401 protein-coding genes, 5 tRNA genes and 1 other RNA gene are annotated in these 398,882 nt (G+C 70.7%); 202 read left to right on the top strand and 205 right to left on the bottom strand.

Annotation, left to right across the window (positions count from 1 at the left end):
- A partial coding sequence (locus tag L107_RS07315; RefSeq protein ID WP_304523545.1) for a sigma-70 factor domain-containing protein occupies nucleotides 1-319 on the bottom strand: 319 nt, incomplete at its 3' end.
- 89 nt (nucleotides 320-408) lie between these two features.
- Here L107_RS07315 and L107_RS07310 point away from each other — a divergent pair.
- Both L107_RS07310 and L107_RS07305 read left to right on the top strand, forming a co-directional pair.
- Nucleotides 409-1,128, top strand: a complete 720-nt coding sequence (locus tag L107_RS07310) for a pseudouridine synthase (protein ID WP_159817427.1) — start codon at nucleotides 409-411, stop codon at nucleotides 1,126-1,128.
- 11 nt (nucleotides 1,129-1,139) lie between these two features.
- On the top strand, nucleotides 1,140-2,111 hold the full coding sequence (locus L107_RS07305) for a RodZ family helix-turn-helix domain-containing protein (protein WP_159817425.1): 972 nt from the start codon (nucleotides 1,140-1,142) through the stop codon (nucleotides 2,109-2,111).
- Here the strand turns inward: L107_RS07305 and malQ are convergent.
- Both malQ and L107_RS07295 read right to left on the bottom strand, forming a co-directional pair.
- Nucleotides 2,060-3,619, bottom strand: coding sequence for a 4-alpha-glucanotransferase (malQ, locus tag L107_RS07300; RefSeq protein WP_159817423.1), 1,560 nt, complete (start codon nucleotides 3,617-3,619; stop codon nucleotides 2,060-2,062). The genes L107_RS07305 and malQ overlap by 52 nt on opposite strands.
- Nucleotides 3,616-4,803 carry a Coenzyme F420 hydrogenase/dehydrogenase, beta subunit C-terminal domain gene (locus tag L107_RS07295; RefSeq protein ID WP_370515423.1) on the bottom strand — a complete coding sequence of 396 codons (1,188 nt, stop codon included), beginning with the start codon at nucleotides 4,801-4,803 and terminating at the stop codon, nucleotides 3,616-3,618. The genes malQ and L107_RS07295 overlap by 4 nt, the downstream gene beginning before the upstream one ends.
- Before the next feature lie 149 nt (nucleotides 4,804-4,952).
- On the opposite strand from L107_RS07295, the gene L107_RS07290 reads away from it, so the two are divergent.
- Nucleotides 4,953-5,969 carry an LCP family protein gene (locus L107_RS07290; RefSeq protein WP_159817419.1) on the top strand — a complete coding sequence of 339 codons (1,017 nt, stop codon included), beginning with the start codon at nucleotides 4,953-4,955 and terminating at the stop codon, nucleotides 5,967-5,969.
- A 14-nt stretch (nucleotides 5,970-5,983) separates the two neighbouring features.
- A complete protein-coding gene (locus L107_RS07285; RefSeq protein ID WP_159817417.1) occupies nucleotides 5,984-6,652 on the top strand; it encodes a MarC family protein in 669 nt (222 codons plus the stop codon).
- A gap of 35 nt (nucleotides 6,653-6,687) precedes the next feature.
- Here L107_RS07285 and L107_RS07280 read toward each other — a convergent pair whose 3' ends face one another.
- The 3 genes from L107_RS07280 to L107_RS07270 form a co-directional block, all read right to left on the bottom strand.
- Nucleotides 6,688-8,853, bottom strand: a complete 2,166-nt coding sequence (locus L107_RS07280) for an AAA family ATPase (protein ID WP_159817415.1) — start codon at nucleotides 8,851-8,853, stop codon at nucleotides 6,688-6,690.
- A gap of 136 nt (nucleotides 8,854-8,989) precedes the next feature.
- A complete protein-coding gene (locus L107_RS07275) occupies nucleotides 8,990-9,259 on the bottom strand; it encodes a VapC toxin family PIN domain ribonuclease (RefSeq protein ID WP_159817413.1) in 270 nt (89 codons plus the stop codon).
- Nucleotides 9,260-9,288: 29 nt separating this feature from the next.
- Complete coding sequence (locus L107_RS07270) at nucleotides 9,289-9,471, bottom strand: type II toxin-antitoxin system VapB family antitoxin (RefSeq protein ID WP_236550556.1); 183 nt, start codon at nucleotides 9,469-9,471, stop codon at nucleotides 9,289-9,291.
- A gap of 702 nt (nucleotides 9,472-10,173) precedes the next feature.
- Here L107_RS07270 and L107_RS07265 point away from each other — a divergent pair.
- The 7 genes from L107_RS07265 to L107_RS07235 all read left to right on the top strand — a co-directional run bounded on the left by L107_RS07265 (nucleotide 10,174) and on the right by L107_RS07235 (nucleotide 14,536).
- Nucleotides 10,174-10,359 (top strand): hypothetical protein, encoded by a 186-nt coding sequence (locus L107_RS07265; RefSeq protein WP_159817411.1) that lies wholly within the window; start codon nucleotides 10,174-10,176, stop codon nucleotides 10,357-10,359.
- Complete coding sequence (locus tag L107_RS07260; RefSeq protein ID WP_159817409.1) at nucleotides 10,356-12,218, top strand: DUF2075 domain-containing protein; 1,863 nt, start codon at nucleotides 10,356-10,358, stop codon at nucleotides 12,216-12,218. Before L107_RS07265 ends, L107_RS07260 begins: the two co-directional genes overlap by 4 nt.
- Before the next feature lie 372 nt (nucleotides 12,219-12,590).
- Nucleotides 12,591-12,752, top strand: coding sequence for a hypothetical protein (locus L107_RS07255; protein WP_159817407.1), 162 nt, complete (start codon nucleotides 12,591-12,593; stop codon nucleotides 12,750-12,752).
- A 149-nt stretch (nucleotides 12,753-12,901) separates the two neighbouring features.
- The gene (locus L107_RS07250; RefSeq protein ID WP_159817405.1) at nucleotides 12,902-13,132 is read left to right on the top strand and encodes an AbrB/MazE/SpoVT family DNA-binding domain-containing protein; all 231 of its coding nucleotides are present in this window, start codon (nucleotides 12,902-12,904) and stop codon (nucleotides 13,130-13,132) included.
- A complete protein-coding gene (locus L107_RS07245; RefSeq protein WP_159817403.1) occupies nucleotides 13,132-13,533 on the top strand; it encodes a PIN domain-containing protein in 402 nt (133 codons plus the stop codon). Before L107_RS07250 ends, L107_RS07245 begins: the two co-directional genes overlap by 1 nt.
- Before the next feature lie 15 nt (nucleotides 13,534-13,548).
- Nucleotides 13,549-14,037: a hypothetical protein gene (locus L107_RS07240; protein WP_159817401.1), complete on the top strand. Its 489-nt coding sequence runs from the start codon at nucleotides 13,549-13,551 to the stop codon at nucleotides 14,035-14,037.
- A gap of 199 nt (nucleotides 14,038-14,236) precedes the next feature.
- Nucleotides 14,237-14,536, top strand: a complete 300-nt coding sequence (locus L107_RS07235; protein ID WP_159817399.1) for a hypothetical protein — start codon at nucleotides 14,237-14,239, stop codon at nucleotides 14,534-14,536.
- Between the two features lie 13 nt (nucleotides 14,537-14,549).
- On the opposite strand, the gene L107_RS07230 is transcribed toward L107_RS07235, so the two are convergent.
- Nucleotides 14,550-15,107 carry a hypothetical protein gene (locus L107_RS07230; RefSeq protein ID WP_159817397.1) on the bottom strand — a complete coding sequence of 186 codons (558 nt, stop codon included), beginning with the start codon at nucleotides 15,105-15,107 and terminating at the stop codon, nucleotides 14,550-14,552.
- Nucleotides 15,108-15,174: 67 nt separating this feature from the next.
- Between L107_RS07230 and L107_RS07225 the strand changes: the two genes are divergently transcribed.
- Together L107_RS07225 and L107_RS07220 are read left to right on the top strand one after the other, a co-directional pair.
- Entirely contained in the window at nucleotides 15,175-16,182 is a 1,008-nt protein-coding gene (locus L107_RS07225; RefSeq protein WP_236550555.1) for a ribose-phosphate pyrophosphokinase, read from the top strand.
- A gap of 11 nt (nucleotides 16,183-16,193) precedes the next feature.
- Nucleotides 16,194-17,447 (top strand): glycoside hydrolase family 10 protein, encoded by a 1,254-nt coding sequence (locus L107_RS07220; RefSeq protein ID WP_159817395.1) that lies wholly within the window; start codon nucleotides 16,194-16,196, stop codon nucleotides 17,445-17,447.
- Here L107_RS07220 and pepN read toward each other — a convergent pair.
- The 3 genes from pepN to L107_RS07205 all read right to left on the bottom strand — a co-directional run bounded on the left by pepN (nucleotide 17,444) and on the right by L107_RS07205 (nucleotide 21,298).
- Entirely contained in the window at nucleotides 17,444-20,173 is a 2,730-nt protein-coding gene (gene pepN, locus L107_RS07215) for an aminopeptidase N (RefSeq protein ID WP_159817393.1), read from the bottom strand. The two genes, L107_RS07220 and pepN, sit on opposite strands and share 4 nt — an antisense overlap.
- A 7-nt stretch (nucleotides 20,174-20,180) precedes the next feature.
- Complete coding sequence (locus tag L107_RS07210) at nucleotides 20,181-20,627, bottom strand: cAMP phosphodiesterase (RefSeq protein WP_236550554.1); 447 nt, start codon at nucleotides 20,625-20,627, stop codon at nucleotides 20,181-20,183.
- A 113-nt stretch (nucleotides 20,628-20,740) separates the two neighbouring features.
- The gene (locus L107_RS07205; protein WP_159817391.1) at nucleotides 20,741-21,298 is read right to left on the bottom strand and encodes a phycobiliprotein lyase; all 558 of its coding nucleotides are present in this window, start codon (nucleotides 21,296-21,298) and stop codon (nucleotides 20,741-20,743) included.
- A gap of 144 nt (nucleotides 21,299-21,442) precedes the next feature.
- On the opposite strand from L107_RS07205, the gene L107_RS07200 reads away from it, so the two are divergent.
- Both L107_RS07200 and L107_RS07195 read left to right on the top strand, forming a co-directional pair.
- Nucleotides 21,443-22,612 (top strand): histidine kinase, encoded by a 1,170-nt coding sequence (locus L107_RS07200; protein WP_159817389.1) that lies wholly within the window; start codon nucleotides 21,443-21,445, stop codon nucleotides 22,610-22,612.
- Nucleotides 22,613-22,676: 64 nt separating this feature from the next.
- A tRNA-Glu gene (locus tag L107_RS07195) sits at nucleotides 22,677-22,749 on the top strand.
- A gap of 118 nt (nucleotides 22,750-22,867) precedes the next feature.
- On the opposite strand, the gene L107_RS07190 is transcribed toward L107_RS07195, so the two are convergent.
- Nucleotides 22,868-23,386: an SRPBCC family protein gene (locus tag L107_RS07190; RefSeq protein ID WP_159817515.1), complete on the bottom strand. Its 519-nt coding sequence runs from the start codon at nucleotides 23,384-23,386 to the stop codon at nucleotides 22,868-22,870.
- A gap of 230 nt (nucleotides 23,387-23,616) precedes the next feature.
- On the opposite strand from L107_RS07190, the gene petH reads away from it, so the two are divergent.
- From petH to L107_RS07160, 6 genes are all read left to right on the top strand, one after another.
- The gene (gene petH / locus L107_RS07185; protein ID WP_159817387.1) at nucleotides 23,617-24,804 is read left to right on the top strand and encodes a ferredoxin--NADP reductase; all 1,188 of its coding nucleotides are present in this window, start codon (nucleotides 23,617-23,619) and stop codon (nucleotides 24,802-24,804) included.
- A gap of 161 nt (nucleotides 24,805-24,965) precedes the next feature.
- On the top strand, nucleotides 24,966-26,489 hold the full coding sequence (gene zwf / locus L107_RS07180) for a glucose-6-phosphate dehydrogenase (protein WP_159817385.1): 1,524 nt from the start codon (nucleotides 24,966-24,968) through the stop codon (nucleotides 26,487-26,489).
- A gap of 70 nt (nucleotides 26,490-26,559) precedes the next feature.
- Complete coding sequence (locus tag L107_RS07175; protein WP_159817383.1) at nucleotides 26,560-27,858, top strand: glucose-6-phosphate dehydrogenase assembly protein OpcA; 1,299 nt, start codon at nucleotides 26,560-26,562, stop codon at nucleotides 27,856-27,858.
- Nucleotides 27,859-27,895: 37 nt separating this feature from the next.
- Complete coding sequence (locus L107_RS07170; protein ID WP_159817381.1) at nucleotides 27,896-29,383, top strand: cobyrinate a,c-diamide synthase; 1,488 nt, start codon at nucleotides 27,896-27,898, stop codon at nucleotides 29,381-29,383.
- A complete protein-coding gene (locus L107_RS07165) occupies nucleotides 29,380-29,664 on the top strand; it encodes an acylphosphatase (protein WP_159817379.1) in 285 nt (94 codons plus the stop codon). Before L107_RS07170 ends, L107_RS07165 begins: the two co-directional genes overlap by 4 nt.
- Nucleotides 29,665-29,728: 64 nt before the next feature.
- Nucleotides 29,729-30,415: a GAP family protein gene (locus L107_RS07160; protein ID WP_159817377.1), complete on the top strand. Its 687-nt coding sequence runs from the start codon at nucleotides 29,729-29,731 to the stop codon at nucleotides 30,413-30,415.
- A 4-nt stretch (nucleotides 30,416-30,419) separates the two neighbouring features.
- Here the strand turns inward: L107_RS07160 and L107_RS07155 are convergent, their stop codons facing one another.
- From L107_RS07155 to crtE, 4 genes are all read right to left on the bottom strand, one after another.
- Complete coding sequence (locus L107_RS07155) at nucleotides 30,420-30,734, bottom strand: hypothetical protein (protein ID WP_159817375.1); 315 nt, start codon at nucleotides 30,732-30,734, stop codon at nucleotides 30,420-30,422.
- A gap of 63 nt (nucleotides 30,735-30,797) precedes the next feature.
- On the bottom strand, nucleotides 30,798-32,300 hold the full coding sequence (locus tag L107_RS07150; protein ID WP_159817373.1) for an AAA family ATPase: 1,503 nt from the start codon (nucleotides 32,298-32,300) through the stop codon (nucleotides 30,798-30,800).
- Nucleotides 32,297-32,842 (bottom strand): divergent PAP2 family protein, encoded by a 546-nt coding sequence (locus tag L107_RS07145; protein ID WP_159817371.1) that lies wholly within the window; start codon nucleotides 32,840-32,842, stop codon nucleotides 32,297-32,299. Before L107_RS07145 ends, L107_RS07150 begins: the two co-directional genes overlap by 4 nt.
- The gene (gene crtE, locus L107_RS07140; protein WP_201295828.1) at nucleotides 32,839-33,741 is read right to left on the bottom strand and encodes a geranylgeranyl diphosphate synthase CrtE; all 903 of its coding nucleotides are present in this window, start codon (nucleotides 33,739-33,741) and stop codon (nucleotides 32,839-32,841) included. The genes L107_RS07145 and crtE overlap by 4 nt, the downstream gene beginning before the upstream one ends.
- A gap of 160 nt (nucleotides 33,742-33,901) precedes the next feature.
- Between crtE and L107_RS07135 the strand changes: the two genes are divergently transcribed.
- On the top strand, nucleotides 33,902-34,084 hold the full coding sequence (locus L107_RS07135; RefSeq protein WP_236550553.1) for a hypothetical protein: 183 nt from the start codon (nucleotides 33,902-33,904) through the stop codon (nucleotides 34,082-34,084).
- A 37-nt stretch (nucleotides 34,085-34,121) separates the two neighbouring features.
- Here the strand turns inward: L107_RS07135 and folD are convergent, their stop codons facing one another.
- Nucleotides 34,122-35,003: a bifunctional methylenetetrahydrofolate dehydrogenase/methenyltetrahydrofolate cyclohydrolase FolD gene (folD, locus tag L107_RS07130; protein ID WP_159817367.1), complete on the bottom strand. Its 882-nt coding sequence runs from the start codon at nucleotides 35,001-35,003 to the stop codon at nucleotides 34,122-34,124.
- 80 nt (nucleotides 35,004-35,083) lie between these two features.
- Between folD and L107_RS07125 the strand changes: the two genes are divergently transcribed.
- Nucleotides 35,084-37,174 (top strand): HDIG domain-containing metalloprotein, encoded by a 2,091-nt coding sequence (locus L107_RS07125; protein WP_159817365.1) that lies wholly within the window; start codon nucleotides 35,084-35,086, stop codon nucleotides 37,172-37,174.
- On the opposite strand, the gene L107_RS07120 is transcribed toward L107_RS07125, so the two are convergent.
- The 3 genes from L107_RS07120 to L107_RS07110 are packed head-to-tail and all read right to left on the bottom strand — an operon-like array spanning nucleotide 37,164 to nucleotide 38,268.
- Nucleotides 37,164-37,598: a CrcB family protein gene (locus tag L107_RS07120; protein ID WP_159817363.1), complete on the bottom strand. Its 435-nt coding sequence runs from the start codon at nucleotides 37,596-37,598 to the stop codon at nucleotides 37,164-37,166. The genes L107_RS07125 and L107_RS07120 overlap by 11 nt on opposite strands.
- Before the next feature lie 9 nt (nucleotides 37,599-37,607).
- Complete coding sequence (locus tag L107_RS07115) at nucleotides 37,608-37,979, bottom strand: CrcB family protein (protein WP_201295827.1); 372 nt, start codon at nucleotides 37,977-37,979, stop codon at nucleotides 37,608-37,610.
- Nucleotides 37,980-37,992: 13 nt separating this feature from the next.
- Entirely contained in the window at nucleotides 37,993-38,268 is a 276-nt protein-coding gene (locus L107_RS07110; protein WP_015107975.1) for a SemiSWEET family sugar transporter, read from the bottom strand.
- A gap of 51 nt (nucleotides 38,269-38,319) precedes the next feature.
- Between L107_RS07110 and L107_RS07105 the strand changes: the two genes are divergently transcribed.
- Together L107_RS07105 and L107_RS07100 are read left to right on the top strand one after the other, a co-directional pair.
- Nucleotides 38,320-39,849, top strand: coding sequence for a peptide ligase PGM1-related protein (locus L107_RS07105; protein WP_159817360.1), 1,530 nt, complete (start codon nucleotides 38,320-38,322; stop codon nucleotides 39,847-39,849).
- A gap of 44 nt (nucleotides 39,850-39,893) precedes the next feature.
- Complete coding sequence (locus tag L107_RS07100; RefSeq protein WP_159817358.1) at nucleotides 39,894-40,415, top strand: hypothetical protein; 522 nt, start codon at nucleotides 39,894-39,896, stop codon at nucleotides 40,413-40,415.
- Nucleotides 40,416-40,431: 16 nt separating this feature from the next.
- Here the strand turns inward: L107_RS07100 and L107_RS07095 are convergent, their stop codons facing one another.
- A complete protein-coding gene (locus L107_RS07095; protein WP_106219807.1) occupies nucleotides 40,432-41,268 on the bottom strand; it encodes a carbohydrate ABC transporter permease in 837 nt (278 codons plus the stop codon).
- Nucleotides 41,265-42,890, bottom strand: a complete 1,626-nt coding sequence (locus L107_RS07090; protein WP_159817356.1) for a 2-isopropylmalate synthase — start codon at nucleotides 42,888-42,890, stop codon at nucleotides 41,265-41,267. Before L107_RS07090 ends, L107_RS07095 begins: the two co-directional genes overlap by 4 nt.
- 109 nt (nucleotides 42,891-42,999) lie before the next feature.
- Here L107_RS07090 and L107_RS07085 point away from each other — a divergent pair, with 109 nt between their 5' ends.
- Nucleotides 43,000-44,565: a glycoside hydrolase family 57 protein gene (locus L107_RS07085; protein ID WP_159817354.1), complete on the top strand. Its 1,566-nt coding sequence runs from the start codon at nucleotides 43,000-43,002 to the stop codon at nucleotides 44,563-44,565.
- Between the two features lie 6 nt (nucleotides 44,566-44,571).
- Here L107_RS07085 and L107_RS07080 read toward each other — a convergent pair whose 3' ends face one another.
- The 11 genes from L107_RS07080 to L107_RS07030 all read right to left on the bottom strand — a co-directional run bounded on the left by L107_RS07080 (nucleotide 44,572) and on the right by L107_RS07030 (nucleotide 59,068).
- A complete protein-coding gene (locus L107_RS07080; protein WP_106219810.1) occupies nucleotides 44,572-45,321 on the bottom strand; it encodes an amino acid ABC transporter ATP-binding protein in 750 nt (249 codons plus the stop codon).
- A gap of 50 nt (nucleotides 45,322-45,371) precedes the next feature.
- Nucleotides 45,372-46,583 (bottom strand): amino acid ABC transporter permease, encoded by a 1,212-nt coding sequence (locus L107_RS07075; protein WP_159817352.1) that lies wholly within the window; start codon nucleotides 46,581-46,583, stop codon nucleotides 45,372-45,374.
- A gap of 1 nt (nucleotide 46,584) precedes the next feature.
- Nucleotides 46,585-47,607 carry an ABC transporter permease subunit gene (locus tag L107_RS07070; RefSeq protein WP_159817350.1) on the bottom strand — a complete coding sequence of 341 codons (1,023 nt, stop codon included), beginning with the start codon at nucleotides 47,605-47,607 and terminating at the stop codon, nucleotides 46,585-46,587.
- A complete protein-coding gene (locus L107_RS07065) occupies nucleotides 47,607-48,668 on the bottom strand; it encodes an amino acid ABC transporter substrate-binding protein (RefSeq protein WP_159817348.1) in 1,062 nt (353 codons plus the stop codon). The genes L107_RS07070 and L107_RS07065 overlap by 1 nt, the downstream gene beginning before the upstream one ends.
- A 69-nt stretch (nucleotides 48,669-48,737) precedes the next feature.
- Nucleotides 48,738-49,832 carry an amino acid ABC transporter substrate-binding protein gene (locus L107_RS07060; protein WP_236550552.1) on the bottom strand — a complete coding sequence of 365 codons (1,095 nt, stop codon included), beginning with the start codon at nucleotides 49,830-49,832 and terminating at the stop codon, nucleotides 48,738-48,740.
- Nucleotides 49,829-50,230, bottom strand: coding sequence for a fasciclin domain-containing protein (locus L107_RS07055; RefSeq protein ID WP_159817346.1), 402 nt, complete (start codon nucleotides 50,228-50,230; stop codon nucleotides 49,829-49,831). The genes L107_RS07060 and L107_RS07055 overlap by 4 nt, the downstream gene beginning before the upstream one ends.
- A 9-nt stretch (nucleotides 50,231-50,239) precedes the next feature.
- A complete protein-coding gene (locus tag L107_RS07050) occupies nucleotides 50,240-51,550 on the bottom strand; it encodes a CO2 hydration protein (protein WP_159817344.1) in 1,311 nt (436 codons plus the stop codon).
- On the bottom strand, nucleotides 51,547-53,043 hold the full coding sequence (locus L107_RS07045; protein WP_159817342.1) for an NADH-quinone oxidoreductase subunit M: 1,497 nt from the start codon (nucleotides 53,041-53,043) through the stop codon (nucleotides 51,547-51,549). Before L107_RS07045 ends, L107_RS07050 begins: the two co-directional genes overlap by 4 nt.
- Nucleotides 53,043-54,917 (bottom strand): NAD(P)H-quinone oxidoreductase subunit F, encoded by a 1,875-nt coding sequence (locus L107_RS07040; protein ID WP_159817340.1) that lies wholly within the window; start codon nucleotides 54,915-54,917, stop codon nucleotides 53,043-53,045. Before L107_RS07040 ends, L107_RS07045 begins: the two co-directional genes overlap by 1 nt.
- 154 nt (nucleotides 54,918-55,071) lie before the next feature.
- A complete protein-coding gene (locus tag L107_RS07035; RefSeq protein ID WP_159817509.1) occupies nucleotides 55,072-57,846 on the bottom strand; it encodes a cation-transporting P-type ATPase in 2,775 nt (924 codons plus the stop codon).
- Nucleotides 57,842-59,068: a cation:proton antiporter gene (locus L107_RS07030; protein WP_159817338.1), complete on the bottom strand. Its 1,227-nt coding sequence runs from the start codon at nucleotides 59,066-59,068 to the stop codon at nucleotides 57,842-57,844. The genes L107_RS07035 and L107_RS07030 overlap by 5 nt, the downstream gene beginning before the upstream one ends.
- A gap of 105 nt (nucleotides 59,069-59,173) precedes the next feature.
- Here L107_RS07030 and L107_RS07025 point away from each other — a divergent pair, with 105 nt between their 5' ends.
- Together L107_RS07025 and L107_RS07020 are read left to right on the top strand one after the other, a co-directional pair.
- Nucleotides 59,174-61,054, top strand: a complete 1,881-nt coding sequence (locus L107_RS07025) for an APC family permease (protein ID WP_159817336.1) — start codon at nucleotides 59,174-59,176, stop codon at nucleotides 61,052-61,054.
- An 8-nt stretch (nucleotides 61,055-61,062) separates the two neighbouring features.
- Nucleotides 61,063-62,883 (top strand): SLC13 family permease, encoded by a 1,821-nt coding sequence (locus L107_RS07020; RefSeq protein ID WP_159817334.1) that lies wholly within the window; start codon nucleotides 61,063-61,065, stop codon nucleotides 62,881-62,883.
- Between the two features lie 22 nt (nucleotides 62,884-62,905).
- Here the strand turns inward: L107_RS07020 and L107_RS07015 are convergent, their stop codons facing one another.
- The 3 genes from L107_RS07015 to L107_RS07005 are packed head-to-tail and all read right to left on the bottom strand — an operon-like array spanning nucleotide 62,906 to nucleotide 65,472.
- Nucleotides 62,906-63,571: a DedA family protein gene (locus L107_RS07015; protein ID WP_159817332.1), complete on the bottom strand. Its 666-nt coding sequence runs from the start codon at nucleotides 63,569-63,571 to the stop codon at nucleotides 62,906-62,908.
- 24 nt (nucleotides 63,572-63,595) lie between these two features.
- A complete protein-coding gene (locus tag L107_RS07010) occupies nucleotides 63,596-64,603 on the bottom strand; it encodes a polysaccharide deacetylase family protein (RefSeq protein ID WP_159817330.1) in 1,008 nt (335 codons plus the stop codon).
- The gene (locus L107_RS07005) at nucleotides 64,600-65,472 is read right to left on the bottom strand and encodes a formyl transferase (RefSeq protein ID WP_159817328.1); all 873 of its coding nucleotides are present in this window, start codon (nucleotides 65,470-65,472) and stop codon (nucleotides 64,600-64,602) included. The genes L107_RS07010 and L107_RS07005 overlap by 4 nt, the downstream gene beginning before the upstream one ends.
- A gap of 85 nt (nucleotides 65,473-65,557) precedes the next feature.
- Here L107_RS07005 and def point away from each other — a divergent pair, with 85 nt between their 5' ends.
- Nucleotides 65,558-66,052, top strand: coding sequence for a peptide deformylase (gene def, locus L107_RS07000; RefSeq protein ID WP_159817326.1), 495 nt, complete (start codon nucleotides 65,558-65,560; stop codon nucleotides 66,050-66,052).
- A 13-nt stretch (nucleotides 66,053-66,065) separates the two neighbouring features.
- The gene (locus L107_RS06995) at nucleotides 66,066-67,613 is read left to right on the top strand and encodes an NCS2 family permease (RefSeq protein WP_201295835.1); all 1,548 of its coding nucleotides are present in this window, start codon (nucleotides 66,066-66,068) and stop codon (nucleotides 67,611-67,613) included.
- Nucleotides 67,614-67,657: 44 nt separating this feature from the next.
- Here L107_RS06995 and L107_RS06990 read toward each other — a convergent pair whose 3' ends face one another.
- On the bottom strand, nucleotides 67,658-68,569 hold the full coding sequence (locus L107_RS06990) for a hypothetical protein (protein ID WP_159817322.1): 912 nt from the start codon (nucleotides 68,567-68,569) through the stop codon (nucleotides 67,658-67,660).
- A gap of 94 nt (nucleotides 68,570-68,663) precedes the next feature.
- On the bottom strand, nucleotides 68,664-69,515 hold the full coding sequence (locus L107_RS06985) for a nidogen-like domain-containing protein (RefSeq protein WP_159817320.1): 852 nt from the start codon (nucleotides 69,513-69,515) through the stop codon (nucleotides 68,664-68,666).
- Nucleotides 69,516-69,842: 327 nt separating this feature from the next.
- Here L107_RS06985 and L107_RS06980 point away from each other — a divergent pair, with 327 nt between their 5' ends.
- Nucleotides 69,843-70,391 carry a YqhA family protein gene (locus L107_RS06980; protein ID WP_159817318.1) on the top strand — a complete coding sequence of 183 codons (549 nt, stop codon included), beginning with the start codon at nucleotides 69,843-69,845 and terminating at the stop codon, nucleotides 70,389-70,391.
- Nucleotides 70,391-71,482: a dihydroorotase gene (pyrC, locus tag L107_RS06975; RefSeq protein WP_159817316.1), complete on the top strand. Its 1,092-nt coding sequence runs from the start codon at nucleotides 70,391-70,393 to the stop codon at nucleotides 71,480-71,482. Before L107_RS06980 ends, pyrC begins: the two co-directional genes overlap by 1 nt.
- 22 nt (nucleotides 71,483-71,504) lie before the next feature.
- Here pyrC and L107_RS06970 read toward each other — a convergent pair whose 3' ends face one another.
- Complete coding sequence (locus L107_RS06970) at nucleotides 71,505-72,491, bottom strand: META domain-containing protein (protein WP_159817314.1); 987 nt, start codon at nucleotides 72,489-72,491, stop codon at nucleotides 71,505-71,507.
- A 90-nt stretch (nucleotides 72,492-72,581) separates the two neighbouring features.
- Here L107_RS06970 and L107_RS06965 point away from each other — a divergent pair, with 90 nt between their 5' ends.
- Nucleotides 72,582-72,722 carry a hypothetical protein gene (locus tag L107_RS06965; protein ID WP_159817312.1) on the top strand — a complete coding sequence of 47 codons (141 nt, stop codon included), beginning with the start codon at nucleotides 72,582-72,584 and terminating at the stop codon, nucleotides 72,720-72,722.
- Here the strand turns inward: L107_RS06965 and L107_RS06960 are convergent.
- The 5 genes from L107_RS06960 to L107_RS06940 form a co-directional block, all read right to left on the bottom strand.
- A complete protein-coding gene (locus L107_RS06960; protein ID WP_159817311.1) occupies nucleotides 72,719-73,084 on the bottom strand; it encodes a YbjQ family protein in 366 nt (121 codons plus the stop codon). The two genes, L107_RS06965 and L107_RS06960, sit on opposite strands and share 4 nt — an antisense overlap.
- A gap of 76 nt (nucleotides 73,085-73,160) precedes the next feature.
- Nucleotides 73,161-74,585, bottom strand: a complete 1,425-nt coding sequence (gene murF, locus L107_RS06955; protein ID WP_159817309.1) for a UDP-N-acetylmuramoyl-tripeptide--D-alanyl-D-alanine ligase — start codon at nucleotides 74,583-74,585, stop codon at nucleotides 73,161-73,163.
- A gap of 5 nt (nucleotides 74,586-74,590) precedes the next feature.
- Entirely contained in the window at nucleotides 74,591-75,331 is a 741-nt protein-coding gene (locus tag L107_RS06950) for a hypothetical protein (protein ID WP_159817307.1), read from the bottom strand.
- A 24-nt stretch (nucleotides 75,332-75,355) separates the two neighbouring features.
- Nucleotides 75,356-76,900 (bottom strand): glycogen synthase GlgA, encoded by a 1,545-nt coding sequence (glgA, locus tag L107_RS06945; RefSeq protein WP_159817305.1) that lies wholly within the window; start codon nucleotides 76,898-76,900, stop codon nucleotides 75,356-75,358.
- A 74-nt stretch (nucleotides 76,901-76,974) separates the two neighbouring features.
- On the bottom strand, nucleotides 76,975-77,559 hold the full coding sequence (locus tag L107_RS06940; RefSeq protein WP_370515417.1) for a L,D-transpeptidase: 585 nt from the start codon (nucleotides 77,557-77,559) through the stop codon (nucleotides 76,975-76,977).
- A 142-nt stretch (nucleotides 77,560-77,701) separates the two neighbouring features.
- Here L107_RS06940 and L107_RS06935 point away from each other — a divergent pair, with 142 nt between their 5' ends.
- Nucleotides 77,702-78,199 (top strand): hypothetical protein, encoded by a 498-nt coding sequence (locus L107_RS06935; protein ID WP_159817303.1) that lies wholly within the window; start codon nucleotides 77,702-77,704, stop codon nucleotides 78,197-78,199.
- Here L107_RS06935 and L107_RS06930 read toward each other — a convergent pair.
- The 11 genes from L107_RS06930 to L107_RS06880 all read right to left on the bottom strand — a co-directional run bounded on the left by L107_RS06930 (nucleotide 78,165) and on the right by L107_RS06880 (nucleotide 88,969).
- Nucleotides 78,165-78,665: an ATP-binding protein gene (locus L107_RS06930; RefSeq protein ID WP_159817301.1), complete on the bottom strand. Its 501-nt coding sequence runs from the start codon at nucleotides 78,663-78,665 to the stop codon at nucleotides 78,165-78,167. The two genes, L107_RS06935 and L107_RS06930, sit on opposite strands and share 35 nt — an antisense overlap.
- On the bottom strand, nucleotides 78,662-79,660 hold the full coding sequence (locus L107_RS06925) for a sugar transferase (RefSeq protein ID WP_159817299.1): 999 nt from the start codon (nucleotides 79,658-79,660) through the stop codon (nucleotides 78,662-78,664). Before L107_RS06925 ends, L107_RS06930 begins: the two co-directional genes overlap by 4 nt.
- Nucleotides 79,660-80,139: a glycosyltransferase gene (locus L107_RS06920; protein WP_159817297.1), complete on the bottom strand. Its 480-nt coding sequence runs from the start codon at nucleotides 80,137-80,139 to the stop codon at nucleotides 79,660-79,662. Before L107_RS06920 ends, L107_RS06925 begins: the two co-directional genes overlap by 1 nt.
- Nucleotides 80,136-80,591 carry a PssD/Cps14F family polysaccharide biosynthesis glycosyltransferase gene (gene pssD, locus L107_RS06915; RefSeq protein ID WP_159817295.1) on the bottom strand — a complete coding sequence of 152 codons (456 nt, stop codon included), beginning with the start codon at nucleotides 80,589-80,591 and terminating at the stop codon, nucleotides 80,136-80,138. The genes L107_RS06920 and pssD overlap by 4 nt, the downstream gene beginning before the upstream one ends.
- Entirely contained in the window at nucleotides 80,588-81,619 is a 1,032-nt protein-coding gene (locus L107_RS06910; protein ID WP_159817293.1) for a glycosyltransferase family 2 protein, read from the bottom strand. Before L107_RS06910 ends, pssD begins: the two co-directional genes overlap by 4 nt.
- 40 nt (nucleotides 81,620-81,659) lie before the next feature.
- On the bottom strand, nucleotides 81,660-82,670 hold the full coding sequence (locus L107_RS06905) for a glycosyltransferase (protein ID WP_201295826.1): 1,011 nt from the start codon (nucleotides 82,668-82,670) through the stop codon (nucleotides 81,660-81,662).
- Nucleotides 82,671-82,678: 8 nt separating this feature from the next.
- Nucleotides 82,679-83,524, bottom strand: a complete 846-nt coding sequence (locus L107_RS06900; protein WP_159817291.1) for a glycosyltransferase family 2 protein — start codon at nucleotides 83,522-83,524, stop codon at nucleotides 82,679-82,681.
- Between the two features lie 133 nt (nucleotides 83,525-83,657).
- Nucleotides 83,658-84,938 (bottom strand): lipopolysaccharide biosynthesis protein, encoded by a 1,281-nt coding sequence (locus L107_RS06895; RefSeq protein WP_159817289.1) that lies wholly within the window; start codon nucleotides 84,936-84,938, stop codon nucleotides 83,658-83,660.
- A gap of 79 nt (nucleotides 84,939-85,017) precedes the next feature.
- Entirely contained in the window at nucleotides 85,018-86,175 is a 1,158-nt protein-coding gene (locus L107_RS06890) for an O-antigen ligase domain-containing protein (protein ID WP_236550551.1), read from the bottom strand.
- 187 nt (nucleotides 86,176-86,362) lie between these two features.
- Nucleotides 86,363-87,823 carry a hypothetical protein gene (locus L107_RS06885; RefSeq protein ID WP_201295825.1) on the bottom strand — a complete coding sequence of 487 codons (1,461 nt, stop codon included), beginning with the start codon at nucleotides 87,821-87,823 and terminating at the stop codon, nucleotides 86,363-86,365.
- Between the two features lie 57 nt (nucleotides 87,824-87,880).
- Nucleotides 87,881-88,969: a polysaccharide biosynthesis/export family protein gene (locus L107_RS06880; protein ID WP_236550550.1), complete on the bottom strand. Its 1,089-nt coding sequence runs from the start codon at nucleotides 88,967-88,969 to the stop codon at nucleotides 87,881-87,883.
- A gap of 528 nt (nucleotides 88,970-89,497) precedes the next feature.
- Between L107_RS06880 and L107_RS06875 the strand changes: the two genes are divergently transcribed.
- From L107_RS06875 to L107_RS06860, 4 genes are all read left to right on the top strand, one after another.
- Nucleotides 89,498-90,388 (top strand): glycosyltransferase family 8 protein, encoded by an 891-nt coding sequence (locus L107_RS06875; RefSeq protein ID WP_159817285.1) that lies wholly within the window; start codon nucleotides 89,498-89,500, stop codon nucleotides 90,386-90,388.
- 313 nt (nucleotides 90,389-90,701) lie between these two features.
- Nucleotides 90,702-91,763 (top strand): polysaccharide pyruvyl transferase family protein, encoded by a 1,062-nt coding sequence (locus L107_RS06870; RefSeq protein WP_236550549.1) that lies wholly within the window; start codon nucleotides 90,702-90,704, stop codon nucleotides 91,761-91,763.
- A gap of 454 nt (nucleotides 91,764-92,217) precedes the next feature.
- A complete protein-coding gene (locus tag L107_RS06865; protein ID WP_159817283.1) occupies nucleotides 92,218-94,749 on the top strand; it encodes an ATP-binding protein in 2,532 nt (843 codons plus the stop codon).
- The gene (locus tag L107_RS06860; protein WP_236550548.1) at nucleotides 94,746-95,933 is read left to right on the top strand and encodes a PP2C family protein-serine/threonine phosphatase; all 1,188 of its coding nucleotides are present in this window, start codon (nucleotides 94,746-94,748) and stop codon (nucleotides 95,931-95,933) included. Before L107_RS06865 ends, L107_RS06860 begins: the two co-directional genes overlap by 4 nt.
- A gap of 28 nt (nucleotides 95,934-95,961) precedes the next feature.
- Here L107_RS06860 and L107_RS06855 read toward each other — a convergent pair whose 3' ends face one another.
- Nucleotides 95,962-96,324, bottom strand: a complete 363-nt coding sequence (locus tag L107_RS06855; protein ID WP_201295824.1) for an STAS domain-containing protein — start codon at nucleotides 96,322-96,324, stop codon at nucleotides 95,962-95,964.
- Nucleotides 96,325-96,427: 103 nt separating this feature from the next.
- Here L107_RS06855 and L107_RS06850 point away from each other — a divergent pair, with 103 nt between their 5' ends.
- Together L107_RS06850 and L107_RS06845 are read left to right on the top strand one after the other, a co-directional pair.
- Nucleotides 96,428-96,868, top strand: coding sequence for a PAS domain S-box protein (locus L107_RS06850; RefSeq protein WP_370515415.1), 441 nt, complete (start codon nucleotides 96,428-96,430; stop codon nucleotides 96,866-96,868).
- A 7-nt stretch (nucleotides 96,869-96,875) separates the two neighbouring features.
- Nucleotides 96,876-98,501, top strand: a complete 1,626-nt coding sequence (locus L107_RS06845) for a response regulator (RefSeq protein WP_159817279.1) — start codon at nucleotides 96,876-96,878, stop codon at nucleotides 98,499-98,501.
- A gap of 38 nt (nucleotides 98,502-98,539) precedes the next feature.
- On the opposite strand, the gene L107_RS06840 is transcribed toward L107_RS06845, so the two are convergent.
- The 3 genes from L107_RS06840 to menD are packed head-to-tail and all read right to left on the bottom strand — an operon-like array spanning nucleotide 98,540 to nucleotide 102,233.
- A complete protein-coding gene (locus L107_RS06840; RefSeq protein ID WP_159817277.1) occupies nucleotides 98,540-99,508 on the bottom strand; it encodes a sensor domain-containing diguanylate cyclase in 969 nt (322 codons plus the stop codon).
- 41 nt (nucleotides 99,509-99,549) lie between these two features.
- Complete coding sequence (gene menB, locus L107_RS06835; protein WP_159817275.1) at nucleotides 99,550-100,404, bottom strand: 1,4-dihydroxy-2-naphthoyl-CoA synthase; 855 nt, start codon at nucleotides 100,402-100,404, stop codon at nucleotides 99,550-99,552.
- Nucleotides 100,401-102,233 carry a 2-succinyl-5-enolpyruvyl-6-hydroxy-3-cyclohexene-1-carboxylic-acid synthase gene (menD, locus tag L107_RS06830; RefSeq protein ID WP_159817273.1) on the bottom strand — a complete coding sequence of 611 codons (1,833 nt, stop codon included), beginning with the start codon at nucleotides 102,231-102,233 and terminating at the stop codon, nucleotides 100,401-100,403. The genes menB and menD overlap by 4 nt, the downstream gene beginning before the upstream one ends.
- Before the next feature lie 53 nt (nucleotides 102,234-102,286).
- Between menD and lepB the strand changes: the two genes are divergently transcribed.
- Nucleotides 102,287-102,910 (top strand): signal peptidase I, encoded by a 624-nt coding sequence (gene lepB / locus L107_RS06825; RefSeq protein WP_236550547.1) that lies wholly within the window; start codon nucleotides 102,287-102,289, stop codon nucleotides 102,908-102,910.
- Nucleotides 102,911-102,959: 49 nt separating this feature from the next.
- Entirely contained in the window at nucleotides 102,960-103,319 is a 360-nt protein-coding gene (locus tag L107_RS06820) for a DUF760 domain-containing protein (RefSeq protein WP_015108028.1), read from the top strand.
- Between the two features lie 3 nt (nucleotides 103,320-103,322).
- Here L107_RS06820 and L107_RS06815 read toward each other — a convergent pair whose 3' ends face one another.
- The 6 genes from L107_RS06815 to L107_RS06790 all read right to left on the bottom strand — a co-directional run bounded on the left by L107_RS06815 (nucleotide 103,323) and on the right by L107_RS06790 (nucleotide 109,999).
- Complete coding sequence (locus L107_RS06815; RefSeq protein ID WP_159817271.1) at nucleotides 103,323-104,513, bottom strand: DUF4336 domain-containing protein; 1,191 nt, start codon at nucleotides 104,511-104,513, stop codon at nucleotides 103,323-103,325.
- The gene (locus tag L107_RS06810) at nucleotides 104,510-105,382 is read right to left on the bottom strand and encodes a metal ABC transporter permease (RefSeq protein WP_159817269.1); all 873 of its coding nucleotides are present in this window, start codon (nucleotides 105,380-105,382) and stop codon (nucleotides 104,510-104,512) included. The genes L107_RS06815 and L107_RS06810 overlap by 4 nt, the downstream gene beginning before the upstream one ends.
- Nucleotides 105,379-106,182 carry a metal ABC transporter ATP-binding protein gene (locus L107_RS06805; protein ID WP_236550546.1) on the bottom strand — a complete coding sequence of 268 codons (804 nt, stop codon included), beginning with the start codon at nucleotides 106,180-106,182 and terminating at the stop codon, nucleotides 105,379-105,381. Before L107_RS06805 ends, L107_RS06810 begins: the two co-directional genes overlap by 4 nt.
- Nucleotides 106,183-106,186: 4 nt before the next feature.
- Nucleotides 106,187-107,212, bottom strand: coding sequence for a metal ABC transporter substrate-binding protein (locus L107_RS06800; RefSeq protein ID WP_159817267.1), 1,026 nt, complete (start codon nucleotides 107,210-107,212; stop codon nucleotides 106,187-106,189).
- A gap of 176 nt (nucleotides 107,213-107,388) precedes the next feature.
- Nucleotides 107,389-108,465 carry a photosystem II q(b) protein gene (gene psbA / locus L107_RS06795; RefSeq protein ID WP_015108033.1) on the bottom strand — a complete coding sequence of 359 codons (1,077 nt, stop codon included), beginning with the start codon at nucleotides 108,463-108,465 and terminating at the stop codon, nucleotides 107,389-107,391.
- A gap of 157 nt (nucleotides 108,466-108,622) precedes the next feature.
- Nucleotides 108,623-109,999, bottom strand: coding sequence for a YcjF family protein (locus L107_RS06790; RefSeq protein WP_159817265.1), 1,377 nt, complete (start codon nucleotides 109,997-109,999; stop codon nucleotides 108,623-108,625).
- Nucleotides 110,000-110,137: 138 nt separating this feature from the next.
- Here L107_RS06790 and L107_RS06785 point away from each other — a divergent pair, with 138 nt between their 5' ends.
- The 4 genes from L107_RS06785 (at nucleotide 110,138) to L107_RS06770 (ending at nucleotide 113,313) form a co-directional block, all read left to right on the top strand.
- The gene (locus L107_RS06785; protein ID WP_236550545.1) at nucleotides 110,138-110,740 is read left to right on the top strand and encodes a hypothetical protein; all 603 of its coding nucleotides are present in this window, start codon (nucleotides 110,138-110,140) and stop codon (nucleotides 110,738-110,740) included.
- A gap of 15 nt (nucleotides 110,741-110,755) precedes the next feature.
- Nucleotides 110,756-111,313 (top strand): hypothetical protein, encoded by a 558-nt coding sequence (locus L107_RS06780; RefSeq protein WP_159817261.1) that lies wholly within the window; start codon nucleotides 110,756-110,758, stop codon nucleotides 111,311-111,313.
- Nucleotides 111,310-112,347: a tryptophan--tRNA ligase gene (trpS, locus tag L107_RS06775; RefSeq protein ID WP_159817259.1), complete on the top strand. Its 1,038-nt coding sequence runs from the start codon at nucleotides 111,310-111,312 to the stop codon at nucleotides 112,345-112,347. Before L107_RS06780 ends, trpS begins: the two co-directional genes overlap by 4 nt.
- A gap of 303 nt (nucleotides 112,348-112,650) precedes the next feature.
- The gene (locus tag L107_RS06770) at nucleotides 112,651-113,313 is read left to right on the top strand and encodes a glycoside hydrolase family protein (protein ID WP_159817257.1); all 663 of its coding nucleotides are present in this window, start codon (nucleotides 112,651-112,653) and stop codon (nucleotides 113,311-113,313) included.
- Between the two features lie 6 nt (nucleotides 113,314-113,319).
- On the opposite strand, the gene L107_RS06765 is transcribed toward L107_RS06770, so the two are convergent.
- On the bottom strand, nucleotides 113,320-113,853 hold the full coding sequence (locus tag L107_RS06765; protein WP_236550544.1) for a TM2 domain-containing protein: 534 nt from the start codon (nucleotides 113,851-113,853) through the stop codon (nucleotides 113,320-113,322).
- Nucleotides 113,854-113,971: 118 nt separating this feature from the next.
- On the opposite strand from L107_RS06765, the gene thrS reads away from it, so the two are divergent.
- The 5 genes from thrS to L107_RS06740 all read left to right on the top strand — a co-directional run bounded on the left by thrS (nucleotide 113,972) and on the right by L107_RS06740 (nucleotide 121,740).
- Nucleotides 113,972-115,819 carry a threonine--tRNA ligase gene (thrS, locus tag L107_RS06760; protein ID WP_159817255.1) on the top strand — a complete coding sequence of 616 codons (1,848 nt, stop codon included), beginning with the start codon at nucleotides 113,972-113,974 and terminating at the stop codon, nucleotides 115,817-115,819.
- Nucleotides 115,816-116,847, top strand: a complete 1,032-nt coding sequence (locus L107_RS06755; RefSeq protein WP_159817253.1) for a glucokinase — start codon at nucleotides 115,816-115,818, stop codon at nucleotides 116,845-116,847. The genes thrS and L107_RS06755 overlap by 4 nt, the downstream gene beginning before the upstream one ends.
- A gap of 56 nt (nucleotides 116,848-116,903) precedes the next feature.
- Nucleotides 116,904-117,878, top strand: coding sequence for a homoserine kinase (thrB, locus tag L107_RS06750; protein WP_159817251.1), 975 nt, complete (start codon nucleotides 116,904-116,906; stop codon nucleotides 117,876-117,878).
- 93 nt (nucleotides 117,879-117,971) lie between these two features.
- On the top strand, nucleotides 117,972-119,564 hold the full coding sequence (locus tag L107_RS06745) for an NAD(P)H-quinone oxidoreductase subunit 4 (protein WP_159817249.1): 1,593 nt from the start codon (nucleotides 117,972-117,974) through the stop codon (nucleotides 119,562-119,564).
- Nucleotides 119,565-119,625: 61 nt separating this feature from the next.
- Nucleotides 119,626-121,740 (top strand): M3 family metallopeptidase, encoded by a 2,115-nt coding sequence (locus L107_RS06740; RefSeq protein WP_159817247.1) that lies wholly within the window; start codon nucleotides 119,626-119,628, stop codon nucleotides 121,738-121,740.
- A gap of 19 nt (nucleotides 121,741-121,759) precedes the next feature.
- Here L107_RS06740 and L107_RS06735 read toward each other — a convergent pair whose 3' ends face one another.
- Nucleotides 121,760-122,803 carry a formamidase gene (locus tag L107_RS06735; protein ID WP_236550543.1) on the bottom strand — a complete coding sequence of 348 codons (1,044 nt, stop codon included), beginning with the start codon at nucleotides 122,801-122,803 and terminating at the stop codon, nucleotides 121,760-121,762.
- Nucleotides 122,804-123,003: 200 nt separating this feature from the next.
- Here L107_RS06735 and L107_RS06730 point away from each other — a divergent pair, with 200 nt between their 5' ends.
- A complete protein-coding gene (locus L107_RS06730) occupies nucleotides 123,004-124,191 on the top strand; it encodes an FAD/NAD(P)-binding protein (RefSeq protein ID WP_159817245.1) in 1,188 nt (395 codons plus the stop codon).
- Nucleotides 124,192-124,360: 169 nt separating this feature from the next.
- Here L107_RS06730 and L107_RS06725 read toward each other — a convergent pair whose 3' ends face one another.
- Nucleotides 124,361-124,519: a hypothetical protein gene (locus tag L107_RS06725; protein ID WP_159817243.1), complete on the bottom strand. Its 159-nt coding sequence runs from the start codon at nucleotides 124,517-124,519 to the stop codon at nucleotides 124,361-124,363.
- A 362-nt stretch (nucleotides 124,520-124,881) separates the two neighbouring features.
- On the opposite strand from L107_RS06725, the gene L107_RS06720 reads away from it, so the two are divergent.
- Nucleotides 124,882-126,132: an NAD(P)/FAD-dependent oxidoreductase gene (locus tag L107_RS06720; protein ID WP_236550542.1), complete on the top strand. Its 1,251-nt coding sequence runs from the start codon at nucleotides 124,882-124,884 to the stop codon at nucleotides 126,130-126,132.
- Nucleotides 126,129-128,333: an FAD-dependent oxidoreductase gene (locus L107_RS06715; protein WP_201295823.1), complete on the top strand. Its 2,205-nt coding sequence runs from the start codon at nucleotides 126,129-126,131 to the stop codon at nucleotides 128,331-128,333. Before L107_RS06720 ends, L107_RS06715 begins: the two co-directional genes overlap by 4 nt.
- Nucleotides 128,334-128,336: 3 nt before the next feature.
- Here L107_RS06715 and L107_RS06710 read toward each other — a convergent pair whose 3' ends face one another.
- Together L107_RS06710 and glmU are read right to left on the bottom strand one after the other, a co-directional pair.
- Nucleotides 128,337-128,708, bottom strand: a complete 372-nt coding sequence (locus L107_RS06710) for a VOC family protein (protein WP_159817241.1) — start codon at nucleotides 128,706-128,708, stop codon at nucleotides 128,337-128,339.
- Between the two features lie 47 nt (nucleotides 128,709-128,755).
- Nucleotides 128,756-130,132, bottom strand: coding sequence for a bifunctional UDP-N-acetylglucosamine diphosphorylase/glucosamine-1-phosphate N-acetyltransferase GlmU (gene glmU / locus L107_RS06705; protein WP_159817239.1), 1,377 nt, complete (start codon nucleotides 130,130-130,132; stop codon nucleotides 128,756-128,758).
- A gap of 387 nt (nucleotides 130,133-130,519) precedes the next feature.
- Between glmU and L107_RS06700 the strand changes: the two genes are divergently transcribed.
- A complete protein-coding gene (locus tag L107_RS06700; protein WP_236550541.1) occupies nucleotides 130,520-131,083 on the top strand; it encodes a hypothetical protein in 564 nt (187 codons plus the stop codon).
- A gap of 76 nt (nucleotides 131,084-131,159) precedes the next feature.
- Here the strand turns inward: L107_RS06700 and L107_RS06695 are convergent, their stop codons facing one another.
- From L107_RS06695 to L107_RS06680, 4 genes are all read right to left on the bottom strand, one after another.
- The gene (locus L107_RS06695) at nucleotides 131,160-132,143 is read right to left on the bottom strand and encodes a tRNA (5-methylaminomethyl-2-thiouridine)(34)-methyltransferase MnmD (protein ID WP_159817235.1); all 984 of its coding nucleotides are present in this window, start codon (nucleotides 132,141-132,143) and stop codon (nucleotides 131,160-131,162) included.
- Nucleotides 132,136-133,431 carry a 3-phosphoshikimate 1-carboxyvinyltransferase gene (aroA, locus tag L107_RS06690; RefSeq protein ID WP_159817482.1) on the bottom strand — a complete coding sequence of 432 codons (1,296 nt, stop codon included), beginning with the start codon at nucleotides 133,429-133,431 and terminating at the stop codon, nucleotides 132,136-132,138. Before aroA ends, L107_RS06695 begins: the two co-directional genes overlap by 8 nt.
- A gap of 120 nt (nucleotides 133,432-133,551) precedes the next feature.
- Entirely contained in the window at nucleotides 133,552-133,881 is a 330-nt protein-coding gene (locus L107_RS06685; protein ID WP_159817233.1) for a DUF2605 family protein, read from the bottom strand.
- A 9-nt stretch (nucleotides 133,882-133,890) separates the two neighbouring features.
- Complete coding sequence (locus tag L107_RS06680; protein WP_159817231.1) at nucleotides 133,891-134,421, bottom strand: rhodanese-like domain-containing protein; 531 nt, start codon at nucleotides 134,419-134,421, stop codon at nucleotides 133,891-133,893.
- A 29-nt stretch (nucleotides 134,422-134,450) separates the two neighbouring features.
- Between L107_RS06680 and L107_RS06675 the strand changes: the two genes are divergently transcribed.
- Nucleotides 134,451-135,176 (top strand): DUF547 domain-containing protein, encoded by a 726-nt coding sequence (locus tag L107_RS06675; RefSeq protein ID WP_159817229.1) that lies wholly within the window; start codon nucleotides 134,451-134,453, stop codon nucleotides 135,174-135,176.
- On the opposite strand, the gene L107_RS06670 is transcribed toward L107_RS06675, so the two are convergent.
- Nucleotides 135,155-135,898 (bottom strand): TIGR04283 family arsenosugar biosynthesis glycosyltransferase, encoded by a 744-nt coding sequence (locus tag L107_RS06670; protein WP_159817227.1) that lies wholly within the window; start codon nucleotides 135,896-135,898, stop codon nucleotides 135,155-135,157. The two genes, L107_RS06675 and L107_RS06670, sit on opposite strands and share 22 nt — an antisense overlap.
- Here L107_RS06670 and ubiG point away from each other — a divergent pair.
- Entirely contained in the window at nucleotides 135,873-136,658 is a 786-nt protein-coding gene (gene ubiG / locus L107_RS06665; RefSeq protein ID WP_236550540.1) for a bifunctional 2-polyprenyl-6-hydroxyphenol methylase/3-demethylubiquinol 3-O-methyltransferase UbiG, read from the top strand. The two genes, L107_RS06670 and ubiG, sit on opposite strands and share 26 nt — an antisense overlap.
- Here ubiG and L107_RS06660 read toward each other — a convergent pair.
- A complete protein-coding gene (locus L107_RS06660) occupies nucleotides 136,627-137,073 on the bottom strand; it encodes an Rrf2 family transcriptional regulator (RefSeq protein ID WP_159817225.1) in 447 nt (148 codons plus the stop codon). The two genes, ubiG and L107_RS06660, sit on opposite strands and share 32 nt — an antisense overlap.
- Nucleotides 137,073-138,641 carry a UbiD family decarboxylase gene (locus L107_RS06655; RefSeq protein ID WP_236550539.1) on the bottom strand — a complete coding sequence of 523 codons (1,569 nt, stop codon included), beginning with the start codon at nucleotides 138,639-138,641 and terminating at the stop codon, nucleotides 137,073-137,075. Before L107_RS06655 ends, L107_RS06660 begins: the two co-directional genes overlap by 1 nt.
- A 72-nt stretch (nucleotides 138,642-138,713) precedes the next feature.
- On the opposite strand from L107_RS06655, the gene L107_RS06650 reads away from it, so the two are divergent.
- The 5 genes from L107_RS06650 to sds all read left to right on the top strand — a co-directional run bounded on the left by L107_RS06650 (nucleotide 138,714) and on the right by sds (nucleotide 143,286).
- A complete protein-coding gene (locus L107_RS06650; protein ID WP_159817223.1) occupies nucleotides 138,714-139,469 on the top strand; it encodes a 2-phosphosulfolactate phosphatase family protein in 756 nt (251 codons plus the stop codon).
- A 61-nt stretch (nucleotides 139,470-139,530) separates the two neighbouring features.
- A complete protein-coding gene (locus tag L107_RS06645) occupies nucleotides 139,531-140,349 on the top strand; it encodes a carbon-nitrogen hydrolase family protein (protein ID WP_106219878.1) in 819 nt (272 codons plus the stop codon).
- A 6-nt stretch (nucleotides 140,350-140,355) separates the two neighbouring features.
- A complete protein-coding gene (locus L107_RS06640) occupies nucleotides 140,356-141,456 on the top strand; it encodes an N-acetylmuramoyl-L-alanine amidase (RefSeq protein ID WP_159817221.1) in 1,101 nt (366 codons plus the stop codon).
- Nucleotides 141,453-142,277: a glutamate racemase gene (gene murI / locus L107_RS06635; protein WP_159817219.1), complete on the top strand. Its 825-nt coding sequence runs from the start codon at nucleotides 141,453-141,455 to the stop codon at nucleotides 142,275-142,277. Before L107_RS06640 ends, murI begins: the two co-directional genes overlap by 4 nt.
- Before the next feature lie 37 nt (nucleotides 142,278-142,314).
- Nucleotides 142,315-143,286, top strand: coding sequence for a solanesyl diphosphate synthase (gene sds, locus L107_RS06630; protein ID WP_159817217.1), 972 nt, complete (start codon nucleotides 142,315-142,317; stop codon nucleotides 143,284-143,286).
- Between the two features lie 7 nt (nucleotides 143,287-143,293).
- Here the strand turns inward: sds and L107_RS06625 are convergent, their stop codons facing one another.
- The 3 genes from L107_RS06625 to L107_RS06615 all read right to left on the bottom strand — a co-directional run bounded on the left by L107_RS06625 (nucleotide 143,294) and on the right by L107_RS06615 (nucleotide 144,846).
- Nucleotides 143,294-143,953, bottom strand: coding sequence for an HAD family phosphatase (locus L107_RS06625; RefSeq protein ID WP_159817215.1), 660 nt, complete (start codon nucleotides 143,951-143,953; stop codon nucleotides 143,294-143,296).
- 14 nt (nucleotides 143,954-143,967) lie between these two features.
- A complete protein-coding gene (locus tag L107_RS06620; RefSeq protein ID WP_015108066.1) occupies nucleotides 143,968-144,279 on the bottom strand; it encodes a hypothetical protein in 312 nt (103 codons plus the stop codon).
- A 114-nt stretch (nucleotides 144,280-144,393) separates the two neighbouring features.
- A complete protein-coding gene (locus L107_RS06615) occupies nucleotides 144,394-144,846 on the bottom strand; it encodes a TspO/MBR family protein (protein WP_159817213.1) in 453 nt (150 codons plus the stop codon).
- Nucleotides 144,847-144,925: 79 nt separating this feature from the next.
- Here L107_RS06615 and acs point away from each other — a divergent pair, with 79 nt between their 5' ends.
- Nucleotides 144,926-146,899, top strand: coding sequence for an acetate--CoA ligase (acs, locus tag L107_RS06610; RefSeq protein ID WP_159817212.1), 1,974 nt, complete (start codon nucleotides 144,926-144,928; stop codon nucleotides 146,897-146,899).
- On the opposite strand, the gene L107_RS06605 is transcribed toward acs, so the two are convergent.
- Nucleotides 146,884-147,639 carry a DUF1350 family protein gene (locus tag L107_RS06605; protein WP_159817210.1) on the bottom strand — a complete coding sequence of 252 codons (756 nt, stop codon included), beginning with the start codon at nucleotides 147,637-147,639 and terminating at the stop codon, nucleotides 146,884-146,886. The genes acs and L107_RS06605 overlap by 16 nt on opposite strands.
- Before the next feature lie 34 nt (nucleotides 147,640-147,673).
- Nucleotides 147,674-148,138 carry a peroxiredoxin gene (locus L107_RS06600; RefSeq protein ID WP_159817208.1) on the bottom strand — a complete coding sequence of 155 codons (465 nt, stop codon included), beginning with the start codon at nucleotides 148,136-148,138 and terminating at the stop codon, nucleotides 147,674-147,676.
- A 158-nt stretch (nucleotides 148,139-148,296) separates the two neighbouring features.
- Between L107_RS06600 and L107_RS06595 the strand changes: the two genes are divergently transcribed.
- Nucleotides 148,297-149,205: a 3'-5' exonuclease gene (locus tag L107_RS06595; protein ID WP_159817206.1), complete on the top strand. Its 909-nt coding sequence runs from the start codon at nucleotides 148,297-148,299 to the stop codon at nucleotides 149,203-149,205.
- Nucleotides 149,206-149,326: 121 nt separating this feature from the next.
- The gene (locus L107_RS06590) at nucleotides 149,327-149,581 is read left to right on the top strand and encodes a hypothetical protein (protein ID WP_106219886.1); all 255 of its coding nucleotides are present in this window, start codon (nucleotides 149,327-149,329) and stop codon (nucleotides 149,579-149,581) included.
- Nucleotides 149,582-149,700: 119 nt separating this feature from the next.
- Here L107_RS06590 and L107_RS06585 read toward each other — a convergent pair.
- From L107_RS06585 to L107_RS06555, 7 genes are all read right to left on the bottom strand, one after another.
- Nucleotides 149,701-149,774: transfer RNA gene (locus tag L107_RS06585), tRNA-Pro, on the bottom strand.
- A gap of 14 nt (nucleotides 149,775-149,788) precedes the next feature.
- The gene (locus L107_RS06580) at nucleotides 149,789-150,145 is read right to left on the bottom strand and encodes a hypothetical protein (protein ID WP_159817204.1); all 357 of its coding nucleotides are present in this window, start codon (nucleotides 150,143-150,145) and stop codon (nucleotides 149,789-149,791) included.
- Nucleotides 150,142-150,321: a hypothetical protein gene (locus L107_RS06575; protein WP_159817202.1), complete on the bottom strand. Its 180-nt coding sequence runs from the start codon at nucleotides 150,319-150,321 to the stop codon at nucleotides 150,142-150,144. The genes L107_RS06580 and L107_RS06575 overlap by 4 nt, the downstream gene beginning before the upstream one ends.
- Nucleotides 150,318-150,626 carry a hypothetical protein gene (locus L107_RS06570; protein ID WP_106219889.1) on the bottom strand — a complete coding sequence of 103 codons (309 nt, stop codon included), beginning with the start codon at nucleotides 150,624-150,626 and terminating at the stop codon, nucleotides 150,318-150,320. The genes L107_RS06575 and L107_RS06570 overlap by 4 nt, the downstream gene beginning before the upstream one ends.
- Nucleotides 150,627-150,637: 11 nt before the next feature.
- Nucleotides 150,638-151,354 (bottom strand): peptide-methionine (S)-S-oxide reductase MsrA, encoded by a 717-nt coding sequence (gene msrA / locus L107_RS06565; protein ID WP_159817200.1) that lies wholly within the window; start codon nucleotides 151,352-151,354, stop codon nucleotides 150,638-150,640.
- Between the two features lie 25 nt (nucleotides 151,355-151,379).
- On the bottom strand, nucleotides 151,380-151,661 hold the full coding sequence (locus L107_RS06560; RefSeq protein WP_106219891.1) for a hypothetical protein: 282 nt from the start codon (nucleotides 151,659-151,661) through the stop codon (nucleotides 151,380-151,382).
- 123 nt (nucleotides 151,662-151,784) lie between these two features.
- Nucleotides 151,785-153,533, bottom strand: a complete 1,749-nt coding sequence (locus L107_RS06555) for an ABC transporter ATP-binding protein (RefSeq protein WP_159817198.1) — start codon at nucleotides 153,531-153,533, stop codon at nucleotides 151,785-151,787.
- Nucleotides 153,534-153,601: 68 nt separating this feature from the next.
- On the opposite strand from L107_RS06555, the gene L107_RS06550 reads away from it, so the two are divergent.
- From L107_RS06550 to L107_RS06495, 12 genes are all read left to right on the top strand, one after another.
- Nucleotides 153,602-153,910: a DUF3288 family protein gene (locus tag L107_RS06550; RefSeq protein ID WP_106219893.1), complete on the top strand. Its 309-nt coding sequence runs from the start codon at nucleotides 153,602-153,604 to the stop codon at nucleotides 153,908-153,910.
- A gap of 182 nt (nucleotides 153,911-154,092) precedes the next feature.
- Entirely contained in the window at nucleotides 154,093-155,133 is a 1,041-nt protein-coding gene (gene trpD, locus L107_RS06545) for an anthranilate phosphoribosyltransferase (protein WP_201295821.1), read from the top strand.
- Nucleotides 155,130-156,326: a glutamine-hydrolyzing carbamoyl-phosphate synthase small subunit gene (gene carA, locus L107_RS06540; RefSeq protein ID WP_236550538.1), complete on the top strand. Its 1,197-nt coding sequence runs from the start codon at nucleotides 155,130-155,132 to the stop codon at nucleotides 156,324-156,326. Before trpD ends, carA begins: the two co-directional genes overlap by 4 nt.
- A 68-nt stretch (nucleotides 156,327-156,394) precedes the next feature.
- Complete coding sequence (locus L107_RS06535) at nucleotides 156,395-156,778, top strand: STAS domain-containing protein (RefSeq protein WP_159817196.1); 384 nt, start codon at nucleotides 156,395-156,397, stop codon at nucleotides 156,776-156,778.
- A gap of 16 nt (nucleotides 156,779-156,794) precedes the next feature.
- The gene (locus L107_RS06530) at nucleotides 156,795-157,202 is read left to right on the top strand and encodes a Mini-ribonuclease 3 (RefSeq protein WP_159817472.1); all 408 of its coding nucleotides are present in this window, start codon (nucleotides 156,795-156,797) and stop codon (nucleotides 157,200-157,202) included.
- A complete protein-coding gene (gene rlmB / locus L107_RS06525; protein ID WP_159817194.1) occupies nucleotides 157,199-158,887 on the top strand; it encodes a 23S rRNA (guanosine(2251)-2'-O)-methyltransferase RlmB in 1,689 nt (562 codons plus the stop codon). The genes L107_RS06530 and rlmB overlap by 4 nt, the downstream gene beginning before the upstream one ends.
- Nucleotides 158,888-158,950: 63 nt before the next feature.
- The gene (locus tag L107_RS06520) at nucleotides 158,951-159,202 is read left to right on the top strand and encodes a DUF1816 domain-containing protein (RefSeq protein ID WP_106219896.1); all 252 of its coding nucleotides are present in this window, start codon (nucleotides 158,951-158,953) and stop codon (nucleotides 159,200-159,202) included.
- Between the two features lie 44 nt (nucleotides 159,203-159,246).
- The gene (gatA, locus tag L107_RS06515; RefSeq protein WP_159817192.1) at nucleotides 159,247-160,770 is read left to right on the top strand and encodes an Asp-tRNA(Asn)/Glu-tRNA(Gln) amidotransferase subunit GatA; all 1,524 of its coding nucleotides are present in this window, start codon (nucleotides 159,247-159,249) and stop codon (nucleotides 160,768-160,770) included.
- A 30-nt stretch (nucleotides 160,771-160,800) separates the two neighbouring features.
- Nucleotides 160,801-161,199 (top strand): nuclear transport factor 2 family protein, encoded by a 399-nt coding sequence (locus tag L107_RS06510; RefSeq protein ID WP_159817190.1) that lies wholly within the window; start codon nucleotides 160,801-160,803, stop codon nucleotides 161,197-161,199.
- Between the two features lie 18 nt (nucleotides 161,200-161,217).
- On the top strand, nucleotides 161,218-161,658 hold the full coding sequence (locus L107_RS06505) for a hypothetical protein (protein WP_159817188.1): 441 nt from the start codon (nucleotides 161,218-161,220) through the stop codon (nucleotides 161,656-161,658).
- 95 nt (nucleotides 161,659-161,753) lie between these two features.
- Nucleotides 161,754-162,245, top strand: coding sequence for a hypothetical protein (locus L107_RS06500; protein WP_159817186.1), 492 nt, complete (start codon nucleotides 161,754-161,756; stop codon nucleotides 162,243-162,245).
- A gap of 129 nt (nucleotides 162,246-162,374) precedes the next feature.
- A complete protein-coding gene (locus L107_RS06495) occupies nucleotides 162,375-165,902 on the top strand; it encodes a DNA polymerase III subunit alpha (RefSeq protein WP_159817470.1) in 3,528 nt (1,175 codons plus the stop codon).
- On the opposite strand, the gene L107_RS06490 is transcribed toward L107_RS06495, so the two are convergent.
- The 3 genes from L107_RS06490 to ruvA all read right to left on the bottom strand — a co-directional run bounded on the left by L107_RS06490 (nucleotide 165,882) and on the right by ruvA (nucleotide 167,306).
- A complete protein-coding gene (locus L107_RS06490) occupies nucleotides 165,882-166,298 on the bottom strand; it encodes a PAM68 family protein (protein WP_159817184.1) in 417 nt (138 codons plus the stop codon). The two genes, L107_RS06495 and L107_RS06490, sit on opposite strands and share 21 nt — an antisense overlap.
- A gap of 10 nt (nucleotides 166,299-166,308) precedes the next feature.
- A complete protein-coding gene (gene rpsO, locus L107_RS06485) occupies nucleotides 166,309-166,578 on the bottom strand; it encodes a 30S ribosomal protein S15 (protein WP_015108092.1) in 270 nt (89 codons plus the stop codon).
- A gap of 77 nt (nucleotides 166,579-166,655) precedes the next feature.
- On the bottom strand, nucleotides 166,656-167,306 hold the full coding sequence (gene ruvA, locus L107_RS06480) for a Holliday junction branch migration protein RuvA (RefSeq protein ID WP_159817468.1): 651 nt from the start codon (nucleotides 167,304-167,306) through the stop codon (nucleotides 166,656-166,658).
- Between the two features lie 22 nt (nucleotides 167,307-167,328).
- On the opposite strand from ruvA, the gene L107_RS06475 reads away from it, so the two are divergent.
- Nucleotides 167,329-167,820: a hypothetical protein gene (locus L107_RS06475; RefSeq protein ID WP_159817182.1), complete on the top strand. Its 492-nt coding sequence runs from the start codon at nucleotides 167,329-167,331 to the stop codon at nucleotides 167,818-167,820.
- On the opposite strand, the gene L107_RS06470 is transcribed toward L107_RS06475, so the two are convergent.
- Together L107_RS06470 and L107_RS06465 are read right to left on the bottom strand one after the other, a co-directional pair.
- Entirely contained in the window at nucleotides 167,809-169,224 is a 1,416-nt protein-coding gene (locus tag L107_RS06470) for a cation:proton antiporter (protein WP_159817180.1), read from the bottom strand. The two genes, L107_RS06475 and L107_RS06470, sit on opposite strands and share 12 nt — an antisense overlap.
- Nucleotides 169,221-170,126, bottom strand: a complete 906-nt coding sequence (locus tag L107_RS06465) for a DMT family transporter (RefSeq protein ID WP_370515408.1) — start codon at nucleotides 170,124-170,126, stop codon at nucleotides 169,221-169,223. The genes L107_RS06470 and L107_RS06465 overlap by 4 nt, the downstream gene beginning before the upstream one ends.
- A gap of 161 nt (nucleotides 170,127-170,287) precedes the next feature.
- On the opposite strand from L107_RS06465, the gene dnaG reads away from it, so the two are divergent.
- Together dnaG and L107_RS06455 are read left to right on the top strand one after the other, a co-directional pair.
- Nucleotides 170,288-172,390 (top strand): DNA primase, encoded by a 2,103-nt coding sequence (gene dnaG, locus L107_RS06460; RefSeq protein ID WP_159817178.1) that lies wholly within the window; start codon nucleotides 170,288-170,290, stop codon nucleotides 172,388-172,390.
- A 59-nt stretch (nucleotides 172,391-172,449) separates the two neighbouring features.
- Nucleotides 172,450-173,448, top strand: a complete 999-nt coding sequence (locus L107_RS06455) for a sensor domain-containing diguanylate cyclase (protein WP_159817176.1) — start codon at nucleotides 172,450-172,452, stop codon at nucleotides 173,446-173,448.
- 5 nt (nucleotides 173,449-173,453) lie between these two features.
- Here the strand turns inward: L107_RS06455 and L107_RS06450 are convergent, their stop codons facing one another.
- From L107_RS06450 to L107_RS06435, 4 genes are read right to left on the bottom strand one after another with little or no spacing between them, the layout of a single operon-like run.
- Nucleotides 173,454-174,734: a Y-family DNA polymerase gene (locus L107_RS06450; RefSeq protein WP_159817174.1), complete on the bottom strand. Its 1,281-nt coding sequence runs from the start codon at nucleotides 174,732-174,734 to the stop codon at nucleotides 173,454-173,456.
- Nucleotides 174,713-175,105, bottom strand: a complete 393-nt coding sequence (locus tag L107_RS06445) for a LexA family transcriptional regulator (protein ID WP_236550537.1) — start codon at nucleotides 175,103-175,105, stop codon at nucleotides 174,713-174,715. Before L107_RS06445 ends, L107_RS06450 begins: the two co-directional genes overlap by 22 nt.
- A 42-nt stretch (nucleotides 175,106-175,147) precedes the next feature.
- On the bottom strand, nucleotides 175,148-175,612 hold the full coding sequence (locus tag L107_RS06440; protein WP_159817172.1) for a hypothetical protein: 465 nt from the start codon (nucleotides 175,610-175,612) through the stop codon (nucleotides 175,148-175,150).
- Between the two features lie 10 nt (nucleotides 175,613-175,622).
- On the bottom strand, nucleotides 175,623-176,138 hold the full coding sequence (locus L107_RS06435; RefSeq protein ID WP_159817170.1) for a pentapeptide repeat-containing protein: 516 nt from the start codon (nucleotides 176,136-176,138) through the stop codon (nucleotides 175,623-175,625).
- A 218-nt stretch (nucleotides 176,139-176,356) separates the two neighbouring features.
- Here L107_RS06435 and L107_RS06430 point away from each other — a divergent pair, with 218 nt between their 5' ends.
- The 4 genes from L107_RS06430 (at nucleotide 176,357) to L107_RS06415 (ending at nucleotide 179,507) form a co-directional block, all read left to right on the top strand.
- Complete coding sequence (locus tag L107_RS06430) at nucleotides 176,357-177,958, top strand: bifunctional diguanylate cyclase/phosphodiesterase (protein WP_159817168.1); 1,602 nt, start codon at nucleotides 176,357-176,359, stop codon at nucleotides 177,956-177,958.
- Nucleotides 177,959-177,971: 13 nt separating this feature from the next.
- Nucleotides 177,972-178,466 carry a DUF2721 domain-containing protein gene (locus L107_RS06425; RefSeq protein ID WP_159817166.1) on the top strand — a complete coding sequence of 165 codons (495 nt, stop codon included), beginning with the start codon at nucleotides 177,972-177,974 and terminating at the stop codon, nucleotides 178,464-178,466.
- A gap of 60 nt (nucleotides 178,467-178,526) precedes the next feature.
- Nucleotides 178,527-179,054, top strand: coding sequence for an HPP family protein (locus tag L107_RS06420; protein WP_159817164.1), 528 nt, complete (start codon nucleotides 178,527-178,529; stop codon nucleotides 179,052-179,054).
- 69 nt (nucleotides 179,055-179,123) lie between these two features.
- Nucleotides 179,124-179,507 (top strand): YraN family protein, encoded by a 384-nt coding sequence (locus tag L107_RS06415; RefSeq protein WP_159817162.1) that lies wholly within the window; start codon nucleotides 179,124-179,126, stop codon nucleotides 179,505-179,507.
- A 45-nt stretch (nucleotides 179,508-179,552) separates the two neighbouring features.
- On the opposite strand, the gene L107_RS06410 is transcribed toward L107_RS06415, so the two are convergent.
- Nucleotides 179,553-179,894 (bottom strand): hypothetical protein, encoded by a 342-nt coding sequence (locus tag L107_RS06410; RefSeq protein ID WP_236550536.1) that lies wholly within the window; start codon nucleotides 179,892-179,894, stop codon nucleotides 179,553-179,555.
- Nucleotides 179,895-179,972: 78 nt separating this feature from the next.
- Between L107_RS06410 and rsmA the strand changes: the two genes are divergently transcribed.
- From rsmA to L107_RS06375, 7 genes are all read left to right on the top strand, one after another.
- On the top strand, nucleotides 179,973-180,818 hold the full coding sequence (gene rsmA / locus L107_RS06405; RefSeq protein ID WP_159817160.1) for a 16S rRNA (adenine(1518)-N(6)/adenine(1519)-N(6))-dimethyltransferase RsmA: 846 nt from the start codon (nucleotides 179,973-179,975) through the stop codon (nucleotides 180,816-180,818).
- A 5-nt stretch (nucleotides 180,819-180,823) separates the two neighbouring features.
- On the top strand, nucleotides 180,824-181,774 hold the full coding sequence (gene ispE / locus L107_RS06400; protein WP_159817158.1) for a 4-(cytidine 5'-diphospho)-2-C-methyl-D-erythritol kinase: 951 nt from the start codon (nucleotides 180,824-180,826) through the stop codon (nucleotides 181,772-181,774).
- On the top strand, nucleotides 181,771-182,073 hold the full coding sequence (locus L107_RS06395; RefSeq protein ID WP_159817156.1) for a DUF3082 domain-containing protein: 303 nt from the start codon (nucleotides 181,771-181,773) through the stop codon (nucleotides 182,071-182,073). Before ispE ends, L107_RS06395 begins: the two co-directional genes overlap by 4 nt.
- A gap of 154 nt (nucleotides 182,074-182,227) precedes the next feature.
- Nucleotides 182,228-183,211: a pyruvate dehydrogenase complex E1 component subunit beta gene (locus L107_RS06390; protein WP_159817154.1), complete on the top strand. Its 984-nt coding sequence runs from the start codon at nucleotides 182,228-182,230 to the stop codon at nucleotides 183,209-183,211.
- 1 nt (nucleotide 183,212) lies between these two features.
- On the top strand, nucleotides 183,213-184,739 hold the full coding sequence (gene secD / locus L107_RS06385; RefSeq protein WP_159817152.1) for a protein translocase subunit SecD: 1,527 nt from the start codon (nucleotides 183,213-183,215) through the stop codon (nucleotides 184,737-184,739).
- Nucleotides 184,740-184,748: 9 nt separating this feature from the next.
- A complete protein-coding gene (gene secF, locus L107_RS06380) occupies nucleotides 184,749-185,702 on the top strand; it encodes a protein translocase subunit SecF (RefSeq protein ID WP_159817150.1) in 954 nt (317 codons plus the stop codon).
- Complete coding sequence (locus tag L107_RS06375; RefSeq protein ID WP_159817148.1) at nucleotides 185,699-185,923, top strand: hypothetical protein; 225 nt, start codon at nucleotides 185,699-185,701, stop codon at nucleotides 185,921-185,923. Before secF ends, L107_RS06375 begins: the two co-directional genes overlap by 4 nt.
- A 31-nt stretch (nucleotides 185,924-185,954) precedes the next feature.
- Here the strand turns inward: L107_RS06375 and L107_RS06370 are convergent, their stop codons facing one another.
- The 3 genes from L107_RS06370 to psb28 are packed head-to-tail and all read right to left on the bottom strand — an operon-like array spanning nucleotide 185,955 to nucleotide 188,403.
- Complete coding sequence (locus tag L107_RS06370) at nucleotides 185,955-186,962, bottom strand: AI-2E family transporter (RefSeq protein ID WP_159817146.1); 1,008 nt, start codon at nucleotides 186,960-186,962, stop codon at nucleotides 185,955-185,957.
- Nucleotides 186,959-188,032, bottom strand: a complete 1,074-nt coding sequence (locus L107_RS06365) for an AI-2E family transporter (protein ID WP_159817144.1) — start codon at nucleotides 188,030-188,032, stop codon at nucleotides 186,959-186,961. Before L107_RS06365 ends, L107_RS06370 begins: the two co-directional genes overlap by 4 nt.
- Entirely contained in the window at nucleotides 188,029-188,403 is a 375-nt protein-coding gene (gene psb28, locus L107_RS06360; RefSeq protein WP_015108118.1) for a photosystem II reaction center protein Psb28, read from the bottom strand. Before psb28 ends, L107_RS06365 begins: the two co-directional genes overlap by 4 nt.
- Nucleotides 188,404-188,536: 133 nt before the next feature.
- Between psb28 and L107_RS06355 the strand changes: the two genes are divergently transcribed.
- Entirely contained in the window at nucleotides 188,537-189,283 is a 747-nt protein-coding gene (locus L107_RS06355) for a GUN4 domain-containing protein (protein ID WP_159817142.1), read from the top strand.
- Nucleotides 189,284-189,315: 32 nt separating this feature from the next.
- Nucleotides 189,316-189,741: an ATP-binding protein gene (locus tag L107_RS06350; RefSeq protein ID WP_106219922.1), complete on the top strand. Its 426-nt coding sequence runs from the start codon at nucleotides 189,316-189,318 to the stop codon at nucleotides 189,739-189,741.
- On the opposite strand, the gene L107_RS06345 is transcribed toward L107_RS06350, so the two are convergent.
- Complete coding sequence (locus tag L107_RS06345) at nucleotides 189,707-190,042, bottom strand: DUF6439 family protein (protein WP_370515405.1); 336 nt, start codon at nucleotides 190,040-190,042, stop codon at nucleotides 189,707-189,709. The genes L107_RS06350 and L107_RS06345 overlap by 35 nt on opposite strands.
- Before the next feature lie 65 nt (nucleotides 190,043-190,107).
- Here L107_RS06345 and L107_RS06340 point away from each other — a divergent pair, with 65 nt between their 5' ends.
- The gene (locus tag L107_RS06340) at nucleotides 190,108-190,377 is read left to right on the top strand and encodes a hypothetical protein (protein WP_159817140.1); all 270 of its coding nucleotides are present in this window, start codon (nucleotides 190,108-190,110) and stop codon (nucleotides 190,375-190,377) included.
- 1 nt (nucleotide 190,378) lies between these two features.
- On the opposite strand, the gene L107_RS06335 is transcribed toward L107_RS06340, so the two are convergent.
- A complete protein-coding gene (locus tag L107_RS06335) occupies nucleotides 190,379-191,674 on the bottom strand; it encodes a glutamine synthetase family protein (RefSeq protein WP_159817138.1) in 1,296 nt (431 codons plus the stop codon).
- 162 nt (nucleotides 191,675-191,836) lie between these two features.
- Between L107_RS06335 and L107_RS06330 the strand changes: the two genes are divergently transcribed.
- Both L107_RS06330 and L107_RS06325 read left to right on the top strand, forming a co-directional pair.
- Nucleotides 191,837-192,355 (top strand): allophycocyanin subunit beta, encoded by a 519-nt coding sequence (locus tag L107_RS06330; protein WP_159817136.1) that lies wholly within the window; start codon nucleotides 191,837-191,839, stop codon nucleotides 192,353-192,355.
- A gap of 62 nt (nucleotides 192,356-192,417) precedes the next feature.
- Complete coding sequence (locus L107_RS06325; protein WP_236550535.1) at nucleotides 192,418-193,599, top strand: alanine--glyoxylate aminotransferase family protein; 1,182 nt, start codon at nucleotides 192,418-192,420, stop codon at nucleotides 193,597-193,599.
- Nucleotides 193,600-193,601: 2 nt separating this feature from the next.
- On the opposite strand, the gene L107_RS06320 is transcribed toward L107_RS06325, so the two are convergent.
- On the bottom strand, nucleotides 193,602-194,105 hold the full coding sequence (locus L107_RS06320) for a nucleoside deaminase (protein WP_159817132.1): 504 nt from the start codon (nucleotides 194,103-194,105) through the stop codon (nucleotides 193,602-193,604).
- Nucleotides 194,106-194,188: 83 nt separating this feature from the next.
- Here L107_RS06320 and L107_RS06315 point away from each other — a divergent pair, with 83 nt between their 5' ends.
- Together L107_RS06315 and L107_RS06310 are read left to right on the top strand one after the other, a co-directional pair.
- Nucleotides 194,189-195,622 (top strand): pyridoxal-dependent decarboxylase, encoded by a 1,434-nt coding sequence (locus tag L107_RS06315; protein ID WP_201295819.1) that lies wholly within the window; start codon nucleotides 194,189-194,191, stop codon nucleotides 195,620-195,622.
- Entirely contained in the window at nucleotides 195,615-195,848 is a 234-nt protein-coding gene (locus L107_RS06310) for a hypothetical protein (RefSeq protein ID WP_159817130.1), read from the top strand. Before L107_RS06315 ends, L107_RS06310 begins: the two co-directional genes overlap by 8 nt.
- Here L107_RS06310 and L107_RS06305 read toward each other — a convergent pair.
- Genes L107_RS06305 through L107_RS06290 form a run of 4 tightly spaced genes read right to left on the bottom strand, consistent with a single transcriptional unit; the run spans nucleotide 195,739 to nucleotide 200,555 of the window.
- A complete protein-coding gene (locus L107_RS06305; RefSeq protein ID WP_159817128.1) occupies nucleotides 195,739-197,334 on the bottom strand; it encodes a YcjF family protein in 1,596 nt (531 codons plus the stop codon). The two genes, L107_RS06310 and L107_RS06305, sit on opposite strands and share 110 nt — an antisense overlap.
- The gene (locus tag L107_RS06300) at nucleotides 197,331-199,517 is read right to left on the bottom strand and encodes a transglycosylase domain-containing protein (protein ID WP_159817126.1); all 2,187 of its coding nucleotides are present in this window, start codon (nucleotides 199,515-199,517) and stop codon (nucleotides 197,331-197,333) included. Before L107_RS06300 ends, L107_RS06305 begins: the two co-directional genes overlap by 4 nt.
- Nucleotides 199,498-199,974, bottom strand: coding sequence for a signal peptidase II (gene lspA / locus L107_RS06295; protein ID WP_159817124.1), 477 nt, complete (start codon nucleotides 199,972-199,974; stop codon nucleotides 199,498-199,500). Before lspA ends, L107_RS06300 begins: the two co-directional genes overlap by 20 nt.
- Nucleotides 199,974-200,555 carry a biotin transporter BioY gene (locus L107_RS06290; RefSeq protein ID WP_201295818.1) on the bottom strand — a complete coding sequence of 194 codons (582 nt, stop codon included), beginning with the start codon at nucleotides 200,553-200,555 and terminating at the stop codon, nucleotides 199,974-199,976. The genes lspA and L107_RS06290 overlap by 1 nt, the downstream gene beginning before the upstream one ends.
- Nucleotides 200,556-200,645: 90 nt before the next feature.
- Between L107_RS06290 and L107_RS06285 the strand changes: the two genes are divergently transcribed.
- A complete protein-coding gene (locus tag L107_RS06285) occupies nucleotides 200,646-200,954 on the top strand; it encodes an NAD(P)H dehydrogenase assembly family protein (RefSeq protein ID WP_370515403.1) in 309 nt (102 codons plus the stop codon).
- On the opposite strand, the gene L107_RS06280 is transcribed toward L107_RS06285, so the two are convergent.
- Nucleotides 200,914-202,239 (bottom strand): pitrilysin family protein, encoded by a 1,326-nt coding sequence (locus L107_RS06280; RefSeq protein WP_159817122.1) that lies wholly within the window; start codon nucleotides 202,237-202,239, stop codon nucleotides 200,914-200,916. The two genes, L107_RS06285 and L107_RS06280, sit on opposite strands and share 41 nt — an antisense overlap.
- Nucleotides 202,236-203,480 (bottom strand): pitrilysin family protein, encoded by a 1,245-nt coding sequence (locus tag L107_RS06275; protein WP_236550534.1) that lies wholly within the window; start codon nucleotides 203,478-203,480, stop codon nucleotides 202,236-202,238. The genes L107_RS06280 and L107_RS06275 overlap by 4 nt, the downstream gene beginning before the upstream one ends.
- A 72-nt stretch (nucleotides 203,481-203,552) precedes the next feature.
- Here L107_RS06275 and L107_RS06270 point away from each other — a divergent pair, with 72 nt between their 5' ends.
- From L107_RS06270 to L107_RS06220, 11 genes are all read left to right on the top strand, one after another.
- Entirely contained in the window at nucleotides 203,553-204,305 is a 753-nt protein-coding gene (locus L107_RS06270; RefSeq protein WP_159817118.1) for a phycocyanobilin:ferredoxin oxidoreductase, read from the top strand.
- A gap of 11 nt (nucleotides 204,306-204,316) precedes the next feature.
- The gene (locus L107_RS06265; protein ID WP_159817116.1) at nucleotides 204,317-205,183 is read left to right on the top strand and encodes an efflux RND transporter periplasmic adaptor subunit; all 867 of its coding nucleotides are present in this window, start codon (nucleotides 204,317-204,319) and stop codon (nucleotides 205,181-205,183) included.
- Nucleotides 205,180-206,346 (top strand): ABC transporter permease DevC, encoded by a 1,167-nt coding sequence (devC, locus tag L107_RS06260; protein ID WP_159817114.1) that lies wholly within the window; start codon nucleotides 205,180-205,182, stop codon nucleotides 206,344-206,346. The genes L107_RS06265 and devC overlap by 4 nt, the downstream gene beginning before the upstream one ends.
- Nucleotides 206,347-206,367: 21 nt before the next feature.
- Entirely contained in the window at nucleotides 206,368-207,111 is a 744-nt protein-coding gene (locus L107_RS06255; protein WP_159817112.1) for a DevA family ABC transporter ATP-binding protein, read from the top strand.
- Nucleotides 207,112-207,153: 42 nt separating this feature from the next.
- Entirely contained in the window at nucleotides 207,154-207,309 is a 156-nt protein-coding gene (locus L107_RS06250; RefSeq protein ID WP_011293689.1) for a hypothetical protein, read from the top strand.
- Between the two features lie 109 nt (nucleotides 207,310-207,418).
- Nucleotides 207,419-208,357, top strand: a complete 939-nt coding sequence (locus L107_RS06245; RefSeq protein ID WP_159817110.1) for a glycosyltransferase family 2 protein — start codon at nucleotides 207,419-207,421, stop codon at nucleotides 208,355-208,357.
- 108 nt (nucleotides 208,358-208,465) lie between these two features.
- The gene (gene rpsB / locus L107_RS06240) at nucleotides 208,466-209,179 is read left to right on the top strand and encodes a 30S ribosomal protein S2 (RefSeq protein WP_159817108.1); all 714 of its coding nucleotides are present in this window, start codon (nucleotides 208,466-208,468) and stop codon (nucleotides 209,177-209,179) included.
- A gap of 38 nt (nucleotides 209,180-209,217) precedes the next feature.
- A complete protein-coding gene (gene tsf, locus L107_RS06235; protein WP_159817106.1) occupies nucleotides 209,218-209,877 on the top strand; it encodes a translation elongation factor Ts in 660 nt (219 codons plus the stop codon).
- A gap of 10 nt (nucleotides 209,878-209,887) precedes the next feature.
- Nucleotides 209,888-211,033, top strand: a complete 1,146-nt coding sequence (locus L107_RS06230) for a hypothetical protein (protein WP_236550533.1) — start codon at nucleotides 209,888-209,890, stop codon at nucleotides 211,031-211,033.
- Nucleotides 211,034-211,047: 14 nt separating this feature from the next.
- Nucleotides 211,048-213,540, top strand: coding sequence for an ATP-dependent DNA helicase RecG (gene recG / locus L107_RS06225; protein WP_159817104.1), 2,493 nt, complete (start codon nucleotides 211,048-211,050; stop codon nucleotides 213,538-213,540).
- Between the two features lie 44 nt (nucleotides 213,541-213,584).
- Nucleotides 213,585-214,328 (top strand): M15 family metallopeptidase, encoded by a 744-nt coding sequence (locus tag L107_RS06220; RefSeq protein ID WP_201295817.1) that lies wholly within the window; start codon nucleotides 213,585-213,587, stop codon nucleotides 214,326-214,328.
- Here the strand turns inward: L107_RS06220 and L107_RS06215 are convergent.
- Together L107_RS06215 and sir are read right to left on the bottom strand one after the other, a co-directional pair.
- Complete coding sequence (locus L107_RS06215; RefSeq protein WP_159817102.1) at nucleotides 214,265-214,732, bottom strand: hypothetical protein; 468 nt, start codon at nucleotides 214,730-214,732, stop codon at nucleotides 214,265-214,267. The two genes, L107_RS06220 and L107_RS06215, sit on opposite strands and share 64 nt — an antisense overlap.
- Nucleotides 214,732-216,501 carry a sulfite reductase, ferredoxin dependent gene (gene sir, locus L107_RS06210; RefSeq protein ID WP_159817451.1) on the bottom strand — a complete coding sequence of 590 codons (1,770 nt, stop codon included), beginning with the start codon at nucleotides 216,499-216,501 and terminating at the stop codon, nucleotides 214,732-214,734. The genes L107_RS06215 and sir overlap by 1 nt, the downstream gene beginning before the upstream one ends.
- Before the next feature lie 113 nt (nucleotides 216,502-216,614).
- On the opposite strand from sir, the gene glyS reads away from it, so the two are divergent.
- Entirely contained in the window at nucleotides 216,615-218,780 is a 2,166-nt protein-coding gene (gene glyS / locus L107_RS06205; RefSeq protein ID WP_159817100.1) for a glycine--tRNA ligase subunit beta, read from the top strand.
- Between the two features lie 12 nt (nucleotides 218,781-218,792).
- Here glyS and L107_RS16640 read toward each other — a convergent pair whose 3' ends face one another.
- Nucleotides 218,793-219,017: a hypothetical protein gene (locus L107_RS16640; RefSeq protein WP_236550532.1), complete on the bottom strand. Its 225-nt coding sequence runs from the start codon at nucleotides 219,015-219,017 to the stop codon at nucleotides 218,793-218,795.
- A gap of 430 nt (nucleotides 219,018-219,447) precedes the next feature.
- On the opposite strand from L107_RS16640, the gene L107_RS06195 reads away from it, so the two are divergent.
- Complete coding sequence (locus tag L107_RS06195; protein WP_159817449.1) at nucleotides 219,448-220,755, top strand: hemolysin family protein; 1,308 nt, start codon at nucleotides 219,448-219,450, stop codon at nucleotides 220,753-220,755.
- A gap of 25 nt (nucleotides 220,756-220,780) precedes the next feature.
- Here the strand turns inward: L107_RS06195 and chlP are convergent, their stop codons facing one another.
- Nucleotides 220,781-222,184: a geranylgeranyl reductase gene (chlP, locus tag L107_RS06190; protein WP_159817098.1), complete on the bottom strand. Its 1,404-nt coding sequence runs from the start codon at nucleotides 222,182-222,184 to the stop codon at nucleotides 220,781-220,783.
- Between the two features lie 154 nt (nucleotides 222,185-222,338).
- Here chlP and L107_RS06185 point away from each other — a divergent pair, with 154 nt between their 5' ends.
- From L107_RS06185 to ccsB, 7 genes are all read left to right on the top strand, one after another.
- Entirely contained in the window at nucleotides 222,339-223,052 is a 714-nt protein-coding gene (locus L107_RS06185) for a D-alanyl-D-alanine carboxypeptidase family protein (RefSeq protein WP_159817096.1), read from the top strand.
- A gap of 324 nt (nucleotides 223,053-223,376) precedes the next feature.
- On the top strand, nucleotides 223,377-225,185 hold the full coding sequence (typA, locus tag L107_RS06180) for a translational GTPase TypA (RefSeq protein ID WP_106219954.1): 1,809 nt from the start codon (nucleotides 223,377-223,379) through the stop codon (nucleotides 225,183-225,185).
- On the top strand, nucleotides 225,182-225,598 hold the full coding sequence (locus L107_RS06175) for a DUF309 domain-containing protein (protein WP_159817094.1): 417 nt from the start codon (nucleotides 225,182-225,184) through the stop codon (nucleotides 225,596-225,598). Before typA ends, L107_RS06175 begins: the two co-directional genes overlap by 4 nt.
- A gap of 29 nt (nucleotides 225,599-225,627) precedes the next feature.
- Nucleotides 225,628-226,101 (top strand): LptA/OstA family protein, encoded by a 474-nt coding sequence (locus L107_RS06170; protein WP_370515401.1) that lies wholly within the window; start codon nucleotides 225,628-225,630, stop codon nucleotides 226,099-226,101.
- Nucleotides 226,098-226,826 carry an LPS export ABC transporter ATP-binding protein gene (gene lptB / locus L107_RS06165; RefSeq protein WP_159817090.1) on the top strand — a complete coding sequence of 243 codons (729 nt, stop codon included), beginning with the start codon at nucleotides 226,098-226,100 and terminating at the stop codon, nucleotides 226,824-226,826. Before L107_RS06170 ends, lptB begins: the two co-directional genes overlap by 4 nt.
- A gap of 56 nt (nucleotides 226,827-226,882) precedes the next feature.
- Nucleotides 226,883-228,043, top strand: a complete 1,161-nt coding sequence (locus L107_RS06160) for an LptF/LptG family permease (RefSeq protein WP_201295832.1) — start codon at nucleotides 226,883-226,885, stop codon at nucleotides 228,041-228,043.
- Nucleotides 228,044-228,098: 55 nt separating this feature from the next.
- Nucleotides 228,099-229,010, top strand: coding sequence for a c-type cytochrome biogenesis protein CcsB (gene ccsB, locus L107_RS06155; protein ID WP_159817086.1), 912 nt, complete (start codon nucleotides 228,099-228,101; stop codon nucleotides 229,008-229,010).
- Between the two features lie 86 nt (nucleotides 229,011-229,096).
- On the opposite strand, the gene rpe is transcribed toward ccsB, so the two are convergent.
- The gene (gene rpe, locus L107_RS06150) at nucleotides 229,097-229,780 is read right to left on the bottom strand and encodes a ribulose-phosphate 3-epimerase (RefSeq protein WP_159817084.1); all 684 of its coding nucleotides are present in this window, start codon (nucleotides 229,778-229,780) and stop codon (nucleotides 229,097-229,099) included.
- Between the two features lie 204 nt (nucleotides 229,781-229,984).
- On the opposite strand from rpe, the gene glpX reads away from it, so the two are divergent.
- The 7 genes from glpX (at nucleotide 229,985) to L107_RS06115 (ending at nucleotide 236,984) form a co-directional block, all read left to right on the top strand.
- Nucleotides 229,985-230,989, top strand: a complete 1,005-nt coding sequence (glpX, locus tag L107_RS06145) for a class II fructose-bisphosphatase (protein WP_159817082.1) — start codon at nucleotides 229,985-229,987, stop codon at nucleotides 230,987-230,989.
- 34 nt (nucleotides 230,990-231,023) lie between these two features.
- Complete coding sequence (locus tag L107_RS06140) at nucleotides 231,024-232,334, top strand: glutamyl-tRNA reductase (RefSeq protein WP_159817080.1); 1,311 nt, start codon at nucleotides 231,024-231,026, stop codon at nucleotides 232,332-232,334.
- Between the two features lie 146 nt (nucleotides 232,335-232,480).
- Nucleotides 232,481-233,776 (top strand): glucose-1-phosphate adenylyltransferase, encoded by a 1,296-nt coding sequence (locus tag L107_RS06135; protein ID WP_159817078.1) that lies wholly within the window; start codon nucleotides 232,481-232,483, stop codon nucleotides 233,774-233,776.
- 113 nt (nucleotides 233,777-233,889) lie between these two features.
- Nucleotides 233,890-235,308, top strand: coding sequence for an NADP-dependent phosphogluconate dehydrogenase (gene gndA / locus L107_RS06130; protein ID WP_159817076.1), 1,419 nt, complete (start codon nucleotides 233,890-233,892; stop codon nucleotides 235,306-235,308).
- Nucleotides 235,305-236,036 carry a 6-phosphogluconolactonase gene (pgl, locus tag L107_RS06125; protein ID WP_159817074.1) on the top strand — a complete coding sequence of 244 codons (732 nt, stop codon included), beginning with the start codon at nucleotides 235,305-235,307 and terminating at the stop codon, nucleotides 236,034-236,036. Before gndA ends, pgl begins: the two co-directional genes overlap by 4 nt.
- An 8-nt stretch (nucleotides 236,037-236,044) precedes the next feature.
- Entirely contained in the window at nucleotides 236,045-236,599 is a 555-nt protein-coding gene (locus L107_RS06120) for a CIA30 family protein (protein WP_159817072.1), read from the top strand.
- Nucleotides 236,586-236,984, top strand: coding sequence for a hypothetical protein (locus tag L107_RS06115; RefSeq protein ID WP_159817070.1), 399 nt, complete (start codon nucleotides 236,586-236,588; stop codon nucleotides 236,982-236,984). Before L107_RS06120 ends, L107_RS06115 begins: the two co-directional genes overlap by 14 nt.
- Here L107_RS06115 and L107_RS06110 read toward each other — a convergent pair.
- Nucleotides 236,975-240,190 carry a chemotaxis protein CheB gene (locus L107_RS06110; RefSeq protein ID WP_159817068.1) on the bottom strand — a complete coding sequence of 1,072 codons (3,216 nt, stop codon included), beginning with the start codon at nucleotides 240,188-240,190 and terminating at the stop codon, nucleotides 236,975-236,977. The genes L107_RS06115 and L107_RS06110 overlap by 10 nt on opposite strands.
- A 414-nt stretch (nucleotides 240,191-240,604) precedes the next feature.
- On the opposite strand from L107_RS06110, the gene L107_RS06105 reads away from it, so the two are divergent.
- Nucleotides 240,605-241,651, top strand: a complete 1,047-nt coding sequence (locus tag L107_RS06105; RefSeq protein WP_159817066.1) for a helix-turn-helix domain-containing protein — start codon at nucleotides 240,605-240,607, stop codon at nucleotides 241,649-241,651.
- A gap of 15 nt (nucleotides 241,652-241,666) precedes the next feature.
- Here L107_RS06105 and L107_RS06100 read toward each other — a convergent pair whose 3' ends face one another.
- The 4 genes from L107_RS06100 to upp all read right to left on the bottom strand — a co-directional run bounded on the left by L107_RS06100 (nucleotide 241,667) and on the right by upp (nucleotide 244,856).
- Entirely contained in the window at nucleotides 241,667-241,891 is a 225-nt protein-coding gene (locus L107_RS06100; protein ID WP_159817064.1) for a hypothetical protein, read from the bottom strand.
- 216 nt (nucleotides 241,892-242,107) lie between these two features.
- Nucleotides 242,108-243,784, bottom strand: coding sequence for a dihydroxy-acid dehydratase (gene ilvD, locus L107_RS06095; RefSeq protein WP_159817062.1), 1,677 nt, complete (start codon nucleotides 243,782-243,784; stop codon nucleotides 242,108-242,110).
- Nucleotides 243,785-243,860: 76 nt separating this feature from the next.
- Nucleotides 243,861-244,148: a hypothetical protein gene (locus L107_RS06090; RefSeq protein ID WP_159817060.1), complete on the bottom strand. Its 288-nt coding sequence runs from the start codon at nucleotides 244,146-244,148 to the stop codon at nucleotides 243,861-243,863.
- Between the two features lie 42 nt (nucleotides 244,149-244,190).
- Nucleotides 244,191-244,856 carry a uracil phosphoribosyltransferase gene (upp, locus tag L107_RS06085; RefSeq protein WP_159817058.1) on the bottom strand — a complete coding sequence of 222 codons (666 nt, stop codon included), beginning with the start codon at nucleotides 244,854-244,856 and terminating at the stop codon, nucleotides 244,191-244,193.
- A gap of 48 nt (nucleotides 244,857-244,904) precedes the next feature.
- Between upp and L107_RS06080 the strand changes: the two genes are divergently transcribed.
- Both L107_RS06080 and cobW read left to right on the top strand, forming a co-directional pair.
- A complete protein-coding gene (locus L107_RS06080) occupies nucleotides 244,905-245,465 on the top strand; it encodes a pentapeptide repeat-containing protein (protein ID WP_159817056.1) in 561 nt (186 codons plus the stop codon).
- 52 nt (nucleotides 245,466-245,517) lie between these two features.
- Nucleotides 245,518-246,633: a cobalamin biosynthesis protein CobW gene (gene cobW / locus L107_RS06075; RefSeq protein ID WP_159817054.1), complete on the top strand. Its 1,116-nt coding sequence runs from the start codon at nucleotides 245,518-245,520 to the stop codon at nucleotides 246,631-246,633.
- A 43-nt stretch (nucleotides 246,634-246,676) separates the two neighbouring features.
- Here the strand turns inward: cobW and L107_RS06070 are convergent, their stop codons facing one another.
- The gene (locus tag L107_RS06070; protein WP_236550531.1) at nucleotides 246,677-247,039 is read right to left on the bottom strand and encodes a hypothetical protein; all 363 of its coding nucleotides are present in this window, start codon (nucleotides 247,037-247,039) and stop codon (nucleotides 246,677-246,679) included.
- A 94-nt stretch (nucleotides 247,040-247,133) separates the two neighbouring features.
- On the opposite strand from L107_RS06070, the gene purS reads away from it, so the two are divergent.
- On the top strand, nucleotides 247,134-247,391 hold the full coding sequence (gene purS / locus L107_RS06065; RefSeq protein ID WP_094584545.1) for a phosphoribosylformylglycinamidine synthase subunit PurS: 258 nt from the start codon (nucleotides 247,134-247,136) through the stop codon (nucleotides 247,389-247,391).
- A 13-nt stretch (nucleotides 247,392-247,404) separates the two neighbouring features.
- Nucleotides 247,405-248,058 (top strand): phosphoribosylformylglycinamidine synthase subunit PurQ, encoded by a 654-nt coding sequence (purQ, locus tag L107_RS06060; protein ID WP_159817052.1) that lies wholly within the window; start codon nucleotides 247,405-247,407, stop codon nucleotides 248,056-248,058.
- 3 nt (nucleotides 248,059-248,061) lie between these two features.
- Here the strand turns inward: purQ and L107_RS06055 are convergent, their stop codons facing one another.
- The gene (locus L107_RS06055) at nucleotides 248,062-248,661 is read right to left on the bottom strand and encodes a peroxiredoxin (RefSeq protein WP_159817050.1); all 600 of its coding nucleotides are present in this window, start codon (nucleotides 248,659-248,661) and stop codon (nucleotides 248,062-248,064) included.
- Nucleotides 248,662-248,751: 90 nt separating this feature from the next.
- Here L107_RS06055 and L107_RS06050 point away from each other — a divergent pair, with 90 nt between their 5' ends.
- Entirely contained in the window at nucleotides 248,752-249,105 is a 354-nt protein-coding gene (locus tag L107_RS06050) for a hypothetical protein (protein WP_159817048.1), read from the top strand.
- A gap of 142 nt (nucleotides 249,106-249,247) precedes the next feature.
- Here L107_RS06050 and L107_RS06045 read toward each other — a convergent pair.
- The 6 genes from L107_RS06045 to psb32 all read right to left on the bottom strand — a co-directional run bounded on the left by L107_RS06045 (nucleotide 249,248) and on the right by psb32 (nucleotide 253,506).
- Nucleotides 249,248-249,321 (bottom strand) — tRNA-Met (locus L107_RS06045).
- A 45-nt stretch (nucleotides 249,322-249,366) separates the two neighbouring features.
- Complete coding sequence (locus L107_RS06040; protein WP_236550530.1) at nucleotides 249,367-250,374, bottom strand: M23 family metallopeptidase; 1,008 nt, start codon at nucleotides 250,372-250,374, stop codon at nucleotides 249,367-249,369.
- A 154-nt stretch (nucleotides 250,375-250,528) separates the two neighbouring features.
- Nucleotides 250,529-251,020: a tRNA (cytidine(34)-2'-O)-methyltransferase gene (locus L107_RS06035; protein WP_159817044.1), complete on the bottom strand. Its 492-nt coding sequence runs from the start codon at nucleotides 251,018-251,020 to the stop codon at nucleotides 250,529-250,531.
- A 12-nt stretch (nucleotides 251,021-251,032) separates the two neighbouring features.
- On the bottom strand, nucleotides 251,033-251,611 hold the full coding sequence (locus tag L107_RS06030) for a bifunctional adenosylcobinamide kinase/adenosylcobinamide-phosphate guanylyltransferase (RefSeq protein WP_159817042.1): 579 nt from the start codon (nucleotides 251,609-251,611) through the stop codon (nucleotides 251,033-251,035).
- Nucleotide 251,612: 1 nt separating this feature from the next.
- Nucleotides 251,613-252,758, bottom strand: coding sequence for a proton extrusion protein PcxA (gene pxcA, locus L107_RS06025; RefSeq protein WP_159817040.1), 1,146 nt, complete (start codon nucleotides 252,756-252,758; stop codon nucleotides 251,613-251,615).
- Between the two features lie 22 nt (nucleotides 252,759-252,780).
- Nucleotides 252,781-253,506: a photosystem II repair protein Psb32 gene (gene psb32, locus L107_RS06020; protein ID WP_236550560.1), complete on the bottom strand. Its 726-nt coding sequence runs from the start codon at nucleotides 253,504-253,506 to the stop codon at nucleotides 252,781-252,783.
- Nucleotides 253,507-253,600: 94 nt separating this feature from the next.
- On the opposite strand from psb32, the gene L107_RS06015 reads away from it, so the two are divergent.
- Nucleotides 253,601-254,284 (top strand): cofactor assembly of complex C subunit B, encoded by a 684-nt coding sequence (locus L107_RS06015; RefSeq protein WP_236550529.1) that lies wholly within the window; start codon nucleotides 253,601-253,603, stop codon nucleotides 254,282-254,284.
- Here the strand turns inward: L107_RS06015 and lptC are convergent.
- On the bottom strand, nucleotides 254,202-255,335 hold the full coding sequence (gene lptC, locus L107_RS06010) for an LPS export ABC transporter periplasmic protein LptC (RefSeq protein WP_159817036.1): 1,134 nt from the start codon (nucleotides 255,333-255,335) through the stop codon (nucleotides 254,202-254,204). The genes L107_RS06015 and lptC overlap by 83 nt on opposite strands.
- On the bottom strand, nucleotides 255,332-256,882 hold the full coding sequence (gene metG / locus L107_RS06005; RefSeq protein WP_159817034.1) for a methionine--tRNA ligase: 1,551 nt from the start codon (nucleotides 256,880-256,882) through the stop codon (nucleotides 255,332-255,334). Before metG ends, lptC begins: the two co-directional genes overlap by 4 nt.
- A 147-nt stretch (nucleotides 256,883-257,029) precedes the next feature.
- Here metG and L107_RS06000 point away from each other — a divergent pair, with 147 nt between their 5' ends.
- From L107_RS06000 to L107_RS05990, 3 genes are all read left to right on the top strand, one after another.
- A complete protein-coding gene (locus tag L107_RS06000; RefSeq protein ID WP_159817032.1) occupies nucleotides 257,030-258,889 on the top strand; it encodes an FAD-dependent oxidoreductase in 1,860 nt (619 codons plus the stop codon).
- Entirely contained in the window at nucleotides 258,886-259,476 is a 591-nt protein-coding gene (locus tag L107_RS05995) for a hypothetical protein (RefSeq protein WP_159817030.1), read from the top strand. Before L107_RS06000 ends, L107_RS05995 begins: the two co-directional genes overlap by 4 nt.
- A gap of 79 nt (nucleotides 259,477-259,555) precedes the next feature.
- The gene (locus tag L107_RS05990; RefSeq protein WP_159817028.1) at nucleotides 259,556-259,828 is read left to right on the top strand and encodes a hypothetical protein; all 273 of its coding nucleotides are present in this window, start codon (nucleotides 259,556-259,558) and stop codon (nucleotides 259,826-259,828) included.
- Between the two features lie 11 nt (nucleotides 259,829-259,839).
- On the opposite strand, the gene L107_RS05985 is transcribed toward L107_RS05990, so the two are convergent.
- From L107_RS05985 to rpmG, 3 genes are all read right to left on the bottom strand, one after another.
- A complete protein-coding gene (locus L107_RS05985) occupies nucleotides 259,840-261,879 on the bottom strand; it encodes a ribonuclease catalytic domain-containing protein (RefSeq protein ID WP_159817026.1) in 2,040 nt (679 codons plus the stop codon).
- Between the two features lies 1 nt (nucleotide 261,880).
- A complete protein-coding gene (gene rpsR, locus L107_RS05980; RefSeq protein ID WP_006041316.1) occupies nucleotides 261,881-262,102 on the bottom strand; it encodes a 30S ribosomal protein S18 in 222 nt (73 codons plus the stop codon).
- An 89-nt stretch (nucleotides 262,103-262,191) separates the two neighbouring features.
- Nucleotides 262,192-262,386, bottom strand: coding sequence for a 50S ribosomal protein L33 (gene rpmG / locus L107_RS05975; RefSeq protein ID WP_015108195.1), 195 nt, complete (start codon nucleotides 262,384-262,386; stop codon nucleotides 262,192-262,194).
- A gap of 112 nt (nucleotides 262,387-262,498) precedes the next feature.
- Between rpmG and pheT the strand changes: the two genes are divergently transcribed.
- Nucleotides 262,499-264,955, top strand: coding sequence for a phenylalanine--tRNA ligase subunit beta (gene pheT / locus L107_RS05970; protein ID WP_159817024.1), 2,457 nt, complete (start codon nucleotides 262,499-262,501; stop codon nucleotides 264,953-264,955).
- Here the strand turns inward: pheT and rlmD are convergent.
- A complete protein-coding gene (gene rlmD / locus L107_RS05965; protein WP_159817022.1) occupies nucleotides 264,952-266,322 on the bottom strand; it encodes a 23S rRNA (uracil(1939)-C(5))-methyltransferase RlmD in 1,371 nt (456 codons plus the stop codon). The genes pheT and rlmD overlap by 4 nt on opposite strands.
- Nucleotides 266,323-266,444: 122 nt before the next feature.
- On the opposite strand from rlmD, the gene L107_RS05960 reads away from it, so the two are divergent.
- Nucleotides 266,445-266,939 carry an allophycocyanin subunit alpha-B gene (locus L107_RS05960; protein WP_106219991.1) on the top strand — a complete coding sequence of 165 codons (495 nt, stop codon included), beginning with the start codon at nucleotides 266,445-266,447 and terminating at the stop codon, nucleotides 266,937-266,939.
- A 993-nt stretch (nucleotides 266,940-267,932) separates the two neighbouring features.
- On the opposite strand, the gene L107_RS05955 is transcribed toward L107_RS05960, so the two are convergent.
- A complete protein-coding gene (locus tag L107_RS05955) occupies nucleotides 267,933-269,015 on the bottom strand; it encodes a J domain-containing protein (RefSeq protein ID WP_159817020.1) in 1,083 nt (360 codons plus the stop codon).
- A gap of 45 nt (nucleotides 269,016-269,060) precedes the next feature.
- Nucleotides 269,061-270,623 (bottom strand): DUF3370 family protein, encoded by a 1,563-nt coding sequence (locus L107_RS05950; protein ID WP_370515422.1) that lies wholly within the window; start codon nucleotides 270,621-270,623, stop codon nucleotides 269,061-269,063.
- Nucleotides 270,624-270,860: 237 nt separating this feature from the next.
- Here L107_RS05950 and L107_RS05945 point away from each other — a divergent pair, with 237 nt between their 5' ends.
- Nucleotides 270,861-271,052 (top strand): sigma factor SigF, encoded by a 192-nt coding sequence (locus L107_RS05945; RefSeq protein ID WP_106219994.1) that lies wholly within the window; start codon nucleotides 270,861-270,863, stop codon nucleotides 271,050-271,052.
- On the opposite strand, the gene L107_RS05940 is transcribed toward L107_RS05945, so the two are convergent.
- From L107_RS05940 to L107_RS05925, 4 genes are all read right to left on the bottom strand, one after another.
- Complete coding sequence (locus L107_RS05940; RefSeq protein WP_159817016.1) at nucleotides 271,000-271,764, bottom strand: sigma-70 family RNA polymerase sigma factor; 765 nt, start codon at nucleotides 271,762-271,764, stop codon at nucleotides 271,000-271,002. The two genes, L107_RS05945 and L107_RS05940, sit on opposite strands and share 53 nt — an antisense overlap.
- A 145-nt stretch (nucleotides 271,765-271,909) precedes the next feature.
- Entirely contained in the window at nucleotides 271,910-272,740 is an 831-nt protein-coding gene (locus L107_RS05935) for a DUF4922 domain-containing protein (RefSeq protein ID WP_159817014.1), read from the bottom strand.
- Nucleotides 272,730-273,779 carry a SpoIID/LytB domain-containing protein gene (locus L107_RS05930; RefSeq protein WP_236550528.1) on the bottom strand — a complete coding sequence of 350 codons (1,050 nt, stop codon included), beginning with the start codon at nucleotides 273,777-273,779 and terminating at the stop codon, nucleotides 272,730-272,732. The genes L107_RS05935 and L107_RS05930 overlap by 11 nt, the downstream gene beginning before the upstream one ends.
- 105 nt (nucleotides 273,780-273,884) lie before the next feature.
- Nucleotides 273,885-274,805 carry an NAD(P)H-dependent glycerol-3-phosphate dehydrogenase gene (locus L107_RS05925; protein ID WP_159817010.1) on the bottom strand — a complete coding sequence of 307 codons (921 nt, stop codon included), beginning with the start codon at nucleotides 274,803-274,805 and terminating at the stop codon, nucleotides 273,885-273,887.
- A gap of 63 nt (nucleotides 274,806-274,868) precedes the next feature.
- Here L107_RS05925 and L107_RS05920 point away from each other — a divergent pair, with 63 nt between their 5' ends.
- A complete protein-coding gene (locus tag L107_RS05920; RefSeq protein ID WP_159817008.1) occupies nucleotides 274,869-275,597 on the top strand; it encodes an SDR family NAD(P)-dependent oxidoreductase in 729 nt (242 codons plus the stop codon).
- Nucleotides 275,598-275,619: 22 nt separating this feature from the next.
- Here the strand turns inward: L107_RS05920 and L107_RS05915 are convergent, their stop codons facing one another.
- Entirely contained in the window at nucleotides 275,620-276,006 is a 387-nt protein-coding gene (locus L107_RS05915; protein WP_159817006.1) for a DUF2237 family protein, read from the bottom strand.
- A 116-nt stretch (nucleotides 276,007-276,122) separates the two neighbouring features.
- Between L107_RS05915 and L107_RS05910 the strand changes: the two genes are divergently transcribed.
- Nucleotides 276,123-276,350 carry a hypothetical protein gene (locus L107_RS05910; protein ID WP_015108208.1) on the top strand — a complete coding sequence of 76 codons (228 nt, stop codon included), beginning with the start codon at nucleotides 276,123-276,125 and terminating at the stop codon, nucleotides 276,348-276,350.
- 17 nt (nucleotides 276,351-276,367) lie between these two features.
- On the opposite strand, the gene L107_RS05905 is transcribed toward L107_RS05910, so the two are convergent.
- The 3 genes from L107_RS05905 to L107_RS05895 are packed head-to-tail and all read right to left on the bottom strand — an operon-like array spanning nucleotide 276,368 to nucleotide 281,284.
- Nucleotides 276,368-276,640, bottom strand: coding sequence for a DUF4090 family protein (locus tag L107_RS05905; RefSeq protein WP_094584569.1), 273 nt, complete (start codon nucleotides 276,638-276,640; stop codon nucleotides 276,368-276,370).
- A 49-nt stretch (nucleotides 276,641-276,689) separates the two neighbouring features.
- Nucleotides 276,690-280,367, bottom strand: coding sequence for a methionine synthase (metH, locus tag L107_RS05900; protein WP_159817004.1), 3,678 nt, complete (start codon nucleotides 280,365-280,367; stop codon nucleotides 276,690-276,692).
- A complete protein-coding gene (locus L107_RS05895; protein WP_094584571.1) occupies nucleotides 280,367-281,284 on the bottom strand; it encodes a branched-chain amino acid transaminase in 918 nt (305 codons plus the stop codon). The genes metH and L107_RS05895 overlap by 1 nt, the downstream gene beginning before the upstream one ends.
- A 53-nt stretch (nucleotides 281,285-281,337) precedes the next feature.
- Here L107_RS05895 and cobN point away from each other — a divergent pair, with 53 nt between their 5' ends.
- Nucleotides 281,338-285,117: a cobaltochelatase subunit CobN gene (gene cobN / locus L107_RS05890; protein ID WP_159817002.1), complete on the top strand. Its 3,780-nt coding sequence runs from the start codon at nucleotides 281,338-281,340 to the stop codon at nucleotides 285,115-285,117.
- A 24-nt stretch (nucleotides 285,118-285,141) separates the two neighbouring features.
- Here cobN and L107_RS05885 read toward each other — a convergent pair whose 3' ends face one another.
- The 6 genes from L107_RS05885 to L107_RS05860 form a co-directional block, all read right to left on the bottom strand.
- On the bottom strand, nucleotides 285,142-285,678 hold the full coding sequence (locus L107_RS05885; protein WP_159817000.1) for a hypothetical protein: 537 nt from the start codon (nucleotides 285,676-285,678) through the stop codon (nucleotides 285,142-285,144).
- A gap of 29 nt (nucleotides 285,679-285,707) precedes the next feature.
- Nucleotides 285,708-286,373, bottom strand: a complete 666-nt coding sequence (locus tag L107_RS05880) for a PHP domain-containing protein (protein ID WP_159816998.1) — start codon at nucleotides 286,371-286,373, stop codon at nucleotides 285,708-285,710.
- Nucleotides 286,360-286,983, bottom strand: coding sequence for a protoporphyrinogen oxidase HemJ (gene hemJ, locus L107_RS05875; RefSeq protein ID WP_370515396.1), 624 nt, complete (start codon nucleotides 286,981-286,983; stop codon nucleotides 286,360-286,362). Before hemJ ends, L107_RS05880 begins: the two co-directional genes overlap by 14 nt.
- Before the next feature lie 72 nt (nucleotides 286,984-287,055).
- Entirely contained in the window at nucleotides 287,056-287,376 is a 321-nt protein-coding gene (locus L107_RS05870) for a hypothetical protein (RefSeq protein WP_159816996.1), read from the bottom strand.
- The gene (gene uvrC, locus L107_RS05865; RefSeq protein WP_159816994.1) at nucleotides 287,373-289,361 is read right to left on the bottom strand and encodes an excinuclease ABC subunit UvrC; all 1,989 of its coding nucleotides are present in this window, start codon (nucleotides 289,359-289,361) and stop codon (nucleotides 287,373-287,375) included. The genes L107_RS05870 and uvrC overlap by 4 nt, the downstream gene beginning before the upstream one ends.
- Before the next feature lie 9 nt (nucleotides 289,362-289,370).
- The gene (locus L107_RS05860; protein ID WP_159816992.1) at nucleotides 289,371-289,862 is read right to left on the bottom strand and encodes a flavin reductase family protein; all 492 of its coding nucleotides are present in this window, start codon (nucleotides 289,860-289,862) and stop codon (nucleotides 289,371-289,373) included.
- An 84-nt stretch (nucleotides 289,863-289,946) separates the two neighbouring features.
- Here L107_RS05860 and coaD point away from each other — a divergent pair, with 84 nt between their 5' ends.
- A complete protein-coding gene (coaD, locus tag L107_RS05855; RefSeq protein WP_159816990.1) occupies nucleotides 289,947-290,450 on the top strand; it encodes a pantetheine-phosphate adenylyltransferase in 504 nt (167 codons plus the stop codon).
- Nucleotides 290,443-291,390 carry a hypothetical protein gene (locus tag L107_RS05850; protein ID WP_106220008.1) on the top strand — a complete coding sequence of 316 codons (948 nt, stop codon included), beginning with the start codon at nucleotides 290,443-290,445 and terminating at the stop codon, nucleotides 291,388-291,390. Before coaD ends, L107_RS05850 begins: the two co-directional genes overlap by 8 nt.
- Before the next feature lie 21 nt (nucleotides 291,391-291,411).
- On the opposite strand, the gene L107_RS05845 is transcribed toward L107_RS05850, so the two are convergent.
- The 5 genes from L107_RS05845 to dapF form a co-directional block, all read right to left on the bottom strand.
- Complete coding sequence (locus L107_RS05845; RefSeq protein ID WP_159816988.1) at nucleotides 291,412-292,755, bottom strand: D-alanyl-D-alanine carboxypeptidase/D-alanyl-D-alanine-endopeptidase; 1,344 nt, start codon at nucleotides 292,753-292,755, stop codon at nucleotides 291,412-291,414.
- Between the two features lies 1 nt (nucleotide 292,756).
- Nucleotides 292,757-293,287, bottom strand: a complete 531-nt coding sequence (locus tag L107_RS05840; protein ID WP_106220010.1) for a DUF4330 domain-containing protein — start codon at nucleotides 293,285-293,287, stop codon at nucleotides 292,757-292,759.
- A gap of 76 nt (nucleotides 293,288-293,363) precedes the next feature.
- The gene (locus L107_RS05835; RefSeq protein WP_106220011.1) at nucleotides 293,364-294,053 is read right to left on the bottom strand and encodes a DUF1995 family protein; all 690 of its coding nucleotides are present in this window, start codon (nucleotides 294,051-294,053) and stop codon (nucleotides 293,364-293,366) included.
- Nucleotides 294,054-294,079: 26 nt separating this feature from the next.
- Nucleotides 294,080-295,273, bottom strand: a complete 1,194-nt coding sequence (locus tag L107_RS05830) for a cysteine desulfurase family protein (RefSeq protein ID WP_159816986.1) — start codon at nucleotides 295,271-295,273, stop codon at nucleotides 294,080-294,082.
- Nucleotides 295,257-296,360: a diaminopimelate epimerase gene (gene dapF / locus L107_RS05825; RefSeq protein ID WP_370515394.1), complete on the bottom strand. Its 1,104-nt coding sequence runs from the start codon at nucleotides 296,358-296,360 to the stop codon at nucleotides 295,257-295,259. The genes L107_RS05830 and dapF overlap by 17 nt, the downstream gene beginning before the upstream one ends.
- A gap of 85 nt (nucleotides 296,361-296,445) precedes the next feature.
- Between dapF and L107_RS05820 the strand changes: the two genes are divergently transcribed.
- Together L107_RS05820 and leuS are read left to right on the top strand one after the other, a co-directional pair.
- Nucleotides 296,446-296,685: a hypothetical protein gene (locus tag L107_RS05820; protein WP_094584584.1), complete on the top strand. Its 240-nt coding sequence runs from the start codon at nucleotides 296,446-296,448 to the stop codon at nucleotides 296,683-296,685.
- A 46-nt stretch (nucleotides 296,686-296,731) separates the two neighbouring features.
- Nucleotides 296,732-299,356 carry a leucine--tRNA ligase gene (gene leuS / locus L107_RS05815; protein WP_159816982.1) on the top strand — a complete coding sequence of 875 codons (2,625 nt, stop codon included), beginning with the start codon at nucleotides 296,732-296,734 and terminating at the stop codon, nucleotides 299,354-299,356.
- Here the strand turns inward: leuS and fghA are convergent.
- The 3 genes from fghA to L107_RS05800 are packed head-to-tail and all read right to left on the bottom strand — an operon-like array spanning nucleotide 299,340 to nucleotide 302,954.
- A complete protein-coding gene (fghA, locus tag L107_RS05810) occupies nucleotides 299,340-300,188 on the bottom strand; it encodes an S-formylglutathione hydrolase (RefSeq protein WP_159816980.1) in 849 nt (282 codons plus the stop codon). The genes leuS and fghA overlap by 17 nt on opposite strands.
- Before the next feature lie 32 nt (nucleotides 300,189-300,220).
- Complete coding sequence (locus tag L107_RS05805) at nucleotides 300,221-301,333, bottom strand: S-(hydroxymethyl)glutathione dehydrogenase/class III alcohol dehydrogenase (RefSeq protein WP_159816978.1); 1,113 nt, start codon at nucleotides 301,331-301,333, stop codon at nucleotides 300,221-300,223.
- Between the two features lie 19 nt (nucleotides 301,334-301,352).
- Nucleotides 301,353-302,954, bottom strand: a complete 1,602-nt coding sequence (locus tag L107_RS05800) for a glucose-6-phosphate isomerase (protein WP_159816976.1) — start codon at nucleotides 302,952-302,954, stop codon at nucleotides 301,353-301,355.
- Between the two features lie 411 nt (nucleotides 302,955-303,365).
- Here L107_RS05800 and L107_RS05795 point away from each other — a divergent pair, with 411 nt between their 5' ends.
- On the top strand, nucleotides 303,366-304,043 hold the full coding sequence (locus L107_RS05795; RefSeq protein WP_236550559.1) for a helicase DnaB: 678 nt from the start codon (nucleotides 303,366-303,368) through the stop codon (nucleotides 304,041-304,043).
- 43 nt (nucleotides 304,044-304,086) lie between these two features.
- On the opposite strand, the gene L107_RS05790 is transcribed toward L107_RS05795, so the two are convergent.
- From L107_RS05790 to L107_RS05780, 3 genes are read right to left on the bottom strand one after another with little or no spacing between them, the layout of a single operon-like run.
- The gene (locus L107_RS05790; RefSeq protein WP_159816974.1) at nucleotides 304,087-304,962 is read right to left on the bottom strand and encodes an N-acetylmuramoyl-L-alanine amidase; all 876 of its coding nucleotides are present in this window, start codon (nucleotides 304,960-304,962) and stop codon (nucleotides 304,087-304,089) included.
- Nucleotides 304,959-306,707, bottom strand: a complete 1,749-nt coding sequence (locus tag L107_RS05785) for a M61 family metallopeptidase (protein ID WP_159816972.1) — start codon at nucleotides 306,705-306,707, stop codon at nucleotides 304,959-304,961. The genes L107_RS05790 and L107_RS05785 overlap by 4 nt, the downstream gene beginning before the upstream one ends.
- Nucleotides 306,700-307,044 (bottom strand): DUF1257 domain-containing protein, encoded by a 345-nt coding sequence (locus L107_RS05780; RefSeq protein ID WP_159816970.1) that lies wholly within the window; start codon nucleotides 307,042-307,044, stop codon nucleotides 306,700-306,702. Before L107_RS05780 ends, L107_RS05785 begins: the two co-directional genes overlap by 8 nt.
- Before the next feature lie 7 nt (nucleotides 307,045-307,051).
- Between L107_RS05780 and purN the strand changes: the two genes are divergently transcribed.
- On the top strand, nucleotides 307,052-307,711 hold the full coding sequence (gene purN / locus L107_RS05775) for a phosphoribosylglycinamide formyltransferase (protein WP_159816968.1): 660 nt from the start codon (nucleotides 307,052-307,054) through the stop codon (nucleotides 307,709-307,711).
- On the opposite strand, the gene argC is transcribed toward purN, so the two are convergent.
- Nucleotides 307,702-308,766: an N-acetyl-gamma-glutamyl-phosphate reductase gene (gene argC, locus L107_RS05770; protein ID WP_159816966.1), complete on the bottom strand. Its 1,065-nt coding sequence runs from the start codon at nucleotides 308,764-308,766 to the stop codon at nucleotides 307,702-307,704. The two genes, purN and argC, sit on opposite strands and share 10 nt — an antisense overlap.
- Before the next feature lie 79 nt (nucleotides 308,767-308,845).
- Here argC and ribBA point away from each other — a divergent pair, with 79 nt between their 5' ends.
- Nucleotides 308,846-310,522 carry a bifunctional 3,4-dihydroxy-2-butanone-4-phosphate synthase/GTP cyclohydrolase II gene (ribBA, locus tag L107_RS05765; protein ID WP_236550527.1) on the top strand — a complete coding sequence of 559 codons (1,677 nt, stop codon included), beginning with the start codon at nucleotides 308,846-308,848 and terminating at the stop codon, nucleotides 310,520-310,522.
- 23 nt (nucleotides 310,523-310,545) lie between these two features.
- On the opposite strand, the gene L107_RS05760 is transcribed toward ribBA, so the two are convergent.
- Nucleotides 310,546-310,986 carry a peptidylprolyl isomerase gene (locus L107_RS05760; RefSeq protein WP_159816964.1) on the bottom strand — a complete coding sequence of 147 codons (441 nt, stop codon included), beginning with the start codon at nucleotides 310,984-310,986 and terminating at the stop codon, nucleotides 310,546-310,548.
- A gap of 49 nt (nucleotides 310,987-311,035) precedes the next feature.
- Here L107_RS05760 and mtnP point away from each other — a divergent pair, with 49 nt between their 5' ends.
- Complete coding sequence (gene mtnP / locus L107_RS05755) at nucleotides 311,036-312,019, top strand: S-methyl-5'-thioadenosine phosphorylase (RefSeq protein ID WP_159816962.1); 984 nt, start codon at nucleotides 311,036-311,038, stop codon at nucleotides 312,017-312,019.
- Here the strand turns inward: mtnP and murQ are convergent.
- The 4 genes from murQ to dnaK form a co-directional block, all read right to left on the bottom strand.
- Nucleotides 311,988-312,932 (bottom strand): N-acetylmuramic acid 6-phosphate etherase, encoded by a 945-nt coding sequence (gene murQ, locus L107_RS05750; RefSeq protein ID WP_159816960.1) that lies wholly within the window; start codon nucleotides 312,930-312,932, stop codon nucleotides 311,988-311,990. The two genes, mtnP and murQ, sit on opposite strands and share 32 nt — an antisense overlap.
- A complete protein-coding gene (locus L107_RS05745; RefSeq protein ID WP_159816958.1) occupies nucleotides 312,929-313,333 on the bottom strand; it encodes a DUF3110 domain-containing protein in 405 nt (134 codons plus the stop codon). The genes murQ and L107_RS05745 overlap by 4 nt, the downstream gene beginning before the upstream one ends.
- 86 nt (nucleotides 313,334-313,419) lie before the next feature.
- Nucleotides 313,420-314,364, bottom strand: a complete 945-nt coding sequence (locus L107_RS05740; protein WP_159816956.1) for a DnaJ domain-containing protein — start codon at nucleotides 314,362-314,364, stop codon at nucleotides 313,420-313,422.
- Nucleotides 314,365-314,369: 5 nt separating this feature from the next.
- Nucleotides 314,370-316,517 (bottom strand): molecular chaperone DnaK, encoded by a 2,148-nt coding sequence (gene dnaK, locus L107_RS05735; protein WP_159816954.1) that lies wholly within the window; start codon nucleotides 316,515-316,517, stop codon nucleotides 314,370-314,372.
- A 124-nt stretch (nucleotides 316,518-316,641) separates the two neighbouring features.
- Between dnaK and pstC the strand changes: the two genes are divergently transcribed.
- From pstC to pstB, 3 genes are read left to right on the top strand one after another with little or no spacing between them, the layout of a single operon-like run.
- A complete protein-coding gene (gene pstC / locus L107_RS05730; protein ID WP_159816952.1) occupies nucleotides 316,642-317,595 on the top strand; it encodes a phosphate ABC transporter permease subunit PstC in 954 nt (317 codons plus the stop codon).
- Nucleotides 317,596-317,643: 48 nt separating this feature from the next.
- The gene (gene pstA / locus L107_RS05725; RefSeq protein WP_159816950.1) at nucleotides 317,644-318,552 is read left to right on the top strand and encodes a phosphate ABC transporter permease PstA; all 909 of its coding nucleotides are present in this window, start codon (nucleotides 317,644-317,646) and stop codon (nucleotides 318,550-318,552) included.
- Between the two features lie 49 nt (nucleotides 318,553-318,601).
- The gene (gene pstB, locus L107_RS05720) at nucleotides 318,602-319,411 is read left to right on the top strand and encodes a phosphate ABC transporter ATP-binding protein PstB (protein WP_106220032.1); all 810 of its coding nucleotides are present in this window, start codon (nucleotides 318,602-318,604) and stop codon (nucleotides 319,409-319,411) included.
- Nucleotides 319,412-319,549: 138 nt separating this feature from the next.
- Here the strand turns inward: pstB and L107_RS05715 are convergent.
- Nucleotides 319,550-319,636: transfer RNA gene (locus L107_RS05715), tRNA-Ser, on the bottom strand.
- Between the two features lie 104 nt (nucleotides 319,637-319,740).
- On the opposite strand from L107_RS05715, the gene L107_RS05710 reads away from it, so the two are divergent.
- The 11 genes from L107_RS05710 (at nucleotide 319,741) to L107_RS05660 (ending at nucleotide 329,555) form a co-directional block, all read left to right on the top strand.
- A complete protein-coding gene (locus tag L107_RS05710; protein WP_159816948.1) occupies nucleotides 319,741-320,109 on the top strand; it encodes a 2Fe-2S iron-sulfur cluster-binding protein in 369 nt (122 codons plus the stop codon).
- On the top strand, nucleotides 320,106-321,020 hold the full coding sequence (locus L107_RS05705; RefSeq protein WP_159816946.1) for an inositol monophosphatase family protein: 915 nt from the start codon (nucleotides 320,106-320,108) through the stop codon (nucleotides 321,018-321,020). The genes L107_RS05710 and L107_RS05705 overlap by 4 nt, the downstream gene beginning before the upstream one ends.
- Nucleotides 321,021-321,057: 37 nt before the next feature.
- A complete protein-coding gene (locus tag L107_RS05700; protein ID WP_159816944.1) occupies nucleotides 321,058-322,245 on the top strand; it encodes an ATP phosphoribosyltransferase regulatory subunit in 1,188 nt (395 codons plus the stop codon).
- Between the two features lie 27 nt (nucleotides 322,246-322,272).
- Entirely contained in the window at nucleotides 322,273-322,500 is a 228-nt protein-coding gene (locus L107_RS05695) for a ferredoxin family protein (protein WP_159816942.1), read from the top strand.
- Nucleotides 322,501-322,587: 87 nt separating this feature from the next.
- A complete protein-coding gene (gene htpG, locus L107_RS05690; RefSeq protein ID WP_159816940.1) occupies nucleotides 322,588-324,510 on the top strand; it encodes a molecular chaperone HtpG in 1,923 nt (640 codons plus the stop codon).
- Nucleotides 324,511-324,591: 81 nt separating this feature from the next.
- On the top strand, nucleotides 324,592-325,971 hold the full coding sequence (locus tag L107_RS05685) for an extracellular solute-binding protein (RefSeq protein ID WP_159816938.1): 1,380 nt from the start codon (nucleotides 324,592-324,594) through the stop codon (nucleotides 325,969-325,971).
- Nucleotides 325,968-326,855 carry a carbohydrate ABC transporter permease gene (locus tag L107_RS05680; RefSeq protein WP_159816936.1) on the top strand — a complete coding sequence of 296 codons (888 nt, stop codon included), beginning with the start codon at nucleotides 325,968-325,970 and terminating at the stop codon, nucleotides 326,853-326,855. The genes L107_RS05685 and L107_RS05680 overlap by 4 nt, the downstream gene beginning before the upstream one ends.
- Entirely contained in the window at nucleotides 326,852-327,646 is a 795-nt protein-coding gene (locus L107_RS05675) for a carbohydrate ABC transporter permease (protein ID WP_159816934.1), read from the top strand. Before L107_RS05680 ends, L107_RS05675 begins: the two co-directional genes overlap by 4 nt.
- Entirely contained in the window at nucleotides 327,643-328,653 is a 1,011-nt protein-coding gene (locus L107_RS05670; RefSeq protein WP_159816932.1) for an ABC transporter ATP-binding protein, read from the top strand. Before L107_RS05675 ends, L107_RS05670 begins: the two co-directional genes overlap by 4 nt.
- 48 nt (nucleotides 328,654-328,701) lie before the next feature.
- Nucleotides 328,702-328,938 (top strand): 50S ribosomal protein L28, encoded by a 237-nt coding sequence (gene rpmB / locus L107_RS05665; protein WP_106220041.1) that lies wholly within the window; start codon nucleotides 328,702-328,704, stop codon nucleotides 328,936-328,938.
- A gap of 47 nt (nucleotides 328,939-328,985) precedes the next feature.
- Complete coding sequence (locus L107_RS05660; RefSeq protein WP_201295815.1) at nucleotides 328,986-329,555, top strand: peroxiredoxin; 570 nt, start codon at nucleotides 328,986-328,988, stop codon at nucleotides 329,553-329,555.
- A 34-nt stretch (nucleotides 329,556-329,589) separates the two neighbouring features.
- On the opposite strand, the gene csaB is transcribed toward L107_RS05660, so the two are convergent.
- Nucleotides 329,590-330,621: a polysaccharide pyruvyl transferase CsaB gene (csaB, locus tag L107_RS05655; RefSeq protein ID WP_159816930.1), complete on the bottom strand. Its 1,032-nt coding sequence runs from the start codon at nucleotides 330,619-330,621 to the stop codon at nucleotides 329,590-329,592.
- Between the two features lie 55 nt (nucleotides 330,622-330,676).
- Here csaB and L107_RS05650 point away from each other — a divergent pair, with 55 nt between their 5' ends.
- From L107_RS05650 to psaK, 3 genes are read left to right on the top strand one after another with little or no spacing between them, the layout of a single operon-like run.
- Nucleotides 330,677-330,994, top strand: a complete 318-nt coding sequence (locus L107_RS05650) for a DUF2499 domain-containing protein (RefSeq protein WP_159816928.1) — start codon at nucleotides 330,677-330,679, stop codon at nucleotides 330,992-330,994.
- Entirely contained in the window at nucleotides 330,991-331,362 is a 372-nt protein-coding gene (locus L107_RS05645) for a DUF3593 domain-containing protein (protein ID WP_159816926.1), read from the top strand. Before L107_RS05650 ends, L107_RS05645 begins: the two co-directional genes overlap by 4 nt.
- A gap of 55 nt (nucleotides 331,363-331,417) precedes the next feature.
- Nucleotides 331,418-331,675, top strand: coding sequence for a photosystem I reaction center subunit PsaK (gene psaK, locus L107_RS05640; protein ID WP_015108267.1), 258 nt, complete (start codon nucleotides 331,418-331,420; stop codon nucleotides 331,673-331,675).
- Between the two features lie 4 nt (nucleotides 331,676-331,679).
- Here the strand turns inward: psaK and L107_RS05635 are convergent, their stop codons facing one another.
- Both L107_RS05635 and dxs read right to left on the bottom strand, forming a co-directional pair.
- A complete protein-coding gene (locus tag L107_RS05635; protein WP_159816924.1) occupies nucleotides 331,680-332,939 on the bottom strand; it encodes an NAD(P)/FAD-dependent oxidoreductase in 1,260 nt (419 codons plus the stop codon).
- Complete coding sequence (dxs, locus tag L107_RS05630) at nucleotides 332,929-334,848, bottom strand: 1-deoxy-D-xylulose-5-phosphate synthase (protein WP_159816922.1); 1,920 nt, start codon at nucleotides 334,846-334,848, stop codon at nucleotides 332,929-332,931. The genes L107_RS05635 and dxs overlap by 11 nt, the downstream gene beginning before the upstream one ends.
- Nucleotides 334,849-334,944: 96 nt before the next feature.
- Between dxs and ilvA the strand changes: the two genes are divergently transcribed.
- The 3 genes from ilvA to L107_RS05615 are packed head-to-tail and all read left to right on the top strand — an operon-like array spanning nucleotide 334,945 to nucleotide 337,539.
- Nucleotides 334,945-336,555 (top strand): threonine ammonia-lyase, biosynthetic, encoded by a 1,611-nt coding sequence (ilvA, locus tag L107_RS05625; RefSeq protein ID WP_159816920.1) that lies wholly within the window; start codon nucleotides 334,945-334,947, stop codon nucleotides 336,553-336,555.
- 41 nt (nucleotides 336,556-336,596) lie between these two features.
- On the top strand, nucleotides 336,597-337,196 hold the full coding sequence (gene scpB / locus L107_RS05620; RefSeq protein ID WP_159816918.1) for an SMC-Scp complex subunit ScpB: 600 nt from the start codon (nucleotides 336,597-336,599) through the stop codon (nucleotides 337,194-337,196).
- A 52-nt stretch (nucleotides 337,197-337,248) separates the two neighbouring features.
- Nucleotides 337,249-337,539, top strand: coding sequence for a YggT family protein (locus tag L107_RS05615; protein ID WP_106220049.1), 291 nt, complete (start codon nucleotides 337,249-337,251; stop codon nucleotides 337,537-337,539).
- On the opposite strand, the gene L107_RS05610 is transcribed toward L107_RS05615, so the two are convergent.
- Nucleotides 337,533-338,006: a hypothetical protein gene (locus L107_RS05610; RefSeq protein ID WP_159817435.1), complete on the bottom strand. Its 474-nt coding sequence runs from the start codon at nucleotides 338,004-338,006 to the stop codon at nucleotides 337,533-337,535. The two genes, L107_RS05615 and L107_RS05610, sit on opposite strands and share 7 nt — an antisense overlap.
- Before the next feature lie 98 nt (nucleotides 338,007-338,104).
- Entirely contained in the window at nucleotides 338,105-338,434 is a 330-nt protein-coding gene (locus L107_RS05605) for a nucleoside triphosphate pyrophosphohydrolase family protein (protein WP_159816916.1), read from the bottom strand.
- A gap of 59 nt (nucleotides 338,435-338,493) precedes the next feature.
- Between L107_RS05605 and pyk the strand changes: the two genes are divergently transcribed.
- From pyk to ftsH, 4 genes are all read left to right on the top strand, one after another.
- On the top strand, nucleotides 338,494-340,278 hold the full coding sequence (pyk, locus tag L107_RS05600) for a pyruvate kinase (RefSeq protein WP_159816914.1): 1,785 nt from the start codon (nucleotides 338,494-338,496) through the stop codon (nucleotides 340,276-340,278).
- A gap of 27 nt (nucleotides 340,279-340,305) precedes the next feature.
- Nucleotides 340,306-341,535: an ABC transporter permease gene (locus L107_RS05595; protein ID WP_159816912.1), complete on the top strand. Its 1,230-nt coding sequence runs from the start codon at nucleotides 340,306-340,308 to the stop codon at nucleotides 341,533-341,535.
- 150 nt (nucleotides 341,536-341,685) lie between these two features.
- Nucleotides 341,686-341,994 (top strand): DUF1830 domain-containing protein, encoded by a 309-nt coding sequence (locus L107_RS05590; RefSeq protein ID WP_159816910.1) that lies wholly within the window; start codon nucleotides 341,686-341,688, stop codon nucleotides 341,992-341,994.
- A gap of 73 nt (nucleotides 341,995-342,067) precedes the next feature.
- Nucleotides 342,068-344,047 carry an ATP-dependent zinc metalloprotease FtsH gene (gene ftsH / locus L107_RS05585; RefSeq protein ID WP_159816908.1) on the top strand — a complete coding sequence of 660 codons (1,980 nt, stop codon included), beginning with the start codon at nucleotides 342,068-342,070 and terminating at the stop codon, nucleotides 344,045-344,047.
- An 80-nt stretch (nucleotides 344,048-344,127) separates the two neighbouring features.
- Here the strand turns inward: ftsH and clpP are convergent, their stop codons facing one another.
- Complete coding sequence (gene clpP / locus L107_RS05580) at nucleotides 344,128-344,718, bottom strand: ATP-dependent Clp endopeptidase proteolytic subunit ClpP (protein WP_015108279.1); 591 nt, start codon at nucleotides 344,716-344,718, stop codon at nucleotides 344,128-344,130.
- Nucleotides 344,719-344,813: 95 nt separating this feature from the next.
- Between clpP and psb29 the strand changes: the two genes are divergently transcribed.
- Nucleotides 344,814-345,509 carry a photosystem II biogenesis protein Psp29 gene (gene psb29 / locus L107_RS05575; protein WP_159816906.1) on the top strand — a complete coding sequence of 232 codons (696 nt, stop codon included), beginning with the start codon at nucleotides 344,814-344,816 and terminating at the stop codon, nucleotides 345,507-345,509.
- Here psb29 and L107_RS05570 read toward each other — a convergent pair.
- From L107_RS05570 to petN, 3 genes are all read right to left on the bottom strand, one after another.
- Nucleotides 345,472-346,863 carry a hypothetical protein gene (locus L107_RS05570; protein WP_159816904.1) on the bottom strand — a complete coding sequence of 464 codons (1,392 nt, stop codon included), beginning with the start codon at nucleotides 346,861-346,863 and terminating at the stop codon, nucleotides 345,472-345,474. The genes psb29 and L107_RS05570 overlap by 38 nt on opposite strands.
- A 191-nt stretch (nucleotides 346,864-347,054) precedes the next feature.
- The gene (locus L107_RS05565; RefSeq protein ID WP_159816902.1) at nucleotides 347,055-347,219 is read right to left on the bottom strand and encodes a hypothetical protein; all 165 of its coding nucleotides are present in this window, start codon (nucleotides 347,217-347,219) and stop codon (nucleotides 347,055-347,057) included.
- Nucleotides 347,197-347,298, bottom strand: coding sequence for a cytochrome b6-f complex subunit PetN (gene petN / locus L107_RS05560; RefSeq protein ID WP_015108283.1), 102 nt, complete (start codon nucleotides 347,296-347,298; stop codon nucleotides 347,197-347,199). The genes L107_RS05565 and petN overlap by 23 nt, the downstream gene beginning before the upstream one ends.
- Before the next feature lie 63 nt (nucleotides 347,299-347,361).
- On the opposite strand from petN, the gene clpS reads away from it, so the two are divergent.
- Nucleotides 347,362-347,655, top strand: coding sequence for an ATP-dependent Clp protease adapter ClpS (gene clpS / locus L107_RS05555; protein ID WP_043325364.1), 294 nt, complete (start codon nucleotides 347,362-347,364; stop codon nucleotides 347,653-347,655).
- A gap of 9 nt (nucleotides 347,656-347,664) precedes the next feature.
- Entirely contained in the window at nucleotides 347,665-347,940 is a 276-nt protein-coding gene (locus L107_RS05550; protein WP_106220058.1) for a DUF2103 domain-containing protein, read from the top strand.
- On the opposite strand, the gene L107_RS05545 is transcribed toward L107_RS05550, so the two are convergent.
- From L107_RS05545 to L107_RS05530, 4 genes are all read right to left on the bottom strand, one after another.
- Nucleotides 347,894-348,334 (bottom strand): hypothetical protein, encoded by a 441-nt coding sequence (locus tag L107_RS05545; protein WP_159816900.1) that lies wholly within the window; start codon nucleotides 348,332-348,334, stop codon nucleotides 347,894-347,896. The two genes, L107_RS05550 and L107_RS05545, sit on opposite strands and share 47 nt — an antisense overlap.
- 59 nt (nucleotides 348,335-348,393) lie before the next feature.
- Nucleotides 348,394-348,576: non-coding RNA, 6S RNA (ssrS, locus tag L107_RS05540), on the bottom strand.
- Nucleotides 348,577-348,582: 6 nt separating this feature from the next.
- On the bottom strand, nucleotides 348,583-349,905 hold the full coding sequence (locus tag L107_RS05535; RefSeq protein WP_159816898.1) for a 5-(carboxyamino)imidazole ribonucleotide synthase: 1,323 nt from the start codon (nucleotides 349,903-349,905) through the stop codon (nucleotides 348,583-348,585).
- Between the two features lie 41 nt (nucleotides 349,906-349,946).
- Complete coding sequence (locus tag L107_RS05530) at nucleotides 349,947-350,843, bottom strand: carbohydrate ABC transporter permease (RefSeq protein WP_159816896.1); 897 nt, start codon at nucleotides 350,841-350,843, stop codon at nucleotides 349,947-349,949.
- 82 nt (nucleotides 350,844-350,925) lie between these two features.
- Here L107_RS05530 and recQ point away from each other — a divergent pair, with 82 nt between their 5' ends.
- The 3 genes from recQ to L107_RS05515 all read left to right on the top strand — a co-directional run bounded on the left by recQ (nucleotide 350,926) and on the right by L107_RS05515 (nucleotide 355,152).
- Nucleotides 350,926-352,749 (top strand): DNA helicase RecQ, encoded by a 1,824-nt coding sequence (gene recQ, locus L107_RS05525; RefSeq protein WP_159816894.1) that lies wholly within the window; start codon nucleotides 350,926-350,928, stop codon nucleotides 352,747-352,749.
- 27 nt (nucleotides 352,750-352,776) lie between these two features.
- The gene (gene aroB / locus L107_RS05520) at nucleotides 352,777-353,916 is read left to right on the top strand and encodes a 3-dehydroquinate synthase (RefSeq protein WP_159816892.1); all 1,140 of its coding nucleotides are present in this window, start codon (nucleotides 352,777-352,779) and stop codon (nucleotides 353,914-353,916) included.
- A 138-nt stretch (nucleotides 353,917-354,054) separates the two neighbouring features.
- Nucleotides 354,055-355,152: a DUF4912 domain-containing protein gene (locus L107_RS05515; protein WP_159816891.1), complete on the top strand. Its 1,098-nt coding sequence runs from the start codon at nucleotides 354,055-354,057 to the stop codon at nucleotides 355,150-355,152.
- A gap of 64 nt (nucleotides 355,153-355,216) precedes the next feature.
- Here the strand turns inward: L107_RS05515 and L107_RS05510 are convergent, their stop codons facing one another.
- Nucleotides 355,217-356,395 carry a class I SAM-dependent methyltransferase gene (locus L107_RS05510; protein WP_159816889.1) on the bottom strand — a complete coding sequence of 393 codons (1,179 nt, stop codon included), beginning with the start codon at nucleotides 356,393-356,395 and terminating at the stop codon, nucleotides 355,217-355,219.
- 89 nt (nucleotides 356,396-356,484) lie between these two features.
- Between L107_RS05510 and L107_RS05505 the strand changes: the two genes are divergently transcribed.
- The gene (locus tag L107_RS05505; RefSeq protein WP_159817433.1) at nucleotides 356,485-357,348 is read left to right on the top strand and encodes a TPM domain-containing protein; all 864 of its coding nucleotides are present in this window, start codon (nucleotides 356,485-356,487) and stop codon (nucleotides 357,346-357,348) included.
- Nucleotides 357,349-357,350: 2 nt separating this feature from the next.
- Here L107_RS05505 and L107_RS05500 read toward each other — a convergent pair whose 3' ends face one another.
- From L107_RS05500 to L107_RS05490, 3 genes are all read right to left on the bottom strand, one after another.
- Nucleotides 357,351-358,097, bottom strand: coding sequence for a glycoside hydrolase family 104 protein (locus L107_RS05500; RefSeq protein ID WP_159816887.1), 747 nt, complete (start codon nucleotides 358,095-358,097; stop codon nucleotides 357,351-357,353).
- A 300-nt stretch (nucleotides 358,098-358,397) separates the two neighbouring features.
- A complete protein-coding gene (locus tag L107_RS05495) occupies nucleotides 358,398-359,498 on the bottom strand; it encodes a hypothetical protein (RefSeq protein WP_159816885.1) in 1,101 nt (366 codons plus the stop codon).
- Nucleotides 359,492-360,367, bottom strand: a complete 876-nt coding sequence (locus tag L107_RS05490) for a TIGR04168 family protein (protein WP_159816883.1) — start codon at nucleotides 360,365-360,367, stop codon at nucleotides 359,492-359,494. The genes L107_RS05495 and L107_RS05490 overlap by 7 nt, the downstream gene beginning before the upstream one ends.
- A gap of 68 nt (nucleotides 360,368-360,435) precedes the next feature.
- Here L107_RS05490 and nadA point away from each other — a divergent pair, with 68 nt between their 5' ends.
- A complete protein-coding gene (gene nadA / locus L107_RS05485; RefSeq protein ID WP_159817431.1) occupies nucleotides 360,436-361,401 on the top strand; it encodes a quinolinate synthase NadA in 966 nt (321 codons plus the stop codon).
- An 11-nt stretch (nucleotides 361,402-361,412) separates the two neighbouring features.
- Here the strand turns inward: nadA and L107_RS05480 are convergent, their stop codons facing one another.
- Nucleotides 361,413-362,498, bottom strand: coding sequence for a class I fructose-bisphosphate aldolase (locus tag L107_RS05480; protein WP_159816881.1), 1,086 nt, complete (start codon nucleotides 362,496-362,498; stop codon nucleotides 361,413-361,415).
- 107 nt (nucleotides 362,499-362,605) lie between these two features.
- Between L107_RS05480 and L107_RS05475 the strand changes: the two genes are divergently transcribed.
- The 3 genes from L107_RS05475 to L107_RS05465 all read left to right on the top strand — a co-directional run bounded on the left by L107_RS05475 (nucleotide 362,606) and on the right by L107_RS05465 (nucleotide 366,078).
- Entirely contained in the window at nucleotides 362,606-363,676 is a 1,071-nt protein-coding gene (locus L107_RS05475) for a ligase-associated DNA damage response exonuclease (RefSeq protein ID WP_159816879.1), read from the top strand.
- 71 nt (nucleotides 363,677-363,747) lie between these two features.
- A complete protein-coding gene (locus L107_RS05470) occupies nucleotides 363,748-364,410 on the top strand; it encodes a Coq4 family protein (RefSeq protein WP_159816877.1) in 663 nt (220 codons plus the stop codon).
- Nucleotides 364,411-364,413: 3 nt separating this feature from the next.
- On the top strand, nucleotides 364,414-366,078 hold the full coding sequence (locus L107_RS05465) for an ATP-dependent DNA ligase (RefSeq protein WP_159816875.1): 1,665 nt from the start codon (nucleotides 364,414-364,416) through the stop codon (nucleotides 366,076-366,078).
- On the opposite strand, the gene L107_RS05460 is transcribed toward L107_RS05465, so the two are convergent.
- From L107_RS05460 to L107_RS05445, 4 genes are all read right to left on the bottom strand, one after another.
- The gene (locus L107_RS05460; protein WP_159816873.1) at nucleotides 366,069-366,662 is read right to left on the bottom strand and encodes a DUF4178 domain-containing protein; all 594 of its coding nucleotides are present in this window, start codon (nucleotides 366,660-366,662) and stop codon (nucleotides 366,069-366,071) included. The two genes, L107_RS05465 and L107_RS05460, sit on opposite strands and share 10 nt — an antisense overlap.
- A gap of 88 nt (nucleotides 366,663-366,750) precedes the next feature.
- Nucleotides 366,751-368,298 carry a polyamine aminopropyltransferase gene (locus L107_RS05455; RefSeq protein ID WP_159816871.1) on the bottom strand — a complete coding sequence of 516 codons (1,548 nt, stop codon included), beginning with the start codon at nucleotides 368,296-368,298 and terminating at the stop codon, nucleotides 366,751-366,753.
- Entirely contained in the window at nucleotides 368,295-368,528 is a 234-nt protein-coding gene (locus L107_RS05450) for a hypothetical protein (RefSeq protein ID WP_106220075.1), read from the bottom strand. The genes L107_RS05455 and L107_RS05450 overlap by 4 nt, the downstream gene beginning before the upstream one ends.
- Nucleotide 368,529: 1 nt before the next feature.
- Nucleotides 368,530-369,564, bottom strand: a complete 1,035-nt coding sequence (locus tag L107_RS05445; protein ID WP_159816869.1) for a hypothetical protein — start codon at nucleotides 369,562-369,564, stop codon at nucleotides 368,530-368,532.
- A gap of 54 nt (nucleotides 369,565-369,618) precedes the next feature.
- On the opposite strand from L107_RS05445, the gene L107_RS05440 reads away from it, so the two are divergent.
- Both L107_RS05440 and L107_RS05435 read left to right on the top strand, forming a co-directional pair.
- On the top strand, nucleotides 369,619-369,828 hold the full coding sequence (locus tag L107_RS05440) for a DUF350 domain-containing protein (protein ID WP_094584670.1): 210 nt from the start codon (nucleotides 369,619-369,621) through the stop codon (nucleotides 369,826-369,828).
- Nucleotides 369,829-369,851: 23 nt separating this feature from the next.
- Nucleotides 369,852-372,362, top strand: a complete 2,511-nt coding sequence (locus L107_RS05435) for a ligase-associated DNA damage response DEXH box helicase (protein WP_159816867.1) — start codon at nucleotides 369,852-369,854, stop codon at nucleotides 372,360-372,362.
- Nucleotides 372,363-372,397: 35 nt separating this feature from the next.
- On the opposite strand, the gene L107_RS05430 is transcribed toward L107_RS05435, so the two are convergent.
- From L107_RS05430 to cax, 3 genes are all read right to left on the bottom strand, one after another.
- Nucleotides 372,398-372,482, bottom strand: a tRNA-Ser gene (locus L107_RS05430).
- 61 nt (nucleotides 372,483-372,543) lie between these two features.
- Nucleotides 372,544-373,725, bottom strand: coding sequence for a pentapeptide repeat-containing protein (locus L107_RS05425; RefSeq protein WP_159816865.1), 1,182 nt, complete (start codon nucleotides 373,723-373,725; stop codon nucleotides 372,544-372,546).
- The gene (gene cax / locus L107_RS05420; RefSeq protein ID WP_159816863.1) at nucleotides 373,722-374,834 is read right to left on the bottom strand and encodes a calcium/proton exchanger; all 1,113 of its coding nucleotides are present in this window, start codon (nucleotides 374,832-374,834) and stop codon (nucleotides 373,722-373,724) included. The genes L107_RS05425 and cax overlap by 4 nt, the downstream gene beginning before the upstream one ends.
- A 382-nt stretch (nucleotides 374,835-375,216) precedes the next feature.
- Between cax and L107_RS05415 the strand changes: the two genes are divergently transcribed.
- The 4 genes from L107_RS05415 (at nucleotide 375,217) to siaD (ending at nucleotide 378,204) form a co-directional block, all read left to right on the top strand.
- Nucleotides 375,217-376,305: a SpoIIE family protein phosphatase gene (locus L107_RS05415; protein WP_236550526.1), complete on the top strand. Its 1,089-nt coding sequence runs from the start codon at nucleotides 375,217-375,219 to the stop codon at nucleotides 376,303-376,305.
- A gap of 91 nt (nucleotides 376,306-376,396) precedes the next feature.
- Nucleotides 376,397-376,945: a biofilm regulation protein kinase SiaB gene (gene siaB / locus L107_RS05410; protein ID WP_159816859.1), complete on the top strand. Its 549-nt coding sequence runs from the start codon at nucleotides 376,397-376,399 to the stop codon at nucleotides 376,943-376,945.
- Nucleotides 376,946-376,949: 4 nt separating this feature from the next.
- Nucleotides 376,950-377,345, top strand: a complete 396-nt coding sequence (siaC, locus tag L107_RS05405; RefSeq protein ID WP_106220082.1) for a biofilm regulation phosphoprotein SiaC — start codon at nucleotides 376,950-376,952, stop codon at nucleotides 377,343-377,345.
- 1 nt (nucleotide 377,346) lies between these two features.
- Nucleotides 377,347-378,204, top strand: coding sequence for a biofilm regulation diguanylate cyclase SiaD (gene siaD / locus L107_RS05400; protein WP_255451604.1), 858 nt, complete (start codon nucleotides 377,347-377,349; stop codon nucleotides 378,202-378,204).
- Between the two features lie 48 nt (nucleotides 378,205-378,252).
- Here the strand turns inward: siaD and nrdJ are convergent, their stop codons facing one another.
- Nucleotides 378,253-380,640, bottom strand: coding sequence for a ribonucleoside-triphosphate reductase, adenosylcobalamin-dependent (gene nrdJ / locus L107_RS05395; RefSeq protein ID WP_159816855.1), 2,388 nt, complete (start codon nucleotides 380,638-380,640; stop codon nucleotides 378,253-378,255).
- 109 nt (nucleotides 380,641-380,749) lie between these two features.
- Here nrdJ and L107_RS05390 point away from each other — a divergent pair, with 109 nt between their 5' ends.
- The 4 genes from L107_RS05390 (at nucleotide 380,750) to L107_RS05375 (ending at nucleotide 384,154) form a co-directional block, all read left to right on the top strand.
- Nucleotides 380,750-381,445 carry a trans-aconitate 2-methyltransferase gene (locus L107_RS05390; RefSeq protein WP_159816853.1) on the top strand — a complete coding sequence of 232 codons (696 nt, stop codon included), beginning with the start codon at nucleotides 380,750-380,752 and terminating at the stop codon, nucleotides 381,443-381,445.
- On the top strand, nucleotides 381,442-383,094 hold the full coding sequence (locus L107_RS05385) for a peptide chain release factor 3 (protein WP_159816851.1): 1,653 nt from the start codon (nucleotides 381,442-381,444) through the stop codon (nucleotides 383,092-383,094). Before L107_RS05390 ends, L107_RS05385 begins: the two co-directional genes overlap by 4 nt.
- Before the next feature lie 109 nt (nucleotides 383,095-383,203).
- Complete coding sequence (locus L107_RS05380) at nucleotides 383,204-383,443, top strand: hypothetical protein (protein WP_106220086.1); 240 nt, start codon at nucleotides 383,204-383,206, stop codon at nucleotides 383,441-383,443.
- A gap of 24 nt (nucleotides 383,444-383,467) precedes the next feature.
- Nucleotides 383,468-384,154, top strand: a complete 687-nt coding sequence (locus L107_RS05375) for a CPP1-like family protein (protein WP_159816850.1) — start codon at nucleotides 383,468-383,470, stop codon at nucleotides 384,152-384,154.
- Between the two features lie 5 nt (nucleotides 384,155-384,159).
- Here the strand turns inward: L107_RS05375 and hslO are convergent, their stop codons facing one another.
- Nucleotides 384,160-385,077 (bottom strand): Hsp33 family molecular chaperone HslO, encoded by a 918-nt coding sequence (gene hslO, locus L107_RS05370; RefSeq protein WP_159817429.1) that lies wholly within the window; start codon nucleotides 385,075-385,077, stop codon nucleotides 384,160-384,162.
- Nucleotides 385,078-385,146: 69 nt separating this feature from the next.
- On the bottom strand, nucleotides 385,147-385,800 hold the full coding sequence (locus L107_RS05365) for an ABC transporter ATP-binding protein (RefSeq protein WP_159816848.1): 654 nt from the start codon (nucleotides 385,798-385,800) through the stop codon (nucleotides 385,147-385,149).
- 102 nt (nucleotides 385,801-385,902) lie between these two features.
- Here L107_RS05365 and L107_RS05360 point away from each other — a divergent pair, with 102 nt between their 5' ends.
- Nucleotides 385,903-386,349: a DUF3531 family protein gene (locus L107_RS05360; protein WP_159816846.1), complete on the top strand. Its 447-nt coding sequence runs from the start codon at nucleotides 385,903-385,905 to the stop codon at nucleotides 386,347-386,349.
- On the top strand, nucleotides 386,349-387,164 hold the full coding sequence (locus L107_RS05355; protein WP_159816844.1) for a 16S rRNA (uracil(1498)-N(3))-methyltransferase: 816 nt from the start codon (nucleotides 386,349-386,351) through the stop codon (nucleotides 387,162-387,164). The genes L107_RS05360 and L107_RS05355 overlap by 1 nt, the downstream gene beginning before the upstream one ends.
- Here the strand turns inward: L107_RS05355 and L107_RS05350 are convergent.
- Entirely contained in the window at nucleotides 387,130-387,510 is a 381-nt protein-coding gene (locus L107_RS05350) for a hypothetical protein (RefSeq protein ID WP_159816841.1), read from the bottom strand. The two genes, L107_RS05355 and L107_RS05350, sit on opposite strands and share 35 nt — an antisense overlap.
- Nucleotides 387,511-387,600: 90 nt before the next feature.
- Between L107_RS05350 and L107_RS05345 the strand changes: the two genes are divergently transcribed.
- The gene (locus tag L107_RS05345) at nucleotides 387,601-388,362 is read left to right on the top strand and encodes a DUF92 domain-containing protein (RefSeq protein WP_159816839.1); all 762 of its coding nucleotides are present in this window, start codon (nucleotides 387,601-387,603) and stop codon (nucleotides 388,360-388,362) included.
- Here L107_RS05345 and L107_RS05340 read toward each other — a convergent pair.
- From L107_RS05340 to L107_RS05330, 3 genes are all read right to left on the bottom strand, one after another.
- Nucleotides 388,286-389,284: a sigma-70 family RNA polymerase sigma factor gene (locus L107_RS05340; protein WP_159816837.1), complete on the bottom strand. Its 999-nt coding sequence runs from the start codon at nucleotides 389,282-389,284 to the stop codon at nucleotides 388,286-388,288. The two genes, L107_RS05345 and L107_RS05340, sit on opposite strands and share 77 nt — an antisense overlap.
- Nucleotides 389,285-389,427: 143 nt before the next feature.
- Nucleotides 389,428-390,099, bottom strand: coding sequence for a GDSL-type esterase/lipase family protein (locus L107_RS05335; RefSeq protein ID WP_159816835.1), 672 nt, complete (start codon nucleotides 390,097-390,099; stop codon nucleotides 389,428-389,430).
- A gap of 11 nt (nucleotides 390,100-390,110) precedes the next feature.
- Nucleotides 390,111-391,289, bottom strand: coding sequence for a pyridoxal phosphate-dependent aminotransferase (locus L107_RS05330; protein ID WP_159816833.1), 1,179 nt, complete (start codon nucleotides 391,287-391,289; stop codon nucleotides 390,111-390,113).
- 83 nt (nucleotides 391,290-391,372) lie between these two features.
- On the opposite strand from L107_RS05330, the gene L107_RS05325 reads away from it, so the two are divergent.
- From L107_RS05325 to L107_RS05310, 4 genes are all read left to right on the top strand, one after another.
- Nucleotides 391,373-392,050, top strand: coding sequence for a uracil-DNA glycosylase family protein (locus tag L107_RS05325; protein ID WP_236550525.1), 678 nt, complete (start codon nucleotides 391,373-391,375; stop codon nucleotides 392,048-392,050).
- Nucleotides 392,051-392,080: 30 nt separating this feature from the next.
- Complete coding sequence (gene ispG / locus L107_RS05320; protein WP_159816829.1) at nucleotides 392,081-393,334, top strand: (E)-4-hydroxy-3-methylbut-2-enyl-diphosphate synthase; 1,254 nt, start codon at nucleotides 392,081-392,083, stop codon at nucleotides 393,332-393,334.
- A 69-nt stretch (nucleotides 393,335-393,403) separates the two neighbouring features.
- Complete coding sequence (locus L107_RS05315; RefSeq protein ID WP_159816827.1) at nucleotides 393,404-394,735, top strand: S41 family peptidase; 1,332 nt, start codon at nucleotides 393,404-393,406, stop codon at nucleotides 394,733-394,735.
- The gene (locus L107_RS05310; protein WP_159816825.1) at nucleotides 394,722-394,964 is read left to right on the top strand and encodes a DUF6737 family protein; all 243 of its coding nucleotides are present in this window, start codon (nucleotides 394,722-394,724) and stop codon (nucleotides 394,962-394,964) included. Before L107_RS05315 ends, L107_RS05310 begins: the two co-directional genes overlap by 14 nt.
- Nucleotides 394,965-394,992: 28 nt before the next feature.
- Here L107_RS05310 and L107_RS16350 read toward each other — a convergent pair whose 3' ends face one another.
- The 5 genes from L107_RS16350 to L107_RS16635 all read right to left on the bottom strand — a co-directional run.
- Nucleotides 394,993-395,160 carry a hypothetical protein gene (locus L107_RS16350; RefSeq protein WP_201295814.1) on the bottom strand — a complete coding sequence of 56 codons (168 nt, stop codon included), beginning with the start codon at nucleotides 395,158-395,160 and terminating at the stop codon, nucleotides 394,993-394,995.
- A gap of 58 nt (nucleotides 395,161-395,218) precedes the next feature.
- Nucleotides 395,219-396,316: a hypothetical protein gene (locus tag L107_RS05305; protein WP_236550524.1), complete on the bottom strand. Its 1,098-nt coding sequence runs from the start codon at nucleotides 396,314-396,316 to the stop codon at nucleotides 395,219-395,221.
- Nucleotides 396,317-396,321: 5 nt separating this feature from the next.
- Nucleotides 396,322-396,684 carry a hypothetical protein gene (locus L107_RS05300; protein ID WP_159816823.1) on the bottom strand — a complete coding sequence of 121 codons (363 nt, stop codon included), beginning with the start codon at nucleotides 396,682-396,684 and terminating at the stop codon, nucleotides 396,322-396,324.
- A gap of 398 nt (nucleotides 396,685-397,082) precedes the next feature.
- Nucleotides 397,083-397,625 carry a hypothetical protein gene (locus L107_RS05295; RefSeq protein ID WP_236550557.1) on the bottom strand — a complete coding sequence of 181 codons (543 nt, stop codon included), beginning with the start codon at nucleotides 397,623-397,625 and terminating at the stop codon, nucleotides 397,083-397,085.
- On the bottom strand, nucleotides 397,544-398,882 hold a 1,339-nt coding region (locus L107_RS16635; RefSeq protein ID WP_236550523.1), incomplete at its 5' end, for an Ig-like domain-containing protein. The genes L107_RS05295 and L107_RS16635, both read right to left, overlap by 82 nt.

Raw genomic sequence — 398,882 nt, 5'->3', positions numbered from 1 at the left:
CGGCCACCATCCGCTCCTTGGCGCGGCGGCCGGCGTGCAGGCGCTTGCGCAGCATCGCCGGGGTGAGGCCCGCCTCGGCGGCCAGCAGCTCGGGGCTGGGTTCCTCACCCCCGGAGCGCAGGGTGAGTTCCTCGCGCAGCTCCTCGAGGACCATCAGCTCCTGGACCTGGCGGCCCAGGGTGATCTCCTGCTCATGGCTGAGCAGGGGGACCCGGCCGATGTCCCGCAGGTAGGAACGCAGCGAATCGCCGGTGGGGACCAGCAGGGACGCGGAAGCAGCCGTAACCGTGGAGGCAGCCGTGACGGTGATCGAAGGCATCGTCCCTTGTTACGAAACCATTTGGTTTCGTAAATCTACCATCACTTCGCGGACTCGCTCCGACCTGGAGCGGTGCCCAGAATGGCCCGATGGGCGCCGAACGGCTTCAGAAACTCGTGGCGGCCGCAGGGCTCTGCTCCCGCCGTCAGGCGGAGGTCTGGCTGCGGGACGGCCGGGTGCGGGTCAACGGCGAGCGGGCCCGGCTCGGGGATCGGGCCGACCCCGCCTGCGACCGCATCAGCGTCGACGGCAGGCCCCTGGAGCTGCCCAGCACCACCCTGACCCTGCTGCTGCACAAGCCGGTCGGGGTGCTCAGCACCTGCCATGACCCCCATGGCCGCCCCACCGTGCTGGAGCTGCTGCCGCCGGAGCTGCGCCCCGGCCTGCATCCGGTGGGCCGCCTCGACGCCGACAGCCGCGGCGCCCTGCTGCTCAGCAGCGACGGCGCCCTCACCCTGCGCCTCACCCATCCCCGCTACGGCCATCGCAAGACCTACCGGGTCTGGGTGGAGGGGCTGCCCCGCACCGCCACCCTGGAGCGCTGGCGGGCCGGCGTGCCCCTCGACGGCCTGCCCAGCCTGCCGGTGGAGCTGAGGCGGCTGCGCCACCACCGCGGCGCCACCCTGCTGGAGCTGGTGCTGCGGGAGGGCCGCAACCGCCAGATCCGTCGCACCGCCGAGATCCTCGGCCACCCGGTGCTCGACCTCAGCCGGATCGCCATCGGCCCGGTGTCGCTGGGGGATCTGGAGGAAGGGGCCTGGCGCCGGGTCGAACCGGGAGAATGGGGCCCCCTGGCCGTCGCTCCCTGAGCCCCCCTTCCTTGCCCACTCCGGCCAAGCCCCTGCTCCAGCGCCTGCGCGAGCGCCTGCCGGGCCAGCGCCCGTCGCGTCCGGTCGTCGAGGAGCGGCCCCAGGATCCCCTCCTGGTCGCCGGCCAGCAGCTGCGGGAGGCCCGCGAGAGCCGCGGCATCGGCCTGCGCCAGCTCGCCCTCGACACCCGCATCAGCACCGCCGTGCTGGAGGCCCTGGAGCGGGGCTGGCGGGACCGGCTGCCGGAGGCGGCCTATCTGCGCACGATGCTGCCGCTGCTGGAACAGCACCTGGAACTGCCCGGCGGCAGCCTGGACGGCGTGCTGCCGCCGGAGCAGGACCGCCAGCACGGCCGGCGGCGGGACACGGTGCTGCTGCGCTTCACCCCGGGCTCGATCGATGTCTTCACCACCTGGCAGGGCACCGTGCTCTACGCCGTGCTGTGCGGCGGTCTGATCTACGGGCTCAACCTGCAGCAGCGCCGGCTGGCCGCCCAGGGGCTGCATGTGCTGCGGCCGATCCCGCCCCTGAGCGCCGAGCAGAGCGAGCGGGCGGATCAGGAGGATGCGGACCGGGCCATCCTGGGGGCCTATCCCGACCTGCGCCCCCTGGGCAAGGCCGCCGCCGGCCAGGGGCTGCAGCGGCTGCGCCGCGAGACCGGCCGGAACCGGCCCGATCTCGCCCTCGGCCTGCTGCGCCTGGAGCTGGCCAGGCCCACCCGGGTGACCCTGCGCAGCGACCGGGGGGTCGAAACCCAGCTGCCGGCGGTGCAGGGCAGCCTCAGCCTGCCGGTGCTGCCCCCCTTCAGCCTGCGGCTCGAGCCGGCACCGCCGGCCGGGTCCGTGCGCTGGAACGGTCAGCCGCTGGTGCCCGCGGGGGCCGCCGATCCGGGTGGTGTGGCGGCCACGCCCCAGGGCCAGGCCCAGTTCCTCTACCCGCCCCCGGCTCCGGCTCCGGCCGGCGCCCCGCGCCCCCGGCCGTAGCGGGCCGCCATGGCGCCGAAGCCCTGCAGGGGCCCCGCCAGGGAGGAGATGGGGCGCGACAGCCGCCAGCTCCAGTTGCCCTCGATGGTGCCGGGGGTGTTGAAGCGGGCCTCGTCGCCCAGCTCCAGCAGGTCCTGCAGCGGCACCACCGCCAGATCGGCCGGCGAGGCCAGCGCCACTTCGAGAAGCTGCCAGCTCGGTGCCCGCACCTCAGCCCCCACCACCGCCGCCACCCGCCCCCGGGCGCCGTCGTCGAGGTCCCGCCACCAGCCGAGGCTGGTGGCGTTGTCGTGGGTGCCGGTGTACACCACCCAGCGGCTGCCGCTGTAGTTGGCCGGCAGGTAGGGGTTGTCGTCGTTGCCGTCGAAGGCGAACTGCAGGATCTTCATGCCCGGCAGGGCGAAGCGGTCGCGCAGGGCCTCCACCGCCGGGGTGATGACGCCCAGGTCTTCGGCGATCAGCGGCAGCCGGTCGCCCGGGAGCAGCCGTCCCTGGCGGCGGCAGCGGGACCGCAGGCGGGCCAGCAGGGCGCCGCCGGGGGAGGGACGCCAGCAGCCGTGCTCGGCGGTGGCATCGGCGCCGGGGACGCTCCAGTAGGCCTCCAGGGCCCGGAAGTGGTCGAGCCGCAGCAGATCCATCAGCTCCAGCTGCCGCTGCAGCCGCTGCAGCCACCAGCGGAAGCCGGTGAGCCGGTGCACCCACCAGCGGTAGACCGGGGTGCCCCAGAGCTGGCCGGTGGCGGAGAAGTAGTCCGGCGGCACGCCGCTCTGCTCCACCAGGCCGCCGCCGGCCCGCAGGGAGAACAGGCGCCGCTGGCTCCAGACATCGGCGCTGTCGTGGGCCACATAGAAGGGAAGATCCCCCACCAGGCGCACCCCCTGGCCATGGGCCCGCTCCTGCAGCCGGCCCCACTGGACCTGGAGCTGCCACTGCAGCAGGGCCTCCTCCTGCAGGGCCTGGCTCCGGGCGTCGACCAGGGCCCGCAGGGCGGCGGGCCGGCGCCGGGCCAGGGGTTCGGGCCACTCCCACCAGGGCCGGCCGTCCTGGAGGCGCCGGATCACCATGAACCGGCAGTGGTCGACCAGCCAGAAGCGCTGGCGCTCCTCCCAGCGATCGAAGGCCGCCCGGCGCTCCGGCGGCTGCTCCGCCCAGCCCCGGGCCAGGGCCGTGGCGATGGCGGCCGCCCGCGCGCCAGCGGCGGCCGGATCGAGGTGATCGTCAGGTCCGCGGGGCAGGGCGTCCCGGTCGGCGGCGGTGATCAGGCCGTCGGCCACCAGGTCGTCGGCATCGATCAGCCAGGGGTTGAGGGCCGAACCGCTGGGGGAGCTGTAGGGGGAGCCGGTGCCGTCGGTGGGGGCCAGGGGCAGCAGCTGCCACACCCCCACTCCCTCGGCGGCCAGCAGGTCGATCCAGCCGCGGGCGGCGGCCCCGAAGCTGCCGCAGGCGGGGGTGCCCGGCAGGGCCGTGGGGTGGAGCAGCACGCCGCAGGCCCGGGGGTCGCCGCTCACGGTGTCGGCAGCCGGTAACGGGCCACGATCCGGCGGGCGAAGGCGGGGATGTGGGCGTCGACCTTCTCCGGGTGGTGGCGCTGCAGCCAGAGGGCGTTGCGGGTGAAGTGGGAATCGATCGAGAAGCGGCCGTACTCGAGCCCCTTGGGTCCGAAGCGCTGCACGAACACCCCCACCAGCTCCGCCAGCCACATGGGGAGTTTGAGGGCCTTCTCATAGGCGTCGATGCCCTGCTGCACCGCCTGGCGGCGGTCCCCGGAGCTGGTCACCGGCGCCAGATCCAGCTCCGGTTCCACCAGATCCAGCAGTTCCTGGCCGAGGGCGTTGCGCACGGTGACCCACTGGCGGCCGAAGGTGGCGCCCATGTAGCCCACCACCAGATCGGCGCCGGCGTTGGTGTAGTCGAAGCAGCTCAGGCAGCTGGGGGCGAAGACGTCCTTGAGGGCGGGCGTGTCGAGGCCGAAGAAGGGAACGGTTTCCTCCTGGCCGTCGCTGTGGCGGAAGTGGATGCGGAAGTCCTGCATGAACTCGTAGTGCACCACCGTGTCGGGGGAGCGGCTGGCGCTCTCCAGGAAGGTCTGCAGCCCGTCCCGGCTGACGTTGTCGACGCAGGGGAGCCCGAGCACGTAGAGCTTCTGCAGGGGCAGGGTGGCCTGGACGGCCCGCAGGGCCTGGATCTGGCAGCCGACGCCGATGGCCAGCAGCCGTTCGATGCCGCTGCCCGGCAACTGCTCGAGCACCTCGAGGTTGGGGGAGAGGGTGGGCTTGTTCACCCGCGCCGCCAGCACTTCTTCCGGGGTGCGGGCCAGCACCGGCACCGGTGTGAAACGGTCGTCCGGGCTCTGCTGCACGCACAGCACCGCATCCACCAGCCCCGTTTCCAGGGCCCGCACGCCGATGCGGCTGACGATGCCGGTCCACTGGGCCCCCTCGATCGGCTGGCGCAGGCGGGCGGTGACCATGCGCTGGTGCACACCGAAGTAGAGCTCGTCCTCGTCGTCGAGGCGGCGGCTGCGGCCGTGGGCCTGCTCCTCCATCGCCTCGAAGCGCTGCTCCAGGAAGGCGCAGGCCCGGCGCACGTAGGCCACCCAGCGGCTGTCGCAGAGGCCGCAGTCACTGCAGAGATCCTTGGCCGGTTTGGGGCTGCCCTTGGCCAGGGGTCGGGCTCGATCGTGCGGCGCCAGGGACGACGGCGCCGGTGAAGGAACGGAGGACAAGCGGTGGTGGGCGCAGGAGCTCGACGCTCAAGCTATCCGTCGCTGCGCTCCCATGCCGCCGGCTGGCGGTGGCGCCTGCGCGAGAGTGCCCCCAGCCCCCCTCCGCTTCGGCCCCGATGCCCGCCCGCCGGAAGCCCCGCCGCCCCGACGCACCCCCGGCCCCCGGCAACGGGACCCCCACGGCCCAGCCCCCGGCTGCGAAGCGGCGCCTGGCCACCGGGCGGCTGCTCAAGAGCCTCGGCGTCACCGCCGCCGGCGCCGTGGTGGGGATGGGCGTCCTGGGGCTGCTCTGGCCGATGCCCGACCGGGCCCTGGCGCCCACCCCGGAGGTGGGCCCGGCCAGCCTGGCCGCCCCGCCGGCGCGGGCGATCACCCTGCTGGTGATCGGCAGCGATGCCGAGACCATCGGCGCGCCGGTCAACAAGGCCGCCCCCGCGGGACCGGCCAACGCCGATGCCCTGCTGCTGGTGCGGGTCAATCCCGAGGGGCCCCTGCAGGTGCTCAACTTGCCCACCGAACTGGCGGTGAACCTGCCCGGGCAGAAGGGTCCGAAGCGGCTGGGGGAGGCCTTCCGCCTCGGGGGCGTGGCGCTCACCGCCGATGCGGTGCGGGAGCTGGTGGGGCTGGAGCCCCCCGCCCCCGACCGCTACCTGGTGCTCTCCCGGGGGGCCTTGAGGGATCTGGTCAACGGCCTGGGGGGGCTGGAACTGAGCCCACCGCGGCGGATGAGCTACAGCGACAAAACCCAGAAGCTGACCATCGACCTGCAGGCCGGCCTGCAGCAGCTGGGGGGCAACAAGGTGGAGCAGCTGGTGCGCTTCCGCGATCCCGGGCTGGGCGACACCGGCCGGCGCAGCAACCAGCAACTGGTGGCCAGCAGCCTCCGCGAGCGGATGCTGCAGCCGGAGCGGCTGGCGAAGCTGCCCTTCCTGGTGGGCCAGCTGCAGCCGAAGGTGCAGACCAACCTGTCGCCAGGCGAGACCCTCAGCCTGCTGGCGGCCGGGCTGGATGGCAGCAAGCCGGTGCAGTTCGCCAGCCTGCCGCTGAAGCCCGCCGAGGAGAAGCACAAGGGCCTGCGCCAGCTGGAGGCGGGGGCGCCCCCGCCGCTGTGGAAGCCGCCGGCCGCTCCCTAGCGATAGTGGGCACCATGGCCGTCCCCCCCGAGCTTCTGGTGCCGAGCACCTTCCAGCACTACCTGCTGGGGCTCTTCGCCGTGGCCAACAACTTCCCTGCCATCGGGCCCTTCCTCACCCTGAGCCAGGGGGTGCCGAGCAGCCAGGTGCGGCGGGTGATCCGCATCACCACCCTCTCCAGCCTGCTGATCATGCTGGGGGCCTTTGTCCTGGGCACGGCGGTGCTCCAGTTCTTCGGCATCAGCGTCAGCGCCTTCCAGATCGCCGGCGGCCTGCTGCTGGGGTTCAGCGGCCTGAGCATGCTCAAGGCCACCGATCCGGGTGATTCCCACGAGAAGAGCCTTGATGTCTCGCGCATGGATGTGGGCCAGATGACCTCCTCGGCGATCGTGCCGATCTCCCTGCCCCTCACCACCGGGGCCGGCACGATGTCGACGATCACGGTGTACGCCGAGGCGGCCCGCACCCTCGACCACCGCCTCGAACTGTTCGCGGCGATCCTGGCCATGGCGGCCCTGATCGGCCTGATGTTCACCTTCGCCACCCGCCTCACCCGGCTGCTGGGCCACGTGGGCATGACGGTGCTGATCAAGGTGATGGGCCTGTTCACCCTGGCGATCGGGGTCCAGTTCATCGCCACCGGCGCCAGCACCCTGCTCAGCCGGGTGACGCTGACGATCTGAGGTCGGCGGAAGGCTCCGCCGGGCCGGAGAGGGCCTCAGTCGGGCCGGGCGCGCCGGCGGAAGCTGAATCCCGCGGGCTGTGGGTCCTCGCTGCCGTTGGCCTCGATCGTCTCCCGGCAGCGCTGCAGCAGCTCAAGGCGGAGGGAATCGGGGCTCTCGATGCGGATGCCGCCGCCGAAGGCGAACAGCCAGCTGCGCAGGTCGATGTCGGCGGCCACGGTCCAGGGCGGCAGATCGAGCTCCACCGGGTAGGGGTGGCTGCCGCCGGCCGGGCCGGGCTCCAGCACGTGGGGGGCCTTGGGGTGGTGCCACCAGGTGTCCCCCGGGAGCGGCCGGGAGAAGCGGGTGTGCTCGATCGGGTAGCGCTGCAGGCCCTCGCGGATGAAGGCGAAGGCCCAGGGGGCGCAGCGGAAACGCAGGGTCACCAGCGCCTGGGCGCGGCGCTGGGGCGACGGGCCGGCGATCTGCCGCTGCTGCTCCAGATCGATGCCGAAGTAGATGCCGCCGCTGTGGTGCAGCAGCCGCTCCAGCCGCCGGAGGGCCGCCCCGTGGCTGTCGGCGTTGCGGCGCAGGTCGCCCCGGGACTGGACCAGGGCGAGGCGATCGAGCCGCTCACTGCGGATCAGCCCCTGGTCGTGGCCGAGGTGGTCCTCCTCGTACAGCAGATACCAGCCGATGTGGTGGAAGATCAGCTGCAGCGGCCAGACCCGCAGCTCCCCGCTGGGGCCGTCGGCGAAGCTGCCCATCTCCGCAAAGCGCTTCAGCAGCACGCGGCGGTGCTCCACGATCGCCGTCTCGATCGCCTCGGCGCGGCGCGGGGCGGCCAGCGAATCCCGCCGCACCAGGGCCAGGTCCACCACGGTGTGGCGGGCGTAACTGCGCACCGGCGCCAGGCCATCGGCGCTGAGGCCCGCCCAGCCCAGCCGCTCGTCGAGCTCGGTGAGCAGATCCTGGGCGGAGGGGTCCGCCAGGCGCCCGGCGGTCTGGCGCACCACGTTGTGCAGCTCCCGCAGCCGCGGCGGCGAGAGCACGGCGGTGCCGAGGCAGTAGCCGTGGCGCACGTTGTCGTTGCGGTGGCGGAAGCCGTAGGGGGTGAGGATCTTCTCGAGGTCCTTGCGCAGGGTGGCCGTTTCCCCGGGCAGGTAGGCCCCCGGGATCGCCTCGGTGGCGGCGATCAGGTGCTGGTGCAGGTTGCCGCCGCGGCCGGCCGGCCGGTCGAAGGGCTCCTGGAGCAGGTGGCGCAGCAGGGTCATCACTCGCAGGAACACCGGCCCGTCGCCCATCGGCGGCAGGCCGCCATGGACGGCCCCGTGGGGGTTTCGGGCCAGGGGCGCCAGCTGGATCGGTGCCGTGGCGGGCACGGCGCTGCAGAAGCCGTTGGCCTCCAGCCAGGCCAGATCCCCGCGGATCGCGGCGGCATCGGCGTAGGCATCGCCGTGCAGGCGGCCCAGGAAGGCGGCGGCCCGATCGGCCAGATCGCCCTCCGGCAACGGGGAGAGGATCGCAGCCAGCTCCTCGGCGCCGGCGGGATCACTGGCCGCCAGGTCGGGCCAGGTGCCCAGCAGCCGGATCAGGAACAGCAGCCGCTCCAGATCCAGCAGGCGGGAGTAGCCGTGGCGCTGCACCTGGCGCTCCCGGTTGGTGGCCGAGCGGATGCGCCGGTCCAGGGCCGCCAGCTCCGCCTCCAGCACCGGCGTCAGGTCGTCGTGGTGGCTGGGCACCACGCTGCAGAGGGCGGCGAAGCCCTCGGCACGCATCGGCCCGAAGTGGGGATCGGCCAGGGCGGCCGCCATCTCCTGGATCACCGGCACCGGCACCGGCCGGCTGCGCCGGGCGTTCCACGCCAGGGAGGTGGGCAGATCGGTGAACAGCCACCAGCCGATCCACTCCACCGGCGCCGGCAGGGCCAGGGCCTGGGTGATCGCCAGGCGCCAGGCCCGGCGGGCATGGGTGGCATCCACGATCACCGGAATGCCGGCCGCCACGGCCTCCCCCAGGCGCTGGTGCAGCCGCTGCTGGATGTCCACCCAGGGCCCCTGCACCGCCGCATCCCCGAACACCTCCGCCCGGATCGCATCGGTGGAGAGCACCAGGGCGGGGGGATCCCCGGGGCCGGTGAGCAGGGGCGCCAGGGCCCGGGCGAGCGTGGTCTTGCCGCTGGCGGGCTGGCCGATCAGCAGGTGGCAGCGCAGGGGCGCCATGGCGACAGCAACCGGGGAGGCATCACCACTCTTTCGCACGAGGGTGCCGCCGTCTGCCCTGCGGCAGCCCCGGACCAGGGAGAAGTGCCGGCTGGTCAGCCAGTGGGTGCCACCGGGGACCACTGCCGGGGCGGCCTTACCCGGGCTCTGCCTCCTCCACCACCAACCCAAGCACCTCAGCCATGGCGGCCAGGCGACGGTCCTGGGTCCACAGGTGGCAGCGGCTCAATCGGGCGGAGGCGATCAGGTGGGCATCGACATATCCGATCCCCCGGCCCATCAGCTGGTCGCGCTCGATCAGCAGCAGCACTTCCTCGTCGCTGGCCACCACGGCTGCCGGAAGACCCTGCAGAAGGCTGAGCACCTGCCCGCGATCGCGCAGATTCCCGCAGGCGATTTCGCCCATCACCCAAGACAGGGAGGTGTCGATAAGGATCACGTGGTGCTGCGGCGACGGGGGAGCGGCTCCAGCGCGGAATCACTGCCTCCCAGCGCCGCGAGTCGCTTGGCGCTTTCGCGTTGCACCAGGGCCCGAAGGGCTTCCTTGAGCAGGGCGCTGCGTTCCAGATGTCCGCACAGCGGCTTGGCCCTGGCGAGCAGGTCATCGTCCAGCGTCACGGTGGTTCGAATGTTCTGCCCACGGATCCATCAGTCTACGCATCATTTGATGACGATTTCGATGCTTGTGACGTCTGTGGCCATGGGCGTCGCCTGTTTCGCAAGAAGGACTCCCTGGCGACGGCTTGGCTCGCCGATGCGGCCTTCCACAATCCCTCAGTCCCACGTGGCCAGCCTTTACCGCCCGCCGATGCCTTTGGAGGATGAGCACATCCTGTACTACCTCAAACTGGCCGGATCCGGGGTCAGGGCTGAGGTGCAGCCATGAGAAGAGTGCCGTTTGCAGCAGAGCGACGGAGACTCGATGCATTCATTGCCTGCGATCACCTGCCCGGCCGCGCCAGGAGGCACAGCGGCAGAACTGGTTGGAGGAGTTGGTCAGCTTGTTCGAGGACCTTTGCCTGCCCTTTCGTGGGGATGCTGCCCACTGCTGCGGCGCTCCGGGAGCCGGCGTGGCCGATAAGCCAGCCCGATTTCCACGTCAGATCTAGTCATCGGCGTCACCTCCCTGATCCACGGCGCCCTACTGGTCAGAGCCAACACCGACGCCTTGGGGCCGATCGACCTGGCACTGACCAAACGCTGGACCAAGGTTCTTGCTCACTCTATGGAGAGCGTGCACAGGGCGTCATCCAGAGGGGACACGCGCTCTGGATCCTGGACACCATACTGGATCCGCAGTTCAAGGCTCTGCGCTAACCCATGGCAACCAGCGAAGGAACCGAACTGGGCATCCACACCGATACGGCCGATCTGCCGAGCCATGAGGTGATGGCAAATCCGAAATCTCCTCGGCTCAAACTTGCGTTGAGACCGAACGGCAGCCCCATCCGTAACCTAGAGTCGGAATCTCATAGGGCTTCTTCATTGATGGTGTTTCTGATGTGATCATCTATCTCGAAACGAGGGAAGAGTTCCTTAAGCACGTCCGTGAGCAGCGAATCGAAATCGAGGTGCATGAGCGCTACATCGCCATCACCGGCCACAAGGTGGCTGCCAATGAATTCCGGGCCTGGCAGAACTCGCTTCAATGCGTTGGCAACGTACTGCAGTTCGAGGCGATCCCCAGAGAGTTGGGGGTGGCGATCGAATACCGCATCCACAACACCGCTAAGCGGATTGACCTACTGCTCTCAGGTCGCAACGAGGCTGGGGATCCTGCGGCGGTCATCATGGAATTGAAGCAGTGGGAAACGGTGGAGCCCACGGATCTCGACGGGGTGGTGCGCACCTTCCTGGGTAAGGGACCGCGCGAGACCATACATCCCTCCTATCAGGCGATGAGCTACGGGGCGCTGCTCCGGGGATTCAATACCGAGGTGGTGGAGCATCAGATTTCCCTGATGCCCTGCGCCTATCTCCACAACTGTAGCGACGGCAGCGGTATCACCGATGCCCGCTATCACCCGTATCTGGAGCAGGCACCGGTGTTCCTGCGCCATGACAACGCCGCCATGGCTGCCTTCCTGAGCCGCTGCCTGCACAAGGGTGACCGAGGGCGCACGATCGAGAAGGTCCGCGATGGGAAGGCGAAGCCGAGCCGGCAGCTTGCAGATGCGGTGGAGAAGATGCTGAAGGGTAATGCCGAGTTCGTGCTCATCGACGAGCAGAAGGTGGTGTTCGAAAAGGCGCTTGCCCTTGCACGCCAGCTCAGGGAAGGGCGGCACTGTGTGCTGCTGGTGCAGGGCGGACCCGGCACTGGAAAATCGGTCGTGGCCGTGAACCTTCTTTCTCGACTGCTGGGAATGGGGATGAATGCCCGCTATGTCAGCAAGAACATGGCACCCAGACATGTTTACCGGGCCAAACTCACTGGCTCACTGACGAAAGGGGAGTATGACAATCTTTTCTGTGGCTCTGCCTGCTTTGTAGGTTGTCGAGAGGGAGTTTACGACGTTCTGATCGTGGATGAAAGTCACCGGCTGATGACCAAGACGATCTACGACAAAAATGGTGAAAATCAGGTCAAGGAGATCATCCACGCCAGCAAGCTGACGGTCTTCTTTCTCCATGAGGATCAGCGCGTCACCTTCGATGACAGTGGTTCCACGGCCGAGATCCAGAAATGGTGCCAGTTCCATGAGGCGGAACTGCACCGCGACATGCTGCCATCGCAGTTCCGCTGCAGCGGTTCCAATGGCTATCTGGCCTGGTTGGATCACACTCTCGGCATTCGTGAAACGGCGAACGAGCGGCTGGATCCTGGCAGCTACGACTTCCGCGTCTTCGATGATCCGGTGGCTCTGCACGATTGCATTCGCCGGGCCAACCATTCGAATCAGGCGCGAATGGTCGCGGGCTATTGCTGGAACTGGGCGTCGAAGTATCATCCCAAGGACTGGGATATCATGATTGAGCCTTTCGGCTACAGGGCGCGCTGGAATCTGAGCAAAGACGGCAGCGTGTGGATCATGAAGCCGGGAACGGTCGAAGAGGTGGGCTGCAATCACACCTGCCAGGGGCTGGAGCTGGAGACGATCGGGGTGATCATCGGACCGGATCTGGCATTCCGTGATGGCCAGGTTGTATCGGTGCCGGCAGCACGGGCACGCTCGGATCAGTCACTGAAGGGTTGCAAGCTGGGTCTGAAACACAAGCCCCAGGCGACCTGCCAGAAAGCGGATGCGATTATCCGCAACACCTACCGCACCCTGATGAGCCGGGGAACGAAGTCTTGCTGGGTCTTCGCCTGTGATCCGGAGCTTCAGGCCTACCTGCAGCATCGGCTGGAAGGAGCTTCCGTGTGATCTTGCCTGAGCCCGGCGACGGCGAACCATGACCGTCAACCTCAATGCTCGGCGGTTGTGTCGCCTAGGCGCCAATGTGGCCTTGGTGAGCTCGCTTGGGTTGATCGTCTCAGCCAACGAACAGGGCCTCCATGCTCAGCGGAGCCTGCACCAGAGTTATGCCCATTCGGTGTAAGGGGGGTGTCCCCCGCCCAAGGGGGGCTGGAGCCGCCGGCGGTGAGGCCGAAGAAGGGGCGCAGGAAGGCAACGATGGAGTGCCGTGAGCCGGGCGGCTCCCGCCACCGCACACCCCTAAGTGTGGGAATCGGGCTCTTTTCCCCCTCGATTCGCCTCGACATCGTGATCGACCGAAAGGACCGACCCCAGCGTGTGGTGATTGACACCAAATTCACCAACGTGCACGGCCCAGGCTGGTATCGGGAGCAATCGATGAAGGCCGGCAACGTCTACCAGCTCTGTGCCTATCTCCGCTCCCAGGAGCGCCACCACGATCCCCGCGCGAACAGCGCCGACGGCTTGCTGCTCCACCCTTGATCGATGGCAGCTTCGACGAAGCGGTGCGGATCCAGGGGCATCGCCTGCGTTTCGCCACTGTGGATCTGGCTGGCAGCCACGCATCCACCGGCCCCGGGTGACGGACCGGTTCTCTGAATTACCATCAGGGAACATCGGTAATTCACGTCGTGCGCAGCACCGTCACCTCCCGCGGCCAGACCGTCGTGCCCGCCCCGATTCGGGAGCGCTTCGGGCTCGGACCGTCCTCCCGCCTCGAGTGGATCATCGACAGCGACGGCACCATCCGCGTCGTGCCCGTTGACCTCGATCCGATCCGCGCCTTCCGTGCCTCCGGCGCCGGCGGCAGCACCGCACGCCTGCTGGCCGACCGCAGCCTCGACCGGGAGAAGGAGCGTTGATGGCCTCCCGCTGGTTGCTCGACACCTCCGCCCTGCTGGCTCTGCGGGACGATGAGACCGGTGCCGAGCAGGTGGCCGGCTTGCTTCAGGCTGCCCAGACCGGGGAGAGCCACTGCTTCGTTTGCTTCATGAGCCGCATGGAGGTGCTCTACCGGGTCTGGAAGGATGAAGGCGAACGCCGGGCACGCCTCGCCGATGCCCAGTTGCAGGCGCTGCCGATTCAGTGGGTGCCGGCCAGCGACGGGTTGTTGGAGCAGGCGGCTGCGTTCAAGGCCGGCCATCCTCTGTCTGTCGCCGATGCCTGGATCGCCGCCGCCGCCCGGCAGCAAGGGGCCGTGCTGGTGCATAAGGATCCGGAATTCAGGGCCCTCGCCCAGCTCCCCCAGCAATGGCTGGGCTGATGTTCCACGCCTGAAGTGAGCCCCTCGTCGCTACCACCGCCGGAAGCTGCCGCCGCCCAGGCCGCCCGCACCATCGCCCTCCAGATGCTGGAGGAGCGGGGCCGAGGGGCGGTGCTGGTGGGCGTGGCCCTGGCGCGCCGGCTCGGGCTCATCGATGAACCCGTGGAGCGGGCCATCTCCGCACTCCGCAAGCTGCGCAATGCCTTCGCCCATTCGGCGGAGTCCGCTTCCCTGGCGGATCCCGTCCATCGCTCGCGCCTGGACGCTGTCTACACCGAAGCCAGGGCCAATCCCCTGTGGGCGCCCCTGGAAACCGCCCTGGATGCTCAGCCCGTCTCCACCCATGGCCCCCTGGAGCCTGCCCTGCGGGACTACGTCCTGCTGATCACCATCCTGGTCGCCTTCCTGGAAGCTGCTGCCCAGCAGCTCACCCCGATCCAGCCGCCCGTGGTGATGGGGATCACAGGCTTCAGCCGGGTCAACGGCAGCACCCCGGCCTGCTGATCCCGCCGCATCACCCCGTTTCTGCCCACGGCCCGCAGCCGCGGCTGCCCGGTGGCAGATGGCGTCGAGATGCTGGTGCAGCTGGCCATGCAGATCTTCGGGCAGTGGACCGGCGTCACCCCCGAGGAAGGGGGTGTTCCAGCGCGCCGTGGCGGCCCTGAGGGCCCTTACGTTGTCCGCGGTTCCCTGTGACATCCCCATGACCCGGGTTGTGCCTGCCGCCGCCCTGCTTGCCCTTGGCCTCCTGGCCGGCTGCGGCCGCCCCGATGGCCGGGCCCTCCAGACGATCGCCTGCCAGCAGGTGGCCAACACGATCGACCTCCAGTCGGTGGGCCAGATCGATGCGCTGCGCAAGGCCCTCGGCCTGGCGCCGGGCGTCGATCCGATCGGCACCTGCCGCGAGCTCGGCGTCACCATGGATCCCGGAGCCCCCGGCGCGGCTGGCGCCGGTGGTGAGGCCGAAGAGGGTGAGAACGGCGATTCGGAACGCAGCGAGTGAGGGCCGTGGGCGCCTAGGCCGCCTGCAGCACCCGCCAGCGACCCCGCAGCACCTGTTGCAGCGCCGCCATCGCGGCCCCGGACTCCTCGCTTTCCGCGCCGCTCTTCCCGCCGCTCTCCGGCAACCAGCCCAGCCAGGGCAGGCCGTCGCGGCGGCGCTCCGTGGGCACCCAGTCGCCGCCCACCTGCAGCAGGCCGGCCAGGGGCACCCGCCAGCGCTCCAGCAGGGCGGTGCCGGCTGCCGGCAGCCCCGTGTCCAGCTGCTCGCCGCGCACCACCAGCAGGCAGGGCTGGCGCCAGGCGCCGAGGGCCTCGGCCCAGCTGCCGCCCCGCTCCAGCGGCAGGCCGGGATCGACGGGCAGGACCGCCAGCCAGGGGCCCGCCGCCGCCGCCGTCAGGGCCGCCAGGCCGGCATCAGGGTCGCCGGCGCCCGCCAGCTCCCGCAGGGCCACGCCCTCGGCGGCGGCCAGCCGCGCCGCCACCACCGCCAGGCCCTCCAGCTCCCGGCGCCGCCCCAGGCCCACCAGTAGCAGGCCGCCCTGCGGCTCCGCGCCGAACCCTGAAACCGACATGGTTGTTTGCACTCTCTGGGCCGGCTCGCTTCTACCATCGTGCTGCGAAGCATCGCCGCCTGCGCCCTTGTCCACTTTCTCGACCGCTGAACGGGTGGAGCAGAGCGGGCACCCGCCCCTCACCAGCCACGACCCCCGGCGGCTGCGGCTGTTCTGCGGCAATGCCAACCCCGATCTGGCCCGGGAGATCGGTGCCTATCTCGGCGTTCCCGATGGCCCGCGGGTGATCAAGCGCTTCGCCGACGGCGAGGTCTACATCCAGATCCAGGAGTCGATCCGCGGCTGCGACGTCTTCCTGATCCAGCCCACCTGTGCTCCGGTGAACGATCACCTGATGGAGCTGATGATCATGGTGGATGCCTGCCGGCGGGCCTCGGCGCGCCAGATCACGGCGGTCATCCCCTACTACGGCTACGCCCGCGCCGACCGCAAGACCGCCGGCCGCGAATCGATCACCGCCAAGCTGGTGGCCAACCTGCTGGTCAAGTCCGGCGTCGAGCGGGTGCTGGCCATGGACCTGCATTCCTCCCAGATCCAGGGCTACTTCGACATCCCCTGCGACCACATCTACGGCTCCCCCGTGCTGGTCGACTACCTCGCCACCCGCGATCTCGGCGAGGTGGTGGTGGTCTCCCCCGACGTGGGCGGCGTGGCCCGGGCCCGCGCCTTCGCCAAGCAGATGAAGGATGCGCCCCTGGCCATCATCGACAAGCGCCGCTCCGGCCACAACGTGGCCGAGAGCCTCACCGTGATCGGCGACGTGGCCGGCAAGACGGCGATCCTGATCGACGACATGATCGACACCGGCGGCACCATCTGCCAGGGCGCCCGGCTGCTGCGGGCCCGCGGCGCCGCCCGGGTGCTGGCCTGCGCCACCCACGCCGTGTTCTCCCCCCCGGCCATCGAGCGCCTCTCCGAGCCGGGCCTGTTCGAGGAGGTGGTGGTCACCAACAGCATCCCCCTGGGCCCGGATCTCCACTTCCCCCAGCTGCGGGTGCTGTCGGTGGCCAACATGCTCGGCGAAGCCATCTGGCGCATCCACCAGGAGAGCTCGGTCAGCTCGATGTTCCGCTGAGCGGCCCCGCCATGGCCGCTCCCGAACCACCCGTCCGTCGGGTGCCCCTCAAGCGCTTCGCCCACCTCAAGCGCCACCTGCCGGTGCCCCTCACCGTGCTGGTCACGGCCCTGCTGGCCCTCACCACGGGGGCGCCCGCTCTTGCCGTCCCCCAGGGCCGCCTGCCGAAGAGTTTTGAGCGCCGCGTCGGGGTGTGGCTCACCAACAGCCCCAGCCCCCTCTACTACGACGCCGCCCGCATCGAGACCGCCGTGGCCCAGCTCGACGCCGCCGGCTTCAACACCCTCTACCCCAACGTCTGGAGCCGGGGTGCCACCTTCCACCGCAGCCGCTGGGCGCCGATGGAGCCGGCCCTGGCCCGCGCCAACCCCGGCCTCGACCCCATCTGCCGCTTCACCAAGGCCGCCCATCGCCGCGGCATGCAGGTGATCCCCTGGTTCGAATACGGCCTGATGGAGCCCGGCGATGCCGAGGTGGTCCAGAAGAACCCGGAGTGGGTGCTGCGCCGCTCCGACGGCAGTGCCCTTTACGCCATGCACGGCGCCAACCTGAAAACCTCCCCGCTCAGGGATCTGCGGGTGTGGCTGAATCCGGCCCATCCGGGGGTGCGGGCCCGCTTCATCGGCCTGATCAAGGAGATCGTCCAGCGCTGCGGTGTGGACGGCATCCAGCTCGACGACCACTTCGCCTGGCCGGTGGAGCTGGGCTACGACCCCTACACCCGCGCCCTCTACCTGGCGGACACCGGCCGGGAGCCGCCCGCCAACTTCAACGACCGCTACTGGATGAAGTGGCGCCGCCAGCAGCTCACTGCCCTGCTGCGGGAACTGCGGGCCACCCTGCAGGAGGTGGGCGGTCCGCGGCGCACGGTGATCAGCCTCTCGCCGGGCCCCTTCCGCTTCGCCTACAACCACTGGCTGCAGGACTGGGAGCTCTGGGCCTTGGGCGAACTGGTCGACGACCTGATCGTCCAGAACTACGCCTACTCGGTGAAGGGGTTCGCCCGCGACCTCGACCAGCCGGCGCTGGTGAAGGCCCGCCGCTGGGGCATGCCGGTGGAGATCGGCATCCTCTCCGGTTTCGGCGGCCGCACCCCCGACATGGCCACCCTGGAGCAGAAGGTGCGTCTCTCCGCCGCCCGCGGCCACGGGGTGATCTTCTTCTACTGGGAGGGGCTCTGGGGCCAGCACGCCGGCCCGGAGGGGGCCGCCGTCCGCCAGGCCGCCTTCGCCCGTCTCAACCGCGAGGTGTTCGGCGGCCGCTAGCCGTCCCCGCCGGCCGCCCCGAGGCACTGGCCCACCACCTCGCGGGTGTTGGTGGAGAGCTCCGCCGCCGCCAGGCCCTCGAGGGCCTCCCGCATCCGCTGCCCCCTTTCGGGGCCGTAGCTCTGCCAGCGGCTGAACACCTTGGCCATGCGCGAGGCCGTGATCGGGTTGCGCTGGTCCAGGGCAACGATCTGCTCGGCCATGAAGCGGTAGCCGCTGCCGTCGGCGGCATGGAACACCGGCGGATTGCCCGCCAGCCCCCCCAGCACCGCCCGCACCGCGTTGGGCGCCGCCGGATCGAAGCGGGGATGGTCGAGGAGCCGCCGCACCCGCTCCAGCCCATCGGCGAAGGGGGCGGACGCCTCCAGGGCGAACCAGGAATCGAGGATCACCGGCTTCTCCTCCCAGCGGGCGTAGAAGGCGTCCACCGCCTCCTGGCGAGCAGGAATCGGATGGTCCTGCAGCGCCCGCAGGCCCGCCCGGGCCAGGGTCATCGAGGGGCCATCCACAGCCGCGCGGGCCGCCGCGATCGCCGCCGGTGACCCGGCCGCCACCCGCCAGCTCCAGATCGAGCCGGTCAGCATCCGGTCGCCCACCCCCTCGGGCCAGGCCAGCGACCACTGGGCGCTGACCCGCTCCAAAGCCCGCTCCAGAGGGTCGGCCAGCGCCTCGCCGAACCGGCGGCGCAGGGCCTGCAGGGCGGCGAACAGGGCCGGTGGGTCGGGCTCCGGCGCGGCGTCCTCCAGTTCGGCCAGGCCCGGCAGGGCCAGCAGCACGCTGCGGCTGGCCTCCGAGAGGGAGGGATCGGCCAGGATCCGCCCGAAGGCATCGATCAGGGAGTCCTCCAGCACCTGATCCACCCGGCCGGCGGCCCGGCGCAGCAAGGCACGGCGCAGCAGCACCTGGCCCGCGTCCCAGCGGGCGAAGGGGTCGCTGTCGGCCGCCAGCAGGTGCACCAGCTCGCTGGAGGGCCGCCCCAGCTCCACCTTCACCGGCGCCGAGAACTGGCGCAGCAGGGAAAGGGCCGGGGGCGGCGCCTGGGCCGGCAGCCCCTCGAAGCGAAAGATCTGCTCCTCCTGATCGATCAGCAGCAGCCGCGTGCCCGCCCCCCAGCGGCGGCCCAGCAGGGGCGCTGCGCCGTGGTCAGGGTCCTCGGCCACCAGCCGCATCGGCAGGGGCTGGCCGGCCTGGCCCACGAGCCCCACGGCCAGCGGGATCACCAGGGGCTGCTTGTGGGGCTGGCCCGGGGTGGGCGGGGTGGACTGGCGCACGAACAGCTCCAGGGTGCCCGCCGCCTTGTTCCAGCGGCGCCGGATCCGCAGCACCGGCGTGCCCGCCTGGTGGTACCAGCGGCGGAACTGCCCGAAATCGAAGGGCGGCAGGCGGCAGTTGTCGTCCAGCTCGCCGGCGGCATCCTGCATCGCCTGCACGAAGTCCTCGCAGGTGGCGGCCGTGCCGTCGTGGCGCTCCACGTACAGCGCCATGCCCCGCTGGAAGGTCTCCTCCCCCAGCAGGGTGTGCAGCACCCGGATCACCTCCGATCCCTTTTCGTAGATCGTGGTGGTGTAGAAGTTATCGATCGCCTGGTACTGGTCCGGCTGCACCGGATGGGCCGTCGGCCCCGCATCCTCCCGGAACTGGGTGTTGCGCAGCATCGCCACGTTCTCGATTCGGTTGAGCGCATGGCCATGGAGATCGGCCGAGAAGCTCTGATCCCGGAAGACGGTGAGGCCCTCCTTCAGCGACAGCTGGAACCAGTCGCGGCAGGTGATGCGGTTGCCCGTCCAGTTGTGGAAGTACTCGTGGGCGATCACACTTTCGATCCGCTCCAGCTCGCCATCGGTGGCCGTGGCGGCATCGGCGAGCACCAGCTTGGAGTTGAAGATGTTGAGGCTCTTGTTCTCCATCGCGCCCATGTTGAAGTGGCGCACCGCAACGATGTTGTATTCGTCGAGGTCGTAGGCCAGGCCATAGACGCGCTCGTCCCACTCCATCGCCCGCTTCAGGGACGCCATGGCGTGGGCGGTGAAGGGGGCATCGCCCGGCTCCACGTGCAGCCGCAGCTGCACGGTGCGGCCATCGGCGGTCACGAAGGTGTCGCGCACCTCCTCCAGCCGGCCCGCCACCAGGGCGAACAGGTAAGAGGGCTTGGGGAAGGGGTCGTCCCAGATGGCGTAGTGGCGGGCTTCCCCGCCGGGTCCGGGAGGCAGGTCGCCGGCCTCGATGCCATTGCCGTTGGAGAGCAGCACCGGGCAGCTCTCGCGGTCGGCCTCGATCCGCACCCGGAAGCGGCTCAGCAGGTCGGGGCGATCCGGGTGGTAGGTGATGCGGCGGAAGCCCTCGGCCTCGCACTGGGTGGTGACCATCCCCCCGCTCACGTACAGCCCCTCGAGGCTGGTGTTGGCCCGCGGATCGAGCCACACCGTGCTGGTGAGCAGGAAGGGACGCCGGGGCGGCTCCAGCACCAGAAGCCTGTCCTCCTCCAGCCGATAGGCCTCCGCGGGCAGCGGCACGCCATCGAGCGCCAGGGCCCGCAGCTCCAGATCCACCCCCCGCAGCTCCAGCGGCTCCGCCGCCGCCTCCGGCCCCTCCGGCGCGCCGGGCCTGGGCAGGAACGCCAGCCGCGCCTCCACCAGCGCATGGTCGGCGAACAGGCGCACCGTCAGGTCGGTGCGCTCCAGCAGGTGGGGCGCCGGACGGTAGTCGGCGAGGCGGACGAGGGTCATCCCAGGCCTACCTGGGGGCCGCCGGAGTCGCAGGAGCCGGGGCCCCAGCCCCAGGCCGGGCCGCACCCTGCTGCTTGATGGCGTCCTGAACCTTCTTCATCACGTCGGCCGGCACCTCCTTGGGGCAGATCTCGGCGGCACCGAGCACGGCCGAGTTGATGGCGCCGCGGCGCAGCTCCTCGATGGTGAGGGCCTTGGTGCCCACCTGCTGGATCTCGCCCTTGTGCTGGCCGAGGATCAGCTGGGCGATGGTTTCGCCGGCGATGCCCACCGATTTCTCGAAATCGACCCCGGCGGCGCGGGAGATGCAGACGTTCACGGCGCCGATGCGGGTGTAGAGCCCCATCTCGGCGGGGGTGGCCGGTGCCGCCTGGGCGGCCAGAGGTGCCATCAGCAGCGGCATGGCGACCAGGGGCGCCAGCAGCGGCCGGGAGCGGCGGAGCAGGAGAGACAAGGGGTAGGGGATCCGTGAACCACCATCGTGCTGCATCGCAGCAGCCGCCACACCCGCCGCTGAGACCGCTCCGCGAGGCGGCCCAGTCGCCGGGGCCCCGACCCTGACAGCGATTAACCGATCGGCTCGCCCGCCGCCTCCAGCCGGATCTCGTGGTGGTGCTCCACCAGCGCGAGGCCGCCGTGGCGCCAGGTGTGGATCGAGCGGGAGCGGTAGCGGTCCTGGTCCACCAGGCGGATCTGTTCCAGCACTTCCCAGTCGTCGTAATGCGACTGGAAGGCCATGGTGTGCTCATCGATCTGGCGGATCTGGCTGACCGTGGGGGCCCCCGCCAGGTAACCGCAGCTGCGGCGCAGCTGGTGACCGCACAGCCAGGCCTCCATCGTGCCCTCGGGCCGGTAGTCGGGTTTGGTGTCGAAGAACGGCTGGTGGCCCTCCGCCCACCAGGTGAACCGGTAGCCCTCATCCCCGTCCACCAGTTCGCGGTGGACCTCGATGCGCAGGTTCATGTCCACCCGCAGCACCGCGTCGTCCTCGGTGAAGAAATAGGTGCGGCGCGAGCGCCAGAGCCCCAGGTTGCGGGCGAACCAGCGCCGCAGGCTGGTGTCGAGGCGGATGCGGCTCTGCACGGCAGGAACCCGGGAGAGTCCGGGCTGGGTCGGTGTGGTCATGGCGGGCCCACCCAGGCGCACGGACGCGATCCCTGAAGTGCTAGCGACGTTTCCGGGTTCTGCCCAAAACCCCATAAGGTTGGGGGCGTTGCCGCATGCCTGCCTTTGCCGGTCCTGGGGGAGCCCGATGTCCCGCCGTCTGCGGTGGCCGAGGCCGGCCCCGCCACCGGTGAGGCCCAGAAACCGCTCAAGCTGCTGCTGGTGGCGGCCCGCCATCACATGGCCTCCGCCGACCTGCGGGCCCTGCTGGCCTTCCTGCAATCGGAGGACTGCACCTGCAAGGTCTCCCTCCAGGTGGCCGATCCGGCCGACCATCCCGAGCTGCTCGAACTGCACCGGCTGGTGGCCACCCCGGCCCTGATCAAGCTCGATCCCCTGCCCAAGCAGGTCTTCGCCGGCAACACCCTGGCCCAGCAGCTGCGCATCTGGCTGCCCCGCTGGCAGCAGATGGAGGTGGTCACCACCCTGGGGCTGAGCCTGCGGCCGGCGGAGATGGACGGCAGCCGCAGCCAGCGGGAGGTGCAGCTCGAGGACCAGCTGCTGGTGCTGCGTCAGGAGAACGAAACCCTGATCGAGCGGCTGGGTGTCCAGGAACGGCTGCTGCGCATGGTGGCCCACGAGCTGCGCACCCCCCTCACGGCCGCCAAGCTGGCCCTGCAGAGCCATGCCCTGGGCCAGATCGACGAGAGCCGCTTCCGCGACGTGCTCAACCGCCGGCTCGATGACATCGAGGCCCTCTCCCGGGACCTGCTGGAGGTGGGCACCACCCGCTGGGAGGCGCTGTTCAACCCCCAGCGCCTCGACCTGAGCCAGGTGGCCGCCGAGGCCATCCTGGAGCTGGAGAAGCTCTGGGTGGGCCGGGGGCTGCAGCTGGTCACCGACATCCCCGCCGACCTGCCCGACGTCCACGCCGACCAGCGGCGCATGCGCCAGGTGTTCCTCAACCTGCTGGAGAACGCCCTCAAGTTCACCCCCGACGGCGGCAAGGTGAGCCTCAGCCTCATGCACCGCACCAGCCAGTGGGTGCAGGTGAGCATCTGCGACAGCGGGCCGGGCATTCCCCGCGAGGAGCAGCACCGCATCTTCCAGGACCGGGTGCGGCTGCCCCAGACCTCCGGCACCACCTCCGGCTTCGGCGTGGGCCTGTCGGTGTGCCGCCGCATCGCCGAGGTCCACGGTGGCCGCATCTGGGTGGTGTCCGAGCCGGGGGAGGGCGCCTGCTTCAACTTCACCGTGCCGGTCTGGACCGGCCAGAGCTCCCCGGAACCGGACCGTTCCGCCCCCGGCCGGCCCGCCGCCGAGGGCCTTCCTTGACGAAGGGTCCCTCCGGCCCGTAGCGTCCAGCACATCAGATCGGCACCGCGCCGGCTGTGGCCTCGCCCCCATCGTCTAGAGGCCTAGGACACCTCCCTTTCACGGAGGCGACAGGGGTTCGAATCCCCTTGGGGGTATGCATCGGTTCCGGGCTCGGGACGGTTTCGTCCTGACCCGCACCCATTGTTCAGTGGAGCTGTTCAGCAGCTCCCACCAACCCATGCCGTTGGCAGGAGGGTCGTATAGGGAAGGCCTTCAGAGCAGCTGGGCGCGGCGCTGGGCTTCCCGCTGCACACCCCGCAGGTTGCTGGCCAGATCCTCCTTGAGCCGCTGCTCGATCAGGCCGATCGGCATGCCCGGCTTGCCCTGGACGGTGAGGTCGTAGAGGAGCCAGGTGCTGGTGGCGTCGACGCCCACCTGCCAGACGCCCTGGAAGCAGCGGAAATCACCCTCCAGCATCCGGAAGGCCAGACGGCCCTGCTCGGGCTCCTCGCAGAGCTCCAGCTGGACACGGGCACTGAAGCGCAGACCGCAGAACTGCTGGGTGCCCACCTGCTCCAGGGCCACCAGGTTGCCGCGGCGCCAGAGCTGGCGGGAGCTGGCCAGGTTGGGGATGAAGCGGTCGAGGTGGTCGTAGTCAGTGAGCACCGCCCAGATCCACTCCGGGGCGAGATCGAGGCGCAGCTGCACCGCCAGGCGCCGGGTGCCCTGGGGGAGACGCTCCATCTCCTGCTGAATCGTGTCGAGGGCGCAACTGGCCTCTCTGGCGACCATGGCCTCGGTTGACGGGAGGGGCACGGGGCTGGGAAACGACGCCAGAAGCTGGGCCAAGACGGATCGGAGCTCGCTCGGGGCTTGCGTGAGGGTGGCAGCGGTCGGCACCGGGAATGGTGCGACGGAACACAAACTAACCGGTGTGTCCGGATTCCGGTCAACGAATCCGCACCGAGGGGGCGTGGGGCGAGTTCTCTATGATCGGGCCGATTTTCGGCTCCGACGCCCGCATGCGTGTTTCCACCGGCAAGGCCACCCAGTCCGACGGCCGCATGTTCACGGTTGTGGTCGAAGGCTTCGGCGTCGGACTGCAGCGCCGGGCCGAGCGCCGGATCACCGTGCCCTTTCCCCAGCTGCAGCGTCTGATGCAGACCATCGCCCAGCAGGGCGGTCGCATCAAGGCTGTCCAGGCCGAGGACGTCCCCGCGGGCTCCCCCTCCCCGGCCCCCTCCGAGGCGGCGCCCTCTGACGCTGGCGTCTCCGACGCCCCGGCCGCCACCCCCACCCCCGCCAGAAAAGCCCCCGTGAGCCACGCCGACGTCCCGGTCAACCTCTACAAGCCGAAGGATCCGTTCATCGGCACCGTCACCGGCAACTACAGCCTCCTGGCCGAAGGGGCCATCGGCCGGGTGAATCACATCACCTTCGACCTCTCGGAAGGCAACCTCCACTACGTCGAGGGCCAGAGCATCGGCATCATTCCCGATGGCGAGGACGCCAACGGCAAGCCCCACAAGCTGCGTCTGTACTCGATCGCCAGCACCCGCCACGGCGACAACTGCGAGGGCGGCACGGTTTCCCTCTGCGTCCGCCAGCTCCAGTACGAGAAGGACGGCACCACCATCAACGGCGTCTGCTCCACCTTCCTGTGCGACATCGAGCCCGGCGCCAAGGTGAAGATCACCGGCCCGGTGGGCAAGGAGATGCTCCTGCCCCCCGATGAGGACGCCAACATCATCATGCTGGCCACCGGCACCGGCATCGCTCCGATGCGCGCCTACCTGCGCCGCATGTTCGAGCCGGGCGAGCGCGCCAAGAACCCCGAGTACCAGTTCCGCGGCAAGGCCTGGCTGATCATGGGGGTTCCCAAGACCCCCAACCTCCTCTACGAGGACGACTTCCAGCGCTATCTGGCCGAATACCCGGAGAACTTCCGCTACACCAAGGCCATCAGCCGCGAGCAGCAGAACCCCAGCGGCGGCCGGATGTACATCCAGGACCGCGTCACCGAGCACGCCGATGAGATCTTCTCCCTGATCGAAGACGCCAAGACCCACGTCTACATGTGCGGTCTGCGCGGCATGGAGCCCGGCATCGACGAGGCCATGACCGCCGCCGCCGCCGCCAAGGGCCTCGACTGGAGCGAACTGCGGCCCCAGCTCAAGAAGGCCGACCGCTGGCACGTGGAGACCTACTGAATCCCACGCCCCCCAGGGGCCGTCGACCCAGGGCCCGCCACCGGCGGGCCTTTTTGATGGGGGACGATCCGAGAATGCACACACCGGCAGGGTCCCTGTGGCGGCGATGCAGCGGGAGGCCTGCGCCGCCGTTAAACCAGGGGTGACCGGACGCCCTCCCCATGACCGCCATCCTCACCAACCCGCTGCGGGTGGGCCTGCGCCAGGAGCGGGTGATCTCGCCCCAGTGCATCGTCATCTTCGGGGCCAGCGGTGATCTCACCCACCGCAAGCTGATCCCGGCGCTGTTCGAGCTGTTCCGCCAGCGACGACTTCCCAGCGAGTTCGCCGTGCTCGGCTGCGCCCGAAGGCCCTGGAGCGATGAGGAGTTCCGCCAAAAGATGGGCGCCGCCCTGGCCGATGAGATCGCGTCCCATCGCACCGCCTGGGAGCAGTTCGCCCAGGGGCTCTTCTACGAGCCGGTCGACCTGCAGCAGAGCGACCATCTGGTGCGTCTCGGCCAGCGGCTGGAGAGCATCGACCGGCTGCGGGCCACCCGGGGCAACCGCACCTTCTACCTCTCGGTCTCGCCGGAGTTCTACGGCAGCGGCTGCCGCGCCCTGGCCGGTGCCGGCCTGCTGGCCGATGCCGAGCGCAGCCGGGTGGTGATCGAGAAGCCCTTCGGCCGCGATTACGCCAGCGCCCAGGCCCTCAACAAGGTGGTGCAGGCCTGTGCCAAGGAAAGCCAGGTGTTCCGCATCGACCATTACCTGGGCAAGGAAACGGTCCAGAACATCCTGGTGCTGCGCTTCGCCAACACGATCTTCGAGCCGATCTGGAACCGCAACTACATCTCCAGCGTCCAGATCACCGCGGCCGAAACCGTGGGCGTGGAGGAGCGGGCCGGCTACTACGAGTCGTCCGGCGCCCTCCGGGACATGGTGCAGAACCACCTCACCCAGATCCTGGCCCTCACCGCCATGGAGGCCCCGGGACGCTTCGATCCGGAGGCCATCCGCAACGAGAAGGCCAAGGTGCTGCAGTCGGCCAGCCTGGCCAACGAGGAGGAGCCCTGGAAGTGCTGCGTGCGGGGCCAGTACGCCGCCGGCGGCAGCATGGCCCGGCCCCTGCCGGGCTACCGCCAGGAGCCGGGGGTGAACGCCAACAGCACCACGGAAACCTATGTGGCCATGAAGGTGGCCATCAACAACTGGCGCTGGCAGGGGGTGCCCTTCTACCTGCGCACCGGCAAGCGGCTGCCGAAGCGCCTCAGCGAGGTGGTGCTCACCTTCCGGGAGGCCCCGGTGCACCTGTTCGACGCCGCCGGTGGCGCCCCCACCCCCAACCAGCTGATCCTGCGCATCCAGCCCGACGAGGGCGCCGAGTTCAAGTTCGAGGTCAAGGCCCCCGGCTCCGGCATGCGCAGCCGCCCCGTCGACATGGCCTTCAGCTACGACGAATCCTTCGGCGAGCCCTCCGACGAGGGCTACGTGCGGCTGCTCGCCGACGCCATGCTCGGTGATCCCACCCTGTTCACCCGCAGTGACGAGGTGGAGGCGGCCTGGCGGCTGTACACGCCGCTGCTGGCCCTGATCGAGGAATCCCCCTGGCAGCTGCCGGTCCAGCCCTACGAGGCCCGCACCTGGGGGCCCGCCGCCGCCGATGGCCTCCTGGCCAGGGACGGTCTGATCTGGCGGCGTCCCTGACGCCCGGCCCCGGGCCCCCGCGCCCCCTTCCCCTTCCGCAGCCCCGCGATCCCCGCCCCCTTCCGCGCCCATGGCTCCCCAGCTCACCCTCCAGGCCCCCCTCGACCTGCCGCCCGAGGAGGTCAACCCCTACCTGCACCGCCTCTGGACCCACGATCTGGAGGGCTCCACCGGCGCCGCCACCTTCACCCTGGTGGTGTGGGAGCCGTCCTGGCTGGAGCAGCAGATGGTGCGCATCGGCCGGGTCGACGGCCCGATCACCGGCCTGCTGAGAACGGAGCTGCTGGAGGCGGCCCGCCAGGCCGTGCCGGAAACCGGCCTGCCCTACAGCACCGCACCGATGGATCCCCGCCTGGCCTGGGCCATCGGCCAGAAGGAGGGGAACCACCGCAGCGAAGACCTGCGCGGCCAGTTCGTCGAGAGCGCCATCAGCGCCCACATGCCCCGGCGCCTGATCACCCTGGCCCCCACCCTGGATCCGGGCCATCCGCTCGAGACCCTGGTGGCGGCCTACTGCCCGCTGCCGGAGGAGGGGGGCGCCGGTGCCGCCTGCGGCGACGTGGTGGTGCTGCGCGGCGGCATGGGCGCCCTGAAGCAGAGCCTCGATCTGATCGGCTCCCTGGTGGACGACACGCTGCCCTGCTGGGTGTGGTGGAACAGCAGCCTGGATGAGCCCTCCGAGATGCTCGAGGCCCTGGCGCCGGTGCCGCGGCGGCTGGTGATCGACAGCTCCCTCGGTGAGCCGCGCCGCTGCCTTGACCTGATGCTGGCCCGGATCAACGCCGGCCAGGCCGTCAACGACCTCAACTGGCTGAGGCTGCGCACCTGGCGTGAATCCCTGGCCATGGTGTTCGACCCCCCGTCCCGCCGCGATGCCCTCGGTCACGTGGTGCAGCTCGACATCGACGTGGAGGGGGACCACCCGGTGAAGGGGCTGCTGCTGGCCGCCTGGATCGCCGACCGCCTCGGCTGGCACCTGATCACCAGCTACGCGGTGGAGGTGGACGGGCCGGGCCCGGGGATCACGGCGGAGTTCGAGCGCACCGACGGGGTGGCGGTCCAGTTCACCCTGATGCCGGTGCCCATGGGCGCACCCAAGACCCACCCCGGCGCCATCGTCGGTATGCGGCTGATCTGCGAACCCCAGCAGCGGCCGCCCCTGTGCGTGATTCTCTGCTCCGAGTCCGGCGGCTGCATGCGGCTGGAGTCCGGTGGCATGGCCAGTATGGAACTGGCGGAGGGGGTGGTGCCCCTGCCGGAAGAAAGCGAGGAGATGGAGATGGCCCGCCTGCTCTCGGGCGGCCACGACTCCACCTCGCCGCTGCTGGCGGCCGCCGCGCCGCTGGCGGCGAGCCTGCTGCCAGGCTGAGGCACCTCCCGCCGGAGCGGCCGATGCCGCCGATCGCATGAGCTGCCTGATCGCGGCCCCCTGCAGCGGCAGCGGCAAGACCCTGCTGAGCCTCAGCCTGGCCGCCGTGGCCCGGGCACGGGGGGAGACCCTCCAGCCCTTCAAGGTGGGGCCTGACTACCTCGACCCCCAGCTGCTGGGGGCGGTGGCGGGCCGGCCCTGCCGCAACATCGACCCCCTGCTCTGCGGCGAGGAGTGGGTGCGGCGCTGCTACCGCTGGCACGGCGGCCGGGCCGGACGGGTGCTGGTGGAAGGGGTCATGGGCCTGTTCGACGGCCGCGGGTCCGGCAGTGAGGGCAGCTCCGCCGCCGTGGCCGCCCTGCTGGGGCTGCCGGTGGTGCTGGTGGTGGAGGCGTCGCGCCAGGCCGGCAGCCTGGCGGCCCTGGTGCGCGGCTTCCGTGACCACGGCCCGCCCCGGGTGACCCTGGCCGGGGTGGTGCTGAACCGGGTCGGCAGCGAACGGCACCGGCTGCTCCTGGCCGAGGCCCTGGCCGCCATCGAGGTGCCCCTGCTGGGGGTGCTGCCCAGCCACCCCAGCCTGGAGCTGCCCTCCCGACACCTGGGTCTGCTCACCCCCGGGGAGCTGGGGGATCTGGGCGACCGCCAGCGGATCTGGGCCGCCCTGGCCGAGGAGCATCTCGACCTGGCGCGGCTGTGGCCGCTGCTGGCGCCGCCGGCGCCGGCGCCGGAACGGCGTGATCCGATCCGCTGGTGCCTCGACCAGCTCCCGCCGCAGCCGGCCGCCGGCGGGGCTGGGGCGGGATCCGCCCCGGGGCAGGGAGCCGGCGGCGCCGCCCCCCCCCTGCCGGTGGCGATCGCCGGCGATGCGGCCTTCCACTTCCGCTACCCGGAAGCCCAGGAACTGCTCCAGGCCTGCGGCCTCAACCCCGTGCCCTGGAGCCCCCTGGCCGACGATCCCCTCCCCCCGGACTGCCGGGCGGTGCTGTTGCCCGGTGGCTACCCGGAGCTCCATGCCGCCCGGCTGGCGGCCAGCCGCCGCAGTCTCGGATCCCTCCGGGCCGCCGCCCGGGCCGGCCTGCCGATCGTGGCCGAATGCGGCGGTCTGCTGCTGCTGGGCCGGGAGCTGGAGGACCCGGACGGCCTGCCCCACCCCATGGCCGGCCTGCTCCCCTTCCGTGCCCGCCGGGGGCCCCTCAGCCTCGGCTACCGGCAGGCGGTGCCGATGGAGGACGGGCTGCTGGTGCGGCGCGGTGAATCCCTCTGCGGCCATGAGTTCCACCGCTGGCAGCTGCTGGTCCAGCCCTCCGGCGGCGACGTGTTGGCAGAGGCCCAGAGCCTGTGGCAACTTGAAGGATGGGGAACACCCGGGAGGATCGAAGGATGGAGCGCGCCGACCGTTCACGCCACCTGGCTGCACCTCCACTGGGCTGGATGCCCGGCGATTCCCTCGAGACTGGCCAGATCCGCCGCCAGCGCCGCGCCGCTGCCGAGGAACGCCGTTTCCTGCAACCCAGTCTCCGGGTGACGGCTCCGCCCCAGGAGCGCTGGCGCATGAGCGTCCGCGGGCTGGTGCAGGGGGTGGGGTACCGGATGGGCTGTCGCCAGAAGGCCATCGACCTGGGCCTCAGCGGCTGGGTGCGCAACCGTCCCGACGGTTCGGTGGAGGTGGAGGCCGAGGGTCTGCCGGACCGCCTGGTGGAACTGCGGCTCTGGTGCGAGAAGGGTCCCCAGGGGGCCCAGGTCAGTGGCGTCACCAGCGGCCAGGTGGCCGTGGCGGGCACCGACTGGTTCGAGATCCGCCCCTGAGCGCCGGCCGTCGCCGGCCCGTCGCGTCACGGCACCGGACAATGGGGCGTCACGGACCGCAGCGATGCCGACCCCCAGCCTCTGGAGCGAACTGTTCGGATTCGGCCTGGCAATCAGCTTCAGTCCGCTGCACATCGGCCTGCTGCTGCTGATCCTGCTGGGCCCCAGCCCGTTGCGCCGGGGCAGCTGGTTCGTGTTCGGCTGGCTGCTCACCTCCGCGGCGGCCATCGCCCTGCTGCTGAGTGTCGGCCACGGCCTGCTGCTCACCATGGAGCGGGGCACCGACCAGCGCACCGGCCTCGACCTGCTGGGGGCGGGCGGACTGCTGGCCCTGGGCCTCAACGGCCTGCTGAGCAGCCGCCAGGGCGGCGGCCCCCCCGGCTGGACCCGCCGGCTGGATGGCTTCTGCGCCCTGCCCCTGCCGCTCCTGCTCGGCCTCAGCGCCGCCGTGCAGGTGTCGAGCCCGGACGACCTGTTCCTTTACGCCCGCACCGCCGCCAGCCTGCTGGAGGCCGGGCTGAGCCGGCCCCGGGAGGTGCTGACCACGGTGGTCTTCAGCCTGTTCTCCGGCACCCTGCTGCTGCTCCCGCTGGCGGGGCTGGTGCTGGTGGGGCAGGAGCGGCTGCTGCCGGTGCTCCAGGCCGGCAAGCTCTGGCTGTTCGAGAACGCCGAGCTGATCGTGGCGGCCATCTGCTTCGGCCTGGCCGCCTATCTGGGCTGGCAGGGCATCGAAGGCCTGCGGGCGGGGTGAGGGCTCAGGGGGCCGTCGGTGGTTCCTCGGCCTCCAGGATCCGGCCCAGATACTTGGGGTCGTGCAGGGTGCCGTGGTGGGAGAGGGGCAGCACGCGCTCCTTCGGCAGGCCGGGCAGGGGCTGGCGGGAGCGGAGCATCAGCCAGCGCCGCACCAGGACCACCACGCCCACCAGGGCCGCGGTGATCCCCAGGGCCCCCACGTCGGTCAGCAGCTCACCTCCGCCCGATCCGCCGTGGCTGCCGGCGTCGGCCGGCTGGGCCTCCGGCGCCGGGGTGGTGCCGATCCACTGGAAGACTCCGGCCTGGGGAGTGGCCATGCCGAAAGGTGCGGACAGGGGACGGGATTCCAGCACGAATCGGACGTCCACCACGCATCGCCGTCAAGAGGGTAACGGGTCGGGGCTTTGTTGTGCATCCCCGTTGCCGCTGCTGCCGGCGGCGTCGCGGGTGTCGCGCAGCCAGCGGTCCCAGTGCCCCCGATCGCCGGCGTCCGCGGCCGCCGCCATCAGGGTCACGGCCTGGCTGGCCCGGCTCACCGCCACGTAGACCAACCGCTGGCGCAGGGCGAGGTCGCGGGGCCAGAAGACGTCCTCGTCGATGAACACCTCGCCGAAGGTGCTGCCCTGGCTGCGGTGGACAGTGAGCACGGCCGCCGGCCCGAGGGAGGCGAAGGCGTCGCGCACCAGGAAGAAGCGGCGCCAGAGGGCCTTGCCGTCCTTCTGGCCCGCCTCCCGGGCCTGCAGCCGCAGCCGCTCCAGCACCCCGTCCAGGGCGGCCCGCGCGGCGCTGCCGATCGGCGGCAGCAGGCGCAGGTTGAGCTGGGCCTCCCCCGATTCCACGGTGGCGTTGAGGGTGTCGATCACCGCCGCGCCGTGGGCGGCGTCGACGCCGAACTCGGCCAGATCGCAGCGGTCGGGTCGCACGTCCCGCACCACCAGCTCCCGGTTGCTGCCCAGCAGCAGGTCCGGCTCCTCGGCGGCGGCGTCCCCCTCGCGGCAGGCCGGCGCCATCACGGCCGTGCGGGTGATGAGCACCTCGCCGGGCAGCACCGGCAGCTGGTCGGCCATGGCGCCGTGCAGGGCGCGACGGGCGATCGGCACCAGCCGCTCCAGGGAGCGGTTCGTGTAGCAGAGGATCCGCGCCAGGTCGGGATCGTCGGCTTCGGCGCTGCGGCGCAGGCCTTCCTGGGCGGCCGCCAGCCAGTCGCTCCGCCCCAGCAGCGACACCCGGCCTTCGGTGGTGCGCACCGGATCCAGCAGCGGCGGCCGCCGGCAGGGCAGGGCCCCCTCCCGCAGGCCGCCGGCCAGCCGCAGCACCGGGCCCCCGTGGCGGACCACGTGGGTCAGGGCCACCCGCCGCGCCCGCCCCAGGGCGAACACCGGACTGCGCTCCTCCCCCACCGGCGGCAGCTGGGCCGGATCCCCCACGAACACCAGCCGGGTGCGGTAGGCCTGGGCGCAGCGCAGGGTGATCTCCAGCAGGCCGCCATCCACCATGGAGGCCTCATCGACCAGCACCAGCCCGAGGTTTTCCAGCGCCAGGGCGGTCTGCAGGGTCTCCTCGCAGCGCTCCCGGTCCCCCTGGCGCTTCAGCTTCAGCCGCAGCAGCCGGTGGATCGTGGAGGGGTACCAGGTGGGGTGCAGACCCGCCAGGGCGAGGTGGTGGCGCAGCACCCCCACCGCCTTGTGGGTGGGGGCGACGACGGTCCAGCAGAGGCCGGCCCGCTCCGCCTGGGCCAGGAACCGCATCGACAGGAAGGTCTTGCCGGTGCCCGCGTAGCCCTCCAGCACGAACGGCACCCCGTCGGCCGGGGCCTCCAGCCAGGCGGCGAAGGCCGCCGCCGCCTGCTGCTGGTCGTCGCTCAGGCCGGTGTGATCGGTCACCCCAGCGGCAGCCAGCCGGCGCCCTGGGCGATCTGCAGGGGCGAGCCCAGCAGGGCCAGGCCCGGCAGCGCCACCAGGGGCCCGATCAGGCTGCCGACCAGCACCTCGGCGCGGGTGTGGCCGAGGTTCTCCTTCAGGGGGCGCAGCACCGGCTCCGCCGCCGGAGGCCTGTCCTGGGGATGGGTGTCCCAGAGACCGTCGGGGAGCCCGTTGACCCGCTCGGCCGTCAGTCCGGCGGCCCGCCGCACGCCGCTGGCGTCGTAGAGGACGATGAAGCAGAGCACGGCCGCCAGGGCGAACAGGGGGTCGGCGAATCCCAGTTCCCAGCCCAGGCCCGCGGCCGTGCCCGTCATCAGGGAGGAGTGGCTCGACGGCATGCCGCCCGTCTCGACCAGCACCGCCGGCCGCCAGCGGCGGTGCACCACCAGCTCGATCAGCAGCTTGGAGAGCTGGGCCACGCCGCAGGCGGCCAGGCCCCAGGCGAGCACGCCGTTGGCCAGCAGCCCGCCGAGGGCATCGAAGGCGCCGATGGCCCCGCTCATCGGTCGCGACTGGTGATGTAGTCGGCCAGGGCCAGCAGGGGCGCGGCCTTGGCGCTCCAGGGCTCCAGCACCGCCTTGGCTTCACCCACCAGGGCATCGGCGCGCCGGCGGGATTCCTCCAGGCCCAGCAGCTTGGGGTAGGTGGTCTTGTCGGCGGCCAGGTCCTTGCCCGCCGTCTTGCCCAGCACGTCGCTGCTGGCGGTGACGTCAAGGATGTCGTCGATGATCTGGAAGGCCAGGCCGATGCCGCGGGCGTAGGTGCGCAGGGCCGCCAGCAGCTCCTCGGAGGCTCCGGCGATCAGGGCCCCGGAGATCACGCAGGCGCGCAGCAGGGCGCCGGTCTTGTGGAGGTGGATGTACTCGAGGGTGTCGAGATCCACCTGGCGGGCCTCGCACTCCAGATCCACCACCTGGCCGCCCACCAGGCCGGGGGCGCCGGAGGCCAGGGACAGCTCGCCCACCACCTGCAGCAGCCGCTCGGGGGGAACCCCCGGACTGCGCAGGGCCACCATCTCGAAGGCGCGGGTCAGCAGGGCATCGCCGGCCAGGATGGCCTTGGCTTCGCCGTAGACCTTGTGGTTGGTGGGCCGGCCGCGGCGCAGGTCGTCGTTATCCATGGCGGGCAGGTCGTCATGGATGAGCGACATGGTGTGGATCATCTCCATCGCCACCGCCGTGGGCATGGCCAGATCGGCGTCGCCGCCCGCCAGCTCGCAGGCCGCCAGGGTGAGGATCGGCCGCAGGCGCTTACCGCCCGCCAGCAGGGAGTAGCGCATCGCCTCCCGCAGCGACTCGGGCCGCTCCGGACCGAGGGCACTCTCCAGGGCGGCCTCCACGCGCCAGCGGGCCGCCTCCAGGTAGGCGGTGAAGTCGAAGGCCGTGCTCACCGCCGGGGTCATGGGGTCCTGAGGGTTGGCGCGGATTCTCTCAGGCCACGGGCCGGTCGCCGCCACCTTGATGTTCTGACACGATACGGACTCTCCGGTGAAGCCCGGTGAAGGACGGCGGTCCGGGAACCCCGGGGCCGCCATGCTCGCAGCAGTGACGACGCCGCAGGCGATGCAGGCCCCCCTGGACAGCGAGCCGGACCTGGTGCCCCTGATCGGCGGCTGCCTCTCCGCTGTCCTGCTGGCCGGTCTGCTGCTGGCGGCGGGTCTGGTCCGGATCGGGGTGGGTGTTCCCCTGCTGGTGGGGAATGGCGAGCCCCACGACACCGCCCGCACCACGGCGTCCCGGCCCTGACCGCGCCAGCCCCCGGCGTGGGCCCAGGGGGGCAGGCTCAGGGGCGCAGATCCGACAGCGCCCCCGTGTCGAGCCCGTGGCGCTCGCACCAGGCCAGCACGGTGTTGACCAGCAGCATCGCCACCGTCATCGGCCCCACCCCTCCGGGCACCGGCGTGATCGCCGCCGCCAGCGGCTCGACCGTTTCGTAGTTCACATCACCGCAGAGCCGGCCCTCCAGCCGGTGGATGCCCACATCCACCACCACCGCCCCCGGTCGGACGTGCTGGGCGCCGATCAGCCTGGGGCGGCCGGCCGCCACCACCAGGATCTCGGCCTCCTGGGTCACCTCGGCCAGGTGATGGGTGCGCGAGTGGGCCATGGTGACGGTGGCATCGGCGGCCTGGAGCATCAGGGCCATCGGCTTGCCCACCAAAATGCTGCGGCCCACCACCACGGCCCGGGCGCCGGCGATCGGCACGGCGGCAGTCCTGAGCAGGGCCATCACGCCGGCCGGCGTGCAGCTGCGCGGCCCCCGCTCCCCCTTGAGCAGGCGCCCCAGGTTGAGGGTATGCAGCCCATCGGCGTCCTTGTCCGGGTCGATCGCCGCCAGCAGCGGCCCCTCGTCCAGGCCCTGCGGCAGGGGCAGCTGCAGCAGGATGCCGTCGACCGTCGGGTCGGCATTGAGGCGCCCGATCAGGGCCAGCACCTCCTCGGCCGGGGTGTCCGCCGCCAGATGGCCGCCATGGCTGTGGATGCCGACCCGGCGGCAGGCCTTCTCCTTGTTGGCCACGTAGACGCCGCTGGCGGGGTCATCCCCCACCCGCAGCACCGCCAGACCGGGGGGCCGTCCCGCCACCGCCAGGCCATCGGTGATCACGGCGTTCAGCCGTTCTTCGATCGCCGCCGCCAGTCGCCTGCCATCGAGAAGGGTGGCCATGGGGGGGAAGCGTTGCCGGACCCCAGCATGCACCGACACCCTGCGAAAAGGGTGCCGCATCCGTTGGCTAGCCTGGACCGATGAGATTCGGGCTGCGGCGGATCAGGGGACTGTGGCGCCACTTGCTGCGGCTCGAGCGTCCCCGCCAGGCCCTGGTGGCCTGGCGCCCCGGGGGCGGTCTGCTCGTGCTGCTGCTCTGCCTGCTGGTGGCCCTGCTCTCCAGCTGGCCCTGGCTGGTGGAGCCCAACCTGCGTCCCGGCATGCCGGCGCCCTTCACGGCCCGCGCCCCCACCGATGCGACGGTGATCGACAGCACCGACCTGGAGCAGCGCCGCAGCCAGATGCTGCCCCGCAGCCAGATCCAGGTGGTCGACCCCCAGGCCAGTGAAGCCCTGGTGCAGCAGCTGGAGCTGCGGCTGCAGCGGGTGCGCCAGACGGTCGCCGACGACCAGCCCCGGCCCGATTCCCTCAATCTCACCGAGGAAGAGCGCCGCTGGCTGACGGGGCTGACTCCCCCGGAGCTGATGCGCTGGAAGGTGTCCCTGCGACGGGCCCAGCAGCGGATGCTCAGCCAGGGCGTCGTCGCCAGCCTGTCCGAGGGCCAGCTGCTCACGGCCGCGGAGCTCCAGCTGCAGGACCTCTCGCCCCCCGCCCGCAGCCTGGGCAGCCGCCTGCTGGCCGCCAGCCTGCAGGGCCGCACCAACCTCCGCAGCGACAGCTTTCTCAGCCAGCGCCGCATCGAGGACCTGCTCACCCGCCAGGGGCTGCCCACGATCCGGGTGCGCAGGAACGACCTGATCACCCAGCAGGGGGAACCGATCAGCCCCCAGGCCTTCGATGTGCTGGAGCACTTCGATCTGGTCAACCATCGGCCCCGGCCCGTGGCCTGGCTGGGCCGTTTCAGTGAGGCCCTCGCCGCCTGCGGGGTGATGCTGCTGGTGATGCGCCGCTGGCGCGCCAGCCTGGAGCCGCGCCAGGCGCTGCTGACCCTGGCGATGCTGGTGCTGGTGCAGGGGTGCAAGCTCTGGCTCGGCAGCCAGGTCAGCCCCCTGGCCCTGTTGGTTCCCCCCACCCTGCTGCTCTCCCAGGGGCTGGGCACGGCCGCCGGCCTGGCCTGGCTGGCCGTGGCCGCCATGCTGTGGCCGGTCCCCGTCGAGGGCCTGCTGGTGCCCCAGCTGGGGGTGGCGGCGGTGGTGGCCGCCGTTGCGGCGGTGCTCGCGGGGCGGCAGCGCAACCGGGCCCAGCTGCTGCAGCTGGCCCTGCTCCTGCCCGTGGGCGCCGTGCTGCTGCAGTGGCTGCTGATCCACCTGTTCCATCTGCACAGCCTCGAGACCTCCCCGGGGCCGTTCAGCGGCACGGATCTGCTGCAGGAGGCCCTGCTGGTGGCGGGACTGCTGATGGCGGGACTGCTGCTGGCACCGCTGGTGGAAAGCTTCTTCGGCCTGCTCACCCGGGCCCGGCTGATGGAGCTGGCCGACCTGGAGCGGCCGCTGCTGCGACGCCTTTCGATGGAGGCCCCGGGCACCTTCGAGCACACCCTGATGATCTGCGGCCTGGCCGAGGAGGGGGCCCGCGTCATCCAGGCCGACGTGGACCTGATCCGCACCGGTGCCCTCTACCACGACGTCGGCAAGCTGCACGGCCCCCAGTGGTTCATCGAGAACCAGGAGCAGGGGGCCAACCCCCACGACGAACTGGACGATCCCTTCGCCAGCGCCGCCATCCTCCAGGCCCATGTGGACGAAGGGCTGAAGCTGGCCCGCCGCTACCGGCTGCCCCGCCCCCTGGCCGATTTCATCCCCGAGCATCAGGGCCGGCTGAAGATGGGCTACTTCCTCCACCAGGCCAAGGAACGGGACCCTTCGGTCCGGGAGGAGCAGTTCCGGTACCGCGGTCCGGCGCCCCGCAGCCGCGAGACGGCGATCCTGATGCTGGCCGACGGTTGCGAGGCCGCCCTGCGCTCCCTGCCCCCGGGGACCACCGAGGCTGAGGCCCGGGCCATGGTCCGGCGGCTGGTGGAGGCCCGCCAGAACGACGGCCAGCTCGACGGCAGCGGCATCTCCCGGGCGGAGCTGGAGCTGGTGATCCGCGCCTTCGTGCGGGTCTGGAAGCGTATGCGCCACCGGCGCATTCCCTATCCCATCCCCCCCCGCAAGGCCTTCAGCGCCTGAGCCGGAACCGCCCCAGCCAGCGGCCCACCGCCAGCCCCAGCGTCACCGCCGCCAGGCCCCCCAGCAGGCTGACCAGCACCACCGCCAGCGCCCCATCGGGGCGTCCGCGCCGCAGCGCCAGGCTGATCTCCAGCATCCAGCTGCTGAAGGTGGTGAGCGAGCCGCAGAAGCCGATGGCGCCGAGCAGCAGCAGCCGGGGCCGGGGGGGGCGCTGGGCGGCGATCACCCCGATCAGGAAGGTGCCGACCAGGTTGGCCACCAGGTCGGCCTCGATCAGCCCGCTGGGGAGACCCTCCCAGCCCTTGCCCAGGTCCTCCAGGCGCCAGCGCAGCAGGGCACCGGGCACCGCGCCGGCCGCCACCAGCAGCAGGTCGCGGGCTTCCCGGCGCAGGCTGGGGGGACGGTCGTAGGGGGATGGCGCCATGGTTCCTCCCTAGCTGCCGCCGATGGCCAGCCCGGCCGCCACGGCCAGCAGGCCCCCCAGCACCGAGCCGCCGCAGAGCAGGACGGCCTCGCGGCGCTGGTGGCGGTGCAGGGTCTCGTGCAGCTCGGCGATCCAGGTGGAGAAGGTGCTGAAGCTGCCCAGAAAGCCCGTGCCCAGCAGCAGCAGGGTGCGACCGGCGGCCCCGCCGCAGCTGGCCTCCAGGCTCACCAGCAGGCCGATGGCGAAGCAGGCGATCAGGTTCACCCCGAAGGTGCCCCAGTGCTTGCGGGGCAGCATCGGCTCGAAGTGGTTGACCACCCGGAAGCGCAGCCAGGCCCCCGGCACCGCGCCGATGGCGACGAACAGGGCGTCGTTGTCCATGGGACCGGCCACCTCAGCGCCTCCCCTCCAGAAGGGCCCGCAGCTTGCGTTCCAGCACCACCGACGCCGGCACCAGCGTGATCAGGTTGGCGGCGATCACCGGACCGTCGGCCCGCAGCAGGCCGTAGACGGCCCAGGCCAGCACCCCCAGCGTGAACAGGCCGTACATCCGCAGCGAGATGGCGCTGGTGTCGCCGCTGCGGACGGTCTTCAGCGCCTGGGGGAACAGGCTGAGGGTGGTGAGTGAGGCGGCGCCATACCCGAGGGCACTCACCGTGAACGACTCCATTGGCGCTGGCCGCTGTGGTGGTCAGCATGACGACATTCCGCCCATCCGGCCATGGCCCTGAGCTTCCGCGAACTGCAGCAGGGGCTGCAGGCCCCGTGGGGCCGGGAGCATGGCGACGCCGGCGGCGGGGCGGGCGCGGATTTCGATCTGCTGATGCTGCCTTCGCTCACCATGGATCCCTCCCAGCTGGCCCTGGTGACGGGGGCCCACCACTACGAGGAGCGCCAGCTGTTCTCCCTGATGCGGCTGCGCAATCCGGGCGTGCAGGTGGTCTACGTGACCAGCAAGCTGCTGCCCGAGCTGGTGGTGGACGCGGTGCTCGAGCTGATGCCGGGGGTGCCCACCTCCCATGCCCGCCGCCGGCTGCACCTGTTCGACACCGACGACGGCTCCGCCCGGCCCCTGACCCAGAAGCTGCTGGAGCGGCCGGCCCTGCTCGGCCGGATCCGGGAGCGGCTGCGTCCAGGCCGCAGTTTCATCATCTGCTACGTGGTGACCGAGCTGGAGAAGACCCTCTCCGAGCGCCTGCAGGTGCCCCTGCTGGGCACCGATCCGGCCCTGGGCTACTGGGGCACCAAGGCGGGCAGCCGGGAGCTGTTCGCCCGCTGCGGCGTGCCCCACCCCCCGGGCACCGGGCTGGCCCACGGCCTCGATGCGCTGGCCGAAGCGGTGGCCGACCTGTGGGAGAGCGACCCAGGGCTGGGCGGCTGTGTGATCAAGCTGAACGAGGGCTTCAGCGGCGAGGGCAATGCCCGCCTCGACTTCACGCCCCTGGCGCTGGCCGGGCTGGCCCGGAGCGAGCGGGTCGGGCGGATCCGGCGGGCCCTCGAGGCCCTGCCGATGCCGGCGGCCGGCTGGACGGAGCTGCTGGCCGGCCAGGGGGCCCTGGCCGAGGCCTGGCTGGAGGGCGGTGACGCCCTGCGCTCCCCGAGCGTGCAGGGCACGATCCACCCGGGCGGGATGGTGGAGGTGCTCTCCACCCACGAGCAGATCCTCGGCGGCGCCGGAGGCCAGACCTACCTGGGCTGCTGCTTCCCCGCCGCCGAGCCCTACCGGGTGGCGCTGATGGAGCACGGCCTGGCCGTGGGCCGGGCCCTCGCCGCCGAAGGGGCCCTCGAGCGCTTCGGCGTCGACTTCATCGCCCGCCGCTTCGGCGAACGCTGGGATCTGCAGGCCATCGAGGTCAACCTGCGCCAGGGGGGCACCACCCATCCCTTCATGGCCCTGCGGGCGATCACCGCCGGCAGCCTCGACCCCGCCACCGGTTGCTTCCTCTCCCCCACCGGCCAGCCGCTGCACTACCGCGCCACCGACAACCTCAGCGACCCCCGCCTGCGGGGGCTCATGCCCCTCGACCTGATCGACATCGTGGCCGAGGCCGGCCTCCACTACGACCCCGCCCGCCTGCAGGGCAGCGTCTTTCACCTGCTGGGCTGCCTCTCGGAGTTCGGCAAGCTGGGCATGACCTGCATCGGCCGCGATCCGGAGCAGGCGAGCGCCGTCTACCGCTCCACCGTGGCCGAGCTGCTGGCGGGGGCCTGCGCCCGCAGCGGCGCCGGCCTTCCGGTGGCCGGCGGCTGACGCCCAGGGCCGCTCAGGGCAGGATGGGTCAGCACAGGGGGCGCATGGTCTCGATCACCGACCGCGAAGACGACGGATCCCGGCGTTCCCCCCCGCCCCCGGCCCCCGGTCCGCCGCCACCGGCCGCCGGCCTGCCGCCCTGGACCAACTGGCTGCAGATCGGCCTGAGCTCCATGCTGGCCGTGCTGTTCGTCGTGATCCTGGCGAAGACGCGGGAGCAGGGCCAGCAGCTGATGCGGCTGGAGCAGCGCCTGCAGGGACTGGAGAACAGCCGCGCCCTCGATCGCACCTCCGTGCTGGAGGAGCAGCAGCGGGCGATGGTGGGGCGCCTCCAGTCCCTGGAGGCCGGGGCCCAGCGGCTGGAGGCCCTCGAGCAGCAGCAGGACCAGTGGCGCTCCGCCCTGGCCGACCTGCAGGGCCGGGCGGTGCGTCGCCCCCAGCGGGATCCGGACCCCTTCCCCGCCCCACCGATGCCCTCCGCGGGCCCCGGCGGCCGCCCCGGCCAGCCCCCGGCCGACCGCGGCGACGGCGGCGTGCTCCGCCCCCCGCCGGTGGTCAGCCCCTGAGTTCCCCTGGGGCTCCTCAGCCTTTGACGGCGTCGCCGCTGGCGCTGGGGAGGATGTAGCGCTGCAGCAGCACGAACAGCAGCAGCACCGGCAGGATCGAGACCACCGAGCCGGCGGCCACCAGGCGCCAGTCGAGGGAAAAGCTGCTGGCCAGCTGCTGCAGGCCCAGGGGCAGGGTGTAGAGGGTGGGGTCGTCGAGAATGATCAGCGGCCAGAGGAAATCACTCCAGGTGCCGATGAACACGAACATCGCCAGGGTGATCAGATCGGCCCGGGCCGCCGGCAGCATGACGTTCCACCATTCGCCGATGGGGGTGCAGCCGTCGATCCGGGCCGCCTCCTCCAGCTCCACCGGCACCGCCAGGAAGCTCTGGCGCAGCAGGAAGATGCCGAAGGCCGTGGCCGCCTGGGGCACGATCAGGGCCCAGAGGGTGTTGCGCAGCCCGATCTGCACCATCAGCAGGTAAAGGGGGATCATCACCACCTGGAAGGGGATCAGGATCGTGGCCACCACCAGGGCCAGCACCAGCCCGCGGCCCCGGAAGCGCATCCGCGCCAGGGGGTAGGCCGCCAGGGAGCAGAACAGCAGGTTGGCCAGCACCGCCAGGGCGCTGACGATGGTGCTGTTGAGCAGATAGGTGCCCATGGGATTGGCGGCGAACAGGCGCCCGTAGGCCTCCAGGCTCGGCTGGCTGGGCAGCAGGGCCGGAGGGCTGGTGAAGATGTCCTCGGCCGGCCCCTTCAGGGAGGTGCTGACCAGCCAGAGCAGGGGCAGCAGCAGCAGCACGGCCACCAGCAGCAGCAGGGCGAGCTGCAGTCCGGTGGCCAGCGGGGAGCGGTTGGGGGCGTTCACAGACGCGGCAGTTCCGCCACCGGAAGGGGGGTCTTCTGGGGGTGGAGCGGGGCGCGCTGGCTGCCGGAGACCAGCCGGTTGAGGGCGTTCACGAAGGCATGGGCCGCCGCCACGACGATGTCGGTGTCGGCCGCATGGCCCGAATAGAGCACCCCCTGATGGCGCAGGCGGATGGTCACCTCGCCCATGGCGTCGATGCCTTCGGTGACGGACTTGATGCTGAACTCCACCAGCTCGTTCGGCACCTGGGCCAGGTGGTTGAGGGCCTGGCAGACCGCATCCACCGGTCCGGTGCCGATCGCCGCCTCGGTCAGGTCGATGCCGTCCCCGTCCCGCAGGGTGACGGTGGCGGTGGGCTGCAGGTTGGTGCCGCAGCTCACCTGCACCGACTGCAGGACATAGCGGGGCTGGTCCTGCTGCTGCACCTGCTCGCTGACGATCGCCTCCAGATCCCGGTCGGTGATCTCCCGCTTGCGGTCGGCCAGCTCCTTGAAGCGGGCGAAGGCGTCGTCGAGGTCGGTGCGCTCCAGGGTGTAACCGAGCTCCTCCAGCCGCGCCCGGAAGGCGCTGCGGCCGGAGAGCTTGCCGAGGGAGAGGCGGTTGTCGGCCAGGCCGACGGTGCGGGCGTCGATGATCTCGTAGGTGAGCCGGTTCTTGAGCACCCCGTCCTGGTGGATGCCGGACTCATGGGCGAAGGCGTTGGCGCCCACGATCGCCTTGTTGGGCTGCACCGCCATGCCGGTGAGGTTGGAGACCAGCCGGGAGGTCTTGGTGATCTCCTCGGTGCGCACGTTGGTGAGGGGGTCGCGCTGCTCGGCCGGCCGGCCCAGGAAGGGGTTGAAGTAGCTGCGGCGCACGTGCAGCGCCATCACCAGCTCCTCGAGGGAGGCGTTGCCGGCCCGTTCACCGATGCCGTTGATGGTGCACTCCAGCTGGCGGGCGCCGTTCTTGACGGCTTCGAGGAAGTTGGCGACGGCCAGGCCGAGATCGTTGTGCCCATGCACCGAGATCACCGCCCGGTCGATGTTGGGCACCGAACGGTTGATGCCGGCGATGATGGCGCCGAATTCGGCCGGGGTGGTGTAGCCCACCGTGTCGGGAATGTTGATGGTGGTGGCGCCGGCGGTGATCGCCGCCTCGATCACCTGATGCATGAACTCCGGGTCGCTGCGGCCGGCGTCCTCGCAGGAGAACTCCACGTCATCGACCAGGGAGCGGGCGTAGGCCACCATCTCGGCGGTGATGGCGAGCACCTCGGCGCGGGTCTTGCGGAGCTTGTGCTCCAGATGGATGTCGCTGGTGGCGATGAAGGTGTGGATGCGCCGGCGGGCGGCGGGGGCCACGGCCTCGGCGCAGGCCTTGATGTCGCCGCTGGCGGCCCGGGCCAGGCCGCAGATCACGGGCCCGTCCGGGGTGCCCACGCTGGCGGCGATGCGCTGGACCGCGTGGAAATCGCCGCTGCTGGCGAAGGGGAAGCCGGCCTCGATGATGTCGACCCCCAGGCGGGCCAGCTGCTGGGCGATCGCGAGCTTCTCCTCCAGGTTGAGGCTGGCGCCGGGGGACTGCTCCCCGTCGCGGAGGGTGGTATCGAAGATCAATACCCGGCCGGGATCGCGGGCCATGGGGTTAGGCGGAACAGCTATGAGTTAGGACCACTCTAGGGGCCGGCCGTCCTGGCTCCGGGGGCGGACCGGGAGCGGAACGTACAGTGGCGCCACAGAGGGTTTCCCCATGGCCGCAGGCGATCTGGCCCTGGTGTTGCATGCCCACCTCCCCTACGTGCGCTCCGGTGAGCCCGGTTCGCTGGAGGAGGACTGGTACTTCCAGGCCCTCCAGGAATGCTATCTGCCCCTGCTGGAGGTGCTGGAGCAGGCGGCCGCCGACCCCCAGCAGCGGCCCCGGCTCACCCTCGGCCTCTCGCCCACCCTCCTGTCGCTGCTGAGTGACCGGGGCCTCAACGGCCGCTTCCCGGCCTGGCTGGCCCTGCGCCGCACCCTGCTCGACGGGGCCGTTCCCGAGCTGGAGGACCCGGCCCGCGACCTGCAGCACACCCTCACGGCCATCGAGGCCCAGTGGCGGGAGATGGGGGGGGATCTCCTGCCCCGCTTCCGGCGGCTGCAGGAGCAGGGGGTCCTGGATCTGATCACCTGCGGCGCCACCCACGGTTACCTGCCCCTGCTGCGGGATTCGCCGGAGGCGGTGCGGGCCCAGCTGCTCACCGCGGTGCGGGAACACCAGCGGCTGCTGGGGGTGCGGCCCCTGGGCATCTGGCTGCCCGAGTGCGCCTACTACGAGGACCTCGACCGGCTCCTGGCCGAGTGCGGCCTGCGCTATTCCCTGCTCGACGGCCACGGCCTGCTCCATGGCCTGCCCCGTCCGCGCTACGGGGTCTACGCCCCGATCTGCTCCCCGGCGGGGGTGGCCTTCTTCGCCCGCGACAGTGAATCCACCCTGCCGGTGTGGAGCGCCAGCCAGGGCTACCCCGGTGACGGCGCCTACCGGGAGTTCCACCGCGACCTGGGCTGGGACCTGCCGGAAGCGGATCTGGAGGCCCAGGGCATCCACGACCGCCGCCCCCTCGGGCTCAAGCTGCACCGGGTCACCGCCCAGGGCTGCCCCCTCGAACTGAAGCAGCCCTACGACCCGGCGCGGGCGGCGGAGCGGCTGAAGGAACATGCCGAAGCCTTCCTGCGGGGGCGCGCCGCCCAGATGGGGCAGCTGGCGGCGACGATCGAGCCGCCCCCCCTGCTGGTGGCCCCCTTCGATGCGGAGCTGTTCGGCCACTGGTGGTTCGAGGGGCCCCGGTTCCTGGCCGAGCTGTTCCGCCAGGGCCCGGCCCTGGACGTGCGCTTCACCCACCTGCGCGATGTGCTCAGCGAGGGGCGGTCCCTTCAGGTCTGCCGGCCGGCCCCCTCCAGCTGGGGCCAGGGGGGCTACCACGACTACTGGCTGAACGACACCAACGCCTGGGTGGTGGCGGAGTGGCAGCGCGCCTCCCGCGCCATGGTGCAGCGGGTGAACCGGGGCGTGGGCAGCACCGCCCAGCGCGCCCTGCTCACCCAGGCGGGCCGCGAACTGCTGCTGGCCCAGAGCTCCGACTGGAGCTTCATCCTGCGGGCCGGAACCACCACCGGCCTGGCGCGGGAGCGGATCCGCCGCCACCTCGACCGTTTCTGGCGGCTGATCGATGCCCTCGAACACGGCACCGACCTGCCCCGGGAGTGGCTGGTGGGGGTGGAGCGGGAGGACGGGCTGTTCCCCCAGCTCAACGCCGCCGACTGGGCGAGCCGGGGCTAGGGGCCTTCAGAGGATCTGATCCAGGAAGCGGCGGGTGCGCTCGTGGCTGGGGTTGGTGAAGAACACCTCCGGTTCGGCCTCCTCCACCACCTCGCCGTCCGCCATGAGCACCACCCGGTGGGCCACGTGGCGGGCGAACTTCACCTCGTGGGTCACCACCACCATGGTGATGTCGTCGGCGGCGAGATCCTGCATCACCTCCAGCACTTCCCGCACCATCTCGGGGTCGAGGGCGCTGGTGGGTTCATCGAACAGGAGGATGCGGGGTTCCATGCACAGGGCCCGGGCGATCGCCACCCGCTGCTGCTGGCCCCCCGAGAGCTGGCCGGGGTACTTGCCGGCCTGTTCGGCGATACCCACCCGCTCCAGCAGGGCCCGGGCCTGCCGTTCCACCTCCGCCTTCGGCCTTTTCCGCACCAGCACCGGCGCCAGCGTCAGGTTGTCGAGCACCGACAGATGGGGAAACAGGTTGAACTGCTGGAACACCATGCCCACCTCCCGGCGGATGGCGTCGATGTTGCGCAGGTCGTTCGAGAGGACGATGCCGTCGACGGTGATGCTGCCCTTCTGGAAGTCCTCCAGGGCATTGAAGGTGCGGATGAAGGTGCTCTTGCCCGATCCCGAGGGGCCCATGATCACCACCACCTCGCCGCGCCGCACCGTCAGGCTGGCGCCGCGCAACGCCTGGAAGCCGTTGGGGTACCACTTCTCGACGGCCCGCGCCTCGATCATCAGTTCGCTGCTGGGTTGGCTCATGGGGCGGGACGCGGGATCGGAGCGGGGAAGGAGGGAACGGGGAACGCAGCTCAGGTGGCGCTGGGCACCGCGTGGGGATCGAGGCGGCGCTCCAGGGCCCGGCTGCCCAGACCGAGGGCGGCACAGCAGCCCCAGAACAGCACCGCCAGGGTGAGGTACACCTCACCGTTTCTCCCCAGGAAAGCGGGGTTGGCCATCACGGTGCGGGCCGTGCCGAGCAGTTCCAGCAATCCGATCAGCGACAGCAGGGTGGTGTCCTGCAGCAGCGAGATGAACTGGCCCACCATGGCCGGCAGGGCCACCCGCAGGGCCTGGGGCAGCACCACGTGCTGCAGGGCCTTGGGATAGGAGAGGCCGAGGGAACGGGCGGCCTCCAGCTGGCCCCTCGGCACCGCCGCCAGGCCGGAGCGCACCGCCTCCGCCAGGTAGGCGGCGGCGAAGAAGGTGAGCACCCAGGCCGCCCGCCAGACCCGCTCCGGGGCCAGGCCACCGGGCAGCAGGAAACCGAGGATGTTCTGGCCGAGGAACAGCAGGGTGATCAGCGGCGCGCCGCGGATGAACTCGATGTAGACCACCGAGCCCCAGCGCAGCAGGGGCAGCTCGCTGCGGCGACCGAGGGCCAGCAGCACCCCGATCGGGAAGCACAGCAGGATGGCGAAGCTCGAGGCCAGCAGGGTGAGCAGCAGGCCGCCCCATTCCGACGGCGGCACGGCCACCAGCCCCAGGCCGCCGTTGATCAGCACCATGCCCCCCAGGTAGAGCAGGGGCCACACCAGGGCGGCCAGCCGCCGGCCGGTGGGTGACAGCCGGGTGCCGTAGCGGCCGGCCAGCCAGCGGCAGAGGCCCAGCAGCAGGATCAGTCCCCACCAGCGGGCCTGGATGGCCAGGGTCAGGCCGAGGGCCGAGGGCACGGCCAGGGCGATCAGGGCGAGCAGCCCCAGGGCCAGCCGGTCGTTGTTCGGCCACAGCACCCCGGTGCGGTCCGGGCGGGGGTGGGCGCGCAGCAGGCCCCAGGTGGCGCCGCTGGCCGCCACCAGCAGGGCGGTGAGCAGCCAGAGGCGCCACTGCTGCTCGATCGGGTAGCGGCCCACGGCGAACAGGGTGCTGTTCACCCTCACCACCGCCCACTGGGCCTGGGTGAGGGCCCAGCGTAGGAAGCCGAAGGCCCCCAGGCTGAGCAGGGTGATCAGGGCCACGCTCAGCGCCGCGTCGGCGGGGGTGGCGAACAGTTCGGCGCGCAGGCGGCGCAGCAGGGCGTTCATCTCAGCGCTCCCGGATCTGGACCAGGTGGTTGAGACCGTTCATCAGGGCCGAGATCAGCAGATCGAGGGTGAGGTAGGCCGCCAGCAGCACCAGGATCACCTCCACGGCCCGCCCGGTCTGGTTGAGGGTGGTTTCGGCGACGGAATAGAGGTCGGTGTAGCCCACCGCCACCGCCAGGGAGGAGTTCTTGGCCAGGGAGATGTACTGGGTGTTGAGCCCCGGCACGATCACCCGCAGGGACTGGGGCAGGACGATGCGGCGCAGGGTGGCGAACCAGCTCAGCCCCAGGGAGGAGGCCGCCTCCCACTGGCCCTTCGGCACGGCGGCGATGCCGCCCCGCACCACCTCGGCGATGAAGGCGCCGGAGTACACGATCAGGCCGGTGATCAGGGCACCGAACTCGACGCTGAGCCGCACCGGGGCCTGCCAGACCCCGTTCACCAGCATCGGACCCATCCAGCGCAACCCCTCGCCGAACCCGGCGATGTAGAGGCCCGATTTGGCCAGCACCACCCCGGGCAGCTGGATCGCCGCCACGCCGTTGGGCAGGGTGAGGAACACCACGAAGTACCAGAACACCAGCTGCAGCAGCAGGGGGATGTTGCGCACCACCTCCACGTAGACCCGCGCCAGCCGCCGCAGCAGGCCGTTGTGGCTGAAGGAGGCCATCCCCACCAGGGTGCCCAGCAGGGTGGCGCCCACCAGACCCACCAGCACCGCCCGGATCGTGTTGACCAGCCCGGCCGCCAGGGCGCGCCAGTAGGGCAGCTGGGCGTTGAACGGAAGCACCGATTCGGAGATGTCGAAGCCGGCGGGCTGCTGCAGCCAGCGCCAGCTCAGCAGCAGGCCGGCGGCGGTGAGGTTGCGCACCAGATTGCCCAGCAGGAAGGCGATCAGCAGCAGCACCAGCAGACCCACCACGGCCTGCACCAGCCAGGGCACGATGCGGCGGTCGCGCCACCAGGGTGGCGACGGCGGTGCGGGCGGGGCAGGGGCCGGGTCGGCGGGGGGCACCGGCGCCATCAACGGAACGGCGGTGAGTAGATCAGGCCGCCGTCCTTCCACTGGCGGTTGAGGCCGCGGTCGAGCTTGAGGGCGGAGGCGGGCCCCACATTGCGATCGAAGATCTCGCCGTAGTTGCCGACGGCCTTCACCGCCTTGACCACGAAGTCGGGCGGCAGGCCCAGCTGCTTGCCGAAGTCACCCTCCACCCCCAGGAAGCGGCGCAGGTCGGCCAGGTTGGTGTTGGCCTTGGCCTCGGCCAGCTTGGCGTCGATGTTGGCCTGGGTGATGCCGCTCTCCTCGGCCTGCATCAGCCCGTAGACGATCCAGCGCACCGCATCGGCCCAGGCGGGATCGCCGTTGGTGGTGGCGGGGGTGAGGGGCTCCTTGCTCATCACCACCGGCAGCAGGGTGTGGTCGTCGGGCTTGGGGAAGCTGGTGCGCTTGCCCGCCAGCTGGGAGCGGTCGCTGGTGACGGCCACGCAGCGGTCGCCCAGGTAGGCGGCGAAGGTCTGGTCGCTGGTCTGGAACTTGAGCGGCGTGTAGGGGATGTTCTGCTCCCGCATCCGGTCGGCCAGGTTGAGCTCGGTGGTGGTGCCGCTCTCGACGCAGATCGGCTTGCCGGCCAGGCCCTTGAGGTCCTTGATGCCGCTGGCCACCGGCACCAGCACCCCCTGGCCGTCATAGAAGGTGGTGGGGGCGAAGCTGAGCCCGTTGCCGCCGGCCGCATCGCGGCTCAGGGTCATGGTGGTGTTGCGCGAGAGCAGGTCCACCTCGCCGCTGGCCAGGGCGGCGAAGCGCTCGCTGGAGTTCAGGTCGCGGTATTCCACCTTCTCGGGGTCCCCCAGCACCGCGGCGGCCACCGCCTTGCAGACGTCCACGTCGAGGCCCAGGTACTTGCCGTCGGGGCCCACGAAGCTGAAGCCGGGCAGCTTGCCCTCCACGCCGCAGATCAGCTTGCCCCGCCCCGTGATCGTGGAGAGCTTCTGGCTCTGCACGCCGCCACCATCCCCGGCGCAACCGGCCAGCAGGCCGGCGGCACAGAGGGAAACCACCAGGGAGCGGGTCCGGTTCCGGAACATGCCTGCGTCTTAAAGGTGGCCGCATTGTTGCAGGTGCGGGCCGGTGCAGGTAGGCCCTGTGGAACCTCCTCAGCGGAAGGGGGGTGCGATGTGCAGACCGCCGGCGCTCCAGAGCCGGTTGAGGCCCCGCTCCAGCCCCAGGGGGGTGGCGCGGCCCAGGTGGCGCTCGAAGAGCTCGCCGTAGTTCCCCACCGCCTTCACCACCCGCACCGTGAAGTCGGCGGGCAGGCCCAGCTGGCGGCCGAAATCCCCCTCCACCCCCAGAAAGCGGCGTGCCTCGGCCTGGCTGGGGTCGCGCCGGGCCGCGGCGAGGCGGGCCGCGACGTTGGCCTGGGTGAGGCCGCTCTCCTCCGCCTGGACCAGGGTGTGGCTGATCCAGCGCACCGCATCGGCCCAGGCCGGATCGGCCTGGATCGTCACCTTGGCGCTGGGCTCCTTGCTGAGCAGCTCGGGGAGCAGCACGTGGGCGGCCGGCTGCTTGAAGCCGCTGCGCTTGGCCGCCAGCAGGGAGCTGTCGCTGGTGATGGCGGCGCAGCGACCCTGCTCGTAGGCCGGGTAGGCCTGCTCACCCGACTGGAAGCGCAGCGGCTGGTAGGCGACCCCCAGCTCCCGCATGCGATCGGCCAGGTTGAGCTCGGTGTTGGTGCCGCTCTCGACGCAGATCGGCTTGCCCGCCAGCTGCCGCAGGCTGCGCACGCCGCTGGCCGCCGGCACCATCACCCCCTGGCCGTCATAGAAGAACACGGGGCCGAAGCTGAGGGCGTTGCCGCCGGGCGCGTCGCGGCTGAGGGTGTGGGTGGAGCTGATCGAGAGCAGGTCGACTTCGCCGCTGTTCAGGGCCACGAAGCGCTCCCCCGCCGTCACCGGCCGGAACTCCACCTTGCTGGGATCCCCGAGCACGGCGGCGGCCACGGCCCGGCAGAAATCGGCATCGATGCCCACGAAGGTGCCGCCGGGGCCCACGGTGCTGAAGCCCGGCACCGCCCCATCCACGGCGCAGACCAGCCGTCCCCGCTCGCGGATCTTCGCCATCGTGGGGCTGCCGGGGGCCTCGTTGCCGGCGGCGCAGCCCACCAGGGCGGCGACCAGGCCGCCAAGGACCCCCGGCAGCAGGGCCAGCGGGCCGATGGCCCGCCCTCGGGCTCCGGGCGCCACCCCGCTCATCCGGGCAGGATCACCCGGTCGATGACGTGCACGATGCCGTTGTCGCAGACGATGTCGGCGGAGACGACGGTGGCGTTCTTGACCTCGAAGGGGTCCGCCCGGCGGATCGCCACCGGGGCCCCCTCCAGGCTCTCCCATTCCGGCCGCTCCACCAGCTGCTCCCGCCGGTAGGCGCCGGCGAGCACATGGAACTTGAGGATCCGGGCCAGCTGGGGCACGTTTTCCACCAGGGTCTGGACCGTGCCGGGGGGCAGGGCGGCGAAGGCGTCGTCGACGGGGGCGAAGACGGTGAAGGGGCCGGGGCTTTCCAGGGCGCCCGTGAGACCGGCCACCTCGACGGCGGTGAGCAGGGTGGCGAAGCAGCCGGCCCCCTTGGCGGTTTCGATGATGTTGGCCATGGGGATCTCCTAGCGGTAGTCCTGGGTCTGGATCTGGGGCAGGCGCGCCTCGGGCCGCAGGAAGCGGTCCATCTGGGCCTCGAAGAAGCGCCGGTTGGCCATCAGGTGCTCGGGGTCGGTGTCATCGAGGGGATAGAGCAGGGCGCAGCGCAGGGCCTGGATCACCGCCGAGGTGACGTTGTACATGGAGCGCTGGAAGGTGATCCCCAGCTGGTTGAGGATGTCCCCCTCGCCGCGCTTGTGCTTCGCATAGAGCTCGGTGAGGTAGGGCGGCAGGAAGTGGAGCATGTCCTGCATCAGCAGGGTGGGTGGGATCCCCGCCGAGCCCACCGGGAACACATCGGCGTAGAGGATGCCGTAGTGGAAGTCCTCCTGCTTGTCGGGCACCTGGCCGGCCTGGGCGTTGTAGCTCTTGGTGCCCCGGAAGGGGGCGGTCCGGTAGAAGACAGCCTCCACATAGGGAAGGGCCGCTTCATAGAGCCAGGTGAAGCCTTCCGATTTGGGGATGATCTCGAAGCATTCCCCGCCGATGAACACGTGGTGGTAGATGGGCCGGCCGGCCACGGCGAAGATGCCGTTCACCAGGAAGTTCATGGCGTCGGGCACGCCCTTGAAGCCGCCTTCGTCGTAGATGTCGCTCATCTCGAAGAACACCGGCGCCATCACCTCCCAGAACAGGCCGAGGTTGGCGTAGTAGCTCATCTTGCGCACCTGCTCCAGGAACATCTCCGGGAACAGGGCGTAGAGCCCCAGCATCAGGGGGTTGCCCCGGAAATAGGCCTTGATCGCCCGGTCGGCATTGGCCTTGTAGGCGTCGCATTCCAGGTAGTCGTAGAAGCGGCCGCCCATGCCCTGGTGCCAGAACATGGCATCCATGCAGGCCTCGGCGAACTCCATGTTGATCCGGTCGTGCCAGAGGTGATGGAGCAGCTTCGGCATGTTGGTGGTTTCCCCCTTGGCCATGAACTCCAGCAGTTCCGGGTGGGCCTTCTCGCCGCCGCGCCAGATGCGCAGCTTCGACTGGTCACCGGCGTAGGAATTGGGCAGATCCAGGTACTCCTGGGAGGGGAAGTACTTGAAGGCCGGCAGGGGATCGAGGAACACCTGCTCGGCGATGTACAGCAGATCGCGCCAGTAGAAGTCCATCGGCACGGCGTAGGCCTTGTAGATGCCGATGATCTGCATCAGGTTCTCCGGCGTGTCCGGCAGCATCGAGCCGCCGGCCTCGAGCCGGTGGATCACCTCCGCGTAGCGGTGGGTGGAGGGGGGAATCAGGGGCTGCCGCACGGTGTCCGTTGCGGTGGCGGTGGGGGGCGTCATGAGGGCAGCTGGCGAGGGGACGCGGAGGGGGCGATGGCCACGAGGGCGGTGAAGGGTTCACGGCGCAGGGCCAGGGCCGTGGTGGTGGATTCGCTCCAGCCCACCAGCAGGCCCGGCCAGAGGCCCCCCACCACCACCAGGACGGCGAGCAGGACGGCGGGGAAGCGTTCGCTCCAGACCGTGGTGGGGTAGTCGACGCGGTCGTTGTCGAGGCGGCCGAAGCCGACCCTGTTGAACAGCCGCACGGCGTAGACGGCGGTGAACCCCGACGCGATCAGGCACAGCAGGGTGGGCACCGGGAAGGGGGTCCAGCTGGCCTCGAACATCAGGAACTCCGGCACGAAGCCCGCCAGGCCGGGGATGCCGGCGCTGGCCATCAGGGCCAGCAGGAACAGGCCCAGGGTGAAGGGGAGGCCCCGGTAGGGGTTGAGCAGGCCGGCCAGGTCGGGGATCTGGATCGAGCCGGTCTTGGCCTCGATCAGACCCACCAGGTGGAACAGCAGGGCGGAGATCAGGCCATGGGCCAGCAGCTGGGCCACCACCCCCTGGAGGCTGAGGGGGGTGGCGGCGGCCAGGGCCACCACCAGCAGGCCCATGTGGCCGAGGGAGCCGTAGGCCACCAGACGGCGAATGTCGCTCTGGGCGAGGGCATTGAGGGCGCCATAGGCGGCGGTGAGGGCGCCCACCCCGGCGATCCACGGAGACCAGAGGATCCACTCGTCAGGGAGGAAGCCGATGGCGAAGCGCAGCAGGCCGTAGCCCCCCAGGATCGAGACCCCGCCGCTCAGCAGCATCGCCACCGGGCTCGAGGCCTGGCCGTAGGCCAGCGGCTGCCAGCCGTGCAGGGGCACCACCGGCAGCTTGAGGCCGAAGGACAGCACCAGCAGGGCGAAGATCCAGTGGCTGCTGCCCGGAGGCAGCTGCATGGCGGCCAGGTCGGCGAAGGCGAAGCTGAAGCCATCGCCGTTCAGCCAGCCCAGGGCCAGCACGCCCCCCAGCAGGGACAGGCCCGACACGGCGCCGTACATGACGTACTGGATGGCGGCCTGGGCGCGGCGCGGCCCACCCCAGACGGCCAGCAGCAGGGTGGTGGGGATCAGGACCAGTTCGTAGGCCAGCAGGAACAGCAGCGCATTGCGGGCCAGCACCGCTCCGGTGAGACCCAGATCGGTGGCCAGCAGCAGGCTGAGGAACAGCCGCGGTCGGGCCTGGTCGGCGGGGGTGGCCAGCACCGTGACCAGGACGATCAGGGCGATCAGGACCGCCAGCGGGGCCGACAGGCCATCGAGCCCGAGGTCGAAGGACAGGCCGATCCGGGGCAGCCACGCCTGGTGAAGCTCGCTGGGCCCCTGGCCCAGCTGGGTGAGGCCGATCACGAACTGGACCAGCACCGTCGCCAGGCTCACCCGGCGCAGCAGGCCCTGGTGTTCCGGCAGCAGGGGCAGGAGCACGGCCCCCAGGGCCGGCAGGAGGAGAAGCAGAAGCGGGGCCATCAGCGGAGCAGGGAGGGGGGCACGATGGTGAGAAGCCAGGCGGCCATCAGCACGACGCCGATCAGCAGGGTGAGGGCGTAGGTCTGGGTGCGACCCGAGGTGGTGAAGCTGAGGCGGCGGGCGCTCTGCAGCGCCGCCTCACCGGTGGCGCCGGTGAAGCCATCCACCACCTGGCGGTCGGTCCAGGCGCTCAGGCGTGACATGCCCACCACCAGGGCCACCACGGTGCGGTGGTAGAAGCTCTCGGTGTTCATGTCGTGGGCGAGCCAGTGCTGCAGGCCGCCGAGGCCGGCGGGCAGCTGGGCCAGGGGGTGGGGCCGCAGGTAGAACACGGCCGACAACCCGCCGCCCACCAGGGTGGAGAGCAGCAGCGGCACCGCCTGGGGGCCCCAGCCCAGCAGGGGCGTGGCTGCGAACACCCCGAAGCGGCCCAGCAGGATCGGCAGGTGCAGCACCACCCCCATCAGCACCAGGGTGGGCAGCACCATCAGCCACAGCACCTCGGCGGAGCGGATGGTGAACACGCTGGGGCGTCCCCCCCAGATCAGGCCGAACACCCGCACCAGGCCGGCGGCGATGAGGGCGTTGGTGATGAGCACGAAGCCCCCCAGCAGGGCCGGCAGGGAGCTGGAGGTGCACAGCTCCAGCAGCTCGCGGATGGCGGCGAAGCCACCGAAGGGGGGCAGGGCCATCAGGCCACCGGCTCCGGTGAGGAAGGCCAGCCCCACCAGGGGCCGGCGGCTCCAAAGGCCGCCGAGCTGGGTGAGGTCCTGGGTGACGTTGCTGACGATCACCGTACCCACCGCCATCAGCACCAGCGCCATCGGCAGCGGATAGACCAGCAGCAGGTGGCCGGCCACCTCGGTGCCGCCCAGACCCACCGCCAGGAACAGCAGACCCATCCAGCTGCTGGCCAGGAAGGAGAGGGCCCGCTTGATGTCGATCTGGGCCAGGGCGATCAGGGCCCCCACCAAGGCGGTGGTGCCGCCCACCACCACCAGCACGGTGGTCACCAGGGGGCTGAGGGCGAGCATGGGCTGCAGGCGCAGCAGCACCCAGGCGCCGCCCGCCACCACCACCGAGTTGCGCAGCACCGTGGAGGGAAGCGGCCCCTCCATCGCCTCGTCGAGCCAGAGGTGCAGGGGGATCTGGGCGCATTTGCCCATCGGTCCGGCCACCAGGGCCAGCAGGATCAGCTCCTGGCCCAGGGGCAGGCTCCCGGGGGTCTGGGCGGCCGCCCAGTTGGCCAGGGCTCCGAAGTTCCAGGTGCCGGTGACCGGCAGGATCGCCACCAGACCGGCCAGCAGGATGAGGTCACCGATGCGCTTGGTGAGGAAGGCATCCCGTGCCCCTTTCACCACCAGCGACTGGTTGTACCAGGTGCCGACAATCAGATAGGTGCCGAGCGTGAGCAGCTCGAGAATCACATAGCTGAAGAACAGCGAATCGGTGAGCAGCAGGGCACACAGACCGGCCTCGAAGAAACTGAGCGAGCCGAAGAAGCGCGGCCAGCCCCAGTCCATTTCGAGATAGCCGATGGCGAAGATCTGCGCCAGTACATGCACACCGGTGACGAACAGGGTGGCGATCAGGGCCGGCTGGGTGATCGAGCCGTCGAAGCCGATCGACAGGCCGGCGGTGTTCAGCCAGGTCCAGCCGAAGTGCAGCGGCAGGGCGGCCGGGTGGGCATTGGCGGCCAGCAGGGCCAGCAGGCTGTGGGCGAAGGCCAGGGTGACCATCGTCAGGTTGAGGTAGCCGCAGGGGCGTGGTCCCGTCTTCCAGATGAAACCGGGCGACCAGGCCAGGGACGCCAGGGCCGCCACCAGGGGGTAGAGGGGGACCAGCCAGGCCGTCTGGGCGAAGAACAGGGTCATGGCGGGAGAACGGTCGGGACCGGAGATGGCCCTCGTGGTGGCGAACACTAAGATCCCCGGAGCTCGGCGGAGGGCCTTCCGGGAAGGAAAGCCCTATGGGTGATCCAAGGGCTCGTTATCAGTCGGCCGAAGGCGGCCGGGAGCGACCGCCGGATCAGGCGTCGGCGCTGCGCCGGCGACGCCAGTGGCGCCACACCTTTTCCAGTTCCAGGTAGAGGAAGAACAGCAGACTGAATCCCACGCAGATGCCCAGGTCGCGCGCCGAGAGGGGCACGGTGCCGAAGAATTTGGACAGCACCGGCACGTAGAGCAGCGACAACTGCAGAAGGGTGGTGAACACCACCGCCCCGAGCAGCCAGGGGTTGCTGAACGGGGCCACCTGCACCAGGGGACGGTCGCTGCGGGCCGCCAGGGCGTGGCCCATCTGGGCCAGGCAAAGCATGGTGAAGACCATGGTCTTCCAGGGACCATCGGGCCCACCGGCCCTGAAGGCCAGCACCATCATCGTGATCGTGATGGCGGCGAACACCACGCCGATGCGCAGGATGTAGCTGCCGATCCCCCGGGCGAAGATCGACTCGCCGGGTTCGGCCGGCGGCCGCTGCATCAGGCCCGCCTCCCCCGGTTCCAGGGCCAGGGCCAGGGCGGGCACCCCGTCGGTCACCAGGTTCATCCAGAGGATCTGGAGGGGAGTCATCGGCACGCCCACGAGCCCCAGCAACGGGGCCGAGCCGATGGTGATCAGCTCGCCCACGTTGCTGCCGAGGATGTATTTGATGAAGCGGCGGATGTTGGCATAGACCAGCCGGCCCTGCTCCACCGCATTCACGATTGTGGCGAAGTTGTCATCGAGGAGCACCATGTCGGAGGCCTCCTTGCTCACCTCGGTGCCGGTGATGCCCATGGCCACACCGATGTGGGCCTGCTTCAGGGCCGGGGCGTCGTTGACGCCGTCGCCCGTCATGGCGACGATCTGCCCCAGGCCCTGGAGGGCCTTGACGATGCGCAGCTTCTGCTCCGGCGCCACCCGGGCGTAGACGCTGCAGCGGCCCACGATCGCGGCCAGCTCGACGGCGTCGGCCTCCTCCAGCTGGCGGCCGAGCACCACCTCGGCGCCGGCATCCACCAGGCCGATGTTGGCGCCGATCGCCCGGGCGGTGAGGGGATGGTCGCCGGTGATCATCACCGGCCGGATGCCCGCCTCGCGGCAGCGGGCCACCGCCTCGGCCACCTCGGGGCGGGCGGGATCCAGCTGGGCCATCAGGCCGAGCAGCACCTGGTGCTCCAGTTCCTGCTCGGGGCTCCGGTGGTGGGGGGCGCAGGCGAAGGCGAGCACCCGCAGGCCGGCGGCGGCCAGGTCCCGGGCCTGCTCCAGCCACCACTGGCGCTGGTCGTCGCTGAGGGGCGCCAGGCCGGAGCCATCCAGCCAGCGGTCGCAGGTGGCGAGGATCACCTCCGGGGCCCCCTTGCTGAGCATCAGGGTGGCCGACCCGGCGGCACTGGCCCCCAGGGGCGCCTGCAGGGTGCCCTCGCGGTCCTGCACCCAGACGGCCATCAGCTGGCGCTCGGAGCTGAACGGGATCTCCGCCTCCCGCCTGTAGTGGCTGCGCAGGGCGAAGCCATCGAGATCGGCCTTGGCGGCGGCCACCACCAGGGCCCCCTCGGTGGGATCCCCGAGGATCTCCCAGCGGCCGTCCGGCTCCTGCTTGAGTTCGGCGTCGCTGCAGAGGACACCGGCCTGCAGCAGCAGATCGCGGCCCCCCCGCGCCAGGCCGCCCGTGGCACTCGCGGGCGGGGCCAGATCGGCGGCACGGAAGTCGCCATGGGGGTCGTAGCCGTTGCCGCTGACCGTCAGGGCGGTGGTGCCGCAGCGCAGCTCCTGCACCACCTGGCGGTTGAGGGTGAGGGTGCCGGTCTTGTCGGTGCAGATCACCGTCACCGAGCCCAGGGCCTCCACGGCCGGCAGGCGGCGGATCAGGGCGGCCCGCTGCACCATCCGCTGGGTGCCGATCGCCAGGGTCACGGTGATCACCGCCGGCAGGCCCTCCGGCACGATCGCCACCGCCATCGACAGGGCCACCTCCAGCAGGTCGAGCAGGCGCTGGCCCAGCAGCCAGCCGAGGGCCACCACCACGGCCACCAGGGCCAGGGCGGAGCCCACCAGCACGTTGGCCAGGCCGTCGAGCCGTTCCTGCAGCGGGGTGCTCTCGCCACCCGCGGTGTTGATCATCTGGGCGATCCTGCCCAGTTCGGTCTGCATGCCCGTGGCGGTGACCACCCCCAGACCCCGGCCCCGCACCACCTCGGTGCCCTGGAACAGGCAGTTCTGACGCTCGAGCACCGGCGTGGTGGGCTCCAGCACCAGAGCGGCCCGCTTGGTCACCGCCTCCGCCTCGCCGGTGAGGGCCGCCTCCCGCAGGCCCAGCTCGGCCACCTCCAGGAGGCGGGCATCGGCCGGCACCCGATCGCCCGCCTCCACCCGGATCAGGTCCCCGGGCACCAGCTGCTCACTGGGCAGCCGTTCCCAGACGCCGTCACGGCGCACGGTCACCAGGGGCTGGGCCATGTCCCGCAGGGCCTGCAGCGCCTCCTGGGCCCGGCTTTCCTGCAGGTAGCCCAGCAGGGCATTGAGGCCCACGATCAGCACGATGGCGATCGCGTCCTTGGGGAACCGCTGGGCGGCGTAGGCCACCCCCGCGGACACCGCCGCCACCGCCAGCAGCATGATCAGCATCACGTTGCTGAACTGGTCCCAGAGGATGCGCAGGTTGCTGCGCCCGGCCTTGAGCTCCAGCCGGTTGTGCCCCAGCCTGGCCAGCCGTTCGGCGCACTGGGCCGTGCTCAGACCGTCGCCGCTGGCCTCGAGCGCCTGCAGGCAGGCCTCAGGAGCCAGGGCGTGCCAGGGGCTCGCGGCAGGGGGGGGGTCAATGCGGCGGATCGGAGCTGGCCCAAACCTTAGGCATGGTCTCGTCAGACTCCCCTCCGCCCGCCAGCCCTGGCGAAGACCCGGGCCCTCGCTGCAGCCGCCGCTCCAGCAGCAGCAGGCCCACCACCGTGGTGACGGTCACCATCAGCACGAGCGAGGAGAACTGCACGGCATCGATCAGGCCCTGGTTCAGGGCCGTGGTGGCGAACACCAGCCCCGGCAGGCCCCGGGGGATCAGGCCGAACACCACCAGCCAGCGGTCCCCCCCCGCCCGCCGGTCGTGGCGATCGATGCCCAGGCCGCAGGCCAGCTTGCTCAGCACCGCCATCACGATCAGGACCGCCGCCAGGCTCCAGGCCGCCGGCTGCAGCAGGGTGCCGGCGCTGATCCGCATCCCCACACTGATGAAGTAGAGGGGAAGGAACACCTCCGAAAGCACGGTCAGCACCCGCTGCACCTCCCCCTCCACCGGCCCCAGCCGCGCCATCAGCACCCCGCCCCAGAGGGCGCCGAGCAGGCTGGTCAGGCCGCAGGCCTCCCCCAGCCAGGCCGAGCCGATCAGCAGCATCAGGATCGCCAGGGCGCTGGTGGGCCGCCGGCTGTGGCGGCGGGCCCAGTGGGTCACCGCCAGCCAGCTCAGCCCCGCCAGCAGCAGCCCCAGCAGTGGCCCTCCCCAGCCGATGCCCTGGCTACCCAGCCGCAGGCCAGCGCTGGCGGTGGCGATCGCCAGCAGGCCGATGGCCGGCAGGTCATCCAGCACCGATACCCCCACCAGCAGCCGCCCGGAGGGGGTCTGGATGGCACCCCGCTGGGCGAGGACCCGCAGGGTCACGCCCGTGCCGGTGGCACTCAGCACCGCCAGGCAGAGGAGGGTGGTGGGGATGGGGAGGTCGAACAGGGTCCTGAGGGGCCAGAAGGCCAGCAGCGGCGTGCAGAAGCTCAGGGCCACCGTGCGCAGGATCGCGCCCCGCCGTGAGCGGAGCAGGTCGCCGCGCACCTCCAGGCCCACCTGGAAGAACAGGGTGAGGACCCCCAGCTCCGTGAGGCCGCTCAGGGGCGCCATCGCCTTGAACGGCACCACCGTGTTGCCCAGGATGAACCCCAGCACCAGCTCGATGACGATCGCGGGCACGGCCAGCCGGGCCATCCAGCCCTCCGACAGGCGGGCCAGCAGCACCCCCAGCAGCAGGATCAGGAGGGTGCTGAGCAGGGTGGGTTGTGCCATCGCACGGATCGACCCAGGGGGACGGCGGACGGTTCGGCGCGCCCAGGACGGCTTGGACCACGGCCTCTAGCGTCCTAAGGCATCCCACGTCCGAGTCGACGACGCATGCCCCGCCTCGACAACCTGCGGCGCCGGCTCATCGGCACTCCCCTGCCCACCAGCGCCCACCACGAGGAGCGGTACAGCAATGCCGAGGCCCTGGCGATCCTCAGCTCCGATGCCCTCTCCTCGGTGGCCTATGCGACCCAGGAGATCGTCCTGGTGCTGGGGATGGGCGGGGCGGCGGCCCTGGGCTTCACCCTGCCGATCACGGCCCTGATCGTGGTTCTGATGCTGGTGGTGGCCAGCAGCTACCGGCAGACGATCAAGGCCTACCCCCACGGGGGCGGCTCCTACCGGGTCTCCCAGCAGAACCTCGGGCAGACGCCGGGTCTGGTGGCCGGGGCCTCCCTCTCGATCGACTACGTGCTCACGGTGGCGGTGAGCGTGGCCGCCGGCATCGCCGCCCTCACCTCCTACTTTCCGGCGCTGGACCCCGAGCGGGTGCCCCTCTGCCTGCTGGCGGTCCTGCTGGTGATGCTCGCCAACCTGCGCGGTGTGAGCTCCAGCGCCCGGTTCCTGAGCGTGCCCACCTACCTGTTCATGGCCGCCGTCGTCACCCTGCTGGTGGCCGGGGCGGTCAAGTCCGGCCTGGGCCAGCTGCCACCCCTGCCGGTGGCGGAGCAGCAGCGGCTGCTGGAGGCCGCCCACCAGGGCAGCCAGGGGCTGCAGGCCATCGGCCCCCTGCTGCTGATGCGGGCCTTCAGCTCCGGCTGCGCCGCGCTCACCGGCATCGAGGCGATCAGCGACAGCGTCGGCGCCTTCCGACCCGTGGAGTGGCGCAACGCCCGCCGGGTGCTGGTGGTGATGGTGCTGATGCTGGCCGTGATGTTCAGCGGCATCAGCGTCCTGGCCAGCCAGAGCGGTCTGGTGGTGGAGGACAACGGCCCGACGCTCCTGTATCAGCTGGGGGAGCGGATCTTCGGGGACGGCCCGCTGCTGTTCGTGCTGCAGCTGGCGACGCTGCTGATCCTGCTGCTGGCCGCCAACACGGCCTTTGCCGACTTCCCTCGGCTGGCGGCCTTCCTGGCCCAGGACGGCTTCCTGCCCCGCCAGCTCACCTCCCTCGGCGACCGGCTGGTGTTCAGCAACGGCATCCTGGCCCTCAGCGCCCTGGCGGGCCTGCTGCTGGTGCTGGTGGAAGGCAGCGTCAGCCGCCTGATCCCCCTCTATGCCGTGGGGGTGTTCATCAGCTTCACCCTCTCCCAGGCCGGGATGGTGATGCACTGGTGGAGGCTGCGGGATCGGGGCTGGCGCACCCGGGCCCTGGTCAACGGGGTGGGGGCGCTGATCACCGCCGTGGTGGGGGCGGTGCTGCTGATCAGCAAGTTCACCCAGGGGGCCTGGGTGGTGGTGCTGGCCATCCCCCTGCTGGTGATGCTGTACCGGCGCATCCGCAGCCACTACGACCACGTCGCCCGGCGCCTGCAGATGGCCTCCGACGGGCGCCTGACCCTGCCGCCTCCCCCCCCGCCCGGCGGCGGCACCCCCACGGTGGTGCTGGTGGGCCAGCTGCACCGGGGCAGCTACGAGGCCCTCTGCTTCGCCCGCAGCATCGCCAGTGACCTGGTGGCGGTGCACGTGGATCTCGCCGGCGACCAGGGGGAGGCCTTCCGTGAGCAGTGGAGCCGCCAGCTGCCGGAGGTGCCCCTGGAGGTGCTGCCCTCCCCCTTTCGCTCCCTGGTGGACCCGGTGACCCGCTTCGTGCTGCGCTTCGAGCAGCAGCACCACAAGGACCACCGGTCCTTCTGCGTGGTCGTGCTGCCGGTGTTCGTCACCCGCCGCCGCTGGGAGAACCTGCTGCACAACCAGTCGACGATCCGCCTGCGCCGTGCCCTGCGCGAGCGCGGCACCCGGGTCGTCACTACGGTCGGCTTCTACCTCTGAACGTGCCGATGCAAGCGTTCCTCACGGTCGCCGCCACACCGGCCGGTCTGATCACGCTGGCGGTGTTCGTCGGGGCGATGGTGCTGTTCGTCACCGGCTGGCTCGCTCCGGAGGTCACCGGGCTGCTGGCCGCCGCCCTGCTGGTCAGCTTCCGGGTGCTCAAGCCCGATGAGGCGGTGCAGGGCTTCGGCAGCCCTGCCCTGATCACCCTGATGGGCCTGTTCGCGGTCTCCGCCGGCCTGTTCCGCAGCGGCGGCCTCGACCGGCTCCGGGCCCTGATCGGATCGGAGGCGGTCCGCAGCCCCAAGCGGATGATCGCCCTGATGGTGGGGGTGGTGGCCCCCATCTCCGGCTTCATCCCCAACACCCCGATCGTGGCCACCCTGCTGCCGGTGATCGAGGGCTGGTGCCAACGCCGCGGTGTCTCCCCCTCGAAGGTGCTCCTGCCCCTGTCGTTCGCCACCGTGCTGGGCGGCACCATCTCCCTGCTCGGCACCTCCACCAACCTGCTGGCCAGCGATGTGAGCCGCCAGCTGGGCTTCGGCTCCCTGGAGCTGTTCAGCTTCACGGCCATCGGCATCCCCGTGTGGCTGCTGGGGGGGCTGTACATGCTCACCGTTTCCGACCGGCTGCTCCCGGACCGGGGCCAGGGGGACGAGGACCTGCTGGGGGGCCTCGCCCGGGACGGCTATCTCACCGACGTGCTGATCCCGGAGCAGTCCGAACTGATCGGCCAGTCCCTGCACAACAGCCGGCTGCAGCGCCGCTTCGACGTGGACGTGCTGGAGCTGCACCGGGGCCAGGACAGCTTCAGCGCCCCCCTGGCCGACCTGCCCCTGCAGGCCGGCGACCGGCTGCTGCTGCGCTGCAACCGCGACAACCTGCTGCGTCTCCAGCAGGAGCACACCATCACCCTGGCGCCGATCGGCGAGCAGGAGGAGGATCTGCGGGAGCTCTCCGGCGAGACCACCTCCCCCCAGCGGGTGGTGGAGGTGCTGCTGCCCAACGGCTCCACCCTGGCGGGCGCCAGCGTGCGGGACATGCGCTTCCGCCAGCGCTACAACGCCACCCTGCTGGCGGTGCGGCGGGGCAACCAGGTGCTGCGGGAGCTGCTGGGCCGGGTGGTGCTCCAGGCCGGCGACGTGCTGCTGCTTCAGGCACCGGTGGATGCCATCCGCGGCCTGCAGGCCAACAACGACCTGGTGCTGCTCGACGAGCTGGAGAAGGACCTGCCCACCACCGATCGCAAGCTCGTCGGCATGGTGATCGCCGCCCTGATGATCCTGCTGCCGATGCTCAGGGTCCTGCCGCTGATGGCCTCGGTGCTGCTGGCGATGGTGGCGATGGTGGCCACGGGCTGCCTGCGCTCCGGCGAGCTGCTGCGCTCGATCCGCTGGGACGTGATCCTGCTGCTGGGCTCCCTCTCCTGCTTCAGCGTGGCGATGCAGAAGACCGGTCTGGCGGAGGCCCTGGCCACCGACCTGCTGCAGTCCCTCAGGGGCTGGCCCGCCTATGGGGTGCTGCTGGTGGTGTTCGTGCTGGGCCAGGCCTTCACCGAGGCCCTCAGCAACGGCACCACGGTGGTGCTGCTGATCCCGATCGCCACCGAACTGGCCAAGGGGCTGGCGATGCCGCCGATGGCCTTCATCTTCGCGATCACCTTCGCCGCCAGCCAGAGCTTCCTCACCCCGATCGGCTACCAGACCAACCTGATGGTGTTCGGCCCCGGCCGGTACCGCTTCCTCGACATGCCCCGCTACGGCGCCCCCCTCTCGATCCTCCTGGCCCTGGTGGTGCCCTGGCTGATCTGCCGCCACTTCGGGCTGTAGGCCGCGGCGGCCCCGCGGGCGCTCAGGCGGGAGGCTCCTCGCCCTTCCCCTCCAGGGCCCTCTCCTCGAGGCGGCCCACCAGCTTCGGCAGCACCAGCACGATCACCAGCAGCACCAGGGCGCCGAGGCCGAACTCGATCACCCCCTTCACCATCTGCTCGAAGGGGATCCAGCGGCCGCCGAGCCAGGCCAGCCCCACCATCGTCGAGGCCCAGAGCACCGCCCCGAGCATGTTGAACAGCAGGAAGCGGCGGTAGGGCATGTGCACCGCCCCGGCGATGGGGCCGGCCAGCACCCGCAGCACCGCCACGAACCGGCCCAGCAGGACCGACTTGCCGGCATGGCGCAGGAAGCGCTCCCGCAGGGCCTCCATCTGCTCCGGGGTCCGGCCCAGCAGCCGTCCGGCCCGCAGCAGCAGTCCCCAGCCCGCCCGGCGGCCCACCCAGTAGCCGAGGTTGTCCCCCAGGATCGCCCCGCCGGCCGCCGCCCCCATCACCCCGAGCACCTGCAGCTGGCCGCTGCCGGCCGCATAGCCCGCCAGCAGCGTCACGGTCTCGCCGGGCAGGGGCACGCCGGCGTTCTCCAGCAGCATGGCGCCGAACACCACCCAGTACCCCCAGTCCTGGAGGAGCGTCTGGAGCGTGGTGAGGCTGATGGTCCCGTCGAACACGGCCAGGGGCCAGGCCATCGCTGTGGAGAGGGAAGCCAGACCCTATCTCCCCGGCCAGGCCAGTGTTCCGGTGCAGAGCCAGCGGCGGCGGCGCAGCGGGTTGGCGTGGGGCCCCGGCCAGGTGAAGCGGGGCAGGGCCAGGGCCGGGGTGGTGGGGGTGATCAGGGCCGCGTCAACGGTGGCCACCTGGACGTAGTGGCGGCCGCAGATTTCCCCGTCGCCGGGCCGATGGCTGTTGAAGGGGTAGGAGAAGGCCCGGGGAGCCTCCCCCAGCACCCGCTCGAGCCGGGCGGCCGAGCGGCCCAGTTCCGCCTCGAACGCCTCGGCGCTGATGCTGCAGCGGGGCACGTGGTGGTGGCCGTGGCTGCCGAGCTCGTGGCCGGCCTCCCGGGCCCGGCGCAGGTGCTCGGCGCTGGGGTAGAGGCGAGCGGCCGCTGCCGCCAGTTCACCGGCCGTGTCAAAGCGCTCCGCCAGCTCCGCCAGCAGCTCCCGCACCCGCACCACGGGGGTGCCATCCCGCAGGCGGGCGATCAGGGCCGCGCCCTCCAGGTCGGCCGGCAGATCCAGCCGCCGGCGGGCCAGTTCCGCCAGCCGGGGCGCCAGGCGGGGATGGGCGCCATACCAGTAGAGGGCGTGCTCCCAGACCAGCTCCCCGCCGGCGTCCATCGCCGTGGATTGGAAGAACACCGCGGGGATCCCCAGGCTCCGCAGCACCTCCAGCCCCTCCTCGTAGTTGCAGCGCAGGCCGTCATCGAAGCTGACGATCACCCCGAACTCGGAGCCCGTGGGGAAGCGGCCGGCCCGCAGATCGGCGTAGGTGAGGAAGCGGGCGCCGCGGCGCCGCAGAACGCCGAGCTCGGCGGCCAGCTCGCTGGGGGGAATCGGCGGCACCCCGAAACGGTCGAGGAAGGGTTCCCTTCCCGGCTGGTCGACCCGGTGATACAGCAGCCCCAGCACCTTGCCCCGCAGGCGCCGCAGCCAGAGGCGATCCAGCGGCGGCAGGAACAGCAGGTCCGCTGCCCGGTTGGCGGCCCGTCCCAGGCGGCTCATGACGGCTCCCCCTGCACCACCCGCACCGCCCCGTCCCGGCGCGCCTGGTCGGCCAGGTAGTCGCGCACCAGGCCCCGGGCAATGCGGCGGTTGGCCAGCAGCCGCTGCCAGGGCTCATAGACGTAGCCGGTGCGCCGCAGGAACAGCTTGCCCTTCTCCCACTGGGGCACCCGCGGCGCCGTGCCGGCCTCAAGCCGGTGGGCCGCCTCGATCAGCAGCTCGATGCCCACGTGGAAGCTGCGCACCTCGATGGTCTCGACGTTGTCGTCGGGCTGCATCGGCACGTGGGCCGACAGGATGATGTCGCCGCTGTCGATGCCGGGGTCGATGTGGTGGACCGTCACCCCCACCAGCTCCGGATGCCCCTCCATGAGCATGTAGAGGTTGCAGTTGGCGCCGCGGGAGTAGGGCGACAGCCCGGTGTGCAGGTTGATGAGGCCGTGGCGGAGGGTGGGGATCAGATCCAGCACCGGCTTGCGCAGCAGCTGGGTGCCGTTCACCAGCACGATGTCGGGGGCCACCTGGCGCAGGACGTCGGCGGTGCGCTCCTCGTTGATGGCCGAGGTGACCAGCACCGGCACCTCAGGCGGCAGCTCGGGCGGGGCGCCGTTGTGGTGGAACAGCTGCCGCTGCAGGGCCGCGCCGCGGCGGTCGTGGGGCCGCAGCAGCACCCGGGCGATCAGCTGTCGCAGCAGCCGCAGGGGCCGGCGGTACTTCGCCAGCCGGGAGAGCAGGCTGCGGCTGGCCGGCGGCGACACCTGCAGCACCACGCCCACGAGGGTGAATTCCTCGGCCGCCCGCCGCACCAGGTGGCGCTGGTAGAGGCCGTCGCAGCAGAGCACGGCCACCCGCAGGGAGCTCACGGCCATGGATCCGCCGATCGCAGCGTCATCAGCGGATGGTACGGACGGCGCGGCCGGAAGGCGGCACAGTGGGACCGATCCTGAGGCGCCCATGGCCGTCCGAGACGTGCTGACCATCGGCGATCCCCGCCTGCGCCAGGTGAGTGCGCCGGTGGAACGCTTCAACGACCCCGCCCTGCCGGCCCTGCTCGAGGACCTGCGCGACACCATGGCCGCCCATGCGGGCGCCGGTCTGGCGGCCCCCCAGATCGGTGTGCCCCTGCGGGTGGTGATCTTCGGCATCACGTCCAACCCCCGCTACCCGGAGGCGCCCCCCATTCCGGAGACGGTGCTGATCAATCCCGTCCTCACGCCCCTCGGCGACGACCGGGACGACGACGCCTGGGAGGGCTGCCTGAGCGTGCCCGGCTGGCGCGCCCGGGTGCCCCGCTGGCGCCGCCTGCGCTACCGGGCGTTCGATCCCGAGGGGCAACCCTTCGAGCGGGAGGTGGAGGGGTTCCATGCCCGGGTGGTGCAGCACGAGTGCGACCACCTCGATGGGGTGCTGTTTCCGGATCGGGTGCCGGCGGGGCTGCCCCGTGGCTGAGAGCACCGGAGCGATGCCCCGCTGGTGGGTGCGCGGCGACCTGGACGGCTTCCTCGGGCTCGGCCTCGACAACCTCATCCAGATCCTGCTGATCGTGGCCCTCTGCCGCGGCGTGCTGGGGTACCCCGACGGGCTGATCTTCGGCACGATCCTGCCGGCCACCGGCCTCAGCCTGGTGGTGGGCAACGTGGCCTATGCCGTCCAGGCCCACCGCCTGGGGCGACGTGAGGGCCGGGACGACCGCACCGCCCTGCCCTACGGCATCAACACGGTCAGCCTGTTCGCCTACGTCTTCCTGGTGATGCTGCCGGTGAAGCTGGCGGCCACCGGCCAGGGCCTGGATCCCCAGGCCGCCGCCCAGCTCTCCTGGCGCGCCGGCCTGCTGGCCTGCCTGGGGTCGGGGCTGATCGAGGCGGGGGGCGCCTTCCTGGTGGCCCCCCTGCGCCGCTGGCTGCCCCGGGCGGCCCTGCTCTCCACCCTGGCCGGCATCGCCCTGGGCTACATCGGCCTGGGGTTCCTGCTGCGCACCTACGCCGTCCCCGTTGTGGGGCTGGCGGTGCTGGCGGTGATCCTGCTGGCCTACTTCGGCCAGGCCCGGCTGCCCCTGCCGGGTGGGCTGCTGGCGGTGCTGGTGGGCATCGTCCTGGCCGCGGCCACGGGTCTGCTGCGGCTGGACGGCCCCACCTGGCAGGCCAACCTCGCCCAGGTGGGTTTGCACCTGCCGGTGCCCCGCCTCGGTGCCCTCTGGGAGGGCCGCGGCGAGCTGCTGCCTTGGCTGGGGGTGACGGTGCCGATGGGTCTGTTCAACCTGCTGGGATCCCTGCAGAACCTGGAGAGCGCCGAGGCGGCCGGCGACCCCTACCCGGTGAGGAGCTCCCTGCTGATCAACGGCATCGGCACGGTTGCCGCCGCCGTGCTGGGCTCCTGCTTCCCCACCACCATCTACATCGGCCACCCGGGCTGGAAGGGCATGGGCGCCCGCATCGGCTACTCCTGGCTCAACGGTCTGGTGATGGGCCTGGGCTGCCTGCTGGGGCTGTTCGGGGTGGTGGGCCAGCTGGTGCCGATCGAGGCCGGCATGGCGATCGTGCTCTACATCGCCCTGGTGATGGCGGCCCGGGCCTTCCAGGCCACCCCGCCGGCCCATGCCCCCGCCGTCGCCCTGGGGCTCCTGCCCGGCCTGGCCGGCTGGGGCTCCCTGATGCTGAAGGCGGGGCTGCGGGCCGGGGGCAGCGGCACCCCGGCCAACCCCTTCGGCCCCCAGCTGCTGCTGCCGCTGCAGCAGGCGGATGTGTGGGCCGCCGGCGCCTTCGCCCTCGAGCAGGGCCAGATCCTGGCGGCCATGCTGCTGGCGGCGATGCTCGTCTATGTGATCGAGCAGCGCTTCCGCGCCGCCGCCCTCTGCGCCCTGGTGGCGGCCGCCGCCTCCTGGCTGGGGCTGATCCACGCCTGGAGCTTCACCCTGGCCGACACCGTCCTTGATCCCGGCTGGGGCAGCGGCACCCCCTGGGCCCTGGGCTATCTGGCGATGGCGGTGGTGTTCCTGCTGGGACGCCGTTGAGCGGGCCCGTGGCAGAGCCCCTGCCTCGGCATCGCCAGATCGGGTCACACGCCGCCGGAAGGGCCGTCCTGGTCGAGAATCTCCTGGATGTAGGCCTTGTCGTTGCGATCGGAGGGCTGCCTGCGGGCAGGACGCAGGGGTGACGGGTGCCTGCTGACATAGGAGCGGCGAGCCTGCCAGGCTTCGACTCTGGCAAAGAGACCCATGGCTTGTAATCCGGCGCCATGGGAGGTCTCGTAAGGAGCCTTTCGCTTCCGTTTGCGATGCCATTCCTGGAGCACCGTCAGGCGGCTGTCGGGCCGTTGTGCGGCCGCCGCAAAGGCCAGGCCAAAACCCAGGGCTGAAAGAATCACATGGAAGCAACTCTGCAACAGACTCCAGAGAATCGATGGCTTCGCTCGGCTGAATTGGTCTGTCGCCTGGCGTTTCGCCTGCTCCATGGACATCAGGAGCCTTGCCTTCAGTACCGGAAGCGGAGTGGCCAGACTGGCGGCTGACAGGCTCGGTCCACCTGCCGCACGGAGCCTGGTCTGAAGCTCGTCCGCACTGGATGCGCCGTTGACGGCACGACGCATGTCCTCGAACTGTCGGTTCACCTGGGACTGCCCATGGCCATTCGGTCCCTGGATGTTTGCGGCATAGACACGCCAGGCGGAGACGGATTGCAATGGCACAAGCATGAGAAAGCCCAGGGCGACGACCATGGCCCACCTGGAGATGAACCCATGGAACGAACGCAGGGAAGGGCTGCCTTTATCCAGATGGGCGGCGACAGACACGATGGCCACCCCTACCAGCGGCAGCGCGGCATTCTCCACAAGCACGGAGCAAAACCTCAATCCCCACGTTGCATTGAGCAGCGAGATCGGCAGAATCCCTGTCAGCACAACCGACCCGTAGGCCAGGAAGAGAGCCAGGGAGATGAACCAGAGCTTGCTGCCCAGGGTTGAGGTCATGGATCGCGCGGTTCAACGTCGAAACGGAGTCTGTGAGCCACCGGGAGAGGGAGGAACAAGGCCTGCGACAACGCAGGCCCTGAAGGCGACTCATTCAGGATGATGCCGCGATTCTTTTTCTCAGTCTGCGGCTCCAGGCGAGGCTGGCGCCAACCCCCAGCAACGGCAGTGGGCCTGGGACCGATGACGTGCCTGGGGGTACCACAACCTCCCCGCTGGAGACATTGAATCTCCAGACGCCCGCCTGCCCGACGTTGCTGGTGTTCACCAGATTCAGGACCTCAGCAGTCTTGGAGCCTGGGATCGTATAGAAGTCTGTGCCGTTGCCAGCATCAAACCCAGCAAGGGCGGGTGTTCCACCCAGGCCCTGACTGTCGCCACCGCTTGCCTGCCCCGTCGTCCAGTTGAGGTCGTCGTAGCGGAATTCAAAGGAGAAATCTCCTGCGGAGCCGGTGGTGGATTCAAGGTTGCGGAGCACCAACTGGAAGTTGTTGGTTGGTGGCCTCAGCTGGTTGTAGACACCAACATTATTCCACGTGACGACGGTGGTGTTGGCATCCGGATTGGTGTACCAGACCAACCCCTCATCGCCGGAGCTGGGATTTCTTGTGTCCACATCCGCCCACCACGGGGCAATGATCGGCTGCGGTGCCCCTGGGAAGAAGGATGGTGTGAAGGTCCCGAACACGGACTGGAAGGTTATGTTGCCGTTGGTATTGGCGTAATATTGATTATAGGTGGTGCCATAGAAGTTGATGGCGAAAGGCAGGTCTATTGGTCCAACCCCACTATCGTCGTTTCTGAAAACCGAATTGCTCCCGAAACCCTTTGGTCCCCCCAGGCCACTGAGAAGGGGGGCCGCATCACCAGAGCTGGGGGAAAGGGTCAGGGAGGCGACTGCAAGAGCCATGCCTGTGATGGCCTGGGTGAAGAGGGATGGCTTCATGCTCGAAAGGTATGTCTGACGAATTGGGAATCTACGCTTGCTGAAGGCCTGGATGTTCGCTTGCTGCACAATGCCTGCAGATCAGATGCCCGGCCTCCATTCCGATAGGCTTATTCACCGTAATCAGTCGATTTCCCTCGACAAAGTCGCTGCCATCTGTCCTCGAGAACCATTCTTCGAGCCGATGCATCCGGTCCGACCTTGAAGGACGCCCATCCAGGACGTTGCTCGAAGTCAACCAGCATGGCAAGCATTCTCCCTTCAGCCAGCGGAAGTTGCCGCTAACGCTTGCATGACTAAGGTTGGCTTTCTGAGGGCTTTTTCAGCATGTCGGGTTCCCTGAGGGGCCGCCTCAAGCGGATGGAGCAGCGCTTCGAGCGGGTCCTGTGGCGCCTGCGGCTGATCGCCATCCTGCCGGTGATCATGAGCCTGGTCAGCACGGTGGCGTCCTTCGTGCTGGGCACCGTGGAGATCGCCAGGGCCCTCGTCGCCCTCGGCCACGTCGATCAGCTCGACAAGAAGGTCGTCGCCGAACTGCTGGGGGCGATCGTTTCGGGGATCGACCTTTACCTGATCGGCATCGCCCTGCTGATCTTCGGCTACGGGGTCTACGAACTGCTGATCTCCCCGATCGAGGCGGCCCGGGAGCACGACCAGGGGGGCGGCGGCCTGCTGGACATCCGCAACCTCGACCAGCTGAAGGAGAAACTGGTCAAGGTCCTGGTGGTGGCGCTGATCGTGTCCGCGTTCAAGGCGATGCTCACCCTGCCGATCAAGGACGGCCCCTCCCTGGCCTTCTTCAGCCTGAGCGTGCTGCTGCTCGCCCTGAGTGGCTACCTGGTCACGGGCAACGCCGACAAACTGTTCTCCCGCTGATGCCCCGCCTGCCCGTGGAGACCCCCGCCGCCCCGCCCCAGCTGCTGCGGCTACGCCGTCCCGACGACTGGCACGTGCACCTGCGTGATGGGGCCCTGCTGCAGATGGTGGCCCCGGCCACGGCCCGCAGCTTCGAGCGGGCGATCGTGATGCCCAACCTCAGCCCGCCGATCACCACGGTGGCGGCGGCCGCGGCCTACGGAGCCCGGATCCGGGCGGCCCTGCCGGACGGCAGCCGCTTCACCCCCCTGCTGACGGCCTACCTCACCGACACCATCGACCCGGCGGAGATCGAGCGTGGCCACCGCGAGGGCGTCTTCACCGCCTGCAAGCTCTACCCGGCCCACGCCACCACCAACGCCGCCGCCGGTGTCACCGATCTGGCCCGGATCGCGCCGGTGCTGGCGACGATGGAGCGGATCGGCATGCCCCTGCTCATCCACGGCGAGGTGACCGATGCCGAGATCGACATCTTCGACCGCGAAGCGGTGTTCATCGAGCGCCACCTGGCGCCGCTTCTGCGGCGGTATCCGGGCCTGAAGGTGGTGCTGGAGCACATCACCACCGCCGACTCCGTCGCTTTCGTGCGCCAGGCGGGCCCCAACCTGGCCGCCACCATCACCCCGCACCACCTGCACATCAACCGCAACGCCATGTTCCAGGGGGGGCTGCGGCCGGACTTCTACTGCCTGCCGGTGGCCAAGCGCGAACGGCATCGACTGGCCCTGCGCCAGGCGGCCACCTCCGGCGAGCCCAGCTTCTTCCTGGGCACCGATTCGGCCCCCCATCCCCGCTCGGCCAAGGAAAGCGCCTGTGGCTGCGCCGGCATCTACAACGCCCCCTTCGCCCTGGAGAGCTACGCGGCCGTGTTCGAGCAGGAGGGGGCCCTGGATCGGCTGGAGGCCTTCGCCAGCCTGCACGGGCCCGCCTTCTACGGGCTTCCCCTGAACGAAGGGACCATCACCCTGGTGCGGGAGCCCCACACGGTGCCGCCGCGCCTGCACGGCAACGCCGCCGGCGGCGCCACCACCACCCTGGTGCCTTTCCATGCCGGCCAGGTGCTGCACTGGCGACTGGAGAGCGAGGGCTGAGCCCCAGCCCAGCCGGGATGGATCAGGGGCGCGGCTTCAGTGGCGCCCCGTCCGCCAGGGAGGGATCGCCGCCCAGCACGGCGGTGCCCGCCGGCTTGCGGCCGGCCGCGGGGATGCGCTCCTTGGTGCGGTAGCCCCGGCCGTCGAACACCTCGCGCACCCAGGTGGCCGGGGCGCCGCCGCCGGACTGCAGCCGCCAGAGATCGCGCCAGCGGTTGCGGCGCGCCTCCGGGACGATGACCGGCAGCCGGCTGGTGGGGAAGCTGCTGATGAGGCGGTAGCCCCGCCCTTCCTGGCGGAACACCTGGAGCGTGCAGCCACCGGTGCCGCAGACGTAGGGACCCATCAGGTAGACGAGCACGTCCTGACGACCATCCCCATCGAGGTCGGTGCGGCCATGCACGTAGCTGACCCGCCCCATGCCCCCGGCGGTGCTTCCCAGGGGGCGGCGCAGGTCGGGGGAGGCCGCCAGGATCGCCGTCTCCAGTGCCGGATCGGGCCGGTTGCTGTAGCCGGGCCCGGCGGCGGCGCGGGGTTCCCAGATGAGAATGCCGCCATCGGCCAGCAGGCTCAGGTTGAGCCGGCCGTCCCGCAGCAGGTAGCCCCGCACGTAGGGAAGCTGGCGGGCAAGGGGTTCCCCCAGGCTGGGCGCCGGGCACAGGGCCTTGGTGCTGGCCAGGGGCCCGAAGCGGAAGCCGCCGTTGCCGGGGTCAGTGCTGGGCTCCACCTGCCAGCTGCCCGTGGCGCGGTTGCAGTCGAGCTGCAGCACCGCACGGCCGTCGGCCTGGAGCGAGAGGGTGTAGCGGGAGGGGTTCGCCGGACGCTTCAGGCCCTGGGCGTCATCCATCGACTGGATCCCCACCAGCTGCCAGGAGGTGCCCTGCAGCGGTGGGGTCCGGGGGGCTGCCACCACGGGCAGCGTCGACCCGGCCAGGAGGGACGCCGCCGCGATGGCACCCCCTGTCCAGCCCCCCAGGAGCCGGGCCACCGTGCTGGATGGGAAACACATCGGGCGACTCCTGCGGGCTCTCCACAATCGGACACCGATCCCTGAGCGGCGGGACGGGGCCGAGCAGGCTCGTGCCATCCCGCCGCCGCCATGGCGATCCTGCGCGCCGCCACCTGCTTCGCCCTGATCTTCCGCCACGGTTGCGTTCCGGGGGCGGTGCGGGTGCCGCGGCTGGCGGTGTGCCTGGCCGAACGGCTGGAGATGCCGTGGATGGCCCTGCGGCTCCTCTAGGCGCTGCTGCCGCTGCTGCCGGGCTGCGGCTCCACCACCACGGCGGTGCCGTAGCAGAGCACCTCGGTGGCGGCGGCGGTGCCGCCCTGCACCTCCGAGCCGTCGTAGCGCGTGCCGACGATGGCATTGGCCCCCAGCGCCCGGGCGTGCTGGATCATCTGCTCGTAGGCCTGCTCCCGGGCCTGCTCGCACATCTCGGTGTAGGCGCCGATCCGGCCGCCCACGATCTGCTTGAGCCCGCCCAGGAAGCCCTGCACCAGGGTGGGGGAGCGCACGACGATGCCGCGCACCAGACCCCTGTAGGCGGTGATCGTGTGGCCCTCGATCGTGAAGGTGGTGGTCACGAACACGGGTTTGACCATCGGGACGGGGTCGGCGGCTGCCCCATCCTGCTGGGAGCGGCAACGCGCATCAACCAGTGGGCAGCAAGCGGCGCGCTCAGGCGGCCGGGCCGAGGCCCGCCTCCAGCACGGGAATCGCCCGCTCCAGGGCCACCCCGCGGCTGGCCTTGAGCAGCACCCGATCCCCCGGCTGCAGCCAGTCGAGCAGCAGCGCGGCCGCCTCTTCGGGCGTGGCCGCCCGCGCCAGCCGCGGCAGGCCTGCCGCGGCGGCGAGCATCGCCTGGGCTTCGGCGTCGGCCGCCACGATCACCAGCCCATCGAGGCCCAGGGCCCGGGCCCGGCCCGCCACCTGGCGGTGCAGTTCCAGGCTGCGGTCCCCCAGCTCGAGCATCGTGCCCAGCACCGCATAGCGGCGGCCTTCTCCGCCGGCTCCTCCCGGGGCCCCCAGCAGCTCCAGGGCCGCCAGCACCGCCTCCGGAGAGGCGTTGTAGGTCTCATCAAGCAGCGCCACCCCGCCCAGCTGCAGGCGGCGGGCGCGGCCGCCCGGCAGCGCCACCGCCAGGTCGCCGAGGGCCGCCGCCGGCACGCCCAGTTCCCGGGCGACGGCCAGCGCCAGCAGCAGGTTGCGGGCGTTGTGGCGGCCCTCCAGCGGCAGCGCCAGGCTCGGGCCGTCCAGCAGGCGCAGGCAAGGGCCCTCCAGGCGTCCCAGCAGCTCCGCGGCCGGCAGCCCCGCCGGGAAGCCCGCCGCCTCGTCCTCCAGGGCGACGCGGACCACCCGGCCCCGCCAGACCCGCGCCAGGGACTGCTCCAGCAGCGGGTCCCCGGCGGGAATCACCAGCACCCCTTCCGGCCCCAGTCCGGCGGTGATTTCGCACTTGGCCTGGCCGATCGCCTCCCGGCTGCCCAGCCGGCCGATGTGGGCGGTGCCGATGTTGGTGATCACGGCCACGTCCGGTTCGGTGCAGCGGGTCAGACGGTCGATCTCCCCCAGTCCCCGCATCCCCATCTCCACCACCAGGGCCGCCGTGCCGGCGTCCGCCCTCAGGATCGTGAGCGGTGCCCCCACATCATTGTTCTCGTTGCCGCTGCTGGCCACCACCGGCCCGAGGGGGGACAGGGCGGCCCGGATCAGTTCCCGTGTCGTCGTCTTGCCCGCCGAACCGGTCACCGCCACCACCGGCAGCCCCAGCTGCCGGCGCCAGAGGCGGGCCAGCTGCTGGTAGGCCTCCAGGGTGTCGTCCACGGGCCAGATCGGCCCGCCGCCGCCGGCCACCAGCTCCGCCAGGGCCGACCCGTCCAGCCGGTCCCGCTGCACCACGGCCGCCGCCGCCCCGGCGGCGAAGGCGTCGGCCACGAAGCGGTGGCCATCGAAGCGCTCCCCCACCAGCGCCAGGAACAGGGCGCCGCCCAGATCGCCGCGGCTGTCGGTGCTGATGCCGCGGAAGCCATCCGGTTCGCCGGCCCCGGGTGCCCCCAGGGGCCGGCCCCAGAGCTCGCACAGTGACGGGTACGACAGCAGCATCAACCTCAGGTCCCGGGGTCGAGCAGGATCATGCCGGACCCCACCAGCGCGGACCGGGCCAGCAGCCGCTGCCGGCTGTCCACCAGCTCCAGGCGCTCGTAGCCCAGCGCCAGCGACCGCTGCTGCCAGCGCTCCGCCCAGCGGCCCCGGCTCGCCGGGGCGAGCCCGGCGTAGGCCGGAGCCATCGTCAGCACCAGGCGGCCCTCGGCAGGCTTCGGATGGGCCGAGGCGATCAGATGGTCGGGGTCATCTTCCGCCAGCAGGGCCAGGAGGGGGTCGAGCTCCAGGACCGGCGGCGGTTCGGGCTCGGCCACGGCTGCGGCGTCGGCCACGGGAGCCGGTGCGGGTCCGGGCGGCGGGGCGCTCGGCGTCGGTGCCGGCAGGTCCCCCGACGGCACGGCAGAAGGGGCCATCGGTGGCGCAGGCGCCACGACGGGAACGGCGGGACCCAGGTCCGGGCGGGCGCCACGGTGGGACATCCCGCGCCGGGCCTGGCCCGCCAGGGCCAGCAGCAGGGCCAGCAGCAGGGCCAGCAGGGCCGCCAGCAGCAGGGGCCAGAACAGGGGGGCCAGTCCCTGCGGCCAGAACCCCGGCACCGACAGATCCCCTTCGCCATTGCGGCGCCAGAGTTCCCGCAGCTTCAGGCGCAGGGAGGCCAGCACGGCCCGCAGCGCCTGGCCAAGCCGGCCCCAGGGGCTCGCGTAGGGCGCCGGCAGCTCGGAGGGGGGCGGAACCGGATCAGCCATGGACGCCGGACACGGGGGGCTGGCTCAGGAATCGTTGCGGCGGCGCAGCAGGGCCAGGGGGTTGCGGGGCCGCTGGGGCGGCGGCGCCTCCTTGGGGGACCCCTCGGGCCTGGAGTCGTCATGCAGCAGGCTCGGATCCGCCCCCTGACCCTGGGAGAAGCGCTCCACCTGGGCCGCGTCGGGGGTGGGCTCCTTGACCCCGCAGACCTCCCGGTACATGGCGTCGTACTCCAGGGCGGAGCGGTTCCAGCTGAAGTCCGTGGTCATGGCCCGCCGCTGCAGCTCCTGCCAGCTGGGTTCGTTGCGGTAGGCCTCCCAGGAGCGCACGATCGTCGTGTAGAAGTCGATCGCCTCGTAGCGATCGAAGCCGTAGCCGGTGCCGGTGCCGGCGGTGGGGTCGTTGGGGGGCACGGTGTCCACCAGACCGCCGACGCGGCGCACCACCGGGATCGAGCCGTAGCGCATCGCCAGCATCTGGCTGATGCCGCAGGGCTCGAACCGGCTCGGCATCAGGAAGGCGTCGCTGCCGGCGTAGATCAGCCGCGACAGGGCGTCGTCGTAGGTGAGGAACACCGAGAAGCGGCCCGGGTGGCGCGCCGCCATCTGCCACAGGCCCGACTCGTAGCCCCGGTCGCCGGTGCCCAGCACCACGAACTGGCTGTCGCTGTAGGCCAGCACCCGGTCGGCGACCTGCAGCAGCAGGTCCACCCCCTTCTGGTCCACCAGTCGGCTCACCATCCCCATCAGGTAGGAGCGGGGGCTGACGTTCAGTCCCATCCGTTCCTGCAGCAGCCGCTTGCAGGTGCTGCGGCCGCTGAGGTCGGCTGAGGAGAAGGGCGCCGGCAGGGTGGCGTCGGTGGCGGGATTCCAGTCCTCGGTGTCGATGCCGTTGAGGATGCCGCGCAGCTTGCCGCTGATGAAGTTGAGCAGGCCGTCGATGCGCTCGCCGTATTCCGGCGTGCGGATCTCCATCGCATAGGTGGGCGAGACGGCATTCACCCGGTCGGCGTAGAGCAGGGCCGCTGCCATGGTGTGGTCGCCCTGCATGTACCAGGGGCACCAGGTCATGCGGTCCAGTTTCCAGCGCCAGGGCCCCTGGTAGCGGAGGTTGTGGATGGTGAACACGGTGCTGATCTCCGGGTCCTGATGCATCCACACCGGGATCATGCCGGTATGCCAGTCGTGGCAGTGCAGGACCTGGGGTTTCCAGCCCCCGTTCCAGGCGAATTCGGCACTGGCGTTGGCAAAGAAGGTGAAGCGCCAGTCCTCATCTTCGCCGCCATAGATGCGCTCGGGATCGAACACCGGATGGCCCACCAGATAGATGGTCAGACCACTGGTGGGGTGGCGGGTTTCGTAGATGGCGAAATCGGTGCCCATCGCGTGGCCACGCCACATCGGTTCGGCCGGAATCTCCAGCCGACTCCAGAGTTTTCCGTAGCCCGGCATGATGATCCGCACGTCATGGCCCAGCGCCGCCAGGGCCGGTGGCAGGGAGCCCACGACGTCGCCCATGCCCCCCACCTTGATCATGGGTGCGCACTCCGCAGCGGCAAACAGAACCCTCATCCGCGCTCGATCGCTGGTGCGCCTGGAACTCTACGGGCTGCCCCGGAGCGCTCCGCTTGCCGGCGTCGGCGGGCTCAGGGCAGCACGGTCACCGGTGTGCCCACCTGCACCATCTCGAACAGCTCCTTGACGTCCTCGTCGAACAGACGCACGCAGCCGTGGGAGACGGCACCGCCGACGCTGTCGCGATGCGGCGTGCCGTGGAAGCCGGAGGTCACGCATCCCTTCACCTCCAGGTGCTCCTGGCCGTTGAAGCCGCGCCGGCCCTTGCAGTCGCGGTGGAAACCGATCCAGCGGGAGCCGAGGGGATTGGTGGGACCAGGGGGGATGCGCACGCCCTTGGCGGGATGCTCCCAGATCGGATAAGCGGTCTTCTCGATCACGCGGAACGAACCCACCGGGGTCTCCCAGCCGGGCATGCCCACCCCCACCTTGAAGCGGCGCCGTTCCCGGTCCCCCTCCATCACCTTCAGCAGCCGCCGCCGGCGGTCGAGAACCAGCTGCAGCGGGGACGCGGCGGGCTCCGTCGTGGTCGCTTCCTCCACCGGAGTGGCTGCCGGCTCGCCGCCCGCGGCGGCGGCCAGCGCGGGCTGCAGCGACCACCCGGAGCAACAGCTGAACAGGGCCAAAGCCAGGGGCAGGATGGCTTGGCGGTTCACGATGGGGTGAGTAGGGATCGCTAGCTCACTTCAGGTTAGCGAGCGGAGCGCAGCCCCGGTCCGGGGCCTGGCACGGAAGGGGCCTGGCCCGGGTCTAAACTTTCCCCATCAAGTTCAACGGTCAGCCCGGTTGCAGCCCCGATTGCGGCAATCGTTCATTGCGTCACAGTTGCATCGATTCGCAGTCAGCACGTCTGCCGTTCTGTTCATGGGTCTGGAGATCGTCGCCCCATCCCTTGGGGCTCCTGAACATCGCCACGGCCTTCTCTACAGCTACAAGAACGACACGGTCCCTCCCCGTTGTTCGCGCAGCTTCTGGCTGCTCCAGAAGAGCAAGAAGGTCTGGTTCCTCGTGGATGAGAACAACAAGACCAAGAACACGGACACGGAACCCGCCTTCTTCTACCGGGGCCGGAGAATTCTCTACCGGGGCGATCTGATCTCACTACCCCCCGAGCGAAGAAAACCCCTGGAATCGAACAGCATCGTGTGGGGTGAGCCCCTTGCCCATGGCTGGGGACGGGGGCCGAACGGGACAAATCACTACCTGCATCTCTGGACCCGCTGGTCGATCTTTCAGCCTGCCCGTTGCCATCCTGAATACTTCACGATGACGTTCCTGCCGCCCCATCAGCGCTGATCGGGTGGCACAGGGACAGGCCGTTGGTCCCGTCATCGATCCGGCGGTAGCGGATGGTCCATCCGTAGGCGCTGCGCAGCTTCAGGAGCATCACCAGGCCCCAGTGGGCCTCCCTGGCGAGGGGATCGTGGCCGCTCGCTTCCATCGCCTGATCCACGGCCGCCAGGGCGGCCTCGAAGTCGAAGGGGGCGCCGCGGTCGAGGATCTGCACGCAGAACTGTTCGCTGGTCACCTGTACCGACAGCCGGACCGGCGGCGGAGGGTCGAGACCGGCGTGGGCATGGCGCACGGCATTGGTGAAGCCTTCGACAAGGGCCAGCTGGGCCTGCATCCAGAGTTCCGGAGGCACGGCCGGATCACTCAGTTGCTCAAACCAGCCGAGCACCGTCTCGATGGCATCGAGATCACTGTTGACCGTGAGCTGGCTGAGGGGCCGATCGGAGTCCGAAGGCTGGGGCCGGATCATGCCGCCCCGGAGTCCTTGCTGAACAGCACCAGAAAGGTGCGGACGATCAGCTTCAGGTCGTAGCCCAGGCTCCACTTCTGCTGGTAGCGGAGATCCAGCCGGATCACATCCTCGAAATCCCGGATCGATGATCGGCCACTCACCTGCCATTCCCCACTCAGGCCTGGCCGCACATCGAACCGCTGCCAGCTGGGAATGGCGTAGCGACGCACTTCATCGGGGGTGGCGGGCCGGGTGCCGATCAGGCTCATGTCGCCGATCAGCACGTTCCAGAACTGGGGCAGTTCATCCAGGCTGGTCTTGCGCAGGATCCGGCCCACGCGGGTGATCCGGGGGTCGTTGTCATTCTTGAAGAAGGCCCCCTGGGCCTGGTTCACCACCCGGTCCTTCAGCTGTTCGGCATCACTCACCATGGAGCGGAACTTCCAGATCCGGAAGTGACGGCCCATCCAGCCGCAGCGCACCTGGCTGAACAGGATCGGCCCCGGGCTGTCCAGGCGGATCGCCAGGGCGATGGGCAGGAACAACACCGCCGTGACCCCCAGCCCCACCAGGGCGCCGCCGACATCCAGGCACCGCTTGACGGCGGAGCGCACCGAGGGGTGGGTGAGCGGTGGCCGCTGGTCCTCCGTCCGGGAGAGCTGGGGCAGCAGACCCTCGGAATGGGCCGTGATCGGCAGAACCTTCTCCAGTCCGGTCATCTGCAGGGCCAGGAACACCTGACGGTGCAGGCTCCAGGCGGCCAGGGGGACCCCGCGCTCCTGGGCCGTCTTGATGGCCCCCACCAGGGCACCGATGCCGCTGCTGTCGATGTTGGCCGTGCCGCCGAAATCCAGGACCACCTGCCGCAGGCCCTCCACCTCCGCCAGCCAGCCGGCGAAACCGGAGCGGAAGGCCACGGCTTCGGTGACGGTGAGCCGCGGCGGCAGCTGCAGGATCAGCACACCGTTGCGCACGGTTCTGACGAACGGTTCCGGGGAGGAGGGGCCGCCCATCATGGCTCCGGGAAGTGGGACTGGAGACTCCGGCAGAGGGACTGGGCGGAGCTGTCGGTGACGTCGCTGATGGACGTCTTGAACGGGGCGTCGAGAAAGCGCACCAGATCGGCCGGGCTCCAGGCGATCGGCACTCCCATCTGCTTCAGGGCCAGGGCGAGTTCCACCTGGTGATCGTCGACATGCTCCTGATAGCGGACACTGCGGGGCACCAGAATGAAGGGCTGCTCCAGTTCATCGAGCAACAGGACCGTTCCTTCCCCGCAATGGGCGATCACGACCCGTGCCTTCTCCACCAGGGCCCGGAAGGCGTCCTCCTTCAGCAACCGGTACACGGTGGTTCCACTGGGCAGAAACGTGCAGGTGCCGTACTGAACAACGATCTCCTCATCGATGAGCCCCTGCTGGATTAGCAGCTCCATCCACTGCATCAGCCGGTTGAAGGGAAACTGTTCCGTCCCCACGCTCACCAGGATCATGATCCGACCTTGCCCTGGACAAGCTCGGCGCGGGGATAGCGGCGCTGCAGCTGGGGCCAGTGCACGTAAAGGATGTCAAGAAACGGCCGAACGAGCCGCGCCGAGAGGCTCAGGGTCTCGATGCGGGTCACGGACTCGATGAACACGGTCTTGCATCTGAAAAGTTTACCGATCAGCAGAAAGGGGACGGCCACACCGGCGCCGGTCGAGACGATCACATCCGGCCGCCGGCGGCGGATCACCTGCAGCGCCAGGCCCAGGTTGCGCAGCAGATTCGGCAGGTTGCGATTGGTGGGGCTGTGGGCCCAGAGCACCTCCTCTCCCGCCAGTGCCGTTTCCGTGGTCGGCGTGCGGAAGGTGATCCAGAGATGGGGATGGCGCCCCCAGAAGTCGGCCAGTTGCTGCAGGGCCTTGAAATGCCCCCCCGACGAACAGACCAGCAGGATCTTCATGGCCCCAGCTCCCCCTGGATGCGCCGCCTCTGGCTGGCGCCGGTGGAGCGCAGCATCCGGCCCTCCAGCCAGCGATAGGGACCCTCCGGCAACACCAGCAGCAGGTAGGCCGCCACCAGGGTGATCAGGGTGCGGCGCGGTTCCTCCAGCAGCACCCTCCAGTCGGTGGCCAGGGATTGGTGCAGCAGCCGCACGGCCATGGCCCCATCCCGCTGCCGGGTGGCCCGGCGCGCCAGGTAGCGCAGCTGGTAGGCCCGGGCCCTGGAGCCCCACCGGGCAATGAACGCGGGGTGGGTGGCTTCGGTCTTGAGCAGAACCCGCTCCCAGGAGGCGTACTGCTGCATCAGGTTGGCCGAGAGTCCGCCGTCGCTGATGCGGTACAGCGTCAGGGCTTCGGGGATCCCCTCGATGCGCCAGTGGGTCTGCAGGGCGATCCGCAGCCAGCACTCGATGTCCTCGGACTGCCGGAAGCTGTCGTCGAAGAAGAACTCCTCCTCGGTGCCATAGAGATTGGCGGTGAAGCGAATGGCCTCAAAGACCTCCCGGCGGATGACGACCGCGGAGCCATTGCCGATCGGATTGCGGCAGAACACCACCTGCGGGGTGATATGGCGCAGGGGCGGCATCTGGTGGAGGCCGATGGGCCTGGAGGCCTCATCAATGAAGCTGGAACGGGAAAAACTCACCCCCACTTCGGGCTGCGACTGCAGATGGGCCAGATGGCGCTCCACCTTGGTGGGCAGCCAGAGATCGTCACTGTCGAGAAATCCCAGAATCTCCCCCTGGGCCTGGCGGATCCCCGTGTTCCGGGCGCCCGCCAGACCACGATTGCGCTGGTGCACAATCCGCAGGCGGGAATCCCCGTAGCCCTGGCAGATCGCCACCCCATCATCAGTGGAGCCGTCGTTCACCACCAGGATCTCGAGGTTGGTGTAGGTCTGGGCCAGCACCGATTCCAGACTCTCCCGCACCGTCGCAGCGGAGTTGTAGAGCGGCATCACCACCGTGACCAGGGGAGAGCGGCTCATGGACGGGGGTTCACAGGCACGGGGGCGTCGGCGATGGCCATCATGGCCGTGCCTTGCCCGGGCGGCCACCCAGGCGGCGCCAGGGTGCCAGCAGCTGACGGGCGAAGACCGCCACGGTCGTGAGCAGTGTCCGTCGTGGCTGCCGCAGCAGAAGTCGCCAGTCGGAGCGCAGGGCGCGGACCATGAAATCGGTGCCGACGGCGGGCGTCCCCCCCAGGCGCAGGGAGCGCCGGGCCAGGTAGCGCAGGTGAATCGCCTGGGCGGTGGCGAAATGCTGTGCCACCAGGTCGGGTGCATAGCGGCGGGCTTCCTGGATCAGCCGCAGCCAGCCCTGTTCCATGCGCTGCAGGCTGGAGGAGAGTCCCCCCACCGATGTGCGGTAGTAGGTGAGCACCTGGGGCAGCCCGGTGATGCGCCAGCGGCCGTCGCAGGCCACCCGCAGCAACCATTCCAGATCTTCCGAGTAGCTCATGTCGGAGACGAACCCACCCACCGTGGTGAACAGCTCGCGCCGCAGCACCCAGTTGGAGGTGGTGTTGGTGGGGTTCTCACAGAGGAAATCCACCGGTCGATAGAAGGTTCGGGGCTGGGCCGCCAGCTGGCCTGTGGGTGTTCCCTCGGGAGAGAGGAACGCGACGCGGGCGAAGCTCACGCCCACGTCGGCATGGTGGTCGTGGTGCTCCACATGCAGGCGCAGCTTGTCGGGATGCCAGAGGTCATCGGCATCCAGGAAGGCGATCAGGGGCGCCCGGCTCAGCGCCACGCCGCGGTTGCGAGCCCTTGAGACCCCCGCATTGGGCTGGGGCACCAGCCGGATGCGGGGATCGTCCCCGAACAGGCGGCCCATGATGGCCAGGCTGTCGTCCGTCGATCCGTCATCCACGGCGATCAATTCCCAGTCGCCCAGGCTCTGCGTCAGCACCGAGCCCAACGTCTGGGCGATGTGCGGCGCCGCGTTGTAGACGGGAACCACCACCGAAATCTTCGGTGTGTGCAGCCCTGCTGGATCGGGAACCACCGCGGTGGTCTCGAGCGGATCGGTGGGCGTCATCGCGGTGGCTACGACGTATGGCTGGAACGCCGGGCTCCCCCGAGCCGACGCAGCAGCGCCTTGAAACGCCCGATCAGGGTGATCCAGGCCATCCGCAGGCGCTTGCTGTAGTAATCGAACTGGTTGATCGTTGGCGGCTGACCCTCCTGGAAATGGTTCAACCGACGGGCCGGCAGGAGCTTGGAGGTCCAGTCGATGGAGTCGATATGCCGAAACTGGGCATGGCCGTAGCGGGCCTGGAGTTTCGCCTTGATCTGATCAGGCGTGCGGTAGGGATAGTGGCGGTTGTAGAGCCGCTGGGAGCAGGCCTTCCTGAGCCCGTCGGGCCACTGGGGGGCCACGGCTTCGTTCCAGGCTTGATCGGGCTGGTTGCGGAAGAATCGGTACTCACGCCAGTTGGCGGAGTAGTAGCGGCGCCGTTCGGTGATGGGCCGGCTGGTATCCAGTTTCTCGGCCGCCCAGTTCTTGTAATCGGTATCCGTATAATAGAACTGAAGATTCCAGGCCGTCACGAAATCGGCTCTTTCCTGATTCGCCTTGGCGAGCACATCTCTCGGGTCGCCATCGAGGAACTCGTCACCGTCCAGCCGCAACCACCAATCCTGATCCGTCAGCTCATGATGATATCGGTTGTAGACGATGGAGCGCATGCCATCACGGAAGGGCACAAGAAGTTGCTCCTCAATCACGATGGCCGGATACCGCTGGGCAAGGGCATTCACCGTTTCCCAGGTTCCATCGGTACTGCCATTGTCCAGCACGAAGATCCGATCGCAGAACTTCAGGGCGTGATGCAGGCAATCCGCAATCACGTCCCCCTCATTCTTGATCAGACAAATGGCGTAGATCTTCACGAGTGGATCGGGCGGGCGGACACCTTGGTTGGCTCTACTGGCACCCAGAGCGCCACTGACGTGCTCCAGCTCTGTGGCAAGAGCAGCGAGGCTGGAAAGGCTTCCATCACCATAACCGCGCTCTGGAGGCGTTTCACAGGGCTGCGGGCTGGGCGATCTGAATCCTTCGCAATAGCCGCTGACCCATGATCAGGTAGATCGGTTGAAGGGTGAGATGGGCCGCTGCGACGGCCACGGCGACACCCAGGGATCCCCATGTCGTGCCAATCAGGATGGCCACGGTGAGGGCCACCGTGAAGGCCAGGTTCCAGAGCAGATCCACCTGGGGTAAGCCCACGGCGCGGAACAACATGGCGGATGCGTTGGCGAAGGGCCTGGAGAGGGCCGACAGGCAGATCAGCATGAGAATGGGCACCGCGCCATCGGCCACCCACTTCTGACCAAACACGACCGGAACATACAGAGGCGCAAGGCTGCACTGCAGGGCAACCACGGGCACGATCACCTTGGTGATGGTGAGCAGATTTTTCCTGAAGCGCTCCTTGAGGACGCCGGGTTGGCCCCGAACGTCACAGAAGTCGGAGTAAAGAGAGACCGACAGGGCATTGATCACGCTCAGACTCAGACCCAGTCCGGCGTTGAAGGCGAAGTAGTACACCCCCAACGCCTTGACACCGATGAAGCGACCGATCACCAGATAGTCCACATTCTCCCGGAAGGTGTTGAGCAGCTCAACCCCGAGGATGCGACTGCCGAACTGGAGCACGGACTTCCAGCGTTTGAGCGTGAACGACAGGGCGGGCCTCCAGGGCTCGAAGCGCAGCATCATGGCGACCCAGACCGGGGCGACCAGCAACTTGGGAAGCACAATCGCCCACATGCCCATCCCCATCAGCGCAAAGATTCCCGTCATCAGGTTCTCGCTGGCGACAGCTGTGAGGTTGGTCATGCTGTAGAACTTCAGCCGATTCTTTCGGCGCACCAGAGCTGATTGCACCATGGAGAGTGGGTAGATCAGATAGCTGAAACTCACCACGATGATCGGCACGACCAGTGCGTTGTCGTTGTAGATCCTGGCAAAGACAAACGAACCAATGATCTGAATAAGAAATAAGCCGAAGCCGATCAGCCAGTTCAGACTCCATGCCGTCTGACAGATCTCCTGGACCTCCTCCGCGTCGGCCTGCACGATCTTGTCGCCGATGCCGTTACGAGTGAAGACTTTGACCAGCTCGCCGGAAGTCAGCACAATGGCCGCCAGGCCATAGTCCCTGGGGCTCAGCAGCCTGGCCAGCAGAACGGTGGCCACGAGCCGCGACACCCGAATCCCCACCTCCCCCACACCCATCCAGCCGATGTTGCGGATGAATCGATCCTTGGGGATGAATCGCTTGAGGTTGCTCAGCGGGCGCATCAAGGTTCACCCCCCTGCGGAGCTTCCGATGGCTCATCATGGCATCTGGGCATCTCAATGCAGCCGGAAAGGGTGTGAATCACGACACAGCGTCCAGCGCCGGCTGGGGTGAGCTTCTCTTCTCCTGAAGTGCCATACCCATGATCACCATCCCAGGCCAGAAAAGATAGACGAGGATCTCAAGATTCTCGCCGAACGTATACATGAATAGGAGAATGATGATACCCAGCCCTGCGGAGCCAAGTTGATAACTCGGACTGGCTGCGCGGCGCAGCAGATCAAGGCCGGTTGCCAGCATGGGAATGGCCAGGGCAAAAAAGCCGACAATCCCCTTGACGAAAAGAACTCCGGCCCAGGTGTGGTGGGAGCCAATGGCCATGTACTCCACAAGGTGGGGGCCTCCCTCCACCACTCCATGCCCCCAGATCGGAGCCTCGGTCTCCCAGCGATGGAAGGCGATGCGCTTGAGTGCGAAGCGCACACGCGTGGAGCCTGCCCTGGCTCCTTTGAAGCCTTCCCAGTAGTCGTTGATGGCTGTCAATATCGAGGTGGCAAAGATGCCGCCTAGGTAGGAGAGAACCCCAAGGGAAATCAGCATGGACGGTCTGCGGAGTCTCGACACCACGGCCGTCACGGCTGGGATCAGGATGATGCAGAGCTGGGCAAGCCTGGATTTGCAGACAAAGCACATCACGATGGAACCAGCGATCCCAAGAAGTTTCCACTTGCGGTTTTTTTCCAACAGGCAAATCATAAAGTTGATGTTCCCCACAAAACCCAGCGCTGGTCCCCAGGGCGAAAAAAGACGCCAACGAAGATCACCGGTGCTACCGTCGATTTCATAGAGAGGCACATCGAAGAACTCATTGCCCGGACCACCCACCGCTCGCAAGGGTGAGACGTACAGGACTTCTGGTAGTCCCAGATGGGGGGTCAGCATCAGGAACGGGATGATCAGGAGCGTATGAAATCCGACGATGCAGATGGCACGGGTCGGGATGCTGCTACGAATCGGCAGGGCCCCGGCTAACGGGTAAAGGGCCAGGGCGGCCCAACCTTTCGCCCATCCAATCGTTGACTTGATGATGGCTCCAGTGCCGAGGTTGAAATTCACATGGCCTGCGATCAAGGCAACTTCCATGACGATCATGCCGATGATCCACAGCCAGATCACGGGCGAAATGGAAATCTCCTCATTCTCCTCCGGGTGATCCATCCGGGCCAGAATCTTGATCAACAGGCAACCCAGGAGTAGCCAGCACAGAACCGACCCCACCACATACAGTCCGCCGACAAGCCAGATGGGATAGGTGCAGATGATTGACCACCACACCAGACGCTCGGGCCAGTTTCCAGGCCGAAGATCATCCTCCGAACGGAAAGCCTTGGAAAGAAGTGTCTTGAGTCCCAATGAAGTCTCCCGGCTAGGTTGAGACCCAACGGGCGAGCCGCTTGATCCAGGGCTTGCGGATCCACAAGATCCAAAGGCCTGTTGTCGTCAGGATGGAGCCAAAGGCTGAGCCAGCCAGAACCAACGACCGTTTGGGAGAGGTCGCTTTTTCTGGCAGTGTCGGTTCAACAGCAATCTGGATCAGCGGGAAGGCTGCAAAGATGTTGGACTGACCAAGATCGAGCTTGGCTAATGTCGATGCAAAGACTGCTTCGGCTATCTGTTCATTCCGCTTCAGATTCTCCAATGACGACTGTCTCTGGGACATCATCCGAAGACGGTCCTCAAGGGAACTGATTTGTTGATCCAGCTTGCCAACCTGTGATGCCGCGCCACTGGCATCGGACTGGTAGCTCACCAAGTTCTGGAACAGAGATTCGCGTCCCGACCCTGCGCCCGTCAACGCAAGTCTTGAGAGCAGCTGGCCGGATGCAGGGCGACCAAGTAAGGCGTTGGCTCGCTGGTTCATCGCCTGCCTTGCCGCCTCCTGACGCTTGATCTCCTTGAGAATCCGAGGATTATTCCGGCCGAACTTTGATAGTTGAACTTTCAGGATCGAAGTGGCTTCGCTGTAATCTTTCAGATTCTGCTGGAAGATCTGATCCACTTGCAGCTTGAACGCATCTGCGGCCTCCGATGGAGAAAGGCCCAGGCTGCGGCTTAACTTCTGCAGTCGACTTTCCGCCTGGGATTGCTGAGCCGCAAGTTCGGCTCGCTGCTTGCGTAACTGTTCGATATTGGCCGAGAGAGTCTCAACCTGTTCCGTCGACGTCAGCCCGGACCTGCGCTTGTACTCGGACACATCCTTCTGGGCCGCCTCAAGCTTCTGTTGTGTCTCCAACAGAATCTTCTGGGTGGGCCCTTGCCGCTGGTTGATTTCACTGACGCGCAGCTCGCTCAGCCGTTCAACCATGGCTTCATACAACGCATAGGAACGCTTGCGTGCATCCTCGGGAGATGGGCCGGTGGAATCAATCTGCATCAGAGTTGTATTGTCAATGTTCTTGATTCGAGGCTTGGCAAATTCCCCCTTTGGCACATTGGCAATCTTGGCAGCCCTGGCGAGCACCTGCTTACTGACGAAGATGTACTCGTAGTTGGCACGGGGATCAAAAGTTGCCAAACCCAGGGATTCGCTGGAAGCTGTGGCCTGGCCAATATCAGGTAGACTCAGGTTCACAGCATTGGCGCTTCCAGGCAGGATCAAGGCCCAGGAGCTCGTATACACAGGCCTCGCAAGCAACAGATACAGAATGCTGGATCCCCAGATCAGCCCATTGGTACACGTGGAGACAAAAAGATAACGACTCCAGCGCAGCTTGTCCGTGCGACTCAGTCTTTTCCACCATCCCTTCGGATCGGGAACCTTCGGCCCTGGTATGTTTCGGAACTGCTCGGAAAACAGTCGGCCCGCCTTGCCCAGGGGCTCTTGCACAGCCTGCACATTGGGCCTGATTCGTCGTAGGAAGGGGGGGAAATATCTCATTCTCTGCTAGGGAATGCTGCGATCATAAATCAGGACAGCCGGATTGAGAAACTGGGTAAAGATGCTAAGAACGGCCTGAAAGTTAGTCATCTTGGAGTCATAACAGGCAACGCCATCGTCTGCCATGAGATAGGGATTGTTCCCACTGTCTGTCGAGGCGCGAAGCAGCTCTTCCACACCCCTCTCATAGACCGTTGTCTTGCCCGACGTTCGCTCTGTTCTCACCAGGATGGCCCGGCGACGGGCATTGGTGACCGAGGTCCCCCCAGCACAGTTGGCCGAGACCACCGCATGGGACAAGCGTGATCCATAGGGAAAATTCCTGGCCTGGGAGCCGATGCCGGCCACGGAATTTCCAGCTGCAGGGACCGTGAGATTGGAAATGTTGATCTCAACTTCGGCGGGCGTGATCTGGGAGGGGCGAACGATCAGTGGATTGACGATTCCGGTGTCTGGAACAATGACTTGGTCGCCAGCAATCAAGGGAATGTCCCTGAAGGGTTGCCCAGTGAACGCTCCGGAGAGGTCAATCACCTGCCTCCGTGATCCCCGCTTGAATTCCACCGCGGTGACATCAGCGGTGGGCGTGATGCCTCCGGCACGACGCAGGGCCATGGTGAGCATTCGATTGAGCGGTGCCTGCCCGGACAGCTGAACAGGCGTCTGGGTCTGTTCCGCGTCACTCAGTTCGTTGATCAGCACCCGGCCGGGCTGAAACGCGGATCCAATGACAAAGACCTGCACCGGTGCCCACTGGACGACGCTCAGGCTGACCCTGAGGAAGGAGGGTTGAAAGAAGCCCTGTTGTACGAGGGCCTGAGATACACGCTTCCGAAGTTGATCCGGTTCCAGCCCGGCGGCTGAAATGGCCTTGAGAAATGGAAGCTCAAGGTCTCCATTCAGATTGACTTCAAAGATTCCGCTGAATTCTTCCCCTTCCGGAATGGTCACTTTCACCCGATCTCCTGGCGAAATCGGTAAAGCCAGAGCTGGGCCGGATGTGCCGATACTGCACACCAGAGCAAGAAGCCAGAACAGGAACTTCGACATCGGTGTCGACTTGGATTTGCTTTCCCGATTGGCTTTCAGAATCAACCCTAGCGCACCCCAAGTCCGCCAGCCAGGGGGCTATCTGGGCGGGGGATTGACGCGCATCCACCCTTGCGCACGCTGATTCCCACTCCGGATGCAGAACCATCCCACAGTGTGTTGATCCGGAGCCCCTGTTGCCGCCGTGCCGGGCCGGCTCTGTTTCATTCCATTCTTGCTTGACGGCAGACCCGACCCGGTCGGCCCCACCCTCCCGCAGGATCCATCCAGCGATCCATCCATCGACTGGTCGTGGTGTGCCAGGGGCGAGCCAGTGCTTCAGCCCATACCGGAGTCGCCCTCTGCGTCCCCACGCGAGCCAGCCCTGATGACGCCTGCTCTTCGACCATGCCTCTCAGCGCCGCCCTGGCTGCATCCAGAACCCCTGCTGAACAACTTCGGGGATCGGCATGACCCAGGCGGCACCGTTCAGCACTCCCCAGTCCCATGTCAGGTTTTGCGGCCAATCGGTCATGGCGGCGGCGCCGTTCTTCTTGCTGAGCTACATTCAATTCCAAGGTTGCTTACGCCACAATGGTCAATATTGTGATTGTCGCCACCGCTAACTATCTCTGGGGTGCGGCCGTCACCGTTCGCTCCGCCTTGGAAACCTGCAGCGCAACCCTGAATGCCTATGTCATCAGCGTTGACCTGTCCCCGGTGGATCGGCGGCACCTCGTCGATTCCTGGCAAACTCCCAATGTTGGTGTCATCAAGTTCATTGACTTTGACCTGGGACAGGTTGACAAGCTGCGAAGTACGCTCCTTGTGAAGAGTAAATCCCCCTATGCCCGTTTCTTTATCCCCGAGTATCTGTCGGACGTTTCCCGCTGCATCTACCTGGATACAGACCTCATCGTGTGTTCAGACCTGAAGGAGTTGCAGACGCTCGATCTGCAAGGCAAATCCAGCGCCTGTGTGATTGATGGTGGCATCGACACCCCGCAGCAGCAACAACGTCTTCGTGACAAGCTGAAACTAACCAACCCTCGCCACTACTTCAATTCCGGTGTGATTGTCATGGATCTGGACGTGTGGAGGCGCGACCACATCCAATCGAGGGCACTGACGGTGGCGCAGGAGAACTATGACCTGCTTGACCAGATGGATCAAGACGCACTGAATATCGTCCTGGCTGACGACTGGTTAGTCCTTGATCCTAAGTGGAACACCTCCAAGGGCAGGGCGGATGTCGGCTTTTCCGATGGCATCATCCATTTCCTGGGCAAAGTGAAGCCCTGGCATGCTGATTATGAGGCCAATTTCCAGGATCGTTGGTTTGCCCTCCTGGATCGGACCGCCTTCTCCGGCCAGCGGCCGGTCAGGCTCTTCGGCATCGGAGCCGCCTATCGGCGCTTCGCCCGCTCCATTCCAACCCTGGAGATGGTGAAAGGGAAGCTGCGTCGAATCCTGCGGTCAGCATGAGCGATCTCCCTGGCCAGCACTGGCACGACTGGTTTCCTCAGGCCCACGGCGCCTCCTACCGCTCCTGGCCCGGGGCTCCCGCCCATCCAAGATGTCCCTCCAGTCCCAGGCCTGGGCTCTCTGATCCCATCGGCAGCCTGGCTCCAGGGGCCCAACCGGTGAACAGCTCCGGTCGTTGAGGTTCTGTGCTTCACTGATCCAGTGGCTGAATGATGCAACTTCCTGCTCCATTCTGGAAACATATGAAGTGCAAGTGCATCGCTCCTGGCATCCTCTCCCCCTTCCCTGATCCGTTTCCCTCTGCAGACTCCCCGTGCGCATCGGCCTGATCAACGCCTACAGCACCCTGAATCTGGGGGATGCAGCCATCTACAGCGCGTTTCGCAAACTCCTGCCGGGTGCTGACCTGATCGCCCATGTGCAGGATGAGCGGCCTGACCCCACCCTGGGGGTCACCTTTCTGCAGAACCGGCCCACGGACTGTGGGGCCTACATCAGCGTGGGTGGCGATATCTTCAACAACTCCCGGGAATGGTTCGTCACCAAGGCCTTCCTGATGAACCTGGCTGAACTGAGACGTCACTCACGCCACACCATCCTGTTCGGCCAGTCGATTCCCCGTTCCTGCCACGGCCTCAGCTTTCTCCTGCTGCAACGCTATCTGAAACGCCTGGCGGCGGTCTGTGTTCGCGATGCAGAGAGTCACCAGCGACTCTGTGCGGCTGGAGTTCCCACCAGGCTGTCCTATGACGTTGCTTTCGTCCTGGAGAGTTCCCCTCTGGCGGAGGCGATGGCCCGCCGCTGCCTGGAGCGCCTGCTCATTCACCCGGACCAGGCGGCCGTTCTGTCCGTGCGTGGCTTTGACAGCATGTACGGCCATGACAATGACGCCTTCGTCTCCAGGATGTCCCGGCTCTGCCTAGGGCTTTCCGCCGCTGGACTCAGGCCGGTGGTGTTGATCCAATCAGGGGCCTACGGCTCTGACAATGACCTGGAAGTGGCCGCTGCCATCCAGGCCCGTGCCCCCGCCACCGCCATCCTGAATCCGTTTGCCGACAGCCCCGCCGTGCCGAGTTGGCAGCTGGCCATGGCCCTGTTCTCCCTGGTGGGCGTCGTCATCGCCGTACGTTTTCACACCGCTGTTCTGTCACTGGCTGCAGGGCGGGTTCCATTCCATCTCCACTACTCCAACAAGGGCAGGGACCTCTGCCGAAGGCTTGATCTACCCGGGTGTGATCTGGCCAGCCTCGAGCCCTCGGCTGTGCTGCCGGCCATCCTGGCGACCCGCGGGCGTCGGTTTGACCATGGGGCCGTCCGTGAGCAGGTTCAGAGGGATTTCCAGTGGTGTGTGGATCAGTTACCTCACAAGCCCTGAATGAAATTCTCTGCCTCACTGGACTAGATTGCTGTGCATTGGCGGTCCACCGATGCACGGACTGGTCAACAGAGATTATCCGGACGACATGATCCATCGTCCGGTGGCGGGGGTCACCCATGAACCTGGCCTTGCTGTCGACCACAACCTCCAGGCCATTGGTGTGTGCTGGCCCTTCATCACAACAGCGCGTGGGTCCGAGCCTCCCCTTGAGAGTACGGGAGAAACCCTGTCGGATTTCCACAAACAGCTTGACCGTTTCCTTGTCCGTGCCGCCCTTCCGCCTCCCTGCCGCCGGAGTGCCGATTCAAGCGGAGAGTCCTGGCCCCCTTGGTGACCGGCCTGCTTCCTGGTCTGGGGAAGCGCTTTCGCACCTCTACGGCGACCGCTGGCCCACCCCACCCTGTTTCGCCGGGCCACGGCGAACGGCACCCATGACGATCCGTCGTTTCTGATGGTCATGGCCGTGCGGTTACCTGACCACCTTCTCGATCCCCTGTTTCCCTTTCATCTCGTCGTGGACCGGGAACTGACGATCCGCTCCGCCGGATCTGTCCTGCGTCGCATTCTTCCTGAGCCGGAGCTGCTGGGTCAGCACCTCGATGACCATTTCCAGCTTCTGCGCCCGGATGTGCCGATGAACTTCGCCAGTCTGAGTGACTGCATGGATCGACACGTCATCTTCAAGTCCGACTTGATTGCACTGCAATTGAAGGGTCAGATTTGTTGTCTTGACGAGATGGACCAACTGCTGTTTGTTGGCACACCCTGTCTGCTGCAACTGGAGGACCTGAAGTCCATCGGACTGACAATCAATGACTTTCCCCTGCATGATTCGCTGGTTGATTTTCTGTTCCTGCTGCAGGCCAGAAATGAGGCTCTCTCGGAAAGCCAGAAGCTCAATGAGATTCTGACAACACAGCGGGGGGAGCTGCGGGAGTCGACCCAGCGCCTGTCAGCGCTGAATGCGGAGCTGGAGGCGGCCCGGCAGACCGCTGAGGCGGCCAATGCTGCCAAGGACACATTTCTGGCCACGATGAGCCATGAGATCCGAACGCCGATGAACGCCATCATCGGCATGGCCGGTCTGCTTCAGGACTCCCAGCTTGATCCTGTGGAGCGGGAATATGTCGAGATCATCAACAGCAGCACCGACTCCCTGCTTACGATCATCAATGACATTCTTGATTTTTCCAAGATCGAATCCGGCGCCATGCAGCTGGATGAGCAGCGTTTCGACCTGCGGGTCTGCATCGAAGAGGCCCTGGATCTGAGCGTCCCCCGCCTGCTCGACAAGGAGGTGGAACTGGTTCTCGACATCGACCCCCGCTTGCCCACGGCCGTCATCGGGGACCGTACCCGCCTGCGTCAGATCCTCTGGAATCTCCTCAGCAATGCCGTCAAGTTCACCGCCCAGGGCGAGATCGTGGTCACGTTGAGCGCCGAGCCCCAGCCCTGTGGAGCCGGCCAGCCCACCCCATGTCTGTTCACCTGTCAGATCCGGGACACCGGCATCGGCGTCCCCGCCGACCTGATTCCCCTGCTGTTTGAGCCCTTCCGCCAGGCCGATCCCTCCACGGCGCGGCGCTATGGCGGCACGGGCCTTGGTCTGGCCATCACCCGTCGCCTCTGCGAGTTGATGGGGGGAAGCATCCGCCTGGCCAGCGAGGAAGGGGTCGGCAGTGTGCTCACCTTCACCGTGCTGTTGAGGCTCGATCCGGCCTCCCCGATCGGCATCACCCCGGAGCCCCTGACGATTCCCGCGTCGGCGGCGGCCGCGGTACTGCTGCTGATCGCCAATCGCACCCTCCGTGGCCTGCTCCAGAGGCAGCTGGAGTGGATGGGCTTCACGGTCATCGCCCCCGATCTCTGCCAGGTCCCGATGCGGGTCGCGCCGACGGAGATCGCCGACGCCGGCCATGGTGCCGTGGTCATCGATGGGCGTCTGCTGGGTTGCCCGGGGGATGCCACACCTCCGGCCTTTCTTCGGGATCCCCTGCTGCGGATGCGCCCCTGGATCGTTCTGGCTGATCGCTGCAAGGTGGCCGCGCTGACGTCTCCAAACGCCGCACCGCCCGTGATGCTCACCAAGCCCGTGCGACTCGGCCAGCTTCGGCTCGCCCTGCTTCAGCAACTGCAGAGTGCGACGGAGCCGGGGGCGGCCGGGCCGCCGCCGCAGACGCCCCCACCGGCCCCGGCGGCCGGGCCCCATCGACTGGCGGATCGGCTGCCGCTGCGGCTGCTCGTCGTCGATGACGTCCCCGTGAACCGACAGCTGGCGTTGCTGCTGCTGCAGCGGCTGGGCTATCAGGCCGAGGCCGTGGCGTCTGGTCCCGAGGCCCTGGCGTCACTGCAGGCGAACCCCTGCGACGTCGTGTTCATGGACGTGCAGATGCCGGAGCTGGACGGCTATGCCACCACCAGGGCCATCCGGCGGCTGCCGGCCCTGTTCGTGCAACCCTGGATCATCGCCATGACCGCCCACGGCCGTCCGGAGGATCGCCAGGCCTGCCTCGAGGCCGGCATGGATGACTTCCTGGCCAAGCCGATCGTGCCGGCCCAGCTCACCTACGCCTTGGAGCACTCCCCCCCCCGCGACCAACCCGTGCCCGCGCCAGCGGCGGCCGGCCCCGACCCGATCGACGCCGCCGCCTGGGAGGAGCTGGAGCAGTCGCTGGGCGAGGGGGCCGAGCCGCTGATCCAGGAGCTCATCGATCTGTATCTCGACGACGCGATGCGCCTGGTCTCGGCCGTCGTGCTGGCCCACCAGTACCACGACCCACCGGCGATGATCACCGCCGCCCATTCCCTGCGCTCCCCCAGTGCCAGCCTGGGCGCGCTGGCGCTGGCGGCCCTCTGCCGAGAGGTCGAGGAGTCCCTGCGCTCCGATCCGGAGGCATGGCCCCAGATCAGGATCGACCAGCTGCTCGCCGAGGCCGGCCGGGTCACCGAGGCGTTGCGGCGACGTCGCCCCCCCTCCCCGTGACCGCGCCCCCGATGCCCAGCGCCGGCCCTGCGGCCACGATCCTCCTCGTTGATGACGACCGCATCCACTCCCGCCTGCTGCAGGCGCGGCTGACCGCCCAGGGGTACCGGGTCGTGGTGGTGGACTCCGGGGACGCCGCCCTGGAGCAGGCGCGCCTCTCTCCCCCCACCCTGATCCTCTGCGACTGGCTGATGGAGGGCATGGACGGGCTGGAGGTCTGCCGGGCCTGCAAGGCCGACCCCTTCCTGGAGTCGGCCCATTTCATCCTCCTGACCTCCCGCTCCCGGGTGGAGGACCGCGTCCGGGGCCTGGACTGCGGCGCCGATGACTTCCTCAGCAAGCCGGTGGACCCCGAGGAGCTGCTGGCCCGGGTCCGCTCCGGCATCCGCCTGCACCAGGCCAATGAACGCCTGAAGGATCTGGCCGAGGAGCTGCGGCAGCAGAAGGCCCGACTGGATCAGGAGCTGGAGGAGGCGGCCAGCTATGTGCGCTCCCTGTTCCCCGAGGCCATGGCCGGAGCCGTCAGGGTGGAGTCACGCTTCGAGCCCTCCCATGAGCTGGGCGGGGATTCCTTCGATTTCTTCTGGCTCGATCCGGATCATCTCATCCTCTATCTCGCCGATGCCTCCGGCCACGGGCTGGCGGCGGCGTTCCCCTCGATCTCCGTCCACAACCAGCTGCGCTCCCGTTCGCTGCCCGTCGATCTGCGGGATCCGGCTGCCGTGCTCCAGTCCCTCAACGGCGGATTCCAGATGGAGCGCCACCAGGGGCGCTATCTGACCATCTGGTACGGGGTGTATCAGAGCTCCAGCCGGACCCTCCGCTACGCCAGTGCCGGCCATCCGCCCGCCCTGCTCTGGAGCCGTGCCGGCGCCTTCCCCAGCCGGTGGCTCAGGACCCAGGGAATGGCGGTGGGCCTGTTCGAGACGTCGTCCTACGCCAACGAGAGTCTTGAGGTCGGGGAAGGGGGCTGCCTGCTCGTCTACAGCGATGGTCTCTATGAAGTCCCCCGTCCTGACGGCGCGATGGGGACCCTGCCGGAATTCATGCAGCTGGCGGAACAGTGCCGCGGTCTGCTGTCCGACGACGATGGCCTCGACCGGCTGCTCTCCCAGATCCACGACATCACGGCGAATGCTCCGTTCACGGATGATTATTCGGTGATCCGCGCCATGTTTTCCTGAGGGATATCGGCGCTTCACGCCCGACCGATCACGCGGTGCGATCCACCGAAACGGAGCGAAGGCAGGCCTCCTGATCCGGAAAGATCGTGAAGACCTTTTCGGTGCCGGTGAGCTCCAGCACGATCCGCACCTGGCTGTTGAGACTGCAGAGATAGAGCTGTTTTCCATGCTCCCGGACCCGCTTCAGCACTGCGACCAGGGCACCGAAGCCGCTGCTGTCCATGAAGTCGATGCCCTGGCAATCAATGAGGATGTCCCCTGGCGTTTCCTGCAGCAGTGCGGCGATGGACGTGCGCAGGTCGGCGCCACTCTGGGCATCAAGCAGACCCGAAGGCTTCAGGATGGATGGATCATCCACGCAAGGAATCTCAAACCAGATTGAGCTTACCATTCCTCAAGGATTGGGGCTTTCGCCTTCGGCGGTCCCGCTGCGCCGCCGAGTCAGAAGAATCCCCCGGTCCGGAAAGCCCGCCGGGTCCCGACCGGCTCGGGGAATGGCCGGCGTGCGGGCCGGGGCGGCGATGGGCCTCCACCGGGATACGGCGCTAAGGTTTGTGAACAATCTGGGGATGTGTGTGGCGCAGGCCATGGTCACGATTGAAGAGCTCCGCCGGCAGCCCCTGCCCTTCATCGCGGCCGATCGGGACGGTTGCATCGTCGAGATCAACGATCTTTTCCGATCCACCTATGGCTGGACCCTGGAGGATCTGGAGGGTCAATCCCTCTCCATGATTCTCCCCGACTCCTTCCGGGATGCCCACCACCTGGGATTCTCGCGCTTTCAGATCGTTGGAGAATCCCAGATCCTCAACCATCCCCTGGAGTTGATGACGATCTGCAAGGATCAACACGCCATCAATTCCGAGCATTTCATTGTGGCCGAACGCCGGGGGGACGGCTGGGTGTTTGCGGCCACCCTCCGCCCGCTGAGCTGAGTCCGGGATGGCCGATCCGGAGCTCGTCGCCCAGTTGCGCACCACCCTCGGCCGGCTGGAGGCGGCGCTCGGTGCCGTCGAGGAAGCCCTCGCCTTCACCGACCTCGATGGCACCGTCGAATGGACCAACGCCTCCTTCGATCGCTTCGTCGGCCTCTCACGCCTGCAGTGCCTTGGCCGCTCCCTGAGCGGCATCCTGCCCGACCGTCAGTCCAGGGACCTGTCCGCCCACCGGGCCGATCGGCCGTTCTGGAGGGAGGCGCCCCAGGGCACCACCACCTGGGAGCTCACCAGCACTCCTCCCCGGCGGGTCATCGAGGTGTCGTGGGCCACCGTCAATGTGCCCAGCAAGCCGTCCCTCGTCTTCACCTTCCGGGACCAGAGTGCGATCGTCCAGGCCCAGGACCGGCTGATCGATGCCCGCGACCAGCTGGAGCAGCAGGTGGCCCAGCGAACCCGTGAACTCCGGCAGGCCCGGGATGAAGCCCTGGCGGCCAGCCAGTCGAAGACGCGCTTTCTGGCCACGATGAGCCATGAGATCCGCACCCCGCTCAACGCCGTGATCGGGATGAGCGATCTGCTGCTGGCCAGCCCCATGGAGGGGCGCCAGCGGGAGATGATCCAGACGATCCATGAGAGCGGCGATTATCTGTTGAACCTGGTCAACGACATTCTCGACATCTCCCAGATCGAGACCGGCCGGCTGGCGCTGAACCCCCGGACGTTTGATCTCCATTCCCTGCTGGATGATGTGCTGAACCTGTTTCGGCACCAGGCCTCCATCCGCCAGCTGGACCTGCAGCTTTCCCTGGCGCCGGAGACGCCGCGATGGTTGATCGGTGACGATCTCAAGCTGCGTCAGATCCTGTTCAACCTGCTGGGGAATGCCTGCAAGTACACCAACCAGGGGGAGATCCGTCTGGTGGTCGAGGCGACCCGGTCATCGCCGGAGGCGGTGGGGTTGCTGTTCCGTGTCTCCGACACCGGGATCGGCATCGCCGCCGGCTCGCTGCCGTTCATCTTCGAGGAGTTCGTCGGCCACGACAATCCGGAGCAGACCAGCCAGAGCGCCGGACTGGGCCTGGCGATCTGTGCCCGCCTCTGCCAGTTGATGGCCGGGGAGATCTCGGTGGAGTCCAGCCTCGGGACGGGCAGCTGCTTCTCGGTCCGCCTGCCCTTCGCGGTGGCTTCGAAGAGCCAGAAGCGGCCCACCGAGCCACCCGCTTCCGACGGATTCGATCCCGGATGGAAGATCCTGGTGGCCGATGACAACCGCGTCAACCAGCGCGTGCTGGAGCTGATGCTGGCCCGGCTGCATCTGTCGGTCCAGCTGGCCGGCGACGGCAACGCCGCACTCCAGAGCGTCCGAAGCGAGCCCTTCGATCTGGTGGTCATGGATGTGGAAATGCCCGGTCTGGATGGCATCTCGGCAGCCCGGCAGCTGCGTCGTGAGGGCTATACGGAGGTGTACATCATTGCCCTGACGGCCTATTCCTTCAGCTCCCATCGCCAGGAGTGCGAAGCCGCCGGCATGAACGACTTTCTCTCCAAGCCCCTGCGCTTCGTGGACCTCTGTGCCGCCCTCGATCGCTTCCGGGCGTGGCGACGCGCCAGGCCTTCTCCCCCCGCCTGATTCCCGTCGCCGAGTCCGCTGAGCGGCGGTGGTCTGCCCTAGGTCGCCGTGGTGCCGGACAGCCTGGCCTGGGTCAGGGCCGCTTCGGTCCGTCGGAGCAGATCCTTGAAGCCGCCGTCGTCCCCGCCCAGCACGCCCACACCGCAGCTGACCGCCAGCGGATGGCGGACACCCTCCACCAGCCAGCCGCCCTGGGTCAGGGCGGCCCGGATCCGCTCGGCCAGAGCCGTGGCCGCCGGCCCCTCCAGACCTGGGCGCAGCACGGCGAACTCGTCGGCGGTCACCCGTCCCAGCAGGGCGCTCTCCCCCACCTGGGCCTGGAGCGTTGCCGCCATCTCCTGCAGCAGCCGGTCCCCCTGCGCCGTCCCGAACCGGGCACAGAAGGCCGCGAAACCGTCCAGGCCGAAGAGCAGCAGGGAGAGCGCCTCGCCGCTCTGCCGGGCCCGTTGGAATTCCCTCTGACCCGCCTCATGGAAAGGGCGTCGGTTCTGGAGCCCCGTGAGCGGACAGCGATAGCTGTTGCGTCGCGATTCCAGGTACTGGGTCACCATGCCGCCCAGATCCTTGAGCAGCTGGTGTTCGGTGCCCGCCAGCTGGCGTGGCTCGCGGCTGATCACGCACAGCGTGCCGAGGTTGAAGCCGGAGCGGGTCTGGAGCGGGACGCCGGCATAGAAGCGGATGTGGGGGTCCCCCGTGACCAGGGGATTGTCCCGGAAGCGCGCATCGGCGGTGGCATCACTGACGACCATGACGTCATCGGAGCAGATGGTGTGGGCACAGAAGGCCAGCTCCCGGGGCGTTTCCCTCGGCTCCAGACCCACCCGGGAGAGAAACCACTGACGCTGCCGGTCCACCAGGGAGATCAGCGCGATCGGAACGCCGAGCATCTGGCTGGCCAGCCGGGTGATGCGGTCGAAGTCCTCATCGGGCTCCGTATCGAGGATGCACTGGTCGTCCAGCGCCGCCTGCCGCTCGGCCTCGTTGTCCGGGATCGGATAGGCGGACACCTGTCACTGCAGCCAGGAACGGCAGTATGGACCGGGGCACCTCAGGGCAGCCAGGGCGCCTCGGAAAAGTCCGGGTCCCGCTTCTCCAGGAAGGCGTTGCGCCCCTCCTGGCCCTCGCTGGTCCGGTAGAAGAGGTGGGTGGCCTGGCCCGCCAGCTCCTGGATCCCCGCCAGCCCATCGGTCTCGGCATTGAAGGCGGCCTTCAGGCAGCGGATCGCCGTGGGGCTGTGCTGCAGCACCTCCCGCGCCCAGGCCACCCCCTGGGGCTCCAGCTCCTCCAGGGGCACCACGGCGTTCACCAGCCCCATGGCCAGGGCCTGGCCGGCGTCGTAGCGGCGGCAGAGGAACCAGATCTCCCGGGCCTTGCGCTGGCCCACCACCCGGGCCAGGTAGCCGGCACCGAAGCCGCCGTCGAAGCTGCCCACCCGCGGTCCGGTCTGGCCGAAGACGGCGTTCTCGGCCGCCAGGCTCAGGTCGCAGAGCAGGTGCAGCACCTGGCCGCCGCCGATGGCGTAGCCGGCCACCAGGGCGATCACCACCTTGGGCAGGCTGCGGATGATCCGCTGCAGGTCAAGCACGTTGAGCCGCGGCAGCCCCGACGCATCGAGATAGCCGCCGTCGCCGCGCACGCTCTGGTCCCCGCCGGCGCAGAAGGCCCAGACGCCATCGGCGGCCGGCCCCTCGCCGGTGAACAGCACCACGCCGATGGAGGGGTCGTCCCGCACCCGGTTGAAGGCATCGCAGAGCTCCTGCACCGTGAGCGGCCGGAAGGCATTGCGCTTCTCGGGCCGGTTGATGCTGATCCGGGCGATCCCATCGCCGCTGGTCTCGAAGCGGATGTCGCTGTAGGTGCCGGCGCTGGTCCAGCGCGGCAAGGCTGGGGGAACGGGGGTCATGGGGAGGGGATCGGCCCGTTGGTGGCCAGAGGGTCGGCCAGATCTGCGGCCATTGTGCGCAGCCGCTGCCGCAGGGCCGCGTCCCGTCGCCGGTCGGTGGGCACCACCAGCAGGGCCAGCGGCTGGGCCAGGGCCCAGGCCAGGGCGCCCTCCAGGTCGTCCAGGTGCTCCAGCCGCCGGCCGGGGACCCCGTGCACCGCCGCCAGCGCCAGCGGGTCCACCGGCTGGGGCATGGCGAACAGGCGCTCGAAATCCAGCGCCGCCGCTGGCTGGGTGCGGATGGGCAGCTGCTCGAAGATGCCGCCGCCGCCGTTGTCGATCAGCACGACGGTGAGGCGGCCGCCCAGCTGCGGGCGCCACAGCCAGCCGTTGGCATCGTGCAGCAGGGCCAGATCGCCGCTCACCAGCACCAGGGCACCGAGGGCTTCGGCCAGGCCGCAGGCGCTCGAGAGGGTGCCGTCGATGCCGGAGGCCCCCCGGAAGCCGTGCATCGGCCGGGGCGGGGCGGCCGGGTCGGCGAAGCTCTCCCAGTCCCGCACGGGACTGCTGTTGGCCAGCATCAGGGGCAGCCCCGCCGGCAGCAGCCGGCTGAGATGGCGGGCCAGGGCCGGCTCCCCCTGTTCTCCGGCCAGTTCCCGCTCCAGCAGGGCCTGCACCGCCGCCTCCGCCCGCCGCCAGCCGTTCGCGAGCGCCAGGGAGGCGCCGGAGGCCTCGCCCGCCCCGGAGGCCGGCGGTTGCTCCGCCAGCCAGGCCGCCAGGCCGGCGCTCGCCTGGCCCCGCACCACGCCGAGGGGGTCGAGGCGGCGCCCGTCCCCTTCGCTCACCAGCACCTGGGGACCCCCCTGGGCCGCCAGCCAGCGCTGCAGCCGGCGGCTGGCCGGCAACGGGCCCAGGCGCAGCACCTGCCGATCCCCCCCGGGCGCCAGCCCGTCCCCACCGGAGGCCTCCGGAAGCATCAGGTCGTAGGCCGTCACCGTCTCCAGATCCGGCAGGCCCCGCAAGCCGGAGAGGGCATCGGCCAGCACCGGCCAGCCGCTGCGCCGCTGCCAGCGCCGCAGGGCCTCCACGTGGGCGGGCCAGGCCGCCGGGGCGCCGCGCCAGGGGCCGGCCACCACCACGCCAGGCCGGTCCGGATCCAGGGCCGTGCCGGCGCTGGCCTGGGACACAGGGTGCCCCGGGGCCGCCGTCGCCGGGGCCTCCGTCGCCGGGGGGGACGGCGCATCAGCCAGTGCGGCGGCCAGGCGGCTGAGATCCGCACCGTCCGCATGCAGGGGCTCGTCGAAGGGCAGGTTGAGGTGCACCGGCCCGGCGGATCGGCCGGCCCCATCGCCCCGGGCGGCGGCCAGGGCCTGGCGGGCCAGGTCGGCCAGCCCTGCGGGCTCCATGGCGGCCAGCCCCTGCGGATCGCCCTCGCCCAGCCAGCGGCAGCTGCCGGCCAGAAACACCTCCTGGTTGACGCTCTGGTTGGCGCCGCAGCCCTTGAGCCTGGCCGGTCGGTCGGCCGTGAGCAGCAGCAGGGGAACCGAGCCGAAGTCGGCCTCCACGGCGGCGGGCAGCAGGTTGGCCACCGCCGTGCCCGAGGTGGTGATCACGGCCGCCGGCTGGCCGCTGGCCCGGCCCAGGCCGAGGGCGAAGAAGGCGGCGGAGCGCTCGTCGATGGCGGTGTGCAGCCGCAGGCCCCCGGGCTCCAGCAGGGCGGCCGCCACCGCCAGGGGGGCCGACCGGCTGCCGGGGCAGAGCACCCCATGGGTCAGGCCGCCCCGGCGCAGCGCCCCCAGCAGCGTCAGGGCCGCCCGCACATTGGCCAGCGATGTCGGGGACCCGGCCAAGGGGGGCGCTCCGGTGTTCAGGATGGGGGAATCATCCTCACGGACGGTTTCCCATGGGCAGCGGCCCCGCCACGCCCACGCCCACGCCGCCGGGGTCGCCGTCGGCCCCTCCCGGTGGCGTCAGGGGCCTCGGGCAGCAGCTGCTCCGCCTGCTGCTGTGGGTGCTGGTGGCCCTGCTGCTGCGCTGGACGGTGGTGGAGCCCCGCTGGATCCCGTCGGGCTCGATGCTGCCCACCCTGCAGCTCCAGGACCGGGTCCTGGTGGAGAAGCTCAGCCCCCGCTTCGGGTCGGGGGTGAAGCCGGGCCGCATCGTCGTCTTCCATCCGCCCGCCGCCCTGCGGCAGGCGGGCTATGACCCCGGTGCGGCCCTGATCAAGCGGGTGGTGGCGGTGGCCGGCGATCGGGTGGAGGTGAAGGGCGGCCGTCTCTGGCGCAACGGCTCCCCCGCCGAGCCGGACTGGGCCCGTGAACCGATGGACTACGACCTGGCGCCCCTGCTGGTCCCCGCCGGCCAGGTGCTGGTGCTCGGGGACAACCGCAATGCCAGCCTGGATTCCCACCTCTGGGGCCCCCTGCCGGAAAGCGACCTGATCGGTACCGCCATCTGGCGCTACTGGCCTCCGGCCCGGTTCGGACCGGTTGGGTTCTCCCCTCCCCACGGGGGAGAAAGCACCTGAAAGCCTGCGTTAGGGTGCATGTCGTGTTGCAGAGCACACCGGAGGGGAAATGTTCAACCCGGAGTTCCTGACCGCCGACAACGAGGCGATCAGCGACAATTCGCTGATTCAGTACCTGCAGGAACAGTCTCCGGACGTGCTCCAGAGGGTGGCGCGCTCGGCCACCGGCGACATCCAGGACATCATCCGCCACAACGTCCAGGGTCTGCTGGGCATGCTCCCCGGTGAGCAGTTCGAAGTGAAGATCCAGGCCAGCCGCGACAATCTTGCCGGCCTGCTGGCCTCGGCGATGATGACCGGGTACTTCCTGCGCCAGATGGAGCAGCGCATGGAGCTGGAGACGGCCATGCTCGGCAGCGGCGGTTTCGAGGGGGGCCTCGACGACGACCCCGGTGAACTGGAGCTCTAGGCCTCAGCCGTCCCCTTCCCCCGGCACCAGCCCCAGCCCCACCAGGGTGCGGTCGATGCCCGCCAGGGTTTCCCAGGCTCCCTGATCAGGGGCCCACTCCCCCGTTTCGATCCGATCCGCCAGGGCCGCCAGCTCCTGGGCCGAGGTGGCCACGGGGGCATCGTGGTGGGCCGGCACCACCCAGCGCAGGTCCTTCAGGCCCGCCAGAAGCCGGATCCAGGCCACCAGGGCGGCCCGCTGGCGGGGGAACACCAGCCGCTCCAGCACCGCCGCCACCTGCAGGGTGCTGCGGCCCCCCGGAGCCAGGGCCTCAAAGTCGGCCTGCCAGCCGGGCTGCCACCGGAACGGGTAGAAGCCGAAGTGGGCGCGGGCGTCGCGGCAGCCCGGTGCCAGGCAATGGCGCAGCACTTCGCCGAGGGGGGGGATCACCAGGGGCCTGGGGCGCAGGTAGGTGGCGAACAGCACCAGCCGCCACCAGCCCCGGCGCCGCCCCTGGGGATCATCCCGCAGGGGCTCGTCTCCGCGCTCGCGGGCATGGAACAGCAGCGGCGTGGGATCGAGGTCGAACACCGCCGGCGGCTCCGGCGGGATCGCCACCAGGGCATCGGTGAGCAGCAGGCTGCCGCTGGCCCGATCGAAGCAGGCGACCTCCAGGAAGGTGCCCAGCCCCAGATCCAGGGGGCCCAGGGGCAGCCAGTCGAGCTGGTCGCCATGGGGCACCCCATCGCTGAGCAGCACCCGGGTGCGGCGGGCCGGAAATCCCAGCCAGGCGGGCGGCAGCGGCAGGGGGAAGCTCCACTGCTTCGGCGCCACCCACACCTGGGCGTCCGGGAAGGCCCGGGCCATGGCCGGCACCGGCAGCTTGTGCTCCAGCCCCGACGCGGTGGGCAGCACGATGGTGCACACCGGACCGTGGCGCTCCTCCAGGTCCCGCAGACGGGCGCGCACCTCGGCGGTGGGGGCCACCGGGGCGTAGAGCAGCAGCCCCTCCCGCACCCGCAGCACCAGCATGCGGATCGGCACCGCCACATACCAGACCCCCTGCAGCTGCTCGAAGCTCCAGAGGCGCCCGGCGACCAGCTCCCGCACCAGGGTGCGGCGCCGGCCGTAGGGGTAGAGGGGCAGCAGGGGCCACCAGGGCCAGCGCTGGTCCGCTGCCGGGACCGTGGCAGAGCCCGCGGCCGGCTCGCTCACGCGGACGGGAAACGGGAGGCCCGCGGCGAACGGCGCCGCTGGGCCAGCAGGCCATGGCGCGGCGCCAGCAGGAAGCACAGCAGGAACAGCAGCGTCTGCACCAGCACGATGCAGCCGGCGGTGGAGGCATCCATCCAGTAGCTCCAGTAGATCCCGGCCACGCTGGAGATCACGGCCGAGAGGATCGAGAGCCACACCATGCGGTCGAAGCGATCGGTGAGCAGGTAGGCGGTGGCCCCCGGCGTGACCAGCATCGCCACCACCAGGATGATGCCCACGGTCTGCAGGCCGGCCACCGCCGCCAACGAGAGCATCGACAGCAGCAGGTAATGCAGCACGCCGGTGTGGAGGCCGATGGAGCGGGCGTGGGTGGGATCGAAGCAGAACAGAATCAGGTCCTTGCGCAGCACCAGCAGCACGGTGAGCACCAGCACGCTGATCACCACCGTCTGGAGGATGTCGGAGGAGCTGATGCCCAGCACGTTGCCGAACAGGATGTGGGAGAGGTCGATGCTGCTGCGCACCTTGGAGATCAGCGTCAGGCCGAGGGCGAAGAAGCCGGTGAACACCAGCCCGATCACCGTGTCCTCCTTGATCCGCGTCATCTGCTTGATGTAGCCGATCAGGGCCACCGAGCCGACGCCGAAGACGAAGGCCCCCACCGCGAAGGGCAGGTTCAGGGCGTAGGCGATCACCACGCCCGGCATCACCGCATGGGACACGGCATCGCCCATCAGGGCCCAGCCCTTGAGCGTCATGTAGCAGGACAGCAGGCCACACACGCAGGAGACCAGCATGCTGACCAGCAGGGCCCGCACCATGAACTCCTGCTGGAGCGGTTCGATCAGCCAGGTGAGCAAGGCGGTCATGGCGCCGGGTGCGGGTCGGAATCGCCGGCGGGCTCCCCTTCCAGCCGCAGGCCGCCGAAGGTGAGGGCCAGGTTCTCGCTGGTGAACACCGAGGAGGTCTCGCCGTAGGCCAGCACGGTCTTGTTGATCAGCACCACCTGGTCGCAGAAGCTGGTGACGTGGGCCAGGTCGTGGGTGGAGATCATCAGGGTGCGCCCCTCACGCCGGAACTGCTCGAACAGCTCGATCATCAGTTTCTCGGTGCGGATGTCGACGCCGTTGAACGGCTCATCGAGCAGCATCACCGAGGCGCCCTGGGCCAGGGCCCGCGCCAGGAAGGCCCGTTTGCGCTGGCCGCCCGAGAGGGCGCCGATCTGGCGGTGGCGCAGCGGCCACAGGTCCACCCGCTCGAGCGCCTCATGCACCGCCGCCCGGTCGACCGGACGGGGGAGCCGCAGCAGGTTCATCGACCCGTAGCGGCCCATCATCACCACCTCCTGGACGTTGACCGGGAAGTTCCAGTCGACGCTCTCGGTCTGGGGGACGTAAGCCACCGCCCGGGCGCGGCGGGCCTGGCGCAGGGGCAGGCCATTGATGGCGATGCTGCCCGCCGAGGGGCGCACGAAGCCCATCAGGGCCTTGAACAGGGTGGATTTGCCGGCCCCGTTCATCCCCACCAGGGCGCAGATGGTGCCGGCATCGAGATGCAGGGAGGCCTCATGCACGGCCACCACCCCGTGGTAATCAACGCAGAGGTTGCGAACGGCGATGCGCTCGGTGATGCGCTCGTTGCCGGCGCAGGGGGTGGGGCGAGAGGGCATCGGTTCAGCTCCCCGCCAGACCCGCTTGCAGGGTCTCCACGTTATGACGCTGGAGTTCCAGCAGATTGGGCGCCGGACCGTCGGGCAGGGAGAGGGAATCCACGTGGAAGACCCCGCCGAAGCGGGCCCCCGACTGCCGGGCCACCTGCTGCTGCGGTTCGGCGCTGACCGTGCTCTCGCAGAACACCGCCGGCACCCGGCGTTCCTTCACCAGGGCGATCAGGCGGGCCATGCGCTGGGGGGTGACCTGGGACTCGGCGTTCACGGGCCACAGGTAGGCCTCGGTGAGGCCGTAGTCGTGGGCCAGGTAGGAGAAGGCCCCTTCGCAGGTGGCCAGAACCCGCTGGCCGGGGGGGATCCGGGCCAGGGAGGTCCGCAGCTCCCTGTCGAGGGCGTCCAGCTCGGCGCTGTAGCGCGCGGCGTTGCGCTGGAAGGTGGCGGCGCCGGCGGGGTCGAGCCGGGTGAGGGCGCGGCGGATGTTCTCCACATAGACCTTGGCCAGCCGGGGGGACATCCAGGCGTGGGGGTTCGGCTTGCCCTGGTAGGCGTCCCCGGCGATCGGCAGGGGCGTGATGCCCTCGGTGAGGGTCACGTGGGGCACGTCGGGGAGGCCGGCGTAGAAGCGCTGGGCCCAGCGCTCCAGGCCGAAGCCGTTCTCCAGCACGAGGTCGGCCCCCGAGGCCCGCTTCAGGTCGCTGGGGGTGGGCTCGTAGCCGTGGATCTCGGCCCCCAGCCGGGTGATCGATTCCACCCGCACCCGATCGCCGGCCACCTGGCGGGCCATGTCCGCCAGGATCGTGAAGGTGGTGAGCACCAGGGGGCGCTGGTCCGCAGCACCGGCGCTGTTGCTGGCCCCCGGGGCCGCCCCCGCCATCGACGGCGTGGGGGACGGGGCACCGCTCCGGGGCCCGGGGGTGCAGCCGCTGCTCAGCAGGGGAAGCACCATGGCGGCGGCCACCAGGGCCCGCTTCAGAGGGAGCCGCGGGGCCTTGTCGTGGGGGCCCTGGCCGTCATGGCGGTGCTGGGGCATGGGGACCGCTGGCGAGCAGAAAGCTTGGATTGAACATTCTGGCCGCCGCGGCCGTACTCCCACGGCCGGATGGCCGCCAAGGAAAAGCCCCCTCGACGTCCGCAGGGGACGGAGGGGGCTGGGGGTGGATCGGCGAGCGGCCCGAGGGCCGGAGCCGACCACGGATGCCGCAGGGATCAGCCGATCGCCGGAGCCTGCAGGGCCACGGGAACGGACTGGACGGTGGCCAGATCCAGGGGGAAGTTGTGGGCGTTGCGCTCGTGCATCACCTCAAAACCGAGGTTGGCACGGTTGAGCACGTCGGCCCAGGTGTTCACCACCCGGCCCTGGCTGTCGAGGACGGACTGGTTGAAGTTGAAGCCGTTCAGGTTGAACGCCATGGTGCTGATGCCCAGGGACGTGAACCAGATGCCGACCACGGGCCAGGCGGCCAGGAAGAAGTGGAGGCTGCGGCTGTTGTTGAAGGAGGCGTACTGGAAGATCAGGCGACCGAAGTAGCCGTGGGCGGCCACGATGTTGTAGGTCTCCTCTTCCTGGCCGAACTTGTAGCCGTAGTTCTGCGACTCACTTTCGGTGGTCTCACGCACCAGGGAGCTGGTGACGAGGGAGCCGTGCATGGCCGAGAACAGGGAGCCGCCGAAGACACCGGCCACACCCAGCATGTGGAAGGGGTGCATCAGGATGTTGTGCTCGGCCTGGAACACCAGCATGAAGTTGAAGGTGCCGCTGATGCCGAGGGGCATGCCGTCGGAGAAGGAGCCCTGGCCGAGGGGATAGATCAGGAACACCGCGAAGGCCGCCGAGAGGGGGGCCGAGTAGGCGACGCAGATCCAGGGGCGCATGCCCAGCCGGTAGGAGAGCTCCCACTGGCGTCCCATGTAGGCGGAGATGCCGATCAGGAAGTGGAAGACCACCAGCTGGTAGGGGCCACCGTTGTACAGCCACTCGTCGAGGCTGGCGGCTTCCCAGATGGGGTAGAAGTGCAGACCGATGGCGTTGCTGGAGGGGACAACGGCGCCGGAGATGATGTTGTTGCCGTACATCAGGGAGCCGGCGACCGGCTCACGGATGCCGTCGATGTCGACGGCGGGGGCCGCGATGAAGGCGACGACGTAGCAGATGGTGGCGGCCAGCAGGCAAGGGATCATCAGCACACCGAACCAACCGACATAGATGCGGTTGTTGGTGGAGGTGACCCAGGCGCAGAAGCTTTCCCAGCTTTCCGAGCGGCCGCTGCGAATGGCAGTGGTCATGGAAGTAAGACGGTAGGAAGAGGCAGTGATACCTCCACAAGGGAGGTCGATTCACATTAAGTAACCCCGAGGAAACCCCAACCGGGCAGCAATGAACCTTCAGGCAATCGGGTGGATTCGCAATGAATATTCATGAAGCAAGTTCATGAAATTTTCGTCACACCGCCGGCCCCAACTGCTGGCTGACCCAGGCAAAGCCCTGCTGCAGGAAGCCGGACCAGTCGAGCTTCTCCGCCTCGGCCGCCCGGGCCACCAGCAGGGGAGCCTCCCGTTTGATCCGCTCCAGGTCCGGGGCTTCGACGCCGGCGGAGAGGGCCAGCACATCGGCCATGGCATGGCTCACCACCCGCGTCAGATAGGCCGCGCTGAGGGCCTGGATGGCCCCGCCCACCACCCAGGTGGCGCCATGGAGACGCGCAGCGGCCAGCAGGGCCTGGCTGCTCCACTCCACCACCCCCAGCAACAGGGAGGCCTTGCCCAGTTCCATGGCGGCGGCCTTGAGCTGCTCCGCGCTCCACGGGCAGCCCCACAGGCGCGCCATCTCCTGCAGCATCAGGCCGTTGGCCGCCGCCAGCACCAGCAGATCCAGGGAGGGCAGGGGCGCGGCGAACACCCCCGCCGCCCCCATCCACTGGGTGCGCTGCTGCAGCTGGACCAGCCGTTGTCGCCGCAGCCGCTCCAGGTCGGCCTGCCAGCGCCGGTGCAGCGCCTCGATGCGCCGCAGGGGCGTCGCCCGGCGCAGGGACGGGCCCTCGGCCACCAGCCAGCGGGCCAGGGGCTGCAGGCTGGTGGCCAGGGCCTCGGGGCGGCCGTCCCACGGCAGCAGCCGGTCGGCGGCGGCGCCGGGCCACTGGGAGGCCAGTTCGGACGCCAGGACGGCCGGATCGCAGGGGGCCTCCGGCTGCACCAGCAACCAGAGGGGCTGGCTCGGGGGCACGGCCTCCAGCCAGCGCAGATCGGCGGCCCGCAGCGGGGTCACCAGGTGGAACAGCACCACGTCGGCGGCGGCGAAGCCCTCCGGCCACTGGCGCTCCCGGCTCACCGCCGGCAAGGCTTCGCCCCAGCGCAGGCTCAGGGCCAGCCGGCCGCGCAGGGCCGCCTGGAGCTGGGGGGCCCAGGCGGCGTCGGGGGCGACGCAGCCCACCAGGGCGAGCTGGAGGCCGGGCCGGGCCCCCTCCTGGCGCAGGGCGGCAAGGCCGGCGCGGCGCTGGATCTGGCCTTTGCCCGGCTCGCCCTCGGCCGGCTCCCCCTCCAGATGCTCAAACTGGAGCAGCAGCTCCTCGCAGCGCCGCATCCAGGCGTCGAAGCTGGCGGGCAGCCGGGGCGGTGCCAGGCGGGCGGGCCGCCGGCCCAGCCACCACCAGCCCGCCGCCACCCCGGCGAGCCCCACCAGACCCAGTCCCTCTCCGGGGAGAGCCCGCAGCAGCAGCTCGCCCCCGATCACCCCCCCGGTGAGCAGCAGGGCCTGCCGGCCCCAGCCGGTGGACAGCAGGGAGGCCAGGGCGGCAGGGCGCAGGGGGTCCGGGGACGTCACGGGCGGGTACCGGCGGCGATGCCTCTCTAGCTCAGAAGTGACGGGGCTCCCACCCCCGCGTCCACCTCCCTTGAGACACCGTCCCGGCAGACCCCCGACGGACGCACCATGATTCAGGTTGTCGTCCGGGTCCCCTCCGTGCCGTCTTCCGATGCCCGCTCCGGCCCGGCTGGGACGTCCGGCCCGGGTTCGACGTCATCCTCGGCTGCCACGGTTGATGGTCTGTTCCTGCTGGACCCCCACCGCGAGGAGCTGCGCCGTGCCCTGAAGGAGCTGGAGGCCAGTGACCACTGGCACGGCGGCCTGCCGGTGCTGCTGCTTGAGCGCTGCTGGCTGCGCCTCAGCCGGGTCCCGGTGGAGGGGCTCGCCTATCGCCTGCCGCCGGACTGCAGCCAGGAGGCCCCCGAGCTGCGCCGCTACCGGGAGCTGGTGGCCGCCGGCCACCCGGCCTGGGAGGCCGAACGGCTCTGCTGGGAGGACTTCGGTGCGGACGCCTGCCGGGAGGCGCTGCGGAAGTTCTGGGCCGCCCAGGAGCGGGGCACCCAGGGCTGGACGCTCGAGACCTACCTGGACCTGATCCAGCAGTACCGGCGGCGCTTCGCCGCCGGCGGCCCCCGTCCCGTGCCCCTGCTGGTGCTGGCACGGCGGGACCGCCAGGCCCGCCTGGGCAGGCACCGGCTGCTGTGGCTGGGTCCTGACGCCGCCGCCGGCCGGACGTCGATGCGCGACACTTGCCCCTGATTGCGGGCTGCGGCCATGGCGGACGACACCAACACCCCCCTTCCCGTGGCCTCCGGCCGCGGGGATGCCCCCGAGCGGGCTGGCCGATCGGGGCCGAACCGGGAGCCGGGTGGCTTCCGCATCCGCCTCAGTGACAACGAGATGCAGGCCGCCCGTGCCCTGCAGGAGGCCTTCGGCCTGCGCTCCACGGTCGCGGTGCTGGGTTTTTCCCTGCGCACCCTCGCCGACCAGCTGGAGAAGGGCCAGCTCGAGGCCCTGGTGGCCGAGCACCGGGCCCAGGCGGGCTCCCGCACCCCCGCTTCCCGGGGAGGGGAGCCCCGCCGCGGCGGTGGCGATGGCCAGCCCCGCCAGGGGGGCCGGGGCGGCCATGGGGCCCCCCGGATCGATCCCTTCGCCCGGCCCAGCCGGCCTGCGGCGCCCGTGGCGGTGATCGAAGCCGAAGCTCCGGCCGAATCCGGGGAGGCCGAGACCGGAGCCCAGGAGACCGTGGCGGCCTCGGACGCCGCCCCTGAGGCGGCCGAGGGGGCGGTGGCCCCCGCCGACAGCGAGGGCGACGCCACCCCGGAAGCGTGAGCGACAACGGCGCCGGGACGGTGCGGCCCCGGGTGCTCTCCGGCGTCCAGCCCACCGGGGCCCTGCATCTGGGTAACTGGCTGGGGGCGATCCGCAACTGGGTGGCCCTGCAGGACAGCCACGAGACCTTCTTCTGCGTGGTCGACCTGCACGCGATCACCGTGCCCCACGATCCCAGCCGCCTGGCGGAGGACACCCTCACCACGGCGGCCCTGTACCTGGCCTGCGGCATCGACCCGCAGCGCTCCACCGTGTTCGTGCAGAGCCACGTCAGCCAGCACAGCGAGCTCTGCTGGCTGCTCAACTGCGTCACGCCGCTCAACTGGCTGGAGCGGATGATCCAGTTCAAGGAGAAGGCGCTCAAGCAGGGCGACAACGTCTCCACCGGCCTGCTGGACTACCCGGTGCTGATGGCCGCGGACATCCTTCTCTATGACGCCGATCTGGTGCCGGTGGGGGACGACCAGAAGCAGCATCTGGAGCTGGCCCGCGACATCGCCCAGCAGCGCATCAACGCCCGCTACGCGCCGGATCCGGAGCACCCGGTCCTCAAGGTGCCCGAGCCCCTGATCCTCAAGGAGGGGGCCCGGGGGATGAGCCTCACCGACGGCCGCAGCAAGATGAGCAAGAGCGACCCGAACGAGGGCTCCCGCATCACCCTGCTGGACCCGCCCGAGGTCATCACCCGCAAGATCAAGCGGGCCAAGACCGACCCGGTCATGGGCCTGGAGTTCGGCAACCCTGAGCGGCCGGAGGCGGACAACCTGCTCGGCCTCTACGCCCTGCTCGCCGGTGTGGGCCGCGAGCGGGCGGCGGCGGACTGTGCCGCCATGGGCTGGGGCGCCTTCAAGCCCCTGCTGGCGGAGGCTGCGGTGGAGGCCCTGCGGCCCCTGCAGCAGCGGTACGCGGAGCTGCGCCGTGATCCCGGCCACCTCGAGACGGTCCTCAGGGACGGTCGGGAGCGGGCCTCGGCCGTGGCCGCCGCGACGCTGCAGCGGGTCCGGGTGGCCCTTGGTTTCCTGGCCCAGGATTGAACCGGAGTGCGGCTTCAGCGGCAAGGGTCGGGGGAGAAGCGCGAATCAATCGTTCTGTATTGATCACGACAACTGATCGTTCGTCCTGGCTGTACCCCGCCCTCCCGTCGGCCCGCTCGGGGCGACCGGCGACCCACAGTTGCCCGCCCCTCCCGGCCCCCAACTGAATGTTTCCTGAAATCGCACCGCCCGGTCCGGATTGGCCAGCACAGAGGGGCGCCGCCTGTCCAGTACGGGCGCCGGGGTCTCGCGTCCAGGCCCCGGGCCTGAGCAGGGTCATGGATCCCTGACGTCCGCCTGCCCTTGCGTCGCCCCCTGCCGCCGCCCCTGAAGCCGCTCCAGCGGGGACCGCTCACCCTGGTGCTGCTCCTGATGCTGCCGATGGTGCAACGCCCGGCCGTCCCCGTTGTCCCGCCGGCGGTCCGGCCCGCCGCCCCAACCGCTTCCCCGTCCGCCGCCCGGCCGGTGGTGGCGAGCGCCCCCGGCCCCTACGGGATCACCCCCGAGCGGCGCGCCCTGCTCAACACGATCCGCTACGCCGAGGGCACCTGGCTGGGCGGCAGCGACGTCGGCTACCGGGTGCTCTACGGCGGCGATCGCTTCGGCGACCTCAGCCGTCACCCCGACACCGTCGTGCGGCGCGGCTACGCCAGTGCCGCCGCCGGTGCCTACCAGTTTCTGCCCACCACCTGGGACCGGGCCGCCGACCGCCTCGGGCTGCGGGATTTCGGCCCCGCCAGCCAGGACCAGGCCGCCCTCCACCTGATCGAGCAGCGCGGCGCCCTGCGCAGCTTCGATCGCCATGGCCTGACGCCCGAGGTGCTGGCCCGGCTGGCCCCGGAATGGGCCTCCCTGCCGACCCTGGCTGGCGAGAGCCACTACGGCCAGCCGGTGAAGTGCCGCACGCAGCTGCAGCGCTTCTACCAGCGCGAACTGGAGCGGCAGCGGCGCCTCACCAGCGCCTGAGCGGCCTCACGGTTCCCGGTAGACCACCCGGCCCCGTTCGTCGTTGCCGACGTCGAGCAGGTGGTTGAGCAGCAGCCGCTCGATCTCGCCGCTCACCACGCTGCTGTTGGCCTGGGGGGGCAGCTGGAGCTCCAGCAGGGCGTCGTTGAGGGTGAAGCCGCCCTTGCCGGTGCGGCGGGCGAGCTGGAGCAGCTGGCGCTCGATCGGCGGATAGGCCGCCGTGTCCCGGCCCGCCAGCGCCTCCTCCAGCAGCAGCGACTGGTTGGCCTGGCGCACCATGTCGGGCAGCAGCACCAGATCCAGCAGCTGGCCGATGCCGCAGAGTCCGAAGGTGAGCAGCCAGAGGGTGCCGCTCAGGGGCTTGCGGTTGTAGAAGCGCGGCAGGCCGCACAGCCCCACCAGGCACGTGCACCACAGCAGGTAGCTGAGGGCGACGCTGCGCCGCTCGGCCGACCGGTACAGCCCCGCCCCCTCCGGGCCGGCGGGGGCTGGTCGCTGCGCGGCGCTCTGGACGGGTCCTGGCGTGGGTCGGGCGGCCATCACGGTGCTCAGCCCCTCCAACTTAGGGCCGCTGGACGGCGGCACCGGCCTTCGGGGCCGCCGCCGCCCGGGGGGCCATCGGTGGGCCTGGATACCATGCCTTCAACAGGTTGCCTCCATGACGTCCGCGCCCCCTTCGCCGGTACCACCGGCCTCCAGTCCGGCCGCCCCCGGCGCCGCCCCCTCCGATGGGGCCCCCATCGCGCTGCCGAAGACGAGCGAGAGCCCCCAGCTGCTGCGGATCCGCCACTCGATGAGCCACGTGCTCGCCATGGCGGTGCAGAAGCTCTTCCCCCGGGCGCAGGTCACCATCGGCCCCTGGACCGAGAACGGTTTCTACTACGACTTCGACAACCCGGACCCCTTCACCGAGGCGGATCTCAAGGCGATCCAGAAGGAGATGGGCAGGATCATTGCCCGCCGGTTGCCCCTGGAGCGCATCGAAGTGAGCCGCGAGGAGGCGGAGCGGCGGATCCGGGCCCAGAACGAGCCCTACAAGCTGGAGATCCTGGAGGGGCTCAGCGAGCCGATCACCCTCTACACCCTGGGCGACCAGTGGTGGGACCTCTGCGCCGGCCCCCACGTGGCCCACACCGGCGAGCTCCACCCCAAGGCCTTCGCCCTGGAAAGCGTGGCCGGGGCCTACTGGCGCGGTGATGAGAAGCGTGCCCAGCTGCAGCGCATCTACGGCACCGCCTGGGAGACTCCCGAGCAGCTGGCCGAATACCAGCGGCGCAAGCAGGAGGCCCTGCGCCGCGACCACCGCCGGCTCGGCACCGATCTGGATCTCTTCTCGATCGAGGAGGAGGCCGGCGCCGGCCTGGTGTTCTGGCACCCCCGCGGCGCCCGCATGCGGCTGCTGATCGAGGACTTCTGGCGCGCGGCCCACTTCGAGGACGGCTACGAGCTCCTCTACACCCCCCATGTGGCCGACCTCAGCCTCTGGAAGACCTCGGGCCACCTCGACTTCTACAGCGAGAGCATGTTCGGCCCGATGGCGGTGGACGAGCGGCAGTACCAGCTCAAGCCGATGAACTGCCCGTTCCACGTGCTCACCTTCGCCAGCCGGCTGCGCTCCTACCGGGAGCTGCCGATCCGCTGGGCCGAACTCGGCACCGTGTACCGCTACGAGCGGCCCGGGGTGATGCACGGGCTGATGCGGGTGCGGGGCTTCACCCAGGACGACGCCCATGTGTTCTGCCTGCCGGAGCAGATCTCCGATGAGATCCTGCGGGTGCTGAACCTCACCGAACGCATCCTCTCCACCTTCGATTTCCGCAGCTACGAGATCAACCTCTCCACCCGTCCGGAGAAGTCGATCGGCGAGGACGCGGTGTGGGAGCTGGCCACCGCCGGCCTGGTGGAGGCCCTGGAGCGCAAGGGCTGGGCCTACAAGCTGGATGAGGGGGGCGGCGCCTTCTACGGCCCGAAGATCGACCTCAAGATCGAGGACGCCATCGGCCGGATGTGGCAGTGCTCCACGATCCAGCTGGATTTCAACCTGCCGGAACGCTTCGACCTCCACTACGTGGCGGCCGACGGCAGCCGCTGCCGGCCGATCATGATCCACCGCGCCATCTTCGGCTCCCTGGAGCGCTTCTTCGGCGTGATGGTGGAGAACTACGCCGGTGATTTCCCCTTCTGGCTCGCCCCCGAGCAGGTGCGGCTGCTGCCCGTCACCGATGAGGCCCTCCCCTGGGCCGAAGAACTCCGGGGGCTGCTGGCGGCCGCCGGTATCCGCGCCGGCATCGACCACAGCGGCGACCGGCTCGGCAAGCTGATCCGCAACGGCGAGCAGATGAAGATCCCGGTGCTGGGGGTGATCGGTGCCCGGGAGGCCGAAACCCGCACGGTCAGCCTGCGCAGCCGCCGCCAGGGGGATCTCGGCAGCGTGACCGCCGATGCCCTGGTGGCCGCCGCCGCCGCCGCCAACGGCGGCCGGCTGGCCACCCTGGACCTGGCATGAGCCTCCTGCTGGCGGGCGACATCGGCGGCACCAAGACCCTGCTCAGCCTCTGGCGGCCGGGCGGGGAGCGGCCCGAGCTGGTGCTGGAGGAGCGGTTCGTCTCGGCGGACTGGCCGGACCTGGCCCCCATGGTGCGCCAGTTTCTGGCTGCCGCCGGGCCGGTGGCGGGCGGCGTGCCGGCGGCCGCCTGCTTCGCCGTGGCGGGCCCGGTGGAGGGGGGCCAGGCCCGGCTCACCAATCTCCCCTGGGTGCTCGACACCGAAGGCCTGGCCCGTGGCTGCGGCCTGCCCCAGGTGGAGCTGGTCAACGATTTCGCCGTGCTGATCTACGGCCTGCCCCATCTCGATGCCGACCAGACGGCCCCCGTGCGGGAGGGCCAGCGGGATCCACAGGCCCCGTTGCTGGTGCTGGGGGCCGGCACCGGCCTGGGGGTGGCCATGGGTCTGCCCACCGCCGGGGGCCTGCGGGCCCTCCCCAGCGAAGCGGCCCACGGGGAGTTCGCCCCCCGTACCGCGGCCGAATGGGAACTGAAGCAGTGGCTCAGGGCCGATCTGGCCCTGGAGCGGATCTCGATCGAGCGGGTGGTGAGCGGCACCGGCCTGGGCCACGTGGCCCGCTGGCTGCTCGAACGGCGCCACCCCGGCGGTGACCATCCCCTCAGCGGCCCCGCCCGGCTCTGGTGCGAGGCCGCCGACGGGCCGGACCGGGCCGACCTGCCAGCGGCGGTGGCCCTCGCCGCGTCCGCCGGTGATCCCCTGGCGGCCGAGGCCCTGGCGCTCTGGCTCGGGGCCTATGGCAGTGTCTGCGGGGATCTCGCCCTGGCCTGCCTGAGCCGCGGCGGTCTGTGGCTGGCGGGGGGCACGGCCGCCAAGCTGCTGGCCAGCCTGCGCTCCGAAGCCTTCCTGGAACCGTTTCTGAACAAGGGCCGGCTGCGTTCCACCCTGGAGCCGATGCCCATCACCGCCGTGGTGGATCCGGGCGTCGGCACCTTCAGTGCCGCCTGCCGGGCCCGGATGCTGCTGGGCTGAGTCCGGCACGCCCCCCAGGGTCCGGCTGCAACACTGAGCCCAACGACAGGTCATTTATGGTCCGGCCCCAGATCGGCCAGGGGGTGGTGGTGGCGGTTCCCGCCACCACCGCCAACATCGGCCCGGGTTTCGATTGCCTCGGCGCCGCCCTGGATCTCGGCAACCGCTTCGAGCTGCGGGTGATCGAGGGGGGTGGTGAGCGGTTCGAGCTGATCATCGAGGGCCCCGAGGGGGCCCATCTGCGCGGTGGCCCCGACAACCTCGTCTACCGCTCGGCCCAGCGGGTCTGGCGCGAGGTGGGGGTGGAGGCGGTGGCCCTGGAGGCGCGGGTGCAGCTGGCCGTGCCCCCGGCCCGGGGTCTGGGCAGCAGCGCCACCGCCATCGTGGCGGGGCTGCTCGGCGCCAATGCCCTGGTGGGCGAGCCCCTCAGCCGCGAGAAGCTGCTGGAGCTGGCCATCGACATCGAGGGCCATCCCGACAACGTGGTCCCCTCCCTGCTGGGCGGGTTGTGCCTGACGGCCCGGGCCGCCTCCCACCGCTGGCGGGTGGTGCGCTGCGAGTGGAACCCGGCCGTGAAGGCCGTGGTGGCGATCCCCACCATCCGGCTGAGCACGAGCGAGGCGCGCCGGGCCATGCCGCGCAGCATCCCGATCAGCGATGCCGTGATGAATCTGGGGGCCCTCACCCTGCTGCTGCAGGGGCTGCGCACGGGCAACGGTGATCTGATCGCCGACGGCATGCACGACCGCATCCACGAGCCCTACCGCTGGGGACTGATCCAGGGGGGGAGGGCCGTGCGGGAGGCCGCCATGGGGGCCGGGGCCTGGGGCTGCGTGATCAGCGGCGCCGGCCCCAGCCTGCTGGCCCTCGCCCCCGAGAGCCGGGCGGCGGCGGTGGGGGAGGGGATGACCCAGGCCTGGCTGGCGGAAGGGGTGAGCAGCCACAGCGCCGTGCTCGGACTCCAGGAGGGCGGCAGCACCTGGGCCCCCCTGCCGGAGGGAAGCCGCCCACAGGCCGTGCTTGGTGAGTAGAACTACTCAGTTGATAGGCTCTGACGCCCGGGGGCCCCGTCCCGACGCGGCAGCGTCTCCCGTCATACTTCCTGCCTGGAGCACCCCACAGTGATGGACGCCAGCCTGCCTCTTTCGCTCGCGTCCTCCTCCCTTGCTTCCGGTGTCACCGAAGCGGGTTTTCCGTGGCTCAGCCTGATCGTGCTGCTGCCCGCCACCGCCGCCCTGGTGATGCCCCTGCTGCCCGGTGACGGCAGCGACCCCCGCCTCCCCCGCACCCTGGCCCTGGGGGTGCTCGGGGTGGATCTGGCCCTGATCCTCTGGGTCTTTGCCCGCCACTTCGATGCCGGCCTCGGCGGTCTGCAGCTGGTGGAGCGGGTGGCCTGGGTGCCGGCCCTGGGCCTGGAATGGTCGCTGGCCGCCGACGGACTCTCCGCCCCCCTGGTGGTGCTCAGCGGCCTGGTCACCCTGCTGTCGGTGGCGGCCAGCTGGAACATCCGCCTCAAGACCCGTCTCTACTTCGCCCTGCTGCTGGTGCAGGCCACGGCCCAGAGCCTGGTGTTTCTCTCCCAGGACTTCCTGCTGTTCTTCCTGGCCTGGGAACTGGAGCTGGTGCCGGTCTACCTGCTGATCGCCATCTGGGGTGGCAAGCAGCGCCAGTACGCCGCCACCAAGTTCATCCTCTACACCGCCACGGCCTCGCTCCTGATCCTGATCAGCGGCCTGGCCCTCGCCCTCTCCGGCGACAGCTTCACCCTCAACCTCAGCGAGCTGGCGGCCCGCTCCCCCGGCGGCACCTTCGGCCTGCTCTGTTACCTGGGCTTCCTGGTGGGCTTCGGGGTCAAGCTGCCGATGTTCCCGCTGCACACCTGGCTTCCCGATGCCCACGGCGAGGCCAATGCGCCGGTGTCGATGCTGCTGGCGGGGGTGCTGCTCAAGATGGGCGGTTACGCCCTGCTGCGCTTCAACGTCCAGATGCTGCCGGAGGTGCATCTGCGGCTGGCTCCGGCCCTGATCGTTCTGGGCATCATCAACATCGTCTACGGGGCCCTCAACGCCTTCGCCCAGGACAACGTCAAGCGCCGCATCGCCTGCAGTTCGGTGAGCCACATGGGCTTCGTGCTGCTGGGCATCGGTGCCGTCGATGCCCTGGGCATGAGCGGCGCCATGCTGCAGATGATCAGCCACGGGCTGATCGCCGCGGCGATGTTCTTCGTCACCGGCGTCTTCTACGAGCGCACCGAAACCCTCTCGATCCCCAACATGGGAGGCCTGGCCAAGGTGCTGCCGATCACCTTCGCCTTTTTCCTGGCCAGCTCCCTGGCCTCCCTGGCCCTGCCGGGGATGAGCGGTTTCATCAGCGAGATCACCGTGTTCCTCGGGGTCACCTCCTACGACGGCTTCACCGTCGGTTTCCGGGTGATCACGATCGTGCTGGCGGCCATCGGCCTGGTGCTCACCCCGGTGTACCTGCTCTCCCTGTGCCGGCGGGTGTTCTTCGGTCCCCGGATTCCGGCCCTGGCGGTGGTGGGCGACATGAAGCCCCGGGAGCTGCTGATCGGCCTCACCCTGCTGGTGCCCACCCTGGTGATCGGCTTCTGGCCGCGGGTGGCGATCGATCTCTATGAAGCCAGCACCAACGGTCTGGCCGCCGAGCTGGCCAGCACCGGGGCCGTGGCCCTGGGTCGGATGGCCGCCCTCGGCTGACCCGCCGCCCGGCGCCGGGGTGGGCTGAAATGGGGGCTTCCATCGAAGCGGCCTCCCGGCGATGACCACCACCCTCCAGAGCCCCCCCGCCCTGCTGGCCGGCGAGGGCCTGCCCCGCTTCGAGGCCATCACCCCCGACCAGGTGGTGACCCACATCCCGGCGCTGCTGAGCACCCTCCAGGCGGAGCTGGATCGGCTCGAGGCCGATCTGGCGGCGGCGGCGGCGGAAGGCCGGACCCTGGACTGGGCGGAGGTGATGGACCCCCTGCAGCGGCTGGGGGAGCGGCTGCGCTGGAGCTGGGGGGTGGTGAGCCACCTCAATGGCGTCTGCAACAGCCCGGAACTGCGGGAGGCCCATGCCAGCCAGCAGGCGGCGGTGGTGGCCTTCGGTAACCGGGCCGGCCAGAGCCGGGTGCTGTTCGAGGCGCTGCGCAGCCTGCAGGCCCAGGGCGGACTCGACGCCACCCAGGAGCGGATCCTGACGGCGGAACGGCGCGACATGGAACTGCGGGGCGTGGGCCTGGAGGGGGAGGTCCAGGAGGCCTTCAACGCCGCCAGCCAGGAACTGGCCGAACTCGCCACCACCTTCGGCAACCGGGTGCTCGATGCCACCAGCGCCTGGACCCTGCGGCTCACCGATCCGGCCGAGGTGGAGGGGTTGCCCGAGAGCCTCAAGGATCAGCTGGCCCAGGCCGCCCGTGATGCCGGCGATGGCGCGGCCACGACCGCGGAGGGCCCCTGGCTGCTGGGGCTCGACATGCCCCGCTTCGGCCCGTTCCTGAAATACAGCCGTCGCCGCGACCTGCGGGAGATCGCCTACAAGGCCCACGTGAGCCGGGCCTCAGGAGAGACCGACGGCAACTGGCCGGCGATCGAGCGGATCCTGACCCTGCGCCGGGAGCAGGCCCGGCGGCTGGGCTACGGCTCCTGGGCCGAGGTGAGCCTGGCGGCGAAGATGGCCGGTTCGGTGGATGAGGTGGAGGCCCTGCTGGAGGATCTGCGGGCCGCCGCCCATCCGGTGGCCCTGCGGGAGCTGGAGGAGCTGCGGGCCTGCGCCGCCCGGGAAGGGGCGGCCGAAGCGGACGACCTCAAGCCCTGGGATGTGAGCTTCTGGGCGGAGGTGCGGCGCCAGGAGGCGTTCGATCTCGACAGCGAGGCCCTGCGGCCCTGGTTCCCCCTGCCCCGGGTGCTGGAGGGGCTGTTCGGTCTCTGCGACCGCCTGTTCGGCATCCGCATCCGCCCGGCCGATGGCGAGGCGCCCGTCTGGCATCCGGACGTGCGGTTCTTCCGCGTCGAGGACGCCGGCAGCGGCGAGCCCCTGGCCGCCTTCTACCTCGACCCCTACAGCCGTCCCGGCAGCAAGCGCGGCGGCGCCTGGATGGACGAATGCCTGGTGCGCTCGGTGGACGCCTCGGGGCAGCCCGTGCTGCCCGTGGCCTACCTGGTGTGCAACCAGAGTCCGCCGGTCGGGGACACCCCCAGCCTGATGACCTTCGAGGAGGTGGAGACCCTCTTCCACGAGTTCGGCCATGGTCTCCAGCACATGCTCACCACGGTGGAGCGGCCCCAGGCGGCCGGCATCAACAACGTGGAGTGGGATGCGGTGGAACTGCCCAGCCAGTTCATGGAGAACTGGTGCTACGACCACGCCACCCTGATGGGCATGGCCCGCCACTGGCAGAGCGGCGAACCGCTGCCGGAGGCGGAGTTCGCCAAGCTCCAGGCCGCCCGCACTTTCATGGGCGGGGCCGCCACCCTGCGTCAGGTGCACTTCGCCCTCACCGACCTGCGGCTCCACAGCCAGTGGACGCCGGAGTGCGGCCGGACACCGGAGCAGCTGCGCCGGGAGATCGCCCTCACCACCACGGTGCTGGAGCCGATCGAGGAGGACGCCTTCCTCTGCTCCTTCGGCCACATCTTCTCCGGCGGCTATTCCGCCGGTTACTACTCCTACAAGTGGGCCGAGGTGCTCAGCGCCGACGCCTTCAGCGCCTTCGAGGAGGTGGGCCTGGAGAACGAGGCGGCGATCCAGGCCACCGGCCGCCGCTTCCGCGAGACGGTGCTCAGCCTCGGCGGCAGCCGCCACCCCGGTGAGGTGTTCGAGACCTTCCGGGGCCGGCCCCCCAGCCCGGAGGCCCTGATCCGCCACTCGGGGCTGGTGGCGGCGGGGGCCTGAGGGGCCGACCGGGGCCGCTTCAGCCGGGCAGTCCGGCCTGGCTGATGGGGCCCAGCTTGACGCCGTCGGGGTAGTACTTCCAGCCATCCCGGATCCTGATCTTCTCGTCCCAGGGGAGCTTGTAGCAGCCGTTGGCCAGATCCCTGACCCAGGTGAGGTAGTTCTCCTTCTCCCCACCGGGTTTGCCCACATAGGCGCGGCAGCCCAGGTTGAAGATGTTGTTCTCCAGCGCCCAGTTTTCCCGCGCCTTGTCCACCAGGCGGGGGAACAGCTCGGCGGTGACGATCTCCCACGGGTTTCGGTGGCCCTGCTGCAGGACGTTGCCGTCGTAATTGCAGACGGTGCCTTCGCCGAAGTAGTAGAAGACGCCGTCATACCCGGCCAGGTTGACCGAGATGGTGTACATCAGGTTCTGCCAGGCGTTGGTGCGGTTGGTCCAGATCCACTGGTCATTGACCTGGGTGGAGTAACCCGAGATGCGGATGTAGACATTGGCCCCCTTGTAGGCGGCCTCCCGGGCCAGTTCGGGGAACATGCCGTCATGGCAGATGCAGACCGCCAGCCTGGAACCCTTGGGGCCCTCGCAGACCGGCATGCCGTAATTCCCCGGCGACCAGGGTTCGATCGGCACCCAGGGCTGCAGTTTTCTGTAGTGGAGGGCAATCTCGCCCTGGGAACTGATGATGATGGCCGTGTTGAAGGGCGGCAGGCTGGGGTCGTCGTTCTGCTCCATCAGGGAGAAGACCCCCCAGACGTCGTTGTCCCGGCAGGCCTTGCGGAAGCGGTCGATTTCAGGGGAGTCGATGCGCAGCAGCATCTCGTCGTAGGTCCAGATGGCGGTGTTGAGTCCCTGGGTGGAGTACTCCGGGAACACCACCAGATCGAGATCGGGGTAGCCGGCCTTGGTGGTGGCGACCGCCTGGCAGATCTGATCCACCTGGGTCTGGATGTCCGCGGGGCCTTTGATCACGGGAACGGGGTACTGGATCATCGCCACGAGGAGGGCTTCCTCCCAGGCGCTGACGCTGCCGGTGCTGCCCATGAAGCCAAGAATGAAAGTCATTCTCATTCTTGGCAGTGCGCTCGGACCGGGGCTGTCGCGTCGGTCACTGAATCCGTCGCTGTCCACCCTGGCGGGCGGGGCCAGGCGGACCAAGGATGTGAGAATGGTTGTCATTCCGGTCCATCCCGCCATCTCCCGTCACGGTCTGACCTCCCCGCTGGGGACCCTGGCTCCGTTGCCGCGGCCCGCCCGCGACCGCCATGGCTGAGCTGGTGGTGGCCGGCTCGGGCCCCCAGGCCCTCACCCTCTGCTGCCTGCTGCTGCAGAAGCGGCCCCAGTGGCGCCGGAGGCTGCGGGTGCTTGACCCCAGTGGCACCTGGTTGGAGCGCTGGAACACCCAGATGCGCCGCTACGAGATTCCGTGCCTGCGCTCCCCTTCCCCCCACCATCCCCATCCCAATCCCCACGCCCTGCGCCGTTTTGCCCAGGAACGTCAGCGCGGGGCGGAGCTTCAGGGTCCCTACGGCCTCCCCCGCACGGAGCTGTTCAACGACTTCTGCCGCAGCGTCGTCGCCGAGTTCCAGCTGGCCGACCGGGTGCAGGCCGTGGCGGTCGAGCGGATCCGGCTCGCTCCCGCCGGGGACAACGCCTTCGAGCTGGATCTCAGCGATGGGTCCGTGCTGGCGCCCCAGCGGCTGGTCATCGCCACAGGGACCGGGGCACCGGTGCTGCCGGCCTGGGTCCGGGCCATCAAGGACCCCTACCCGGCGGAGGCCCTGCAGCACAGCCAGAGCCTCGACCTCGGCGCCTGCCGGGGTCTGGCGGGGCAGCATCTGGTGATCGTCGGCGGCGGCCTGACCAGCGCCCACCTGGCCCTGGGGGCCATCCGGCGGGGCGCCCGGGTCAGCCTGTTCTGCCGGCGGGGGCTGCGCTGCAAAGCCTTCGATGCCGACCCGGGCTGGCTGGGTCCCCGCTACCTCAAGGACTTCCGGGCGGAACCCTGCTGGCACCGTCGCCGCCAGCAGGTTCTGGCGGCCCGCGATGGCGGCTCCATCACCCCCGAGCTGGCCAGCCGGCTGCAGCAGGCGCAGGCCGCTGGAGTGCTGCAGCTGAACGAGGGGTGCCAGATCGCCTCGGCCCGGTGGCGCCAGGGCCAGTGGCAGCTGCACTGCAGCGATGGCAGCGAGCATCGGGCCGACCGCCTCTGGCTGGCCACCGGCCACAGCCTGGGGGTGAGCCACCACCCCCTGCTGCGCCAGCTGCAGCAGCAGCGACCCCTGGCGCTGATCGAGGACTGGCCCGTGCTCACCAGCGACCTGCGCTGGCCCGGCACCCGGGTGCACGTCATGGGGGGACTGTCCGCCCTGCAGCTGGGACCGGCGGCCCGCAACCTGTACGGGGGGCGGGAAGCGGCGCACCGCATCTGCCGCGCCGCCCTGAAGTCCTGAACGGGTCGCACCCCGGGGCCCTGGTGGGCGCAGGCTTCCGACAGGGAGCGGATGGTCTGCACCTGGCCGGGGGCCAGGGCCAAGGTCAGGTCACCGGCGGCGCTGGGCACGGTGATCCCCATCGCCCTGCCCTCGGAGGGAATCGGACTGAGGCGGCCGCCGTCGCTCATCACCACGGGCCGGTGGTGGTTCGGCGCAGCCCGGCCGTTTCCGCGTTCAGGCGCCGCCGCAGACCGGAGGGAGCCTTGATGCCGGAGCGCTCGAACAGCACGGCACCCAGCTGGCGCCCCGAACCGTCATCCGGAGCGCCGTTGCCGGTGTCTTCCACTGGAGAAACGGCGCCGAAGCTGACGTCAATGCTGCACCGCGACGCGAAAGCCTGTCGTCAACATCGTGGCCTTCTCCGTCGGATCTCCACACCCTAAGCATCGAGTCAGCATCCATGAAGCTACAAATCAGACCCTGACATCTCCCTCAAAAGCGATATCTTGACCCGGCATGACTTCAGGGCCCATTCCCTTCCCTGTTCAGTCCTTTCTTCCGGTGTTTCCATGGATCGGCCACCCCTGGCCGCCCCGTCGCCCGGACGGTCATCCTCCGGCGAGGGTCACGGCCAAGGGCCGGGCCCTCGATAGCCTGAGTTCCGGATGATCCGCTCCCGGTGAAGCCTGCGACCCTTGCCGGAGTGACGTGATCGGAGCCCAGCGGATCCTGGTGCTCGGCGGCGGCTTTGCCGGGCTCTGGAGTGCCCTGGCCGCCGCCCGCCAGCTGGATCAGCTCGGCCTCGGCCCTGACGCCGTCGAGGTGCTGCTGGTCAACCGTGATGCCTTCCATGGCCTCCGCGTGCGCAACTACGAGGCTGACCTGTCTCCGCTCAGGGTTCCCCTGGAGGTGGTGCTGGGGCCTGCCGGGGTCCGCTGGCTGGTGGGGGAGGTCGGCTCCATCGATCCGGCCGCCGGCGCCGTCACCGTCGACACGGTCGCCGGAACCCAGACCCTTGCCTACGACCGGTTGGTCTTCGCCCTGGGCAGCCAGCTGGTGCGGCCGCCGCTCCCCGGCCTGGACGCCCACGGCTTCGACGTCGACACCTACGGGGGGGCCTCCAGGCTGGCGTCGCACCTGGAGGACCTGGCGGAGGGTCCCGATGGCGAGGGCCGGTTCACGGTCGTGGTGGTGGGGGCCGGCCTCACCGGGATCGAGGCGGCCTGTGAACTCCCCGCCCGGCTGCGGGCCGTTCAGGAGCGCGCCGGCCTGTCCCAGCCTGTGCGGGTTGTGCTGGTGGACCACCACCGGCAGGTCGGTTCCGCCATGGGGGAAGCGGCACGGCCGGTGATCGAGCAGGCGCTGGCGGCCCTCAAGGTGGAGCTGCGCCTCGGTGTGCGGGTGGAGAGCTTCGATGGCTCGGCGATCCGCTTCGATTCCGGCGAGGTCATCGCCACCCGCACCGTGATCTGGTGCGCCGGCATGCGGGCCAGTCCGCTCGCCGCCGGCTGCGGGGTGGCCACCGATGCCCTCGGCCGCCTGGCGGTCGACGCCTGTCTGAGGGTCGAGGGGCTCCGCTCGGTGTTCGCCGCCGGTGACAGTGCCCGCCTGGAGCTGGACGGGGGCCTCCCGTCGGTCATGTCCTGCCAGCACAGCCGTCCCATGGGCCGCTTCGCCGGCCATAACGCGGTCTGCGATCTGCTGGGCCAGCCGTTGCTGCCGCTGCGGATCGACTGGTACACCACCATCCTCGATCTGGGCACCTGGGGGGCCCTCTACACCGAAGGCTGGGAGCGCCGGGTCGTCGCCTCCGGGGAGGCCGCCAAACGCACCAAGCGGCTGATCAATGGGGTGCGCATCGTGCCGCCCACCAACGGTGACCGTGCCGCGATCCTGGCCGCTGCAGCTCCGCTGGTCCAGACACCACCGCCGGTCCCCGTCGAGCCGTCCCTGCCATGACATCCCCCCAAGACCCTCCGGCCGGCGGAGCCCGCGCCGGCGTTCCCCTGCGGCGCCTCCTCGTCCTCGCCCTGCTGCTGGCCGGGGTGGGCCTGTTCTTCGGCCAGGGCTGGCAGCAGCGGCTGGATCTCGCCGCCCTGCAGGCCTCCCGCGAGCAACTGCTGGCCTGGCGGCAGGGGTCACCGCTGGTCAGCGCCGCCGCCTTCGTGGCCGTCTATGTGCTGGTGACGGGCCTGTCCCTGCCCGGCGCCACCGTGCTCACCCTGGCGGGGGGCGCCATCTTCGGCCTGCTGCAGGGCACGGTGCTGGTCTCGATCGGCTCCACCCTGGGGGCCACGGCGGCCTGCCTGCTGGCCCGCACCCTGCTGCGGGAGCCGGTGCGGCGCCGCTTCGGCCAGCGCCTGGGGCCGATCGAGGCGGGCGTCCGCCGCGACGGCGTCCCCTACCTGCTCAGCCTGCGGCTGGTGCCGGTGGTGCCCTTCGTGCTCGTCAACCTGCTGATGGGACTCACCCCCATGCCCCTGCTCCCCTTCGCCCTCGTCTCCCAGCTGGGCATGCTGCCGGCCACCCTCGTGTACGTGAATGCCGGCACCCAGCTGGGCCAGCTCACCAGCCTCAGCGGCCTCCTTTCGCCCGCCCTGCTGGCCTCCTTCGCCCTGCTGGGTCTGCTGCCCTGGATCGTGAAGCTGCTGCTGGCCCGCTGGCGCCTCTGGCGCCTCTACCGCCCCTGGCCCCGCCCCCGCCACTTCGATCGCAACCTGATCGTGATCGGTGCCGGGGCGGCCGGCCTGGTCACGGCCTACATCGCCGCCACCGTGCGGGCGAAGGTCACCCTGGTGGAGCGGCACCGCATGGGCGGCGACTGCCTCAACACCGGCTGCGTGCCCAGCAAGGCCCTGATCAGCAGTGCCCGCCTCGCCGCCCGCCTGCGCCATGCCGACCGCTATGGCCTGACCCCCCAGGAGCCGCGGGTGGAGCTGCAGCGGGTGCTGGAGCGGGTGCGCCAGAAAGTGGCCGCCGTCGCCCCCCACGACAGCGTCGAGCGCTACGCCGCCCTCGGGGTGGACGTGCGTCTCGGCCAGGCGCGCCTGCTCAGCCCCTGGGCGGTGGCGATCACCGCCGCCGACGGCACTGAGACCGTGCTCACGGCCCGCGCCATCGTGCTGGCCACCGGCGCCGCGCCGGTGATCCCTGAGCTGCCCGGCATCGACAGCGTGCGGGTGCTCACCAGCGAGACCCTCTGGGACGCCCTGGCCGAGCACCCCTCCCCAAGGCCCGGCCTGGTGGTGCTGGGGGGCGGGCCGATCGGCTGCGAACTGGCCCAGGCCCTGGCCCAGCTGGGCCTGCCGGTCACCCTGCTGCAGCGCAACGACCGCCTGCTGCCCCGGGAGGATCCCGAGGTGGGGGCGCTGCTGCGCGAGGTGCTGGAGCGGGACGGGGTGCGGGTGCACACCGGCTGCCGGGTGGAGCGGGTGGGGCCCGCCGCCTCAGGGGGTGTGCAGGTGGAGGTGCTGGTGGGCGGCGCCACCCTCCTGGTCGAGGCCGACGAGCTGCTCTGCGCCGTGGGGCGCCAGGCCCGGCTGGAGGGCCACGGCCTCGAGGCCCTGGGCATCCCCACCGGGCGCACCATCGACACCGACGCCTATCTCCAGACCCTCTACCCCAACATCCATGCCGCCGGCGACGCCGCCGGCCCCTGGCAGTTCACCCACACGGCGGCCCACCAGGCCTGGTATGCGGCCGTCAATGGGCTGTTCGATCCGGTCCGCTTCGCCGTCGACGGCCGCGTCATCCCGCGCACCACCTTCACCGACCCGGAGGTGGCCCGGGTGGGGCTGAACGAAACCGAGGCCATCGCCCGGGGGGTGGCCTTCGAGGTCACCCGGTTTCCCCTGGCCGAGCTGGATCGGGCCATCGTCGAATCGGCCGAGACCGGTTTCGTCAAGGTGCTCACCGTGCCGGGAAAGGACCGGATCCTGGGGGTGACGATCGTGGCCGAGCAGGCCGGGGAGCTGCTGGCCGAATTCGTGCTGGCGATGCGCTGGAACCTGGGTCTGGGCAAGGTGCTGGGCACGATGCACGCCTATCCCACCCTGGCCGAAGCCAACAAGTACGTGGCCGGGAGCTGGAAGCGTGCCCACGCCCCCCAGCGCACCCTGGCCCTGCTGGAGCGCTTCCACACCTGGCGCCGGGGTGGCTGAGGCTCACGCCTGGGAGTGGAGCCCGATGGTGTTGCCCTCGGTGTCGAGCACCAGGCTCATGAAGCCGTAGGCGCCGATCGACATCTTCGGCTTGATCACCGTGCCGCCGGCGGCCGCCACCCGGCCCTCCTCGACGGCGCAGTCGTCGCAGTGGAAATAGATCAGGGAGCCGCCACCGCCCGGGGCCATGCCCTCCATCTTCGCCAGGGCCCCACCGGCCCCCACCGTGCCGTTGTCCATCGGGAAGGTGAGGTACTCCATGCCGGCATCGGGCAGGGGCTCCAGGGTCAGCTGGAACACGGCCTCATAGAAGGCCCGGGCCCGGGCCATGTCGTCGACGTAGATCTCGAACCAGATGACGGGGTTGACGGCCATGGCTTCGAGGTGATTTCAGGGCCAAGATTAGGCCTGAATATCTGGATTCAGCCCGCCACCTGCTGCTGCTGGCGCGGTGCCAGAGGGGTCCAGTTCTCCTTCACCAGCTGGCGGGCCCGGCCCAGGGCCAGGGCCCCGGCGGGCACGTCCCTGGTGAGGGTGGAGCCCGCCCCCACCGTCACCCCCGCCCCGAGGGTGATCGGCGCCACCAGCACCGAATTGGCCCCGGTCTTGCTGCCGCCACCGATCACGGTGCGGTGCTTGCGCACCCCATCGAAGTTGGCGGTGATCGTTCCTGCCCCGATGTTCACATCGGCACCGAGGTCGGCGTCGCCCAGGTAGCTGAGGTGGTTGGCCTTGCAGCCCTCCCCCAGCCGGCTGTTCTTGACTTCCACGAAATTGCCGATGCGGCAGCCGGCGGCCAGGTGGGTGCCGGCCCGCAGCTGGGCGAAGGGGCCGATCGCGCAGCCATCCTCGACGCGGCTGTCCCGCAGCACCGAATGGATCACCTCCACCCCGGCGCCCAGCTGGCTGTTCTCGATCAGGCAGCCCGGCCCGATGCGGCAGCCGTCGCCGATGCTGCTGGCGCCGCGGAAGTGGCACTGGGGTTCCACCAGCACGTCGCGGCCGAAGCGGGTGTGCTCGCTCAGGGTGCAGCTGGCCGGATCGGTGAAGCTCACCCCCTCCGCCATCCAGTGGCGGCGCAGCCGGTCCTGCAGCACCGCCTCGCAGTGGGCCAGCTGCTGGCGGTCGTTGATGCCGGCCACCTCGTCCGGGTCGCCCACCTCCAGGTGCATGGCCGGCCGCAGCAGGGCCACGGTGTCGGTGAGGTACAGCTCACCCTGGTCGTTGTCGGTGCTCAGGCTGGGCAGCACGGCGGCCAGGCGCTGCCAGTCGAAGCAATAGATCCCCGCATTGGTGAGGGTGTTGGTGAGCTGATCGCCCGTGCAGTCGCGGTGTTCCACGATTTCGCTCACCTGGCCCGCTCCGTCGGCGAAGACCCGGCCGTAGCCGCTGGGGTCCGCCAGCCGGGCGGTGAGCAGGGTCACGGCGGCGCCGCTGTCGCGGTGGGTGGCCAGCAGCGCTTCCAGGGTCTCCGGGCGCAGCAGCGGGACGTCGCCGTTGAGCACCAGCAGCTCGCCTTCGAAGCCCTGCAGCGGCCCGAGCAGCTGCTGCACCGCATGGCCGGTGCCGTTCTGGGGCTGCTGCAGCACGAACTCCAGGCCCTCGACGCCGGCGAGGGTGCGCTCCACCCGGTCGGCCTGGTGGCCCACCACCAGCAGCTGGCGGTCGGGGGCGAGCCGCTGACAACTGCCCAGCACCCGTTCCACCAGGGTCGCGCCGGCCAGGGGCTGGAGCACCTTCGGCAGGGCACTCTTCATGCGGGTCCCTTTCCCGGCGGCCAGGACGGCAACGGCGAGCATGGGCGAGGAAGAAAGGACTGGGTCGGAATCTACCGGTGCTTTCCTTACCTCCCAGGCATCGGCACCACGGGCGCGTCCACCGCCAGCGGTGGCGCCACCGGCGGTGGCCCATCACGGAGGGATCCACCCAGGCCATGGCCCCCTCTCTGCTGCCGGGGTTGCAGAGGCAGGCTGGGGATCCATGGCGTCCCTGCACCGCAGCTCACGGCGGAGGGTTCTGTCCATCTCCGGGGTGCCTCGCCGGCTCCAGGGATGGATAAAATCTGAAAAACACCTTGGTCTCAAGTGAAGAATCGGACCCATCCCCCTTCAGGAGCCGCCACCCCCGGGGTGGCCCCGGCTCCATGGCCCGCTTCCCCGGGCCGTTCCGCGCAGGTGCTTCGCCGGTTGGCCGTGCCCTGGGCCCTCGCCGCCGGTGCCGTTGCCGCGCCATGGGTGGCCATGCCGGAGGCCCATGCCCTGGACCTGAGCGCCTGCCTTCCTGTCAGCGCTGATGCAGCCGACGGATGCAGAATCACGGACAGCACCACGGGAAACGGCTGGATCATCAACACGGTGACCGGTGAGTTCGGCGGTGGTGGGATCCGTGGGATCGATCTCAAGTCCATGCCCTGGTGGAGTGGCACGTTTCGTGATTCCACGATCGCTGAACAGTTCGCAACCGCGGTTTCGACGTTCTTTGGCTATCCGAACTACGAAGGCTCGATAGGCCCCCTCTTTGCTGCTTCTGAAATTGGTAATGTTTCGCGCAATGCCACCATCGAGCAAGGTTCAGGCCCGGACGCTCAACTGTTTGATGTCATCAGATTTGATTCCTTCACCTATGCCTATGCCGTGCCCTCCGACTCCAATCCGGCCGTACCGGAGGTGCCAGGGCCGGTCCCGCTCCTGGGTGCCGCCGCGGCCTTCGGCTACAGCCGCAAACTCCGGAACCGCATCAAAGCCCGCTGAGTCCGCCTGAACCCCAGGTCACCCACCGGGGCGATCCCTGGCCCCATCGGTTGGGCGATCGACGGAGGCGGCCCCTTCACGGCCGTGCCCCCCGGCCTGGGTGGCCCCCCGCCGGGCCCGGGCTGCATCCGTTCACCCCTCGCCGCCGTTCGATCCCCCAGCGGCGTTGCCAGGCGCTGGTGGGTTCGGCCCCGCTGCCGGCCTGGGCGCGGGCCCGGGAGGCCAGGATCTCCGCCGCGCTCGCACGGCCGCTGGGATCCCGGTAGGGCTCCCCGGCCCGGCTGGCCATGTGCTCGCGCTCCATCGGGCTGAGTGGCCTCAGCCTGTCCGTGGGGGGCAAGGCCGTGGGGCTGGCGACGGTGCCGGCACTCCAGACCTGCCTGCTGTCGGGCTCGGGTCGGGCCATCGCCGGCAGCGGCACCGCGGCGAGCCGGAGGCCCACCGTCTCCAGACCACGGCGCACCGCCGCGGCCGAGCTGTAGGTGAGCAGCCGCCCGCCGGGGGCCAGCAGCCGGGCCAGTGCACCCAGGACCTCCAGACTCCAGAGCTCCGGGCAGCGCCGTGGCGAGAAGGCATCGAGGAGGATCAGATCGCAACGCCCCGCCAACGGCCCCACCAGCTCCCGCAGGCGACTGCGGCCATCCCCCCACAGCAGCCGATCGCTGCGTCCGAGCTCCGCCAGCCGCTCCAGCACCGATGGGCTCCACTGGGCCCGGAAGCGTTCGTCGGCGAGGGCCATCGCCAGCGGGGCGGGGTCCAGCTCCAAGCCCCACCACTGCAGCCGCAACCCCTGCCGCTCCACCGCCTCCAGCAGCGTCGCCGTGTTGGTGCCCGTACCCACGGCCACCTCCACCACGGTGAGGCTGTGGCCAGGGGTGAAACGCTCCAGCTCGGCGGGACCCATGAACACCTGGCGGGCCTCCCGCAGGGCGCCTTCGGCGCTGTGGAAGCTCTCCCCGAAATGGGCGCTCCAGAGGCTGTAGCTGCCGTCGCGGGTGAGCCGGGGTTCCAGCCTGGCGCCGCTGCCGCCGACGGGACGATGGGCTGAGCGTTCAGGCACGCAGCCGCGCCAGATCCTCCCAGAAACCGGGGTAGGAGACGGCGGCCGCCTCCGGCCGGCCCAGGCGGGTGTCGCCCCGGGCCACCAGGGAGGCCACCGCCAGGCTCATCGCCACCCGGTGATCCGTCTCGCTGTCCACCTCCGCCCCGTAAAGCTGGGTGGGGCCCTCGATGCTGAGGCCATCGGCGTGCTCCACGAGCCGGGCCCCCATGGCCGTCAGCTGGCGGGCCATCACCGCCAGGCGGTCGGTCTCCTTGACCCGCAGCTCCGCCGCGCCGCTGATGCGGCTCACCCCTTCGGCGCAGCAGGCCGCCACCGCCAGCACGGGGATCTCGTCCACCAGGCGGGGGATCATCGGTTCCTCGATGCGGAAGGCCCGCAGCGGGCCGTGCTGGACGTGCAGATCCCCCACCGGCTCACCGGCCACGTCGCGGCTGTTGAGCACCGTGATCCGGGCGCCCATCGCGGCCAGCACATCGAGAATGCCCGTGCGGCTGGGGTTGAGCCCCACGTTCCCGACCGTGAGCTCGGCCCCCGGGGTGATCGCCGCCGCCACCAGCCAGAAGGCGGCGGAGCTGATGTCGCCGGGCACCACCACGGTCTGGCCCACCAGGGCGGGCCCGGGCCGCACGGTGATGAACCGGCCCTCGTCGCCATCCACCTCCAGGTCGGCGCCGAAGGCCCGCAGCATCCGCTCGCTGTGGTCGCGGGTGGGGGCCGGTTCGATCACGGTGGTGGGCCCGTTCGCCGTCAGGGCGGCCAGCAGCAGGGCGCTCTTGACCTGGGCCGAGGCCACCGGCGTGCCGATGACACTGCCGTGCAGGGTCTGCCCCAGCACCGCCAGGGGGGCCAGGTTGCCCTCCTCGCGCCCCTGGATCCGGGCACCCATCTGGGCCAGGGGGGCCCCCACCCGGCGCATCGGGCGGCTGCGCAGGGAGGCATCGCCCGTCAGCACGAAGTGGCGCCCGGCACGTCCAGCCAGCAACCCCAGCATCAGCCGCATGGTGGTGCCGGAGTTGCCGCAGTCGAGCACGTCGGCGGGCTCGAGCAGCCCATCGAGGCCCACCCCCTCGACGGTCACCACCTGGCCGTCCGCGATCGGCGAAACGGTGACGCCCATGGCCCGCAGGCAGGCGGCGGTGCTTAGGGGGTCCTCGGCGGGCAGCAGACCCTCGACGCGGGTGGTGCCCTCGGCGATGGCCCCGAACAGGAGCGAGCGGTGGGAGATCGACTTGTCGCCGGGCACGGTCACGGTCCCCCGCAGGCTGCCGCCGGCCTCCAGCAGCAGGGGCGCCGACGATGCGGCCGCGCTGACATCGACGCTCGCGGGGGAGGACAACAGCTGGGGGTGCCGACTGGGGCGATCCTATGGAGCGGCCGGATCGGAGCCCGCCACCAGGGCCCTCCGTCAGGGCCGGATCCCGACGGCCCGCAGCCTGGCCGAGAGGCTCCAGACCTCGACCACCAGCCGGTGCCAGGGGGTGATCGTCTCCATGGCCAGACCCATGGGGGTGGGGGCGGCGGCCCGAAGGGCCCGGGCCGCCGCCAGGGAGCGGCGGGCTTCATCGAGCCGCTGCCGCAGCTCCTCCTGGTCAGGGGCGGCCATCACCGCCTCCGGGCAATGGTCGAGCAGCAGCAGGCCGCGATCGAAGGACTCGGCGTAGTCCTGCAGCAGCGGCACCAGGATCTCCTCCAGCAGCGGGCCGGCGGGATCGGGAAGGGAGGGGGCGGGAACCATCTCATGAGTCTAGGAATCCCCTCCGTGGCCGTCCGGGTACGGATCACCAGCCCCCGGGGGCTCGGGCTCCAGGAGCAGCCCCCAGCAGGGATGGAAGGGATGGACCCGGGGCCGGCCGGAGCCGGTGCCCGCCAGCGGCAGCCCCAGGTTGGCCCAGCGGAACAGGGACCCCTCCAGGTTGCGCACGTCGGAGAAGCCGGCCCGCCGCAGCGATCGGGCCAGCCGGGCGGATCGGTACCCCACCGAGCAGTAGACGACGATCGCCGCTTCCCGCGCCAGTGCCGCCGCTCCCGAGACGTCCGGCGCGGCAAGCCGGCGGGCGCCGGCCAGGTGGCTGAGGGCGAATTCCTCCGGCCCGCGGGCATCGATCAGCAGCGGCGCGGGACCCCCGCCGGCCAGCCGATCGGCCAGTTCCTCACAGCTGATCACGGCCACGTCCGGGAAGCGACGGCGGATCCAGCGGATCAGCAGGGGCCAGGCCAGCCGGCGCAGGCCAGCGGCAATGGCCCGGCGGCCGGCGGCGGCCCTGGAGAAGGGCATGGAACGATGGGGCCCGGATGGGTCGCCCCATGATCGACGTCGCCGTCTGGGATGGCCTGCTGCGCCGCCATGTCGATGGGGAGGGCCGGGTGGACTACGCCGCCTGGCAACGACAGGGTGCGGCCGAACTGGAGGGCTGGCTGGCGGCGCAGCGGCCTTTCGATCCGGATCCCGGCACCGGGCCCGAGGCGTTCGCCCTCTGGATCAACCTCTACAACGCCCTGGTGATCCGCCAGGTGCTGGCCCGCTACCCCCTGGCCTCGATCCGCCCCACCGTCGCCGGGGTGCCCAACTGGCCGGCGTTCCTGTCCTTCTTCTCCCGCCCGGCGGTCAGCCTGCAGGGGCAGCCCCTCAGCCTCGATCGGATCGAGCACGGGATCCTGCGGCCCCGCTTCGCTGACCCCCGCCTCCATTTCGCCCTGGTCTGCGCCGCCAGGGGCTGCCCCCTGCTGCGGCCGGAGGCCTACCGCCCCGAGCGGATCGCGGCCCAGCTGGAGGAGGACGCCCACCGCTTCCTGCGCAACCCCCTGAAGCTCCGGTTCGATCCGTCCCGCCGCACCCTGCACTGCAGCCGGATCTTCCAGTGGTACCGCCGGGACTTCCTGGCAGCGGCCCCCTCGATCGCCGCCTACGTGGGGCGCCACCGCCCGGAGCTGGACCTGCCGGCCGGCGTCCGGATCGCCTGGCTCCCCTACGACTGGGCCCTCAACGGTTGCGCGCCAGGCGGAGGGAGTCAGTCCCTGACATCGCCGTAGAGGCGCTTCAGCCTCTCCGCCGGCACCCCCAGGCCCCAGAGCAGGCCGATCAGCAGATAGATCCCCGTGGCCTTCCAGGAGCCCCAGCGTGCCACCCGGCGGTCGGAGGTCTCCACCACCCGGTTGAGCTGCCGGATGCGGCCCAGGCGGCCCAGCCGGTCGCACAGATCGGCATCCTCCATGATCGGCAGGCGCTCGTCGAAGCCGCCGCAGCGCATGAAATCGCTGCGCCGGCAGAACATGGCCTGGTCGCCGAACAGCACCCGGAAGCCCTTCAGCAGGTAGCGGTGGGGCCGGAACAGCAGGGCGGCGTAGTGGGTCTTGAGGGCGTTGTGCAGGCTCACGCCCCAGCGGGTGTGGTCGGCGCCCCGCATCAGGGCCAGGAAGCCGCCGCCGCTGGTGGTCGGGTCGGCCAGGGTGACGCCCACCAGCCGCACCAGATCCGAGGGCACCAGGGTGTCGGCATGGAGAAAGCAGAGAATGTCGCCGCGGGCCGCCGCCGCCCCCCGGTTCATCTGCACCGCCCGCCCCGGCCGTGGCGAACGGATCACGCGGCAGCCGTGCACGTGGGCCCTGGCCAGGGTGGCATCGGTGCTGCCGCCATCCACCACGATCACCTCGATGGCCGCTGGATCGAGGATCTCCAGCTGCTGCAGCGTGCGCCCAAGATGGCTGGCTTCGTTGAGGGTCGGGATAATGATCGAGACCGACCTTGGCGTCACCTTGCTGCGCAACAATCTTGCATTCTACGATCAGCAGGCGGCCAGCTGGTGGGAGCCGTCGGCGACGATCTTTCCCCTCAGCCGACTCAATCCACCCCGCTTTCTCTTCTTCGATCAGTTCATCACCCACTGGGAGAATCGGCGGGTTCTGGACGTGGGTTGCGGCGGTGGCTACACCTGCGAATTCCTCGCCCGTCGCGGCGCCGTGGTCACGGGCATCGATCGCTCCGCCGCCTGCATCGCGGCGGCCCGCAGCCATGCGGCCGCCTCGGGCCTGGAGATCACGTACCGGGTGGGGATCGCGGAGGAGCTCCCCTTCGCCGCCGGCAGCTTCGATGTGGTGGTCTGCGTCGATGTGCTGGAGCATGTCGATCGGCCCGAGGCCGTGGTCGCCGAGATGGGGAGGGTGCTCACCCCCGGAGGATCGCTCTGCTTCGACACCATCAACCGCACCGTCCGCTCGCGGCTCACCATGATCTGGCTGCTGGAGACGCTGCTGCGGCTGATCCCCGCCGGCGTCCACGACTGGCGGCGGTTCGTCCCCCCGGCGGAGCTGCGACGCTGGCTGGAGGCCAGCGGCTTCGCTGCCGTCACGATGCGGGGTCTGGACCTGTTCGGCCGGGGGCCGCTGCGCACCCTGGGCCGGCTGATCCACTACCGCCGCACCGGCGGTTTCCAGGTCGGCTTCGACCACGATCTGGCGGTCATGTTCATCGGCGTGGCCTCCCTCAGCCCAGCAGCAGACCCCCCGAATCGCTGAAGGCGGCCCGGGCACTGCGCAGGTCGAACAGCAGGTCCTCCAGGGTCAGCTGGTCCAGTTCCCGCTCCAGGGCCTGCAGCAGCCGGCGGTTGAGCACCCGGGTCACCCGGTCGCTGGGGCGGGGGTCCCCCTCCGCGCCGGCCAGGGTGATCAGGCTGCCGGCCGGGGCCTCCACCGCCGCCAGGATCGCCGCCAGGGGCACCTCCGCGGGCGGACGCCGCAGCCGGTAGCCCCCCTGACGGCCCCGCCGGGCCTCCACCAGGGCGGCCCGGCGCAGCTTGAGCATCAGCTGCTCCAGCATCGGGCCGGGCAGGTCCTGGGCCTCGGCCAGGGAGGTCACCGACTGCCACCGGGGCGGATCGAGGGCCAGCTCCAGCAGGGCCTTGAGGGCGTAGATGCCGCTGCGGCGCAGCATCAGCGGCCGGCCGCGAGGCGCTCCAGCACGTGCTCGAGGGTGTAGCCGAACAGGGCGGGATCGGGCTCGCCGCCTCCCAGATCGTCCAGGCCCAGTTCGCTCCAGCGGGCATCGACCCGGGCCTCCAGGGCGGCGTCCCGTCCCAGGGCCTGGCCCCAGTCGTGCCGTTTCTCCGGGCCGATCTTGGTGGTGGCGTCGATGGCGAGCCGGCCGCCGAGCCCCAGCCGCTCACTGGCGAAGTCGAGGGAGTCGAAGGGGGTGTCCTCCAGCACGAACAGGTCGCGCTGGGGATCCACCTGGGCGCTGATCGCCCAGATCACCTGGCGTGGGTCGCGGATCGCGATCGACTTGTCGACCACCACCACGAACTTGGTGTAGGTGAACTGGGGCAGGGCGCTCCAGAAGGCCATCGCCGCCCGCTTGGCCTGGCCGGGGTAGGCCTTGTCGATGGCGATCACCGCCAGCTTGTAGCTGAGGCCCTCCATGGGCAGGAAGAAATCGACGATCTCCGGGATCTGCTGCCGCAGGATCGGCGTGTAGATGCGATTCAGGGCGATCGCCAGCATCGCTTCCTCCTTGGGGGGCCGTCCGCTGAAGGTGGTCAGGAAGATCGGCTCCTGCCGCTGGGTGACGCAGTGGAAGCGCACCAGGGGCGAGTCCTCCTCACCGCCGTAGAAGCCCATGTGGTCGCCGCAGGGGCCGTCCGGGAGCACCTCCCCGGGCGTGATCGTGCCCTCCAGCACCACCTCGCTGTGGGAGGGCACCTCCAGATCGAGGGTCTTGCAGCGGGCCAGTCGCACCCCCTCACCGGCGTAGAGGCCGGCGAACAGCCATTCGCTCAGCTGCACCGGAATCGGCGTGGCCGCCGCCATCACCAGCAGGGGATGGACGCCGATGGCCACCGCCACCTCGAGCTTGCGGCCCAGGGCCGCCGCCTTGCGCAGGTGCCGGGCCCCGCCCCGCACGCTCAGCCAGTGGACGGTGGCGCTGTTGATCGACTGGCGCTGCAGCCGGTAGACGCCCACGTTCGGCACCCCGGTCTCCGGGTCCTTGGTGATCACCAGCCCGAGGGTGATCACCCCGCCGGCATCCCCCGGCCAGGGGCGCAGCAGGGGCAGCTGGTCGAGGTTCACCGCCTCGCCCTTCAGCACCTGCTGGTGGCAGGGGGGGGTGAGGTCGAGGTCGGGCCGGGCCCGCACCAGGTCCCAGAACACCCCGCCGAATTTCATCACCTCCTTGAGGCCCTTGGGGGGCCGGGGCTGCTGCAGCAGGGCCAGCCGCTCCCCCAGGGCCTCGAGCTCCTCGGGCCGCTCCATGCCCATGCTCCACAGCACCCGTTCGACGGTGCCCATCAGGTTCACCGCCACCGGCATCGGGGAGCCGATGACGTTCTCGAACAGCAGGGCCGGCCCTCCCATGGCCAGCACCCGGTCGGCGATCGCCGCCAGTTCGAGGTCCGGATCCACCGGCGCCGTGATGCGCCGCAGCTGGCCGCGCCTCTCCAGCAGGCCGATGAAATCGCGCAGATTGCGCTGCCGCCCCAGGGCGTTGCCGATCCCTTCTGCCACCACCCCCGCCACGTCGTCCTGCGCCGTCGAGCTGCTGCCTACTGTGACGCACCCCCGTGACGATCGCGTTCCGTGCTGCTCTCCTATTTCCACACCTCCGAAGCGGTCCCCCCCCTGCTGCCCCCCGAGGAGGACGGCCCCGACGCCGCCGTGGTCATTGACGTGCTGCGGGCCACCACCACGATCGCCTGGGCCCTGGAGAACGGGGCCGAGGCGATCCAGGCCTTCGCCGACCTCGACAGCCTCGAAGCCGCCGCCGCCGGCTGGCCGGCCGCCCGGCGGCTGCGGGCCGGTGAACGCGGCGGCAAGCGGGTGGAGGGCTACGACCTGGGCAACTCCCCCCTGGCGGTGACCCGGGAGCGGGTGGAGAGCAAGCGCATCTTCCTGAGCACCACCAATGGCACCCGCTCCCTCGACCGGGTCCGGGACGTGCCCCTGCTGCTCACCGCCTGCCTGCCCAACCGCACCGCCGTGGCCCGGCGGCTGATCGAACGCCAGGCCCTGCGGGTCTGGATCGTGGGCAGCGGCTGGGAGGGGGACTACTCCCTCGAGGACAGCCTGGCGGCCGGGGCCGTGGCCTCCGCCGCCATCGAGCAGGCGGTGGCGCCCCACATGGGGGTGCGCTGCGCCAACGACGAGATGCTGGCGGCCCTCGCCCTCTGGCAGCAGTGGCGCCATGACACCGAGACCTGCCTGCGCAGCGCCAGCCATGGCCAGCGCCTGATCGGGCTGGGCAACCACGACGCCGACTTCGCCTGCTGCGCCGCCGTCGACAGCCTCGAGATCGTGCCGATCCAGGCCGAACCCGGCGTGCTGAGGGCCAGCTGAGGCGCTCCTTGCCCCCCTTGGCGGCTCCCTTACGATTCGCCGGTCTTGGAGCGGTCCGGCGGTGAGCAGTTTTCTGGCAGCGGCGCTGCAACTCACCAGCACGCCCGACCCGGACGCCAATTTCTCGGCGGCCGAGGAGCTGATCGAGCTGGCCGCCCGCCGCGGCGCCGACCTGGTCGGCCTGCCGGAGAACTTCGCCTTCATGGGCGATGACGCCCGCCGCCTGGAGCTGGCGCCGCTGCTGGCCGAGCGCTGCAGCCGCTTCCTGGTGACGATGGCCCGCCGCTACCAGGTCACCCTGCTGGGGGGCGGCTTCCCGGTGCCGGCCGGCGAGGGCCAGACCTTCAACCGCGCCGAGCTGGTGGGCCGGGAAGGCCAGCTCCTGGCCCGCTACGACAAGATCCACCTCTTCGATGTGGACCTGCCGGACGGCATCACCTACCGGGAGTCGGCCACGGTGCAGCCTGGCCATGAACCTCCGCCGGTGGTCGATGTGCCGGGCCTCTGCCGGGTCGGGCTTTCGATCTGTTACGACGTCCGCTTCCCCGAGCTCTACCGCCAGCTGGCCGGTTCCGGCGCCCAGCTGCTGATGATCCCGGCGGCGTTCACCGCCTACACCGGCAAGGACCACTGGCAGGTGCTGCTCCAGGCTCGGGCCATCGAGAACACCGCCTATGTGCTGGCCCCCGCCCAGACGGGCCTCCACTACGGCCGCCGCCAGACCCACGGCCATGCCCTGGTGATCGACCCCTGGGGCACCGTGATGGCGGACGCCGGCGTGGAGCCGGGCCTGGCGATGGCCCCGGTGGACATGGCCCACGAGGCCAGGGTCCGTGCCCAGATGCCGAGCCTCCAGCACCGCCATCCGGCGTTGTTCTGAGGGGTGATGGGAGTGCGTGCGGCGCGATTCGCCTGGCTGCTGACCCTGCCCCTGGTGCTCGGGGCCCTTCCCGCCAGGGCGGCCAGCGCCCTTTCCGCCTGGCGGCTCAGCCGGGAGGGGGTGCTGGAGCTGCGCACCTCCCCGGGGGTGCGGCTGCAGGCCTTCTACGAGGAGGGCTCCGGTGTCACCGGGCCCCGGGTGTGGGTGGACCTGCCGGGTGCCCCCCAGCGCAGCCGCTCGGTCCCCGTCGGCGGCCTGGTGCGGGAGGTGCGCATCGGCCGGCCCGACCCCGGCACCACCCGGCTGGTGCTCGAATTCCGTCCCGGCACCCGGCTCGACCCGCGCCAGCTGCGCCTGGTGGGCACGGCCAGCGACCGCTGGCGCCTCTCCCTCACCGGCCTGCCCCTGAGCGGCTTCACCCGCAATGTCGGCGAGGGCGACATGGACGCTCCCACCTCCAGCTGGACCGCCTCCCGCCCCTCCGGCTTCGGCAGCAGCGGCCGGGCCACCTCCGGCCGGCCCATCTCCGCCGACGGGCTGCCGGTGGTGCCCCGGGGCCGCTTCCGGGTGGTGATCGACCCGGGCCACGGCGGCCCCGATCCAGGCGCCGTGGGGATCGGCGGCCTGCGGGAGACCGACGTGGTGCTGGATGTGAGCCTGCAGGTGGCCCAGCTGCTCCAGGCCCGGGGGGTGCAGGTGCTGATGACCCGCACCACGGAGGTGGACGTCGACCTGCCGCCGCGGGTGGCGCTCGCCAACAGCAGCAACGCCGATGTGTTCGTCAGCATCCATGCCAACGCCCTGAGCATGGCCCGCCCCGACGTGAACGGCGTCGAGACGTTCTATTTCCAGTCGGGCAGCTCCCAGCGGCTGGCCCAGGCGATCCAGTCCCGGATCATGGCGATCTCGCCGGGCACGCCCGACCGCGGGGCCCGGCCGGGGCGCTTCTTCGTGATCCGCCGCACGGTGATGCCGGCGGCCCTCGCCGAGATGGGGTTCGTCACCGGCCGCATCGATGCCCCGCGGCTGGCCGATCCCGCCTTCCGCCGCCGCCTGGCGGTGGCGATCAGCACCGGCATCCTCGACTTTCTCCAGGGGGCCTCTTGAGCCTCCTGGTGGGCCTGTTCGACAGCGGCCTGGGGGGGCTGACGGTGCTGCGCCAGGTCCATGCCCTCTACCCCCACTCCCCCTGCCTCTACCTGGGCGACACGGCCCGGGTTCCCTACGGCCAGCGTTCCAAGGAGGAGATCCGCTCGATCGCCTCGGAGGTGGTGCACTGGCTGCGGCTCCAGGGGGTGGGGGTGCTGGTGATGGCCTGCAACACCTCCAATGCCCTGGCCCTGGACGTGGCGGTGGCGGAGGCGGGCGTGCCGGTGGTGGGGCTGATCGACAGCCTGGCCAGCGAACTGGCGAGCGATCACGTCGGGGTGCTGGCCACCCCGGCCACCGCCGCCAGCGGCGCCTACCGGCGCTCGATCCAGGCCTGCCGCCCCTCGGCGCGGGTGCTGGAGGTGGGCTGTCCCGCCTTCGTGCCCCTGATCGAGGCCGGCAACCTGCAGGCCCCGGAACTGCGGGCCGCCGCCGCCGACTATCTGGCTCCGCTGCTGGCGGCGAACGTGGACACGGTCGTGCTGGGCTGCACCCATTACCCACTGCTGCGGGCCCTGCTGGCCGAGCTGCTGCCCCCCGATGTGCAGCTGGTGGACCCGGCCCTGGCGGCCGCCCAACGCCTCGGCCCCCTGCTGGCCAGCCTGGGGGATTCCCCCGAGGTGGACCAGGCGGGGGAGTCGGTGCGGCCCCCCCTGCAGCGCACCCGCTTCTGCGTCCCCGGCCCCGCCGATGCCTTCGCCAGCGCGGCCGCCGCCTGGCTGGGCAGTCGGCCGGCGGTGCGCAGCGTCAGCCTGCAGTCGCCCACCCGCGCCTACTGAGGCACGGCCCCTAGGATCCTTCCATCGTGGAGGTGACGTGGCGACGGTTGCAGAGTTGCTCCAGCCGGTGGAGTCCGACCTCGATGCCCTGCTGGCCGACCTGCGCAGCCTGATCGGCGCCGGCCATCCGATCCTGCAGGCGGCCGCCGAGCACCTGTTCGCGGCCGGCGGCAAGCGGCTGCGGCCTGGGATCGTGCTGCTGCTGTCGCGGGCCATCGCCCCCGACGGCGGCCTCAGCCCCCGCCACCGGCGGCTGGCGGAGATCACCGAGATGATCCATACCGCCTCCCTCGTCCACGACGACGTCGTCGACGGGGCCGCCACCCGCCGCGGCGTGGCCACGGTGCACAGCCGCTTCAACCACCGCGTCGCGGTGCTGGCCGGCGATTTCCTCTTCGCCCAGGCCAGCTGGCACCTCGCCAACCTCGACGATCTCGATGTCGTCAAGCTGCTCTCGCGCGTGATCATGGATCTGGCCGACGGCGAGGTGCGCCAGGGCCTGTTCCGCTACGACACCGGCCAGAGCTTCGAGACCTACCTCGAGAAGAGCTACTGCAAGACCGCGTCCCTGATCGCCAACAGCGCCCGGGCCGCCGGGGTGCTCACCGGCCTCAGCGAACCGCGGCTCGACGCCCTCTACCGCTTCGGCCGCCAGCTGGGTCTGGCCTTCCAGGTGGTTGACGACATCCTTGATTTCACCGCCAGCGACCAGCAGCTCGGCAAGCCCGCCGCCAGCGATTTGGCCTCCGGCTACCTCACCGCTCCGGTGCTCTACGCCCTTGAGGAGCGCCCCGCCCTGGCGGGTCTGATCGAGCGCGAGTTCTGCGAGGCCGGCGACCTCGACCAGGCCCTGGCGATGGTGCGCGGCTGTGAGGCCATCGGCCGTTCCCGGGCCCTGGCGGAGGGCTTCGCCCGCGAGGCCCATGAGGCGATCGAATGGCTGCCCCCCTCGGAGCCCCGCAGCGCCCTGCGGGCCCTGCCGGAATTCGTCCTCAGCCGCCTCTACTGATCCGGCCCTAGGGATCCAGCTCCACCTCCTCCAGGGAGTTCAGGCAGACCACGTCCTCGGGATAGGCCTGGCAGCCCACCCCGGGCGGCAGCAGCACGTGCACCCGGCAGCCGGCCCCCAGGGCGGCGGCCACACCAGCGCTGGAATCCTCAAAGGCCCAGCAGGCGGTCGGCGCCACCCCGAGGCGGCGGGCCGCCAGCAGGAAGGGATCGGGGGCGGGCTTGCCGTCGCCCAGCTCCGGATCATCGCCATGGACCCGTTCGCTGATCAGGGCCAGCCAGGGGTGGGGGGCCACCTTCCTGTCCACCGCCGGTCGGGCACTGCTGGTGGCCAGCGCCATGGGGATCCCCAGGGCCCGGCAGCGCCGCACCAGGGCCTCGGCACCGGGCATGGCCGGGGCGGAGGCCAGCAGGGCCTCGGCGATGGGCTGGCGCACCGCCAGCAGCTCCTCCTCGCTCAGGCGGGGGCCGCCCGCGGCGAGGATCCACTGGCGCACCTGGCTGGCGCAGTCGAGCCGACGGCGGCCCCGCAGGCTGAGCAGCTCGGGCTCATCGAGGGGCCGGCCGAAGCGGCTGGCCGCCGCCTGCCAGGCCCGGGCATGGGCGGGCTCGGTGTCCAGCAGCAGTCCGTCGAGATCGAACAGGCAGGCGGCGGGTCGCTGGGGCATTCCCCCAGCCTGCATCAGGACGGATCGTTCTCGGGGTAGCGATCCTCCAGGGCGGTCTCCAGGGTGGTGAGCAGCAGCACCAGGGCGGCCCGCTCATCGAGCTCACTGCCGCTCACCTCGCTGATCCAGCGGTGGCAGAGCCCCTCGATCTGCTGGAACAGGGCCGTGCCGCCCCGCAGCAGGGTCATCACCTTCTCGACGTTGTCCTCGTCGATGTCCGGCGGCAGCCCCACCACGTAGCGGCGGCCGTCGTCCCCCACATAGGTGAGGTTGCCGTCGGCGTCCAGCGTCGGGCCGGCATGGGGCGTGATCGGCTGCTCCTCCATGGCCTTCCGCTCCAGTCCCGTGGGGTCGTCCCCTGGCTAACGCCGCCGCGCGAACTTGCCAAGCAGGGATGAGCAGCCCTGATCGCCCATCCGGCGCCGGCGGCCGGCGGGATCTCAGCGGTTCAGCCGCTGCATCCGCCAGGTGACGAACGTGCCGATCGGGCTCCAGAGCAGGAAAGGAACCAGCAGCAGAGCGGCCGTTGGCGAGACGGCCAGCGTCGCCAGGGCCAGGGCCAGCCCCCAGATCCAGCCGGCCGCACCCGCCGCCGTTCCCCAGGCCAGCCGGCGGGTGCGGCAGATCAGCAGCGTGTAGCTCTGCACCAGCACCAGCAGCACCAGGTAGCCGGCCATGGCCAGCGGCGCCGCCACCCCACCGGCCCGCCAGCGCAGCAGGGCCGAGGCGTAGAAGCAGAGGTAGATCAGCGACCAGATCAGCGGGATCCAGCGCTCGAAGGTGAGCCAGCGGGGGCGCCGCAGCCGCAGGAACCAGGCGAACTGCTGGCGGCTCGGGGTCAGGACGGCGATCACCAGGCCCATCACCAGCAGGATCGTCAACCAGGCGGGCATGGGAGGGGGTCGGAGTCCTCCAGCGTGGCCCGGCTGCGGTTGAATGCACCATGCCCCAGCCTGCCCGGCAGGCCACGCCATGACCCAGGACTCCTCCCCCACCATCGAGTCGGTGCTCCAGGAAGAGCGGCAGTTCGCCCCGCCGCCGGCGCTGGCCGCCGAGGCCCGCATCGGTTCGATGGCGGCCTACAACGCCCTGGCGGCCCAGGCCGCGGCCGATCCCGACGGCTTCTGGGGCGAGGCGGCCCGCCGCGAGCTGCACTGGTTCGAGCCCTTCGACACGGTGCTCGACTGGAGCAACCCCCCCTTCGCCCGCTGGTTCGAGGGGGGCACCACGAATCTCTCCTACAACTGCCTGGATCGCCACCTGGACGGCCCCCGGGCGGACAAGACGGCCCTGATCTGGGAGGGGGAGCCGGGCGACGGCCGCTCCTTCACCTACCGCGAGCTGCACGCCGAGGTCTGCCGTGCCGCCAACGCCCTCAAGGCCCTCGGCGTCGGCAAGGGCGATCTGGTGGCCCTATACATGCCGATGGTGCCGGAGGCGGCCATCGCCATGCTGGCCTGCGCCCGCATCGGTGCCCCCCACTCGGTGGTGTTCGGCGGCTTCTCGGCGGAGGCCCTGCGCGACCGCCTGATCGACGGGCAGGTGAAGCTGGTGATCACCGCCGACGGCGGCTTCCGCAAGGACAAGGCCGTGGCGCTCAAGCCCGCCGTGGACCAGGCCCTGGCGGAGGGGTGCCCCAGCGTCGAGCACGTGCTGGTGGTGCGGCGCACCGGCGAGGTCACCGGCTTCGAGGCCGGCCGCGATGTCTGGTGGCATGAGCTGGTGGACGGCCAGAGCGCCGACTGCCCGGCCGAGCCCATGGCCAGCGAGGACCGGCTGTTCGTGCTCTACACCTCCGGCTCCACCGGCAAGCCCAAGGGGGTCGTGCACACCACCGCCGGCTACAACCTCTGGGCCCACCTCACCTTCCAGTGGATCTTCGACATCCGTGAGGACGACATCCACTGGTGCACCGCCGATGTGGGCTGGATCACGGGCCACAGCTACATCGTCTACGGGCCCCTCTCCAACGGCGCCACGACGCTGATGTACGAGGGGGCGCCGCGCCCCTCCAAACCCGGCGCCTTCTGGGAGGTGATCCAGAAGCACAAGGTGACGATCTTCTACACCGCCCCCACGGCGATCCGGGCCTTCATGAAGAGCGGCCGCGCCGTGCCCGACCAGTACGACATGGCCAGCCTGCGGATCCTCGGCACCGTCGGTGAGCCGATCAACCCCGAGGCCTGGATGTGGTACCGGGATGTGATCGGCGGCGACCGCTGCCCCGTGGTGGACACCTGGTGGCAGACCGAGACCGGCGGGGTGATGATCAGCCCCCTGCCCGGGGCCACCCCCACCAAGCCCGGATCGGCCACCCTGCCCCTGCCCGGCATCGCCGCCGACGTGGTGGACCTGGAGGGCAACAGCGTGCCGACGGGGCAGGGGGGCTACCTGGCGGTGCGGCGCCCCTGGCCCGGGATGATGCGCACCGTCCACGGCGACCCGGAGCGTTTCCGCCGCAGCTACTGGGAGCACATCCGCCCCGCCGACGGCAGCTGGCTGTACTTCGCCGGCGACGGCGCCCGCCGCGATGCGGACGGTTACTTCTGGGTGATGGGCCGGGTTGATGACGTGATCAACGTCTCCGGCCACCGGCTGGGCACGATGGAGATCGAATCGGCCCTGGTGAGCCACCCGTCCGTGGCGGAGGCGGCAGTGGTGGGCCGGCCCGACGAGCTCAAGGGGGAGGGGATTGTCGCCTTCGTGACCCTGGATGTGGGGGTGGACGGCGATACGGCCCTGGAGGCCGAGCTGCGGCGGCACGTGGGGCTGGAGATCGGGCCGATCGCCCGGCCGGACGTGATCCGCTTCACCGATGCCCTGCCCAAGACCCGCAGCGGCAAGATCATGCGCCGCATCCTGCGGTCCCTGGCGGCGGGGCAGGACGTCAGCGGCGACACCTCCACCCTGGAGGACCGCTCGGTGCTCGATCAGCTGCGGGTCTGAGACCAGGCTCCGATCTGCTCGGCCAGCCGCTCCATGGAGCGCTGGCGGGCCGGATCATCGGCCCACTCCCCCAGGAACTGCTTGCGCAGCCCGCCGCTGGCCGGGGTGAGGTGATCCCCCGGCAGTTCCAGCAGGGTGGAGGCATCGCCGGCCCGGGCCTGCAGCACGCCGATCAGCCGTCCGCTCTGGTCGATCGTGTCGCGGCTGAAGCGCACCACCAGGTTGCGGGGCTGGCGGTAGCTGCTGCCGATCTGCCGCAGGGTGTCCTCCGGGGAGGGGCTGAACTCACTGCGGAAGCGGAACTGCTGGCCCAGCTCCGCCAGGAAGGGGATCGAGCGCTCGGCCGAGAAGTTGTTGAAGCTGAGGGCCACCAGGCCATCGCAGCGGCGGCCGCCGTCGGGGGCCAGCAGGTGCAGCTTGCAGCCGAGGCTGTGGCCCAGCCGGATCAGGGGGAAGGCGGCCCCACCGGAGGCCGGCGGGGCCTGGGGCTCCATCACCCCCTCCCGCTGCTGGCGGAACAGGCGCCAGGCGGCGTTGGCCTGGGCCTGGTGGTCGAAGCCCGGCACGTAGCTCCAGGCGTGGATGCGCCAGCCCCGCGCCGCCAGGGCCTCGAGACAGCGCCGGTAGCTGAGCTGGGGGGTGGCGGCCAGGTAGCTGCCACCGATGAACTCGATCAGCCCGCGGGGCCGGCCCGGCGGCTCCAGCCGCCAGAGCTCCCCCTGCTGTCGCCACGCCGTCATCGTCCGGTTCCCCCGTGCTGGATCGTGGGCCGGCTCAGGAGGCCTGGAGGCCGCGCAGGGCGTCGAGGGCCTCGCGCCGGTGGGCCGGGCCGTCCAGCAGGTTGTTGAACACGTGGCGGATCACCCCCGTTCCGTCGATCACGTAGGTGACCCGGCCGGGCAGCAGCCCCAGCACGCTGGGCACGCCGAAGGCCTTGCGCAGCCTGTTGCCCGCGTCCACCAGCAGGGGGAAGGGCAGCCTGTGGCGGTTGGCGAAGCGGCGGTGGCTGGCGGCATCGTCGCCGCTGACGCCCCACACCTCGGCCCCGAGCGCCTGCAGGTCGGGGTAGCTGTCGCGGAAGGCGCAGGCCTCCATGGTGCAGCCGGGGGTCTCGTCCTTGGGATAGAAGAACAGCACCAGGGCCTTGCCCTCCAGGCGGTCGCTGCGGCGCTCGGTGCCGTCCTGGTCGGGGAGGGCGATCAGGGGGGCGGTGTCGCCGGGGGCGAGGGCTGGGGCCACGGAGCGGGGGACGGGGCAGGATCCAGCCAGCCTAGGAAGCCGGCACCGGCGGGGTCGGGCCCGGGGCCCGCCGGGTGGCGCCTGGCCCTTGCTCCAGCGGGTGGGGCCGGAGGGTCTTGCCCGGCTTGCGACCATGGGGCAGCGTGCGGATGGCGCCGATGCAGGAGCAACCCGGTCTCTGGCAGCAGAACGACCTGCTGGGCCTGGCCGCCCCGGAGCCCCTGGCCGCCCCCGTCCCGGCCGCGCCGCCGCCGGCCCCTTGGCCACCCCAGGCCCCGGTGGAACCGCCGCGCCCCGTTGCCATCACCCTGCCGGCCTGCGCGGGGCGTCCCCAGCGGGCCCTTCCCCGGGGGCCCGAGACCCTGCTGATCCTCGACACGGAGACCACGGGCCTCTCCACCCTCCAGGGGCAGTGCATCGAGGTGGGGGCGATCCTGTTCCACGTGCCGCACCGGGCCGTGCTCACCCAGGTGTCGTTCCTGCTGCCCTGCCCGGCCAATGCCGCCGAGGCCATCAACGGCATCCCCGCCGCCGTGACCCGGCTGGAGCAGCCCCGGCAGGAGGCCCTGGCCTGTTTCGCGGCCATGGCCGCCGCCTGTGACGCCGTGGTGGCCCACAACGCCGCCTTCGATCGCCAGTGGTTCGGCCTGGGGCCCCTGCCGCCCCTGGAGCGCCCCTGGATCTGCTCGATGGAGGACATCCGCTGGCCGGCCGAGCGCCAGTTGCGCAGCACCCCCTCGGTCCGCGATCTGGCCCTCGCCTATGGGGTCCCCGTGTGGGCCGCCCACCGGGCCCTCACCGACTGCATCTACCTGGCCCAGGTGTTCGAGCGCTGCGGCGATCTGGAGGCGCTGCTGCTGGCCGCCCAGGAGCCCCGCAGCCTCTACCGCGCCGAACTGCCCTACGCCGAGCGTCACCGGGCCAAGGAGGCCGGTTTCCGCTGGAACGAGGCCGTGCCGCGCGCCTGGAGCCGCCGGCTGAGCCGGCGGGAGGTGGAAGCGCTGCCCTTCCCCGTCGAGCTGGTGGCGGATCCGGTCCCCGCCGATCGGCTGGCCCACAGCGCCTGAGGGCGGCGGCGGTTCGGTCGGGATCTTCCGTTTTTGTTTCGATCCTTGAAGCAGAACCGGGGATCCCGGGCACTGCCGGCCAGCCTCCCCACCCTTGGGGTGTTCTTCCGGCGTCGGAGCCATGGTCACCCGGTCGCCGACCGGCTCCGCTGATGGCGCTGACCCCGCCCAGCAGTCCGTGCGCCGCTGGCAGACGGCCCGGACCTGGGCGCGGCTGATCCGCGAAGCCGAAGCCCTCTGGCGGGTCGATGTGCGGGCCCTGCGCCGGTTGGCGTCCCAGGAGCTGTTCCAGCTGGTGCAGGAGGTGCCCCCCCGGCTGCGGCGACGGGTCAACCTCTGGCTGGTCCGCTTCAACGTGCTCACCCGACTGCGCTGAGGCCCGGCGAGGCCCCGGGATACGGGAGATGGGCAAAAAAAATCAGCTGACGGGATCAGCTGACGGGAAGGAAGACCACCGGCACCCACGGGGGGTGAACATTCGGCGGGCCGGCTGAATCGGAGCGGCGGGATTTGAACCCACGACCCCCACTACCCCAAAGTGGTGCGCTACCAAGCTGCGCTACGCCCCGGCGGCATGAAGCTATCACAGCGTCCTGGGGGTCCCGCGCCGCCTGGAGAGCCGTCGCATCAGCCGGTTGGTGAGCCGCTGACGGGCCATGCCCGCGTACCCCCGGATGTGCTCGCGACGGGCCAGCAGCCGCAGTTCCGCCAGTCCCATGGTGGCCAGCTGCAGTTCCGGCAGCCGCTGCCAGGCCATCGACGGCAGGGGCAGCTCCGAGCCCCCGCGACCCTCCGGGAAGCCCTTCAGGGCTCCACCGGCCATCCATTCGGGTACCAGAACGAACAGCACCGCCAACAGGCCGTAGAGCTCCACCAGCCCCCTGGGCAGCGGATGCAGCTGGCGCTTCGGCGGGTCCTGCTCCTCGGCGGGGTCTCTCACGGCAGGAAGGCCGCACCAGGGGTGCCCGGCGCCATGGCACTGGGCCCACCCTGGCGCCACTGCAGCGGAGGCTCGCCGGAGGGGTTCAGGCGCACGGTCCAGAAGGCCAGGGCGAAACAGATCCCCACCGCGGCGATCAGGGCCACGATCACGACCCGATCGGAGAGGGGCTTCATACCTGTTCGCTGCGCACGCAGACCCGTTTGATGGGCAGCTGCTCCAGGGTGAGTTCGTCGCCCCGCAGGATCACCCGCAGGGATTCATTCTGGTAGCGCAGACCCGGCGCATCCGAGGCCTCCCGGAACAGGGTGGCGCGGGTGCGGCCGGCGATCAGGGAGGCCTGGGAGGCGTTGCGCTCCAGCACCACCGAAAGGCGGTCACCGCAGAGGAAGCGCTCGCGGATGTCGTAGTTCTCCCACCACGGGGACTGCATCGCCAGCAGCGGCAGAAGTCCGAGCGCGAGCAGCGGGGGGGCGGCCATGGCGGAGGCGGTCAGACGAGGGCGATCGGCGCATTGTCGCCGCGAAGGACGCAATGGGGGATGGCCCAGTCATAGCTTTCCCACACGCGGGCGGGAAGGAGGTAGCTGGCGCCGGGGAAGTCGCCCAGGGGAACCCCGGTGGGCTGGGCGGAGCAGTAGGGACGGCTGCCGGGCTTGGCCAGGTACTGCTGGTGGTACGGCTCGGCGAAGTGGAATCGCTGGCCGCTGGCGATCTCCGTGGTGATCCTGCCGCCGCCGGCGGCGTCGAGGGCGCCCTGGTAGGCCTGGCGGCTCGCTTCGGCCAGGGCGAGCAGCTCCGGGTCGTCGACGTAGATGGCCGAGCGGTACTGGCTGCCCCGGTCGTTGCCCTGGCGGTTGCCCTGGGTGGGGTCGTGGCACTCCCAGAACAGCTTCAGCAGGTCGGCGAAGGAGACCCGGCTGGTGTCCCAGACCACCCGCACCACCTCCGCGTGGCCGCTGCGGCCGCTGCAGACCTGCTCGTAGGTGGGGGAGGCGAGCTGGCCGCCGGCGTAGCCCACGGCGGTGGTGACCACCCCGGGGAGCCGCCAGAACCCCTTCTCCGCCCCCCAGAAGCAGCCACAGCCGAACTGGGCCTCGGCCTGGCCCACCGCCGGCGGGGCGGTCAGGGGGGTGCCGAGGACCGCATGCAGGCTGCTGTCCCGGGCAGGGCTGCGGTCGCTCGCAGGGCTGCTGAAGAGGCCGAACACGGTGTTTCCTGGCGGGGAAACCAACCTAGGCAGGGCCCTGCTGGTCCTGCTGCGGCACCAGGGCGATGTGGTTCAGCAGGGTGGTGATGAAGGCGAACAGCAGGAAGGGCAGCGACAGCACCAGGATCAGGCCCACCCCCACCAGGGCGAACAGGGGGCGGCTGGCCCCCATCAGGGCCAGACCCGCCGCCAGGCTCACGAAGATCACCGCCATCCAGATCAGCACCTGGCCGTAGATGTCACCGAAGGTCAGGGTGCAGCGGATGTTGTACGGCTGCTGGCTGAGGAACGACGGGGTGGGGGCCATGGGGACGGCGTGGCAGGCGTTGGGGAAACCACGGCCTCTCCAGATAAGCCCAGCCGGCGCTCCGGAGGCGGGCGGCTCAACAACTGTTTGAAACCGCCCCTCGCGGCCCGCAGTCTTCCGGACTCAGGCGGCCTGGAGCTGGCGGTCGGCCTCCTCCCGGTCCCAGAGCCGGCGGTAGGTGCCCTCCTGCAGCAGCAGCTCATTGTGGTGGCCCTCCTGGACCAGGTGTCCCCCTTCCAGGACCAGGATCCGGTCGCAGGCCGCCGCGGCCGAGAGCTGGTGACTGATCATCACCACCGTGCGCCGCTGCTCTTCGCGCACCGAACGCAGGATGCCCGCGGCGGTGGTGTTGTCGACGCTGGCCAGGGCGTCATCGAGCACCAGCAGGGGGGCGTCCACCAGCAGGGCCCGTCCCAGGGCGGTGCGCTGGCGCTGGCCGCCGCTGAGGGTGATGCCCCGCTCCCCCACCAGGGTGCGGTAGCCGTCGGGGAAGCCCTTGATGTCCCCCTCCAGGCGGGCCTGGCGGGCGGCCTCCTCGACCCGGTCCATGCCGGCCTCCGGGTCGCCGTAGCGCAGGTTGTCGGCGAGGCTGGCGGTGAACAGGTAACCCTCCTGGGGCACTAGGGCCACCTGGCGCCGCAGGTCGCCCAGCCGCAGCCGCGTCACGTCGACGCCGTCGAGGAACAGCTGGTCGGGCGGCACCTCCACCATCCGCCCCAGGGCCCGGGCCAGGGTGGTCTTGCCGCAGCCCACCGGACCCACCACCGCCACCAGTTCGCCGGGGCGGATCGTGAAGCTGAGATTCTCCAGGGAGGGCTGCGCCGCCCCCGGGTAGCGGACCGTGAGCCCCCGGGCCACGACCGCCCCGAGGGCCGGCCGGGCCGGGGGCACCGGATCGGCGGGGGAGACGATGGCGGGGGGATGGCTGAGCAGGGATTCCACCCGCTCCAGGCTCACCTGGCCGGTCTGGAAGGTGTTGAGGGTGAAGCCCAGCAGGGCCGTCGGGAACACCAGGCGCTCCACGAACAGGATCAGGGCCACCAGATCGCCGATGCTCAGCCGACCGTTCTCCAGCTGGCCGCTGCCCAGGGCCAGCAGCAGCAGCAGGCTCAGGGAGGCGATCCCCTCCAGCATCGGAAACAGGGTGCTGCGGGTGCGCGCCAGGGAGAGCTGGGCGTCCAGGTACACCTTGTTGAGGTCGGCGAAGGCCTTCTCCTCGGTGGCCTCCTGGCCGTAGATCTTGATGGCGCCGATGCCGCTGAGGTCCTCCTGGACCAGGTCGCTGAGGTTGGCCAGCACCTCCTGCTGGCGCCGCTGCTGCTTCATCATGCGGCCGCCGAACAGGCGCACCACCATCAGCATGCCGGGGTAGAGGGAGACCGCCGCCAGGCTCAGCAGCGGATCGATCGCCAGCATGGCCGGCAGGGTGAGGGCATAGGCCAGCACCGTGTTGGTGAGGCTCAGCAGGGCGAAGCCCAGCAGCCGGCGGATGTTCTCCACATCGCTGGTGGCCCGGCTGATCACCTCGCCGCTGCCGGTGGTCTGGACCCAGCCGGGGTCCTGGGTGAGCACGTGGTCGAAGATGCGCTCCTTGAGACTCGCCTCCACCTGGCGGCCCACCCCGAACACCAGCATCCGGGAATAGAGACGGGTGGCCCCCATCACGGTGGCCATCACGATGATCAGCCCCGCCACCCCCAGCACGTCCGCCAGCACGAAGCCCGGCTTGAGCTCGTTGATCGACTGCCGCACCACCAGCGGGATCGCCACGCCCAGCAGGTTCACCACCACCAGGGCGGCGGCCCCCACCAGCACCGTGCGTCTGTGGGGCCGGAGGTACCGCCCGATCAGATCCAGCCGCAGGGCAGCCATGCAGGAAGGCGGGGCAAGGGGATCCCTAACCTAGGCACCCCTCCCCTGGCCCCCGGGCCGCCCGGGCCATGGACGACCAGAACCACCCCCTCCATGCCATCGACCGGGAGACGGTCGACCGGCTGCTGGCGGTGGAGCGCCCCGAGGACGCCCACCTGGTGGATGCCGCCCGGTTGCAGATGCGCTACGCGGGCTTTCCCGGCGCCGCCGACATCCGTGACGACCTCGAGCGGATCCTGCGCCTCTGGGGACTGGACGTCGCGGCGCTCCATGCCCGCACCCGCGCCATCTGGGCGGCCGGGTTCCGGCCCGGTGCCGCACCGGTGGCCGAAGCCGTGGGATCGGGCTTCGACACCGCCTCCGATGACGTCGGCTGAGGGCAGACGGCCGGCCGGATGGGTCCGTTGGTCAGAACGGCCCACTTCGGGCGATAGTGGGAGGGTCCCCATCACCCGGCCCGGCGTGCTCTGCACCCGGGCTTTTTTCTTGCGCTCCTGTCCCCCGTTCCTCTCTTCGGCCGGACTCCCGTAAGTTGCCGCTGATGCTTCAGCGTTCGGTGATGTCCGCCTCCCCCACCTGGCCCAGGCTGCTGGAACAGCTCCTGGATGGCCGGGATCTCCAGGCCGACCAGGCCGAGGCCCTGATGCGGGGCTGGCTGGAGGGCAGCATCGACCCGGTGCTCACCGGCGGCCTGCTGGCCGCCCTGCGGGCCAAGGGCACCAGTGGCGAGGAGCTGGCGGCGATGGCCGCCGTGCTGCGCCAGGCCTGCCCCCTGCCGGGTGAGCGGCCGCCGCTGGAGCTGATCGACACCTGCGGCACCGGCGGCGCCGGCGCCGACAGCTTCAACATCTCCACCGCTGTTGCCTTTACGGCCGCCGCCTGCGGCGCCCATGTGGCCAAGCACGGCAACCGCAGCGCCAGCGGCCGGGTCGGATCGGCCGACGTGCTCGAGGCCCTCGGCCTGGATCTGGGGGCGCCCCTGGCCACGGTGGTGGAGGCCCTGCCGCGCACCGGCGTCACCTTCCTGTTCGCCCCGGGCTGGCATCCGGCCCTGGTGGGCATGGCCCCCCTGCGCCGCACCCTCGGGGTGCGGACCGTCTTCAACCTGCTGGGACCCCTGGTCAATCCCCTGACGCCGGAGGCCCAGGTGCTGGGTGTGGCCCGGCCCGACCTGCTCGATCCCATGGCCGACGCCCTGCGTCGCCTCGGCCAGCGACGGGCCGTCGTCGTCCACGGCCACGGCGGGCTCGATGAGGCCACCCTCTCCGGCCCCAGCGAACTGCGCCTGCTGGAGGACGGCGTGGTGCGTCGCGACTGGCTCGACCCGGCGGCGCTGGGGCTGGCCCCGGCGGATCTGGAGGCCCTCCGGGGCGGCGATGTGGCGGCCAACCGCGCCATCCTGGAGGCCGTGCTGCAGGGCGGCGGCACCCGGGCCCAGGCCGATGTGGTGGCCCTGAACGCCGCCCTGGTGCTGTGGGCCGCGGGGCTGGCGCCGTCCATCGCGGCGGGTCTGGAGCGGGCCCGCCAGGCCCTGGGCGACGGCAGCGCCTGGGCCAGGCTGGAGGCCCTGCGCGACGCCCTGGCGGGGTCTGAAGGATGATCGGAATTCCTGCCGACCCCCCCCTGGACACCCCACAGGCGGCCCCCGAGGTCTCCAGTCCCGACGACGCCACGCCGGCCGTTCTCGTCCTGGCCGACGGCACCGTGCTGCGGGGGCTGGCCTGCGGCGCCCGCGGCCAGGTCTGCGGCGAGGTGGTCTTCAACACCGGCATGACCGGCTATCAGGAGGTGCTCACCGACCCCAGCTACGCCGGCCAGCTGGTCACCTTCACCTATCCCGAACTGGGCAACACCGGCGTCAACGGCGAGGACCTCGAAGCCGACCACGCCCACGCCCGCGGCTGCATCCTGCGCCAGCTCGCCCCCAGGCCCAGCAGCTGGCGCTGCGAGGAGACACTCGACCACTGGCTGGTGCGCCAGGGGGTGGTGGGCATCCGGGGGGTCGACACCCGGGCCCTGGTGCGCCACCTGCGCGAGGGTGGCGCCCTGAATGGCGCCATCGCCAGCGACGGCACCGACCCCGCCACGTTGCTGGCCCAGGTGCGGGCCGCCCCGTCCATGGACGGCCTCAACCTGGCGGCCCAGGTGAGCACGCGGGAGCCCTACAGCTGGAGCCGGAGCTGTGCGGCCGCCTTCGACACCCGGCTCCAGCCCCGTCCCGACCGTCCCTACCGGGTGGTGGCGATCGACTTCGGCATCAAGCGCGCCATCCTTGAGCGCCTGGTGGCCCATGGCTGTGCCGTCACCGTCCTGCCGGCGGACGCCACCCTCCAGCAGGTGCTGGCCCTGGAGCCGGAAGGGGTGTTCCTCTCCAACGGCCCCGGTGATCCGGCCGCCGTGGCCGAGGGGATCGCCCTGGCCGGGGATCTGCTGCAGCAGCCGCAGCTGCCGCTCTTCGGCATCTGCCTGGGCCACCAGATCCTCGGCCTGGCCCTGGGGGGCCGCAGCTTCAAGCTCGGCTACGGCCACCGCGGCCTCAACCACCCCTGCGGTTCCCCCGGGTCGGTGGAGATCACCAGCCAGAACCACGGCTTCGCCCTTGATGCGGCCTCCCTGCCCGCCGAGCGGGTGGCGATCACCCACCTGAACCTCAACGACCGCACCGTGGCCGCCCTGGCCCTGCGTCACCAGCCCGTCTTCGGCATCCAGTACCACCCGGAAGCCAGCCCCGGTCCCCACGATGCCGACCACCACTTCGCCCGGTTCGTGGCGCTGATGGCGGAACGGCGCTGAATCGGCACGTTTCGTTGCGGTTCCCTGAATCGGGATGGGGGTCTCTACAGTTCCTCGCGTTCCACACCTTGAGGACTGGGGCCATCACCGACCTGCAGCGACTGACCGTCTCCCTGAGAGGGGGCAGCGAACGGCGGGATGCGTGCCTGCTGTTCAGCTTCACGGGGCAGCTGGACGCCTATTCCGACAAGCAGTTCACCGAATTCATCACCGATCGGCACAAGGGGGAGACCCTGCCGGTGGTCATCGACCTCAGCCGGATCGATTTCATCGATTCCTCCGGACTCGGTGCCCTGGTGCAACTGGCCAAGCTGTTCAACGACAGCGCCCGCCAGTTCCTCGTGGTCGGCAACGCCAGGGTCGTCCAGACGGTCAAGCTGGTGCGCCTGGAGGCCTTCCTGCACCTGCAACCCGACCTGGAGTCCGCCCTTGGCAGCCTCGCCCCCGCCTGAGGGGTCCGGCCACTGGGTGGCCTCCGTGCCCCCCCAGCCAGTAGCCACTGCCCTGGCCACGGCCCAGCTGGCCTGGCTGGGGGATGCGGTGTGGGAACTGCACCAGCGCCTGCGCCACTGCCGCCAGCCGGCCAGGGCCGCCGACCTGCACCGGGCCGTGGTGGGGGAGGTGCAGGCGGAGGCCCAGGCGGAGGCCCTGCGGCGACTGGATCCCCTGCTCAGTGAGGCGGAACGCCGCCTGGTTCTGCGGGGACGCAACCAGGCCGGGCGGGGTCCCCGTCGCGGTGCACCCCAGGCCTATGGGCAGGCCACGGGATTTGAGACGATGCTGGGATGGCTTTTTCTGCAGGACCCCAGACGGCTGGCTGAGCTGCTGGACCATCTCGAGAAGACCGAACCCCGTTCCCCATCCGCCAGCCCATGAGTCCCTCCCCTGACCGCCGCGGCGACCGTCGCCCCGACCGTCGTCCTGACCGCCGCTCCGACCCCGGCGCCGACCGGACCCCCCGGCGTCTCGGCTCCGGCGCCGGCGGGCGCCCCGTCAGCCGCGGCGCCGCCTCATCCCGCCCCCGCCGTCCCGGCGATTCCTTCGGCCGCGCCAGGCCGTCCTTCGACCGGGACCGTGGTCTTGAGCGGGGTGGCGAGCGCGGCAGCGAGCGCGGTGGCGATCGGGCGGGTGCCCCCGATCGCGGCCCCGGCAGCCCCTACGGTCGCCGCCCCTTCGACGGCCGTCCCGGCGCTGATGGCCCCGGCGAGTTCCGCGGCGGCAGCGGCCGCCCGACCCGGGAGCGCCGTCCGGGCGATCGCTTCAGCCCCGCCCGCCCCTCCTTCGGCCGCCCCGTCCCCGGCCGGGGCGGGGCCGGACGACCCAGCCCGGGCCGTCCCAGCCCGACCCGCTCGGCACCGGCCCGCCGGGGCCCGGCCCTGTTCCGGGACGCCGACCGCGCCCCGCGCCCCTTCCAGGGCCGCACCCCGGAACGGGCGGAGTCCGACGGTTCTGACGTCGATTTCCGCGGTGCCGCCGATGCCTTCGCCGCCGCCGCCCCCAGCGACCTGATCTGGGGCCGCCATTCCACCCAGGCCACGCTGGAGAGCGGTCGGCCGATCCACCGGGTGTGGTGTACCCCGGAGATGCGCTTCAGCCCCCGCTTCCTGCAGCTGCTGCGGGAGGCCAAGGCCTCCGGCGTGCTCGTGGAGGAGGTGACCTGGGCGCGCCTGGGCCAGCTCACCGGAGGGGCCGTCCACCAGGGGATCGTGCTGCAGCCCGCCGCCGCCGAGACCCTCGACCTCACCAGCCTGATCGAGGGCTGCCGCAGCATCGGCGAGGCTCCCCTGCTGATCGCGGTGGACGGCCTCACCGATCCCCAGAACCTCGGCGCCATCGTCCGCAGCGCCGAGGCCCTGGGGGCCCATGGCATGGTCCTGCCACAGCGCCGCAACGCCGGCCTGACCGGTTCGGTGGCGAAGGTGGCGGCCGGCGCCCTCGAGCACCTGCCCGTGGCCCGGGTGGTCAATCTCAATCGCTCCCTCGACGCCCTCAAGCAGGAGGGCTACCGGGTGGTGGGTCTGGCGGAGGAGGGCACCGTCAGCCTGGAGGAGGTGGACCTGGAGGGGCCCCTGGTGGTAGTCACCGGTTCGGAGGGGGACGGCCTGTCCCTGCTCACCCGCCGCTCCTGCGACCAGCTGGTGCGCATCCCCCTGCGCGGTGCCACGCCGAGCCTGAACGCCTCGGTGGCCACGGCGCTGCTGCTTTACGAAGTCGCCCGCCGCGGCTGGATGCGGGGCCTGCGCGGCGCCGCCCCCGCCCCCAGGATCGTGCGGCCCTCGATGCCGGCACCCCCCGATCCCGAGCCGGAGACCCTGCCGGACGCGGAGGTCGGGGCGGACGCGGAATCGCACGGGGACACCGGGCCAGAGGAGAGCCTGGCGGCGGAGGCGGCTGACACGCCCCTCGCCGCACTGGACGAACCTCTTGAACCTGCCGAACCGGTCGAAGCTGCCCTCGAACCGGTGGACCCCGCGGCCGCCGAGCCCACGGCCAACCCCCTGGAGCCCCTGCCCTACCTGCCTTCGCCGCAGCCGGGCTTCGACGGTGACATCCGCCTCTGATGCCACTGGCGGGGGTGGCCCAGCCGCCCCCCAGAATGGCCACCTCGCCTCCTCCTCCCCTCCATGAACCCACTGCTCTGGCCCATGCGCGGCATCGCCAATGGGCTGGGCCTGGCCTGGTGGGCGCGGGTGGAAACCCGCTCCCCTGACGCGGTGTACTGGTTCGGGCCCTTCGTGCGTCGGCGGACGCTGGAGCAGGCCCTGCCCGCCTTCCTGGACGACCTGCGGGCGGAGTCACCGGCGTCCCTGGAGCACCAGTGCCTGCGCACCGGCCGCCGGGAGCCGTTCACCGAATCCCCGGATCTGGCCGCGTGATTCTGGTCGACTGATAGCGTCCACCGCAGCAGGTCAGCGGTTGGATGGGCATCGCCGAATGGCGGGAGCAGCTTCGGCGGGGCGAGGTGTCGGCCCGGGAGCTCACGGATCGCCACCTGGCGCGCATCGCGGCGGTGGATCCCACCGTGCATGCCTTTCTGGAGGTCACCACCGAGCGGGCACGGGCCGATGCCGATCGCATCGACTCGGCCCGGGCGGCCGGTGAGACCCTGCCTCCCCTGGCCGGCATTCCCCTGGCCATCAAGGACAACCTCTGCACCCGGGGCATCCGCACCACCTGCTCCAGCCGCATGCTGGAGACCTTCGTGCCTCCCTACGAATCCACGGTGACCGAGCGGCTCTGGCGGGCCGGCGCCGTGCTGCTGGGCAAGACCAACCTCGACGAGTTCGCCATGGGCAGCTCCACCGAGACCTCGGCCTTCGGCGCCAGCCGCAACCCCTGGAATCCGGATCGGGTGCCCGGCGGCAGTTCCGGCGGCAGTGCGGCCGCCGTGGCCGCCGGGGAATGCATCGGTTCGCTGGGCTCGGACACCGGCGGCTCGATCCGCCAGCCCGCCAGCTTCTGCGGGGTGGTGGGCCTCAAGCCCACCTACGGCCGGGTGAGCCGCTGGGGCCTGGTGGCCTTCGCCAGTTCACTGGACCAGGTGGGCCCGTTCAGCAGCAGTGTGGCCGATGCCGCCGAGCTCCTGCAGGTGATCGCCGGGGAGGACCCCCGCGATGCCACCTGTCTGCGGGCGCCGGTGCCCGATTACTCCGCCGACCTGGAGAAACCCGTCAAGGGTCTGCGGGTGGGCCTGATCCGCGAGTGCTTCGACCAGGAGGGTCTGGACCCTGCGGTGAAGGCCTCGGTGCAGGCGGCCGCCGCCCAGCTGGAGGCCCTGGGCTGCGAGCTGGTGGAGGTGAGCTGCCCCCGCTTCAACGACGGCATCGCCACCTACTACGTGATCGCCCCTTCGGAGGCGTCCGCCAACCTGGCCCGCTACGACGGCGTCAAATACGGCTTCCGGGCCGCCCCCGGCGAGCCCGGCAGTGACGGCCTGGCGGCGATGACCGCCCGCAGCCGGGCCGAGGGCTTCGGCGAGGAGGTGCAGCGGCGCATCCTGATCGGCACCTATGCCCTCTCGGCCGGCTACGTGGATGCCTATTACCGCAAGGCCCAGCAGGTGCGCACCCTCATCCGCCGCGATTTCGACCGCGCCTTCGAGACCGTCGACGTGCTGCTGACCCCCACCTCGCCCACCACCGCCTTTCCCAGCGGCGCCCACGCCGGCGATCCCCTGGCCATGTACCTGGCCGACCTGCTGACCATCCCCGCCAACCTGGCCGGACTGCCGGCCATCAGCGTCCCCTGCGGCTTCGACGCCCAGGGTCTGCCCATCGGCCTGCAGCTGATCACCGGCGTGCTGGAGGAGCCCAAGCTGCTGCGGGTGGCCCATCAGTACGAGCAGGCGGCCCGGGTGATGGAGCCCGGCCCGCGGCGGCGCTGGTGGCCTGAGCCGGAGGGACCCGTCCCCCCCCCGGAGGGGCCACCGCGGCCACGCCCTTAGGGTGGAGGTCTCGATCGGGTGTCGCCGGCGATGAACCCGGACGAAGCGGCGATCCGGCAGGTGCTGGAGCGGTGGGCCGAGGCCACCCGCGACGGTCGGCAGGACGAGGTTCTCGCCCATCATCAGGACGATCTGGTGATCTTCGATGTGCTGTCGCCACTGCGGTCCACCTCAGCGGCCCGCTACCGGGACAGCTGGGGGTCCTGGCAGCCGGACCCCCGGGGCGCTGTGGTGTTCGACCTGCAGGACCTCACTGTCGAGGCGGGAGCGGATCTGGGGTATGCCTTTGGCCTGCTCGAGTGCGGCGGGACACTCCCGGACGGAGCGACCTTCAGCGATACCGTGCGCATCACGTTCTGCCTGCGCAAGGGTGAGGGGCAGTGGAAGGTCGCCCACCAGCACGTCTCCAAACCGATCGAAAGAGGCTGATTGATCGTGCGAGCCGCCATGGAGACCCAGAGGAAGCGCTGCCTGGTCCTCCTGCTGTTCCTGATCGCCGCGGCCCCTCCCGTCCGTGCTGATCCGGACAATGTGCGCTGCCTGAGATCCATCGGTGTTGAGCCTCTTCAGAGACTTCAGTTCGGCCTTCGCTCCAGCAGTGATTCCATCGCCTACGTTCTCTACCAGGGTCGTGGCGCTCCGATCCCCTTGAAACTCCTGAAGGTGACCGAGATCAGGCGGGTGGAAGGGGGCGGCCCCTCGGAGTTCGAAACCCAGTGGATCGAAGCGATCGCCCCTGAATTGGCAGGCCGCTACGTCTACACCAACGTCGGAGAGCTGATTGATGATTTCCAGTCGATCCGCAGGGACGGAACAATCGTCCGGTTCGTGGATGATGCCGATGTGCTGGATGCAGGCGCAGGCACGTGCCTCTGGCCACCTCCCTAGGCAGCCCAGGCCAGGGATGCTGTCCTTCGGCCCCGGATCCGCCGCACGCCGCATCGATCGGCCAACGCTGCCTCGTCGCCTGATTAGGGACAGGCATGGACAACCTCTCCCATCGGCAGAACAGGACCTGGCTGGCCGTGCTGTCGGCCGTGGTGCTGGTGCTGGCCGGTGTCGCCATCCTCGACAACCAGCACCGGCAGCGGCTTGAGGCCGAGGCCCGGGTCCAGGCCGCCCAGGATCAGGCCAAGCGGCAGTCCAGGCAGCGGATGGAAGGCGAGCTGGCCCTCAGGAACGAAGTGGAGTCCGCCTCCCGGCGGGAGGCCGCCCTGCAACGGCAGCTCAGGGAGATGGACGCCGGGGCGAGCCGTCTCCAGGCCGCCGATGGCCAGCAGCAGGCCCGGCGCCAGATGGCCGAAGGGGAGCTTCAGGAGCTCCGGACCCAGCGCGCCAAACTCGAAAGGCAGGTCGACTGCGAGCGGATTCAGCTGACGCTGAACCAGCTCGCCGCCAAGGGCAACATGGATCAGGCCCTGAAACTGCAGACCCTCTGGGCCATGCCCTGCCCCAGTCTCCAGGCGGCGGGATAGTCGCCCTCCGGCTCTCTCCTGCAGGCCCGGACGGGCCCACAGCGGCCTCACGGCGATGGCCTGAACCACCAGATCTGGTGGTGCCCGGTAGGCTGGCCCCATCCTGTGGTGGCCATCCCCACCGACGCCGTGGCCTTCGTTCCGCTCCACAACCACAGCGACTACAGCCTGCTGGACGGGGCCTCCCAGCTGCCGGCGATGGTGCAGCGGGCCGTGGAGCTGGGCATGCCGGCCCTGGCCCTCACCGACCACGGGGTGATGTACGGCGCCATCGAGCTGCTCAAGCTCTGCACCAAGGCGGGAATTAAGCCGATCATCGGCAACGAGATGTACGTCATCAACGGCTCGATCGACGATCCCCAGCCGAAGAAGGAGCGCCGCTACCACCTGGTGGTGCTGGCCCGTAACGCCGTCGGCTACCGCAACCTGGTCAAGCTCACCAGCATCAGCCACCTGCGGGGCATGCGCGGCCGGGGCATCTTCGCCCGGGCCTGCATCGACAAATCCCTGCTGCGCCAGTACAGCGAGGGGCTGATGGTGGCCACCGCCTGCCTGGGCGGCGAGATCCCCCAGGCGATCCTGCGGGGGCGCCCCGATGTCGCCCGTGAGGTGGCCGCCTGGTACCGGGAGGTGTTCGCCGACGACTTCTACCTGGAGATCCAGGACCACGGCGGCCTCGAGGACCGCATCGTCAACGTCGAGATGGCCCGGATCGGCGCCGAGCTGGGCATCCCCCTGATCGCCACCAACGACGCCCATTACCTCACCAGCCACGACGTCGAGGCCCACGACGCCCTGCTGTGCGTGCTCACCGGCAAGCTGATCAGCGATGAAAAGCGGCTGCGCTACACGGGCACCGAATACATCAAGAGCGAGGCCGAGATGGCCCGGCTCTTCGCCGACCATCTCGAACCCGAAGTGATCGCCGAAGCCATCGCCACCACCGCCAAGGTGGCCGAGAAGGTGGAGGACTACGACATCCTCGGGCGCTACCAGATGCCCCGTTTCCCGATCCCCGAGGGCCACACGCCGGTGAGCTACCTCAGCGAGGTGAGCCACCAGGGTCTGCGTCGCCGGCTGTCGTTGGCCGAGGAGGCCCCGATCGATCCCGGCTACGGGGAGCGGCTGGCCTTCGAGCTCCAGGTGATGGAGCAGATGGGCTTCCCCACCTACTTCCTGGTGGTGTGGGACTACATCCGTTTCGCCCGGGAGCAGGGCATCCCGGTGGGGCCGGGCCGGGGGTCGGCGGCCGGTTCGCTGGTGGCCTATGCCCTCGGCATCACCAACATCGATCCGGTGGAGCACGGCCTGCTGTTCGAGCGCTTCCTCAACCCGGAACGCAAGTCGATGCCGGACATCGACACCGATTTCTGCATCGAGCGCCGCGGCGAGGTGATCGATTACGTCACCCGCCGCTACGGCGAGGACAAGGTCGCCCAGATCATCACCTTCAACCGCATGACCTCCAAGGCGGTGCTCAAGGACGTGGCCCGGGTGCTCGACATCCCCTACGGCGAGGCCGACCGGCTGGCCAAGCTGATTCCCGTGGCCCGGGGCAAGCCCGCCAAGCTCGCCGAGATGATCGGCCCCGAATCGCCGGTGCCGGAATTCCGTGAGAAGTACGAGAACGACCCGAAGGTGCGCCACTGGGTCGACCTGGCCCGCCGCATCGAGGGCACCAACAAGACCTTCGGGGTCCATGCCGCCGGGGTGGTGATCGCCGCCGAACCCCTCGACGAACTGGTGCCCCTGCAGCGCAACAACGACGGCCAGGTGATCACCCAGTACTTCATGGAGGACGTCGAGGCGATGGGCCTGCTGAAGATGGACTTCCTGGGCCTCAAGAACCTCACCATGATCGAGAAGACGATCGAGCTGGTGGCCCAGGCCGAGGGGGAACGGCTTGACCCCGATGCCCTGCCGGCCAACGATCCGGGCACCTACGCCCTGCTGGCCCGGGGGGATCTGGAGGGCATCTTCCAGCTCGAATCCAGCGGCATGCGCCAGATCGTCCGCGATCTCAAGCCTTCCTCCCTAGAGGACATCTCCTCGATCCTGGCCCTCTACCGGCCGGGTCCCCTGGATGCGGGCCTGATCCCCAAGTTCATCAACCGCAAGCATGGCCGCGAGGCCATCGATGTGGCCCACGCCAAGCTGGAGCCGATCCTCAAGGAGACCTACGGGATCATGGTCTACCAGGAGCAGATCATGCGGATCGCCCAGGATCTGGCGGGCTATTCCCTCGGTGAGGCCGACCTGCTGCGGCGGGCGATGGGCAAGAAGAAGGTGTCGGAGATGCAGAAGCACCGCCACCAGTTCGTCACCGGCGCCAGCGAGCGGGGCGTGGACGCCGCCATCGCCGAGGCGCTGTTCGACCAGATGGTGCTGTTCGCCGAGTACTGCTTCAACAAGAGCCATTCCACCGCCTACGGCGCCGTCACCTACCAGACCGCCTACCTCAAGGCCCACCATCCGGTGGCCTACATGGCGGCCCTGCTCACGGTGAACGCCGGCACCACCGACAAGGTGCAGCGCTACATCGCCAACTGCCAGGCCATGGGCATCGAGGTGATGCCGCCGGACGTCAATGCCTCGGGCATCGACTTCACGCCCGTGGGCAAGAAGATCCTCTTCGGCCTCTCCGCCATCCGCAACCTGGGCGATGGCTCCATCCGCCAGCTGATCGAGGCCCGCTCCAGCGGCGGCCCCTTCCTCCACCTCGCCGATCTCTGCGACCGGATCCCGGGCCAGCAGCTCAACCGCCGGGCGATCGAATCCCTGATCCACTGCGGTGCCCTCGATGGCCTCGAACCGAAGGCCAACCGGGCCCAGCTGATGGCCGACCTCGATCTGGTGCTCGACTGGGCCAGCTCCCGCGCCCGCGACCGGGCCAGCGGCCAGGGCAACCTGTTCGACCTCTTCGGCGGGGACTCGGGGGCTGCCGAGGGCGCCGCCGCCGTGGAGGCCCCCGCCCCGCCGAAGGCCGCCCCGGTGCCCGACTACCCCCCCACCGAGAAGCTGAAGCTGGAGAAGGAGCTGCTGGGCTTCTACATCTCGGACCACCCCCTGCGCCAGCTGGCCTCCCAGGTGCGGCTGCTGACGCCGATCGGCCTGGCCAACCTCGAGGAGATGGCCGACAAGGCCAAGGTGAGCGTGGTGGTGATGGTGAGCGAGATCCGCCAGGTGACCACCCGCAAGGGCGACCGCATGGCCGTGCTGCAGCTGGAGGACCTCACCGGCTCCTGCGAGGCGGTGGTGTTCCCCAAGAGCTATGCCCGCCTGGCCGACCACCTGATGGTGGATGCCCGCCTGCTGCTCTGGGCCGGCGTCGACCGCCGCGACGACCGGGTGCAGCTGCTCGTGGACGACTGCCGCAGCATCGAGGATCTGCAGCTGGTGATGGTGGAGCTGGCCCCCGAGCAGGCCGGTGACATCGCCGTCCAGCATCGCCTGCGGGAATGCCTCACCCGCCATCGCCCCGGGCAGGAGGAGGCGGGGGTGCGGGTGCCGGTGGTGGCGCTGGTGAAGCACCAGGACGAAACCCGCTTCGTGCGCCTGGGGGGCCAGTTCTGCGTCGCCGATGCGTCGGCGGCCGTGCAGACCCTGGCCTCGGCCGACTTCAGGGCCTGGCTGCGCTCACCCCTGGGAGCTGCCTGAGCCCGAGGCTCCCTGGCGCATGGCCCGCACCGAGGCCCGCACCCGGCCGATGTTCACCCCGATCTGCTCGAAGCCCAGCAGGCTGCCCGGGCCGTCCTCCCAGCTGGCGGAGAGCACCCCGTAGCTGAGGCCCAGCAGGCCGAGCAGGAAGAAGGCCCCGGAGCCCACCAGGGTGAGGCCGGGGGGAATGTCGAGCACGCCGCGGCTCACCAGCAGATAGCTGGCGACGAACACCCCCATGCCCAGCAGCGTGGGGGTGCCGGTGGCGATGGCGATGCGCCGCACCATGCGGTTGGCCACCGCCTCGGGGATCACCTGCTGGCGGGGCGCCCTGGCCGGGGTCGTCGGTACGGGACGATCAGCCCCGAAGGATTTCGGCTTCGGCCGACGGGCCATGGAACCGTCCTCAGCCGCGGATGCCGAGCTTCTTGATCAGTTCGGCGTAGCGGGTCTCGCTCTGGGCGCGGAGGTAGCCGAGCAGGCGCTTGCGGCGGCCGATCATCTTGAGCAGCCCCTGGCGGGAGGAGAAGTCGTGGATGTTCTTCTGCAGGTGGCCACTGAGTTGCTGGATCCGCTCGCTCAACATCGCGACCTGCACTTCCACCGAGCCGGTGTCGGTGCCGTGGGCCTGATGGGAATTGATCAGTTCCTGTTTCTGGGTGGTGGTGAGCGGCATGGGCGGATCTGAGCCCGAACGGTGCAAACCAACACCTTAACGTGCGGCCCGTTGGCACTCCCCCGGAGCCGCCCGATTCAGGCCACGGCGCGGGACAGCCAGCGCAGACTTTCCCGGATCCAGTCGTCGGCGCCGGCGGAGGCGTCGAGCCCCGCGGCGACGGCCCGCAGGGCCCGGTGGATTTCCAGGGGCTCGTAGCCGAGGGCCACCAGGGTGATCTGCACCTCCTCACGGCAGGGGGCCGAAGGGGCGCCATCGGCGGTCTCACCGGGGCCCCCGTCGTCCTCGAGGGGATCGACCAGGCCGGCGAAGCGCTCCTGCAGGCGCGCCCGCAGCTCCACCGACAGCCGTTCGGCCGTGCGCTTGCCCACCCCGGGGGCCAGGCAGAGGCTGCGCAGGTCGGCGTGGACGATGGCGCGCACCAGATCGGGCACCTCCAGGGCCCCGAGCAGGCCCAGGGCCATCTGGGGGCCCACGCCGCTGACGGCCACCAGTTCGCGGAAGAGGTCCCGCTCACGGCGATCGGGGAAGCCGTAGAGGGTCCAGCCGTCGTCACGGATGCTGTGGTGAATGTGCAGGCACAGTTCACGGCCCTCCTCCGGCAGGCGGCGCCACTGGCGCAGGGTGAGCTGCACCTCGTAACCCACCCCCTGGCAGATCAGCAGCGCCCCGCAACGGTGAGCCTGCTGCCATGGTTCGGCCAGTCGCCCCTGCAGCCAGCCGATCATGGTGAGACGTGCGTCAGCCCCCATGCTGCCCCTCCTGCCAAGCCCCCCGGCTCGCCTGCCGTCGCTGCCGGCCCCGGTGCCGGCCCGTGGGCCGGGGGTGCTGCTGGCGGGACTCCTGGCCGTGCTGCTGCTGCTGGGGGGCTGCAGCCGGGTGGGCCAGCCCCCCAGGAGTGTGCTGCTCGAGGCCCTTTCCCTGCAGATCCAGCTCACCCAGGGGGCCATCGCCCGGGCCCTCGATCTCCAGGCGGACGGCCTGCCCGAGGTGAGCCGGGTGCGGGTCGATGGGCAGGAGCCGGTGACCATCGGGGCGGACCGCGGCCTGCATCTCACGGGCCGGTTCGACTGGCGGTTGCCGGGGGATGTCATCCGCGTCGACAGTCCCTTCGAGCTCTACCTGCAGCCTGGCCCCAGGGGGGAGAGCTGGCGGCTGGCCCGCCCAAGCGGCAGCAGCGACGGCAGCCGCCAGGACTGGATCACCGATCCCCTGCCCCTGCCCCGCCGCTCACGGGGCTGAGGGAGCCGCCTCGCCGAGCCCCAGCCAGCGGATCACCCGCGGCAGGGTCAGCCCCTGCACCAGCAGGTTGATCACCACGACGCAGAAGACGATGCCGCCGGCGTTCCTCACCAGGCTGGGCACGCTGGCCGGGTCGAGGCCCCGCACCCGGGGGATGGCCTCCACCATCACGAAACTGAGGGCGAGGGGAACGGCCCCGCGCAGACCGCACCAGGAGACCAGCAGGGACTCGCGCAGGCTGAAGGGGGAGAACCGCTGCAGCACCAGAACGCTCACCGGTCGGGCCACCAGCATCATGGCGATGGCGACGATGATCCCCTCCGGCACCGAGGGGAGCAGCGCCCGGGGGTGGACGCTGAGGCCGAAGATCAGGAACACGGTGATCTCGGTCATGGTGTTGAACGGCAGCAGGGTCCGCTGCAGGGCCTGCGGCGTGATCCGTTCGTTCCTGTAGGGAAGGTTGCTGAGCACCAGGCCGGCCACATAGGCGCTGATGAAGCCGGACCCCCCCAGCAGCTCCGCCAGGCCATAGGAGATCAGTCCGATGGAGATGCCGAGAATCAGCAGCTGGCTCGGATCCCGCACCAGCCGGTTGAGGCTGAAGCGGCCGATGTAGCTCACGCACACCCCGATGAGCAGGCCCGAGCCGATCTTCTGCAGGAAGGTCTGCAGCTGCTCCAGCACCACGGCGTGGCCACTGCTGCCGCCATCGACGCTCGTCAGGCCGATCACCAGGCCGAGGAAAAGAATGCCGGTGGGATCATTCACCGCCGATTCGAACTGCACCAGGGCCGCCAGCTTCGGCGGGATCGCCTTCTGCAGCGACTGCAGCACATTCATCGTGGCTCCCGCATCGGTGGAACCCAGACAGGCGGCGATCAGCATGGCCACCGCCAGCGGCATCTGCTGGAAGCCCAGTTCGATGCCGCCGGCATCGGGGGAGGCCACGGCCCAGATGATCACCCCCAGCAGCAGGCTGGAGAGGATCACCCCGCCCACCGCCAGGATGATGCCGTACTCGAGGAAGCCGCGGATCGAGCGGATGTCGGTCTCTAGGCCGGCGTTGAACAGCAGAATCGACAGACTCAGGGCCTGCAGCCGCAGGATCGTGTCCTGGCTGAACAGGGTCACCGAGGGGTTGATCAGCAGCCCGAACAGCAGCACCCCGAGGATGGCCGGGACGCCGATCTTCAGGGAGAAGCGGCTGATGGCCAGGGTGCCGAGAAAGATGCCCCCGACGGTCACCATCATCAGCGGCAACGGCACCACGCTGGGAGCGATCGCCGGCCGCAGCAGGCCCATCCCGGTGTCAGGGCCCAGGCCGGCCTCCGCCGTGGCCAGCCAGCCATGGAGCCCGATGGGGAGTGGCGGGTACAGCGGAGGAACCCAATCCGGCGGCGTCATCGTACGGGTGGCTCGCGCGCCGGTTCCATCGCGGCGGCCACCCCGGGGGGCTTCCGCAGAGCGATCAGGGTGGCGACCAGGATCAGGCCCGCCCCGCCGGCCGTCGGCAGATCGATGGGTTCCCCGAAGATCCACCAGCCCCAGAGGGCGGCGAATCCCACCTGCACATAGCTGATCGCCGTGGCCCGGGCCGCCGGCAGCTGGGTGAGCGCCCGGGTGAGCCCCACCTGACCCAGCTGGGTGAACACCCCCACTGCCACCAGCCAGAGCAGCTCGGGCGGCGTGGGCAGCACCGGATGCAGCAGCACCGCCGGCAGGCTGAGGGGAACGGCCACGAGCGGGAAGTAGAGGATGATCACGGCCGGATGCTCGCTCTCCGCCAGGCGCCGCACACTCACGTAGGCCACGGCGGTCAGCAGGGCGCCGGCCACCGCCACCAGCACCCAGGTCGCAGGCAGGGGGGCGCTGGCCGTGGGCCGGGCCACCAGCAGCACCCCCAGCCAGCCCAGCCCCATGGCGGCCAGCACCCGCCGCCCCAGCCGTTCGCCCAGCAGCAGCCAGGCCAGCAGGGCCGTGAAGGTGGGGTAGAGGTACTGCAGCACCGTGGCGGCGGCCAGGGGCAGGTGCACCACGGCGGCGTAGACGCAGAACAGGGCGGCACTGCCCACCAGCCCCCGCACCACCAGCAGCCCCCGGCGCTGCCCCCAGGGATCCACGCCGATCCGGCGCACCATGGCGTAGCTCAGGGCCAGGCTCACCAGGGCCCGGGCCAGCACCACCTCGGCCAGCGGGAGACGGTCGCCCACCTGCTTGACCCCCACCACCATCAGGCTGAAGGCGAGGGCACTGAGCACCATCCAGGCCCCGGCCGGGAGGGCGCCGCCGCCGTCGGCAGAACTCATTCGGTTCACCCGGCGATCTCCAGCGGTGGTGGCAGGCCCCAGAATGGCGCCAGCCCGACCACCACCGCTGGGGGGTGCCGGCAGCCGTTCCTCCTCCCTTCCCCCTCCCTCCTTTCTCCTTCACCCCTGCTCCCAGAGCCTTCCCCCTTGCGCCTGCACCCTTGAACCTCCCCCGTCTCCACCCCCGCACGATCGAGGCCGTCAAGGAGCGGGCCGACATCGTCGACGTGGTGGGGGAGCACGTGGTGCTCAAGAAGAAGGGCCGTGAATTCGTCGGGATCTGCCCCTTCCACGACGACAAATCGCCGTCGATGACGGTGTCGCCCGCCAAGCAGTTCTATTACTGCTTCTCCTGCGGGGCCGGCGGCAACGCCATCAAGTTCCTGATGGAGCTGCAGCGCACCAGCTTCAGCGAGGTGGTGCTGGATCTGGCCCGCAAGTACCAGCTGCCGGTCGAGACCCTCGACGGTCCCCAGCAGGAGCGCCTGCGCCAGCAGCTCTCCCGCCGCGACCGGCTGCACCGGGTGCTGGCCCTGGCGGCGGGCTGGTTCCAGGGCCAGCTGCGCGCCCCGGAGGGGGCGGCGGCCCTCACCTACCTGCGCCAGAGCCGCGGCCTCAGCGAGACCACCCTCGAGGCGTTCCAGCTGGGCTATGCCCCGGCCGGCTGGGACGGCCTGCTGCAGCACCTGCAGCAGGTGGAGGGCCTCGGCCCCGACCTTCTGGAGGCGGCCGGCCTGGTGGTGGCCCGCAAGGGGGGCGGCGGCTTCTACGACCGCTTCCGCGATCGGGTGATGGTGCCGATCCGCGACCGCCAGGGCCGGGTGATCGGCTTCGGTGGCCGCGGGCTGGACGGCGCCGAGCCGAAATACCTCAACTCCCCGGAAACGGAGGTGTTCGAGAAGGGCAAGCACCTGTTCGGGCTGGATCGGGCCGCCGACGCCATCCGCCGCGACGACCGGGCCGTGGTGGTGGAGGGCTACTTCGACGTGATCGCCCTGCACGCCGCCGGCATCACCAATGCGGTGGCCGCCCTCGGCACGGCCCTCAGCTCCAGCCAGATCACCCAGCTGTGCCGCTGCTGTGACAGCCGGCGCCTGATCCTCAACTTCGACAGCGACGGGGCGGGCATCCGGGCCGCCCAGCGGGCCATCGGCGAGGTGGAGCAACTGGCGCTGCAGGGCCAGCTGGAACTGCGGGTGCTGCACCTTCCCGCCGGCAAGGACCCCGACGAGTTCCTCCAGCAGCACGGCCCGGGGGAGTACCGCTCCCTGCTGGACCAGGCCCCCCTCTGGCTCGACTGGCAGATCGAGCAGGTGCTCGAAGGCAAGGATCTGGCCCGCGCCGACCAGTTCCAGCAGGCCGTCTCCGGACTGGTGCAGCTGCTGGGCAAGCTGCCCCAGTCGGCCGTGCGCAGCCACTACCTGCAGCAGGTGGCGGAGCGGCTCTCCGGCGGCCAGGCCCGGCTGGCCATCCAGCTGGAGGAGGACCTGCGCCAGCAGGTCAAGGGCCAGCGCTGGCATGGCCGCTCGGCGAAATGGGAGCAGCCCGGGGAGGTGGGCCACCGGGAGCGGGCCGAGGCGGAGATCCTGCGCCTCTACCTGCACTGCCCTTCCTGGCGCGGCGTCATCCGCGCCGAGCTGCGGCGCCGGGAGCTCGACGATTTCGCCCTCCAGCACCACCGCCAGCTCTGGGCCGCCATCGGCGAGCTGGAGGAGGACAACCTGGGGGCCGGCCGGCTCGAGGCCATCAACCGGGGCACCGCCCCCGGCCTGGACCTGGCCGACCTCGACCTGCCCCGCCTGCTCGGCGACCGGCTGCTGGTGGAGCAGAGCGCCCTGCTGGGCCGCCTCACCCCCCTGCTGGAGCCCAGTGAGGTGCAGCGGCTGGCCCTGGCCCACCCACCGCTGCAGCTGCGGGGGGCCACGGCGTCCCTGGAGCGCCAGCGGGTGCTGCGTCGCTGCCGTCACCTGCTCGATGCCTGGTCGAGCCAGCGCCTCCAGACCCTCGAGCAGTGCATCGCCCGGCTGCTGGAGGAGGAGCGCGACGCCCCCCCGGCCACGGCTGCCCCCTCGGCCCCCGCCGCCCCCCCGGCCCCCGGCGCCGGCCTTGACATGGAGACCCGCATCCACGATCTCTTCGACGCGCTCAACGGCGACGCCCTGCGCTTCCAGGAGGCCTACTACGCCGAACGCCGCTACCTGAATCAACTGGACGACGGCCGCCGCGCCGGCTACGAGGAGACCCTCTCAGTCCCGGCCTCCTGAGGCCGGAGTCCGCTCGCCGCCAGCCGATCTGCCTACAGTTTTGGTGGAGGTAAGGTCCCATGGCGTCATATCCGGCCTTTCCCGTCCCCCCCGATGAGGACCAGCGGCTCCGCGATCTGGAGCGCTACGGCCTCCTCGCGGCCGACAGCGACGAGCACTTCGAGCGGATCCTGGACCTGACCGCCGCCCTCTTCCGGACCCCGATCGTGGCCCTGTCCCTGGTGGAGGCCGACCGGCAGTGGTTCCTGGCCAGCCGGGGGCTTGATGTGCGCGAAACCCCCCGTGAGATGGCCTTCTGCGCCCACGCCATCGTCCATGACGAGGTGATGGTGGTGCCCGATGCCCGCGCCGACGAGCGCTTCCGCAGCAATCCTCTGGTCTTCGCCGATCCCCACATCCGCTTCTATGCCGGCGCGCCGCTGCAGACGCCGGAGGGCCACAACCTCGGCACCCTCTGCATCATCGACCGGGAGCCCCGGGACATCAGCCCGGAGCAGCGCGAGCTGCTGCACCGTCTGGCCCAGCTGGCCATGCGGGAGCTGGAGCTGCGGCGCCTCGCCCACCTTTGCCCGGTTACCGGCCTGCCCACCCGCCACACCTTCCTGACCATCGGCGAGCGGGAGTTCGCCCGTGCCCGCCGCGACCACCAACCCCTGTCGCTGCTGCTCTTCGATGTCGACAATCTGCGGCTGATCAACAACCGCTGGGGCCATGCCGCCGGCGACCGGGTGCTGGCCGATCTGGTCCAGCTGGCCCGCACCTTCCTGCAGGAGCAGGACTTCGCCGCCCGCGTCGGCGATGGTGCCTTCGCCCTGCTGCTGGTGGGCGTCGCCGCCGACCAGGCGATGGCCCTGGCGGAGGCCCTCCGCACCGCCGTCACCCACATGCCCGGCGTGCACACCCATTCCGACTTCCGCCTGCACATCAGTGGCGGCCTCACCGGCCTGGCCCCCCAGGATCACGGCTTCCCCGAGCTGATCCTGCGGGCCGAGCGGGCCCTCGCGCTGGCCAAGGGCAACGGCCGTGACCAGGTCGCCAGCCTCTTCGACGGCCCCTGAGGGCCTCAGGCCCGCACCACCGGCACATCGCTCAGGCGGGTGGTGGCCGCCCTCGACAGGCGCGAGCGGCGCATCGTCCAGCGGGGCCGCAGGCCGCAGGCGGCCCACTGCACCGTGCCGCTGCCGTAACGGCGGTTGAGGCCGTCGACGGCGGCCATCAGGGCCTCGCGCCGCCGCTGCTGCTCGGGGGGCAGCGGCACCAGCAGATGGTGCTGCAGCAATTCCACCGGCTGCAGATCCTGCAGCAGCACCCCCGCCTTCTGCAGTGGCTTGTGGGGCCGGAACAGCCGCTCGGCCAGGGGCAGGGCGGCGGCGAGCAGCACGGCGGTGTCGTTGCTGGGCAGCGGCAGGCGGGCGGTGGCGGCGTTGGCGTAGAAGCGGGTGCCGTTGAAGGGGCTGCTGCGCACGAACACGGTGACGCTGCCCGCCCGCTGCCCCTGGCGGCGCAGCTTCTCACAGGCCCGGCTGAGGTAGGTGGCGATCGCCTGCCGCAGGCCCTCAAGGCTGGTGACCGGTTCGCTGAAGCTGCGGCTGACGCAGGTTTCCTGCTTCGCCGGCGGCACCGCCACCAGGGGCAGGCAGCTGTGGCCGCGCAGCTCCTGCTGCAGACGCACCCCCACCACGCCGCAGCGATGCCGCAGTTCGCCGCTCGGCCTGTCGCGCAGGGCCCGGGCGTTGGCGATGCCCCGCAGCCGGCACCAGCGGGACAGCTGGCGGCCGATGCCCCAGACGTCCTCGATGGCGATGGTCTCGAGCCAGGGGTCCGGATCCCCCGCCTGGCCCAGATCGAACACACCGCCATGGGAGGGGTCGCGCTTGGCGATGCGGTTGGCGATCTTGGCCAGCACCTTGGTGGGGGCGATGCCCACCGCCACCGGCAGACCCAGCTGGCGGCGCACCTGGCGGCGCAGGTCCCGCCCCCAGGCGGTGAGGTCGCCGTCGCCGGGGGGGCGGTGCAGGCGGCCGAAGGCCTCGTCGATGGAATAGACCTCCAGCTCCTCCACCCAGGCCTCAAGGCTGGCCATCAGCCGCTGGCTCATGTCGGCGTAGAGGCCGTAGTTGGAACTGCGCACCACCACGCCGCGGCGTTCCAGGTCGTGGCGCACCTGGAACCAGGGGGTGCCCATGGGAATGCCCATGGCGCGGGCCTCGGCGCTGCGGGAGACGATGCAGCCGTCGTTGTTGGAGAGCACCACCAGGGGCTTGCCGATCACGGCGGGATCGAGGGCCGCCTCGCAGGAGGCGTAGAAGTTGTTGCCGTCGATCAGGACTGTGGCCTGGGCCATCGGCCTCCTGGCAGCGAACGGATCACGTGCAGGGCCACGCCCCAGAGGCGGTCGTCGTCGCTGCCGCCGAGGGCCAGGGGCGGGTAGGCGGGGTTGGCCGCCTCCAGCCACCAGCGCGGCCCCCGGCGGACCAGGCGCTTGAGGGTGAACCCCCCCTCCAGCAGGGCCACCACGATGCGGCCGGAGCGGGGAGCGACCCCCCGATCCACGACCAGCAGATCACCGTGGCGGATGCCGGCCCCGACCATCGAGTCGCCGCAGACGCGCAGCAGCAGGCTGCGGTCGGGGTGGAGGTTCAGCTGGGTGTTGAGGTCGACCCCGGGGCCGGGAGGAATGGCGGGGTGGTGGGGATCGGGGTGGTGATCGGGCACGGGCCCCGGGCGGCAGGCCTCACTCTAGTACGGATGTACTGGTCAGTCCCCGTCCTCGAGCAGCAGCTGCTGGAAGGCGGTGTAGAGCTCCCGCTCGGTGTCGTCGGCCGGGAGCCGACGCTTCGCCCCGGTCCGGGGGGTCGGGGCGGGACGCCGGGGGGCGCCCCCGGGGGAGGCTGCAGCGCCGCTCGGGTTGCCGATGGCGTTGCCAAGCCGCTCGCCGGCCGGGCCCGGGCGGGGGCTGCCGGCGGCGGGAGGCGTCTCCAGCTGCCGCAGGCGCTCCAGCAGATGGGGGGGCACGCTGCCGTCGGCGCTGACGTTCATCAGGGCGCGGAACAGCTTCTGGGGGTCCTGCTCGGTCTCCACCGGATGGCGACGCTCGAGCGCCGAGGACCCGGGGGCCGGGGCGCCGGCGGCCGGTGTGGGGGGCGCCGGGGCGGGCAGCGGTCGGGGGAGCTGGCGGCCGAGGGCCTCCAGCCGCTCGCGGCTGCGGGCATCGAAGCTCATCGGGGCGGTCTCAGCTGCAGTTCAGTGTGTCGCGGGTGAGCCGGCCACTGACGGGATTGGTGCCGCTGGCGGCGGCACAGAGGCTGGTGAGGGCATCACCGCGCAGGGGGACGTTGGTGAAGTCGGCGCCGTCGATGAGCACCCCGCGGAACTTGGTGTTGAAGGCGAAGGCGTCGTCAAGACGGGCGTTGCGCAGGTCGGTGCCCTCGAACACGGCCGAATCCAGGGTGGCGTCCCGCAGGTCGCTGCCGCTCAGGTCGGCGTCCTGGAGCTTGGCGCCGAACAGGCTGGCGCCGCGCAGGTCGGCCCCGGAGAGGTCGGCGTCCCGCAGGTTGGTCAGGTTGAAGGTGACGCCGCGCAGGTCGGCGCCATGGAAATCGGCACCGATCAGCACCTGCTTGGCGTAGTCCATCGCCGCCGCCACCGGCACGGGACGGGCCAGCAGCAGCAGTCCATCCAGCAGCAGGGCCAGCAGCAGGGCCAGCAGCAGGCCCGGGAACCGGGACGGGGGGAGGGGGCGCGTCATCGGCGATGAAGCGGAGAAGTCCAGCCTAGGCAAGGGCTCCACGCCGCTCCGGGGCCCGGGGAGGGATGCCGACGGGAAGGGGGCGACTAGCGTGATGCAGGACCGCATCGGCGGCCCGTTCGCTCTCCGCACCCATTGATGACCAGGGACTTCCAGCCCAGGGGCTTCCGGCGATCAGGGCCCGGCCGCTGGCCCCGCACCACGGCAGCGGGACAGCGATGCTGAGCAGCGTCGCCGGGGCAGGGGAGGCGGGGGCCGGGGCGATCGAGGGCCTGCTGGAGAGGATCGAGCGGCCGGCGGCCCTGGCGGATGGGCAGGGGGTGATCCTGGCGGCGAACGGGGCCTTCTGCCGGCGTTCGGGGCTGGAGCCGGCGGCGCTGCGCCAGCGGTCCCTGCAGGAGCTCTGTGCCGCCGACGTGGCACCGCTGCTGGCGGGGAGCGTGGCGACCCTTCGCAGTGATCTGGTCGGTGTGCCGCAGGCCGACGCGGCGATTCCCCTGTTCCTCACCCGCCTGCCCTCCGGTGTCGGGCCGGGGACGGTCTGGTGCCTGCTGGAGCTGCTGGACCAGCGGGTGAATCTGGCGGATCTGGATGGCCTGGTGGCCGACCGCTATGCGGACGGTGCCGTGCTGATGCATCTGCAGGTGCTGCAGCTCGACCTGGTGCGCGGCCGGCTGGGCATCGCCGCCTGCGAGGCGCTGATCGAGGAGATCGCCCACCGCCTGGAGGCGGCCCTGCCCGCCGGGGGATTCTTCTCCCGCCAGGGCGGCGACCGCCTGCTGGCCCTGGTGCCGGGAGCGATGGGCATCGACGCGGTGCGTGACATGGCCGGCGGGCTGCTGGCCAGTCTGGAGAGTCCCACCACGGTGCTGGAGCACGTCATCGAGCCGTCGCTGAACGTGGGCATCAGCCGCGCTCCCGATGACGGCAGCGAGTTCCCGCTGCTGCTGGATGCCGCCACCCGGGCGCTGGAGGAAACCCACCGCCAGCCCTTCCCCAGCTGCTGCATCGCGGCGCCGGTGGAGCGGTCGGTCCAGCTGCAGGAGCTGCTGGCCCGCCCCCTCGCCCTGGCGATCGAGCAGGAGCAGCTGGAGCTGGCCTTCCAGCCGATCATCGAGCTGGAATCCGGCCGGGTGATCGCCGCCGAGGTGCTCTGCCGCTGGGATGACCCGGTGCTGGGCCGCCAGTCCCCCGCCGACTTCATCGACGTGGCCGAGGCCACGGCCCAGATCTCCTCCCTGGGGCGCTGGGTGATGGAGCGGGCGTTCGAGGCCCTGCACCGCTGGGACCTGGCCGGGCTGCAGCTCGGGCGGATCTGTGTGAACGTCTCGCCGCTGCAGGTGCAGGACCCTACCTGGAGCAGCGACCTGCTGATGGCCCTGGAACGCCACCAGCTGACGCCCGACCGCATCGTGCTGGAGCTCACCGAAGGCAGCATCCTGGAGATGTCCACCCATGTGGCCGACCAGCTGCGGGACCTGAGACGGCAGGGGTTCGCGCTGGCCATGGATGATTTCGGCACCGGCTATTCCGGCCTGCAGCGGCTCACCGAGCTGCCCTTCAGCGAGGTGAAGATCGACCGGAGCCTCATCTCCGCGATCGACTACGACCAGCTGCAGCAGGCCATGCTCAGCGCGGTGATCCGGCTCAGTGACGCCACCGGGATCATGGTGGTGGTGGAGGGTGTGGAACGCTCCCGGCAGCGGCAGATGCTGCTCACCCTCGGCTGTCGCCATGGCCAGGGGTACCAGCTCTCGGCCCCGCTCTCCGAACAGGAGCTGGAGACCCTGCTCCAGAGCCAGATCACACCGGAGGCCTGAGGGGATCCCCGGGATGGTCTGGGACGTCCCCCTGCTGCTGTCCATCGACATCGGCGATGGGCGCTCGGTGGCGGGACTCTCCAAGGCGATCCAGCTGTCGGTGGCGCCGGTGTTCCTGTTCACCGGCGTCACCGGGCTGCTGAGCCTGTTCAGCTCGCGGCTGGCCCGGATCATCGACCGCACCCGCGTGCTTCAGGAGGCCCTGGCGAAGTGCCGGGCGCAGCCGGATCGGGATCCGGAGGAAGGGGATCGGCTGGAGCTGGTGCTGGCGGTGCAGCGGCGCCGCACCTTCCTGATCAACCGGGCGATCCTGGCGGTCACCGTCACCGCCCTGCTGGTGGCCGCGGTGGTGGCGGTGCTGTTCATCAGCGCGGTGGCGGCCCTCGATGTCACGGCCATCGTGGTGACCCTGTTCGTGGCGGCCATGGGGGCCATGATCGTGGGCCTGCTGCTGTTCCTGCTGGAGGTGCAGCTGGCCATCAGCCAGAACCCGCGCCGGTACTACTGAGCCTGGCGTGGAGCCGACAGCTCCTGGGCCGTGAATGGTTAGATCCGATACAGTCTGGCCATGGCTCTGGCCTTCCTCGTCCCCCTGATCCAGTCCCAGAGGCGCAAGGGGCGGGCCTATCAGCCCAGCTTCCGGCCCACCGAGGTGCTCCTCTCCTGGACCGGTGCCCTGGTCGCCATCACCCTGCTGGGCCTGATCAGCGCCGCCAGCCGCTACCCGCTCGTCGCCGCCCCGCTGGGGGCCTCCAGCGTGCTGCTGTTCGGGCATCCCGCGAGCCCCCTGGCCCAGCCCCGCAATCTGCTGCTGGGCAACGGGCTGGCGGCCCTGGCGAGTGTGGTCTGCGTCGCCTGGCTGGGGACGGCCCCCTGGGTGATGGGGCTGGCGGTGGCGCTGGCGATCGCCGCCGGGCAACTGCTGCGCTGCCTCCACCCCCCCGCCGGCGCCGTCGCCCTGCTCGGGGTGCTGCTCCACGCCGGGCCGTCGTACGTCGTCGCGCCGGTCCTGGCCGGTTCCCTGGTGCTGCTGCTGGTGGCGCTGGGCTTCGGCTGGCTGATTCCCGGCCGTCGCTACCCGCATCACTGGTTCTGAGGCCCTGATCGCCGCCCCCCGCCGGTGCTGGCGGCCACCGGGAACCCTGGGGCAGAGGATCCCCTGCCCATGGCCCCCGGCCCCGCCCGCCCCCGCAGCACCGCCCAGCGGGACGGCGCCTGGGCCGAGCAGCGGGTGCTGCGGCTGCTGCGGCGGCGCGGCTGGGAGCTGCTGGAGCGCAACTGGCGCTGCCGCTGGGGGGAACTGGACCTCATCGTCCGGAAGCCGGGCCGCCTGCTGCTGGTAGAGGTGAAAGGGCGGCGCGCCGGCAGCCTGGATGGCAGGGGAACGGCGGCCCTGCGCTGGCAGAAGCGCCGGCGGCTGGCGCGGGCCTGGGACTGCTGGCTGGCGGCCCACCCCCGCTGGGAGAAGACGCCGGTGGAGCAGGTGGCGGCCCTGGTGCCGTTGCCGCCTGCCCGGGCTCCGGTGCGATGGCTCCGTCTGGGGGACTGAAGCGATCCTCCGCAGGCCCGCCGCTCCGGCGGGGGAGACGGAGCCTCAGGGCTGGGCGGGGGCCGGGGCGGCCGTGGCCGGGGTCGGGGCCGGCGTCATCGTGTAGTACACGGTGCAGCGGTAGCGGGTGTTGTCCATGCCCACCTCCAGGTCCTCGCAGACGGTGCGTGTGACCGTGGCCCCCTTGGGCACCTGGCTCCTGGCCTGCTGCCGGGTGGCCTGACGGTCGAAGATCGATTCGGCGGTGACGCTGCCGGCCCGGGCGGGAGCCGCCGGCAGGGCCACGACGGCGGCCAGGGCGCCGGCCACCAGCGCACCGGCCAGCAGGGGCCGCGCCAGCGGGGGGCCGCTGCGCCTGGGGTCGCTGCGTCGCAAGGTCTGGGCCATGGGGGGAGAAGCAAACGCTGCTCCTGCTCTAGCCAGGCCGGACGGCGCTGCAATCTGGGGAGACCTGCCGGCGCCTCCATGACCTTCAGCGGCCACCGGGCCCGCAAGCGCTTCGGGCAGCACTGGCTCACCGATGGCCAGGTCCTCGATCGCATCGTGGCCGCCGCCGAGCTGCGGAGCGACGACCACGTGCTGGAGGTCGGCCCGGGCCGGGGCGCCCTGACCGAACGGCTGCTGGCGTCACCGGTGGCGTCGCTGCTGGCGGTGGAACTGGACCGGGACCTGGTGGCGGGCCTGCGGCAGCGGTTCGCTGGCGAGGGGCGCTTCACCCTGCTGGAGGGGGACGTGCTGGAGCTGGCGCTGCCCTTCCCCGACCGTCCCGCGCCCACCAAGGTGGTCGCCAACATCCCGTACAACATCACCGGACCGCTGCTGGAGCTGCTGGTGGGGCGCCTGGGCCGGCCCGCCCCCTGCCGCTTCGATCGCCTGGTGCTGCTGGTGCAGCAGGAGGTGGGCCAGCGGATCCGGGCCCGACCGGGCTCCAGCGCCTTTTCGGCCCTCAGCGTGCGTCTGCAGCTGCTGGCCCGCTGCCGCAGCGTCTGCCCGGTGCCGCCCCGCTGCTTCTCGCCGCCGCCGAAGGTCACCTCGGAGGTGATCGTGATCGAACCCGTCCCGCCGGAGTCCCTGCCGCCGCGGGAGCAGGCCCTGGCGGTGGAGCGGCTGCTGACACGCTGCTTCGCCGGACGGCGCAAGATGCTGCGCACCACCCTGGCGGGCCTGCTGCCGCCGCCCCAGCTGCTGGAGGTGGCCGCCGCCGCCGGTGTCGATCTGCAGCAGCGGCCCCAGGAGCTGGGGCCGGAGCGCTGGCTGGCCCTCGCCACCGGCTTGAATCGGGCATCGAGCGCCGATCCCGGCGGAGCGTGATCCCGATGGCAGATGTGACGGTGCGGGCCCCCGCCAAGATCAACCTGCACCTGGAGGTGCTGGGTCTGCGGCCGGACGGCTACCACGAGCTGGCGATGGTGATGCAGAGCATCGACCTCGCCGACACCCTGGTGCTGCGCACCACCGCCGACGCCACGATCCGGCTGCGCAGCGACAACGCCGACCTGCCCACGGATGGCACCAACCTGATCGTCAGGGCGGCCGAGCTGCTGCGCTCCCGGGTGGGTCTGCCGGAACTGGGGGTGGACATCACGCTGCACAAGCGCATCCCCATCGGCGCCGGCCTGGCGGGGGGCTCCAGTGATGGGGCCGCCGCCCTGGTGGGCCTTGACGCCCTCTGGGGCCTGGCCCTGGGCAGCGAGCGGCTGCATGGCCTGGCGGCCGAACTGGGATCGGACATGCCCTTCTGCCTGGAGGGCGGCACCCAGCTCTGCTTCGGCCGCGGGGAGCGGCTCGAGCCCGTGCCGGCGCACGGGGCGCCCGGCCAGGCGGTGCTGCTGATCAAGCATCCCGAGGCCAGCGTCTCCACCCCCTGGGCCTACGGCCGCTGCCGGGACCTGCGCGGTGATTTCTATCTCGACGCCGAGGCGGACTTCGAGCAGCGGCGCCAGTCCCTGCGCCAGGGCCCCCTGGTGGCGGCCCTGGCCGGCCGGGGCCCGCTGCCTCCCCTGCGCAACGACCTGCAGGCGGTGGTGGAGCCGGAGGTGGCGAGCATCCGCACCGGCCTCGACCTGCTGCGCCGCGGCCCGGGGGCCCTGGCCGTCGCCATGAGCGGCTCGGGGCCGAGCCTGTTCGCGCTCCATCCGGATCTGGCCGCGGCCGAGGCGGCCCGGGAGGCCCTGGCGGAGCCGCTGGCGGCCCTGGGCTTCGCCGCCTGGTGCTGCCGCTGCGGCGGATCCGGTGTCAGCCTGGTGACGGATGGAGCCGCGCCATGACCGACGAACGACCCGCCCCGCCGCCGCGCAAGGGACCCCTCAGCTTCCTCTCCGGTGCCCTCACCAGCGGTCTGCTGGCCTGGCTGAGCCTGGGGGTGAGCCAGCGGGTGGTGGGCTGGTACGTGACCCATCCGCCCCACTTCGACTCGGCCTTCGCCCAGAGCATCGCCACCGCCATGAAGACCCTGATGGTGGGGATGTGCTTCCTGGCCACCTTCACCTTCGCCTTCATCGGCCTGGGGCTGTTCCTGGTGTTCATCCGCAGCCTTTGGCCGGCCGAGGCCGAATCCCTTTCCTAAGCTGCCCGCCAGCCGCCCCTCCCGCCGATGACACCCCACGACCTGGGTCTGCTGGTGGTCCTGCTGCTGCCGGGCATGCTCCTGTCGGTCCTGCTGCTCAGCACCTTCGCCGCCGGCGGCTGAGATAGGTTGGCCGCGCACAGGCCCCTGCTCCGTGGCTGAAACTCTTCTGTTCAACGCCCTGCGCGAAGCCATCGACGAGGAGATGGCCCGCGACCCCCATGTCTGTGTCATGGGAGAGGACGTGGGCCATTACGGCGGCTCCTACAAGGTCACCAAGGACCTGTTCGAGAAGTACGGCGAACTGCGGGTGCTGGACACCCCCATCGCCGAGAACAGCTTCACCGGCATGGCCGTCGGTGCCGCCATGACCGGCCTGCGGCCGATCGTGGAAGGCATGAACATGGGTTTTCTGCTGCTCGCCTTCAACCAGATCTCCAACAACATGGGGATGCTGCGTTACACCAGCGGCGGCAACTACACGATCCCGGCGGTGGTGCGCGGACCCGGCGGCGTCGGCCGCCAGCTCGGCGCCGAGCACAGCCAGCGCCTCGAGGCCTACTTCCATGCCGTGCCCGGCATCAAGATCGTGGCGGTGAGCACCCCCACCAATGCCAAGGGCCTGATGAAGGCCGCCATCCGCGACAACAATCCGGTGCTCTTCTTCGAGCACGTTCTTCTCTACAACCTCAGCGAGGAGATCCCCGAGGGCGACTACATCTGTGCCCTCGACCAGGCCGAGGTCGTCCGTGAAGGCAAGGACGTCACGATGCTCACCTATTCGCGCATGCGCCACCACTGCCTCAAGGCGGTGGAGCAGCTGGAGGCCGAGGGTGTGGATGTGGAACTGATCGACCTGATCAGCCTCAAGCCCTTCGACATGGAGACCATCGCCCGCTCGATCCGCAAGACCCACAAGGTGGTGGTGGTCGAGGAGTGCATGAAGACCGGCGGCATCGGCGCCGAACTGATCGCCCTGATCACCGAGCACTGCTTCGACGACCTGGACGCCCGGCCGGTGCGCCTCTCCTCCCAGGACATCCCCACCCCGTACAACGGCAACCTGGAGAACCTCACCATCATTCAGCCCCACCAGATCGTCGCCGCGGCGCTCGATCTGAAGGCGGGTCGACGCTGAAATGGGACGCCAACAGGGCTGGTTCGCCCTCATCCTCGCCCTCACCATCGCCTCCGGGGCCCTGCTGGCCAACTACGGCCTGCAGCTCGGTCTCGATCTCCGCGGCGGCAGCCAGCTCACCCTCCAGGTGATGCCGGCCGGCGCCATCACCCGGGTGGATGCCGAACAGCTGGAGGCCGTCAAGGACGTGCTGGAACGCCGCATCAACGGCCTGGGCGTGGCCGAATCCACCCTCCAGGCCGTGGGCAGCGACCAGCTGGTGCTGCAGCTGCCGGGCGAACAGGACCCCAGCCAGGCGGCCCGGGTGCTGGGCAGCACGGCCCTGCTGGAGTTCCGCGCCCAGAAGCCCGGCACCGAGCAGGAGATGCAGGGCCTGCTGGGCCTCAAGCGCCAGGCCGAGTCGGTGCTGCGCTCCAAGCGGCCCCCCTCCGCCCTCGATGACCCCACGGCACCGCCGCCCCCGACAGCCTCATCACTCTCGGCGGAGGATCTGGCCAAGGCGCTCACCTCCCTCGGGATCCAGGTTCCCCCCGGTACCAGCGAGGTCGACCAGCTGGAGCTGCTGCTGCGGGAGACCAACCGCCGCATCCTCGCCCTCTACGGCCCTCCCCTGATCACCGGCAAGGACCTCACCAGCGCCGGTCGCCAGCAGCAGGCCACCGGCACCGGCTGGGAGGTGACCCTGGGCTTCAACCGGGAAGGGGGTGAGAAGTTCGCCGCCCTCACCCAGTCGATCGCCGGCACCAACCGGGTGCTCGGCATCGTGCTTGATGGCCGCTCGATCAGCGAAGCCACCGTCGGCGAGCAGTTCAAGGTGGCCGGCATCACCGGCGGATCCGCCTCGATCACCGGCAACTTCAGCGCCGAGGAGGCCCGCGACCTGGAGGTCCAGCTGCGGGGGGGCTCCCTGCCGCTGCCGGTGAAGATCGTCGAGGTGCGCACCGTCGGCCCGTCCCTGGGGGCCGAGAACATCCGCTCCAGCCTCGTGGCCGGCCTCTCGGGCCTGGCCCTGGTGGCGGTGTTCATGGCCGTGGTCTACCGCCTGCCCGGGATGGTGGCGGTGCTGGCCCTGAGCCTCTATGCCCTTTTCAACCTGGCCATCTACGCCCTCATTCCCGTCACCCTCACCCTGCCGGGGATCGCCGGCTTCATCCTGTCCATGGGGATGGCGGTGGATGCCAACGTGCTGATCTTTGAGCGCATCAAGGAGGAGCTGCGGGCCGGCAACACCCTGATCCGCTCCATCGACACCGGCTTCTCCCTGGCCCTCTCCTCGATCGTCGACGGCCACGTCACGGGCCTGATCAGCTGCGCCGCCCTGTTCTTCCTCGGCACCGGCCTGGTGAAGGGCTTCGCCGTCACCCTGGCCATCGGCCTGCTCCTCAGCCTGTTCACCGCCCTCACCTGCACCCGCACCCTGCTGCGGCTGCTGATGAGCTACCCGGCCCTGCGGCGCCCCACCTACTTCCTCCCCGCCCGCCAGCTGCCGCCCGTCCGGGCCGGCGCGGCCCCGGCGGGCGTGGCCTGAATGTCTCCCATGACCTCCGTCCCCTCCCCCCGCTTCCGCATCAACCGCCACCGGCGGCTGGCCTGGCTGGGCTCCGGGCTGGCCTGCGGCCTCAGCCTGCTGGGGCTGGCCCTCTGCTGGCTGAACCCGGCCATCGGGGCCCCCCTGCGGCCCGGCCTCGACTTCACCGGCGGCACCCAGGTGCAGGTGGAGCGGGACTGCTCCCCCTGCAAGGCCGTGACCCCCGCCGAGGTGCGTCAGGGCCTCAGCCGCCTCACCCTGCCGGCCCCGGAAGGGGAGCGTCCCCCCAGCCTGGGCAGCGCCTCGGTGCAGGTGCTGGATGGCGGCCGCTCCCTGCTGCTGCGCCTGCCGGCCCTCGACGCCGACCAGAGCACGGCCCTGGTCGGCGACCTGGCCGCCCGGTTCGGGCCGCTGCGCTCCAGCGGCACCTCGGTCAACACGATCGGTCCCACCCTGGGTTCGCGGCTGCTGCGCGGCAGCCTCATCTCCCTGCTGGTGAGTTTCGTGGCGATCTCCTCCTACATCACCTTCAGCTACAGCGGCATCTTCGCCGGCCTGGCCCTGCTGTGCCTGGCCCACGACGTGCTGATCACCTGCGGACTGTTCGCCTGGCTGGGACTGCTCCAAGGCATCGAGGTGGATTCCCTGTTCGCCGTCTCCCTGATCACGATCGCCGGTTACTCGGTCAATGACACGGTGGTGGTCTACGACCGGATCCGCGAGCAGCGTCGCACCCTTGGCGAGCTTCCCCTGGAGGATCAGGTGGATGTGGCCGTGGATGCCACCCTCACCCGCTCGCTCTACACCTCCTTCACCACCCTGCTGCCGCTGGTGGCCCTGATCTTCTTCGGCGGCAGCACCCTGTTCTGGTTCGCCGTGGCGCTCACGGTGGGCATCGCCGTCGGCAGCTGGTCGAGCATCGGCATCGCCCCCACCCTGCTGCCGGTGTTCTCGAAGCGATGAGGGGCCCCGAGCGGATCGAGGCGACCCGGCGCGGCTGGCCCCTGCTGCCCGTGGTGCTGCTGGTGCTGGCCCTGATCGACCTGCGGGTGGAGCTGATCCTCCTCTGGGACCACCTCACCCTCACCGCGCTCACCGCCGCCGTCCGCTCCCACCTGCTGGCCGTCACGGTGCTGGTGGCCCAGCCCTCCCTCTGGCACCACTACCGCCGCGCCCGCGGCTGAGGCGATCAGGCCCCAGGGTGGATCCGGGCGATCAGGCCCGGTCCCAGTGGTCCATCACATCCCGGACCAGCACCTCTTCGCACACCACCTGCAGGACCACCACCAGGGGCAGCGCCAGCAGCAGGCCGGGCAACCCCAGCAGGGCCCCCAGGCTCAGCTGGGCCATCAGGGCCACCGTGGGCAGCAGGTTGACGGTGCGGCTCAGCAGCAGCGGGGTGAGCAGGAAGGCCTCGCCGTTCTGCAGCAGCAGCCGCAGCCCCAGCACCTGGACCACCTTGGCCGGCGAGATCAGCAGGGCCACGGCCAGGGGCAGCAGGGTGGCGGCCGTGGGCCCGATGGTGGGCACGAAGGTGAGCAGGCCGCAGACCAGGCCGCTCAGCAGGGCCAGGGGCACCTGCAGCAGGGCCAGGCCGGCCCAGGTGGTGACGAACACAACCGTGCCGGAGATGGTCATGCCGGCCAGCCAGCCCCCGAGGGCCTCACGGCACTCCCCCAGCAGCTCCTGCATCCGCGGTCGGTAGAACCGGGGTGTGGCGGCGATCAGCAGGCGCTGGTGGCTGGCGGGATCGAGGGCCATCAGGATCGCCAGCAGCAGCATCAGCAGCAGCTGGATCGTGCTGTTGGCGGCGCCGCCGGCCACACCGAGCAGCTGGCCGCCCAGGGGCTGCAGCCGGTCCCAGAGGGTTCCCTCGGCCAGCTGCCGTTCCAGGTCCCGCAGCAGGGGGGTGCTGGGGACCACCTTGCCGAGCCGCTGGATCAGTTCGGGCACCAGCTGGCTGAACTGGCGGACCTGGTCGATCAGTTCCGGCAGCAGCAGATTGGCGAGCAGCCAGCCGATCGTCAGCAGGACCAGCAGCACCAGCGACAGGGAGGCTCCCCGGTTCAGGGGGGTGAGCCGGCGCAGCAGGCTGGTGGGCACATCGAGGGCCACCGCCAGCACCACGGCCCCGAAGAGGATCAGCAGCACCCAGCGCAGTTCCCACAGCAGCAGCAGCAGCGCCACCAGGGCCAGGGCCCCGAGCAGGGTGCGTGCCTTCATGTCCGCCGCCGTTCCCGCTTCCAGGGATCGAGGATGTCATGGATCAGCACATCCCGCAGCAGCACCTGCAGGCAGACCGCCAGGGGCAGGGCCAGCAGCAGGCCCAGGGGACCGAACAGCAGGGTGAACAGCAGCTGGGCGGTGAGGGTGAGGCCGGGCAGCAGCTGCAGCTGGTGGTGCATCACCGAGGGGGTGATGACGTAGCTCTCGAGGTTCTGGATGATCACGTAGGTCACCAGGACGGCCAGGGCCTTCCAGGGGGCATCTAGCAGGGCCACCGACATCGGGAAGATGGTGCTGAGCGTGGGCCCCACATTGGGGATGATGTTCAGCAGGCCGGCCAGCAGGGCGTTGGCCGCCACCAGCTTCACGCCCAGCAGGGACAGGCCGATCGCCGCCAGCAGGCCCACACAGAGGGAGCTGATCAGCACCCCCACCATCCAGCTGCTCAGGGCGGTGCCGCAGGCCACCAGCACCTGACGCAGGCGCCGCCGGTAGAAGGAGGGGGCCAGCAGCAGCATCGCTTCCCGGTAGGCGGTGGGCTGGGCGGCCACCATCAGGGAGACGGCCACCACGAACAGGGTCTGGAGCAGACCGGCGCCGAGGTTGCCGGCCACCCCCACCAGGCCGATGGCACCGCCGCCGAGCCGGCCCAGCATATCGGGGGGCAGGGAGGTGGGAACCGACAGGGTCGATTTGATCCAGTCCAGGCTGCCGTCCCGGCGCCCGTAGAGCATCTGGGAAGCACCCTCGAGGGCCTGGCGCAGCAGCTTGAGCAGCTCGTCCCAGGCCCGCGGCACCTGCAGCACCAGCTGCCGGAACTCGCTGATGAAGGGTGGGATCACGACCGTGGCGACGATCAGCACCACCAGGCTCACCACCAGCAGGGCCAGCAGCAGGGCGAGGGGCCGGGCAACGCCGATGCGCTCCCGGATGGCGCCCACCAGGGTGCAGAGGGCCATGGCGAGCACCACGGCGGCGAACAGCAGGATCAGGGCGTCACGCAGGCTCCACAGCAGCACCAGCGCCGCCAGCAGGGCGATCAGGCCCAGCCACTGGCCGAATTTCAAACCTCCTCCTGAGCCTCCTCGGCCGGCTCGTCGCCCTGGCCGGCGAAGCCCAGGCCGTGGCCGTCGGCGTAACGCTGGGCGAAGCGCATGAAGCGCTCGAAGTCGGCGGTGCTCTTCCAGGTGTAGGTGGCTTCCAGGGCGCTGGCCTTGCCGTTGACGAAGCGGGCCTTCACCTCCCGGGTCACCATCTCGCCCTCCTCATCGAGCATGAACATGCCGGTGATGTCTCCCACCGACTGGGGCGCCAGGGCCTCGGGCTCCTCGAACACGAAGGTGGCCTGACCGGTGCGGCCATCCCGTGAGCGGGTCAGGCGGATGTCGGGCACGACCGTCTCGTCCACCCCGCGGAAGAACTGAATGGCGGCGGCCATGGCACTCGCTCAAAAGGTGACTTTAGGCAGAGCCCGTCCCCGCTCCCATGGCGGCGCAGACCCCAGGCCAGGGCCCATCGCTCCTGACATAGTGGGACCCACCCTGCTGCCTCATTGGCCGGTCGTCTCCCCCATGCTCTCCGGTCCTCCGGTTTCCAGCACCGTCGATGCCGATCAGCTGCTGGAGCGCTTCCTTTCGGGCTCGGCCCGTCAGCGCCGCAGCCTGCTGTCCAGCCTCGGTCAGGCGGGCACCGCCCTGCTGGATCGGATCCCGGACCGGCTTGACCGCCTCGACGCCACCGGAGACGACTGGGCCGCCGGCCACCTGATCCAGCTGCTGCTGGCCTCCGGTGACACCGTCCGCCAGGAGGCCCTGCTGGCCCGCCATCCGCAGGGCTGGCTCGCCGTCACCAGCGTCGCCGGGCTCGACTACGGGCCGCTGCAGCACCACCTGATGCGGCAGGCGTTCGAGGAGGCCGACCGGCTCACCAGTGACCACCTGCGGCAGCTGGCCGGCGAGGGGGCCGTGCGCCGCGGCTACGTCTATTACAGCGAGGTGGCGGCCATGCCCGCCATCGACCTCACCAGCCTCGACCGCCTCTGGACCTGCTACTCCCAGGGGCGCTTCGGTTTCTCCACCCAGGCCCGGCTGCTGCAGGCCTGCCAGGGGCAGTGGGAGCGCCTCTGGCCCCGCCTGGGCTGGAAGACCGACGGCACCTGGACCCGCTACCCGCGGTCCTTCCAGTGGACGATCGACGCCCCCGAGGGCCACATGCCCCTGATCAACCAGCTGCGGGGGGTGCGCCTCATGGACGCCCTTCTGCAACATCCCGCCATCCAGGCGCGCCTGGAGGAGGCAGCGGCGGGGCGCCCGCGTTAGGTTCCGATGAGGCGAATGGGACTACCTGCTTCATGCAGCTCCGCTGGGCCGACTACATCACCCCCTCCACCCTGCAGCTGGGCCCGCTGGTGGAGCTGCTCCTTGAACCCATCGGCTGCGCCCTGCGCCAGGCGGAGCTGCAGCTCGGTCTCCAGGAGGCCCTGGTCAATGCGGTGCGGCACGGCAATGGCTGCGATCCGGGCAAGTGCCTGAGGATCCGCCGGATCGTCACGCCGCGCTGGGTGGTGTGGCAGGTGCAGGACGAGGGGCCCGGCCTGCCCGTCCATGCCCGCCAGGCCTGTCTGCCCTGCCAGGAGGATGCCCCCTCCGGTCGGGGCCTGTTCCTCATTCACCACTGCTTCGACGACGTGCGCTGGAGCGGTCGCGGCAACCGGCTGCAGCTGGCGGCCCGGCGGGCGGCGGTCAGCGCCCGTGGGCAGGACAGCCCGGATCGCTGATCTCGGCCCGCAGCCAGGCCTGGGCGTTCTCCAGCAGGGCGATGGCGCGCAGGCGGCCATCGCTGGGTGCCGTGGCGCCGGGGTCATCGGCGGCGAGCAACTGCACCAGCGCCGCCGCCAGCTGTTCGGCGGCCCGCCGGGGGCGCTGACGCTTCAGGGCGTGCCACTCCCGATCGCCGATGCTCAGCTGGCGGTGCAGCCGCTCGGCCAGGGGCAGGGCCTCGGCGGGCCAGGAGCGGCTCGCCGGAAGGGCGGCGCCCGCCGGGGAGGGCGATCCGGCTGGAGCGGCGGGGGCTTCCACTGGACGATCGGACCGAAGTGGATCCATCCTGTCGCTCCAGGCCTCGCCCTGTCGATCGCGCCGCCATGAGACGTCCCCAGCGCCCCCGCCGCCCCCCGTCCCCGGGGGTGCTCCACCACCTGGCGGCGGTGCTGACCCTGGCCGGTCGTCCAGGAGCGGTGGCCGCCAGCGGTGTCAGCCTGCGCCGCAGGCGCCAGCGGCTGGAGCTGGCCCAGCGGCTGCTGGACCCCCTTCCGGAGGCCCTGCTGCCCCGCGGGCGGCACGGTGATCGCTTCTGGACGGCCCTGCGCTGGGGCGGGCTCGGGATGCTGCTGGCCTGGCTGCTGCGGCCCTGACTCAGGCGCCGGCTTCCGCAACGAACTCGAGCGGATGGGGACGATGCTCGAGGGCCTCCACGTCCGAGCGTTTCAGGGCGATCCAGTCATTCAGCAGCTCCCGGCTGAAGACATCGCCGGCCAGCAGGTAGTCCTGGTCGGCGGCCAGGGCCGCCAGGGCGGCGCCCAGGTCGGCGGGAAGCCGCTGCCCGTCGCCCGGATCCGGCGGCGCCTGCGTCGGGGCGGGATCCCGATCGGCGGGGGGGCCGGGATCGATCTGGTGGCGCACCCCGTCGAGGCCGGCCAGCAGCATGGCGCTGAAGGCCAGGTAGGGGTTGGCGAGTCCGTCGGCCTGGCGCAGCACCAGCCGCCGCCGGCCGGGGTCCCCGTCGGTCTCGGGAACGGCCACCGTGGTGGCGGGGTCCTGGCGGGCGTAGGCCAGCCGGGCCGGCGCCTGGGGGCCGCTCCCCAGCCGCCGGTAGCTGTTGGTGCCCGGGTTGGTGAAGGCGGCCAGGGAGGGCCCGTGCCAGAGCAGCCCCCCCAGATACCAGCGGGCGGTCTGGGACAGCTCGCCGTAGGTCCCTTGTCCGGCGAACAGCGGATGGCCGGCTCTCCAGAGGCTCTGGTGCACCGCCAGGCCGGCGCAGGTGGCCTCGAGGCCGGGCCGGGGCAGGAAGGTGGCGCTCCAGCCGTGGCGGCGGGCCACGTTCCGCACCACGTAGCGGCTCACCATCAGGGCGTCGGCGGTCCGCAGCGGATCGTCGCTCGCCAGCGTGAGGCTCTGCAGGGGGCCGCCCGCCGGCTGGAGCGGCAGCCGGGCCCGGATCCCCAGGGCCGCCAGGGTCAGCCCCAGCTCGCTGTGCAGAGCCTCCGGCGGTGCGGCACCGGGGGCGACCCGATACCCGCAGCCGAGTTCGTCGGCCCTGGAGGTGAGCTCCTGGAACAGGAAGTAGCCGGCTTCGGCGCCGAAACGGGCGGCGTCGGCCAGTCCGCTGCCTGCCAGCAGGGCCTGGGCGTGGGCCGCTACGGTGCGCGGGCAATGACACAGGCGACCGGCGCTGTCGGGTGGCCCCTCAACGGCGGCGATCAGGCTCAGGCGGCGGGGGGACAGAAAGGGGTCGATCCAGGCGCTGGCCGGGTCGGGGTGGAGCACCAGACCGTCGAGGGCCAGGCCGTGGTGGAAGGCCCCCTCGCCAAAGCGATGGGCCTCCAGGCCGATCGACCGCCAGCGCCCCGCCAGGTCCGTCACCTTGAGGTCGATGCGCTCGATGCCGTCGTCCCCGAGGCGGCGCAGGACGTCCTGGGCGGAGGTGGCCATGGCGGGAGGCGGGGGGAAGGCTGCCGCCACGATGGTGCCGCCCCGATCGGCCGGTGGCCGCGTAACCGTTTCTGTCAGATTCCCCAGAACCAGCCGCAGCACAGGAATCTGGCGGATTGCGAGTGCTACCTTCCGCTTCAGGTGCGTCGATCCGTTTCGTCCATGCGAGATGCCATCACCGGTCTGATCGGTCGCTACGACCAGCTGGGCCGCTACTTCGATCGCTCCGCGATCGATCGGATCGATTCCTATTTCGCTCAGGCGGAGTTGCGGCTGGCTGCGGTCGAGCTGATCAACCGGGAAGCCGCCACCATCGTGCGGGAGGCGGCCCAGCGGCTCTGGCTGGAGGACCCCGAACTGCTGCTTCCCGGCGGCAACGCCTACACCACCCGGCGGCTGGCGGCCTGTCTGCGCGACATGGATTACTTCCTGCGCTACGCCAGCTATGCCCTGGTCGCCGACGACTTCACCATCCTCGACGAGCGGGTGCTCAACGGTCTCGACGACACCTACAAGAGCCTGGGGGTGCCCACCGGTCCCACCGTCCGCAGCATCGCCCTGCTTGGTGAGGTGATCGCCGAGATGCTGGCCGATGCGGGCATGGCCGACACCGGCCTGGTGCGGGCCCCCTTCGAGCACCTCTGCCGCGGCCTCTCCTCCAGCAATGTCCGGGCCCGCTGAGGCGACCGTTTCCTAATCTCCCTTCACCTCTGCCGCCCCGCCAGGTCTTGCCTCCTCTCCCAGTGCCTCCCTCCGTCAGCAGCGCCCACCGCCTCACCCTGGACCCCATCGCCACCCCCGAGCGTCTGCTGCTCGGTCCGGGTCCGTCCAACGCCCACCCCACGGTGCTGCAGGCCCTGGCCCGGATGCCGATCGGCCACCTCGATCCCCTCTACATCGATCTGATGGGAGAGGTGCAGGAACTGCTCCGCTACGCCTGGCAGACCGACAACCGGCTCACCATTCCGATGAGCGGCACCGGCAGCGCCGCCATGGAGGCGACCCTGGCCAACACCATCGAACCCGGCGACAAGGTGCTGGTGGCGGTGATGGGCTACTTCGGCCAGCGCCTGGTCGACATGGCCGGTCGCTACCGGGCCGAGGTGGTCACCATCGAACGGCCCTGGGGCGAGGCCTTCGACCTGGCCGAACTCGAAGCCGCCCTGATCGCCCACAAGCCCGCCATCCTGGCGATGGTGCACGCCGAGACCTCCACCGGGGTGTGTCAGCCGATGGAGGGCATCGGCGACCTCTGCCGCCAGCACGATTGCCTGCTGCTGCTGGATACGGTCACCTCCCTGGGGGCGGTGCCGCTGCACATCGATGCCTGGAAGGTGGACCTGGCCTACAGCTGCAGCCAGAAGGGCCTCAGCTGCCCCCCCGGGCTGGGCCCCTTCACCATGGGCCCCCGGGCCGAGGCCAAGCTGGCCGCCCGCTCCGGCAAGGTGCCCAACTGGTACCTGGATGTCTCCCTGCTCAACAAGTACTGGGGCAGCGACCGGGTGTACCACCACACCGCGCCGGTGAACATGAACTTCGGCATGCGGGAAGCCCTGCGGCTTCTGGCCGAAGAGGGACTGGAGGCCGCCTGGGCGCGCCACCGCCGCAACGCCGAGCGCCTCTGGGCCGGTCTGGAGCGGCTGGGCCTCGAACTGCACGTCAGCGAGCCCCTGCGGCTGGCCACCCTGACCACGGTCCGGATTCCCGAGGGGGTCGATGGCAAGGCCTTCAGCCGCCACCTGCTCGATCGCTTCGGCATCGAAGTGGGCGGCGGGCTGGGGGACCTGGCCGGCAAGGTGTGGCGCATCGGCCTGATGGGCTACAACAGCACCCCGGAGAACGTCGACCGGCTGCTGGCCATCTTCGAGAGCGAGTTGCCCGCCTTCCGCCCCTCGCCGGCGGCCGTGGCGGCCGGGGTCGCCTGAGTTCAGAGCGGGCCGTTTCCCCTGGCCCGGAGCTCCTGCCGGCCACGGCGCCGCTCCCGGAACCAGGCCTCCAGCTGTTGCCCGGCCCGCTCCCCCAGCACGCCCCCCCGCACCACCATGTGGTGGTGGGCACTGGGGTGGCGCGACAGGTCCAGGCTGCCGCCGAGGCCGCCCCGCTTCGGGTCGACCGCCCCGTAGATCACCGTGCCCACCCGCGCCTGGATCAGGGCACCGGCGCACATCGGGCAGGGCTCGAGGGTCACCAGCAGGGTGCAGCCATTGAAGCGCCAGTCGCCCCGGGTGGCCGCCGCCCGGCGCAGGGCCAGCAGTTCGGCATGCCCGAGGGGGTCCGCCCGCCGGTGGCGCCGGTTGCTGCCCCAGCCCACGCAGCGGCCGGCCTCATCCAGCAGGGCCGCCGCCACCGGGATCTCCCCCCCCGCCCCGGCCGCGTCGGCGAGGCGCAGGAGCCGGTCCATCCACAGCAGGCTGCTGGCCTCATTCAGCATGGACGCGTCATGCAGGATGACGTCCTTCTAGCCATGCCTCCGGAGGGGCAAGCGGCAGAATGCCGGAGCCCCCACCGTCGCCGTTGGCCAGCGTCCCCCCCGCCCCGCGGCCCGCGCCGCCCCCCAGGGAGTGCGGCTCCTTCGTGGATCCGTTCCAGGGGGATCCGGCCCTGGAGGCTTTTCTGCAGCGGGCGTCCGGCCTGCTCTGCCGCTGGCTCGGCCAGGCTGCCCACGGCACCCCCCTTCCCGGGCTGAGCGTGCTGCCGGTGGTGGAGCCGGAGGCCGCGGGTCTGGGCAGCGACCGGCTGCTGGCCGATCTGCAGCTGGTGATGGAGGGGGCCTACAACCCCAACCACCCCGGGGCCCTGGCCCACCTCGACCCGCCGCCCCTGTCGGCCTCGATCGTGGCCGACCTGATCTGCGCCGGGCTGAACAACAACCTGCTGGCCGAAGAGCTCTCCCCCAGCCTGAGCCGCCTGGAGCGGGCCCTGTGCGCCTGGATGGCGGGACGTCTCGGCCTGCCCGAGGGTTCCGGTGGTGTGGCGGCCAGCGGCGGCAGCCTTAGCAACCTGATGGCCCTGGTCACCGCCCGCCACCGGCGGGGCCTGGCCTCCCGGGGCGATGCGGTGGTGCTCTGCAGCGAGGAGGCCCACGTTTCCCTGATCAAGGCCGTCGCCGTGATGGGCCTGCCGGCCGAGGCCCTCATCCGGCTGCCGGTGACCGCCGCCGGTGGCCTGGAGCCCCAGGCCCTGGAGGAACGGCTGGTCCGCCTCGATCGGGCCGGCGTCCCCGTGATCGCCGTGGTGGCCACCTCCGGCACCACTGTGAGGGGCGCCCTCGACCCCCTGGAGCCCATCGCCGCCCTCTGCCGCCGCCACGGCCACTGGCTGCACGTGGACGGGGCCATCGGCGCGATCTTCGCCTTCAGCGAGCGGCTCGCTCCCCTGCTGGGCGGCCTGGGGCTGGCCGATTCGATCACGGTCAACCCCCAGAAGCTGCTGGGCATCACCAAGACCTCCTCCCTGCTGCTGCTGGCCGACCCCGGCCACCTCCAGCGCGCCTTCAGCACCGGCCTGCCCTACATGGAGCCCAGCTGGGGCGGTGGCCACCAGGGGGAGGCGGGCCTGCAGGGCACCCGGCCGGGGGAGATCCTCAAGCTCTGGCTGGGGCTGCGACAGCTGGGCCTCGACGGCATGGCCGCCCTGATCGAGGCGGCGGTCCGGCGGCGCAGCGAGCTGGAACGGCGGCTGCGGGCCATCGGCGGCCTGGCCCTCTGCAGCGGTCCCCTGCACCTGCTCGCCTTCCGTCCCGAGGGCTCAGACGTCTCCGGCGCCGAGCGCTGGAGTGCGGCCACCCGGGCGGCCCTGCTGGGGGAGCAGCTGATGCTGTCGCGGCCTGTCTATCGGGGGCTCCACCACCTCAAGGCGGTGCTGGGCAACCCCCACACCGGCACTGAGCACCTGGAGCGGCTGGCCCTGGTGGTGCAGCGGAGCCTGGCGGAGGCCCACCATGGCTGAACCGACGCAGACCCCCGTGCCGCCGCCGCGCCCCGCCACCGACCGCCGCGGCCGCTGGGTGGCGATCCTCACCGGTGCCCTCTCGATCCTGATCGGGGTGGCCTACCTGGTGCTGATCACCGTCCTGGATTCCCGCGGTCCCCTCCAGCCCCCGCCCCCCGAGGCCCTGGGCGTGGCGGCAGCCGCCGCGCCCGCCGCTGCTGCAGTGGCTCCACCACCCGGCTGAGGGCCGTCTCCAGGAAACGCCGCAGCATCCCCTCCCGCTGGTTGAGGTCGTACTCGCGCTGCAGCACCTCCTGCAGTCCGCCATCCCCCCAGTCCTGGTTCTGGCGGAAGTAGGTGATGAAGCTGCGGCCCGCCACCCGCGTGAGCCAGGCGGCGCTGACCGCCTGCACCGCCCGGCTGACGACCAGGGCGGGCAGGCTGAGGCTCAGGGCCGAGGTGATCAGGCCCACCCCCCCCTTGACCAGGCCGAGGCCCGCCAGGGTGCGGCCCACCGACAGGGCCAGATCCTGGGCACTCTCGCGGCTGAGGCTGACGCCGTAGACCCGGCCGATCTCCACCACCATCTGGGCGTTCACCGCGGCGGTGGCGAGCAGGTCGATGCCTGGCAGCGGCGTCACCATCACCACCCCGGCGCCGATCCACATGTAACGGTCGACGATCGTGCCGGCATCGCTGCGGCGCTGGCGGTCGAGCAGCTCCTGGCTGGCCTGGCTGAGGCGGCGGCACTGCAGCAGCAGGTTGTCGGCGATCAGCTCCTCCCCGTCGGCATGCAGGACGGCGGCGATGCGGCGCAGCAGGGCCTCCACCTCCGGCTCCGGCTGCAGCGGCCGGCCGCCCGGCATCGGCACGCTCTGGGGGGCGGCGCTGGCGGGAATCACATCCTCCGGGCCGAGGCGGGCGGCGGTGCGCTGCCGCAGCAGCGCCAGCAGACGCCGCTCCTCCTCCTCGCCGCGCAGGTCGCATTTGTTGAGCACCAGCAGCAGCCGCTTGCCCAGCCCCGCCAGGGCTTCGAACACCTCCAGCTCGCTGGCCCGCAGGTCCCCGTCCAGCACCAGCAGCAGCAGGTCGGCCCTGGCGGCCAGTTCCCGGGCCACCCGTTCCCGCTCCCGGCCCTGGCGGCCGGCTTCGAGAATCCCCGGGGTGTCCTCCAGGATCACGGCCCGGCTCAGGTCCTTCAGCCGCAGTCGGTAGCGGCTGGCGGCGGTGGTGGAACCCATCGGCGCCCCCACCTCCCCCACCAGCTCCTGCAGCAGGGCGCGGATCAGGGAGGTCTTGCCGGTCGAGCCGGTGCCGAACACGACGATCACCAGGTCGCCGCGCTCCAACTCCGCCTCCATCCGCTGCCGTTCCTGGCGCAGGGCCTCCCGCTCCACCGCGTCGCGCACCTGGGCCAGGGTGCGGTCGATGGCGCCCAGGTTCCGCTGGGCCGCTTCCCGGCGGCTGGAGGGCACCGCCGCGGGGGCGGATCTGCCGGGCCCAGACGTCCCGCCCTGGCGCAGCCGGCGCAGCCAGGGCCAGCCCACCTGGGCCAGGGCCACCACCAGGGCCGCCAGCAGGATCAGCATCAGCGGCCCCACCATCCAGTAGGGCAGCCAGGTGCTCAGGGTCCACTGCAGCTGCTGGATCGCCTGCAGCACCAGGCCCAGCACCACCAGCACCAGCAGACCCAGAAAGACCCAGATCCAGAGCCGCGGCGGCAGCTTCACGGTCCCGGCGGTGCGGAACGCACGATCTCGCCGAACAGGGAGGCCGCCAGGGCGCTGCTGGCGGCGCTGGGACTGTTGTCGTCGTTGCCCAGCCAGATGCCGATCACCCACTGGCGCCGGGGGGCGTAGCCCACGAACAGCAGGTCCCGACCCTCGTTGGTGGTGCCGGTCTTGCCCCAGCTGCCGGCGCCCACGTAGGCGGCGCTGCCGGTGCCGCCGCTGACCACCGCCTCCAGCAGCGTCCGCATCGCCTTGGCGGTGGCCGGGCTCATCACCCGCCGTCCCGGGCTGGTGACGGCCCTGGAGCTGGCGGCGGAGGCCCGGCAATCGGCCCCGCCCTGGGCCGCCCCGGTCGGGGGGGCGGGGCAGGCCTCGGCGTCGGTGAGCCGCCGGATCGTGGTCGGGGCCCGCCAGAGTCCATCGGCGGCGACGGCGGCGTAGGCCGCCGTGAGCTCCAGCAGGGTCACCTCGCTCTGGCCCAGGGCCAGGCCCGGCACCGGCGCCAGGGGACTGGTGAAGCCCAGGTCCCGGCCCTTGCTGACAACGGCATCGAGTCCATCCTTGCGGGCCAGCCGCAGGGCGGCGGTGTTGCTGCTGATCGCCATGGCCTGGCGCAGGCTGAGGCTGCCGCCGCAGCCGCTGCTGAAGTGCTGGCCGCCCCAGTCCAGCGGCCCGCAGCCCACCCGGTCCCCGGGCCGGGCGCCCCGCTCCAGGGCGACGACGTAGGGCACCAGCTTGAAGGTGCTGCCGGGCTGGCGCAGGGCCATCGAGGCCCGGTTGAACTGGCTCTGCAGGTAGTCCCGGCCGCCGGCGATGGCGCGGATCCCGCCGCTGCGGCTGTCGAGCACCACCACCGCCCCCTGGCTCACCCCCAGGGATCGGCTGGCGTCGATGCGCTGGCGCAGCAGCAGCTCGACCCGCTCCTGCAGCAGCGGATCGAGGTGGGTGTCGATCAGGAAGTTGCCCTCGGCGGCCACCGCCTTGCCCACCTGGTTCTCCAGGTCGCGGCGCACCTGGTCGGTGTAGAAGGGCGCCCCGCGCTGCTGGGCGGAGCGGCAGGCATCCGCGGCCAGCCGGATCGGCTGACGTCGGGCCCGCCGGGCCTGGTCGGCGGAGATCCGGCCGGTGGCGGCCATCTTGTCGAGCACCTGGTTGCGGGAGGCCAGGGCCGCCGCGGGATCGACGCAGGGGTCGTAGCCGTTTGGGGAGGGGAGCAGGCCCACCAGCAGGGCGGCCTCCTCGAGCTTCAGCGCCGAGGCGGGGCGACTGAAGAAGCGCCGGGAGGCGTCCTCGAACCCCCAGACCGCCCCGAGATAGACCCGGTTGAGGTAGCTGAGCAGCAGCTCCTCCTTGCTGAAGCGGGCCTCCAGCTGCAAGGCCACCAGCAGCTCCCGCCACTTGCGCCCCAGGGTCTCCCCCTGCCCCACCTGCTCCGGGTAAAGGCTGCGGGCGATCTGCTGGGTGAGGGTGCTGCCGCCCTCGAGCACCCGGCCCCCGAGGAGGTTGGTGACCAGGGCCCGGGCGGTGCCGATCGGGTCGACGCCCGGATGCCACCAGAAGCGGTTGTCCTCACTGGCCAGCAGGGCATCGATCAGCACCGGCGGATAGGCCCCCAGCTCGGGAAGTTCCCGCCGTTTGCGATCGGCCACGGAGGCCACCGGTCGGTTGTTGCGGTCGTAGAGGAGCAGGGGCCCCCGCACCGTCGCCAGGCTGCCCCGGGTGGGCACCTGCAGCAGGGACAGGGCCAGCAGCAGGCTGCCGCCGCCGGCCACGGCCACCGCGACCCGCGCCCCCCAGGCCGCCAGTCGGTCCAGCCGGGTGCCGCCGTCCTGTTCGAACAGGAGGGTGGGCAGATCCGCCTGATCGGCGGGCCCGAAGCGCACCCGGCCCCCCTCCCGCAGCCCCAGCTCCCGCACCCGCCGGCCCCGCCACCACAGTCCGTTGGTGGAGCCGGCGTCGCTCAGCAGCCAGTGACCGCCGTGGTTCTCCAGCAGGGCGTGGTGGCGGCTGACCGCCGTGTGGTCGATGACGATGGCGTTGTCGGCGGCCCGGCCGATCCGGTAGACGCTGCCGTGCAGGGGCTGTTCCAGAGCCGGCAGACCGGGCCGCAGCACCGTGAGCCGGGGGCCGGGGCCCCGGGGCCGCAGCCGCTGCTCCAGCCCTTCAAGGATGGCGGTCGGCATGGGGTTGCAGCAGGTCGATGAGGAAGCAGGCCACGGCCAGGTTGATGGCGACGTCGGCGAGGTTGAAGATCGGGAAATGGATCGGGACGAACTCCAGGAAGTCCACCACGGCCCCGTGGCGCCAGCGGTCGATGCCGTTGCCGACGGCGCCCCCGAGCAGCAGACCGAGGGCCAGCACGTTCCAGGCGCCGGCGGGGGGACGCCAGAGAATCCAGAACAGCAGGCCGAGGCTCACCAGGGCGCTCACCAGACCCAGCTGGTTCGGCGCCCCGGCGAAGAGGCTGAAGGCCGCCCCGGTGTTGCTGACGCGCTGCAGTTGCAGCAGGCCGGGCAGCAGCGGCTGGATGCTGCCGCTGGCCAGGTGCTCAAGGGCCCAGCGCTTGCTGAGCTGATCCAGCCCCACGGCGAGGGCCGCCAGCAGCAGGGGGGCCAGCCGCGGTCGCAGCGTTCGCGCCATCACGAGGGCACCAGCAGCAGACGGCGCAGCAGCCAGGCCAGGACGCCGGCGGAGCAGCAGAGCAGCAGCTGGGGCAGCAGGGCCAGGCTGTAGCCCACCACCAGCGTCAGGGTGCCGCCACCCCAGCGGCCGGCCAGGCTGCCGAGGAGCAGGTTGGCCAGGCCGCAGAGATGCAGCACCACCAGACCGATGGCGGCGGCGCCGGCCAGGGCGAGGGGGTCGTCCATGCCCGGCTGGCGGGCCAGCTTGCCGGTGATCCAGGCGGCCGGCAGGAAGCCCGCCAGGTAGCCGAAGCCCGGATCGAGCAGGTAACCGATGCCGCCCCCTTCGTGGAACACCGGCAGCTGGAACAGACCGACACTGAGATAGGCCACGGCGGCCAGGGTGGCACTGCGGTTGCCGCACACCAGGGCCGTCAGCAGCAGGGCCGGCACCTGCAGGGTGATGCCGAGCGGACGCACGGCCCAGCCCGTCGCCTCGTGGACCGGAAAGGCCGCCGGCACCAGACCGCCGACGAGAATCAGGAGCAGGCCGGCGATCGCTCCGCTCCAGGTGGCAAGGGCCCGCAATGCACCGTCCATGGCTGGCGCCCATCCTGCTGCAGCTAGGTTCGGCTGAGAAGGGCCCCCGCCCGCCCGCCGGGCACCCGTAGCGCCGGACCCCCCGCCCCGATGCCGGATTCCACCCCCACCGACCCGTCCGCCCCCGAGGCGACCCCCGTGGCGACCCCCGAGGTGGCGGCGCCGGCGGTTCCAGCGGTGGAGATCCACCTGGGGGATGCGGTGCGGCTGCGCCAGCCGCTGCGCTACCTCAAGACCGCCGACCCGATGCCGATGCTGCGCCCGCCGGACCTGGTGGATCCCGGCGAGGTGGGGCGCGTGGTGGAGATCCGGGCCCTGGATCTGCGGGCCATCCGCTTCCGCCGCGGCACCTTCCTGATCAACGCGACGGATCTGGAGACCGCTCCGGCCGACGGCTGAGGTGGTGGTCGAGCCAGGCCCGGTGCGCCCGCTCCAGGGCCGGAGCCGGACCCACCAGGCTCAGGGACGGGGTGGTGAGCCAGCGACGGGCGGCGGCGCGCAGGTCCCCGGCGTCGAGGCCCGGCGCCCGCTCCAGCACCCGGCGCACGTGGTCGGCGGGCAGGCCGTGGCTGAGCACCAGGGCCTGCCGTTCGGCGATCTGGGAGCAGGTCTGCCGCCCCATGGCGTCCTGCCCCTGGAACTTGGCCAGGGCCAGCAGGCGGGAGCCCTCGTCCAGCGGCTCGTCCAGGAGCCGTTGCCACTCGTCCATCAGGCAGGTGGTGGCCTCCGCCACCCGCTCAGCCGAGGTGGACAGGTGCATGACGAACGGGGGCGCCCCGCTGTGGGCCGGCAGGTGAACACCGACGTCGTAGGCCAGGCCGCGCTCCTCCCGCATCGTCACGAACAGGCGGCTGGACATGCCGATGCCCAGGTGGGCCTGCAGCAGCCGCAGGGCCAGGGCGTCGGGATGGGCCAGGGGGACCGTCGCGGCCCCCAGCATCAGCACCACCTGCTCGGTGTCCTGGACCTGCTGGGCGTGGTGGCCGGTGGCCGGCGGCGGACCGTCGAAGGGCCCCAGCCGGGGCGGGCGGGTGCTCCAGGGCGCCACCGCCAGCTCGCGCTCCAGCACCTCCCCTAGGGCGGGCGGGGCATCGCCGCAGAGCACCAGCACGGCGCCGTCGCTGCCGAGTCGTTCCACCAGGGGCCGCAGCTCCTCCGGCCCGAGGCCGGCCAGCTCAGCTTCGATCCCGAGCGGGTCGTGGCCGTAGGGGCCGTCGCCGTAGAGCAGCCGGCGCAGCTGGTCATGGGCCAGCTGGAAGGGGTCCTCCTTCTGGCGCTGCAGCAGCTGCAGGTTGAGCTGGCGCTCGATGGCCACCTGGTCGGCCTCGAGCCGGGGCCGCCGGGCCATGGCCAGCAGCAGGGGCACCAGGCTGGTGGCGTCGTCGGCGGCGCACTTCAGGGCCAGCACCAGGCCATCCTCGTGGGCCTCCACCCGCAGGGCCGCACCGGCCCCCTCGACGCAGTCGGCGAGGGCCTCGGCATCGAGCGCGCCGCAGCCCCGCGTCATGCTGCCGGCCAGCAGCTGGTGGGCGCCGCGGGCGCCGGCGGGGTCCCGGCCGCTGCCGCCTGGAATGGCCAGGCGGGCCGCCAGGATCGCCGGTCCGGGTCGGTGCAGGATCCGCAGCGGCAGGCCGCCCTCCAGGGTGCGGCTGTCCTCGCTGCCGGGGGGTGGGGCGATGCTCATGCCGGCACCGCCTCGAGCACGCAGGCCCGGGCCGGATCCAGCAGGGGCAGCATCTGCTCCTGTAGCCGCTCCGGCGACCAGCGCTCCAGCAGTTCCAGGGGATGGCCGAGGGCCTGGGGCCGGCCCCAGAGGCGGCCGCTGCCGATCAGGGAGGCCACGCCGCCGGGGGATTCCAGGGAGAAGCGGTACCCGTTGGCGACCAGGCGCCGGGCCCGCCCCCATTCCTGCTCCCTCAGGACGTCCTGGCGGAGCTCCTGCCACACCTGATCGATGGCCTGCCGCACCTCCCCCAGCTCCGGGGGATCGCAGACGGCCTCCAGCAGGGCGATGCTGCCGCCCTCCATGGCATGGAGATCCAGATCGATGCTCTCCACGATCTGCAGCTGCTCCCGCAGGCGCTCCACCAGGCGGCTGCGGCGCCCTTCCGCCAGCACGGTGGTGCCCAGGTCGGCCCCGGCCATGGCGTCCAGATCGGCGGCGGGCGGCAGCCACCACAGCATCAGCAGCCGGGCGGCCTCGAGCCGCGGCACCGCCAGCCGATGCAGCCCCGGGGTGACCCGCAGCTCCGCCGGGACCATGGGCACGTCGCTCGCCGCCAGGGAGGCCAGGGGCCCGTCCGCGGCCCGCTGGATCAGGGCGCCGTCGCCGACGGCCCCGGCCAGGGAGAGCACGCAGCGGCCGGCGGCGTACTGGCGCCGGTGGAACGCCGCCATGGCGGCCGGGTCATGGTCGAGCAGGTCCTGGCGCCGCCCCAGGATCGGCCGTCCATAGGGGTGGTCGGGACAGGCCAGGGACAGCAGCCGCTGCAGGGCCACCTCCTCCGGCTGGTCCTCGCTCTGGGCCAGCTCCTCCAGCACCACCTGCCGCTCCATGGCGAAGCTGTCGGGGTCGAGCCGGGGCTGGAGCACCAGATCCATCAGCAGATCGAGGGCTTCGGCCGCCCCCTCCGGCGGCATCAGGGCGTGGAAGTGGACGTCATCGAAGCCGGTGGCGGCGTTGCTGCTGCCGCCCAGGGCCTCGATGCGGCGGTCGAATTCCCCGGCCGCCAGCCCGTCGCTGCCCTTGAACACCATGTGCTCGAGGAAATGGGCCAGGCCGCTCTCCGAGGACCGCTCGAAGGCGCTGCCGGCGCGACACCAGAAGTCGAGGCAGACCAGGGGGGCATCCGGCAGCTCGAGCTGTACCACTTCGACCCCGTTGGCGAGGGTGTGGCTGACGGGGGCGGCCAGACCGGGCAGCAAGGACCCGCAACAACCCAGGGAATCGCTCACGGATGCATGGCAGGATCCGCATTCTGCTGTGACGCCGTGTCCATGGGTGAGGTCGCTCCGGCCGTCGACGCTGGCATCCATCCCCTGGTGGATGCCCTGGCGGAGCGGATCCGGCTCTGTCGCAACGCTCTGCCGGATCTGGCCCCCCTGGCGATCGACCCCGAACTGGAGGCGATCAGCGGCAGCCTGGACGGGGATGCCCTGTTCATCCGCAACGAGGTGCATCGCTGCCGGGGCCTTCGCAAGCTGCACCTGGAAACGGCGCGCCTCGGCGCCGGGCTGCAGATCCTCCATTGCGTCTTCTTCCCCGACCCCCGCCACGACCTGCCGGTGTTCGGCGCCGACATCGTCGCGGGTCGGGGCGGGGTGAGCGCCGCGATCGTCGACCTCTCGCCGGTGGGGGAGACCCTGCCGGAGGCCATCGCCGAGGCCCTGGCCGGTCGAGACCGGCCCGCCTTCGCCCAGGTGCGCGAGCTGCCCCCCTGGGGCTCGATCTTCTCCCCCCACGTCCTGTTCGTGCGGCCGGAGTCGGAGGCGGAGGAGCGGGGGTTCGTCGAGGAGGTGGCCACCTTCCTCGGCGTCCTGGCGGCAGCGGCCGCCCACAGCCCTTCCCAAGCCCCTGACGACCCAGCTACGGTTGCGCGATGGCGCGGGCAGCTGAGGTATTGCAAGCAACAGAAACAAAACGACAAGACCCGGAGGGTGCTGGAGAAGGCCTTCAACCCCCAGTGGGCCGACCGCTACATCGAGGACCTGCTCTTCGACGACCCACCGGTCCCCTCCGCAACGGCCTGATCGTTGCCGGCGTGGTCGGCCTGGTGGTGGGAGGCGTCGTGCTGCACCAGCGCCTCCAGCCCGCCAGACCCCCGGCGGCCGCCGTTGCCCGGCCGCCGGCGCCGGTGGAGGCCGTCGCGGCCCTGGGGCAGCTGGAGCCCGACGGTGACGTCCGCGTCCTGGCGGCGCCGATCACCGGCATCGGCGGCAGCCCCCGCATCACCGAGCTGCTGGTGGCCGAGGGCGATCGGGTGCGGGCCGGCCAGCTGCTGGCCCGCTTCGACAACCAGCCGCTGCAGCGGGCGGAGCTGGAGCTGATCCGCACCCGGATCGCCAACCTCAGCCGCCGGCTCACGATCCAGACCCGGGACCTGGCGCGCTACCGCCGCCTGGCCAGTGACGGTGCCTTTTCCGCCGCCGACCTGGATGTGCTGGAGCAGCGCACCCTCGAGCTCCAGGGCCAGCTGCAGGAGGCCAGGGCTTCGCTGGTCAAGGCCGGCACCGATCTGGTCAACACCGAACTGCGGGCCCCGATCGACGGCACCGTGCTGCGCATCCAGTCCCGCGTCGGCGAACGGCCCGGGGACAAGGGCATCCTCGAGCTGGGGGCCGGCGACCGCATGGAGGCCTCCGTGGAGGTCTACGAGAGCGACATCGACCGGGTCCGGGTCGGCCAGGCCGTCACCCTCACCAGCGAGAACGGCGGCTTCGACGGCACCCTCCGGGGCACCGTGCGGCGCATCAGTCCCCAGGTCCGCCAGCGGGAGGTGCTCTCCACCGATCCCACCGGCGATGCCGATGCCCGCGTCGTCGAAGTGCGGGTGCGGCTCGATCCCCAGGATGGGGCCCGGGTCGCCGACCTCAGCGGCCTGAAGGTCATCGCCCGCATGCAGCCATGACCCTCTGGCAGGGGCGCCGCATCCCGCTGGCCTGGCTGCTGCTCACCCGCCAGCCGATGCGCCTGGCGGTGGCCCTGGCCGGGATCACCTTCGCCGGGATCCTGATGTTCATGCAGCTGGGCTTCCGCGACGCCCTGTTCGACTCCAGCGTCACGGTGCACAAGCTGTTCGACACCGATCTGGTGCTGCTCAGCCCGCGCAGCAAGAGCTCGATCAGCATGACCGGCTTCCCCGAGCGACGGCTGGTTCAGGCCATGGCCGATCCGGACGTGACCGGCATCACCCCGGTTCACTGGAATCTTTTGCTCTGGCGCAACCCCCAGACGAAGGGCACCCGGGCCATCTTGGCCCTGGGATTCGAGCCGGGAGATCCCCTGTTTCTCGATCCGGCCGTCACGGCCTTGGCTCCCCGCCTCACCCAGAAGGGCCGCGTTCTCTTCGACGACCTGTCGCGGGATGAGTTCGGACCAGTGGCGAAATGGTTCAAGGAGGGCCGCGTCGTGGAGAGCGAGGTGGCCGGCAAGCGCTTGCGAGTGGCGGGGCTGTTCAGCTCAGGTCCCTCATTCGGGGCCGACGGCAATATCCTCACCAGCCGGGAAACCCTTCTGAGCCTGGTGCCGAACAATCCACCTGGCAGCATCGAACTGGGCCTGATCCGCCTGCGTCCCGGGGCCGACCCCGCTCAGGTGGTGCAGCGTCTGCAGCGCCTGCTGCCGGAGGACGTCACCGTGCTCACCAAGCAGGGCTTCCTGGATCTGGAGATGGACTACTGGCGAACCAGCACCGCCATCGGCTTCATCTTCACCCTCGGCGCCGCCATGGGCTTCGTGGTGGGCTGCGTGATCGTTTATCAGATCCTGTATTCGGATGTGAGTGACCACCTGCCGGAGTACGCCACCCTGATGGCCATGGGTTACGGCCTGCTCACCCTGCTCGGCGTGGTGGCCCGTGAGGGTCTGCTGCTGGCGATCTTTGGCTATGTGCCCGCCTACCTCGCCGGCCAGGTGCTCTATGCCGCCATCCATGCCGCCACCAAGCTGCCCGTGGCGATGGCCGGCGACCGGGCCATGACCGTCTTCCTGATGATCCTGGTGATGTGCATGGGCTCGGCGGCGATGGCGATGCGCAAGCTGGGCGACGCCGATCCGGCGGACATCTTCTGAGCCGAGCCCGATTCCGAACCGATGACCAGCCTCCTGCCCGGAACCGCCCCAGCCGCCGCCCCCAGCGGGGATGGCCCCGCCACGGTCGCGGTGCGGGGTCTCAGCCACTGGTACGGCACCGGCGCGATGCGGCGCCAGGTGCTGCAGGGCATCGACCTGGAGATCCACCCCGGCGAGGTGGTGCTGCTCACCGGGCCCTCGGGCTGCGGCAAGACCACCCTGCTCACCCTGGTGGGGGCCCTACGGCAGGTGATGGAGGGGTCGGTGCGGGTGCTGGGCTGTGAGCTGAACGGCTCCAGCCGCCATGAGCGCCAGCTGCTGCGTCGCAGCGTCGGCATGATCTTCCAGGGCCACAACCTGCTGCGCTGCCTCACCGCCGAGCAGAACGTGCAGATGGGGGCCGACCTGCTGCCCGATCTGAGCTATCGCGCCCGGCGCGATCTCTCACGGGAATGGCTGCGGGCCGTGGGCCTCTCCGATCACCTGGGCAAGCTGCCCCACGACCTCTCCGGTGGCCAGAAGCAGCGGGTGGCCATTGCCCGCGCCCTGGCCGCCCACCCCCGCCTGCTCCTGGCCGACGAACCCACCGCCGCCCTCGACAGCCGCACCGGCCGCGAGGTGGTGGAACTGCTCCAGCGCCTGGCCCGTGACGAGGGCTGCGGGGTGCTGATGGTGACCCACGATCCCCGCATCCTTGATGTGGCCGACCGCCTGGTGCGGATGGAGGACGGCCGGCTCTGGGCCCAGGAGGCCGTGGTCGGGTGAGTAGGGTGGACTCTTCCAGTCTTTTCAAGGCTCCCATCCCCTATGTCGAAACGCAGGAATCTCAAGAAGGAAAAGCAGGAGCGCAACCGGGCCTACGCCCGCAAGTTCAAGAAGCGCAAGCTGCGCAACGACGGCCGCGGTGAAGGGGCCGGCAACGGTGTGACCGGCACGGCCAACAACGGCGGCGCCGCCGACTGACCGGACCGGTCCGGCCATGGCGGCACCGGGGGGATTCGCTGCGGATCCCCCCTTTTTCATGGCCCCTCCACCGTGGTCTCCCCGCCGTGGCCCCTTACACCGTCATCCGATGTTCATCAGCGTCGTCATCCCCACCTACAACCGGCTGCCGATCCTGCGCCAGTGCCTGCAGGCCCTGGAGCGCCAGGAGACCGGCGGCCCCCTGCAGGCCTATGAGGTGGTGCTCGTCGACGACGGCTCCACCGACGACACGGTGCGCTGGCTGGATGCCCACGCCACCGCCTTTCCCCATCTGCGGCTGATCCGCCAGGACCACGGCGGTCCGGCCGAAGGGCGCAACCGCGGCGTGGAGGAGGCCCGCGGCGATGTGATCGTCTTCATCGACAGCGACCTGGTGGTGACGGAGCGGTTCCTCCTGCACCACGCCACTGCCCTGGCCCGGGCCTGGGAAGAGAGCGGCGACCGGCTCTGCTTCACCTACGGCGCCGTGATCAACACCCACAACTTCGACGACCCGACCGCCGAGCCCCACAAGCTGCGCGACCTCTCCTGGGCCTACTTCGCCACCGGCAATGTGGCGATCGACCGCCGGGTCCTGGAGCAGTCGGGCCTGTTCGACACCGGCTTCCGTCTCTACGGCTGGGAGGACCTCGAACTCGGCGAACGGCTGCGCCGCATGGGCGTGCGGCTGGTGCGCTGCCCCGAGGCGGTGGGCTACCACTGGCATCCGCCCCTGAGCCTCGAGCAGATCCCCGATCTGGTGCGGGTGGAGCGGGAGCGGGCCCGGATGGGTCTGGTCTTCTACCGCAAGCACCCCACCTGGCGGGTGCGCTTCATCATCCAGTACACCTGGCTGCACCTGGCGCTCTGGGAGCTGCTCACCCTCGGCGGCCTGATCAATGAACGCAGCCTGCGGCCCCTGCTGCGCTGGTTGATCCGCCGTGGCCAGGCGGGCCTGGCGATGGAGCTGCTGCGGCTGCCCCTCAACCGCTTCGGGGTGCGGTCCCTCCACGCCGAAGCCCGCCAGCAGGGCCATTTGGTAGGTTGATGGGGTAACCCCAACACCGCACACCTGCACGTTTCGGGTGATCCGCTGCCCTTCCTGTGGCGCGGCATCCCTGGCAGGTGGAGGCCAACCCGAAACCCCCCCAACCCCATGGCTGTCGTCACTCTCTCCGAGATGATGGAGGCTGGTGCCCACTTCGGACACCAGACCCGTCGCTGGAATCCCAAGATGTCGCGCTACATCTATTGCGCGCGCAACGGAGTCCACATCATCGATCTCGTGCAGACCGCCGTCTGCATGAACAACGCCTACAAATGGACCCGCAGTGCCGCCCGCAGCGGCAAGCGCTTCCTGTTCGTCGGCACCAAGAAGCAGGCCTCCGAGGTGATCGCCCAGGAAGCGGCCCGCTGCGGCGCCTCCTATGTGAATCAGCGCTGGCTGGGCGGCATGCTCACCAACTGGAGCACGATGCGGGCCCGCATCGACCGCCTCAAGGACCTGGAGCGGATGGAGTCCTCCGGCGCCATCGCCATGCGGCCCAAGAAGGAAGCGGCCGTGCTGCGCCGTGAACTCGATCGCCTGCAGAAGTACCTCGGCGGCCTGAAGAACATGCGCCGGCTGCCCGATGTGGTGGTGCTGGTGGACCAGCGTCGCGAGACCAACGCCGTGCTCGAGTGCCGCAAGCTCGACATCCCCCTGGTGTCGATGCTCGACACCAACTGCGACCCCGATCTCTGCGACGTTCCCATCCCCTGCAACGACGACGCCGTGCGTTCCGTCCAGCTGGTGCTGGGCCGCCTCGCGGATGCCATCAATGAAGGCCGCCATGGAGCGCAGGATCAGCGCGGCGACGACGACGCCTGAGCCGTTCTCTCCCTCCCGACCTCCCCCACTCCCACCCCATGGCTGAGATCACAGCGAAGCTCGTCAAGGACCTGCGCGACAAGACCGGCGCCGGCATGATGGACTGCAAGAAAGCCCTCACCGAATCCGGCGGGGATGCCACCAAGGCCGCCGAATGGCTGCGCCAGAAGGGCATTGCCACCGCCGAGAAGAAGGCCGGTCGCACGGCGGCCGAAGGGGCCGTCGGCAGCTACATCCACACCGGCGCCCGCGTCGGCGTCCTGGTGGAGGTGAACTGCGAGACCGATTTCGTGGCCCGCGGTGAACTCTTCCAGGAGCTGGTGCGCAACGTGGCGATGCAGATCGCCGCCTGCCCCAACGTGGAATACGTCAGCACCGACGACATCCCCCCCGAAGTGGCGGAGCGGGAGAAGGCCATCGAGATGGGTCGCGACGATCTCGCCGGCAAGAAGGAGGAGATGATGGTCAAGATCGTGGCGGGGCGCATCGGCAAGCGCCTCAAGGAACTGGCCCTGATGGACCAGCCCTTCATCCGCGACAACACCGTGACCGTGGGTGAGATGGTCAAGTCGGCCGCCGGCAAGACCGGCGAGAACATCCGCGTGCGCCGCTTCACCCGCTACACCCTCGGTGAGGGCATCGAGGTGGAGCAGTCGGATTTCGCCGCCGAAGTGGCGGCGATGGGCAAGGCGGCCTGAGCCGGAGCCGTTGAGCGACCCGTCCGATTCGATTGATCTGCCGGGTCAGCTCCAGGCCCTGACCCAGCGGCTGGGTCAGTCGAACCCGGAGCTCTACCGCCATGTCGCCCTGTACCTGCAGGTGCTGCGTCAGGTGCTGCCCCAGCAGGTCCGCCAGGCCTGCTTCCATCTCGCCACCCAGGTCCACCCGCTGCGCTACAGCGAGCTTCCGGTCGAGCGCAGACGGTTGCTGCATGGCCAGATCCAGGAGCTGGTGGGCCGCTGCTGCAGCCTGCTCACGGTGGAGCAGCTGGTGATCCTGGCGGCCCAGATCTCCCGGGAGCGCCAGCGGCGCGACCGTCATGAGCGGGAGCAGCTGCTGGAGGAACTCACCTGGGAGGGGGAGAGCGGCGCCGGGGAGCCGGAGCCCCTGCCGCCCGGCTCGGTGCAGATCGCCTTCGCCCCGCCCCTGGCCGGCGGATCCTTCCTCTGGGGGTCCCTGGGCCGTGGCGAGGCCCAGCCGCCGGATCCCGACGGAGGGCGGCGGGGCGATCCGGACGATGGCCCCCCGCAGCATCAGGACGGCGCCCAGCCCGACGACCCTGACGAGGACTCCGAGCAGGATCCCGATGCGGACTCCGAGGCGGACTCCGAAGATGACGCCCCGGACGGGACGCCGGGAGGGTGCGGGCCGGAACCGGCGGACACCCTGTGGCAGGCGGGACGACTGCCTGACGATCCCGAGCGGGTGCTGCGCTGGATGGACGGCATGGAGCTGGCCCTGGGCCGGCGCCTGCGCAACCTCTCCCACGCCGTCAATGTCGAGCTGCTGCGCGGCGGCGTCAGCCGCAGTCTGCTGCCGGTGAGCCTGCTGGACGCGGTGCTGGCCGGCCAGCTCGAGACCATGGCCGCCCCCGCCAACCTGATGCGGCTGCCCCTGCCCTTCCCCGGCGCACGTGCTCCCCAGGCCCAGACCCTGGCGGTGCTGCTGCGGCCCACCGATCTGGAGCTGGAGGAGCCCCGCCTGCGCACCTGCCGGCGGCGGCTGCAGCAGCATCGCCAGGAGGTTCGCAGAATGGCCCAGCAGTTCCGTCGCCTGCAACGGCGGTTACGGATCCATCAGGCCGAACAGCTTTGGCTGCAGGACATCCGCCCCCCATCGATTCCGGACGACTGACCGGCCCCCCCTCCGTGGAGGGGCCGGCGCTGCCGTCGCCGGAGGCCCTGGAGAGGTGGTGCACGCCCCTGCAGCTGGCCTGCCGCCTGGAGGCCGAAGCCGGCTTCGGCGATCTCCAGGGCCGGCGCGACCGGTTCAGCGGCTTCCTCGCCACCACCCTGGCGGTGCCGCCCGAGGGGCTCGAGCCCGCCGAGCGCCAGCAGCTGGCCGCCCTCGCCCGCGATGCCGCCGGCTACGGCGATCTGGCGCTGGCGGGTCGCCAGACCCTGGTGCGGCGCCTGCGGCAGGCGCTGCACGAGCTGCGCCGCCGCCGGCAGGAGGTCAGGCCCGTCGCTCCCCCACGCCTGCGGCTGGCTGCCGCCGGACCGGCGGCGCCCGATGCCGGCGGCCCCCGGGGGCTTGATCCCCAGACGCCGCTGGCGGAGGTGCCCGGCATCGGAGCGAAGACCGCCACCCGCCTCGCCGCCCTCGGCCTGCTGGTGGTGCGCGACCTGGTGCACCACTACCCCCGGGACTACCTCGATTACGCCCACCTGGTGCGGATCGCGGCCCTGGAACCGGGGCGGACCGCCACCATCGTGGCGACGGTGCGCCGCTGCCACGCCTTCGGCAGCCCCCGCAACCCCAACCTGGCGATCCTGGAGCTGCAGGTGCAGGACGTGACGGGCCGGCTGCGGGTGACGCGCTTCTTCGCCGGCCGCCGCTTCAGCAGCCCCGGCTGGCTCAAGGCCCAGCAGCGGCTCTACCCGGTGGGGGCCACGGTGGCCGTCAGCGGCCTGGTCAAGGACAGCCCCTACGGCCCCTGCTTCGCCGATCCCCTGCTGGAGGTGCTGGAGGCCCCCGGCGCGCCGGTGCGCTCGGAGCGGATCGGCCGGTTCGTGCCCGTCTACGCCCTCACCGAGGGGCTCAGCGGCGAGACCCTGGCCCGGGCCATCGCCGCGGTGCTGCCGGCGGCGAGCCGCTGGCCCGATCCCCTGCCGGAGCCCCTGCGCCTGGAGCTGGGCCTGGCGCGCCGTGGGGAGGCGCTGCTGGGGCTCCATCGGCCCGCCGACCGGGAGGAGCTCCAGCGCTGCCGCCGTCGCCTGGTGTTTGATGAGTTCCTGCTGCTGCAGCTGGCCCTGGGGCAGCGGCGGGAGCGCCTGCGCCGCGCTCCGGCCCCGCCGCTGCTGCTGCCCAGCGGCGGCGAGGACCTGGTCAGCCGCTTCCTCGACCTGCTGCCCTTCCCCCTCACCGGCGCCCAGAGCCGCGTGCTGGCGGAGATCCGCGCCGACATGGAGCGCCCCCAGCCCATGGCCCGGCTGGTCCAGGGGGACGTGGGCAGCGGCAAGACGGTGGTGGCCCTGGCGGCCCTGCTGGGGGCCATCGCCGCCGGCTGCCAGGGGGCCCTGATGGCACCCACCGAGGTGCTGGCCGCCCAGCACTTCCACAAGCTGGCCGGCTGGCTGCCCCAGCTCGACGTCAGCATCGAACTCCTCACCGGCTCCACCCCCGCCCGCCGACGCCGCCAGGTGCTGCAGGACCTGGCCAACGGCCAGGTGAAGCTGCTGGTGGGCACCCACGCCCTGCTCGAGGATCCGGTGCAGTTCGACCGGCTCGGCCTGGTGGTGGTCGACGAGCAGCACCGCTTCGGGGTGCGGCAGCGCAACCGGCTGCTGGCCAAGGGGCTCCAGCCCCACCTGCTGACGATGACCGCCACCCCCATCCCTCGCACCCTGGCCCTCTCGATCCACGGCGACCTCGACCTCAGCCAGATCGATGAGCTGCCGCCGGGCCGCACCCCGATCCGCACCCGCCTGCTGCGGGGATCGGAGCGCGCCGGCGCCTGGGAGCTGGTGCGCCAGGAGGTGGCCCAGGGGCAGCGGGCCTACGTGGTCCTGCCCCTGGTGGAGGAATCGGAGAAGCTCGACCTGCGCTCGGCGGTGGAGGTGCACCGCCACCTCGATGAGGAGGTGTTTCCCGAGCTCACGGTGGGGCTGCTGCACGGCCGGATGACCGGCGAGGAGAAGCAGCGCGCCATCAGCGCCTTCCAGGAGGGTCGCTCCCAGGTGCTGGTGTCCACCACGGTGGTGGAGGTGGGAGTGGATGTGCCGGAGGCGAGCGTGATGGTGATCGAACATGCCGAGCGCTTCGGTCTGGCCCAGCTGCACCAGCTGCGGGGCCGGGTGGGCCGGGGGGCGGCCGCCTCCCATTGCCTGCTGCTGCATGAGGGCGACAACGCCATGGCCCGCCAGCGTCTCGAGCTGCTGGCCCGCAGCAGCGACGGCTTCGAGATCGCCGAGATGGACCTGCGGCTGCGGGGCCCCGGCCAGGTGCTCGGCACCCGCCAGTCGGGCCTGCCGGACCTGGCCCTGGCCAGCCTCAGCGACGACGGAGCGGTGCTGGAGGAGGCGCGGCTGGCGGCACGGCGGATCCTGGCGGAGGATCCCGACCTGGCCCGCCACCCGCACCTGCGCGGGGCCCTCGAGGCCCAGCGGCGCCGCTCGGTGGAGGCGGCCCAGTTGAATTGAGCCAGAGCACCGGCCCACCGGTCCGACCCGCGCCCGCCGCCCCCATGCCGCCCCTGCGCCCCTGGAGTCCGATTCCCATCGCCGATCCGGGCGAGCCCCTGGACGACCTGCCGCCGGGCCTGTGGCGGCTGGAGCCCCACCCTTACCAGGCCCTGGGGGCGCCCTATGGCCCCGCGGCCAGCCCGTTCCGCCTGCGCCGCGGGGTGATCGAGCGGCTGGAGCGGGCCCAGGAGCGGCTGCGGCAGCACCGGCCCCAGTGGCGGCTGGCCATCTTCGATGCCTGGCGACCCCTCGCCGTGCAGGCGTTCATGGTGCGCCATGCCTTCCGTGAGGCCTGCCGCGAGCGGGGCCTCGACCCCGAGGCCTTCGGCCTCCCCCAGCAGGCCGTGGCGGCGGAGGTGGATCGCTTCTGGGCTCCACCCAGTGCCGATCCGGCCACCCCGCCCCCCCACAGCACCGGCGCCGCGGTGGATCTGACCCTGGCGGAGGACAGCGGACTTCCGCTGGCCATGGGCGGCGAGATCGATGCGATCGGAGCCATCTCCGAGCCCGACCACTACGCCGGGGCCGCCCCGGGCAGCGAGGCCGCCGCATGGCACGAACGGCGCCGCCTGCTGGCGGCGGTGATGGAGGAGTCCGGCTTCGCCCAGCACCCCAACGAGTGGTGGCATTTCAGCCACGGCGACCAGCTCTGGGCCTGGCGCCGGGGCGAACCGCAGGCGCTCTACGGGGCCGTTGCGGCAGGCGTGGCCGGTGCTGCGGACGGTGCCGTCGAAGGTGCGGGCTGAGCGGTGCCGGGTGCTGGCGCGCTGGTCACCGGGATCACGGTGCCCGGCAGGGTCAGGCCCAGCTCCCGGAACAGCACGCTGGCCTGGGGGCGGGTCAGCAGACCCTTCTGGACGCAGCGCTTGAGGCTGGCCAGGGTCATGTCGTCCTGCACGCGGCGCAGCTTGGCCAGCACCGCCGGGCTCTGGTCGGCGAAGGGCTGCAGATGGGCCCTGTAGGCGGCCCTGATGGCGTCCGGCTGGCAGGCCAGGGGATCGGACTGGAAGTACTGCACCGGGGCCTCGGGCGCGCGGGGCCGCTCCGCCGCCTCACTGCTCCGCCCTGAGCAGGGCAGCAGGCCCACCAGCACCGTGCCGAGCAGGGCACCCAGCAGGGGCTGGATCGGGCCGGCGCAGGGGCGGCCCATCAGGCGGCGGTGAGCAGCTGGCCGACCCGTTCGGCGCCGATCCGCTCAACGAAGTCGCCGAAGCGGCTGCGGGGGCCGCCCTCATCGCGCCAGGCCACCAGCAGCGGCTCCAGGGTGGCCTCCAGCTTCTCCAGGGGCATTTTCTCCAGATAGGGACGGGCCAGCCGGGTCAGGCCGTGGCTGCCGCCGAGCCACAGCTGGTAGGTGTCCACGGCGCTGCCCACCAGACCGATCTCGGCCATGTAGGGGCGGGCGCAGCCGTTGGGGCAGCCGGTCATGCGCACCAGGAGCGGCTTGGTGATCTCCAGCCGTTCCAGCAGGGCCTCGAGGCGCTCGAGCACGTCGGGGAGGATCCGTTCGGCTTCGGTGATCGCCAGGCCGCACAGGGGCAGGGCGGGACAGGCCAGGGCATGGCGGGCCAGGGGGGCCGGGGCCTCGGGCGCGGTGAGGCCGAGGGCCGCCAGCCCCTCCCGCACCGACCCGCGCTGGGCGCTGCCGATGTTGCAGAGCAGCAGGTCCTGGTTGGGGGTGAGCCGCACCTCCAGCTGGTAGGTCTCGATCAGGTGGCGCAGGCCGCTCTTGAGCTCCCCCTGCAGGCGGCCGCACAGCACCGGCAGGCCCACGAACCAGAGCCCCGGCGACTGGCGGTGCCAGCCCAGGTAGTCGGTGAGCACAGCGGGGGGCTCCCGGCGCATCCCCTTGATCGGATGGGGGAAGTAGCGGCCCAGTTCGGTGCGGAACCAGTCCACCCCCCGGTCGTGGATCAGATACTTCATGCGGGCGTGGCGGCGCTGCTCCCGGTCGCCGTGGTCCCGCTGCAGGGCGACGATCGCCTGCACCAGCTCCAGCACATGGCCGGCGGCCACGTAGCCGAGGGGATCGGCGGTGCGGGCGAAGGTCTCCTCCTTGTTGTGGGTCCGCCCCATGCCGCCACCCACGTAGACATTGCAGCCCAGGGGCCGCCCGGAGGGGTCGCTGAACAGCACCAGGCCGATGTCCTGGGTCAGCAGGTCCACCGAGTTGTCGCCGGGGACGGTGACGGCCACCTTGAACTTGCGCGGCAGGTAGGTGGAGCCGTAGAGGGGTTCGGCCGCGTCACCGCTGAACACGGCGCCGCTCTCCTGCAGCCGGCGCGCCTTCTTCACGGGCCCCTTGGGCTTGATCCGGTAGCTGAGGTCCCCGTCCACCCAGAGGTCGAGGTAGGAGCCCTCGGCGGCCTGGGGGGCCAGCAGGTCGGCGATCTGATCGGCCAGCAGGCGGGCCTCCGGGTAGCCATCGCGCTCGAACGGGGCGGCCGGGGCCATCACGTTGCGGTTGATGTCCCCACAGGCCGACAGGGTGGAGCCCAGGGCCCGCACGATGCCGCCGATCACCTCCTTGAGATCGGTCTTCTGCACCCCGTGCATCTGGAAGGCCTGGCGTGTTGTGATCCGCAGGGTGCCGTTGCCCAGCCGGTCGGCGAGGGCATCGAGCGCCAGATAAAGGGAGGTGGGGATGCGCCCGCCGGGGTTGCGCAGCCGCAGCATCATCTGCCAGTCCTTGTCAGCTCCCTTGCGACGTTTGTCCCGGTCGTCCTGCTGGTAACTGCCGTGGAACTTGAGGATCTGGACGGCGGGATCGGTGAAGCTGGGCAGATCGTTGCCCAGTTCGGCCGCCAGGGGATCATGCAGGTGGCCGCTGCCGGCCTTGAGCGCCTCCTGTTTGGTGGGGGGCTTGGCGGGGGGAGCCGATGGGAGCGACGTGCTGTCGGCGACCGTCGTCGAGGACATCGGCATGGGGACGGGTATCTGGAGTGAAACTAGCGAACGGGACGGGGCGCCCCGCCGGAGGTTCCGGCCGTTTCCCTCCTTTGCATACAGTCGCGTCCTGCCCGTTCCCCTGCATGGCCACCTTTCTTCTGGAGATCGGAACCGAGGAACTGCCGGCCGACTTCGTGCGCCTGGCCCAGCCCCAGCTGCAGGCGATCGTGGCCCGCGACCTGCAGGAAGCCCGCCTCGCCTGCGACGCCATCCGAACCGGCGGCACCCCCCGGCGCCTGGCCGTGACCGTCACCGGCCTGCCCCGCCAGCAGGAGGATCTGGTCGAGGACCGCAAGGGTCCGCCGGCCCAGCAGGCGTTCCGCGAGGGCCAGCCCACCCAAGCCGCCATCGGCTTCGCCCGGCGCTGCGGCTGCAGCCCCGACCAGCTGGAGATCCGCGACACCGACAAGGGCCCCTTCGTGTTCGCCCGCACCACCGAGGCCGGCCGCCCCACCGCCGAGGTGCTGGCCGCCTGCATCCCCGGCTGGATCCGTTCCCTGCAGGGGCGGCGCTTCATGCGCTGGGGCGCCGGAGATGGCCGCTTCAGCCGGCCCCTGCGCTGGCTGGTGGCGCTGCTCGATGAGGCGGTGGTGCCGGTGGCACTCAGCGACGTCGATCCGCCCCTGGCCAGCGACCGCCTCAGCCGCGGGCATCGCCTCCATCCCGGGACCGTGACGATTCCCTCCGCCGCGGGCTATGCCGCCGCCCTTGAGGCGGCCGATGTCCAGGTCGACCGGGGGGCCAGGGGTGCCGCGATCCGCTCCGCCCTGGAGGCGGCGGCGACGGCGGCGGGCGCCGAGCTGGATCTGCCCGAGGTCCTGTTCGATGAACTGGTGGACCTGGTGGAGTCCCCTCGCCTGATCGAGGGCTCCATCGACACCGACTACCTGGCCCTCCCCCCGGAGGTGCTCAGCACCGTGATGCGCTCCCACCAGCGCTACGTGCCCCTGCGCCTGGCGGACGCCGCGGCCGATCCCCTGGCCCTGGAGGCCCACGAGGCCCTGATGCCCCGGTTCCTGTGCCTGTCCAACGGCCTGGCCGCCGCCGCCGACACGATCCGGCGCGGCAATGAGCGGGTGCTGCGGGCGCGGCTGGCGGACGCGGCCTTCTTCCTGGCGGCCGATCGCCGCCAGAGCAGCGCCGAGCGGGTCGAGGCCCTCGATCGGGTCACCTTCGCCGAAGGGCTCGGCAGCCTGGCCGACCGCAGCCAGCGCCTGGCCTGGCTGGCGGATCGGCTCTGCCGCCGCCTGCCGCTGGCTGACACCGCCGCCCTGGCCGCCCGGCGGGCCGCCCCCCTGTGCAAGCACGACCTGGTGAGCCAGATGGTGGGGGAATTCCCGGAGCTGCAGGGGGTGATGGGGGCCAAGTACCTGCTGGCGGAGGGCGAGTCCCGCGCCGTGGCCCTGGCGGTGCTGGAGCATTACCAGCCCCGCGGCGCCGGTGACGCCCTGCCGGGTTCCGAGGCGGGGGCGGTGCTGGCCCTGGCGGAACGGCTGGAGCTGCTGCTGAGCATCTTCGCCAGGGGCGAGCGGCCCAGCGGCTCCTCCGATCCCTATGCCCTGCGCCGGGCGGGCAACGGACTGCTGCAGATCCTCTGGGATCGGGACTGGTCGCTCGACCTGGTGGCCCTGATGGCCGAGGCCACGGCCCACTGGCAGGGGTTGCTGCCTGAGCTGGCGGTGCAGCCCCTCACCCTGGCCGCCGACCTGCTCGACTTCCTGCGCCAGCGGCTGGCCAGCCTGCTGGAGGAGGAGGGCTTCGGTGCCGATCTGGTCCAGGCGGTGGCCGGCGATGGCGTCCCCCTGGAGCGGCTGCTGCGGGACCCGGCCGATGCCCGGGCCCGGGTGGAGCTGCTGCGGCGCCTGCGCAGTGAAGGCCGCCTGCCCCTGGTGCAGGCGGTGGTGCAGCGGGCCTCCCGGCTGGCGGAGCAGGCCGACCTGGCGGCGGATCAGGTCAGCCCCGATGGGGTGGTGGATCCGGGTCTCTTCGCCTCCCCCAGCGAGGCCGCCGTGCTGGCGGTGCTGGAACGGCTGGGGGTCCATGCCGCCGCCACCGGTACCGCCCGCTACGAACCGCTGGCCCGGCTGCTGGGGGAGAGCGGCACCACCCTGGCCGCCTTCTTCGATGGCCCCGACAGCGTCATGGTGCTCTGCGACGAGCCCGGGCTGCGCCGCAACCGGCTGCGGCTGCTGGCGGTGCTGCGCAACCAGGCCTCGGTGCTGGCCGACTTCAGCCGTCTGGGGGGCTGACGCGGACCGGCCTCACGCCAGCAGGGCCACCTTGATGCACAGCCCGGGTCCGAAGGCCAGGGCCAGGCAGGGCCCGGAAGCACCGCTGCGCGGCAGGCGTTCGAGGATGAACAGAAGCGTCGGGGACGACAGGTGGCCGTAGTCCCGCAGGACCGACCGCGAGGGTTCGATCAGACCTGGATCGAGATCCAGGCCCTTGGTGACCGCCGGGAGGATCCGGGGTCCACCGGGGTGCACGGCCCAGCCGCCGATGGCGTCGGGGGTCAGGCCGTGGCTGGCCAGCCACCCCTCAGCCAGGGCCGCAGATGCTCGCCGATCAGGCCAGGGACCTGCGGGGACAGGCCCATGGCGACGCCGTGGTCACCGGTCCACCGGATCAGGGGCCTCATCCATCCGGAAGGCCCCCGGCACCGACACGGGACCCTCGAGGTGAACGATCGGCGAGCGACTCAGCAGCCGGCACCCCAGCCAGGCCAGCCCGTAGCCCAGGGGCGGCGGATCAGGTCGTTCACCAGCACCGGGTGGCGGCTGCCCTGGCCCAGGCGGCGGAGCAGCCCGACGGCATCGGCGTCCTCGCGGGGTCTCCTGGCAAAGACCTTCAGCGGGCGTCCCCTAACTTGTCTGTCCGCTCCGACCGCTGGTCGAGGAGCCATCACTCAAATTGCCGATGCTGTTCGACGGTGTTCTGATCGTTCTCCTGATTCTGATCAACGGGGTCTTTTCGGGTTCGGAACTGGCAATGATGTCGGCCCGGAGATTGCGCCTCGAGCACCTGGCGGAGGCCGGAGACCACAAGGCGGAAGTGGCTCTGAAACTCATCCGATCCCCGAACGATTTTCTGTCGACGGTGCAGATCGGCATCACATTGATCGGCATTCTCAGTGGTGCCCTGGGCGGCTCACGGGTGGCCGAGGGCCTGCGGCCGCTGCTGGAGGCCGTCCCCCCGCTGCGGGCCTGGGCCGATCCCCTGTCCCTCGGACTGGTGGTCACGCTGATCACGTTCCTGTCCTTGGTGCTGGGAGAGCTGGTGCCCAAGCGCATCGCTCTGCATGACCCGGAGCGCATCGCCTGCCTGGTGGCCCCCGCCATGCGGAGCCTGTCGCGCTGGATGGCCCCCCTGGCCCATCTGCTGGGCTCGTCCACCGATCGCCTGCTGAGCCTGATCGGCATCGGCGAGGGGGGCGAACCGGAGATCACCGAAGACGAGATCAGGACCCTGCTGCGCAGGGGAACGGAGTCCGGCCTGTTCGAGGAGGCCGAACACGCCATGGTCGAACGGGTGTTCCGGCTGGCCGACCGCCCCGTCAGGGCGATCATGACCCCCCGCACCGACATCCGCTGGCTGGATCTTTCCGATTCCCCCGAGACCCATCTGCAGCAGGTGATCGAAGGCAACCATTCCCTGTTCCCGGTGGCCCGAGGCAGCCTCGATGCCTGCGTGGGGGTGGTGCGCGGCCGGGCCGTTCTGGCGGCCAGGATCACCGAGGGCCCCGGCCCGGTGGAGACCCTGGTCCAGGCCCCGCTCTACGTGGGGGAGAGCACCCGGGCCCTGAAGCTGATCGAGCAGTTCAAGAGCACGGGCATCCACATCGCCCTGGTGACCGACGAATTCGGGGGCATCGAAGGGCTGGTGACCCTGAATGACGTGATGGAGGCGATCGTCGGCGACCTCTCCTCGGCCACGGACAGGGACGACCCGATGGTCATCGTCCGCCAGGATGGGTCCTGGCTGCTCGACGGAGCCCTCGACATCGCCGACTTCGAGGAACTGGTGGGCCGACGGCCTCTGACGGAGGAGCTCCGGGGCGGCTACCAGACCCTGGGCGGCTTTGTGATGCATGGGCTCGAGCAGATCCCCAGGGCCGGTGACGTCTTCACGTGGGAAGGGCTGCGGATCGAAGTGGTCGACATGGACGGCAACCGGGTCGACAAGCTGCTGGTCAGCCGTCTCGACCCGGCTCCGGAACTGGCCTGATCAGGCGAGCTTCACACCGCGATCCTCATTTGGCCACCAGCACCGGCTCCTTTTTGGAGCCGGCATCGGGGTCGGTGCCGGCATCGGGGTCGGCGGGCGGGGTCGCGGCATGGACGCCGGCCGGCTTCATGGCCGAGCGGGGCTCGGCGGCCGCCAGGATCGCTTCGGCCTCCTCCACCGAGCGCACGGCGCTGGGCACCGGCTTGTAGCCGGCAGGAGCCAGGGCCTGGCCCCGCAGCACCGCCCCCAGGGTGAGCACCGTGAGCTTGATCTGCTGCCAGGGATTCATCGCCACCACCCGCTTGTAGAGGTAGCTGTCGAAGGTGAGGCGCTGCACGTCCTTGTCGTCGCACATCTCGACGAACGCTTCCCGGGCGGCATCATTGCTGTAGAAGATGTTCTGCAGCAGTTCCAGCACCTTGTAGGTGGCGCCGTACTTGCGGTCCCACTTGCGGATGTAGACCTTGAGCTCCTTCTCGGTGGGGATGCGGCTGCCGGAGGCGCTGGCGGCGACGATCTCCTCGGCGCACATGCGGCCGCTCTTGGCGGCGAAGTAGATGCCTTCGCCGGAGCTCTTGGTGACGTAGCCGGCGGCATCGCCCACCAGGGCCATGCGGCCCACCACCCGCCGGGGGCGGGGATGCTCGGGGATGGGGTGCGCCTCCACCTTGATCACCTCACCCCGCAGCAGACGGCGGCTGGCCCGCTCGCGGATGCCCTTCTGGAGCCCCTTGATCAGGGACTGGTTGGCCTGCATGGTGCCGGTGCCCACCGCCACGTGGTCGTACTTGGGGAAGACCCAGGCATAGAAATCGGGCGACACGTCGGTGCCGACGTACATCTCCGCGAGATCCTCGTAGTAGGCCATCTCCTCGGCCGGGAGGCGAATGCGCTCCTGGAAGGCGATCGCCACGTTGTAGTCGCCGGCATCCATGGCCTTGGCCACCCGGCTGTTGGCGCCGTCGGCACCGACGATCAGATCCACCTCGAGGGTCTTGAGCTCACCGGTGGGGCCGCCGGAGGAGTAATCGGCGTAGTGGAGGGTGTAGGGACCCTGGCGCTGGCTGCCGGTGTCGATGCTCTGCACCAGGCCGTTGACCAGATGGGCGCCGAGTTCGGCGGCCCGGTTGCGCAGGAAACCGTCGAGCACTTCCCGGCGGCACATGCCGATGTATTCGTTGCTGTTCTCCAGGTGGATGTCCACCTCCCGGTTGGAGGGGGAGATCATCCGCATGTTCCGCACCTTGCGGTCGATGATCGATTCCGGCAGATCGAATTCCTCCACCATGCAAAGGGGAATCGCCCCACCGCACGGTTTGGCGTTGTCGAGCTTGCGCTCGAACAGCCAGGTCTCGATGCCGGCCTTGGCGAGAACTTCCGCAGCACAGGAACCGCTGGGGCCGCCGCCCACGACTGCCACTCGCAACATCTTGAAACCTGCTCCGCCATTGGGATGTGGGGGGGAAGCTAACACTGCCGAACCGGTGACTGCCCGGTATGGAATCGACTGAAATGAGCTCCCACCTAAGATGGAGGGTCGCTCGCGGCTGAGGGAATGCCCGCCCACGCTCCGCCAGCCGCTGATGCCCACTGGTGACGACATCCCGCTGGCCCGGCGCTCCACGCCCCCTCCGCGCCGGCCAACCTCCGTTCCCAGGCGGATCGCCCAGGTGGTGCTCAGCGGTGCCCTGCTGGCCGGCGGCAGTGTGCTGCTGCTGATCGGCCCCCTGCGCTCCTGGATCACGCCCACCCCCGTGCCGGGACTGTCGGCCCGTCTGGGGCCGGATGGCCGGCTCCTCGGCCACTTTCCCTATCCCGAAGCCGACCCCGCCGAGCTGGTGGCCATCGCCCCCGGCCTGCGCCTGCGGCCGGACGCGGCCCGGGCCCTCGAGGCCATGCGGGCCGCCGCCGATGCCGACGGTGTCGTCCTGACGGTGCTCAGCGCCTGGCGCAGCGTCGAGCTGCAGAAGCAGCTGTTCTTCGATGTCAAGGCCGAACGCAACCAGACCTCCGCCGACCGGGCCCGGGTCAGTGCGCCGCCCGGCTTCTCCGAGCACAGCACCGGCTTCGCCGTGGATCTGGGGGACGGTCGCCTGCCGTCCACCAATCTGATGGAGAGCTTCGAGACCACCGAGGCCTACCGCTGGCTCGATCGCAACGCGGCCCGCTTCCACTTCGTGCGTTCCTTCCCCAGGGGCAACTCCCAGGGCGTGAGCTACGAACCCTGGCACTGGCGCTTCGAAGGGTCCACCGAAGCCCTGGAGATGTTCGAGCCGGCCCAGCGTCTGGCCCGCTGAGCCGGTGGGTTCGGGGACCCGCCGCCGGGCTGCCAGGAGGGGGTGGGAGTAGGATAAAGATTCGCTTCAACGTTCGCCACATGTCCCACCGGGCCGGCGCGGCAGGGTTCCCCCAAAAACCCTGACGAGACGTCAGAGCGCTGGTCGGTCCCTGTTCAGGGCTCCGGACATTCCGTCCCGTCCAGTTCAACGCCCAGCAGAACGCCCCGTTGGCAGCGACATGTCTTTTTCGTTTCGCCATCAACGCCCCGTTTCCCTGGAGACGACCACCGTCGATTCGATTCCGACGATCCCCTTCCCTCACCTTCGCAGGACGACATTCCCATGAGCGGCGACATCAAAGGCGCCCCGATACGCAATATCGCGATCATTGCCCACGTCGACCACGGCAAGACCACCCTGGTGGATGCCCTGCTCGAGCAGTCCGGCATCTTCCGCGAAGGTGAAGCGGTGCCCACCTGCGTGATGGATTCCAACGACCTGGAACGGGAGCGCGGGATCACGATCCTCTCCAAGAACACCGCCGTTGATTACAACGGCATCCGCATCAACATCGTTGATACCCCGGGTCACTCCGATTTCGGCGGCGAGGTGGAGCGGGTGCTGGGCATGGTGGATGGCTGTCTGCTGATCGTGGACGCCAACGAAGGGCCCATGCCCCAGACGCGCTTCGTGCTCAAGAAGGCCCTTGAAAAAGGTCTGCGGCCGATCGTGTTCGTCAACAAGATCGACCGGGCCCGCGTCGATCCGGAACAGGCGGTCGACAAGGTGCTCGATCTGTTCATCGAGCTCGGCGCCGACGACGACCAGTGTGATTTCACCTATCTCTTCGGCAGCGGCATGGGCGGTTACGCCAAGCCCGACATGGCCACCGAGAGCGACAACATGAAGCCGCTCTTCGACGCCATCCTGCGGCATGTGCCGCCGCCGGTGGGGGATCCCGCCAAGCCCCTGCAGCTGCAGGTCACCACCCTCGACTACTCCGATTTCCTGGGCCGGATCATGATCGGCCGGGTCCACAACGGCACGATCACCGGCGGCCAGAACGTCGCCCTGATCCGCGACGACGGCAGCATCAAGCGCGGCCGGATCAGCAAGCTGCTCGGCTTCCAGGGGCTGCAGCGGGTGGAGATCCCGGAAGCCCGGGCGGGTGATCTGGTGGCCGTGGCCGGCTTCGACGAGGTCAACATCGGCGAGACCATCGCCTGCCCCGACCATCCCGAGGCCCTGCCGCTGATCAAGGTGGACGAACCCACCCTGCAGATGACCTTCGTCGTCAACGATTCCCCCTTCGCCGGCAAGGAAGGCAAGTTCGTCACCAGCCGCCAGCTGCGCGACCGGCTGCAGCGGGAGCTGCTCACCAACGTGGCCCTGCGGGTGGAGGACACCGACTCCCCCGACCGCTTCTCGGTCTGCGGCCGTGGTGAGCTCCACCTCGGCATCCTGATCGAGACGATGCGTCGCGAGGGCTTCGAGTTCCAGGTGTCCCAGCCCCAGGTGATCTTCCGCACCATCGACGGCACCCCCCACGAGCCGTTCGAGACCCTGGTGATGGACGTGCCCGAGGAGGCCGTCGGCAGCTGCATCGAGAAGCTCGGCATCCGCAAGGGCGAGATGCAGAACATGGAAGCCACCAGTGACGGCCGCACCCAGCTGGAGTTCGTGGTGCCCTCCCGCGGCCTGATCGGCTTCCGGGGTGACTTCATCCGTGCCACCCGCGGCGAGGGGATCATGAGCCACTCCTTCCTCGATTACCGCCCCATGCAGGGCGACTTCGACGCCCGCCGCAACGGCGTGCTGATCGCCTTCGAGGAGGGCACCGCCACCTTCTACGCCCTCAAGGGTGCCGAGGACCGGGGCCAGTTCTTCATCACCCCCGGCACCAAGGTCTACAAGGGAATGATCGTCGGCGAGCACAACCGCCCGCCCGACCTCGAACTCAACGTCTGCAAGGCCAAGCAGGTCACCAACATCCGCTCGGCCGGCGCCGAAGTGCTCGACACCCTCCAGTCGCCGATTCAGATGACCCTGGAGCGGGCCCTCGAGTACATCGGCCCCGACGAGATGCTGGAGGTCACCCCCGAGTCGATCCGGCTGCGCAAGATGCCGGTGAAGAAGCCCGCCAAGCGTTGAGCTCCGGCGCCCCATCCGCCGATGAGGAAACCCTGCTGCAGGCCGACCCCCGCCTGCGGCAGGCCGTCGATCACTTCAATGCGGCCGCGTGGTACGCCTGCCACGACGACTTCGAGGAGCTCTGGCACGAGACCCAGGGACCGATGCGGCCCGTGCTGCAGGGTCTGCTCCAGATCGCCGTGGCCGAGCTGCACCTGGAACGCGACAACCGCCGCGGTGCCACGGTGCTGATGGGCGAGGGGCTGGGCCGGCTGCGGGGCTGCGGTGACGAGGCCCTGGGCCTGGCCCTGGAACCTGTCCGCCTCCGGGCCGCCCGGCGCCTGGAGGCCCTGCAGCAGCAGGCCGACCTCACTGGTCTGCCCCTGCCGCGCCTGGAACTGGCGCGGGGAACGGGCACGGCGCCGGTACATTGAGCACACTCAAGGCCTCCACGATTTCCACCTTGACCCTGCCCCCCCGCCCACTGCTGTTCGTGCTCGCCGCGGGGTTCGTGGGCGCCGCCCTGATGGTGCTCCCGTCCCTCCCCGTCGCGGCCCAGGCGCCGGCCGCCACGGCCCAGGCCCCGCGGCCGAAGGCGCCCGCCACCGGCATGGTCACGATCGAGTCCGACGTGCAGCAGGCCGACAACCAGAACGGCATCGTCACCGCCACGGGCAACGTGCGCATCGTCTACGCCGATCGCGGCATGACGGCCACGTCGCGGCAGGCCCAGTACTTCAGCAACGAAGGGCGTCTGGTGCTCACCGGCGATGTCGACGTGATCGACACCGATGGCCAGCGCCTGCGGGCGGAGCGGCTTGTCTATCAGCTCGACAGCGAGCGCATGCTGGCGGAACCGCCGGCCGGGAAGCAGGTCTTCAGCAAGTTCCGCCTGCAGCAGCAGGGCTCCGCCAAGCCTGCCCCCCCCAAGCCGTGAGTCTGGTTCTGGAGAGGGTGGCCATCACCCTCGCCGGCCGCCCCCTGGTGACCGACGTGAGCCTGGATCTCCACCCTGGGGAGGTGGTGGGGCTGCTGGGGCCCAACGGGGCCGGCAAGACCACCACGTTCAACCTGATCACCGGCCTGCTGCGGCCCGACTGCGGTCAGGTGCTGCTGGATGGGCAGTCGGTGGCCCATCTGCCGATGCCCCGCCGTGCCCGGCTGGGCATCGGCTACCTGCCCCAGGAGGCGAGCGTGTTCCGCCAGCTCAGCGTCCGCGACAACCTGATGCTCGCCCTTCAGGAGAGTGGTGCCGAGCCCGCCGGCCGCCGCCGGCGCCTGGAGGTGCTGATCGAAGACTTCCATCTGAGCGGCTTCCAGAACCGCCGCGGCTACCAGCTCTCCGGCGGGGAGCGGCGCCGCTGCGAGGTGGCCCGGGCCCTGGCGGTGGGCGACCAGGGCCCCCGCTACCTGCTGCTGGACGAACCCTTCGCGGGGGTGGATCCCATGGCCGTCGCCGATCTCCAGGCCCTGATCGACAGCCTGCGGGGCCGTGGCATGGGCGTGCTGATCACCGATCACAACGTCCGGGAGACCCTGGCGATCACCGACCGGGCCTACATCCTGGCCGATGGCAGGATCCTTGCCTCCGGTGCCTCCCATACCGTGGCCAACGATCCCCTGGTGCGGCGTCACTACCTCGGCGAGGGTTTCCAGCTTTGAAAGGGGCCCTGCTGGAGAAGCGTCCCCCCTGGCTGCAGCGGCCGGGCGGGGAGCGGCTGGGCGACTGGAGGCGGGTGCCGCGCTGGCGGGACCTGCCCCTGCTTGATCGCTGGCTGCTGCAGGAGCTGCTGGGCCCGTTGCTGTTCGGCATCGCCGCCTTCACGGCCGTGTCCCTGTCGGTGGGGGCGGTGTTCGAGCTGGTGCGGCGGGTGGCCGAGTCGGGGCTGCCGGTGATGGCGGCCATCCAGGTGCTGCTGCTGCGCCTGCCCTCCTTCCTGGTGCTGTCCTTTCCGATGGCCACCCTGATGGCCACCCTGCTGGCCTACAGCCGCCTCTCGGGCAGCAGCGAACTGACCGCCCTGCGCAGCGTCGGGGTGAGCACCCGCCGGATGGTGCTGCCGGCCATGGTCCTGGCCCTGGCGATGACCCTGCTCACCTTCGTCTTCAACGATGCGATCGTGCCGCGGGCCAATCTGGCGGCCACCAACAGCCTCGAGCGGGCCCTGGGCAAGGCCATCGCCACCGAGCAGAGCGACAACGCCCTCTATTCCCGCTTCACCGACGTCAAGCTGGCCAACGGCGAGTCGGTGAAGTGGCTGACCCACATCTTCCATGCCCGCCAGTTCCGCAAGGGGGTCATGCTCGATGTCACCCTGCTCGACTTCTCACGCCACGGTTACCGGCAGATGCTCACGGCGCTGACCGGCAAGTGGAACGAGCAGGAGGGCATGTGGGAGTTCAACAAGGGCCGCATCACCAACATCGACGTGGCCAGCGGCACCACCACCTCCGCCAGCTTCGACCGTTACCTCTACCCCTTCACCCGTGACCCGATCGAGGTGGCCCAGCTGCCCACCGACGCCAGCACCATGACCGTGGGCCAGGCCCTGACGGCGGAGCGGCTGCTGCTGGAGGCCAACAACACCAAGGAGGCGCGGCGGCTGCGGGTGCGGATCCAGGAGAAGTTCGCCTTCCCGGCCATCTGCCTGGTGTTCGGCCTGATCGGCAGCAGCCTGGGGGTGCGGCCCAATTCCCGCACCAGCCGCAGCCAGGGGTTCGGCATCAGCGTGCTGCTGATCTTCGGCTACTACCTGATGTCCTTCATCTTCAGCTCCCTGGGGATCACGGGCACCCTGATGCCCTTCCTGGCGGCCTGGCTGCCGGTGGTCATCGGCCTGGCCGGGGGGCTCTGGCTGCTGCGGCAGGCCAGCCGCTGAGGCCCCACCGGGGGGACGGCACGGCAAAGTGGATCGGTTTCGATCCGCTCCCTTGGTGAACGATCCGGTCATCGGTCTCGGCCTCGCGGCCTTCGCCCTGCTCCTTCTGGTGCTGCCCATCGCCTTCTGGTCCGTCAGCGGCGGCCAGAGCAACCCGGTGGTCAGGATCCTGGTGGCCTCGGCCAATCTCTGCCTCACGGCCCAGCTGGTGCTGCGCTGGTGGGAGTCGGGCCACTTCCCGATCAGCAACCTCTACGAATCGCTCTGCTTCCTGGCCTGGGCCTGCACCCTCACCCAGCTGCTGGTGGAGCGCAGCTGGCCCAACCCGCTGGTGGCGGCGGCGGCCACGCCGATGGCTCTGGGCTGTGTGGCCTTCGCCAGCTTCGCCCTGCCGGATCGCCTCCAGGAGGCCTCGCCCCTGGTGCCGGCCCTGCGCTCCAGCTGGCTGGTCATGCACGTCAGCGTGATCATGGTCAGCTATGCGGCCCTGCTGGTGGGCTCGCTGCTGTCGGTGGCGGTGCTGTTCGTCGACCGCAACGAGGATCTGGAGCTGCGCAGCAGCTCCATCGGCAGCGGCGGCTTCCGCCAGGCCCGGCTGGCCAGCGACGGCCCCGGCGCCATGGCGCTCAGCAGCAGCAGCTTCCGCATCAGTGAACAGCTCGACAGCCTCAGCTACCGCACCATCACGGTGGGCTTCCTGCTGCTGTCGGTGGGCCTCGTGAGCGGGGCCGTATGGGCGAATGAGGCCTGGGGCAGCTGGTGGAGCTGGGACCCGAAGGAGACCTGGGCCCTGATCTGCTGGCTGGTCTACGCCGCCTACCTGCACACCCGCCTGATCCGCGGCTGGCAGGGTCGTCGACCGGCGCTGGTGGCCTCGGCGGGCCTGGTGGTGATCGCCGTCTGCTACATCGGTGTCAACCTGCTGGGCATCGGACTGCACAGCTACGGCTGGTTCCTGGGCAGCTGAGCGCCCGCACGGTTTGCGGTTGCCCAGCCGCGGGCTCACCCGGCAAAAAGGAAGGGCCGCCTCCGGTAAGGGCGGCCTGCTGACCCTCAGACCAGGGCCGGTTCGGGGCGGCGGCTGTTGCGGATGCCGGTGATGGCCTCGGCGTAGTCGGCCTGGCTGAACACCCCGGAGCCGCTGACGATCGCGTTGGCGCCCGCCTCGATCACCTGCCAGGCGTTGGCGGCCTTGATGCCGCCATCCACCTCGATCCAGGGATCCAGACCCCGCTCGTCGCAGAGGCGGCGCAGCTGGCGGATCTTCTCCACCTGGGAGGGGATGAAGCTCTGGCCGCCGAAGCCGGGGTTGACGCTCATGATCAGCACCAGATCACAGAGCTCCAGGCAGTACTCGAGGGTGTCCAGGGGGGTGCTGGGGTTGAGCACGGCACCGGCCATCTTGCCCAGGTCCTTGATCTGGCTGAGGTTGCGGTGCAGGTGGGGGCAGGCCTCCACCTGGACGCTGATGATGTCCGCGCCGGCCTTGGCGAAATCGGCCACGTACTTCTCGGGCTCGACGATCATCAGGTGCACGTCCAGGGGCTTGGCCGTGACGGGGCGCAGGGCCTCGACGATCAGCGGGCCGATGGTGATGTTGGGCACGAAGCGGCCGTCCATCACATCCACATGGATCCAGTCGGCGCCGGCGGCGTCGACGGCCCGGACGTCGTCCCCGAGGCGGGAGAAGTCGGCCGAGAGGATCGACGGGGAGATCACCAGGGGCTTGGTGCTCATGGACGGCCACCGCAGCGGAAGAGTGAAGCGATTGTAAGGAGCCGCCCACCGTGGGACCCCCGGGGGGATCCCGGGCGCGCTGATACGATGGCCCCGCTTCGATTCCGAGAGGCCTTGCAGCGGCTGGAACCTTCCCCGCTTTGCCTGCGGTCCGCCTCCGGCGTGCCGGCCCCTCGTTGAGGCCCCTCCCCCTGCCGGACCGTTGTGGATCGCACTCTCATCCAGGAACTGCTCGAAGTCGTCGAGCAGGCCGCCATCGCCTCCGCCCGCCTGACCGGGCTCGGCAAGAAGGACGAAGCCGATGCGGCCGCCGTCGAGGCGATGCGCACCCGCATGGGCAGCATCGCCATGCAGGGCCGGATCGTGATCGGCGAGGGGGAGCGGGATGAGGCGCCCATGCTTTACATCGGAGAGGAAGTCGGCAGTGGCACCGGCCCCGGCGTCGACTTCGCCGTCGACCCCTGCGAAGGCACCAACCTCTGCGCCAACGCCCAGGACGGCTCGATGGCCGTGCTCGCCGCCAGCGACCGGGGCGGCCTGTTCTACGCGCCGGACTTCTACATGAAGAAGCTGGCGGCGCCCCCGGCCGCCAAGGGCAAGGTGGACATCCGCAAGAGCGCCACCGAGAACATCGCCATCCTCAGCGAGTGCCTCGGCCTCGCCCCCAGCGACCTCACCATCGTGGTGATGGACCGCGCCCGCCACAAGGACCTGATCGCCGAGATCCGTGCCACCGGCGCCCGGGTCAAGCCGATCAGCGACGGTGACGTCCAGGCCGCCATCGCCTGCGGCTTCGCCGGCACCGGCACCCACTGCCTGATGGGCATCGGCGCCGCTCCCGAAGGGGTGATCTCCGCCGCCGCCCTGCGGGCCCTCGGCGGCCACTTCCAGGGCCAGCTGGTGTACGACCCCGCCGTCGCCCAGACCAGCGAGTGGGCCGACTACACCAAGGAGGGCAACATCGCCCGCCTCAACGAGATGGGCATCACCGATGTCGACAAGGTCTATGAGGCCGAGGAGCTGGCCTCCGGGGAGAACGTCGTCTTCGCCGGCAGCGGCATCACCCCGGGCCTGCTGTTCAAGGGTGTCGTGTTCGAGCCCGACTGCACCCGCACCAGCAGCCTGATCATCAGCACCCTCGACCGCAGCGCCCGCTTCACCGATACGGTGCATATCAAGGAAGGCGCCCAGAGCATCGCCCTGCGCTGATCCCACCAGAGTCCGGACCTCGGAGCCCGCCTCCATGCACATCGCCGTCGTCGGTCTGAGCCATCGCACGGCTCCGGTGGAAATCCGCGAGCGCCTGAGCATCCCTGAGCAGACCATGGAGGATTCCCTCCAGCGGCTGCGCTCGGATGAGCAGGTGATCGAGGCCTCGATCCTGAGCACCTGCAACCGGCTGGAGATCTACACCCTCCTGCGCCACCCCGAACAGGGCATCACCGCCGTCGGCGACTTCCTCAGCCAGCAGTCGGGTCTGGCGGTGGAGGAGCTGCGTCCCCACCTGTTCACCTACCACCACGAGGAGGCCGTCGGCCACCTGCTGCGGGTGGCCGCCGGTCTCGACAGCCTGGTGCTGGGGGAGGGCCAGATCCTCTCCCAGGTGAAGAAGATGGTGCGCCTGGGCCAGGAGCACCGCTCCGTGGGCCCGATCCTCAACCGCCTGCTCAACCAGGCGGTGAGCACTGGCAAGCGGGTGCGCACGGAAACCAACCTGGGCACCGGAGCGGTGTCGATCAGCTCGGCCGCGGTCGAGCTGGCCCAGTTGAAGGTGGGCCAGGCCCGGGGCACCGATGAACTGGTGCCGCTGGACCAGGAGCAGGTGGCGGTGGTGGGGGCCGGCCGCATGGCCCGGCTGCTGCTGCAGCACCTGCAGGCCAAGGGCTGCCGGGGGGTGGTGCTGCTCAACCGCACCGTCGCCCGGGCCGAAGCCCTGGCGGCCGATTTTCCCGCCCTGCCGGTGCAGTGCCGTCCCCTGGACGACCTCGACCACTGCCTGAGCACCTGCTCGCTGGTGTTCACCAGCACCGGCGCCGAGGAGCCGATCATCACGGCCCGGCGGCTGGAGGGGCTCAACCGCCGCTCCAGCCTGATGCTCATTGACATCGGCGTGCCCCGCAACATCAGTGCTGATGCGGCCGAGCTCCAGGGGGTCGACAGTTTCGACGTCGACGACCTCCAGGAGGTGGTGGCCCGCAACCAGGAGGCCCGTCGGGAAATGGCCGCCGAGGCCGAGGGGCTGCTGGCGGAGGAAGCCAGGCTGTTCCTGGAGTGGTGGGACGGCCTCGAAGCGGTGCCCCTGGTCAACCGCCTGCGCCTGCAGCTGGAGGACATCCGCGAACATGAGCTGCAGAAGGCCCTCAGCCGCATGGGCCCGGACCTCTCCGCCCGGGAGCGGAAGGTGGTCGAGGCCCTCAGCAAGGGCATCATCAACAAGATCCTGCACACGCCTGTCACCCGGCTGCGGGCCCCCCAGCCCCGCCAGCAGCGGCGGGCGGCCATGGGGGTGCTGCAGGACCTGTTCGAGCTTCACGACGACCCGCCGGAGGCCTGAGCCCCACCCCCGGAGCGGTCCCCGCCTCACCGGCTCCAGCCCCACCATTCACTGCAACGGAACATGAACCGAGAAGCCGCAGCGCCGCGCTCCCCGTCACCACGCTCCAGTACGGTCTGGCCAGCCAAGGACCGAGGACTGGGCTCATGAAACGCGTTCTGGCCATCATCCTGGGAGGCGGGGCGGGAACGCGTCTCTACCCCCTCACGAAGATGCGGGCGAAGCCCGCCGTTCCCCTCGCCGGGAAATACCGACTGATCGATATTCCCATCAGCAACTGCATCAATTCCGAGATCAACAAGATCTACGTGCTGACGCAGTTCAACAGCGCCTCGCTCAACCGTCACCTGACGATGAGCTACAACCTCTCCTCCGGTTTCGGCCAGGGCTTCGTGGAGGTGCTGGCCGCCCAGCAGACCCCCGACAGCCCCAGCTGGTTCGAGGGCACGGCCGATGCGGTGCGCAAGTACCAGTGGCTGTTCCAGGAGTGGGACGTGGACCACGTCCTGATCCTCTCCGGTGACCAGCTCTACCGGATGGACTACAGCAAGTTCGTCCAGCACCACATCGACTGCGGCGCCGACCTGACGGTGGGGGCCCTGCCGGTGGATGGGGCCCAGGCGGAGGGCTTCGGCCTGATGCGCACCTCCTCCGACGGCCGGATCCTGGAGTTCAGCGAGAAGCCGAAGGGTGCCGCCCTCGAAGCCATGCGGGTCAACACCGAGAGCCTGGGCCTCTCCGCCGAGGAGGCCGCCAAGCGGCCCTACCTGGCCTCGATGGGGATCTACGTCTTCAACCGCAACACCCTGTTCGACCTGCTGGCCAGCCACCCGGAGGCCACCGATTTCGGCAAGGAGATCATCCCCGCCTCCCTCGGCCGGGGGGACCATCTGCAGACCTTCCTCTTCGATGATTACTGGGAGGACATCGGCACGATCGGGGCGTTCTACGAGGCCAACCTGGCCCTCACCGACCAGCCCAACCCGGCCTTCTCCTTCTATGACGAGAAGTTCCCCATCTACACCCGGCCCCGTTATCTGCCCCCCAGCAAGCTGCAGGACGCCCAGGTGACCCAGTCGATCATCGGCGAGGGATCCCTGCTCAAGGCCTGCAGCATCCACCACTGCGTTCTCGGTGTTCGCTCCCGGGTCGAGGACGAGGTGGTCCTCCAGGACACCCTGCTGATGGGGGCCGACTTCTTCGAATCCTCCGAGGAACGGCTGGTGCTGCGCGAACGGGGCGGCACCCCGATCGGGGTGGGCCGGGGCACCACCGTGAAGGGGGCGATCCTCGACAAGAACGTGCGCATCGGCCGCGACGTCACCATCGTCAACAAGGACCGGGTGGAGGAGGCCGACCGGCCCGAGCTCAACTTCTACATCCGCAACGGCATCGTCGTGGTGGTGAAGAACGGCACGATCGCCGACGGCACGGTGATCTGAGCTCCGCCCCCCGGGCAGGGCTGGGCCAGCAGTTGCTGACATCCCAGCCCGGGACACCGACGCTCCCCCGACCGCTGGCCACAGTGGCAAGGAAGCACGACATCCACGCTCCTATGGGCAAGGCGCATTTCGGACTCATCGGCCTCGGCGTGATGGGTGAGAATCTGGTCCTCAACGCCGAGAGAAACGGTTTCTCAAGCGTCGTCTACAACCGGACCTACGCCAAGACCGAGGAGTTCCTGGCCGGACGCGGCGCCGGCAAGGACATCGTGGGCGCCGCCACCCTGGAGGAGTTCGTGGCGGCGCTGGAGCGGCCCCGGCGCATCCTGATGATGGTCAAGGCGGGTGATCCGGTGGACGCCACCATCGCCAGCATCGCGCCGCTGCTGGAGGAGGGGGATCTGCTGATCGACGGCGGCAACTCCCTCTACACCGACACCGAGCGGCGGGCGAAGGACCTGGAGAGCAGGAGCTTCGGGTACATCGGCATGGGCGTCTCCGGCGGCGCCAAGGGGGCCCTGGAGGGGCCGAGCATGATGCCCGGCGGCACCAAGGCGGCCTACGACGCCATCGAAAGCCTGGTCACCAGGATGGCCGCCCAGGTGGAGGACGGCCCCTGCGTCACCTACATCGGCCCCGGCGGCGCCGGCCACTTCGTCAAGACCGTCCACAACGGCATCGAGTACGGCATCGAGCAGATCCTGGCCGAGGCCTACGACCTGATGAAGCGGATCGCCGGCATGGACGGCGATGCCATGGCCGATGTGCTGGCGGGTTGGAACCAGACCGAGGAGCTCGCCTCCTTCCTGGTGGAGATCACCGAGGTCTGCCTGCGCACCAAGGATCCCGAGAGCGGCGGTGATCTGGTGGAGCTGATCGTCGATGCCGCCGGCCAGAAGGGCACCGGCCTGTGGACCGTGGTCAGCGCCCTGGAGATGGGGGTGCCCGTGCCCACCATCTACGCCGCCCTCAATGCCCGGGTGCTGAGCTCCCTGCGCAGCGAGCGGATCGCGGCCGAAGCGGTGCTGCACGGCCCCGCCCCCCACAGCTTCTCCCTCGGAGAGCCCGCCACCGGCATGGCGCCCCTGCGGGACGCCTGCATCCTGGCCTGCATCGCCAGCTACGGCCAGGGGATGGCCCTGCTGCAGGAGGCCTCCAAGCTGCACGACTACCACCTCGATTTCTCGGCCATCGGCCAGATCTGGAAGGGGGGCTGCATCATCCGGGCCCGGTTGCTGCAGCGCATCCAGGACGCCTACGGCGCCGATCCCTCCCTCCCCAACCTGATGCTCGACCCCTGGTTCGCCGCCCAGGTCAACCAGCGGCTGGCCGGCCTGCGCCAGGTGGTGGCCGGGGCGGCCCTGGCGGGGATCCCCGTGCCCTGCCTCAGCAGCACCCTCGACTACATCGACAGCTACCGCACCGGCCGCCTGCCCCAGAACCTGGTGCAGGCCATGCGCGACTGCTTCGGCTCCCATACTTATGAGCGCACGGACCGCCCCGGCGCGTTCCATACCGAGTGGCTCGTTTGACCGAACCCAGCACCCGCTACCAGCTGATCGTCGCCAGCAGCCCGGACGATCTGGCCCGCCAGGCGGCCGAGCAGATCGCCTCCGGCATTGATCTGGCCCTGGCGGAGCGGGATCGGGCCCAGATCGCTCTGGCCGGCGGCGAAACGCCCCGGGCCGCCTACGCCCGGCTGGCGGAGGAACACCTGCCCTGGGAGCGGGTCGATGTGCTGCTGGGGGATGAGCGCTGGGTGCCGGCCGATGACCCCTCCAGCAATGCCCGCATGCTGCGGGAAACCCTGCTGGCCCACCCCCAGGCCAGCCACGCCCGCTTCCATCCGGTGCCCACCGACCGTCCCACCCCGCAGGCCAGCGCCGAGGCCTACGCCTCCGAGCTGGCGGTGCTCTGCCCCGGTGCGCTGCCCCGCTTCGATGTGCTGCTGCTGGGCCTCGGCGACGACGGCCACACCGCCTCCCTGTTCCCGGGCACGGCGGCCCCCGGCGTCAGCGACCGGCCGGTCACCATCGGCGAGGGCAAGGGCCTGCCCCGCATCACCCTCACCGCCCCCGTGCTCTCGGCCGCCCGCCGGGTGATCTTCCTGGTGAGCGGCGCCGGCAAGCGCCAGGCGCTCGCCCGCCTTCTCGACCCGAGTGAGCCCGCCGAGCGCACCCCCGCCCGGCTGGTGCGGCCGGCCGGTGTGGTGGTGATCCTCGCCGATGCCGCCGCCGCCGCCGACCTCCCGGGCACCTGAGGCGTCCCATGCAGGTGATCCGCGGCGATGGCTTCAGCGGCTGGCATGCCCTTAATGACACGGTCATGGGGGGCCGCAGCTCGGGCCTGTGCACGGTCAGCAGCCGGGGCCTGCGGCTGGAGGCGGAGGTGGTGGAGCAGGGCGGCGGCTTCGTCAGCTGCCGCTCGCCCATCTTTTCCCCTCCCCTCGATCTCTCTGCCCAGGCCGCCTTCGAGCTGGAGCTGCAGGGCGACGGCCGCCACTACAAGCTGGCGGTGGCCTGCGCCGATGGGGTGGCGGGACTCACCGAGATGATTCCCGGCGGTGTGCGCTGGGTGGCGAACTTCGCCACCGAGGCCGAGGGACCCTGCCGGGTGCGGATCCCCTTCGCCCAGCTGCGGGCCTCGATCCGGGCCAGGCCGATCGAGGCGCTGCCCCTGGGGCTGCCCCTGCGCTTCGATCCGGCCCGCATCACCCGCTTGCAGATCCTGCATTCGAAGTTCGGCGACGACGGCTCCGCCAATCCGGGCTTCCGGGCCGGCCCGCTCACCCTGGAGCTGATGGCGATCGATGCCGTCGCCTGAGTCCTCCATCGGCAGCGCCAACACCGATCTGTGCCAGCTGGTGGCGGCGGCGGCCGACCTGTGCCGCAAACCCCTGCGCCACGCGGTGGTCAACCCTGAGGAGCGGCACAGCCTGGATCTCTGCCTGCGGCTGGAGGCCCGCACCCCCGAGGGCGAACGGCTGCCTGCGGAGGATCTGGAGCTGGAGATCTACCGCAGCGGTGAGGATCTCAACCTCACCCTGGCCTGGTGTCAGGGGGAGGACCACCCCCTGTTGTGGCAGGGCAGCCATCCGGTCTGGATGGATGGGGCCACGGGGCTGCGCTGCAGCTGCCCGCCCCGGGGTGAGCCGCTGGAGGCCCTGGCCCGCCGTCTGCGGGCCCTGCTGCGGCCCGATCAGGGCTGAGGCGTGGGCAGCACCATCAGCAGCGAGCCCGTCCCCATCGACGACGGCAGCGGCCAGAGTTCGGCCGTGGCCAGAAGCGTGCGGCCATCGCGATGGCGCAGGGGGAAGGAGTCACTGACGAACAGCGGCCCCTCGCTGGGCGCGCTGGTGGCAACGGGGGCCGTGACCGCCTCCGGCAGCTGGCAGAACAGGGAGGCCGGTGACCCCACCAGGCTGTCGCGCTCGAAGCCGATCCTGTGGCACAGGCTCGCGTTGACCATCACCACCCGCTGGCTGCCGTCGAACACCGCCACCGAAAAGCTGGGGCTCCGGATCAGGGTCTCGAACAGCACCGAGAGCTCGCGGCCATGCTCCTGGGCCTGGCGCTGCTGGGTGATGTCGGAGAGGGTGCCCACCACATAGCGACCCATCTCCTCGGTGAGCACCTTGGCGTTCTCCATCACCCAGCGCTGCTCGCCGTCCCGGCGGATGATCCGGTACGGCACCGACCAGCCCCCCCGGGCCGGGTCGCGGCTGGCCCAGACCCGCTCCCGGTCCTCCGGCAGGATGGCGTCGTCGAGCAGCTGGGGATCGGCGAACAGCTCGGCCGGGCTCCAGCCCGTCAGGGGCAGGATGCGCTGGCTGGCATAGAGCAGCCGCTCGAGGCTGGCGTCCCGTTTCCAGACGGCCTCCTCGAGGGCATCGGTGAGGCTGGCGAAGGAGTCGAGGGAGGTCTCGGCGGCCCGGCGCAGGGCCAGCTGTTCCGACACGTCCGTGAGGGTGATGATGGCCCCGAGTCGTTGCCCCTCCTTTTCCTGGTAGGGCAGCACCTGGGCCAGGTAGGCGATGTCCTCGCTGATCGCCTCGACGTTGCGCCGGGGAGCACCGGCGACGACCTCCGCCAGGGCCGTGCGCAGACCCGGCAGCGGCACCGTGGTGGGCACGCCCAGCAGGGGCTGGCCGATGTCGTCGTCCACCAGGGCGAACACCCGCACCGCCAGGGGCGTGAACCGGGTGATGCACAGATCCCGGTCGACGATGACCATGCCCTGGTTCAGGGAGTTCTGGATGTTCTCGAGGTCGGTGCTGAGCAGCTGCAGCTCCGTGGTCCTGGCCCGCAGCTCCTGGTTGAGGGTGGCCAGTTCCTCGTTGGTGGCCTGCAGCTCCTCGTTGGAGGATTCCAGCTCCTCGTTGGAGGATTGCAGCTCCTCCGACGAGGCCTGCAGTTCCTCGGCGGAGGCTTCCAGTTCCTCGTTGGCCTCCTCCAGGTCCGCCAGGGAGCGACGCAGGGTGTCGTGGCTGGTGAGCAGCTCCTTCTCCAGCCGGGCGATCTGCTGGTCGAAGTCCGGGTCGCGGACCAGGGGCGCATCCGCGGCGGCCGGCTCGGCGCCGTCGGGCGGTTCCCGCAGGAAGCTCAGCAGGGTCAGGACCCGGTCGTTGACCGGCAGCGGCCGGGCCTCGAGCCGCAGGTGGATGGCGAAATCCGGCAGGTGCAGCAGGCGGCTGCGGGCCGGCTGGCCGTCGGCCCGCACGATCAGCAGCAGGGCGCGGGCCTCGGCCTGCAGCTCCGGGAGCAGGAAGGAGGTGGCGGCGGTCGAGATCCGCCCTTCGGGAAGCCGGCAGAAGGGGCTGACATCCCCGATCACCTCCACCAGTCCGTGGTTCTCATCGAGGATCACGCAGGGGGGAGAGGTGCTGCGGACCAGGGCTTCGAGGGTGGCCACATGTTCCTCGACCACGGTCTCCCGCAGGATCGAGATCCGCCCGATCGGGTTGAACAGCATCGGTGGCCGCTGGGAGGGCTGGGCGACCGTGGAGTAGCGGGCGGACTGGGGCTCCGCGGTGCGATGGAAGATGCGGTGGTCGGCATTGGCCACCTCGAATCCCTCGGTCCTGTGGCCCAGCGACTCCGTACGGCCCAGGAACAGCAGGGCTGCCGGCAGCAGGCCGAATCGGAACTGTGCCAGCACCCGATCCTGCAGGGGCTGGGTGAAGTAGATCAGGGTGTTGCGGCTGGAGATCAGATCCAGCCGGGGGAAGGGCGGATCGACCGCCACGTTGTGACGGGCGAAGACCACGCAGTTGCGCAGGTCTTCACTGATCTGGACCTCCCCGTTGCAAGGCACCACGAACCGTTCCCGCAGCGACTCCGGAATGGCCAGGCTGGAGGCCGCGGGATAGGTGGCGCGCCGCGCCACCGCCAGGCTGGCCTCGTCGAGATCGGTTCCGAAGATCTTGAGGTGATGGGTCAGGTCCTGGGGGTGGCCGAGCACCTCGCTGATCAGCATGCCGAGGGAATAGACTTCCTCACCGGTGGCACAGCCGGGCACCCACACCCGCAGGCGGTCCCTGCGGATGCGCTGGGCCACGTAGGCCCGCAGGAGCTCGCCGAGGGCTGCGAACGATCCCGGGTCGCGGAAGAAGGAGGTGACGGTGACCAGCAGGTTGTGGACCAGGGCCGAGACCTCCTTGCTGTCGGCCGAGAGCACCTGCAGGTACTCGTCCATGCTCTCGATCTGGCGGATCGCCATCCGGCGGGCCAGCTGTCGCTGCAGGGTGGAGGCCTTGTACTGACTGAAGTCAATGCCGCTGTTGTGCAGCAGCAGCTCCAGGGCACTGGAGACGTTGAGGCCCCGGGGATCGGGAACGTTCAGCTCGACCCAGTCGCCGTCGGAGCCCATCAGATCCATGAGGTGACGGCCGATGGCGGCCGGCTCGAGGATCAGATCGGCTCCGCCCATGGCGACGGCGGCGGTGGGCATGGCCGCGAACCGGGCGCTCTCGGGGGTCTGGGCGATGGTGAGGCCGCCGGCGGCCCGCACGGCCCGCAGGCCCCGGGCGCCGTCGGAGCCGGTGCCCGAAAGAACCACGGCGGCCCCATGGCCGTTCCAGTGGTCGGCGACCGACTCGAACAGACGGTCGATGCTGGGACTGGGGCCGAAGCGGGGTTCGGGCGTCACCAGCCTCAGCCGGCTTCCATTGACGCTGATGTCGTGGTTGGGGGGGCAGACGCTGACCGTGTCCGGCAGCAGCGTGGTCCCGTCGAAGGCTTCGACCACCTGCAGCTCGGTGACCCGGGCCAGCAGCTCGACCATCAGGCTGCCGTGGTCGGGGGAGAGGTGCTGGGCCACCACATAGGCCACGTTGCCCCCCGGCGTGAGGCTGCTCAGAAGCGTCTGCAGGGCCTCCAGGCCACCGGCCGAGGCCCCGATGGCCACCAGATGCATGCCGGTATCGGTAACAGGGGGCGTGGATGGTGCCGGGGAAGATTCCGCTTCAGAAGAGTCCGCGTCCTTGGATTCTTCCATCAACCCCCGGACCTGGAACGTTCCGCTTCAATCTAAACCGGCTAAACCCACCTGGCCATCCTTGGGCAATGCAGTGAATCGGCTGGATTGGCACGGCAGGGCCCCGGCGCCGACCATCAGGATGTCCGTGCATTCGCAGCAGGTGCATCGGCGCTGATTGCGGCAACAAACCATCATGAAATGCAATCCACGCTTCGTTGTCTATCGCTTTCATTGTCACAGGGCGTTGGCCCTGGCGGCGTCGCCAATCGGACGCGGGCGCCGACGAGCAGAAATGGCAACCTTTTGATGATACTCTAAACACAGAGAGAACTAACGGAGGTGAGGCGTCGTATGCACAACGAGCCTTGCTTTCCGGAGTTTGGTCACCACGACGTCGCCCTTTTCCCTAATCCTCTGCTGCGCCTGCTGCGGCTGAGTACGGATCCCCTCATCTGCGCCTCCCTGTTGCAGGAGGCCCTGCCCCTGGTGGAGCTGCTTCCGCTGGAACCCGAGGCCTCCTGGTGGTGTTACGGCGCCAACCTCCGACTCGGCGGGCTGCTGGCCACCGCCTGGACGGCCAGGCCGATGCGGATGACCTTCTCGGAACGTCAGGAGTACATCGTTGTCCTGGGCTATGGCGGAGAACAGCGGCTGCGACAGGCCTCCACCACCTGGCCCTGCGCCCGAGGAGGGTGTGTGCTGATGGCCAGTGCGGTCTGCACGATGGAAAGCACCCTGTCGTCCGCTGTGGCGTTCGCTCTCACCAGAGACCGACTCCTGGAGACGGCGATGGCGATGGGTGGCTATCAGCAGAAGCCGAAGGACTGGGAGGAGACGGTGTCCCTGGCCCATGGCTGGAGCCCGCCTAAGGATAACGTCGCCCCTTCCCTGCTCACGGCGCTGCAGCAGACCATCGCCATGGCGGGTCAGTTGTCCGGCTATGGCCACGGGCTGCTGGATCGCCTGCAGTTCGACGACCAGATCTATCGGCTGATGGTGGCCATGCTGCTGCCGGAGATCCGCCAGGACAAGACATTGGACCGGCTCCTGCACCGGCAGCGCCAGGGCCGTGATTCCTTCGACGAACTGATCGACTACATCAAGCAGAATCTGGGCGAGCCCCTCACCCTCACCGACCTGGAATCGAGGAGCCATTACTCCCGACGATCGCTGCAGTATGCGTTCGCCGAGCGCATGGGCTGCACGGCCACCAAGTGGATCAAGATGCAGCGTCTTGACCGTGCCCGGCAGCGGCTGGAGCGGCCGGCTCTGAACGACACCGTGGGGAGCATTGCCCGCGAATGCGGCTATCGCTCCCTCGGACTGTTCAGCGTGGATTTTCAGCAGCGCTTCCACATCAGACCGTCCGAGCTGCTGCGGGAGTCCCGGCGGCCGTAGCCGGGACCGGCCCGCTCAGGTTCGCCGCCGGAACGCGTCCGCCGACTCCATGCGGCTCTGGGTGTGCTCGCTGGGATGGGAGCCCTGCAGGGCCGATTCGAGCAGGTAGGCGGCCAGGTTGGAGAGGGAGCGCCCCTGGACGTTGCTGCGCTCCACCAGGGCCTGGTAGGCGTTGTAGGGAACCGTGATCGTGACACGCACCGGCCGCAGGAAGGGACCGGGTTCGGAGTGGCTTCGCATGGGTCGAGGGGGTGGCTTCCTCTGATCTAGGCCCGTATCCCGGATGCGAAGCCAGCCGCTTCATGAACAGCCGGGCCGATCCCATGGGCGAGAGGCCAGTGCTGGCCGGCGATCCACCCTGCTGCGGTCAGCAGCAGAGCACCAGCGCCGTCAGTGCAGGCCTGCATCGTCCTGCGCAAACTGCACGTTTCTGAAAACGGTCTGAAGCGCCGGGGCTCAGTCGGGGGGCAGGTCGGTCACCGCCCCCAGGCTGCTGCTGCTCACCAGCCGGGCGTACTTGCCGAGCACGCCGGTGCGGTAGCGGGGGGCGGGCCTGGTCCAGGCGCTCCGGCGCCGGGCCAGCTCCTCCCCGTCCACGTTGAGCTGCAGCAGGCGCTGCTTCGCATCCACCGTGATGCTGTCGCCCTCCTGCACCAGGGCGATGGTGCCCCCCGCGGCGGCTTCCGGAGCCACGTGGCCCACCACCATCCCGTAGGTGCCGCCCGAGAAGCGGCCATCGGTGATCAGGGCCACCGAATCCCCCAGCCCCTCGCCGATGATCGCGGCGGTGGGGGCCAGCATTTCGCGCATGCCGGGGCCGCCCACCGGCCCTTCGTAGCGGATGACCACCACATCACCGGCGCGGATGCGCTTGGCGAGGATGGCGGCCAGGGCGTCCTCCTCACTCTCGAACACCCGCGCCGGGCCGGTCATCACCGGGTTCTTCACCCCGCTGATCTTGGCCACGCTGCCCTCCTCGGCCAGGTTGCCCCGCAGGATCGCCAGGTGGCCCTGGGCGTAGAGGGGGTTCGACAGGGGCCGGATCACGTCCTGGTCCGCGGGTGGTTCGGAGGGCACGTCGGCGAGCACCTCGGCCAGGGTGCGCCCCTCGATCGTGCGGCAGTCGCCGTGCAGCAGGCCGGCGTCGAGCAGCAGCTTCATCACCTGGGGGATGCCGCCGGCCCGGTGCAGGTCGACGGTCACGTAGCGGCCGCTGGGCTTGAGGTCGCAGATCACGGGCACCTTCTGCCGGATCGTCTCGAAGTCGTCGATCGTCAGGGGCACGCCGGCGGTTCGGGCGATCGCCAGCAGGTGCAGCACCGAATTGGTGGAGCCCCCCACCGCCATGATCACGGCGATGGCGTTCTCGAAGGCCTGGCGGGTCAGCAGGTCCCGGGGGCGGATGTTCGCTTCGATGGCCTTCACCAGCACCTCGGCGGAGCGGGCGGCGCTGTCGGATTTCTCATGGTCCTCCGCCGCCATCGTCGAGCTGTAGGGCAGGCTCAGGCCGAGCACCTCGAAGGCCGAACTCATCGTGTTGGCGGTGAACATGCCGCCGCAGCTGCCGGCGCCGGGACAGGCGTTCTTCTCGATCGCCAGCAGCTCCGCCTCGTCGATGCGGCCGCCGGAGAGCTGCCCCACCGCCTCGAAGGCACTGACCACGGTGAGATCACAGGGCCCCAGCCTGCCCGGCTTGATCGTGCCGCCGTAGACGAAGATCGCCGGGATGTTCATGCGGGCCATGGCGAGCATGGCGCCGGGCATGTTCTTGTCGCAGCCGCCGATGGCCAGCAGGCCATCCATGCTCTGGGCGTTGCAGGCGGTTTCGATCGAATCGGCGATCACCTCCCGGGAGACCAGCGAGTACTTCATGCCCTCGGTGCCCATCGAGATGCCGTCGCTGACGGTGATGGTGCCGAACATCTGGGGCATGGCTCCGGCCCCATGGGCGGCCTGCTCGGCGCGCCGGGCCAGATCGTTCAGGCCGATGTTGCAGGGGGTGATCGTGCTGTAGCCGTTGGCGATGCCGATGATCGGCTTGCCGAAGTCCCCGTCGCCGAAACCGACGGCCCGCAGCATGGCCCGGTTGGGGGAGCGTTGGAGGCCCTTGGTGATGGCGTCGGAGCGCAGCATGGCCGGGGAGGAACGGGTCTGCAGCAACTTACCGAGGGGCCCGCACCGCCACGTCCGGGGCCTCAGCCGGCGATGGTCAGGCCTGGGGCTGCAGCTGCTCGAGCTGGCGGCGCACCTCGTCGATCGCCTGGTTGAGCTTCTGCACGCGGTCGTGCAGCTGGTCGCTGCTCACCGGCGCCTCCTCGAGGCCTTCGCTGAGACGGGAGACCCGCAGCATCCGCAGCTGGCGCTGGGACAGCCGATGCCGCTCGGCCCGGCGCAGCAGCCAGACGGCGAGGCCGGCGGCCCCCATCACCGCCCCGGCGGCCCCGGCCAGCAGCACCAGACTGCCGCTGGCGGTGGATTGCTGCCTGGAATCAGCCATGAACCTGCAGGGGGTGGAGCATCTGGACCTGTGGGGCCCAGCCTAGGCAGTGGCGGCGGCGATTCCATACAGCCGCTCACTCACCTCGCCGAAGCCCGGCACCACCCGGTGCCGGCTGTCCACCTCTGGGTCGATGCCGGCGCAGTAGATGGTGAGCTGGCTGTGGCGCTCCCCGACGACCTTCAGCCCGGGGCTCGCCGCCAGGGTGGTGATCACCCGCAGACGCTGCCCCTCCACCCCCAGGCCCGCCAGACGGTCGAGCAGGGCCAGCAGGATCGAACCGCTGGCGAGCACCGGCAGGAACACCAGCACGCCGCTGCGGGCCTCGATGGTGGCCGGCAGGTCGTCGAGGAACCAGTGGGGCTTGTGCTCCGGCCCACAGGGCTCGATGCCCACGTGGGCCAGCTGGGCCGACGGCAGCACCGACTGGGCCCCCTGCCACAGGCCCAGCCCCCCCCGCAGCACCGGGATCACCAGCAGGGGCACCTCCGGATCGACCACCTGGCCGTCGCAGTGGCCCAGGGGCGTGGTGACCGACACCGGACGGTGGGGCAGCCAGTCGCGCAGCGCCTCATAGGTGAGCCAGCGGCCCAGCTCCGCCATGGCGGTGGCGAACAGGGGCGAGGGGGTGGACCCGTCCCGCAGCAGGGTGAGCCAGTGGCCGATCAGGGGATGGGGGGGGACCACCACCCGCAGGGACATGCTCATGTCGGGGTGTGTCTGCCATAGCTTGATCCGGCAGCGTACCGGTGTGGCATGGTCCCCAGCTCCCCAACCTTCCCCGTGATCCGCCGCAGGCCCGGGGGCCCGCTGGGCGGCCTGCTGGGGTCCGTCCTGGGGGCCGCGCTGGGCCTGCTGTTCATCTGGAGCGTGCTGCCGGTGGCTCCGGCCCAGGCGATCACCGCCCCCGAGCTGCGCGCCCAGCGCTCCTTCCAGGACCTCGACCCCGACCTGCGGGGCCGCAACCTCCAGCAGCAGGAGTTCCTCAAGGCCTCGATGGAGGGCTTCGATCTGCGCGACGCCGACCTGCGGGGCGCCGTGTTCAACTCCACCGACCTGCGCCAGGCCGACCTGCGCGGCGCCGACCTGGAGGACGTGGTGGCCTTCGCCACCCGCTTCGACGGGGCCGACCTGCGGGGCGCCCAGTTCCGCAACGCCATGCTGATGCAGAGCCGCTTCCGGGATGCCCGCATCGACGGGGCCGACTTCAGTGACGCCGTGCTGGATCTGCCGGAGCAGAAGGCCCTCTGCGCCCGGGCGAGCGGCAGCCATCCCCTCACCGGCGTCGACACGCGCGAGAGCCTCGGCTGCCGCTGACCCGCGCCGGCGGCGCCTCCCCTAGGTTTCGGTGTCTCCTGCCCCAGCGCCGATGATCGCCACCAGCACCCGACGGCTGCCGGTCACGGTGGTGACCGGATTTCTGGGGGCCGGCAAGACCACCCTGCTGCGCCACCTGCTGCTGGAGAGCGGCCTGCGGCTGGCGGTCCTGGTCAACGAGTTCGGCGAGGTGGGCATCGACGGCGATCTGATCGCCTCCTGCGGCTTCTGCCCCGAGGAGGAACTGGGCGATCGGCTCGTGGAGCTGGCCAACGGCTGCCTCTGCTGCACGGTGCAGGATGAGTTCCTGCCCACCATGCAGCGCCTGCTGGAGCGGGCCGACCGGCTCGACGGCATCGTGGTGGAAACCAGCGGCCTGGCCCTGCCCGAGCCCCTGGTGGCCGCCTTCGGCTGGCCGGAGATCCGCAGCCGCACCCGGGTGCACGGGGTCGTCACGGTGGTGGACGGGGAGGCGATGGCCGCCGGCCATGTGGTGGGGGATGCCGATGCGGTGGAGGCCCAGCGCCGCGCCGACCCGAGCCTCGACCACATCAGCGCCATCGAGGATCTGTTCGCCGACCAGCTCGGGGCCGCCGACCTGGTGCTGGTGAGCCGGGCCGACCGGCTGGAACCGGAGGCCCTCGCCCGGGTGACAGAGGCGCTGCGGGCACATCTGCGCCCCGGCACCGACGTGCTGCCCATGGCCCGAGGCCGCCTCGATCCCTCCCTGTTGCTGGATGGTCCCGGCCGTGATGCGGCCGGCGACCACGACCACCACCAGGACCATGGCCACGACGACCATGACCACCACGACCACGACCACGACCACGACCACAACCACCACGACCATGCCCACGTGGCGATGGAGTCGATCGTCGTGCGCCGTGCCGGCCAGTGGGGGCGGGCCGCCCTCGAAACCCAGCTGCAGCAGCTGCTGATCGACCACCCCGTCGTGCGGCTCAAGGGGCGGCTGCGCCAGGACGGCAAGCGCCTGCCGCTGCAGATCCAGGGGGTCGGCCGCCGGCTCGACTGCTGGTACGAGGAGCGGACGGGGGCCTCGCCGGATGCTGACTCCGCCGAGGGCGAAGGCCCCGACGCGCTGGAGCTGGTGGTGCTGGCCACCGCCGGCGCCGCCGGCCCCCTGCGTCAGGCCCTCGATCGCCTCTGAGCGCCGGGCGGCGACCCGGGCGGTGCCTGCCGCGCGGACCGTCTCAGTCGAGCGGGATATCACCCCTGGCGCAGACCCCATCCCAGCAGAGGTCGGTGTTCTCCACCCAGCGGCTGTTCACCGGCTGCCAGCTGCCGGAGGGTTTGAGCATCGTCACCTTGCCCCGGCCGTCGTGGCGGAACTCGATCCGCTGCCCCCCCACCAGCAGGAACCAGTGGAGGCCGAGCTCCTCGACCTGCATCTGGCAGTCCTGCCAGGGACCATCCGCCAGGCGGCACTGCAGGGCCACCAGCCCCGGCAGGGAATGGGCCTGCAGGGCCGTGCAGGCCACGGCCAGACCCATGAGCCAGGCCAGTACGCGAGGCCCGAACGGATCCAGCAGAACCCTTGGCAGGGAAGGCACCACGGCCGGCGGTGCGGAGAACCAACCCCAGGCTGGTGCTGCGCCGAGGGGGGCGGTGGGGCGTGCTGCCAAGATTTAACAAACGTCCGTGCCCCCGGTGCCGCTCTTCAACGCCCGCGTCCAGGTCTCCCTGCGCCCCTCCGTGCTGGACCCCGCCGGGGAGGCCACCCGGGCCGCCGCCGCCCGGCTCGGGGTGGAAGGTGTCAAGCGGTTGCGGATCGGCAAGGCGATCGAACTGGATCTGGAGGCCCCGGACCGGGCCACCGCCCAGGCCCGCCTCGAACTGCTCAGCGACCGCCTGCTCGCCAATCCGGTGATCGAGGACTGGTCGCTGGATCTGGCCGAAGCCGGTTGAGGGGGCCAGACCGATGACCGTCGGCATCGTTGTGTTCCCCGGTTCCAACTGCGACCGGGACGTGGCCTGGGCCCTGGAGGGCTGTCTCGGCATCCCCGTGCGCTTCCTCTGGCATGAGGAGCGTGACCTGTCCGGCCTGGAGGCCGTCGTGCTGCCGGGGGGCTTCAGCTACGGCGACTACCTGCGCTGCGGCGCCATCGCCCGTTTCGCCCCGGTGCTGGAGGAGGTGCGCTCCTTCGCCGAGGGCGGCGGCCCGGTGCTCGGCATCTGCAACGGCTTCCAGGTGCTCACGGAGATGGGCCTGCTGCCCGGAGCCCTCACCCGCAACCGGGACCTGCACTTCCTCTGCCAGAGCAGTGAGCTGGAGGTGCAGCCCGGGGCCTGCCGCTGGCTCGGCGCCTATGGTGCCGGCGAACGGATCAGCCTGCCGATCGCCCACGGGGAAGGGCGCTACCAGGTGGAGCCGGAGCAGCTGGAGCGTCTCGAGGATCAGGGCTGTGTGGTGCTGCGCTACGTCACCAATCCGAACGGCTCGCGGGGCGACGTGGCCGGCCTGACGAACCCCACCGGCAATGTGCTCGGCCTGATGCCCCATCCGGAGCGCGCCTGTGATCCGGTCACCGGCGGCCTTGACGGCCGCCGGTTGCTCGCCTCGCTGCTGGGCTGAAGCTCAGTCCAGGGCGGCGAAGAAGTCGCGGCTGCCGCGGGGATCGGGGGCCAGGGTGCGGGCCCCGGGCGTCCAGTCGGCGGGACACACCTGTCCGGGGTGGTTCCGCACCTGCTGGAACGCCTGCAGCACCCTCAGGGTTTCGTCCACACTGCGGCCCACGGCCACGTCGTTGACGGTGCTGTGGCGGATGACGCCGTCGGGATCGATCAGGAACAGGCCGCGCAGGGCCGTGCCGGCGTCCTCGTCGAGCACGTGGTAAGCCCGGGCGATCTCCTTGTTGAGATCCGACACCAGGGGGTAGGCTACGTCCCCCAGCCCGCCGCTCCGGCGGTCGGTCTGCACCCAGGCCAGATGGCTGTAGGGGCTGTCGACGGATACGGCCAGGATGGCGGCGCCGAGGCGGGTGAACTCAGCATGGCGATCACTGAAGGCCGTGATCTCCGTGGGACAGACGAAGGTGAAATTAAGGGGATAGAAGAACAGCACCACATCCCTGCCGCGATAGTCGCGCAGCGACAGCTCCCGGAACTCCTGATCCACCACGGCGGTGGCGCGAAAGTCGGGGGCTTCGCGGCCCACGAGCCTGCCGCTGCTGGTCATGGTGGGCACGGTCTCGGGGGGAATGCCACCCATGCTGGCCTGAAGAAGCCAGGCCCCTACGATGACTGGCAAAGAAACGATGCCTCTGCCATGGGTTGGGATCCGACCGTTCTGCGCAAATACAACACCACCGGCCACTTCCGGCTCATCAATCAGCTGCGCTCGGAACTCAAGGGCAATCCCCTGATCCGCCCCAAGGACGGGGAAACCGTGGGCGCCGCCAACCGCAGCAAGAGCCTCACCCGCGCCCTGCAGAACCGTTCCCAGTCCGGGGGTTACGGCCGCAGCCGCCGGTCGGTCCAGAGCTCCCAGCCCGTGGTTGTGGCGGCCCCCCCGCTGCCCGCCATTGCTCCGGTGCCGGTGCGGGTGGAGAGTGCGGAAAGCCAGGAGGCGGCCAACGCCCGCAGCTTCCGTGAACGGCTCAACGCCATCGAAATGCGCTGACGCAACGGCAACGACGATCCCGCAACGGGATGACTGCAACGGCGCCTCCACAGGGCCGTTGCAGCGCAATGAGGCCTCCGGTCAGCAGACCATTCGTCTCAACATTGGATCACTGGAGCCGATCAACAATGGCCCAGGAAAGTGGCTCGGGGGAGACTTGAACTCCCGACCTTGGGGTTATGAATCCCACGCTCTAACCAGCTGAGCTACCGAGCCAATCGCTGTGACTTTAGACGATGACCGGCTCGGCCCCCGGCCGGTTCAGGCCCGGGGGGGGAGCATCTGCAGGGGGTTGACCGCGCCGCGGCCGGGGGGGTGGATCTCGAAGTGGAGGTGGGGGCCGGTGCTGCGGCCGGTGCTGCCCATCTGACTGATCACCTGACCCTGGGTCACCGTCTCGCCCCGGGCTACCAGCAGACGGCTGTTGTGGGCATAGAGGCTGCGGCTGCCGTCGGGATGGGCGATCTCCACCAGGAAGCCGTAGCCGCCGTCGTGCCAGCCGGCGAAGACGACCTGGCCCTCCCGGGCGGCCATGATCGGTGTGCCGACGTTGTTGGCCACATCGATGCCCTTGTGCATCCGGCCCCAGCGCCAGCCGAAACCGGAGGTGAACACCCCGCGGGTGGGCCAGATCCAGGTGGTGGAGGGGGCCGTGGTGCCGCCATTGAAGGGCGGCTGCGGGTCACCGAACTCCGGGGTGTCGGGCCAGCTGATGCCGCCGCTGACGGACGGCTTCAGGCCGAGCAGCATGCGGGAACGGCCCGGGGCCGACTGGGCCAGGCGCACCTGGCTGCCCACCACGAGCCGGGCGGTCTCCAGGCCCGGATTGAGGCGGATCAGCTCGGCCACGCTCAGGCCATAGCGCTGGGCCAGCTTCAGCACCGTGTCGCCGAAGCGGACGACCCCGTCCCGCTCCACCGGCGGCGGGGTGGAGACCGGCGGGGTCTGGCGCTGGACGGTGGCGTCGAGGGAGGCGATGCGGCCGAGGCGCTCCTTGCCGCGGGAGGGCACCACCAGCCAGTCACCGTTGCCGAAGCGGTGGTCTTCATCGACGTCATTCAGCCGGGCCAGGCGGGTCTCATCGAGGTCGAGGGCCGTGGAGAGCTCCTCGATGGACACCGGACGGCGGACCTTGATCCAGACCCGGTCGGTGGCGGAAGGCAGGGAGGCCAGCAGGGTCTCGGTGGACACCGTGCTGGGGGAATCGTCAGCGAGAACGGCCACGAGCGGCACGACGGCCGGTGTGGAGAGGAGAAAGGGAAGAATCAAGCGGAAAGGCTTCATGCATTTCACATCCAGCGGACAAAACCCAACAGAGAAGCCAACATCTGCGGGTCCGGCAGAGAGTAGCGTCATGAACCACAGGGGGCAAGGTTCCTCAGGCACAAGGCGGTCCGGACATCGAGACCGTCCCGCTTCTGTCTCAGGAGTCGCTCTCTGCGGCGGGCCCGATCTGGCGCAGGGCCTCGAACAGCACGATGCCAACGGACACCGAGAGATTCAGGCTGCGAACGCCCCCCCGGCCCTCCCGCGCCCGGCAGGCCATCGGGATCGTGAGCCGGGCTTCGGCCGACGTCTGCAGGGCGTTCGGTAATCCGTCCGTCTCCCGTCCGAACAGCAGCCAGTCGTCGGGAAGGAAGCGGAAGTCGGTGTAGGACGCCTCCGCCTGGCTGCTGAGGGCCACCAGGCGGCCCCCCCGCCGCCGCCGCTCCGCCTGGAAGCGTTCCAGGTCGCCGTGGCGGTGCAGCGACACCCAGGGCCAGTAGTCCAGGCCGGCCCGGCGCAGATGGCGATCGCTGATGGTGAAGCCGAGCGGTTCGATCAGGTGCAGCTCGCAGCCGGTGGCGGCGCAGGTGCGGGCCACGTTGCCGGTGTTCGGCGGGATCTGGGGCTGGTAGAGAACGACACGGGGCATCCGGGGCGGTCCTCAGGAGCCAGGCGGCACGGGCTGGCTCAGGGCCAGCAGGTCGATGGCACGCCCCTGCAGGACGAGCCAGGCCGCTTCGCTGCGGGCCAGGAGGGTCTGTTGCATCGTCCCGAGCCGGTCCCGGAAGCGGCATCCGTCCGCCGTCGCCGGCACCACGCCCCAGCCCGTCTCCTCACAGACCACCACCAGGGGCGCCGGGCAGGTGCCGAGGGCACCGAGCAGCTCGTCGCAGCGGAGCCCCCAGTCCGGCGGCTCCAGATCCAGGTGGGCGGCCACCCAGGTCCCGAGCGAATCCACCAGCCCCAGCTGGCCCGGCTGCAGCTGGGCCAGCCCGGCGGCCAGGGCACCGCCCACTTCCCGGCAGCCCCAGGCGGGCGGGCGCCGCAGGCGGTGCCGCCGCAGCCGCTCCTGCCAGGCCGCGTCGTCGGGAAGCGAGGGCCCGGTGGCCAGGTAGATCACCGCCAGGCCGCTGGCGCCGGCCAGATGCTCGGCCCAGAGGCTCTTGCCGCCCCGCGAGGGTCCGCTGACCAGCGTCAGGCGGGGCTGGCGCTGCACCCCGGACGGGGGCCCAGCCGCCACCTCAGCCGCCACCGTTCATGTTGCGCAGGGTGGCCACCGAGGACGGCGAAACGCGGTTGAGGTAGCGGAAGATCCAGTACTTGAAGATCGTGGCGAGCACCACCGGGAAGGTGGCGATGAAGAGCATGACGAAGTTCTCCTGGGCCGGCAGTCCCAGATGGTGGGCGACACCGTCGAGCAGCACCGTCCAGCCCTCCGGACTGTGGAAGCCCACGAAGATGTCGGTGAACAGGATGATGGCGAAGGCCTTGGCGCTGTCGCTCAGGCCGTACACCATTTCGTCGATGAAGCCCCGCAGCACCTGGATGTCGCGCCGTCCGAAGATCGCCACCATCACGAAACCGATGAAGCCGCAGACGTCGGCCAGGACGTTCTTGATGGCGTGGGTGCTCTCCTGGTCGGCCTCCTCCTTGAGCTCCTGAGCCCGCTTGGCCAGCTCCGACTGCAGCTCCTCGCGGCTGGGCAGGGCCTTGCCGGACAGCAGGGCGTCGAATTCGATCTCCGCCTGGTACACACGCAGCTTCTCCACGGCCCGCTCCTCCAGGTGGGGTTTCGGGTAGGTGAGGAAGGCGTTGTCGGGGGCGAAGCGATCCACCAGGGGCGAGACCACATAGGTGCGGCTCACCTGCTGCACCAGCACCGGCACCAGCACCAGCAGCAGCAGGATCCGCAGGGACACCAGGGTGGAATCACGGCGGCGTCGGAAGCCCGCCACCACGCTGGCCTCGGCCTCCGGGTCCAGCTGGCGCCGCACCTGGTCGACCACGCTCACCAGGCTGCGGGGCAGCATCTCCGGGGTGCGGCTCAGGGCCGGCAGCTCCTCCCGGGCCACCGCGTAGCGAGCCGTCACGGTGTCGATCAGCTGGTACTGGCGCAGTTCCTGGCCGGAGAGCTCCTGGCGGTAGGGGGCCAGCACGCCCCTGGCCTGGCGGCAGACCTGCAGGGCCGCCCGGAAACGGCGCAGCACCTGGGCCTGCATCGCCCGCGGGATGCTCAGCTCCAGTTCGGGACGCACCGGACGGTCGTTGTAGTGCTCCATCTCGATGCTCTGGATCAGAAGGGCGGCTTCGTAGCCGCGCTCCAGATCGGAGCTCAGGTCGAGGGAGCGGGCCCGCCCGAAGGTACCCATCCAGTTCGTCAGTCCCATGGGGAGGCGGGTCGCGGGGGAATCAGCGGGAGAAGACCCACCAGGTGAGCATCGGCACCACCGTGCCCACCACCAGCAGCACGATCACCCAGGTGAAGGCGTTGCTGCTGGAGGTCTCCTCCCGGGTGGGGATGTTGCTGACGACCGCGGCGGCCTCCTCGACGACGGGTTCCCCGGGATCCTCGCCACCCTGCAGAACGGTGGCGAGACGCAGCAGGGCGTCGACGGCGGCCTGGCGGTAGCGGTCACCGCTGCGTAGCGGCTGGGCCATGGTGGTGGCGGCGGTGCTCTCGAGCAGCTCATCGGGGAGCTGGCGGTCGAGGGGGGCCTGGGCGGCGATCGCCGTGGAGCGGGTCTGGGTGTCGATCAGCAGCAGCAGCAGGGGATCGGGGCTGCTGCCGGCGGGGGGATCGGCCGACCAGCGCTGCACCAGCTGCCCGGCCAGGGTGGAGAGGTCGAGGCCGTAGTCGAGCCGGCTGAGGGTGACCAGGCGGGCGTCCACCCGTTCGGCACTGAAGGCCTGCAACTGGCGCTCGATCTCGGCCTTGCCCGCCCGGCTGAGCACGTCGGCGCCGTCGAGCACATGCTCGGCCGGCGGGCGGGCCGGCAGATCGGCGGCCGACAGGGCCCGGGCGGCGGCGACCGGCGCGGCCAGCACCAGGCCGAGGGCCAGCACCAGGGAGAGCAGGGACCGGAGTAGCCCGGACCGGCCGGTGGGGCCGGGGGGCGCTGCCGCCACCGGAGGCATCACTGAAGCCAAGGCCATCGTGCAAGACGCCACCAGTCTGCCGTTGCGGCCCCGTTCCGGCATCCTGAAGGCTGCTTCGCTGCCGGACACCACGATGACGATGTCCGCCCCGGCCCGCGTCGTCCTGGCCAGCGGCGCCACCGGCCTCGCCCTGGCCGTGCTCAACCAGATGACCGCCCCCAGCCTGGAGCCGCCGCTGGAGCGGGCTTCGGTGCTCGCCAGCATCCTGGCCGTGCTGCTGCTGCTGGTGGCCCTGCTGTGGCAGCGGGTGGAGCCGGTGGCGCCGGAGCGGGTGCCGCTGGAGGGTCCGGTGGGGCTGCGGCTGGCGCCGGATCTGGAGGCGTCCCTGGCCGAGGAGCTGGGCTGGGGCAGCACCATGCTGCTGACGGCCACGCCCGCGGCGGTGGTGCTGCTCCACTGGCGCGGCCAGACCCTGCTGGAGCGGGGCGTGCTGGGCAGCGGCGACTTCCGGCCCGGGGCGATCTGCGCCCGTGGCATGGCCAGCGGCAAGGCCATCTCCCTGGTGGATCTGAAGCTTTACCCGGGCCGGGACGAATTCGGCAGCCTGCCCGCGGGCCTGCCGGCGGTGCTGGTCCAGCCCCTCGGCCAGGAGGGGGTGCTGGTGCTGGGGGGCTGGTCGCCCCGCTGCTTCAGCCGCAGCGATCTGGTATGGGTCGAGGGCTGGGCCCGGCGGCTCACAGGCGAATTGGCTCGGGTTTCGGGCGCGGCGCCACCGGCCGCGGAGGTGCCGTCGACGGCGGCACCTGGAACTGGCTGAACACCCGGCCCCCGGGGTTGGTGACCACCACGGCCCCCTTGTCCCCCAGCCGGCCCCGCAGCACACTGCCGCGGGTGAGCTGGCGGCTGGCCGGCCGTTGCAGCAGCACCGCGCCATCGGCGGTGACCGCCTGGGTCTCCCAGTTCCAGGAGCAGCTGCGGGCCTCGAGGCTGGCACCGTCCTGCTGGAGGAAGCAGCCCGAGGGAATGCGTACCAGATGCTGGCCGGCATCCACCTGCAGGGCCTTGCCCCGGGCGCTGGCGCCGCCGGCCACCGCCGGGTCACTGAACAGCACGGGCGGCCCCAGGTTGAACAGCTGGGTCCGGGTGTTGCCGACCAGGGAGGTGGCGGTGAGGGTCTGGAGCGGACGGGTGGCGGCCGAGCCCGGCGGCCGCCGTTCCCCCAGCACCGGCCCGCGGGCGGTGAGGGCGCCGCTGCCGGGTTGCCAGAGCACCGAGGACACCGTCAGCAGGATCTGCGGAGCGCCGACGGGGTTGGCCCGGAAGGGATCGAAGGCCTGGGCCCACCGCTGCAGCTGGGGCTTGCCCTGCAGCTCCAGGGTGTCCTTGTCCAGGCGGAAGGTGGCCCGCTCGGCGGAAAGCCGGGTGTGGGGGTCGAAGCCCTCCGGTTGGCGGTCGATCTCCATCAGGTTGCGGGAGGGGAGCCAGCGCACCCGGGAGCCCTGGATCATCACCGGCTCCTTGCCGAGCCGCTGCAGCCGGATCCGCCCCTCCAGCAGGATCACGGCGCCGTCATTGATCACGGTTCCGGTGGACGCCTCCACCCGGTAGGCCGGCTTGCCGTCGCTGTAGATCACGCCGCGGGGCTGGAGGGCCCGGGCGACGCGACGGCGCAGGTCGTAGCGGGCCTCGGGGCTGGTGAGTTCCCAGTTGGGTCGCCCGAACACATCCTGCTGGCGCAGATCCAGGGACCGGAACACGAAGGGGGTGGGCGCCGTCTCGCGGGCGACATCGCCGCGGCCGCAGCCCGTGAGCAGCAGCACCAGCAGGGCCGCCAGGCGCCAGCGTCGCGCGGGGAGGGAAAGCGTCAAAGGGGGGAATCCAGTTCCAGTCGGTGCATCACCGGGGTCGGCTCGGGCAGGGCCAGGTCACTGGCCAGCTTCCCCCAGCGTCGGGCCGCCGTCCAGCCGCTGTCGGCCAGCAGCGGCGGCTGGGCCAGCTGGTCGAGCATGCGCCCGGAGAGATCCGGCAGCAGGGGGGCCAGCAGCACGGCCACCCAGCGGCTCGTCTCCAGCACGGCATAGAGGTCATCGGCCACGGCGGAGCGCCCCTCCTCCGCCTTGATCGCTTTCCAGGGGGCGCGGTCGTTGAGGAAGCCGTTGGCGGCTTCCGCCAGCTCCAGGATCGCGGCGGCGGCGGTGCGGAAATCCAGCGCCTCGAGGGCGCCGTCGACGGTCCCGGCGCAGGCCAGGCAGCGCAGGGCGAGGGGATGGTCGTCGGCGGCGGCGGCCCCGGCCGGCGGCACGGCCCCCTCGAACCAGCGGCGCGCCATCGATGAGGTGCGGTTGAGCAGGTTGCCGATCGTGTTGGCCAGGTCGTTGTTGACCAGATCGCTGAAGCGTTGCTGCTGGAAATCGCCGTCGTCGCCGAAGGGAATGTCCCGCAGCAGGTACCAGCGCACCGCATCGGCACCGCAGCGCTCCAGCAGCCCATTGGGATCGAGCACGTTGCCCAGGGACTTGCCCATCTTCTGGCCCTCCCGGGTGAGGAAGCCGTGGCCGAAGACCTTCTCCGGCAGGGGCAGGCCGGCCGACAGCAGCATGGCCGGCCAGTAGACGGCATGGAAGCGCAGGATGTCCTTGCCGATCACGTGCAGCTGGGCGGGCCAGCCGCGCTGGGCCAGCAGGTCGAGATCGTTGGCGTCGTCCGGTTCCAGCAGGGCCGAGAGGTAGCCCAGCAGGGCGTCGAACCAGACATAGAAGGTGTGGCCGCCGTAGCCGGGCACGGGGATGCCCCAGGGCAGGTCGAGGCGGGAGATGGAGAAGTCCCGCAGGCCGCCGGCCACGAAGTTCTCCACCTCCCGGCGCCGGGAGCGCGGCGCGATGAAACCGTCGCTGGCCACCAGCCGCTCGATCGGCTCCTGGTAGCGGGAGAGGCGGAAGAAGAGGTTGAGTTCGTCGCGCCATTCCAGGGGGCGCAGGTGGATGGGGCAGTGGGGCTCCTGCGCCGAGGGCGCTTCCTCCTTGAACTCCTCGCAGGCCACGCAGTACCAGCCCTGCTGGCGCCCCTCCACCACATCGCCGTTGGCCTCGACCCGGGCGAAGAACTGCTCCACGATCGCCCGGTGGCGCGGATCGGTGGTGCGGATGAAGCGGTCGTTGCTGATGCCCCAGCGGCGCCACAGGTCGCGGTACTCGCCGCTGATGGCGTCGCAGTGGGCCTGGGGGGTGAGGCCGGCCGCCTCGGCCGAGCGCTGGATCTTCAGCCCGTGCTCGTCGCAGCCGGTGATGAAGGTGACCCGCTCGCCCTGCAGCCGCCGGAAGCGGGCGATGCTGTCGCAGGCGAGGGTGGTGTAGGTGCTGCCCAGGTGGGCGCGGTCGTTGACGTAATAGAGGGGGGTGGTGAGGGTATAGGTCATCGGCAGGAGACGTCGGCCGGGTCCGCCGGCGGCAGGAGGGGGTCCCGTGAGCCCCCCTTGACGCCCGTGGGCCCAGGCCCGGGGCCCGGATCCTACCCATGGCCCCGGGATGGGATGCTGGCCCCCTGACCCCGGCCCCTTCCCCCGATGCGCACGGGCTTCGATCGCAGGGTGGACGTGCTCGTGTGGGGCGGCGGCAGTGGTGGTGTGGCCGCCGCCCTGCAGGCCGCCCGCTCCGGAGCCGACACCCTGCTGCTCACCCCCGGGCCCTGGCTGGGCGGCATGGTGAGTGCGGCCGGGGTGTGCGCCCCGGACGGCAACGAGCTGAGCCCCTGGCAGAGCGGCCTGTGGGGGGCCCTGCTGCGGGCCCTGCAATGGATCGAGCCGGAGGGGCTGGATCAGAACTGGGTGAGCTGCTTCGGCTACCGCCCCGCCAGCGCCGAGCGGATCCTGCGTCGCTGGGTGGCCGCCGAGGAACGGCTGGACTGGTGGTCCGGCGTGCGGCTGGAGGCAGTGGAGCGCGACGGCGACCGCATCAGCGCCGCGACCGTGGAGCACCGGGGCGTCCTGCGGCGCCTGTTGCCCACGGTGGTGGTCGACGGCAGCGACCGGGGCGAGCTCTACCCCCTGGCCGGGGCCCCGTTCCGCTTCGGCTGGGAGGCCAGGGAGCAGTGGCAGGAACCCAGCGCCCCCACGGCCGAGCGGCTCGCCAGCGATCCGTTCTTCCAGCGGCAGCCCATCCAGTCGCCCACCTGGGTGTGCCTGGGCCAGCTGGACGAGCGGGGGGGAACGGCGGCCCCCGAGGCTGGGACCTGGCGCCGCAGCCCCCCCCGGCTGCCGGAGCCCTTCACGGCGGCCACCGACGCCTTCGGCCTGGAGCGCACCCTCACCTACGGCCGCCTGCCGGGGGGCCTGGTGATGCTGAACTGGCCCCTGCACGGCAACGACTGGCACCAGGGCCTGGAGCGGGCCTTCCCCGAGCGGGTCGGCGGCGGAGACGCCGCCGAGGCGGCCGAGGGCGAGCTGCTGGCGGCCATGCGCGAGCACAGCAAGTCCTTCGCCGCCGCCCTGCGCCAGGCCAGCGGCGGCTGGCTGGGGCCGGCGGCGGTGTTCCCCACCCCCGACGAGGCCAGCACCGGCCGGCTCAGCGGCGCCGGATCCCTGGCCCTGATGCCCTACTGGCGTGAGGGCCGCCGGCTGGTGGCCCAAGAGCTGGTGCTGGAGCAGCACCTGCTGCCCCGGGGGGAGGGCGCCTGCATCGCCCCCCTCTGCCGGGCCGCCGATGGAACCTTGACCAGCATCGCCGTGGGCAACTACGCCAACGACCACCACTACCCCGGCGGCGACTGGCCCCTGGCCCCCAAGAGCTGCCGCTGGGGCGGCCGCTGGAGCGGCACCCCCTTCACCATCCCCTACGGCGCCCTGGTGAGTGCGGGGGTGTCCAACCTGCTGGCGGCCGACAAGGGCTTCGGCGTCAGCCACATGGCGAATGGGGCCACGCGGCTTCAGCCCCTGGTGCTCAACATCGGCCAGGCCGCCGGGTTGGCGGCGGCCCTGTGCGTGCGTGACGGGATCGATCCGGCCGCCCTGCCGGTGCGCCGGCTGCAGGAGGCCCTGATCAGCGATCCGGTGGCCCCGGCGGCCGTGGTGCCGCTGTGGGACACCCCCTGGCACCACCCCCGCTGGCGCGAGCAGCAGCTTGCGGCCGTGGCGGCGCCGGAGCGGATCGATCGCCACGGCCATCTGGCGGCGGGAGCGGCGCCGGCCGCACCGCCGGGTTGGGCACCGCCGCCGGAGCCCGGCGAGCGCCTCTGGCGGGGCGAGCTGGTGCCCGATGGGAAAGGCGGCTACGTGCTCGATGGCGAGGCGGGGTCCTGGCCGGTGATCACCCTGGAGCCGGCCCTGCACCAGTGGCTGCTGAACCTGGAACGTCCCACCCCGGCGGCCCTGATCGGCTGCGCCAACCCCTGGGGCCCCTGGCTGCGGGTGTCGCGGCTGGTGCCGTGAAGCTGCTGCTCAGCGGCGCCGCCATCGCCCTCACCTTCGCGGCCTTCCTGCCCTACATCCGCTCCATCCGGGCCGGCCGCACCCGCCCCCATGTGTTCTCCTGGCTGATCTGGGGGGTCACCACCCTGCTGGTGTTCCTGGCCACGTGGGCCGGTGGCGGCGGGGTCGGGGCCTGGCCCACCGGGGTGTCGGCCCTGATCACCTTCTCCATCGCCTGGCTGGCCCATACCCATGGCGCCGACCGGGCGATCACCACCAGCGACTGGCTGTTTCTGGCCGGCGCCGCCTCGGCCCTTCCCTTCTGGTTCCTCACCGCCGATCCGCTCGGGGCGGTGGTGGTGCTCACCCTGGTGGACCTGCTGGGCTTCGGCCCCACCCTGCGGCGGGCCTACGGCCACCCCCACCAGGAGCGGATCGGCTTCTTCGCCCTGTTCGTGCTGCGCAACCTGCTGGTGCTCCTCTCCCTGGAGCGGCTGACGCCCACCACGGCCCTGTTCCCGGCGGCGGTGGGCCTGGCCTGCGCAGGGGTGGTGGTGCTGCTGCTCTGGCGGCGGCGGCGGCTGCGACGGACGGGCCAGCCGGCCTGAGGTCGGCCAGGATGGGCACGATCAGCGTCGTTGCCCCATGGTGTCCGCCAACCCAGGATCCGCTCTCCGCTCCCTGCCCGTGCTGCTCCCCTTGGTGGGCTCCGCCCTGCTGCTGGCCGCCCTGCCGGGCCGGGCCCAGGGGCTCAGCAACATGCGCGACCAGCTGATCATCCACTACTGCACCCTGGCGGTGAACGCCGACTTCGCCAAGGCGGGCAAGCCGGTGCCGGCGGGCCTGGCCAAGGACACCTGCACCTGCGTGGCCCAGCAGGTGAACTCCCGGGCGACGATTCCCCAGGCCGAGACCATCTGCAAGCAGCAGGCGATGGGCAAGTACAACCTCAATCCCTGAGGCCGCCAGGCTCAGCCCGCGGCCGTGAAGCGCAGCAGGTCCCGCAGGGAATCCACCTGCTGCAGCCGCACCAGCAGGGCGTCGCCGGGGCCGGGATCGCCATGGCACTCGGCGGCCAGGTCCATGGCCAGATCCGGCAGGTGCACCAGGCCGAGCCGGTCCTGGGGCCGCAGCCAGCGCAGGAACAACCCCGGCCACTGGTGCTGCTCCTGGGCCTCGAACCACACCTGCTGCCAGTGGCGCTGGTCCTCGCGGGCGATCTGCAGGCCCTGGCGGATGGCCCCCTCCAGCTCGCCCAGCAGCGCCGCCAGCTCCGCCTCCTCCAGCACCGGCAGCCCCTGCCGGTGGGCCAGCAGCTGGCGCTGCACCAGCAGGTCGTTGTACCGGCGGATCGGTGAGGTGGCCTGCACGTAGCAGGGCAGGCCCAGGGAGAAGTGGGGGGCAGGCGTGGTGCCCAGGTGGCCCCGGCTGAGGCAGCGCTTGATGGCGGCGTGCCGCACCGGACCGGCCGGCAGGCTCGCCAGTTCCGCCTCAGGCGGCAGCTCCGCCGCCAGCTGGCTGCGGTAGGGCAGGGCCAGGCTTTGCTCCTGCCCGAGGCTGGCGATCACGGCACCGGCCAGGATCATCGCCTCAGCCACCAGCGTGCGCGAGGGTGACGGTTCGGTGATCTCCAGCTGGGGCCCCTGGTCGCCAGAGCGGATCCGGCCCTCGGGCTGGTCCAGATCCAGGGCCCCCCGGGCCAGGCGCCAGCGGCGGCGCCGCTCCATCAAGGCGTGGATCTCATTGAGATACCGCTCCTGGGGCGGGGCCAGCTCGATCAGCTCATCGGCATCGGCATAACTCAGCCGGTAGGCGGGTTTCACCCAGCTGGACTCCAGCCCGTGGGCCGCCACGGCGCCGTCCTCGGCCAGCTCCACCCACAGGCTCAGGGCGGCGCTGCGCTGGCCCATGCGCAGGCTCATCGGGCCGGTACTGAGCACCTCGGGGAACATCGGCAGCGGCCCCCGGGCCAGGTAGAGGCTGCTGGCCCGGCGCCGGGCTTCGGTGTCGAGGGGGCTTCCCGCGGCAACCAGCCGGCCCGGGTCAGCGATGTGGATCCACAGCCGCAATGCCCCATCGGGTCCCTGCTCCAGGGAAAGGCCGTCGTCGATGTCGCGGGTGTCCGCATCGTCGATGGTGACGGTTTGCAGACCGGTGAGGTCGCGGCGGCACGCGTCTCCCGGCAGGTCCGTGCCGGCCAGGGCCACCAGACGGCGGGCCTCCGCTTCCAGCTCATCAGAGAAGCCCGCCTGCCAGGTGGTGTTCTCCAGGGAGGGAAGGTGGTGGCGCTCCCACTGGCCCAGATCCACCAGCAGGTGCCGGATCGGCGCCGACTCCATCGCGCAGTGGGCCGCCTGCAGGGCCCGGTGCAGGTCGTCCGGCAGGGGGCGGCTGGTGTCGCCGCTGGCCCACTCCCGCAGCAGGGCCAGGTGCTGGCGCTGCTCGGCATCGAGCTGCCGGGGATCGATCGGGCGGCGCTGGCGCAGGGCGTCCTGCCACTGGCGGCGCCGCTGCTCGGCCAGCTGCTGGCGGCGGGCATCCCGCCGCAGCCGGCGCACATCCACCAGCGGCCGGGCCTCTACCAGCTGCTGGCGCCAGCGGAACAGGCTCTGGGGGCCCTGCAGCCACAGCCAGCAGGCGGCCCGCTGGATGGGATTGCCGCCGTCGCCGATCAGGTCAACGAAGTCCCCCAGCTCCAGGGATGCCGGATCGTCCTGCAGCAACAACCAGGCCGCCCCCAGCTCCCTGGGGCTGGGGGCGGCCTGCTGCAACGTCTCCGGACTCAGACCCCAGGGGGGCTGGGACAGGCGTGCGGGCGGGGTTTGATCGCCAGGAAGAGCGGCCAGCAGATCGAGCTGCCGGACCCCCCGCTGGACGGCCTTGGCCTCGAAACCCACCCGTAGGTCGAGGCGCGTTCCCTTCTCGGCCACGACGACCGCCAGCAGGCTGCGGCTGTCGTCGTGGAGGCCGACCAGGTCACCCGCCGTGAACCGACGCGAGGCGGAGGGCAACTCAGCCTTCGGGGTTCACGAAGGGCAGCAGGGCCACGATGCGGGCCCGCTTGACGGCATTGGTGAGGTCGCGCTGCTGCTTGGCCGTCAGGCCGGTGAGGCGGCGGGGCAGGATCTTGCCGCGCTCGGTGATGAACTTCTTGAGCAGATCGACGTCCTTGTAGTCGATCGGATCACCGGGCTTGATCGGCGAGAGGCGCTTCTTGAAGAAGGAACTGGACATGGGAACGGAGGAAAGGAACGAAAGGAGGGAACTGCCGCTGCTGGGGCCGCAGGACGATCAGGCGCTGGGATTCCGCAGGGAATCCGGCCTCACTTGATCTCCTTGTGGACGGTGGAGGCGTTGCAGTGGGGGCAAAACTTCTTGAGTTCGATCCGTTCGGTGGTGTTGCGGCGGTTCTTCTGGGTCGTGTACCGGGACACGCCAGGGGACCGCTTGGCGGGGTTGGACCGGCATTCGGTGCACTCGAGGGTGATCACCAGCCGGACGCCCTTGTTCTTGGCCATGGAAGGACGTTGCGCCGCGGATGCGTTGCAGAGAGACGATCCTGCACCTTACCTCCCGATGGGGAGGGCCCTGATCGCTTCCTAATGTGGGCGGCTGTTGTGCACCCCTCCGATGCTGGTTTCGCTCCAATGGCTCCGGGAGCTGGTCAGCGTGGAACCGGCCTGCCTTGAGCCGGGGCATCTGGCGGAGCGCCTCTCGATCGCCGGCTTCGAGGTGGAGGCCATCGAGGATCTGGCGGCCCGGGCGGCCGGGGTGGTGGTGGGCCATGTGCTGCAGCGTGAGCCCCACCCCAACGCCGACAAGCTCAGCGTCTGCCGGGTGGATGTGGGGGCTGACGAGCCCCTGCAGATCGTCTGCGGGGCGCCGAATGTGCGCCAGGGCCTGCACGTGCCCGTGGCCCTGGTGGGCAGCACCCTGCCGGCGGTGGGGCTGACGATCAAGCCCGCCGAACTGCGGGGGGTGGCCAGCAGCGGCATGATCTGCTCCCTGCGGGAGCTGGGCCTCGACGACGGCAGCGACGGCATCGCCGAACTCGATCGGATCCTCGACACCCTGCCCCCCCTCGGCACGGCGGTGGGCCCCTTGCTGGGCCTGGATGACCAGGTGCTGGAACTGGCGATCACCGCCAACCGCCCCGACGGCCTGTCGATGCGCGGCATCGCCCGCGAGGTGGCGGCCCTCAGCGGCGGCAGCACCACCTTCCCGGCGGCGGCGCCCGTGGTGGCCGCCCAGCCCCTGGCTGCCGCGGCGGCCGACCGCGAGGCCATCGAAGCGGGGGGGCTGTTCAGCCTCACCGCCCTCAGCGGGCTGACGGTGGGTCCCTCCCCGGACTGGCTGCGCCAGCGGCTGGAGCGGGCCGGTGTCCGCCCCATCAACAACGTGGTGGACATCACCAACCTGGTGATGCTGGAAACGGGCCAGCCCCTGCATGCCTTCGACCGGGATCGCCTGGGGGCGCTCACGGACGGCACGCCCGAGCCGGCCCGCATCGGCCTGCGCCAGGGCCGCAGCGGTGAGGCCTTCGTGGCCCTCGACGGCCAGGAGCGCAGCTTGAGTGAGGAGGCCCTGGTGGTCACCTGCGCCGACAATCCCATCGCCCTGGCCGGGGTGATGGGGGGCCTCGCCGAGGCCGTCACCACATCCACCACGGCCATCTGGCTGGAGGCGGCGGTGTTCGCCCCCCAGGCCGTGCGCCGTTCCGCCCGCAGCGTCGGCCTGCGTACCGAGGCCAGCAGCCGCTTCGAGAAGGGGGTGCCGCGGGAGATCACCCTGGCCGCCGCCGACCGGGCCGTGGCCCTGCTGCAGGAGCTGGCCGGAGCCCGGGTGGAGGGGCGCTGGCTGCACCAGCGAGCCGCGACACCCCAGCCGCCCCTGCCCCTGCGCCGCGATGCCCTCCACAACCTGCTGGGTCCGGTGCTGGTGGAGGGCGAGGCCCAGGACCTGGACGACGAACGCATCACCGCCACCCTCGAAGCCCTCGGCTGCGTCCTGGAGGAGGACGAGGAGGGCTGGCAGGTGCGGGTGCCGCCCGAGCGGGCGATGGACCTCAAGCGCGAGGTGGACCTGATCGAGGAGGTGGCCCGCCTGGTGGGCTACGACCACTTCGCCGCCCACCTGCCCGATCCCCTGATCCCCGGCGGCCTCGAGCCGGCCCAGCAGCTGGAGCGACGCCTGCGCCGCTCCCTCTGCGCCGCCGGCCTGCAGGAGATCGTCTCCCTGTCCCTGGTGGCGGCGGCTCCGGGCCGGGTGCCGCTGGCCAACCCACTTCTGGCCGACTACGGCCACCTGCGCGACAACCTGCACCAGGAGCTGCTCCTGGCCGCCCGCCGCAACCTGCAGGCCTCCCTTGGGGGCTTCTGGGGCTTCGAGATCGGCCGGGTCTTCCCGGGGGGGACGGCCAGCGGTGAGGAGCGCCATGGGGAACGCACCCTGCTGGTGGGGGTGATCTCCGGGGAGCGGCGCGGCGAACGCTGGCGCAGCTCCGGCAAGCCCACCCCGCCGGACTACTTCCAGGCCCGCGGCGTGCTCCAGGTCGGTCTGGAGCCCCTGCGCCTGCCCCTGGAGGACCGCCCCCTGACCGACGCCCCCCTGTTGCACCCCGGCCGCGCCGCCCAGCTGCTCGTGGAAGGGAAACCCGCCGGCTGGTTCGGCCAGCTCCACCCGGCCGAGGCCGAGCTCCTCGACCTGCCGGCGGCCACCTACGTGTTCCAGCTGGAGCTGGAACCCCTGCTCAGCGCCGGCACCCGCCGCAACCGCTGGCAGCCCAGCTTCCGCCCCTACCCCACGGTGCCGGCCTCGGAGCGCGATCTGGCCCTGGTGGTTCCCACCGACACCACGGCGGCGGACCTGCTGGCGGCGATCCGCAAGGCGGGCAAGCCGTTGCTGGAGCAGGCCGAACTGATCGACCGCTACGAAGGGGCCCAGGTGGAGGCCGGCCGCTGCAGCCAGGCCTTCCGCCTCCGCTACCGCGACAGCGCCCGCACACTCACCGACGAGGAGGTGGAGGCCGCCCACGGGCGGGTGCGCGACGCCCTCGAACGCCGCTTCGGCGCCGAACAGCGCCGCTAGAGACGCTCCAGGGCCGCCAGGGCCTCCACGTGGCTGGTGTTGGGGAAGAAGTCGACGGGCTGCACCCAGTTCAGCCGGTAGGCGCCTGAGCCACACAGCTGGGCCAGGTCGCGGGCCAGGGCCGCCGGATCACAGCTCACGTAGGCGATCCGCTGCGGCGGCGCCGCCAGGATCGCGGCGATGGCGATCGGATTCAGCCCCTTGCGGGGGGGATCCAGCACCAGGGCCTGCTGGCCCTGGAGGCGCTCCTCCAGCACCTGGGGCACATCGGCCTGCTCGAAGCTGGCCCGATCCTCCAGCCCGTTGGCGCCCGCATTCACCCGGGCCATCGCCACGGCGCCGGGGTGCAGCTCCAGGCCACTGACCCGCCAGCCGGCGGCGGCCAGGGGCAGGCTGTAGGTGCCGATGCCGCAGTAGGCATCGAGCAGGGAACCGCCGGCGGCAGCCGGGCCGAGGGCTTCGATCAGGTGGGGCACCAGCCGTTCGGCCTGGCGGGTGTTGACCTGGAAGAAGGTGTCGGCGGCGATGCGGAAGCGCAGGCCGGCGAAGCGTTCCTGGACCCACTCCCGGCCGCGGATCACCCGGGTCTCGTCGCCCATCAGGCGGTTGGTGGGCCTGGGCTGGAGGTTGAGGCAGACCCCCACCAGCTCGGGCCAGCGTTCACACCAGGCGTCGGCCAGGGCTTCAAGGCCGGGCAGGTCGTCATGGCTGCTGATCAGGGTGATCAGCAGCTCACCGGTGGCCGCCCCCACCCGCAGGCCCAGGTGACGCAGGCCGGGACCCTCAACGGCCTCGGGGTCGTTGCCGTGGCGGTCGATCGGCCAGTCGCTGGCTTCGATGTCGGCTTTCAGGGGGGCGATCAGGGCGTCGATGCGCGGATCGAGCACCGGGCAGCGGGCCATGTTGACGATCTGGTGCGAGCCGCGGCGGTAGTAGCCGGCCCGCAGACGGCCATCGGCCCGGCGCTCCAGCGGAATCAGGGCGCGGTTGCGGTAGCCCAGGGGCGGATCGGCCACCAGGAGCGGCCGCACCGGGGCGCTCAGGCCGCCGATGCGCTGCAGGGTCTGCTCCAGGGCGCGCTGCTTCCAGGCCGCCTGGGCCCCGTCCGTCAGCGGCTGGAGGCTGCAGCCCCCGCAGTTGTCGGCCAGGATGCAGGGGGTCCGGCGCCGGTCAGGGGAGGGCGTCAGCACCCGCAGCAGCTGGCCCACCAGATGGCGCCGCGCCACCGCCTGCAGCCGCACCTGCACGGTGTCCCCGGGCAGGGCGCCGCTGACGAACACCACCTGCCCGTCGTGGCGCCCCACCCCCTGCCCGTCATGGCCGAGGTCGGTGATCTCCAGCTCGAGCCTGTCGCCCACCGAAGCCATCCGTCGTCCGCCGCACTGCTGCGACCCTATCGGGGGTCGTGCAAAGGGGCGTTACACCTTGCGCCCGGAGCCCTGGCTGAGGCTTCGGGCTCGATAGGATTCGCCGGACTGTGGTCGCTGCTATGAGCGTCGTTCGCGATCTGATCCTCCAGGCCGATGATCAGCTCCGCTATCCCACCGGCGGCGAGTTGCGCACGATGGTGGAGTTTCTCAGCGGCGGGGCCCGCCGGCTGAGTGTCGTCAGGGTGCTGACCGACAACGAGAAGAAGATCATCGCCGAAGCCTCCAAGCAGCTGTTCCTGCGCAAGCCGGAGTACGTGGCCCCCGGCGGCAACGCCTTCGGCCAGAAACAGCGGGCCCAGTGCCTGCGGGATTACAGCTGGTATCTGCGGCTGGTCACCTACGGCATCCTGGCCGGCAGCACCGAGCTGATCCAGCAGATCGGCGTGGTGGGTGCCCGCGAGATGTACAACAGCCTGGGTGTGCCCCTGCCCGGGATGGTGGAGGCCATGCGCACCCTCAAGGAGGCGGCTCTGGTGTTGCTCGGTGGCGACGAAGCCGCCCTGGCCGGTCCCTACTTCGACTACCTGATCCAGGGTCTGCAGACCTCCACCTGAATCAGTCCGGCCGTCTCATTCTGGTCCAGGTGCTGGTCTGATGCTGTGTCCAGCATGAGACGCCCAAATACCCTTAGCCTGTCCCCGTCACTTCGGTGACGGGTTTTTTGTGGGCACTCCCGCGAGGGGATCGATGGCCCGCCGGATACGCGTCAACAACGCCTGTGGGCCGACAGAGCTACATCATGGGTCTCAGGCGAGACCCTAAGCTGGTCCCGATCTGGGACCCGGACCAGCCAGCCGCGACGGCGGCAGCGGCGGTGGTGCCGGTTCCTTGATGGCTGGGCCGTTGGCGGTGCTGCTGGACGGCATTCCCAGTCGCCAAGGCGATGACCCGCCCGAAGGAGAGTCCGTCCCAGCACGCGGGAGGCGGGACCAGACTGAGAGGCCCGCAGTCCTCTCAGTCTGGTCCCGTACCAGGTCCAAAGAGGACTCCCATCTGAGACTGTCGATGCAAAGCGTGCGGGGCTCGGGGTGCGGGGTCCGGCGTGGGGATGGACGACCCATCGGGGATGGCTCTCCCCCTGGCGGTTTCAGCGGCTTCTGACGCGTTCGACCGCCTCAGACCCCGAATTCTTCTGCGTATCTGTGTCAAAGACAGATACGCAGAGCCTTGGTAGCCTGCTGGGTACAGCCTTTTCAGTCCCTGTCCAATCCATGGACAGAACGACGGTCCATCACTCGCGACCCCTGGACGTCCCCCAGATCCGCGGCCAGGTGAGCGTCGAGCGCCAACGGCGTCGATGGGGACCGTTGCGTTCATCGGTACTGACAGCTCAGATCGACGAAAAATCACGGTATTGCTGCACCCGCCCTGGTCCAATTGTGAGACCCATCCATAGTCCCACTGGCGCCTTCTGGGACTGGGACGTGCCTGGCGACCCAGCCCATCATCCCGCCGACCGCCTATGTGTCGCACGAGGAGACCAGCAGCGGGTCCTAAATGGGACTGCCGATCCACCCGCTGCGGGTCCGGCCGTTCGCCTCGGCGGGTCAGCGTTCGTTCGCGGCCCCCTGCCGGTAGAGCTCCTTGAGCAGCTGGTAGGCCTCGTTGAGGCGCCGCATCGCCTCCACCGACCCTCCGGCGTCGGGATGGTGGCTCTGGGCCATCTCCCGGTACGCCTCGCGGATCTGGGCCAGGGTCAGGCGCTGGCCGGGATCGGTCGGCAGCTGCAGCAGCCGCAGGGCCCCGTGCAGGGTCATGGTGTGCTCCAGGGTCTGGAAGGAGGTGCCCCGGCGGCGGCGGCGGAAACGGTGCACGAAGCGGCGGATCAGGGTGGGAATCCGCAGGCTCAGGGTCGATCCACTGAACGGGTCCTCCAGCACCCCGGCGGTCACCATCACCCGCTCGAACGTCGGCGGCCCATCGCTCCAGCCGGGAACGAACTGCTGCATCACCTGGCAGGCCGCCGACCAGGTGAAGCTGCGTCCCTCACTCTGGTCGGACTGGGGCCAGATCTCCTGGCCCAGCCAGAGCATGGCCGCCTCCAGCACCGCCGCCCCGGCCGGCGATCCATAGAGCGTGCGCCAGTGGTTACCGGCCTCCTCCATCGCCTGCTGCACCACCTCGCTGCCGAGGGGCGGCAGGGGGGTCAGGGGCAGGGGCGCGGCCGCCTGGGACACCGTCGGCCGCAGACTGCGCTTGAGCACATCGGAGCGGCGCCGCACGAAGCCGGGCAGATCGATCCCCCCACCCGATGGCTGGGGGCGCGGGGCCTGCTCCTTCGGAGCCTCCCACTCGAATTCCGCCTGCAGGGTGTCCATCGCCCCCCGTCCCACCAGCACCAGGGCCCCCTGTTCCTCCAGGTCCTGCCGGTCCTCGGCGTGGTGCGGTCGCACCCGGCCCACCAGCGCCAGGCCATGGCCGTCCCCGCCATCTCCCTCCCGTTCCCCCTCACCCTCTGCCTCGCCATCCCCGTCGTCACCGGAGCCGAACAGGTCGTCCAGCAGCCGTTCGAGCACATCGCCCCGGCTGCGGATGCCCCACTCCCGCCGCAGATGGTCCAGGTGGGCCACCAGCTCCCGGGTGAGGTCGACGCTGATCCGCTGGCGCCCGTCATTCGACTTCTCAGCCACGGCAGCCCTCCATCGGTGCTGGGTTCGCGGGCATCGGACGGCTGGTCAGGGTCCCCGCTGGTCCCGCAGGAACTGCTGCTGGGCCTCCACGGCCTCGCGGTAGCGATCCACCAGCGTCCCACCGCCGGCGGCGGTGCCCGAGCGGCTGCGCATCGGCGTGATCATCGGGGATGGGGCCAGGACGCCACGGTTGGACGAGGGCAGCGGCGGCGGCGGCGTCAGCCAGCCAGCGGCCGGTGCCGGGCGGAGGATCTGGGACGGCGGCACCAGGGGACCGGTGCCGCCGGTGGGTGCCGGGGCGATCGTGGCGGCGGGGGGCACGATGGTGACCGCCGGCGGAGCGACGGGCGGCGGGGCCGGACGGACGGCGGCCCCGGCCCGGGCCAGCTCCAGCTGCCGCTCCCGCTCCTGGACCATGGCCAGCTGGCTGGCGCTCACCACGCTCAACAGGTGGCCGGGGGTGGCATCGGCCGGGTAGACGAGGCTGACCCGCACGGGGTTGACGACCCCGGGCGTCAGGTCGAGCTGGCCGAGGGAGAGGCTCTGCCCGGAGCGCAGACCCACATGCACCTCCCGCATGCCGGCGGGGGTCTGGATCTGGATCGAACCGCGGAAGGCCGTGAACGGCTGGCCGCCGATGAGGGTGGGGTGGCTCATCACCAGCTCATAGGGGCCGTTGCCCTTGAGATTGAGGTCGACGTCGAAACGGACCCCATAGGTGCCGACGTTGTCGAGGGATGAATCGACCATGCGGCTGGCCAGGGCGTTGACCTGCACGTCCCGGGTGCCGAAATGGTGCCGGTCGGTGCTGGTGAAGGGCACGTGCAGCGGCCCCTTGACGTCGAGGTCGTGGGTGATCGAGGCCTGGTAGGCATCGCCGAGCGCGACGCCGCCCACCCGGGAGAAGATGCGCCGGTTGTGGATGTCGTTGATCCGACTGAGATACACCCGGCCGGGGGCCAGGCGGCCCCCATCCAGCACCGCCAGCACGTCCCTGTCGGAATCGGGGGTCTTGGCGGCCACCACGGCGATCTGGAAGGGGCCGTCGCTGCGGCCCCGCAGGAGGGCGTTGGCGATGCCGAGGGCGGGAAGATCGGTCTGGAACAGCACGATGCGGCTACGGGCCGGGATCGTGATCTCATCGGTCAGACGGCTGTCCAGCCGGCCCCGCAGCATCTGCACGGCGGTGGCATCACCGGGGCCGGTGTTCCAGGGACGGGGACCCAGGGGTTTGACCCCCATCAGATTGTTGGCGAGGTAGGGGGCCTCGAAGCTGTTGCGCACCGCCCCCTTGGAGAAGCGGATGTGGACCGGACGGGGGCCGGGATTGATCAGGATGGCCGCCAGGGTGAGCTCCGCCCGGCGGGTGCCGGGGGCGATGGAGCGGCGGTTGGGGGGGAAGTACTTGTGGTGCAGGTGCATGCCGAATTCCCCGTTGAAGGTGAACTCGGCATTGCGCAGGGCTTGGCCTGTCTCCGCGGCGTAGGCATAGCCCGGCGCGGTGTTGATCAGGATCCCCGGCCCCTCCACTTCCTCGGGCTGGTTGGAGTGCAGCACCGGCACGGTGTTGAAGGTGCCGTTCAGCGGCCGGGCCTTCTGACCCGCCATCAGGGCCACATAGGCGTGGGCTGGCTGCGCCAGCACGAGGCCCAGACCCAGCGTCAGCCAGACACCGATGGGACCAATGGGGGAAACTGATCTCAAATTGCGACAGGCTGGTGGAGTGGGTGGCCAGAGGACGGTAAGGCGGGATGCGACCGTCCCAACCGATGGGGTGCGAGGACCTGGGCAGCCCCGGATGGAACGACGGGCTCGCTAGAACGGACCCACTCTGCAGATTTTGTCATGATTCCTCCCTTCGGGTACTGCTCCGGGTCGGAGTCCGGAGCCAGCGCCCTGCGGCGGTATCAGGAACGCAAGCTGCGCCTGCTGAGTTTCTGGCGCGATGGCATCGAGCGCCAGCTGGCCGCGATGAACGCCGCCATCAGCACCCTGGAACAGCAGATGCATCGCGATCAGGCCGATCACCAGGGGTGAGTCCGCGGGCGTCCAGCTCCCGCCGCAGCTGCTCCAGCCCCTTGTGCAGCAGGCGCTTCACCGTCATCGGGCTGACGTCCATCTGGCGCCCCAGGCGCCGGTAGCTCCAGCCCGCCAAGACCACCTGGCGCACCACCAGCTGCGTCCGGGGCTCCAGCAGGGCCAGCAGCATCGCCGCCGACGGTCCCGCTTCCCCCTGGCGGCAGGGCTCGCTGGCCGTCTGGGAGGCCACGGCCTCCAGCAGGCAGGGATCGTCCAGGTTGGCGGGCCTGGCCAGCAACCGCTGCACCTCCAGCCGTTGCCACTCCGCCGGGGTGACGCCCAGGGTGCCGCAGAGCAGGGCGATTCCCCGGCCTGGATCCGCCAGCAGCATGGGGTGGCGGCTGAGTCGGTTGAAGCGTTCCTGCAGTTCCGCCTGGCGCCGCGGCAGTCGCACCATCGGGGCCGCGTCCCGCAGGTAATGGAGGATGGCTCCCCGGATGTGGGGCCTGGCGAAGGCCTCGAACGGGGTGCGGCGGTCCTCGTTGAACAGCTCGGCGGCCCGGATCAGCCCCAGCAGCCCCACCTGGAGCAGGTCGTCGAAGGACTCCCGGCTGCAACGGGCGTAGTGCAGTGCCAGAGGGCGGACCACCGCCCGGTACTGCTCCACACGCCGGTTGCGGCGGGCGGCGGCGGCGGGAAGGGTCTGGCGGCAGGAGGGTGAAGGGGCCATGGTCGTGGGGCCTGGACGTCGGCGATGTCGGGACAAGCGGGGCGTGCCGCGGCGCCGATGAAGGCTGGCGGTGCGCTCCTTTTCCAGAGAGGGCCAGGGGGGCCGAAACCCACAACCGTGAAACCACGGAAGTCTGCCGTCGGGTTCAGGACAGAGGGGCGGCCACGTCCTTCAGCAGGGCCCAGGGACCGTGCCGTTCCAGCCAGCCCCTGTCGGAGCCTTCGGTGATCAGCAGGAAGCCGGCGAAGCCCAGGGCATTGACGCTGAAGCCGGCCCCGTGCTCCCGCACCCTCCGCACGGTCAGGAACCAGTCGTCGTCGAACAGCAGGTTGTAGGGGTGCAGGGGCTCGCTGTCGCGGCCCGGCTCTCCCAGGCCCAGGTCCCTGGCATGGGTGTGGTATAGATCCGCCAGATCGGACCCGCCCAGGGGATCGCTGCGCCGGCTGAGCCGGTAGGCCCAGCTCCAGGAGGTCGACCCCGTCTCCAGCTGCTCCAGGAACAGCGGCGCCAGGGGGCAGCTGGGCTCCCCGGGGCGCCGCGGCAGCAGCTGCAGATGGCGATGGGGCTGGCTGGCGCCGGAGCGGGCGCCGCTGTTGAAGAACCACAGCCCGCCGGTGTCCCGGCCCACCTCCGCCACCGCCTGCCAGTCGGCGGCCTCGATCCAGCCGGCCTGGGGACGCCAGTCCCGGGTGATCACCAGCAGGTGCGCCTCCTGCACCGGGTACTTGTTCAGCAGCAGCACGTGGGCAGGCTCGAGCAGCTCCACCTGCAGGGGCCGGTCCCAGGGCAGGAAGGGATTGGGCCGGGGACCCCCCTGGCGCAGGTGCCGGGGCGTGGAGGAAAGCAGCTCACGGACGACGAAGGGCTCCATGCCGGGGACCGGCAGGAGGCGCGTGTCGAGCGGCACCAGGGCCCCCTGGCGGCGGGCCCGCTCCGTCACCTCCCGGGCCCGCTGCCAATGGCGCTCAGCTCGCACCGGCCTGCAGTCGGGCCAGGGAGGCGCCCCGGTAGTAGCGCCCGAGGATCTCGTTGTATCGGAGTCCCTGCTCCGCCAGATCCTGGGCGCCATGCTGGCTCATGCTGGCCCCCAGGTGGCCGTGGGCCTCCTGGGTGATGCGGTAGGTCGCCGCGTAGAGGCTCTCGACGATGCCCCCCTGGTAGCTGAGGATCACCCCGGAGGTGCTGGCGGTGGCCTGGCGGGTGCGGGCGGTGACGCTGCCCAGGCCCCGGTAGGCCTGCCAGCGGGTGGTGTCGCCCAGGTGCCAGTGGGCACTGGCCGGACGGGCCATGTGGGCCATGGCGTAGGACCGGGCCGCCACGGCCTGGGCCTTGAGGGCCTCCATGTTCCAGCTGCTGGGCATTTCGGCGCCCACCACGGAACTGATGTAGCGCTCCAGGGAGATGTGGTTCACCAGCTGGAGGCCCTGGGATCCGCGCAGCACCCTCAGCCGGCCTTCGTAGGGACGCCCGTCCACCTGCAGGACGTGGTCGGAGCCGGTCTCCATCCAGACCTCGGCCCGTCCGGCCATGGCCGCCGCCAGGTCGGGGGCGTCAGCGGGACCGCCCTCCTGGACGGGGCGGCCGTCCCGGTCGACCAGCCGCCAGTAGCCGCTGGCGCCGAGCCGGGGGGAGGGGGAGGCGCCCAGCAGGGCCACCCGGATCTCGAGGGGCACCTCCGTGCCGGCCTCCGGCTCCACCAGGGCGGGGTCGGGATGGCTCAGGCTGGTGCGCTGGGCCTGCAGGGAGGCGGCCGCCAGCAGATCGCTGTCCGGGGCGGCGCTGGCCCCGGTGTTCGCCTGGGAGACCTCCCGGGGCTGGGCGATCAGGGCTTCCAGGAGGTCGGGATCGGAGCGGGAAGCCCCTGCCGGGATCAGTTCCTGGGCGGCGAAACCCGCTCCCACCGCCACGACGGCCAGGGGGGCGGTGAGCAGGATCGGGTGGCGGCGGCAACCCTGCAGCAGTCGCCGGCCGGTGGCGCGGAAAGCGGCGATGGCGGCCGTGACATGCCGGCTCACGGCGGAGATCCACAAAGAGGTGCATGGATCATGCCGGAGAATCCGTCTGCGTCGCCGCCCGGCGCAGGACGGTCGCCCCATCGCACAGCGGCCCAGCCCTGTCGTTCAGGCGGCCGCTTCGGCCCGCAGGTCGCGCTGCATCAGCTCCTGCACGGCCTGGCGGGCCTCCAGCTCGCCCGCCAGCAGGCGCACCACCTGCCCGCAGATGGGCAGTTGCCAGCCCTCCCGCTCGGCCAGGGCCAGGGTGGCCCGGGCGGTGCGGGGCCCCTCCACGGTGGCGCCGATCCTGGCCAGGGCGGTGGTTTCGTCGCAGCCCTCGGCCAGCAGGCTGCCGAAGCGGTAATTGCGGCTGAGACTGCTGTTGGCCGTGGCCAGCAGGTCCCCCAGGCCCGCCAGCCCATAGAGGGTGGTGGGCTGGCCGCCGAGGGCCGCGAGCACGACGGCGATCTCCGCCAGACCGCGGCAGAGCAGGGAGGCCTTGGCGTTGGCCCCCAGGCCCAGGCCGTCACTGATGCCGGCAGCCAGGGCGATCACGTTCTTGAGGGCCCCGGCCGCCTCGGTGCCGATGGGGTCGGCGTTCGTGTACAGCCGCAGGTGCGGGGTCCGCAGCTGCTCCTGCAGCCGGCGGGCCAGCAACGGGTCGTCGCTGCTGAGCACGCTTGCGGCGGGCAGGCCCCGCTCCAGCTCCTCGGCCAGGTTCGGACCGCTCAGCACCGCCAGCGGCACCGCCGGCAGGTGGCGCCGCCAGAGCTGGCTGGCGGTGCAGAGGCTGTCGAGATCGATGCCCTTGCTGCAGCTCAGCAGCGGCAGGCCCTCCGGCCAGCACCCCCGCAGGCTCAGGCTCAGGGGGGCGACCCCCACCATCGACACGGCCACCACCACCAGATCGCAGTCCTGCAGCAGGGCCGCCGGGTCTCCCCCATCGCGCCGCGACCAGCTGCGCAGATGGTGACCCTGGCGCTCCCAGAGCCGCAGCAGCGTGCCGCCCCAGGCACCCCGACCCAGCACGGTGATGCGCAGACTCATGGACCGACGCGTGGGGCGGTTCCCCGGAAGGAACCGCCATCATGCGCCATCTCCGTGTCCGCCATGCCGAGCACCTCCAACCCCTGCTGGCAGGACTGGGACGGTCAGGCCCTGATCGTGGGCCCGGGGGGCATCGGCCGGGCGCTGGCGGCCGAGCTGGCCCGGCGGGCGCCGGGGCTGCGGATCCGCACCGCCGGCCGCCGCGATGCGGACATCCGACTTGATCTGGCCGATGACGCCAGCCTCGCCGCACTGGCCGCCTCTGCCGCCGACGCGCTCGCCCCCCTCCGGGTCGTGATCAACACCGCCGGGCTGCTGCACGACGGCCCCCTGCAACCGGAGAAGCGCCTCTCCCAGGTGAGCCGCCAGGCCCTGGAGCGCAGCTTCGCCGTCAACGCCTTCGGACCCCTGCTGCTCGCCCAGGCGGTCGAAGCGGCCCTGCCCCGCGACCGGCCGGTGCACTTCGCCAGCCTTTCGGCCCGGGTGGGCAGCATCGGCGACAACCGCCTCGGCGGCTGGTACGCCTACCGGGCCGCCAAGGCGGCCCAGAACCAGCTGCTGCGCACCCTGGCGATCGAGTGGCAGCGCCGCCTCCCCCAGGCCTGCGTGACCCTGCTCCATCCCGGCACCACCGCCACCCCGCTCTCGGCCCCCTTCGGCCGCTCCGTGCCGCCCACGGCCCTGTTCAGCCCGGAGCGGGCGGCCGGCCACCTGCTGGATGTGCTGGAAAGCCAGACGCCCGCCGGCAGCGGCGCCTTCCTCGCCTGGGACGGCCAGCCGGTGCCCTGGTGAGGCACCCGCTGGCGGGCGGCGCTCAGGCGGCGTGGCTGCGCAGGACGTCCAGGGGGATCACCTCGAGGGTGGAGAGGGCGGAGCTCTCCAGCCGCACGGGGGGGGCCATGCCGTCCTCGTAGGCCTCCAGCCAGCGGGCGGCGCAGACGCACCAGTGATCCCCGGGGCGGAGGCCGGGGAAGTTGTAGGCCGGCATCGGCGTCGACAGATCGTTGCCCTGGGCGCGGCTGTAGGTCAGAAACGACTCGTTCACCACGCAGCAGACCGTGTGGCGGCCGAGATCACCGGGATCGGCATGGCAGTAGCCGTCCCTGAACCAACCGGTGAGGGGCGCACAGCCGCACTCCTGCAATGGTTCTCCCAGCACGTTGCGGCTTTCGGCAGGGGGCTGCAAGGGGGAGGCGACCAAGGCCGGAACGGTGCAGGAACGGGGAGAGTCTGACGGAGGACTGGCACAAATTGCCCCCAGGAGGTTGACGAATTCCGGGGGAGAGGGGTTAAAGGTCTTTCAGCACGACCCCCTTCATGAGCTGGGATTTCACCGAGGATGCGGCCTTCCTGGCCCTCTGCGACGCCTACAAGGAAAGCGGTGAGCCCTCCGCCATGGAGTTTCTGGCCCATGGCGAGGGTGCCTTCCATTTCCAGGAACTCACCCAGAACGCCGCCGGTGAGGGGATCGACCTGAGCGACTCCGACGCCCTCGATGCCTTCCAGCAGGACGTGATCGACAGCCTGGAGGAGCTCTGCAGCTGAGCCCCTCGGGGCCGGGCTCAGCCGTAGAAGAAGGCGATCTCCTTGTCCTTGAGACCCTCCCAGCCCGCTTCCCGCAGGCGCTGGTCGAGGGTGAGCCGATCCAGGTGCTTGGCGCCGGTGCGGACGATGCGGTTGCGCATCGACTTCTTCACGCCGCTGCGGGCCCGGCGGCTCTCCAGTTCCATCACTTCGCCGTAGAGGGCGAGCATGGCGGCCGGGATCGGGGAGCCGTCCAGATCCACGCCCGCCGCGATGGCGTCATCAACGCCGCCGGGTCCTGCGATGGCCATGGCCAGGGATGCGAAGGGAGAGCAAAGCCTGCCATGGCCTGGGGCCTTCTCAGGCGCTGAAATAACGGGCCTGGCTGTGGAGGGCCACCAGGGCGGTGGTGCTCTGCTCCGGCTCCAGCTGGTCGCTTTCGTCCATGGTCAGGCCGATGCGGTCGGCGCCCAGCCAGGCCAGCTGCTGGCGGGAGTCGGCCACGTTCGGGCAGGCGGGATAGCCGAAGGAGTAGCGGCTGCCCCGGTAGCGCTGGGCCAGCACGTCCCGGAGCGCCGTGGGCTCATCGGCGGCGAATCCCATCTCCCGGCGGATGCGGGCATGGGTCCATTCGGCCAGGGCCTCGGCCATCTGGACCGCCAGGCCGTGGAAATAGAGGTAGTCGCTGTAGCGATCGGCCCGGAAGAGCTCCTGGGCGAAGCGGGTGGCCCCTTCGCCCATGGTGACGGCCTGCATCGGCAGCACGTCCGCCGGCCGCTGGCTGCCGTCGGGAGCCGTCTCCAGGTCGCGGTAGAAGTCGGCGATGCAGTAGCGGTTGCCGCTGCGCTGGCGCGGCAGGGCGAAGCGCCCCAGCTCGCCGCCGCCGCTGGTGGCCGGATCCCCGTCGGCCATCGCCGAAGGATCGAACACCACCAGCGCATTGCCGGCGCGGCCGCAGGGGAAGTAGCCGTAGGCCACCCGGGGGGTGAGCAGGCCCTCCCGGCGGCAGCGGCCGAGCCACTCCTGCAGCACCGGTTCCGCCTTCTCGGCGAGCATCGCCTCGTAGTCCTGGCGGCTCTGCTGCTGGGTCTTGCGCAGCTGCCACTGGCCGGCGAAGAGGGCGTTGCGATCCAGGTAAGCGAACACCTCGTCGAGGTCGATCCCGGCCTCGGTGAGCACCCGGGTGCCCCAGAAGGGGGGCGCAAGGGCCGGTTCGGCCGGCACCGCCGCGGAGCGTTCGTCGCTGGCGGCCTCCCCGGGCTCGGCCGGCCCCGGAGCCTCCCCAGGCTCCACGGTCGCCTCGCCCCCATCGGCGGCGGCCGCCCCGGAGGCGGGCTCAGCCAGCCCCAGGCCCTCGGGACCGCCGTCGAGGAAACCCTGGTGGTCGTCCCAGCGGCCGGCCGCCTTGGCCTCCATCAGGGCATCCATGAAGCGGAGGTCGGCGAAAGCGTCCCGGCCGTAGATCACCTGGCCCCGGTAGGCCGCTCGGCAGTCGCCGTTGACGAACCGCGGTGTCAGCGCCGCGCCGCCGAGGATGATGGGAACGGAGATGCCCACCTCATTGAAGGTTTCGAGGTTGTCCTTCATGAAGGCGGTGGATTTCACCAGCAGGCCGCTCATGGCGATGCAGTCAGCACCGTGCTGCCGCTGGGCCTCGACGATCGCATCGACGCTCTGCTTGATGCCCAGATTCACCACCTCATAGCCATTGTTGGTGAGGATGATGTCCACCAGATTCTTGCCGATGTCGTGAACGTCCCCCTTGACGGTGGCGATCAGGAACTTGCCCTTGCTGCTGGATTCCCCCTCCTGGCGTTCCATGTGGGGTTCGAGGAAGGCCACGGCCGCCTTCATGGTTTCGGCGCTCTGCAGCACGAAGGGCAGCTGCATCTGCCCCGATCCGAACAGTTCCCCCACCACCTTCATGCCATCCAGCAGGAAGGTGTTGATGATCTTCAGCGGTGGATGCTCCGCCAGGGCCTCCTGCAGAGCCGTCTCCAGGCCGATGCGTTCGCCGTCGATGATGTGCTGCTTGAGCCGCTCCTCCAGGGGCAGATCGGCCAGCGACGGCCCGGAGGCCCGGGCTTCCCTGGCGCTGACACCCTCGAACTCGCTGGTCAGCAGGGTGAGGGGATCGTGGACGCAGATGCCGTCCTCGAAACGACGCCGGTCGTGGATCAGATCGCGGCAGATCTGCTGGTGCTCCTCGCTGATCTTCGCCAGGGGCAGGATCTTCGCCGGGCTGACGATCGCCGCATCCATGCCCGCGGCGCAGCAGTCGTGCAGGAACACCGAATTGAGCACGATGCGGGCGGCCGGCGACAGCCCGAAGCTGACGTTGCTGACCCCCAGCACCACATGCACGCCCGGAAGATCCTGGCGGATCCGGCGGATCGCCTCGATCGTGGCGGCCGCGTTGGCCCGGTCCTCCTCGATGCCGGTGGAGATGGGCAGGGCAAGCGGGTCGTAGAAGATCTCATGGGCGGGCAGGCCGAACTCGAGCGCGTCCCGGTAGGCCCGCTGGGCGATGGCGAACTTGCGCTCGGCGGTGCGGGCCATGCCCTCCTCGTCGATCGTGCCCACCACCACGCCGGCGCCGTAGTCACGGGCCAGTTCGAGCACCTTGAAGAAGCGCTCGTCGCCGTCCTCGTAGTTGGTGGAGTTGAGGATGCACTTGCCACCGGCCACCTTGAGGCCGGCCTCCATCTTCTGCCACTCGGTGGAATCGAGCATCAGCGGTAGGTTCACGTTGGTGACCAGCCGGCTCACCAGATCGTGCATGTCCTTGACCCCATCGCGCCCCACGTAGTCGACGTTCACATCGAGCACGTGGGCGTTCTCCTTCACCTGGCCCCGGGCCACCGCCACCAGGCCATCCCAGTCCTCGGCGTTGAGCAGCTCGCGCACCTTCTTCGAGCCGCTGGCATTGAGCCGCTCGCCGATGATCAGGAACGAGTTGTCCTGGAAGTAGGGGGTGACGCCATAGATCGAGGCCACCGCCGGCTCGTAGTGGAGCGGTGGCCGCTCCAGCCGCTGCCGGGGCTGCCGCACCTCGCGGGGGGCCGGCTTCAGACCGGCGGCGAGGTCCGCCAGGGCGCCGATATGGGCGGGGGTGGTGCCGCAGCAGCCACCGATCACCTGCACCCCGAGATCCTCGACGAAGTGCATCAGCTGCATCCGCATCTCGGTGGGGGTGAGCCGGTAGTGGGCCACGCCGCCGATGTTCTCCGGCAGCCCCGCGTTGGGGATGCAGCTCACCACGAAGGGACTGTGCTGGCTCAGATAGCGGATGTGCTCCTTCATCTGCTCCGGACCGGTGGCGCAGTTGAGGCCGAGCACGTCGATCGGGAAGGGCTCCAGGATCGCCACCACCGCGGCGATGTCGGAGCCCACCAGCATGGTGCCTGTGGTTTCCATGGTCACCGAGACCATCAACGGACGCCGCTCTCCAGCTGAGCTGAAGGCCTCCTCGATCCCCTGCAGGGCCGCCTTGATCTGCAGCACGTCCTGGCAGGTCTCGACGATGAACAGGTCGACGTCCCCGGCGATCAGGCCGGCGGCCTGCTCCCGGAACGAGGCCTTCATCGTGTCGAAGTCGATGTGGCCGAGGGTGGGCAGTTTCGTGGTGGGCCCCATCGAGCCGGCCACGAAGCGGGGCTTCTCGGGCGTGCTGTAGGCGGCGGCCATCTCGCGGGCCAGTTCGGCGGCCCGGCAGTTGATGGCGAAGGCCTGGTCCTCCAGTCCGTACTCGGCCAGCACGATCGAGGCGGCCCCGAAGGTGTCCGTCTCGATCACGTCGCAACCCACCTCCAGGAACTGGCGATGCACCGCCTGGACCGCATCGGGCCGGGTGAACACCAGGTTCTCGTTGCAGCCCTCCAGGGCCGGGCCACCGAAATCCTCCGCCGTCAGGTTCATCTCCTGCAGGGAGGTGCCCGTGGCGCCGTCGAAGACGAGCACCGGCCGGGTCGGACCGTGCAGCCAGTCGAGGAAGCCGATGCGGTCAGTGGGGTGGTGGATGGCGGCGGTGACGACCATCAGGCGTCGATGCGGATGCGGGTGACCCAGTGGTCATAGGAGGGATCGCGGCCCTCCGTGATCGCCGTGAGGCGGTCGCGCAGACGCTCCATCACCGGGCGGTGGCTGGAGAGGTCGGTGGATTCGATCCGGCGCACCGGGGTGACCCGGGCGGCGGTGCCGCTGAGGAACACCTCGTCGGCGATCATCAGTTCGGTCTTGTCGACGGCCCGCTCGAGCACGGGGATGTCCATCGAGCGCGCCAGCTCCATGATGCTGGCTCGGGTGATGCCCTCGAGGATGTCCTGATCGACGCCGGGGGTGATCAGCACGCCGTCCCGGACGATGAACAGGTTCATGCCGCTGGCCTCGCTCACCTTGCCGCGGCTGTTGAGCAGCAGGGCCTCATCGAAACCGCTCTTGACGGCTTCCGTCTTGGCCAGCGAACTGGTGATGTAGGCGCCGCTGATCTTGCCCCGCAGGGGCAGGGAGCGGTCCTCCTGGCGGCACCAGCTGCTGATGCGGCAGCTGACACCCTCGGGGGAGAGATAGTCGCCCATCTCGATCCCGTAGATGAGGAAGTCGGTTTGGATGTTGTGCAGCCGCGGGGCGATGCCGAGATCGCTGGTGTAGACGAACGGCCGCAGGTAGATCGGGCAGGTGGGCCGGTTGGCCTGCAGAAAGGCATGGATGGCGTTATGGATCGTCTCCTCCGGCAGTTCCGTCAGCAGCAGCCGGGCGCTCTGGCTGAGGCGACGGGCATGGCGATCGGCCCGGAACAGCAGGATCTCGTTGTTGTCGGCGGGGTTGGGGAGGGCCCGCATGCCGCCGAAGGCGCCCGTGCCGTAATGCAGCGCATGGGTGGCCACCGAGAGGGTGGCCTCGGCAAAGGGGACGCATTGTCCGCCGAACCAGGCATAGGGCAGGAACTGGTGCATGGAAGGCGGTGGCGACGATGCGATCTTCTCATCGCGTTCGGCAGGATGGGGTGATGCATCGACTCGCGTCCATCGCCGGGGACAGGACGGAGGACGACGGCGGCCTCTTCGTGGAGCAGCCACCGGCCCCGCTGGTGCTGCTCAGCAGTGCCGACACGGATCTGCTGGCGGTGGCCCAGCTGCTCGAAGCGGAGCCGGAGCTGCTGCCCGGGGAGCTGCGGGCCCTCAACCTCTCGGCCCTGCAGCACCCGGCGGTGATCGACCACTACGTGGCCACCAGCCTGGCCAGCACCAGGCTGGTGGTGGTGCGGCTGCTGGGGGGACGCGGCCATTGGAGCTACGGGCTGGAGTGTTTGCGGCAGTGGGCCGGTGCCGCGGCAGGCCGCCAACTGCTGGTGCTGGCCGGCACCGCCGAGGAGGAACGGGCCCTGGCCTGCCTCGGCAGCCTCGATGGGCCCCTGGCGTCGGCCTGCGCGGCCTGTCTGCGGGAGGGGGGGCCGGCCAACCTGCGCCTGCTGCTGCGCACCCTGGCCGCCCTGCTGGCCGGGGAGCGTCCCGAGCCGCCATGGCCCGCACCGGCCGCCGATCCCCTGCCCCATGACTGGCGCGACGAGCCCGGCTCCCGGGTGGGGGTGATCCTCTACCGGGCCCTCTGGCAGGCGGGGGATCTGGCCCTGATGGAGGCGCTGCTGGCGGCCCTGCGCGGCCAGGGTCTGGCGCCGCGGGCCCTGTGGGTGAGCAGCCTGCGGGACGCCGCCGTGCAGCGGGGGGTGGGCGATCTCCTGGCCCGGGAGGGGGCGGAGGCGGTGCTCTGCGGCACGGGCTTCGCCTCGGTGTCGTTCGAGGAGGCGGGGCTGGGGGCGCCCCTGTGGGAACGGCTGGGGGTGCCGGTGCTGCAGGTGCTCTGCAGCGGCCGCAGCCGCGGGGCCTGGAGCGCCAGCAGCATCGGTCTGGCGCCCCTGGACCTCAGCCTCCAGGTGGCCCTGCCGGAGCTGGACGGGCGCCTCACCACCCGGGTGGGGGCCTTCAAGGAATGGAGCGCCACCAGCGACATCCTGGCCACGGCCCTGCATCGCTATGTGCCCGAGCGGGAGCGCCTCGACTGGATCGCCAGGCTCACCGCCGCCTGGGTCGACCTGCGCCGCACCCCGGCCGCCGGGCGCCGCGTGGCCCTGGTGCTGGCCAACTACCCCAACCGCAACAGCCGCCTGGCCAACGGCGTCGGCCTCGACACTCCGGCCAGTGCCGCCCTGATGCTGGGCTGGCTGGCGGAGGCCGGCTACGACCTGGGGGCGGCCGGGGATCTGCCGACCGACGGCGATGTCCTCATCCACCGGCTGCTGGAGGGCCGCAGCAACGATCCGGAGAGCGGCCACCGCCCGCCCCTGGACCACCTGCCCCTCGCCAACTACCAGGCCTGGTACGCCACCCTGCCGCCGGAGGGCCGCCAGCGGCTGGAGGCGGTCTGGGGGCCGCCCGAGGTCGACGCGGGCCTGGAGCCGGCGCTGCTGGCCGAAGGGGTCACGGGCCCGGCGTTCCCGGTGCGCGGACTGCGATTCGGCCGGGTGCTGCTGCTGATCCAGCCCGAGCGTGGCTACGACCGGGATCCCAGCCTCAGCTACCACAGCCCCGATCTGCCCCCCACCCACGCCTACCTGGCCCAGTACCTGTGGCTGCGCCAGGGCTTCGGCGCCCAGGCGGTGGTGCACGTGGGCAAGCACGGCAACCTCGAATGGCTGCCCGGCAAGGGGCTGGGGCTGTCCCAGGACTGCTTCCCGGAGTGGGCCCTCGGCCCCCTGCCCCATCTCTATCCCTTCATCGTCAACGACCCGGGGGAGGGCAGCCAGGCCAAGCGCCGCGCCCAGGCCGTGATCCTCGACCACCTGACCCCGCCCCTGGGAAGGGCCGGGCTGCACGGCGATCTGCAGGGCCTCGAGGTCCTGCTGGATGAGTACTGGGAGGCGCGCCAGCTGGGCAGCGCCCGGGCGCCGCTGCTGCGGGAGCGCCTGGGCCAGCGGCTGCAGGAGCTGCAGCTGCCCGCCACGGCCCAGCCGGATCTGGACGGCCAGCTGGAGGCGGCTGACGGCTACCTCTGCGAGCTCAAGGAGGCCCAGATCCGCCTCGGCCTGCACACCTTCGGCACCCTGCCGGCAGCCGCCAAGCTGGCGGAACTGCTGCTCTGCCTGGCCCGGGCGCCCCAGGCGGGGGTGCCCGGGCTCACCCAGGCCCTGGCCCTCGATCTGGGCCTGGATCTGGATCCCTGGTCGGATCCGGAGGAGGCTCCCCTCTCCGATGCCGACCGCGGCCGCCTCACCTCCCTCCGGGGGAGCGGTCCCCTGCTGCGCCATGCCGGCGACGGGGTGGCCCTGCTGGAGGCCCGCGCCCTGGAGCTGGTGGAGGCGGAGCTGGGCGGAGCCCCCGGGAGACCGGCGCTGACGCCGGAGACACCCGTGGGGCCAGGGTCGCCCGTGCTGCCGGGGGCAGCCACCGAACGGGCGCTGGCGCACCTGCGCCGGGCCCTGCTGCCGCCCCTGCTGGCCTGTGGTGGGGCGGAGCGCCAGTCCCTGCTCACCGGCCTGGCCGGGGGCCGCATCGCCGCCGGGCCTTCGGGGGCGCCCACCCGCGGGCGGCCGGACCTGCTGCCGACGGGGCGCAACTTCTACAGCGTCGATCTGCGCGGCCTGCCGACGGAGGCCGCCTGGGACCTGGGGCGGCGCAGCGCCGAGCTGCTGCTGCAGCTCCATCTCCAGGAGGAGGGCGACGACCTGCGCAGCCTGGCCCTCTCGGTCTGGGGCACCGCCACCATGCGCAACGGCGGCGAGGACATCGGCCAGGCCCTGGCCCTGATGGGGGTGCGACCCGTCTGGGATGGCCCCACCCGCCGGCTGGTGGATGTGGAAGCGATTCCCCTGCGCCTGCTCGGCCGGCCGCGGGTGGACGTGACCCTGCGCATCTCGGGCCTGTTCCGTGATGCCTTCCCCCAGCTGGTGGGCTGGTTCAACCGGGCCACCCGCCTGGTGGCCGGCCTCGAGGAGGACCCCCGGGACAACCCGCTGGCGGCGTCGGCCCAGGAGGAGGGCCACGGGGGGCGCATCTACGGATCAGCGCCCGGCGCCTACGGGGCCGGGCTGCAGGGGCTGATCGACAGTGGCCACTGGGAGGAGCGCGGCGACCTGGGCGAGGCGTTCCTGAACTGGAGCGCCTGGCGCTACGACGGCGATCCCGGCGATGCCCCCAGTGGCGGCGCCATTGAGGCCAGGGCGGATCGGGCCGGCCTGGAACGGCGCCTGGCCCAGGTGCAGGTGGTGCTGCACAACCAGGACAACCGGGAGCACGACCTGCTCGATTCCGACGACTATTACCAGTTCCAGGGGGGCCTGAGCGCCGCCGCCGAGACGCTCCAGGGCAGGGCGCCGGCCCTCTGGTTCGGCGACCACTCCCGCAGCCAGCGCCCCCGGCTGCACCGGCTCGAGCGCGAGTTCGACAAGGTGCTGCGCTCCCGGCTGTTGAATCCCCGCTGGATCACTGCCATGCAGGAGCACGGCTACAAGGGCGGCTTCGAGATGGCCGCCAGCCTCGATTACCTGTTCGCCTACGACGCCAGTACCGGCCGCGTCCCCGACTGGGGCTACGGCGCCATCAGCGCCGCCTGGCTGGAGGACGGGGCCGTGCGGGCATTTCTTCGACGCGCCAATCCGTGGGCCCTGAGGGACATGGCGGAGCGGCTTCTCGAGGCGCACCATCGCGGCCTCTGGAACGGGGCCGATCCGGAGCGGCTGGAGCGGCTGCGGCAGCTGGTGCTGGAGAGCGAGAGCCTGGTGGAGCAGCGCTGAACCAGGCTCCGGGAGCCGCGGGGATCAGAGCTCCAGATCCCGCACCATGGAGCGGAACGGATCGGTGGTGCCGGGCTTGGCCGGCGCCTGGGAGCCTGCGGGCTGGCCCTGGGCCTCGGCCTCCTTCTGCTGCTTGGCCGCCGCCGGACCACCGGGCAGGTTGGTGGGGGTCACGGCTGCCCCCTTCATGCGCTGGCCGAGCTCGGCGGCGCTCATCTGCTGGGCGAAGGTCTTCTTGACGGGCTTGGGGATGCCGCCGGTGAGGTTGACCGACCCCTTTTCGGTGGGCTGGATACCGGCCAGACCGGGGGTCATCTTCTCCACCCGGGCCTCCATCGAGGCCACCTCCGCCACCATCTCCTTCTCACCCGGGCTGTCGGCGTTGCCGGGGAAGGTGTGGCGGATCGTGTTGGACCGCTTCATGAACTTGACATCACCGAGGCTGCTGGAGGTCTCGGGATCGAGGAAGAAGGTCTCGGCCTTTGGTTTGGCCTTGGCGGCAGCCTCGGGCTTGCTCACCGAAGCGGCACGGGAACCGAACAGACGATCGAACAGACCCATCGACGCAAGGAGGAAGGTGTCAGCAAACCCTAGCGGCCGCGGAGCACCAGCCCATGGGTATCCGTACCACAACTCATCAGAAGGCCCCGGCGCTCCAGGTCGGCGGCGATCGCCTCGCACACCAGCGGCGTCGGCTGCCAGTGGCTCTGCATGGCGTAGTCGTACCAGACCTCGGCGCCGTCGAAGCCCAGATCCGCCGCCGCGGCGATCAGGCGCTGGTGGGGCAGCCGGTAGCGGGCGGGGTGGGCGAGCAGTGCCAGGCCCCCGGCCGCGCGGATCGCCGTCACCACCGCCTCGGCCCGCAGGGCCGGCCCCACCACGGAGGTGCCCTGCAGGTAGGGGTGGAGGGAGGGGTGCTCCTCGGCGAAGCCCAGCCCGAGCACATGCACCAGGCAGCCCTCCAGCAGGCAACTGATCTCCACCCCGCGCCAGAGGGTGGGGATGGCCGCCCCCCGGCGGCGGTGGTCCTCCAGGGCGGCGCTGATGGCGCCGTGGGCCGCCAGGCCGTGGTGGTCGGTGACGGCCAGGTGCTCCAGACCGATGGCCACGGCCTCGGCCGCCAGATCGTGGGGGTGGAGGCTGCCGTCGCTGCAGATCGTGTGGCAGTGGAAATTGAACCGCTCCGGGCAGCTGTCGGCCCGCACCTGGCGCAGCACCGGGGTAAGGGGATGGGCGAGAGCCTCAGGCCGCAGCACCACCGCTCTCCTGCTGGGCCAGCCGTTCGGCGCGCAGCCGCCGCCAGCGGGCATAGAACTGGATCGAAGCGGCCATGAACACCACCAGGGCCACCAGGAACCAGGTGGCGGCACCGGTGGGGAACTGGTTCTTGAAGACCACCAGCATCACCACCAGCACCAGCATCAGGGTGGGCAGCTCGTTGAGGGCCCGCAGCTGGCGGCCGCTCCACTGGCATTCACCCCGCTGCAGCTGGCCCATCAGCCGGTAGCAGAGGTGGTGGTAGACGAGCAGGCCCGCCACCACGGCCAGCTTGGCGTGCATCCAAGACTGCTTGAGCCACAGGGGCTGCACCAGCAGCAGGCCCACCGCCATGGCCACGGCCACCACCATGCCCGGGGTGGTGATGATGTTGGCCAGACGCCGCTCCATCAGCCCGTACTGCGCCTCGAAGGCCTGGCGAACGGGCGGCTCCAGCTCGGCGGCCTCCCGGTGGTAGATGAACAGGCGCACCAGGTAGAACAGTCCGGCGAACCACACCACCACCCCGACGATGTGGAGGGTCTTGAACCAGAGGTAGGCCTCGGGGGGCCAGGTCAGGGCGAGGGTCAGGGGCAGGGACAGCGTCATGTCGGGGCCCGGGGAGGCGCGTGGCGCGGCGGATCGCCAAGTTAGTCGCCGCCGGATGGGCGGCGGCGAGGCTCAGCCCTCCCCCACCAGGCGGCAGCAGCGGCGGGCCACGGCGGCGCTGTAGGCCCGGTCCACGGGCCCCAGCCGCGGGCTGATGGCGCCATCGCGGCAATCCACCACGATCCGTTCCCGCCGGCTCTCCTGGTCGCTGACCCGCAGCCTCAGCTGCCAGTGGTGCTTGGCGCTGCGGCTGATCTCGTCCCCGCAGACCGGACCGACGCAGAGGCCCGGAGACGCCGCCACCGGCGCCGGGACCAACGGCAGCAGCAGCAGCAGGGCCATCAGCAGGCCAGCCCAGACCCCCGCTCCCCAGGCGCGCACGGCCGGCCTCATCCCGCCAGCTCCAGGGGTTTCCCCTGGGGGGCATCGGTCTCCTCGGCCCCGTCCATCGGGGGATGGAAGTGCTCCCACACCTGCCGGGCCAGGGCCGGTCCCATGCCGGGGACGGCGGCGATCTGCTCGGGGCTGGCCAGCTGGATGGCGTCGATGGAGCGGAAGTGGGCCAGCAGGTCCTTGACGCGCTTGGGGCCCAGGCCGGCGATGTCGCTGAGGCGGGAGCGCTTCATCCGCTCCCCCCTCTGCTGGCGGTGGAAGCTAACGGCGAAGCGGTGGGCTTCGTCGCGCAGGCGCCGCAGCAGCACCACCCCCAGCTGGTCGGCCTCCGTGTCGAGGGGCTGGCTGGAACCCGGCAGGAACACCTCCTCCCGCTGCTTGGCCAGGGAGCACACCGTCAGCTCCTCGTGCAGATCCAGCTCCCGCAGGGCCTCCATCACCGCCGACAGCTGGCCCTTGCCGCCATCGATCATCACCACGTCCGGCCAGTCGCTGAGGCCATCGGTGTGCAGGGCCGAGGCGCCGGCCTTGCGCAGGGCGGCCAGGTCGGCCCCCTCCGCCTTCGCCTGGGACCAGCGCCGGAAGCGCCGTCGCATGATCTCCGCCATGGCCATGAAGTCGTCGGAGTGGCCGGCGCGGATGCTGCTGCTGCGGATCCGGTACTTGCGGTAGTGCTGCTTGGCCGGCAGGCCGTCGATGAACACCACCTGGGAGGCCACCGCGTCGCTGCCCTGGATGTGGCTGATGTCGTAACCCTCGATCCGGCGCGGCGGCACCGGCAGCTCCAGCAGCTGGGCCAGGTCCTCGGTGGCCAGCAGCTGCTGCTCCGCCCCCCGCTGGGCCCGGGCCAGCTCGAAACCGGCGTTGCGCTCCACCAGCTCGATCAGATCCGCCTTCTGGCGCCGCTGGGGCACGGCCAGCCGCACCTTGCGGCCCCGCCGTTCCGCCAGCCAGTCACCGATCAGCTCCTGGGCCGGCAGGGGGTGCTGCAGGAGCAGCTCCGGCGGAATCTCCACCGGGTCCACCTGGCTGTAGTGCTCCTCGACCCCCCGCTGCAGCACCTCCGCCGGCGTGGCGATGGCCGCGTCGGCGGTGTAGCCCAGGCGCCCCACCAGCTTGCCGGCGCGCATCTGGAAGATCTGCACGGCCGCCACCCGCTCGTCCGAGGCCAGGGCGATCACGTCCCGGCTGATGGAACTGTCCCCCAGGCTCATCTTCTGGTCGGCGGTGAGCAGGTCGAGGCCCTGCAGCTGGTCGCGGACCCGGGCGGCGGCCTCGAAGTCGAGCCGCTCGGCATAGCGCTCCATCTGCTGCCGCAGCAGGTCCAGCAGTTCATCGTTGCGGCCCTGGAACACCATCGCCACCTTGCGCAGGATGCGGTGGTACTCCTCGGAGCCGATCTTCTCCTGGCAGACCCCGGGGCAGCGGCCGATGTCGTAGTTGAGACAGGTGCGGTCGCGGTAGAGGGGCTGGGGTCGCTGGCGCAGCGGAAACACCCGCTTGACCACCGCCAGGGTGCGGCGCAGCAGGCCCACATCCACGTAGGGGCCATAGAAGCGGTCGAGGGGACTGCGCAACCGGCGCCGGCGGGTGATGAAGATGCGCGGGTAGGCCTCGCTCCAGGTGATGCAGAGGTAGGGGTACTTCTTGTCGTCCTTGAGCAGGACGTTGAAGTGGGGCTGGTGGTTCTTGATCAGGTTCGATTCGAGCGCCAGCGCCTCCGCCTCGCTGTCGGTGACGATGAACTCGATCTCGCAGACCTGCCGCACCATCAGGGCGATGCGGGGACTGATGTCGTGGGAGTCGCGGAAATAGCTGCGCACCCGGGCCCGCAGGCTCTTCGACTTGCCGATGTAGAGGATGCGGTCGCTCGCGTCCCGCATCAGATAGCAGCCGGGCTCCGCCGGCAGCTCCCGCAGCCGGGCCGCCAGCCGCTCGCGCTGCAGCAGCAGCGGCCCGACGACATCGCCGCCCGGTTCAGCCATGGCGGAGCCTCAACCGCCGTACTGCCAGCCCGTGGCGGCCAGTTCCAGGGCGGCGGCGTCGCGGTGCAGGGTCGCCGACTTCACCTCCCCCACGAAGACGGTGTGGTCGCCATGGGCCACCTGGCCCACCAGGATGCACTCCACCGCCCCGAGGGCATCGTCGAGCACCGGCAGGCCGAGGGGACCGAGCTGGAACGGGGCGGCATCGAAGCGTCCCCCCACCCCCTTCTGGGGTTTGAAGAACACCGCCGCCAGGTCCTTCTGATCGGCGGCCAGCACGTTGAGGGAGAAACGGCCGCTGCGCTGGATCATGCCGTTGCTGGTGGAGTCGGCGCGCACCGCCATCACCACCAGGGGAGGCTCGAAGGACCCCTGGGTGACCCAGCTGGCGGTGAAGCCGTTGACCTCGTCGCCTTCGGCCACCCCGCAGATGAACACACCGTGGGGGATCTTGCGCAGCAGCGTCTTCTTGGCGGCCGCGTCCAGGGCAACGTCGGTCATGGGGTGGGCGGCAGGGATTGGGCGACTCTAGGAACCCGGCCGGGTCCGGGAACCCGCCCGGGCCCTTCTCCATAGGCTGGGGCGATGCGAGCCCTCTACCCCGGCAGTTTCGATCCCCTCACCCTGGGCCACCTCGATCTGATCGAGCGGGCGGCCGGCCTCTTCGACGGGGTCGTGGTGGCGGTGCTGATGAACCCCTCCAAGCAGCCCGCCTTCCCCCTGGAACGGCGGCTGCAGCAGATCCGCTGCGCCACCGAGGGAATCGCCGGGATCGAGGTGGGCCATTTCGACGGTCTCACCGTCACCTACGCCCAGACCTGCGGCGCCCAGGTGATCCTGCGGGGCCTGCGGGCGATGAGCGACTTCGAATTCGAGTTGCAGATCGCGCACACCAACCGGACCCTGGCCCCCCGGGTCGAGACCCTGTTCATGGCCACCGCAGCGCACCACAGCTTTCTCAGCAGCTCGGTGGTGAAGGAGGTGGCCCGCTTCGGCGGGGACGTGGGTCACATGGTCCCGCCGGGAGTGGCGATCGACCTGGAGAGGCTCTTTAATCGACAGGCAGCTCCCGGAACCCGATATGGCTGAGGTCCGCTTCACCGTTCTCGATCAGCTGGACCAGCTGGAGGACATCGTTCTCGACGGCAGCCGGATCCCCTTCAGCGGTGGCCGTCTGGTGAACGAGCAGGACGCCATCGAGATGATGGATGCCCTGCGGGAGGCCCTGCCCGGCCAGATCTCCCAGGCCGAGGATCTGATCCGCCAGCGGGAGGGCTTCATCGAGAAGGCCCGGCTGCAGGCCGAGGAGATCGTCACCCAGGCGCGGCGCGAGCGGGAGCAGCTGATCAACGCCGCCGCCATCCGCCAGGAGGCGGAGCGCCAGGTGACGGAACAGCGGGAACTGGCCCGCCAGCAGTGTGAGCAGATGGTGCTCCAGGCCCGCCAGCAGGTGGCCCAGACCGAACAGGAGCACCAGGCCCGGATGGCCCAGTTCGAGCAGCAGTTCGCCGGGCGTCGGCAGCAGCTGGAGCAGGAGGCCCAGCAGCGGCGCCAGCAGCTGGAGCAGGAGGCGGCGGAGCGCAACCGCCAGCTGCTCGAGCAGCACGAGCGCAGCCGGGCCCAGGCCCTGCAGGAACTAGAGGGCATCCGCCAGGAAGGGCTGCGCATCCAGCGGGACAGCCAGGCCGAGGCCGAGCGTCTCCATGCCGATGCGCTCCAGTTCCGCCAGCAGACCCAGCAGCAGTGCGATGCCCTGATCGCCCGCAGCCGCCAGGAGGCGGCCACCATCCAGGAGGGCGCCAACCGCTACGCCGAGCAGGTGCTGGGCGAACTGGAGGTGCGCCTCAAGGAGCTCAGCCAGGTGGTGCTGGGGGGCCGGAGGGAGCTGGTGCGGCTGCAGGCCCAGGACACCCAGGCCGCCAGTCGCCCCCCCGAAGCCCCCATTCCCCTGGAGAACGCCGCCGTAGACCGGGCGCGACGGGCCGCCGGCCGTCTGCGGCGGGCCGCCAGCCGGGGGCTGGCCAGCTGAGGCAGCCGCCCCAGCGCCGGCTCAGATCCCCGATGGGCAGGCCCCCACGGCCTGCACCTCCCGCAGCACCCGGCCGATGGTGGTGTTCGGAGCCCCGGCCCCGGCGGACACGGCACTGACGTAGCGGGGGCCGTCCGGCGTCTGCAGCACGCCGCTGATCGAGCGCACGCCCGTGAGGGTGCCGGTCTTGGCGAAGAGACGGCCGTCGAGGCTGGTCCCCCGGTAGAGATTGCGCAGGGTGCCGCGGCGTCCGGCGATGGCCATCGAGCTGATGTAGTCCCTCGAATAGGGGTGGTGGTCCATGCGCAGCAGCAGGGCCACCAGGAAGCGGCTGGTCACCCGGTTGGCGCGGTCGAGGCCGCTGCCGTCGGCCACCCTGACCCCCTCCATCGGCAGCCCCTGTTCGACCAGCCAGAGGGTGTTGAGCCGGCTGGCCTCGGCCACGTCCCAGGTGCCGGCCGCCTGGCGCAGCAGCACCTCGGCGGTGAAGTTGTGGCTTTCGGTGTTGGCCAGGCTCAGCAGGCCATGCATGGAGGTGGAGGGTTCCTGGTGGATCAGCACGGCATCGGCGGGGATGGGCTGACGGGCGGACACTAGGGTGAGCTGCAAGGGCGACCCTCCGCCCTGGTTCATGGCCCGACGCAGCAGCGTCTGCAGCCGGGAGGGGGGATTGCTCACCGCGTCGTCGATGGCGTTGCTGGTGATCGCCAGCCGGGTGATCGGGGCCCCGTAGGCGTAGGCCCGGTCGGCCACGTGCCAGCCGCTGGGCCACCAGTTCTGGGAGGCTTCCTCCGCCAGTTCCAGCCGCACCGGACCACCCCCCGGGGCGGTGGCGGCGCCGGCGGCCATGGCCAGCTGGGCGAAGCGCTGGAGCTGGGGCAGGGCCAGGTCGGGGTCCCCCTGCCCCGTGAGCCGCAGGGTGCCGTCCTGGAGGCGCCAGAGCTGGGTGGTGAGCCGGTAGTCGGGGCCGAGGCGATCAAGGGCGAAGGCGCTGCTGACCAGCTTCTGGTTGGAGGCCGGCACCCGGGGCTGACGGCCGTTGACGTCGGCCAGCAGGCGGCCGCTGCCATCGGCGACGCTGACGCTCCAGCGGGGGCTCTCGCTGCCCAGCACCCGGGCGACCTGCCGCTGCAGGCTGGGGCAGCTGACCTCACTGGCCAGCCGCGGCATGCCCACCGGGGGGGGCGCCGGAGGCAGGGTCGCCATCGGCAGGGGGCGCTCGCTCCGGGCCGAAGGCAGGGCAGGCGCGTTCTGGGCCAGGGCCGCCGGGCCCGCCGACCCGGTGCCGGCAGCGACCAGCAGCAGGGTCGCCAGCCCCAGGGGCTGGCGGTGGCGTCGGTGGCCGGGGCGGGCGGAGGCGGTCATGTCAGGAGGTTCCGAGTTTCAGGCCCGTGACGGTGCCGTTGAAGCGGTAGTTGGTGCCCTCCAGCTCCACCGGGGCGCCGATCTTGATCGTCTGGTTGCCGAAGACCACCCCACCGGCCGTGCGGCGCCCCTGCCCCTCCAGGACGAAACGACCATCGAAGGTGCTGAAGGTCTTCTGGTTGGGATCGGGGGCGCTCACCACCTTCCCGTCGGGGGTGAGGGTGGAGATGATGCGATCGAAGGGGATGATCTGCTTGACCGCCACGCTGCCGTGGGGCTGGTTGCGGATCACGATCGCCACCTTGCCTTCGGCCCGGGCCTGCTCCAGCAGCTCCAGGGGGGCGGCGGCGGGGGCACCGCGCACATCCACCATCACGGTGACGGGCTCGAGGGCGCCGGTGGCCTGGGCCACCGCTCCGCTCAGCCGGGGGCTCCAGATCACGCCCCCGATCGCCAGCAGGGCGGCGGCGGCGGCGCCGACGTCGACGAGGCTGAAGGAACGGGACCGGGGCGATTCGCTGGGCATGGGCATGGGAAAGCCCGCGAAGTGTACGCAGCCTTTCCGGGATCCACCAGCTGCCCCGGCCGGTCCGCTCCCGACCGGGGTCTCAGTTCTGCAGGTCCTCGATCATCTGGCCAAGGGCCCGCAGGTTGCCGCCCAGACCGGCCTCTTCACGGCCGCTGAGGGCCAGGTCCTGCTGCTCCGCATCGGGTTTCTGCTCGAAGCTCGCCGCCAGCCGGAAGCCGTCGGGGTCGAGCCGGTACAGCTCCCACTCGCCCGGGTAGGCGCAGCGCAGGGCCCGGTCGGCCTTGGGCAGCAGGGCATAGGCGGCCCGCCAGCCCGCCAGGAAGCCGCGGCGGCGCTGGCGGGCCACGCTGCCGATGCCCACGGCGGCATCCTCCAGGGCGGGATTGATCAGCACCACGGCGTCGCCGTGGCCGCCGCAGACCTCCTCCACCAGCTCGTACTCCGCCTGGCTCGCCCCCACCAGCAGCAGCACGCCGCTGGAGGGTCCCTCCTGCTGGCGCCGCCGCTGGTCGGAGAAGCTGCCGATGTGCTCGGCCAGGGCCGGCGCATCCCGGCGGGCCAGGGCGGTGGCACCGGCATCGGGAAACAGCAGCCGCACCCCGGGCCGCTCCGCCATCAGTCCCTCCAGCAGCCGCAGCACCACGGGCATCAGCCGCAGCCCTTCGAAGCGGAACTCGACGGTCCAGCGGCCCCCCGATCCGGCCCCCAGGGCCGCCTGCAGGGCCTGCAGGGCTTCGGCTTCGGCGGTGCGCAGGTCGGCGGGCAGCATCGGCGGACGGCAGGGCTGATCGGACCCTACCCAGGCGCTTCCGCCAGCCTGCGGCGGGCCTGCTCCAGGGCCGCCGGCAGTCCGGCCAGCTCATCGGGGCTGTTCCAGGGGCCCAGGCTGATCCGCAGGCCGCTGGCCGCCTCGGCGGGGCCGTAGCCCATGGCGAGCAGCACGGCACTGGTGCCGGCCGTGCCCGCCGCCGCGCCGGCGCTGGCGCAGGCCGATCCGCTGCTCACCGCGTAGCCCCGGCGGGCCAGCTCCCGGACCAGCCGCCGACCGCCCAGGGGCCTCCCGTCCGGCCCGTCCACCAGCAGGCTGATGTGGTGTGGCAGGCGCCCGGCGGGGTCGTCCGGCTCCGGGCCGCTCAGCCGCACGCCCTCCCGTTGCCGCAGGGCGGCCAGCAGGGGATCCCGCAGCGCCACCATTGGATCAACACCGCCATGGGCCGCCAGGCGCCGGTCGGCCAGCTCGAGGGCCGCCGCGAAGCCGGCCACCAGGGCCACCGGCTCGGTGCCGCCGCGACGGCCCCCCTCCTGGGCGCCGCCGATCAACGGTTCGAGCCGGACGCCGCGCCGCACCAGCAGGGCCCCCACCCCGCAGGGACCCTGCAGCTTGTGGGCCGCGCAGCTGAGCAGGTCCACCGGCAGCCGGCTGAAGACGACCCGGCGGTGCCCCACCACCTGCACCGCATCGACATGGAACCGCACGCCCGCCTGGCGGCAGAGCGCCCCGATCGCCTCGATCGGCTGGAGAGTTCCCACCTCGCTCTGGCCCCAGAGCATCGACACCATTCGGGTCGGCGGCGTCAGCAGGCGCCGCAGGATCTCCAGGTCGACCACGCCGCGGCGGTCCACCGGCAGACGCCGCACCTCCCAGCCCCGGCGCTCCAGGGCGGCGGCGGCGGCGTAGCTGGCGGGGTGCTCCACCGCCGAGAGCAGCAGCCGACCCGGCTCCAGTGCCCCGGCGGAACCGACCAGGGCGGTGTGGATCGCCTCGCTGCCGCCGGAGAGAAGCACCAGTTCATCGCCGCCGCAGCCCAGGCTCGCGGCGATCGCCTGGCGGTCGCGCTCCAGCCGCTCCGCCGCCGCCAGGCCGGGGCCATGGAGGCTGGAGGGGTTGGCCCAGGCCTCGCGCTGGGCCTGATCCATGGCCTCGAGCACCGCAACGGCCGGGGGGGCGGTGGCGCAGGCGTCGAGGTAGATCTCAGGGGGCGGGGGCATCGCGGGAGAGGCGGCCCCGGGTGCGGGATTCCAGGGATTCGCCGGCCAGGGCCACCAGGTCGTCGAGGGAACGACCCTCCAGCAGGGCCGTGACGCGGGCCCGGGCTTCGGCGCTGGGACAGGCCTCCGGGCGCAGGCAGCCGTTGACACAGGCGGTGGCGCAGTCGATGGCGCTGCCACTGGTGTTGTCGTTGGCGCCATCCCCCGCCTGGGCCGGGCCGGTGGTTGGCGGTGCCATCGCCAGGGCGGGGGGCATCTCCTCGTCCTCGCCGAACAGCGACGGGGCCACGACACCGTCAAACACCGCTTCGGCCGGCCCGGTCATGAACACGTGGCCGCTGGCTTCGTCCCAGTGGATCTCCAGGGGGCCCCCCGGCAGATCCAGCCGGGCCTGGCGGGCGGCCAGGCCGAGCCGGTGGCAGGCCACCAGGGTGGCGCAGGCGCCGGTGCCGCAGGCCAGGGTGGGCCCCGCCCCCCGCTCCCAGACCCGCATCACCAGATGGTCGGGGGCGAGCACCTGCACGAAGTGGACGTTGGTGCGGGCCGGGAACGCGCCGTGGACCTCAAGGGCGGCGCCGAGGCCCTCCAGATCGACCGCCGCCACGTCGGCGACGGGCACGACGGCGTGGGGATTGCCCATGCCGGCGGCCGCCACCGCCAGCCGCTGGCCCAGCACCTCCAGCTCCCCCACCGGCAGTCCCTGCTCCCCCACCGCCAGGGTGGTGGGCACGGTCTCGGGGGTCAGGAACGGCGGCCCCATGTCGACGCGGATGCGACCGTCCTCGGCCAGGGCCGGAACGATGCGACCGGCGAGGGTCTCGATCTCCCAGCTCCGGGGGGCCCGGTCGCCGTCGCTGTCCGCCAGGAACCTGGCCAGGCAGCGGATGCCGTTGCCGCACATCTCCGGCTCGGTGCCATCGGCGTTGAAGATCCGCATGCGCAGTTCCCCGCCCTCCCGGGGCGGCAGGGCCAGGATCACCCCATCGCCACCGACCCCGAAGCGGCGGTCGCAGAGCCGCTGCACCCGTTCAGGCGTCAGGCCGAACAGGCCCTCAGGATCCTCTAAGCTGCGCCCATCCAGGAGCAAGAAATCATTCCCCAGACCCTGGTATTTGCTGAATTGGAGCACCTGAAGCACCGTTCCGTGAGACCTGGAGGTTGGGGTCGATCCTATGCAGAGTTTCTTCGAAAAACGGGGACCCAGGCTCGACACCACCCTGCCCAGCGTCCGTCACGTCCAGGAGCTGATCCGAATCCGCACGCCCGTGAATGTGGTGCTGCTCTCCGGTAAGGAGTTCGATGGCATCATCCGCTGGCAGGACAGCCATTTCCTGGCGATGAGCACCGAACCCGGCACGCCGCTGCTGCTGATCAGCCTGGCCGCGGTGGCCTCGTTGCGCGCCCTCAGCTGAGTCTCTCCATGGGCTGTGACACGATCACTCCCATTCCCATTGGCCCGTGACCGACCCCTCCCGCTACCGGCCCGAAGCGATCGAGCAGCGCTGGCAGCTGCAGTGGGAGCAGCTCGGACTGCACGCCACCCCCGCACAGACCGGGGACGCCGGCGACGCCTACTACGCCCTGTCGATGTTCCCCTACCCGTCGGGGAGCCTGCACATGGGCCACGTCCGCAACTACGTCATCACCGACGTGATCGCCCGGGCGGCCCGCCTGCGGGGACGGCAAGTGCTGCATCCCATGGGCTGGGACGCCTTCGGTCTGCCGGCGGAGAACGCCGCCATCGAGCGGGGCGTCGACCCTGGCGACTGGACCGACCGCAACATCGCCCAGATGCGCGACCAGCTCAAGCGGCTGGGCCTCTCGATCGACTGGGACCGGGAGGTGGCCACCTGCCACGCCGATTACTACCGCTGGACCCAGTGGCTGTTCCTGCAGTTCCTGGATGCGGGCCTGGCCTACCGCAAGGAGGCGACCGTCAACTGGGACCCCATCGACCAGACGGTGCTCGCCAATGAGCAGGTGGATGCGGAGGGGCGCTCCTGGCGCTCCGGTGCCCAGGTGGAGAAGCGCCGGCTGCGCCAGTGGTTTCTGAAGATCACCGCCTACGCCGATGCCCTGCTCGACGATCTCCCCTCCCTGGAGGGCTGGCCGGAGCGGGTGCGCACGATGCAGGCCAACTGGATCGGCCGCTCCCTCGGGGCCGAGCTGACCTTCACCACCGAGAGCGGTGCCGCCATCACCGTCTTCACCACCCGGCCCGACACGATCCACGGCGCCACCTACGTGGTGCTGGCTCCGGACCACCCGCTGGTGGCCGAACTCACCAGCGACGACTGCCGTCTCTCGGTGACGGCCTTCTGCGATCTGGTCAGCCGCCAGAGCGAGCAGGAGCGCACCGCCGAGGACCGGCCCAAGCGGGGCGTGCCGATCGGCGCCTGGGCCCGCAACCCCGCCAGCGGTGAACGCATCCCCGTCTGGATCGCCGATTACGTGCTGGCCGACTACGGCACCGGCGCCGTCATGGGGGTTCCGGCCCATGACCAGCGCGACTTCGCCTTCGCCCGCCAGTACGAGCTTCCCGTCAGGCGGGTGGTGATCCCCGAGGGGTCCGATCCCCACGCCTACGAGGGCCAGGCCTGGACCGAAGCCGGTGTGCTGATCGGCTCCGGTTCCTTCGACGGCCTCACCACCACCGAGGCCAGGTCGGCCATCGTCGCCTGGGCCGAGGAGCAGGGCTGGGGCCAGGGACGGGTGCAGTACCGCCTGCGCGACTGGCTGATCTCCCGCCAGCGCTACTGGGGCTGTCCCATTCCTGTCATCCACTGCGACAGCTGCGGCGTGGTGCCCGTCCCCGACGACCAGCTGCCGGTGGAACTGCCCCGGGACATCCCCCTGAGCGGCAAGGGGGGCACCCCGCTGGCCAGGTTGGAGTCGTGGGTGAATGTGCCCTGCCCCCGCTGCGGCGCCCCCGCCAGGCGGGAGACCGACACGATGGACACCTTCATGTGTTCGTCCTGGTACTACCTGCGCTACAGCGATCCCCACAACCGGACGCGGCCGTTCGATCGCGGCGCCGTCGACCGCTGGCTGCCCGTCGACCAGTACGTGGGCGGCATCGAGCACGCCATCCTGCACCTGCTCTATTCCCGCTTCTTCACCAAGGTGCTGCGGGACCGGGGCCTGCTGGGTTTCTCGGAACCCTTCGCCCGCCTGCTCACCCAGGGCATGGTGCAGGGCATCACCTACCGCAACCCCAGCACCGGGCAGTACGTCGCCCCGGCCGAAGTGGCCGACCCCAGCGACCCCCGCGATCCCGTCAGCGGCGAGGTGCTGGAGGTGTTCTACGAGAAGATGTCCAAGTCGAAGCACAACGGCGTCGACCCGGCGGTGGTGATCGACCGCTACGGGGCCGACACGGCCCGCATGTTCATCCTGTTCAAGGCGCCTCCGGAGAAGGATCTGGAGTGGGATGACGCCGATGTGGAGGGCCAGTACCGCTTCCTGCAGCGCCTCTGGCGTCTGGTGGACGGGGCCCACGGCCGCGGGCTGCGCCTGGGCGCCCCGGATGCCCCCCAGCCGGCGGCACCGGATGCCGCCCCCCTCAGCGACGGCGAACGGGACCTGCGCCGGGCCGTGCACACCGCCATCGCCGCCATCAGCGAGGACCTGGAAGGGGAGCTCCAGCTCAACACGGCCGTCTCCGAGCTGATGAAACTCAGCAACGCCCTGACCACCCACCTCGAGGGGGCCGCTCCGGCGGTGGCCACCGAGGCCCTCGCCAGCCTGCTGATCCTGCTGGCGCCGTTCGCCCCCCACCTGGCCGAGGAGCTCTGGCAGAAGCTCAGCGGCCACCCGGAAGGCCAGCCCATCAGTGCCGGGGCGAGCGTCCATGCCCAGCGCTGGCCCGCCGTCGATCCGGCGGCCCTGGTGCGCGACACCATCCCCCTGGTGATCCAGGTGAAGGGCAAGATGCGCGGCAGCCTGGAGGTGCCGGCCGACGCCGATGCCGCCACCCTCGAGAGGCTGGCGCTGGAAAGCGACGTGGCTCAGCGCTGGCTGGAGGGTCAGCCGCCCCGACGGGTGATCGTGGTGCCAGGCAAGCTGGTCAACCTGGTGCCCTGAGGGCGGCGGCGTGGTGGCGCAGGTGGTCGTCGATGAAGCTGGCGATGAAGAAGTAGCTGTGGTCGTAGCCCTCCTGGAAGCGCAGCTCCAGGGGGTGGCCCGCCGCCTTGGCCGCCGCCGCCAGGTCGGCGGGCCGCAGCTGGCTGTCGAGGAAGGGGTCGGCACTGCCCTGGTCCACCAGCAGGGGCAGCCGCTCCGCGGCACCCGGCAGCAGCAGGGTGGCGTCCCAGGCGGCCCAGGCCCGCGGGTCGGGGCCCAGGTAGGCCCCGAAGGCCTTCCGGCCCCAGGGGCTGGCGCTGGGATGGCAGATCGGGGCGAAGGCGGACACCGAGCGGTAACGGCCCGGGTGCCGCAGGGCCGCCACCAGGGCGCCGTGGCCCCCCATGGAGTGGCCGCTGATGCCACGGGCCGGCGCCAGGGGCAGCTCCGCCTCCAGCAGGGCGGGCAGCTCCTCCACCACGTAGGCATGCATCCGGTAGTGGCGATCCCAGGGGGCCTGGGTGGCATCGACGTAGAAGCCGGCCCCCTGGCCCAGGTCCCAGCCGCCCTCGGGGTCGGTGGGCACCTCCGCCCCCCTGGGGCTGGTGTCGGGTGCCACCAGGGCCAGGCCGAGCTCGGCGGCGAGCCGGTGGGCTCCACCCTTCTGCATCACGTTCTCGTCGGTGCAGGTGAGGCCTGAGAGCCAGTAGAGGGCCGGCACCCGCTCCCCGGCCAGGGCCCGGGGCGGCAGGTACACCGCCAGGGTCGCCGGCCCGTTCAGCGCGGAGGACGGGTGGCGGTAGCGGCGGTGCAGACCACCGAAACTGCGGTTCTCGCTGAGCAGCTCGAGCATGGGGACGCCGGCCTCCGGGATCGCAGGGGGTGTCAGAAGTGGATCACCGAGCGGATGCTCTGGCCGGCGTGCATCAGGTCGAAGGCCCGGTTGATGTCTTCGAGCCCCATCGTGTGGGTGATGAAGGTGTCCAGTGGGATCTCCCCCTGCTGGAACCGCTCCACGTAGCCGGGCAGCTCGCTGCGACCCCGCACGCCGCCGAAGGCGGAACCCCGCCAGACCCGGCCCGTCACCAGCTGGAACGGCCGGGTGGCGATCTCCTGGCCCGCCCCGGCCACGCCGATGATCGTGGATTCCCCCCAGCCCTTGTGGCAGCACTCCAAGGCGGCGCGCATCACCTGGACGTTGCCGATGCACTCGAAGGAGTAATCCACGCCGCCGTCGGTGCGGTCGATCACCACCTCCTGGATGGGGGCGTCGAACGCCTTGGGATCAAGGCACTCGGTGGCGCCGAGCTGGCTGGCGATGGCGAACTTGTCGGGGTTGGTGTCAATGCCGATGATCCGCTCCGCCCCGGCCATCACCGCCCCGATGATCACCGCCAGGCCGATGCCCCCCAGGCCGAAGACGGCCACGCTGCTGCCGGGTTCCACCTTGGCGGTGTTGAGCACGGCGCCGATGCCGGTGGTGACGCCGCAGCCCAGCAGACACACCTTCTCCAGCGGCGCCTCCGGGGCGATCCTGGCCACGGCGATCTCGGGCACCACGGTGTATTCCGAGAAGGTGGAGGTGCCCATGTAGTGGTGGATGGGCTGGCCGTTCCTGGAGAAGCGGCTGCTGCCGTCCGGCATCAGGCCCCGGCCCTGGGTGGCGCGGATCGCCTGGCAGAGGTTGGTCTTGCCGGAGAGGCAGAAGCGGCAGGAGCGGCACTCCGGTGTGTAGAGCGGGATGACGTGGTCGCCCACCGCCAGGGAGGTCACCCCCGCACCCACCTCCTCCACCACCGCCCCGCCCTCGTGGCCGAGCACCGCCGGGAAGATGCCCTCGGGGTCGGCGCCGGAAAGGGTGAAGGCATCGGTGTGGCACACGCCCGTGGCCACCACCCGCAGCAGCACCTCGCCGGCCCGGGGGCCCTCCACATCGATCTCGGTGACCTCCAGGGGCTGACCGGCGGCCCAGGCGACCGCGGCGCGGGATCGGACCATGCTCAGGGGGGAAGGTCCCTCAAGTGTGCTGGAAGACCAGCCCGTCGGGCTGCCCCCAGTCGCCTTTCGCCCCATAGCCGCGGTCGTTGGCACAGAGGTGGCGCAGCAGCCAGAACACCGGCTCCACGGCGTCCAGCTCCAGCTCCGCACCGATGGCCGCCAGGGTGCGGGCCCGGCCGTCGGCGAGCAGCGCCTCCACGCGGCTCTGCAGGGCCAGGATCCCGGCGGCCGCCTTCTTGCCCGCCTCCACCCCGGGCTGGTGGTAGGCGTTGACATTGACCAGTTCGCCGTAGAGTCCCACCGCCCGCTCGAACAGACCGATCAGGGCGCCGAGGCCCCGGGCGTCGAAGCGCCGCAGGGTGATGGTGATGCTCTGGCGGGCCTGCTCGGCCAGGGCGGCGCGGGTGCCCTGCAGGAACCCCTGGAGGAAGTCGGCCGGGCACTCACCGTCGATCGTGGGGATCTCCGCCGGGTCCTCCAGCACCTCGATGAAGGTCACGAAGAAGTTGTCGAGGCCGTCCCGCAGCTGCTGCACGTAGGCGTGCTGGTCGGTGGAGCCCTTGTTGCCGTAGACGGCCAACCCCTGGTGCACCACGACACCGTCGCGGTCGAGCCGCTTGCCCAGGGACTCCATCACCAGCTGCTGCAGGTAGCGGCTGAACACCTCCAGCCGGTCCCGGTAGGGGAGCACCACCATGTCGCGGCGCCCCTGGCCGCCGCCGGCCACATGCCAGGAGGCGGCCAGCAGGGCGGCGGGGTTGGCGCGCAGATCGGGCACCCGGGTCAGCCGGTCCATGGCGGCGGCCCCCTCCAGGAAGCCGCGCAGATCGGCACCGATCAGGGCGGCGGGCAGCAGGCCGACGGCGCTGGTGATGCTGGTGCGTCCGCCCACCCAGTCGAACATGTCGAAGCGCCGCAGCCACCCGGCCGCTTTGGCCTCCTGATCCAGGTGGCTCCCCGCCATGGTGATGGCCACCGCCTGGGCGTTCCAGTCGCCCCCGGCGGCCAGCACCCGGGCCCGGGACTGCACCATGCCCAGGTGGGGTTCGGGGGTGCCCCCCGACTTGCTGACCACGATCACCAGGGTGGTGGTGAGCCGGTCGGCCAGGCCGGCGAGGGTGCGGGCCATGCCGTCGGGATCGACGTTGTCGAAGAAGTGGAACGGCAGTCCCACCCCCTGGCGCGCCAGGGCCCGGAGCATCAGCAGGGGGCCCAGGCCGGAACCGCCGATGCCGATCCAGAGCACATCGGTGAAGGGCCGGCCGCCGGGGGCGGTGACCGTCCCGGCCAGCACGTCCCGTCCGAAGGCTTCGAGGCGGTCCACCTCCGCGGCGATCGCGGCGGCCACCGCCGGCTCGGGGGCCAGCTCCGGGGCCCGCAGCCAGTAGTGGCCCACCTGCCGCCCCTCGTCGGCGTTGGCGATGGCCCCGGCCTCGAGGGCCTCCATGGCGGCGAAGGCGCGGGCGAAGGGGGCTTCGAAGGCCTCGAGATCCTTCTCCTCCAGGGCCATCCGGCTCACGTCCAGCCAGAGGGCGAGATCGGGGTCGTGCCAGAGCAGCTGGCGGAATCGCTCCCAGAGGGCAGCGGCATCTTGGCCGTTCAACGGCGGCAGCGGGGACATGGCTCCTGGGACGCCGTGACGGGCCCCCGAACCGTATCCATCAGCCTCCATGTTCGGCAAGCGGATCGGCGGATGCGGGCTTTCCACCACGGGGCCGGCGCCGGGAGCGCCCCCGGTGCGGGAAGAATCCGACCGTGTTCGTTACAATTGATCTAAAGAGCGCCATTCCGCTTGCTGTCCCGCCCCGCCGGAACTAAGCCCCGACGCTCCGGCCCCGAGCCGGCGGTCGCCGCCCCGGCTCGCCAGCGTCACCAAGCCTTTCGCCACCTCCTGCACCGCCACGCCCTGAAGCTGGGCCTGCTGCTGGTGGCCGGCGGCCTGGTGCTGGTTCCCCTGAGCCGCCAACCCCAGGTGGCCCTGCGCAGCTCCTTCCTGCTCACCGATGGCGGGCGCCAGGGCAGCTCCTTTCCCCTGATCACGCCCTCCACCAGCGAAGGGCTGCGGCCCGATCCGGTGGATTTCACGCCCGAGGAACTGCGGGAGCTCAACCGTCGCTTCGGCGTCCACGGCCCCCAGCCCCGGCTGGCCCAGCTGTTCACCGAGGGCATCGACCAGCTGCAACCCCTGCGCAGCCACACCCTCGGCCGGCTCGAGGAGCTCAGGCCGGTCATCCTCAGCGAGAGTCGCCGCCACCACATCAATCCGATGCTGGTCACCGCCGTGCTCTTCGACGAGCTGCAGCACGCCAAACCCGGCGAAGATCTGCCCCTAGCCGCCCGCAGCGGCCTGTTCAACACCCACGGCCCCGCCCAGCTGAGCGTCGGCGAGCTCGTCAAGCAGGGCCTCCTGCCCGCCAACGCCACCCCGGAGCAGATCGACGAGGCGCGCATGGAGCTGCTGGATCCCGACCGCAACGTCCGGCTGCTGGTGGGCAAGTTCGTGCGGCTGAAGCAGGCCCTGGGGCTCTCCGGCAACGCCCTGCTGATGGCCAGCACCTCCCCCGCCGATGCCAAGGCCATCGCCACCCTGGCCTACCTGCACAACGGCAAGCTGGACTACCCCGGTCGGGTGCTGCGCTACATGCAGGACCCCGAGCTGCACGCCCTCCTCTACGGAACCCGCAAACCGATCACCAGCCCGCTGATCTGAATCCGGGCCCCCGCTCTGCCTCCGGATCCTCGCCCCACCCCGATCAGCACAGCACCCCCAGCGCGGCCAGGCGCACCTGCAGTTCCCGCCAGTCGAAGCTGCGCGGATCCATGCGCTCGCCGCCCAGATCCACGTGCCGGTGCGTGGTGATGTTGCTGGGGGGGATGCCGTAGCGGCGCATCCAGCGGGCCAGCACCACCGCGAGGGCGTCGTACTGGGCGGCCGTGTAACCGCTGTGGCTGGGGTCCTGGTTCTCGCCGTCGAGGGGCGTCTCCAGGCTGAGGTGCAGGGCGAAGTTGTTGATCGAGCCGGCCAGCTCCGGGTTGGTCACCACCCAGCGGCCGTTGAAGGCGGAATTGCCGGCACCGAAGGCCCGCTTGGCGGGATCCAGCGCCTCCACCACCTGGCCGTCGAGGCCGATCAGGGTGTGGTAACTCACCTGATCCTCGTCCCGCGGATGGGGCGTCATGAAGGTGTTGATCGCCGAGTTGATGCCGAAGACGGTCTCGTGCAGGACAACGACCTGGGGGGTGGTGTCGAGCGGCTGGCCGAAGGCATCCCGGCGGAAGCGCTCGCCGTAGTTGCTCGGGTCGATGCGCAGCCGGACGGTCTCGTAGCGGAGCCGCTCCGCCAGGCCCGCCAGGCGGGCCCGCAGGGCCGGGTCCGCCTGGCAGGCGCCGCCCAGGGGGGCGCGCCAGGCGGCCTGGGGCGGTGGCAGGGCCTGCTCGGGGGGCGACGGCGACCCTCCCCCGTCGGCGGGGGACTGGCGCACCTCCTCCAGCAGGTCGAGCAGGGAGGCGCGGCCGCCGGCGTTGCCTGGAGCGCCGAACAGGTCACGGCCCAGCCAGGTGAGCCCCCCCAGGCTGAGCACGCCCGCACCGGCCAGCGCCAGCACCAGGGGGCGCAGGGACGAGGTCATGGCTGCAGCGACAGCCAGCGCTGCCGGTTGTCGCGGGTGAGGGGGCCGTCCAGATCGGGATCGATCACCAGCTGCCAGCTGGCGATGGCCGGGGCGTCGGGCACCAGGCGGGTGGTGCGCACCCGGCCGTCCCGCGCGTAGAGCACCTGCCGTTCCGCCGAGGACCTGGCCATGGCGAGGGCCGTCGCCAGGTCCTCGGGGGTGCGCAGGCGCAGGTCGTCGAGGGCCAGCAGCTCATCGCCCGCCTGGAGGCAGGCCCGCTCCGCCGGCCCGTCCCGATGCACCCGCTTCAGGCGCAGGCTGCCCGCCGCGGGCTCCTCCAGCTGCCAGCCGAGGAAGGGTTCCCGGGCCGGTGTGGGCCGCAGGACCAGCCCGAGATCCGCCAGGTAGGCGTCGAGGTCGGGGTCGTCGGTGCTCTCCAGCCAGTGCGGCAGCAGCGCAGCCAGGTCGGGGGCCTGGTCCGCGAAGGCGGCGACCAGATCGGCGTTGCTGTAGCCCCGCCCGGCGACCCCATGGCTGCGCCACAGCCCCCGCAGCACCACCCCCAGGCTGGAGCCATGGCGCCGCAGGTGCAGGTCCAGCACCAGGGCCACCACGGCCCCCTTGAGGTAATAGCTGATCTGGCTGTCAGGGGAGGAGGCGTCCTGGCGGTAGAGCTTCACCCAGGCCTCCTCGGCGCTCTGTTGCAGTCCCTGCACCCGGCGACCGGGGGTGAGCCGGTAGCGGCTGAGGTCGGCCCCGAGGTCCTCGAGCAGGTCGGCCTCCGTGCCCACACCGGCCGCCAGCGGCAGCAGCAGATCGAGGTAGGAGGTCACCCCCTCGGCGAACCAGAGACCGGCCACGATCGTGGCCCGGCCGTAGTCGAGCGGCGTCAGCTCGGCGGGCTTGAGGCGCCGCACGTTCCACTGGTGCAGGTACTCGTGGGCCACGAGCTGCAGCAGCTTGCGGCGGCCACCGGGACCCGCCAGGGCGCGGCGGCCGTACTGGAGCACGCTGGCGTGGTCGTGTTCCAGCCCGCCGAAACCCGACTCCAGCAGGTGCAGCACGAACAGGTAGCCGTCACTGGCGGGGGCGCTCTCCCCCATCAGGCGGCAGCAGGCCAGGGCGATCCGTTCCACGTCGTCCAGCCAGGCGGGATCCTGCACGGGCAGGTCGCCCCCCCAGGTGACCCAGCGGTGCGGCACCCCGGCGACGCGGAAGGGGTGGCAGGGGTGGGGGCCGGCCTCCAGCGGCGCATCGATCAGCCGGTCGTAGTCGGCGGCCATCCAGGCCCCGTCACCGGTGGCGGGGAGGGGGAGGAAGGCCTGCCAGCCCTCGGGCAGCCGCAGCTCCAGGCGGTGGGGATTCCAGCGCTCGCCCGTGGCTTCCAGCACCACGCCGGCCAGGGCCAGGAAGCCATGGTCGGCGCTGAGGTGGCAGGTGCGCACGGTCAGTTCCGTGGCCTGGAGGTCGTAGCGGACGATGAGGGGATCGGGGCGGGTGAGGGACAGCCGCCAGCAGGCCTCCGCCCGTCGCGTCGGTACGACCCGGGTCTCCCCCTGAACCACCTCCAGACCCTCCAGGTTCCGGACGTGGTCCCGGATCAGGTACGAGCCCGGGGTCCAGGCGGGAAGCCGCAGCTCCGGCTGCAGGCACCGGGGGGTGAGATGGAGGGTGACCCGGACCCGATGGCGATGGGGCTCCCGCAGGTCGAGCTGAACGACCGGCCCGGCGGCCGTGTCGGGGTGGGGTGGGTCGTCAGACACGGAGCTCGATCGACGCCGTGGGGACGGCCAGACGGGCCTCCTGGAGGGCCACCCGGGCGGCATAGGCCCGGGTGATCCGGCCCAGCAGCCGCTGCAGGGCGGTGCTGCGGCTGAGGCGCTGGAGATCGCCCACCAGAGCCAGGGATCCGTCGTCCATGGCGGCCCATCCCAGGCCCTGGCCGTCCCTGAGCTGCAGCTGCAGTGTCACCGCCTGGCGTTCGCCGGCGAAGCCGACCAGTTCCCCCCCCCAGCGCCAGGGGAGATCGAGGCTGGCGAGGGTGGCCGCCAGGGCCTCGGCATCCCGCAGCACGGTGGGCAGGATGGAGAGATGGGACATGGACGCAATGCCCGATTCCGCTGACCATAGCGATCCCGGCGGGTCCCTCCAGTGGCCGTTGCCACAGCCGGCTCCGGCCTCCGAGGCCCCGCTGCGACTGGCGGTGATGGCCTCGGGGGCGGGAAGCAACTTCGAAGCCCTGGTGCGGGCCTGCGGCGAGGGGCGGCTGCACGGGCGGGTGGTCGTGCTGGCGGTGAGCCGGGCGGACTGCGGGGCCCGGGAGCGGGCCGAACGGCTCGGCATCTCCTGTGCGGTGATCGACCACCGCCACCAGCCCTCGCGGGAGGCCCTCGACCGGGCCCTGATCAACCTGTTCGAGGCGCACGGGGTGGATCTGGTGGTGATGGCGGGCTGGATGCGCATCGTCACCCCGGTGCTGATCGGAGCCTTCCCGGAGCGGCTGGTGAACATCCATCCCTCCCTGCTGCCCAGCTTCCGGGGCGCCGACGGGGTGGGCCAGGCCCTGGCGGCCGGAGTCACCCTGGCCGGCTGCACCGCCCACCTGGTGACCGCCGAGGTGGATGCGGGGCCGATCCTGGTGCAGGCGGCGGTGCCGGTGCTCGCGGGCGACGACCGGGAGCGGCTCCATGCCCGCATCCAGCGCCAGGAGCACCGGATCCTGCCCCTGGCCGTCAGCCTGGCCGCCCGGCGCCTGGCTCAGGGGTAGAAGGGGAGCAGCGGCAGGCCGGTGCCCGCCTCCAGGCCGCTGAGCAGGTTGAGGCACTGGACCCCCTGGCCGGCCTGGCCCTTGACCAGGTTGTCGATGGCGCTCATGACGATCAGCTGGCCGGTGCGCGGGTCCACCTGGACCGACAGCAGGCAGCGGTTGGTGTTGCGCACCCACTTGGTGGAGGGGTAGACCCCCACCGGCAGCACCTGCACGGTGGGGCTGTGGCGGTAGGAGGCCTTGAGCAGGGTCGTGCAGTCCTCCGCCGTCAGGCCGGGGTCCCGCAGCCGTCCGTACACGGTGGCCAGCAGGCCGCGCACCATCGGCATCAGGTGGGGCGTGAACTGCAGCTGGATCGCCTGGCCCGCCGCCTGGCCGGCCAGCTGCTCGATCTCACTGGTGTGGCGGTGGCCCACCACCCCGTAGGGCGCCACGGCCTCGGCGGCCTCGGCCAGCAGCAGGGTCTCCTTGGCGGCCCGGCCGCCGCCGGAGGTGCCCGTCTTGGCATCGATGACGATGCCGCCCGTCTCGATCAGCCCCTGCTCGAGGAACGGCAGCAGGGCCAGCAGGCTGGCGGTGGGGAAACAGCCGGGGGCCGCCACCAGGCGGGCCTGGCGGATCCGCGCCTCCGCCACCTCCACCAGCCCGTAGACGGCCTCCCGGCAGAGGTCATCGTCCTGGCGGGCGACCTGGCGGGCCTCGGCGGCATAGACCTCCTGCCACTGGGCCAGGGAGCGATAGCGATAGTCGGCCGAAAGATCCACCACCTTCACGCCGCGCTGCAGCAGCTCCGGCACCAGACCGGCCGCCAGTCCGTTCGGCAGGCTCAGCACGGCCAGATCGGCGGCGGCGGCGATGGCCTCCGGATCGGGCGAACGCACCACCAGGTCGTCCTCCAGGGGGAGGAACGGCACCAGTTCGCTCCAGCGCCTGCCGCTGCTGCGCTCCCCGCCCAGGAAGGTCACCGAGAGATCCGGGTGGCCCTGCAGCAGCCTCAGGGTCTGCAGTCCCCCGTAGCCACTGGCACCGATCACCGCAACGCGCTTGCCAGCCATGCGGAACGCAGAAGAACGCTGGATCGTACCGGCACCCTATAAATGAGGTTCGATCCTTTCTCCGATCCGTCTCGCTCCCTTGACCGTCCTGTCCGGCCCACGCCAGTCCACGGGCATTCACTTCGATGCCATCGCCGATGCCCTGGCGGCCATCCGCAACGGTGAGTCGATCGTGGTGGTCGATGACGAGAACCGGGAAAACGAAGGGGACCTGATCTGCGCGGCCCAGTTCGCCACCCCCCAGCAGATCAATTTCATGGCCACCGATGCCCGGGGGCTGATCTGCCTGGCGATGGAGGGCGAGCGGCTCGATGCCCTGGATCTGCCCCTGATGGTGGATCGCAACACCGACAGCAACCAGACCGCCTTCACCGTGAGCGTGGATGCGGGTCCGGAGCGGGGGGTGAGCACGGGCATCTCGGCGGAGGACCGGGCCCGGACGATCCAGGTGGCCATCCACCCCGATACCCGGCCCGGCGACCTGCGCCGACCGGGCCACATCTTCCCGCTGCGGGCCCGCCAGGGCGGGGTGCTGCAGCGGGCGGGCCACACCGAGGCGGCCGTCGACCTGGCCCGCCTGGCGGGCCTCTACCCGGCCGGTGTGATCTGCGAGATCCAGAATCCCGATGGCTCCATGGCCCGGCTGGCCCAGCTGGCCGACTACGCGCGCCACCACGGCCTGCGGCTGATCAGCATCGCCGACCTGATCCGCTACCGCCTCGACACCGAGCGGTTCGTGGCCCGCCAGGCGGAGGCCACCCTGCCCAGCAGCTTCGGCCAGTTCCGGGCGATCGGTTACCGCAACGAACTTGACGGCAGCGAGCACGTGGCGATCGTCAAGGGCTACCCGGAACGGGGCAGCGGCCCGGTGCTGGTGCGGGTGCACTCCGAGTGCCTCACCGGCGATGCGTTCGGATCGCTGCGTTGCGACTGCCGCCCCCAGCTGGAGGCGGCGCTTCGCATGATCGAGGCGGCCGGGGAGGGGGTGGTGGTCTACCTGCGCCAGGAAGGGCGCGGCATCGGCCTGATCAACAAGCTCAAGGCCTACAGCCTCCAGGACGGCGGGCTCGACACGGTGGAGGCCAACGAACGGCTGGGCTTCGCCGCCGACCTGCGCAACTACGGCGTCGGCGCCCAGATCCTCAGCGACCTGGGGGTGCGCCGGCTGCGCCTGATCACCAACAACCCCCGCAAGATCGCCGGACTGGGCGGCTACGGCCTCCAGGTGGTCGACCGGGTGCCGCTGGTGATGGATCCCGGCATCCACAACGCCGCCTACCTGCGGGTGAAGCGCACCAAGCTGGGCCACCTGATGGAGGCCGAATCCCATGGCCTCACGGCGGTGCTGGGCTGGCACGGCCCCCACGATCCCCTGCTGGGGGCCAGCCGACTGGAGGTGCTGCGGGAGTGGGCCCGGCGCAAGGGGCTGCTGCTGGAGCGGGAGGAGGACCCCCGCCTGCTGGCCCTGCTCGACGGCCCCGGGCTGGCCCTGCTGCTGGCCGCCCACCAGTCGCGCCAGCTCACGGCCGCCGACCTGGCCGGGCCGCTGATGGAGATGGCCCGCTGGCAGGGCACCACCGGCGTGAACCTGCTGCTGGCGCCCGATGCACGCCGCAAGGCCCATCCGAGCATCGACCTGGAGCCGGAGCGCCGCCAGCTGGCCGACCTGGTGCCGCCTGAGGGCAGCGAGCAGGGGCGGACCCTCACCTGTCCCCTGCTCAACCTCACCCCCGGGGCCTTCATCGTCTGGTCCTGAGGGGTGCCCGGGGCCGGATGTGGTCAGTCCTCGATCGTCACCGTGCGGATCCGGCTGCCGTTCTTCAGGGCCAGCACCACATCGATGTTCTCGGTGTGGCCGAACACGGTGTGCTGGCCATCCAGGTGGGGCTGGGGACCATGGCACAGGAAGAACTGGCTGCCGCCGGTGTTGCGGCCCGCATGGGCCATCGAGAGGCTGCCGGCCTTGTGCTTCTGGGCGTTGATCTCACAGGGGATGGTGTAGCCGGGACCGCCGGTGCCGGCCATGCCGCGGGCACCCTCGCGGCTGTTGGGGCACCCCCCCTGGGCCATGAAACCGTCGATCACCCGGTGGAAGGCCAGGCCGTCATAGAAGCCGTCCCTGGAGAGCTTCACGAAATTGGCGACGGTGCCGGGGGCATCGGCGTCGAACAGATCGATGGTGATCAGGCCGGCGTCGGTGTCCATCAGGGCCTTGGTCACGGTCGAGGAGGCAAACTTCGACTGTATCCGTCCAGGGCACCCCGCATCCATGGCCAGCACCGAGCCCCGTTCCCCGTCACCCCAGGCCAGCGGTCTGCCGACGTCCGACCTTGCGAAGGCCCGTCTGGGAGTGCTCGGCGGCAGCGGCCTCTATGCCATGGAGGGCCTCGAGGACGTGCGTGAACTGACGGTCGACACCCCCTACGGGGCTCCCTCCGACAGCCTGCGGATCGGCCGGATCGGCGATCTGGAGGTGGTGTTCCTGGCCCGGCACGGGCGTCACCACACCTTCACCCCCAGCGAGGTTCCCTACCAGGCCAACCTCTGGGCCCTGCGCTCCCTCGGCGTGCGCTGGATCCTCTCGGTGTCCGCCGTGGGTTCCCTGCAGGAGAGCGTGCGGCCCCTCGACATGGTGGTGCCCGATCAGTTCATCGACCGCACCATGCAGCGGCCGCTCACCTTCTTCGGTGAGGGCCTGGTGGCCCACGTCGGCAACGCGGACCCCTACTGCGCCGTGCTCTCCCGGGTCCTCGCCGACGTGAGCGACAGCCTGATGCCGGAAGGGCGCCAGCTGCACCGCGGCGGCACCTACCTGTGCATGGAGGGGCCGGCCTTCTCCACCCGGGCGGAATCGGAGCTCTACCGCTCCTGGGGCTGCACGGTGATCGGCATGACCAACCACACCGAGGCCCGGCTGGCCCGGGAGGCGGAGATGGCCTACGCCACCCTGGCGATGGTCACCGACTACGACTGCTGGCACGCCATGCATGACGCGGTCACCGTCGAGCTGGTGATCGACAACCTGCGGGCCAATGCGGCCCTGGCCCAGCAGATCGTGCGGCTGGCGGCCGAGCGGGTGCAGGCCCTGCGGCCCCCCAGCCCGGCCCACCAGGCCCTGCGCGATGCGCTGATGACGCCGCCCGCCCAGGTGCCGCCGGCCACCCGGCGCCGCACCGAGCTGTTCACCGCCCCCTACTGGGGCCCGTTCAGCGAGGGCGAGGTCACGAGGGAGACGACGCCGGCGGCAGGCTGACCCCGAGGGCCTCGAGGCACTGCCGCAGGCCGGGGCCGTGACGTTCCAGGGCTGATCGGGCCGCCCCGGCCTCAAGCCCGGAGGCGGCCATCAGCAGCGCCAGGCGCACCGATCCTCCGGCCCGCTCCAGCAAGGCCAGCCCCTGATCGCGTGGTACGCCGGCCAGATCCCGCAGGATGCGCAGGGCCCGGTCCTCCAGCTTGCTGTTGGTGACCGCCACATCCACCATCCGGTTGCCGTACACCTTGCCCAGGCGCACCATCACGCCGGTGGAGAGGATGTTGAGGGCCATCTTGGTGGCGGTGCCCGCCTTGAGCCGGGTGGAGCCGGTCAGCAGTTCCGGCCCGGTCAGCAGGCGGATGTCGATGTCGCAGGGCATCGGCACCTGCTCAGCGGGCACGCAGGCCATGGCCACGGTGAGGGCCCCGATCGCCTGGCCGTGGGCCAGCCCCCCGAGCACGTAGGGGGTGGTGCCGCCGGCGGCGATGCCCACCAGGGCGTCCCCGGGGCCGAAACCCCGCTGGAGCAGATCGTCGCGGCCCGCCTCCCGCAGGTCCTCCAGTCCTTCGGAGCTGCGCAGCAGGGCCGCCGCTCCGCCCGCCAGCACCCCCTGCACCAGCTCGGGGGGACTGCAGAAGGTGGGCGGACACTCCGCCGCGTCCAGCACCCCGAGCCGTCCGGAGGTTCCCGCCCCCAGGTAGAAGAGGCGCCCGCCGCCGGCGAGCCGCGCCGCGATGGCGTCGATGGCGGCCGCCAGCTCCCCGGCGGCGGCGGCCACCGCCTGCTGGGGCAGCAGGTCGTTGGCACAGAAGAGCTCCACCAGGCTGGCCGTGGGCAGCTGGTCGAGGGTCTCGCTGGCCGGGTTGGGCCGCTCGGTGAGCAGGTGACCCCTGTCGCCGCCTGGGGCGCTCAAAGCAGACCTTCGAGGCGCCGGCGGAAGGCCTCCAGCTCCGTGTCGCCGCTGGGGCCGGCGGCATCCGCCCCGTCGTCGGCCGGATCGGGCTCCTCCTTCCAGCCCGTCACCTCCATGTTGCGTTCGGGCGGGGCGAGCAGCAGCCGCTCCTCCTCGCTCTCGGGCATGAAGCCAGTGGGCACGAAGCGGGCCTCGTAGCCCGCCTCGGCGCAGAAATCCTCCAGATCCTGGCGATTGAGGGCCTCGACGCAAGGCACCGGAAAGTCCTGGGCCTCGAGCAGCCCGGCGTAACGCTCGGCGTCGTCGGGGTTCTCGAACAACAGCACCACCGTCCGACCGCCGAGCTCGAGCGAGTGGATGCCTTCCTGGTCGCTGCCCGGATCGAACAGCAGGACGTGCACCGGGTTGGGTGGGAGACCGCCGTCTGTCACATCGTCAGGGGTGGGGCGCAGGCCAGTGTCTCATCCGTTGGCGGTTGATGGGGCGTTCAGTCCCCGTCCCTGGGGCCGTTCTGTTCCCGGTCCAGCTCCCGCAGCCGCCGGAACAGGGCCTCCTCCGCCTCCGTCGGCCGCTCCGGAACGACGATCCTCACCTCCACCAGCTGGTCGCCCCGCTGCTCCCCCAGCCGCTGCCCCCGCTGCCGCAGCCGCAGCAGCCGGCCGCTGGAGGATCCGGGCGGCACCCGCAGCCGCACGGGCCCCTCCAGGGTCGGCACCACCGCCTGGCAGCCGAGGGCGGCATCGGCGGGATGGAGGTCGAGCTGGTAGTGCACCCGCAGGCCATCGATGCGCAGACCCTCCGCGGTGCGCACCCGCAGCTGCAGGAAGTGGTCGGCCCCGCCGGGCGCCACCCCCGCCAGCCGCAGCCGCCAGCCATCCCCCGCCAGGGGCGGGGTCCAGACCTCCACCACCGTGCCGTCCCGGAGCTCCAGCTCCAGCCGCTGACCGCTGAGCGCCTGCTCCGGGGCGAGACTCACGAGGGTCTCCTCGTCGGTGGCGGCCATCACCGGTGGCGGCGCGGCCGGCGCCGGCGCCACCTCGCCGGCCGCCGGGGGATCCTCCTCGACGGGGTCCTCGTTCCAGTCACGGGGACGGCGCCTGTCCTGGCCGAACAGCTCCGCCAGGTAGTCCTCGAAGCGGGGAAAGCCGCTGGCGAAGGGATCGGCGTCGAGGCCGGCGCTCTCCTGGCCCTCCCCGGCTTCCCAGGCGCGACGGCGGACAGGATCGGAGAGCACCGCGTAGGCCTCGTTGACCCGCTTGAAGCGGGCCTCGGCCACCGGGTCGTTGCCGTTGAGATCGGGGTGCCAGCGGCGGGCCTGCTGGCGGAAGGCCCGCTTGATGCTGGCGGCGTCGGCGCCCGGAGCCAGCCCGAGCACCTCCCAGTGATCGCGGGCGGCCGTGGCCGCCGGGTCCGACGTGGGGGACTGGCTCACGACCCTCAGCTATCGGCCCAGGGATCGTCCTGGTCGTAGCGGCCGGCGCGGCGGGGGCGGTGACGCTCGCCGGAGACCTCGCGGTCGTAGGGCTCCTGGCGGTCCCAGGGGCGACCGTTGTCCCCGCGGCGGGGGGGGAGGTCGTCGTCGTAGCCGGCCTCCCGCTCGGCGAAGCGGCCGAGGGGGTAGGGATCCCGCTGCAGCGGCCGGGGCGGGCTCGACCAGGGGTCGGAGCGGCCCGATCCGCCCCAGTCGTCCCAGTCGTCGTCGGAGAAGAGTTCGTCCTTGAGGGACCCCAGGGTGTTCTTGAGGCCCTTGAGGGGTCCGCTCTCCGCCCGCCGTTCGCCCAGCAGGCGGCGGTTGAGGCCGAACAGGGCCTCCTGCAGCTGGCTCACGGCCAGTTCGAGGTCAGCGGGGTCCTCCTGGGTGAGCACGTCCTGCACATCCCGCAGGGCCAGCTCCACGGCACGCTGCTGGCGGTCGGCACCGGCGGGACCCAGCTCCAGGGCGGCATCCCGCAGCCGCCGCTCGGCCTGGGCCACCAGGGTCTGGGCGCGGTTGCGGCGGTCGACCACGGCCCGCTTGCGGCGGTCCTCCACCGACTTGCGTTCCGCCTCCTCCAGCAGCCGGTTGATCTCCTCCTCACTGAGGTTCGAGCCCCCCTGGATCGAGACGCTCTGCTGGCGCCCGGTGGTGCGGTCGGTGGCGGACACCTGCAGCAGGCCGTTGGCGTCGATGTCGAAGGACACCTGCACCTGGGGCACACCGCGGGGGGCCGGCGGGATGCCGGAGAGGCGGAAGCGGCCGAGGGACTTGTTGTCGGCGGCCATCTGGCGCTCCCCCTGAAGCACGTGGATCTCCACCGACGACTGGTTGGCCTCCGAGGTGCTGAACAGGTCCGACTTGCGGACCGGGATCGGGGTGTTGCGGGGGATCAGCACCTTCATCACGCCACCGATCGTCTCCAGCCCGAGGGAGAGGGGCGTGACGTCGTTGAGCATCAGGTCGCGCAGCTCGCCGGTGAGGATGCCGGCCTGCACCGCCGCACCGATCGCCACCACCTCGTCGGGGTTGACCGACTGGCAGGGTTCCCGGGGAATCAGGGTGCGCACCATCTCCTGCACCATCGGCATGCGGGTGGAGCCGCCCACCAGCACGACGTCATCGATGGCGTCGGCACTCAGACCCGAATCCCGCAGGGCCCGCTGGACCGGACGCAGCAGCCGGTCGAGCAGGTCGGGGCAGAGCCCCTCGAAGGTGCCCCGCTCCAGGGTGGTCTCGATGTGGAGGGGGCCGTCGGGGCCCGTGGCGATGAACGGCAGCGACAGCGGCGTGCTCTGCACGCCCGAGAGCTCCTGCTTGGCCTTCTCGGCGGCCTCGGTGAGCCGCTGCAGCGCCTGGCGGTCGCGGCGCAGGTCGATGCTGTGCTCCGCCAGGAAGGCCTCGGCCACCCAGTCGACGATGCGGCGGTCCCAGTCGTTGCCCCCCAGCTGGGTGTCACCGCTGGTGGCCATCACATCGAAGACGCCGTTGGCGATGCGCAGCACGGAGACGTCGAAGGTGCCGCCGCCGAGGTCGAACACCAGCACCCGCTTCACGGTGCTGCGGTCAAAGCCGTAGGCCAGCGCCGCCGCGGTGGGTTCGTTGAGGATCCGCTCCACCGTGATGCCCGCCAGCCGGCCGGCGTCGCGGGTGGCCTGGCGCTGGGCATCGTTGAAATAGGCCGGCACCGTGATCACCGCCGCCTCGACCGCCTCGCCCAGGTAGGTGGTGGCGTCGTCCACCAGCTTGCGCAGGATCGAGGCCACCAGTTCCTCGGGGGCGTACTCCCGTTCGGTGGCCGGGCAGATGACGCGCACGTTGCCCTGGTCGTTGGCCCGCACGCTGTAGGGCACCCCCAGGCTGCCCTCGTCGAGTTCGTCCCAGCTGCGGCCGACGAAGCGCTTGAGATTGGCGAAGGTATTGCGGGGATTGAGCACCAGCTGGCGCCGGGCCAGCTGGCCCACCAGCAGTTCCTGGTCGCGGCTGAACCCCACCACCGAGGGGGTGGTGCGCCCCCCCTCCGCATTGGCGATGACCTGGGGCCGGCCGCCTTCGAGCACGGCCACCACCGAATTGGTGGTGCCCAGATCGATGCCGACGATGCGCCCCATGGAAGTCCTGATGGCGGCCCAACGCTACCGGAGCCCGTCGACCGTTAAACCGAGCTTAAACGGGCCGGCTGAAACTCGTGCTGAGATCAGGAGCAACGTCCATGCCGACCGGCATCATTGCTGCATGAGGAGCTCCCCCTCCACCGACGCGTTCACCCTCAGACGACGGCCCCCCCAGGAGAAGCTGGTCGACATCGGCTTCCGCCAGCTCACCCTGGTGTTGGCCGCTTCGGTGGGGATCGTGCTTCTGGCGATCTTCGTGACGGTGTTCAGCGGCGCCAAGGAGGCCATGGCCACCTTCGGCCTCAAGTTCCTGACGACGTCCGCCTGGGATCCGGTCAATGAGGACTACGGCGCCCTGATCGCCATCTACGGCACCCTCGTCACCTCGATCCTGTCCCTGCTCATCGCCGTACCCATCGGCCTGGGCACGGCGATCTTCATCACCGAGGACCTGCTCCCCCGGGGCCTGCGGGATCTGATCGGCCTGCTGGTGGAACTGCTGGCCGCCATTCCCTCGGTGGTGCTCGGTCTGTGGGCCATCTTCGTGATGGAGCCCGCGATCCGCCCCTTCCTCTCGTTCCTTCACAGCAGCCTCGGCTGGACGCCGTTCTTTTCCACCGAGCCCCAGGGTCCCGGAACGGCCCCGGCGATCCTGATCCTGGTGGTGATGGTGCTGCCGATCATCACCGCCATTTCCCGCGATGCCCTCAATCAGGTGCCGATCGAGCTGCGCCAGGGGGCCTACGGGGTGGGCACCACCCGCTGGGGCGCCATCTTCAACGTCATTCTGCCGGCGGCCGTCTCCTCGATCATGGGCGGCGTGATGCTCTCGCTGGGCCGGGCCATGGGGGAGACCATGGCGGTGACCATGATCATCGGCAACTCCCTCAACTTCAGTGTCTCCCTCCTGGCCCCGGGCAACACCATTGCCTCGATGCTGGCCAATCAGTTCGGTGAGGCGGATGGCATCCAGGTGTCGGCCCTGATGTACGCGGCCGTCGTTCTGATGATCCTCACCTTCGTCGTCAACGTGATGGCCCAATGGATCGTGCGGCGCCTCAGCCTGCGGTACTGATCCGGTTTCCCCCACTCCACCCACCAGCGTTCACGACGTTCCCTGGCCATGTCCGTCTCGACCCCGCCGACGACCCGTCTTTTCTCGGAACGGCTCAGTCTCCATTACGACCCATCCCTGAAGCGCAACCGCTTCAACCAGATCGCCACCGCCATCGCCGGATTCTTCGCCGTGGTGGCGGTGATCCCCCTGTTCCTGGTGATCATCTACGTGCTGATCCAGGGGGGGCGGCTGCTGAGCCTGCAGCTGCTGACCGAGCTGCCCCCGGCCCCCGGCCTCGAAGGCGGCGGCATCGGCAACGCCATCCTGGGCACGATCGTCGTCACCCTCATCGCCTCCCTGATCGCCATCCCGGTGGGGGTGGGCGGCGGTGTCTACCTCTCCGAATACGCCCAGAACGGCTGGTTCTCCCGCTTCGTGCGCTTCGGCAACGACGTGCTGGCCGGGGTGCCCTCGATCATCAGCGGTGTCTTCATCTACTCCCTGATCGTCGCCACCCGGGTGTTCTTCGATCAGAGCTTCAGTGCCATGGCCGGCGGCATCGCCCTGTCGGTGCTGATGCTTCCCACCGTCATCAAGACCACCTACGAGGGACTGCTGCTGGTGCCCCAGGAACTGCGCTGGGGGGCCTACGGCGTCGGCGCCTCCCGCTTTGTGACCATCACCCGGATCACCCTGCCGGCCGCCTTCACCCCCATCGCCACGGGGGTGGTGCTGGGCATCGCCCGGGCCGCCGGAGAAACGGCGCCGCTGATCTTCACGGCCCTGTTCTCCCCTTTCTGGCCCGAGGGGGTGTTCAACCCGATCGCCACCATGTCGGTGCTGATCTTCAACTTCGCGATCATGCCCTACGAAGCCCAGAACGAACTCGCCTGGGCCGCCTCCTTCGTGCTGGTGATCATGATTCTCGGCGCCAACCTGCTGGCCCGCTGGATCAGCCGGGCCTCGCGCTCCTGACTCCCTCCCCGTCCCCATCCTTCCGGCTCCGTTTCCTCCCATCCCTGCCATGACTGCTTCCCCTTCCTCCACCGCGGCCAGCGACGTCTGCATGTCCCTCCAGGACGTGACGATCTCCTACGGCAGCTTCGAAGCGGTCAAGAACGTCTACATGGATCTGCCCAAGGGCAAGGTGACCGCCTTCATCGGGCCCTCGGGCTGCGGCAAGAGCACGGTGCTGCGGGCCCTCAACCGCATGAACGACCTGATACCGGGCTGCACCCTCAAGGGCCGCGTGATCTTTGATCAGCACGATCTCTACGACAAGCGGGTGGATCCGGTGGAGGTGCGCCGTCGCATCGGCATGGTGTTCCAGAAGCCCAATCCCTTCCCGAAGTCGATCTACGAGAACATCGCCTTCGGGGCCCGGATCAACGGCTACAAGGGCGACATGGATGAGCTGGTGGAACGCTCCCTGCGCAAGGCGGCCGTGTGGGACGAATGCAAGGACAAGCTCCAGGAGAGCGGCCTCTCCCTCTCCGGTGGCCAGCAGCAGCGCCTCTGCATCGCCCGGGCCATCGCCACCGAGCCGGAGGTGATCCTGATGGACGAACCCTGCTCCGCCCTCGATCCGATCTCGACCCTGAAGATCGAGGAGACGATGCATGAACTGAAGCGCAGCTACACGATCATGATCGTCACCCACAACATGCAGCAGGCCGTGCGCGTGGCCGACATGACCGCCTTCTTCAATGCCGAGGCCGTCGAAGGCGGCACCGGCAAGGTGGGCTATCTGGTGGAATTCAACGAGACCGAGAACATCTTCAACTCCCCCAGCCAGCAGTCGACCCTCGACTACGTCAGCGGACGCTTCGGCTGAGCCCCACTCCGGGGAGGAAGCGACATCAGGCCGAACGGGACATCCCGCTCCGTACCAGCGATGGGCCTGATTTTGTCGTGTCGAATCCTGGGGTGAAAGGGCAAAAAAAAGCCGGCCCTGGGGACCGGCTTCAGCAAACGGAGAGGGAGGGATTCGAACCCTCGATAGAGTTGCCCCTATACAGCATTTCCAGTGCTGCGCCTTCGACCACTCGGCCACCTCTCCAGCGGCGAAATGGGGCAGATGGCAATGTAGCAGGGGCTGCACCTGGCCACCGCTCCCCAGCGATCTCACCCCGGCTGCGCCCCCTGCCCCCCGTCCAGCGCCCCATGACCCGCACCCATCCGATCACGGTCCACTGGCGACAGGCCAACCGCGTCATCCGGCTCGATGTTCCGGAAGGGGACTACATCCTGCGCAGCTTCGAGGCCCAGGGCGAACCGCTGCCCTTCAGCTGCCGCAACGGCTGCTGCACCGCCTGCGCCGTGCGGGTGCTGGACGGCAGCATCGACCAGCGGGAGGCCCTCGGCCTCTCCAGGCAGCTGCGGGAGGAGGGCTACGGCCTGCTGTGCGTGGCCCGGGCCACCGGCCCGCTGGAGGTGGAGACCCAGGACGAGGACGAGGTGTACGACCGCCAGTTCGGCCGCTTCTTCGGCCGCGGTCTGGTGCGTCCCGGCCTGCCCCTGGACGACGAATGACCTCGCTCTGCCAGCGGGCCCTGGAGGGGTCCGGCCTCGATGGCGCCGAGCTGGAGCGCCTGCTGCAGGTGGCCCGCGCGGCCGCCGAGGCGGGGGGCCGTGAGCTGCGGCGCCACTTCGGCCGGCTGGAGCAGGTGAAGGAGAAGGGCACGGCGGGCAACCTGGTCACCGAGGCGGACCTGGCGGCCGAAGCGGCCGTGCTGGCGGTGCTGGCGGCCGGCACCCCCACCGTGGCCGTGCTGGCGGAGGAAAGTGGCCAGCTCGCCGGCCAGGGCGACCTGCTCTGGTGCGTCGACCCCCTCGACGGCACCACCAACTACGCCCACGGCTACCCCTTCTTCGGCACCTCCGTGGGACTGAGCTGGCGGGGCCTGCCCCTCCTCGGCGCCCTGGAGGTGCCGGTGCTGGAGGAGCACTACTGGGCGGCCCCGGGACGGGGGGCCTGGTGCAACGGGCGCCGGTTGAGCGTCAGTGATTGCGGCGCCCTGGCCGACTCCCTGCTCGTCACCGGCTTCTCCTACGACCGGGTGCGGCGCCTGGATAACAACTACGCCGAGTTCGCCTGGTTCACCCACCGCAGCCACGGGGTGCGCCGGGCAGGGGCGGCGGCGGTCGACCTGGCCTTCGTCGCCGCCGGCCGGGTCGATGGCTACTGGGAGCGGGGCCTCTCCCCCTGGGATCTGGTGGCCGGCGTGGTGCTGGTGGAGGAGGCCGGCGGGCAGGTGTGCGCCTACGACGGCGGCCCCCTCGACCTGGCCGAGGGACGGGTGATCGCCTGCACCCCCGCCCTGCGTGAGCCGCTGATCGAGGGCCTGGCCCTGTGCCGTCCCCTCAGCGGGGCCAGCTTCGGCGCCCCGGAGCTGGATGCCACTGCCGGAGACCCGGCCGGCGTGGCGACCGACGCTCCATAGGATCCGCCCCACCCCACCGCCCCAGCACTCCCCCTCCATGGCCCTCCAACCTGCCGCCGGCGCCCGGGACCTCAACCCGGGTCAGGTGGACAGCAACCGGCGACTCTGCGACCTGCTGGCCACGGTGTACCGCCTCTGGGGGTACCAGGAGGTGGCGCCGCCCACCATCGAGCGGCTCGACACCCTCGAGGCCGGCGGCGCCATCGCCGAACGGGAGCTCGTGCGGCTGGCGGCCGATGAGCCCCTCGGCCTGCGGCCGGAGCTCACCGCCCCGATCGCCCGGGCCGCCAGCACCCGCATGCTCGGCCGGCCCCGCCCGCTGCGGCTGTGGGCCAGCGGCACCACCTTCCGCAGCTTCATCGGCGATGGCGGCGGCCAGCGCATCAGCGAGCAGCTGCAGAGCGGTGTGGAACTGCTGGGTGAACCCTCCGCCGCCGCCGACACGGAGCTGCTGCATCTGCTGCTGGCCGCCGTGGCCACCCTGGGGCTGGCAGCCGAGCACCGCCCCACCCTGCTGGTGGGCCACCACGGCCTGCTCAGCGCCCTGCTGAGCCAGGTGCCGGCGGAGCAGCGCTCCACGGCACGCCACGCCCTCACCGATTTCGATCCCCTCGCCCTCGCCGCCCTCGCCCTGCCCGACAGCCAGCGCCAGCGGCTGACGGCCCTGATCGGCCTGCGGGGCGAGCCGGTGCGGGTGCTTTACCAGCTGGAGCAGTGGCTCGGTCCGGTGCCGCTGCTGGAGTCGCTCGCCGCCACCCTGGCCAGCGTCCAGGAGCCGGCCAGGGTGCTGGGGGTGCGGGTGCAGCTGGATCCCACCTTCCAGCCCCACTTCGATCTCTACGACGGGCTGGTGTTCAGGCTCGTCTGCCAGGGCGCCGATGCCCCGGTGGCGATCGCCAGCGGCGGCCGCTACGACGGCCTGGTGGGTCGCTTCTGCAGCGACACCGCCCAGGCGGCCGGCACCGGCTTCGGCTTCGACGTGGAGGCCATCCGCGATCTGCTCGAATCGGCAACCACCGCGGCGGCCGACGCGGAGTCGCCGGGTCCCTGGCTGGTGGCCTGCGCCAGCGCCGCCGGGCTCGGGGCGGCCCTGCGCCGCATGGCGGACCTGCACGGCGGCGGCGAGGCGGCCGAACTCTGCACCCAGCCCTGCGCCGACCAGGCGACGGCGGAGCAGCTGGCGGCGGAACGGGGCTGCCGCGGTGCCGTGTGGCTGGCTGCCTAGGATCCGGCCGCCCGGTCTTTCGCGTCGATGGCCCATTCGATCGTCACCAACGTCTGTGAGGGCGTGGCCGACTGCGTCGACGCCTGCCCCGTGGCCTGCATCCACCCCGGCGCGGGGGCGAACAGCAAGGGCACGGCCTTCTACTGGATCGATTTCGACACCTGCATCGACTGCGGCATCTGTCTGCAGGTGTGTCCGGTGGCGGGGGCGATCCTGCCCGAGGAGCGGCCCGACCTGCAGAAGCCCGGCGTCTGAGAACGCGTGGTTCGGGGACCCCACCCTCGCCGCCCTTGAGCCGCCGCGGACCCCCACCTAGGTTCAGGGCGATTCTTCTCTTTCGCCATGACGGTGCTGGAACAGGGCCAGATTCAGATCCACACCGAGAACATCTTCCCGATCATCAAGAAGGCCGTCTATTCCGGCCATGAGGTGTTCCTGCGGGAACTGGTCAGCAACGGCGTCGATGCCATCAGCAAGCGGCGCATGGCCGCCATGGCCGGCGACTGCAGCGAAGGGGAGGAAGGAACGATCGCCATCCGCATCGACCGGGAGGCGAAGACCCTCACCATCAGCGACAACGGCATCGGCATGACCGCCGATGAGGTGAAGCGCTACATCAACCAGGTGGCCTTCTCCAGCGCCGAGGATTTCCTCGAGAAGTACAAGAGCGAAAGCGACGCCATCATCGGCCACTTCGGCCTGGGTTTCTATTCCAGCTTCATGGTGGCCTCCCGGGTGGAGCTGGTCAGCCTCAGCGCCCGGCCCGGTGCCGAGGCGGTGCGCTGGAGCTGTGACGGCTCACCCAACTTCAGCCTCGAAGGGGCGGAGCGCTCCGAACCCGGCACCGATGTGATCCTGCATCTGATGGAGGAGGAGCTGGAGTACATCGAGCCCTCCAGGATCCGCACCCTGATCACCACCTACTGCGACTTCCTGCCGGTGGCGGTGCAGCTGGAGGGCGAAACCGTCAACAAGCGGGAGGCTCCCTGGCGCAAGAGCCCCCGGGAGCTGGGCGACGACGACTACATCGCCCTGTACCGCTATCTCTACCCCTTCCAGGGGGATCCCCTGCTCTGGGTGCACCTCAACACCGACTACCCCTACAACCTGCAGGGCATTCTCTATTTCCCCAGGATCACCGGCCGGGCCGACTGGGAGAAGGGGGAGATCCGCCTCTACTGCAACCAGGTGTTCGTCAGCGATTCGATCAAGGAAGTGGTGCCCCGCTACCTGCTGCCCCTGCGCGGCGTGATCGACTCGCCCGACATTCCCCTCAACGTCAGCCGCAGCGCCCTGCAGACCGACCGCCGGGTGCGCTCCATCGGCAACTTCGTGGCCAAGAAGGTGGGCGACCGGCTCAAGGAGCTGCACCGCGACGAACCGGCCCGTTATGCCGAGATCTGGGATTCCCTGGCCCCCTTCATCAAGATCGGCGCCATGGAGGACGACAAGTTCGCCGACCAGGTGGCCGACCTGATCCTGTTCGGCACCACCGCCGCCGCCGCCGCCGAGACCCCGGCGGAAGGCGAGGACACGGTGGCCCCCGACCCGATCGCCACCGACGGCCGCACTTACACCACCCTGGCCGGCTACCGCGGCCGGCTGCCGGCCGACAACGCCACCCGGATCCTCTACTGCACCGATGAGGCCGGCCAGGCCGGGGCCCTGGCCCTGTGGAAGGGGCAGGGGGCCGAGGTGCTGCTGGCCGACACCCTGATCGATTCCCAGTTCATCCCCTGGCTGGAGGCCCGCCACGGCGACCTGCGCTTCCAGCGGGTCGACGCCGAACTCGATGCCAGCCTGCATGAGCCCGAGAGCGAGCTGGCGGACGCCGACGGGGTGGACAGCGGCGAGAAGCTGCGGGGTCTGTTCAAGGCCGCCCTCGCCAACGACAAGGTCACCATCCAGGTGCAGTCACTGAAGGGGGAGGGATCGCCGGCCGCCCTGATCCTGCTGCCGGAGCAGATGCGCCGCCTCAACGACATGGGGGCGTTGATGGAGCAGCGGCTGCCGGGCCTGCCCGACCACCACGTGCTGCTGGTCAACCGCCGCCATCCCCTGGTGGAGGGCCTGCTGAAGCTCTCCTCCGGTGCCGTGATCACCGGGGGCGGCAGCTCCCCCAGCCTCCAGCTCGCCGAGAGTCTCAGCCGTCATGTCTATGAGATGGCGCGCCTGGCGGTGGGGGGCCTGGAACCCAACCAGCTGGCCGGTTTCCAGCAGCGCAGTGCCGACCTGATGGGACAGCTGATGCAGCGCGGCCTCTGAGGCCGGGGCCGGCGGGCCATGGGATTCCCTTCGGGCTCCCCACCTGCGGAGCCGCTGCCGCAGGGCGCCTAACCTCGCCCCATGGCCCCCCGCCCTCCCCTCTCGAGCCTGCGGCGGTGGCGGTCGCTTCCGAAGGGGCTGACGACGGGCCTGCTGGCCCTGCTGTCGGCGACGGCGCTGCTGCTGCTGCCCGGCTCCGGGCTGTCCAGCTCTGGGCTCTCGAGCCCCCCGGCGTCGACGGCCGAACCCATACCGGTGCGGGTGCTGATGCCCGCGCCCCTGGCCGACGCGGTGGCCGCCCCGGTGGCCCAGTTCAACGCAAGCACGCCCGGGGTGGTGCTGCAGGTGATCCGCGGGCCCCTCGACACCGAGACCATCTCCGATCTGGCCACCGGCAGCCTGCTGCTGGGGGAGGCCCCCTTCGACCTGCTGCTGGTGGATGTCAGCTGGCTGCCCCGCTACGTGGCCGCCGGCTGGTTCGAGCCCCTGGAGCGCTGGTTCGGGCCGGAGCTGCTGGCGGCGATGGAGCCCGGCGCCCGCCTGGGCAATGACCTGGAGGGTCACCTCTGGCGCATGCCCCTCACGGGCGACACCGGCCTGCTCTACTGGCGCACCGATCTGATGGAGCGCCCCCCGCGCGACACCGACGAGCTGGTGGCGATCTCCCGGGACCTGCAGCGTCGCGGCAAAGTCCGCTGGGGCTACCTCTGGCAGGGACGCCAGTACGAGGGGCTGAGCTGCGTGATGGTGGAGGTGCTGCAGGGCTTCGGAGCCCGCTGGTGGAACGGCTCCAGCGCACGCACGGAGCTGGACAGTCCGGAGGCCGTGGCGGCGGCGGGGTGGCTCGCGGCACTGCTGCGGGACGGGGTGAGCCCGCCGGCGGTGGCCAGCTACGCCGAGAACGACACCCTGCAGTCCTTTGCCGCCGGTGACGCCGCCTTCCTGCGCAACTGGCCCTACGTCTGGCGGGAGATCGAGAAGGGCGACGGGCCGGTGAAGGGCAAGGTGGGCGTCACGGCGATGGTGGGGGCTCCCGGCGAGCAGGGGGGCGGCACCCTGGGCACCTGGGGCCTTTCCCTGATCAAGGGCAGCCCCCACCCGGAGGAGGCGGTGGCGGCGATCCGCTGGCTCACCGGTCCGGTGGTGCAGCGCCAGCTCGCCATCGAGCAGGGTTATGCCCCCACCTGGAGCACGCTCTATGACGAACCCGACCTGCAGCGCCGTGCCCCGCTGCTGGCGGTGCAGCGCCAGGCCCTGCAGCATCCCCAGCTGCGTCCGCCCACGCCGGCCTATGCCCAGCTGAGCGACCTGCTGGCCAGGCAGGTGAACGGCATGCTCACCGGCCAGGGGGGCCCCGGTCCGACCATGGCCGCCGCCCAGCGCCAGAGCCTGCAGGTCCTGCGCTCGCTGGCGGGAGCGGCGGGCGACACTGCAGACGGCCGCCCTGCCGAGGACCGATGAAACCCCGTGCGGCCAGCCTGCTGCTGATGGCGCCGGCCCTGCTGCTGCTGGCGGCGGTGTTCTTCTATCCCCTGCTGCGCTACGGCTGGCTGAGCTTCCAGGCCAGTTCGGTGCTCACCGGGCTGGTGCCGGTGCCGAACGGGGGCGCCAACTGGGGGCGGCTGCTCGATGACGCCCGCTTCTGGACGGACGCGGCCCAGACGCTGCGGTTCGCCGTCTGCTCGGTGGCGCTGGAACTGGCCGGGGGCCTGGGGCTGGCCCTGCTGCTGCATCGCCCCCTGCGGGGCCGGGGGACCCTGCGGGCCCTGACCCTGCTGCCCTGGGCCCTGCCCACCACCGTGATGGCCCTGGGCTGGCGCTGGATCCTCAACGATCCCCACGGCCCCCTCAACGCCGCCATCCGCTCCCTCGGCGGCAGCAGCTACGGCTTCCTCTCCACCCCCTCCACCACCTGGTTGTTCGTGGTGCTGGCCGATGTCTGGAAGACCCTGCCGTTCGTGGCCCTGCTGCTGCTGGCCGGACTCCAGACCATTCCCGAGGACCTGGAGGAGGCCCTGCGGCTGGAGGGCGCCGGCCGCTTCCAGATCCTGCGCCGCCTCACCCTGCCGCTGCTGGTGCCTTACCTGGCCCTGGCCGTGATGTTCCGGCTGGCCCAGGCCCTGGGGGTGTTCGACCTGATCCAGGTGCTCAGCGGCGGGGGCCCGGCCGGCAGCACCGAGAGCCTGGCCCTCTACGCCTACCTCAACGCCATGCGCTTCCTCGACTTCGGATACGCCGCCACGGTGATGCTGGCCACCTTCCTGCTGCTGCTGGTCCTGCTCGGTGGCGGCTGGCTGCTGTGGCGGTGGGGTGATCTTCAGGGTCGCCGGGAGGGGGCAGCATGAGACTGCTGGTGCTGCTCTGGAGCCTGGGGCCGCTGCTCTGGCAGCTGCGCACCTCCCTGCTGCGGCCGGAGGCGCTGGTGGCGCCGCTGCTGGAGGGCAACCCCTGGACGCTGGCCAACTACCGGCTGGTGCTCGCCGGCGATCCGCCCTTCTGGCGCTACCTGGGCAACAGCACCGTGGTGGCCCTGGCCACCACCCTGCTCACCCTGCTGCTGGCGGTGCCCTGCGCCTACGGGCTGCAGCAGCAGCGCGGCCTGCTGCGCTGGGGCGTCGGCCTGGCGCTGGTGGGGGCGGCGATGTTCCCCCCCGTGCTGCTGTTCCTGGCGCTGCTGGAGATCGCCCGCCGCTTCGGCCTGGCCAACGACCTGCTCGCCCTCAGCCTGCCCTACGCGGGCCTGTCACTGCCGCTGGCGGTGCTGCTGCTGCGGGCCGCCTTCGCCGACCTGCCCGTCGAGCTGGAGGACGCGGCCCGGCTGGAGGGCCTGGGCCTCGGCCAGCGGCTGCGGCACGTGCTGCTGCCCCTGCTGGGGCCGGCCCTGGCCAGCACGGGCATCCTGGTGTTTCTGGCCAGCTGGAACGAGTACGCCGTCGCCCTCACCTGGATCAGCCGCAGCGACCTGCTCACCCTGCCGATCGCCATCGCCCGGATCGGTGGCGGCTCGGTGTTCACCATCCCCTACGGCGCCTTCGCCGCCGCCACCGTGCTGGGCAGCCTGCCCCTGCTGCTGCTGGTGCTGGTGGCCCAGCGGCCGATCGTCGCGGGTCTCACCCGGGGGGCGGTGAAGGGATGAACGCCGCCGCCGCCGCCGGTCTGGAGCTGCGCCAGCTGTGCCGGGAGGTGGGGGGGCGCCGGCTGCTGGACGGGCTTGATCTGAGCGTCGCCCCCGGCGAATGCCTCGCCCTGCTCGGCCCGAGCGGCTGCGGCAAGTCCACCACCCTGCGGGTGGTGGCGGGGCTGGACCCCGCCAGTGGGGGCCAGGTGCTCCTGGACGGGGTGGACCTGGGCGCCCTCGGCCCGGGCGAACGCCAGGTGGCGATGGTGTTCCAGAGCTACGCCCTCTATCCCCACCTGAGCGTGGAGGGCAACCTGGAACTGGGGCTCAAGGTGCGTGGGGTGCCCGCCGCCGAACGCCAGCGGCGCCTCGGGGCCGTCCTCGAGCTGCTCCAGCTCGACGCGCTGCGCCAGCGCCGCCCCGCCCAGCTCTCCGGCGGCCAGCGCCAGCGGGTGGCCCTGGCCCGGGCCCTGCTGCGCCAGCCGCGGATCATGTTGCTGGATGAGCCGATGAGCAACCTCGACGCCCAGCTGCGGGAGGAGCTGCGACCGGAACTGCGGCGGCTGCTGTGCGGCCGGGAGCAGCCGGTGATCTACGTCACCCACGACCAGCAGGAGGCCCTGGGCATGGCCGACCGCCTCGCCCTGCTGGAAGCCGGCCGGTTGCAGCAGGTGGGCAGCCCGCGGGAGCTCTATGCCGATCCAGCCAACCGCTTCGTGGCCAGCTTCCTGGGACGGCCGGCCATCAACCTGCTGGCGATCGCGCCGGGCCGCCAGCTGGGCCTGCGGCCCGAGCACCTGCACCTGGCCGGCGACGGGACCGTGGAAGCCCGGCTGCGGCGGCGCGAATGGTGGGGCCACCAGCAGCTGCTCTGGTTCGACACCCGCTGGGGCCCGGTGCGGGTGCTCAGCGACCCCGAGGCGCCGGTTCCCGCGGAGCCGCGCCTGGCCTGGCAGCGGCAGCACGAACTCTGGTTCGATCCCCTCAGCGGGGCCCGGCTCCAAGGCCTGGGGGCTGTTTGGTAAAGTCGCAGGCTGGCTCAGGCCTGCACCGTCCACCGTCGTCACCTCGTCATGTCCCGGGTCTGTCAGCTCACCGGCAAGCGCGCCAACAACGGCATGGCCGTCAGCCATTCCCACGTGCGCACCAAGAAGCTGCAGCAGGTGAATCTGCAGGAGCGCCGCCTGTGGTGGGCCGAGGGCAACCGCTTCGTGAAGCTGCGCGTCTCCACCCGCGCCCTCAAGACGATCCAGAAGAAGGGTCTCGGTGCCTATGCCAAGGAGCTGGGCGTCAATCTCGCCAAGGTCTGACCATCCGGCCGGCCCCGCTAGGGTCCGACCCTGATCGAAACCTGGCTGTGAATCGTCGCACCTTTCTGGGGGGATCCCTGCTGGCCGCCCTCGGCTTGCTGGTCCTCCCGGGCCGGGCCCGGGCCATGGGCGGCACCCTTCCCGAGATCGACCAGCCCGCCCCCGCCTTCGACCTTGACGGCGTCGCTCCGTCGGCCGACGGCACCGTCGTCACGACCCACCGCAGCCAGGCCGACTTCCGTGGCCGCTGGCTGGCCCTGTACTTCTACCCCAAGGACTTCACCAGCGGCTGCACCCTGGAAGCCCGGGGATTCCAGAGGGACCTGGAGACCTTCCACGCCCGCAACGCCGAGGTGGTGGGTGTGAGCGCCGATGACCCGGACGCCCACCTCTCCTTCTGCGGCAGCGAGGGTCTGGCCTATCCGCTGCTGTCGGATCCGGGCGGTGCCGTGAGCCGTCGCTACGGCTCCTGGCTGGCACCCTTTTCGGCGCGCCACACTTTTCTGATCGACCCGGACGGGGTGCTCCGCGCCAGCTGGGTGGCGGTCAGGCCCTCCGGCCACAGCCAGGAGGTGCTCGCCGAACTCGCCCGTCTGCAGGGGGACACCCCGACCTGAGCCGTCAACCCACCATCCGGGCCACCGGGGAGGCTCAGCCCTTCAGGCTCTCCAGCACCGCGCGATGCACCTGGCTCTGGAGCTGCAGGTCGGCGATGCCGCTCTGGTTGGGTGGCTGGTCGAGCACGGCGGCCCAGCCCTCCTGCAGCCCTGGAGATGGCGAGGCGTCCAGATCCTGGGAGGGGCAGCCGATGCCGGCCGCCGCGGCGGCCACCTTGGGGTCGTAACTGAGGGCGGCGCAGGGGCTGCCCGCCAGGGCCGCCAGGATCAGGCCGTGCAACCGCATGGCCACCACCAGACCGGCCTGGGCGAAGGCGTCCATGGCCTCCTGGGGGGTCGCGGCCCCCAGCTCGCGGCTGCGGGCGGCCAGGGCCGGCCCCACCAGACCCTGGCGGGTGAGAGCGGCCAGCAGGCCCCGGTCCTGGTCCTGGTGGAAGGGCAGCCAGTGCACCGGGCGGCCGGCGGCCACCGCCAGCCCCTCAAGGGCCTGCAGGTAGGGCCGCCAGGTGTCGGCATCGAGCTGGCGCACCGGCCGGAAGCAGACCACGATCGGACCGCCCCTGCCATTCCAGGCCCTGGCGGGCAGCGCCCAGACCGGATCGCTGCCGACGCGGTCCGCCACGCCCCAGGACCTGGCCTGGGCCGCGGAGGCCGGGTCCCGCCAGCTGATCGCCGTGGCCAGGGGCAGCAGCCCCCGCACCAGCAGCCGGCTGCGGCGGCGCCGCAAGGGCCCGAGGCCCTGGCCCCAGAGCAGGACGGGCTTGCCCCGGGTGCGGGCCGCCAGCATCAGGGCGCCGTAGTACAGGAGGCTGCGGAAGCTGGTGGCGTCCTGAAGCAGGCTGCCGCCGCCGAGCACCAGGGCGTCGCAGCGGCCCAGGGCGGCCAGCACCCCCTGCAGCCGCCGGCGGTCGGTGGTCTCCACCCCGAAGCGCTCCCGCACCAGGGCCTGGTCATGGGCCGTGACCAGGGGCCGGCACCCCCCCGGCAGCTGGTCCAGCAGCACCTCCAGCAGGGCATCGTCGCCGAGGTTGTGCTCGCCGTAGTAGCCGCAGATCAGAGCACGCATCCGACGCAACGGCGGGTCCGGCTCCGTACATTACGGATCGCACCAGGCCCCGCCCATGCACGCGCTGTCGCTGCCCACCTGGTGGATCCACATCACCTCGGTGCTGGAGTGGATGCTGGCGATCCTGGCCGTTCAGGCCTTCGGCCGCCGGCGACGGGAAGGGGGCTGGCGCTGGCTGGCCCTGGCGATGGTGCCGGCGCTGGTGAGCGCCATGGCCGCCTGCACCTGGCATCTGTTCGACAACAGCGCGGCCCTCAAGGGGCTGGTGGTGCTGCAGGCGGGCCTCACCGCCGCGGGCAACGGGGCGATGGCCCTGGCCGCCTGGAACCTGCTGCGGCAGCAGGGGCTCTCCCCGGAGGAGGAAGCGCCGTGAGCCTGCCCCTGGCCGCCTGGTTCCAGGGCCTCGGCGCCATCGATCCGGCCCCGTTCTTCGTGCTCTCCCTGCTCCCCTACCTGGCTTTCCTGTGGTGGGCCCGCCAGGTGCGGGCCTTCCCAAGGCTGGCGCTGCGGGGATTCCAGCTGACCCTGCTGTTCGTGGCGGTCACGATCGCCGCCGCGGTGGTGGCCCAGCAGGTCTACGGGCGGCAGCTGGCGGACGTCGATCCCCTGCACGGCGGCGCCGAAGCCTTCCTGACCCTCAGCAACCTGGTGGTGCTGCTGGGGTTCCGGCTGCTGCCGGAGCCGGCCCCTGAGAAAGGTCCGGCGGCGGGCTCAGCCCCACCCCAGGTGAACAAGTCTTAAGGGGGCGGGGCACAGCTCGCCCTGACCCGGAAGATGGGGCGTCGCCACGTGCATCATGATCGCTCCTCTCCTGGCCATGGCTCCCGCTTCGATCAGCTGGTCCCCGAAGGTGGCCCTGGTCATGATCGTCTGCAACGTCATCGCCATCGCCATCGGCAAGGCCACCATCCAGCAGCAGAACGTCGGCCTCAAGCTGCCCAGCGACAACTTCTTCGGCGGCTTCAGCCACGGCGCCATGCTCGGCACCACCAGCCTGGGCCACATCCTGGGCATGGGCGCGATCCTCGGCCTGGCCTCCCGCGGCGTCCTCTGAGCCCTCAGCGCCAGCCGAGCAGGTACGGCATCGCCCTGAGGCCGTAGCGCTCGAAGCGATAGCCGAACAGCAGGGCCGAGAGATCCTCCGCCCGGCTGTTCTCCAGGCCCCGCAGCACCTGATCCAGCCGCCCATCGGCCCGAGGCCCGTGCAGGCCCAGCCAGGTGCGCCGGGCCAGGCGTCCGCTGAGCGACCAGCGCCAGCCCAGGGCACGGCGCAGCCGAGGCGCGTAGTCCCGCAGGGCTCGCTCCGCCTGCATCGATGAACCCGCCGGGGCCGTGAGGCCCTCCAGCAGCAGCGGGGCGAGCACGGCGCTGCTGGTCAGGGCGTGGCGGATCCCTTCGCCACCGAGCAGGTTGGCGGTGCTGACCGCATCCCCCAACCCCACCAGCCGGCCGCGCCGATGGGGCTCCCGGCGCCGGATCGTGCTACGCACCAGGCCGCCGTGGCGGTCGAGCACCTCGAAGGGCTCGCGGCTGGCTCCATTGGCCGCCCCGCCCTCCGCCAGCAACCGGCGGCCCAGCTCGTTGATCAGCCCCCCCAGGGGAGGTTGCTGGCGCTGGGGGTCCACCAGCCTGCAGACGCCGAGCTTCAGCACCCCGTGCTGCATCGGAAAGATCCAGCCGTAGCCCTGGGGCACCCAGTCGCTGCCCAGGCAGAAGCTGAGCCGGTCGGCCCAGCGCTCCCAGCAGGCTGGGGACACCCGCAGCAGCCATTCCAGGCCGGCGGCCCGCACCAGCCCATCGCGCCGGCGCTCGGACACCGGTGGCTCCCCCAGCAGGGCCCGCCCGTGGCCGCTGGCATCCACCGTCCAGTCACTGAGGACCTCAAGGGTGCTGCCATCGCTTCGGCGCAGCAGGGTCACCATCCGCTCGCCCTCCTGGCGGCTGGCGCAGGCGTGCAGTCCCAGCTGCACCCGCCCGCCCCAGCGGCGGCACTGGTCGGCCTGCCAGCGGCGCAGGGCCCCGAAATCGAGCACCACTCCGAGCGGACGGGGCGAGGTCCAGCACCGGGTGGAGGGCCCGGGTCCGATCAGCTGCCAGTGGCGCCAGCGGCTGCCCACCACCTCCGCCGGCAGGCCCAGCCTGACCATGGTCTCGATCGGCAGGGCGGCGCTGCTGAAGGCGGAACGGGTCAGGTCCTCGAGCCGGTCGACCAGCACCACATCCACCCCCTGGAGGGCCAGACGCCGGGCCAGGTCGCCGCCGGCCGGACCGGCCCCCACCACCAGCACCTGGCAGCGGAGGGTCGACTCAGACGGCAAGGGCGGTGGGAACGGTGGCGCGGAAGACGGGCCCGAAACGCTCGAGGATGCGATCGGCCATCTGGGACGGCGTCAGGCCAAGGCGCTCCTTGCTCTGGTCGGGGCTGGCGTGGTCCACCAGGACATCGGGGATGCCGAGGCGCAGCACCGGCACGGGCAGGTCGTGATCGTTGAAGGATTCCACCACGGCGGCACCGAAGCCCCCCGGCAGGGCCCCCTCCTCCATCGTCACGACCCGGCCGATGCGGCGGGCCAGGGGCAGCAGCAGCGCCTCATCAAGGGGCCGCAGGAAGCGGGCATTGACCACCGCCGCCCGCAGGCCCTTCTCCTGCAGCAGGCCGGCGGTGGCCATCGCCGGCGCCACCATGGCCCCATAGGCCACGATCAGCACGTCGTCACCGTCGGTGAGCAGCTCACCGCGGCCGATCTCCAGGGGCTGCCAGCCCTCGTCCATCAGCGGCACCCCTTCCCCTTCACCGCGGGGAATGCGGATGGCGCAGGGGCCATCGTGGGCGATCGAGGTGACCAGCATGCGCTGCAGCTCGGCCTCGTCCTTCGGGGCCATCACCGTGAAATTGGGGACGGCCCGCAGGTAGCTGATGTCGTACTGCCCCTGGTGGGTGGGGCCGTCGGCGCCGACGATGCCGGCCCGGTCGAGCACGAAGGTGACGGGCAGCTTCTGGATGCCCACATCGTGGATGAGCTGGTCGTAGGCCCGCTGCAGGAAGGTGCTGTAGATCGCCACCACCGGCCGCAGGCCCTCGCAGGCCATGCCCGCCGCCATGGTGACGGCATGCTGCTCGGCGATGCCGACATCGAAGTACTGCTGGGGCAGGGCCTTCTCCAGCAGATCCAGGCCCGTGCCGGTGGCCATGGCGGCGGTGATGCCCACCACCCGGGAGTCCTGCTCGCAGATCTTGACCAGGGTCTGGCCGAACACCTTGCTCCAGCTGGGCGGCTTGGGTTTGCTGGACGGGTAGGCCTTGCCGGTGGCCAGGTCGAAGGCCGACTGGGCGTGGTACCCCACCTGATCGGCTTCGGCGTAGGGGTAGCCCTTGCCCTTGGTGGTGGCCACATGCACCAGCACCGGGCCGTCGCAGCGGTGGGCCGCCTGGAAGGTGCGCACCATCTCGGGGATGTCGTGGCCGTCGATCGGGCCCACGTAGGTGAAGCCCAGCTCCTCGAACACGGCGCCCACCTTGGGCACCGCCAGCCGCTTCATGCTCTCCTTGAGGGTCTTGAGCTCGGTGGGCAGCTCCCCGTGCAGGAAGGGCAGGTGCTTCACCGCCTCCTCGGCGCTGCCGGAGAGGAACTGCACCGGCTTGCTGAGCCGCATGCGGTTGAGGTGGGTGGAGAGGGCCCCCACCGGCGGTGAGATCGACATGTCGTTGTCGTTCAGCACCACCAGCAGCTTGGTGCGGGGCAAGTGGCCCGCATGGTTGATGGCCTCCAGGGCCATGCCGCCGGTGAGGGCGCCATCACCGATCACGGCGACACATTTGAAGTCCTCGCCGCGGCGGTCGCGGGCCAGGGCCATGCCCAGGGCGGCCGAGATGCTGGTGGAGGCGTGGCCGGCGCCGAAGTGGTCGAAGCGGCTCTCGCTGCGCTTGAGATAGCCCGCCACACCGCCCTGCTGGCGCAGGGTGTGGAAATCCTTGTAACGGCCCGTCACCAGCTTGTGGGGGTAGGCCTGGTGACCCACATCCCAGACCACCCGGTCGTGGTCGAGGTCGAGGGTCTGGTAGAGGGCGAGGGTGAGTTCCACGACCCCCAATCCCGGACCGAGGTGCCCGCCGCTGGTGGCCACCACCTCCAGGTGCTTCTCGCGGATCTGGCGAGCCATGGCCTCGAGTTCTGCGGTGCTCAGGCCGTGCAGCTGATTCGGATGGCTCAGCTCGCTCAGATGCATGCCCGTCCTTGCTTCCAGATGGCCAATCTACGGGGTTCGCCCCGGCACACGGCGACGGATGCCACCGTTCCGGGGTCGGGTTGCGACACTGGAGCCATGACCACGGCCGACAACGACGACGCCTTTCCCGGGGCGACCGCCTATCTGCAGCGGATCCTGCGGGCCCGGGTGTACGACGTGGCGATCGAGTCTCCCCTCGATCCCGCCCCCAACCTCTCCCGCCGGCTCCACAACCAGGTGCTGCTCAAACGGGAGGATCTCCAGCCCGTGTTCAGCTTCAAGCTGCGCGGGGCCTACAACAAGATGGCCGGCCTGGAGCGGGCGGAGCTCGACCGGGGGGTGATCGCCGCCAGCGCCGGCAACCACGCCCAGGGGGTGGCCCTGGCGGCCCAGCGGCTGGGCTGCACCGCCGTGATCGTGATGCCGGTCACGACGCCGGAGATGAAGGTGCGCTCCGTGGCGGCCCGGGGGGCCGAGGTGGTGCTCCACGGCGACACCTACGACGAGGCCTGCGAGGAAGCGCACCGGCTGCAGCGCCAGCGGGGACTCACCTTCATCCATCCCTTCGACGATCCGGACGTGATCGCCGGCCAGGGCACCGTCGCCCTGGAGATCCTGCGCCAGTGCTCCGATCCCCCCGATGCCATCTACGTGGCGGTGGGCGGCGGCGGCCTGATCGCGGGCATCGGCGCCTACGTCAAGAGCCTCTGGCCCCGGGTGGAGGTGGTCGGCGTCGAGCCGAGCGATGCCGACGCCATGACCCGCTCCCTGGCGGCGGGGGAGCGGGTGCGGCTGGATCAGGTGGGCCTGTTCGCCGACGGGGTGGCCGTGCGTCAGGTGGGGGTTCACACCTTCGCCCTGGCCCAGCGCTGCGTCGACCGCATGGTGACGGTGGACACCGACGAGATCTGCGCCGCCATCAAGGACGTCTTCGAGGACACCCGCTCGATCCTGGAACCCGCCGGCGCCCTCTCGGTGGCGGGCATGAAGAAGGACGTGGCCCAGCGGCAGCTCCGGGACCGCACCCTGGTGGCGGTGGCCTGCGGCGCCAACATGAACTTCGACCGGCTGGCCTTCGTGGCCGAACGGGCCGAGCTGGGGGAGGAGCGCGAAGCCCTGCTGGCGGTGGAGATCCCGGAGAAGCCGGGCAGCCTGGCCCGGTTCTGCGCCGTCCTCGGCCAGCGCAGCCTCACCGAGTTCAGCTACCGCCTCGCCGACCCCCGGCTGGCCCACATCTTCGTGGGGGTGCAGATCAGCGGCCACCAGGACACCCGCCAGCTGATGGACGCCCTGGAATCCCAGGGGTTTCCCTGTCTGGATCTGAGCGGCGACGAGCTGGCCAAGCTCCACCTCTGCCACATGGTGGGCGGCCGGTTGCCGGCCAGTGCGGGGGCGGCCCTCGACCAGGGGGAGGAGCGGCTGTACCGCTTCGTGTTCCCGGAGCGGCCCGGGGCCCTGATGGCCTTCGTGAACGCCCTGCACCCGAACTGGAACATCAGCATCTTCCACTACCGCAACCACGGCGCCGACGTCGGACGCATCGTGGTCGGGGTTCAGGTGCCCCCGGGGGAACTGGAGGCCTGGCGGGCCTTCCTCGCCGATCTCCCCTACCAGCACTGGGAGGAGACGGGCAATCCGGCCTACCGGCTGTTCCTGGGGGAGGTGGGACGGCCCTTGCCCAGTCCGGGCGGGCTGGTGGGGGTCTGAGGCCTGCGATACGTTGCCGCCACGCCGTGCCGGACGTCCCCATGGCTGAACCCGACGCCCTGCACCCCGAAGGCGAGCCCTCCGCGGCGGCCACCCCGGGGCTGTCCCTGCCGGCCCGGCTCGAGGCGATTCTCTACCTGAAGGGCCGGCCCCTGGAGCTGGGGGAGCTGGCCGCCATCGCCGGCATCGACCGGGACGAGGCCGAGCTGGCCCTGATCACCCTGATGGCCGACTACGCCCATCGCGACACCGCCCTGGAGATCCATCAGGAGGGCCAGCACTACGCCCTGCAGCTGCGGGCCGGCCTGGGGGATCTGGTCCAGAACCTGCTGCCGGTGGATCTCTCGGTCGCCGCCCTGCGGACCCTGGCCACCATCGCCCTCAAGAAGCGCCTGCTGCAATCGGAGCTGGTGGAGCTGCGCGGCTCGGGGGCCTATGACCACATCAGGGAGCTCCTCGCCCAGGACTTCATCGAACGCCGCCGCCAGAGCGACGGCCGCTCCTACTGGCTGAGCCTGAGCGAGAAATTCCATCGCACCTTCTCCCTGAAGGCCGATGATCTGGCCGCCCTCGGCACCCGCCTGGCGGCCGCCGAGACGGCCGGAACGCCGCCGCCGCCCGGCGGGGAGGCGGATCCATAGAGTTGGCCCAACAGCTGGCGCAAGCCTGCGCCCCCATCCTCCGACCCCTTCCATGAGCATCCTCGTCTTCCTGCTCCAGGTGCTGGCCCAGACCCTGAGCATCTACCTCCTGGTGCTGCTGGTCCGGGTGCTGCTGAGCTGGTTCCCCAATCTCGACTGGAGCAATCCGCTGCTCTCCAGCGTCAGCGCCATCACCGACCCCTACCTCAACGCCTTCCGGGGCCTGATTCCGCCGCTGGGTGGCCTCGACCTCTCGGCGCTGGTGGCCTTCATCGCCCTGCAGCTGGCCCAGAGCCTGCTGGGGGCGTCGATCGCCAGCCTCTCCGGCGGCCTTCCCTACTGAGGCTCCCCGGCCGGGGATGCCGCCAGGGCCTCCTCCAGGGGCAGGAGTTCGTCGTCCACGCCGGCACGGGTGCGCACCGGGGCGCTGAACCCCCGGGCCTTGACGCTGCGGGTGCCCAGGGGCCCCGGGGTGCCGGCCGGCACCGCCAGCCGCAGCGCAAAGCTGGAGCGCCCGGGGGGCACATCACCGATCGATCCCACCCGGGTGCGGTTCGGCAGCACCGGTTCACCGCTGGCATCGAGGATCAGACCGAACACATCGGTATCCACCACCGGCTTCGATCCGTTGTTCACCACCACCCCCCGCAGGGCCCAGCAGGTGGCGCCACTGGGGCGGGCCAGGGTCGGCTGGGTGCCCAGGTCATCGGCGGGGCAGGGCTCCAGCACCACATCGGAAACCTTCAGATCGGTGGCGCCGGCCAGGGCCGGGGCACCGCAGACCACCAGCAGCACGATCGACAGCCGCAGCAGCAGCCGGAGCAGGGGGCCGACCCGGGCGTCGGCCAGCGGGCGTGGCCGGCGGCCGGCCGGAGTCCGGGTCCCTGGAACGACGAGTCCTGCCTGAGTCACCGCCGATCGCCGCTGCCTGCGATCACGTTACGGTTCGCCCGGTCGGCCAGCTTGGCCAGGTTGGCGGCCGCCACGTCATCGAGATCCAACCCCAGTTCCGTGGCCAGCTGGGCCACGTACCAGAGCACGTCCCCCAGCTCCAGCCGCAGATCCTCGCGAACCTCGGGGCCGAACACCCCCGCCCGATCGCGCAGCACCTTCTTCACCTTGTCGGCCACTTCGCCGGCCTCGCCGCACAGGCCCAGGGTGGGATAAAGGATGTTGTTGCCGGCCTCGGGGTAGCGGGCCGTCTCACGGGAGCGTTGCTGGTAGTCGTGAAAGTCCATTCCAAGCGCGCTCCGGGCAAGTCCGGATGGTAGTTTCCGCCCCTGTACAAGGTCGTTCAATGGCCCCTCACGATCTCATGCGTCGCACAAAGATCGTGGCCACGATCGGGCCCGCCACCGAGTCGCCCGAGGTGTTGCGGCAGCTGATCGCCGCCGGCGCCACCACCTTCCGTCTCAACTTTTCCCACGGCGATCACAGCGATCACGCCGATCGGATCGCCACCATCCGCCAGGTGGCCCACGAACTGGGCGTCCACATCGGCATCCTGCAGGACCTGCAGGGCCCCAAGATCCGCCTGGGCCGCTTCCAGGCCGGTCCCATCACCCTGGCCAAGGGGGATCCCTTCTCCCTCACCTCCCGGGCCGTCAACTGCGACAACACCATCGCCACCGTCACCTACGACCGTCTGGCGGACGAGGTGACCAGCGGCAGCCGCATCCTGCTGGACGACGGCCGGGTGGAGATGGTGGTGGTGGAGGTGGACGGCCCCGGGCAGACCCTGAAGTGCAAGGTCACCGTCGGCGGGGTGCTCTCCAACAACAAGGGGGTCAACTTCCCCGATGTGCAGCTCTCGATCCGGGCCCTCACCCCCAAGGACCGGCGCGACCTGGCCTTCGGGCTGCAGCAGGGCGTCGACTGGGTGGCCCTGAGCTTCGTGCGCAACCCCTCCGACATGCTGGAGATCCGGGAGCTGATCCGCAGCCAGGGCCACAACACCCCGGTGGTGGCCAAGATCGAGAAGTTCGAGGCCATCGACGCCATCGACGCGATCCTGCCCCTCTGCGACGGGGTGATGGTGGCCCGGGGCGACCTCGGGGTGGAGATGCCCGCCGAGGAGGTGCCGCTGCTGCAGAAGGAGCTGATCCGCAAGGCCAACAGCCTCGGCATCCCGATCATCACGGCCACCCAGATGCTCGATTCGATGGCCTCCTGCCCCCGGCCCACCCGGGCCGAGGTGAGCGATGTGGCCAACGCCATCCTCGACGGCACCGATGCGGTGATGCTCTCCAACGAGACGGCCGTCGGCGACTACCCGGTGGAGGCGGTGGCCACCATGGACCAGATCGCCCGCCGCATCGAACGCGACTACCCCCAGCGGGTGCTGGACAGCCACATGGCGACCACCATCCCCAACGCCATCTGTCAGGCCGTCAGCAGCATCGCCCGCCAGCTGAACGCCGCGGCGATCCTGCCCCTCACCAAGACCGGCTCCACGGCGCGCAACGTCAGCAAGTTCCGCCCCAGCACCCCGATCCTGGCGATCACCTCCGATGTCACCGTGGCCCGGCAGCTGCAGCTGGTGTGGGGGGTCAACCCCCTGCTGATCCAGGACGAGTCCAGCAGCAGCCGCACCTTCAGCGTCGCCATGGCCACGGCCCAGCAGATGGGGCTCCTGGGCGCCGGTGATCTGGTGGTGCAGACCGCCGGCACCCTTGAAGGGGTGTCCGGCTCCACCGACCTGGTCAAGGTGGGCATCGTCTCGGCCGTCATGGGCCGGGGTGTGGGCATCGGCAGCGGCACCGTCAGCGGCAAGGTGCGCCTGGCCAGCTCGCCGGAGGATGCGGCCCGCCTGGAGGCCGGCGAGATCCTGGTGGTGCGCGAGACGAGCGCCGCCTACCTGGAGGCGATCCGCAAGGCCCGCGGGGTGATCGCCGAGGAGGAGGGCCGCCAGAGCCACGCCGCCGTGATCGCCGAGCGCCTGGGCGTCCCCGTGATCGTCGGGGTGGCCAACGCCACCCTCGAACTGCGCATGGGCGAGGTGGTCACCCTTGAGATCCAGGAGGGGGTGGTGCACCGGGGCCCCCGCAGTGCCCACCCTTCGGCGGTGCCCTCTTTCCTCTAGAACCGAAGCGTCTCCGGTTGCGCCGCCATGGCCTCCAAGCTGCCCCTGAGCGAGACGGTGGCCATGGCACTGCTGACGCTGCGCTCCAACCGCCTGCGCAGCCTGCTCACCATGCTCGGCATCGTGATCGGCAACGCCTCGGTCATCACCCTGGTGGGGGTGGGGCGCGGTGCCCAGAACCTGGCCGAGAACCAGCTCAGCACCCTGGGCGCCAATGTGCTGTTCGTGGTGCCCGGCAACAACGACACGCGCCGCCAGGGGATCGAGACCCCGCGCACCCTGGTGCTGGAGGACGCCAAGGCCATCGCCGAGCAGGTGCCGAGCGTGCGCCGCGTCGCCCCCCAGATCACCCTCAACGAGGTGGCCCAGGCGGGGGGGTTCAGCTCCACGATCTCGGTGTCCGGGGTGACGCCGGAATTCCTGCCGGTGCGCAGCTTCGAGGTGACCCGGGGCCGCTTCATCGATGAACGCGATCTCAAGGGCGCCCGCAACGTGGTGGTGATCGGGCCCGATCTGCAGAAGAAGCTGATGCCCACCGGCGAGGCCCTGGGCCGCCAGTTGCGCATCCGCGACAAGTCCTTCGAGGTCATCGGCGTGCTGGCGTCCAAGGGGGCGGTGTTCGGCTCCAACCAGGACGAGAACGCCTACATCCCCCTCACCACCATGGTGAGTCAGCTGAGCGGACGGGATCCCACCTTCGGCGTCAGCCTCACCTTCATCAGCGTCGAAGCCCGCGACGAAGCCAGCACCGGCGCCGCCGCCTTCCAGATCACCAACCTGCTGCGCCAGCGCCACCGCATCCTGCGGGAGGACGATTTCGCCGTGCGCTCCCAGAAGGATGCCCTCACGATCGTCGGCACGATCACCGGCGGGCTCACCCTGATGCTCGCCGCCATCGGCGCCGTGTCCCTGCTGGTGGGCGGGATCGGGATCATGAACATCATGCTGGTGTCGGTGAGTGAACGCACCGAGGAGATCGGCCTGCGCAAGGCCCTCGGAGCCCGCAGCAGCGACGTGCTGCTCCAGTTCCTGGTGGAGTCCCTGGTGCTCGCGAGCCTCGGCGGGGTGATCGGCAGCGCCATGGGCCTGGGCACCGTGGCCCTGGTGGCGGCCTTCACCCCCCTGCCCGCCACGATCGAGCCCAGCACGGTGCTGCTGACGGTGGGGCTGTCCGGCTCGATCGGCCTGTTCTTCGGGGTGGTGCCGGCCCGCCGTGCCGCCCGACTGGATCCGATCGCGGCCCTGAGGAGCCTCTGAAGCCGCCGGCGGGGACGCCACGCTCGCCCCTGGGGGCCTAGCCCCACCTTCGCCCAGAGAGAATAGAAGAAAAGATTAAGACTGCCAATCCGTCGCCTTGGTCACCGAATCCCCACAGCCGCAGTGGCTTGATGGTATGGACGTCGCCGCATGAAGGTGTTGGATCAACTGGCCAGGACGGAACAGGTGGAGTGCGGCTACCGGAACAGCTCCGACCGCATGGTCATCCTGCGCTGCATCGGGCCGGGGCAGTTCTTCCTCGAACGGGTCGTGTTTCCTTTCGAACTCCTGACCTTTCAGTGTCCCGAGGGGAGCGAGGTGGAGATCTGGACGCACGGCCTGGGTGGCCCGGAGCTGCTCGAATCGATCGAGTCCCGCGAACTGATCATGGAATCGGCCCCCGTTCCGGAGGCTGCCGCCGGCGGCATCGAGCTCAACCCCTGGCTGCAGGCCAGCTGACCCCCCCTCCGGCGCCGCGGGGCTCCCGTTGGCGGGGCCCGCGCTCTTAAGGTTGTCCAAAAGCTTCACAACCATGAATCAGCGCTGGCGTGTCCTTGCCCTGTGGCTGTTGCCGGTCGCCGTGGCCCTGTTCCTGGGCTGGCAGCTGCTGAGTTCCGGAGGGCGGCTGGCCCCCGCCGGCGGTGGCGGCGACACCACCGCCCCCCGCAATGCGGCGGTGGCCCGCATGAGCTACGGGCGCTTCCTGGATTACGTGGAGGCGGGGCGCGTCACCGCCGTTGACATCTTCGACGGGGGTCGCACCGCCGTAATCGAGGCGGTGGATCCTGACCTTGACAACCGCGTCCAGCGCCTGCGCGTCGATCTGCCCGGCGTCGCACCGGAGCTGATCAACAAGCTCAAGGATCAGGGCATCAGCTTCGATGTCCATCCGCCCAAGTCCACTCCGCCCGCCCTGGGGCTTCTGGGCAACCTGCTCTTCCCGCTGCTGCTCATCGGCTCGCTGATCTTCCTGGCCCGGCGTTCCTCCGGCATGCCGGGTGGCCCCGGCCAGGCCATGCAGTTCGGCAAGTCCAAGGCCCGTTTCGCCATGGAGGCGGAAACCGGCGTCAAGTTCGACGACGTGGCCGGGGTGGAGGAAGCCAAGCAGGATCTGCAGGAGGTGGTCACCTTCCTGAAGACCCCCGAGCGCTTCACCTCGGTGGGGGCCAAGATCCCCCGCGGCGTGCTGCTGGTGGGTCCCCCAGGCACCGGCAAGACCCTGCTGGCCAAGGCGATCGCCGGCGAGGCCGGCGTGCCCTTCTTCTCCCTCTCCGGTTCCGAGTTCGTGGAGATGTTCGTCGGCGTCGGCGCCAGCCGGGTGCGCGACCTGTTCAAGCGGGCCAAGGAGAACAGTCCCTGTCTGATCTTCATCGATGAGATCGACGCGGTCGGCCGCCAGCGCGGCGCCGGCATCGGCGGCGGCAACGATGAGCGGGAGCAGACCCTCAACCAGCTCCTCACGGAGATGGATGGCTTCGAGGGCAACAGCGGCATCATCATCATCGCCGCCACCAACCGGCCCGACGTGCTGGATTCGGCCCTGATGCGGCCCGGCCGTTTCGATCGCCAGGTGCAGGTGGACGCGCCCGACATCAAGGGTCGGCTCTCGATCCTCAAGGTGCACAGCCGCAACAAGAAGCTGGCTGACGACGTCTCCCTGGAGATGATCGCCCGCCGCACCCCCGGCTTCACCGGCGCCGACCTGGCCAATCTGCTGAATGAGGCGGCGATCCTCACCGCCCGCCGGCGCAAGGAGGCCACCGGCCTGGCCGAGATCGACGATGCCGTCGACCGGATCATCGCCGGCATGGAGGGCAAGCCCCTCACCGATGGCCGCAGCAAGCGTCTGATCGCCTATCACGAGGTGGGCCATGCCCTGGTGGGCACCCTGGTGAAGCAGCACGATCCAGTCCAGAAGGTCACCCTGATCCCCCGGGGCCAGGCCCAGGGCCTCACCTGGTTCGCCCCCGATGAGGAGCAGATGCTGGTCAGCCGTGCCCAGCTGCGGGCGCGGATCATGGGGGCCCTCGGGGGCCGTGCCGCCGAGGACGTGGTGTTCGGCCACTCCGAGGTGACCACCGGGGCCGGCGGCGACATCCAGCAGGTGGCCTCGATGGCCCGCCAGATGGTGACCCGCTTCGGCATGAGTGATCTGGGTCCGATGTCCCTGGAGGCCGGCAACCAGGAGGTGTTCCTGGGCCGCGACCTGATGACCCGCAGCGACGTCTCCGATGCGATCGCCCACAAGATCGACGAGGCTGTCCGCCAGATCGTTCAGAGCTGCTACGCCGACACCGTCAAACTCGTGGCCGAGCATCGGGCCTGCATGGACCGGCTGGTGGAGCTGCTGATCGAGAAGGAGAGCCTCGATGGCGACGAATTCCGCCTGATCGTCTCGGAGTTCGCCTCGATTCCCGACAAGGATCGCTTCTCCCCCCTGCTCACCGCCGCCGACCTGGCGACGGTCCCGCCTCAGGACGCCGTCATGGCCGAGACCAGCGAAGCCAACTGAGCTCCGGCTTCGGCGCCATGAAAAAGGCCTGCTCCGGCAGGCCTTCTTTTGTGGGTAGCTTTTTTGTGGACGGCTGGGCCTCAGACGGGGCGGACAGGCCGCTTCTCGATCACCTTGTCGATCAGGCCGTAGGCCATCGCTTCGGCCGGAGACATGAAGAAATCCCGGTCGGTGTCGATCTGAATGCGCTCCAGATCCTGCCCGGTCCGGCTCGCCAGTTCGCGGTTGAGCTTGTCCTTCAGATAGAGGATCTCATCGGCCTGGATGCGGATGTCGCTGGCCTGGCCCCGGGCCCCGCCGAGGGGCTGGTGGATCATGATCCGGGAGTGGCTGAGGCTGCTGCGCTTGCCCTTGGCCCCGGCACAGAGCAGGAAGGCACCCATGCTGGCCGCCAGGCCCACGCAGACCGTCTGGACGTCGGGTTTGATGTGCTGCATCGTGTCAAAGATGCCGAGGCCGTCGTAAACCGAACCGCCGGGGGAATTGACATAGAGGAAGATATCCTTTTCGGGATCTTCAGCCTCCAGGAACAGCAACTGGGCCACCACGCGGTTGGCAGACTCCGCGGTCACCGGTTCGCCGAGGAAGATGATCCTCTCGCGCAGCAGCCGGGAATAGATGTCGAAGGCTCTTTCACCGCGACCCGACTCCTCGATGACGATCGGGATCATGGGCTCCAGACAGGCGATTGAAACGATCCTACCCAGCCGCCGATCGGGTCGAGTGCCTGCAGCGCTAAGGTCGCTGCAACGAAGAATCCATCCGCGTGAGCGCTGCTCTCACCGTCGCCGACAGCAAGCGCGCCTTCCACGGCGCCTTCCCCCATGTCATCAGTCCCCTCTACCGGCGCATGGTCGACGAACTGCTGGTGGAGCTCCACCTGCTGAGCCGTCAGAAGGGGTTCCAGAGTGATCCCCTGTTCGCCGTCGGCCTGGTTCAGGTGTTCGATGGCTTTGCCCGGGGCTACCGCCCCGAGGCCCAGAAGGCCCCCCTCTTCCAGGCCCTGTGCGCCTCCTCCGGCTTTGATGGCCCCGATCTGCGCCGCGAGTGCGAGGAAGCCCTGGCCGCCATGGGACGCCACAGCCAGGCCGAGGTGCGCCAGTGGATCGAGAACCAGGGGGCGGGGGCCCCGCCGCCGGTGGCCACCGCCCTGGCCGGCATCCGCCGTCCCGACTTCCATTACTCGCGTCTGATGGCGGTCGGCCTGCTCGCCCTGCTGGAGCAGGCCCTCGCCGACGACGCCATGGAACCCCAGGCCCTGCGCCAGCTGGCCCACGAGATCGGCGAGTCGATCGGCCTGTTGCGTGACCGTCTCGACAAGGACCTGGCCCTCTACGCCAGCAACCTGGAGAAGATGACCATGGCCGTCGAGCTCATGGAGGAGACGGTGGCCGCCGAGCGGCGGCGGCGCGAGCGCCAGGCCGTCAGCGGCTCACCTGAAGGCGTCCCCTCAGCCAGCTGAGCCCGTCGGCTCCGGTGGCCGTTGAGCCGGGAAGGGACTCCATCCACAGCTGATCAGCGCGACGCACCAGCTCCGGCAGAGGTTCGGGGAGCAGGCCCAGCTGGTCCAGCCCCCGTGGGCGGACCCGCAACCACAGCTCACCGCTGGCCGGGGCGCCCGCCCCTGTGGTGGTCATCGCTTGCCATCGGCCAGGCACCGGACCGAGGAACAGCAGCAGCTGGGGTGCCGGTCCCCCCTCGCCGATCCAGCGCCATCCCCCCAGCACCACACCGTCCTGCCGGCTCCAGGTGGCAGCGCCCGCCTGGGATGGGGCCGTCGCGGCGGGGCCCGCCTCCAGCCCCTGGGCCTGCAGGGCCCGGGCCAGACCCTGCAGCAGCTGGCGCCAGCCCTGGCGGTCGGCCCCCACCGCCACCTGGAGCTCGAGCGAGGCCTGGAACGCACCGGTGGGCTGGGGCTGGAGCCGCAGCCGGAAGGGGGAGCGCCGCAGCAGGGCGAGCCCCTTGGTGTCGATGCCGTACCGGGCCGCCAGGGGATCGCGGATCAGCTGGCGGGCCAGAAGGCCCCGGAACAGCTGCTCGAGGGAGGAGCCCTGAAGCTCCAGCAGCAGGTCGGCGGGCAGGGGCGGCCGGGAGGAGGGCGGCAGGTCCGGGATCCTCAGGCGGCCCGCCGGACCGGTGGAGGCGGGGCGGTCGGAGGCTTCGCCGCGCCAACGCACCTCCGAGCCCTCCAGTGCCAGGGAGAGGCAACCCTCCTGGTAGGCCTCCAGCAGGGGGGCCAGGGGCCCCACCAGCGCCCCGAGTCCGGAGGCGTTCCAGAAGACGCCCTGGCCACTTTCCAGGCGGGGCAGGCAGGTGCTGAACAGTCCGCGGCCGGCCAGCTGGTCCGGCCGCAGCTGGTCCTGCAGCAGGCGCCGGGAGAGGGGATCCGGTGCCACCACCAGCAGGTTCCCCACCCGCAGGCCCTGGGCCGGCAGGGGCGTCCGGGCCCCGGCGGCGGCGTTGTCCTGCACCACCAGGTAGGCGCCCACATCGGTGTGCGGTCCCCAGAACTGCCACCAGGTGCGGCGCTGCTCGCGCCACAGCCGGCGGCCCGCGGCTTCGCCGAGGCGGTCACGCCAGAGGGCCGGAACCGGCCGCTCCGGGCTGGCGGGGAAACTCTGCAGCAGGCTGCTCACCGCCATCAGCTGCTCGAGTCCCTGGGCGCGGGGCCGGGGCCAGCGCCCCAGGGCGAGGCTGGGCAGCAGCAGCAACAGCAGCAGGGTTGCCGTGGTGAGCGGCAGGGGTGGCGGCCCGGGTCGCCGGGGCAGGGCCGGCGCCACCAGCGAGCGGCGCAGACGATCGATCGGGCGGCTCATGGAAACGCCGGCGGGCTGGGGCCAGGGTGGATGGGACGACGCGGCCGGCCCCGGGACCGCTCCTGCATCGGCGGTGACCCTGGCGACAGCGGGCTTCTGCGAAGGATGGCGATGGCCGGACCACCGGTTGGGAGTGATCAACCGGAGCAGCCCTTCGGCCCCTCGCGCCGGGGCTGGTCAGGGGTTGAGCATCAGCGGTTGCGGACTTCGCTGGAGCGGCGGCGGCGCTTGTCGCGCCACTCGACGGTGGAGAGATAGATCACACCGACACTCACGAAGAGCAGCAGGGCGGAGGCCAGGCCCGCCAGCAGGGTGGTGGTGGGGAAAGCCAGATCAGAAACCGATGCTGTTGTCACCGTTCCGGCCCCACACCACCATGGCGATCGAGAAGGTGAAGATGGCCGCCAGGGCGGACCAACCAAGGGTGATCAACATCGGGCCCGGTTCAAGACTCCGCGCATGTTACCTACGCTGGGGACCGGCAGCCGCTGCAGGCCCATGGTCGTCGCCCCCTCCAGAAGTCCCGCCCCGATCGCCCAGCGCCGGTCCGCGCCCTACCCCAGCGTCAACGTGATCGTTCTCGACGACGACGTCAACACGTTCCAGCACGTGGTCGCGGTGCTCGTACGCCATCTGCCCGGCATGCAGCCCGACCGGGCCTGGGAGCTGGCCCACCGCATCGATGGCGAGGGATCGGCGGTGGTCTGGAGCGGACCGCTCGAGCAGGGGGAGCTGTACCACCAGCTGCTCTCCGCCGAAGGTCTGACCATGGCTCCCCTGGGCCACGGCTGAGCGGCACCCATGGCCCGGCTGGTGATCACCCACAGCACCTACGTGGAGGGCCTGATCCCGCTGCTCAGGCGGCTGGCGACCCTGCCGGACATCGACACGATCACCCCGGCGGTGATCACCCGGGTCAGGGGCCGCAGCGTCGGCCTGCGGCTGCGGGTGTCGAGCCCGATCACCGGCGGCCACAAGCTGCTGGCCCGCCGGGGCAGCACGGCCCAGGAGGTGTTCGTGGTCACCCGGCTCAGCCGGGATCAGCTGCAGGAGGAGCTGGATCGCCTGACGAGCTGAGCAGGCTGGTGGGGGCCACCCGCTCGTAGACGGCCGGGGTGCTGAAGCGGCCGTAGGCACCGCTGTCGCGGAACCAGCTCGCCCCGGGCACCTCCACCAGATCGCCGGGGCGCAGTCCCCAGCGGCGCTCCAGGTAGGCCGAAGCAGCGGCCGCATCGAAACGGGGCTGGCCCCAGGCCACGATCGCCAGGGCCAGGGCCCGGATCCGCAAGGCGCCGGCAGGACTTTCCTGGATCTCCTCCTCCAGCAGGAAGGTGCGGAACGCGCCCGCCGCCTCCCCTTCCAGGGGGTACTTCTGCAGGTACAGCGCCCGGGCCCGGGGAAACACCGGACCCGGGGCACGGGCGAGCAGGCGCTCGAAGGCCTGGGGAAAGCTCGAAGGCTCGCTGTTCACGGCGGCGGGGCGACCTGCCTCCAGCATGCCGGCCCGGGCGCGATCGGATTGGGGAAAAGGGGTGGACCGCCGTGCCGTCTTGCCCCAGTGTTCGACCTGGATGAACCAGAAGGGGAGTCAGGGGCGGGGCTTCGTTTCCGGCAATGAAGCCGGTCTACGTTGCCGTCGCTGAAGACTCCCCGTGTCGAAAGGGAGTCAGATCAGAAAACTGTGAAAGGCAGTCACCAACACAGCAGTCCAGGAACATCCTAGGCGGGTCGGTGGGGGAGCGGCCAGATGGCCCGCACCTCGGCCAGCAGCCGCTGCCGGTCCAGTTCCCGCTCCTCCGCGGTGCGGCCCTGCAGAAGCAGGGTGAGGTGGCCCAGCTTGCGTCCCACCCCTCCGCCCCGCTTGCCGTACCAGTGCAGGTGGGCGTCCGGGAGGGCCTCCAGGGCCCGGCGCCGCGCCAGCTGGTCGTCATCACCGTCCTCCGGCGCCAGCAGGTTGACCATCAGCGCCCCGGGCACCACGGCCTCGGTGGCCCCCATCGGCAGACCGGCGACGATCCGCACCTGCTGGGCGAACTGGCTGGTGCGGCAGGCCTCGATGGTCAGATGGCCGGAGTTGTGGGTGCGGGGGGCCAGCTCGTTGACCTGCAGCCCCGAGGGCCCGTAGAAGAACTCGATCGAGAGCACCCCCACGTAATCCAGGGCCGTGAGCAGGGAGGCGGCCACGTTGCGGGCGAACACCTCCACCCGATGGTCCACCGGAGCGGGGAAGAGCACCCAGTCGCAGACACGGCTGTGCTGGTGGGTCTGCACCAGGGGGTAACAAGCCACCTGCCCCTGTCGGTCGCGGCAGGCCACGAGGGCCAGTTCGCGCTCGAAGGCCACCAGCTCCTCAAGGATCCAGTCGTCCGGCTCGACGCGATCCAGCAGCTGCTCCAGCGCCCCCAGATCGGGCACCGGCACCGTCCCCCGGCCGTCGTAGCCGCCACGGCTGGCCTTGGCCATCAGGGGAAAGCGGAAGCCGTCGGGGAGACGCGGCAGCGCCGGCGTCTGCAGGGGGCGCGGTGGTCCCGCCGGCGGGAGCCCATCCGGGTCCCCACCCGGGGGCAGGGCAGGCTCCGGCTGCAGCACATCGGCCAGGGGACACCAGCGGGGAGCCGGCAGATGCAGGTCGCCGAGCAACCGCCGCTGGCCCGCCTTGCTGACCAGGGGCTGGAGGGCGTCGAGACCGGGCAGGAACCGCAGTCCCGGCCCCTCCAGGGCCCGCAGGGCCTCGAGGGGGATCCACTCGTTCTCGAAACTGATGGCCCCGCAGCGACCGGCCAGCTCCCGGGTGGCGGTCACGTCATCCACCGCCGCCAGCACCACACTGGCGGCGGCACGGGTGGCCGGATCCCCGGCGCCGGGCGTCTGCACGTGCACGGCGACACCGAGGTCCCGGGCCGCCTCGGCCAGCATCCAGGCCAGCTGGCCACCACCGACGATGCCGATGGCGTCGAGCGGTGCCGGCGTGGCCTGGGGAAGGGGGTCCGCGATGATCTGCACCCTGGCTTTGGTGGCTGGAAGCGGAAACCAGCCTGCCATCAGGGCGTCGTGGGCCCTGCAGGGGGATCCCTGGCGGGGGATCACTGGAGCGGGTTGTCGGCGGCGAAGGCGTAGCGCACCAGGCTGAGCAGCAGCACGATCAGGAACAGGGCCAGCCCCACGGTGCAGGCGTAGCTGATCTCCAGCTCGGAGAAGGCCTGGTCGTACACGTAGTACACGATCGTGCGGGTGCTGTCGGCCGGGCCCCCCTGGGTCATCAGGTAGACCTCCTCGAACACCTTGGTGGCCCCGATCGCCGAGATCACCGCCACCAGCGTGATGTAGGGCCTCAGCAGGGGCAGGGTGATGTCCAGATGGCGTCGCCAGCCCTCGCTGCCATCCAGGGCCGCCGCCTCGTAGAGATCGGCGGAGATCCCCTGCAGGCCGGCCACGAAGATGACCATGTAGTAGCCGAGGCCCTTCCAGAGGGTCACGAGCATCACCGAGGGCAGGGCCAGGCCGGTGGAGGTGAGGAAGCCGATCGGTGAGAAGCGATCCCCCAGCAGGGCGCCGAGCCAGCCGTTGACCAGGCCGTTCTCGGCGTAGAGCCAGCGGAAGGCGATCGCCGCCACCACCAGCGACACCAGCACCGGGGTGTAAAACGCACCGCGGAACCAGTGGATGCCCGGCAGCTGGCGGTTGACCAGCACCGCCAGGGCCAGGGCTCCGAGCACGATCGGCGGCACCACCCCCACCAGATAGAGAAAGGTGGTGCCCGTGACCCGCAGCAGCATCGGGTCGGCCAGCAGGCGGCGGAAGTTGGCCAGCCCCACGAAGGTGAGCGGCTCGCCCACATCCAGCCCGGTGCGGGTGAAGCTGATCACCAGGGCCATCGCCGCCGGGATCAGCACAGACACGGCGAGCAGCACCAGGGCGGGGGTCAGGAACGCCCAGGCGGAGCGGGTGGCAGCCGGTGCGGCGGGGGTGGGTGGGGCCATGGGGACATCCTGCCGGAGCCGGGGCGATGCACAATCGGAGCCGAGGCAGGAGCCCCCCGGTGCCGCCCGATTTCCGTTCCCCATGACGCCGACGCCCAAGCAGGTGCTGCGGGAGGTCTTCGGCTACGACGCCTTCCGCGGCCCCCAGGCCGCCATCGTCGAGCACGTCTGCGCGGGGGGGTCGGCCCTGGTGCTGATGCCCACCGGTGGCGGCAAGTCGCTCTGCTATCAGATCCCGGCCCTGTGCCGGCCAGGCACGGCGGTGGTGGTCTCGCCCCTGATCGCACTGATGCAGGATCAGGTGAGCGCCCTGCGCCAGGCCGGCGTGCGGGCGGCCGCGCTCCATTCGGCTGAGAGCGGCGAGGCGGCGGCCGCCACCTGGCGGGAGCTGCAGGCCGGCGGCCTGGACCTGCTCTACGTGTCGCCGGAGCGGCTGCTGAACGGTGACCTGATCGCGCGGCTCGCCGACCTGCCGCTGGCCCTGTTCGCCATTGATGAAGCCCACTGCGTCTCCCAGTGGGGCCACGATTTCCGGCCCGAGTATCTGCAGCTGGCGGTGCTCGCGGAGCGCTTCGGGGCCGTTCCCCGCATCGCCCTCACCGCCACCGCCGACCCCCGCACCCGCTCCGAGATCGTGGCGCGGCTGGGCCTGGAGCAGGCGGCGGTGTTCACCGCCAGCTTCGATCGGCCCAACATCCGCTACCTGCTGCGGGACAAGAGCGACCCGAAGCGCCAGCTGCTGGAGTTCCTCGCTAGCCAGCGGGGCCATGCCGGCATCGTCTACGCCCGCTCCCGCAAGCGGGTGGAGGAGTTCGCCACCCTGCTGGCGGCCGAGGGGTATGACGCCCTGCCCTATCACGCCGGCCTGGCGGCGGAGACACGCAGCGCCGCCCTGGAGCGCTTCCGCCATGGCAGCGGCGTGATCGTGGTGGCCACCATCGCCTTCGGCATGGGCATCGACAAGCCGGACGTGCGCTTCGTGGCCCATGTGGACCTGCCCAAGAGCCTGGAGGCCTACTACCAGGAGACGGGCCGGGCGGGCCGCGATGGGCTGCCGGCCATCGCCTGGATGGTGCACGGCGCCGCCGACGTGCCACCGCTGCGCCGCTTCATCGAGGAGTCAGACGCCGAACTGGCCCAGAAGCGCATCGAGCATGGCCGGCTCGATTCCCTGATCGGCTTCGCCGAGACCTGCGGCTGCCGCCGCCGGATCCTGCTCGACTATCTGGGGGAGACGGGCAGCGGCGACTGCGGCAACTGCGACGTCTGCCTGGAGCCGAACCAGGGTGTGGACGTGACCGAGCCGGCCCGCAAGGCCCTCTCGACCGTGTACCGGACCGGCGGCCGCTTCGGGGCCGCCCACCTGGTGGATGTGTTGCTGGGGGGCGACACCGCCCGGGTGCGCAGCCTCGGCCATGACCGGCTGGGGGTGTTCGGGATCGGCAAGGAACTGGACCGGTTGCAGTGGCGCAGCCTGTTCCGCCAGCTCACCGCCAGGGGCTACCTGGTGACGGCCGCCGATGGCCACGGCGGCCTGCAGTTCGGCCCCGAGGCCCTGGTGCGGCCGCTGCTGCGGGGGGAGTCGCGCCTTGAGATCCGGCTGCCGCCTCCGGCCCGGGAGCGACGTGGGCGCGCCGCCGCGGGAGCCGCCACACCCGCGGCCGGCGCGGAGCCCGCCGATCCGGACCTCCTAGCGGCCCTGAAGGCCTGGCGGCTGGAGCAGGCCCGGCAGCAGCGCCTGCCTCCCTATGTGGTCTTTCACGACCGCACCCTGGTGGCCATCGCCGAACGCCGTCCCGCCTGCCTCGACGAACTCGCCGGCCTCACCGGCATCGGCACCGCCAAGCTGGCCAGCTACGGGGAGGCGGTGCTGGAGGTGGTCCGCCGCCTCTCCCCCCAGGCCTAGCCTCGGTTTGCCCTCGCCCCTTCCTCCGTGCCGCAGGAGTACCGCACCATCACGGTGTCCCTCGCTGCCGATCCCTACCCGATCCTGATCGGAGAGGGCCTGCTCGCGGGCCTCGGTTCCTTTCTGCTCGAGCGGGGGATCCCCAACGGCACCCGGGTGCTGATGGTGACCAACCCCGATGTGGACGCGTTCCACGGGGCCCGGGCCCTGCAGAGCCTGGAGGCCTCCGGCTTCGTGGTGCGGACGCTGGTGATCGAGGCCGGTGAGGAGCAGAAGACCCCCGCCACGGTGGCGGCCATCCACGACGCCGCCTTCGCCCACCGCCTGGAGCGGAGCTCCCTAATCGTCGCCCTCGGCGGCGGTGTGGTGGGGGACATGGCCGGCTTCGCCGCCGCCACCTGGCTGCGGGGCATCGCCGTGGTGCAGGTGCCCACCACCCTGCTGGCGATGGTGGATGCGGCCATCGGCGGCAAGACCGGCGTGAACCATCCCGGCGGCAAGAACCTGATCGGCGCCTTCCACCAGCCGAAGCTGGTGCTGATCGATCCCCTGGTGCTTGCGACCCTGCCGGAGCGGGAGTTCCGGGCCGGCATGGCGGAGGTGATCAAGTACGCCGTCATCGGCGACGGGATCCTGTTCCGGGATCTGGAGGCGGCCGCCGAGCGGGATCCCGCCAGGGGCCTGGCCAGCCGGGGCGCCCTCGGCCCGGTGCTGCTGCAGCGGCTGCTGGAACGTTCCGCAGCCGCCAAGGCCCGCGTCGTGGCGGCCGACGAACGGGAAGGGGGATTGCGGGCGATCCTCAATTACGGACACACCCTGGGCCATGCGGTGGAGAACCTCAGCGGCTACGGCACCTGGCTGCACGGCGAGGCCGTGGGTCTGGGGATGCTGGCGGCCGGTGACATCGCCGTGGCCATGGGTCTCTGGAGCCAGGCCGATCAGGACCGCCAGCGACGTCTGATCGCCGCCGCCGGCCTGCCCATGGACTGGCCGGCCCTGGATCCCGAGGCGGTGCTGGCTTCCCTGCAGGCCGACAAGAAGGTGCGCCAGGGGAAGGTGCGTTTCGTCCTGCCCACCGGTGTGGGGTCGGTCACGATCCGGGATGACGTCGATCCCGCCACGATCCGGGCCACCCTGGCGGTCGCCACTTCGATCGGCGCCCCCTGACACAGGGGCCCGCTTCGGTCGCCTCCGGCGGGCCAGGGCGCCGGGGAAAGGGGCTCAACGATGGTCTTTCGCTGACAGGGAAGGCGCGAACCCCTCGGATCGGAGACCATCACCGCAAGGTTTTCTTCATCACGGCCCATGAGCCTTCGTCCGAGCCGGTTCAAAGACATCCTGAGCCAGCCCCTGCGACGACTCGGTGCCCTGGCCAGATCTGTCGGGCGTGGAGGCCAGGGGGAGGCCGCCCAGCCCGAGGCCTCCGTGTCACCGGTGGACGATCCACCGGCGGCCGCGGAGCCCACACCGGCGTTTTCGTCCCCTCCGCCAGCGTCCGGAGACACCGGCAGCGGGGCCAGCTGGGTGGCTTTCGTGCCCCGCGATCCCCAGTGGTCCCAGGTGCGCTGGTTCATCGAGCCGGGCGACCGGAAGCGGGCCCAGGCGGAGGGAGCCACCCAGCTGTGCCTGCGGGTGGCCGACGTCACCGGGCTCGATGGGGGGTCCACCCACCCCCACACCCTCCAGGAGGTGGTGGTCGACAGCCAGGCCAGTGAGTGGTATCTGCCGGTGCCCCTGTCCGGCCGCGACTACCGGGTGGAGCTGGGCTTCCGCAAGGGCGGCAGCGGCGGCTGGATCTCCCTGGCCTTCTCCGCCACCGCCCATGTGCCGGAGCTGGACGGTCCGGCCCTGACCACTCCCGATCCCTTCGTGGCCTTCTCCATGCCTCCCGCCGCCGACCCGGCACCGGGAGCCGCCCCGGCCCGCGAGATCGTCAACGATCTGCACGAACGGCTCTACCAGAGCGCCACCAGCCCCTGGCGGCGGCTGGGCCGCGGTTCGGAGGCCTTCCACGAGATCGGTTCCGCCGCCGGCCTGCACGGGGCCGGCGGAGCCCTGTCCGACTCCGGCGCGGGTCCCTGGGCCTCCGGCCGCAGCGGTTCCGGCATCGGTGGGGTGGCCCCCCGGCAACGTTCCTTCTGGCTGGTGGCCGATGCCGAGCTGATTGTCTATGGAGCCACCGACCCCTCGGCACGGCTCAGCATCGGCGGTGAGGATGTTCCCCTCTCCGCCGATGGCACCTTCCGCCTGCAGGTGCCCTTCCGGGACGGTCAGCAGCTCTACCCGATCGAGGCGCTGGCGGCCGATGGGGAGCAGAAGCGCAGCATCACCATGGAGTTCCGCCGCACCACCCCCCACGCCAACGTCAATCCCCGCGAGGAGGCCCAGTCGGAGTGGTTCTGACCAGGGAAGCAACGGTGCCTGCGGCTGCCACTGTGCGCTGAGGGGGGTCGCTGACCACCCCGGCTCACGCTGAGGGGGACCTCAGGAACAGGGGTTCCGTCTCCGGGGTCGCCGGCTCCCCGTCACGGCGCAGGGCGATCCAGCGGAACTCACCGAGCCCGGCCGGATCCACCAGCCGCAGCAGCGTCTCCCTGCGCTGCAGCAGCTGGGCCAGCGGCGTGCCGCTCTCCTGTTGCAGGCCATGCAGACGCTGGGCCAGACCGAGGGCCAGCAGGGCCTCGCCCTGGCGGCAGACGCCCTGGGGCTGCCAGCCACCGGCCCGGGCGGCGAGGTCCAGGCTCTCCAGGCAGAGGTGGGCGGTGAGGTCCCAGTGGCCCGGCTCCCGCAGCGGGTCCCCGCTGGTCCGCTGGCGGCGGTAGGCCATCAGGGTGCCGTTGCTGCGCTGCGGCGCGTAGTAGCGACGGGCTTCGTGGGCGTAGTCGATCACCAGCAGCCAGCCCTGATCAAGGGCTGCGGCGCAGGCGGCCAGCCAGGGGGCCAGACCGGGGTGGAGCTCGCTGCACCAGCCCTCGGGACGGCGTTCATCGAGGGGGAGCAGTCCGAGATCGGCCAGGGACGCCAGCAGCGTCCCGGACAGGGGTTCTCCGGCCTCCAGCCGAAGCCCGTCGTTCTCCAGCACGACCCGCTGGCGGCACCAGCGCTCACCCCGCCGCTCGAACCGCTCCACGGCCAGGGCGTCGAGCACCTCGTGGGCCAGCACCACCCCCCGCAGCGGGGCGTCGGCCAGGGTCCGGAGGTCGGCCCAGCGCACGGGCAGGGGGCAGCTGGCGAGCCGCCGGCGCTGCCGCTCGGCCATGCCGGCATTGGGCTCGACGAGCACCAGCTCGGTGCGCCCGGCCAGGGAGGGCCAGCCGGTGTGAAGGGCTTCGGCCAGTTGCTGGGCCAGCTGCCCCTCCCCCGGGCCGGTCTCCACCAGGGCCAGGGGTTCGCCAGCGGGGAGCAGGGCCAGCCACTGGGCCACCTGGGGGGCCAGCAGGCGGGCGAACTCCTCCCCCAGGGAGGGGGCCGTGGCGAAGTCACCGCCGGGGCCGATCTGGAGCCGGCCGCTGCCGTAGGCGCCATGGTCCGGGTCGTGCAGGGCCCAGTCCATGTAGTCGAGGAACGGCACCGAGCCCCCCGCCGCCCGCAGGCGCTGGGCCAGCCAGGCCGGAACCGCCGGGGAGCCGGGGGAGGGAGGGATCACGCGGCGTCAGGGCGACTCGGTGAGAATGCTGACCGATGGACGACGGAACGATGGCGATGGCGGCAGCGACGGCACCGACGGCGGCAGCGATGGTGGCTCGGCCACCGCTTCGGGATGGGCAGCCGCCGCGCGGCGCCCTGGGGCAGCGGCTGGCGGCCCTGCTGGCCACGCTCTGCCTCGTGCTCGTCACCTGGGTGCTGCCGGGCGCCGTCGGCCCGGCCCTGGCGGCGGACAATCCCCAGCTGCTGCCCGACCACCCCACCCCGGTGATCGACCTGGCCAAGGCCCTCACCGACGGCGAACGGGGGGCCCTGGAGAGCGAACTGGAGGATTTCGAAGCCAGCAGCGGCTGGAAGCTGCGGGTCCTGACCCAGTACGAGCGCACCCCCGGCCTGGCGGTCAAGGGCTTCTGGGACCTTGATGAGCGCAGCCTGCTGCTGGTGGCCGATCCCCGCGGCGGCAACCTGCTGAACTTCAACGTGGGCGAGGCCCTGTTCGCCCTGATGCCCCGCACCTTCTGGGTGGAGCTCCAGACCCGCTACGGCAACCAGTTCTACGTGCGCGACCACGGTGAGGACGGTTCGATCCTCTCGGCCATCCATGCCGTGAAGGGCTGCCTGGCGATCGGCGGCTGCCAGGTGGTGCCCGGCCTGCCCCAGGAGCAGTGGATCCTGACCCTGTGCACCTCGATCCTGGGGGGACTGATCGTCGGTTTCGCCGCCTTCCCTCGGCAGGAGGGTCGTCGGGTGGAGTGGACCTGGGTGCTGCTGCTCTCACCCCTGTGGGTGATCCTGTTCGTCGCCCTGGGGATGGGACCGATCATCACCCGCACCCACGACGTGCTGCCGCTGCTGCGCAACGTTCTGGGCTTCCTGGGAGCGGCGGTGCTGGCCTACCTGATCGCCCAGAAGACGCTCGGCGGTGTGCGGCTGGAGGGCAAGGGGGAGGGCTGAGCTCAGGGCGCCGGGGTGCTGACGCGCTCCAGCTGACAGGAGAGGCTGGCATCGTTGCAGGCCGGGGGCACCTGGCGGATGGCCACGTCCTCCCAGACGGCGGCCTCCCCCCTGCGCAGCTGGGCCAGGTTCTGCTCGTAGAAGCGGCGCAGATCGTTCAGGCGCTTCACGGGCTGGCCGTAGAAGCTGCGGCCGGCCAGGGTGGGGAACGAGGCCCACTCGGGGGCCAGCCGGGCGGCCAGATCGGCGGTCAGCTCGCCACGGTCGGCCAGGTGCAGGGCACCACGACGCTGCACCAGGAACAGGGCGGCCTGGTCCTGGGACTCGGGACCGAAGTCGGAGACCCCGAGAGCGCGGGTGACCATGTCCCAGGTGAAGGGCATGAACTGGTAGGCCCCGGCGGCGGCGCTGGCGTAGCGGGCCGTGCGCATGACGCGGTTGGGATGGCGCTCGAGGGAGTCGAACAGGCTGCCGCCGAACAGGATCCGGTAGCCGATCTCATGGCCGTTGGCCCAGGTCCCCTCGGCGTAGCGGATTGTGTTGAGGAGGGCGCGCCGCTCGGGGGTGATGGCGAAAACCCGTGGTGCGGCCGGCAGCGGTGTGAGCATCGCCATGCGGGTGGTGCCGGCGGGGGCTACGCCGCTGGTCCCCCAGCCCTGGGAGCCCTCGGCGGCCCTGACCGGCCCGGCCAGGCTGAGGCCCAGTCCGGCGAGGGCAAGAAGCAGGGGGGTGCGCTGAAGGTTCGGCAAGAGAAGCGGTCGTGAAGGACAAATGAGGCCAGATCTGTTGCAGGGACAACAGAGTCAATCCGGCTTGATGTGCTCGGTGTGACCAGGTCTTCTGGAGAACGACAACAGGAAGAACCAGCGATCCCGGGACGGAGTAAGTGAATCCATACCCCTGGGAGTTGGCGGTAATTTGCCGATGAATCAGCAGAAGCGATTCCTTATTTGTGACGGTCGAATAACTGTCCACTGGTATCAAGAATGACGTTTTGCATTCCAGTTACTGCCGGGGACTGATTTCTCCCGGATTCGGTGAACAGATGATCAAATCCTGAACCCCTGCCCCATAGGCAGTGCTGATCGTCCCTCCAGCCAGGACACGAGCGTCCGGGCGGCGGTCGCCGCCCCGTCGTCCGCCAGCGGGCCGCGCCGGGGGGGCATCAGGGGCTGGTCAAGCTCCCAGTCGCCCCGGCGGAAGGCCTCCTGGCTCAGCACCCGGTGCCAGCCGTGATTGCGCAGGTCCTCCTCCAGCACCGGGGCTTCGGCGAATCCGCTGCGGTGCACCAGATGGATGCCCAGCCCCTGGCTGAAGGCCTCGCAGAAGCTGCTGTAGCCGGGCTTGGTGATCAGCCGTCCGGCCAGGGGCATCAGGTCGAGGGGGCGCACCCCCGGCGGCAGGCAACGGCCATTGGGCACCGTGGCCAGCAGCGGCTCCGGCCCGATGAACACATGATCGGGCCAGCGGGCCAGCAGCGCCGGATCGATCGCCATGCCCAGGCCCCCGAAGCTGACCAGCACCACCCGCTCCCGCTCCGCCGGCAGGGCCAGCTCCCGGGCCAGCTGGTCAGCATCGAGCCGGGGCCGGGAGCTGGTCAGGCCCAGCCGCACGTCCGGCACCCCCCACTCCATCGGCAGGGACAGGGGGCAATGGAGCAGCAGGTCCCCCTGGCCGTAGAGCTGGCGGTGCCGATCGGCCCAGGGGGCGAAGGCCGGGCCCATGGGGGCGTGGATCGCGTCCCAGCCGAAGCTGGCCAGCCAGACGAGCGGCACCTGCAGCCGGCGGGCCAGCAGGGCCGCCGCCGGCGGCACGTCCCCCAGCACCAGCACCGGCTGCCCCTGGGCCTCGAGCCAGCGGGCCTCGCGCTCCACCAGCACCGGCAGCTCCTCCTCCAGCCGCTCGAGGGCCGTCAGGGTGGCGCCGGCATCGGCTCCGAGGGCATCGGCCTGGATCACCCCCACATCCCAGCGGCAGGGACGCAGCTCGAAGGGCACCGGACCGAAGGACAGCTCCAGGAACCCCTGCGGCAGTCCGGTGGAGATCACCAGCCGCCAGTCGGGCCTGAGGGCGGCGAGTTCGCAGAGCACCGAGGCCGTGCGGGATCCGTGGCCGAAGCCATGGCTGCTGACGCAGGCGCAGATCAGCAAGGGCTGAGCACTCCCGCCGCCGGCAGGGCCGCCGTCCAGAGGGTCTGCTCGTAATGGAGGGCGCCATCGATGCCGTACCAGCGGTGGCTGATGTGGCGCAGATCGCCATCGGAGAAGACGACCCAGCTGAAGTGGCGCAGGGCGCGGCCCTGCTGATCCACGCCGTGGCGGGGCACACAGGCGGTGTTGAGGAAGGCGGTGCCCTGGGCGTCGCGGCGGAAGCTGAGCCGTTCCCCCTGGTGATGGCAGAGGGCGTGGTGCATGTGGCCGAACACCACCAGGGGCAGGGGGCGGCGGCGGCGGATCTGATCCACCGCCAGGGCCAGATCCTGATCCCCCCAGTCGCAGGCGGGGGCCTTCCAGTCGCGGCCGCAGGGGTCGTCCAGCTGGGTGCCCAGGCCGCTGGGACCGGAATGGGCCAGCAGGATCAGCGGCAGCTGGGGATCGGCGGCCAGGGCCGCCCGGCTGATGCGTTCGGCGGACTCCTGCAGGCCCACCGGTCCGTAGACCGATCGCACCGCCTTTGAGAGGTGGAAGCCGCCGCCGGCGGTGCCGGGACGGGCGCCCACCACCGCCAGTCCCGGGGGCCGCAATTCCCTCAGTCCCCAGCCGCAGTGCCGCTCGCCGAGCAGCTCCAGCTGGCGGCGCAGGGTGCGGCCGCTGCCGTCCTTGCCGGCATCGTGGTTGCCCAGAACGCAGGCGATCGGCAGCTCCAGGGTGGCGAGCAGTTCGGGGATGCGGCACTTGCCGTCGCTCAGGTCGCCCACCAGCAGCAGGGCATCCGGACGGATCCGTTCCAGCACGTCGTGGTCACTGCGATCCCACTGGTCGTGCAGATCCCCCGCGATGGCGATGTTCAGCTCAGCCAATACCGACCGCTTCCTAGAGTGGGATCATCGTGCATGAGAAGGGGCATCGGTTGGTCTTCACGCAGACGCTGACCCACACGCCCCAACCCGGCCCAGAGGCCTGCCCGCCCCGTGCTGATCTGGCCGCCGCGATCGAATCGCTCAAGAACGAGCGCAACGCCGTCATCCTGGCCCACTACTACCAGGACGACGCCATCCAGGACTGCGCCGACTTCATCGGCGATTCCCTGGAGCTGTCCCGTCGCGCCGCCAGCACCGATGCCGAGGTGATCGTCTTCTGCGGCGTCCACTTCATGGCGGAGACCGCCAAGATCCTCAACCCGGGCCGCACGGTGCTGCTGCCCGACCTGGAGGCCGGCTGCAGCCTGGCCGACGCCTGCCCCGCCGAGGCCTTCGCCGACTTCCGCCAGCGCCACCCCGACCACCTCGTGGTGAGCTACATCAACTGCTCCGCGGCGGTCAAGGCCCAGAGCGACCTGATCTGCACCAGCAGCAATGCGGTCCACCTGGTGCAGCAGCTGCCGGCCGATCGCCCGATCCTGTTCGCCCCCGACCAGAACCTGGGGCGCTGGGTGGCCCGCCAGAGCGGCCGGGAACTCACGCTCTGGCCCGGCAGCTGCATCGTCCACGAGACCTTCAGCGAGCAGGCCGTGCTGCGCCTGCAGCAGGAACACCCCGAGGCGGAGGTGATCGCCCATCCGGAGTGTCAGCAGCACCTGCTCGATCTGGCCGACTTCATCGGCTCCACCAGCAGGCTGCTGCAGCGCACCCAGACCAGCCCGGCCCCCTCCTTCATCGTGCTCACCGAGCCGGGCATCCTCCATCAGATGCGGCGGCGGGCACCGGAGAAGATCTTCCACGAAGTGCCTGGGGCCGACGGCTGCAGCTGCAACGCCTGCCCCTACATGCGGCTGAACACGCTCGAGAAGCTGTGGCGGTGCCTGCACACCATGGCGCCGGCGATCGAGCTGGACGAGGAGATCCGCCGGCGGGCCCTGGTGCCGATCGAGCGCATGCTGGCGATGAGCGCCTGAGCACGCCTGATTCAGTAGCTGTAGTTGGCCACGAACAGCGAACCGCCGTCAGCGGAGGGCTCGGAGCCGGCCACGTAGGTCCCGCGGGCCGCGGCGCCATTGGCCCGGGCCCGGGCCAGCAGGGCCGCCTGGCCTGCCGCCGGGTCGCTGCCCTTCCAGTTGCTGAGGCAGGAGTGCTGCAGGGCCCGGCCGTAGGAGAAGCCCAGATGCCAGGGGGCGCTTGGGTCGGCGGCATGGATGGCCGAGAGCAGCACGCTGGCCTCCTCCTCCCCCAGGCCCCCCGAGAGGAACAGGATCGCCGGCACGGCCGGTGGCACGCTGCGGCGGAGGGTGCGCACGGTGTAGGCCGCCACCTGCTCGGAGCTGGATCGATCCGAAGCCGCGGCTCCAGGGAGGGTCATGGAGGGTTTGAGCAGGGTGCCCTCCAGGAACACGCCGTTCTGACCCAGGGCCTCATAGACGCTGCGCAGCACCCACTCCTGCACCGCCGCGGTGGTGAGGATGTCGTGGTCGCCGTCCATCAGGATCTCCGGCTCCACGATCGGCACCAGGCCCTCCTCCTGGGCCGTGCGGGCGTAGCGGGCCAGCCCCCAGGCGTTCTCACGCACGCACAGCTCCGAGGGGCAGCCGTCGGCACTGATACGCAGCACGGCCCGCCATTTGGCGAAGCGGGCGCCGCGGGCGTAGGCCCTGGCCGCCCGTTCCTGCAGGCCCCGCAGGCCCGTGCACCAGGTCTCGCCGGCCAGGCCCCCGGCCAGGGGCTCCACCCCGAGGTCCAGCTTGATCCCGACCACCAGCCCCTGCTCCTGGAACAGCTGCACGATCGAACCGGCCGGCCGGCCCGGGATCGGGGCCGCCTCCTGGTAAAGGGTTTCCTCGTAGAGGATCACGCCGCTGATGGCCGCCTCCAGACCGGGGGTGGTGGCCAGCAGGGTGCGGTAGGCGCGGCGGTTCTCCTCGCTGTTCTCAAGCCCGATCGCCGCGAAGCGCTTGCCGATCGTGCCGGTGGATTCGTCGGCCGCCAGCAGGCCGGTGCCCGGCCGGGCCAGGGCGGCCGCGGTGGCCTCCAGCTCCTCGCGATGGGTGTCCAGTGACATCGGGCCAGCGGTGATGGCTGCCCCATGGCTAGTGGGAAGCCCCCCCACCGTCAACGGCGCCGGGCCGCCAGGATGCGGCCATCCCCCTGCGGCGGCACCGGCACGCCATGGTCCTGCCGCCCGACGGCCTGCTCCAGCTCACCCCCCAGGGGCTCTACTGCCCGGCGGCCCAGGCCTGGATCGACCCCTGGCGACCGGTGAGCCGGGCCCTGATCACCCATGGCCACGCCGACCATGCCCGGCCCGGCAGCGGCGCCTACTGGGCGGCGTCCCCGGGGGAGGGGGTGCTGCGCCAGCGGCTGGGGGCCGGCATCGAACTGACGGGGCTGGCCTACGGCGAGGAGCGCCGCCTTGGAGAGGCGCTGGTGTCGTTCCATCCGGCCGGCCATGTGCTGGGCTCGGCCCAGATCCGGATCACGGCCGGCGATGAAACCTGGCTGGTCAGCGGGGACTACAAGCGCGATGCCGACCCCAGCTGCGCCCCGTTCGAGCCGGTGAGCGCCGACGTGCTGATCACCGAGGCCACCTTCGGGCTGCCGATCTACCGCTGGCGCCCCGGCCACCAGGTGGCCGCCGAGATCCTGGCCTGGTGGCGCGGGGCACCCCAGCGGCCCGCCGTGCTGTTCGCCTACGCCTTCGGCAAGGCCCAGCGGCTGCTGGCGGAACTGGCGGCGCTGGGGGTGGAGGAGGAGGTGCTGCTGCACGGGGCGGTGCAGGCCCTGATGGAGCCCTACCGGAGCCAGGGGGTGCTGCTGCCGCCGACGCGGCCGCTGAGCGAGCTCCCCCGCAGCGAATCGCTGGCCGGGCGCCTGGTGCTGGCGCCGCCCTCGGCCCACCGATCACCCTGGATGAAACGGTTCACCAACCCCCAGACCGCCTTCGTCAGCGGCTGGATGGCGGTGCGGGGGGCGCGGCGGCGACGCGGCTTCGAGCGGGGCTTCGCCCTCAGCGACCACGCCGACTGGGACGGGCTGCTGCGCACGGTCCGGGACTGTGGCGCCCGGCAGGTGTACGTGACCCACGGCAACAGCGACGGACTGGCCCGTTACCTGCGTGAGGAGCAGGGTCTGGCGGTCGAGCCCCTGGGGCGGGCCTTCGAGGGGCAAAGAAACGAGGAGGGGGAGCCGGAGACGGCGGCCGTGCCGTCGGAGGGACCCCTCGAGAACCCATCCTGCTGAGGGTGGGCCTCGCCCGGCGAGGCGGCGGCAACCATCCGAAAATGGGGGAATCACCAACGGCGGCGACCTCCATGCTCCTCAACCTCAGCCGACGCCTGCAGTCGCTGCGGATGGTGGCCGGCCTCGCCGCCTTCCTGAAGAACCCCACGGAGCTCGAGAGCGTCTTCGGGGTGGCACGCAGCCTCCAGGGCAGCCCCCTGGCCGCCCAGATGCAACGTCACCTGCTGGAGAACCCGGCCATGGCCGCCCTGGTGGCGGAGGGCTGGCGGCCCGCCCCGATCGACATGGCCCACCTGGCGGCCCTGCCCGAGGGCAGCCTGGGCCGCACCTACGCCGATCAGCTGCAGCGGCTGAATCTGACGCCGGACAGCCTGATCGATCCCCGGCCGATCACCACGCCGGCGGAGTACATCACCCACCGGCTGCGGGAGACCCACGACATCATCCACGTGCTCACCGGTTTCGGCATCGACGGCCCCGGCGAGCTGGGCCTGCAGGCCTTCAACCTGGCCCAGGTGCGCTCCCCCCTGGCCGTGCTGCTGATCTTCGGTGGCCTGCTCGGCACCCTTCAGGACGACGAACCCCTGGAACCGCTGCTGCGCGCCCTGGCCCGGGGCTTCGCCATGGGCCTGGAGGCCCGCTGCCTGATCACCTACAAGCTGGAGGAGGGCTGGGAGCGGCCCCTCGCCGACTGGCGACGGGAGCTGGGGCTGCCGGAAGCGCCGTCGGCCTGATCGATGCAGGCCTTCGCCGACCTGTTCCGGCAGCTGGAGCACAGCCCCGGCACCCGCACCCGGGTGGCGGCCCTGGCCGACTACTTCCGGAGCGCCGATCCGGCCGACGGCGCCTGGGCCCTGGCCCTGCTGCTCGGCAAGCGGCGCCGGCGGCTGATCACCGGGCGGCGGCTGCGGCAGATCGCCCTGGAGCGCTCCGGCCTGCCGGAGTGGCTGTTCGATTCCTGCCACGCCCAGGTGGGGGATTCGGCCGAGACCATCGCCCTGCTGCTCCCTCGGCTGGGCCTGCCGCCGGGCCCGCCCCTGGAACTCCCCCTGGCCGAGTGGATGGGCACGCGGCTGCCGGCCCTGGCCGCCCTGGAGACCGAGGCCCAGGCGGCGGCGGTGCTGGCGATCTGGGGGGGGCTGCCCGAGGGGCAGGTCTTCCTGTTCAACAAGCTGCTCACCGGCGGCTTCCGGGTGGGGGTGGCGGCCGGCCTGGTCACCCGGGCGCTGGCGGAGGTGTCGGGGCTGGAGGAGGCGGAGCTGGCCCACCGGCTGATGGGCGGCTTCGAGCCCTCCCTGGAGGCGATGGAGGGCCTGCTGGCGCCCCTGGAGGCCGGCGCCGCGGCGCCGATCAGCCGGCCCTATCCCTTCTGCCTGGCCTCCCCCCTGGAGGCGGAGCGCCTCGCCGCCAGCGATCCCGCCGGCTGGCAGGTGGAGTGGAAATGGGACGGGATCCGGGCCCAGCTGATCCGCCGCGACGGCCAGACCTTTCTCTGGAGCCGGGGCGAGGACCTGATCAACGCCAGCTTCCCCGAGCTGGAGGGGGTCGCCGCGTTGCTGGGACCGGGCACGGTGCTGGACGGGGAGCTGACCGTCTGGCCGGCCGGGGCGAGCCAGCCCGCCGGCTTCAGCCCCCTGCAGCGGCGGCTGGGGCGCCAGAAGCCCGGAGCCGCCCTGCTGCGGGAATGTCCGGCGGCCTTCGTGGCCTACGACCTGCTGGAACGGGGGGGCCAGGACCTGCGCCCCGAGCCCCTGGCCCGGCGCCGCGCCGCCCTGGAGGATCTGGTGCGGGGGCTGCCGGAGGCGGCCTCCACCCCCGCGGCCGGGCTCCTGCGCCTCTCCCCGGTGCTGCCGCTGGGGTGCTGGGGGGAACTGGAAGCCCTGCGGCAGCAGGCCCGATCGGTGGGCGCCGAGGGGCTGATGCTCAAGGCGCTCGATTCGGCCTACGGCGTCGGCCGGCGCCGCGGGCTGTGGTGGAAGCACAAGCTGGAGCCGATGGAGCTCGATGCGGTCCTGCTCTATGCCCAGGCCGGCAGCGGCCGTCGCGCCAACCTGTACACCGACTACACCTTCGGGCTGTGGGACGGCGAAGGCCGTCTGGTGACCTTCGCCAAGGCCTACTCAGGGCTCGACAACGGCGAGATCACCGAGCTGGACCGCTGGATCCGCCGCCACACCACCGAGCGCTTCGGCCCGGTGCGGGCCGTCGAACCGCTGCAGGTCTTCACCCTGGGTTTCGAGGGCCTGCAGCGTTCCTCCCGCCACCGCAGCGGCCTGGCGGTGCGTTTTCCCCGCATCCTGCGCTGGCGCCGCGACCGCACCCCCGAATCCGCCGACAGCCTGCGCAGTGCCCTGGCGCTGCTGCAGGACCCGGCCCAGCGATCGGATCCAGCTCAGCGGTAGACCGAACGGCCATCCCCGGGCAGCAGCAGCGGCGCCGCCGGGTCGATGCGCAGGCCCAGGCTGAGCTCCGGCGGCCCGGGATCGGCGCCCTCCTCCCAGCGCTCCAGGGAGAGCACCCGGCCGTCGGCCCCCTCGTAATCGCCGTAACGGCAACCCGTCAGGCGCTGGTTCATCACCCGCGCGGCGGCGGTCACCGACGCCCGGCCCGTCTCCCTGAGGTGATAGAGCTGGCCGCGGCAGCGCAGGTGCTCGGGAAAGTCGGCCGTGAGACCCTCCAGCTCGGCGGCCGGGACGTCCTCCAGCCAGCTCACCTCCAGCCAGTCGTCCTCGCAGACGCTCAGCCAGCGGCCCTCGCTGCCGTCGCGCAAAAGGTATTCCAGCCACTGGAAGCCGTCGTCGTCGTAGAGCAGCCGGTCCTCCACCACCCAGTCGCGGCCTTCGTGCTGAACGATGTCGCCGGTGGTGAGGTTGAACAGGGTGCGGCCCAGGGGCTGCGGGACACCGCGGCGCAGGCGGGCCCGCCGCAAGAGCAGCAGGGCGACGGCGGCGAGCAGCAGCAGGAGCAGGAGAAGCCAGACAGCCATCGAGGTGCTCAGGGGCCGGAGCAACCAGGCCGATCGGTCCAGCTTATGGAGGTCGTCACCCCCGTCCCGCTTCCGCGGCGGGGGCTGGTCAGTTCTCGCGCCAGCGGCCCTGGCGCTGGTACTCGGCCAGCACCGGCCGGTGCAGACGGTTCGGCAGCACCCGCTCCCCCGGGGGCAGGGCCAGATCCCGGCTGAGGGGGAAGAGGCGCTCCAGCTGCCCCTGGTCGATCCAGCGGCCCTGGAAGGGAAGCACGGCCGGAGACGGCCGCGGCGGACCCCGATGGGCCAGCACGAAACCCCAGGGCCCGAAGCTGGGCACATCCACGCCGTAGGGGCGCGTGGTCAGGTTCAGCTCGGCCAGGGTGGCCTGGATCGAGGCCAGCACCCGGGGGCGGAAGAACGGCGTTGAAGCCTGGGTGACCAGCAGGCCGTCGGGGGCGAGCCGGCCCAGCAGGCGCCCGTAGAAGGTGACGCTGTACAGGCGGGCCAGGGCCGGCGTGGCCGGGTCGGGGAAATCGGCGATGATCACGTCGTAGGGGCCCCGCAGCTGGCGCACCCGCTCAAAGGCGTCACCGAACACCAGCCGCACCCGGCCGTCCTCCAGGCTGGCGCCGTTCAGCCGCCGCAGGAACGGCTGCTCCCGGGCCAGTCGCGCCATGGCGGGGTCGAGCTCCAGCAGATCCACCTGCCGCACCGCGGGCCAGCGCAGCACCTCCCTCAGGGCCAGCCCATCCCCCGCCCCCAGCAGCAGCACGCGAACCGGCCGGCCGTGCCAGGCCATCGCCGGATGCACCAGGGCCTCGTGGTAGCGGTACTCATCGAGGCTCGAGAACTGCAGCTGACCGTCGAGGAACAGGCGCAGGTCGTCCCGGCGGCGGGTGAGAACGATGCGCTGGTGGCGGCTCTGGAGGCGGCTCACCACCGGATCCTCGTAAAGGCCGTCCTCGATCCGGTCGCCGAGGGGGACCAGTCCGAGGCCGGCCAGGGCAACCACGGGAACGGCCAGGGCGATCGAGCGGCGCCAGAGCCTTCCCACCGGGAACACGGCGGCGATCACCACGCAGCTGACCAGGGGCATCAGGGCCAGCCAGCCGGCGGTGGGCAGCAGCCCCAGCCAGGGGAGCAGCACCAGGGGAAACAGCAGGGCCCCCACCAGGGCGCCCAGGTAATCGAGGGCCAGCACCCGGGCCAGGGCGACCCGCAGCTGCTGGCCGCACTCCAGCAGCCGGGTCAGCAGCGGCACCTCCATGCCGCCGAGCGCCCCCACCAGCACGGTGAACACCACCAGGCCCAGCCACACCGGCCCCCCCAGCCGGAACAGGGCGAACAGGCCCAGGGGCGCCAGCAGGCACAGGGGCGCCAGGGCCAGTTCGACGGCCAGGAACCACTGCAGCAGGGGCAGACCGGGATCGGGCCCGGTGGCCAGAAACTGGCTCAGCCAGGCGCCCAGGCCCATGGCGGCCAGGAAGGTGCCCACCACCACGCCGGTGGCCAGGGCATGGTCGCCGAGGAGATAGCTGGCCTGGGTGACCAGCATCAGTTCCAGCACCAGGCTGACGCTGGAGGAGAGGGCCGCCGCCGCCAGCAGCACCCGCACCTGCCGGGGGCTCAGGGGCGGCAGGCTGCGGGCCGTCACTTGGCCGCGCCCGGCCCGCGCCCCTGGAACCCCGTCCAGTCCTGGCGGCGGGGCGTCGCCGTCACCCAGCGGCCGGAGCGGTAGCTGCCGCCGTAGCGGACGCCGCTGGAGGCGGCGGGGGTGCCCTCCTGACCGAGGCGCCAGAGGCCGGGACGGGTGATGGCGGTCACGGTGCCGGCGGCGACCACCGTCACCGTCAGCAGCATCAGCAGCGCGCGCTCGTCGACCATCTCAGCGGCCCTCCATCGCCCCGTCCAGGGACAGCACCGGCACCCGCCGGGCCGTGCGCAGCCCGTCCTCCACGGTGAGCCGCAGCCATTCGAGCTCCCAGAGGTCACCGTCGGCGCGGAAGCTTTCGGGCAGCTGCACGCGGAAGCGGTGGCTGCCCGGCTCCGGCAGGCGCAGATGCATCACCTGGCGGGCCGACAGCCAATGGTCCCCATCGCTGGAGCGATGGGCCACGGCCAGCACCTGCCGGTGCCGGAGGCGGGGGCGACCGAGGGCGTCGCACACCTGCAGCTCCAGGGTGGCGGTGGCCGGCGGCTGGCCCAGGGGGGGATCGTCATCGGGCAGCTCCCAGCGGGCCTCCACCCCCACCCGCACCAGGCCGGAGCCACCGGCATCACAGCGGATCGCGGCGCAGCCATCAGCGCTGCGCCGCACCCAGCGGCCCCGGCCGATGCCGTAGCAGGCCCTGAGCAGCACCAGCGCCGTCGCCAGCGTGACCACGGCGGTGAACAGGAGCAGGGGGGCATCGACGCTGTGGTTGCGGACGCTGCCGCGCACCACCACAGGCTGCGGCAGGGGGCGACCCGCCTCATCGAGCAGATCCTGCAGCTGCACCGCCAGCTGGAAGCGTCCGCTTCGGTCGGGGCGCAGGTTCAGCGCCAGGCCCATGTCGCCCTCCTCCCAGGTGCCGCTCTCCCCCTCCTCCGCCCAGGTGCCGCTGGCCCGCCAGCCGTCCTTGGTGAGAGCGAGCACGGTGCGGCCGCTGGCGTCGAGCAGGGCGACATCCAGCTCGATGCTGCTGTTGGGGGGGATCTCGGCCGCCAGCGTCAGCTGCGGGCTGCCCAGCCAGCCGTCCCGCAGCTCGAAGGGGGCGCTGAGCACCCGCTGGCCCTCCGGCACCACCATCACCAGCCGCCGGGGCCACTCCAGTGCCGACAGGGCCAGCACCAGCAGGGGCAGCAGCGGCAGCACCAGGCTGGCCAGCGGCCAGAGCAGCAGGGCCGGATCCCGCTGTCCGCCCGGGGAGGACGTCCCCATCAGCGGGCGGCCTCCGGGCAGTCCCTACGGTGGGGCCGGCTTCGTGACGCGGGGATGGTCAAACCACTGCTCCAGATGCTGCTGATGGTCGGCTGGACCTTTCTGGGCATCATCCTCATCTATGTCGGGCTGCTGCTCTTCGATCGCCTCTCGCCGATCGATTACCGGGCCGAGATCCGCCGGGGCAACATCGCCGCCGGGGTGGTGCTGGGGGCCGTGATCCTGGCCATCGCCGCCGTGGTGGTGGCGGTGCTCTCCACCTGAGCCGTCCCCGCCCCGCCCCACCCTTGACCCCTTCCTCCGCGGCGGCGCTGCGGCCGATCGAAGCCTGGTTCCGTGCCCGCGGCTGGCGGCCGATGCCGTTCCAGCGCCAGTGCTGGCGCGCCTACCTGGAGGGGGCCAGCGGCCTGATCCAGGTGCCCACCGGCTCCGGCAAGACCTACGCCGCCGTGATGGGACCGATCGCGGCCATGCTGGCCGAGAACGGGGGCGCCGGGCCGGACGCGGGCCTGCGGCTGCTGGTGCTGACGCCCCTGCGGGCCCTCAGCCGGGATCTGCTGCTGGCGATCCGGGAGCCGATCGAGGCCATGGGTTGGCCGTTGCGGGTGGGACTGCGCAACGGCGACACCAGCAGCCATGAGCGGGGCAAGCAGCTCAAGGCCCCGCCCCAGATCCTGATCACCACGCCCGAATCCCTCTCCCTGCTGCTGGCCGGCCCCCGGGCCGAGGCCCTGTTCGCCGATCTGGAGGCGGTGGTGATCGACGAGTGGCACGAGCTGATGGGCAGCAAACGCGGCTCCCAGACCGAGCTCTGCCTGAGCTGGCTGCGCAGCCGGCGGCCGGCCCTGCGCACCTGGGCGATCAGCGCCACCATCGGCAATCTCCAGGAGGCCGCCCGGGCCGCGGTGGGGGTGGACGGCGAGCCGCGGATCATCACCGCCCGCATCCGGCGGGACACGCAGATCCGCAGCCTGCTGCCGGACACGATCGACGGCTTCCCCTGGGCCGGCCACCTGGGCCTGCGCATGTACGAGGAGCTGGTGGCCGCCCTGGACCCGGCCGTCTCCACCCTGCTGTTCACCAACACCCGCAACCAGGCCGAACGCTGGCACCAGTGCCTGCGCTTCGCCTGCCCGGAGATGGAGGGGGCCCTGGCCCTGCACCACAGCGCCATCGACCGGAGCGAGCGGGAGGCCATCGAGGCGGGGGTGAAGGCGGCGGCGATCCGCTGGGTGGTGTGCACCAGTTCCCTGGATCTGGGGGTCGACTTCCAGCCGGTGGAACGGGTGGTGCAGATCGGCAGCGCCAAGAACCTGGCGCGTCTGCTGCAGCGGGCGGGCCGCTCGGCCCACCAGCCCGGCGGCACGGCCCAGGTGCTGTTCATGCCCACCAACGCCCTGGAGCTGCTGGAGGTGTCGGCGATGCGCCGGGGACTGGGGGAGGGGCTGGTGGAGCACCGCCGCCCGCCCCAGGAGCCCCTCGATGTGCTGCTCCAGCACCTGGTGAGCCTGGCCTGCGGTCCGGGCTTCGAGCCCGAAGCCACCCTCGCGGCGGTGCGTCGCACCTGGAGCTACCGCCAGCTGGAGCGCAGCCGCTGGGACTGGTGTCTGCGCTTCCTGGAGGAAGGGGGCGACTGCCTGGGGGCCTACCCGCGCTACCGCAAGCTGGAGCGGGAGCCGGCCGAAGCGGGCGCGGCCGGCAGCTGGCGTTATGTGGTGCGCGAACCGGCCGTCGCCCGCCTGCACCGGCTCAACATCGGCACGATCAGCGCCGACCGGGCCGTGACGGTGCGCTTCGTGCGCGGCGCCGTGCTGGGCCATGTGGAGGAAGCCTTCGTCGGCCGGCTCAAGCCGGGGGACGTCTTCTTCTTCGCCGGCCGCCAGCTGGAGTTCGTGCGCCTGAGGGAGATGACGGCGATGGTCAAGGCCACCACGCGCCGCAGCGCCACGGTGCCCGCCTGGGGCGGGGGCCAGATGGCCCTCTCCGACCTGCTCAGCGCCCATCTGCGCCGGGAGGTCGACCGCTGCGCCCGCGCCCTCGACGGCGAGGCGGGGTTCAGCCTCGACACCGCCGAGCTGGGCGCCCTGGAACCCCTGCTGGAGCGCCAGGTGCAGCTCTCCGCCCTGCCCCGGACCCACCAGTTCCTGGTGGAGCTGTGCCACACCCGGGAGGGCAGCCATCTCTACGCCTATCCCTTCGAGGGCCGGTTCGTGCACGAGGGCCTGGGCTTTCTGTGGTCGTGGCGACTGGCCCGGCACCATCCGGGCACCTTCACGGTGTCGGTGAACGACTACGGCTTCGAGCTGCTCGCCCCCCGCGGCTACCCCTTCGAGGAGCTGCTCGCGCAACACACCGAGAGCCTGCTGGATCCCACCGGCCTGCTGGAGGACCTGGAGCGGGCCGTGAACCTCTCGGAGCTCTGCCGTCGCCGCTTCCGCTCCATCGCCCAGGTGAGCGGCCTGGTGCTGAACGGCTACCCCGGCCAGGCCCGCTCCGGCGGCCAGCTGCAGATCAGCGCCGCCCTGCTCTTCGATGTCTTCCAGCGCCATGAGCCCGGCAATCTGCTGCTGGCCCAGGCCCGCGGCGAGGTGCTGGAGGACCAGCTCGACCTGGGTCGGCTGATCGGCACCCTGGAGCGGCTTCAGGCAAGCGAGTGGCTGGAGCGGCACCCACCCCGTCCGGGGCCCATGGCCTTCCCCCTGCTGGCGGAGCGGCTCAACAACCGGATGAGCAACGAGTCGCTGCTGGAGCGCCTGGAGCGCCTGCGCCAGCAGGCCACCCGGGCCGAAGGCCTCTAAGTCGCCGGCGGCGGTGCAGGGCAGGGAAGGAAGAACGGAGGGGGTGGGATTCGAACCCACGGAATCTTGCGATTCGCCGGTTTTCAAGACCGGAGCCATCAACCACTCGACCACCCCTCCAGGCTGGACGGCCTGCCGACCAGGTCGGAAGCCCCGCCATGGTCCCATGAAGGGGCGGCGCCTAGAGCCGGCTGGGCAGCCCCTTGCAGCCACCGGGGATGGTCTGCCGGGAGCGGGGCCCGCTCCAGGCCGCCAGGTAGGTCCGGCTGGCCGGATCCAGCTGGCGCACCCCCGACAGGTTGACGTTCTCCACCAGGGCACCGGTGCCGGCACCGCCGGCGTGGTCCGGGGGCTGGTGGGGCTGGGGCGGGGTGGCCTCCAGGGCTTCGCCGTAGAAGAAGCGGGTGCCCTGCAGGTTGGCCCCCTGCAGGTTGGCGCCGGCCAGGTTGACGCACGAGAGGTTCGCTTCGGCCAGATCGGCGCCGGAGAGGTCGGCACCGGAGAGATCGGCACCGTTGAAGTCAATGGCCCGCAGGTCGGTGCCGGCGAGGTCGGCCCCCCGCAGCATGTTCTGCAGGCGGATCACCGGGACGCCCCGCTGCCGGTCCTCCTCGTAGCTGCCCTCGCCATCGAGGATGGCGCGCCCCAGCCGCTGGTCGCGGCGCAGGGGCGTCAGCAGCCGGGCGTGGGAGAGAAACCGCAGGATCCGGGCCTTGCCGTCGCCGTCGATGCTGCTGAGCACGGCGGCCAGACGGCCCTCCGCCAGCATCCGCTCCAGGGGCCAGTCCTCCAGCAATCCCTCCTCGTCGCTGATCAGCTCGGAGATGCCGTGGATGAAGCTGTCGATGGTCTGGGCCTGGGTGATGCGGTTCTGCTGGGTGGTGAGACGCTGGTCCACCATCACCTGGCGCCAGGCGATCATCAGGGCCACCAGGGCCACGAGAATCTGGCCGATCGCCCCGATCACCCCCTCCCCGAAGGCGCCGATCGCCTCCCAGTCGCCGTTGCGATAGATCGCCAGCAGCGGGTCAAGCCAGCCCAGGGCCAGGGGAATCGACAGGAGCGCGAGCACCAGGGACAGGAGGGCCAGCAGGCGAACGGTGGGGGGGTCCTCCAGGTGGCGGGCCAGGAGCTGCCAGAGGGGCGGCAGCAACTGCCGCAGGGCCAGGGCGACGACCAGCAGGGCCGCCGGCAGCGCCAGCCAGGCCAGTCCCAGGATGAGGGCCGCCTGGAGCACCAGGAGCGTGAGGAGCAGCTGCAGGCCGGCCCCGTGGCGCAGGCGGGTCCAGGCCCCACCCGAGCGCAGGGCGGGGGGCGGGCCGGAGGTGGCGGAGAGCGGACGGTCGTCCGGCTTCATGCTCATGGGACGGGGCTGCCCTGGAAGAAGAAGCCGGCCGCCAGGATCGCGTAGGCCGCCAGCAGCAGCACCCCCTCCAGCCAGTCCGAGCGTCCGTCGAGGCTGACCAGGTTGCTCACCAGCACCGCGGTCGCCACCGCCACCACCTCATAGGCGTTGAAGCTGAGATCGAGGGGGTGGCCGAGCAGCGGGGCCACCAGCAGCAGCACCGGCACCACCAGCAGCCCCACCAGCAGGGTGGAGCCCAGGGCCACCGAGACCGCCAGGTCCATCTTGTCCTTGCGGGCCATGCTCACCGCCGTGAGGTACTCGGCGGCGCCGCCCAGCAGGGGCAGCAGCACCACACCGGTGAACAGGGCCGAGAGGCCGAGGGACTCGGTGACCGTCTCGACCACGCCGACAAACAGTTCGGAGGCGTAGGCCAGGCCGACGGTGGCCGCCAGCAGCACGGCGACCCAGGGGAGCAGGGGCGGCTTGCTGGCACCGCCATCGCCGTGGGTCGCCTCTCCATCCACGCCCAGGTCGGCCTCCGCCACGGCGTAGAGGGTGCGGTGGGTCCTGAGGGAGAAGAGCAGCGTCAGGGCGTACACGGCCAGCAGCACCCAGGCCACGAACAGGGAGAAGGACTCGGCGGCCCCCGCGTCGAGGCCCCCGGCACCGTCGCCCACCATCCCCCGCAGGCTCGGGATCAGGATCGCCAGCACGGCCAGGGTCATGGCCGAGCCGTTCACCCGGGCCACCACCGGCTGGAAGCGCTGTTCGCTGCGGCCGATCCCGCCGACCAGCATCGACAGGCCCAGGGCCAGCAGCAGGTTGGCCATCACCGTGCCCGTGATGCTCGCCTTGACGATGTCCACCAGGCCGGCCCGCAGGGCCGCCAGGGCGATGATCAGTTCGGTGGCGTTGCCGAACAGGGCATTGAGCAGGGCCCCGAGCGAGGGCCCGAGGGTGAGCGAGAGTTCCTCGGTGGCGGTGCTGAGCAGGATCGCCAGCGGAATGATCGAGAGGATCGAGGTGACGAAGACGATCCCGTCCCCCCAGTGGAGCCGATCCGCCGCCGCCGCCACCGGCAGCATCGCCAGCAGGCCGGTGGCGATGCGCAGGCGAGGGGGCATGAAGGGCGAAAGGGAGTGACCCATTGTGACCGACAGTTGATCGCCGGGGCCATGGCCACCAGGGGTGGAATCTCGATGCCTCCGGGGTGGGCCGGGGCCGGCCGGCGACGTCGGTGTGATCCGGAGGCGCGGGCGGGATGTTCGACTCAGAATGGCCGCAGCAGCATGCTCCTGATTGCCCGACACCCAGCAGGCCAGCATGGGTCCGACCAACCCCCAGGCGATGAACATCCCCGTCCAGGGACCCGATGGGGACGGGCCCGACCAACGCCCCGACCACCGCTTCAGGCTCCCCAGGCCACGCCGAGGGCATCATCCCCCGACACGACAACCGGCGGCATCAATTCAGCAGGTCTTCACCCTGATTGCGATCGTCAATGGGTTGGTCCTGCTGTATCTGGTGATCGCCGCCATCCAGGTGCTGATGGTGCCCGGCAGCCGCTCGGCGGAGGTCTATGTCTCCCTGATCCTCACGCTGCTGCTGGTGATCCTGGCGATCATCTCCTATCAGATCATCGCCCGGCGCATCATCCTGCCCATCGCCCGGCTGGTCAGGGAAGCCAGTGCGATCGAGAGCGACGACATGAGCAGCCTGCTGACGATCCGCAGCAACGACGAGATCTCCAGACTCGCCCAGGCCTTCAACGTGGTGCTCATCAAGATGCGCCAGGCCCTGATCGCCGGTGAGGCCAGCAACCGGCAACTGCTGGAGGCGAACCGTCAGATCGAAGCCTCCATCAACTACGCCGGCCTGCTGCAACGCTCAATTCTGCCGGACCGCCAGCTGCGGGAAACGTTCGGCAACGACTATTTCATCCTCTGGCTGCCCCGCGACACGGTCGGTGGCGATTACTACATCTTCCACTCCGAAGGTGGACACTGCCTGGCCGGGGTGGCCGACTGCGCCGGTCACGGCGTGTCCGGAGCGATGATGACCATGCTGGCCAGGGCAGGAATCGATCGCTCGATCATGGAGGTGGGCATCACCTCACCGGCCGCCATCCTGAGCTGCACCGATACCGCCATGCGCACCCTGCTGCATGGGGCCAGGATGAGCAAGTCGATCGCCACCAGCATGGACATCGGGCTGGTTCGCCTTGACTTCGAAGCCAGGACACTTAGATTCTCTGGGGCAAAGATCAGTCTCTATTGGAGTGATGGGCAAACCATGCACATGCTCAGGGGAGACCATCGGGCCATCTGCGACCAACGGGTGGGCTCCTACACGGACCACGACATTCCGTTGCTGCCGGACTGCACCTACTACCTCACCACCGACGGCCTTCTCGACCAGTCGGGCGGCGACAACGGCTTTTCCCTCGGCACCCAGCAATTCAAGGAATGGCTGATCCGGCTGGCCCGCGAGCCTCTGGAGCAGCAGCGCCAGGCCCTGGCGGATGCCCTCGAACAGTTTCGCGGCGGCCATCCCCAGCGGGACGACATCACCATCCTTTCCTTCCGATTCTCCTAGAGGCCTGAGCGATGCCCCAAATGATCATGACCAGCGAACCCATGTCGAGGCCCACCAACGCCCCCGGTGAGGCGATCTCGGAGCTGAAGCAATGACGATCACCACCACCAGCCTGATGTCACTGAGGGAATTCTTCAGTGACTACCGGATCCTCATCTGCTTCAATGGCCCCATCTCCACCACCTTGATCGGTGAGATCGGATCGGCGCTCAAGGAACACATTGAATCCAATCATGCACCAGAACTGGAAGTAATGGATGTGTTCAGTGTTTATATTGAAATGAGCCAGAATATCCGCAATTACGCCACCAGCCATGGCTTCAGTGACGCCGAGTCCTCCGCCACGGTCGTGATCGCGGCCGCCGAGGCTGGCCATTACGCCGTCTGTGCGGGTAATCTCGTGGAGATGGAGGATGGAAAGGCCCTGCTGAAGCGGATCCACGAGCTCGCCGACTGCGACAAAGCCCAGCTGAAGGTGCTCTACAAGCAGCAGTTGCGCCAGCCCCACTCCCAGACCCCGGGCCAGGGTGCCGGTCTGGGTCTCATCGAGATCGCCAGGCGCTCGACCCAGCCCATGGAGGCCTCCCTTGACCCCCTGGAGGCCGGTCGTGCCTTCTTCAGCCTTCGGGCCATCATCTGATCCCATGAGCAGCAGCGAAGCACTGAACCTGTCGGTACCGGGCTCCCAGTCCAGCCCCTCGATCCGTGCGGACTGGAAGGCCGGGGTCGTGGTGATGAGCGGTGAGTCCTATCCTGAGAATTCGTTCGAGCTCTATGACCAGCTGATCCAGTGGATTGAGTCCTACCTGTCCACCGCCGACCAGTCCCTCACCCTCGAGCTGCATCTCAACTACCTCAACACCAGCAGCATTCGCTTCATGATCGATATCTTTGATCTGCTCCAGAGCGCCTTTGATGAAGGCAAGGAGGTGCTGGTGCAATGGATGTTCGATGACAGAAACCCCCGCTCCGCCGAACTGGGTTCCGAATTCAAGGAAGATTACACCTTCCCTTTCCTGATCCTTTCCATCAACGCCTGACATGCCCGAGACTTCCGGTCCGAAATCAGACGATCAGCTGGAACAGGAAGTCATGGCCGTCCTGGCCGATCAGCGCTACGACAATGATCCGGTCCGGGATCTGCTGGCCAGGCTATGGCACCGCATTGAGGAGCAGGTCGACCGGCTGGAGCGCGTCGCCGATATCTCCGATCTCTACCAATCCCACGTCCTGGAGAGCAACCGCAGCCTCACCAATCGCTACGAGAAGCAGCTGCGCCAGATCAAGCGGGTGGTGCGCATCTCCGACCTCTATCAGGCCTCGCTGAAGGAGGTGAATCTCAGCCTGTTCGAGGCCTCCACCCATGATGCCCTCACGGGGATCTCCAACCGTCGTTTCATGGCGGAGCGCTGCCTGGAGGAGGATCAGCGGGCCAGCCGCCATGGCTCCACCTATTCGATGATCATCCTGGATGTCGATCACTTCAAGTTGATCAACGACGAATATGGTCACGCCACCGGTGATCTGATGCTGGTGGATTTCGTCAAGGCTCTTTCCAGCAGCCTTCGCCACTACGACATCATTGCCCGCTGGGGAGGGGAGGAATTTCTGGCCCTGTTGATTGATGCGGATCTGTCCACAGCGGAAGGTGTGGCCAAGCGCATGCTGGCCAACATCCGCAACATGCGCGTTTCCATTGACGACATGGAGCTGCAACTCACCGCCAGCATGGGCCTGACCGAGCACAAGGTCGATGAGAACTATGACGCCACCTTCCGCCGCGCCGACAAGGCTCTGCTGATGGCCAAGAACGGCGGTCGTGACCGCCTCGTGGTGATCGATCCGGTCGATCCCCTCAGCCATCGCGAGATCTGCTCCCTGGCCGCCAGCGCCGAGTAGGGGTCCGGGCCGGGGCCGAAGCAGGCGCCGCCCCGGGCCGCCGGCGCCTCAGTCCTCCGGCTTGGCGAGCGGCAGCAGACACTTGTCGGAATCGCATCCGGCCGGACCGGCTTCGATCAGCTCCCCGCGGTCGTACTTCTGCAGCGCCAGGAAGAAGTCGGTGCTGACACGTCGCTGTTCGACCTCAGCGACCAGGCGGGCGTAGGTGGCCTGATCGATCGGCTCGAAGGGCAGCCGCGGGAAGGTGGCATTGGCATCGAAGCGGGCCAGGAGCGCCGCCGAGATGTAGCCCTCGCCATTCTCGATGGCGTGGTGGATCGCGGCGGCCAGGGGCTCGATCTCATGCTCGCGGAATTCCACGGTCGCCGAGGTGTTGTGGGTGGTGTAGTACCGCTGCACCTGCATGTAGAAATCGAACTGGGCCAGGGCGGAGAAGTTGTTGATCTCCACCCGGTCGGCGCCGGGCAGGTTGGCCCAGCTCACCTCGGTGGGAATCTCCACCAGCCATTCGGTGCAGCGCGGATCGAAGGGATCATTCAGCAGCCGCCCCTGCTCGTCCTTGTCCGACTGGGAGGGAACGATCGCATAGCCGTACTCCATGCAGGCCAGGGCCACCGGATCGTTCTTGCGGAAGGTGATGCGGCGGATGAAGCGCTGGGCCTTGGGGGGATGCCAGCCGGGGCTGGCGCCGGTGAGCAGGCTCTTGGTGCCGGCCGGCTGCACGGTGGTGCAGCGGTTGGGACGGCGCATGCCGTGGCGGTCGCAGTAGTCCCAGACCGCCTCATGCACCCAGTCCTTCCAGCGGGACAGGTAGGCCGCCTCCTGCTGGCGGAACGCCCGGCCCTCCTCGCTGTCGGGACGGCCCGCCTCCCACCACTGCAGCCAGGGGGTGCCGAAGGCGTGGACGAAGAAGTCGAACAGGCCCGTGAAGCTGACCCCCACGATCGGATCCCAGGCCCGGCTGCGGCGGTAGCGCTCGACCTCGAAGCGGTGGTTCAGCAGGCAGGCCACCGCCAGACCGCCGGCCCTGAAGGCATCCTCCTGGGCCTGGTGGTCGGCGGGGTCGATCCGGTTGAGATGGATCTCCGCCAGGTTGCAGTGGAAATCGGCGCCGAGAATCTCACCGCAGGGGTTGAGGCCGTAGCGACCGAGCCGGTGGTCGAGCTCGTCGGCGCCGATCTCAGGGTGGTGCAGCTGCAGCCAGCGACCGGCTTCCTCCCGTCCCTGGTCGCAGTAGATGCCGATGAACTCGGTGCGCAGCTCCGGGGTGGTCAGCAGGTCGGCGTTGGAACGGGCGATGGCCTCGGGGGCGAACTGGATGGCCCCCTCGCCCGACTGGAACTGCTTGGTGACCGCTTCCAGCACCACCTCGCGGCTGGGGCGCACGTGAAACACCCGCGTGTGGTTGGCCATGCGCAGGGCGTCGCGCTCCGGATCGATGCGCCAGTTGCCCTGCTCGTCCTGCTGCCAGAGGTTCTCCTTGGCACCGAGGGCGGAATCGTCATCGGCGCAGAACTGGCGCATGCCGGCACTGCGGCGGATGTTGCCGGCCACGATCGTGACCGCCGCCTCATCGATCAGGAGGCAGCACTCCACCGAGGTGAGCTGGCGCCCGATGGCCCTGTTGAGGATCTGGGCGACGCGGCCATAGAGATCCTTCAACTTGACCGGGTTGGCCATGCCGCCGAAGCCCTTGAGGGTTTCCCCCACCGGACGCACGTCCGAGAGATCCACCGAGACGTGCACGGGGCCCTCGAAGTGCTCATCGCTGCAGAGGTTGAGCAGCAGGCGATAGCTCTCCACCCAGCCGGCGCGGGTGTCGCCGACGCGGACGCTGACGTGATGGCCGTCGATCCGGTGGGTGGTCTGCTGCTGGCGGGAGCCGATCGGTGTCAGACCGATGTCGGTGACACCATCGATGACGAGGGTGTTGCGCACCTTCGGCAGCCGGCTGATCAGATGGGGCTCGATGATGGCGCCGGTGCCGCAGCCCATCATCGCCAGATCCATCATCAGGGCGAACGCTTCCCAGTCCACCAGGTTGGTGGAGGTGCAGTTGTAGGCCCCGGAGAAGTTCTCGGGCTGCTCGATCCACTCGGTGCCGCCGATCCACAGCCAGCGGCCGGAGGGCAGGGCCATCTGGTGGCGCTGCATGCGCCGGATCAGCTCCACCTCGGAGGTGTCCAGGGAGCCGAGCACCCGCAGACCCTCCAGGTTGCGCTCGGCCACCTCATGCCAGCTCTCCCGACCACCGCTGGCGGTCTTGCGGCTGTAGGTCCGGTAGAAGACCGGATAGGCGGCCGGAGCGGTGACCGGGAAATCCGCCGCCGGCGCCGGGGTCGGGTCGCCGCCGGCAGACGGTGCCCCGACGGGTGTCGCCCCGTCCGATGGGGCCGCCGTGGTGGGGGTGGCTGGACGTGCAGCGGAGAGGGTCACGGGGGGTACGGCCGGATCGTGTTGCGCACCATAACGCCACCTGTAGGGTCTGCAACGCTCAGGCGCCACCAGCCACGGTGCCTGGGCCGCCCCGGGGGATGCTGGAGCCATGGAGCGGATCTGCGAACCCGAGCTGATGGACGAGCCGCTGCAGGCCGAGGCCTATGCGGCGGCGGACTTCTCCAGCGGTGACCGGGCCGTGCTCCAGCGGGTCGACGCCGTGCTCGGCTCCAGGGGAGCGGGGAAGGGGGCGGGGCTGAGCATGGTGGATCTGGGCTGCGGACCGGGCAACATCACCTTTCTGCTGGCCGGTCGCTGGCCCGAGGCCGACGTGCTGGGCATCGACGGGTCCGCCGCCATGCTGGCCATCGCCGAGCGGCGACGGCTGGCGGAACCGGTCGCCCACCGCCATGTGCGCTTCCGGCGACTCGTGCTGCCCAGCCCCCGGCTGGCGAGACCCTGCCGTGCCGTGGTCAGCAACAGCCTGCTGCACCATCTGCATGATCCCGGCGTGTTCTGGGGGGCCGTCAAGCAGCTCGCGGGCCCGGACACCTGCCTCTATGTGCGCGACCTGCGCCGGCCGGCGACCGCCGCGGAGCTGGAGGCCCTGGTGGACCGCCACGCGGGCGCGGCGCCGGCGGTGCTGCGACGGGACTACGCCCATTCGCTGCGGGCGGCCTTCACCTGCGCCGAGGTCAGCGAGCAGCTGGCGGCCGCCGGGCTGGAGGGACTGCAGGTGGGCGAGGTGGACGACCGCTATCTGGAGATCCACGGCCCCATCCCGCCTGGCAGGCTGGCCCCATGACCAGCCGACCCCCTTCCGTCCCAGTACCGGACACCGACGCTGCGGCCCTGGCGGCGGCGGTGAGCCGGCGCCGCAACTTCGCGATCATTTCCCACCCTGACGCGGGCAAGACGACCCTCACCGAGAAGCTGCTGCTCTACGGCGGGGCCATCCAGCAGGCCGGGGCGGTGAAGGCGAAGGGGGAGCAGCGCAAGGTGACCTCCGACTGGATGGAGCTGGAGAAGCAGCGCGGCATCTCGATCACCTCCACCGTGCTCCAGTTCGACTACGCCGGCAGCACGGTCAACCTGCTCGACACCCCCGGCCACCAGGACTTCTCGGAGGACACCTACCGGACCCTGGCCGCCGCCGACAACGCCGTGATGCTGGTGGATGCGGCCAAGGGCCTGGAGCCCCAGACCCGCAAGCTGTTCGAGGTCTGCCGGATGCGGCGGATTCCGATCTTCACCTTCATCAACAAGATGGACAGGCCGGGGCGCGAACCCCTGGAGCTGATCGACGAGATCGAGCAGGAGCTGGGCCTGGCCTGCTGGCCGGTGAACTGGCCGATCGGCAGCGGCGACCGCTTCCGCGGCGTCATCGACCGGCGCTCCCAGGATCTGCTGCTGTTCGAGCGGGCCGAACGGGGCCGCCAGAGCCTGGAGCGGCGCCTGGCCCCCGGCGATCCCGATCGGGCCGGGCTCGTGGAGGCGGAGCTGCTGGAGCTGGCCCAGGAGGAACTGGAGCTCGTGGAGGGGGCCGGCGCGGCGCTGGATCTGGAGCGGGTCCACGCCGGGGAGCTGAGCCCGGTGTTCTTCGGTTCGGCGATGACCAACTTCGGGGTGCGCCCCTTCCTCGACGCCTTCCTCGAGCTGGCCCAGCCGCCGGTGGCCCGGGAGAGTGACCAGGGGCCGGTGGATCCGCTGCGGCCCGAGTTCAGCGGCTTCGTGTTCAAGCTGCAGGCCAACATGGACCCCCGCCACCGCGACCGGGTCGCCTTCGTGCGGGTGTGCAGCGGCCGCTTCGAGAAGGACATGAGCGTGCGCCATGCCCGCAGCGGCCGCACCATCCGCCTGTCCCGCCCCCAGAAGCTGTTCGGCCAGGACCGGGAGGTGGTGGAGGACGCCTACCCCGGCGATGTGATCGGCCTCAACAACCCCGGCATGTTCGCCATCGGGGACACCCTCTACACCGGTGCGCGGGTGGAATACGAAGGGATCCCCTGCTTCAGCCCGGAGATCTTCGCCTGGCTGCGCAACCCCAACCCCTCGGCGTTCAAGAGCTTCCGCAAGGGGGTGAACGAGCTGCGGGAGGAGGGCGCCGTCCAGGTGCTGTACGACACCGACCCCAGCAAGCGGGATCCGATTCTGGCGGCGGTGGGCCAGCTGCAGCTGGAGGTGGTGCAGTACCGGCTGGAGAACGAATACGGCGTCACCAGCCGGCTCGAGCCGCTGGAATTCAGCGTCGCCCGCTGGGTGAGCGGCGGCTGGCCGGCGCTGGAACGGGTCGGACGCCTGTTCAACTGCAAGACCGTCCGCGACGCCTGGGACCGGCCCGTGCTGCTGTTCCGCAACGACTGGAATCTGCACCAGCTGCAGGAGGACCACCCCGACCTGGAGCTGCACGGGGTGGCGCCGGTGGTGAGCGGTGTGGAGCCGATCGCCCTCTGAATCCGGGGGAATGGGCACCGGCCCGGGGGAATCCCCTCCCTCGCGCCAGGCGGTTGGAGGGGGCAGAATGAAGCAACAATTCGTCATGCCGCAACGGACGGTCACTGCGATGCCTCGATCCGTGACGCCATCCCCGCTCTGGCTCGTGCGTCCCCGCAGCGACGGGGGCAGTGATTACGTCAGCTTCCAGCCCTCCCAGGGGGCCGTGGAGATGCGCGAAGGCAGCCACCTGCCGCCCCAGATGCCCCTGCTGAAGCGGCGCCGCTCGCTGGCCATCGAGGAGGCCGAGGCCTGCCGGCGCCGTCTGCAACAGGAAGCCGGATATCACCGCAGTGAACCGCTTTTTTAGCCTTGGCTCGATACGCTCGGTGGTATGAACCAAGGATCCGACCAGACCCAGCCGGCCCCTGACGCCTCCGACCCGTACGAGCGGCTGGGTGTCGCCCCGGACGCCTCCTTCGACACGGTCCAGGAGGCCAAGCTGGCTCGGCTGAAGGAGGCCGGCGACGATCCGATGGTGCGCTCCCGCATCGAGGCGGCCTACGACGCCGTGCTGATGGATCGGCTCAAGGAACGTCAGCAGGGTCGGGTCAGCAGTGCCGCCCGCTCCGCCTCCCAGCGGGAACAGGCCTCACCACCGCCGAGTCGCCCGGCCCTATCGGCCCTGCCGAGCCTGCCCCAGCTTCCCCCCTCCCGCCTGCCCCGTCCCAGCTTCTCCCTGCCCCGGCTGCAGCTGGCCACCGGCCGGGAACTCTGGTTTCCCCTGGCGGCCGACGGCGTCCTTCTGGTGCTGCTGGTGCTGATGCCCGGCGCTGCCCCCGAACTGCTGACGGCCCTGGCCACCGGCGTCACCCTGCTCAACCTGCAGCGGCGGAACGGGCGCTTCCTGGCGGCGGTGGGCTGGTCCTTCGCCCTCCTCTGCCTGGGCCTGATCCTCGGCGGCCTGCTGGCCGGTGGCCTGGGGCCCGCCGTGGGCTCGGCCCTGCCGGTCTCCACCCTCCAGCTGCAGAGCATCCCCGCCATCCTGCTGCTGCTGCTCGGTGCCCTGCTGATCGCCTGAGCGGTTCAGGCCACCGCGGCCAGCCCGTCGATCAGCTCCTGCAGCTCGGGGGCCTCCACCCGGTAGACCTCACTGCAGAAATGGCAGGTCAGTTCCGCCTGGCCGTCCTCGTCCAGCATGGCGCTGAGCTCATCGCGGCCCAGGAGCCGCAGGGCGCTGACGCTGCGGTGGCGGCTGCAGGGGCAGTGGAAACGCACCGCCTGCTCGATCGGCGCCGCCTCGAGGGGCTGGGGATCGAGGTCCGGAAAGATGTCCTCGAACAGGGCGTGGAGCTGGTGGGCATTGGCGGCGAGCCGTTCACTGAATCCGGTGATCTCCCGGCAGCGCTCCTCCAGCAGGGCCACCAGGGCCGGCTCCCGTGCCGCCTTCGGCAGCACCTGCACCAGCACCCCACCGGCGCAGCGCACCCCGGAGCTGTCGATCGTCTCGCCCACGAACAGGGCCGAAGGGGTCTGCTCGGAGTGGAGCAGGTAGGAGGCCACGTCCTCGCCGATCCCACCGCTCACCAGCTCCACGGTGCTGCTGAAGGGTTCCCCCTGGCCCCGGTCCCGCACCACGTGCAGGTAACCGGTGCCGGTGGCGCGGCGGAAGTCGAAGCGGTGGCCGCCGGCGGCGTCGGGGAGGAGATCGAGCTCCAGGTCCGGCCGGCCCACGTAGCCCCGCACGGTGCCGTCCCGGCCCGCATCCACCATCAGACCGCGCAGGGGCCCGTCGGACTGGATGCGCAGATTCACCCGTCCGTGGGCCACCTTCATCGAGCTGGCCAGGAGCAGCCCCGCCGTCATGGCGCGTCCCAGCAGGGCGGTGGTGAGGAAGGAGAGCCCATGGCGATCGCGGGCCATGCGGCTGGCGGCGGTGGTGGTGACCGCCACCATGCGGATGCCCCCCCCGGCGCCCGTGGCCCGCAGAAGGCTGTCCCCCAGCAACGGTTCCCCGACGACCTGTCCCCCGACGAGCGGTCCCCCCATCAACCCATCCCCACCATCAGCCCGTCATCGTAAGGAGGCGGATCGGGGGGCCTCCAGGGGGCCCAGGCTGCCCCCCTCCAGGCGCCAGCCGTGGTCGATGACACCGCGGAACAGCTCGGGTTCGTGGGTCACCACCAGCAGGGCCCGCTCCCGGGCCAGCTCCGCCAGCAGCTGCAGCACCTCCTCCCGCACGGTCCAGTCGAGGCCGGCGGTGGGCTCATCCAGCAGCAGCACCCGGGCATCGCGCACCAGCTGCACCGCCAGCGCCAGACGCCGCTGCTGGCCGCCGCTGAGCCGCTCGGGGGCCTGCTGGAGGGAGAGGTGGCCGAGACCCACCTGCTCCAGCACCGCCTCGGCCTTCTCCGCGGTGAGCCGGCGCTGGCCCAGCTTCAGCTCCTGACCCACCGTCAGACCGAGGAAATGGCGTTCCGGGAACTGGAACACCAGCCCGCACAGCCAGCGGCGCTGGCGGCTGCTGAGGACCTCCCCCTGCCAGAGGATGCGGCCGGCCTCGGCTTCGGCCAGGCCGCAGAGCACCTCCAGCAGGGTGGTCTTGCCGCTGCCGCTGCGGCCGGCCACCAGGGCCGGGGCACCCACCGCCAGCTGCAGGGACACATCCCGCAGCACCGGCGCCGCCGCCGTGGCCGGGTGGTAGCGCAGACCGATGACGTCGAGCATCCCACCAGCATGCCGTCCGCCCCTGCGAGCGGGGAGCGCCCGGGCGCCGATGCCCGGGAACGTGTTGGATGGGGGGACACGCGCGCCGTCTCCCCCTTCCCCATGGATGTCCGATTTCGCGAAGTGGATCCGTTCAACTGCTGGATCTGGCTGCACTTCGCTGACCAGCCCGGCGCGGCCGAACGGGGCTACGTCGAGACGGCCTTCGACAGCTGGTTCTTCCTCGGCAAGCTGGGCGGCTTCAACGCCGAGAACCTGCAGACCCACGAGGGGGGGGTGGACCTGGGCTGGCTCCCCTACGACACCGAGGCCGCCGAGCGCTGCCTGCCGGCCCTGATGCACAACATGGGGCCGATGGAATACCAGGACGACTGGGCCCGCTGCTGGGTCGACCTGGGCACCAGCGATGCCCTGGCCCTCGATGTGCTGATCAATGCCCTGCGCCAGCTCGACAACGACGTGCTCGAGATCACCGAACTGGTGATCGGCGGCCTCAACGAGGACTGGCCGATCGAGGAGGAGCCCGAGAGCCCGTTCTCCGGGGACTGATGGGGCGGGAGCTGCGCCGGCTGCTGATCACCCCGGAGCGGATCGCCGCCCTGGCCGCCGCAGGGCCGGGCCAGACGCGGCTGGCCCTGGAACCCCAGGAACGGCACTACCTGGAGCGGGTGCTGCGCTTCCGCCCCGGCGACCGCCTGGCCCTGGTGGACGGCGTCGGCGGGCTCTGGACGGCGGTGCTCGACCCGGACCGGGGCCTGCGGCTGGAGCAGGACCCCGGGGCCCCGCTGCAGCGGCAGGCGTCGGTGGGGCCACCCCTGGAGCTCGCCATGGCCGTGCCCCGGCGGGAGGCGGATCTGGTCTGGCGCATGGCCACCGAACTGGGCGCCGACCGGCTTCAGCCCCTGCTGGCCGAGCGGGGCGCCCCGGGAGAGCGCTGTCCCCTCGAGCGCTGGCAGGGGATCGTGCGGGAGGCCACCGAGCAGTGCGAGCGGCTGTGGCACCCGGAGCTGGCCGCTCCCCAGCCGGCCGGGGGGTGGCTGGCCCGGCCCACGGCCGGCATCGCCCTGCTGGCCACCACCCGGCGGGAGGGGCTGCCCCTTTGCAGCCAGCGGCTGCGGGAGCTGGTGGACGGCACGGGTAGGGGAGGGAGCAACGCGGACCCGGCGGGCGCAATCCAGCTGGCGATCGGCCCGGAAGGGGGGTGGAGCCCCCGGGAGGAGGAGCGGGCCGAGGCGGCCGGCTGGCAGCCGGTGAGCCTGGGGCCCACGATCCTGCGCACGGCCACGGCCGCGGTGGCTGGCCTGGCCCTGCTGGCCGACTGGCGGGCGCTCAGGAGCGCATCATGCCGGCCGCCATCTCCTTGAACACGGCCAGGTTGGCCCCGGGAGTGCGGCGCTTCATCGGGGTGGCTCCGCCGGCGGTGACGCAGTCGGGGGCGAAGGTGGCCATCGACGGGGCCGGCCGCAGGGCCTCGGCGGCGGCCAGCTCGGCGGCGATGGCCTCGGCGGTGGTGAGGCCCGAAACGGGCTGGGGGGTGGTCTCCGCGGCCTCTGAAGCGGCGGAGGTCGGCGCCGGCTCGGCCTCGGCCGTTGCGGCAGCGGCCTTCGGGGCGGGCTGGGCCTCGGCCCGGGGGGGCGCCACCACAGCCGGGGGCTGGTTGCCTTCGCCGCCGCCCAGATCGAGGAAGAACTTGGGTCGCTTGAAGACCATTCGCTGCACCGCCGGATGGAGCGATTATCCGCCGAAGCCGGCGCCCCGCAGCGCCTGGCTTAGATCTGTGCAACACAATCGGGCCCCGCCATGCTGCCGCTGCCGCCCCAGGACCCCCTCCACTGGCTGGTGGCCCTGGCGATCAACGGGCTGCTGATCGGCCTGGCCCAGCGGCTGCCCCTGCTCACCCCGGCGGGCTGGGTCCATGCCGGGGTGCTGGGCACCCTGCTCTGGGGGAGCCTGGGCTGGCGTGGCTGGCTGGCGGTGGTGGTGTACCTGGCCCTGGGCAGCGGCGTGACGAAGCTGGGGTTCCGACGCAAGCGGGAGCTGGGCCTGGCGGAGGGCCGGGAGGGCCGGCGCGGGCCGGAGAACGTCTGGGGCTCCGCCCTGGTGGGCACGGTGCTGGCCCTGCTCGCCTGCCGGGCCCCGGCGGCCGCGCTACCCCTGCTGCTGGCCGGTTTCGCCGCCAGCTTCGCCGCCAAGCTCGCCGACACCTTCGGCAGCGAAATCGGCAAGCGCTGGGGCCGGCACACCGTGCTGATCACCAGCCTGCGGCCGGTGCCCCCCGGCACCGAGGGGGCCATCAGCCTGGAGGGCACCGCCGCCAGCCTCCTGGGCAGCGCCCTGATGACCCTGGCCATGGCGGCCCTGGGGGTGATTCGCGGCTGGCCGCTGGCGGCCCTGGTGGGCGGTGTCGGGCTGGTGGCCACCCTGGCCGAGAGCGTGGTGGGCGCCAGCCTGCAGCGTCACTGGCGCTGGCTGACCAACGAGGTGGTCAACGGGCTCCAGACCCTGCTGGCGGCCCTGCTGGCGATGGCGCTGGTGGCGTGGCTGCTGCCGGTGTCGGGCTGAGCTCCCCCTGGCGCCAGGCGAGGGCGGCACGCCGGAGGCGATCAAGGGCGGCGTCATGACGGCGCTGAGCCTGGCGGGCCGGGATCCCCAGCTGCCGGCCCAGCTCCACCCAGGTGCAGCCCCCGTCGAGGCGGCCCACCAGCAGCTGCCGCTCCCGGGGGTCGAGATCGGCCAGCTGGCGCCGCAGCCACTGGCGCTCGGCGCCGCGGGGGTCGCACGGGGCCTCTAGCGGGTCCTCGGCCACCGGGCCGGTGGGAGCCGCCAGCAGATCCAGCAGGGAGCCAGGCGCCTCAGGCCCGCCGCCCCCTGGGCCGAGGGGCGCATCCAGGCTGCGCACCGCGGCGGTCCGGCGGATCGAGAGGGCCTCCTCGAGCCGGGCCGGATCGCAGGCCAGCCGATCGGCGAGGGCGGCGGGCGGCAGCGGGTCGAGGCCCTGCCGGCGGCGCCCCTCCTGCAGGGCGAGCACCTGCTGGTGCAGATCCCACAGAGTCCGTGGCGGACGCACCAGGGGCTGGCGGTCCCGCCGCTCGCGGCGCATCGCCCCCTGGATATAGGGCACCGCAAAGCTGCTGAGGCTGACGTTGCGGTCGGGGTCGAAGGCCTCGACGGCCTTGATCAGGCCGAGGCTGCCCACCTGGGCCAGATCCTCGAAGGCCAGGCCGGCGTCGGCGCCCTGGCGGCCGGCGATCGAGAACACGAGCGGCAGGTTGTCCTCCACCAGCAGGTTCCGCCAGTGCAGGCGGGTGAGCGGATCGGTGGCGTCGGCGTAGGCCCTGAGCCGGCGGCGGTTGCGGGTGCGGCGATCCACGATCGCCTCGGGAATCTCCCGGCAGCCGGGGCAGAGATCCGGGGCCGGCAGCCGGCGGGTGCTCAGCACCGCCGGTGCCGGAGGCGGGGGCGAGGGGGGCGGGGGGCGATCCATGGCAGCGGGAACGAGGGGTCCGTTTCTTCAGGGTCGCCGTTGGCGATCGGCGGCGGTTCACCCCACCGAGGGAGCTCCTTTCACCCGAACGGGTGATGCCGGCGGCAGCGGCATGGGGAACACTGGCCCTCTGAAGCGAGGCTTCAGAAACCGGCCGTCACGCTGCTGTGGGGATCCAGCCCGGCCCACTCCAGCAGGGGGCCCCAGTTGCGCAGGCGCCGGTAGAGCTGGCCGTGGCCGTCGCTGTTGAGGTGCAGGCCGTCGCTGCACAGCCACTGCAGCCAGTGGGGGTCGGCCAGCAGGCCATCGAGCAGCGGCAGGAAGGGCACGTCGGCCTCCATGCAGGCCTCCTCCAGCAGGCCCTCATAGCGGCGCACCGTGGCCAGGTCGTACCAGAGCATCTCGGCGAAGGGCATGACGACCTCATCCACCGGCGTCAGCCCCAGCACGAACACCGAGGCGATGGACGTCAACCGGGGCAGCAGCTGCCGCAGGCCGAACAGGAACGCGTCGGGGGCCAGCTGGTGGCGGCCGTCGGGCCGTCCCACCCGGGCCGTGTCGTTCAGGCCGATCGACAGCAGGATCCCCTGGGGCCGCTGACGGCGCAGCTCACCCCGGCTGGTCACCTCCGTCTCGGCACGGGCCGCCAGCCGCTCCAGCCCATCCCCCCGCACCCCCAGGCCGTAGAGCACCGGGCCCTGGGGCAGCTCCATCCAGTGCCGCCGCAGGCGCTCGCACCAGCCGCCCTGCTCGGGGTCGCCCCAGCCGTAGACGCCGCTGTCGCCCAGCACCACCAGCTTGTTCGGCACCGGCATCGGCAGGGCGATCAGAGACTGGCGCCGAAGCGGCGCAGCCGCTCCAGGCCGTCGTCGATCGTGGCCGGGGATGCGGCGCAGGACAGGCGGATGCAGCGGTCATCGCCGAAGGCGGCCCCGGGCACCACCGCCAGCCCCACCTCCTCCAGCAGCCGGCCGCAGAGGGTCATCGAATCCAGGCCCCAGGCGCTGACGTCGGGGAAGGCGTAGAAGGCCCCCTCGGGGGGCAGCAGCTTGAGGCCGCTGATCGCCATCAGGCCGTCACTGAGCCGGGAGCGGCGACGGCTGAATTCGGCCGCCATCTCGCTGACGCAGTCCCGCGATCCGCTCACGGCCGCCAGGGCGCCGAACTGGGCGAAGCTGCAGACATTGCTGGTGCTCTGGCTCTGCAGGGCGCTGGCGGCGGCCACCACGTGGCGGGCGCCCGCCAGCCAGCCGATGCGCCAGCCGGTCATCGCCCAGCCCTTGGCAAAGCCATTGACGATGAAGATCCGCTCGGCCAGGTCGGGCGCCACCGCCGCCAGGCTGTGGTGTGCATGGCCGGGGGAGAGCAGCATCTCGTAGATCTCGTCGCAGACCACCGCCACGGCCGGATGGCGGCGCAGCACGGCGGCGATCCCCTCCAGCTCGGCGCGGCTGAGCACCATGCCGGTGGGATTGGAGGGGCTGTTGAGCACCAGCAGCCGGCTGGCCGGGGTGATCGCCGCCTCCAGCTGCTCGGGGCTGAAGCGGAACCCGCCGCTGGCATCGGTGATCAGGCAGCGCACGCTGGCGCCGGCCAGGTGGGCCATCTCCGGGTAGCTCAGCCAGTACGGAGCCGGCAGCAGCACCTCGTCGCCGGGGTCGAGCAGGACCTGGAAGAGGTTGTAGAGGGCCTGCTTGCCGCCGTTGGTCACCAGCACCTGGTCGGGGAGGGTGGGAACGCCGTTCTCCTGGCTCAGCTTGGCGGCGATCGCCTGGCGCAGCTCCGGCTCGCCGGCCACGGGCCCGTAGCGGGTATGGCCGGCCTCCAGCGCCTCGGCGGCCGCCTGACGGATGAAGGCGGGGGTGTCGAAGTCGGGCTCCCCGGCGCTGAGGCTGCAGATGTCCTTGCCCTCGCCGCGCAGCTCGCGCGCCTTGGCGGTGATGGCGAGGGTGAGCGATGGCTGCAACGCCTGCGCCCGGGCGGAGAGCGTCAACGGGGCCGGCATGGCAGCGCGCGCCGTCTGGAGGGCGCGATTCGGCAATCCCGCCATCTTGCCCTACGCCCTGCGCCATGCCGAAGAATGGGGCGATGGCCCCCGATCCTCCGCATCCGTCTCCCCTGCAACCGTCCCTTCTGGGTGAGGACCCCGCCACCGCGGCGCCTGCCACCGCGGGGCCGCCCGATCTGGCGGCGCTGGAGCGGGACTGCCGGGAATGCCGCCGCTGCGGCCTGGCGGAGGGCCGCCGGACGGTGGTGGTGAGCCGCGGCGATCCGGCGGCCCGGCTGATGGTGATCGGCGAAGGGCCCGGCGCCCAGGAGGACGCCAGCGGCCGGCCGTTCGTGGGTCGGGCCGGCCAGCTGCTCGACCAGATGCTCGCCAGCGTGGGGCTGGACAGCGAGAGCGACGCCTACGTCTGCAACGTGGTGAAGTGCCGGCCGCCGGACAACCGCCGGCCCACACCCGAGGAGATCGCCGCCTGCGCCCCCTGGCTGGCCGCCCAGATCGCCGCCGTCGATCCCGCCGTGGTGCTGCTGGCCGGCGCCACCGCCCTGGAGGGGGTGCTGGGGATCAAGGGGGGGATCACCAAGCTGCGGGGCCGCTGGCATCCCTGGCAGGGCCGCTGGGTGATGCCCGTGTTCCATCCCTCCTACCTGCTGCGCAACCCCTCGCGGGAAAAGGGCTCCCCCAAATGGCTCACCTGGCAGGACCTGCAGGAGGTGCGGCGTCGCCTGGAGCAGGACCGACCGCCGACACCCTCTTTGTGACAGGCTTTGGCCATCACCGGCCCACCCGAGATGACCGGCACCCTGGCCACACCCACCACCAGCGCCCCGGGGACGTCCCCCCTCCCGGCCGACTGGGCCAGTGACCCCCGCTTCGACACGGTGATCCGCCGCCGCAGGACGCGCAGCGTCCGGGTCGGCGACGTGTGGGTGGGCAGCGAGCACCCCGTGGTGGTGCAGTCGATGATCAACGAGGACACCCTCGACATCGAAGGGGCCACCGCCGGCATCCGCCGCCTGCACGAGGCGGGCTGCGAGATCGTGCGGCTGACGGTGCCGAGCCTGGCCCATGCCAAGGCGGTCAAGGAGATCCGCCAGCGGCTGGAGGACACCTACCGGCCGGTGCCGCTGGTGGCCGATGTGCACCACAACGGCATGAAGATCGCCCTGGAGGTGGCCCAGCACGTCGACAAGGTGCGGATCAATCCGGGCCTCTACGTGTTCGACAAACCCGACCCGAACCGCACCGAGTTCACCCCCGAGGAGGTGGCCGCGATCGGCGAGCGCATCCAGGCCACCCTCGAACCGCTGGTGAGCCTGCTCAAGGAGCAGGACAAGGGGCTGCGGATCGGCGTCAACCACGGCTCCCTGGCGGAGCGGATGCTGTTCACCTACGGCGACACCCCCCTGGGGATGGTGGAGAGCGCCATGGAGTTCATCCACATCTGCGACCGCCTCGACTTCCACAACATCGTCGTGTCGATGAAGGCCTCGCGGGCGCCGGTGATGCTGGCGGCCTACCGGATGATGGCCTTCCGCATGGACGCCGAGGGCTTCCACTACCCCCTGCACCTGGGGGTCACCGAGGCGGGCGACGGCGACTACGGCCGGATCAAGAGCACCGCCGGCATCGCCACCCTGCTGGCCGAGGGCCTCGGCGACACGATCCGGGTGTCGCTCACCGAGGCGCCGGAGAAGGAGATCCCGGTCTGCTACTCGATTCTGCAGGCGATGGGGCTACGCAAGACGATGGTGGAGTACGTGGCCTGCCCCAGCTGCGGCCGCACCCTGTTCAACCTGGAGGAGGTGCTGCACACGGTGCGCAACGCCACCGCCCACCTCACCGGGCTGGACATCGCCGTGATGGGCTGCATCGTCAACGGCCCGGGCGAGATGGCCGATGCCGACTACGGCTATGTGGGCAAGACCCCCGGCACGATCTCCCTCTACCGGGGGCGGGAGGAGATCCGCCGGGTTCCCGAGGCCGAAGGGGTGGAGGCGCTGATCGCCCTGATCAAGGAGGACGGTCGCTGGGTCGACCCCTGAACGGGGAGCCCACCCCTGGCATCGGCGCTACGTTGGAACCACGTTTCAGACTCCTTGAGGACCCCCACCATGGGCAGAGCTCGCGCCACCGTCGTGGTGCTGGTTGGTCTCGGTGCCTGCGCCGCCACCGCGGTCATGGCCCGGGAGATGGTGCTGACCCCCACCGGAACCGTGTCGATCAGCGACAGCCCCAAGGAGGTGATGGACCAGGCGTGGCAGATCGTCTTCCGCGACTACCTGGACACCACGGGCAAGTACACGCCTGAGCAGTGGCGCAAGCTGCGCCGCAGCGTGCTCTCCAAGAGCTACAGCACCCCCAAGGATGCCTACGAGGGCATCCGCGGCATGCTCAGCACCCTTGACGATCCCTACACCCGCTTTCTGGACCCGCGGGAGTTCAAGGAGATGCAGATCGACACCTCCGGGGAGCTCTCCGGGGTGGGCATCCAGCTGAGCGTCGACAAGGAGACCAAGGAACTGGTTGTCATCTCGCCGATCGAGGGTTCGCCGGCCTCCAGGGCCGGGGTGCAGCCCAAGGACGTGATCGTCTCGATCGACGGCAAGAGCACCAAGGGGATGAGCACCGAGGACGCGGTGAAGCTGATCCGGGGCAAGGCGGGCACCACGGTGAATCTGGTGCTGCGCCGCAAGGGCCAGAACATCGACACCCCCCTGACCCGGGAGCTGATCGAGATCCATGCGGTCACCCACCAGGTGAACACCGCGCCCGACGGGACGAAGATCGGCTACATCCGGCTCAAGCAGTTCAGCGCCACCGCCACCAAGGACATGCGGGCGGCGGTGCGGGACCTGGAGGCCCAGGGGGTGCAGGGCTACGTGCTCGACCTGCGCAGCAACCCGGGCGGGCTGCTGGTGGCGAGCGTCGAGATCGCCCGCCAGTGGATCAATGAGGGGATCATCGTCTCCACCAAGACCCGCGACGGCATCCAGGACGTCAAGCGGGCCACCGGCCAGGCCCTCACCACCAAACCCATGGTGGTGCTGGTCAACGAGGGTTCGGCGAGCGCCAGCGAGATCCTCTCCGGCGCCCTGCAGGACAACAACCGGGCCGTGCTGGTGGGCCAGAAGACCTTCGGCAAGGGTCTGGTGCAGTCCGTGCGCGGGCTCTCGGATGGCTCCGGCATGACGGTGACCATCGCCAAGTACCTGACACCCCGCAACCGGGACATCCACAAGCACGGCATCAACCCGGACGTGCCGGTGAAGATGACCGAGCAGGAGGTGCAGCGCCTCAAGCTGGAGGACATCGGCACCAACCGGGACAGCCAGTACCGGGCGGCTGAATCCACGCTCCGCAAGAAGCTGCAGGCGGGTGCCGCCCTCGACAAGGCCTTCCAGCCCGGCAGCGCCAACCTGCCGGCGGCCCTTGCCAAGCCCTGAGCCGCACGAGCCGGGCAACCCGCCCGGCTCGGTCTGGGACCTGAAGCCGTGGTGGTGTCAGCCGTGGAGCATCCTGCTCACCGGCATAGCCGTGATCGGGGCGAGTTGGCTGGTGCTGCACCTGTGGTGGATCACCGCCGGGGTCTCGGTGGTAATCGCCTGCTGGTGGCTGCTGTTTCTGGTGCTGATGCCGGCCGCCTGGAAGGAGGAGCAGGCCGGCGGCAGCTGACGGGCCGGTGGTGGCTCAGGCGCCGGGCTCAGGCCACGGGCTGCATCAGCCCACCACCGGGGGATGAATCGTCGTCGTCGTTGTTGCCGGCGGAGGACTGGAGCAGGGCGAAGAAGCCGAGGCCGAGCACCCCCAGGAAGGCCGGCAGCAGCAGGGGACTCTGGGTGGCGCCCGCGACCTCGATCAGCTCGCCCATGTCGCCGCGTAACGAAAGATGACGCCACCTTAACGGACATTCTCATCGGCTGGGCGCCTCAGTCGAAGACATGGCCGTGCTCGTAGCGCTCCGCGTGGCCGGCGGCCTCGGTGAGGGCCGCCACGTTCTCGCGGGTGAAGAAGCCGTCGTAGCCCAGGCAGCGCTCCACGTACTGGGTGATCAGCAGGGAGTAGGGCGAGCTGCGGGAGAAGATCTGCCGCAGGTTGGGCTGGTCGCCGCATTCCCCCACCATGTCGGCGAGGAAGGGGATGCCCAGCTCCCGCAGGGTATGCACCACCATGTCCACGTTCTGTTCGCCGTTGGTGTCGCCATCGACGACCTCATAGGCGATGTGGTGCATGCGCCTTCCGAAATTGCGCACGAAATCTTCGGTGGGAATGGGCAGGTTGGCCAGGGAATTGAGATAGGAGGGGGTGTTGTTGGCGGTGAAGACGCGGGCGGGGGAGAGCTTGTCGTCCGCCAGCGTCGGATGGCGGGTGACGTTGGTGGAGGAGTTCATCTCGGCGATGTCGTAGGAGCCCCAGTAGTAGTAGGGAACCATCGTCAGGTACTCGAGGATGGCGTCCTCCCGCTCGCCGGCCAGCACCCGCGTGGCCAGGTGGTCGATGCCCAGGATCTTGCCCTCCAGCCCGTGCTCCCGGTGGCGGCGGGCGGCTTCGGTGAGCGGTTCGAGGGCCTCCTCATCGAGCAGCACCCGATCACCCAGATCCAGCGCCGCCAGGCCATCCAGGGGCCGATCCACATAGCCGACCCGGTTGTAGGTGTAGTCGGAGAGGAAGGTGAAGCAGAGATGCTTCGAGGCATAGAAGGGGTTGGCGGTCTCCCCGGGATAGGCGAAGCGGATGTTCTGGGGTTTGAGGATGGCGCGCAGATCGTGACAGGACGACACCTGGAAGATCTCGCCGATGTAGCGGGCGTTGGGTTTGTCGATCGAGAGGGGATACATCGCGTTCCAGCGCGTCACCTCATCCTCGAAGTCATCGAACAGCGGCTCCAGCACGATCAGGCGCGGAAAGGCCTCCCCGCCCTTGAGCAGGTAGAGACGGTGGGTGGGATTGATCCAGCACTCCTGATAGCGATAGGGGCTGGTGAGGGTGAGTTCCGCCAGGTAGGGCAGGCCGTTGCCATAGTCCACCTAGATCACGACGGCCGCCATCGGCCCCACCACCCGCTCCAGCCCGGACTCGGCCCGCCGGGCGTAGACGCGGGGCTGTTCTGGGGTTTGAGGATGGCGCGCAGATCGTGACAGGACGACACCTGGAAGATCTCGCCGATGTAGCGGGCGTTGGGTTTGTCGATCGAGAGGGGATACATCGCGTTCCAGCGCGTCACCTCATCCTCGAAGTCATCGAACAGCGGCTCCAGCACGATCAGGCGCGGAAAGGCCTCCCCGCCCTTGAGCAGGTAGAGACGGTGGGTGGGATTGATCCAGCACTCCTGATAGCGATAGGGGCTGGTGAGGGTGAGTTCCGCCAGGTAGGGCAGGCCGTTGCCATAGTCCACCTAGATCACGACGGCCGCCATCGGCCCCACCACCCGCTCCAGCCCGGACTCGGCCCGCCGGGCGTAGACGCGGGGCAGGTAGTGCTAGAAGAAGGCGGTGTTGCGCTTGTCGCCCCGGGGCCGGTAGCTGGCGAGATCGATCATCGGCGGGGGGCTGACCTGAGAAGGGGTGGATGGGTGGCGGGATCACCCGCCATCAGCAGGAGCCCGTGGAGACGAAGCAACTGGAGAATACAAGAAACGCCCAGCGGTCATGAGTCAACCGTGAGGATGATGGAAGCTGGGCATCCATAGCCAGAGGCGAAAATCAGTGGCAAGACCCCACACTGACTGAAGGCCAGGATCATGCACAGAATAGGTTGTAACTCACAAAGCTTGCCAAGCCAGAAACCTACAGATCACACCACCACGCCAACAACTCCATCACGGTTCAAGTCAAACGCCAAGCGGCTCTCTTCTCCAAAAAGTTGGGAAGTGGTCAGCACCGAAACGCCTACAAAGCCAGCACTGGTGTTTAGATCCCATCTCGCATATGCTCCATTGTTGTTATTCTTCCAATACAGGTCGAAGCCGCCAGTGGCATCAGCAGCCGCGGCGATGGCCGTCCAGCCAGCGCCAGGATTGGTGGCAGAGATCTGGCTGCCCTGGGCCGTGATCGGCACCAGGAGCAGTGGGTCGAGTGAATTGGTATCCAGTGCGTAACCTCCAGTCGTAGAGAACAGAGAGACAGTCGCGATCTGTGATGTCCTGGAGATACCAGTCAGGGTATCTCCATCAAGATCCTGATTGAGCCTGCTTTCTTCTGCCAGGAATTGATGAATGTTGAGAACGCTGCCTCCGATAAAGGCGCCGCTGCTGTTCAGGTTCCAGCGGGCATACTGCCCTGATACCGAATTGCGCCAGTAGAGGTCATAACCGCCTGCAGTTGCTGCAGCGGCCAGTGGTGACCAGCCGGCACCTGGATTGGTGGCCGACGCCAACTGACCGGAGATCGACGGTCATAACCGCCTGCAGTTGCTGCAGCGGCCAGTGGTGACCAGCCGGCGCCTGGGTTGCTGGCCGACGCGAACTGACCGGAGATCGACACCTGGATCGGTGCACCAGCACCCGGCCGGATGGCAAAACCGAGCTGGGTGCTGCCCAGGTTCACACCATTGATCGTGCGCGCTCCGGGGGTGAACCCAGAGTCGCTGATGGTACCCACCACAGCACCAGTTGTCCCAACGGTGTAACCCGTACCGCTCGCCACAGTAAGCGAAACGGTTTCGCTATTCTCAGGGTTGTTATCAGCGATTGGATCAACCGTGACAAGGACAGTGGACGACCCAGCCGCAAAGGTGACAGTCTTGGTGGTACCTGCCGCAGCGATGCCGGAATAATCCACGCCAAGGGTGGCGGTGCCAGCGACGGTGTAGTTGACACTCAGGCTGCTGGCGGTGGGGCCTGTTCTGGTAAACGTATAGACGAGATTGCTATCTCCATCCTCCAAGACAGTGGTAGGAGATACGGCCAGGGTGATTGAGGGAAGGTCCAGAACGAAGGTCCGGGCTGCCGATGCCGTACCGAGATTTCCCGCCCCATCAGCCAAGCGCGCCGTGATCGAATAGGTGACGCCAGATGTGGCCGGGAGGGTAGGAGTGAAACCCCATGTCAGCGAATTGTTGTTCACCGTAGCGCTGCCCAGCAGCGTGGCACCACTGAAGATCTGCAGACTCACCCCTGCTGCCAAAGCCGCGCTCACCGTGCCCGTGATCGTTGGCGTGATGTCGTTGGTGCTGCCACCAGTTGGCACCGTCCGCGAGATGGCGCCGACGTTGTCTGTGACATCGGTGATGGCGGCCACTGCGGCCGGTGGTGTTGTATCCAGAACGAAGGATCGAGCTGCCGACGCTGTACCTAGATTGCCCGCCGCATCAGCCACGCGGGCTGTGATCGAGTACGTGGTGCCAGAGGTAGGCGGCAAGGTGGGGCTGTAGCTCCAGGTCAGCAGATTGTTGTTCACCGTGGCGCTGCCCAGCAGCGTGGCTCCATTGAACATCTGCAGGCTCTCACCAGTCGCCAAGGCCGCACTCAACGTGCCCGTGATCGTGGGTGTGGTGTCATTGGTGCTGCCACCAGCCGGCACCAAGCCCGTGATGGTGCCGACGTTGTCGGTGACATCATTGATCGCGGCGGTGGTGGCCGGTGCGGTGGTGTCG

It is taken from the genome of Cyanobium sp. Copco_Reservoir_LC18, from assembly GCF_009834675.1.
GTDB classification, from domain to species: Bacteria; Cyanobacteriota; Cyanobacteriia; order PCC-6307; family Cyanobiaceae; genus Cyanobium; species Cyanobium minutissimum.
Note: the sequence above shows the minus strand (reverse complement) of the source record. Positions and strands in the feature narration are given on the sequence as shown.

Excerpts from the sequence above, each read along its gene's own strand:
- L107_RS07310 (WP_159817427.1), top strand. The coding sequence starts at position 409 with ATGGGCGCCGAACGGCTTCAGAAACTCGTGGCGGCCGCAGGGCTCTGC.
- L107_RS07290 (WP_159817419.1), top strand. The coding sequence starts at position 4,953 with ATGCCCGCCCGCCGGAAGCCCCGCCGCCCCGACGCACCCCCGGCCCCC.
- L107_RS07285 (WP_159817417.1), top strand. The coding sequence starts at position 5,984 with ATGGCCGTCCCCCCCGAGCTTCTGGTGCCGAGCACCTTCCAGCACTAC.
- L107_RS07280 (WP_159817415.1), bottom strand. The coding sequence starts at position 8,853 with ATGGCGCCCCTGCGCTGCCACCTGCTGATCGGCCAGCCCGCCAGCGGC.
- L107_RS07275 (WP_159817413.1), bottom strand. The coding sequence starts at position 9,259 with ATGGGCGAAATCGCCTGCGGGAATCTGCGCGATCGCGGGCAGGTGCTC.
- L107_RS07265 (WP_159817411.1), top strand. The coding sequence starts at position 10,174 with ATGGCAACCAGCGAAGGAACCGAACTGGGCATCCACACCGATACGGCC.
- L107_RS07245 (WP_159817403.1), top strand. The coding sequence starts at position 13,132 with ATGGCCTCCCGCTGGTTGCTCGACACCTCCGCCCTGCTGGCTCTGCGG.
- L107_RS07235 (WP_159817399.1), top strand. The coding sequence starts at position 14,237 with ATGACCCGGGTTGTGCCTGCCGCCGCCCTGCTTGCCCTTGGCCTCCTG.
- L107_RS07230 (WP_159817397.1), bottom strand. The coding sequence starts at position 15,107 with ATGTCGGTTTCAGGGTTCGGCGCGGAGCCGCAGGGCGGCCTGCTACTG.
- L107_RS07220 (WP_159817395.1), top strand. The coding sequence starts at position 16,194 with ATGGCCGCTCCCGAACCACCCGTCCGTCGGGTGCCCCTCAAGCGCTTC.
- pepN (WP_159817393.1), bottom strand. The coding sequence starts at position 20,173 with ATGACCCTCGTCCGCCTCGCCGACTACCGTCCGGCGCCCCACCTGCTG.
- L107_RS07205 (WP_159817391.1), bottom strand. The coding sequence starts at position 21,298 with ATGACCACACCGACCCAGCCCGGACTCTCCCGGGTTCCTGCCGTGCAG.
- L107_RS07190 (WP_159817515.1), bottom strand. The coding sequence starts at position 23,386 with ATGGTCGCCAGAGAGGCCAGTTGCGCCCTCGACACGATTCAGCAGGAG.
- petH (WP_159817387.1), top strand. The coding sequence starts at position 23,617 with ATGCGTGTTTCCACCGGCAAGGCCACCCAGTCCGACGGCCGCATGTTC.
- zwf (WP_159817385.1), top strand. The coding sequence starts at position 24,966 with ATGACCGCCATCCTCACCAACCCGCTGCGGGTGGGCCTGCGCCAGGAG.
- L107_RS07175 (WP_159817383.1), top strand. The coding sequence starts at position 26,560 with ATGGCTCCCCAGCTCACCCTCCAGGCCCCCCTCGACCTGCCGCCCGAG.
- L107_RS07170 (WP_159817381.1), top strand. The coding sequence starts at position 27,896 with ATGAGCTGCCTGATCGCGGCCCCCTGCAGCGGCAGCGGCAAGACCCTG.
- L107_RS07160 (WP_159817377.1), top strand. The coding sequence starts at position 29,729 with ATGCCGACCCCCAGCCTCTGGAGCGAACTGTTCGGATTCGGCCTGGCA.
- L107_RS07155 (WP_159817375.1), bottom strand. The coding sequence starts at position 30,734 with ATGGCCACTCCCCAGGCCGGAGTCTTCCAGTGGATCGGCACCACCCCG.
- L107_RS07145 (WP_159817371.1), bottom strand. The coding sequence starts at position 32,842 with ATGAGCGGGGCCATCGGCGCCTTCGATGCCCTCGGCGGGCTGCTGGCC.
- crtE (WP_201295828.1), bottom strand. The coding sequence starts at position 33,741 with ATGACCCCGGCGGTGAGCACGGCCTTCGACTTCACCGCCTACCTGGAG.
- L107_RS07135 (WP_236550553.1), top strand. The coding sequence starts at position 33,902 with ATGCAGGCCCCCCTGGACAGCGAGCCGGACCTGGTGCCCCTGATCGGC.
- folD (WP_159817367.1), bottom strand. The coding sequence starts at position 35,003 with ATGGCCACCCTTCTCGATGGCAGGCGACTGGCGGCGGCGATCGAAGAA.
- L107_RS07125 (WP_159817365.1), top strand. The coding sequence starts at position 35,084 with ATGAGATTCGGGCTGCGGCGGATCAGGGGACTGTGGCGCCACTTGCTG.
- L107_RS07120 (WP_159817363.1), bottom strand. The coding sequence starts at position 37,598 with ATGGCGCCATCCCCCTACGACCGTCCCCCCAGCCTGCGCCGGGAAGCC.
- L107_RS07115 (WP_201295827.1), bottom strand. The coding sequence starts at position 37,979 with ATGGACAACGACGCCCTGTTCGTCGCCATCGGCGCGGTGCCGGGGGCC.
- L107_RS07110 (WP_015107975.1), bottom strand. The coding sequence starts at position 38,268 with ATGGAGTCGTTCACGGTGAGTGCCCTCGGGTATGGCGCCGCCTCACTC.
- L107_RS07105 (WP_159817360.1), top strand. The coding sequence starts at position 38,320 with ATGGCCCTGAGCTTCCGCGAACTGCAGCAGGGGCTGCAGGCCCCGTGG.
- L107_RS07100 (WP_159817358.1), top strand. The coding sequence starts at position 39,894 with ATGGTCTCGATCACCGACCGCGAAGACGACGGATCCCGGCGTTCCCCC.
- L107_RS07090 (WP_159817356.1), bottom strand. The coding sequence starts at position 42,890 with ATGGCCCGCGATCCCGGCCGGGTATTGATCTTCGATACCACCCTCCGC.
- L107_RS07085 (WP_159817354.1), top strand. The coding sequence starts at position 43,000 with ATGGCCGCAGGCGATCTGGCCCTGGTGTTGCATGCCCACCTCCCCTAC.
- L107_RS07080 (WP_106219810.1), bottom strand. The coding sequence starts at position 45,321 with ATGAGCCAACCCAGCAGCGAACTGATGATCGAGGCGCGGGCCGTCGAG.
- L107_RS07075 (WP_159817352.1), bottom strand. The coding sequence starts at position 46,583 with ATGAACGCCCTGCTGCGCCGCCTGCGCGCCGAACTGTTCGCCACCCCC.
- L107_RS07070 (WP_159817350.1), bottom strand. The coding sequence starts at position 47,607 with ATGGCGCCGGTGCCCCCCGCCGACCCGGCCCCTGCCCCGCCCGCACCG.
- L107_RS07065 (WP_159817348.1), bottom strand. The coding sequence starts at position 48,668 with ATGTTCCGGAACCGGACCCGCTCCCTGGTGGTTTCCCTCTGTGCCGCC.
- L107_RS07060 (WP_236550552.1), bottom strand. The coding sequence starts at position 49,832 with ATGAGCGGGGTGGCGCCCGGAGCCCGAGGGCGGGCCATCGGCCCGCTG.
- L107_RS07055 (WP_159817346.1), bottom strand. The coding sequence starts at position 50,230 with ATGGCCAACATCATCGAAACCGCCAAGGGGGCCGGCTGCTTCGCCACC.
- L107_RS07050 (WP_159817344.1), bottom strand. The coding sequence starts at position 51,550 with ATGACGCCCCCCACCGCCACCGCAACGGACACCGTGCGGCAGCCCCTG.
- L107_RS07045 (WP_159817342.1), bottom strand. The coding sequence starts at position 53,043 with ATGGCCCCGCTTCTGCTTCTCCTCCTGCCGGCCCTGGGGGCCGTGCTC.
- L107_RS07040 (WP_159817340.1), bottom strand. The coding sequence starts at position 54,917 with ATGACCCTGTTCTTCGCCCAGACGGCCTGGCTGGTCCCCCTCTACCCC.
- L107_RS07030 (WP_159817338.1), bottom strand. The coding sequence starts at position 59,068 with ATGGCACAACCCACCCTGCTCAGCACCCTCCTGATCCTGCTGCTGGGG.
- L107_RS07025 (WP_159817336.1), top strand. The coding sequence starts at position 59,174 with ATGCCCCGCCTCGACAACCTGCGGCGCCGGCTCATCGGCACTCCCCTG.
- L107_RS07020 (WP_159817334.1), top strand. The coding sequence starts at position 61,063 with ATGCAAGCGTTCCTCACGGTCGCCGCCACACCGGCCGGTCTGATCACG.
- L107_RS07015 (WP_159817332.1), bottom strand. The coding sequence starts at position 63,571 with ATGGCCTGGCCCCTGGCCGTGTTCGACGGGACCATCAGCCTCACCACG.
- L107_RS07010 (WP_159817330.1), bottom strand. The coding sequence starts at position 64,603 with ATGAGCCGCCTGGGACGGGCCGCCAACCGGGCAGCGGACCTGCTGTTC.
- L107_RS07005 (WP_159817328.1), bottom strand. The coding sequence starts at position 65,472 with ATGGCCGTGAGCTCCCTGCGGGTGGCCGTGCTCTGCTGCGACGGCCTC.
- def (WP_159817326.1), top strand. The coding sequence starts at position 65,558 with ATGGCCGTCCGAGACGTGCTGACCATCGGCGATCCCCGCCTGCGCCAG.
- L107_RS06995 (WP_201295835.1), top strand. The coding sequence starts at position 66,066 with ATGCCCCGCTGGTGGGTGCGCGGCGACCTGGACGGCTTCCTCGGGCTC.
- L107_RS06990 (WP_159817322.1), bottom strand. The coding sequence starts at position 68,569 with ATGACCTCAACCCTGGGCAGCAAGCTCTGGTTCATCTCCCTGGCTCTC.
- L107_RS06985 (WP_159817320.1), bottom strand. The coding sequence starts at position 69,515 with ATGAAGCCATCCCTCTTCACCCAGGCCATCACAGGCATGGCTCTTGCA.
- L107_RS06980 (WP_159817318.1), top strand. The coding sequence starts at position 69,843 with ATGTCGGGTTCCCTGAGGGGCCGCCTCAAGCGGATGGAGCAGCGCTTC.
- pyrC (WP_159817316.1), top strand. The coding sequence starts at position 70,391 with ATGCCCCGCCTGCCCGTGGAGACCCCCGCCGCCCCGCCCCAGCTGCTG.
- L107_RS06970 (WP_159817314.1), bottom strand. The coding sequence starts at position 72,491 with ATGTGTTTCCCATCCAGCACGGTGGCCCGGCTCCTGGGGGGCTGGACA.
- L107_RS06965 (WP_159817312.1), top strand. The coding sequence starts at position 72,582 with ATGGCGATCCTGCGCGCCGCCACCTGCTTCGCCCTGATCTTCCGCCAC.
- L107_RS06960 (WP_159817311.1), bottom strand. The coding sequence starts at position 73,084 with ATGGTCAAACCCGTGTTCGTGACCACCACCTTCACGATCGAGGGCCAC.
- murF (WP_159817309.1), bottom strand. The coding sequence starts at position 74,585 with ATGCTGCTGTCGTACCCGTCACTGTGCGAGCTCTGGGGCCGGCCCCTG.
- L107_RS06950 (WP_159817307.1), bottom strand. The coding sequence starts at position 75,331 with ATGGCTGATCCGGTTCCGCCCCCCTCCGAGCTGCCGGCGCCCTACGCG.
- glgA (WP_159817305.1), bottom strand. The coding sequence starts at position 76,900 with ATGAGGGTTCTGTTTGCCGCTGCGGAGTGCGCACCCATGATCAAGGTG.
- L107_RS06930 (WP_159817301.1), bottom strand. The coding sequence starts at position 78,665 with ATGATCCGGCCCCAGCCTTCGGACTCCGATCGGCCCCTCAGCCAGCTC.
- L107_RS06925 (WP_159817299.1), bottom strand. The coding sequence starts at position 79,660 with ATGGGCGGCCCCTCCTCCCCGGAACCGTTCGTCAGAACCGTGCGCAAC.
- L107_RS06920 (WP_159817297.1), bottom strand. The coding sequence starts at position 80,139 with ATGATCCTGGTGAGCGTGGGGACGGAACAGTTTCCCTTCAACCGGCTG.
- pssD (WP_159817295.1), bottom strand. The coding sequence starts at position 80,591 with ATGAAGATCCTGCTGGTCTGTTCGTCGGGGGGGCATTTCAAGGCCCTG.
- L107_RS06910 (WP_159817293.1), bottom strand. The coding sequence starts at position 81,619 with ATGAGCCGCTCTCCCCTGGTCACGGTGGTGATGCCGCTCTACAACTCC.
- L107_RS06905 (WP_201295826.1), bottom strand. The coding sequence starts at position 82,670 with ATGACGCCCACCGATCCGCTCGAGACCACCGCGGTGGTTCCCGATCCA.
- L107_RS06895 (WP_159817289.1), bottom strand. The coding sequence starts at position 84,938 with ATGCGCCCGCTGAGCAACCTCAAGCGATTCATCCCCAAGGATCGATTC.
- L107_RS06875 (WP_159817285.1), top strand. The coding sequence starts at position 89,498 with ATGGTCAATATTGTGATTGTCGCCACCGCTAACTATCTCTGGGGTGCG.
- L107_RS06865 (WP_159817283.1), top strand. The coding sequence starts at position 92,218 with ATGGTCATGGCCGTGCGGTTACCTGACCACCTTCTCGATCCCCTGTTT.
- L107_RS06855 (WP_201295824.1), bottom strand. The coding sequence starts at position 96,324 with ATGGTAAGCTCAATCTGGTTTGAGATTCCTTGCGTGGATGATCCATCC.
- L107_RS06850 (WP_370515415.1), top strand. The coding sequence starts at position 96,428 with ATGGCCGGCGTGCGGGCCGGGGCGGCGATGGGCCTCCACCGGGATACG.
- L107_RS06845 (WP_159817279.1), top strand. The coding sequence starts at position 96,876 with ATGGCCGATCCGGAGCTCGTCGCCCAGTTGCGCACCACCCTCGGCCGG.
- menB (WP_159817275.1), bottom strand. The coding sequence starts at position 100,404 with ATGACCCCCGTTCCCCCAGCCTTGCCGCGCTGGACCAGCGCCGGCACC.
- lepB (WP_236550547.1), top strand. The coding sequence starts at position 102,287 with ATGGGCAGCGGCCCCGCCACGCCCACGCCCACGCCGCCGGGGTCGCCG.
- L107_RS06820 (WP_015108028.1), top strand. The coding sequence starts at position 102,960 with ATGTTCAACCCGGAGTTCCTGACCGCCGACAACGAGGCGATCAGCGAC.
- L107_RS06810 (WP_159817269.1), bottom strand. The coding sequence starts at position 105,382 with ATGACCGCCTTGCTCACCTGGCTGATCGAACCGCTCCAGCAGGAGTTC.
- L107_RS06805 (WP_236550546.1), bottom strand. The coding sequence starts at position 106,182 with ATGCCCTCTCGCCCCACCCCCTGCGCCGGCAACGAGCGCATCACCGAG.
- L107_RS06800 (WP_159817267.1), bottom strand. The coding sequence starts at position 107,212 with ATGCCCCAGCACCGCCATGACGGCCAGGGCCCCCACGACAAGGCCCCG.
- psbA (WP_015108033.1), bottom strand. The coding sequence starts at position 108,465 with ATGACCACTGCCATTCGCAGCGGCCGCTCGGAAAGCTGGGAAAGCTTC.
- L107_RS06780 (WP_159817261.1), top strand. The coding sequence starts at position 110,756 with ATGGCGGACGACACCAACACCCCCCTTCCCGTGGCCTCCGGCCGCGGG.
- L107_RS06765 (WP_236550544.1), bottom strand. The coding sequence starts at position 113,853 with ATGGCCGCCCGACCCACGCCAGGACCCGTCCAGAGCGCCGCGCAGCGA.
- thrS (WP_159817255.1), top strand. The coding sequence starts at position 113,972 with ATGACGTCCGCGCCCCCTTCGCCGGTACCACCGGCCTCCAGTCCGGCC.
- L107_RS06755 (WP_159817253.1), top strand. The coding sequence starts at position 115,816 with ATGAGCCTCCTGCTGGCGGGCGACATCGGCGGCACCAAGACCCTGCTC.
- thrB (WP_159817251.1), top strand. The coding sequence starts at position 116,904 with ATGGTCCGGCCCCAGATCGGCCAGGGGGTGGTGGTGGCGGTTCCCGCC.
- L107_RS06745 (WP_159817249.1), top strand. The coding sequence starts at position 117,972 with ATGGACGCCAGCCTGCCTCTTTCGCTCGCGTCCTCCTCCCTTGCTTCC.
- L107_RS06740 (WP_159817247.1), top strand. The coding sequence starts at position 119,626 with ATGACCACCACCCTCCAGAGCCCCCCCGCCCTGCTGGCCGGCGAGGGC.
- L107_RS06735 (WP_236550543.1), bottom strand. The coding sequence starts at position 122,803 with ATGACTTTCATTCTTGGCTTCATGGGCAGCACCGGCAGCGTCAGCGCC.
- L107_RS06730 (WP_159817245.1), top strand. The coding sequence starts at position 123,004 with ATGGCTGAGCTGGTGGTGGCCGGCTCGGGCCCCCAGGCCCTCACCCTC.
- L107_RS06715 (WP_201295823.1), top strand. The coding sequence starts at position 126,129 with ATGACATCCCCCCAAGACCCTCCGGCCGGCGGAGCCCGCGCCGGCGTT.
- L107_RS06710 (WP_159817241.1), bottom strand. The coding sequence starts at position 128,708 with ATGGCCGTCAACCCCGTCATCTGGTTCGAGATCTACGTCGACGACATG.
- glmU (WP_159817239.1), bottom strand. The coding sequence starts at position 130,132 with ATGCTCGCCGTTGCCGTCCTGGCCGCCGGGAAAGGGACCCGCATGAAG.
- L107_RS06685 (WP_159817233.1), bottom strand. The coding sequence starts at position 133,881 with ATGGTTCCCGCCCCCTCCCTTCCCGATCCCGCCGGCCCGCTGCTGGAG.
- L107_RS06680 (WP_159817231.1), bottom strand. The coding sequence starts at position 134,421 with ATGCCCTTCTCCAGGGCCGCCGCCGGCCGCCGGGCCATTGCCGCTGGC.
- L107_RS06675 (WP_159817229.1), top strand. The coding sequence starts at position 134,451 with ATGATCGACGTCGCCGTCTGGGATGGCCTGCTGCGCCGCCATGTCGAT.
- ubiG (WP_236550540.1), top strand. The coding sequence starts at position 135,873 with ATGATCGAGACCGACCTTGGCGTCACCTTGCTGCGCAACAATCTTGCA.
- L107_RS06660 (WP_159817225.1), bottom strand. The coding sequence starts at position 137,073 with ATGCTGCGCCGCAGCGGCATCTACGCCCTCAAGGCCCTGCTGGAGCTG.
- L107_RS06640 (WP_159817221.1), top strand. The coding sequence starts at position 140,356 with ATGGGAGTGCGTGCGGCGCGATTCGCCTGGCTGCTGACCCTGCCCCTG.
- L107_RS06625 (WP_159817215.1), bottom strand. The coding sequence starts at position 143,953 with ATGCCCCAGCGACCCGCCGCCTGCCTGTTCGATCTCGACGGACTGCTG.
- L107_RS06620 (WP_015108066.1), bottom strand. The coding sequence starts at position 144,279 with ATGGAGGAGCAGCCGATCACGCCCCATGCCGGCCCGACGCTGGACGCC.
- L107_RS06615 (WP_159817213.1), bottom strand. The coding sequence starts at position 144,846 with ATGCCCGCCTGGTTGACGATCCTGCTGGTGATGGGCCTGGTGATCGCC.
- acs (WP_159817212.1), top strand. The coding sequence starts at position 144,926 with ATGACCCAGGACTCCTCCCCCACCATCGAGTCGGTGCTCCAGGAAGAG.
- L107_RS06605 (WP_159817210.1), bottom strand. The coding sequence starts at position 147,639 with ATGACGGCGTGGCGACAGCAGGGGGAGCTCTGGCGGCTGGAGCCGCCG.
- L107_RS06595 (WP_159817206.1), top strand. The coding sequence starts at position 148,297 with ATGCAGGAGCAACCCGGTCTCTGGCAGCAGAACGACCTGCTGGGCCTG.
- L107_RS06590 (WP_106219886.1), top strand. The coding sequence starts at position 149,327 with ATGGTCACCCGGTCGCCGACCGGCTCCGCTGATGGCGCTGACCCCGCC.
- L107_RS06575 (WP_159817202.1), bottom strand. The coding sequence starts at position 150,321 with ATGAAGCCCCTCTCCGATCGGGTCGTGATCGTGGCCCTGATCGCCGCG.
- L107_RS06570 (WP_106219889.1), bottom strand. The coding sequence starts at position 150,626 with ATGGCCGCCCCCCCGCTGCTCGCGCTCGGACTTCTGCCGCTGCTGGCG.
- L107_RS06560 (WP_106219891.1), bottom strand. The coding sequence starts at position 151,661 with ATGGCCCCCACCCCGTCGTTCCTCAGCCAGCAGCCGTACAACATCCGC.
- L107_RS06555 (WP_159817198.1), bottom strand. The coding sequence starts at position 153,533 with ATGGCTGCCCTGCGGCTGGATCTGATCGGGCGGTACCTCCGGCCCCAC.
- L107_RS06550 (WP_106219893.1), top strand. The coding sequence starts at position 153,602 with ATGGACGACCAGAACCACCCCCTCCATGCCATCGACCGGGAGACGGTC.
- trpD (WP_201295821.1), top strand. The coding sequence starts at position 154,093 with ATGTCCGCCTCCCCCACCTGGCCCAGGCTGCTGGAACAGCTCCTGGAT.
- carA (WP_236550538.1), top strand. The coding sequence starts at position 155,130 with ATGATCGGAATTCCTGCCGACCCCCCCCTGGACACCCCACAGGCGGCC.
- rlmB (WP_159817194.1), top strand. The coding sequence starts at position 157,199 with ATGAGTCCCTCCCCTGACCGCCGCGGCGACCGTCGCCCCGACCGTCGT.
- L107_RS06520 (WP_106219896.1), top strand. The coding sequence starts at position 158,951 with ATGAACCCACTGCTCTGGCCCATGCGCGGCATCGCCAATGGGCTGGGC.
- gatA (WP_159817192.1), top strand. The coding sequence starts at position 159,247 with ATGGGCATCGCCGAATGGCGGGAGCAGCTTCGGCGGGGCGAGGTGTCG.
- L107_RS06510 (WP_159817190.1), top strand. The coding sequence starts at position 160,801 with ATGAACCCGGACGAAGCGGCGATCCGGCAGGTGCTGGAGCGGTGGGCC.
- L107_RS06505 (WP_159817188.1), top strand. The coding sequence starts at position 161,218 with ATGGAGACCCAGAGGAAGCGCTGCCTGGTCCTCCTGCTGTTCCTGATC.
- L107_RS06500 (WP_159817186.1), top strand. The coding sequence starts at position 161,754 with ATGGACAACCTCTCCCATCGGCAGAACAGGACCTGGCTGGCCGTGCTG.
- L107_RS06490 (WP_159817184.1), bottom strand. The coding sequence starts at position 166,298 with ATGGCCCGTCGGCCGAAGCCGAAATCCTTCGGGGCTGATCGTCCCGTA.
- rpsO (WP_015108092.1), bottom strand. The coding sequence starts at position 166,578 with ATGCCGCTCACCACCACCCAGAAACAGGAACTGATCAATTCCCATCAG.
- ruvA (WP_159817468.1), bottom strand. The coding sequence starts at position 167,306 with ATGATCGGCTGGCTGCAGGGGCGACTGGCCGAACCATGGCAGCAGGCT.
- L107_RS06475 (WP_159817182.1), top strand. The coding sequence starts at position 167,329 with ATGCTGCCCCTCCTGCCAAGCCCCCCGGCTCGCCTGCCGTCGCTGCCG.
- L107_RS06470 (WP_159817180.1), bottom strand. The coding sequence starts at position 169,224 with ATGACGCCGCCGGATTGGGTTCCTCCGCTGTACCCGCCACTCCCCATC.
- L107_RS06465 (WP_370515408.1), bottom strand. The coding sequence starts at position 170,126 with ATGAGTTCTGCCGACGGCGGCGGCGCCCTCCCGGCCGGGGCCTGGATG.
- L107_RS06455 (WP_159817176.1), top strand. The coding sequence starts at position 172,450 with ATGGCGTCATATCCGGCCTTTCCCGTCCCCCCCGATGAGGACCAGCGG.
- L107_RS06450 (WP_159817174.1), bottom strand. The coding sequence starts at position 174,734 with ATGGCCCAGGCCACAGTCCTGATCGACGGCAACAACTTCTACGCCTCC.
- L107_RS06440 (WP_159817172.1), bottom strand. The coding sequence starts at position 175,612 with ATGAGCTTCGATGCCCGCAGCCGCGAGCGGCTGGAGGCCCTCGGCCGC.
- L107_RS06435 (WP_159817170.1), bottom strand. The coding sequence starts at position 176,138 with ATGACGCGCCCCCTCCCCCCGTCCCGGTTCCCGGGCCTGCTGCTGGCC.
- L107_RS06430 (WP_159817168.1), top strand. The coding sequence starts at position 176,357 with ATGCTGAGCAGCGTCGCCGGGGCAGGGGAGGCGGGGGCCGGGGCGATC.
- L107_RS06425 (WP_159817166.1), top strand. The coding sequence starts at position 177,972 with ATGGTCTGGGACGTCCCCCTGCTGCTGTCCATCGACATCGGCGATGGG.
- L107_RS06420 (WP_159817164.1), top strand. The coding sequence starts at position 178,527 with ATGGCTCTGGCCTTCCTCGTCCCCCTGATCCAGTCCCAGAGGCGCAAG.
- L107_RS06415 (WP_159817162.1), top strand. The coding sequence starts at position 179,124 with ATGGCCCCCGGCCCCGCCCGCCCCCGCAGCACCGCCCAGCGGGACGGC.
- L107_RS06410 (WP_236550536.1), bottom strand. The coding sequence starts at position 179,894 with ATGGCCCAGACCTTGCGACGCAGCGACCCCAGGCGCAGCGGCCCCCCG.
- rsmA (WP_159817160.1), top strand. The coding sequence starts at position 179,973 with ATGACCTTCAGCGGCCACCGGGCCCGCAAGCGCTTCGGGCAGCACTGG.
- ispE (WP_159817158.1), top strand. The coding sequence starts at position 180,824 with ATGGCAGATGTGACGGTGCGGGCCCCCGCCAAGATCAACCTGCACCTG.
- L107_RS06395 (WP_159817156.1), top strand. The coding sequence starts at position 181,771 with ATGACCGACGAACGACCCGCCCCGCCGCCGCGCAAGGGACCCCTCAGC.
- secD (WP_159817152.1), top strand. The coding sequence starts at position 183,213 with ATGGGACGCCAACAGGGCTGGTTCGCCCTCATCCTCGCCCTCACCATC.
- secF (WP_159817150.1), top strand. The coding sequence starts at position 184,749 with ATGACCTCCGTCCCCTCCCCCCGCTTCCGCATCAACCGCCACCGGCGG.
- L107_RS06375 (WP_159817148.1), top strand. The coding sequence starts at position 185,699 with ATGAGGGGCCCCGAGCGGATCGAGGCGACCCGGCGCGGCTGGCCCCTG.
- L107_RS06370 (WP_159817146.1), bottom strand. The coding sequence starts at position 186,962 with ATGAAGGCACGCACCCTGCTCGGGGCCCTGGCCCTGGTGGCGCTGCTG.
- psb28 (WP_015108118.1), bottom strand. The coding sequence starts at position 188,403 with ATGGCCGCCGCCATTCAGTTCTTCCGCGGGGTGGACGAGACGGTCGTG.
- L107_RS06355 (WP_159817142.1), top strand. The coding sequence starts at position 188,537 with ATGCTCTCCGGTCCTCCGGTTTCCAGCACCGTCGATGCCGATCAGCTG.
- L107_RS06350 (WP_106219922.1), top strand. The coding sequence starts at position 189,316 with ATGCAGCTCCGCTGGGCCGACTACATCACCCCCTCCACCCTGCAGCTG.
- L107_RS06340 (WP_159817140.1), top strand. The coding sequence starts at position 190,108 with ATGAGACGTCCCCAGCGCCCCCGCCGCCCCCCGTCCCCGGGGGTGCTC.
- L107_RS06335 (WP_159817138.1), bottom strand. The coding sequence starts at position 191,674 with ATGGCCACCTCCGCCCAGGACGTCCTGCGCCGCCTCGGGGACGACGGC.
- L107_RS06330 (WP_159817136.1), top strand. The coding sequence starts at position 191,837 with ATGCGAGATGCCATCACCGGTCTGATCGGTCGCTACGACCAGCTGGGC.
- L107_RS06320 (WP_159817132.1), bottom strand. The coding sequence starts at position 194,105 with ATGCTGAATGAGGCCAGCAGCCTGCTGTGGATGGACCGGCTCCTGCGC.
- L107_RS06310 (WP_159817130.1), top strand. The coding sequence starts at position 195,615 with ATGGCTGAACCGACGCAGACCCCCGTGCCGCCGCCGCGCCCCGCCACC.
- L107_RS06300 (WP_159817126.1), bottom strand. The coding sequence starts at position 199,517 with ATGCCGACCGCCATCCTTGAAGGGCTGGAGCAGCGGCTGCGGCCCCGG.
- lspA (WP_159817124.1), bottom strand. The coding sequence starts at position 199,974 with ATGGCGCGAACGCTGCGACCGCGGCTGGCCCCCCTGCTGCTGGCGGCC.
- L107_RS06290 (WP_201295818.1), bottom strand. The coding sequence starts at position 200,555 with ATGGACGGTGCATTGCGGGCCCTTGCCACCTGGAGCGGAGCGATCGCC.
- L107_RS06285 (WP_370515403.1), top strand. The coding sequence starts at position 200,646 with ATGCCGGATTCCACCCCCACCGACCCGTCCGCCCCCGAGGCGACCCCC.
- L107_RS06280 (WP_159817122.1), bottom strand. The coding sequence starts at position 202,239 with ATGAGCATCGCCCCACCCCCCGGCAGCGAGGACAGCCGCACCCTGGAG.
- L107_RS06270 (WP_159817118.1), top strand. The coding sequence starts at position 203,553 with ATGGGTGAGGTCGCTCCGGCCGTCGACGCTGGCATCCATCCCCTGGTG.
- devC (WP_159817114.1), top strand. The coding sequence starts at position 205,180 with ATGACCCTCTGGCAGGGGCGCCGCATCCCGCTGGCCTGGCTGCTGCTC.
- L107_RS06255 (WP_159817112.1), top strand. The coding sequence starts at position 206,368 with ATGACCAGCCTCCTGCCCGGAACCGCCCCAGCCGCCGCCCCCAGCGGG.
- L107_RS06250 (WP_011293689.1), top strand. The coding sequence starts at position 207,154 with ATGTCGAAACGCAGGAATCTCAAGAAGGAAAAGCAGGAGCGCAACCGG.
- L107_RS06245 (WP_159817110.1), top strand. The coding sequence starts at position 207,419 with ATGTTCATCAGCGTCGTCATCCCCACCTACAACCGGCTGCCGATCCTG.
- rpsB (WP_159817108.1), top strand. The coding sequence starts at position 208,466 with ATGGCTGTCGTCACTCTCTCCGAGATGATGGAGGCTGGTGCCCACTTC.
- tsf (WP_159817106.1), top strand. The coding sequence starts at position 209,218 with ATGGCTGAGATCACAGCGAAGCTCGTCAAGGACCTGCGCGACAAGACC.
- L107_RS06220 (WP_201295817.1), top strand. The coding sequence starts at position 213,585 with ATGCCGCCCCTGCGCCCCTGGAGTCCGATTCCCATCGCCGATCCGGGC.
- L107_RS06215 (WP_159817102.1), bottom strand. The coding sequence starts at position 214,732 with ATGGGCCGCCCCTGCGCCGGCCCGATCCAGCCCCTGCTGGGTGCCCTG.
- sir (WP_159817451.1), bottom strand. The coding sequence starts at position 216,501 with ATGTCCTCGACGACGGTCGCCGACAGCACGTCGCTCCCATCGGCTCCC.
- glyS (WP_159817100.1), top strand. The coding sequence starts at position 216,615 with ATGGCCACCTTTCTTCTGGAGATCGGAACCGAGGAACTGCCGGCCGAC.
- L107_RS06195 (WP_159817449.1), top strand. The coding sequence starts at position 219,448 with ATGCTGTTCGACGGTGTTCTGATCGTTCTCCTGATTCTGATCAACGGG.
- chlP (WP_159817098.1), bottom strand. The coding sequence starts at position 222,184 with ATGTTGCGAGTGGCAGTCGTGGGCGGCGGCCCCAGCGGTTCCTGTGCT.
- L107_RS06185 (WP_159817096.1), top strand. The coding sequence starts at position 222,339 with ATGCCCACTGGTGACGACATCCCGCTGGCCCGGCGCTCCACGCCCCCT.
- typA (WP_106219954.1), top strand. The coding sequence starts at position 223,377 with ATGAGCGGCGACATCAAAGGCGCCCCGATACGCAATATCGCGATCATT.
- rpe (WP_159817084.1), bottom strand. The coding sequence starts at position 229,780 with ATGAGCACCAAGCCCCTGGTGATCTCCCCGTCGATCCTCTCGGCCGAC.
- L107_RS06140 (WP_159817080.1), top strand. The coding sequence starts at position 231,024 with ATGCACATCGCCGTCGTCGGTCTGAGCCATCGCACGGCTCCGGTGGAA.
- L107_RS06135 (WP_159817078.1), top strand. The coding sequence starts at position 232,481 with ATGAAACGCGTTCTGGCCATCATCCTGGGAGGCGGGGCGGGAACGCGT.
- gndA (WP_159817076.1), top strand. The coding sequence starts at position 233,890 with ATGGGCAAGGCGCATTTCGGACTCATCGGCCTCGGCGTGATGGGTGAG.
- L107_RS06120 (WP_159817072.1), top strand. The coding sequence starts at position 236,045 with ATGCAGGTGATCCGCGGCGATGGCTTCAGCGGCTGGCATGCCCTTAAT.
- L107_RS06115 (WP_159817070.1), top strand. The coding sequence starts at position 236,586 with ATGCCGTCGCCTGAGTCCTCCATCGGCAGCGCCAACACCGATCTGTGC.
- L107_RS06110 (WP_159817068.1), bottom strand. The coding sequence starts at position 240,190 with ATGCATCTGGTGGCCATCGGGGCCTCGGCCGGTGGCCTGGAGGCCCTG.
- L107_RS06105 (WP_159817066.1), top strand. The coding sequence starts at position 240,605 with ATGCACAACGAGCCTTGCTTTCCGGAGTTTGGTCACCACGACGTCGCC.
- L107_RS06100 (WP_159817064.1), bottom strand. The coding sequence starts at position 241,891 with ATGCGAAGCCACTCCGAACCCGGTCCCTTCCTGCGGCCGGTGCGTGTC.
- ilvD (WP_159817062.1), bottom strand. The coding sequence starts at position 243,784 with ATGCTGCGCTCCGACGCCATCACCAAGGGCCTCCAACGCTCCCCCAAC.
- L107_RS06090 (WP_159817060.1), bottom strand. The coding sequence starts at position 244,148 with ATGGCTGATTCCAGGCAGCAATCCACCGCCAGCGGCAGTCTGGTGCTG.
- upp (WP_159817058.1), bottom strand. The coding sequence starts at position 244,856 with ATGAGCATGTCCCTGCGGGTGGTGGTCCCCCCCCATCCCCTGATCGGC.
- L107_RS06080 (WP_159817056.1), top strand. The coding sequence starts at position 244,905 with ATGGTCCCCAGCTCCCCAACCTTCCCCGTGATCCGCCGCAGGCCCGGG.
- cobW (WP_159817054.1), top strand. The coding sequence starts at position 245,518 with ATGATCGCCACCAGCACCCGACGGCTGCCGGTCACGGTGGTGACCGGA.
- purQ (WP_159817052.1), top strand. The coding sequence starts at position 247,405 with ATGACCGTCGGCATCGTTGTGTTCCCCGGTTCCAACTGCGACCGGGAC.
- L107_RS06055 (WP_159817050.1), bottom strand. The coding sequence starts at position 248,661 with ATGACCAGCAGCGGCAGGCTCGTGGGCCGCGAAGCCCCCGACTTTCGC.
- L107_RS06050 (WP_159817048.1), top strand. The coding sequence starts at position 248,752 with ATGGGTTGGGATCCGACCGTTCTGCGCAAATACAACACCACCGGCCAC.
- L107_RS06035 (WP_159817044.1), bottom strand. The coding sequence starts at position 251,020 with ATGCCCCGTGTCGTTCTCTACCAGCCCCAGATCCCGCCGAACACCGGC.
- pxcA (WP_159817040.1), bottom strand. The coding sequence starts at position 252,758 with ATGGGACTGACGAACTGGATGGGTACCTTCGGGCGGGCCCGCTCCCTC.
- psb32 (WP_236550560.1), bottom strand. The coding sequence starts at position 253,506 with ATGCCTCCGGTGGCGGCAGCGCCCCCCGGCCCCACCGGCCGGTCCGGG.
- L107_RS06015 (WP_236550529.1), top strand. The coding sequence starts at position 253,601 with ATGACGATGTCCGCCCCGGCCCGCGTCGTCCTGGCCAGCGGCGCCACC.
- metG (WP_159817034.1), bottom strand. The coding sequence starts at position 256,882 with ATGACCTATACCCTCACCACCCCCCTCTATTACGTCAACGACCGCGCC.
- L107_RS06000 (WP_159817032.1), top strand. The coding sequence starts at position 257,030 with ATGCGCACGGGCTTCGATCGCAGGGTGGACGTGCTCGTGTGGGGCGGC.
- rpsR (WP_006041316.1), bottom strand. The coding sequence starts at position 262,102 with ATGTCCAGTTCCTTCTTCAAGAAGCGCCTCTCGCCGATCAAGCCCGGT.
- rpmG (WP_015108195.1), bottom strand. The coding sequence starts at position 262,386 with ATGGCCAAGAACAAGGGCGTCCGGCTGGTGATCACCCTCGAGTGCACC.
- pheT (WP_159817024.1), top strand. The coding sequence starts at position 262,499 with ATGCTGGTTTCGCTCCAATGGCTCCGGGAGCTGGTCAGCGTGGAACCG.
- rlmD (WP_159817022.1), bottom strand. The coding sequence starts at position 266,322 with ATGGCTTCGGTGGGCGACAGGCTCGAGCTGGAGATCACCGACCTCGGC.
- L107_RS05960 (WP_106219991.1), top strand. The coding sequence starts at position 266,445 with ATGAGCGTCGTTCGCGATCTGATCCTCCAGGCCGATGATCAGCTCCGC.
- L107_RS05950 (WP_370515422.1), bottom strand. The coding sequence starts at position 270,623 with ATGGCGGGTCAGAAGGCCCGGCCGCTGAACGGCACCTTCAACACCGTG.
- L107_RS05945 (WP_106219994.1), top strand. The coding sequence starts at position 270,861 with ATGATTCCTCCCTTCGGGTACTGCTCCGGGTCGGAGTCCGGAGCCAGC.
- L107_RS05940 (WP_159817016.1), bottom strand. The coding sequence starts at position 271,764 with ATGGCCCCTTCACCCTCCTGCCGCCAGACCCTTCCCGCCGCCGCCGCC.
- L107_RS05925 (WP_159817010.1), bottom strand. The coding sequence starts at position 274,805 with ATGAGTCTGCGCATCACCGTGCTGGGTCGGGGTGCCTGGGGCGGCACG.
- L107_RS05920 (WP_159817008.1), top strand. The coding sequence starts at position 274,869 with ATGCCGAGCACCTCCAACCCCTGCTGGCAGGACTGGGACGGTCAGGCC.
- L107_RS05910 (WP_015108208.1), top strand. The coding sequence starts at position 276,123 with ATGAGCTGGGATTTCACCGAGGATGCGGCCTTCCTGGCCCTCTGCGAC.
- L107_RS05905 (WP_094584569.1), bottom strand. The coding sequence starts at position 276,640 with ATGGCCATCGCAGGACCCGGCGGCGTTGATGACGCCATCGCGGCGGGC.
- metH (WP_159817004.1), bottom strand. The coding sequence starts at position 280,367 with ATGGTCGTCACCGCCGCCATCCACCACCCCACTGACCGCATCGGCTTC.
- L107_RS05895 (WP_094584571.1), bottom strand. The coding sequence starts at position 281,284 with ATGCACCAGTTCCTGCCCTATGCCTGGTTCGGCGGACAATGCGTCCCC.
- cobN (WP_159817002.1), top strand. The coding sequence starts at position 281,338 with ATGCATCGACTCGCGTCCATCGCCGGGGACAGGACGGAGGACGACGGC.
- L107_RS05885 (WP_159817000.1), bottom strand. The coding sequence starts at position 285,678 with ATGGGTCTGTTCGATCGTCTGTTCGGTTCCCGTGCCGCTTCGGTGAGC.
- hemJ (WP_370515396.1), bottom strand. The coding sequence starts at position 286,983 with ATGACGCTGTCCCTGCCCCTGACCCTCGCCCTGACCTGGCCCCCCGAG.
- L107_RS05870 (WP_159816996.1), bottom strand. The coding sequence starts at position 287,376 with ATGAGGCCGGCCGTGCGCGCCTGGGGAGCGGGGGTCTGGGCTGGCCTG.
- uvrC (WP_159816994.1), bottom strand. The coding sequence starts at position 289,361 with ATGGCTGAACCGGGCGGCGATGTCGTCGGGCCGCTGCTGCTGCAGCGC.
- L107_RS05860 (WP_159816992.1), bottom strand. The coding sequence starts at position 289,862 with ATGACCGACGTTGCCCTGGACGCGGCCGCCAAGAAGACGCTGCTGCGC.
- coaD (WP_159816990.1), top strand. The coding sequence starts at position 289,947 with ATGCGAGCCCTCTACCCCGGCAGTTTCGATCCCCTCACCCTGGGCCAC.
- L107_RS05850 (WP_106220008.1), top strand. The coding sequence starts at position 290,443 with ATGGCTGAGGTCCGCTTCACCGTTCTCGATCAGCTGGACCAGCTGGAG.
- L107_RS05845 (WP_159816988.1), bottom strand. The coding sequence starts at position 292,755 with ATGACCGCCTCCGCCCGCCCCGGCCACCGACGCCACCGCCAGCCCCTG.
- L107_RS05840 (WP_106220010.1), bottom strand. The coding sequence starts at position 293,287 with ATGCCCATGCCCAGCGAATCGCCCCGGTCCCGTTCCTTCAGCCTCGTC.
- L107_RS05835 (WP_106220011.1), bottom strand. The coding sequence starts at position 294,053 with ATGCTGCCCGCCGACCTGCGCACCGCCGAAGCCGAAGCCCTGCAGGCC.
- L107_RS05830 (WP_159816986.1), bottom strand. The coding sequence starts at position 295,273 with ATGCCCCCGCCCCCTGAGATCTACCTCGACGCCTGCGCCACCGCCCCC.
- L107_RS05820 (WP_094584584.1), top strand. The coding sequence starts at position 296,446 with ATGCAGAGTTTCTTCGAAAAACGGGGACCCAGGCTCGACACCACCCTG.
- fghA (WP_159816980.1), bottom strand. The coding sequence starts at position 300,188 with ATGCTCGAGCTGCTCAGCGAGAACCGCAGTTTCGGTGGTCTGCACCGC.
- L107_RS05805 (WP_159816978.1), bottom strand. The coding sequence starts at position 301,333 with ATGGTCCGATCCCGCGCCGCGGTCGCCTGGGCCGCCGGTCAGCCCCTG.
- L107_RS05800 (WP_159816976.1), bottom strand. The coding sequence starts at position 302,954 with ATGTCCCCGCTGCCGCCGTTGAACGGCCAAGATGCCGCTGCCCTCTGG.
- L107_RS05790 (WP_159816974.1), bottom strand. The coding sequence starts at position 304,962 with ATGACCTCGTCCCTGCGCCCCCTGGTGCTGGCGCTGGCCGGTGCGGGC.
- L107_RS05780 (WP_159816970.1), bottom strand. The coding sequence starts at position 307,044 with ATGTCCCATCTCTCCATCCTGCCCACCGTGCTGCGGGATGCCGAGGCC.
- purN (WP_159816968.1), top strand. The coding sequence starts at position 307,052 with ATGCCCGATTCCGCTGACCATAGCGATCCCGGCGGGTCCCTCCAGTGG.
- argC (WP_159816966.1), bottom strand. The coding sequence starts at position 308,766 with ATGGCTGGCAAGCGCGTTGCGGTGATCGGTGCCAGTGGCTACGGGGGA.
- mtnP (WP_159816962.1), top strand. The coding sequence starts at position 311,036 with ATGGCCAGCACCGAGCCCCGTTCCCCGTCACCCCAGGCCAGCGGTCTG.
- dnaK (WP_159816954.1), bottom strand. The coding sequence starts at position 316,517 with ATGGGGCGCATCGTCGGCATCGATCTGGGCACCACCAATTCGGTGGTG.
- pstC (WP_159816952.1), top strand. The coding sequence starts at position 316,642 with ATGAGGAGCTCCCCCTCCACCGACGCGTTCACCCTCAGACGACGGCCC.
- pstA (WP_159816950.1), top strand. The coding sequence starts at position 317,644 with ATGTCCGTCTCGACCCCGCCGACGACCCGTCTTTTCTCGGAACGGCTC.
- pstB (WP_106220032.1), top strand. The coding sequence starts at position 318,602 with ATGACTGCTTCCCCTTCCTCCACCGCGGCCAGCGACGTCTGCATGTCC.
- L107_RS05710 (WP_159816948.1), top strand. The coding sequence starts at position 319,741 with ATGACCCGCACCCATCCGATCACGGTCCACTGGCGACAGGCCAACCGC.
- L107_RS05705 (WP_159816946.1), top strand. The coding sequence starts at position 320,106 with ATGACCTCGCTCTGCCAGCGGGCCCTGGAGGGGTCCGGCCTCGATGGC.
- L107_RS05700 (WP_159816944.1), top strand. The coding sequence starts at position 321,058 with ATGGCCCTCCAACCTGCCGCCGGCGCCCGGGACCTCAACCCGGGTCAG.
- L107_RS05695 (WP_159816942.1), top strand. The coding sequence starts at position 322,273 with ATGGCCCATTCGATCGTCACCAACGTCTGTGAGGGCGTGGCCGACTGC.
- htpG (WP_159816940.1), top strand. The coding sequence starts at position 322,588 with ATGACGGTGCTGGAACAGGGCCAGATTCAGATCCACACCGAGAACATC.
- L107_RS05685 (WP_159816938.1), top strand. The coding sequence starts at position 324,592 with ATGGCCCCCCGCCCTCCCCTCTCGAGCCTGCGGCGGTGGCGGTCGCTT.
- L107_RS05680 (WP_159816936.1), top strand. The coding sequence starts at position 325,968 with ATGAAACCCCGTGCGGCCAGCCTGCTGCTGATGGCGCCGGCCCTGCTG.
- L107_RS05675 (WP_159816934.1), top strand. The coding sequence starts at position 326,852 with ATGAGACTGCTGGTGCTGCTCTGGAGCCTGGGGCCGCTGCTCTGGCAG.
- L107_RS05670 (WP_159816932.1), top strand. The coding sequence starts at position 327,643 with ATGAACGCCGCCGCCGCCGCCGGTCTGGAGCTGCGCCAGCTGTGCCGG.
- rpmB (WP_106220041.1), top strand. The coding sequence starts at position 328,702 with ATGTCCCGGGTCTGTCAGCTCACCGGCAAGCGCGCCAACAACGGCATG.
- csaB (WP_159816930.1), bottom strand. The coding sequence starts at position 330,621 with ATGCGTGCTCTGATCTGCGGCTACTACGGCGAGCACAACCTCGGCGAC.
- L107_RS05650 (WP_159816928.1), top strand. The coding sequence starts at position 330,677 with ATGCACGCGCTGTCGCTGCCCACCTGGTGGATCCACATCACCTCGGTG.
- psaK (WP_015108267.1), top strand. The coding sequence starts at position 331,418 with ATGATCGCTCCTCTCCTGGCCATGGCTCCCGCTTCGATCAGCTGGTCC.
- dxs (WP_159816922.1), bottom strand. The coding sequence starts at position 334,848 with ATGCATCTGAGCGAGCTGAGCCATCCGAATCAGCTGCACGGCCTGAGC.
- ilvA (WP_159816920.1), top strand. The coding sequence starts at position 334,945 with ATGACCACGGCCGACAACGACGACGCCTTTCCCGGGGCGACCGCCTAT.
- scpB (WP_159816918.1), top strand. The coding sequence starts at position 336,597 with ATGGCTGAACCCGACGCCCTGCACCCCGAAGGCGAGCCCTCCGCGGCG.
- L107_RS05615 (WP_106220049.1), top strand. The coding sequence starts at position 337,249 with ATGAGCATCCTCGTCTTCCTGCTCCAGGTGCTGGCCCAGACCCTGAGC.
- L107_RS05605 (WP_159816916.1), bottom strand. The coding sequence starts at position 338,434 with ATGGACTTTCACGACTACCAGCAACGCTCCCGTGAGACGGCCCGCTAC.
- pyk (WP_159816914.1), top strand. The coding sequence starts at position 338,494 with ATGGCCCCTCACGATCTCATGCGTCGCACAAAGATCGTGGCCACGATC.
- L107_RS05595 (WP_159816912.1), top strand. The coding sequence starts at position 340,306 with ATGGCCTCCAAGCTGCCCCTGAGCGAGACGGTGGCCATGGCACTGCTG.
- L107_RS05590 (WP_159816910.1), top strand. The coding sequence starts at position 341,686 with ATGAAGGTGTTGGATCAACTGGCCAGGACGGAACAGGTGGAGTGCGGC.
- ftsH (WP_159816908.1), top strand. The coding sequence starts at position 342,068 with ATGAATCAGCGCTGGCGTGTCCTTGCCCTGTGGCTGTTGCCGGTCGCC.
- clpP (WP_015108279.1), bottom strand. The coding sequence starts at position 344,718 with ATGATCCCGATCGTCATCGAGGAGTCGGGTCGCGGTGAAAGAGCCTTC.
- L107_RS05570 (WP_159816904.1), bottom strand. The coding sequence starts at position 346,863 with ATGAGCCGCCCGATCGATCGTCTGCGCCGCTCGCTGGTGGCGCCGGCC.
- petN (WP_015108283.1), bottom strand. The coding sequence starts at position 347,298 with ATGTTGATCACCCTTGGTTGGTCCGCCCTGGCGGCCATCTTCACCTTC.
- clpS (WP_043325364.1), top strand. The coding sequence starts at position 347,362 with ATGGTCGTCGCCCCCTCCAGAAGTCCCGCCCCGATCGCCCAGCGCCGG.
- L107_RS05550 (WP_106220058.1), top strand. The coding sequence starts at position 347,665 with ATGGCCCGGCTGGTGATCACCCACAGCACCTACGTGGAGGGCCTGATC.
- L107_RS05535 (WP_159816898.1), bottom strand. The coding sequence starts at position 349,905 with ATGGCAGGCTGGTTTCCGCTTCCAGCCACCAAAGCCAGGGTGCAGATC.
- L107_RS05530 (WP_159816896.1), bottom strand. The coding sequence starts at position 350,843 with ATGGCCCCACCCACCCCCGCCGCACCGGCTGCCACCCGCTCCGCCTGG.
- recQ (WP_159816894.1), top strand. The coding sequence starts at position 350,926 with ATGACGCCGACGCCCAAGCAGGTGCTGCGGGAGGTCTTCGGCTACGAC.
- L107_RS05515 (WP_159816891.1), top strand. The coding sequence starts at position 354,055 with ATGAGCCTTCGTCCGAGCCGGTTCAAAGACATCCTGAGCCAGCCCCTG.
- L107_RS05505 (WP_159817433.1), top strand. The coding sequence starts at position 356,485 with ATGGTGGCTCGGCCACCGCTTCGGGATGGGCAGCCGCCGCGCGGCGCC.
- L107_RS05480 (WP_159816881.1), bottom strand. The coding sequence starts at position 362,498 with ATGTCACTGGACACCCATCGCGAGGAGCTGGAGGCCACCGCGGCCGCC.
- L107_RS05475 (WP_159816879.1), top strand. The coding sequence starts at position 362,606 with ATGGTCCTGCCGCCCGACGGCCTGCTCCAGCTCACCCCCCAGGGGCTC.
- L107_RS05470 (WP_159816877.1), top strand. The coding sequence starts at position 363,748 with ATGCTCCTCAACCTCAGCCGACGCCTGCAGTCGCTGCGGATGGTGGCC.
- L107_RS05465 (WP_159816875.1), top strand. The coding sequence starts at position 364,414 with ATGCAGGCCTTCGCCGACCTGTTCCGGCAGCTGGAGCACAGCCCCGGC.
- L107_RS05460 (WP_159816873.1), bottom strand. The coding sequence starts at position 366,662 with ATGGCTGTCTGGCTTCTCCTGCTCCTGCTGCTGCTCGCCGCCGTCGCC.
- L107_RS05450 (WP_106220075.1), bottom strand. The coding sequence starts at position 368,528 with ATGGTCGACGAGCGCGCGCTGCTGATGCTGCTGACGGTGACGGTGGTC.
- L107_RS05445 (WP_159816869.1), bottom strand. The coding sequence starts at position 369,564 with ATGGGGACGTCCTCCCCGGGCGGACAGCGGGATCCGGCCCTGCTGCTC.
- L107_RS05440 (WP_094584670.1), top strand. The coding sequence starts at position 369,619 with ATGGTCAAACCACTGCTCCAGATGCTGCTGATGGTCGGCTGGACCTTT.
- L107_RS05425 (WP_159816865.1), bottom strand. The coding sequence starts at position 373,725 with ATGAGCATGAAGCCGGACGACCGTCCGCTCTCCGCCACCTCCGGCCCG.
- cax (WP_159816863.1), bottom strand. The coding sequence starts at position 374,834 with ATGCCCCCTCGCCTGCGCATCGCCACCGGCCTGCTGGCGATGCTGCCG.
- siaB (WP_159816859.1), top strand. The coding sequence starts at position 376,397 with ATGACGATCACCACCACCAGCCTGATGTCACTGAGGGAATTCTTCAGT.
- siaC (WP_106220082.1), top strand. The coding sequence starts at position 376,950 with ATGAGCAGCAGCGAAGCACTGAACCTGTCGGTACCGGGCTCCCAGTCC.
- siaD (WP_255451604.1), top strand. The coding sequence starts at position 377,347 with ATGCCCGAGACTTCCGGTCCGAAATCAGACGATCAGCTGGAACAGGAA.
- L107_RS05390 (WP_159816853.1), top strand. The coding sequence starts at position 380,750 with ATGGAGCGGATCTGCGAACCCGAGCTGATGGACGAGCCGCTGCAGGCC.
- L107_RS05385 (WP_159816851.1), top strand. The coding sequence starts at position 381,442 with ATGACCAGCCGACCCCCTTCCGTCCCAGTACCGGACACCGACGCTGCG.
- L107_RS05380 (WP_106220086.1), top strand. The coding sequence starts at position 383,204 with ATGCCTCGATCCGTGACGCCATCCCCGCTCTGGCTCGTGCGTCCCCGC.
- L107_RS05375 (WP_159816850.1), top strand. The coding sequence starts at position 383,468 with ATGAACCAAGGATCCGACCAGACCCAGCCGGCCCCTGACGCCTCCGAC.
- L107_RS05365 (WP_159816848.1), bottom strand. The coding sequence starts at position 385,800 with ATGCTCGACGTCATCGGTCTGCGCTACCACCCGGCCACGGCGGCGGCG.
- L107_RS05360 (WP_159816846.1), top strand. The coding sequence starts at position 385,903 with ATGGATGTCCGATTTCGCGAAGTGGATCCGTTCAACTGCTGGATCTGG.
- L107_RS05355 (WP_159816844.1), top strand. The coding sequence starts at position 386,349 with ATGGGGCGGGAGCTGCGCCGGCTGCTGATCACCCCGGAGCGGATCGCC.
- L107_RS05350 (WP_159816841.1), bottom strand. The coding sequence starts at position 387,510 with ATGGTCTTCAAGCGACCCAAGTTCTTCCTCGATCTGGGCGGCGGCGAA.
- L107_RS05345 (WP_159816839.1), top strand. The coding sequence starts at position 387,601 with ATGCTGCCGCTGCCGCCCCAGGACCCCCTCCACTGGCTGGTGGCCCTG.
- L107_RS05340 (WP_159816837.1), bottom strand. The coding sequence starts at position 389,284 with ATGGATCGCCCCCCGCCCCCCTCGCCCCCGCCTCCGGCACCGGCGGTG.
- L107_RS05335 (WP_159816835.1), bottom strand. The coding sequence starts at position 390,099 with ATGCCGGTGCCGAACAAGCTGGTGGTGCTGGGCGACAGCGGCGTCTAC.
- L107_RS05330 (WP_159816833.1), bottom strand. The coding sequence starts at position 391,289 with ATGCCGGCCCCGTTGACGCTCTCCGCCCGGGCGCAGGCGTTGCAGCCA.
- L107_RS05325 (WP_236550525.1), top strand. The coding sequence starts at position 391,373 with ATGGCCCCCGATCCTCCGCATCCGTCTCCCCTGCAACCGTCCCTTCTG.
- ispG (WP_159816829.1), top strand. The coding sequence starts at position 392,081 with ATGACCGGCACCCTGGCCACACCCACCACCAGCGCCCCGGGGACGTCC.
- L107_RS05315 (WP_159816827.1), top strand. The coding sequence starts at position 393,404 with ATGGGCAGAGCTCGCGCCACCGTCGTGGTGCTGGTTGGTCTCGGTGCC.
- L107_RS16350 (WP_201295814.1), bottom strand. The coding sequence starts at position 395,160 with ATGGGCGAGCTGATCGAGGTCGCGGGCGCCACCCAGAGTCCCCTGCTG.